The 461373-nt window shown below is 38.7% G+C and carries 365 protein-coding genes, 5 tRNA genes, 6 pseudogenes and 1 riboswitch (1 of these 377 cut by a window edge); of the genes and pseudogenes, 165 read left to right on the forward strand and 211 right to left on the reverse strand.

The genetic code is table 11. The annotated features are described in order from the left end of the window. From IPJ16_10580 to IPJ16_10650, 15 genes are all read left to right on the forward strand, one after another. A protein-coding gene (locus IPJ16_10580) for a hypothetical protein (GenBank protein MBK7627617.1) crosses the window boundary here: on the forward strand, positions 1-569 show its 3' portion. It extends 28 nt beyond the left edge of the window; 569 of the gene's 597 nt are visible here — the last part of the coding sequence; the start codon falls outside the window, past its left edge; its stop codon occupies positions 567-569. 121 nt (positions 570-690) lie between these two features. Then, entirely contained in the window at positions 691-1227 is a 537-nt protein-coding gene (locus IPJ16_10585; protein MBK7627618.1) for an FKBP-type peptidyl-prolyl cis-trans isomerase, read from the forward strand. Between the two features lie 22 nt (positions 1228-1249). Then, a complete protein-coding gene (locus IPJ16_10590) occupies positions 1250-2635 on the forward strand; it encodes a cation:dicarboxylase symporter family transporter (protein ID MBK7627619.1) in 1386 nt (461 codons plus the stop codon). A 689-nt stretch (positions 2636-3324) separates the two neighbouring features. Further along, complete coding sequence (locus tag IPJ16_10595) at positions 3325-3810, forward strand: helix-turn-helix transcriptional regulator (GenBank protein ID MBK7627620.1); 486 nt, start codon at positions 3325-3327, stop codon at positions 3808-3810. 97 nt (positions 3811-3907) lie between these two features. Further along, positions 3908-4675 carry a dihydroorotate dehydrogenase electron transfer subunit gene (locus IPJ16_10600; protein ID MBK7627621.1) on the forward strand — a complete coding sequence of 256 codons (768 nt, stop codon included), beginning with the start codon at positions 3908-3910 and terminating at the stop codon, positions 4673-4675. Continuing rightward, the gene (locus tag IPJ16_10605; GenBank protein ID MBK7627622.1) at positions 4669-5586 is read left to right on the forward strand and encodes a dihydroorotate dehydrogenase; all 918 of its coding nucleotides are present in this window, start codon (positions 4669-4671) and stop codon (positions 5584-5586) included. Before IPJ16_10600 ends, IPJ16_10605 begins: the two co-directional genes overlap by 7 nt. 142 nt (positions 5587-5728) lie before the next feature. Further along, a complete protein-coding gene (locus tag IPJ16_10610; protein MBK7627623.1) occupies positions 5729-6199 on the forward strand; it encodes an Lrp/AsnC ligand binding domain-containing protein in 471 nt (156 codons plus the stop codon). Between the two features lie 141 nt (positions 6200-6340). Next, positions 6341-6413, forward strand: a tRNA-Lys gene (locus IPJ16_10615). Between the two features lie 78 nt (positions 6414-6491). Beyond that, positions 6492-7310, forward strand: a complete 819-nt coding sequence (locus IPJ16_10620) for an SDR family oxidoreductase (protein ID MBK7627624.1) — start codon at positions 6492-6494, stop codon at positions 7308-7310. Positions 7311-7457: 147 nt separating this feature from the next. After that, entirely contained in the window at positions 7458-7964 is a 507-nt protein-coding gene (locus IPJ16_10625) for a DUF4252 domain-containing protein (GenBank protein ID MBK7627625.1), read from the forward strand. A gap of 45 nt (positions 7965-8009) precedes the next feature. Next, the gene (locus tag IPJ16_10630) at positions 8010-8516 is read left to right on the forward strand and encodes an RNA polymerase sigma factor (GenBank protein ID MBK7627626.1); all 507 of its coding nucleotides are present in this window, start codon (positions 8010-8012) and stop codon (positions 8514-8516) included. After that, positions 8509-9057, forward strand: coding sequence for a hypothetical protein (locus IPJ16_10635; protein MBK7627627.1), 549 nt, complete (start codon positions 8509-8511; stop codon positions 9055-9057). The genes IPJ16_10630 and IPJ16_10635 overlap by 8 nt, the downstream gene beginning before the upstream one ends. A gap of 15 nt (positions 9058-9072) precedes the next feature. Continuing rightward, positions 9073-9600, forward strand: coding sequence for a DUF4252 domain-containing protein (locus tag IPJ16_10640; GenBank protein MBK7627628.1), 528 nt, complete (start codon positions 9073-9075; stop codon positions 9598-9600). A gap of 143 nt (positions 9601-9743) precedes the next feature. Beyond that, complete coding sequence (locus IPJ16_10645) at positions 9744-10808, forward strand: hypothetical protein (GenBank protein ID MBK7627629.1); 1065 nt, start codon at positions 9744-9746, stop codon at positions 10806-10808. 115 nt (positions 10809-10923) lie between these two features. Then, positions 10924-12888, forward strand: a complete 1965-nt coding sequence (locus IPJ16_10650) for a bifunctional (p)ppGpp synthetase/guanosine-3',5'-bis(diphosphate) 3'-pyrophosphohydrolase (GenBank protein MBK7627630.1) — start codon at positions 10924-10926, stop codon at positions 12886-12888. On the opposite strand, the gene IPJ16_10655 is transcribed toward IPJ16_10650, so the two are convergent. Both IPJ16_10655 and dinB read right to left on the reverse strand, forming a co-directional pair. Next, complete coding sequence (locus tag IPJ16_10655) at positions 12866-15802, reverse strand: DNA polymerase III subunit alpha (GenBank protein ID MBK7627631.1); 2937 nt, start codon at positions 15800-15802, stop codon at positions 12866-12868. The genes IPJ16_10650 and IPJ16_10655 overlap by 23 nt on opposite strands. After that, the gene (gene dinB, locus IPJ16_10660) at positions 15792-17048 is read right to left on the reverse strand and encodes a DNA polymerase IV (protein ID MBK7627632.1); all 1257 of its coding nucleotides are present in this window, start codon (positions 17046-17048) and stop codon (positions 15792-15794) included. Before dinB ends, IPJ16_10655 begins: the two co-directional genes overlap by 11 nt. 220 nt (positions 17049-17268) lie before the next feature. On the opposite strand from dinB, the gene IPJ16_10665 reads away from it, so the two are divergent. After that, complete coding sequence (locus tag IPJ16_10665) at positions 17269-18096, forward strand: LexA family transcriptional regulator (protein MBK7627633.1); 828 nt, start codon at positions 17269-17271, stop codon at positions 18094-18096. A gap of 27 nt (positions 18097-18123) precedes the next feature. On the opposite strand, the gene IPJ16_10670 is transcribed toward IPJ16_10665, so the two are convergent. Together IPJ16_10670 and IPJ16_10675 are read right to left on the reverse strand one after the other, a co-directional pair. Then, entirely contained in the window at positions 18124-18690 is a 567-nt protein-coding gene (locus IPJ16_10670; GenBank protein MBK7627634.1) for a hypothetical protein, read from the reverse strand. 144 nt (positions 18691-18834) lie between these two features. Beyond that, positions 18835-19374 carry a hypothetical protein gene (locus IPJ16_10675; protein MBK7627635.1) on the reverse strand — a complete coding sequence of 180 codons (540 nt, stop codon included), beginning with the start codon at positions 19372-19374 and terminating at the stop codon, positions 18835-18837. Between the two features lie 116 nt (positions 19375-19490). Here IPJ16_10675 and typA point away from each other — a divergent pair, with 116 nt between their 5' ends. Both typA and IPJ16_10685 read left to right on the forward strand, forming a co-directional pair. Next, entirely contained in the window at positions 19491-21272 is a 1782-nt protein-coding gene (typA, locus tag IPJ16_10680) for a translational GTPase TypA (GenBank protein MBK7627636.1), read from the forward strand. Positions 21273-21299: 27 nt separating this feature from the next. Then, positions 21300-21950, forward strand: coding sequence for an AhpC/TSA family protein (locus IPJ16_10685; protein ID MBK7627637.1), 651 nt, complete (start codon positions 21300-21302; stop codon positions 21948-21950). Here IPJ16_10685 and IPJ16_10690 read toward each other — a convergent pair. Beyond that, positions 21947-22609 carry a DUF2461 domain-containing protein gene (locus IPJ16_10690; GenBank protein MBK7627638.1) on the reverse strand — a complete coding sequence of 221 codons (663 nt, stop codon included), beginning with the start codon at positions 22607-22609 and terminating at the stop codon, positions 21947-21949. The two genes, IPJ16_10685 and IPJ16_10690, sit on opposite strands and share 4 nt — an antisense overlap. A gap of 100 nt (positions 22610-22709) precedes the next feature. Here IPJ16_10690 and IPJ16_10695 point away from each other — a divergent pair, with 100 nt between their 5' ends. Then, complete coding sequence (locus IPJ16_10695) at positions 22710-24482, forward strand: ABC transporter ATP-binding protein (protein MBK7627639.1); 1773 nt, start codon at positions 22710-22712, stop codon at positions 24480-24482. 7 nt (positions 24483-24489) lie between these two features. Here IPJ16_10695 and IPJ16_10700 read toward each other — a convergent pair whose 3' ends face one another. Then, the gene (locus tag IPJ16_10700; protein MBK7627640.1) at positions 24490-25728 is read right to left on the reverse strand and encodes a PQQ-like beta-propeller repeat protein; all 1239 of its coding nucleotides are present in this window, start codon (positions 25726-25728) and stop codon (positions 24490-24492) included. A 157-nt stretch (positions 25729-25885) separates the two neighbouring features. Further along, the gene (locus tag IPJ16_10705) at positions 25886-26353 is read right to left on the reverse strand and encodes a hypothetical protein (GenBank protein ID MBK7627641.1); all 468 of its coding nucleotides are present in this window, start codon (positions 26351-26353) and stop codon (positions 25886-25888) included. A 157-nt stretch (positions 26354-26510) separates the two neighbouring features. Here IPJ16_10705 and IPJ16_10710 point away from each other — a divergent pair, with 157 nt between their 5' ends. The 5 genes from IPJ16_10710 (at position 26511) to IPJ16_10730 (ending at position 31670) form a co-directional block, all read left to right on the forward strand. After that, positions 26511-27056 (forward strand): SH3 domain-containing protein, encoded by a 546-nt coding sequence (locus IPJ16_10710; protein MBK7627642.1) that lies wholly within the window; start codon positions 26511-26513, stop codon positions 27054-27056. Beyond that, a complete protein-coding gene (locus IPJ16_10715; GenBank protein MBK7627643.1) occupies positions 27053-27709 on the forward strand; it encodes a C40 family peptidase in 657 nt (218 codons plus the stop codon). The genes IPJ16_10710 and IPJ16_10715 overlap by 4 nt, the downstream gene beginning before the upstream one ends. Before the next feature lie 49 nt (positions 27710-27758). Further along, entirely contained in the window at positions 27759-28904 is a 1146-nt protein-coding gene (locus IPJ16_10720) for a dipeptide epimerase (protein MBK7627644.1), read from the forward strand. A gap of 62 nt (positions 28905-28966) precedes the next feature. Further along, the gene (locus IPJ16_10725) at positions 28967-30325 is read left to right on the forward strand and encodes a serine hydrolase (GenBank protein MBK7627645.1); all 1359 of its coding nucleotides are present in this window, start codon (positions 28967-28969) and stop codon (positions 30323-30325) included. A 43-nt stretch (positions 30326-30368) separates the two neighbouring features. Beyond that, positions 30369-31670, forward strand: a complete 1302-nt coding sequence (locus IPJ16_10730) for an amino acid permease (GenBank protein ID MBK7627646.1) — start codon at positions 30369-30371, stop codon at positions 31668-31670. A 239-nt stretch (positions 31671-31909) separates the two neighbouring features. On the opposite strand, the gene IPJ16_10735 is transcribed toward IPJ16_10730, so the two are convergent. Beyond that, positions 31910-33073 carry a tetratricopeptide repeat protein gene (locus tag IPJ16_10735; GenBank protein MBK7627647.1) on the reverse strand — a complete coding sequence of 388 codons (1164 nt, stop codon included), beginning with the start codon at positions 33071-33073 and terminating at the stop codon, positions 31910-31912. A gap of 57 nt (positions 33074-33130) precedes the next feature. Next, complete coding sequence (gyrA, locus tag IPJ16_10740; GenBank protein ID MBK7627648.1) at positions 33131-35656, reverse strand: DNA gyrase subunit A; 2526 nt, start codon at positions 35654-35656, stop codon at positions 33131-33133. Between the two features lie 258 nt (positions 35657-35914). Between gyrA and IPJ16_10745 the strand changes: the two genes are divergently transcribed. Continuing rightward, positions 35915-38458: an ATP-dependent Clp protease ATP-binding subunit gene (locus tag IPJ16_10745; GenBank protein ID MBK7627649.1), complete on the forward strand. Its 2544-nt coding sequence runs from the start codon at positions 35915-35917 to the stop codon at positions 38456-38458. A 127-nt stretch (positions 38459-38585) separates the two neighbouring features. Here IPJ16_10745 and rimO read toward each other — a convergent pair whose 3' ends face one another. The 6 genes from rimO to IPJ16_10775 all read right to left on the reverse strand — a co-directional run bounded on the left by rimO (position 38586) and on the right by IPJ16_10775 (position 42973). Next, positions 38586-39881: a 30S ribosomal protein S12 methylthiotransferase RimO gene (gene rimO, locus IPJ16_10750; GenBank protein ID MBK7627650.1), complete on the reverse strand. Its 1296-nt coding sequence runs from the start codon at positions 39879-39881 to the stop codon at positions 38586-38588. 4 nt (positions 39882-39885) lie between these two features. Continuing rightward, a complete protein-coding gene (ftsY, locus tag IPJ16_10755; GenBank protein MBK7627651.1) occupies positions 39886-40842 on the reverse strand; it encodes a signal recognition particle-docking protein FtsY in 957 nt (318 codons plus the stop codon). Between the two features lie 96 nt (positions 40843-40938). Then, positions 40939-41094 (reverse strand): DUF4295 domain-containing protein, encoded by a 156-nt coding sequence (locus IPJ16_10760; GenBank protein MBK7627652.1) that lies wholly within the window; start codon positions 41092-41094, stop codon positions 40939-40941. A gap of 12 nt (positions 41095-41106) precedes the next feature. After that, positions 41107-41295 (reverse strand): 50S ribosomal protein L33, encoded by a 189-nt coding sequence (gene rpmG, locus IPJ16_10765; GenBank protein ID MBK7627653.1) that lies wholly within the window; start codon positions 41293-41295, stop codon positions 41107-41109. Between the two features lie 14 nt (positions 41296-41309). Further along, on the reverse strand, positions 41310-41552 hold the full coding sequence (locus IPJ16_10770; protein ID MBK7627654.1) for a 50S ribosomal protein L28: 243 nt from the start codon (positions 41550-41552) through the stop codon (positions 41310-41312). A gap of 179 nt (positions 41553-41731) precedes the next feature. Beyond that, entirely contained in the window at positions 41732-42973 is a 1242-nt protein-coding gene (locus IPJ16_10775) for a competence/damage-inducible protein A (protein ID MBK7627655.1), read from the reverse strand. A gap of 70 nt (positions 42974-43043) precedes the next feature. On the opposite strand from IPJ16_10775, the gene IPJ16_10780 reads away from it, so the two are divergent. Further along, positions 43044-43697 carry an HD domain-containing protein gene (locus IPJ16_10780; protein MBK7627656.1) on the forward strand — a complete coding sequence of 218 codons (654 nt, stop codon included), beginning with the start codon at positions 43044-43046 and terminating at the stop codon, positions 43695-43697. A 31-nt stretch (positions 43698-43728) separates the two neighbouring features. Beyond that, a tRNA-Gly gene (locus IPJ16_10785) sits at positions 43729-43800 on the forward strand. Between the two features lie 43 nt (positions 43801-43843). On the opposite strand, the gene IPJ16_10790 is transcribed toward IPJ16_10785, so the two are convergent. From IPJ16_10790 to sucD, 4 genes are all read right to left on the reverse strand, one after another. Beyond that, positions 43844-43916: transfer RNA gene (locus IPJ16_10790), tRNA-Thr, on the reverse strand. A gap of 24 nt (positions 43917-43940) precedes the next feature. Further along, positions 43941-45167 (reverse strand): M48 family metallopeptidase, encoded by a 1227-nt coding sequence (locus tag IPJ16_10795; GenBank protein MBK7627657.1) that lies wholly within the window; start codon positions 45165-45167, stop codon positions 43941-43943. 132 nt (positions 45168-45299) lie between these two features. Beyond that, entirely contained in the window at positions 45300-46046 is a 747-nt protein-coding gene (gene fabG / locus IPJ16_10800) for a 3-oxoacyl-[acyl-carrier-protein] reductase (protein MBK7627658.1), read from the reverse strand. Between the two features lie 158 nt (positions 46047-46204). Beyond that, positions 46205-47080 (reverse strand): succinate--CoA ligase subunit alpha, encoded by an 876-nt coding sequence (gene sucD / locus IPJ16_10805; GenBank protein ID MBK7627659.1) that lies wholly within the window; start codon positions 47078-47080, stop codon positions 46205-46207. Positions 47081-47218: 138 nt separating this feature from the next. Between sucD and IPJ16_10810 the strand changes: the two genes are divergently transcribed. From IPJ16_10810 to IPJ16_10835, 6 genes are all read left to right on the forward strand, one after another. After that, the gene (locus IPJ16_10810; GenBank protein ID MBK7627660.1) at positions 47219-48337 is read left to right on the forward strand and encodes an AraC family transcriptional regulator; all 1119 of its coding nucleotides are present in this window, start codon (positions 47219-47221) and stop codon (positions 48335-48337) included. Between the two features lie 109 nt (positions 48338-48446). Then, entirely contained in the window at positions 48447-49850 is a 1404-nt protein-coding gene (locus IPJ16_10815) for a hypothetical protein (GenBank protein MBK7627661.1), read from the forward strand. Between the two features lie 4 nt (positions 49851-49854). After that, positions 49855-52197, forward strand: a complete 2343-nt coding sequence (locus IPJ16_10820) for an MMPL family transporter (protein ID MBK7627662.1) — start codon at positions 49855-49857, stop codon at positions 52195-52197. Continuing rightward, the gene (locus tag IPJ16_10825) at positions 52130-52900 is read left to right on the forward strand and encodes an outer membrane lipoprotein-sorting protein (protein ID MBK7627663.1); all 771 of its coding nucleotides are present in this window, start codon (positions 52130-52132) and stop codon (positions 52898-52900) included. Before IPJ16_10820 ends, IPJ16_10825 begins: the two co-directional genes overlap by 68 nt. Positions 52901-53078: 178 nt before the next feature. Next, positions 53079-54482: a tRNA uridine-5-carboxymethylaminomethyl(34) synthesis GTPase MnmE gene (gene mnmE / locus IPJ16_10830; GenBank protein MBK7627664.1), complete on the forward strand. Its 1404-nt coding sequence runs from the start codon at positions 53079-53081 to the stop codon at positions 54480-54482. Positions 54483-54518: 36 nt separating this feature from the next. Beyond that, positions 54519-55628, forward strand: coding sequence for an Ldh family oxidoreductase (locus IPJ16_10835; GenBank protein ID MBK7627665.1), 1110 nt, complete (start codon positions 54519-54521; stop codon positions 55626-55628). 9 nt (positions 55629-55637) lie between these two features. Here IPJ16_10835 and IPJ16_10840 read toward each other — a convergent pair whose 3' ends face one another. Further along, on the reverse strand, positions 55638-56915 hold the full coding sequence (locus IPJ16_10840) for a Gfo/Idh/MocA family oxidoreductase (GenBank protein ID MBK7627666.1): 1278 nt from the start codon (positions 56913-56915) through the stop codon (positions 55638-55640). Between the two features lie 106 nt (positions 56916-57021). On the opposite strand from IPJ16_10840, the gene IPJ16_10845 reads away from it, so the two are divergent. Beyond that, a complete protein-coding gene (locus IPJ16_10845) occupies positions 57022-58377 on the forward strand; it encodes an anaerobic sulfatase-maturation protein (GenBank protein MBK7627667.1) in 1356 nt (451 codons plus the stop codon). A 52-nt stretch (positions 58378-58429) separates the two neighbouring features. On the opposite strand, the gene IPJ16_10850 is transcribed toward IPJ16_10845, so the two are convergent. From IPJ16_10850 to asnB, 9 genes are all read right to left on the reverse strand, one after another. After that, positions 58430-59980 (reverse strand): serine hydrolase, encoded by a 1551-nt coding sequence (locus IPJ16_10850; GenBank protein MBK7627668.1) that lies wholly within the window; start codon positions 59978-59980, stop codon positions 58430-58432. 25 nt (positions 59981-60005) lie between these two features. Further along, positions 60006-61565 (reverse strand): sulfatase, encoded by a 1560-nt coding sequence (locus IPJ16_10855; protein MBK7627669.1) that lies wholly within the window; start codon positions 61563-61565, stop codon positions 60006-60008. Positions 61566-61616: 51 nt separating this feature from the next. Next, positions 61617-63992 carry a formate C-acetyltransferase/glycerol dehydratase family glycyl radical enzyme gene (locus IPJ16_10860; protein MBK7627670.1) on the reverse strand — a complete coding sequence of 792 codons (2376 nt, stop codon included), beginning with the start codon at positions 63990-63992 and terminating at the stop codon, positions 61617-61619. A 30-nt stretch (positions 63993-64022) separates the two neighbouring features. After that, positions 64023-65696, reverse strand: a complete 1674-nt coding sequence (locus IPJ16_10865; GenBank protein ID MBK7627671.1) for a sulfatase — start codon at positions 65694-65696, stop codon at positions 64023-64025. 72 nt (positions 65697-65768) lie between these two features. Continuing rightward, positions 65769-67241: a sulfatase gene (locus IPJ16_10870; protein ID MBK7627672.1), complete on the reverse strand. Its 1473-nt coding sequence runs from the start codon at positions 67239-67241 to the stop codon at positions 65769-65771. 146 nt (positions 67242-67387) lie between these two features. Beyond that, positions 67388-68893 (reverse strand): sulfatase, encoded by a 1506-nt coding sequence (locus tag IPJ16_10875; GenBank protein MBK7627673.1) that lies wholly within the window; start codon positions 68891-68893, stop codon positions 67388-67390. Positions 68894-69060: 167 nt separating this feature from the next. After that, positions 69061-70590, reverse strand: coding sequence for an arylsulfatase (locus IPJ16_10880; protein ID MBK7627674.1), 1530 nt, complete (start codon positions 70588-70590; stop codon positions 69061-69063). 93 nt (positions 70591-70683) lie between these two features. After that, on the reverse strand, positions 70684-72117 hold the full coding sequence (locus IPJ16_10885; GenBank protein ID MBK7627675.1) for an arylsulfatase: 1434 nt from the start codon (positions 72115-72117) through the stop codon (positions 70684-70686). Between the two features lie 241 nt (positions 72118-72358). Continuing rightward, complete coding sequence (gene asnB, locus IPJ16_10890; protein ID MBK7627676.1) at positions 72359-74026, reverse strand: asparagine synthase B; 1668 nt, start codon at positions 74024-74026, stop codon at positions 72359-72361. 353 nt (positions 74027-74379) lie between these two features. Between asnB and IPJ16_10895 the strand changes: the two genes are divergently transcribed. The 12 genes from IPJ16_10895 to IPJ16_10950 all read left to right on the forward strand — a co-directional run bounded on the left by IPJ16_10895 (position 74380) and on the right by IPJ16_10950 (position 90735). Then, positions 74380-75840, forward strand: coding sequence for a PQQ-binding-like beta-propeller repeat protein (locus IPJ16_10895; protein ID MBK7627677.1), 1461 nt, complete (start codon positions 74380-74382; stop codon positions 75838-75840). A 3-nt stretch (positions 75841-75843) separates the two neighbouring features. After that, positions 75844-76779, forward strand: a complete 936-nt coding sequence (locus IPJ16_10900; protein MBK7627678.1) for a hypothetical protein — start codon at positions 75844-75846, stop codon at positions 76777-76779. Positions 76780-76879: 100 nt separating this feature from the next. Beyond that, positions 76880-77044 carry a hypothetical protein gene (locus IPJ16_10905; GenBank protein ID MBK7627679.1) on the forward strand — a complete coding sequence of 55 codons (165 nt, stop codon included), beginning with the start codon at positions 76880-76882 and terminating at the stop codon, positions 77042-77044. Positions 77045-77055: 11 nt separating this feature from the next. After that, entirely contained in the window at positions 77056-77625 is a 570-nt protein-coding gene (locus tag IPJ16_10910; GenBank protein MBK7627680.1) for a ferredoxin, read from the forward strand. Between the two features lie 24 nt (positions 77626-77649). Then, positions 77650-78927 carry a 4Fe-4S binding protein gene (locus tag IPJ16_10915; GenBank protein ID MBK7627681.1) on the forward strand — a complete coding sequence of 426 codons (1278 nt, stop codon included), beginning with the start codon at positions 77650-77652 and terminating at the stop codon, positions 78925-78927. After that, positions 78917-80611, forward strand: coding sequence for a PQQ-binding-like beta-propeller repeat protein (locus IPJ16_10920; protein MBK7627682.1), 1695 nt, complete (start codon positions 78917-78919; stop codon positions 80609-80611). The genes IPJ16_10915 and IPJ16_10920 overlap by 11 nt, the downstream gene beginning before the upstream one ends. After that, on the forward strand, positions 80611-83022 hold the full coding sequence (locus IPJ16_10925; protein ID MBK7627683.1) for an NAD(P)H-dependent oxidoreductase subunit E: 2412 nt from the start codon (positions 80611-80613) through the stop codon (positions 83020-83022). Before IPJ16_10920 ends, IPJ16_10925 begins: the two co-directional genes overlap by 1 nt. Then, positions 83009-84067 (forward strand): (2Fe-2S)-binding protein, encoded by a 1059-nt coding sequence (locus IPJ16_10930; protein ID MBK7627684.1) that lies wholly within the window; start codon positions 83009-83011, stop codon positions 84065-84067. The genes IPJ16_10925 and IPJ16_10930 overlap by 14 nt, the downstream gene beginning before the upstream one ends. 186 nt (positions 84068-84253) lie before the next feature. Next, the gene (locus IPJ16_10935; protein ID MBK7627685.1) at positions 84254-85330 is read left to right on the forward strand and encodes a PQQ-binding-like beta-propeller repeat protein; all 1077 of its coding nucleotides are present in this window, start codon (positions 84254-84256) and stop codon (positions 85328-85330) included. Positions 85331-85453: 123 nt separating this feature from the next. Continuing rightward, the gene (locus tag IPJ16_10940) at positions 85454-86746 is read left to right on the forward strand and encodes a glycosyltransferase family 4 protein (protein MBK7627686.1); all 1293 of its coding nucleotides are present in this window, start codon (positions 85454-85456) and stop codon (positions 86744-86746) included. A gap of 58 nt (positions 86747-86804) precedes the next feature. Further along, positions 86805-87467 carry an ABC transporter ATP-binding protein gene (locus IPJ16_10945; GenBank protein MBK7627687.1) on the forward strand — a complete coding sequence of 221 codons (663 nt, stop codon included), beginning with the start codon at positions 86805-86807 and terminating at the stop codon, positions 87465-87467. A 1-nt stretch (position 87468) separates the two neighbouring features. Then, complete coding sequence (locus tag IPJ16_10950) at positions 87469-90735, forward strand: FtsX-like permease family protein (protein ID MBK7627688.1); 3267 nt, start codon at positions 87469-87471, stop codon at positions 90733-90735. On the opposite strand, the gene IPJ16_10955 is transcribed toward IPJ16_10950, so the two are convergent. From IPJ16_10955 to rhaT, 8 genes are all read right to left on the reverse strand, one after another. After that, positions 90736-91407, reverse strand: coding sequence for a DUF2490 domain-containing protein (locus IPJ16_10955; GenBank protein MBK7627689.1), 672 nt, complete (start codon positions 91405-91407; stop codon positions 90736-90738). Then, positions 91397-92092, reverse strand: coding sequence for a DUF4956 domain-containing protein (locus tag IPJ16_10960; GenBank protein MBK7627690.1), 696 nt, complete (start codon positions 92090-92092; stop codon positions 91397-91399). The genes IPJ16_10955 and IPJ16_10960 overlap by 11 nt, the downstream gene beginning before the upstream one ends. Continuing rightward, a complete protein-coding gene (locus IPJ16_10965) occupies positions 92064-92849 on the reverse strand; it encodes a polyphosphate polymerase domain-containing protein (GenBank protein MBK7627691.1) in 786 nt (261 codons plus the stop codon). Before IPJ16_10965 ends, IPJ16_10960 begins: the two co-directional genes overlap by 29 nt. 28 nt (positions 92850-92877) lie before the next feature. Next, positions 92878-93393 (reverse strand): lamin tail domain-containing protein, encoded by a 516-nt coding sequence (locus tag IPJ16_10970; GenBank protein MBK7627692.1) that lies wholly within the window; start codon positions 93391-93393, stop codon positions 92878-92880. A gap of 2 nt (positions 93394-93395) precedes the next feature. Next, entirely contained in the window at positions 93396-94757 is a 1362-nt protein-coding gene (locus IPJ16_10975; GenBank protein ID MBK7627693.1) for a carbohydrate kinase, read from the reverse strand. Positions 94758-94819: 62 nt separating this feature from the next. Next, positions 94820-96085 carry an L-rhamnose isomerase gene (locus tag IPJ16_10980; protein MBK7627694.1) on the reverse strand — a complete coding sequence of 422 codons (1266 nt, stop codon included), beginning with the start codon at positions 96083-96085 and terminating at the stop codon, positions 94820-94822. Between the two features lie 55 nt (positions 96086-96140). Further along, positions 96141-96461 (reverse strand): L-rhamnose mutarotase, encoded by a 321-nt coding sequence (gene rhaM, locus IPJ16_10985; GenBank protein MBK7627695.1) that lies wholly within the window; start codon positions 96459-96461, stop codon positions 96141-96143. 3 nt (positions 96462-96464) lie between these two features. Then, entirely contained in the window at positions 96465-97493 is a 1029-nt protein-coding gene (rhaT, locus tag IPJ16_10990) for an L-rhamnose/proton symporter RhaT (protein ID MBK7627696.1), read from the reverse strand. Between the two features lie 127 nt (positions 97494-97620). Between rhaT and IPJ16_10995 the strand changes: the two genes are divergently transcribed. The 4 genes from IPJ16_10995 (at position 97621) to arfB (ending at position 101913) form a co-directional block, all read left to right on the forward strand. Next, positions 97621-100176, forward strand: coding sequence for a family 78 glycoside hydrolase catalytic domain (locus IPJ16_10995; GenBank protein MBK7627697.1), 2556 nt, complete (start codon positions 97621-97623; stop codon positions 100174-100176). Between the two features lie 41 nt (positions 100177-100217). Beyond that, a complete protein-coding gene (locus IPJ16_11000; protein MBK7627698.1) occupies positions 100218-100355 on the forward strand; it encodes a hypothetical protein in 138 nt (45 codons plus the stop codon). Positions 100356-100569: 214 nt separating this feature from the next. After that, the gene (locus IPJ16_11005; protein MBK7627699.1) at positions 100570-101472 is read left to right on the forward strand and encodes a DMT family transporter; all 903 of its coding nucleotides are present in this window, start codon (positions 100570-100572) and stop codon (positions 101470-101472) included. Between the two features lie 15 nt (positions 101473-101487). Beyond that, positions 101488-101913, forward strand: coding sequence for an aminoacyl-tRNA hydrolase (gene arfB, locus IPJ16_11010; protein MBK7627700.1), 426 nt, complete (start codon positions 101488-101490; stop codon positions 101911-101913). A gap of 96 nt (positions 101914-102009) precedes the next feature. Here the strand turns inward: arfB and IPJ16_11015 are convergent, their stop codons facing one another. After that, positions 102010-103434, reverse strand: coding sequence for an MATE family efflux transporter (locus tag IPJ16_11015; GenBank protein ID MBK7627701.1), 1425 nt, complete (start codon positions 103432-103434; stop codon positions 102010-102012). 1 nt (position 103435) lies between these two features. Continuing rightward, on the reverse strand, positions 103436-104827 hold the full coding sequence (locus tag IPJ16_11020; GenBank protein ID MBK7627702.1) for an MFS transporter: 1392 nt from the start codon (positions 104825-104827) through the stop codon (positions 103436-103438). Between the two features lie 501 nt (positions 104828-105328). Here IPJ16_11020 and IPJ16_11025 point away from each other — a divergent pair. The 4 genes from IPJ16_11025 to IPJ16_11040 all read left to right on the forward strand — a co-directional run bounded on the left by IPJ16_11025 (position 105329) and on the right by IPJ16_11040 (position 108971). Further along, entirely contained in the window at positions 105329-106570 is a 1242-nt protein-coding gene (locus IPJ16_11025; protein ID MBK7627703.1) for a KamA family radical SAM protein, read from the forward strand. 7 nt (positions 106571-106577) lie between these two features. After that, complete coding sequence (locus tag IPJ16_11030) at positions 106578-107546, forward strand: D-alanine--D-alanine ligase (GenBank protein MBK7627704.1); 969 nt, start codon at positions 106578-106580, stop codon at positions 107544-107546. Positions 107547-107674: 128 nt separating this feature from the next. After that, positions 107675-108595 carry an ATP-grasp domain-containing protein gene (locus tag IPJ16_11035; GenBank protein ID MBK7627705.1) on the forward strand — a complete coding sequence of 307 codons (921 nt, stop codon included), beginning with the start codon at positions 107675-107677 and terminating at the stop codon, positions 108593-108595. Positions 108596-108602: 7 nt separating this feature from the next. Beyond that, the gene (locus tag IPJ16_11040) at positions 108603-108971 is read left to right on the forward strand and encodes a DMT family protein (GenBank protein MBK7627706.1); all 369 of its coding nucleotides are present in this window, start codon (positions 108603-108605) and stop codon (positions 108969-108971) included. 51 nt (positions 108972-109022) lie between these two features. Here the strand turns inward: IPJ16_11040 and IPJ16_11045 are convergent, their stop codons facing one another. Further along, a complete protein-coding gene (locus IPJ16_11045; protein MBK7627707.1) occupies positions 109023-109478 on the reverse strand; it encodes a CYTH domain-containing protein in 456 nt (151 codons plus the stop codon). A 295-nt stretch (positions 109479-109773) separates the two neighbouring features. Between IPJ16_11045 and ung the strand changes: the two genes are divergently transcribed. Next, complete coding sequence (gene ung / locus IPJ16_11050; GenBank protein MBK7627708.1) at positions 109774-110439, forward strand: uracil-DNA glycosylase; 666 nt, start codon at positions 109774-109776, stop codon at positions 110437-110439. Positions 110440-110463: 24 nt separating this feature from the next. Here the strand turns inward: ung and IPJ16_11055 are convergent, their stop codons facing one another. The 14 genes from IPJ16_11055 to IPJ16_11120 form a co-directional block, all read right to left on the reverse strand. After that, positions 110464-111636 carry a PLP-dependent transferase gene (locus IPJ16_11055; protein MBK7627709.1) on the reverse strand — a complete coding sequence of 391 codons (1173 nt, stop codon included), beginning with the start codon at positions 111634-111636 and terminating at the stop codon, positions 110464-110466. Then, positions 111617-112933 carry a dimethyl sulfoxide reductase anchor subunit gene (locus IPJ16_11060; protein ID MBK7627710.1) on the reverse strand — a complete coding sequence of 439 codons (1317 nt, stop codon included), beginning with the start codon at positions 112931-112933 and terminating at the stop codon, positions 111617-111619. Before IPJ16_11060 ends, IPJ16_11055 begins: the two co-directional genes overlap by 20 nt. Positions 112934-112935: 2 nt before the next feature. Further along, positions 112936-114966, reverse strand: a complete 2031-nt coding sequence (locus IPJ16_11065; protein MBK7627711.1) for a molybdopterin-dependent oxidoreductase — start codon at positions 114964-114966, stop codon at positions 112936-112938. After that, positions 114967-115362, reverse strand: a complete 396-nt coding sequence (locus tag IPJ16_11070; GenBank protein MBK7627712.1) for a hypothetical protein — start codon at positions 115360-115362, stop codon at positions 114967-114969. It lies immediately after the preceding gene. A gap of 67 nt (positions 115363-115429) precedes the next feature. Next, a complete protein-coding gene (locus IPJ16_11075; GenBank protein ID MBK7627713.1) occupies positions 115430-116200 on the reverse strand; it encodes an SH3 domain-containing protein in 771 nt (256 codons plus the stop codon). A 3-nt stretch (positions 116201-116203) separates the two neighbouring features. Continuing rightward, the gene (locus IPJ16_11080) at positions 116204-118015 is read right to left on the reverse strand and encodes a protein BatD (protein ID MBK7627714.1); all 1812 of its coding nucleotides are present in this window, start codon (positions 118013-118015) and stop codon (positions 116204-116206) included. A 15-nt stretch (positions 118016-118030) separates the two neighbouring features. Then, positions 118031-118732, reverse strand: coding sequence for a tetratricopeptide repeat protein (locus IPJ16_11085; GenBank protein MBK7627715.1), 702 nt, complete (start codon positions 118730-118732; stop codon positions 118031-118033). Positions 118733-118795: 63 nt separating this feature from the next. Further along, on the reverse strand, positions 118796-119830 hold the full coding sequence (locus IPJ16_11090; protein MBK7627716.1) for a VWA domain-containing protein: 1035 nt from the start codon (positions 119828-119830) through the stop codon (positions 118796-118798). A 16-nt stretch (positions 119831-119846) separates the two neighbouring features. Continuing rightward, positions 119847-120830, reverse strand: a complete 984-nt coding sequence (locus IPJ16_11095; GenBank protein MBK7627717.1) for a VWA domain-containing protein — start codon at positions 120828-120830, stop codon at positions 119847-119849. 5 nt (positions 120831-120835) lie between these two features. Then, a complete protein-coding gene (locus IPJ16_11100; GenBank protein ID MBK7627718.1) occupies positions 120836-121816 on the reverse strand; it encodes a hypothetical protein in 981 nt (326 codons plus the stop codon). 4 nt (positions 121817-121820) lie between these two features. Then, positions 121821-122684 carry a DUF58 domain-containing protein gene (locus IPJ16_11105; GenBank protein MBK7627719.1) on the reverse strand — a complete coding sequence of 288 codons (864 nt, stop codon included), beginning with the start codon at positions 122682-122684 and terminating at the stop codon, positions 121821-121823. An 11-nt stretch (positions 122685-122695) separates the two neighbouring features. Further along, on the reverse strand, positions 122696-123097 hold the full coding sequence (locus tag IPJ16_11110) for a hypothetical protein (protein MBK7627720.1): 402 nt from the start codon (positions 123095-123097) through the stop codon (positions 122696-122698). A 10-nt stretch (positions 123098-123107) separates the two neighbouring features. Next, positions 123108-124103, reverse strand: a complete 996-nt coding sequence (locus IPJ16_11115; GenBank protein ID MBK7627721.1) for an AAA family ATPase — start codon at positions 124101-124103, stop codon at positions 123108-123110. 432 nt (positions 124104-124535) lie between these two features. Beyond that, complete coding sequence (locus IPJ16_11120; GenBank protein ID MBK7627722.1) at positions 124536-125726, reverse strand: DUF4105 domain-containing protein; 1191 nt, start codon at positions 125724-125726, stop codon at positions 124536-124538. 33 nt (positions 125727-125759) lie between these two features. On the opposite strand from IPJ16_11120, the gene IPJ16_11125 reads away from it, so the two are divergent. From IPJ16_11125 to IPJ16_11140, 4 genes are all read left to right on the forward strand, one after another. Next, positions 125760-127151, forward strand: a complete 1392-nt coding sequence (locus IPJ16_11125; protein ID MBK7627723.1) for a hypothetical protein — start codon at positions 125760-125762, stop codon at positions 127149-127151. Positions 127152-127170: 19 nt separating this feature from the next. After that, positions 127171-128268: a hypothetical protein gene (locus tag IPJ16_11130; protein ID MBK7627724.1), complete on the forward strand. Its 1098-nt coding sequence runs from the start codon at positions 127171-127173 to the stop codon at positions 128266-128268. A gap of 73 nt (positions 128269-128341) precedes the next feature. Next, positions 128342-129130: a hypothetical protein gene (locus IPJ16_11135; protein MBK7627725.1), complete on the forward strand. Its 789-nt coding sequence runs from the start codon at positions 128342-128344 to the stop codon at positions 129128-129130. 28 nt (positions 129131-129158) lie between these two features. Beyond that, entirely contained in the window at positions 129159-129800 is a 642-nt protein-coding gene (locus IPJ16_11140; GenBank protein MBK7627726.1) for a site-2 protease family protein, read from the forward strand. A gap of 27 nt (positions 129801-129827) precedes the next feature. Here the strand turns inward: IPJ16_11140 and IPJ16_11145 are convergent, their stop codons facing one another. From IPJ16_11145 to IPJ16_11165, 5 genes are all read right to left on the reverse strand, one after another. Beyond that, positions 129828-130091: a hypothetical protein gene (locus IPJ16_11145; GenBank protein ID MBK7627727.1), complete on the reverse strand. Its 264-nt coding sequence runs from the start codon at positions 130089-130091 to the stop codon at positions 129828-129830. A 95-nt stretch (positions 130092-130186) separates the two neighbouring features. Further along, positions 130187-130260: transfer RNA gene (locus IPJ16_11150), tRNA-Arg, on the reverse strand. A 373-nt stretch (positions 130261-130633) separates the two neighbouring features. Continuing rightward, positions 130634-132409: a 3-isopropylmalate dehydratase large subunit gene (locus IPJ16_11155; protein ID MBK7627728.1), complete on the reverse strand. Its 1776-nt coding sequence runs from the start codon at positions 132407-132409 to the stop codon at positions 130634-130636. 82 nt (positions 132410-132491) lie between these two features. After that, the gene (locus tag IPJ16_11160) at positions 132492-134303 is read right to left on the reverse strand and encodes a 3-isopropylmalate dehydratase large subunit (GenBank protein ID MBK7627729.1); all 1812 of its coding nucleotides are present in this window, start codon (positions 134301-134303) and stop codon (positions 132492-132494) included. Positions 134304-134357: 54 nt separating this feature from the next. Then, positions 134358-135239, reverse strand: a complete 882-nt coding sequence (locus tag IPJ16_11165) for a helix-turn-helix domain-containing protein (GenBank protein ID MBK7627730.1) — start codon at positions 135237-135239, stop codon at positions 134358-134360. Between the two features lie 515 nt (positions 135240-135754). On the opposite strand from IPJ16_11165, the gene IPJ16_11170 reads away from it, so the two are divergent. Beyond that, complete coding sequence (locus IPJ16_11170; GenBank protein MBK7627731.1) at positions 135755-136486, forward strand: DUF452 family protein; 732 nt, start codon at positions 135755-135757, stop codon at positions 136484-136486. On the opposite strand, the gene IPJ16_11175 is transcribed toward IPJ16_11170, so the two are convergent. After that, positions 136473-137810, reverse strand: coding sequence for a YihY/virulence factor BrkB family protein (locus tag IPJ16_11175; protein ID MBK7627732.1), 1338 nt, complete (start codon positions 137808-137810; stop codon positions 136473-136475). The genes IPJ16_11170 and IPJ16_11175 overlap by 14 nt on opposite strands. A 133-nt stretch (positions 137811-137943) precedes the next feature. Between IPJ16_11175 and IPJ16_11180 the strand changes: the two genes are divergently transcribed. Further along, the gene (locus IPJ16_11180; GenBank protein MBK7627733.1) at positions 137944-138636 is read left to right on the forward strand and encodes a 2-phosphosulfolactate phosphatase; all 693 of its coding nucleotides are present in this window, start codon (positions 137944-137946) and stop codon (positions 138634-138636) included. Positions 138637-138708: 72 nt separating this feature from the next. Here the strand turns inward: IPJ16_11180 and IPJ16_11185 are convergent, their stop codons facing one another. Beyond that, a complete protein-coding gene (locus tag IPJ16_11185; protein ID MBK7627734.1) occupies positions 138709-139650 on the reverse strand; it encodes a glycosyltransferase family 2 protein in 942 nt (313 codons plus the stop codon). A 121-nt stretch (positions 139651-139771) separates the two neighbouring features. Here IPJ16_11185 and IPJ16_11190 point away from each other — a divergent pair, with 121 nt between their 5' ends. Further along, positions 139772-141190 (forward strand): TlpA family protein disulfide reductase, encoded by a 1419-nt coding sequence (locus IPJ16_11190; protein MBK7627735.1) that lies wholly within the window; start codon positions 139772-139774, stop codon positions 141188-141190. On the opposite strand, the gene IPJ16_11195 is transcribed toward IPJ16_11190, so the two are convergent. From IPJ16_11195 to IPJ16_11240, 10 genes are all read right to left on the reverse strand, one after another. Beyond that, entirely contained in the window at positions 141183-142202 is a 1020-nt protein-coding gene (locus tag IPJ16_11195) for an ABC transporter ATP-binding protein (GenBank protein ID MBK7627736.1), read from the reverse strand. The genes IPJ16_11190 and IPJ16_11195 overlap by 8 nt on opposite strands. Continuing rightward, complete coding sequence (locus tag IPJ16_11200) at positions 142202-143221, reverse strand: iron ABC transporter permease (GenBank protein ID MBK7627737.1); 1020 nt, start codon at positions 143219-143221, stop codon at positions 142202-142204. Before IPJ16_11200 ends, IPJ16_11195 begins: the two co-directional genes overlap by 1 nt. Positions 143222-143273: 52 nt before the next feature. Beyond that, a complete protein-coding gene (locus IPJ16_11205; GenBank protein ID MBK7627738.1) occupies positions 143274-144461 on the reverse strand; it encodes an ABC transporter substrate-binding protein in 1188 nt (395 codons plus the stop codon). A gap of 16 nt (positions 144462-144477) precedes the next feature. Continuing rightward, a complete protein-coding gene (locus IPJ16_11210; GenBank protein ID MBK7627739.1) occupies positions 144478-145503 on the reverse strand; it encodes a hypothetical protein in 1026 nt (341 codons plus the stop codon). Between the two features lie 7 nt (positions 145504-145510). Further along, a complete protein-coding gene (locus tag IPJ16_11215; protein MBK7627740.1) occupies positions 145511-147412 on the reverse strand; it encodes a TonB-dependent receptor plug domain-containing protein in 1902 nt (633 codons plus the stop codon). A gap of 145 nt (positions 147413-147557) precedes the next feature. Beyond that, positions 147558-147778, reverse strand: a riboswitch (cobalamin riboswitch). 106 nt (positions 147779-147884) lie between these two features. Further along, positions 147885-150497: a transglutaminase domain-containing protein gene (locus IPJ16_11220; protein MBK7627741.1), complete on the reverse strand. Its 2613-nt coding sequence runs from the start codon at positions 150495-150497 to the stop codon at positions 147885-147887. 16 nt (positions 150498-150513) lie between these two features. Continuing rightward, complete coding sequence (locus IPJ16_11225; GenBank protein ID MBK7627742.1) at positions 150514-151548, reverse strand: LacI family DNA-binding transcriptional regulator; 1035 nt, start codon at positions 151546-151548, stop codon at positions 150514-150516. Positions 151549-151752: 204 nt separating this feature from the next. Next, on the reverse strand, positions 151753-153720 hold the full coding sequence (yidC, locus tag IPJ16_11230; GenBank protein ID MBK7627743.1) for a membrane protein insertase YidC: 1968 nt from the start codon (positions 153718-153720) through the stop codon (positions 151753-151755). Positions 153721-153799: 79 nt separating this feature from the next. Then, the gene (locus tag IPJ16_11235; GenBank protein ID MBK7627744.1) at positions 153800-155401 is read right to left on the reverse strand and encodes a CTP synthase; all 1602 of its coding nucleotides are present in this window, start codon (positions 155399-155401) and stop codon (positions 153800-153802) included. A 41-nt stretch (positions 155402-155442) separates the two neighbouring features. Next, positions 155443-157329, reverse strand: coding sequence for a DUF349 domain-containing protein (locus tag IPJ16_11240; protein MBK7627745.1), 1887 nt, complete (start codon positions 157327-157329; stop codon positions 155443-155445). A gap of 292 nt (positions 157330-157621) precedes the next feature. Between IPJ16_11240 and IPJ16_11245 the strand changes: the two genes are divergently transcribed. Next, positions 157622-157801, forward strand: coding sequence for a hypothetical protein (locus IPJ16_11245; protein ID MBK7627746.1), 180 nt, complete (start codon positions 157622-157624; stop codon positions 157799-157801). Between the two features lie 6 nt (positions 157802-157807). Here IPJ16_11245 and IPJ16_11250 read toward each other — a convergent pair whose 3' ends face one another. Beyond that, positions 157808-159097, reverse strand: coding sequence for an HlyD family efflux transporter periplasmic adaptor subunit (locus tag IPJ16_11250; GenBank protein MBK7627747.1), 1290 nt, complete (start codon positions 159095-159097; stop codon positions 157808-157810). 4 nt (positions 159098-159101) lie between these two features. After that, entirely contained in the window at positions 159102-161288 is a 2187-nt protein-coding gene (locus tag IPJ16_11255; GenBank protein MBK7627748.1) for a peptidase domain-containing ABC transporter, read from the reverse strand. A gap of 155 nt (positions 161289-161443) precedes the next feature. On the opposite strand from IPJ16_11255, the gene IPJ16_11260 reads away from it, so the two are divergent. Continuing rightward, positions 161444-162016 carry an RNA polymerase sigma factor gene (locus tag IPJ16_11260; protein ID MBK7627749.1) on the forward strand — a complete coding sequence of 191 codons (573 nt, stop codon included), beginning with the start codon at positions 161444-161446 and terminating at the stop codon, positions 162014-162016. Here the strand turns inward: IPJ16_11260 and IPJ16_11265 are convergent. Next, positions 161989-165120, reverse strand: a complete 3132-nt coding sequence (locus tag IPJ16_11265) for a CHAT domain-containing protein (protein ID MBK7627750.1) — start codon at positions 165118-165120, stop codon at positions 161989-161991. The two genes, IPJ16_11260 and IPJ16_11265, sit on opposite strands and share 28 nt — an antisense overlap. Positions 165121-165630: 510 nt before the next feature. Here IPJ16_11265 and IPJ16_11270 point away from each other — a divergent pair. Together IPJ16_11270 and IPJ16_11275 are read left to right on the forward strand one after the other, a co-directional pair. Then, positions 165631-166377 (forward strand): hypothetical protein, encoded by a 747-nt coding sequence (locus tag IPJ16_11270; protein MBK7627751.1) that lies wholly within the window; start codon positions 165631-165633, stop codon positions 166375-166377. A 22-nt stretch (positions 166378-166399) separates the two neighbouring features. Next, on the forward strand, positions 166400-167236 hold the full coding sequence (locus tag IPJ16_11275) for a HAMP domain-containing histidine kinase (protein MBK7627752.1): 837 nt from the start codon (positions 166400-166402) through the stop codon (positions 167234-167236). Between the two features lie 76 nt (positions 167237-167312). On the opposite strand, the gene IPJ16_11280 is transcribed toward IPJ16_11275, so the two are convergent. From IPJ16_11280 to IPJ16_11295, 4 genes are read right to left on the reverse strand one after another with little or no spacing between them, the layout of a single operon-like run. Further along, on the reverse strand, positions 167313-169247 hold the full coding sequence (locus tag IPJ16_11280; protein ID MBK7627753.1) for a PD40 domain-containing protein: 1935 nt from the start codon (positions 169245-169247) through the stop codon (positions 167313-167315). Between the two features lie 7 nt (positions 169248-169254). Beyond that, on the reverse strand, positions 169255-169866 hold the full coding sequence (locus tag IPJ16_11285) for a 7-carboxy-7-deazaguanine synthase QueE (GenBank protein ID MBK7627754.1): 612 nt from the start codon (positions 169864-169866) through the stop codon (positions 169255-169257). Positions 169867-169881: 15 nt separating this feature from the next. Continuing rightward, positions 169882-171651 (reverse strand): bifunctional metallophosphatase/5'-nucleotidase, encoded by a 1770-nt coding sequence (locus IPJ16_11290; GenBank protein ID MBK7627755.1) that lies wholly within the window; start codon positions 171649-171651, stop codon positions 169882-169884. Positions 171652-171665: 14 nt separating this feature from the next. After that, positions 171666-174491: a S9 family peptidase gene (locus tag IPJ16_11295; GenBank protein ID MBK7627756.1), complete on the reverse strand. Its 2826-nt coding sequence runs from the start codon at positions 174489-174491 to the stop codon at positions 171666-171668. Between the two features lie 120 nt (positions 174492-174611). On the opposite strand from IPJ16_11295, the gene IPJ16_11300 reads away from it, so the two are divergent. Then, on the forward strand, positions 174612-175787 hold the full coding sequence (locus IPJ16_11300; protein ID MBK7627757.1) for a DUF1343 domain-containing protein: 1176 nt from the start codon (positions 174612-174614) through the stop codon (positions 175785-175787). A 16-nt stretch (positions 175788-175803) separates the two neighbouring features. Here IPJ16_11300 and IPJ16_11305 read toward each other — a convergent pair whose 3' ends face one another. After that, complete coding sequence (locus IPJ16_11305) at positions 175804-176196, reverse strand: response regulator (protein MBK7627758.1); 393 nt, start codon at positions 176194-176196, stop codon at positions 175804-175806. A gap of 9 nt (positions 176197-176205) precedes the next feature. Further along, complete coding sequence (locus IPJ16_11310; GenBank protein ID MBK7627759.1) at positions 176206-176589, reverse strand: co-chaperone GroES; 384 nt, start codon at positions 176587-176589, stop codon at positions 176206-176208. Positions 176590-176724: 135 nt separating this feature from the next. On the opposite strand from IPJ16_11310, the gene IPJ16_11315 reads away from it, so the two are divergent. From IPJ16_11315 to IPJ16_11325, 3 genes are all read left to right on the forward strand, one after another. After that, complete coding sequence (locus tag IPJ16_11315) at positions 176725-177276, forward strand: YigZ family protein (GenBank protein MBK7627760.1); 552 nt, start codon at positions 176725-176727, stop codon at positions 177274-177276. Positions 177277-177524: 248 nt separating this feature from the next. Continuing rightward, on the forward strand, positions 177525-178433 hold the full coding sequence (gene pyrB, locus IPJ16_11320; GenBank protein MBK7627761.1) for an aspartate carbamoyltransferase: 909 nt from the start codon (positions 177525-177527) through the stop codon (positions 178431-178433). A 14-nt stretch (positions 178434-178447) separates the two neighbouring features. After that, positions 178448-178906 carry an aspartate carbamoyltransferase regulatory subunit gene (locus IPJ16_11325; GenBank protein ID MBK7627762.1) on the forward strand — a complete coding sequence of 153 codons (459 nt, stop codon included), beginning with the start codon at positions 178448-178450 and terminating at the stop codon, positions 178904-178906. A gap of 244 nt (positions 178907-179150) precedes the next feature. On the opposite strand, the gene IPJ16_11330 is transcribed toward IPJ16_11325, so the two are convergent. Beyond that, entirely contained in the window at positions 179151-179603 is a 453-nt protein-coding gene (locus IPJ16_11330; protein MBK7627763.1) for a DUF4293 domain-containing protein, read from the reverse strand. A gap of 192 nt (positions 179604-179795) precedes the next feature. Here IPJ16_11330 and IPJ16_11335 point away from each other — a divergent pair, with 192 nt between their 5' ends. From IPJ16_11335 to IPJ16_11355, 5 genes and pseudogenes are all read left to right on the forward strand, one after another. Next, positions 179796-180902 carry an efflux RND transporter periplasmic adaptor subunit gene (locus IPJ16_11335; protein MBK7627764.1) on the forward strand — a complete coding sequence of 369 codons (1107 nt, stop codon included), beginning with the start codon at positions 179796-179798 and terminating at the stop codon, positions 180900-180902. An 11-nt stretch (positions 180903-180913) separates the two neighbouring features. Continuing rightward, positions 180914-183935 (forward strand): annotated as a pseudogene (locus tag IPJ16_11340) (efflux RND transporter permease subunit). Next, positions 183916-185232: a TolC family protein gene (locus IPJ16_11345; GenBank protein ID MBK7627765.1), complete on the forward strand. Its 1317-nt coding sequence runs from the start codon at positions 183916-183918 to the stop codon at positions 185230-185232. Before IPJ16_11340 ends, IPJ16_11345 begins: the two are co-directional and overlap by 20 nt. Before the next feature lie 136 nt (positions 185233-185368). Continuing rightward, entirely contained in the window at positions 185369-186232 is an 864-nt protein-coding gene (locus tag IPJ16_11350; protein MBK7627766.1) for a nucleoside phosphorylase, read from the forward strand. 123 nt (positions 186233-186355) lie between these two features. Next, positions 186356-187294 (forward strand): hypothetical protein, encoded by a 939-nt coding sequence (locus IPJ16_11355; GenBank protein MBK7627767.1) that lies wholly within the window; start codon positions 186356-186358, stop codon positions 187292-187294. 109 nt (positions 187295-187403) lie between these two features. On the opposite strand, the gene IPJ16_11360 is transcribed toward IPJ16_11355, so the two are convergent. From IPJ16_11360 to IPJ16_11660, 61 genes and pseudogenes are all read right to left on the reverse strand, one after another. Continuing rightward, the gene (locus tag IPJ16_11360; GenBank protein ID MBK7627768.1) at positions 187404-188690 is read right to left on the reverse strand and encodes an O-antigen ligase family protein; all 1287 of its coding nucleotides are present in this window, start codon (positions 188688-188690) and stop codon (positions 187404-187406) included. A gap of 5 nt (positions 188691-188695) precedes the next feature. Next, a complete protein-coding gene (locus tag IPJ16_11365; protein MBK7627769.1) occupies positions 188696-189616 on the reverse strand; it encodes a hypothetical protein in 921 nt (306 codons plus the stop codon). A gap of 213 nt (positions 189617-189829) precedes the next feature. Further along, on the reverse strand, positions 189830-190945 hold the full coding sequence (locus IPJ16_11370; protein ID MBK7627770.1) for a DegT/DnrJ/EryC1/StrS family aminotransferase: 1116 nt from the start codon (positions 190943-190945) through the stop codon (positions 189830-189832). Continuing rightward, positions 190942-191719: pseudogene (locus IPJ16_11375) on the reverse strand (Gfo/Idh/MocA family oxidoreductase). The gene IPJ16_11370 and the pseudogene IPJ16_11375 overlap by 4 nt, the downstream one beginning before the upstream one ends. After that, complete coding sequence (locus IPJ16_11380) at positions 191712-192935, reverse strand: glycosyltransferase (GenBank protein MBK7627771.1); 1224 nt, start codon at positions 192933-192935, stop codon at positions 191712-191714. The pseudogene IPJ16_11375 and the gene IPJ16_11380 overlap by 8 nt, the downstream one beginning before the upstream one ends. 39 nt (positions 192936-192974) lie before the next feature. Next, positions 192975-193724, reverse strand: a complete 750-nt coding sequence (locus IPJ16_11385) for an oligosaccharide flippase family protein (protein MBK7627772.1) — start codon at positions 193722-193724, stop codon at positions 192975-192977. Between the two features lie 156 nt (positions 193725-193880). Further along, on the reverse strand, positions 193881-194264 hold the full coding sequence (locus IPJ16_11390) for an oligosaccharide flippase family protein (protein MBK7627773.1): 384 nt from the start codon (positions 194262-194264) through the stop codon (positions 193881-193883). A 60-nt stretch (positions 194265-194324) separates the two neighbouring features. Next, the gene (gene wecB / locus IPJ16_11395; GenBank protein ID MBK7627774.1) at positions 194325-195458 is read right to left on the reverse strand and encodes a UDP-N-acetylglucosamine 2-epimerase (non-hydrolyzing); all 1134 of its coding nucleotides are present in this window, start codon (positions 195456-195458) and stop codon (positions 194325-194327) included. Further along, the gene (locus IPJ16_11400) at positions 195455-196573 is read right to left on the reverse strand and encodes an NAD-dependent epimerase/dehydratase family protein (protein ID MBK7627775.1); all 1119 of its coding nucleotides are present in this window, start codon (positions 196571-196573) and stop codon (positions 195455-195457) included. The genes wecB (IPJ16_11395) and IPJ16_11400 overlap by 4 nt, the downstream gene beginning before the upstream one ends. Further along, a pseudogene (locus IPJ16_11405) lies at positions 196545-197581 on the reverse strand (polysaccharide biosynthesis protein). The gene IPJ16_11400 and the pseudogene IPJ16_11405 overlap by 29 nt, the downstream one beginning before the upstream one ends. A gap of 105 nt (positions 197582-197686) precedes the next feature. Further along, positions 197687-198505: a hypothetical protein gene (locus IPJ16_11410; GenBank protein ID MBK7627776.1), complete on the reverse strand. Its 819-nt coding sequence runs from the start codon at positions 198503-198505 to the stop codon at positions 197687-197689. Positions 198506-198725: 220 nt separating this feature from the next. Continuing rightward, entirely contained in the window at positions 198726-199835 is a 1110-nt protein-coding gene (locus IPJ16_11415; GenBank protein ID MBK7627777.1) for a DegT/DnrJ/EryC1/StrS family aminotransferase, read from the reverse strand. Continuing rightward, a complete protein-coding gene (locus tag IPJ16_11420; GenBank protein ID MBK7627778.1) occupies positions 199828-200199 on the reverse strand; it encodes an FdtA/QdtA family cupin domain-containing protein in 372 nt (123 codons plus the stop codon). Before IPJ16_11420 ends, IPJ16_11415 begins: the two co-directional genes overlap by 8 nt. A gap of 221 nt (positions 200200-200420) precedes the next feature. Further along, complete coding sequence (locus IPJ16_11425; protein MBK7627779.1) at positions 200421-201221, reverse strand: methyltransferase, TIGR04325 family; 801 nt, start codon at positions 201219-201221, stop codon at positions 200421-200423. A 1-nt stretch (position 201222) separates the two neighbouring features. Next, complete coding sequence (locus IPJ16_11430) at positions 201223-202359, reverse strand: aminotransferase class I/II-fold pyridoxal phosphate-dependent enzyme (protein MBK7627780.1); 1137 nt, start codon at positions 202357-202359, stop codon at positions 201223-201225. A gap of 47 nt (positions 202360-202406) precedes the next feature. Continuing rightward, positions 202407-203033: an acetyltransferase gene (locus tag IPJ16_11435; GenBank protein ID MBK7627781.1), complete on the reverse strand. Its 627-nt coding sequence runs from the start codon at positions 203031-203033 to the stop codon at positions 202407-202409. Positions 203034-203039: 6 nt separating this feature from the next. Then, positions 203040-203648 (reverse strand): sugar transferase, encoded by a 609-nt coding sequence (locus IPJ16_11440; protein MBK7627782.1) that lies wholly within the window; start codon positions 203646-203648, stop codon positions 203040-203042. Between the two features lie 12 nt (positions 203649-203660). Next, the gene (locus IPJ16_11445; GenBank protein ID MBK7627783.1) at positions 203661-204845 is read right to left on the reverse strand and encodes a glycosyltransferase family 4 protein; all 1185 of its coding nucleotides are present in this window, start codon (positions 204843-204845) and stop codon (positions 203661-203663) included. Further along, on the reverse strand, positions 204842-205786 hold the full coding sequence (locus IPJ16_11450; GenBank protein MBK7627784.1) for a glycosyltransferase family 4 protein: 945 nt from the start codon (positions 205784-205786) through the stop codon (positions 204842-204844). The genes IPJ16_11445 and IPJ16_11450 overlap by 4 nt, the downstream gene beginning before the upstream one ends. Positions 205787-205914: 128 nt before the next feature. Continuing rightward, positions 205915-206721 carry an NAD-dependent epimerase/dehydratase family protein gene (locus IPJ16_11455; protein MBK7627785.1) on the reverse strand — a complete coding sequence of 269 codons (807 nt, stop codon included), beginning with the start codon at positions 206719-206721 and terminating at the stop codon, positions 205915-205917. Positions 206722-206814: 93 nt separating this feature from the next. After that, the gene (locus IPJ16_11460; GenBank protein ID MBK7627786.1) at positions 206815-209424 is read right to left on the reverse strand and encodes a hypothetical protein; all 2610 of its coding nucleotides are present in this window, start codon (positions 209422-209424) and stop codon (positions 206815-206817) included. 135 nt (positions 209425-209559) lie between these two features. Then, a pseudogene (locus IPJ16_11465) lies at positions 209560-210306 on the reverse strand (glycosyltransferase). Between the two features lie 28 nt (positions 210307-210334). Next, positions 210335-211426 (reverse strand): glycosyltransferase family 4 protein, encoded by a 1092-nt coding sequence (locus tag IPJ16_11470; GenBank protein ID MBK7627787.1) that lies wholly within the window; start codon positions 211424-211426, stop codon positions 210335-210337. 66 nt (positions 211427-211492) lie between these two features. Continuing rightward, positions 211493-212290 carry an O-antigen ligase family protein gene (locus tag IPJ16_11475; GenBank protein MBK7627788.1) on the reverse strand — a complete coding sequence of 266 codons (798 nt, stop codon included), beginning with the start codon at positions 212288-212290 and terminating at the stop codon, positions 211493-211495. A gap of 437 nt (positions 212291-212727) precedes the next feature. Then, entirely contained in the window at positions 212728-213543 is an 816-nt protein-coding gene (locus tag IPJ16_11480; protein MBK7627789.1) for a glycosyltransferase, read from the reverse strand. A 16-nt stretch (positions 213544-213559) separates the two neighbouring features. Next, positions 213560-214816: a glycosyltransferase gene (locus IPJ16_11485; protein MBK7627790.1), complete on the reverse strand. Its 1257-nt coding sequence runs from the start codon at positions 214814-214816 to the stop codon at positions 213560-213562. Further along, positions 214801-215814, reverse strand: coding sequence for a polysaccharide deacetylase family protein (locus tag IPJ16_11490; protein MBK7627791.1), 1014 nt, complete (start codon positions 215812-215814; stop codon positions 214801-214803). The genes IPJ16_11485 and IPJ16_11490 overlap by 16 nt, the downstream gene beginning before the upstream one ends. Beyond that, on the reverse strand, positions 215811-216503 hold the full coding sequence (locus IPJ16_11495) for a methyltransferase (protein ID MBK7627792.1): 693 nt from the start codon (positions 216501-216503) through the stop codon (positions 215811-215813). The genes IPJ16_11490 and IPJ16_11495 overlap by 4 nt, the downstream gene beginning before the upstream one ends. Positions 216504-216651: 148 nt before the next feature. Beyond that, positions 216652-217404 carry a hypothetical protein gene (locus IPJ16_11500; GenBank protein ID MBK7627793.1) on the reverse strand — a complete coding sequence of 251 codons (753 nt, stop codon included), beginning with the start codon at positions 217402-217404 and terminating at the stop codon, positions 216652-216654. Continuing rightward, positions 217385-219052, reverse strand: a complete 1668-nt coding sequence (locus tag IPJ16_11505) for a hypothetical protein (GenBank protein ID MBK7627794.1) — start codon at positions 219050-219052, stop codon at positions 217385-217387. Before IPJ16_11505 ends, IPJ16_11500 begins: the two co-directional genes overlap by 20 nt. Positions 219053-219061: 9 nt before the next feature. Next, positions 219062-220561, reverse strand: coding sequence for a lipopolysaccharide biosynthesis protein (locus tag IPJ16_11510; GenBank protein ID MBK7627795.1), 1500 nt, complete (start codon positions 220559-220561; stop codon positions 219062-219064). 48 nt (positions 220562-220609) lie between these two features. Next, a complete protein-coding gene (gene hisF, locus IPJ16_11515; protein MBK7627796.1) occupies positions 220610-221377 on the reverse strand; it encodes an imidazole glycerol phosphate synthase subunit HisF in 768 nt (255 codons plus the stop codon). Positions 221378-221379: 2 nt separating this feature from the next. After that, positions 221380-222003, reverse strand: coding sequence for an imidazole glycerol phosphate synthase subunit HisH (hisH, locus tag IPJ16_11520; GenBank protein MBK7627797.1), 624 nt, complete (start codon positions 222001-222003; stop codon positions 221380-221382). Continuing rightward, positions 222004-222912, reverse strand: a pseudogene (locus IPJ16_11525) (N-acetyl sugar amidotransferase). It abuts the gene before it with no gap. 192 nt (positions 222913-223104) lie between these two features. After that, a complete protein-coding gene (locus IPJ16_11530) occupies positions 223105-223653 on the reverse strand; it encodes a GNAT family N-acetyltransferase (protein ID MBK7627798.1) in 549 nt (182 codons plus the stop codon). Between the two features lie 8 nt (positions 223654-223661). Further along, the gene (locus tag IPJ16_11535; GenBank protein MBK7627799.1) at positions 223662-224432 is read right to left on the reverse strand and encodes an SDR family oxidoreductase; all 771 of its coding nucleotides are present in this window, start codon (positions 224430-224432) and stop codon (positions 223662-223664) included. A 9-nt stretch (positions 224433-224441) separates the two neighbouring features. After that, positions 224442-225227 carry a carbon-nitrogen family hydrolase gene (locus tag IPJ16_11540; GenBank protein ID MBK7627800.1) on the reverse strand — a complete coding sequence of 262 codons (786 nt, stop codon included), beginning with the start codon at positions 225225-225227 and terminating at the stop codon, positions 224442-224444. A gap of 8 nt (positions 225228-225235) precedes the next feature. Further along, positions 225236-226528 (reverse strand): glutamate-1-semialdehyde 2,1-aminomutase, encoded by a 1293-nt coding sequence (locus tag IPJ16_11545; protein ID MBK7627801.1) that lies wholly within the window; start codon positions 226526-226528, stop codon positions 225236-225238. Position 226529: 1 nt separating this feature from the next. Further along, a complete protein-coding gene (locus IPJ16_11550) occupies positions 226530-226862 on the reverse strand; it encodes a hypothetical protein (protein ID MBK7627802.1) in 333 nt (110 codons plus the stop codon). A gap of 52 nt (positions 226863-226914) precedes the next feature. Next, on the reverse strand, positions 226915-227388 hold the full coding sequence (locus IPJ16_11555) for a Gfo/Idh/MocA family oxidoreductase (protein ID MBK7627803.1): 474 nt from the start codon (positions 227386-227388) through the stop codon (positions 226915-226917). Then, the gene (locus tag IPJ16_11560; protein ID MBK7627804.1) at positions 227385-228104 is read right to left on the reverse strand and encodes an acylneuraminate cytidylyltransferase family protein; all 720 of its coding nucleotides are present in this window, start codon (positions 228102-228104) and stop codon (positions 227385-227387) included. Before IPJ16_11560 ends, IPJ16_11555 begins: the two co-directional genes overlap by 4 nt. Continuing rightward, complete coding sequence (locus IPJ16_11565; protein MBK7627805.1) at positions 228094-229140, reverse strand: nucleotidyltransferase family protein; 1047 nt, start codon at positions 229138-229140, stop codon at positions 228094-228096. Before IPJ16_11565 ends, IPJ16_11560 begins: the two co-directional genes overlap by 11 nt. Beyond that, positions 229140-230249, reverse strand: coding sequence for a UDP-N-acetylglucosamine 2-epimerase (hydrolyzing) (gene neuC, locus IPJ16_11570; GenBank protein MBK7627806.1), 1110 nt, complete (start codon positions 230247-230249; stop codon positions 229140-229142). The genes IPJ16_11565 and neuC overlap by 1 nt, the downstream gene beginning before the upstream one ends. A 64-nt stretch (positions 230250-230313) precedes the next feature. Then, on the reverse strand, positions 230314-231324 hold the full coding sequence (gene neuB, locus IPJ16_11575) for an N-acetylneuraminate synthase (GenBank protein ID MBK7627807.1): 1011 nt from the start codon (positions 231322-231324) through the stop codon (positions 230314-230316). Next, positions 231318-231956: an acetyltransferase gene (locus IPJ16_11580; protein MBK7627808.1), complete on the reverse strand. Its 639-nt coding sequence runs from the start codon at positions 231954-231956 to the stop codon at positions 231318-231320. The genes neuB and IPJ16_11580 overlap by 7 nt, the downstream gene beginning before the upstream one ends. A 2-nt stretch (positions 231957-231958) precedes the next feature. Next, on the reverse strand, positions 231959-233107 hold the full coding sequence (locus tag IPJ16_11585) for a LegC family aminotransferase (protein ID MBK7627809.1): 1149 nt from the start codon (positions 233105-233107) through the stop codon (positions 231959-231961). Between the two features lie 2 nt (positions 233108-233109). Beyond that, entirely contained in the window at positions 233110-234096 is a 987-nt protein-coding gene (locus tag IPJ16_11590) for an SDR family NAD(P)-dependent oxidoreductase (protein MBK7627810.1), read from the reverse strand. A 377-nt stretch (positions 234097-234473) separates the two neighbouring features. Beyond that, positions 234474-235061 carry a glycosyltransferase gene (locus IPJ16_11595; GenBank protein ID MBK7627811.1) on the reverse strand — a complete coding sequence of 196 codons (588 nt, stop codon included), beginning with the start codon at positions 235059-235061 and terminating at the stop codon, positions 234474-234476. Positions 235062-235111: 50 nt separating this feature from the next. After that, positions 235112-236170 carry a glycosyltransferase family 4 protein gene (locus tag IPJ16_11600; protein ID MBK7627812.1) on the reverse strand — a complete coding sequence of 353 codons (1059 nt, stop codon included), beginning with the start codon at positions 236168-236170 and terminating at the stop codon, positions 235112-235114. Then, the gene (locus IPJ16_11605) at positions 236167-237063 is read right to left on the reverse strand and encodes a hypothetical protein (GenBank protein MBK7627813.1); all 897 of its coding nucleotides are present in this window, start codon (positions 237061-237063) and stop codon (positions 236167-236169) included. Before IPJ16_11605 ends, IPJ16_11600 begins: the two co-directional genes overlap by 4 nt. A gap of 283 nt (positions 237064-237346) precedes the next feature. Next, the gene (locus IPJ16_11610) at positions 237347-238090 is read right to left on the reverse strand and encodes a hypothetical protein (GenBank protein ID MBK7627814.1); all 744 of its coding nucleotides are present in this window, start codon (positions 238088-238090) and stop codon (positions 237347-237349) included. A 334-nt stretch (positions 238091-238424) separates the two neighbouring features. Continuing rightward, positions 238425-239630: a GDP-L-fucose synthase gene (locus IPJ16_11615; GenBank protein MBK7627815.1), complete on the reverse strand. Its 1206-nt coding sequence runs from the start codon at positions 239628-239630 to the stop codon at positions 238425-238427. Positions 239631-239734: 104 nt separating this feature from the next. After that, positions 239735-240778, reverse strand: a complete 1044-nt coding sequence (gene gmd / locus IPJ16_11620) for a GDP-mannose 4,6-dehydratase (protein MBK7627816.1) — start codon at positions 240776-240778, stop codon at positions 239735-239737. Between the two features lie 399 nt (positions 240779-241177). Then, entirely contained in the window at positions 241178-242341 is a 1164-nt protein-coding gene (locus tag IPJ16_11625; GenBank protein ID MBK7627817.1) for an adenylyltransferase/cytidyltransferase family protein, read from the reverse strand. Between the two features lie 76 nt (positions 242342-242417). Next, positions 242418-244316: a polysaccharide biosynthesis protein gene (locus tag IPJ16_11630; GenBank protein ID MBK7627818.1), complete on the reverse strand. Its 1899-nt coding sequence runs from the start codon at positions 244314-244316 to the stop codon at positions 242418-242420. 209 nt (positions 244317-244525) lie between these two features. After that, positions 244526-244885 carry a four helix bundle protein gene (locus IPJ16_11635; protein MBK7627819.1) on the reverse strand — a complete coding sequence of 120 codons (360 nt, stop codon included), beginning with the start codon at positions 244883-244885 and terminating at the stop codon, positions 244526-244528. Between the two features lie 252 nt (positions 244886-245137). Continuing rightward, on the reverse strand, positions 245138-246121 hold the full coding sequence (locus IPJ16_11640; GenBank protein ID MBK7627820.1) for an SDR family oxidoreductase: 984 nt from the start codon (positions 246119-246121) through the stop codon (positions 245138-245140). Positions 246122-246172: 51 nt separating this feature from the next. Then, a complete protein-coding gene (gene wecB / locus IPJ16_11645) occupies positions 246173-247327 on the reverse strand; it encodes a UDP-N-acetylglucosamine 2-epimerase (non-hydrolyzing) (protein MBK7627821.1) in 1155 nt (384 codons plus the stop codon). A 124-nt stretch (positions 247328-247451) separates the two neighbouring features. Then, positions 247452-249014 carry a ribonuclease Y gene (gene rny / locus IPJ16_11650; protein ID MBK7627822.1) on the reverse strand — a complete coding sequence of 521 codons (1563 nt, stop codon included), beginning with the start codon at positions 249012-249014 and terminating at the stop codon, positions 247452-247454. 256 nt (positions 249015-249270) lie between these two features. Then, complete coding sequence (locus IPJ16_11655) at positions 249271-249564, reverse strand: cell division protein ZapA (GenBank protein ID MBK7627823.1); 294 nt, start codon at positions 249562-249564, stop codon at positions 249271-249273. A 9-nt stretch (positions 249565-249573) separates the two neighbouring features. Beyond that, positions 249574-249867 carry a hypothetical protein gene (locus IPJ16_11660; GenBank protein MBK7627824.1) on the reverse strand — a complete coding sequence of 98 codons (294 nt, stop codon included), beginning with the start codon at positions 249865-249867 and terminating at the stop codon, positions 249574-249576. 123 nt (positions 249868-249990) lie between these two features. On the opposite strand from IPJ16_11660, the gene IPJ16_11665 reads away from it, so the two are divergent. Beyond that, entirely contained in the window at positions 249991-251712 is a 1722-nt protein-coding gene (locus IPJ16_11665) for a M23 family metallopeptidase (protein MBK7627825.1), read from the forward strand. Between the two features lie 56 nt (positions 251713-251768). Further along, a complete protein-coding gene (locus IPJ16_11670) occupies positions 251769-251960 on the forward strand; it encodes a hypothetical protein (GenBank protein ID MBK7627826.1) in 192 nt (63 codons plus the stop codon). Positions 251961-251986: 26 nt separating this feature from the next. Here the strand turns inward: IPJ16_11670 and IPJ16_11675 are convergent, their stop codons facing one another. Next, positions 251987-252883, reverse strand: coding sequence for an NTP transferase domain-containing protein (locus tag IPJ16_11675; GenBank protein ID MBK7627827.1), 897 nt, complete (start codon positions 252881-252883; stop codon positions 251987-251989). A 53-nt stretch (positions 252884-252936) separates the two neighbouring features. Between IPJ16_11675 and IPJ16_11680 the strand changes: the two genes are divergently transcribed. The 3 genes from IPJ16_11680 to rplS all read left to right on the forward strand — a co-directional run bounded on the left by IPJ16_11680 (position 252937) and on the right by rplS (position 256236). Then, positions 252937-253683, forward strand: coding sequence for a copper homeostasis protein CutC (locus tag IPJ16_11680; GenBank protein ID MBK7627828.1), 747 nt, complete (start codon positions 252937-252939; stop codon positions 253681-253683). 222 nt (positions 253684-253905) lie between these two features. Then, positions 253906-255594 carry a C69 family dipeptidase gene (locus IPJ16_11685; GenBank protein MBK7627829.1) on the forward strand — a complete coding sequence of 563 codons (1689 nt, stop codon included), beginning with the start codon at positions 253906-253908 and terminating at the stop codon, positions 255592-255594. A gap of 294 nt (positions 255595-255888) precedes the next feature. After that, positions 255889-256236 (forward strand): 50S ribosomal protein L19, encoded by a 348-nt coding sequence (gene rplS / locus IPJ16_11690; protein ID MBK7627830.1) that lies wholly within the window; start codon positions 255889-255891, stop codon positions 256234-256236. A 135-nt stretch (positions 256237-256371) separates the two neighbouring features. Here rplS and IPJ16_11695 read toward each other — a convergent pair whose 3' ends face one another. Next, a complete protein-coding gene (locus IPJ16_11695; GenBank protein ID MBK7627831.1) occupies positions 256372-259197 on the reverse strand; it encodes an AsmA family protein in 2826 nt (941 codons plus the stop codon). A 250-nt stretch (positions 259198-259447) separates the two neighbouring features. On the opposite strand from IPJ16_11695, the gene IPJ16_11700 reads away from it, so the two are divergent. After that, a tRNA-Arg gene (locus tag IPJ16_11700) sits at positions 259448-259521 on the forward strand. 44 nt (positions 259522-259565) lie between these two features. Here the strand turns inward: IPJ16_11700 and IPJ16_11705 are convergent. Continuing rightward, positions 259566-261086 (reverse strand): hypothetical protein, encoded by a 1521-nt coding sequence (locus IPJ16_11705; GenBank protein MBK7627832.1) that lies wholly within the window; start codon positions 261084-261086, stop codon positions 259566-259568. 507 nt (positions 261087-261593) lie between these two features. Between IPJ16_11705 and IPJ16_11710 the strand changes: the two genes are divergently transcribed. From IPJ16_11710 to IPJ16_11730, 5 genes are read left to right on the forward strand one after another with little or no spacing between them, the layout of a single operon-like run. Further along, positions 261594-262469, forward strand: coding sequence for a mechanosensitive ion channel family protein (locus IPJ16_11710; GenBank protein MBK7627833.1), 876 nt, complete (start codon positions 261594-261596; stop codon positions 262467-262469). Further along, entirely contained in the window at positions 262466-264235 is a 1770-nt protein-coding gene (locus IPJ16_11715; protein MBK7627834.1) for a glycoside hydrolase family 15 protein, read from the forward strand. The genes IPJ16_11710 and IPJ16_11715 overlap by 4 nt, the downstream gene beginning before the upstream one ends. A gap of 3 nt (positions 264236-264238) precedes the next feature. Continuing rightward, positions 264239-266449 (forward strand): bifunctional alpha,alpha-trehalose-phosphate synthase (UDP-forming)/trehalose-phosphatase, encoded by a 2211-nt coding sequence (locus tag IPJ16_11720; GenBank protein ID MBK7627835.1) that lies wholly within the window; start codon positions 264239-264241, stop codon positions 266447-266449. 41 nt (positions 266450-266490) lie between these two features. Continuing rightward, entirely contained in the window at positions 266491-267411 is a 921-nt protein-coding gene (locus IPJ16_11725; GenBank protein MBK7627836.1) for a dihydrodipicolinate synthase family protein, read from the forward strand. 6 nt (positions 267412-267417) lie between these two features. Then, the gene (locus IPJ16_11730; GenBank protein ID MBK7627837.1) at positions 267418-268359 is read left to right on the forward strand and encodes a polysaccharide deacetylase family protein; all 942 of its coding nucleotides are present in this window, start codon (positions 267418-267420) and stop codon (positions 268357-268359) included. A 33-nt stretch (positions 268360-268392) separates the two neighbouring features. Here IPJ16_11730 and IPJ16_11735 read toward each other — a convergent pair whose 3' ends face one another. Genes IPJ16_11735 through IPJ16_11760 form a run of 6 tightly spaced genes read right to left on the reverse strand, consistent with a single transcriptional unit; the run spans position 268393 to position 276482 of the window. Beyond that, entirely contained in the window at positions 268393-269388 is a 996-nt protein-coding gene (locus IPJ16_11735) for an alpha/beta hydrolase (GenBank protein ID MBK7627838.1), read from the reverse strand. A gap of 20 nt (positions 269389-269408) precedes the next feature. Further along, positions 269409-270938, reverse strand: coding sequence for a neutral/alkaline non-lysosomal ceramidase N-terminal domain-containing protein (locus IPJ16_11740; GenBank protein MBK7627839.1), 1530 nt, complete (start codon positions 270936-270938; stop codon positions 269409-269411). 7 nt (positions 270939-270945) lie between these two features. Beyond that, positions 270946-273174, reverse strand: a complete 2229-nt coding sequence (locus IPJ16_11745; GenBank protein ID MBK7627840.1) for a hypothetical protein — start codon at positions 273172-273174, stop codon at positions 270946-270948. Positions 273175-273221: 47 nt separating this feature from the next. Beyond that, on the reverse strand, positions 273222-274460 hold the full coding sequence (locus IPJ16_11750) for an MFS transporter (protein MBK7627841.1): 1239 nt from the start codon (positions 274458-274460) through the stop codon (positions 273222-273224). A 38-nt stretch (positions 274461-274498) separates the two neighbouring features. After that, a complete protein-coding gene (locus tag IPJ16_11755; protein MBK7627842.1) occupies positions 274499-275461 on the reverse strand; it encodes a M20/M25/M40 family metallo-hydrolase in 963 nt (320 codons plus the stop codon). 58 nt (positions 275462-275519) lie between these two features. Beyond that, on the reverse strand, positions 275520-276482 hold the full coding sequence (locus IPJ16_11760) for an ROK family protein (protein ID MBK7627843.1): 963 nt from the start codon (positions 276480-276482) through the stop codon (positions 275520-275522). Between the two features lie 130 nt (positions 276483-276612). On the opposite strand from IPJ16_11760, the gene IPJ16_11765 reads away from it, so the two are divergent. After that, positions 276613-277215 carry an SIS domain-containing protein gene (locus tag IPJ16_11765; protein ID MBK7627844.1) on the forward strand — a complete coding sequence of 201 codons (603 nt, stop codon included), beginning with the start codon at positions 276613-276615 and terminating at the stop codon, positions 277213-277215. 110 nt (positions 277216-277325) lie between these two features. On the opposite strand, the gene IPJ16_11770 is transcribed toward IPJ16_11765, so the two are convergent. Further along, positions 277326-277802, reverse strand: coding sequence for a MarR family transcriptional regulator (locus IPJ16_11770; GenBank protein MBK7627845.1), 477 nt, complete (start codon positions 277800-277802; stop codon positions 277326-277328). 275 nt (positions 277803-278077) lie between these two features. Here IPJ16_11770 and IPJ16_11775 point away from each other — a divergent pair, with 275 nt between their 5' ends. The 8 genes from IPJ16_11775 to IPJ16_11810 all read left to right on the forward strand — a co-directional run bounded on the left by IPJ16_11775 (position 278078) and on the right by IPJ16_11810 (position 288081). Next, the gene (locus tag IPJ16_11775) at positions 278078-279418 is read left to right on the forward strand and encodes a sugar MFS transporter (protein ID MBK7627846.1); all 1341 of its coding nucleotides are present in this window, start codon (positions 278078-278080) and stop codon (positions 279416-279418) included. Between the two features lies 1 nt (position 279419). Continuing rightward, positions 279420-280514 (forward strand): aminoglycoside phosphotransferase family protein, encoded by a 1095-nt coding sequence (locus IPJ16_11780; GenBank protein MBK7627847.1) that lies wholly within the window; start codon positions 279420-279422, stop codon positions 280512-280514. Positions 280515-280619: 105 nt separating this feature from the next. Beyond that, positions 280620-281234 carry a hypothetical protein gene (locus IPJ16_11785; protein MBK7627848.1) on the forward strand — a complete coding sequence of 205 codons (615 nt, stop codon included), beginning with the start codon at positions 280620-280622 and terminating at the stop codon, positions 281232-281234. Between the two features lie 239 nt (positions 281235-281473). After that, a complete protein-coding gene (locus IPJ16_11790; GenBank protein ID MBK7627849.1) occupies positions 281474-283030 on the forward strand; it encodes an acyl-CoA carboxylase subunit beta in 1557 nt (518 codons plus the stop codon). Between the two features lie 122 nt (positions 283031-283152). Further along, positions 283153-284658 (forward strand): acetyl-CoA carboxylase biotin carboxylase subunit, encoded by a 1506-nt coding sequence (locus tag IPJ16_11795; GenBank protein ID MBK7627850.1) that lies wholly within the window; start codon positions 283153-283155, stop codon positions 284656-284658. Positions 284659-284672: 14 nt separating this feature from the next. Next, entirely contained in the window at positions 284673-285200 is a 528-nt protein-coding gene (locus IPJ16_11800) for an acetyl-CoA carboxylase biotin carboxyl carrier protein subunit (GenBank protein ID MBK7627851.1), read from the forward strand. 176 nt (positions 285201-285376) lie between these two features. Continuing rightward, a complete protein-coding gene (locus tag IPJ16_11805) occupies positions 285377-287320 on the forward strand; it encodes a tetratricopeptide repeat protein (protein ID MBK7627852.1) in 1944 nt (647 codons plus the stop codon). Further along, positions 287317-288081 (forward strand): response regulator transcription factor, encoded by a 765-nt coding sequence (locus IPJ16_11810; GenBank protein MBK7627853.1) that lies wholly within the window; start codon positions 287317-287319, stop codon positions 288079-288081. The genes IPJ16_11805 and IPJ16_11810 overlap by 4 nt, the downstream gene beginning before the upstream one ends. A gap of 8 nt (positions 288082-288089) precedes the next feature. On the opposite strand, the gene IPJ16_11815 is transcribed toward IPJ16_11810, so the two are convergent. Continuing rightward, positions 288090-288803, reverse strand: coding sequence for a hypothetical protein (locus tag IPJ16_11815; protein MBK7627854.1), 714 nt, complete (start codon positions 288801-288803; stop codon positions 288090-288092). A gap of 133 nt (positions 288804-288936) precedes the next feature. Then, complete coding sequence (locus IPJ16_11820) at positions 288937-290397, reverse strand: aminoacyl-histidine dipeptidase (GenBank protein ID MBK7627855.1); 1461 nt, start codon at positions 290395-290397, stop codon at positions 288937-288939. A 274-nt stretch (positions 290398-290671) separates the two neighbouring features. Here IPJ16_11820 and IPJ16_11825 point away from each other — a divergent pair, with 274 nt between their 5' ends. The 3 genes from IPJ16_11825 (at position 290672) to IPJ16_11835 (ending at position 293514) form a co-directional block, all read left to right on the forward strand. Further along, positions 290672-291658, forward strand: coding sequence for an inorganic phosphate transporter (locus tag IPJ16_11825; protein ID MBK7627856.1), 987 nt, complete (start codon positions 290672-290674; stop codon positions 291656-291658). Positions 291659-291696: 38 nt separating this feature from the next. Continuing rightward, a complete protein-coding gene (locus IPJ16_11830) occupies positions 291697-292347 on the forward strand; it encodes a DUF47 family protein (GenBank protein ID MBK7627857.1) in 651 nt (216 codons plus the stop codon). A gap of 177 nt (positions 292348-292524) precedes the next feature. After that, positions 292525-293514: an inorganic phosphate transporter gene (locus IPJ16_11835; protein ID MBK7627858.1), complete on the forward strand. Its 990-nt coding sequence runs from the start codon at positions 292525-292527 to the stop codon at positions 293512-293514. 87 nt (positions 293515-293601) lie between these two features. On the opposite strand, the gene IPJ16_11840 is transcribed toward IPJ16_11835, so the two are convergent. Beyond that, positions 293602-293820, reverse strand: coding sequence for a hypothetical protein (locus IPJ16_11840; protein ID MBK7627859.1), 219 nt, complete (start codon positions 293818-293820; stop codon positions 293602-293604). A gap of 90 nt (positions 293821-293910) precedes the next feature. Continuing rightward, the gene (locus IPJ16_11845; protein ID MBK7627860.1) at positions 293911-295293 is read right to left on the reverse strand and encodes an MFS transporter; all 1383 of its coding nucleotides are present in this window, start codon (positions 295291-295293) and stop codon (positions 293911-293913) included. A 201-nt stretch (positions 295294-295494) separates the two neighbouring features. On the opposite strand from IPJ16_11845, the gene IPJ16_11850 reads away from it, so the two are divergent. Continuing rightward, complete coding sequence (locus IPJ16_11850) at positions 295495-296031, forward strand: DUF255 domain-containing protein (GenBank protein ID MBK7627861.1); 537 nt, start codon at positions 295495-295497, stop codon at positions 296029-296031. A gap of 81 nt (positions 296032-296112) precedes the next feature. Here the strand turns inward: IPJ16_11850 and IPJ16_11855 are convergent, their stop codons facing one another. Then, positions 296113-297237 carry a DUF4831 family protein gene (locus IPJ16_11855; GenBank protein MBK7627862.1) on the reverse strand — a complete coding sequence of 375 codons (1125 nt, stop codon included), beginning with the start codon at positions 297235-297237 and terminating at the stop codon, positions 296113-296115. A 109-nt stretch (positions 297238-297346) separates the two neighbouring features. After that, entirely contained in the window at positions 297347-298873 is a 1527-nt protein-coding gene (locus IPJ16_11860; GenBank protein ID MBK7627863.1) for an NAD(P)H-hydrate dehydratase, read from the reverse strand. Positions 298874-299010: 137 nt separating this feature from the next. On the opposite strand from IPJ16_11860, the gene IPJ16_11865 reads away from it, so the two are divergent. The 5 genes from IPJ16_11865 (at position 299011) to IPJ16_11885 (ending at position 307518) form a co-directional block, all read left to right on the forward strand. Continuing rightward, positions 299011-300861 carry an MFS transporter gene (locus IPJ16_11865; protein ID MBK7627864.1) on the forward strand — a complete coding sequence of 617 codons (1851 nt, stop codon included), beginning with the start codon at positions 299011-299013 and terminating at the stop codon, positions 300859-300861. A 501-nt stretch (positions 300862-301362) separates the two neighbouring features. Continuing rightward, the gene (gene thrA, locus IPJ16_11870) at positions 301363-303792 is read left to right on the forward strand and encodes a bifunctional aspartate kinase/homoserine dehydrogenase I (protein ID MBK7627865.1); all 2430 of its coding nucleotides are present in this window, start codon (positions 301363-301365) and stop codon (positions 303790-303792) included. A gap of 94 nt (positions 303793-303886) precedes the next feature. Further along, complete coding sequence (gene thrC / locus IPJ16_11875) at positions 303887-305257, forward strand: threonine synthase (protein ID MBK7627866.1); 1371 nt, start codon at positions 303887-303889, stop codon at positions 305255-305257. An 18-nt stretch (positions 305258-305275) separates the two neighbouring features. Next, positions 305276-305893 carry a bifunctional phosphoserine phosphatase/homoserine phosphotransferase ThrH gene (thrH, locus tag IPJ16_11880; protein ID MBK7627867.1) on the forward strand — a complete coding sequence of 206 codons (618 nt, stop codon included), beginning with the start codon at positions 305276-305278 and terminating at the stop codon, positions 305891-305893. Positions 305894-306018: 125 nt separating this feature from the next. After that, positions 306019-307518: a NapC/NirT family cytochrome c gene (locus IPJ16_11885; protein ID MBK7627868.1), complete on the forward strand. Its 1500-nt coding sequence runs from the start codon at positions 306019-306021 to the stop codon at positions 307516-307518. Here IPJ16_11885 and IPJ16_11890 read toward each other — a convergent pair whose 3' ends face one another. The 3 genes from IPJ16_11890 to IPJ16_11900 form a co-directional block, all read right to left on the reverse strand. After that, positions 307519-308364: a hypothetical protein gene (locus IPJ16_11890; protein ID MBK7627869.1), complete on the reverse strand. Its 846-nt coding sequence runs from the start codon at positions 308362-308364 to the stop codon at positions 307519-307521. A 1-nt stretch (position 308365) separates the two neighbouring features. Then, positions 308366-309058, reverse strand: coding sequence for an MBL fold metallo-hydrolase (locus IPJ16_11895; GenBank protein MBK7627870.1), 693 nt, complete (start codon positions 309056-309058; stop codon positions 308366-308368). 111 nt (positions 309059-309169) lie between these two features. Beyond that, a complete protein-coding gene (locus tag IPJ16_11900) occupies positions 309170-312529 on the reverse strand; it encodes a SpoIIE family protein phosphatase (GenBank protein MBK7627871.1) in 3360 nt (1119 codons plus the stop codon). A 181-nt stretch (positions 312530-312710) separates the two neighbouring features. Between IPJ16_11900 and IPJ16_11905 the strand changes: the two genes are divergently transcribed. Both IPJ16_11905 and IPJ16_11910 read left to right on the forward strand, forming a co-directional pair. Further along, on the forward strand, positions 312711-316454 hold the full coding sequence (locus tag IPJ16_11905; protein ID MBK7627872.1) for a T9SS type A sorting domain-containing protein: 3744 nt from the start codon (positions 312711-312713) through the stop codon (positions 316452-316454). Between the two features lie 111 nt (positions 316455-316565). Further along, positions 316566-317039, forward strand: a complete 474-nt coding sequence (locus IPJ16_11910) for a hydrolase (protein MBK7627873.1) — start codon at positions 316566-316568, stop codon at positions 317037-317039. Positions 317040-317170: 131 nt separating this feature from the next. Here IPJ16_11910 and IPJ16_11915 read toward each other — a convergent pair whose 3' ends face one another. After that, positions 317171-318658, reverse strand: a complete 1488-nt coding sequence (locus IPJ16_11915; protein ID MBK7627874.1) for a Gfo/Idh/MocA family oxidoreductase — start codon at positions 318656-318658, stop codon at positions 317171-317173. A 96-nt stretch (positions 318659-318754) separates the two neighbouring features. Next, the gene (locus IPJ16_11920; GenBank protein MBK7627875.1) at positions 318755-319543 is read right to left on the reverse strand and encodes a DUF1080 domain-containing protein; all 789 of its coding nucleotides are present in this window, start codon (positions 319541-319543) and stop codon (positions 318755-318757) included. Between the two features lie 490 nt (positions 319544-320033). Between IPJ16_11920 and IPJ16_11925 the strand changes: the two genes are divergently transcribed. From IPJ16_11925 to IPJ16_11950, 6 genes are all read left to right on the forward strand, one after another. Next, positions 320034-323042, forward strand: coding sequence for a SusC/RagA family TonB-linked outer membrane protein (locus IPJ16_11925; protein MBK7627876.1), 3009 nt, complete (start codon positions 320034-320036; stop codon positions 323040-323042). Between the two features lie 43 nt (positions 323043-323085). Continuing rightward, positions 323086-324780 (forward strand): RagB/SusD family nutrient uptake outer membrane protein, encoded by a 1695-nt coding sequence (locus IPJ16_11930; protein ID MBK7627877.1) that lies wholly within the window; start codon positions 323086-323088, stop codon positions 324778-324780. Positions 324781-324899: 119 nt separating this feature from the next. Beyond that, entirely contained in the window at positions 324900-328229 is a 3330-nt protein-coding gene (locus tag IPJ16_11935; protein ID MBK7627878.1) for a VCBS repeat-containing protein, read from the forward strand. A 10-nt stretch (positions 328230-328239) separates the two neighbouring features. Continuing rightward, complete coding sequence (locus IPJ16_11940; GenBank protein MBK7627879.1) at positions 328240-328860, forward strand: hypothetical protein; 621 nt, start codon at positions 328240-328242, stop codon at positions 328858-328860. Positions 328861-328864: 4 nt separating this feature from the next. Beyond that, on the forward strand, positions 328865-332227 hold the full coding sequence (locus IPJ16_11945) for a VCBS repeat-containing protein (protein ID MBK7627880.1): 3363 nt from the start codon (positions 328865-328867) through the stop codon (positions 332225-332227). Positions 332228-332236: 9 nt separating this feature from the next. Next, a complete protein-coding gene (locus IPJ16_11950; GenBank protein MBK7627881.1) occupies positions 332237-335581 on the forward strand; it encodes a VCBS repeat-containing protein in 3345 nt (1114 codons plus the stop codon). A 1-nt stretch (position 335582) separates the two neighbouring features. Here the strand turns inward: IPJ16_11950 and IPJ16_11955 are convergent, their stop codons facing one another. The 4 genes from IPJ16_11955 to IPJ16_11970 form a co-directional block, all read right to left on the reverse strand. Next, positions 335583-336305 carry a glucosamine-6-phosphate deaminase gene (locus tag IPJ16_11955; protein ID MBK7627882.1) on the reverse strand — a complete coding sequence of 241 codons (723 nt, stop codon included), beginning with the start codon at positions 336303-336305 and terminating at the stop codon, positions 335583-335585. Positions 336306-336377: 72 nt separating this feature from the next. Next, entirely contained in the window at positions 336378-337904 is a 1527-nt protein-coding gene (locus IPJ16_11960; protein MBK7627883.1) for a Gfo/Idh/MocA family oxidoreductase, read from the reverse strand. Positions 337905-337943: 39 nt separating this feature from the next. Next, on the reverse strand, positions 337944-338627 hold the full coding sequence (locus IPJ16_11965; protein MBK7627884.1) for a DUF1080 domain-containing protein: 684 nt from the start codon (positions 338625-338627) through the stop codon (positions 337944-337946). A gap of 15 nt (positions 338628-338642) precedes the next feature. Beyond that, positions 338643-339893, reverse strand: a complete 1251-nt coding sequence (locus tag IPJ16_11970) for an MFS transporter (protein MBK7627885.1) — start codon at positions 339891-339893, stop codon at positions 338643-338645. A 164-nt stretch (positions 339894-340057) separates the two neighbouring features. Here IPJ16_11970 and IPJ16_11975 point away from each other — a divergent pair, with 164 nt between their 5' ends. Further along, the gene (locus IPJ16_11975) at positions 340058-340531 is read left to right on the forward strand and encodes a hypothetical protein (protein MBK7627886.1); all 474 of its coding nucleotides are present in this window, start codon (positions 340058-340060) and stop codon (positions 340529-340531) included. Between the two features lie 56 nt (positions 340532-340587). Here IPJ16_11975 and yiaK read toward each other — a convergent pair whose 3' ends face one another. Continuing rightward, positions 340588-341607, reverse strand: a complete 1020-nt coding sequence (yiaK, locus tag IPJ16_11980; protein ID MBK7627887.1) for a 3-dehydro-L-gulonate 2-dehydrogenase — start codon at positions 341605-341607, stop codon at positions 340588-340590. A 6-nt stretch (positions 341608-341613) separates the two neighbouring features. Next, a complete protein-coding gene (locus IPJ16_11985) occupies positions 341614-342828 on the reverse strand; it encodes an acetylxylan esterase (GenBank protein ID MBK7627888.1) in 1215 nt (404 codons plus the stop codon). Between the two features lie 176 nt (positions 342829-343004). On the opposite strand from IPJ16_11985, the gene IPJ16_11990 reads away from it, so the two are divergent. The 3 genes from IPJ16_11990 to amrS all read left to right on the forward strand — a co-directional run bounded on the left by IPJ16_11990 (position 343005) and on the right by amrS (position 345979). Beyond that, positions 343005-344099, forward strand: coding sequence for an acyloxyacyl hydrolase (locus IPJ16_11990; protein ID MBK7627889.1), 1095 nt, complete (start codon positions 343005-343007; stop codon positions 344097-344099). Positions 344100-344190: 91 nt separating this feature from the next. After that, positions 344191-344898: a DUF2807 domain-containing protein gene (locus IPJ16_11995; protein ID MBK7627890.1), complete on the forward strand. Its 708-nt coding sequence runs from the start codon at positions 344191-344193 to the stop codon at positions 344896-344898. Between the two features lie 64 nt (positions 344899-344962). After that, positions 344963-345979, forward strand: coding sequence for an AmmeMemoRadiSam system radical SAM enzyme (gene amrS / locus IPJ16_12000; GenBank protein ID MBK7627891.1), 1017 nt, complete (start codon positions 344963-344965; stop codon positions 345977-345979). Here the strand turns inward: amrS and IPJ16_12005 are convergent. Together IPJ16_12005 and IPJ16_12010 are read right to left on the reverse strand one after the other, a co-directional pair. Beyond that, positions 345954-346244, reverse strand: a complete 291-nt coding sequence (locus IPJ16_12005) for a hypothetical protein (GenBank protein ID MBK7627892.1) — start codon at positions 346242-346244, stop codon at positions 345954-345956. The genes amrS and IPJ16_12005 overlap by 26 nt on opposite strands. A gap of 67 nt (positions 346245-346311) precedes the next feature. Next, entirely contained in the window at positions 346312-347142 is an 831-nt protein-coding gene (locus tag IPJ16_12010) for an aminotransferase class IV (GenBank protein ID MBK7627893.1), read from the reverse strand. Positions 347143-347244: 102 nt separating this feature from the next. Here IPJ16_12010 and IPJ16_12015 point away from each other — a divergent pair, with 102 nt between their 5' ends. The 3 genes from IPJ16_12015 (at position 347245) to IPJ16_12025 (ending at position 350767) form a co-directional block, all read left to right on the forward strand. Beyond that, positions 347245-348615 carry a GIY-YIG nuclease family protein gene (locus tag IPJ16_12015; protein MBK7627894.1) on the forward strand — a complete coding sequence of 457 codons (1371 nt, stop codon included), beginning with the start codon at positions 347245-347247 and terminating at the stop codon, positions 348613-348615. Between the two features lie 154 nt (positions 348616-348769). After that, the gene (locus IPJ16_12020) at positions 348770-349420 is read left to right on the forward strand and encodes a DUF47 family protein (protein MBK7627895.1); all 651 of its coding nucleotides are present in this window, start codon (positions 348770-348772) and stop codon (positions 349418-349420) included. A gap of 114 nt (positions 349421-349534) precedes the next feature. Then, positions 349535-350767 carry an inorganic phosphate transporter gene (locus tag IPJ16_12025; GenBank protein ID MBK7627896.1) on the forward strand — a complete coding sequence of 411 codons (1233 nt, stop codon included), beginning with the start codon at positions 349535-349537 and terminating at the stop codon, positions 350765-350767. 46 nt (positions 350768-350813) lie between these two features. Here IPJ16_12025 and IPJ16_12030 read toward each other — a convergent pair whose 3' ends face one another. Further along, positions 350814-352442, reverse strand: a complete 1629-nt coding sequence (locus IPJ16_12030) for a DUF4038 domain-containing protein (GenBank protein ID MBK7627897.1) — start codon at positions 352440-352442, stop codon at positions 350814-350816. 6 nt (positions 352443-352448) lie between these two features. After that, the gene (locus IPJ16_12035) at positions 352449-354506 is read right to left on the reverse strand and encodes a dihydrofolate reductase (protein ID MBK7627898.1); all 2058 of its coding nucleotides are present in this window, start codon (positions 354504-354506) and stop codon (positions 352449-352451) included. Positions 354507-354562: 56 nt separating this feature from the next. On the opposite strand from IPJ16_12035, the gene IPJ16_12040 reads away from it, so the two are divergent. Both IPJ16_12040 and ggt read left to right on the forward strand, forming a co-directional pair. Further along, complete coding sequence (locus IPJ16_12040) at positions 354563-355270, forward strand: DNA alkylation repair protein (protein ID MBK7627899.1); 708 nt, start codon at positions 354563-354565, stop codon at positions 355268-355270. Between the two features lie 41 nt (positions 355271-355311). After that, positions 355312-357000, forward strand: a complete 1689-nt coding sequence (gene ggt, locus IPJ16_12045; GenBank protein ID MBK7627900.1) for a gamma-glutamyltransferase — start codon at positions 355312-355314, stop codon at positions 356998-357000. A 103-nt stretch (positions 357001-357103) separates the two neighbouring features. On the opposite strand, the gene IPJ16_12050 is transcribed toward ggt, so the two are convergent. The 10 genes from IPJ16_12050 to IPJ16_12095 form a co-directional block, all read right to left on the reverse strand. Further along, on the reverse strand, positions 357104-357850 hold the full coding sequence (locus IPJ16_12050; protein MBK7627901.1) for an NADH:ubiquinone oxidoreductase: 747 nt from the start codon (positions 357848-357850) through the stop codon (positions 357104-357106). A gap of 23 nt (positions 357851-357873) precedes the next feature. Next, positions 357874-359373, reverse strand: coding sequence for an NADH-quinone oxidoreductase subunit C (locus tag IPJ16_12055; protein ID MBK7627902.1), 1500 nt, complete (start codon positions 359371-359373; stop codon positions 357874-357876). 1 nt (position 359374) lies between these two features. Further along, positions 359375-360802: a hypothetical protein gene (locus tag IPJ16_12060; GenBank protein MBK7627903.1), complete on the reverse strand. Its 1428-nt coding sequence runs from the start codon at positions 360800-360802 to the stop codon at positions 359375-359377. A gap of 12 nt (positions 360803-360814) precedes the next feature. Then, on the reverse strand, positions 360815-361447 hold the full coding sequence (locus tag IPJ16_12065) for a hypothetical protein (GenBank protein MBK7627904.1): 633 nt from the start codon (positions 361445-361447) through the stop codon (positions 360815-360817). Between the two features lie 12 nt (positions 361448-361459). Beyond that, positions 361460-362365, reverse strand: a complete 906-nt coding sequence (locus IPJ16_12070) for an NADH-quinone oxidoreductase subunit H (protein MBK7627905.1) — start codon at positions 362363-362365, stop codon at positions 361460-361462. Between the two features lies 1 nt (position 362366). Then, the gene (locus IPJ16_12075; protein MBK7627906.1) at positions 362367-364388 is read right to left on the reverse strand and encodes a hypothetical protein; all 2022 of its coding nucleotides are present in this window, start codon (positions 364386-364388) and stop codon (positions 362367-362369) included. Continuing rightward, complete coding sequence (locus IPJ16_12080; protein MBK7627907.1) at positions 364385-366409, reverse strand: hypothetical protein; 2025 nt, start codon at positions 366407-366409, stop codon at positions 364385-364387. The genes IPJ16_12075 and IPJ16_12080 overlap by 4 nt, the downstream gene beginning before the upstream one ends. A gap of 54 nt (positions 366410-366463) precedes the next feature. Then, positions 366464-367954 carry a Gfo/Idh/MocA family oxidoreductase gene (locus IPJ16_12085; protein ID MBK7627908.1) on the reverse strand — a complete coding sequence of 497 codons (1491 nt, stop codon included), beginning with the start codon at positions 367952-367954 and terminating at the stop codon, positions 366464-366466. A gap of 5 nt (positions 367955-367959) precedes the next feature. Further along, positions 367960-368184 carry a hypothetical protein gene (locus IPJ16_12090; GenBank protein ID MBK7627909.1) on the reverse strand — a complete coding sequence of 75 codons (225 nt, stop codon included), beginning with the start codon at positions 368182-368184 and terminating at the stop codon, positions 367960-367962. A gap of 107 nt (positions 368185-368291) precedes the next feature. Then, on the reverse strand, positions 368292-369446 hold the full coding sequence (locus IPJ16_12095) for a glycosyltransferase (GenBank protein ID MBK7627910.1): 1155 nt from the start codon (positions 369444-369446) through the stop codon (positions 368292-368294). A gap of 86 nt (positions 369447-369532) precedes the next feature. Between IPJ16_12095 and murB the strand changes: the two genes are divergently transcribed. Further along, positions 369533-370552, forward strand: coding sequence for a UDP-N-acetylmuramate dehydrogenase (gene murB, locus IPJ16_12100; GenBank protein ID MBK7627911.1), 1020 nt, complete (start codon positions 369533-369535; stop codon positions 370550-370552). Here murB and mltG read toward each other — a convergent pair. Continuing rightward, the gene (gene mltG / locus IPJ16_12105) at positions 370545-371573 is read right to left on the reverse strand and encodes an endolytic transglycosylase MltG (protein MBK7627912.1); all 1029 of its coding nucleotides are present in this window, start codon (positions 371571-371573) and stop codon (positions 370545-370547) included. The two genes, murB and mltG, sit on opposite strands and share 8 nt — an antisense overlap. Before the next feature lie 76 nt (positions 371574-371649). Between mltG and IPJ16_12110 the strand changes: the two genes are divergently transcribed. Continuing rightward, positions 371650-372018, forward strand: coding sequence for a sulfite exporter TauE/SafE family protein (locus IPJ16_12110; protein ID MBK7627913.1), 369 nt, complete (start codon positions 371650-371652; stop codon positions 372016-372018). Positions 372019-372181: 163 nt separating this feature from the next. Here IPJ16_12110 and IPJ16_12115 read toward each other — a convergent pair whose 3' ends face one another. Both IPJ16_12115 and IPJ16_12120 read right to left on the reverse strand, forming a co-directional pair. Next, positions 372182-372820, reverse strand: a complete 639-nt coding sequence (locus IPJ16_12115; protein MBK7627914.1) for a PorT family protein — start codon at positions 372818-372820, stop codon at positions 372182-372184. A 169-nt stretch (positions 372821-372989) separates the two neighbouring features. Next, entirely contained in the window at positions 372990-373523 is a 534-nt protein-coding gene (locus IPJ16_12120) for a TlpA family protein disulfide reductase (protein MBK7627915.1), read from the reverse strand. Positions 373524-373634: 111 nt separating this feature from the next. Between IPJ16_12120 and IPJ16_12125 the strand changes: the two genes are divergently transcribed. The 3 genes from IPJ16_12125 (at position 373635) to IPJ16_12135 (ending at position 376801) form a co-directional block, all read left to right on the forward strand. Then, positions 373635-375236 (forward strand): M20/M25/M40 family metallo-hydrolase, encoded by a 1602-nt coding sequence (locus IPJ16_12125; GenBank protein ID MBK7627916.1) that lies wholly within the window; start codon positions 373635-373637, stop codon positions 375234-375236. A gap of 99 nt (positions 375237-375335) precedes the next feature. After that, on the forward strand, positions 375336-376226 hold the full coding sequence (locus IPJ16_12130) for a PIG-L family deacetylase (protein ID MBK7627917.1): 891 nt from the start codon (positions 375336-375338) through the stop codon (positions 376224-376226). 59 nt (positions 376227-376285) lie between these two features. Further along, positions 376286-376801 carry a DUF4251 domain-containing protein gene (locus tag IPJ16_12135; GenBank protein ID MBK7627918.1) on the forward strand — a complete coding sequence of 172 codons (516 nt, stop codon included), beginning with the start codon at positions 376286-376288 and terminating at the stop codon, positions 376799-376801. Between the two features lie 111 nt (positions 376802-376912). On the opposite strand, the gene IPJ16_12140 is transcribed toward IPJ16_12135, so the two are convergent. Further along, entirely contained in the window at positions 376913-377278 is a 366-nt protein-coding gene (locus IPJ16_12140; GenBank protein MBK7627919.1) for a hypothetical protein, read from the reverse strand. 166 nt (positions 377279-377444) lie between these two features. On the opposite strand from IPJ16_12140, the gene IPJ16_12145 reads away from it, so the two are divergent. Further along, a complete protein-coding gene (locus tag IPJ16_12145) occupies positions 377445-377801 on the forward strand; it encodes a single-stranded DNA-binding protein (protein MBK7627920.1) in 357 nt (118 codons plus the stop codon). A gap of 77 nt (positions 377802-377878) precedes the next feature. Here IPJ16_12145 and IPJ16_12150 read toward each other — a convergent pair whose 3' ends face one another. The 3 genes from IPJ16_12150 to IPJ16_12160 are packed head-to-tail and all read right to left on the reverse strand — an operon-like array spanning position 377879 to position 382328. After that, complete coding sequence (locus IPJ16_12150; protein MBK7627921.1) at positions 377879-379432, reverse strand: SIS domain-containing protein; 1554 nt, start codon at positions 379430-379432, stop codon at positions 377879-377881. Positions 379433-379468: 36 nt separating this feature from the next. After that, a complete protein-coding gene (locus IPJ16_12155; GenBank protein ID MBK7627922.1) occupies positions 379469-379984 on the reverse strand; it encodes a thioredoxin family protein in 516 nt (171 codons plus the stop codon). A gap of 22 nt (positions 379985-380006) precedes the next feature. After that, positions 380007-382328 carry a DPP IV N-terminal domain-containing protein gene (locus IPJ16_12160; protein MBK7627923.1) on the reverse strand — a complete coding sequence of 774 codons (2322 nt, stop codon included), beginning with the start codon at positions 382326-382328 and terminating at the stop codon, positions 380007-380009. Between the two features lie 185 nt (positions 382329-382513). On the opposite strand from IPJ16_12160, the gene IPJ16_12165 reads away from it, so the two are divergent. Then, positions 382514-383176 (forward strand): hypothetical protein, encoded by a 663-nt coding sequence (locus tag IPJ16_12165; GenBank protein MBK7627924.1) that lies wholly within the window; start codon positions 382514-382516, stop codon positions 383174-383176. Between the two features lie 337 nt (positions 383177-383513). Here the strand turns inward: IPJ16_12165 and IPJ16_12170 are convergent, their stop codons facing one another. From IPJ16_12170 to IPJ16_12180, 3 genes are read right to left on the reverse strand one after another with little or no spacing between them, the layout of a single operon-like run. Next, positions 383514-384098: an indolepyruvate oxidoreductase subunit beta gene (locus IPJ16_12170; protein MBK7627925.1), complete on the reverse strand. Its 585-nt coding sequence runs from the start codon at positions 384096-384098 to the stop codon at positions 383514-383516. Positions 384099-384113: 15 nt separating this feature from the next. Continuing rightward, on the reverse strand, positions 384114-385718 hold the full coding sequence (locus tag IPJ16_12175; protein ID MBK7627926.1) for an indolepyruvate ferredoxin oxidoreductase: 1605 nt from the start codon (positions 385716-385718) through the stop codon (positions 384114-384116). Positions 385719-385722: 4 nt separating this feature from the next. Then, positions 385723-388569, reverse strand: a complete 2847-nt coding sequence (locus IPJ16_12180) for a hypothetical protein (protein ID MBK7627927.1) — start codon at positions 388567-388569, stop codon at positions 385723-385725. A gap of 188 nt (positions 388570-388757) precedes the next feature. On the opposite strand from IPJ16_12180, the gene IPJ16_12185 reads away from it, so the two are divergent. Beyond that, the gene (locus IPJ16_12185) at positions 388758-389453 is read left to right on the forward strand and encodes a carboxypeptidase-like regulatory domain-containing protein (protein MBK7627928.1); all 696 of its coding nucleotides are present in this window, start codon (positions 388758-388760) and stop codon (positions 389451-389453) included. A 7-nt stretch (positions 389454-389460) separates the two neighbouring features. Here the strand turns inward: IPJ16_12185 and IPJ16_12190 are convergent, their stop codons facing one another. Next, positions 389461-390045 (reverse strand): nitroreductase family protein, encoded by a 585-nt coding sequence (locus IPJ16_12190; GenBank protein MBK7627929.1) that lies wholly within the window; start codon positions 390043-390045, stop codon positions 389461-389463. Between the two features lie 73 nt (positions 390046-390118). On the opposite strand from IPJ16_12190, the gene IPJ16_12195 reads away from it, so the two are divergent. Next, entirely contained in the window at positions 390119-390865 is a 747-nt protein-coding gene (locus IPJ16_12195) for a hypothetical protein (protein ID MBK7627930.1), read from the forward strand. A gap of 89 nt (positions 390866-390954) precedes the next feature. On the opposite strand, the gene IPJ16_12200 is transcribed toward IPJ16_12195, so the two are convergent. Both IPJ16_12200 and IPJ16_12205 read right to left on the reverse strand, forming a co-directional pair. Next, the gene (locus tag IPJ16_12200; GenBank protein MBK7627931.1) at positions 390955-391680 is read right to left on the reverse strand and encodes an SOS response-associated peptidase; all 726 of its coding nucleotides are present in this window, start codon (positions 391678-391680) and stop codon (positions 390955-390957) included. Between the two features lie 2 nt (positions 391681-391682). After that, on the reverse strand, positions 391683-392996 hold the full coding sequence (locus tag IPJ16_12205) for a beta-lactamase family protein (GenBank protein ID MBK7627932.1): 1314 nt from the start codon (positions 392994-392996) through the stop codon (positions 391683-391685). Between the two features lie 301 nt (positions 392997-393297). Here IPJ16_12205 and IPJ16_12210 point away from each other — a divergent pair, with 301 nt between their 5' ends. Both IPJ16_12210 and IPJ16_12215 read left to right on the forward strand, forming a co-directional pair. After that, a complete protein-coding gene (locus IPJ16_12210; GenBank protein MBK7627933.1) occupies positions 393298-394758 on the forward strand; it encodes an ankyrin repeat domain-containing protein in 1461 nt (486 codons plus the stop codon). Positions 394759-394765: 7 nt separating this feature from the next. After that, entirely contained in the window at positions 394766-395185 is a 420-nt protein-coding gene (locus IPJ16_12215; GenBank protein ID MBK7627934.1) for a hypothetical protein, read from the forward strand. Between the two features lie 114 nt (positions 395186-395299). On the opposite strand, the gene IPJ16_12220 is transcribed toward IPJ16_12215, so the two are convergent. Then, positions 395300-396157 (reverse strand): aldo/keto reductase, encoded by an 858-nt coding sequence (locus tag IPJ16_12220; GenBank protein MBK7627935.1) that lies wholly within the window; start codon positions 396155-396157, stop codon positions 395300-395302. A gap of 207 nt (positions 396158-396364) precedes the next feature. Then, positions 396365-398095 (reverse strand): RagB/SusD family nutrient uptake outer membrane protein, encoded by a 1731-nt coding sequence (locus tag IPJ16_12225; protein ID MBK7627936.1) that lies wholly within the window; start codon positions 398093-398095, stop codon positions 396365-396367. Positions 398096-398550: 455 nt separating this feature from the next. Here IPJ16_12225 and IPJ16_12230 point away from each other — a divergent pair, with 455 nt between their 5' ends. After that, positions 398551-399072 carry a hypothetical protein gene (locus IPJ16_12230; protein MBK7627937.1) on the forward strand — a complete coding sequence of 174 codons (522 nt, stop codon included), beginning with the start codon at positions 398551-398553 and terminating at the stop codon, positions 399070-399072. Positions 399073-399082: 10 nt separating this feature from the next. Here the strand turns inward: IPJ16_12230 and IPJ16_12235 are convergent, their stop codons facing one another. The 4 genes from IPJ16_12235 to IPJ16_12250 form a co-directional block, all read right to left on the reverse strand. Then, on the reverse strand, positions 399083-399745 hold the full coding sequence (locus IPJ16_12235) for a fibrobacter succinogenes major paralogous domain-containing protein (protein MBK7627938.1): 663 nt from the start codon (positions 399743-399745) through the stop codon (positions 399083-399085). Positions 399746-399752: 7 nt separating this feature from the next. Further along, positions 399753-403052 carry a VCBS repeat-containing protein gene (locus IPJ16_12240; protein MBK7627939.1) on the reverse strand — a complete coding sequence of 1100 codons (3300 nt, stop codon included), beginning with the start codon at positions 403050-403052 and terminating at the stop codon, positions 399753-399755. A 234-nt stretch (positions 403053-403286) separates the two neighbouring features. Further along, entirely contained in the window at positions 403287-405020 is a 1734-nt protein-coding gene (locus tag IPJ16_12245; protein ID MBK7627940.1) for a RagB/SusD family nutrient uptake outer membrane protein, read from the reverse strand. 18 nt (positions 405021-405038) lie between these two features. Next, positions 405039-408170, reverse strand: a complete 3132-nt coding sequence (locus tag IPJ16_12250; GenBank protein ID MBK7627941.1) for a TonB-dependent receptor — start codon at positions 408168-408170, stop codon at positions 405039-405041. Positions 408171-408545: 375 nt separating this feature from the next. Between IPJ16_12250 and IPJ16_12255 the strand changes: the two genes are divergently transcribed. The 17 genes from IPJ16_12255 to IPJ16_12335 all read left to right on the forward strand — a co-directional run bounded on the left by IPJ16_12255 (position 408546) and on the right by IPJ16_12335 (position 433225). Next, a complete protein-coding gene (locus IPJ16_12255) occupies positions 408546-409223 on the forward strand; it encodes a response regulator transcription factor (GenBank protein MBK7627942.1) in 678 nt (225 codons plus the stop codon). 136 nt (positions 409224-409359) lie between these two features. After that, a complete protein-coding gene (locus tag IPJ16_12260; GenBank protein MBK7627943.1) occupies positions 409360-410730 on the forward strand; it encodes a HAMP domain-containing histidine kinase in 1371 nt (456 codons plus the stop codon). Positions 410731-411190: 460 nt separating this feature from the next. Continuing rightward, entirely contained in the window at positions 411191-412864 is a 1674-nt protein-coding gene (locus tag IPJ16_12265) for a CRTAC1 family protein (protein ID MBK7627944.1), read from the forward strand. Between the two features lie 14 nt (positions 412865-412878). After that, the gene (locus IPJ16_12270) at positions 412879-413214 is read left to right on the forward strand and encodes a hypothetical protein (protein MBK7627945.1); all 336 of its coding nucleotides are present in this window, start codon (positions 412879-412881) and stop codon (positions 413212-413214) included. Continuing rightward, positions 413211-414308 (forward strand): hypothetical protein, encoded by a 1098-nt coding sequence (locus IPJ16_12275; GenBank protein ID MBK7627946.1) that lies wholly within the window; start codon positions 413211-413213, stop codon positions 414306-414308. Before IPJ16_12270 ends, IPJ16_12275 begins: the two co-directional genes overlap by 4 nt. A gap of 11 nt (positions 414309-414319) precedes the next feature. Further along, entirely contained in the window at positions 414320-416344 is a 2025-nt protein-coding gene (locus IPJ16_12280) for a hypothetical protein (protein ID MBK7627947.1), read from the forward strand. Positions 416345-416364: 20 nt separating this feature from the next. Further along, positions 416365-417468 (forward strand): regulator, encoded by a 1104-nt coding sequence (locus IPJ16_12285; protein MBK7627948.1) that lies wholly within the window; start codon positions 416365-416367, stop codon positions 417466-417468. Positions 417469-417575: 107 nt separating this feature from the next. Next, positions 417576-418088, forward strand: coding sequence for a hypothetical protein (locus tag IPJ16_12290; GenBank protein MBK7627949.1), 513 nt, complete (start codon positions 417576-417578; stop codon positions 418086-418088). A gap of 52 nt (positions 418089-418140) precedes the next feature. Then, entirely contained in the window at positions 418141-419460 is a 1320-nt protein-coding gene (locus IPJ16_12295; GenBank protein ID MBK7627950.1) for an ABC transporter substrate-binding protein, read from the forward strand. 20 nt (positions 419461-419480) lie between these two features. Continuing rightward, positions 419481-420341 carry a 3-deoxy-7-phosphoheptulonate synthase gene (gene aroF, locus IPJ16_12300; GenBank protein MBK7627951.1) on the forward strand — a complete coding sequence of 287 codons (861 nt, stop codon included), beginning with the start codon at positions 419481-419483 and terminating at the stop codon, positions 420339-420341. A gap of 37 nt (positions 420342-420378) precedes the next feature. Next, positions 420379-421491 carry an ABC transporter substrate-binding protein gene (locus IPJ16_12305; protein ID MBK7627952.1) on the forward strand — a complete coding sequence of 371 codons (1113 nt, stop codon included), beginning with the start codon at positions 420379-420381 and terminating at the stop codon, positions 421489-421491. Between the two features lie 443 nt (positions 421492-421934). After that, the gene (locus IPJ16_12310; GenBank protein MBK7627953.1) at positions 421935-425486 is read left to right on the forward strand and encodes a VCBS repeat-containing protein; all 3552 of its coding nucleotides are present in this window, start codon (positions 421935-421937) and stop codon (positions 425484-425486) included. A gap of 139 nt (positions 425487-425625) precedes the next feature. After that, a complete protein-coding gene (locus IPJ16_12315; protein ID MBK7627954.1) occupies positions 425626-427284 on the forward strand; it encodes a CRTAC1 family protein in 1659 nt (552 codons plus the stop codon). Positions 427285-427376: 92 nt separating this feature from the next. After that, positions 427377-428705: an asparagine synthetase B family protein gene (locus IPJ16_12320; protein MBK7627955.1), complete on the forward strand. Its 1329-nt coding sequence runs from the start codon at positions 427377-427379 to the stop codon at positions 428703-428705. Next, entirely contained in the window at positions 428698-429645 is a 948-nt protein-coding gene (locus IPJ16_12325; GenBank protein MBK7627956.1) for a radical SAM protein, read from the forward strand. Before IPJ16_12320 ends, IPJ16_12325 begins: the two co-directional genes overlap by 8 nt. A gap of 227 nt (positions 429646-429872) precedes the next feature. Next, positions 429873-431450 (forward strand): PD40 domain-containing protein, encoded by a 1578-nt coding sequence (locus IPJ16_12330; protein MBK7627957.1) that lies wholly within the window; start codon positions 429873-429875, stop codon positions 431448-431450. 5 nt (positions 431451-431455) lie between these two features. Next, positions 431456-433225 carry a hypothetical protein gene (locus IPJ16_12335; protein ID MBK7627958.1) on the forward strand — a complete coding sequence of 590 codons (1770 nt, stop codon included), beginning with the start codon at positions 431456-431458 and terminating at the stop codon, positions 433223-433225. Here IPJ16_12335 and IPJ16_12340 read toward each other — a convergent pair. From IPJ16_12340 to truA, 4 genes are all read right to left on the reverse strand, one after another. Then, positions 433213-434541: an amidohydrolase family protein gene (locus IPJ16_12340; GenBank protein MBK7627959.1), complete on the reverse strand. Its 1329-nt coding sequence runs from the start codon at positions 434539-434541 to the stop codon at positions 433213-433215. The two genes, IPJ16_12335 and IPJ16_12340, sit on opposite strands and share 13 nt — an antisense overlap. Positions 434542-434727: 186 nt before the next feature. Further along, complete coding sequence (locus tag IPJ16_12345; protein MBK7627960.1) at positions 434728-436497, reverse strand: RagB/SusD family nutrient uptake outer membrane protein; 1770 nt, start codon at positions 436495-436497, stop codon at positions 434728-434730. A gap of 34 nt (positions 436498-436531) precedes the next feature. Then, complete coding sequence (locus IPJ16_12350) at positions 436532-439792, reverse strand: TonB-dependent receptor (protein MBK7627961.1); 3261 nt, start codon at positions 439790-439792, stop codon at positions 436532-436534. 631 nt (positions 439793-440423) lie between these two features. After that, the gene (gene truA / locus IPJ16_12355; GenBank protein ID MBK7627962.1) at positions 440424-441200 is read right to left on the reverse strand and encodes a tRNA pseudouridine(38-40) synthase TruA; all 777 of its coding nucleotides are present in this window, start codon (positions 441198-441200) and stop codon (positions 440424-440426) included. 229 nt (positions 441201-441429) lie between these two features. Between truA and IPJ16_12360 the strand changes: the two genes are divergently transcribed. The 4 genes from IPJ16_12360 (at position 441430) to IPJ16_12375 (ending at position 443934) form a co-directional block, all read left to right on the forward strand. After that, complete coding sequence (locus IPJ16_12360; protein MBK7627963.1) at positions 441430-441939, forward strand: YeeE/YedE family protein; 510 nt, start codon at positions 441430-441432, stop codon at positions 441937-441939. Positions 441940-442044: 105 nt separating this feature from the next. Then, the gene (locus IPJ16_12365) at positions 442045-442647 is read left to right on the forward strand and encodes a YeeE/YedE family protein (protein ID MBK7627964.1); all 603 of its coding nucleotides are present in this window, start codon (positions 442045-442047) and stop codon (positions 442645-442647) included. 11 nt (positions 442648-442658) lie between these two features. Next, the gene (locus tag IPJ16_12370) at positions 442659-443270 is read left to right on the forward strand and encodes a rhodanese-like domain-containing protein (GenBank protein ID MBK7627965.1); all 612 of its coding nucleotides are present in this window, start codon (positions 442659-442661) and stop codon (positions 443268-443270) included. Positions 443271-443469: 199 nt separating this feature from the next. Next, positions 443470-443934: a hypothetical protein gene (locus tag IPJ16_12375; protein MBK7627966.1), complete on the forward strand. Its 465-nt coding sequence runs from the start codon at positions 443470-443472 to the stop codon at positions 443932-443934. Between the two features lie 22 nt (positions 443935-443956). On the opposite strand, the gene IPJ16_12380 is transcribed toward IPJ16_12375, so the two are convergent. Both IPJ16_12380 and IPJ16_12385 read right to left on the reverse strand, forming a co-directional pair. Continuing rightward, positions 443957-444997, reverse strand: a complete 1041-nt coding sequence (locus IPJ16_12380) for a hypothetical protein (GenBank protein ID MBK7627967.1) — start codon at positions 444995-444997, stop codon at positions 443957-443959. 112 nt (positions 444998-445109) lie between these two features. Further along, positions 445110-446183, reverse strand: a complete 1074-nt coding sequence (locus IPJ16_12385) for a hypothetical protein (protein ID MBK7627968.1) — start codon at positions 446181-446183, stop codon at positions 445110-445112. Between the two features lie 346 nt (positions 446184-446529). Between IPJ16_12385 and IPJ16_12390 the strand changes: the two genes are divergently transcribed. The 3 genes from IPJ16_12390 to IPJ16_12400 are packed head-to-tail and all read left to right on the forward strand — an operon-like array spanning position 446530 to position 448225. Further along, complete coding sequence (locus IPJ16_12390; protein ID MBK7627969.1) at positions 446530-447129, forward strand: DUF2179 domain-containing protein; 600 nt, start codon at positions 446530-446532, stop codon at positions 447127-447129. Next, positions 447111-447299 carry a hypothetical protein gene (locus IPJ16_12395; GenBank protein ID MBK7627970.1) on the forward strand — a complete coding sequence of 63 codons (189 nt, stop codon included), beginning with the start codon at positions 447111-447113 and terminating at the stop codon, positions 447297-447299. The genes IPJ16_12390 and IPJ16_12395 overlap by 19 nt, the downstream gene beginning before the upstream one ends. Then, positions 447287-448225, forward strand: coding sequence for a hypothetical protein (locus IPJ16_12400; protein MBK7627971.1), 939 nt, complete (start codon positions 447287-447289; stop codon positions 448223-448225). Before IPJ16_12395 ends, IPJ16_12400 begins: the two co-directional genes overlap by 13 nt. A 64-nt stretch (positions 448226-448289) precedes the next feature. Here IPJ16_12400 and IPJ16_12405 read toward each other — a convergent pair whose 3' ends face one another. The 3 genes from IPJ16_12405 to IPJ16_12415 form a co-directional block, all read right to left on the reverse strand. Then, a complete protein-coding gene (locus IPJ16_12405; protein ID MBK7627972.1) occupies positions 448290-449084 on the reverse strand; it encodes a gluconate 5-dehydrogenase in 795 nt (264 codons plus the stop codon). Positions 449085-449202: 118 nt separating this feature from the next. After that, positions 449203-450039 carry a 5-dehydro-4-deoxy-D-glucuronate isomerase gene (gene kduI, locus IPJ16_12410; protein ID MBK7627973.1) on the reverse strand — a complete coding sequence of 279 codons (837 nt, stop codon included), beginning with the start codon at positions 450037-450039 and terminating at the stop codon, positions 449203-449205. 65 nt (positions 450040-450104) lie between these two features. Next, entirely contained in the window at positions 450105-451256 is a 1152-nt protein-coding gene (locus IPJ16_12415; GenBank protein MBK7627974.1) for a glycoside hydrolase family 88 protein, read from the reverse strand. A gap of 135 nt (positions 451257-451391) precedes the next feature. Between IPJ16_12415 and uxaC the strand changes: the two genes are divergently transcribed. From uxaC to IPJ16_12455, 8 genes and pseudogenes are all read left to right on the forward strand, one after another. Next, a complete protein-coding gene (gene uxaC, locus IPJ16_12420; protein MBK7627975.1) occupies positions 451392-452792 on the forward strand; it encodes a glucuronate isomerase in 1401 nt (466 codons plus the stop codon). A 6-nt stretch (positions 452793-452798) separates the two neighbouring features. Next, entirely contained in the window at positions 452799-453641 is an 843-nt protein-coding gene (locus IPJ16_12425) for an SDR family oxidoreductase (GenBank protein MBK7627976.1), read from the forward strand. A 117-nt stretch (positions 453642-453758) separates the two neighbouring features. Continuing rightward, positions 453759-455045 (forward strand): diphosphate--fructose-6-phosphate 1-phosphotransferase, encoded by a 1287-nt coding sequence (locus tag IPJ16_12430; GenBank protein MBK7627977.1) that lies wholly within the window; start codon positions 453759-453761, stop codon positions 455043-455045. Between the two features lie 112 nt (positions 455046-455157). After that, on the forward strand, positions 455158-456039 hold the full coding sequence (locus IPJ16_12435; protein ID MBK7627978.1) for an HAD hydrolase-like protein: 882 nt from the start codon (positions 455158-455160) through the stop codon (positions 456037-456039). Between the two features lie 118 nt (positions 456040-456157). Next, the gene (locus IPJ16_12440) at positions 456158-457432 is read left to right on the forward strand and encodes a DUF2088 domain-containing protein (protein ID MBK7627979.1); all 1275 of its coding nucleotides are present in this window, start codon (positions 456158-456160) and stop codon (positions 457430-457432) included. After that, positions 457429-458414 (forward strand): annotated as a pseudogene (locus tag IPJ16_12445) (Gfo/Idh/MocA family oxidoreductase). The gene IPJ16_12440 and the pseudogene IPJ16_12445 overlap by 4 nt, the downstream one beginning before the upstream one ends. A gap of 123 nt (positions 458415-458537) precedes the next feature. Continuing rightward, on the forward strand, positions 458538-459992 hold the full coding sequence (gnd, locus tag IPJ16_12450) for a decarboxylating NADP(+)-dependent phosphogluconate dehydrogenase (protein MBK7627980.1): 1455 nt from the start codon (positions 458538-458540) through the stop codon (positions 459990-459992). Positions 459993-460010: 18 nt separating this feature from the next. Continuing rightward, positions 460011-461312 carry an MFS transporter gene (locus IPJ16_12455; protein ID MBK7627981.1) on the forward strand — a complete coding sequence of 434 codons (1302 nt, stop codon included), beginning with the start codon at positions 460011-460013 and terminating at the stop codon, positions 461310-461312. Positions 461313-461373: the final 61 nt, after the last annotated feature.

The raw sequence follows: 461373 nt of genomic DNA on the forward strand, positions 1-461373 counted from the left end.
TAAGTCATTTTTCAAAGACTATTATTTTACTGATTGTATTTCAGCTTGTTATCTGTAATAATATAATAGCCCAGAGGGAGAGAGAAGAGCCTCCTCCGCTTAAAGAGCGTTTGTTTTTCGGGGGCAATTTTGCATTGCAGTTTGGTACTATCACAAATATTCAGTTATCCCCTGTGGTTGGAATCTGGTTATTACCCCGCCTTGCTGTTGCCGCCGGACCAGATTACAGGTTCTATAAATACAGTTATGACAAGACAAATATCTATGGAGGGAAAGTTTACACGGAATTTGTTCTCATTCAGAATCTTAACTCAATAATCCCGATCGGAGGCAATACCGGCGTTTTTCTTCATCTTGAAGATGAGTTTTTAAGTCTGGAAACTGAATACTGGAAAAATCCTCCTTATAATAGCGAACGTTTTACAATAAACACTCTTCTGGCCGGAGGTGGTATCAGTCAGCAGATTGGCAGAAGAGCATCAATGAATTTTATGGTTCTCTGGGCCTTAAATGAATCAATCTATGATATATATGGTACCCCTGAAATCAGAATCAGCTTTAATTTTTAGCTGTTAATGCTTTTATATCAGGTGTTTATACTCTATTTGTCAAAAATCCCGAAATTATTTCCTATCGTATTCTCCTGCCGGTATTTTAAATTATCTTTGAACCGGTTTTAAAAAAAATAAAATGAAGATTGAAAAAAATAAAATGGTCTCTCTGATTTATGAACTGAGAGAAAGCAATTCTGAAGGCAGAGTAATCGAGGCTCTTGATGAAACAAGGCCGCTTACATTTGTTTATGGGACCGGCAGGCTGCTGCCTGTTTTTGAATCGAATATAGATTCATTAACTGCCGGAGAGCCTTTCAAATTTGCACTTAGTTCAGAAATGGCTTACGGTGCCAAGAGGGAAGACATGATAGTAAATGTGCCGATTGCTGTATTCGAGACAGACGGAAAACTAAATGAAGATATATGCCAGGTTGGACTTGAAGTTCCTATGATGGACACCGAGGGAAATCCATTGAATGGTATAATCAATGAAATAACAGATACTTACGTTAAAATGGACTTTAACCATCCAATGGCAGGACAGGATCTTTATTTCTCAGGAAAGATAATTGATGTTCGTGATGCTACTGAAGAAGAAATCCATCCCTCTGGTCATGGATGTGCAGGGTGCGGCGGACATGAAAGTTCTGACTGCTCCGGAGGCTGCAGCTAATTAAAAAATAACACTTTTTATAATGAGTAAAATCTGGAAATTCTTTCCCTGGATTCTGATAGCTGTTATCAGTTTTACTCTGGTGCTGATGGTTATTCAGGCCAATAATCTGCTTGAGATACCATCTTCTATATTGTTTATATTCAGAATATTAAGTGTTTCTGTTCTTGTTATCCATGCCTTTCGTAAAAAGTCCCTCACCACCTGGATTCTGGTTTGTATGGTTGCTGGTGCGGAATTTGGTTATGATGTACCGGGAGTAGCTAAAAAGCTGCAGGTTTTCAGCGACATCTTCCTGAGAATGATCAAAACCATCATTGCTCCGTTGCTGTTCTCAACTCTTGTAGTTGGAATAGCAGGTCATGCAGATATTAAGCAGATAGGAAGAATGGGATGGAAGTCGTTGTTATACTTCGAGATTGTATCTACAGTCGCGCTGTTCATAGGACTTCTGGCAATAAATATCGGCAAAGCCGGTGTTGGTGTGGTACTGCCACCAAGTCCTGATGTGCCGGCCATTTCAACAATAAAAGCTCAGTCTACAAGTGACTTTATTCTTCACATATTCCCTGAGAATATTGCAAAAGCCATTTTTGAGGGACAGATCCTTCAGATTGTTATTTTCAGTATAATATTTGCTATAGCTGTTGCCATGGTCAAGGAGAAATACCGTACTCCTATGATCCGGTTCAGCGAAAGCCTTGCTGAAGTAATGTTCAAGTTCACAAATATTGTAATGTATTTTGCTCCTGTTGCCGTGTTTGCAGCAATTGCCTATACAGTAGGCCATATGGGGCTCGACATTCTGTATAACCTTTTCAAATTACTTGCTACCTTATATGTAGCGCTTTTCGTTTTTCTGATTTTTGTTCTGCTTCCGATAGCTCTGTTATTCAGGATCCCGATAAAACCATTTATCAGAGCAGTTTCAGAACCCGCAACAATAGCCTTTGCAACATCTAATTCCGAATCAGCCCTTCCTTCAGCAATGGAGGCGATGGAGAAGTTCGGTATACCCCGGAAAATAGTTGCTTTTGTAATTCCTACCGGATATAGTTTTAATCTCGACGGAACCACATTATACCTTTCACTGGCTACAATATTTGTTGCTCAGGCAGCAGGTATAGATCTTCCAATTGATAAACAGATACTTATCTGTTTAACTCTGATGCTTACCAGTAAAGGAGTTGCTGGTGTTTCAAGGGCTTCCCTGGTTATCCTGCTTGGGACTGCTGTAAGCTTTGGCTTGCCGACAGAACCAATTTTTATTATTCTGGGCATTGATGTATTAATGGACATGGCCCGTACTTCAGTAAATGTCATTGGCAATTGTCTCGCCACTGCTGTAATTGCCCGCTCTGAGAAAGAGTTTGATGATGTTGCAGCACGTAATTTCACAGCCGATTAATACCTTTCTCCTTCATTCTGTCTGATCAATTGTCCAAACGACCTTCTTCTTTTCCTGATCTTAATCCTATCTGATTAATAGTCCCAATTGCCGTCTTCTCTGCCAGATCTTACTCAAATCTGATTAATTGTCCAAATTGCCGTCTGCTTTAGCTGACGGATTTAATAATATCTCATCCCCGCCAGAATCAGATATTTCTCAATGGAGTAGGGAATAGTCCGGAATTTTCAATTCTAGGGGATTATTTTAATAATCCACTATTTCCTGAAAAAATCACAGAAATACAATAGTTACAAATGTATACGTAATATAGATGTTACAGATGTAAATCAGATTAAACATGACAATTAATTACAATCGTAACTGATATTTGCATTTTAAAAAATTACATCATTAAATAAAACATGGTATAGATAGATATTCCATTTAAATAACTATAAATCAGTTATATAATAGCATAATATGAAGTCTTGGTTCTGATAAATAGTGGCATTTCCGGATAATTTCAATAAAATTATTTAGAAAATGGACTTAAAATACTGTATACCAGTTAAATATATATCTAAACTACTGCATTGCTTTAGATAATTGAATACTTAAAGTACTTTATATCAGTTATTTATATAATAAAGATTGAGATTACAGGAGTATAACATTTAGTAGAGTTACAAATGTAAATCAATAAAGTTATGAATGGAAATTATTTTCTGTTTACATTTGTAATATTAATATTTTTTGAAATGAGGGAGAGAATACTGGAATTTCTTAAAGCTGAAAATAAGTCTTCAGCTCAGTTTGCAGAGGAGATTGGTGTTCAGCCATCAGGTATTTCACACATATTCTCTGGACGGAACAATCCAAGTCTTGATTTTGTACTTAAAATGCTTGAAAAATACCATTTCCTGTCAACTGAATGGCTCCTGTTTGGCAGAGGATCAATGTATAAGGACAGCAGAATGCAGACATTATTTGAAGAGATTAAAACATCAGAACGTGATAATGAGCTTAGCATGTTTGATAATGATGACGCTGCCAGAGTAAAGGACAATGTGACTCCGGAAAAGGATCCAGCCGGCACAGTAAGGCAAAAATCAGTCCATCAGGGTTCTGGTTCTTTAAGCAGGATTATCTGGTTTTTTGAGGATAATAGTTTTGAGGAATATTTTCCACGTTGACTTATGTTAATATTTTAATTACTTTGATTGAAATATCTGAATCTATTATTTTCTGAAATCACTCTTTAAAATTATCTTTGCAGCAAACCAGTTAAAGATGTCAAAGCGCATAGAGGATTTTAAAGTCATTGAAAATAAGCGCATTATCACAGATTTTTACGTTTTGGAAATTGAAGGAGAGAAGAGACTTCCTGAAATAGAGCCCGGACAGTTTGTTCAGGTTCGTGTTGATGGCAGTTCGGAAACATTTCTGCGTCGTCCTATATCTATACATGATGTTGATTACAAGAGAAATACAATAAAACTTCTTATCCAGGTTGTTGGGAAGGGTACTGAAACCCTTGCAAGATTGAAGTCCGGAGATTCCTTAAATATTATTTATCCTTTAGGAAACTCATTCGGGGAACCCGTAAAAGGTGATAAAATCATCCTTATTGGCGGAGGATGCGGTATCGCACCTTTATTATATCTGGGAAAACATCTTAAATCCATAGGCTTTTCACCTGATATATTATTAGGATTCAGGAATAAAGAAAGGATTCTGGAGCATGAAGAGTACTCTGCTATTGGAAACGTGTATATAACTACAGAGGATGGTTCGGTAGGCGAAAAAGGATATGTAACAGACCATTCGGTTCTGGCAGATATCAAATATACAAGAGTCTACTGCTGCGGTCCTGATTCGATGATGAAAGCCGTTGCAGGTTACTCCAAAAAGAACAATATTGCCTGTGAAGTATCACTTGAAAACCTTATGGCATGCGGTATAGGAGCCTGCCTTTGCTGTATTGTTGATACTGTAAATGGCAACCTCTGCAGTTGTATAGATGGACCTGTTTTCAATATAAAAGATCTGAAATGGTAAATCTGGGAATAAATATCGGCGATCTTAATTTTAAGAATCCTGTGATGACTGCCTCAGGTACTTTTGGATATGGGCCTGAGTTTGATGATTTTATCGATGTTTCACGCCTGGGAGCAGTTTTTATTAAGGGTCTTACTCTTGAGCCCAGGGAGGGTAATAAATATCCCCGGATGGCCGAAACTCCGGCAGGTATGCTGAATGCTGTAGGTTTGCAAAACAAAGGAATTGAATATTTCGAAAACTCCATTTATCCCCGGATTAAAGACTATGATACCCGGATTATTGTAAATATCAACGGCAGCTATCTTGATGATTATGTGACGCTTGCTGCAAGATTAGATAAACTTGAAAAAATCCCGGCAATAGAATTGAATATTTCCTGTCCGAATGTAAAAATGGGAGGGATGGCATTCGGAACCAATCTCGATTCAGCTCGAGAAGTGACGCGAGCTGTAAGGGCTGCATATAAGAAAAAGCTTATTGTTAAGTTATCTCCAAACGTTACAAATATTGTAGATTTTGCTAAGGTTGTAGAAGAAGAAGGTGCTGATTCTGTATCACTTATCAACACTTTGCTCGGAATGTCAGTCGATGTTTCCAGGATGCGTCCCTCATTATCAACAATTACTGGCGGATTATCCGGTCCGGCAATCAAACCGGTTGCGTTGAGGATGGTCTGGCAGGTAGCCAATGCTGTAAAGATTCCGGTTATCGGAATGGGCGGGATTATGAATACTTCTGATGCCCTGGAGTTCCTTCTTGCGGGTGCCAGTGCTGTGCAGATCGGAACAGCTTCATTTATTGATCCTCAGGCTTCAGTTAAGATTCTTGAAGGTATTGAGGAATACTTATTAAAGAAGGGATTTAAGGATATAAGTGAGATAATCGGATATATCAATAAGAAAGGCTGATCTAGCTTTTAATGATCGCGGTAGTTATTTCGTAAAATCAGAAAACATTTTATAAACGAATTGTGTTTTTTATAATTATTACTATAAATTTGTAAGAATTATATTAAATAATGTTTCATTCGTTTAATTAATCGATGCAGAAATGACGGAAAATTTACAAATTGACAATCTTGATAAGAAGATTCTCGACATTATAACAAAGAATGCAAGGATACCATATCTTGAAGTTGCCAGGGAATGTGGTGTTTCAGGTGCTGCAATACATCAGCGTGTTCAGAGGCTCATCAGGATAGGCGTGATAAGGGGATCTGAATTCAAAGTAGATCCTGTAATGGTTGGATTTAAAACCTGCGCTTATATTGGTGTTTTTCTCGATCATCCCGGAAATTTCCGTGATGTCATAAAAAAATTCAAAGAGATTCCTGAAATAATTGAATGTCACTACACAACAGGAAATTATTCATTATTTATTAAAGTATATACTCGTGATAATGAGCATCTGAGAATGATCCTGACCGATACTATTCAAAATATACCGGGAATAGTCAGGACAGAAACTTTAATCTCACTTGAGGAATCAATAAACAGGCAGATTCCTGTCCTTTCAAAGTAAAAAGCCTTGATATAGTTGGGATTACGTCTTTTTCGTGAGTTCATTTCAAAATCCGGAGGTATAAATTCAGGAAAAAATGTGAATTATTTATTTGTATTAAAATAAATTTATGATACATTTGCACTCGCAAAAATAAGGGAGGATTCAGTAGCTCAGCTGGTAGAGCACATCCCTTTTAAGGATGGGGTCCTGGGTTCGAGCCCCAGCTGGATCACAAAAAAGGAAAGCAATTGCTTTCCTTTTTTGTTTTAATTCAGTTAAATTAGCACTTCACATGGCTAAATAATAAATAATGAAAGATCTGTTTAAAGACAAAGTAGTTATTGTAACCGGAGCCTCCTCCGGCATTGGAGAGGCTGTAGCCCGTGAGTTCGCCCGCAATGGGAGCAAAGTTGTACTGGCTGCCCGTAATGAGGCCAGGCTTTCTGCAATTCACACTGACTTAAAAGCACTGAACTACGAAGCCATATATATCAAAACAGATGTTAGTGTTGAAGCTGAGTGTAAAAATCTGATAGAAAAAACAGTTGAAAAATATGGTACGATTGATATTCTGGTTAATAATGCCGGAATTTCAATGAGAGCTTCTTTTATCGATGTTGAGCTTGAAGTACTTCACAGGTTAATGGATGTAAACTTCTGGGGCACTGTTTATTGCACTAAATATGCCCTTCCGTTTATAATAGAACAAAAAGGTTCCCTTATTGGCGTTTCGTCTGTTGCGGGATTTCATGGACTACCCGGCAGAACTGGTTATTCCGCTTCAAAATTTGCAATTCATGGTTTCATGGAGACTATCAGGATAGAAAACCTAAGGAAAGGTCTGCATGTAATGATAATAGCTCCCGGCTTTACTACAACAGAGATCAGAAAACATGCATTAACTGCCAACGGTACTGAACAGGGCGAATCTCCAAGGGATGAAGGTAAGCTGATGTCGCCTGAGTATGTTGCAAAATGGGTACTGAAAGGTATCAGAAAGAAGAAAAGAAACAAGCTTCTTACCTGGGATGGCCGTCTGACAGCACTCTTCCAGAGAATCGTCCCTTCTTTTGTAGATTGGGTATACTATTACGAAATGTCGAGGGAACCCAAATCCCCGATAAAATAATCTGCACCTGTTCTTTGCTGTCTTTGCGTAAGTCTTTGCCTGCCAATGGCTATAGAGACCTGCGGTTAATGGTTTTATTTTTTTTGTAATGAATTGTCATTTGATACGTCATATCATTGAAACAATTTATTAATTAAAAATGAAGCCATGAAAAAATTATTATTATTTATTGTTATTTCATTAACAATCAATTCTTTATATGCGCAGCGATCAATTGATGCCTTATTCGATAAATATGCCGGAAAAGAAGGATTTGTAACAGTAACTCTGAGTGGAGATTTGCTCAGATTTGCCAGATGCCTCGATGATGATACAGAGGATGACGACAGTTCGATACCTGCCAATGTAACTGAGATAAGGGTACTTGTACAGGAAGACGACAATATTCAGGTTGATAATTTCTATGACCTCGCTATCAGAGGAATTAGAGTTGGTGATTATGAGGAGTTTATGAGTGTCAAGAAGACCAATCAGGACTTGAAAATGTATGTAAGGGCGGAAGGCAACAAATTCAGGGAGTTCCTGTTAATAGCTGGCGGTGAGGACAATGCATTGATCCAGATCAAGGGTGAAATGACGTTTAAGGAAGCAAAAAAGTTCTCTGAGGATGCGAAGAAAAACCATGGATTGAATATTGTTGCGTCTCATAAGTAATAACTAATGTAACTATCTTTAAGCAATCATTAGTTATTTTCGCAAATGACCAGGGAGAGGTTTAACGAATATGTACTGCAGCAGAGCCGCAAACTATATGGATATGCCTTCCGCTTCCTTCGTAATCAGGAAGAGTCGGAGGATGCTGTTCAGGAAGTATTCATTAAACTGTGGAAAATGGGGGAGAAACTTGATAATTATTCAAGCATAGATGCTCTTGCGACTACAATGATAAAAAACTATTGTATCGACCAGATCAGGAAACTTAAACACTCGATTAATGATGAAAGCGAAATTAATAATTATGAGTACAAGACGTCGCCATCTCCGCACGATCAGATGGAAAACGCTGAATCAGATGCAATTGTCCATAAGATTATCGGAGATCTTGATGAAAAATACAGAACTGTGATTGAACTCAGAGATATAGAAGGTTTGTCATATGAAGAGATTGCTGAGAAAACAGGACAAAACATTAATAGTCTCAGGGTTACAATATCACGGGCAAGGGGATTTATACGCGAAGAATATAAAAAGTACAATAATGAATAACGAGGAATTAAAAAGGTTACTCGAAAAATTTTATGATGGCGAGAGTTCTGTAGAAGAAGAAGAGGTATTGAAGAGTTTCTTTAGTGAAAACGATATACCGCAGGGCTTTGAAGCTGAAAGAGCCCTATTCAGTTATTATTATTCTGCAATGAAAATTCCGGAGCCTTCGGTTGAGTTTGAGAGTAGGATAATCAAAGGCATTGACGAATTTGAGCATAAACAAACTACTGTAAGAAAAAGAAACATTACCCTTTGGTTACTTAGCACTGCAGCCACGTTGTTTATAATGGTTGGTTCCTATTTTTTCTTCTCTAAAAAAGAAGGTATTAAGGATACCTTCAGTGATCCCGAAATAGCCTATGCTGAGACAATAAAAATCCTCAGAGAAGTTTCAACACAACTGAACAAAGGAACAAGAACACTTGAGCCTGTAGGCATTATAAATGAAGTGAAATCAAAAAAAATCGAAAAGAACCTGAAGAACCTTGAGTATATACAAAGAGCTATAGATTTAACAAGGATTTCCGGTGATAAAGAATAATGTAATATTGATTATATGAAAAAGTTAATTCTGTTTTTAACTGCATTGGTACTGACTATCACGATTGAGGCTCAGACTAACCCGGTAGATGAGATGTTTGACAAGTATTCTGAGAAGGATGGATTCACAGTAGTCTCAATCTCTAGCAGGATGTTCAGTATGTTTGCAAATCTGGATTCTGAGAATCCAGATGCTGATAATCTTATCCGCAGATTGAAATCCATCAGGATACTCTCTGTTGAGGATTCATTGTTGAACATAAACATCAACTTCTATAATGAATTGAGTAAAAAGCTTAATTTAACTGTATATGAAGAGCTTATGGTTGTAAAGGAAGGAAGAGATATAACAAAATTTCTGATAAGGCAGACAGGCAATATTATTTCTGAATTACTTGTAATTAAAGGCGGGCCAGGTGGCAATTCATTAATTTCGATAAAGGGCGATCTGAGTATGAAGAATATTTCAGATCTTTCTAAGAATGTTGGAATTCAGGAACTTAAGACTCTTGAGGAACTTGAGAAGAAAAAACCTGAAGATTGATAAATAACTATTATTATTTTCCCACGCAACCTTTGTTGTTATGATGTTGTTATATTAATATAAGCGAAACACCCAATGTGTTTTGGGTGTTAAGTTTTTTTTATATTTGTAATTAATTGAATTTTATATCAATTTAAACTACTATGAACAGACTAACAACAAAGCGGATAGGGGTACTTTTAAGCGCCCTTTTTATTTTTTCTTCTGTAGTATTCTCACAGATTGACAATGTGGATTTCCTCAGAAGTGCCCCGGCTGACGGAGCAAAGTATCTTCAGGCTTATATTTCACCATGGGCAAATGCTTTCGGATCAGGGTTGAACGGCGGCTGGTATAACACTGCTAAACCTCATAAGTTTGGAGGATTTGATATTACCACAGGAATTAATGTCAGCATGGTCCCGGAATCTGCAGGTACATTTGATCTTTCAAAAATTGGTCTTTCATCATCATTATCAGGTACTGGAAAAGCTTCAACAATTTCAGGTCCAACTACTTCTGGTCCTGCAATGGCGTATACAGCAAGCGGAGTAACACTTGCCTCCTTTAATGCTGTACCCGGTACAGGCTGGAAGATAATTCCGGTTCCTACCGCACAGATTGGAATTGGGTTACCTTTTGGTACTGAACTTAAAGGAAGGTTTATCCCAAAAATCACAATTAAGGATGGAGATATCTCATTATGGGGTGTTGGTGTTGTACATAGTATTATGCAGTATTTCCCTGGTAATAAGTTGCTTCCTTTTGATGTATCATTGTTTGGAGGGTACACTAAACTTACCGGAAATGTTCCTCTCAACATGCAACCAGGAACTCCGTCTAACTATTCTCCAACCGTTAGCTTTGCTGATCAGAATCTGAATATCAATGTAACAGCCTTAAATGTTAGTGCTATTGCTTCGCTTAATATTCCGGTATTGACAGTTTATGGCGGACTGGGTTACTGTAAAACGAAGACCGGAATGGAATTCACTGGTAACTTTCCAACACCTTCACTGGTTACAACACCAGCTCCTCCGCATCCTGAGTATAACAACTCCGGGGTGAAGACAGGAAAAGATTTCCCTTCAATGAGTATTGAGAACTTCTCAGGATTAAGGGCAAACATCGGATTAAGGATTAAGCTTGCAGTAATCACTATTCATGCCGATTACACCAAAGCCCAATACAATGTCTTTTCTACAGGTTTGGGAATTTCGTTCAGATAACAGAATAAAGATATTTTCTGAAATCCCCGGGGTTCCCAACCACCCGGGGATTTTTTTTATATCTGAATAAATATTTAAGTTTACTTTTAGGGCTGAAAACAAATCAGGATTACAGATGGGTGCTGATACAAACAGGATCAATAGCGCATACAGGGCATTAATTCAGGCTTCAAAGAGCACTGTCTCTACTGATGATGTTTCAAAGATTCAGAGGGCTTTTGAAATAGCAGTGGAAGCCTGTGGTGATAAAGTGACCATTACAGGCGAGCCTGAAATACTGCACGCACTCTCTGTTGCAAGAATTATTGCCGATGAAATGGGGCTTGGACTTACATCTATTGTAACTGCGTTGCTTCACGATTCATTCAATAATCTGAGTATTAGTCAGCAGGAGCTTGAAAAGGAATTTGGCAAAAAAACAGTAGAAATTCTTACCGGATTTTCACGAATCACAAGTATCGACTCTATGCAGTCTTCATACCAGGCAGAAAACTTTCGCAAACTTCTGCTTAGTCTGGCTGATGACGTGAGGGTCATTCTCATCAAGCTTGTAGAACGACTTGAATATATGAGGAACCTCGATATGGCTCTTGAAAAGGAGAGGGTTCCCATGGCTTCTGATACCTATTTTCTTTATGCTCCACTGGCTCACAGACTTGGTTTTTACAATATTAAGTCAGAAATGGAGGACCTTGCTGTAAAATACCTTGAGCCTGAGAGATATACTGAAGTTGCCGAAAAGCTTAAACTGACTAATGCGTCAAGAAATAAGCTTATCCGCGACTTTTCCTACCCTTTAAAGGAAAAGCTTGAAAAGGCCGGCTTGAAATTCACTATAAAAAGCCGGACCAAATCGATACACTCCATAATGCTGAAAATGAAGAAACAGGGAGTGGATTTTGAGGAAGTATACGATCTGTTTGCTGTGAGGATAATTATTGAAAGTGCTGATGAAAATGAGAAATCAGATTGCTGGAGGGCCTATTCAATAGTAGCCGACCTGTATCAACCGAATCCAAGCAGGCTCCGCGACTGGATCTCTGTACCGAAATCGAACGGATATGAATCACTTCATACTACGGTTGTAGGACCGAGGGGTAAGTGGGTAGAGGTGCAGATCAGATCGTTCAGGATGGATGAAATAGCGGAGAAAGGACTTGCTGCACACTTTAAATACAAAGGAATAAGAGGTGAAGGCGGACTCGATTCATGGCTCACCAAAATGAGAGAGATACTTGAATCTTCTGAAAAAGAGGATAATACATTCATGGATCAGATCCGGTCAGGATTATATACCGATGAAGTTTTTGTCTTTACACCAAAAGGAGATCTGCGACAGCTTCCCGCAGGAGCAACTGTGCTTGATTTTGCTTTCGATATACACACCGATGTTGGAGCATCCTGTGTCGGGGCTAAGGTGAACGGGAAAAATGTAACAATAAAGCATGTATTGCAGAATGGCGACCATGTATCAATAATACGGTCCAAAAACCAGTATCCGAAGCAGGATTGGCTCTCATTTGTTATAACAAATAAGGCCAAAATAAAGATCAAACAGGTTCTGAATGAAGAAAAGACCAAGGCTGCAGCTGAGGGAAAAGAGATACTAATGCGCAGGCTTAAGAACTGGAAAATGGCCTACGGTGATATTTTAATATCAAAACTCCTTAATTCTTATAATCTTAAAACCGCACAGGACCTCTATTATCTAATTGCAAAAGAGAAGATTGAGCTTCTTCACATAAAGGAGGTGTTGTCAAGGGACGAGACAATAGAATCTCCAATACCTGCTTCTCTGATACCAGAGAGAGAATATAAAGAACCTGTTGATACTCAATACTCAGAATATCTTATTATTGAGGACAGGGTAGAGGGATTGGATTATAAACTTTCCAAATGCTGTAATCCTGTTGTTGGTGACAGCGTATTTGGTTTTGTTACAATTCTTGACGGAATAAAAATTCATCGTAAGAATTGCCCGAATGCAGCAAACATGATTGACAGGTACCCTTATCGGGTAATTGCTGCGCGCTGGTCGAAGTCGAAGAATAGCCAGGTCAATACCTCTGATCAGGTCTGACGGGAAGCTTTGCCATCTTTTCGACTTCAACAGAGGGAAACCCGAATTCTTCAACAACTTTACCGAGAATGAGGTAGGTTCCGCTTCCTTTAAACGGATAGTATTTTAGTGATTGTGAGAAGTGAACGGTATCAAAGAAGTTGCCTTCAGCATCGATGAAGCATCCGAAATTCATCCAGTCGTTCTTAACAGTCTTGATATATTTTATTGTAACCAGATGCCCAACCATTCTCACTTTCTTTCCTTTGTAATTCATCAATTCCATAGCTTTTACCTCTCCCCGGAATGGTGTTATCAGCATATCAAACCAGCTCATGGTAACAGGGAATCCGAACAGTTCAATCTCATCATACACATCTTCGGTTTCTCCCTGAACAAGATCAGGAAGTGAAAAGTCACGGACAGGAGAGGAGAAGAGCGGTTTTGTCTCCTCATGGTTACTTTTATTGATCATCATATGCGCTTCCCATAATAGCACAGCCTTCTTCTTTCCTGTAAACCTGAACGCACCTGCCCTTATCAGAAGGATCAGCTGTTCAAGTCCGGGATTAACTCTCGTAACAAAATCATTCAGCCCTTCAAATGGACCATCAGCATTGCGGATCTCCTCAATTGACTGGGCAATCTTGTACTCGAGGCTCATAATATGAATAAAACCGATATAGATGTCAGTCCCGTAAATTGTTGTTTTATAGGTACTTTTATTCACACATGGCAATTGGATCTTTGCTCCGAACCGTCTTGCTTCATGCACGTATACCCAGGTCCGGTAGAAGCCTCCGAAGTTATTAATTACAGCAACCATGAACTCAAGCGGGTAATGTGCCTTTAGAAAAAGACTCTGATAGCTCTCAACGGCATAAGAGGCAGAGTGGGCCTTTGAGAATGAATACCCTGCAAAAGACTCGATCTGCCTCCAAACCTCTTTTGTAACCTCCTCGCTGTAACCTCTTTCGCGGCAGTTTGAAAAGAATCTTTCGACAATGCGTTGCATCTCCTGCTTTGATCTGTGTTTTCCGCTCATGGCACGGCGCAGGGTATCAGCGTCAGCCAGGTCGAGTCCGGCAAAATGATGACACACTTTTAATACATCTTCCTGGTAAACCATGACCCCGTAAGTCTCCTCAAGCTGTTCTTTCATTACCGGATGTATGTATTTGAAATTATGTGGATTATGAAAGCGATAAATGTATTCCTTCATCATGCCTGAACGGGCTACCCCTGGTCTGATTACAGAACTTGCAGCAACCAGTGTTGTATAATTGTCGCACTTCAGTTTTTGCAGAAGACCGCGCATGGCAGGACTTTCAATATAGAAGCACCCCTTTGTCTGTCCGATTCTGAGATACTCCTTTACTTTTTCATCAGTTTTGAATTTCTGAATAGCATGGACATCCACATCTATTCCCCGGTTACGCAGTACTATTTCCGCGCTTTCTCTGATATGCCCGATTCCTCTCTGGCTCAGAATATCGAGTTTTTCGAAACCTATCTCTTCGGCTGTGTACATATCCCACTGGGTTGTCGGGAAACCTTTAGGCGGCATATCAAGAGCAGTGTAGCATGTTATTGGTTCTTCGGATATAAGTATCCCGCCTGCATGAATACTCCTCATATTGGGAAAATCGGCAATCTTCAGTCCGGTCGAAAAAATGGTATTTGTGATCTCGTTTCTGTTTGTCTCTGCTGAAGGATTATCTATCAGGGAATCAATCTCTTCCTTTGGCAATCCATGTACCTTTCCAAGCTCACGTACAATCGACTTGCCTCTGAAAGTGCTCATGGTACCGAGAAGTGCAGTATGTTTGTTACCGTATCTTTTAAAAATGTAATCGATAACCTCGTCTCTCTCTTTCCAGGAATAATCAATATCAAAGTCGGGAGGGGAGCTCCTTTTGGGATTAATGAACCTCTCAAAGTAAAGGTTTAGATCGATCGGGTCAACATTAGTGATTTTCAGACAGTAAGCAACTACGGAGTTCGCTCCGCTGCCACGTCCGACATGATAAAAACCTCTTGCCATTGAATATCTTACAATATCCCAGGTAATAAGAAAATAGGCTGAAAATCCGAGTTTATCTATTATCGCCAGTTCGTGCTGAACCCTTTTTTTTGCTTCTTTGTTATCCCTGCCGTATCTGTAGATCATGCCATCCCATGCAAGTTTTTCGAGAAGCAGCTTATCATCATATCTGCTGGCCGAATAGATCTTTTTGTTCTTAAGGCTATCCCTGTCGAACTGTAATGAACAGTCGTTAAGTAGTTTCTGTGAATTAATTAACAGCCAGTTGAAGTCTTTCGATGTCACGGTATTATCTGATGCACTTCTGAAAAACTCATCTTCCCCGGCACACTGCCAGGGTTTCAGATGACTGAGCAGGATATTATTATCAACAGCCCTGAGGCTCTTGTGTATAAATATATCGTCTGTCTCTGCAAATGTTACTGGCTGAAGCAAGACCATCATATCCCTGTCGATTGATACAGGCATAGTAATGAGCCTGTTTATTTCACTTCTTCTTATGCCAATACGTTCATTATCAAATAGTTTCCTGTCAGGTGTCTTTTTTAAAGAATAAATCACATACGATTCAGAGAAATGCGGAGCAGGGAATGGCACCTGTTCCTTATCAGAATTGAGCTTTGAAAGAAATTCATTCAGCTCCATTAATCCTTTATTATTACGGGCTATTCCTATGTACTGCAGTTCATTACCGTTTCTGAATTCTATACCGGCTATGGGCCTTACATTGTTTTTACTGCACTCTCCGGCAAATTCGGGTATTGCTGTCGAGTTATTGATATCTGTAAGTACAATGGTGTCATTGCCTGTTGCAATAGCTTTCTGCACAAGCTGTTCCACGGACATTGTGCCGTATCTCAGACTGTAGTATGAATGACAGTTAATATACATATCCCCTGAGTCGTTCCTCCATCATATTCTGCTCTTTGAGAGCGTTTTCAAGCTGTTTAAGGGCCTTTTCCTCCCTTTCGCTTATGGTCATTACTCCGGAAGCTCTCCTTACCGCATCCCGTCCGAAACGCTTTCGCAGTTTATCCATTGCCATATACAGGCTCACCTTCTCCGGTGTATCGTCAAACAGGTCAAGTTGCTGTACTCCCCGTACCATGTGGCTGAATCTGACCCCGATGAGTCTTATCAGCATGCGTCGCTGGTATAATTTGCCAAAAAGCTCTTTTACGATATCTGCCAGTACATGGTCGAATGATGTGTATGGGATGCGTTTCTGAAGCGTATGTGTGTCAAAGTTGGAGTATCTTATTTTTACAGTTACGCAGGAAGTCAGCTTCTCCTGTTTCCTGAGTTCAAAAGCAATCTTTTCAACCATGCTTACCAGCAGCTGATTGAGCCTGACCAGGTCGGTAGTGTCTTTTTCGAAAGTATGTTCTGTGCTTATAGATTTCTGCTCGGAATAGCTGATTACGGGAGTGGAGTCTATTCCATTGGCTCTCTTCCACATCTCGATGCCATTTTTTCCCATCAGTTTCTCAAGCATCTCAACGGGGATGTTCCTGAGGGTAAAAATCGTTGCAATTCCCATTGAACGGAGTACCTGGTAAGTATTCTGACCTATCATCGGTATCTTCCTTATAGATAAAGGGTCGAGGAATGGGAGCACTATTGCTTTTGGTACCTCAATTTCGCCATTTGGCTTTGCCTCGCCGGTTGCAATCTTCGATACAGTCTTGTTTACAGAGAGTCCGATTGAAATAGGCAGTCCGGTCTCCTTAATTATATGTTGCCGCAGTTCGTGCGACCATTTGTAGCATCCGTAGAAACGGTCCATGCCGGTAAGATCGATATAATGCTCATCTACTGATGCTTTCTCGTACAATGGCGCCCTCTCTGCAATAATGGCTGTCACAATATTTGAGTAGTTGCTGTAAAGCTCCATGTCGCCGCGTATTATTATGGCATCGGGACACATGCTACGGGCCATCTTCATAGGCATGGCAGAGCTTACACCATATCTGCGTGCCTCATAGCTGCAGCTCGACACCACACCACGGTCCGACATTCCGCCTATAATAACCGGTTTGCCGGTAAGGCGGCTGTTCTTTAATCTCTCAACCGATACAAAGAATGTATCGAGGTCGAGGTGAAGAACGGATCTGTCTATGTTGCCGGAGATAATCATGATGTTTTTCAAAGTTCCTCTGTGGCTCTCTGTGTCTCCTCCGGATTTTCTCTGTGTAACAAAAAAATAAGAACTTACACAGAGTTCCACAGAGAAGTCACAGAGTTACACAGAGAAGAATAAAAATTATTTTACTTTTTTTTGGTTATAATATAAATATGTTTTACTTTTGATTAGAAATTAATCAATCTAGTGATTACAATATAATCAATATTTCATTATGTATTTCGGATCCAACATAAAATTTTTGAGAAAAAGGAGGGGAAGAACACAGGATGATGTTGCTTTTGCCCTTAACCTTAAACGTTCAACCCTCAGCGGTTACGAGAACGGTGTGGCCCAGCCAGGTATAGAGATATTGATCTCTTTTTCAGGATATTATAACATTGCAATAGATACTATCCTCAAGATTGATATATCAAAATTATCTGAGAGTCAGCTTGGTGAACTTGAAAGAGGATATGACGCTTATGTAAAGGGCAGTAACCTTAGAGTATTGACAACAACTGTCAATTCAGCAAACCGTGAGAATATCGAACTGGTTCCTGAGAAAGCCAAAGCCGGTTATGCAACAGGGTACGCCGATCCTGAATATATCGGTGAACTTCCTGTATTCACACTGCCTTTTCTTTCCGAAAAGAAGAAATACAGAACATTTCAGCTTAAAGGCGATTCAATGCTTCCGATACCTGACGGATCGTGGGTGACAGGGGAGTACCTCCAGGACTGGATGGGAATCATAAGCGGAAAAGCATATGTGGTTTTTACACTCGACGACGGTATAGTATTTAAGGTAGTTGAAAACAATATACGCACCGACGGCAAGCTGATCCTCTATTCACTTAATCCTATTTACGAGCCATATGAAGTACATATAAACGAGGTAAAGGAGATCTGGAAATTTGTCAATTACATAAGCAGTGAGATCCCCGATCCTGTGCTGCCTGAGAAACAGATGATGAAGGCTGTTGCCAGCATGAAGCATGATCTGGAGCGGATAAAGGCTAAACTGGGGAATGATATTTCGGATGTTGATGAAGAAAAATGACGGAAGACGGAAGACGGAAGAAAGGCCCTACTTATTCTTTTCTTCGGTCTCCGGTCTCCGGTCTTCAGGCCAATGGATCCATTTTCCATGTTCAAATCCAACAGGTATATTCTCCTGTTTTTCTAATTCCTCAAGCGTAATCTTCAAATGAGGTAATGTCTGTAAGTGCTTAATATCTTTGTGTTTATTTATAACATTTGACGTCATTATTATAAACACTCCGGGTTCAATGAAGTTTCGCAATGCAGGTGATTCACATATTAATGGTGCACCATCAGGTACCTCCTTCATTATTTCATTAAATGCTTCTGACAATTGATTGTCATGCACCTTTGCAAAGTAAACTTTTGCGGCTCCCGCCCTGATCATGCGGGAAGTATCTTTTGAAGAATCCCGGTTTGTCTCTTCATAAACAACATATCCTGCCTTTTCCGATTTGAGAATAAGTCCGGGTGTAGTCTCATGAAAATGTGGTGTTATCTTAATTGCTGTGATCTTCAGACCAGGGAAGCTTTCAATTATCCTGCAGGCCAATGACGTCTTGCCAGAATTAGTGCCGGTGCCGGCAATGAGAAGCAAGTTAGGGATTATCATTTTTATCAGGATAAGGAAATAAAAAACTCTGTGATTCTCTGTGTTTCCTCCGGATTTTCCCTTTGTAGTAAAAAATTAAAAACTTACACAGAGAAACACAGAGAAGACACAGAGCTACACAGAGTAGGAACTTATATGTGAGTATTACTCTTTTGTCAAAGCAAGTATAAGCTGGATGATCTTCTCGTTATCCGATGCAGGAATCTTTCCGATAGCCAGATATCTGCATACTCGGTTTTTATCAAGAATGACTACTGAATAGTTATCTTCAGGTAAACCCCATAAACTCTGAAGTTTGGCATCATAGTCGAACAGAATTGTTGTATTGAATTTCTTGGCTTTGTTTCCGGCGATAGTACGGATAAGTCCGTTTGGTTTCCATGTTGATTTGCAGTCTACAATACCAAAACCTTTAAAGAAATCCCTGCTGATACGTTTCTCAACATCAACAGCTTTATTTACAGCTTCGTTAAATGGTTCATTTAATTCAGATTCATCAGGATCAACATAATTAACCTGTATAACTTTTCCAGCCCAGGTATTCATTGTAAATTCTTTCTTTTCAGAATCAGTAAACATCCATTCCGGGGCTTTCATTCCGACAGCCAGCTTGACATTCTGTTGTCCGAAAACGACAGGTAATGCGAATAAACTGAAAACGAGAGTGATGATCATTTTTTTCATAAGTCGTCTTTTAAAATTTATTTCGAAATATATGAATTATTTATCATTAATTAATTTTTGTGGTTTTTATCATTTATCCGGCCAGTTATATTACTTTTGCGGTCTAATTTATTTCTATGCAATTAATAAGAAATATTGCGATCATTGCACATGTTGATCATGGGAAAACAACTCTGGTTGACCGTATTATACAGGAATGCCAGGTTCTTGACCAGAGGAAGGAGCAGGGTGATCTAATTCTTGACAGTAACGATCTCGAGCGCGAAAGAGGAATAACTATCCTCTCAAAAAACGTCTCGGCTAACTATAAAGGTGTAAAAATAAACATTATTGATACACCCGGACACGCTGATTTCGGCGGTGAAGTTGAAAGGGTTCTTAAAATGGCTGACGGTGTCTTACTCCTCGTTGATGCCCTCGAAGGACCTATGCCTCAAACTCGTTTTGTACTTGGTAAGGCAATTGCACTCGGACTGAAACCAATCGTCGTTGTTAATAAGGTAGATAAAGACAACTGCAGACCCGATGAGGTTCAGCAGGATGTTTATGAGCTTATGTTCAACCTCGATGCTTCTGATGATCAGCTCAATTTCGAAACTGTCTTCGGTTCTTCCAAGCATGGCTGGATGAGCAGCGACTGGAAAACTCCGACTACAGATATAAAGTATCTTCTCGATACCATTCTGAAGGAGATACCTGAACCTCCATATGTTGCAGGTACAGCCCAGATGCAGGTGGCATCTCTTGATTTCTCCAATTATGTCGGAAGGATTGCTATCGGACGTGTATTCAGGGGAGATATTAATGTGGGGATGGATTATACCCTTTGCAAGAGAGATGGCAAAGTTAAGAAAGTAAGGGTAAAAGAATTATATGTCTTCGAAGGTCTGGGCAGAATCAAAACTGATTCTGTCAGATGCGGAGACCTTTGTGCTGTAATCGGACTGGAAGATTTTGAGATTGGCGATACACTTGCCGATCTTCTCGCACCTGAAGCTCTGCAGCGAATTGAGGTTGATGAACCTACAATGAGTATGGTTTTTACAATCAACAACTCTCCGCTTTTCGGAAAGGAAGGTAAGTTCGTTACTTCACGCCATCTGAGGACCAGACTGATGAGGGAAACAGAAAAAAATCTTGCACTTAAAGTTGAGGATACAAAATCAGAAGACACTTTTAATGTTTTTGGCAGGGGGATACTGCATCTTTCTATTCTTATTGAGACTATGAGACGCGAAGGATACGAGTTCCAGGTAGGAAAACCTAAAGTCATTCTGAAAGAAATTGATGGTGTAAAATCCGAACCTTACGAGACATTAACTATTGACGTGCCACCTGAATATTCGGGGAAAGCTATTGAACTGGTTACCCAGAGAAAAGGGGAGATGATAATAATTGAACCTAAAGGTGACCTTACGCATCTTGAATTTGACATACCATCAAGAGGATTAATAGGATTAAGAAATAACATGCTTACGGCCACCGCCGGTGAAGCTGTTATGCATCACAGGTTTAGAGCATACGACAAATACAAGGGAGATGAACTAATGCCTAAAGAAAACGGTTCTCTTATTTCTCTCGATATGGGCATGGCAACAGGACATGCCATTGACCGTCTTCAGGACAGAGGAAGATTCTATATTGATCCGGGAGAACAGGTATACCGCGGACAGGTTATCGGGGAAAGCACGAGACTTGGAGATCTTGAGGTGAATATTGTCAAGGGGAAAAAGCTTACAAATATGAGAGCTTCGGGATCAGATGAGAGTCTCAGGATTGCTCCGAAACTCAGATTCTCGCTCGAGGAAGCAATGGAGCAGATCAAAGATGATGAGTATCTTGAAATTACTCCTATTAACCTGAGAATGAGAAAAATGCCTTCATATAAGTTCGCCTGAATTCTTTTATATAACAACAACATAAGTATGAAGATAAGAAAAATGCTTTTGTTATTGCTTATTGCAACTAGTTCCATATCTGCTGCTTATGGACAGGAGATTCCTTATTCCAGGTTTGGTATGGAAACTAAGGATGCACATATACCCGAAGGTCTTAAACCAGGTGATAAAGCACCATTCTTTACTGGTTATGATCAGTTTGGTAAAACAGTTGATTTGAATAAACTCCTGGCGAAAGGACCCATAGTATTATTCTTTTACAGAGGAAAATGGTGTCCCGTATGCAGCAGGTATCTGAACAATTACCAGGATTCTCTGAACATTATAACTGACCAGGGATTCAATGTAGTAGCTATAACTCCGGAGTCGATTGAGAATGTTGAACAAACAATCAAATTACATAAGATCACTTTTACAGTTATATATGATTGTCAGGAAAAGATTATGGATGACTATAAAGTGATGTTTGCTGTCACCAAAGCATACCAGGATAAGATATTATCTGCTACCTCTGTTGATATAGCTGAAAATAACCTTCATAGTCCAGCTCACCTACCGGTGCCTGCTACATATATAATTAATCGTCAGGGTATTATAACTGCAGTTCAATTCGATCCTGATTATCAGAACAGGGCATCGGTAAAATGGATGCTTAAAAATCTGGGCGGAGCACTTTAATAATCATTCAGAAAATCATTGAGTGGTTTCATTGCTTTAAACGCCTTTACAGTATAATCAAATAAATCATTGCTTACCACAAAGTCGTCTTTTACCTCGTTAAATACAAGGTAGCTTTTAAATTTAAGTAGTTCTATATCAGGATGATCTGTGGGGTAGCCTTTTGGTGCTTTTTTTAATTTTTCACCATCTATTTTCCCAAAATACTTTATAAAATCTTTATTTTTAATAATCGCCCTGATTTTGGAAGGATCTTCATCAATTTTCTCCCGTATTGCTGACAACCATGGGGCCGGCGGCATATAAGCCCCGCCTGCGATTATACTTTTCCCAGGTTCAATATGAAAATAGTAACCTGCTAGTTTATCACCGTTTTTCTTGCCACCTCTCACCATAAAAGCTCCGAAATGAGTTTTATAAGGTGATTTATCATTAGAGAAACGAATATCCCGGTTGAACCTGTATACACAACTCTTGACTTCAAGACCTTTCATAATCGGTTCAAAAACAATTATTTCATCCAGAAGACTTTGCACGAATGATTCAAAGTTTCCTCTTGCTTCATTATACTGCGCTTTGTTCTTCAAAAACCAGTCACGGTTATTATTCTTTCCAATCGCTTTCAGATAGTCGATTGTTGATTTATTAATTGTCTCCATAAAATCTATCCTTTTTGTAACAACCAATTTGACAATAGAACAACAACTGTGCTCTTTTGTTGTTGTATCTTTGTCAATCAAATTTACAAAAGATAATTAAATGGCTGAAGTTCAAAAAAAGAAGATTACACTTGAAGGTCTGAGGAATGCTTTAAAACTCTACAGTTATATTAAGCCATTCCGTGTTGAATATGGATGGGGTATGTTTTTTCTTTTAGGTTCAAGTATTGCCAGCCTGGCATTTCCAAAGCTTCTGGGAGAACTGGTAAACTCAGGGAATGCAGGGAATCTTTCAAACGACATAAACCGAATTGGCTTATTACTGGTTACTACATTGCTCATACAGTCATTATTCTCATATTTCAGAGTTGTACTTTTTGTTAATGTTACTGAAAAGACTTTAGCGAGCTTGCGACAGAAAACATATAATCATCTTATTAAGCTTCCGTTGAAATTCTTTGAGAAACACAGGGTGGGAGAGCTGAACAGCCGGATTTCATCCGATATCTCACTGCTTCAGGAGACTCTTACAACCACACTGGCTGAATTTATCCGTCAGATAATTATTATTACCGGTGGTATAACACTTCTGACGATTACATCGTGGCGACTTACACTATTCATGCTGGCAATTTTACCGGGAATGATGATGCTTGCAGTTATATTCGGAAAATTTATCCGCAGGTATTCCAAACAGGTTCAGAGTGAAGTTGCAAAATCAAATACAATTGTTGAAGAGACACTTCAGGGAATTCAGATTGTTAAGACATACACAAACGAATTACTTGAAATAGAGAGGTACAGAAAGAGAACTACCGAGATTGCAGGCATTGGAATGAAAGGAGGAAAGTACAGAGGTGCCTTTTCTGCTTTCATGATCTTTGGTTTATTCGGAGCAATGGTGGCAGTGATCTGGAGGGGCTCAGCAATGATGGCATCGGGAGTTATTGATGCCGGTGAATTATTTTCATTTGTAATTTATTCCGGCTTTGTCGGGGGAAATTTTGGTGGCATGGCCAATGTCTATACCCAGATCCAGAAATTCATAGGTGCTACAGAGGAATTGTTTGAATTATTTAATGAGTCGGAAGAAGAGCTTAATAATGAGTCGGTTATAAAGAATGAAGAACTTTTGAAAGGAGAAATAACTTTCAAGGACCTCTCTTTCAGATATCCATCCCGGCCTGATGAGGATGTCTTATCTTCTCTTAATCATAAGATTACTGCAAATCAGATGGTTGCATTAGTAGGCACAAGCGGAGCAGGAAAATCGACTATCGCTTCTCTTCTGCTTCGGCTTTATGAGCCTACTTCAGGTGACATTTATTATGATGGCAGGAAATCACATGAGTATTCTCTGTCAGCACTGCGAAGTCAGATTGCCCTTGTTCCTCAGGATGTTTTCCTTTTTGGCGGAACAATAAAGGAGAATATCTCATACGGAAAGCCCGGATCGACCGATGAAGAGATCTATGATGCTGCAGCAAAGGCAAATGCTCTTGAGTTTATTGACAGGTTTCCGGCAAGACTTGATACAGTTGTTGGTGAGAGAGGAACCCAGCTTTCCGGCGGTCAGCGACAAAGAATTGCAATTGCCAGGGCAGTTCTTAAGAATCCGAGAATTCTTATCCTCGATGAAGCAACATCTTCCCTCGATTCAGAATCTGAAAGGCTTGTCCAGCAGGCTTTAGAGAATCTGATGGTAGGCAGAACCTCAATCGTTATTGCTCACAGGCTTTCTACAATCCGCAAAGCCGATCAGATCCTGGTTCTCGAGCGTGGTACAATCGTTGAGCACGGAACTCATGAGGAGCTTCTAGGACTGGAAAATGGCATTTACCGAAATCTGAGTTCGCTTCAGTTTGCAGGATAGAATGGCGTTACTTCCGTATATCAAACGCCATAAGTACCTTACCGTGACGCTGATATAGTATCCCTTTATTTATAACAGGATGTGCAAAGTGCTGAGCATTTCCCTTTTTTATTCTGAAAGAGCTGACCTTTTGAATTTTTCCCTGATTATAACTTAACAACATTAAGTCACCTTTCTGGGTGTAGTAATAAAGCATATTGTCAGCTGCAATAAGAGCCCCGATACCTATTCTTAGAGAGTCAGTTAGTACACCTGTTTCAGCATTAATAGCCCTGATGTCAGGTGAAACTGTGCCGCATCCATACATATAATTGTCTATTTTAACAATGCCTCCCATATAACTGTCGAAGCCCTTATTTCTCCAGACCTGGGTGATACCGGAACCATCATCAGACAGCCGGAGTTTTACAGCGCAGTTACCGTCACCTGCCACATAATAAATTGACCCCTTGTCATAAATAACTGTATTGCAATGAGTATCTCCATAACCTGGACCTCTTTTATCGGGAGGATAATTGTCCTGTTCATGTGCCCACAGAAGTTTGCCATCCTTTGTGTCAAATCCCATTAAATGGTAGGATGAAAAAGTCACAAGAATGCTTCTTCCTCCGTGTTCTATTAGTTTTGGAGGGTTGTATGCTGAAGCTTCTCCAAATCCTTTATTGGTCCAGATGAGCTTTCCTGTGAACCGGTTTAGCGCTATAACATTATTAATTTTGCCGCCGGCTGTCCAGAATACTTTATCACCCTGAATAAGTGGTGCTTCTGAGTGTCCATGCAAAGGTAGAATGCCTTTGAGGTCAATTATAAGATCTTTCGACCATACAACTTTTCCTGTTGTTCTGTTAAGGCAATAGAGATTCCCCAATCCTGATCCGACGTAGATAAGATCGTCAACAATTGTAGGTATGGTTCTTGAGCCCGGGTATGATTTCATCCATTCTTTCCCCAGGGTGGTCTGCCACTGTTTTTCGCCTTTCAGGTTGAAACAGTATAGAATCAGCATTGAATCTGTTTCACCGGTAATATAAAAGTTATCCTCAGTAAATATCGGAGTGACAAATCCATTTCCAATATTGTCTATTGACCATATTTCGCGCGGACCTTCTTCAGGCCACGATTTCAGTAGGTTTGATTCATTGAAGATTCCTGTCCGGTCTTTTCCGCGCCATTCATAAATTTTAGTTTTTCCCTGTGGAACAGGCAACAAAAGGAGTAATGGGAATAGGAATGTAATTAGATTCATAGATTATTATTTTACAGTAGAAATTAAGCTGCAAAGATACTTTCCTAACTTAAAGTATTTAAAAAAAAGTAAATAAAAATGGGATATGGTCCGCTAAAACCCTGGTTTTATACTTCACATATCCCGCAACTTACGAGGTGGAAACAATAGTTACCGATTATTGCTTGTCGTAAACCATTGTCTCAGCCATTTCGCCGAATGATGACGAAGCGCTGGATTCAATAACTAAATTGGATCCATCCATCTTATACACTTCAGTAACGATCATTTCATTACCATCGCCCATCGCGAATTTTGTTATGCATTTAATCGACTTTTTATCCTCAGATAAAGTTAGTGTAGACTTTTTCTGTGTATCCTGCCAGCCAGCATTTACACACTCTTTGCCATCCAGAGTAAACTTATCCTTAGTTGTGAATTCCTGATCCTGAAAGCTTGAGTGTCTCTCAACATTGAGCTCATTAGCACCCTGCGTTATTATGATCTCTTTAGGAGCCATGCTGAACTGGTCACCCAGTTTGCTTTTTGTATTGTTCAGTTTCCAAGAACCTGAGAAATCGGCTACCTGGGCTGAGATTACTGATGAAATCAGGAAAGCAGCAAAAACCAAGAAATTTCTTTTCATAATTAATAATTTTAAGTTAAATCCAATATTTTTCAGGAAGTTAAGTAACAATAGATATTTACACCTAAAGTTATATAAATTTTGAAATATCCCCAAGGTGAGAAATAAACGATAAATTATTATAAATTTGAAATGTATAAAGATAAATTCAAAACAGGTGAAACATAGTTTCAGAATAAGGTTACTTTTTAATAGCTACTTATTCTTTTTCTTGCTTGTATTGGCATGCAATAGCTGCAGTCCTGTTCCGGAAAATAAGTTCCAATCTGAAATAGACAGAATTGCACTGAAATACATAGCTGACAAACGAGAAGCTATATGTAATATTACTGCAGCAACTTATGGAAAGGACAGGATAATTGTGAAAGGTGAAACTACAATTCCGGAGATTAAATCTGATATAATTAATGCTTTAGCTAAATCTGATATTGGTCTAATAGACAGCATCATAATACTTCCTGACACCTCTTTATACAAGAAATGTTTTGGTGTCGTGACATTGAGTGTTGCCAACCTGAGGAAAGAACCTATGCACAAATCAGAACTTGTTTCCCAGGCTATTCTTGGTACACCTGTTATAGTACTAAAAACGGAGGAGTCTTGGGTATTGGTAAGGACACCAGACAAATACATCTCCTGGACAGAGAAATCGTCCCTGATGTTGATGGACAAAATGAATTCTCCAACTGGAAAAGTGAAGTGAAAGTAATATTTACCGAAAATTCAGGATGGGTATATACATCTGCCGATGAATCAGGAGTTGTTGGAGATCTAGTTTCAGGAGCAATTCTTATTAAAACAGGTGAATCAGGTAAATATGTAAATATTACATTTCCGGATGGGAGGGCAGGGGTCATAAGAAAGTCTTCATCTGTTGAGTATCCGCACTGGAAAAATGATAGACTGGTAACACCAGATGAAGTAATTAAAACTGCATTCACTTTCCTTGGATTACCATATTTGTGGGGAGGAACATCTTCAAAAGCAGTTGATTGCAGTGGTTTTATGCAATCGGTTTTCTTCAGAAACGGTCTCATTCTGTCAAGAGATGCATCTTTGCAGGCATTGCATGGTGATCATGTAAGTGTATCAGAAGGTTATTCTGATCTGCAAAAAGGAGATCTGCTTTTTTTCGGAACACGTGATGAAAAAGGTGATCATGTTACTCATGTAGCTCTTTACATAGGTGATAGTGAATTCATTCATGCCTCATCGAGAGTAATGATTAATAGTCTGGATTCATCCAGGACGAACTTCAGCAGTTTCAGAAAGAATTCTTTACTGTCCGCCCAGAGAATACTGGGAGCAGAGGATGATTCAGGAATCGTGCATGTCAGCTCTCATGAACTGTATTGAAAATCAGGCTGTTTATAATATTAGTAATAGAAAACACAGAGAATTCAGGATGAATAATAGAAGAAAATTTATTAAAAATTGCACAATGCTTGCAGCAGGAGGAGTTGGATTCTCATATATTTCATTTGGTTGTCAGAATTCAAAGTCAGATCAGAAAAATCCCGGGAAAAATGGCAAAATAGTTTTCAGGTTCAAACCTTACGAGTTACAGCTAAAACACGTTTTTACACTTGCTTCCGGATCAAGAAGTACAACTCCTGTAATGCTCACAGAGATAGAATATGATGGAGTTATAGGTTATGGTGAAGCATCCATGCCGCCATATCTCGGAGAAAGTCATGAAACGGCAACACAGTTTCTGAAAAAGATAGATCTTTCGAACTTCTCCAGCCCCTTTCTGATGGAAGAAATTCTTGCATATACTGATAAGCTGACACCAGGCAACTATGCAGCCAAGGCTTCTGTTGATATAGCCCTTCATGATCTTGTTGGCAAGCTCATGAATCAGCCATGGTACCGGATTTGGGGACTAAATCCTGAAAATACTCCAAATACTTCATTTACAATTGGTATTGATAAGCCTGAAGTAGTAAAAGAAAAGGTTCGTGAAGCATCCCCATATAAGATTCTCAAAGTAAAGCTTGGTCAGGGAAACGATAAAGAGATGATAGAGACTGTAAGAAGTGTGACAGATACACTTATTTGTGTGGATGTTAATCAGGGCTGGGCCGATAAAAAGATGGCTCTTGAAATGACCTTTTGGCTTAAAGAACAGGGAGTTGTATTTGTTGAGCAGCCAATGCCAAAAGCTAATGTTGATGATATCGCCTGGCTGACGCAAAACAGTCCGCTACCGATAATAGCCGATGAAGCAATTCAGACAATTGCTGATTTTAAGGGAATCCAGGGTGCTTATAGCGGAATCAATATTAAGCTGATGAAATGTGGCGGGATGAGAGCTGCCTATACCATGATTGGCATGGCAAGAGCGCTTGGGATGAAGGTTATGGTTGGTTGTATGACAGAAACATCATGTGCCGTATCAGCTGCTTCACAGCTTTCTCCAATGGTCGACTGGGCTGATCTTGATGGTAATCTGCTGATCAGTAATGATGTTTTTGAGGGAGTTACTGTAGTGGATGGTAAGGTGACATTGCCGGATAGACCAGGCATAGGGATAATACCGAAAAGTTAAACACATAAGGATTGCTTCGTCGCACACTCCTCGCAATGACTGACTAATAAATAGTAAAAACAATGACAAGAACCACAAAAAGAGTACTTTACGGAGTACTTGCATTCTTTGGAGCAGTTATTTTAGGAGGCTGCATCTACCTTAATACTTTGCTGCCTATAATTACTGGATATGCTGCAAAAAACCTTTGTTCTGCCGTGTTTGTCTCGGGAAGAGAACAAAATGATGTTGAAAACGTTGATCTCAATTTCTCATTCATTAAGTATACCAAAAACAAGGTTGATATAAATAATAAGAGTGTTACAAGTCGTTTTCTATGGAGAAAGTCAAAAGCAATCTACAGGGAAGGATTTGGCGTCACACTTTTGAGGGATTTCAAGGAAAAGGAACTGCGTTCTGAGAAATATCCACTGAGTGTTAAGTCAGGATATTCGCAGGATACAATCGCATGGCCGTTAGGAGATGTTATACCAGACACTGTAACCGGTATTAATCTGGAAGCTCTTAATGCAATAACAAAAAGTCTGATTGAAGATAATGCTTATACAGGCAATGCATTTGCATTCATGGTTCTGCATAAAGGAATTCCGGTAGCAGAGGCATATAAACCGCAGTTTAACAGTAAAACAAGGTTTCTCAGCTGGTCGATGGCAAAGAGTTTCACAAATGCAATTGTTGGCGTACTTGTGAAAGAGGGAAAAATCGATATTCAGTCACCGGCAGATATTGAAGAATGGAAGGCAGATGAAAGAAGCAAAATAACAATGAATGACCTGATGCAGATGCAGAGCGGTCTTAAATGGAATGAAGATTACGGTAACAGATCGTCTGTTAATGTTATGCTTCATTGTGAAAGTGATATGGGAAGATATTCTTTTGAACAACCGCTTGAACATAATCCGGGTACATTCTGGTATTACTCATCAGGAACTACAAATATAGTTAACTGGTTGATTCGTAAGCAGTTTCCTGATGATTCTACTTATTATCAGTTTCCTTATACCGAACTGTTTTTTAAGACAGGAATGCCTGATATTATTTTTGAAGTTGATCCTACAGGTACAAGGATCGGATCTTCATACCTGTATGCTACAGCCCGCGACTACGCCAGGTTCGGGCTTCTATATCAGAATGATGGCGTTTTTAATGGCGAAAGAATCCTTCCTGAAGGATGGGTAAAATATACAACATCAGAAGCTAAGGCAAGCGGAGGAGAATACGGATCTTTCTTCTGGCTGAATAAGAGCAAAAAACTCCCGTCAGCACCTGAAGATATGTATATGTGTGTCGGACACGATGGGCAGAGAATTTTCATTATGCCTTCACAGGAATTGGTAGTTGTAATATTGGGATATTCTTCAACATCAAAAGGAGGAATGGATTTTGACAGGTTGCTTAAGGATATTCTGAATACTCTTTAAAATGCTTAGCGCCTTAGCGTCATAGCGAGAAAGAAAACAGGAAATGACAGAAGATGAAGGTCTGAAAAGGGAAATAGGGTTGTGGGGGCTTGTTTCCAATTCCATTAATATTATTATAGGCGCAGGAATATTTATCCTGCCGGCACTTGTAGCAGAAAGGCTTGGATCGGGAAGTATCTGGGCATATCTTGTTTGCGGTTTTCTGATGATTTTCATAATGCTGTGTTTTGCTGAGATTGGTTCGATGATTACCAGGACCGGCGGGGCTTATTCATATATTGAGACAGCTTTTGGTAAGTATGCCGGTTTCATGACAACCAACATATTTATCTTTGGAGCAGCCATTATGGCTAATGCTGCAGTGGCAAATGGTCTTGCTGATACACTTGCATATTTTATACCGCAATTTGAGTTACAGTGGGTAAGAATTCTGTTTTTTGGTGTAGTCTTCGGAGGACTGGCATATTTAAATATCAGAGGGATTAAGAATGCTATTATGATTGTGAAAATTAACACTATAGCAAAGCTGGTACCATTACTGATGATTGGTTTACTCGGATGGTTCTTTATTAATCCGTCAGATAGTCAGGTAGTTGCCACTAATTCGTCAAGGGACCTTGGCGAGATATCTCTTATATTGCTATTTGCATTTGTTGGTGCCGAAACAGCCCTGAATGTAAGCGGAGAGATTAAAAATCCTGTAAAAACTATTCCAAAGGGCATTATGCTCAGTATTTTGATTGTTGTTATCCTTTATATTCTTATTCAGCTTACAGTTCAGGGTATACTTGGCAGCTCAATAGTTGATTTTCGCAATGCGCCATTGGCTGAGGCCGGCAAGCGTATGTTCGGACCAATCGGAGTTACAATTGTTTTGGTTGGTGCTTCATTTTCGATGTTTGGAAATATAAGTGGAATGGTTCTTAATATGCCAAGGATTCTTTTTGCAGCAGCCAGGGACAAAGTACTTAAATCAGAGGCACTTGCGTCGGTGCATCCAAAATTCAGAACACCATATGTTTCAATAATTGTTTATGCAGCCATTGGATTCATTTTTGCTTCAATTGGAGAATTTCGGCAACTAGCAATGCTTTCAAGTGCTTCATATTTATTGATTTATCTGGGAGTGATACTTGCACTTATCCGGTTCAGGATTAAAAACTACGGAGAAAAGGGTCATTACCGGATACCTGGCGGGTATATAATTCCGGGAATCAGTATTCTTACAATAATATGGGTATTGTCAAATCTTCCTTTAAAGGAATTGGGAGCAATGGCGATATTTATTATTATTCTGACGGTTGTGTATTTTATTTATAGATTGGTTAGAAAGGAAGAAGCGTAAAGCGTAGAGCGTAAAGCGTAAAGCGTAAAGCGTATCTGATTTTATGTCAACCAGCAAGCTGGCAGGAAATTATCTAATAAAGCCTATAATTAATATTATGTAAAATAGAATATATTGAAATTGATTCAGGAATCAAGTATCTACTGCAAGTGCAAACTTACTGCTATCCCCTGTTTATCAGCATATTGAAACAAAAAAGGGATGCATTGCGTCCCTTTTGTATTCAGTTCAGGTAATTATTACTTACCATCAATTACATCAAGTTTAGTTTTGATTGTATTGTATTTGTCAGTCATCTTAAGTCTGTAATACAGTTCTTTCAGACTTCTCATAGAATAAACATCATCAGGTTTCAGTTCATATGCTTTTTCCATGTATGGAAGTGCTTTTGAATAGACAGCATTTGCCTGATCAATTGCTTCGGTGTATTTTTTTACATCCATAATTTCATTTGCTTTCACAAACATATCTGAAGCTTTGTTGATATAGGCTGCTCCCATTCCGTATTGTGTGTCGTATAAATCACCTTTAAGTTCGATTGATTTGCCGAGTTCCACAATAGCTTCATCATTTCTGTTCTGATTCAGGAAAATAATCCCAGCAGCAAAAAATAAGCTGTAATTACCCGGATCTGCTTCTTTGGCAACTTTGATATATTTCAGAGCTTCTTCATTTTTATTACTCTTTATATAAAGGTCAATCAGCTGAAGAGTGATGCTCTTGTCGCCTGGGAATTTTTCAGTAAGACCTGTAAGAATAGATTCAGCTTTAATTGTGTCACCTTTTCCCAGCCAGCTCTCATATATCTGATAATAAGGAGTGATACCAAGATATTTCATCTCAGCACACTTCTCGAAATATTTGATTGCTTCATCGTATTTGCCACAATTAACTGCAGCCAGTCCGGCATTATAATACATCCCTGTATCAATTGCTCCGGCGTATTTATCACTTTCAGTTATTTTTATCTGAGTTTCAAATGATTTCAGGGCACCTTCATATTCCTTGGCCTCGAACCTGGCACTACCCTGAGCATAAAGATTAACAGCCAGTGAGTTGTAGATCATGTTAGTAATGATCTTTTTCTTCATTGATCCTTTTGGATCAAGTTCCATTGCTTTCTCATATGAAGCGTATGCTTCTGCAAGTGGATCGGGATAGAACTCTTTGAATTTTGGATTTTCAGATTCAAAAGAGGCCTGGCAAAGTTTACCTTTAGCAAAATAAGTGTTAAACCAGTCTTTTGATTTTTCATCTACCATTGCCTGGTCAATTGCTTCTTTAGCTTTGTCGAGAAGGCCCTGGTCGATATAGCTCAAGGCGCTTGTAACTTTGCCCTTCTGGGCCATGGCTCCGAATGAGATACTTACTACGGCTGCTATCAGCAGAAAATACTTTTTCATGATTATAATTTTAATTAAATTGTCTTTAAAAATTTTCCAAATTTATAATATTACTTATTAAACATCAAATTCTTTGCCATTTTCCTCAGCATTAATATTACTTTCTTCATTTATAACAGTTTCAATTGGCTCATCGTCCTCATTTACAAGTACACAGGCTATTGAGGCTATAATATCGTTTTCTCTTAAATTGATCAATCTTACTCCCTGGGTTGCCCTTCCCATTACCCTTAAAGCAGATACCGGGCTGCGAAGAATGTTTCCGAATTGGGTAATAATCATCAGATCGTGATTATCAGTAACATCTTTCAATGCAATAAGGAATCCGGTCTTATCGGTAATATTTATGGTCTTAACTCCTTTTCCGCCTCTGTTTGTGATCCTGTAACCATCAATATCTGATCGTTTTCCATATCCTTTTTCAGAAACAACCATAATATCTTTTTCTTTTGCTTCAACAGTGATCATGCCAATAACAAAGTCGGTATCCTCATTAGCCAGCCTGATTCCTCTTACTCCTGAGGCAGTTCTTCCCATCGGTCTCACTGATGCTTCAGGGAACCTGATAGCGCGTCCCGACTTGACAGCCAGCATTATATGATGCTGACCGTTAGTCATTCTGGCCTCCAGTAGCTCATCACCTTCCCTTACCGTAATAGCATTTACCCCATTGATCCTGGGCCTTGAGTACGCCTCGAGTGATGTCTTCTTGATAATTCCCTTGGTGGTACAAAGCACGATGAAGTTATTATTAATGTATTCTTCATCATTCAGATTCTTGACATTTATAAATGCCCTGACATTGTCATTAGGTTCGATGTTAATAAGATTCTGCATTGCTCTGCCTTTCGATGTTCTTGAGCCTTCAGGAATTGCGTAAACCTTCAGCCAGTAGCATTTTCCGTTTCTGGTAAAGAAGAGCATTGTATTGTGCATTGTAGCAATATAAAGATGCTCAATGAAATCTTCATCCCTTGTGGCACCGCCTTTTGCACCTGTACCACCCCTGTTTTGTCTCCTGAATTCAGTGAGTGGTGTTCTTTTAATATATCCCATGTGAGAAATAGTAATAACCATTTCATCATCGGCATAAAAGTCTTCAGGATTAAATTCTTCCGCGTTAGGTACTATCTCTGTACGACGTGCATCGCCATATTTCTCTTTTATTTCAAGAAGTTCATCTTTTATTATCTTCATCTGAAGTTCAGTACTGGCAAGGACACTCTTCAGATAATCAATGAGTTTCATAATCTCATCATACTCTGCTCTGAGCTTCTCCTGCTCAAGTCCGGTTAGCTGGCGCAGGCGCATTTCAACTATAGCTCTCGACTGTATGTCAGAAAGTCCGAATCTTTCCATCAGTCTCTCGCGGGCTATTTCAGGAGTCTGAGATGATTTGATAATTGCAATTACTTCATCTATATTATCACTGGCAATTATCAGACCTTCAAGGATATGTGCTCTCTTTTCTGCCTGGTCAAGATCGTATTTGGTCCTTCTTATAATAACCTCGTGACGATGTTTTACGAAATAATGAATCTGGTCCTTTGTATTAAGTGTCTTAGGACGCCCCTTCACAAGTGCGATATTATTTACGCTGAATGAGGTCTGAAGAGATGAGTATTTATAAAGGTTGTTAAGGACCACAGCTGCGCTTGCATCTTTTTTGAGGATTATTACAATTCTCATCCCGTTGCGGTCCGACTCATCATTGATATACGATATTCCGTCGAGTTTCTTCTCATTAATAAGATCAGCAATCTTCCTGATCATTTCTGCCTTGTTGACCATGTAGGGAATCTCATTGACAATTATACACTCCCTTCCTGAATGAGTCAGTTCTATGTCGGTTTTAGCCCGAACAACAATCCTTCCCCTGCCGGTCTCACATGCATCCCTGATGCCCTGACTTCCGTAGATTATTCCGCCTGTCGGAAAGTCCGGTCCTTTGACATACTGCAGTATTTCATCACTGGTTATCTCATTATTGTCAATGTAAGCAACTGTAGCGTCAATAACTTCTGTAAGGTTATGAGGCGGCATGTTTGTTGCCATACCTACTGCAATACCTGAGGCTCCGTTAACCAGCAGTTGCGGAATTCTGGTTGGCAGAACGGTAGGTTCAGTAAGTGAATCATCGAAGTTTGGCTGAAAGTCAACAGTCTCCTTATCTATATCGGCAAGCATCTCCTCAGCAATTTTCTTGAGTCGTGCCTCGGTATAACGCATTGCGGCAGGACTATCACCATCCACAGATCCAAAGTTACCCTGGCCGTCAACCAAGGGGTACCTTAATGACCATTCCTGAGCCATCCTTACCATTGCTTCGTATACCGATGAGTCACCATGCGGATGGAACTTACCGAGCACCTCTCCTACTATCCTTGCAGACTTTTTATATGCTTTGTTTGAAAGCACTCCCAATTCAGACATTCCAAACAGTACCCTGCGATGAACAGGCTTAAGTCCATCTCTGACATCAGGCAATGCACGCGATACAATGACCGACATTGAATAATCAATGTAGGCCGACTTCATCTCCTCCTCAATATTTACCTGGATGATTCTTTCTCTCTCTGACATAACAGACTATTAATTAAACATTTACACGCAAACCTCCATTCCGGGGTTTGGAATTACGAAAATAGTTAATATTTGGCTATTTTTGACCTTTCCGTGCACTGATTTTTTAACATTCTTTGTTCATAATTGGGCATGAAAATTGTCATACAGATATTATGCATAATTTACCTTTGAAAATGTAGTTATGCGTAACTTTGTCGGAGTATATCTGACATATTGTCGTTAACTTTATTAATCAGCTAATTGAAAGATCAAAATATGGATTCACAATTTTCGCAAAGGGTAAAAGATATTCTCGGGTATTCTAAAGAGGAGGCTATACGGCTGGGAAACAGTCATATAAGTCCGGAGCATCTTTTTCTGGGCATACTCAGAGACGGTGAGAGCGTGGCGATAGAGATACTTATTAATCAGGGAATAGATCTTCTGGTGCTTAAGGGTTCTCTTGAGAAGAGCATTAAGGTGGAAAGCCCGGTTCCTGTGGCTGACCACGAAGTAATACCCTTATTAAGAAGTACTGAACGGATTCTCAAACTGGTATATCTTGAAGCTAAAGCATTAAAAAGTAATACTATTGATACAGAACATCTGCTTTTAGCGATCCTTAAAGACGAAAATGCTCTTGTTACGAGGTTTTTATCTGAGCTTGATGTTGATTATCAGTCAGTGAGAAGGATGGTTGAAGCAGAATCACCGTCTGCCAAAGCCGATTTTCCAAGGGATGAGGACGATGAAGGTCAGAGTTTCAGTGGCCCCGGTAAAGGTCAGCCCTCCTCTCCTTCGTCTTCAAAATCATCATCTGACACTCCTGTTCTTGATAATTTCGGAATTGACCTTACCAAGGCAGCCGAAGAAGGAAGACTTGATCCGGTTGTCGGAAGAGAACGGGAAATTGAGCGTTTGGCACAGATCCTGTCGCGCAGGAAAAAGAACAATCCCGTACTTATTGGTGAACCGGGAGTAGGAAAGTCAGCTATAGCAGAAGGTCTGGCACTGAGGATTATCAAAAAAAATGTATCAAGAGTACTTTTCAACAAAAGAGTAGTTGCTCTTGACCTTGCATCAATAGTTGCCGGAACGAAGTATCGTGGTCAGTTTGAAGAGCGAATGAAAGCTATTCTCAACGAACTTTCCAAGAATGACAATATCATACTTTTCATTGATGAAATACATACTATAGTAGGTGCCGGAGGCGCAACTGGATCACTGGATGCTGCCAATATGCTAAAGCCTGCCCTGGCCCGCGGAGAAATTCAGTGTATTGGTGCGACAACACTTGATGAATACCGTCAGCATATTGAGAAAGATGGTGCACTTGAGAGAAGATTCCAGAAAGTTATTGTTGAACCAACTTCAATTGAAGAGACAATTCACATACTCCATAATATTAAGGAGAGATATGAGGAGCATCATAATGTAATGTATACCGACGATGCAATTGATGCATGCGTAAAACTTACAAACCGTTATATATCAGACCGTCATCTTCCCGACAAAGCGATTGATGCACTTGATGAATCAGGTTCCAGGGTGCATATTTCAAATATTGTTGTTCCTGAAAAGATCCTTTCTCTTGAAAATCAGCTTGAGGAGACCAAGAAGGAAAAGATGATGGCAGTCAAGAATCAGAATTTCGAGAAGGCAGCAAGCTTCCGCGACCGTGAGAAGGATCTTCTGGACATGATTGATCAGGAGAAGAAGAAATGGGAAAAAGAACTTGCTGTTAATCGTGAAACGGTTGATGCTGAAAAAGTTGCTGAAGTTGTTGCCATGATGACAGGTGTTCCTGTTCAGAGAATTGCAACAACCGAGGGTACCAAACTTTTAAATATGGCCGATGAGCTCAAAGGAAGCGTAATTGGTCAGGATGAAGCAATTTTGAAAGTAGTAAAATCAATTCAAAGGAACAGAGCCGGACTTAAAGATCCCAACAAGCCGATAGGTACATTTATTTTCCTTGGACCTACCGGTGTTGGAAAAACCCAGCTTGCAAAGGTTCTTGCAAAGTTTTTGTTCGATACTACCGATAATCTTGTGAGGATCGACATGAGTGAATACATGGAGAAGTTCTCTGTGTCAAGACTTGTGGGGGCACCTCCTGGATATGTAGGATATGAGGAAGGCGGACAGCTTACCGAAAAGGTAAGAAGAAAACCATACTCGGTTGTACTTCTTGATGAGATAGAGAAAGCACATCCCGATGTATTTCACATTATGCTGCAGGTACTTGATGAAGGTCAGCTTACCGATAGCCTTGGAAGACGTGTGGACTTCAGAAATACCATTGTTATTCTGACATCAAATATCGGGACCAGGCAGATTGCAGAGTTTGGACATGGAATCGGATTCGATACTTCTGCCAAACAGGCTTCTCGTGATGAGCATACAAAGAGTATTCTGCAGAAAGCACTTCAGAAGACTTTTGCTCCTGAATTCCTGAACAGGATTGATGATGTAATAATGTTTAACTCGCTTGGTAAAGCTGAGATTAACAAGATCATAGATCTCGAACTTAAAGGTCTGTATGACAGGGTTCAGTCGCTGGGATATAAACTGAAAATAGCAACAGGTGCGAGAGATTATATTGCTGAAAGAGGCTTTGATGCTAACTTTGGTGCAAGACCGCTCAAACGGGCAATTCAGAAGTATCTCGAAGATCCTATGGCTGAGCTTCTTATTAAAGCCAATCTTCATGAGGGAGATCTGATAAATGTTGGATTCAACAGTGCAAAATCTGAGATCAAAATTAAAATTCAGCATAAAAAAGAGGAGCTGCCCGAGAAGACAGATACAACAGTTTAATTGCCCCCCAACCCCCCCTAAAGGGGGGCTATTATTCTGTAAATCAGTGAAATATTTTCCTTATGCAGTTTAACTCCCCTTTAGGGGAGATGCCGCAGAGCGGCAGAGGGGCTGTCGACCTCAGCGTTTAAACAGGACTACCGTACAGATCGAAATCTCCACTTTTTGTAATTTTTATATTGTAGAAATTTCCAGGAATCAGATTGTGATCAACAGAAATCAGAACCTCCTGGTCGACTTCCGGACTGTCATATTCTGTTCTTCCTATAAAAAATTCTCCCTCCCTCCTGTCGATTATAACCTTAAATGTTCTTCCGACAAGGGATTCATTTAAATCAGCCGATATATTCTGCTGAAGTTCCATTAGTTCCGCCACCCGTGATTCTTTTTCGTCCGTGGGGATTTCATCTTTATACTTTTCATAGGAGAAGGTGTCCTCTTCATGAGAATATGCAAAAACACCAAGTCTGTCAAACCTGAATTCTGATATAAAGTCTTTAAGTTCAGTGTAATCCTGCTCAGTTTCTCCCGGATGTCCTGCAATCAGAGTAGTTCTTATCACAGCATCAGGAATCTCATTGCGGAGTTTGTTCAGGACAAATTCGGTTTCCTTCCTGTTGTGTGACCTTTTCATTAGTCCGAGCATATTGTCAGTAATATGCTGAATAGGTATGTCAATATAGCGGCAGATCTTTGGATTATCTCTGATTAAAGGAATAAGTTCCATCGGGAAATTTGCAGGGTAGAGATAATGGAGCCGTATCCATTCGATTGATTCAATTTTTAATAACTCCCTGACAAGTTCAGGAAGTGCTTGTTTTTTATAAAGGTCGAGGCCATAGTAACTAAGATCCTGGGCAATCAGTATAAGTTCCTTAACTCCTTTTCCAGCGAGATTTTCAGCCTCTTTTACTAATTCTTCCAGTGGCCTTGAAATATACTTGCCACGTATTGCCGGAATGGCACAAAATGCACATGTACGGTCACAACCCTCAGAGATTTTCAGATAAGCATAATGACCGGGACCAGTTATTGTTCTGTCAGTAAGAAGATCAGAACGCATTGTGACACCCAGTTCATTAAGAATGTCATTCATATTGTTAACACCGAAGTATCGCTTAACTTCAGGAATCTCATGTTTCAAAGCATCAACGTATCTTTCAGCCAGACAGCCCATAACATACAGATTGTTAATGCGTCCGGCCTCTTTTGCTTTAACAAACCTCAGGATTGTGTCAACGCTCTCTTCCTTTGCATCATTAATAAACCCGCATGTATTTATTATTACTGTTCCGGCTGTAGTATCATCAGAATCATAGATAACGCTGTATCCTCCTGCACTTAGTTGTTTAAGCAGTTTCTCCGAATCGACAACGTTCTTGGAACAACCTAATGTTACAATATTTATTTTTTTATTTTTCATGAAATCATTTAGAGCTGAACAGCGAATCTACAAAATCGAATCTGTTGAATATCAGAAGGTCTTCGAGTTTTTCGCCGATTCCAATATATTTAACAGGGATTTTAAACTGATCCGATATTCCAATTACAACCCCACCCTTTGCTGTTCCATCGAGTTTGGTTATTGCCAGAGCAGTTACATCGGTGGCAGCTGTGAATTGTTTTGCCTGTTCAAATGCGTTTTGTCCTGTTGATCCATCGAGAACCAGCAGAACCTCATGAGGTGCATCAGCAACGACTTTTTCCATTACCCTTTTTATTTTGGATAATTCAGTCATCAGGTTTATTTTATTATGGAGTCTGCCGGCAGTATCAATTATCACAACATCAGAGCCTTCGGCAACAGCTGAACGCAAAGTGTCGTATGCCACAGAAGCCGGATCGGAACCCATCTGCTGTTTGATTAGCTTTACTCCTGCCCTGTCGGCCCATATCTGAAGCTGATCAATAGCTGCAGCACGGAATGTATCAGCAGCACCAATGAGTACATTTTTTCCTGCAAGTTTGAACTGATGAGCGAGTTTTGCAATAGTAGTAGTTTTTCCTGCCCCGTTTACACCAACTACCATAATTACGTATGGCTTTGTTTTGAACGGAGTTGAAAAATCTGATTCCTTATCACTCTGATTCTTTTCCAGAAGTGCAACTATTTCTTCTTTAAGAATATTATTTAATTCGCTTGTATTCAGGTATTTATCTCTCGCAACCCGGGCTTCAATCCTTTCAATAATGTTTAGTGTTGTTGTGACACCCACATCAGAGGAAACTAGTACTTCCTCGAGGTTGTCAAGTACTTCTTCATCAACCTTAGATTTTCCTGCTACAGCCCTGGAGAGCTTATGAAAAACGCTTTCCTTAGTTTTTTCGAGCCCTTTGTCAAGACTCTCTTTCTTATCTCTCCCAAGAAATCCCAGCAAAGCCATTTTGAATCAATTATGAAAAGTAAATATAAAAAAAGCTTCCTTCTGCTAAGAAGAAAGCTATGAATATCTTAAGAGTAAATTGTATTAATGTTTCTCTTACTTTTTAGTGAAGAAGTCCTTAATGTGATCATTATGAACGATCTCTTCCTTGAACAGGTAAGCTCCGGATTTATCCGACTTGGTCATTTTGATACACTTTGTAAATGCCTTGCCTGCTCCTGTCTTAAGTGTTGCAACAACTTTCTTTGCCATGGTCTATACTGTTTACTTTATTTCTCTGTGAAGTGTGGTTTTTTTAAGAATAGGATTATATTTTTTCCTTTCAAGACGATCAGGAGTATTCTTCCTGTTCTTGGTAGTAATATACCTTGAAGTTCCCGGTTGTCCGCTTTCTTTATGCTCGGTACATTCCAGAATTACCTGCTGCCTGTTACCTTTAGCCTTCTTTGCCATTTTCTATTCTGTTTTTAATAATTCAAAATGTAACCTTTTTCCTTTGCATCTTTCAGAACTCTTGTGAGTCCGTTTTTGCTTATAAGACGTATGCCTGCAGCTGAAATTTTAAGAGAAATCCATCTCTCTTCTTCCGGCAGATAATATTTCTTTACAAAAAGATTAGGATAAAATTTTCTCTTGGTCCTTCTCTTTGAGTGCGAAACGTTATTTCCAGTCATCGCTTTTTTCCCTGTAACCTGACAAATCTTTGACATTGATGTTTGTTTTACTTCTTAACTAACGTTTGTCCCTTTAAAATGAAGCGCAAAATACGTGATTTTTATCTGATTATACAAATATTTGATGCACTTTTTTTAACTGCATGCCACCCAACCCCCCTAAAGGGGGGCTAAGTATTACATATACAATTATATAACACTTGTTCATAAACTGGCTAAATGTTGATAATCTGCTTTCTGAGGAGGTTCAATGCAGCCAGTGAAAACCTTTTAATATTGCTTATTCTGTCATTTCCCAGAATCCGTTTCTCTGTTACTGTCCCTTTTTCAGATGCAACAGCTATCCATAATGTTCCGACAGGTTTTGATTCAGTTCCTCCTTCAGGACCTGCAATTCCTGATGTAGCAACTGCAAAATCAGTATTTAATAATTTTCTGGCTGCAATAGCCATTTCAATTACTGTTTCTTCGCTTACAGCACCATGCTGTTTAATAGTATCTTCTTTTATTCCAAGTAATTGAGTCTTGACAGAATTTGAATAAGCCACAACAGATCCTTTATAGTAAGCTGAACTTCCGGGAACGCTTGTAATCATATGGGCAATCTCTCCGCCGGTACAGCTTTCAACAGTACATAAGGTTTTATTCTTTTCATTTAAGAGTCTTCCGATTACCATTTCCATAGTCTCTTCATTTTCAGCGTAAATGAATTCAGGAATTACTTTAAATAGTTTCTTTACCTGTTCTTCCAGTATTTTTTCGATAACAGATTGTTCTTCGCCTGTTGCTGTAAGTCTGAGTTTTATGATTCCCCATGCAGGAAGATAAGCCAGTTTAACAGCAGCAGGAAGAGCCGCTTCAAATTCGGTAAGGATCTCAGCCAGTTTAGCTTCAGCTGTTCCATAAGTCATTATATTCCTGTGAATTATGATTTGTGATGTAAAGCGTTTTCTGAGTTCAGGAAGTACATGTTCCTGCATAATATATTTCATTTCATAAGGAACCCCAGGCATTGAAATATATATTGTCCCGTCTTTTTCAAACCACATGCCTGGTGCCGTCCCTGCAGCATTTTTAATAACAAGACATGATTCGGGCACTTCAGCCTGTCTGCGGTTATTCTCATTCATCGGGAAATTCCTCCGGGCCAGCATGTCTTCAATCATCTTAAGTACTTCTGTATTCATAACCAGCTTAGTGTTAAAGAATTCACACAATGTCTGTTTGGTTATATCATCGCTGGTTGGTCCAAGACCTCCGGTAATCAGAACCACATCAGTTTTTCCGGCAGCTTCATTCAGGGCATATATAATATCATCTCTCCTGTCGTGGATGGAGGTCATGCGATATACATCAAAACCTGCCTTGCTAAGTTCAGCACCCATCCAAGCTGAGTTAGTATCTACCGTCTGACCTATTAAAAGCTCATCACCTATTGTTATAATTGCTGCCTTCATTTATTTTTGAGGATTAAAAGATTTACAAAAATAGATTATGTATTTTCATCTGGCAATTTAAATCAGATAAATGAACAGACAGGATATATTAAAATCTGCGGAAGAGTTCGCAAAGCAGAGGATGGCAGGGTTTGACAGCGGACATGACTGGTACCATATAGAAAGAGTGAGGAAACTGGCAGTTTATATAAACGATAAGGAAAAGCTTGTTGATCCTTTCGCTCTGGATCTTGCCGTTCTGCTTCACGACACTGCTGATTCAAAGTTCAATAAGGATAATCAGGAAAACGGTTATAAGATTCTTGAAGAATTCATGAAAAGTGCGGGATTAGATGAGATTATTGATCAGGTAATCAATGCGATCAGGAGTGTTTCTTTCAGTAATAAAAAAACTTATGATGGAGAAAAAGATCCTCTGCTAATGGTTCTTCAGGATGCCGACCGTCTGGATGCCATTGGGGCAATTGGTATTGCCAGGGCCTTTAATTATGGAGGCTTCAGGAATAATGCAATATATATCCCTGGCGAAATTTCTGATGGTAAAAGCAAATCAACAATAGGACATTTTTACGATAAGCTTCTGAAACTGAAAGATTTGATGAACACTGAAACAGGAAGAAAACTGGCTGAAGAGAGGCATTTATATCTTGAAAATTTTCTGAAGCAGTTTTATAGTGACTGGGATTTTGGAGTTGGATTGCAGGAATCTGAAAAATTACAATAAATTTGCATCATAAAATTTCAGAGTACCAATTGCGGGAGTAGCTCAGGGGTAGAGCATCAGCTTCCCAAGCTGAGGGTCGAGGGTTCGAATCCCTTTTCCCGCTCAAAAAGATAAAGACGCAGCATGCTGCGTCTTTACCTTTTATGAGCCTCCAATGGGACTCGAACCCACGACCTGCTCATTACGAATGAGCTGCTCTACCAACTGAGCTAAGGAGGCAAATTATTTCACAAATATAATTAATCAATCGAGTTTTTCCAGCCTGCTAAGCAGGGGTGGATGCGAATAATGAAAGAATACATATGCAGGATGCGGCATCATGTTAGAGAGGTTTTTGACAGAAAGCTTCTTCAGTGCAACAGCAAGGATTTCTGATTTGAAATATTCCTTGACAAACCGGTCAGCTGCATATTCGTTTTTCCTTGATATATAGTTTGTCAACAATCCGATTAATAAAGATAAAGGACTATAAAGTATTCCAAAGACAATCAGTCCCATATGAAAGCTTGTGGTCCTGGATCCTAATGCTTCCGACAATGCCGGATTATTAACCATAAGTGAAAAAAGGAAAAGCATCAATCCGGTAAGAATTACAGAGAAAAGAAGTGTTATTAACACATGTTTCTTCCTGTAATGTCCTATTTCATGAGCCAGTACGGCAACTATCTCCTCTTCAGTAAGTTCCTTGTGCAAAGTATCATATAGTACAATTCTTTTCTTTGGCCCGAATCCTGAAAAATATGCATTAGCCTTGGTACTTCTCTTTGAACCGTCAATTATATAGATGTTTTTGAGTTTGAATCCGGTTTTATTTGCAAATGCTTCTATTGCTGTTCTTAAGGAACCTTCTTCAAGTGGAACTTGTTTATTGAACAGCGGTACAATAAGTTCGGAATAAAAAAGGTTGATAAAAACAGAAAAAAGTGTAATCAGACCCCATGCGTAGAGCCAGAAATTCGGACCGGATTTATAATAGAACCAGGTTATCAGTCCCAGAACAGGTGCACCTACCAATAGCGCAATAAACCACGATTTGATATGATCTGTTATAAAGGTCCTCACACTCATAGTATTAAATCCATATTTCTTTTCAATTACAAAAGTGTCATAATAGCTGAAGGGGATATTAATAATATCTGAGGCGAATCCTATAATACCAAAGAATATTAGTGAAATGAGCACAATATTCATTGTGAATGATCGTGCTAAACCATCAACCATTGCGAAGCCTCCGGCAATAATCATAACGAGTATTATTACCAGATTGAAAGAGGATGTCCAAAGTGAAAGAGTGTTGTTTTCTTTCTGGTAGAGCTGTGACTTCCTGTACTCCTCTTCATCGCAGATTCCTTTTAATTTAAGGGGAAGGTTTTCTGACCACATTTTGGAATTCAGATGATCAAGATATCTTTCGATAATAAAACCTGCCACAGGAATTATGATGATAAGATAGAAGATTATATTGTCCATTTAATGAGAGGATGGTAAAAAAAAGAAGCAGGGCCCCCGTTTAAAATAAGTGTGGAATAAATATGTCTCGCTGCATTTCCTCGTGCTAAAAAGGATGGGTGCCCTGCGGTTTCGTAAAGATAATAAATATTTTTAAGTTAACATACCTCCACAGACATGAATTGTTTGTCCGGTTACATATGATGACAGATCGGAAGCGAGATATAAGCATGTATTTGCCACATCCTCAGGGGTTCCGCCCCGCCTCAAAGGAATTTTTTCAGCCCACTCTTTTTTTACATCTTCAGGTAATTTTTCTGTCATTTCAGTCAGAATAAAACCTGGAGCAATCGCATTGCATCTGATATTTCTTGAACCAACTTCTTTTGCTACGCTTTTTGTGAAGCCAAGTATGCCTGCCTTCGATGCGGAATAGTTACTCTGTCCGGCATTGCCTGATACCCCAACAACAGAGCTCATGTTTATTATGGATCCGCTTTTCTGTTTGAGCATTGTCTGCAATACAGCTTTGGTAAGATTAAATACTGACTTAAGGTTAACAGCAATAACAGCATCCCATTGGTCCTCTGTCATTCGCATAAGTAGAGTGTCTTTTGTAATTCCGGCATTATTTACAAGTATATCAACTCGCGTAAAATCCTTTACAACATCATTTATTACACGCTGGGAATCGTCGAAACTTGCAGCATTAGAGACATAACCCTTTGCTTTAACACCCAGTTTTTCAATCTCTTTTATAGTATTCTTAAACTCTTCATCATCAGCTATATTGGTAATTGCTATATCTGCACCTTCATGAGCAAATCTAAGAGCAATTGCTTTACCTATTCCTCTTGATGCACCTGTTATCAGGGCTGTTTTTCCTGCTAATAATCCCATTTTGTTCTGTTTTAAAATTTTTGCAAATATAAAATATTTTTGCCCCCATCCCCCTAAAGGGGGCTATATTGTGATTCAGATTTAACCCCCCTTTAGGGGGGCAGGGGGGCAAATAGACGCAAATGTTAATATAATTATTTATTAATCAATTAAATACATTATTTAGCCATTAATACTTTTGCTACTGTTGCACCGATTTCAGCAGGTGATTCAACTACATGAATGCCGCACTTTTTCATAATCTCCATTTTGGCAGATGCAGTATCATCCTTTCCGCCAATGATTGCACCGGCATGTCCCATTCTGCGACCCTTTGGTGCCGTTTGTCCGGCAATAAAACCTATTACAGGCTTGGTGCTGTGATCCTTTATCCATAAAGCAGCCTCATTCTCCATGCTTCCCCCTATTTCGCCTATGACTACGATTGCTTTTGTTTCATCATCATTCATCATCAGTTTTACTGCATCAAGAGTTGTGGTTCCTACAATAGGATCGCCACCGATTCCAATGCAGGTTGACTGTCCCAGTCCCATCTTTGTAACCTGGTCAACAGCTTCATAGGTAAGAGTTCCGGACCTTGAAATAATCCCTACAGTCCCTTTTCTGTGTATAAATCCGGGCATAATCCCGACCTTTGCTTCACCGGGAGTAATAATACCAGGACAATTTGGTCCTATTAACCTGCAATCGAACGATTTAAGGTACTCTTTTACAATAACCATATCTGATACAGGGATCCCTTCAGTTATTGTCACAATAAGTTTGATTCCTCCATTTGCTGCTTCCATAATTGCATCAGCGCCAAATGATGGTGGTACGAATATCACTGAGATTTCAGCACCTGCAGCATCTACGGCTTCCCTGACTGTATTGAAAACAGGAAGGTCGAGATGCTTCTGACCACCTTTACCGGGAGTTACTCCACCTACAACTTTAGTCCCGTACTCAATCATTTGAGTGGCATGAAAAGTGCCCTCTGTTCCGGTGAATCCCTGGACTATAACTTTAGAGTTTCTGTTTAAAAGAATGCTCATAAATATCAGATATTAAGTAATTTGTTTGCGTTTTGTTCTGCAAAACTAATATAGTTAAGCCTAAACTTAAGGTTCAAAAATACCGAATAATTATCGGCTTTTCGTTATATTTGAGTGATAATTATCATATCCATAATCGTGAATATCGATCCAGTATTATATATCGGAATTTCACAATCATTCTTTGCAGGATTACTTATTTCTACCAAGAAGCCATTTACAATAGCTAACAGACTAATGGCCTCATGGCTTTTTCTTATCTGTTCTGAGATGCTTTTTACCCTTGTAAACAATAAGCTTCTGGAAATATATTCTTTTCCTGTTGTTGCTTTTACTTATGGCCCGTTGCTTTATTTATATGTAAAGTACATGACACGTCCGGATATGAAGTTCAACTGGTTTGCCCTTTTTCACTTTATACCTTTTGTTATCTTCCTGACAGTATCTGTCATTTTCAGAGCACAGCCGCTGCTTGAGGATCTGAAGAGCTTTTTTGTACGCGATAGATTTATATCACTCAGGATAGTATATGGATTCAGCTTCTTTCTGTCTGTCACAGCTTACAGCATCCTTGCCTTTATTGAGATAAAGCGGCACCAGAATAACCTTATGAATCTGGTTTCCTACACTTCAGGTATACTTACGCTTAACTGGCTGAAAATTATTTCTGTCAGTTTTTATGCTGCCTATTTCATACTGTTTATTCTTGGCGGATTAAATATGCTTGGTAACTATATACCTTTTGACCCCTATTTTGTAATATTTGGATTTATCACACTCTTTTCATTTGTGTACAGTTTTTATGCTATCAGGCAGCCTGTGATTTTTGGTCAGGAGCTGAAACCTGAGCCTGTTGATAAGACGGAACAGGAGAAATACGTAAAAAGTGGTCTGAAGGAAGAGCAGGCAAACAAATACCTCAGAAATCTTATTTCTTTCGTGGAAGAAAAGAAGCCATATCTTGACCGTGATCTTACCATTCAGGATCTCTCAGCAATGACATCTATTCCCCGGCATTATATTACCCAGATTCTTAATGAAAAACATAAAAAGAACTTTTTCACTTTTATCAATGAATACAGGGTAAAAGAAGTTATTGAAAGATTTTCAGATCACCGGTATAACAATTATACAATTCTTGCAATTGCTTTTGATGCCGGATTCAATTCCAAGACAACTTTTAATTCTATCTTCAAGAGCCATACAGGTTTAACTCCCCGGGAGTACAGGGAGAAAGCATCAGGTATTTCTGCATAGAAAGTCCTGCCCGACAGGCACGAACAACAACTTTGCAAACCATTGGTCCGGCACAGCCGGATCAGACTAATTTCTGGTTCATATCCGGTTCCTTTGCATAAAAAACAAAATGATTCTTTTGCGAAGTTCAACAATTGGATTATTCTTAATTCTCCGGCTGTCACTTGTAATATACGCACAGGAAATTACATCTGGAGAAAGTGCCGGGAATCAGAAACTAATAAACTTGTCAGGTTTTGTCAGGGCAGGTCTATATTCCGGGATAGATCATGGAGACAGGAATAAACCATATGTCTCCAGTGCATTTTCAGATTTAGGAGTGATGATGGAAGCCGGCAATGGCCTTAATTTTAAGGCTTTTGCTGATATGCGGTTCAGATATGGTGCGGAATTTCTGGAACCGGTAAGTTTTCTTGATTTAAAGGAAGCCTGGGTTCGGTTTTATGGAAAAAAGTGGGATCTGTCAGCCGGTCAAAAGATTATAAAGTGGGGAAAAGCCGATTTTACAAGTACAAACTCCAGATTAAGCCCGCAAAATCTTCTTTCGCGTTCACCTGACCGTGAAGATATTGATATGGGTAATCTCCTCTCCTCTTTCAACTGGTATCCCTCGGAGAATATTAATATTGAAGCTGTTGCGGTTCCGTATTACAAGTCATCAGTATTAATTATTGATCCGATTCCTTTACCTGAAAATGTAACTATCGATCAGATCCGATCACTAGTTACGGACAAAGAAATGTTCAGTTATGGTTTCAGAGCAGATATACACCTGTCAAACATTGACTGGGCGCTATCATGGTATGATGGTTACGATCCGATGGCTGGTATTTCCCTTTCCGATTTCAGACTTGATATGACAGGACCAATTCCTTCAACTTATACTGAGTTGAAAATGACTCCTTACAAAACCAGAGCACTTGGACTTGATTTTGAAACAACCTTAGGAAGTTTTGGTCTCAGAGGAGAGGCGGCGTGGTCTGACCCTCACCTTTCATCGTTAGTCGATGAGCATGTTCCTTTACCTGAACTAAAATGGGTTATCGGAACTGACTGCTCGACAGGTAACTGGAGAATAGCCGGTGAATATTCAGGAAAGCGTGTGAATCATTTCACAGAGCCGGATGTACAGCCGTTAATTGGCAGTGAACCTGATTATCAGCTTCTTGCTCAACTGATGGCAGATCCGGGTTTTAATTTGCCGGAGTATGTAAGGCAGCAGGTTGGCTCATTCAATCGTCTGTACAATTACCAGCTTGAAAGATATTATCATTCAGGAGCCTTAAGGATAGAAACTGACTTTGCTTACGGAAAGCTAATGCCATCAGTATTATCAATCTACAATTTTACATCGCATGATTTTCTTTTACTTCCTGAATTAAGGTTTAAACCTACAGATGGGTTGACTATTACCGCGGGAGCTGAATATTACAGCGGTATAAAGGGTTCTCTTTATGATATTACAGACGATTTTATGAATTCGGTTTATATTTCCATAAGAGTAGATTTCTGAAAGCATGACAGAGCTAATAATTAGATTCAGGTGGCTGATTATTGTCATCTCCCTGGCACTTGGCGGCTTTTTCGGATTATTGATTCCATTTGCTGAAACCGATCCGGATATCAGGAACTATGTACCTGCAGAAATGAATTCAAGGATCGAGACTGACAAGATAGAGAGCGAGTTTGGAGTTCAGGATATGGTTGTCATTATCTTCTCTGACAGTTCTATTCTAAGTGAGGAGAACCTTAAACAGATAAAAGCAATCGATCGCGATCTCGCAAAGCTAAAAGGTATCTCAGACCGTCTTTCACCATTTACAATAAGGGGCATAAAGGGAGAAGACGGGATGATGGTAGCAGAGAAGCTTATTGAAAGCATACCTGTTGAAACCGCTGAAGTAAAAGAACTTACTGATCGTGTCCTCAATAACAGATTTGCCCGTGATATTGTCATATCTTCTGACATGACAACTGCCTCAATAACAGCAACAATTGACAGCAGGATTCCTGAATTTGAAACTCTTGCCGGAATTGATTCTGTAATCAGAGAACATCCGGGAAGAACAAAAATAGCTAAAGGCGGCCTGCCATATATCAGGAGGCATATAATGGAAGATGTCAGAAGGGACGGACTGCTTCTTGTTCCGGCAGCTCTGGTGATTATGTTGCTTGTTCTCAAGCTTACCCTTGGCGACTGGAGAAGCGTATTTATGCCCTTCTCGGTTGTTCTGATTTCCACTTTGATAAGTATGGGAATGATTCCGCTTCTTGGATGGAAAATGTCTATAATGACTCTGCTGGTTCCTATTATTCTTATAGCAGTAGCTAATAATTATGGAATTTATCTTGTTGCGAGATACCAGGAAATAAGAAAACAAAACAGTGCAATTTCAAATTATTCTTTGATCAGTGAACTACTGGGTTCGCTTAATATGCCAATTCTTTTCAGCGGTTTAACAACTATAGCAGGGATTCTCGGACTGTTAACACATTCTATTATTCCTGCGAGAAGGGTAGGTATACTGGGAGCTTCGGGAGTGACAATAGCTCTTGTGATGAGTCTTACTCTTATACCTGCGTTTATTTATCTGAGAAGCTCCAGGAAAACCGGACTAATAAAAAGTAAAGTAAGAAAAAATACAAGTGAGATTTTCCTTGCCAGACTTTCCGGAATAATTATTAACTATCCACGGAGCATACTTATTGTTTCTGTATTATTAACTGTCATTATCTCTTCAGGAATTTTGCTACTGAAGACTGATACGAACCAGGAAAACTATTTTCCAAAAAAGCATCCTGTCAGACTTGCTTCGAATATAATTAATGAAAAATTCGGAGGATCCCAGACAATCTCTGTTATGGTTTCCGGCGATATTAAGAGTCCCGAAGTATTAAAGGCTATCGACAATTTGACATTACAGATGGAGAGCCAGAAAGGTGTAGGTACCGTATTTTCAATATCACAGGCTGTCAGAGAGATGAGCAAGGCAATTTTTGATAAAGGAGAAGATGGTTATGACAAAATTCCCGATTCAGGCAACGCGATTGCCCAGATGTTTGAACTGTATAATATGAGTGGTGATCAGGATGATTTTAAACAGATCATGAACTCTGACAATACAAAAGCTCACATATTGATAAGACTTGCAGAGCCTGACAATAAAATTATCACTGAAGTGAGTAATAAAATTGCTCTACTTACCCGGGATTTCCCTGCTGAAGTGACTATCGGCGGTTATGCTATTATTATGTCTGATTTTGCAGGATCAGTAATCAGAGGTCAGCTGAAATCACTTTTGTTTGCTCTTCTTACGGTATTCATTCTTCTGGCAATAATCTTCAAATCATTTAAGGGAGGACTGATTGGTTCAATACCCCTTGCAACTTCAATTGTTATTCTGTTTGGATTTATGGGACTGACAGGCATTGCCCTTGATGCAGCCACCGCTCTTTTGACCTCAATTATGATCGGAGTTGGTGTGGACTTTACTATTCAATATGTCTGGTGTTTCAACTCATATTTCAGTAAAGGATTATCTCATTCAGATGCTACTGAAGCTGCAATCCGGACTATTGGCCGCAGTATAATAATAAACGCAGCAAGTGTAATGGCAGGATTCTCTGTACTGATGCTGTCAGGATTTACTTCTATCAGATTCTTTGGATATCTGGTATTAATCTCCATTGGCGCCTGCCTCATTGGTGCCATACTTATCATTCCTTCTTTTATAATGGTATTCAGGCCAAAATTTGCAGGTAAAGAATTCTTAAAACTTAATAAACAAAGTGATGAAGACAAAAATTTTAGCATTATTACTGCTTCTTCCGATATACCAGGCAGCGGCACAAGAGCCTGATGCCTCAGGTATAATGGACAAAAGCAGGGAATTAAGTATGGCAGGTTCGATGAGTGCAAATATTAACCTTACCATCCTAGAAAAGAACGGCACAACACGATCCAGAACAATCTCAATGACAACCAGGAGTTACCCTGAGAGACAGGAAAAAAGATTTATAAAATTTTTAGAACCCGCTGATGTCAGAGGCACAGCTATGCTAATCATTGATAACAGCAACAGTGCAGATGAGATGTGGATCTATTTACCGGCACTAAAGAAAACAAGGAGAATTGTAAGCTCCGAAAAAGGTAAAAGTTTTATGAGTTCTGAATTTTCAAATGCCGATATGAGTTCCCCTGCACCGGCAGATTTTACAAATAAGCATATGGAAGGATCTGGAAAAAACGGTAAATGGATTATAGAAAGCAGACCGGTAAACGAAGACAAAGCTGATGAGTATGGCTATTCAAGGAAGATAAGCTACTTGATGATGGAAAAGTATCAGATTGAAAAAATGGAGTTTTATAATTTTGATAATGAGCTATTTAAAATAATTGAGATCAAGAGTGTTTATCCCCTTCAGGATGGAAAATACCTGGTAAAAGAAATGACTGCAGAAAATATCATAACAAAAAGAAAATCAGTGATTTTAATGACTAAAATTATTGAGGGAGCCAAGGTTGATGACTCGGTATTTAGCTTACAGAATCTCGAAAGGTGAGATTTTATCAGCCACCAAGGCACGAAGACACAAAGTAGCACCAATTCTTAATTAAGGAATGTCTTGGTGAACCTTTGTGCATTGGCGTCTTCGTGGCTATTAAAATTTGGCATAAACCAAGAGCTCACAGTTTCTCTTCAATTAAGTTTCATACATTTGCTTAAGATTTAAATGCAAAATGATCAGATCAGGAGAGACTATATGTGCACCGGCAACTGCTATTGGAGGTGCGATAGCAATTGTAAGAATCAGTGGTTCAGAGTGTCTCAGCATATGTGATAAGATTTTTTTCGCGGCTGATAAAAAAATCAGGCTGACAGATCAAAAGGGCTTCACAATTCTTTTTGGAGAAATCAGAGATAGTGAATCAGTAATTGATGAAGTGCTCTTGAGCATTTTCCGTTCACCCCACTCCTATACCGGCGAAAATGCTGCTGAAATTTCCTGTCATGGCTCCCCTTATATTGTTAACAGGATAATGGAACTGCTAATCAGAAACGGAGCAATCACGGCAAATCCTGGTGAATTCACACAGAGAGCTTTTATAAATGGAAAAATTGACCTGTCTCAGGCCGAAGCAGTTGCTGATGTTATTGCATCTACAACCTTTGCAGCACATAAGGTAGCTGTAAATCAGATGCGTGGTGGCTTTTCCGAAGAGATTGGCCGGTTGAGATTTGAACTTCTGAATTTTGCATCACTTATTGAACTTGAGCTTGATTTTGGAGAGGAAGATGTTGAATTTGCTGACCGCAATGATCTTAAATCCATAATATTAAGTGTAAAAAAATTATCGGATAAACTGACAAACTCCTTTTCACTTGGTAATGTTGTAAAGAATGGAATTCCTGTTGTTATTGTTGGTAAACCTAATTCAGGAAAATCAACACTACTCAATGCTCTTCTGAATGAGGAGAAAGCAATTGTGTCTGACATTCCCGGTACTACCCGTGATACAATCGAAGATACAATTACAATAGATGGATTAGCTTACAGATTCATCGATACTGCAGGATTACGCGACACTGCTGATGTCATTGAAACAATGGGAATTAAGAAAACCCATGAAAAGATATCGCTGGCTTCTGTGATTCTTCTTGTGGATGAAGTTTCAGATTCATCAGAATCAATAAACAAGCGGATCAGGGCAGTCAGGGAAATGATAAAGGAGTCAGAAAAGCGATTGATAATAATCATCAATAAGTGTGATAAATCTCAACCCGGACAAAAAGAAGAATTGGTTAAGGAAATAAGTCTGAATAACGGGGAGATTCTGCTGTGTATCTCTGCAAAAGAGAAATCAGGTCTTGACGAACTAAGGTCAATCCTCGGAGAAGAAGTCCTGAAGGAACGGTTGAATTCAAATGACGTAATAGTCACTAACATAAGACACTATGAAGCCTTACTACGTGTGTCGGAAAGTTTGGACAGAGTGTTGACCGGACTTGAAAATCAGATTCCGGAAGACCTTATTGCCATCGATATAAGACAGGCGATTCATTATCTTGGTGAGATAACAGGGCAGATTACCTCAGATGAGATTCTTGGTAATATTTTTAAGAATTTCTGTATCGGGAAATAGCAAATATTAATTACAAAAAATTAAACTTATCCTTATATGAAACAAAGATATATTGCCTTTGATGTGATTGAGAAGTTTATGATGGGTATCCTTGAAAAGGCTGGAATTCCCTCTGAGGATGCCTCTATTATTGGCGATGTACTGCTTAAGGCCGACAAGCTTGGATTTGACTCCCATGGAGTAAACAGGCTTAAACCAATTTACCTCGACAGAATAAAGGAGGGTATTCTTAATCCGGTTACTCAATTTGAAATAGTGAAGGAAGGTCCCACAACCGCAGTAATTAACGGGCATAACGGCATGGGGCATGTTATAGCATTCAAATCAATGAATCTGGCCATTAAGAAAGCCAAAGAGTTCGGAATGGGCATGGTAACTGTCCGTAATTCAACTCACTATGGTTTTGCAGGATATTATCCGCTTATGGCTGTTAAAGAAAATATGATCGGTATTACAGGAACAAATGCAAGACCATCTGTTGCGCCTACCTTCGGAGTAGAGAATATGCTTGGCACAAATCCGCTTACTTTTGGAATGCCGAGCGATGATCCATTCCCATTTCTCCTCGATTGTGCCACTTCAATAACACAACGAGGAAAGGTAGAACTTTATGCCCGGGAAGGCAAAGAGATGCCAAAAGGATGGGTTATTGATGAGAGTGGCGAGAGCAAGACCAATTCGGTTGAAGTCCTCGAAGATTTTATTAAGGGACGTGCTGCTCTCACTCCTCTTGGCGGAGTTGGTGATGAAACAGCAGGATACAAAGGTTATGGATATGCCACAGTAGTCGAAATTCTTTCTGCGGCACTTCAACAGGGTGCATTTATGAAGATGTTATTAGGATTTGAAAATGGAAAGAAAGTACCATATCCCATCGGACACTTTTTTATAGTTATTGATATAAGTGCATTTACGGAGCCTGAGAATTTCAAAAAGACAACAGGTGATATACTCCGTGAACTCAGGGCTTCAAAGAAAATGCCCGGTCAGGACCGAATCTATACCGCCGGTGAAAAAGAGCATGAAACCTGGCTTTCAAGAAAAGACAAGGGTGTACCATTTAATGATCAGCTGCTGAAAGAGTTTCAGGGTTTATGCAATAGTTACAACCTGAAAGAATTTCTTCCCTATTTTGAAAGTAAATAGATCAAATGATCAGGGGTGAATATATTTCCCCCGGTATTCTCTCTTAAGTAATTTGGATGCTTCCGGATTTCCAATGATCTCTTTCTTTTGCTGATCCCATTTTACGAGTGTTCCGGTATAATATGAAATCATGGCCAGCTGAACAGTAGCTGTAGACTGGAATGCATCTTCGGGTGTACAGGCAATAAGGTTTTTATCTTTGGCTCTCACAGCTTTAATGAATGTCTCAACATGATTCTCCTGCATTAATGGAGTCGGAATATTAAGATCTTCTCTTTTTGCATCTCTACCGGTTGGGAAAATCGCAACCTTGTTATCTTCTGCAAAGATTGACCCTTTCTCTCCATGGAAGATGATCCCGTTATTAAATTCTTTCACCGGGTCACCTGGACCCCACAAGCGGTGCTGCCATACTACCGACGCCTTTTTGAAAGCCATGTTAGCAGTGAGGGTATCGGGTGTTGTGATTTTACCCTCATATGTGAAGTTACCACCTCTGGTATAGAACTCTTCCGGCATGCTCTCATTCATTATCTTCCGAATGATATCAATATGATGAATTCCCCAATCAGTGAGATGTCCGTTTCCATATTCCTTTTCCAGTCTCCAGGCCTTATGACCGATATTTGGCCTATAGTCGAGCTTTGGGGCTGGTCCGCACCACTCTTCCCAGTCAAGAGATGCCGGCGGAGCCTGTATTGTATTATCCTGTGGTCCCGGATTATAGTGAATCTGAGCAACAATCTGATGAACATTACCAATCTTTCCGCTTTCAATGAGCTCTTTTGTTTTCATGAATGCAGCACTTTGCCGCCTCTGAAATCCCAGCTGAACAATGTTGCCAGCCTTATTTGCAGCACTAACCATTGCAATTCCTTCTGCTATATCATATGCAAGAGGCTTTTCACAATAAATATCAAGACCTTTTTTGCAGGCTGCAATAAACTGCAAAGCATGCCAGTGAGGCATTGTTCCGATGAAAACAGCTTCCAGGCCCTTCAGATCAAGAAGTTCCTGATAATATTTGAATGTTTTGGGACGTAATCCCTGAAGTTTCTCAAGTTCGTCAGCACTTGCTGAAAGATGTGACGAATCAACATCGCATATAGCAATCACTTCTACTCCACCTACTTTAAGGGCTGCCTTAGTTATTACCATGCCATACCAGCCGGCGCCAATAAGGCCTATCTTCAGTTTTCTGTCTTGATGAAGCGATGGAAAATATAATGATGATGCAGCAGCTGCAGTTCCAATGGAAGTAACTTTAATAAAATTTCTTCTTTTCATAATCAGATTATTTTTGATAATAAAGATAAATACAATTAATAAATTTACCGCAATTCCTGAATTCTGAGAATCACGTTTAACAATTGTTGCTTACAAACAGGTATTAATGAAAAACATTCTCTTTACCGATGCTCTGAAACTCAACAGGCCGACAGCCTTCAATGTGATGGTAAAACCAACAGGGCCTGTTTGTAATCTTAATTGCACCTATTGCTATTATCTTGAGAAGAGTAAACTTTTTCCCGGAAAGAGTGATTTCAAGATGAAAGAAGATGTCCTGGAGAATTTTATCAAAAATTATATTGAAGTACAGGATGTTCCTGTCGTAACTTTTACCTGGCAAGGCGGAGAACCTACCCTTCTGGGACTGGATTATTTTATAAATATTATTGAATTACAGAAGAAATATGCTGGTGGAAAGGCAATTGAAAATGCATTCCAGACAAACGGAACCAAACTTAATGATGATTGGTGTAAGTTCTTTACTGACAATAATATACTTGTCGGTATCTCAATAGATGGTGAAGAACATAATCATGATCATTACAGGAAAACAAACTCAGGCGGACCAACTTTTAAGAGAGTCATGAAGGGTGTTGAACTTCTTCATAAAAACAAAGTTGAATTCAATACTCTGAGTGTAGTTAACAGTTATAACGTGCATTATGCAACCGAAACTTACAGATTTCTTAAGAAGATAGGAAGCGGATTTATTCAGTTTCTGCCTGTTGTTGAAAGGAATACAAATAAGCCGGGAGCTGAGGAACTGAATCTGGTTGCTCCCTCTTTTGGGCCTGATGCACGCGTAACAGACTGGTCAGTAGGTGCAAAAGATTTTGGGAAGTTCCTCATAACCATTTTTAATGAATGGGTACGAAATGATGTTGCCAGGTATTATGTTCAGATCTTCGACACAACTCTTGCAAATTATGTTGGTGAGATGCCCGGATTATGCGTTTTCTCGGAAACATGCGGTGATGCCCTTGTAATGGAGCATAACGGTGACCTGTTCTCATGTGATCACTATGTGTATCCTGAGTATTTTCTGGGAAATATTATGGAGAAACCGATTCTTGATATGGTCAAATCGCAGCGTCAGTTTGATTTCGGAATTGATAAGCGGAATAAATTACCCCGTTATTGTCTGCAGTGCGATGTGCGCTATGCCTGTCATGGTGAATGCCCGAAACACAGATTTATCAATTCTCCTGATGGACAGCCGGGCCTGAATTATCTGTGTGAGGGTTATAAGATGTTTTTCCACCACGTTGAGCCATATATGGATTACATGGCAAAAGAACTTAAAAACAAACGTCCTCCTGCCAACGTAATGCAATGGATCAGGAATAAGGATAGTCAGGTAGTTAAACCGGTTTTACCGGAAAGAAATGATCCTTGTCCATGCGGCAGCGAAAAGAAGTTCAAGAACTGCTGTGCCGGTTTGCCGATATACAAAATGTAAAGACTCAGCATCTTTACACCAGATTCGAATTATCATCAGAGAAAGTGCATTACTATTTCTCTAATACACCTTCAATGAGCCTGAAATCGTCTTTTCCTGAGAATACATTTTTAGATGATACCCCCACTTTGTCGTTGAGGAAAATGCATGTAATCGTTTCAGTATGTGGACTTTCAATATATCTTAATGTGAGCTCTATTGAATTACTGTCGAGCCATGTATAGCTTCCCGCAATCTTAAATGGTCTTAGAATTTCGATATTTTTATTGGGTACCAGATTTGGCCCGGGTAATTCTGTTTCGCTAAGGTACCAGCTGGCATGTTTAAAATTTAGCACATAGTCAGTATTCGATTTATTGATATGAAGCGTAACAAGGGAATCACCATTGATCAGGGAAAGGCTCTGAATCTGTTGATTATTAGGCTTAAACAGGAATTTTTTTCCGCTGATCATGTTCCCTATGTTGGAAGAAGCTGATTTATTTTCAGGTTTAAGTGCAAGTGATAATAGTCTTGTTCTAAGTGCTGATACTGCATCTTCATTAGCAGGAAGACTCTCTTTATGCATAGCAGGTAAGAGATATTTCCATACCAGGTTTAATTCCTTCTGCATATCGTCGGTTTGAGATGTAATTGCCAGAACGGCGTCCTGATCAGGAAAGACAATCATGTATTGTCCATAAGCACCATCACCTCTGTATGCATTATTCCGGCAACGCCAGAACTGGTAACAGTATCCCTGTGTCCAGTCACTTGAATCCTTTATTGCCTTTGGGGCATTTGGAGCCTGATCTATCTTGAAAGATGTAGCTTCATCAATCCACTCTGCTGGCAATAATTGTTTTCCGTTCCATTTGCCTCTTTGAAGATAGAACTGACCTGCACGTGCAATGTCTTCTGTTTTGAGTCTCAGTCCCCATCCTCCCGTATTTATACCCTGTGAGTTTACTTCCCAGTCAATACTGTCAATTCCAAGGGGGATGAAGAATCTTGGTGTTAGATAATCTATAACTTTTTCACCTGTAACTTTTTGTACAATAGCGGATAACATAAATGTAGCCAGCGAGTTATAAAGGAATTTTGTCCCTGGTTCATCCACAACAGGGGTCCTTATAAATGTTCTTGTCCAGCTTCCTTTATTTCCTGCCACCCTGTATGTCGGATCAGGATCCTGTCCTGCAGACATTGTAAGAAGATCCTTAACTGTCATTTGTTCGAGCTTTGTGAAAATAGTATCAGGAACATCCTCAGGAAAAAAAGAAAGGACCTTGTCGTTTACCGTAAGCAGTTTTTCACTAACCGCAAATCCAATTGCAGTTGAAGTAAAGCTTTTGCTCAGAGAATACATTGTATGTTTAAGATCAGGTCTGTATGGATCCCACCACCCTTCCGCAATTACTTTTCCATGCCTGAGAAGCATAAAACTGTGTATTTCATTTGCTTCAGTATCGGCAGCATTTACAAACCGCAGAATTGCTTCAGATGATACTCCTTCTGCTTCAGGTGTGCTTCTGGGAAGAGAATTATCCGTTTTGGTTTCAGTACAACTGACTATTAAAACCAATATAAGAGAGAGGAGCAGCAGACTTTTTAATTTATTCATAAAGGCAATATTTTATTAATACAAATTATTTAGGCAGTAAGCTTTTTGCCAGTTCCTCACTATCCTTATACTTAGTCATAAGTTTCTTTAATCTTTTATGCAGGTCAGCTTTAACTGAACTATAAGCCGGATCGTTGTAAACATTTTTCATTTCCTGCGGATCAGTTTTAAGATCAAATAGCTCCCATTCATCAATATCATAGTAAAAATGAATTAGCTTATATCTTTCAGTACTTATACCATAATGTCGCTTAACGCTATGAACAGCAGGGTATTCGTAATAGTGGTAGTAATGCTCTTTCCTCCAGTTTGCCGGTGTTTTACCTTTAAGTACAGGCACCATGCTTAATCCCTGCATATCTGCCGGAATCTTAACACCCGCCATATCAAGAATTGTTTCAGCAAAGTCAAGATTCGAGACAATATCTTTATTTACACTGCCTGGTTTGGTTGTTCCGGGCCATTGAATAAGAAGTGGTGTACGATATGATTCCTCAAACATCCACCGTTTGTCGAACCAGCCATGTTCTCCCAGATAAAAGCCCTGATCTGAGGCATATATAACAACAGTATTTTTATCAAGACCGTTTTCTTTAAGATAATCGAGCACTTCCCCGACGCTTTTGTCTACTGCAGCTATGCAAGCCAGGTAATCCTGCAGATAACGCTGGTATTTGAAACGGATTAACTCCTTTCCTGTAAGATTTGCTCCATAAAAATAGCTTATAATCGGATCATATACTTTATCCCAGGCGGCCATTTGCTCAGGTGTCATACGGTTAAGACCAACATTTTTAGTCTTTGTTCCTGCAGGATAGAGTTTGAGATCCTCTATAAGCCTCATAGTTTTTGAGATTGACATGTCCTGCGATTTTTCAGCAGTTCCTCTGTTAGAGTAGTCATCAAAAAGAGTTGAAGGTTCAGGGAATGTGACATCCTTGTAAAGAGATAATTCATCCGGTCCAGGCTGCCATTCGCGGTGAGGTGCCTTGTGGTGCATCATCAGCATGAAGGGCTTGCCTGTACTTTTCACACTTTTTATCCATTCAATGCTTTTATCTGTAATAATCTCTGTTACATAACCCTGTTCTACATGCTTTCCGTCTTTATTAATAAAATCGGGATTGTAATAATTTCCCTGTCCCGGCAGAATCTCCCAGTGATTAAAACCCGTGGGGTCTGATCCAAGGTGCCATTTGCCTATCATTGCAGTATTATAGCCTGCTGCCTGAAGCAGCTTCGGAAATGTCTGCTGCGAGCCGTCAAATGGTGCCTGTCCTTCGTTCTTAACAAAACCATTTAAATGGCTGTATTTACCTGTGAGAACTACCGCTCTGCATGGTCCCGAAATAGAGTTTGTTACAAGGCAGCGGTCGAAGCGCATCCCATCCCTGGCAATTCTGTCAATATTTGGGGTTGGAGCGAGATCTTTAAGCGGCCCGCCATATGCACTGATGGCCTGATAAGCATGGTCGTCGCTCATTATGTAGATGATGTTCGGACGTTGCTGGGAAGATTGGGCCTGCAGAAGCGGAGCTGCAGCTGTCAGTCCAAGAGCAGTAAAAAGTTTGAGGTTAAGGTTCATATGCAAAAGTTTAAGTTCAAAAATCAAAGTGCAAAGTGCAAAATGCAAAGTTTAAATGTTATTACCATATGTTGTGCGACTGATAATTTCATCTTGTAGGTCTTCTGATAATTCTGTAAAGTAAGCAGTATATCCGGCAACACGGACAGTTAAGCCCCTGTAAGATTCAGGCTCAGCTTTTGCTTTTATAAGTTCTTCATTTGTAACCACATTGAACTGGACATGATGAATTGGAAGTGAAATAAATGTCCTCAGAAACGAACTGAATTTATCCCGGTCGTGTTCATTTTTAAAGAATGACGGAAGAAACTTCATATTCAATAGTGTTCCATTACTGGCACGCTCTGAAGGGATTCTACTCACAGAGTTTAATACAGCAGTCGGTCCGTGAGTATCCCTTCCATACATGGGCGACAATCCTCCGTCAGCCAGTGGTGTCCCTGACAATCTTCCATCAGGAGTGGCTGCAACGTTTTGTCCCATAGGTACATGTGCTGAAACTGTATATAGGCCCATATGATATTTACCGCCCCGGTAATTTTTGTATCCAGACAATTTATCAGCAAAATACATGATACATTCTTCACCGTATTCATCTACCCATTGTATATCATTGCCGTATTTTGGTACAAGGTTTAAACATTGCTGCCTGATATTCTCGTTTCCTTCATAATTTCTCCTAAGGATCTCAATACAAGTCTTTTTTCCGATAATTTCTTTATCAAATACCAGTTTCTTAAGTACAGCAATGCTATCAGCAATGTTTGCAACCTGAATGGCCTGGATCCCCGAATAATTGTACTTTGCCCCTCCTGCCGTCACATCCAGACCTTTAACAAGGCAATCATTAACGACTGATGAGAGAAACGGTGAAGGCAGGTGTGTCTGGTGAAATTTTTCAACAACTTCACATGCTTCAGTCATCTTAAGGATGAAGTGGTTAATCTGTTTCTTAAAGGCTTTGTCAAAATCACCGAATTCTAAAAAATCAAAAAGATAACCTGTTTCCAATCCCAGCTGCCTACCAGTGAGCATACATTTGCCATTGTTCATTGTAAGCTCAAGTACTTTAACAAGATTGAACATAGCCGCATCGCTCCAGCCAAGAAAATTTCCCTGAGTGGTTAACTCCACACAACCGACAAGCGCATAGTCTAATGCATCTTTTATCTCAATACCTGCAGTTTTAAGAGATGGAATAATACTTTCATCATTTGCAATCTGAGGCATTCCTGTCCCGAGCCCTATAATACGGGTACATTCTTTTATAAAATCAGCCGGAGAGCCTTTATGTAATCTGGCTGTGAGGTTGGGTTGTGGCAAACGTACATGGTCCTGGGCTTTTAGCAACATATAGGATAACTCATTGGTAGCATCCTCACCCATTTTTGATTGTCCCCCGATTGTAACATTGAATCCGATAGGAAACCCGGCAAAGTATTTCGCGCTGTGCGAGTTGCGCATGTAGACTATATGGTTGAACTTTATAAACAGTGCATCAATAAGTTCCTGTACGACACTTTGATCTGTTTTTCCCGATTTTATATCAGAAATGTAGTACTGATACAGGTATTGATCTATTCTGCCTGGTGAAAATGAGGAAGCATTGGACTCCATTTGCAGTATAACAAACAGGAACCAGACGGACTGAATTGCTTCCCGGAATGTTTCAGGTGGTCTCTTTGAGAGATTATCACATACTTCAGCAATCTCTTTAAGATTCTTCTTTGATTCTGAATTGTTCTCAATAGCTGCGAGATCAAAGGCCAGCTCACTGTATCTTTTAATGAATTTACATGAAGCATTAAGTGCGGCAGATACGCTTTTATAGAACATTGCTTTATCAGGAGTGCAATCTGCAATATATTCATCAGCAGTCTTTTTTAGTCCGGCAGGCCCGAACCTTAACCATTTTTCAACATCCGGACAGATATGCCCCTGAGCATGATCTTTCTGATTAATCTTTACAACCTTCTCAATTGCTGACAACGGTTCTCCAAAATGCCCATAGATGTTATCTTCAAGGGTTTTTCCTTTCCAATAGGGTTCAATGACTTCTTTGAAATAAATTTTATCCTCTGATCTTACATTAAAAGTATCCTGAGGACGGGAAGGGAGGCTGTCAATTTCGTTTATAAGCCATGTAATGCCTGCTTCCGGAAAAACAACACCTGCCCTGATATCCGGTGTTCTGTTCCCAACAATAAGTTCCTCGGGATCAATAGATATGGACATCTTACATAAAGCTTCAGACAAGGCCAGTGCACGTTTCATAATGACAGGCAAATCCTCATTTTCCCTATATATGCGCGTAATGATTTTTGCCTGCTCAATGGATAAAAAGCGTGAAGCATCAAGAGTTTTTTTCTTAAGTGAAATTATCCTCTCAGTAGGTTTTTGCCATCCATGCTCTTCGCCCTTTGCCATTTGCTATTTGCCCTTTTACCTTTGCATTAATTATCTTATCTCAAAACTACCTTTTAATTCTTCACTTTCTTTATACCCATATCTCACCGCTTTTACCCTGATATTATAGCTTCCTGGTTTCAGATGTAAAGGTCCATTGTATAATAACCAGCGTGGATTTTTAGACTCCTCAAAAGTATATACTAGTGAAGCTCCGTGAGTTGGACAATAAAAGCTCAGAGTCATTGGAGAAGTATAGACTCCTCCTGTTCTGTAAATTTTTGTTGCACGGTCCTCATTACTGTTAATTACAAAATACGGAATATCTGATACAGGCTGTTTCCCTCCCGGCCACATCTGCTCAATCATCTCAGGCTCATTCATATGACCAAGATCACCAGTTTCGAGAGTCCATGTTTTATGTCTTTTTCTCAGATCTGCAAGAACAAGCTTTAATGAGGGATCATTAATCAGGTTTTTTAATTGAAAAGGATCTGCTTTTACATCATAAAGCTCTTCGGGAGGGCGGTTATATGCCATCCAGCTCTTCTGCGGACCAGTGAGTTTTCCTTCTGCATCAAGACGAAGCATCTCCTTAAATATTGGCATATTGTTCAGGTAAGGAATCCAGATCGGGTACGGCTCGTTAGGGTAATAGTTACGAATATAGAGATAATCCTTTGTGCGGACTGAGCGGATCATATCGTATGATTCATCAACCCTGTCGCGTGCAGCAAATACAGCATCTCTGGGCTCACCAATCTGATCACCAAGAAATGGAATTCCCTGCATATGTGCAGGAACCGGAATACCTGCCAGAGAGAGAACTGTTGGTCCGAAATCGATCGAGCTTATAAGCCTGTTGTCAACTACAGGTTTTGATTTGCCGGGAAACTTTATTACCAGGGGAATATTAAGACCTGAATCGTATAACCATCTTTTACTTCTTGGCAATCCGTCTCCATGATCGCCCCAGAAAAAGATGATTGTATTCTCAAGTTCCCCCTCTTTCTCAAGTTCTGAAACCAATGCTCCGACCACTGAGTCGAGTCGAGCAATATTGTCGTACATCTTTGCGATATTCAGTCTTATTATTTCATTATCAGGATAATAAGGTGGAACTTTTACTGTTTTAGGATCCGTTTTAACGTTACTTATATCCCAGTCCTGGCTCTCATGAGTACCGACCCAATTGAAAACCGCAAAGAATGGCTGGTTCTTATCCGGACGATTTTTATAGTGAGCTTTTTTACTGCACTCGTCCCAGATGCTTGCCGGAACAGGATCTTTCGAGAACTGGTAATCTGTTTTGTTATTGTTGGTACAGTAGTAACCTGCAGCCCTCATATATTCTGTGAAAGCTTTAACATAATGAGGAGGAACAGCGGTGAATTCAAGAGGATTTTCAACACCCCGTCTGTAGGATGTAGTACGCATATGCATACAGCCTATTGACGTCTGGTACATACCGGTAATAATCCCGGATCTGACAGGTGCACTAATGGCTGCAGTAGTAAAAACGTTGGTGAACCTCGTTCCCTGTGATGCCAGCCTGTCGATATTTGGAGTTTTGGCCACCTGGTCTCCATAGCAGCCCATGTGCGGACTGAGATCTTCGGTGGAGATCCAGATAATGTTCGGACGTTTTACCTGTTCCTGTGCGGATAAATTGGATACCAGCAATGAAGCTGCGCCAATTCCAAGAAAATGTTTAATGTTTATCATATTTTATCTTTTTTTGGGTTGCCCCCCAGCCCCCCTAAAGGGGGGTTAAATTGGTGATATATAAATATATGACTATTTTATTGATCCTGCTTTTCGCCTGTTTGTTCCCGGTTGTTTTGTTATTTCGTCGCCAAGATCCTGTCTAGCCTTCTCAGCAATTAATTCAAGTTCCTTAACTTTTTCAGGATAAATTTCAGCCAGATCGTACCATTCACCCGGATCGCGCCTGAGGTCATACAGTTGAGCGGTTTTAACAACCTCTGTTCCAGTTGGTCCGGGCCAGCCATCTGTACCCGGTTTCTTACCCCTGTAGGTTCGACCGCTATGAGGCAGAACCAGTTTCCAGTAGTCTTTCTGAACTGCCTCAAGAGCGTTTTGCTGATAGTAATAATAGAATTCATGCCGGGGAGATGCTGTTTTGTCTCCAAGCATCAATGGAAGTATACTGACTCCGTCAATTTTCTTTTCAGGCAGTGATGCTCCTGTAATTGCTGCAAGTGTTGGCAGGATATCAATTGATGAAGCAAGCTGATTGCAGATATCACCGGCAGGAATGATACCCGGCCATCTCATTATGCAGGGAACACGCTGGCCGCCTTCCCAGCTTGTTCCTTTGCCTTCACGAAGTCCGCCTGTTGTCCCGGCATGATTTCCGAAGTTGAGCCACGGTCCGTTATCACTTGTGAAGATCACAAGAGTGTTCTTTTCCAGTCCATTCCTTTCAAGTGCCTTCATTATTTCACCAATTGACCAGTCGACTTCCATCATTACATCACCGTACATTCCCTGTTTGCTTTTTCCTCTGAATTTTTCTGAAACACCCAGGGGAATATGTACCATGGAATGAGGAAGATACAGGAAAAACTTTTCATTCTTATGGTTATCAATAAATTTTACTGCTCTTTCGGTATAGTCAGTAGTAAGCTTATCCTGACCAGCGAGGTCGGGCACCTCTCCCACTTTTTCATTACCCTCTATCAGTGGAAGAACAGGATATTTCATTTTATTGCTTGAAGTATCCTTGAGATGTATAGGTACTCCATCGAAGTCAACAGGCCACATATCATTTGAATATGGGATCCCGAAATATTCATCGAATCCATGCTGAAGTGGCAGGAAAGGCTTCAGGTGTCCAAGATGCCATTTTCCGATGATGCTTGTATGATAGCCCTTTGTCTTAAGTACTTCAGCTATAGTTGTTTCTTCAGAGTTAATACCAACCTGCGCCCACGGCATCAGAGCTCCTGATATACCAACGCGGTTTGGATAACAACCGGTCATCAGTCCGGCCCTGGAGGCACTGCTAACTGCCTGGGGGCAGTAATACCATGTAAATTGCATGCCCTGGCTGGCCAGACGGTTAAGGTTCGGAGTATCATACTGGTTTGCTCCGGTTCTGCCTATGTCGCCATAGCCCATATCGTCCATAAGTATTAGGACAATATTCGGAGTTGCAGGTTTAAATGATGTTGTTTTCTGAGCTAATGCTTGTGTTGCTGCCAGAGTAACAACACCAAGGCTTACTACTGATTTTAGAGATATCATTATTTGAGTTTTTTTGTTACACAGAGTTCCACAGAGACCTTCGCCAAGTTCAGGCTTTCACAGAGTTACACAGAGCAATACTTATTTATCTCTGTGTCTCTCTTTGTCTTCTCCGTGTCACTCTGTGACATGTTCTTCAATTACTTTCATTTTATGTTTCCAACCCATACAGGATTATTGGTCATCATTTTTGCACCGGTTTTAGTCCGCCACTCCTGAAGCAGTTTAAATAATTCCTTTGTTTTTTCAGGATTTGAAGCTGAAATATCATTTGTTTCAGAAAGGTCTTTCTCAAGATCATACAGTTCCTGTTTTCCTGACTGAAAATTATCAATAAGTTTGAATCTTCCCAGCCTCACTGCACTTCCCGGCTCGACACCCTGATTAGAATAGTGCGGATAGTGCCAGAAAAGAGGTCTTTCCTTCAGTTTATCCTCTTTAAATAAAGAAACAAAGCTGACGCCATCTGTTTTAACCCCTTTTGCAGATGATCCTGTCATCTCTAAGATAGTTGAGAAATAATCAATTGAAGAGACAGGAGTCTTTATTTCGCTGCCCGGTTTGCCTTTGGAAGGATATCTTATGATTAAAGGCACCCTTATGCCTCCTTCGTATAGCCATCCCTTTCCTGCTCTTAGAGGGGCATTGCATGTGGGTGAACCTTCAGATGTTGATAATCCGCCATTGTCTGAAGTAAATATGATAATAGTGTTTTTGTCAAGCTTAAATTCTTCGAGTTTCGCGAGAAGCTTTCCTATGTTTTCATCAACACTATATATCATAGCAGCATATACAGGATTGCTCTGGATAACTCTTTCTTTAAAATTATTGCTCATTGATGGTAAAATCCAGGCTTTATTCCTTGTAAATGCCTCCTGTTTTGAAAGCCCCATTGAGTCTGCACGTTTTGTGAAGTATTCAATAAGTTTCTCTTTACCCTGCATTGGATTATGAACTGCATAATATGAGAGATACAGATAGAATGGTTTTTCCTTGTTATCAGTTATGAAGGAAATTGCTTCATCTGTCTGCCTGTCAGTGAGATATTCACCAACAGGTCCGTCTTCAAGCCTTGGATTACCATAGGGAGAGAAATATCCGTTTGCAACATTATTTTTAACCGGGGAGCCTTTACTGAAACCGCCTTTATTAACGTCAAATCCCTGATTTTCGGGCCAGTATTCTTCGGTCTCCCCAAGGTGCCATTTCCCGGAGATCATAGTTTTGTATCCATTATTCTTCAGCACCTCGGCAATAGTAGTTTCATTCAGGTCAAGCTGCAGTTTGAAGGGCAATGCCACAAGCTTATCCGTAGCCGATCCGCTGTTGCTAGCCTGTCTGCCCGGGATCCAGTCTGTTATGCCAGTATTTACGGGGTATTTTCCTGTCATAACTGAAGCCCTTGTAGGCGATGAAACCGGACAGGAAGCATATGCATCTGTAAACCTTACTCCCTGCTTAGCAAGCCTGTCTATGTTGGGAGTCAGATAGTACTTACTGCCATAGCACCCAAGATCAGTATATCCATAATCATCAAGCAGAATGAAGATTACATTTGGTTTTGCAACTTCAGGTTTAGATTGAATGAAATCTGCATCAACCGGAACTATTGCTGAAGTACTTAAACCAATAACTGCATATAGTTTTTTCATAATGCTAAGATCTTATTTAACCGCAGAGTGACGCAGAGTTTTGCAGAGAGCCGCTGAGAATCAACCATCGGAAAATCTTCTCTGCGTCCCTCAGCGCATACTCTGTGGCCCTCGGCGGTAAAACGATTCAATATTTGAGATTCAAAGTAAAAACTCATGAATATATTTTAAAATCTTGTTCTTCCGTCATTTCTAACTTTTTGCAGAAGTTCTGTTAATTCCTTAACAATAAGAGGGTTCTGGGCAGCTACATTGCTTTTTTCTCCAAGATCAGTTTTAAGATTATATAGCTGTGGTTCAGGATCATTTCCGGTTTCAGTATTTGTATTTACCTGAATCTTTTGTCCGCCGCCCGGCTCAATGAACTTCCAGTCACCTTTTATAATTGTGAGTCTGCCTGCATGTTCAACAAGATATTCACGTCCTGTCTTTGATTTTCCCAGAAGAGTATTCAGACTATTGAAACTGTCAGGTGCATCATCTTTTGCAAGAGATTGTCCGGTTAATGAAGCAAATGAAGAAATGAGATCGATCTGACTGAAAAGTGCATCAGATGTGCCCGCTTTTATTTTGCCGTTCCACCTTGCAATAAAAACAACTCTTGTTCCACCGTCAAAAAGACTGTATTTGCCACCTCTGAGTGGTCCGGCAGGCTTATGATCACCAAGCAGTTCAACAGCCTGGTCTTTGTATCCGTCATCTACAACCGGACCATTATCACTTGTAACTATGATTAAGGTTTTCCCTGAAAGTTTAAGGTTATCAACAGTTTTCAGTATTTCGCCAACAGACCAATCGAACTCAAGAATAGCATCGCCTCTGGCTCCCATCCCGCTCTTTCCCACAAACCTCTGATTTGGAGTTCTCGGAACATGGATATCATGTGTTGCAAAATAGAGGAAGAATGGCTTGTCTTTATTATTTTCAATGAATTTAACAGCTTTGCCGGTAATTACATCTGCAATATCCTCGTCAATCCATAGAGCTGACTTACCGCCGCTCATATATCCTATCCTGCTGATTCCGTTTACAATAGTCATATCGTGACCATGACTCGGATGTAATTTGAGTAATTCGGGATGGTCCTTGCCTGTTGGTTCTGTGAGTATGGGATCTGTAAAACTGACTTTTATCGGATCTTTTGGATCAAGGTTAACCACCCGTCTGTTTTCTACAAAAACGCATGGAACACGATCGCCTGTGGCGGGAAGTATAAAGTTGTAATCAAATCCGATATCCATCGGACCAGATTTAATTTCTCCGTTCCAGTCAGCGCCACCTTCTTCACCCAGACCAAGATGCCATTTGCCTACAACTCCGGTTGTATAACCTGCTTTTTTCAGTATCGATGCTATTGTAGTGCGTCCGGGTTGAATAATTGCAACAGCATCTCCGGTTGCCACACCTGTTCCTTTTTTGCGCCAGGCATATTCACCTGTTAGAAGCGAATATCTTGAAGGAGTGCTTGTTGCTGATGTGCAGTGTGCATTGGTAAAACGCAACCCCTGTTTGGCAATCCTGTCAATATTTGGCGTTTTGAGACTAGTAGCACCATAACAGCTTACATCGCCGTAGCCAAGATCGTCGGCATAGATTATTATTATGTTTGGTTTTTCTCTTGCCTGGGCATTTGCCGGCTGGGTTGATGCAAGTGACATTATGCCAATTGCACCGGGAATAAGATTAAATTTTTTCATATGTTCAGGATTCCTTGGTGATTCTTTGCGCCTTGGAGTCTTTGTGGCGAAAAAAAATGCCACCAAGACACTAAGACACTAAGGGACACCAAGTTATTTAGTTGTTGATTCATTAGCAAACGGAAAAACTTCAGACGGTTTATGTGCCTGTTTCATAAGTTCTTCCAGTTTTTTTACTATTTCAGGATTAGCTTCTGCGACATTATTGGTTTCACCCATATCTTTTGAAAGATCATAAAGCTCAGTTACAGTTTTATCGGGTTTGTCAATATTAAGTTTTACCGCTTTCCAGTTGCCCATTCTGATTGCTGTTTTTCCGCCCTGCTCATGAAATTCCCAGTACAGATATTCATGCTGTTTCTGTTTTTTACCCAGAAGCTCTGGAAGAAATGAAATGCCATCCACTTCAGCCTTGACCTCTGCCCCGGTTATCTCAGCAAAAGTCGGGAGGATATCCCAGAAAGCAGAGATATGATCGCTTTTTGAGCCTTCCTTAACTTTTCCGGGCCATTTCACGAGCATTGCAGTTCTTATGCCACCTTCATACATGTCACGCTTATATCCCCTCAGTTCGCCATTGCTGTTGAAATAGTCAGGGTCTGCTCCTGCTTCAAGGTGCGGACCATTGTCAGATGCAAAAACCACAATTGTGTTCTTTTCAATTCCAAGTTCGGTAAGTTTTGCCATCAGCTCGCCAACATAATCATCTAACTGAGCAATCATTGCAGCAAAAGCAGCATGGCCCTCAGGTTGTGATCCATATGGACCTTTTCTGAAAGTTGGTCCGTCGTCTACTCCTTTGAATGATTTTTCAGGAAGGAATTTTCCTCGGAACCTGTTCATATATTCTTCTTTTGCAAATAGTTCTGCATGCGGAATTGTTGTCGGATAAAAGAGAAAGAATGGTTTTCCTTTGTTTGTTTCAATGAAGTTAAGAGCGGCTTTATGTATCAGATCAGCACTATAAGCACCTGTTTTGCTGCTATCGTTTTCCGGAAGCAGAATCTTTTCATGATTATGCCAGAGATGATCAGGGTAATAATTATGAGCCAGACTCTGGCAGTTATAGCCATAGAACTCATTAATTCCCTGTAAATTAGGATCTCCATCTGATTCGATGAAACCAAGTCCCCATTTCCCGAAAGCACCTGTAGTATATCCTTTCGACTGCAGCATTTTTCCCAGAGTGAATGTGTTTGCCGGTAAAGGCCAGTTACCTTCGGGCTCCCATCCTTTATTTCCGCGGATTGGAGTATGTCCGGTATGTAAGCCGGTCATGAGGCTTGATCGTGAAGGTGCTGAAACAGTGCAGCCTGTATAGTGCTGGGTAAAAAGCATGCCCTGTGAAGCTATCCTGTCGATATTAGGTGTTGAAAAGTTCTTCTGACCGTAGCAGCTCAGGTCACCATAACCAAGGTCATCGGCAAGGATATAGACTATATTAGGTAATTGTTCATTCTTTGGTGCATTGCTGCATGATATCAATGCATAGGAAGCGCATAGTGCCAGTGGAAATTTCCTTTTCATATTATAATTTTTATTAAGAATGAATAAGGATAATATTCATTCTGATATCTAAAATTATAATTTAAAATCGGAAAATCAACTAAAAGTTAAATCCATTAACCACAAAGGGCACAAAGGATATTCGCAAAGGGCACAAAGGATTTAATCATACGTATGAAAATGGGCGCAATGGACAATAATTCATTGTTTTAGCTTTGAGTCCTTTGTGTGTACTTTGTGTCCTTTGTGGTAAAAAGGATGTCTATTTATACGAATCATTATGCACACTTTTCACTGCCCTGCCTGACGGATCGTTCAGGTTTCTGAATGACGAATCCCAGGCCAGTGCTTCAGGAGTGCTGCATGCTACAGATGGCACTGATGGTACACATGAAGCGGCTGAATCAGACGGAAAGTGCTCTGTAAAAATGGTTCTGTACAGGTACTCTTCCTTTGTAGGAGGAGGATTGATCGGGAAACGGTATTTGGCGTTTGCTAACTGTTCATCAGATATTTCTTTGGAAGCCAACGCTTTAAGAGTATCGATCCAGCTGTAGCCTACTCCATCGGAGAATTGCTCTTTCTGTCTCCATGCAACACTTGCAGGCAGGTAGTCCTCGAAAGCTTTTCTCAGTACCCACTTTTCCATTTTATCTTTTACTATCATTTTATCCTTAGGATTAAGGCGCATTGCGACATCCATAAACTCCTTATCCAGAAACGGTACACGTCCTTCAACACCCCACGCTGCAAGAGATTTGTTAGCACGCAGGCAGTCATAGAGATGCAGTTTGCTGATTTTTCTCACTGTCTCTTCATGGAATGATTTTGCATCCGGGGCTTTATGGAAATAAAGATATCCGCCGAATATTTCATCAGCTCCTTCACCTGAAAGAACCATCTTCACTCCCATTGACTTGATTACCCGGGCCAAAAGATACATTGGTGTTGATGCACGTATAGTAGTAACATCGTATGTTTCAATATGATAAATAACATCACGAATGGCATCAAGACCCTCCTGAACTGTGAAGTTTATTTCATGATGAATTGTTCCGATATGAGTAGCCACCTTTCTTGCAGCAGCCAGATCGGGGGAACCCTCAAGGCCAACAGCAAAAGAGTGCAGCTGCGGCCACCATGCTTCGCTTTTATCCTGGGTCTCTATCCTTTTTGGAGCGAATTTTTTAGCTATTGCCGAAACAACAGAAGAATCGAGTCCGCCTGAAAGAAGAACCCCGTATGGAACATCCGACATAAGCTGGCGGTGAACTGCAGCCTCGAGTGCAACTTTCAGATCCTCTATGCTCGTTTCATTGTTTTCAACAGCGGAATACTCCATCCAGTCGCGCTTATACCATTTGGTCATCACACCGTCTTTACTATAGAGATAATGACCCGGAAGGAATTCCTGAATTTTATTGCAGACTCCTTCCAGAGCTTTCAGTTCTGAGGCAACATAGAAATTTCCGAATGAATCCCAGCCTATATATAAAGGTATGATCCCAATATGATCCCTTGCAATAAAGTAGCAGTCCTTCTCCTTGTCATACAGCGCAAAAGCGAATATACCGCTAAGATCTTCAATAAAGGCTGGTCCCTTTTCCCTGTATAGAGGAAGGATCACCTCACAATCAGAATGAGTTAAAAATTCATATGAGCCTTCGTATCTTTTACGGATCTCCTGGTGATTGTAAATCTCTCCGTTTACAGCAAGAATCAGATTCCCGTCCTTGCTGTACAATGGCTGTTTTCCCGATTGAGGATCTACAATTGAAAGCCTTTCATGAGCGAGTATAGCTTTTTCACAGTAAAATATTCCTGACCAGTCAGGACCACGGTGCCTGACTTTTTTTGACATCTTAAGGACTGTAGCCCTAAGTTCCATATAGTTGACTTTCAGATCGAATACTCCAACAATTCCGCACATATCTTTCTACTGTTTAAAGCTTGATTAAGTAATCCATTTTTAAATTCAGGTTACAAATCTAATGATATTTTGTTAATCACAAATCATTTTGAAATTAAAAACACTATAAAATAGAAATAATATAAGTAAATATATAAATAAACTGAATAAAAGCTATGTATTAAGATGATTTGATAAATATTATTAATATGACAAAAATCATGTTTTGGATTCATGTCATGGTTAAAAGTTTAAGACAAAATGATGTTAAAAATTCTTAAAAACCATTCTAAATAGTAGCAATATATCACCCATTAAACTGTTATCTACTTGGATTTTTTAACTTGCGCCTTATAATTGAATTATACTTTTTAATGTCAGCAGAATCTAAATATAAAACTATAGTAATCGGAGTAGTAATTTCGGTGTTTGTATTGTCCCTTGCGTTGTGGCTCTCGGGCAGTTATTCTCATGCTGAGATCATTAACAGGGTCCCGGGAATGGATAACAGGCCGCCAATGGTAATCAGAACTGATTCTGTGGTAATTGGCGAGTTCTTCGATACAATTGCTGAACCTGATGAGATTCTGCCGGGCAGCTGGCCAAGATTCAGAGGCGCTGATTTTGATAATATCAGTAAAGATCCGACACCGCTTGCTGAAACCTGGGATACCACCGGCCCTCCGATCGTCTGGAAAGCAACCCTCGGTGAAGGATATGCCGGACCGGTTGTCCATAACGGCAGGGTGTATATTCTTGATTATAACGAACGGCGTAAAGCAGATGTCCTGAAGTGTTATTCACTTGCTTCAGGAAAGGAACTGTGGCGTCGCTGGTACTATGTCGAACTTAAAAGAAACCATGGGTATTCCAGGACAATTCCGGCTGTAACAGATAAGTATGTTGTAACAATCGGACCGAGATCTCATGTTATGTGTACCGATCCGATAAACGGCAATCTGCTGTGGTCGATAGATCTCGAGAGAGAATATGGTATTCCGGGACGGGAAACAGGAAGAATAACTCCTGACTTCTTCTCAGGACAGTGTCCATTGATCGATAATGACGTGGCAATAATTGCTCCGGGTGTTAAAGCGCTTATGATAGGTGTTGATTGTGCAACAGGAAAAGTACTCTGGAAGACTCCCAATCCTGATTCTTTAAGAATGTCGCATGGCTCAATTATGCCAATGACAATTCATGGCAGGAAGATGTATGTTTATAATGCTGTTGGCGGTGTTTGTGGCGTGTCTGCGGAACCTGAAGACGCCGGCAGACTGCTTTGGTCAAATACAGAGTGGAGCCCTGCAACAACTGCTGCCTCACCCCTGCTTCTCGGAAACAATGAGATAGCTGTATTCGGAAGCTACGGTGCTGGCGCCGCGAGAATAGCAATTAATTTTGATGGAAGTAAATTCACTACTACAGTAAAAGAGCAGCATAAGGGAACAGAAGGAATTGCCAGTGACCAGCAGACTCCGATTATTATAGGAGATTATATCTGGAGCGTAATGCCGGAAAATGCTGGCCCGCTAAAAAAGCAGCTTGTATGTTTTCATAAATCCGATCTTCGTAAACCTGTATGGTCGAGCGGAAAAGACACCAGATACGGTCGCGGATTAGGTCCCTATATAGTAAGCGGAAATAAAATGTACCTGCTTGATGATGATTGTAATTTATTTCTTTTTGAAGTTCAGGAAAAGAGTGTAAAGCTGTTGGCTAGTCATAAGATCATGGATGGAATCGAAGCATGGGGACCGATGGCAATTGCCGGTAAATACCTCATAATGAGGGATGCTAGAAATTTACTATGTTTAAATATTGGTAAAGACTAAAAGATGAATAAGAAATTTGCTGCTATATTTTCGGTGCTGATTATACTGGTATTTATCGGCTACATGGTCTTTGATACTTCAAAATCAGAAGGTCCGGATACTTCTTCAACCACAATTGAAAATGCGATTTATCCTGATGGAAACTGGAAGATTGAAGATGAGTTCAGCGTTAAGGAAGGATCGCTTAAGGCTGTTACTGCATCACGCTCAGGAAATATCTATCTCGGAGGTGATTCCTTTGTATCATGCTATGATTCGAAATTAAATCAGTTATGGACCCTCAAAGCACCTGCACCGGTTACTTCACTGGGATATTTCGGGGATACTATATATGCTTCAACAATGGATATGGTGCTTGTTATCAACTCCGAAGGAAAGTTGCTGAATGAATGGGGCCCTTTTGAGAGTAACAGTATAATCACTTCTATTTCAGCTAATAAATCGAATGTTGTTTTTGCTGATGCAGCAAATAAGACTTTATTTATCCTTGATAAAGGCGGTGAGGTTAAGAAAATGGTTGGCAGAAATGACGGACAGTTCATTGTACCAAGTCCATATTTTGATGTTGCACTCGATTCCGCTGGATTTATCTATGTTGCAAACACTGGTCACAGAAGGATTGAAACCAGAGGCAATGATGGAGTTACAATCAGTTACTTCGGGGAAGCGGGAACAGCTCCTGATGCTTTCTGCGGATGCTGCAATCCTGCACATTTCATCAAAACAAAAACAGGCTATATTACAGCAGAAAAAGGAATTAACAGGATTAAAATATTGGGTGAATCTGGGGAGTTTATTGAATTCGTTTCTTCAAAAAATGATTTCACACCCTCGGTCCCGCTTGATATCGCATCAGTTGACGGTAATACAATTTATGCAGCAAATCCTTTTGATTCAAAACTTTATATATTTAAAAGAAAAGGCCCCCCTGCCCCCTAAAGGGGGGGTAATCATGCTTTGGATTGAAGCCCCCTTTAGGGGGTTGGGGGCAAAAACTGGCAATGAGAACGCAGATTAGAACATTAAATATCAATTGTTTATGAATCGAATCGATTTCTTTAAAAAGATCATGAGGTACGGACTATTGGCCCTGCTAACACTTATAGTATTTGCACTGGGCAATAAAATTGTTACCGGAAAAGATTGTTCAGCATGTCCCGGCAAGGGAGTGTGCAGTGGTGAAACAGACTGTAATAAGTATTGATAACCAGAGCTATGGCAGAAGAGAAAAACAAATATCAATCCAGAAGGGATTTCGTCAGCAAAGCAGGTAAGCTGATTATTGCTGCTCCCCTGATCATTATCCCTGTTGCTCTTGCAAAGAAGACAGAAACTACAGGATATGTCTGGCAGATCGATCCATTTAAGTGTACGACCTGCGGAAACTGCAAGACCAACTGTGTAATGACCCCCTCTGCATCAAAATGTGTGCATGCTTACCAGATGTGCGGTTATTGTGACCTGTGCGGCGGATATCAGCGTCAGGGTGTAAAAAACATCAGTACAGCTGCTGAAAATCAGCTCTGCCCCGTTGGCGCTATTGACAGGGAATTTGTTGAAGAACCCTATTTCCAGTATACAATAAATGAGGATCTGTGCGACGGTTGTGCCAAATGTGTGAAAGGATGCGGGGATTTCGGAAACGGATCACTTTATATGCAGATAAAACACGATATATGTGTGAATTGCAACGATTGCTCAATTGCCCGAACATGCCCGTCTAATGCGATAAGCAGGGTGCCGGAAGGGTTTTCGTATATAGAGAAAGACAAAAGAAAAAAGTAAAGAGACAAAAGTAATTAAGCAAAAGTGAAAAAAGCTCTTCCGTATATTATATTGGTCCTGTTATTGTGCTGGCACGCAGTTATGTTTGCGCAGGACAGGTTTCCTCGACCTGAATTTGAAACAGATTATGTTTATCCTGAGCATCAGATGCCAACACAAAGGGCTCCCTTCTGGCAATACATAGATCTGGCAGTACTAATTGGTGCTCTGATTGTTACAACATGGCTTGCGCTAAAAAAGCGGTCAAGGCAGGGCTTACTGTGGATGTCGGTATTTTCATTGGCTTACTTTGGGTTCTACAGGCAGGGCTGCATTTGTTCAGTCGGATCAGTTCAGAATGTCTCCCTGGCGCTTTTCAATGATGGATATACTATTCCACTAACCGCGCTGCTGTTTTTTATAATACCGCTTGTCTTCGCGCTTCTTTTTGGAAGGGTTTTCTGTGCCGGGGTGTGTCCGCTTGGAGCTATCCAGGAGCTGACAGGTTTTGCGCCTGTTAAACTTCCGAAGACTGTTGATGTTGTTCTTGCATCCGTTCCCTTTGTATACCTGGCGCTTGCTGTTCTTTTCTCTGCCACAAACAGCACCTTTCTGATCTGCAGGTACGATCCCTTTGTAGGGATATTCAGGCTCGATGCCCCATATACAATGATAATATTCGGTGTGCTTCTTCTGCTTGCCGGGATATTTGTAAACAGACCATATTGCAGATACTTATGTCCGTATGGTGTTCTGCTGAATATCTTTTCACGATTTGCAGGCAAGCATCTGACAATAACTCCGGCTGAATGTACAAATTGCAGATTATGTGAGGCTTCATGTCCTTATGATGCAATTTTACCTTCAAATACAGAACAGGTTTCAGAAGCTCCTGAGAGATCAAGAAAGCGGTTCATCCTCTATTTTCTTTTCATCCCGCTGTTTGCAATTGCAGGAGGGTATCTGTTTAAAAACCTGGCTCCTGCCCTTTCAGGTGTAAACAGCACTGTAAGACTTGCCAGAGAGATCAGGTTTGAAAAGGAATCAGGAATTGAAGCAGTAACAAAATCTGCTCTTGCCTTTAAAGAAGCAGGTCAGACTGAAGCTGATTTGTTCGCACAGGAAGAGTTTATCATTAACAGATTCAGAAAGGCATCACCCTGGGCGGGAATATTCCTTGGAATTGCACTTGGCATAGGTATGGTGTCTCTCTCAATAAGGCGTCGCAGAACTGAATATAAACCCGATCAGGGAAAGTGTTACAGTTGCGGAAAGTGTTTTAAATATTGTCCTATTAAAGTAAAAAGTAGTAATGAAGTTTAATCTTACTGATAAAGATATCAGCGTACTTAAAGTAGTTAGCCAGATAGCTGGCGCATTTACAGTCATTGTGGCATTAACTATGCTTTTTAGCCTTATTCAGTTAAAAACAATTAATCCGCTTGACAGTCCGGCTTTGCTATCAGTTAAAGAACAATTCGATAAGGATCCTGCAAACGCTGCAAAGGCAGAACAGGTAAGAGCAATGGATCTTATGGCCCGTAAAGCTTACTTTTCATCAAGGTGGCAGGTTGAAACAGGTTCATACCTTCTACTTGCCGGGGCCTTGATATTTATCCTGAGCCAGAGACTTATTGCCGATAATCAAAAAATATCACCGGTTTTTCCAGGTGCAAAACAGGACCTGTTGACAAAACAGGAAAAAAACAGAAAATATCTGATTGCAGCTGCTTCAATCATTGCTGTGACAGCTATTGCATCTTCATTTCTGCTGAGGGGAGACCTTCCCGATACTTCCGGTCAGGCAGTTGCAGGAGCGTCAGGAGAAGCAAAGAGCAATGCCAAGGTACCGGAACCTGATAAGACAAATTATCCAGCATTCAGAGGTCAGGATGGTCGTGGAATAGCCGGAGGATCAGGCTATTCTACCGAATGGAATGGGGCCGAAGGCAAAAATATAGAATGGAAAACGGAGATCCCGAAAGATGGACAGAGTTCCCCGGCAATATGGGAAGATAAGGTTTTCATAACAGGTGCTGAAGGAAAAGAGTGTGAGGTGTATTGTATAGACAAGAAGACCGGAGATTTGCTATGGACCGGACATGTTTCCAATATTCCCGGAGAGCCTGATGTATCGCCTGAAACAGATCAGGATGTCGGACTTGCCGCATCAACAGTTGCTGTAAATGATAAGGTAGTCTGTGCCGTATTTGCAAACGGAAACCTGGCCTCTTTTAATCACGACGGAAAGCTGATGTGGTCGAAAAACATTGGACTTCCAGAGAATGTTTACGGCTATTCATCTTCTCTCATGATGTACGAAAATACACTGCTTGTCCAGTTCGACAGCAATGAAAAGATTTCTCTTATGGCATTTGATGCAGAATCAGGTGAACTTAAATGGGAAACTATCAGGCAGGGACGTCCGGTGTGGTCTTCGCCGGTAATAGCATATTTTGGAGGAAAACCTCAGCTTGTAATCAACGGTAATCCTAATGTTTCAAGCTATGATGTTGTTACAGGAACAGAGTTATGGTCAATAGAATGCCTGACAGGTGATGTTGCACCTTCACTTGCAGTAAACACTACAATGGTCTATTCTGTAACTGATTATGCAAAGTTATCGGCTATTAAAGGCGGAGCCGGAGCATCAATAGTATGGGAGGATAACACCTTCACTCCTGATGTTTCCAGTCCGGTTGCAAGCGACAAGTATCTATTTGTCGCTACCGGGAACGGAGATATTGCCTGCTACAACGCTGAGAAGGGAGACACTCTCTGGGCAAGATATTTTACCGATCAGTTCTATGCTTCCCCTATTATTGCAGATGATATGTTATACCTGCTCGACAGGAGCGGCGTAATGCATATACTTGAAGCAGGACCTGAATATAAAATTATTTCAGAGGCACCTCTTGGAGAAAGAGCAGATTGCACACCTGCCTTTTCAGATAAGAAGATCTTCATAAGAGGAAAGAAAAATCTTTATTGCATTGCTAAGAACTGATGACAGAAGAAAAAAATATAGCGGCTAAGGAGTGCGACTGTAATCCAACATCAGTTGCAGAGATCTGTGCAGTGGTAGATGAAGTTATAGCTGTCACTGGCGGAGGAAAAGAGAAGGTTATTGAGATACTGCAGGAGGTTCAGAAAAGGTTAAACTATCTACCGTCTGAGGCTCTTAAGCATATCTGCAGCGTTACAGAGATTACACCCGGACAGATCTCGGGAGTATCTACTTTTTACTCTCAGTTCCGTCATCTGCCTGTCGGAAAGCATACTGTTAAGATTTGTTCCGGGACTGCCTGTCATGTAAAGGGCGCACCTCTGATCTCGGAAGCTTTTAAGAGGGTACTCCAGATCACAGACACTGTAAATGCCTCACCGGATAATCTCTTTTCTATTGAAGAGGTTGCCTGTCTGGGTTGCTGCACTCTGGCTCCTGTTGTACAGATCGATGAGAAGACATATGGTCACGTGAAGCCTACACAGGCTGATGAAATTATAAAGGATTTTCTTCATTCAGGAAACAAAAACCTGAAATCAATCTCGGAGGAAATAATTGAGGATATTGATGCGGAAGTCAGGATAGGTATTGGCTCATGTTGTGTTGCCGGAGGAAGCAAGGAGATTCTTACACAGATCCTGGATGTAAAAGAAAAGTATAATCTCAATATCAGACTGAAATCGGTTGGTTGTGTCGGTGTCTGTAATCAGACTCCCCTGATGGAGATTGTAAACAATGATAGCAACCATTCGAGGTATACAAATGTAAAAAAACAACAGGTTGAGGAAATCCTCCTTAAACATATAAAGCCCAGGTCTTTAAACAAAAGAATAAAGCATAATATTAACGATCTTGTTGATACATTTCTTTCTGAAGACAAGCTCTTCAGTCAGATAAATGTTCCCGTTGCACAGAGAGAAAAATACCTCAATAATTTTCTGAATTACCAGATTCATATTGCAACTATAAACAGCGGATCTTTATCGCCTGATTCTTATGATGAGTACTCTAAATCAGGCGGGTTCGCCGCTTTGAGAAAATGTATTGATCAGATGGATCAGGAGTCTATTGTTAAATTAATAACAGACAGCGGATTGAGGGGAAGAGGCGGTGCCGGTTTCCCGACAGGGAAAAAGTGGGCTATCTCACGACTAACTAAAGGTGAGCATAAGTATGTGGTCTGTAATGGCGATGAAGGTGATCCCGGGGCTTTCATGGACAGGATGCTTCTTGAATCTTTCCCCTACAGGGTTATTGAAGGGATGATGATAGCTGCCTTTGCAACAGGCGCTAATGAAGGTATATTCTACATCAGGGCAGAATACCCTCTGGCTGTATCAAGAGTCAGGGCGGCCCTTAAAAAGTGCTATGAGAACGGAATACTTGGTGATAGTGTCTGTGGAAGTGCTTTTTCATTCAATATTACAATATTTGAAGGCGCCGGAGCATTCGTCTGCGGTGAAGAGACTGCACTGATAGCCTCTTTGGAGGGAAAAAGAGGCACTCCTCATTTGCGGCCTCCCTACCCTGTTGTTAAAGGATTCAGGGATTTGCCAACACTGGTAAATAATGTTGAGACACTCTCACTTGTTCCATGGATTATTAATAACGGTTCAGAGGCTTTCAGTTCAATCGGAACTGAGAAAAGTAAAGGCACAAAGGTATTTGCGCTGGCAGGAAAAATCTCAAAGGGCGGACTTATTGAAGTACCGATGGGCATTACCATCAGACAGATTGTGGAAAGTATCGGCGACGGTGTTGCGCCGGGAAGGACTTTTAAAGCGGTTCAGATTGGTGGTCCGTCAGGAGGATGTATTCCTGCAAGTGAAGCTGATACTTCAGTTGATTATGAAGAACTTACCAAAATGGGTGCGATGATGGGCTCCGGAGGAATGGTTGTTCTTGATGATACAGATTGCATGGTGGACATGGCAAAATATTTCCTCACATTTACTCATAAACAGTCATGCGGAAAATGTACTTTCTGCCGGATCGGAACGAAACAAATGCTCGATATCCTTACGAAACTTAGCGAGGGTAAAGCAGTGCTTGCCGATATTGATGAGCTTGAAAAACTTTGCAAATCTGTTAAAGATGGCAGTCTCTGCGGACTTGGTAAGACCTCTCCAAATCCTGTTCTGACCGGATTAAGATATTTCAGGGAGGAGTATGAAGAGCATACAAAAGGTATTTGCAGAGCAAACAGATGTCAGGCTTTGATTAAATATAATATAAATGACAAGTGTACAGGATGTACTAAATGTTCGCAGGATTGTCCGGTAAACGCAATACCATTCAAACCTTATGAGAGACATGAGATAGACCAGTTATTGTGCACTAAATGTGATAACTGCAGAATAGTTTGTCCTGAAAATGCAATTGAAATCATAAACACCAATGCTAAAAGTTAAGATCGATAATACAGAGCTGGAAGCTCCGGAAGGGTCAACTATTCTGGATATTGCCACAGGTGCAGGTTTCAGTATACCCACCATGTGTCATAAGAAAGGTATACCCCACTATTCATCCTGCATGGTTTGCATGGTTAAGGACAAGAGATCGGGCAATTTCGTACCATCATGTTCTGCTCTTGTTCAGGATGGAATGGACCTTGATGTTTCTGGTGAAGATGTGATTGCTCTGCGTAAAAAATCAGTGGAACTTCTGCTTTCAGAGCACAGGGCTGAATGTGAAGCCCCATGCAGGGTTGTTTGTCCGGCCGGATATAATATCCCCCTGATGAACAGATTGCTTGCCGCAAACGATTATGCCGGGGTTGTAGAATTGGTTGCTTCGGAAATAAAATCAGGAGAGATAAAGTGCATTGACTGTGCTGCATATTGCGAGAATGCCTGCAGAAGAAAGAAGATTGATATTCCTGTTTCTATACGGAATATGAAACTGTTTATATCGAAGCAACTTAATGATTCCAACAAGGTTGCTGACGCCTCAGATCAGGTTACCGAAGGAAAACAGCCTAAGCCTTTTGCCTCCAGAATAGGTAAACTGGAGCCTTCTGAACAGCTGGAATGGCTGAAAGAGTGCATAGGAGAAATTGTAAGATACAGGGATATCCCTGATTTCAAATCTGCTTCATCCGAATCTGAAAGCTGCATGCATTGCGACTGCCGTGCTGCAAATGACTGCAGGTTAAGGGAGCTTGGTGAAGCATTTTCAATTAAAGATCCGAAAGGAAAAATTGTCAACTCCCCTATTGTTAAGAAGATAAATCATAAAACCGGCCTGGTTTTTGAGAATGCCAAGTGTATTAAATGCGGATTGTGTGTAAGGCTCTGTGAAGATTCGAATGATGAACCGGCGCTCTGCTTTATCCACCGGGGTTTTGTGAGTATAATTTCAGAACCGCTTACTGAAGATTTTGATAACATACTGAAAACAAAGAGTCAGGCAGTAATTGATATCTGTCCGACCGGAGCGTTAAGTAAATTCAAGTAAAAGGTAAAAGTGAAAAGGTCAAAAGTTAAAAGTTAAAAAAGAATAATGAAATTTTCACCAAAAAACAGTGATACAAAGGCTGATAGAGAGATTCTCTCTAATGATATTTCCTTGGTGCATCTTAGTGCCTTAGTGCTTTGGTGTCGAAAGAAAATTTTTTGCATTTTGCTTTTTTCATTTTGCTTTTTGCAATATTCATTTACCCAAACCGGTGACACTGACTGGCCACTGTTCAGAGGCAAAGCTGATCTTTCAGGAAGATTCGATTCAGAGCTTCCAGCTGCGCCATCACTGCTGTGGAGTGTTACTACAGGCGCGAGAACAAAATCATCCCCTGTAATAAGTGATGGAACAATCTTTTTCGGAAACGACAAAGGCACTCTGACAGCCTTATTTTCTGATGGGAAAATAAAGTGGCAATATGAAGCTGGAAACCTTATTGAAGCAGCTCCTCTTGTATTTGGAAATAAAGTAATTGTAGGATTGAATAATGGTAAACTGATAGCAGTCGATAAGATTACCGGCAAACTAATCTGGACATACACAACAGACAATCAGATTTCAGGATCGGCAAATGTGTGGGTTTCAGGGAGTAAAGCTGGGATTGTTGTCGGAAGTTACGATTACTATCTGCACTGTATTGATCCAAGAACAGGCAAGCAATTATGGAAAATTGAGACAAACAATTATGTGAATGGCACACCTTCTATCCAGGATGGTAAGATTGTTTTTGGCGGGTGTGATGGAGTAATCAGAGGTGTGGACCCGCTGACAGGCAGTCAGACAGACACAGTTGATGTCGGAGTATATATTGCAGCCTCTCCTTCGCTTGCGGGTGATATGGCTTATTTTGGCGATTATGAGGGAACAGTATTCGGGCTTAATATCCGTACTAGAAAGATTGTATGGGAAATCCCCGGTACTGCAGAGTCCGGTTCTGTTTTAGCTGTTCCTGCTGTCGGAAATAATTTTGTTGTAATAGGCAATGAGGATAAATATCTTTACTGTTACAATGCTTTAACAGGTAAATTAATCTGGAAATACCGAACAAACGGGCGTATTGTGGGTTCTGCAGTTGTGACAAAAACAAAAGTTCTTTTTACGAGTATGGATGGAACTGTAAATATTCTTGGATTGACTGACGGAAAGAAGCTATGGAGTTTTAATTCAGGTACATCCATTGCCAGCTCGCCTGCAGTAATTAAGGGTAAGTTTTATATCCTTACTGAAGACGGAAGATTATTGGCATTTGGTGAAAAGTAAAATTTTTACTCTGTGTAACTCTGTGCCTCCTCTGTGTAACTCTGTGTCAGTTCTTAAAACTTTTATTACACAGAGGAAATCCTGAGGAGACACAGAGAACCACAGAGAAGAAATAATTAATCTATGAAAATAGTTTATTTGATTACAGGTTCGGGAGGCTCATTTTATTGCGGGAATTGTTACCGCGATATGATATATCTCCGGGCAATCAGAAAGGTGCCAGGGATTCAGGCCTCAGCTATTCCTTTATATCTTCCGCCTGAAGATGATGTAGTTGAATCAGGCATGGACAAGAATGTCTTTTTCGGTGCTATCTCAATGTACCTCAGGGAAAAAGTACCATTCCTGAAGAATATGCCTGTTTTCTTTGATAAAATAGTTGATTCCGGTCCGATGTTACGCATGGCGGCCAAACGTGCCGGCACCACAAGTTCTGAAGGTCTGGAGGATATGACCCTGAATATGATTAAAGGTGAAAATGCCTTTCCAGAAAAAGAGCTTCAGCGACTTGTTGACTATCTCTGCAGGGATGGTAAACCTGATGTCATTCATCTTTCAAATGCATTAATAATTGGCCTTGCCAGACAGCTAAAAAGAAAAATCGATGTTAAAATTGTCTGTTCACTTCTTAATGAGGATGACTGGACAATTGAGATGGCTGAACCATATCAGTCAAAAGCATGGAGCCTGATCGCAAGAGAAGCGCCAAATGTGGATGCTTTCCTGACTCCAAGCGAGTATTACAAGAAGTTCTTTATCTCAAAAACAGGAATAGAAGATCGCCGTTTTTATGTTGTTCCGCTTGGACTGGATCCTGATCATGATATCCTGAGTGTTGTGAAAAAGGATAACTGGCCTGCAATCGGATACTTCTGCAGAATAAACGCCCATAATGGTTTTGATAAACTGGTGGATGCATTTATTAAACTGAAGTTGCAGGATACACTACCAGGACTTACACTTCATGTCTCGGGTGGTTATACAGGGGTTGACAAATCCTTTATTGCTGAACAGATCAGAAAAGTTAAGGAAGCAGGACTTAAAAGTTTTATCAGGATCTATCCTGAATTTCATGGAAACAGTAAGCAACAGTTCTTCAGTAACATCGACATAATGAGTGTGCCTGTGCGTAAATATGACGGATATGGTTTGTATCTGCTTGAGGCAAATGCAGCGGGAGTACCGGTTGTTCAGCCCGCTACAGGGGCATTTCCCGAGATTGTTGCTAAAACCGGCGGAGGGATCACCTACTCCGTTGATGATATTGACGGATTAACAGAGGCACTTAGCAATATGCTTAATGATAAGGTTCTTATGGCGGAACTTGGCGCTAAGGGCAAAGAAAAAGTACTCAAGGAACTTTCTCTTGAAAAAATGTCTGCCAACCTTTCCATTGTTTATAAAGGACTCCAATAATTTTATTAAACTGTTCTTCCTTGGCGCCTTAGTGCCTTGGTGGCAAAAAATGTTCAATATGCTTTCAATTAAAAATATATCAAAATCATTCACACAACGCGGACAGGTTCTTAATGACCTTTCACTCGAAGTGAATGAGGGTGAGTCAATTGCGATAATGGGCCCATCAGGATCGGGAAAGTCAACTCTTCTGAATATTCTGGGCTTACTCGATAAGCCTGATGCAGGGGAAATCCTTTTTAAAGGTTCATCCATAGCCCAATTCACTGATGATGAATCAGCTGCCTACAGGAACAAAAATATTGGATTTGTATTTCAGGATCATCTCCTGCTGCCCCATCTTACAGTTAAGGAAAATATATTTCTTCCCCTGCTGGCCTCAAAATACTCTTCTTCAGAACTGTCAGCCAGAGAAGAAGTTATATTTAAGCTAATGGAGAAAACAGGAATATCTGATCTGAAAGACAAGTATCCTTCGAATATTTCAGGCGGTGAGGCTCAAAGAGTGGCAGTGGTACGATCTCTGGCTAATAATCCCTTAATCCTTCTTGCTGACGAACCAACAGGCTCACTTGACAGCCGTAATGCTGAGAATCTGGGTGATATGCTTCTTAAAATGAACAGGGAAACTGGAATAACTCTGATACTTGCAACACATTCAGAGGAGCTTGCTAAGAAAATGTCAAGAGTATTCAGACTTGAGGATGGTAAACTGCAATAATATGATACCAGGAAACTTCAGGATTCTGATAAGTTCACTTAAGTTCTATCGTAAACCGGCTCTTTACCAGGTGCTCATAATTGCATTGCTGTCTGCAGTTATAACAGGATCTCTTCTTACCGGAAAATCTGTGAGAACCAGCCTGAAAAAATCAGCCTCTGAGCGTCTTGGGAACACGGGATTAGTAATAAGTTCAGGTATCAGGTTTTTTGATAGTCAGCTTGTTGGCAGGATTGATTCAATTGCGGGTATCAGTTGTACAGGTTTGCTTGAGCTAGATGGTTTTAGTCAGAGTATAACCAGTCAGAAAGGTGCATTTAACACCCATATTTATGGAATAGGTAATGACTTTTTTCAGTTTCATGGTAATCCTTCATTTAATCTCAAACAAGGCGAAGCGATAATTAACAGAAGACTTGCCGATCATCTTGAATTAAAGCCAGGTGATGACATAATAATCAGGTATAATGAGTTAAGTGATATTCCTGCAGATGCTCCTTTTGCCCCTGCAGCAGATGAGAGTAAATCAGTAGTTATGAAAATCGGTGCTATACTGGAGCCAGATCAATACGGTAATTTTTCACTGATGATCAGCCAGATTACTCCAATGAACATTTTTATTAATCTTGCTGATCTTCAGATCGTTTCAGATACATCGCCGAAAATTAACAGGTTACTTATTGATAAGAAGGCAGGCATTTCTTCGACAGAAGCATTTGACCTTCTGAAAAAGTCATTAAAGCCATCTGATGCCGGATTAAGAATCAGATCTATTGCAAAAACAGATGAACAGGAGTTGATATCTGACAGAGTTTTTATTGACTTGCCGGTAATTTCCGGAATAAGTAATCTGATTCCAACATCTTCTCCTGTAATAACATATCTTGCCAACAGAATAAAATCAGCTTCAGGCTCTTCACCATATTCCTTTGTATCGGCGATTCCATCTTCAATCTATCCTGAGATTGTTTCCGGCAATGAAATAATTATTAATAACTGGCTTGCAGAAGACCTGAAAGTAAAACCAGGAGAATCAATTCAGCTTTACTGGTATGCCCCCGATTCTCTCAACAAGCTTGTTGAAAAGAATGAAGTGTTTGTTGTCAGTAAGATTGCGAAAAGTGAAGGTATCTGGGCCGATTCGCTTCTGATGCCCGATTTCCCGGGGATTGCCGGAAGTGAGTCCTGCTCATCATGGGATGCAGGCGTACCAATCAAAATGGATGAGATCCGCGACAAGGACGAAGAATACTGGACCCTTTACAAAGGGAGGCCCAAAGCGTTTATCAGTTATGAAAAAGGAAGGGAGATCTGGGGCAGTAATTTTGGACCTGCCACCTCAATACGTATACCGTCAGGTATTACAACAGATGAAATTGAAGCGAAACTGGATGGTGCTCTTGATCCGGCTATCCTTGGATTTTCAGTTGAAGACATTGCAGGAGAATCGGTTAAAGCTGCCGATGAAAGCGTAGATTTCGGAACCCTTTTTCTCAGCCTTGGATTTTTCCTGATTGTTGCTTCAATCGTCCTCTTATCTTTTGCAGTTTCCTACTATTTTGAAACTAAAAGAGGAGCAATAAATACTTATTTTGCTCTTGGCTTCAAAAACAAGTGGATTGAGAGGCTCCTGTTTAATGAATCAACATTAATTGGTGCCTTTGGTTGTTTCATTGGCGCCCTGGCAGGGTATCTCGTAAACATCTTAATTACAGGTGCTTTGAATTCAGTCTGGCAGGGAGCGGTACAAACCAATACGCTGTCGGCATCCTTTGATTTGATGCCAATTCTGATTGGTTTCATCGTTACAATGCTGGTCATGAGCCTGTTTATGTGGTTAAAAACCAGGAATTACCTGAAAAGCCTTAATCGCAGGGAAAAGGATTTGCACAAGTTTGCTTCTCCGGGTCAGAATCTGATTTATCTTATAGTTACTGGTATCTTAACTGTTTCACTGTTTTCTGTTTCCCTGATATTTAGTGACAACAATACTGCTTTTAGTTTTGGAGCAGGGACCCTTCTGCTGGTCACCTTTATTTTGTTTTGGCGGCAGCTTTATATCAGACGAAGTAAAGAAAGTCATACAGGTTTAAGAACCGGAAAAAGTATATCACGTCTCTACTATTCATTTTATCCGTCACATGCTGTTACTCCAATCCTGTTTATTGCTGCCGGCATCTTTGCAGTATTCATAACAGGTGTCAACAGGATGGATTTTGATGAGAAGCTGCTTAAAAGATCAGCAGGTACCGGCGGTTATCTTTTATGGTGCGAGAGTAACATCCCGCTTACGGCGGATCCGTCAACTCAAAAAGGAAGGGTTGACCTTGGGCTTGATGATGATTCCCTCTCAGCCATGACAATTACAACAATTAAAAGATCTTCTGGCAACGATGCAAGCTGTTTAAATCTTAATCATATTACCTCTCCCCCCTTGCTTGGCATTGACCCGGATGAGTTTATTTCAAGGGAATCATTCTCATTTGCGAAGGTAATTAAAGGTAAAAATGTTGTTAATCCATGGACTTATCTTAACCTTAATTCGGGTGCATCAACTATTTATGGTATTGCAGATCAGACAGTTCTTGACTGGGGACTAAAATTAAGTATTGGTGATACACTTATTTTAAGAGCCGAGACCGGACAACGACTGAATATAATAATAGCTGCCGGATTGAAATCCTCAATTTTTCAGGGTTATGTGATTATCAGCAAGGAGAATTTCAGCAAATACTTTCCTTCAGTATCAGGTACATCAATAATGCTTGTAGATGGTGATAAGGCTAGAACTGATCTTTACAAAAGTACCCTTAATGAGAGACTGTCAAACTACGGACTGAATACAGAGCCAACTCCCGAAAGGTTAAAATCTTTTTATGCTGTTACAAATACATATTTAGCAGTATTTGGGGTATTTGGAGCTTTTGGTATGATCACCGGTGTTGCTGGTCTTGGATTTGTACTATTAAGGAACTATAACCGGCGCAAACGGGAATTTGCTCTGATGCTTGCGACAGGCTTCACGGTACAGAAAATCCGCAAAACCATCCTTTCTGAACAGGTATTGATTCTTTCTGCCGGAGTGGTATCAGGAGCATTATCTGCAATTGTAGCCACTCTCCCATCTCTCATGGGTGGTCAGGACATACCCTGGATCTACCTTATGAGTATGATTCTGGTGGTTATGTTAACCGGATTTCTGGCGATCTGGTTTTCCGTTAAACAGGTCACCGGTGCTGAACTTATTTCTTCACTTAAAAAGGAATAGCTAAAACTTAACATTGTATGTAACAGAAATAATGTTGATATCTGACTTTCTCGGTATAAAATCGCGTTGAAAAATATACCCGAGTTCAACCGAATGTTTTTTTGCAATCTTATATTCAAATCCAGCTGAAATTCTTTCCTTTCCTAAAAATCTGTCAGAATTTTCAAACATTGGGCTGAATGATTCAAAGCTCAGGTATGGGTTCACAGGAAACTTTGGAATGTTGTACTCACACTTTAGTCTGATTCTTCCTGTAAAATCAGGCGTTTTATCATCACCTGGTTCAAAGTAGGTCCTGATTTGTGTCTGGAGCCTCAGTCTGACAGACAGAGTAAAATCTGCAATTGGAAGAGTTCCCCTGATATCCGACATAAATTTATGGCGCAGATGAAACAGGTCATCATCTTCTATAGTATTTATAAGTCTGTATGAACCTGCTGCCAGAAAATTTTTATTGAATTTATAGGAAAGGCCACTTTCGATATAGGACTGCTCAATTTTAGCAGCATTGTTGAATGTACGTATCATGGCAGATACATCTGCTTCAAGCTTTTTATTTATGGCAAATTCAGAATTTATTCCATACCATATTCCAAAATCATCATCCTGGCTATAGCCTGATTTACTGATAAATAATAAAAAAAATGACAATAAAATAATCCTACCTCTCACTAAGTTCTTTTTTATGTCCTACCTGTGTGGAAAGATTATCAGTTTTATCTGAAGTTTCAAAATAGATTGTCAGATAGCATACATCCCTTAACAGATCGATTTCACCAATTTCAACACGGTTAATTTTACTAATGCCGGTTCTGAGCTGAAGATCATTTATCAATTCCTGGTGATTTTCAGGTTTGATAAGGTTAATCTTTTCATAAGTAATACTCTTTGCAGAGATATGTTTCATTAACCACTTCTTCTCAAGCCCGTAGGTTATTAATATTATAATCAGGTTAGCAAATAAGATACCCGGAATACTTGTGGCAGTGTCTGAAAGTGAGTTAATTACAGATACTCCTATAATCAGGAACAGGTATGTCATTTCTTTAATTGGCATTGTGGTTGTCCTGTATCGTATAATTCCGAATATTGCGAAAAGTCCCAGTGCAAAACCGACCTGAAGCATAACATTAGCCAGAAGGTAGCAAAGAAGGAAGACAATGCTTGATATAAGTATATAGGTGAACAGGTAGTCTTTCCTTCTAGTAGTTGTGAAGTACAACCATCTTACAATTACAAGAATTACAATGAGGTTTAGGGAAAACCGACCCACAAGTTCAATCAAGTTCGACAGGCTTGATATGTCAGTACCCGCTGATTGTGTGTTTTCAAATGCCACCAGAGCTAATGCTTTCATCTTCAATCTTATTTAGTTTCAGTAATTTAGGTTTAAGTCTGTTTTTACGCAGGGAATCATTTAGTATTGCACTTCCGATACAGTATTTACTGAATCCTGTCGGATGAATACCCATATTCTTCAGGTTATCATTAAACGGAGAGGATGCAGAATGACCCTCCTTTTTCAATTCAGCAATTGCGATATATGGCATTTCAACCCGGTTCCCTGTTTCTATATCTGTAAATGAGAGATCAAAATCAAGGGTGATCCTTTCTATTGTTGCAAAACTGATAAGTGTGGTTCTTGTGAACCGGTTAATAAGAACCGGTTTCAATACAGAAGGATCTACTGAAGAATGTTCTCTTATAAAACTACCGGATATTTCATCAAAGGATTCAGATACACTATTAAAATTCAGCCGGTTCTTAATGGTTCTGTTTTTGTTGGTTTTTGTTTTTACTTCAAGAAATGACTCACCTGTTGATTCATATGTCCTGAAGCGAATCTTGTGTCTTTCAAGATGCCCATTGACATGCTGATAATAAAACAGAAAGTCAGGTGTGTCAAGATATGTGGTTGTATAAAGCTGTGTCTTCAGTTTTTCAATTTCAAGGACTTTGTATTTGCCATTCAGATTATTTATCAGATCGGCAAGCTTGTTAATTGAAAAAACATACTTCGTATCTGTGCGGTTCATAAATCTCACACAATCCATTGCAGCTAATCTTACTGGTTTTAGTTTTACTAAAGAATTAAATATCAGTTCGTTGCGCATAGGATTTGATCACCCTTTTAAATAAATGTTACTTAGTTGAGCTATTTGTTGCGTTATAAGTCGGATTTTGCCATCTGAATGAACCGGTCCCGTCAGGAACTCTGGAATAAGATAATTCAGCTGTCTGGGCAGGATATGATATTTCATCTATAACCGACAGATCAGGATTTGACAAAACCAGTTCCTCTCCGCCTGACGATAGTTTGAAATTTGCGTGCAATCCGGCCTGAGTAGTATCTTTATCAGCCCATATAACAAGATATCCCTTACTTTTAATTACAGTTCCTGGCGGTATCTTCCATTTTGATGTTTTGGTGTCATTATCAGATAGATAATAACCAGAAATATCTATGTCTGCCAAAGTAAGGTTGTATAGTTCAAACCAGTCATCATATTCACCATTCTGATCAGCAACAATGGTTGAGTTTACTGCCATAAGTTCATTAATAACGATATTTTTAATCACCGGATCTTTTTCTTTCTCACATGAGAAGTTTACAGTGGCAATAATGAGTATCAGAATAGATATCTTGTAAATTCTCATAATTAATTTCCGGTATGTGAGAGAGAAGTAAGGCCGAGATTCAAATCAGGTTTTGTACCTGAAATTATCAGAGCAGCTCCAAGTGCAGATGCATTTGAGATCTCGGAAGTATATACTAATTTAGACTTATATGCTTCAGCAATAAGATTGAGAAAAAGGACATTTTTAGAGAAGCCACCTGTAATATAAATTGTTGTAATATCGTCATTTTCAGGTATTACCAGGTTAATTGAATCAATAGTAAGATCGCACAACTCGTTCATTAGCTGGTGGTATGCTTCCTCAAAGGTTGAAAACTCATACATGTCAATATATTCCCTGAGTTCCCTGTAATAAAGGCCTGACTGGAAAAAATTCTTCTTAGTGCCATACTTTAATTTCAAACGGGAAGACAGTTTTATGTCTGCAACAACTTTTTTATAGTAATCATCAGGCTTACTGAAGTGTTCAGCAATACGTTTTGAAGCGGTCTCGTGAAGAAATCCCAGGAATATGCGTGAGGACTTAACAGGTTGCATAGTAATACTCATATAGCATAGGCAATCCTTATCAAGTTGTTCTGCTGTAAGTATTTCAGTATTAAATGGATTCATATTTATACACCAGGTACCTGTTGACAAAAGCAGAAATTTTCCCTTGCTCCCAAGAAAATATGGAGCAAGTGATGCAGAACTATCATGAATGCCTATACCGACTTGTAATTGCTTACCTCCTATCTCTACCTGATTCAAAGTATCCACCGGAACAGGTTCAGGCAGGTTTAGTTCCTGATTTCTCACCCAGCTGTGGTAATTCATATTATCAAAGTCCCAGAGAGCAGTATGACATCCTATTGATGTATGCTCGGAGTAGATCTTGCCAGTGATTGTATATGATAGATATTGCGGGAAATGAAGTATGTGTCTGACTTTTGAAAAGACTTCTGGTTTGTTCTTTTTAAGCCATAGCACCTGCATTCCTGAATTTAGCATTCCGAGTGCAGGCGACGCAGTCTTTCTGCAAAACTCATCCCTGCCACCATTCCTTTTATACAATCCTTCAGGGATCTTTTCTTCAATCGGTTTCAGATAGTTATAAACCGGTGTAAGCCTTTTCCCGTTTTCATCAAGATAGACTAATGTAGCACCGTATGTGGTGAAATTGACAGCTTTAAGGCTATACTTGTCAGACTTCACAAGAACAGCCAGAGAATCTTTAATCCACTTTTCAATGTGTTCAATATCATCACATTCAAAACCGTCATCGTCTAAGATCACAGGAAATTTCTGCTCAGATTCAGAAACAACCCTGAGTTCCTCATTAAAAAGGATTAACTTTTTATTTGTTTTGCCAATATCGAATATGGCAATAACTGTCTCTTTCATTTTTTATTTCCTTGCCCCCAAACCCCCTAAAGGGGGCTTTATTTTGTAAAACTTTAATATCTCTAACGTTTTCTTAAAACTTCTTTTTCGTATTTTGAAATTTCGTCAATATAATCCTGTCCTACAGGTATTTTGTTTATTAAGCAGTAATAATCATACACTGCACCAAAAGGCTTTGACTTGAGCATCTCAAGCAATGCCAGCCTTTCAAAATTCTTACCCTGTTCTTCGAACTTTACAAGGGTTTTTGTTGGTTCGAGCAGGGCATACATAAATGCCATTTGTGCCGAACGGGTACCAATAACATAAGCACCAATACGGTTAAGGCTGGCATCAAAATAATCGAGACCGATATTAACTCTGCCGAGAGCTTTGCAGCGTACTATTTCGTTAGCAATTAAAAGTAACTCCTCATTAAATGTAAGAACATGGTCACTGTCCCAGCGAACACCCCTGGTCAAATGAAGCAAGATCTCATCAACAAAATGAAGGATTGAAGAGATCTTATCTCCAACCTGTTCAGTAGGATGGAAATGGCCATTATCGAGCGTTATCATTGTATTGTTTTTTATCGCATAGCCTACATAGAAATCGTGTGAGCCAACAACCATCGATTCTGAGCCAATGCCAAAAAGTTTACTCTCAACAGAGTCTTTGAGGTATTTCTTAGGATATTTAACTGCAAATATTTCGTCAAGTGATTTCTTGAGCTGTTTGCGAAGTGTATTCCTGTCAACAGGTGTATCTTTCGAACCGTCCGGGATCCAGATATTGTGAACAGTCGGTGTTCCGAGCTGCTTGCCCATTTCTGCACCTATTGCCCTGCAGCGTTTTGTATGTTCAACCCAGAATTTTCTGATCTTTTCATCTTTACTTGAAAGAGTATAACCATCATCTGCTTTTGGATGCGAGAAGCAGGTACAGTTGAAATCAAGACCCATTTTTCTTTTCCTGGCCCAGTTGATCCAGCCCTGAAAATGTTTTACTTCGATCTGATCACGATCTACAAGTTTTCCTCCAAACTCACCATATATTGCATGCAGATTCAATCGTTGCTTTCCGGGCAGAAGCGACATTGCCTTATCAAGGTCAGCTCTCATCTGTTCAATGTTTTTAGCTTTCCCCGGGAAATTACCTGTGGCCTGGATTCCTCCGCCACCCAGAACTGAATCAGGCTTCTCATATCCGCCAACATCGTCAGTCTGCCAGCAATGTAAACTGATAGTTATTTTATCCAATTCAGCAATAACCTGGTCTGTATCCACTCCCAGTTCTGCATATTGCTCTTTTGCCAGTTTATAGGCCTTTTCGATAACCTCTTTTTTCATATATCTTGTATTTAAGTAGTACCTAATAACTTAATAACCCAATAACCTTATAACTTTATTCCATATAAAACACCTGCTCCAGTGGAATTGTTACAGGCGAATTATCAGGATTAGTTTCCATTATATCTGCCATATATTTCCACCATTTTTTAACAATCTCAGTATTGCCGAGATCCTGTGATGAGCTTTCTCCTGACTGTTCCTGGTAAGCGAAGAGTGTATTGCTCTCCTCATCAAGAAATATAGAGTAATTGCCAATACCCTCATTTTTAAGGAGTTTTACAAGTTCCGGCCAGATCTCACTATGCCTCTTCCTGTATTCTTCCTTGAAGCCCGGAAGCATCTTCATCTTAAAACCAAATCTTTTCGTTTCCATATTCTATCCGAGTTTAACAACAAACGTTGAAAGTATAAGAATCAGGATTCCAACAAGCAGTACAATTATTGTTTTTTTCTTAACACCCTTCCATTCATTTAGAAATATGCCCCAGATATTGCTGATTGCAATATTAAGAGCCATTAATATGCTCCAGCCAAATACTGCCATTCCTTCCGGAAGCTTGCTTGATCCCATTCCGAAAAAATGAAATTGCAGAAACCACAGGAAACCAGCTAGAAATGTAAAGAAAAGGTTGTTGAGAAGTACACTTCCGGAAACTGTGTAATAATCTTTGTATGTTTTATTCTTTATATTCAGGTATCCGCAATATATAAGATTAGTTACAAATCCTCCGAACAGAATGAAGATCAGCGATGGGTTCTTCTGAAAAAGAGGATTTGTTCCATGAGCCAGTGCAGCAGCCTCAATCGGTTTTCCTGATTCGAAGCCAAAATTAAAGCAGGCACTCATGATCCCTGCAAATATTGCAATAAAAATACCCTTCTTAAGAGCAAACTCCTTTACTGCGGCGCGTTTCTCCTCTTCAGTCATTTCACTGCTTTTCAGCGAACCTGCATAACCAATGACTGCAATTCCTGCAATTGTAATTGAAACGCCAACGATGGTCAGAATACCTGCTGTGGACGAGAAAAGGTTGTCGCCGGCAATAATTGGCGGTATTAAAGTACCGAAAGCAGCACACAGACCAAGAGCAATGCTTTGACCTAGTGCAACTCCCAGATATCTGATACTCAGACCAAAAGTCAATCCTCCGAATCCCCATAAAGCACCAAAAAACATTGCCATCAGTTTTGCTGACGAGGGAGCTTCATTAATAATAGGCATTAATTCTCCCTTTGGTACAAATATGAAAGCAAAGAGAACCGGAGCAATTAACCATGCTGCAACACCCTGTGTTATCCAGTATGATTCCCATGCCCATGATTTGACCTTTTTGAATGGCACATAGAAACTTGCAGCACCAATGCTTCCCAGTGCAATCAATAAAATACCTGTAATTGGATTCATGAAAATTTCATTATTTTAAGTGAACTGCAATTTATAAACTTTCAGGAATGAAATTGACATTTGCTAATTTTTTTATTCAGACATTTTTTCATAATCTTGATATAAAATTACCAAATATTTAAAAATCATGAAATCATTCAAACTCTCCCTTCTCTTTCTATGTCTGTGTACCGGTCTTTTCGCACAGGATCTGTTAGTAAAAGATCCGACTTGTGAGCACAAAAAGAATCCGGTTGGCATCGACTACAAGCAACCCAGGTTTTCATGGAAGATCGACGGCTCGGGAAATGGAATTATGCAAACAGCCTATTCCGTAAGAGTAGCAACAGATAATAAATTTTCTTCCTCCGGAAATATATGGCAATCTGGCAAAATCGAATCCGCGGAATCAGTTCTTCAGCCTTATAAAGGTCCTGCACTCAAATCTGGACAAAGGTATTTCTGGCAGGTGAAAGTCTGGGATAATAAAGGAAGGGAGTCAAAATGGAGTGAGACTGCTTTTATAGAAATGGGTTTGTTATCACCGGCTGACTGGAAAGCTAAATGGATTGAGATGGAAGGTGATACACAACGTTACAGCCCGTCACCTCACTTCAGAAAAGAGTTTGCAATGAACAAAACAATTGCCAGCGCAAGAGTTTATGTTACATCTCACGGATATTATGAGCTTCATCTGAATGGGAAAAAAGTAGGTGATCAGGTCTTAACACCGGGCTGGACTTCCTACGGAAAAAGACTTCAGTACCAGGTTTATGATGTGACAGACATGATTGTAAAAGGCAATAATGCTGTTGCAGCAGTACTTGGTGATGGCTGGTACAGGGGAACTCTGGCATGGGGAAATAACTGGGCAATCTATGGAAAGAGTCTGGGATTATTAATGCAGCTGAAAGTAACTTTCACTGATGGCACAGAGAGTCTGATAGTTACTGATGAGACCTGGAAAGCTTCAAATAACGGAGCTATAAGAATGAATGATATTTATAACGGTGAAACTTATGATGCTACAAAGAAGCTGACCGGATGGAACTTACCGGGATACGACGAAAGCAGCTGGAAAAAGGTTATCACACGAAATTATAATAACAGCATTTTAATTGCTTCTGAAGGTTCGCCAATCAGAAAAATCCAGGAGATAAAACCTGTTAAGATTTTCAGGACACCAAAAGGAAAACTGATAGCAGATATGGGCCAGAATATGGTTGGATGGTTAAGGCTTAAGGTATCAGGTCCGAAGGGTACAGTTGTCACTTTGCGCCATGCTGAGGTGATGGATAAGTTTGGAGAATTCTACACTACCAACCTTCGTGCCGCAAAATGTCAGCTGACTTATACTCTTGCCGGCACAGGTGAAGAAGTATATGAACCAAGGTTCACTTTTATGGGTTTCCGGTTCGTTGAGATAACCGGCTTCCCGGGTGATCTTAAACCAGAAAACCTTACCGGCGTTGTTGTTCATTCTGATATGAATGTCACAGGAAGTTATGAAAGTTCAAATGCATTGCTTAATCAGCTACAGCATAATATACAGTGGGGACAAAAAGGCAATTTCGTTGATGTGCCTACAGATTGTCCTCAAAGAGATGAGCGTCTTGGATGGACAGGTGATGCGCAGGCATTCTGCAGAACTGCGGCATATAATATGGATGTATCTTCCTTCTTTACAAAATGGCTTAAAGATGTGTCTGCCGATCAGAAACCCGGCGGAGAAGTCCCGGATGTAATTCCGGATGTTCTCAACAAACAGGATGCAACTACAGCTCAGCCGTCAGCCGGCTGGGGAGATGTGGCAGTTATCGCTCCATGGACGATGTACCTTGTTTATGGCGACAAAATGTTTCTTGAAAATCAGTACCCAGGCATGAAAGCATGGGTAGAGTATATAAGGAAGAAAGCCGGAGAGAGCTACATCTGGAAAGGCGGAAGCAAATATGGCGACTGGTTGTTTTATCACCCGCCAGTGAATAATCATACTGAAGCAGATGGTTACACTGAGCGCGATTTCATTGCTACAGCATTTTATGCTTATTCTGCAAGTATCCTGTCAGAAGCTGCAAAGACACTCGGAAAAACTGACGATGCAAAATTATATAATGATATATTCAATAAAGTAAAAGAAGTATTTATCAATGAATATGTTACAAAAGCAGGCAGAGTAGGTACCAACTCGCAGACATCATATGTACTTGCCCTTATGTTCAATTTGTTGCCTGATGAACTCAATCAAAAAGCTGCAAAATTTCTTGCTGAAGATATAAAAAGCAGAGGTAACAGATTATCAACAGGCTTCCTGGGAACCCCATATCTATGCCATGTTCTTTCTTCGAACGGGTACACCGATGTAGCTTATGATCTGCTTCTTCAGGAGAGATACCCTTCATGGCTATATCCTGTAAAAATGGGTGCCACCACTATATGGGAGCGCTGGGACGGACAGAAGACAGACAGCACATTCCAGGATGCCGGAATGAACTCTTTCAACCATTATGCATACGGAGCAATCGGCGACTGGATGTACAGGGTATCAGCGGGTATTGAGATCAAATCCCCGGCTATAAACAGCTTGTTCTTCAACCGCATCCGTCTAAGAAACTTACATATTCAAAAGCATCTTTCGAGAGTGCATATGGCACTGTTGCTTCAGGATGGGAAAGAAAAGGCAATACAATTCTTGTTACTGTAAAAATCCCTGCAAATACGGAAGCAACTGTTGTTCTTCCGGTTATGGCGGCATCAAAAGTTATTGAAAACGGAAAACCAATTACAGAGAACAAGAATTTTTCTGATCTGTCAGTCTCAGGAAACAAACTTAATTTCAAGGCAGGATCGGGAACTTATGTTTTTGAATATACAGAAGAGTAATAGTATACCTAAAAATATTATTTTTAGCGAAATTTTCTGAGAAGAATTTTTACCGCAGAGAGCCGCTGAGAAGAGCTGAGTGCCGCAGAGAATATCATAATATAGATACCTCTGCGGTCCTCAATCTATTACTCTGTGTCCCGATAGCTATCGGGACTCTGCGGTTAAATAGATTTATAGGTTAAAGTAATTAATCTCGAGTAATTATTATTGAATGGAGTTTTTTAACAATCATCTGGGTGAGTTTGCTGCGTTACTAACAACATTGTTCTGGACAATAACTGCGCTGGCGTTTGAATCTGCAAGTCATAAGATAGGATCTGTTGCGGTTAATATCCTCAGACTTGTGATCGGATTGGTATTTCTGAGTGTTTTCACCCTGATCAGAAGAGGGTTTATTTTACCCCTCGATGCAAGTGCTGAAAACTGGATATGGCTTTCAGTTTCGGGATTAATCGGATTCGTATTTGGCGATCTGTTTCTTTTCAAGTCATATACAATGATAGGCTCCAGATTCTCAATGCTCATTATGACTCTGGTCCCTCCTATTACGGCTTTCTTCAGTTTTATAATTCTTGGAGAGAGATTAACACTGTTTCATTTTTTTGGTATGACATTAACATTCTCAGGTATTTCTATTGCAATCTTCAGCCGGAGCGGGAAAGGTGAAAAGCTTACACTTAAACTTGCGCCAAGAGGAATACTCTATGCATTTGGAGGTGCAGTAGGTCAGGCATTAGGCCTTGTCCTGAGCAAGTTTGGAATGAATGATTATGATCCTTTCGCATCAACGCAGATCAGGATCATTGCCGGGATTATAGGTTATACAATGCTTGTTACAATACTTGCCCGCTGGAGAAGTGTGGCGATTGCAACAAAAAACAAAGACGGGATGCTGCTGACTAGTCTTGGTGCATTTTTTGGTCCCTTTCTTGGAGTCTCATTTTCATTGGTTGCAATTAAATATACAGAAGCAGGTATTGCGTCTACAATTATGGCGCTGGTACCTGTTTTTATAATAATCCCGGCAGTTCTCCTTTATAAACAGAAAGTTACTCTGGCTGAGATAATTGGAGCTATTGTGAGCGTAGCCGGTGTGGCACTTTTTTTTGTATAAAAGACAAATGAAGTCATGGATCCCGAAGATATTAAAAACCGGAATATTGAGAGTGAATTCATATTTTCTGCATCAAGGAGCAGTGGTCCCGGAGGTCAAAATGTGAATAAGGTCAGTTCAAAAGTTGAGCTGCGTTTTAATCTCCTTCAATCCTCCTCTTTTACAGAAAATGAAAAAGAACTCCTTTTCAGAAAACTTAAGAATAAGATCAATAAGGAGGGAGAGCTGTTAATTGTTTCACAGTCGGAACGTTCACAGATTTTAAATAAGGAAGCAGCTACCGAGAAGTTCTACCTTATGATTTCAAAGGCTCTGACGATTCCAAAATACAGAAGGGCAACCAGACCGACATTTTCTTCAAAGCTTAAAAGACTGGAAGAAAAGAAGAATCGCGGTTCGATAAAGAAACTCCGTAAAGATACAGGTAGTCCTGAAGAATAGGGTCTTTTCTAACCACAAAGGACACAAAGTAACCTCAAAGAAACACAAAGGTAAAAAGAAGAGTACCTCTCTTTGTGACCTTTGTGGTTAAAGGATTTAAACTTGCTTAAGCTTCCATTTTCCCCTTCTGAAAACAAGCCATGCAATGAAGGTCATGAGCGATTCGGCAACAACAATAGCAATGAATACACCTTCTTCATTTAATCCTGCTTTAATTGCCAGCAGATATGCCAGGGGGATTTCAACCATCCAGAATGCAAAAATATTAATTTTAAGAGGTGTTGAAGTATCTCCGGCTCCGTTAAAGGAATTCACAAGAACCATTCCGAGTCCATAAGCTATGTATCCGATACTTATGATCCTCAGACCTACCACTCCTGCTTTAACTACATTCTCATTATCAATAAAAAGACGTATGAATGTTTCCGGGAATATAACCAGAATAATTCCGATAAATCCGAGGAGTATCATATTTACCCAGCCAGTTGCCCAAACAGCTTTCTCTGCTCTTTCAGGCTTTTTTGCTCCCAGATTTTGTCCAACAAGAGTCGATGCCGCATTACTTAGTCCCCACGAAGGCAAAATTGTAAAGCCAACTATCCTGATGGCTATTGTATATCCGGCTAAAACTTCGCTTCCGAAAATGGAAATAATCCTCACCAGTGCTATCCAGCTTGATGTTCCTATGAGGTTCTGACCAATACTTCCGAATGAAAGCCTTAGCAGTTTTAGCATTACTTTGAAGTCAACAGCAATATGTTTTAAAGTTATCTGAATCCGTTTCTTTCCAAAGAATAACAGATAGAACTGAACAATTACTGCTGTTCCTCTTCCAATTGTTGTTGCTGTTGCAGCGCCGGCTACTCCTAGTTCAGGGAATGGGCCAAGACCAAAAATCAGACACGGATCGAGTACTATATTAATAATGTTACCGATCCAAAGAACTTTCATTGCAATTGCTGCATCACCCGCACTTCTGAAAACAGCGTTAATAATGAAAAGCATCATTATGACAACATTCCCTCCGAGCATTATCCTTGTATAACCCGACATACGATCAACGATCTGGTGTGAAGCACCCATCGCTTCAAGTAACCTCTCAGCATTAATTGCCCCGGGTATACCTATTAATAGTGATACAGCCAAACCAGTCATAATTGCCTGAACGGCAGCATGTGCAGCTGAATCAGGATTCTTCTCTCCTATTCTTCTCGATACAAGTGATGTAGTTGCTGTACCTAACCCGATAGCTATGGCGTATATTATAGTTATCATTGATTCTGTAAGACCTACTGTGGCTACAGCATCAGCTCCAAGCTTTGAGACAAAGAAAATATCGACAATTACAAAAACTGACTCCATAATCATTTCAAGTACTGCCGGAATAGCAAGCAGGAGAATAGCTCTGCTGAGCCGTCCCTCAGTAAAATCCTGTTCCGTCCCTGATATGGCCTCCGAAACGTCTCTGAAGAATGACCGCAGTTTACCTGTTGTTTTATTTGAAGCCTTATCCGTACTCACTTTAAATCTGGTTATCTGATTTTGATACTGTTAATAACTCAGACTCCCTGCTTTTCAGAAAGAGTCCGGTAATTGCAAGAACTGCAGCAAAGATTGCAATAATAAAAAATACCTGTTTAAACCCGGACGATGGTATCTTATACGAAGCAACCAGGGTTCCGATTATTGCTGCTCCTGCCATTTGTCCGATGCTTATAAATATTGTTATAATGCCCTGAGTTGAAGCTCTTTCGATAACAGAGACTTCATTCAGCATTATGTATCTGAGAGCTGAACCAGAGAGAATTGAAAATCCCAGTCCCAGAAAAACTCCTCCCGTATAGAAAAGAGACCTTTTATCACCTATTGAACTCAAGATTAAAAAACCTATTGCGCTTAATATTAATCCGGCAATTATAAGAGCCCTTGAACCATATTTGTCGAGGAGACGTCCTGATACAGGAGAGCCTAATGCAGTTGCAATAACAACTGGCAGAAGCATGAAACTTGCAGTTGCTGTAGCTACTCCAAAACTTGCAATTGCCATTGACGGAAGGAAAACAAATGAAGCCTGAAAGACCCCTGTTCCGATTGCAATTAGTCCTGTGAGACGTATTTGTCTGACAAGAAACAAACCTGGATTAACTACAGGAGTTTCCGCCCTTTTTTCAATGTAGACTAATAGGAAAACTGCGCAGAATGAAAAAAGAAGAAAAGGAATAACATTAACCGACAACAGGCTGTCGGTAAAATTGTTAGCGTCGAGTCTGTTAATCCCATAAGCAAAAGCTGAAAGTAATGAACCAAGTATAATTATCCCTTTCCAGTCGATGGAAGAAACTTTTCCGACAGGTTTTGACGGAAGAAGTCTGTTACTGAAATATATCAGGAATGCTGCAATAGGAAGGTTAATATAGAACAGGTCATTCCAGACAAAGAATCTGAGAACGACTCCCGCGATCAAAGGACCAAGAATAAAAGCAAGACCGAATACAGCTCCGATCAATCCAAGAGTTCTTCCCCGTTTTTCTGGGGGGAAGATATCCCCGACGACTGCTGATGCAACAGGAAAAATACCAGAGGCACCGAATCCCTGTATAGCTCTTCCAATCAGGAGAATATTGAAGTTTTCAGATAAAGCTACTACCAGTGACCCGAATGCAAAAATTGAAATCGAGATAATATAGATCTTTCTGCGGCCATACAGGTCAGAAAGTTTTGCCATCAATGATATACCAACCAGATTGGCAAGAACATAGATAGAAAAGATCCATGACATAAGTTGTTTATCGACTCTGATAGATTTTTCTATAGCCGGAATTGCTGGTCCGACAATCGAGATATCGAGAGCACCCATCAGGACACCAACAAACAGTAAAGCCAGTATCCGGTTATTTTTATTTTTCTCATCCATTTAAATGGAAATTGGTATGATAATTGAATAGTCTGTAAACAAAATTTTAAAATGATTGTTCTTTTAAGAAATCAGATTGCAAAAGTATTTTAATTTTATCAAAATTGTCTCGGGAATATCTTTAAAAGGTTGTGATTTTAAATTAAAAAAAGCATTGAGATAGAGTTTTAGGAAGAATAATAACCCCTGATAAGGTTGATGAAAAAAATTATTATCTCATTCGACAAAAATCTGGCAAAAAAAGTACCAGTATCAGGGGTGAAATTATTGAAAGAATAAAATGGCTTATAATACACATATTCAAATACATACAATAGACAAAGTGATGCAGTAATAAATCGATTGTTAATAAAATACAAATTGTGTTAATATTTATGGCATTCGAATGATACATTGTATTTATAGATTATTTATTTTCGTCACTAAATATTTTAGAAAAACAGTAATTAATTTAAAAACAAACAAACTAAAAAGAAAAGGTGAAAATTCTCATCATCTGTTATGAACGCTAACAATAATGAGGCTACGACACTCGATGGAGAGAGTCGCCTCGTGGGTTGCTCTTCTGATGAAGAGCCTGGCGCGAAAACCACGATTTTTTCGCAAATTGAAATCCCAAATCAGTCAGTTAGCAACCGAAGTTCGGAGTTCATGCACCGCTACTTCCCCCTGACAACTATCGACTCCTGGAATGATTGGAAATGGCAGCTTCGGAATGCTTACACAAGCATTGAAGACCTAAAGAAAATCATGAAGTTATCCGATAAGGAGATAATGGCTATTAATAATCTTAAAGGCCGCCTCCCATTAAGGATTACACCTTATTTCGCATCATTAATCTATAACACAAAAACATCACATCCTCTTCGCAGGAATGTGATTCCTGTTGTTGAAGAATTAATTGAAACAAAAAGTGAGCAGTCTGACCCTCTGCATGAGAAATCATTTTCTCCGGTGAAGGGTATTGTACACAGATATCCCGACCGGGTCTTATTTACAGTAACACAGGTTTGTTCAAATTATTGCCGCTATTGTACCCGTTCACATACTGTGGGCAGGCTCGATAAGCTTGGAAAACAGGATTTTGAAAAAGCATTTAGTTATATCGCAAGTCATAAAGAAGTAAGAGATGTTCTGATAAGCGGGGGAGATCCGCTTACATTATCTGATGAAACTCTTGACTATATACTTTCAAACATACGTAGCATTGAGCACGTTGAGATTATCAGAATAGGTACAAGGATACCTGTGGTACTTCCGCAGCGTATAACTGATAATTTAATCTCAATACTTAGAAAATATCATCCGCTCTTCATCAGTCTTCATTTCTCTCATCCTGCAGAAATCACTGATGAGTGCGCCAAAGCCTGTATTAAACTTGCCGATGGCGGATTTCCTCTTGGAAGTCAGACTGTTCTTCTTAAAGGTATAAATGATAATGTACCGGTTATGAAAGAACTTATGCACAAATTACTGAAGATAAGGGTAAGACCATATTACCTCTATCAATGTGATTTAATTCCGGGTTCGGGTCATTTCAGGACAACAGTTAAAAAAGGTCTTGAGATAATTAAAGGACTCAGAGGATTCACGAGCGGTTACGCAGTACCTACGTTTGTTGTCGATGCTCCCGGTGGAGGAGGAAAAATTCCTCTTCTCCCTAACTACGTGGTTGAACATAATGAAGAAAAAATAGTTATGCGGAACTACAAGGGTATACTGTGTGAATATCCTGAAAAATAAGTTATAGATGAAAGTTGGTCTGACATTTGATCTTCGGTCATGGTATATTGACCGTGGCTATTCCATGGATGAAACTGCTGAATTTGACAAGCAGGAGACAGTTGATGCACTTGAGAATTCCCTTAAACTTATGGGATATGAGACTGAGCCTATCGGTAATGCTTTTCAGCTTATCGAGGCTCTTGCTGCAGGTAAAAGATGGGATATAGTTTTTAATATCGCCGAGGGACTATATGGTGATGGAAGAGAATCTGTCGTTCCGGCAATACTTGATCAATACAAAATTCCGTATGTCTTCAGTGGTCCTGTAATAATGGGCTTATCGCTCAACAAGCATATTGCCAAACTTGTTGTATCAGCTGCCGGAGTACCAGTTAGTCCGGGAATTCTGGTATCAAACATTAAAGACCTTGACAAATACAATTTAGAATATCCGCTTTTTGTTAAACCGGTTTCTGAAGGTACCGGTAAGGGGATTACAGCAAAGAGTCTTGTAAATACATATGATGAATTGAAATCAATGGTGGAATGGATTCTTGCTGAATTCAGGCAGCCGGCCCTGGTTGAAGAGTATCTTCCGGGCAGGGAATTCACTGTGGGGATTGTTGGTTATGGCGAAGATGCTGTAGCAATAGGAGGAATGGAAGTAATATGTGCAAATAATCTTCCATATTCAGTTGAAGTAAAAGAAAATTATCAGGAATATTGCACGTACAAACCTCTTGATGAAGATATAAGTGCTGAATGTAAATCAGTTGCTCTGAGTGCATGGAAAGCACTCGATGCAGTTGATGCAGGAAGGGTTGATCTTAAAGCTGACCGTAAGGGAAGGATCTGTTTCATTGAAGCAAATCCGCTTGCAGGATTGAATCCGGTTCATTCTGATCTGCCTATTCTTTCGAGGATGTATGGAATACAATACCAGGAACTTATGGAGATGATAATGAAGGCGGCGATTAAGAGGATAAAGGGTTAGAAAGTTAAAAGTTAAAAGTTAAAAGTTAAAAATTCAAAGTTTAAAGTTCAAAGTTGAAGAGTAAAAGTTGAGGAGTTGAAAAGATGAGGAGATGTTGTATAATTTATAACCAACCCAGTATTGGGGCTTTGGCAGATGAACTTGATGTTCTTGATCAGGTGGCACATATTGAGGAACACCTTAATAAAATTGGTTATCAGGTATCAAGGAAAGGTATAACTGACCGTTTCATGGATGAGATTCCAGTGCTGGCTGCTGAAAAGTACGATTTCGTTTATAATCTTGTAGAATCAATAAATAATAAAGGAGAGCTTAATTATTTCATTCCCGCTCTCCTGAATCTGTATTCAATACCTTATTCAGGTAATCCTCTTGAGGCTATGTTCCTGACAAGCAACAAGACACTTGCCAGTAAAGCGATGAAGAACGCCGGTATAGGAAACCCCTCCTGCTATTTTCCTTCGCAGAAAAATCTGCTCAAACCTGGAAGGAAGTATATTGTAAAGCCGATCTGGGAAGATGGCTCGCTAGGCATAAGCGAGGAGTCTGTATTTGACTGTGTACCAGGCTTTGAAGAAAAACTTGAAGGATTGGATGATTCCCACTGGTTCATTGAAGATTTCATTGATGGAAGAGAATTTAACATGAGTGTACTGGCAGGAGAGAATGGTCCGGAGGTACTACCACCTGCTGAAATTGTATTCGTTGATTATGGTGATACTAAGCCAAGAATAATTGATTTTAAGGCGAAGTGGGAAATGGATAGCTTTGAATATGAGAATACAGTCAGAGAATTTCCAGGTGACAAACTCGGCAAAGAACTCGAGAGCAGGCTGAAAGAAGCAGCGCGTGCCTGCTGGCATCTTTTTGGACTTAAGGGTTATGCCCGTGTCGATGCACGAATTGATAAGGATGGAAATGTTTATGTAATTGAAATAAATGCCAATCCCTGTATATCTCCCGATGGCGGTTTTGTTGCTGCAACCAAACAGGGTGGCTACACATTTACTGAGGTAATTCAAAGAATTATCAACGATTTAAACAGATAATTTTTTTATGAAGGGCCTCAGTACAGTTCTCCTACTCGTAATGTCAAATGCTTTCATGACAGTTGCGTGGTATGGCCATCTTAAAATGAAGACTATGAGCAGGTTTGAGTCAATCAGTCTCTTTTCAGTTATCCTGCTGAGCTGGGGAATTGCATTTTTCGAATACTCACTTCAGGTTCCTGCTAACAGACTGGGTTTCAGAGAAACAGGCGGCCCTTTTTCACTTGTAGAACTTAAGGTAATTCAGGAAGTTATATCGATACTTGTTTTTACAGTCTTTACTTTGCTGGTATTTAAAAATGAACAGTTCCGGCTGAATCACCTTATCGGGTTCGCGTTTCTTATACTGGCTGTCTATTTTATCTTCAAACGATAACAAAAGATTTATACAAAAATCCCTTTGTATTGAACTTTGTGACCTTTGTGGTTAAAGGGTTTTTATTAAGTTGGCATTGTAAAATGCAGGATTTCCTGTTACCTCCTCCCCTAACCACTCTGGGCTTTCAAACGATTCATTATCAAAAGATAATTCGATCTCTGCAATCACCAGACCTTCATTCTTACCGTGAAAAACATCGACTTCAAAAGTATGCCGGCCGGCAGGAATTAAATACCTGGTCTTTTCTATTCTGCCCGGTAAACAAAGAGCTGTCATTTCTTCTGCATCTTTAATTGGAATATTGAATTCCCATTCACTTCTCGATATAGATTTGCCCTGGCATCTACCCTTGATTGTAAGAAAAGCTTTGTCATCTGTTATTCTGATCCTTATTGTTTTATCAGGATCAATTGAAAGATAGAACTGCCTAATACTGATCTGCTTTATTGCAAGATGCCTGAATTCTCCAGTTACAAGGAATTTACGCTCAATTTCAGTTGCCATTTTTATTTCAAAGTTAGTTAATGCAGTCTGAAATACCGCATGAATCTTCAAATCAGGATAAATTAATATTTGTAATTAGAAGCCTCATAATAATAACATATTTTAGTCTTTTGTAAATAAAATTCATATATTTGTAAGGATGAGAAGGCGTTAACTAACAGATTTAAGAGTCTTAATCATCAGAAATAGTAATAGTTTAGGTTGTGAGGGTGAGAAAATGGTTTTGGGTTGCCGGCAGCAGACGGCAACCCATTTATTTTATATCTTTAGCCGAATATTGTTTTTATCTTAAAATATGGAAGTAAAGATTACGCCCTCATGGAAAGAAAAACTGGGCAATGAATTTGAATCTGACTATTTCATAAAACTTGCTGAATTCGTTAAGCAGGAGTATCTGGCAGGCGAAGTTTATCCTCCGGGCAGTCTGATCTTTAATGCATTTAATCTTTGTCCATTTGAGAAAGTGAAGGCTGTAATAATAGGTCAGGATCCATACCATGGTCCGGGACAAGCGCATGGCTTATGCTTTTCTGTAAAAGATGGAGTAGGCTTCCCTCCCAGCCTTATTAATATCTTCAAAGAAATCAATCTGGATCTTGGGATTTCACGTCCGGCATCAGGAAACCTCGAGCGCTGGGCATCGCAGGGCGTATTGCTTTTAAATGCAACACTTACAGTGAGGGCTCATCTGGCCGGATCGCACCAGAAAAAGGGTTGGGAACAATTCACAGATAGTGTAATAAGTACACTTAATAAAGAGAAAGATCACCTTGTGTTTTTTTTATGGGGAGCTTATGCCCAGAAAAAGGGTGAAGCAATTGACAGGTCAAGGCATCTGGTACTGGAATCTGTGCACCCCTCTCCTCTTTCAGCCTCAAGGGGATTCTTTGGCAACAAACACTTTAGCAAGTGTAATCAGTATCTGGAGGAACATGGTGTTTTGCCGGTTGACTGGAGATAGGTCTTTATGCCGCTTTGCGGCGAGTTATAGAGTCTCTACTCCTGTCATGATAATTTTCTCCAATTCACCATAATCTTCAAAGCCCACCGATAATCTTATCATTCCCGGCTCCGGATATTTTGCTCCCCATACTGCGTCAACAGGCATAAGTATTGTATGAGGGTCACCCAGTGTGGGGATAAGTTTTATCTTATCTGAAACCGATTTTATGAATTTATCTCTCCTGCTCCTTTTTTCATTTCCGTCTTTGCCGTCAAAATCAAAGGTGATCATTGCTCCGTAACCTTTCCCCCTGAACAGTTTTTTTGCTATAATGTGGGTCGGATGACTCTTCAATCCGGGGAACCAGACTTTCTTTATCAGAGGATTTGAATTAAGGTATTCAGCTAATTGTGAGGCATTTCTGCACTGTTGAGAGAACCTGAGTTCAAAGGTCTGTATCTGAGTTTGTAATCTGTATGCATCATCGGGTGAAAGCATATGTCCTACAAATTTCCTGTACTCAATAGCCTGCTTCATTATCTCCGTATCATTACCACAGATCACTCCTGCTGTAAGATTTCCATGTCCGGAAAAATATTTCGTAGCGCTGTGAATTACTATGTCCACTCCTTCATCCAATGGCTTTAGAAGCCAGGGAGTTGCAAATGTATTATCAAGGATTGTTTTAGCTCCATATTTTTTGGCAATTGCTGCAATTTCAGTGACATCTGAAACTATAACCATTGGGTTGGATACCGATTCTATGTAAACAATCTCAGGTTTAAGCTTTGAAATAACCTTTTCAAAATCAGCCAGATTATATGTTCCGTTTTCAGGGGTAAAATAATGAATATCGATTCCTCTCCTGTTTCTTAATACAGACTCAATAAAAGAAATGGTTCCGCCATATATTTCAGTAAAAAAGAGCCATGGTTTTGTAGCTGCCCCATGCTGAAATATTGATAATGCAGTGTCAATAGCAGACATGCCAGACTGAGTCAGGAGAGCCCAGTTACAGGCTTCAAGCTTCATTATCTCTTCTTCGGCGGCGACTACAGTAGGATTGCGGTACCTTGAATAAATATAATTGACGGGAACACGTTCATGTTCCGTTTCCTTCTTAAATGCTGCTGCTGTTGTCTCTGCATCAAAAAGTTCAAAACCAGCATCCCGGTAAACTGGCATCCTGGCGCTGTTAACTTCTTTCTTTTTCATTCTTTAAAGATGTTATATGTCTGATTATAGATGTCTTTATGTTTAACTGATCAAAATCGATATAGAATATCATTCTGTCGAGTAATTCGCCTGTGAGAAAAAGTGCTGTGATAAAATTAGTTAATGATCTGTAATAAATGAGAGCAGCTCCTGATATTACTAATAAAGCTATCCGTATTATTCTCAGAACTGTATATGAATCTCTGTTTCCGGTATCCATAGACTTTGACCAAGAGAGAAATATTTTCAATATTGCAATGAATATAAAAGGAATAAGACTTCCTGACAGAAACGCAATCATAAGCAATGAACTGATAAAAGTCTGTCCGCTATGGAGACCTGAAGGTTTTGGTTTCTCCGCATAAGTATAAACATTGTCAATAGAGAGCAGAAAAAGAAGTCCCGCTACGGAGGAAATTATCATCAATGCCGGAAGTTCTGAATAAACAGCTGTAACAGATACAATTGAATAAATAATGAATGAAACTATTTCGAGGCTCAGCGGTGAGGAGTTAATATTTAATACAGCTCTCCAGGCCCTTGTTACTTTCCCCAGGTGGAAAAGAGAGCCGATGGCTGCCAATACAGTGATTGTCAGAAACAAATATAAATCCGGATTGATTCCCCTTATGACAGATGAGCCAAGATAAGCAACAGAAAGAGCAGACAGAAAACTAAAAAACAAAAGACTATACAGACTCGATTTAAAATAGTTTTCATCCTTTGGTGGAACAATGTCTGTTTCAAAGCTTTGCTCAGGTATTATCTTTACCGGAAAAATATTCTGTTGTCCGGCAAATTTTAGAGCCGGATTAATAAGTTTTTCCGGAAACCATGATGGTGTATTATCATCAGTATTAAATGGGAGATCACCAAAGCCCAAAGCGCCTGTAGGACAGGCATATGTACACGCAGGCACTCTTCCTTCGGCAAAACCGGTATAACAGAGATTACACTTTCCTATTACCTTTTTTTTGTTATCGAATTTAGGTGCATCGTAAGGGCAATTCCATTTGCAGTATTTGCAGCCGATACATTTTTCATCGTTAATAACAATTGCACCTGTTGCTTCATCTTTAAAATATGAGCAGGAAGGGCAACCCTCCATACACACTGGTTTTTCGCAATGATTGCAGGCCAGAGACAAGTTAACAACAGGAAGTGATGTAATTGTTTCATTATTATAAGTATAGACAACACGGGGACTTACCTTCCATCCATTTTCAAGAATACAGGCTGCCCTGCAGGCGTTACATGCAACACATTTATTCTGGTCAAATATGAATCCTTTACGCATGTTTATAAAATTCTCTCAACTTCAACTTTATTATCATGGAATGCTGCTCCATAACCCATATCTGTCTCTCTGCCTTCAATCAGAGTATTACCCCCGCCTCCTTCGCCGTACCAAATGCCGTTCGGAAGCACTACTGAACCTTTTGGTATTCTGTTAGTCACCCGGGCAAAGCTGATAATCTCGCCGATCTGATTAAATATCCTGATTCTATCACCTGTTGATATATTTCTTTTCTTTGCGTCAGCCACTGAAATACCTGCTGCCGGTTCAGGAACTGATTCTTTTATGATTTTCAGGTTGCCAAACTGAGAGTGAATTCTGCTTCCTGTGTTTGGAGTTATAAAAGTCAAGGGATAATTTTCAGCACTGGCATCAATGCTTTGGGAAATATATTGGGGCAATTGAGAAATACCCCATTTCAACTTAGCCTCTTCAGAATACAATTCAATTTTTCCTGAAGGTGTATCAAATTTCATATCAGACCATGCAATCTCCTGTAAGCCTGGCGCAAGAACAGGACCTGATTTAAGATCTTTCAGACTAAGATGTGAGTATCCTTTTATTCTTTCCTCCAGCCATCTCTCAATGTTTTCATTGCCTGGTTCAGGGAGAAGTGAATTATTAATCTTCAGATCCATTCTTTTTGCAAGGTGATAATATATCTCAGTTTCAGGCATAACCTCCCCAGGCGACTCTATTACCTTTGGCTTGTACTGAACATACGGTGACCAGTATGAACCTATAATATCCGATTGCTCAAACATGTCTTTTGCAGGAAGAATTACATCAGCGATTTTTGCAGTATCAGTCATGAATTGGTCAACAACTACCTTAAACCCTATTCCTTCAAACGTTTTTCTGACATTAACAGAATCAGGAGATTGCAGCAGTGGATTGCCTCTTTCAATCCAGGCAGCTTTAAGTTCAGGATTGGTGGTTTTCAACATATCTGCTCCAACCTTCGCCATTGATAGTGTCCTGCGGTATGGGGCATCCTTTAGAGGATCAGGATAATATGACAATGGTTCTTTCAGATCATCAAAAACATAGCTTTGCAGATTGGCATAATTGAATCCGGCACCTGATTTACCAATATTGCCTGTAAGAACTGCCAGCGAGAGGATAGATCTGATTGTCTGACCGCCATTCAGATGCCTTTGAAGACCATATCCGGGGAGGAAGGTCACCGGGCCACCTTCTCCTATCAGCCCGGCAAGCTCTATTATATCAGAGGCCGGAATGCCGGTTATTTTTTCAGCTTCTGCAGGCGTAATTTTCAGCGATTGCTTAAACTCATCGAATCCCTTCACATAATTATTAAGAAAAGTAAGATCAATTAGTCCCTTTTCTATAAGAACTGATGCGATAGCCAGTGCAAGGGCTCCGTCTGTTCCGGGTACCGGACTAAAGAGCATATCAGCTTTGTCAGCTGTAGGGGTTCTAAGCGGATCAATTACAATTACTTTACACCCGTTTTCCCTGGCTTTTGCTATAAATACGATCTCCTGAATGTTAGTCTCGGCAGGATTTTTACCCCAAATAATTATAGTTTTGGCATTAACAAGGTCCCATGGAACATTATGCTTTACAGACCCCATTGTTAACCTGACTGCTTCAAGGCCGGCTGGCCAGCAAAGGTTTCCGTAAGTTGTTGTTGCTCCCCCGAAAGCTTTCCAGAATTCTGAGCCGATATCATTTGTGAGCCCCGACATTCCGCTACCTTTGTACCAGAGCACACTGTGAGGTCCATATTTTTCTCTGACAACGATCAGCTTTTCTGCGATCAGATCCAGAACATCTGATGTGGAAATTTGCTGAAATGTGCCATCAGCACTTCTGATCAAAGGGTAAATTATTCTGTCGGGTGAGTGAAATCTTTCAATATATGAAAGGCCCTTGATACAAGGACCCTCAGGAGTTGCAAGATTATCGTTATACGGCAATATCCTCCTGATTCTATTATTTTCAACCTGCACCCTGAAGGAACAGGTGCTATAACAGTTCCTTGGACAAGCTGTTATGAATTCTTCCATTTAATCCAATGGTGCATCCAAAGGGTACACAACCTTGAGATCCAGCTTTTTGTTATTGAAGTCGGAGATCCATACTTCATAAGTCATTTTTACTTGCCCCATATATGTTAATCCCCTGTAATCAACAGCACCTGTCGAAAAGATCTGACCATTAATTTTCGCTGAAACCTCAGCTTTTATAAAGGCTTTTTCAAATCGTCCATACTCAGACAAAGCACCAGGCAACACATTTCCGAGGGTATCAATTCCTCCTGAGGTATTTACAATTACCATCGAAAATGTCTGATCTGAAATATTTTTAATTCTGACGTCAGTCGGACCCTCCGGATCAAATTTAGTCTTCTTACATGCTAAAATTGAGGTTGCAATTACTAATATCAGGATTAGCTTCTTCATAGCAGGAATAATTAGTGATACCTTTAATTAATTTGACCTGAAATATAGTAAATAAGTTGCAATAAGGTTAAATAATATTGAGACTATTTACCGGTACCCACCCTTTATTCCCGTCAGAAAGACGTATTTCATACCACTCGCCTACTTCATCCTCGATAGTAACTTTTGTTCCATCGTGGAGCACGAAAAGGTCAGTTCCGCTATTGTCAGGTGAGCTTTTTCCGCTTACTAACGGACTGATTATAATTGCTCTGTGACTATCGTAAACAAGACTTTTATTTCTAAGGGCAAATGAAAGTGAAGATACTGAAAGAAGGAAAAAAATCATCGCCATCCAGAATCCGGCGACTTTAAACCTGTATCTTGATGTGTAGATATAGAGTGATAGCAATAACAGAGAGAGAATGAAACAAACAAGACTAAAAACTGCCCAGGTATTTGCTGCCACAAGCAGCGAAACGTAATTATACCACCTGACAAAAAACAGTTCAGGTATCTCCTGAAACCTGTCCACAATAAGAGTTCGGGCAATCTGGAGATTATAGTTGATATTCTCATCAGAAGGTTTGAGAAGCCAGGCCCGCTCAAAAAACAGAATAGCCGACGGAATGTTATTCATCTTAAAATATGCATTCCCAATATTGTAACTGAGGTTTGCGGAACGGTAACCTGTATTATACAGATCAAGCCAGTAATCAAGAGCTTCCTGATAATTTCCTGATGAAAAGGAAGTTACTCCCTGGTCAAACTTTGCCTTACCTGTTTCCTGAGATAATGCAAACTGTGATAACAGGGAAGTAAATGCAATTATTATAATATATCTGAAAATGACTTTCATTGTTTAGCCTATTGAGTTTTCAACTGACTTTATAAACTGGGTTGCCCCCTCAAATATCGATTCAGCTTCAGTTCCTGATGATGATGGGGAGAATCTGGCGAATTCGCAGGTATCGAGAATATGATTCAGGTTCGTTATCCTCTCATCATTGATTCCCCTCTCATTGAGTGTAGAAACAGCATTTGTACGTGTCAGTTCTGATACCGGAATGTTAAGTTTATCACTCAGATAGCCCCATAATGCTTTAAGAATTTCCTCATAGAATTTGTCCATCTCCTTATTCTTAAGACAGACTGATGCTGAATGAAGTCTTTTTACAGCTACTTTTCCGGCCTTTCTGTTTCTTACTAGTGACAGGTCAGAGTTTCTTCTTACATGCTCTCTTCTCAGAAACAGAACAAGGAAGAATGCGAAGATTGCAAATGCATAAGCACTATAGAATGACCGCGATGAAGTGAGAAGCAGTCCTGGTTTATCGAGCCTGCCAGACTCATTTTTAATGAATCTTATATCTTTTCCAAGATACTTTACATCTTCTTTAGAAACCCCGCCGTAAACAGTAATCCCGGTATTTTGCTCATCGCCTTTTCTGGCATGAAAATGGAATTCTGAGGTAGTAAGCGTTTCATACTTTCCTGATGAAATATTATAATATGAATATGTTACCGGCGGAATTGTAAAATCACCATAATGACGCGGAATAAGCAGATATTCAAAAATCTTTTGCCCTGATGATCCTTCTGCTCCGTTTTTAATTGATTCTGAGACCTTCGGATCGTAATTTTCTATATCAGGCGGCAATTTAAGCAGTGGTGTCGGAGCTATCTTGAGATTTCCGCTTCCATTAATCGTAATCCTTAAAGTAACCGCATCATTTACATTAACAGAATCCTTATCAAGTGTTGCCTTAAGACTGAGTTTACCAACTATACCTGAAAAATCAGCTGGCTTGGTCCCCGGCAGAGGTTTTACTTTAACTTTTAGTGTCTGACTTGCAATTGCCTTAGGTACAGTCTGATATTGAGTAAAGAAATCACCAAAGAAGGGATCTGACTGTGCAGATTTTTGCTGAATAAGCACCGAAAGCTGGACGGGATCAATTGTTACTTCACCTGTAATCTGAGGGTAAAGAAGAAACTGCTGGACGATTCCTGTTCCATAAATAGAACCATTTACTGTTTCCTGCTGAAGCGAAGTAAGTGGCGGTGTTTCAATATCAGTTTTAAGGAACCCGTTAAATGAAGGGAATTTTATTTCGTTGATACCTGACAGATTAACCTTTGTGAATAATTTCACAGTAGCAACTATATGTTCACCCAGGTATACCTCTTTTCTGTTAAGGGAAAGGTTTACGAAGACATCTCCTCCTGATGAGCTGATACCTTCATTATCTGTCTTTGAAGTACTGCTTTGAGTTGCAATCTGATTCGGAGTTGTGCTGGAAATTACTTCGATGTACATTGAATCTGATCTGTACTCCTTGTTTTTAAGCGTAAATACAGCTGGCGGAATCACAAATTTTCCCTCATTTACAGCCTGGAGATAATAAACATATGTATAGGATGTCTGAGTAGACATCCGGTTATTAATTATCTGTGTACTTGAACTGTATGACTTTTGGGGTCCCATTAACTTGACAAATCCTGTGAACGGAGGAAATGCTACTTCCCCGCCTCCTGCATTAACGGTCCACATAACACTGAACTGCTGTCCTGCCGTAACTACTGCAGGGTATTCAGCTTTCAGCACAATATCCTGAGCTGTAATGCTGGCGGATATTATGATAAGTAGCTGAATTAGAAGTGCTTTTTTCATTTTTACCTGATCAAATTACCAGTTTTTAACTGTTTTAACCTTTGCTTTGGCAGCTTTTGCAAGTTTAACTTTTTCCTGAACATTCTTTTCATCATTTGCCAGAGCATTCAGAAGTCTTTGTGCATCATCTTTCGAGATACCCTGCTGTTGTTGCTGCTCCTGCTGCTGCTTATCCTGCTCGTCCTTTTTATTCTGCTCTTTCTGCTGATCCTGGTTTTTATCGTCCTGCTTCTGCTGATCCTTTTTGTTGTCTTCTTTATCCTGGTCCTTCTTATCCTGATTCTGCTGCTGCTGTTGCTGTTGCTGTTGCTGCAGAAGGTCCTGAGCATAGGCAAGGTTGTACTTTGCCTCTTTACTCGCGGGATTCAGTTTCAGGGAGCTTTTATAAGCTGCAATGCTCTCCTCGATTTTCTTAGCCTGCAACAGCGAATTACCCAAATTATAATAACCGGCTGACTTTTTATCCTTGTCCTCATTCAGGTTTATGTTCTCAATAAACTGTTTACCAGCATCTTCAAACTTGTTCTGTTTATACAGAGCATCACCTATATTAAATACTGCCTCGGGAGATATCTTATTATTATCTATTGCTTTCCTGTATGAGATTTCTGATTCTGCAAAATTAGTTTTTCCATACTCCCTGTTCCCCTGTCTGATGTATTTTTTATCAGCCTGGGCATTCAACACGACAGAAAATATCAGGAAGAGGCAGCTCATAAGAAATATGCTGAGATTTCTGTTTGATATGTTTGACTTTCTGATCATTTCAGGAACAATAAATTAAACCTTAAATTTAAATAATCTTATATCAGCCAGCTTTCTGTTTTTCCTGTCCATAATGAGAAAATCGAACAGCAACAGAAAAACAGCCAACGCTGCAAAGATCTGGAACTGATCATTATATTCAGTATACATAGTGCTTTCGAGTTCCTGATCTTTCATTTGTCTTATCTCGCTGAATATTTCATCCAGTCCAATATTAGAGTTGCTGGCCCTAACATAGGTTCCGTTAGCACTCACTGCAACTTTCTTAAGGATATCCTCGTCAAGTTTTGAGATTACAGTGTTGCCCTCAACATCCTTGAGAAAATCCCTTCTGCCGTTTACAATCACCCTCACCGGTACTCCTTCAACAGATCCTATTCCGATTGTATGGATTACAATACCAGCTTTTGCTGCTTCTTCTGCCATTGACACAGGATCGTCTTCATGATTCTCACCATCGGTGATTATCACTAATGCTTTACTTTTTTCCTCTCCCGGACTAAACGATCTCATCCCCAGGTTTATTGCTGCTCCTATAGCAGTTCCCTGCTTGGGAACCATGTCGGGATTGATTGTTGAAAGGAACATTTTTGCTGAAATATAGTCTGTTGTTACAGGAATCTGCGTATATGCGTCACCAGCAAAGACTATAAGACCTATTTTATCGTTGCTCAGATCATCAACAAGTCGCGAAATTGCCTGCTTCGCCCTTGTAAGTCTGTCTGGCTGGATATCTTCAGCAAGCATCGAATTGCTGACATCCAGTGCAATAATTACTTCGACCCCCTGCTTTTTAACATCTTCAAGTTTTGATCCGAACTGTGGTCTCGAAAGCATTATTACTGCAGCTATGAAAGCAACAGACTGAATTATAAATTTTATAAGCGGTCTCGATTTTGACATTTCCGGAACTAGTGTCCCGACCAGTTCGATATTGCCCAGTTTTTTTAATGCCCTCTTCTTTCTTATATCATTAATAATATACAGCAATACAATAACCGGAAGCATAAGCAGCAAGTACAGGAAATCCGGGTTTGCAAATCTGAACAATTGCATATATTGTACTTTATGTAAGGTTTTTAAACAGAGTATTTCTTATCAGAATTTCGAATGCAAGCAGGCAGAATGCAATCAGTGCAGGAAGAAAATATTTCTCTTCCTTCCGGTTGAACTGCCTTACATCGATTTTCGATTTTTCAAGCTTGTCAATCTCATTATAAACCTGTATAAGCTTGTCATTATCAGTAGCTCTGAAGTATTTTCCTCCTGTTGTCGCAGAGATTTCTTTAAGCACTGCCTCGTCTATCTCAACAGGCATGTCCTGGTATTGGATGCCGTAGGGAGTCTGAACCGGATATGGTGCCATACCCTGGGTACCAACACCAATTGTGTAAACTCTTATTCCGTATGTCTTTGCAATACCGGCGGCAGTTACAGGAGCTATTTCTCCCCTGTTATTTACTCCGTCTGTAAGGAGTATAATGACTTTGCTTTTTGCTTCGGAATCCTTAATTCTGTTTACAGATGTTGCCAATCCATTACCAATTGCAGTTCCATCTTCTATCATACCGCTCTGTATCTCGCGCATAAGGTTTATCAATACTGCATGATCAGTTGTAAGCGGACACTGAGTGAAGCTTTCACCGCTGAAAACAACAAGTCCGATACGATCATAAGGTCTGCCCGAGATGAATTCAGTTGCAACATTCTTTGAAGCTTCAAGCCTGTCTGGCCTGAAATCCCTTGCAAGCATACTGCCTGAAATATCGAGAGCCAAAACGATATCAATTCCTTCAGTTGAGATGTCCTGGAACCTGTCAGTAGCCTGGGGACGGGCAATGATTACAATAAGCAAGGCAATGGCTATTGTCCTGAAAGCAAACAGTATATGACGCAGATAATATCTGAATGTTATTCCTGCATTTGCAAAAGGATCTAACCCTGGCACTCTGAGTGAAGCGTTTGCTCTCTGCTGCTTAAAAATATAGAAAGCTACCATGGCAGGTATTACTATCAGAAGATAGAGGAATAGAGGTTCAGCAAATGTTATTCCTTTCATACTTTGCCCTCCTCTGTTTTAAGAGCGCCTGCTTTTTCCTCAGCGACTCTAAATTCCTCTTTTGTAACCTGTACAAAATCCCACGAATTCTGAAAATGGATATCATTCTCAGCTGGCTCAGGATTATACTTTGCAAATTTTACAAGATCTGCTCCGCTGAGTATGGTTCTGAGCTGATTATAATGCGCATCCTTTTTAAAACCAGTTTTAACCAGTGCTTCAAGTGTCTCAGCAGTTGTGAGTTCGAGAGAGAATACGTTGTACCGGTTTTCAAGGTATTGCCTCAGTATCTCTGTGAGCCTTGTATAGTATAGTTTTATCTCGCCTTTCTGCCAAACCTGATCGTCTCTTAATCTTTCCAGTTCGCGGAAAGCGATTATGTGAGCAGGTTCCCTGATAATAACTTCTTCAACTCCTGTTTCTTTCTTACGGAATTTCTTTACCAATCTTAGTCCGTACCAGATAAGTGCTGCCAGCAATGCTGCAGCAAGTACCCAGGGTATAATTTCCCCTATTGTTACCGGTGCCCTGTAGGGACTTATTATATCATATATTTTTGCTGTTGAATCAGATGGAGCAATCTTCACTCTCATCACTTCAAGCTGTGAATAGTCAGAGTAAAACCGCTTTATTCCTTCCTCGTTTTTTAATTCGGCATATACAGGCGGAACCTGATAATAGCCGGAATCAAAGGAAGTTATAAGATATCTTTCTGTGATTTTTAGTCTTCCATCTCCACCCTGAGCAGTATCAAATAATGGTCCCGACAAAATCTCAATATTTTTCATCAGGGAATCCTTAAAAACAGGGAGTGTAAGTTTGAGATTTGCGGGTTGTTCTACGGTGACGGTATATTTAATCTGATCACCGATGTATATACGCGCTGAATCGAACGCTGCGCTGACAGTAACATTCTGACTGAATGACGCCGGTGTAACTGCCAGAAAGAATGATATGTATAAAACCAGTCTCTTCATTTTCTTATCTGCTCTCAAACAGTTTTATCAGAGGTTTTACATAATCCAGATCAGTTCTCAGCTCTGAAGAGTCGACCCCGCATCTTTTAAATATATTCCGTATCATCATTATATGAGCTTCCCACCAGTCACCGTATGCTTTCCTTGTAGCTTTAGATGATGTGTCGACCCATTTCTCAAACCCTGTCTCAGCATCAGCAACCTTTATAAGTCCTATATCCGGGATTGCAGTTTCGGCAGGATCATAAATCTTTAAGGCAACTATATCATGTTTGTTTGATGCAATTCTGAGTGCTTCTTCAAAATCAGGAACAATGAAGTCAGATATGATAAAAGCAGTGCACCTCTTTTTAATTGCATTGGTCAGAAAGCGCAATGGCTCGTCGAGGTTAGTCTTGCTGCTCTCCGATTTGAAGTCAAGAAGCTCGCGGATAATCCGAAGAATATGTTTTCTGCCTTTCTGGGGCGTGATGAACTTTTCAACCTTATCGGAAAAGAAGATTACTCCGATCTTATCATTGTTAAAAATTGCTGAAAATGACAACACAGCAGCAACCTCTGTCATCAGGTCCCTTTTGTAACTAACTGATGTCCCGAAGTTTCCCGATCCACTCACATCAATGAGCAGCATAACCGTCAGTTCCCTTTCTTCTTCAAAAACCTTTACATACGGATGATTAAATCGAGCTGTTACGTTCCAGTCAATACTTCTTATATCATCACCGTACTGATATTCCCGTACCTCACTGAATGCAATACCTCTTCCCTTAAACGCGCTGTGGTACTCCCCGGCAAAGATATGTCTGCTCAGACCCCGGGTCTTAATCTCAATTCTCCGTACTTTCTTTAATAATTCAGTTGCTTCCACGTTACAACAGATTATTTAAGTGGCTTTATAGTTATAATTGAAGACCATTGTTCATCCTTTATTTCTATCAGATAATCAATGCCATTCTTTCTGTCAATCCAAATGTTTTCACCATTTTTCTTACAATTGGTGTTGAACTCTTTGATTTTTTCAGCTTTGGTAACCGAGTCGCAAATTATTCTGATACTCCTGCAAATTGAATCGGTGCCAAGAAAGAACAATAATGTTTGAGTCTCTGAATTATCAGTGTATTTCAGATAGTTAAATCTGTCATTGTTTACTTTGTTGAAACTCATATTTCCTTTATTATCTTTCATATACTTTCTTATTTCAAAATCTTTATAGCCAATCAGATTCTGTCCTGACAAAAATCCAGAAAGAGTTAAAAACACAAAGAGCAGGAAGATTTTCATAAGAGACTCATTATGGAACCTCAACAACATTAAGAATTTCCGTAATAATGTGGTCCTGAGTTATATTTTCTGCTTCTGCCTCATAGGTAAGACCGATCCTGTGCCTCATAACATCAGCACAAATTGTTCTGATATCTTCAGGTATAACATATCCTCTTCTTCTTATAAAGGCAAAAGCCTTTGCTGCCAGAGACAAATTAATTGAAGCTCTGGGAGATGCTCCATACGATATCATGCTTTTGAATTTCGGCAATCCAAATTTTTCAGGATATCTGCTGGCAAAGACAATATTAAGAATATAGTTTTCTATTTTCTCATCCATATACACCTCTCTGACAACATTCCGTGCCCTTGTGATGTCATCAATTTTCAGTATACTGCTGGCTTTAGGAAAATCTTTTGCGAGGTTCTCCCTGATTATCATCTTCTCTTCTTCAATAGAAGGATAATCGATAACAACTTTCATCATAAACCTGTCTATCTGAGCTTCAGGAAGAGGATAGGTACCCTCCTGCTCAATAGGGTTCTGAGTTGCCAGCACAAGAAATGGTTCTTCAAGCTTAAAAGTTGATTCGCCGATTGTAATCTGCCTTTCCTGCATAGCCTCGAGCAGGGCGCTCTGCACTTTTGCGGGAGATCTGTTAATTTCATCAGCCAGAATGAAATTTGCAAATACCGGCCCTTTCTTGACTATAAACTCTTCTTTTTTCTGACTGTAGATCATTGTTCCGATAAGGTCAGCAGGAAGCAGGTCGGGTGTAAACTGTATTCTGCTGAATTTTGCATCAATAATTGACGCCAGCGATTTTATGGCAAGTGTCTTTGCCAGTCCGGGAACTCCTTCAAGAAGTATGTGGCCATTTGCCAGAAGTCCGATTAAAAGGCTGTCGGTCAGGTGTTTCTGTCCGACAATAACCTTATTCATCTCCATTCTGATTATATCGACAAAGGCACTCTCCTTTTCAATTTTCTCATTCAAAATTCTGATGTCAGCAGTTTGCTCCATAGCTCAAAAATTTAAGTAGCAAATATAGTAAATCGTCTATCAATTATTATATGTAAAACTGTTTCTAAAATTAACGTACAAAAGAAGCACACCTAAATATAAAAAAGTGTTAACAAGGTTTTAAACTTTTGTTAAATGAATGCGCTCGCATCTGATAATGAAATAGCAATATGAGTTTGTTTTTAAAAATCCTGCTCTACCTCGGAGATCCTTCGCTAGCGCTCAGGATGACATGTCATTTTGGGATTATTTTTGGAATGAAGTGGCGATTCGCAAGTTATATTTGGCATATTCATCGATTTTTATGCGAATCGCCACTTCATTCCCCCATCATACCCAGATCCGTGTGTTATCCCGAGCCTCAGCGAGGGATCTCCTGCACTTTGAATCAGGCTTTCACCAAAATGAGTTTCAATTTTTGATGCCAGATACTTATAATTGTGGTTTCTCTATTGTAATCGGGTTCCACTCAAAACCACCTTGTACTGAACTTCGTACCAGGAGGATCAGAACCAGCGGAATGAATGAAAGATCAAATGATTGGGGTAGTATAAAATGAATTACCAGGAATATGGCAGAGATATAAAAAACCAGTCTGAACCATATGGTTTTGCCTATATTAAGAAAGATCGATAAAAGTGCAATCAAAATGAACGGGTTCAGCCAGAGTATATTAAGGTTCAATTTCATCTGCTGATGATCGGTGAAAAAGTTGAAAAAGATCATAAGCACAGCAAGAACAGAAAAAACAAAGAAGACAATCACATCAAATATGTTATTGGCCTTCAGGCTTTTTATCCTGGCGGAAATAATAAGTATTATTAAAAGAAGCAGTGTAAAAACAACAACAGGCGAGATAAGAAAATTCTTTTTGACTACAGGAATCTCAAAATCGATAATTGTTTCCGGATTCTTAAGTAATGGAATCATCTTTCCATCTCTGTTTACAACTGCCTGCGACAATTCTTTCTTTAAATCAAGCGGAAGGAACATCCTGTCGCGATAGAGGGCTTTCTTATCGCCGGGAGAACCCATTATGAGATTAATACCAAACTGGAGCCAGAGATACGGAGCCTGGTATTTACCAACCATCTCTCTAAAGGTAGGAGGCTTTTCTGTTTCGACGGGGGGATACAACAGCTTTGCTCCTATTGCTTTCTCAAGGAGGTCCCTGATTCTGGTTGAACAGTCGTCATAAAAGAAATCATATCTGTAACTTCTGTTCTCAGGTTTTAGGTTCTCATTAATAAAAGACAATAAATGTGCAGTTTCTTTTGAAGTGATATTAAGCTCCTGCGACTGTACAAATCGCTTTTCATAGATGTATCCCTGCACAAATCGCTCAAGAGGATCGCTGTCAAGAAGATAATCGAGCCTGCCTTTAGCAAATTTCCAGGCAAAATTCGGTGTACTAAAATCAAATACCCCCCAGTTATAGACTATATCGCTGTTTTTTTCAGGAATTACCACCCTAAGGGCGCTGTGCCCGTAAATTGAATATGTTTCAGTTCCTGGTCCGCACGTTAAAAGATAAACTATTGTATCTTTAGCCTGTTGCGAGAAAACACCGGGAAGGTATATCAGGCCGAGTAGCAAGCTTATAATAAATTTCTTTTTCATCATGTAAACTTAAGAGATTTTTATCATATTTCCATAATGCTCAGAATCGTAATATGTATATCAGTTTTATGTATGGCATATCCTGCATTCTCGTCGGATAGAAGTCTTATAGTTAGTAATATCTCAATTTCAGGTAATAAAAAGACCCGATCGAATATAATTCTCCGTGAACTTACTTTTCAGGAAGGCGATACATTATTGAGTTCAGATCTGGAAAAACATACTTCTCGTTCAAGAGAGAATATTCTTAATACTTCGCTTTTCAACTATGTGACAATAAATATCCTGAATAATTCTGATGACAAGCTTGATGTTTTTATAAATGTAGAAGAGCGATGGTACTTCTGGCCTGCGTTGATTTTCAAGTATGAAGACAGGAATTTCAGTGCATGGCTTAAGGCAAAAGATCTTTCTAAAACCAAGTATGGTTTTTCAGTTGAGAAGTTTAATTTTTTAGGAAGAAAACAGAATCTGAGGATCTCATTTTTGTTTGGGTATGCTAAACAATTTGAGATTTCATATAAGAACATTGCATTAGACAGAAACAGAAGACATTTCATTGGCGGGATGGCTGAAATTTCAAGGCAGGATGAGATGATATTCGATACCAGGTATGATGAACCGGTTCTCTTTAAGAGTACATACCAGCCTGTATTTGAGAGAAATAAGTATACCATAAATTATACTTACAGGCCTTTCCTGCATGATTTTCATAATCTGTTCATCAACTATTTTGAATATAAAGTCTCAGACACCATTCTTAAACTTAACTCTGATTTTCTGGCAAAGAACATAAACGAGATGGAATGTTTTACTATCGATTATGTATATACAAAAGATAACAGGGATATAAAGGCGTATCCGCTGAGAGGTTATTATTTTGAGTTGCTTGCAGGACAGACTTTCTCTCAGCCCCTCTCAAAAAAATCATTTTCATCGACTGTTATTATCCCTAATTTTTATAAGTATTTTGAACTCGGCAGCAGGTTTCATTATGCTTCCAATCTTACCTTAAAGTTATCATATAACAGCACCAATTCGTATTTCTATTCAAGGTCACTGGGATATATTTACAACCTTCACGGATTTGAATACAATACAATAGAAGGAGAACATTTCATCATCTTTAAAAATCTGGTTAAATTTACTCTCTTAAAACCGAAAGTTACTGAATTAACTTTCCTTCCCCTGCCAAAATTTAACAAGATACACTATGCTCTGTATTTTAATATGTTTACTGATTGCGGCTATGTATCAAGTAAATACGCATCATCAGAAAACCGCTATTCAAATAAGTTTCTGTACAGTGGCGGAGTCGGGCTGGACCTTGTTACTTACTATGATAAGACATTCAGGGCAGAATATTCAGTAAACGGTTTTGGGAAAGGGGGATTCTATTTTCATCTTACAGCACCAATTAATAAATAATAAAAAATTCCAAAAAGCAATGAAAAAAACAGCAGTTATTCTTTTACTTCTATTACTCACCAATAGTATGGTAATGTGGTCACAGAGCAATCGAAAAACAGTGGTAACAATTAAGGGTGAACAGTTTTTCATTAACAGAAAACCTACCTATGAAAAGCGCTACTGGAATAGTTATAAAATAGAAGGTCTGTTGATGAACTCCAGGATGGTACAGGGTATATTCGATGATTTGAATCCGGAAACCATTCAAAACTGGTCCTATCCTGATACTAAAAAATGGGATCCCGACCGTAATACAAATGAGTTCATAGCCAACATGGAAAAATGGCATAGTTACGGGCTTCTCTCCTTTACTATAAACATGCAGGGAGGAAGCCCTTTCGGATATTCATCTGACCAGCCCTGGAATAATTCAGGCTTCAAAGAAGACGGATCATTAAGGATTGAGTATCTGAACCGTCTTGAGAAAATCCTTGACAAAGCAGATGAATTAGGTATGGTACCAATTGTAGGATATTTTTATTTTGGCCAGGATGAACGGCTAAGTGATGAAAAAGCAGTTATTAATGCCGTTAATAACATGACAGACTGGCTTTTAGACAAAAAATACAGAAATGTACTCGTAGAGGTTAACAATGAATGTAATGTCAATAAATATGATCATGAGATTCTCAAACCACAACGGGTGCATGAACTTATCGAATTGGTAAAGAAAAAGACGAAGAATGGCTACAGATTATATGCCGGAACCAGCTATGGAGGAGGATTCATTCCATTACCTAATGTGGTTAGATCATCCGATTTCATTCTTTTACATGGCAATGGTGTATCTGATCCGGAGAAAATTTCAGCAATGGTTGATAAGACCCGACTGGTTGAAGGATATACAACAAAGCCCATCTTATTCAATGAAGATGACCACTTTGAATTTGATAAGGAGAATAATAACTTCACTGCTGCTGTAAAAAAGTATGCGTCATGGGGTTATTTTGACTACAGGATGAAGGATGAAGTATATGTTGATGGATATCAGAGTGTTCCGGTTGATTGGGGTATTAATTCAAAACGAAAGATTGGGTTTTTTAACCTGTTAAAGGAGATTACCGGCACCAAATAGAAATCAGGTTTTGGTTACTTACCCGTTTTTGTTAGTTTTATACCGTTAAAAAGAACTTTAAAATATTTATCAAATGAAAAAAGTATCAGTATTGCTCATCGGACTATTATCACTCTCAATCATCAGCTGTAAAACAAAAGAAACTTTCCCAATAACTGACCTTCATGTCCACCTGAAAGGTAAACTTACTATTGAAGATGCGGCAAAGAAATCAGTTGCTGAGAATATTCAATATGGCATTGCAGTTAATTGCGGTGTTGGGTTTCCTGTACATAACGACAGTCAGATTGACTCTGTTTTAGCAACATTTAAAGGCTATCCGCAGTTTTTCGTGGCGATGCAGGCTGAAGGCAGGGAGTGGGTAAATACTTTTTCAAAAGAATCAAGGGAGAAATTTGATTATGTATTTACTGATTGTATGACATTTACTGATGAAAAAGGCAGACGTAACAGGATCTGGATGAAAGATGAAACATGGATCGATGATGAACAGCAATTCATGGATTATATGGTAAATACTCTGGTAACAATCCTGAATACCGAACCAATTAATATCTATGTGAATTCAACTTTCCTGCCAGCCCAGATGGCTGACAGATATGATCTCTTCTGGACTCCGGAGAGAATGGACAAAGTTATTAAAGCTGCAAAAGACAATAATATAGCCATAGAGATTAATAACAGGTATAAAATTCCTTCAGCAGCTTTTATCAAAAGAGGAAAAGCAGCCGGCGTTAAATTTACCGTCGGAACTAATAATGCTGACGAGAATTTTACAGGCGCTGAATATGCCCTCGCCATGATAGAGGAATGTGGTCTTAAACAAAGTGATTTCTTTGTGCCTGTAAAAAAGGTAAGATAAATCATTGTAATTATTTAAAGCGGAAAGTTTGGAAAGTTTTGATCTTGCAAGAGTACTTAAGTTTCTTCCAGGAATAGTTATTGGTTTAACTGTGCATGAATTCTGTCATGCCTGGATTGCACATCTGTGTGGTGATTCAACTTCTAAGGATCAGGGAAGAGTTACACTTAATCCGTTGAAACATATTGATTTACTTGGTTTTGTATTTCTTATCTTCGCAGGATTTGGCTGGGCCAAACCTGTTCAGTTCGATGAAAGAAATCTCAGAAATCCAAAGTACGACGTAATTAAGATAGCTCTTGCCGGACCGTTATCTAATGCAGTGCTGGCTATGATTCTCTCTGTTATTTTTTCAATTGTCTCTTCATTTTTGCCTGCATATCAAACATCCGGAATGCAGATCTTATCGGAGGTATTTATTTATGCAATATATATCAACTGGGGTCTTTTTATTTTCAATCTGATACCATTGCCCCCACTCGACGGGTCACATCTCATTTTTTATCAGCTTAGAAGGTTTCCGGCATTATATGATGGATTATATAAATATGGTTCCCTGCTCCTATTCGGACTTCTTATTGCAACAGCAATAACAAAAATTAATTTTCTGCCTATCTGGCCGGCCATACAGTTCCTTGGTGAAGGCTTTCTTTCGCTGGTTGGATATTAGTAGAATGCCAATACTGGGATGATGATTTTAGAATTGCAAAAGATCAAACAGTCTGGAATTTCCTGAAGTAAGCCAGTCTCTTTCTTTGTCTAAAAAGAAATCCGGCAACTTGCAGGGAGTAAGTGCATATTTATTACGGATGATACTTAGTGTATTCTCATCAGTGCACCTTAAATATATCTCGTTATCACGATAAAGAAAGCCAATGCTTTTCTTGTTCATATGATTGAGATCAGTACTTAGAAATTTCTGGAAGACATTCCATATTTCAGTAAGCTTGTAAGTTTCCATCAATTCAGGTATTAATCAATTCTATAAAGCTACGGATTAACCTGACCAATCCTAATTATAAACAAAAAAAGAGAGACAGTTTAATGTCTCTCTTGTGATTCCGGAGCGACTCGAACGCTCGACCCACAGCTTAGAAGGCTGTTGCTCTATCCAACTGAGCTACGGAACCCTTTAACGGGTGCAAAAATACATTATTTTTCAATTTCTGCAACCTGATTCCTTAAAACAGGTAAATATTAAAGTTTTTAAGTACAATAAATCATTCAAACAAATCCTATTTACCTCATTTGTAGGAGATTCCTCGCTGAAGCTCGGAATGACAGGGTAATTGGGAATCAAAGGGGGAAAGAAGTGGCGATTCGTATATTATATCACTGAATATTACGTTATTCCAACGAATCGCCACTTCTTTCCCCTTACTCATAAAAAATATTGTGTCATTCCGAAGCGTAGCGAGGAACCGAGTCCCCGTTGTACGGGACGAGCTCACCGAAGGTAATCTCCAAGGATCAGCAGGTACTTCCATAGAAAATGTCATGTAATTACAAGGATTTCATATAGTTGACCAACCCTTTCATTTCAATTATCTGTTTTAGCTTATCAGGGAGCGGTTCAAAATGAAATTTTTCTGTTCCAATACTAATATCCCCGCTTTCAAAATTAATTCTGATATCGGTGTCTGGCCTGTAGGCTTCAACTGCTTCTTTATGTACAATAAGCACCAGGCCCTGGTTAATTGATGACCTGAAGAATATTCTGTTCACAGATTTTACGATAATTGCTTTAACACCGGCATGTGCAAGTCCGACAGACGGATGCTCCCGTGAACTGCCGCAACCAAAATTTTCACCTGCAATGATTATGTCGCCTTTCTGAACATTTTTGCTGAATGCCGGATCGAAATCAGCAAAGAGAAGGGGCATAATAGCCTCGGGATCAGTACTGAGCACATTGTAGGTGTGCTTGCCGGCAAACATCTGATCGGTATTCAGGTTATCAACATCAGAGTAATTCCAGACACTTCCATTTTTTCTGTTCTCCCCTGATTTAATCTCAAATGTTTTACTCTGTGTTATTTTATAAGGATAGTGTTCTTTTCCAGGCTTTTCCCTTGGGTCAGTTATTGTACCAGTAAGAGATGAGTGTGCTACAGTTGCTGGTGAAGCAAGAAATATCTGAGCCTCCTTATTACCCATTCTGCCGGAGAAGTTACGGTTGGCTGTAGAAATAACTGTATGTCCGTTTGCCGGTATTCCCTGACCGGTACCCAGACATGGTCCGCATGAGGGAGTAAGAACATTTGCCCCGGCTTCAACAAATGCTGATATAAGGCCCTCTTCAATTGCCTGCAGAAAAATCTTACCCGATGCCGGTATTACATTAAGTTGAAATCCATCCCTTATGTTTTTGCCTTTTAAAATGCCGGCTGCAATCCTTAAATCCTCAATTCGCCCGTTTGTACAGGTACCTATAAGGCCTTCATGCACAACTGTATCTGCAACCTGAGCAACAGATTTTATGTTATCGACATTATGTGGTGCAGCTACCACCGGGAAAATCTCATCGAGATTAATCTCTATCTCACTGAAATATTTTGCACCGCTATCTGACCAGACACCTGCTTCTTTCCTGTTAAGAAAGCTTTCAAGCACTTCATCAGCAGGGAATACAGCATTTTTTGCACCCATTTCGGAAGCAAGGTTTGCAATTGTCATGCGGTCGGAGATGTTGAGAGTCTTAACTCCGTCACCGTGATATTCGATTGACATATAATTGGCACCATCTGATCCTATCATTCCAATTATCCAGAGGGCAAGATCTTTTGCAGAAACATCTTTGCCTAATCTCCCTGTCAATGAAATTTTTATTGATTCAGGCACACGGAACCAGGTTTCACCTCTTTTCCAGATTCCGGCAGATTCAGTACGATCGATACCTGCCGCAAATGCATTGAATGCGCCTGCTGTTGAAGTATGGCTGTCGCTGCCTACGATAAGCATTCCTGGCTTAGAGTGATACGACATAATCTGATGACAGATTCCTTTTCCGGCATCGTAAAACTTTTTAATACCCTGTTTGGTCACAATATCCCTTATTTCCTGGTACTGTGTAGCAAGTTTTGCATCAGCAGGCGGGGCATTGTGGTCAAGGACAACAAGCAGCTGGTTGGGATCAGAGATACTGCTTCCTCCCATTTTCTGAAAGGTCTTATATATACTTGACGAATTATCATGGGTAAGTATAAGATCAGGTCGGGCAAAAACAATGGATCCAGCAGGAGCTTTGAATATTTTTTCTGCGAAGGTTTGGGGTTTCATTTATTATCATTTAAGTGTACATTAATAAAAGGCGCAAAGGCACAATGGCACAAAGGCTTAACGGCTTAATGGCCTGTAATATCTATTTGCCAAGCAGGCCACCTTTATTATAAATTTCAAACTGAACTGACGAGAATGGTTCGGCTTTGGTTGATTTATTGTTATTCAAATTATGCAATTCTCCTGTCAGCAGATTAATCCTTAGTAAATCACCATCTTTTAGTTCCAGTGTAGATATGGTGTCACATGAGATAATTGGGAAAGAAGCATTGATGGCATTCCTTTCATAAATAGCTCCGAACGATTCGGCTATAATAGCCTGAATACCAAGCGATGCAAAGCAATCAACAGCCTGTTGCCTGGAGCTGCCGCAGCCAAAGTTCTTACCTGATATTACAATGTCTCCCGAATTTGCTTTTTTTGAGAACTCTTCAAAGCCTTTCATGTTATCAAAGGTATATTGACCCATTTCCTTCAGATCGGTTATAGCCAGATACCTGTTATGGAAGATCATATCTGTGTCGATATTATCTTTTTGAATCATCCAGACTCTTCCTTCAAGAACAGAATTTTTAGCCTCAGTTCTGTTTTCATTCACTGCAGTTTTATGTACCTCAGATGCTTTCGCGGGTTTAACAAACAAAGCAGGCGCATCAGGAATGTTATCAGGTGTTGTGATGTAACCGGCTATTGCTGAAGCAGCAACTATTTCAGGTGATGCTAAATAGACACTTCCTTTTCCCTGCTTGCCCGGAAAATTTCTGTTTCCTGTGCTGATAGTAATTTCTCCCGGACCATTCTGACCAACCTGTCCGGCTGCACAGCCAGCACAGCCCGCATTAGATATCAGTGCACCAGCTTTCTTAAAAATGTCAATAAGTCCTTCATTAAGGCATTGTTTCCATATTTCATCAGTAGCCGGTACAATTTTAAGAATAACACCGGGAGCAACTTTCCTGTTCTTAAGGATTACTGAAACCTTTCGCATGTCGCTTATCCGGCCATTTGTACAACTGCCAATAAATGCTGAATCAATTTTCTTTCCACTAACCTCTTTAATATCAACTGTATCGTGCGGTTCACCAGGCCTCGAAACCATTGGTACAAAGTCTGATACATTTATATTAAATGTTTTTTCATATGTAGCATCAGGATCTGCAAATACAGGGATAAATTTAGCCAATGACCTTTTGGAACAGTATTCAATTATTTCTTGTGATGGAGGAAAAAGTATAATTATAGCTCCCATCTCAGTAGCCATTGATGAAATTGTGATTCTGTCATCAAGACTGAGATTTTCTGCAGATGGACCATCGATCTCAATAGAGTATCCCAGAAGTGAGTTAGCTCCGAAAATCTTAAGAAGATTCAAAACGACATCTTTAGAGCTGACATTTTGAGGAATTTCTCCCTCAAGGTTAATCCTTACAGAAGGCGGCACCTTAAACCACACCTTTCCATTATGCCAGGCAGCTGCGATATCCATGTCGCCCATACCCTGCCCGAACGCACCCACTGCTCCAAGGATATTTGCATGAGAATCAGTTGAAACCGCTGTTGCACCGGGATATACATATCCCTCCTCAATTAACAAATGGGTGCCTATTCCGGCATCAATATCATATACCTTTATTCCATTCTCTCTGGCAAATAGCCTGCATATATGCTGATTCACAGCGTATTTCTGGTCTGATCCGGTTGGATTGCAGTCAAAAGTAAAAAGAGTCTTTTCAGGATTTTCTATTGATAGGCCGTGATCCTTTATGTTTTTAACAACATTTGCACCTCCAAAATCGCGTGAAGCCCTTGCATCGATGATGATATCAACAATTTGACCCGGCGACACAGTACTCTGAACAGAATGTGCTGCAAGTATTTTTTCAAGCAAAGTCATTGCCATAGTCTGATAATTAATTGTTAAATATTCCGGGATGGAATATTTCTGACATTATTTAAATTGAGCCCGGTAATCGCGGGGTGATATTCCCTCTGTTTTCCTGAACTGTTTATTAAAGTTGGAAATGCTGGCAAATCCGCATTCCATTGCTATATCATGAACCTGATATTCTGTTTCGCGCAACAGGTAGCATGCCTTGTTTGTCCTTACCCGGTTGAGGTATTCTACAAATCCTGCCCCGCAATTTTTCTTGAAATATCTGCTAAAAGCAAACGGACTCATCTTAGCAATTTTTGCAATTTTTTCGAGCGATATAGGTTTGAAATAGTTTTCCCTTATAAATGAATAGACATCAGTCATTCTTTTATTTCCTCTTTCATCAAAAGCAAGCTTGTAATTCTCGCTGCACAGATATCCTTTTTTCTCTGATGAGATAAGTATCCGGATAAGATTAAAGAAATCGATCATCTTATCTATACCTTTATTATTAGTCATCTGAAGCAGATATTTCTCAGCTTTTTTTGCATCCTCAATTGAAAATACAATACCTCTTTCAGCATCATTCAAAAGTCCTTTAAATCCCTGAAATTCGTGTTGCGACAATAATGCATCGCCCAGTGAAGAGATCTTAAAATGCACCATTATTCCATGTTTTTCAGGCATTGTATTGTTCTGGCGATAATAATTCCAGCAATGCGGGATATTGCCTGCAATAAAAACCATATCATACTGGTCGAATAACTCAACACTGTCACCAATTATCCTTGTCCCGTTACTTTTTATATTAAGAACCAGTTCATATTCAGGATGAAAATGCCAATAGCCTCCCGGATCTGCAATATAGGTGGCACGGAATCCTCCGCCATCATCGTAAAGTATCTTTTCAAGTTCTGCTACCATTAAATTTGTATAGTTTTGTCCTGTTGCTATCAAATTTAAGCAATATTTTCCCAATAATACACATGAAAAAATTACATATTTTTTTTAATATTATTTTGATTAAATGATTTTTTAATATAAATTTGTTACCAAGCTCATGCTATTGGTATTAAGAGGAGATGAGCAAGGGTAGGGAGTGAAAATCAACAGGATTGTATTGCAGACATTGACTTTCACATCAGGAACCTGAGGAATAGCGCCAGCTTACCATGGTTCCATCCTTTTATCAGACAGTAGACACGGGAATTATCTCATTAATAAAACCCGCTCCTGATTCTCACAACCACCCTTTCTCCTCTTATTTTTTTTGTCTAATATTTCCCTTCTATATATCTTTAACAACTGTTAACCTTTGTGTAAATTATTGATATACAATAAATTAAATTGTTGTGGCACGTATTGAAATGACCTTGTGGTGCTGGATAATTAAATTTAATCTATCTTTGATTAAGGCCATTCAATTTGGGATCAGGGGAATTTAAGAATTAAACAGATAAGATAAGAAAAGAATGAAGACCTATATCAGAAGAAGGGAGAAAAACAGACATCTGGTTGTTTTCTACGGAGCCTGGGGGACAGACGAAAACGTTTTTATTCCTCTCTGCAATGATGAATTTGATTTCATTCTGTTCTATAATTATTCTGCAGATGAAGCTCTCATCCTTCCTGAGATGAAGACATATGATAAGATTATACTTATAGGGTGGTCACTTGGTGTTTGGGCCGCGGAGTATCTGTCTCCCAAGACTGGGATAAAACCTGATATAACGATTGCTGTGAACGGAACTCCTGTGCCTGCTGATGATCAGTATGGTATTCCGCTTAATGTTTTTGAAGGTACCCTGAATAATATAACAGAGGAGAATATTGAGAAGTTCTATTTCAGGATGTTTGGTGATAAAAAGACATACCTGACCAATATTGACAGAGTTCCTCACAGGACACTAAAGTCGTTGCACGATGAGCTCAGATGGCTCTATAACAGAATTATGGAGCAAAAAGAACCAGGATTCAAGTGGGATTATGCCGTAACGAGTGAAATTGACAGAGTTTTTCCATCAGAAAATATGGATGGATACTGGAATAAGGAGTCAAATACAACTCATATCAGACTGCCTCTCCCCCATTATTTCTTCCATAAATGGAACTCTTTTACCGATTTCATAAGCTTTGTAGAATTGTATGATTCGCTTAATCCGAGGCAACAGAAAGCGGCAATCAGGAAACTTAAAGATCTTTGATTAAAACATTTGAATTTGATTTGGCAACAAGCCTGTCAAATTTCTCAAGCATTGATAAAACCTTGTCGTAATCTTTGTTCTTAGTTACCATAATCTGTTCAGTTCCATTTTTATCCAGACGTGAGAAAACGTAACTGACGGTAAGCTTATTTACATCCAGAGCTGGCTGATATAATCTTTCCTTCTTATCATTCTCATGAATTATTGATACGAGATTAACATGGCTGAGATCCTGTAGAATATCACGAGCCAGTCTAACAGGAATCTTCAGAGTATTAGCTATAGATTCAGCACTTATTGGCTTTTCACCGACAACGAAATTCCTTATAATCAGTTGCAAGATCATAAGAACGAGAGCACGTTTCTGAAAATTACTGATATTCAGAGATTCGGATTCGAATTCATATTGCGATACATTCTGATTTGCAAAAGAGAGTTCGGCTCCCAGCAGTACTATAAGCCAACTACTTTGTAACCAGAGTATAAAAAGCGGTACAGCAGCAAAGCTTCCGTAGATTGCACTCAGCTTCGCAATTCCAAACTGGAGATCTATATAAAGCCATTGAAGCACCTGCAAAGCTGTACCTGCAACAATACCCGAGATCAGTGCAGGTACGAATTTCACTTTAGCATTTGGCATTATTATATATAGTATGGTCAGGGTTAACCATGTAATAAAGAATGGAGCAAACCTGACAAGAAAACTTATAATTGGCTTGAAAAATTCGAGTATTGGTGCCCTGGACATGTATTCAGGAAGAGCAGTGCCTATAAAGATTGTAATACTGCTCGACAGTACAATAAAGACCGGAGCAATAAGCATAATTGTGAGATAATCAGTAAATTTCCTGTACCATGGTCTGGAAGACCTTATCTGCCAAATTGAATTGAATGAACTTTCAATATGTTCCAGTAGAGACATCACAGACCAGAATAGTATTATTACTCCAACCCCTGCCATATATCCACCACGGGTATCTTCAATGGCGCTTCTGGCTTTTGTAAGAATAGGAATAAGCATATCCTGATACATGTCGAAATTGTCAAGAATAATCTTCTCAAGATTTTTATCAAGTCCAAAACCTTTGGCAATTGCAAATGCTATGGCGGCAACTGGAATTATAGATAATAATGAATAGAATGTAAGCGCAGACGCCCTCAATTGTACTTTATCTTTTGAAAACCCTCTGGCAGCAAGTACTATTATCCTTAACTGCCTGAAAAGAAAGACTTTCCATTTGGAAATTTCTGTCAGGGGTGTGTGCCAGATCGCATAATTCAGCCTTTTAACCAGATCAAGAAACCATGTAACAGGATTTGCCATATTATTTAACCGCTAATTTGTAATTCTGCTGAGCCGGAAAGGACTCTCTGCATCAAATATACGAAATACCTCACTGTGTGTATAGTAAGAGTTGAAAAAAAATGCTATTTTCACTAAGCTATTACTCAATAATATGGAGATTAAGATACTGGAGTTTGTTAAGGGAGCAAGCGAAGCAAAAGGAGTTACAGTCATTATTGATGTATTCAGAGCCTTTTCTGTTGAATGCTATGCTTTTGATTCAGGTGCAGCCAGGATAATAGCTACAGCAACTCCGGAAGAAGCCTTTGAATTAAAAAAGAAATACTCAAATTCTGTTCTTGTTGGTGAGAGAAATGAAAGAAGGATAGAAGGATTTGATTTTGGTAACAGTCCTACCGAAATATTAAAAGCAGATCTTACTGGTAAAACAGTTATTCATACAACGACAGCAGGAACACAGGGCCTGGTAAATGCAAAAAATGCTGACCTGGTATTAGCGGCAGGTTTGGTTAATGCAGGTGCGGTTGCTGATTATATAAAACTTCTAAATCCGGAATATGTTACACTGGTTGCCATGGGCTACAGAGCTACTATCTCTGCAGCAGAAGATCTGTTATGTGCGGACCTTATAAAAGCAAAGCTTGAAAAAGGACCAGAGTTTGAAATTTCGAAAATATCTGATCTGAAAAATTCTTCAGGAAAAAGATTCTTTGATCCGCTGAACCTTGACTTCTCACCCCCCACAGATTTCTTTTTATGCACTATGGCTGACAGGTTTAATTTTGCACTGAAAGGAACAGTCAGAACTGACGGGAATGTTGATATAATGCAGGTTGAGATTTAAAATGCCGCTTGCGAAGCACATATAAGATAAACAAAACAATGCCTATTCGCAATGAATAAAAGTATATCTTAATCAAATCAGAAATACCGGAAGCACGTTCCTTCTTCCGTGTATTTCCCTGTAGGTGCAGAACATACAAATCTTGTAGAAATCAAAAAGTAAAAGGGAGATTTTGCTTGAATCGAGCCGGATTTCCATTCTTTCCCTATACCTTATAAATATACCGGCAAGAATAAGAGTTACCCTTAAATATTTCAATCTGTTGTAGAATCGCAGAATTCTTACAGTGTCGGAGAAAGTTTTCTTATCGGTAACATTATCATAAAGCATACTCAGATTCTCAATCCCAAGTTTGGTTTTGGTAAGAAAATCCTTATTTGATTCCAAACCCTCGTGTACCAGTCCGTTATCGATGTGAAGGATATCTATACCTGCTTTTTTTAACTGATATCCAAGCAATGTATCCTCATGTCCATATTGCTTAAGTTCTTCATTGAACCTGATCCTTGAAAATACTGCTTTATCAATAAGAACATTGAATGTTGAGAAAGCAGCATGAGGATGTTTATTTCTTTCAATTGCTTTTTTCTGCTCTCTTTCTCTGCCGAATTTCCACCTTAAGAGTTTATCAGGATCTCCCGGAGAACTATCGTGATATAACGTTCCGCCACATATTACCTTTGATATACTCGCTGCCGGAAGCCATTTTAGCATATAGGCTTCTGCGGTTCCCGGAAGCATGGTGTCAGCATCAATGAAAAGAAGGAAATCACCTTTTGCTTCAAGGGCCAGCCTGTTTCTTATGGCAGCTCTACCAATATTCTTTTCTGAAATAATCAGCCTTACTTTGTCACTTTCCAGCTGCCTGTATTTCTCCCTGTACTCCACAGATGACCCATCATCGCCAACAATTATTTCACAAAATTCAGGTACTTTATCAAGGGCACTTCTCATATTGTGTACAAGCGCAACTATATCATAATCATTAACCGGGATAAGTATTGAGATCTTCATTTTTCGGATGGTGGTTATTAAATCAAAAGTACAATTTATTTTCCGAAATTTGCTTCGTAAACTTTGGCAAAGAAATTGCATTGGCTAATTTTGCAGATGTCATTAATAATCTGAATTATAAATGAAAAAGGTTTCAATTATTATTCTTCTATCGGTTTTTCCGATTATTCTTCACGGACAGATAAAGAGCGGATATGATATTGATGTCACAATACGGGGCTTGCAGGATTCCGCAATTTATCTGGCTTATCACTTTGGTGACAAACAGTACATAAAAGATACAATAGACCTGAGCAGAACCGGCACAGCTAAGTTTTCCGGTAACGAATCCCTTCCACAGGGTATATATATGATCGTGCTTCCCGGGAGGAAGTATTTTGAAATTCTTATTTCAGATGATCAGATTTTCTCGGTGGAATGTTCCTATGATGATTACTTCAATACTCTTAAGTTTTCGGGATCTGACGAGAATACAGCCTTTGTTGCCTATCAGAAAAAATGGCTCTCAATGCAACAATATGCTTCTTCAGTTGCCAAAAGAAACCAGGCAAACAAACAGAATAGTGATTCATTGAGAATTCTTACACAGCTTCAGAAAGATACTGAAGAGAATATGAAGGGTTACCTCAGAAGTGTTGTAGCAGCAAATAATGGAAACCTGCTCGCGGTTCTTGTTAAAGCACTTCTTCCAATTGATGTTCCTGAAATAAAGATTCCAGCAGGTCCCTCTAATCCTGATTCAGTGCGATGGATTCAGGGTTACCTGTATACAAAGAACCATTTTTTCGATAATGTAAGTCTTACAGATGAAAGACTTCTGCGTACCCCCATTCTGTATACACGACTGGAAGCTTTTTTTAAGAATGTGGTAATTCAGGCACCTGATTCGCTGAATAAAGAGATTGACATCATAATTAAGAAATGTGAAAAAAACTACAAGATCTTTCAATTTGTATCTGTCTTCCTCTTTAACCATTTCAGGGAAAGTGAAATTATGGGACACGATGCAGTAATGGTAAAACTGGCAGATGATATATACCTTTCCGGCAAAGCTGACTGGGTATCCAAAGAGTTTAAGGATGACCTTAAAAAGCAGATCGATCTGATAAGGCCCAATCTTATTGGGAAAAAAGCTCAGGATCTTGTAATGAACTCATACAAAGGAATTTTTGTTTCACTTTATGATGTAGAAAAGGAATTCACGATTTTATATTTCTGGGAACCTGATTGCGGACATTGTAAGGAATCAACGCCAAAACTGAAGGCATTCTATGATAAACCACACGATTATACTTTCGAGGTATTCGCTGTTTGTACAACGGCGGAAAAGGAAAAGTGGTCAAAGTATATCGAGGAGAACAAACTGACATGGATAAATGGCTGGGATCCGGCCAGAACATCTCATTTTGATTTCTATTATAATGTACAGTCTACTCCGATGGTATATATACTGGATAAAAACAAAAAGATAATAGCCAAGAAGATTTCCGTTGAAGAGATTGGCAATTTCATTGACAATTACAAAAAGTATTTCAATTAGTCTCGTCCTGCTGACTTGTCAGATGCACAATCAGTTTGTGGATTGAATCATAACCGGCAGAACCTGATTCGGTGATTAGCTGCCATTTATTAATGTTTCCGGGAAATGTTTTGATATATGGAAATGCCTTAACATCAGAAATTCCAAATCCTGATCGTTTAACAGCTTCTTCTGTCCAGTGCCTGATAATACCATCACCCTCAATATAATATGAACCCCGCTCCTCTCCCCTGAAAGTAAATGTTCCGTTCTCAGTGTTAAATTTAACCGGCGACAGATCAAACAGGTGATCAAACGCTCCGGCTAAAATAAGATCTTCAGGCGCACCTTCAATCAGATGATTATCAAGCACAAGCCAGATTTTATCAGCCTGACTAACAGCCATCTGCAGATCGTGAGTTGAAAATATAATTGTCTTCTGATTCTGACGTGAAAGCTGATGCAACAGGTGCAAAATTTCATATTTGCTCCCTATATCCAGAAAAGCTGTAGGTTCATCCATAATCATAATACCTGTATCCTGGGCAAGGATTCGGGATATCATTACCTTCTGTCGTTCGCCGTCGGACAATTCTGATACGTATTTTTTACTGAAATCGGACATGGATGTTTTCTCAAGTGCGCTCTTTATTATCTCATCATCTTCAGGCTCTATCTTCCCAATCCAGTTAGTGTGAGGAAACCTCCCGAGAGCAACCAGATCATACACCCTCATATTCGAGACTTTCACTATCTCTGTGGAGATATATCCTACTTCCCTGGCAAGGTCTAATCTGGTGTAGTCCCTGATGTCTTTTCCATAATAAAAAATTGATCCTGAAATACCAGGCTGAAGTCCGGTTAAAGTCCTGAGAAGAGTGCTTTTGCCTATTCCATTTCTGCCAATAATAGCAATAAGTTCCCCTTTACCTGCAGCGGCATTTAACGGAGGCAGAAGAGCTTTTTTGCTTTTTCCTGAGATATACCCGATCTCCAGATTATTGATAGATAATATGTTACTATTAGACTTCATCAGAATTGTCCTGAGTATTTACGGTTTCTGAATATTACCCATATTACAACCGGGATACCGATCAAAGAAGTAACAGAGTTTACAGGAAGGACGCTTTCTGAACCAGGTAACTGTGAAATAATATCACTTAGAAGCATCAAGGCAGCACCTGCGAGGATTGTCCCCGGTATTAAAATCTTATGATCAGATGTCTTAAAAAGAATTCTGACAATATGAGGCACTGCAATTCCGATAAAACCTATAGGACCACAAAATGCTGTAACACTTCCGGCAAGAATGCTTGTGCAGGTAAAAACAATAATTCTGGCAAACCTGATATTTAAACCAATACTTCCGGCATAATTCTCGCCAAGCAATAATGCATTAAGCATTTTAACCGACAGGAAGCTGAGCAATATTCCTGCCGACAGAGAAATCAGAAGGACCTGAAGTTGTCCCGATGTAAGATTCCCCAGACTTCCCATTGTCCATATTACATAAGCTTTAAGCATAGTTTCATTGCTGAAATACTGCATTATAGTAACAACGGCCGAGATGCCGCTCGAGAGCATTATACCTATAATCAGGATAGTCATAATGTCTTTGACCCTTGAAGAGATGGCCATAATTAACAACATAATTGCACCTGCTCCTATCCACGCGGCAACTACAAGTATCCAGTTACCCAGACCACTGATATTATCAGCTGAGAGGTTTGAAGAGAATCCAAGTATAACAAAGGCTACACCAAGACTGGCTCCGGAGCTAATTCCGAGAACATCAGGTCCGGCCATAGGATTTCTGAAAACAGTCTGCATCTGTAATCCACTCAGCGACAACCCTATCCCTACAGCAACTGCAGTTATTGCCTTTGGGAGTCTGAATTTCATTATTATGGTTTCATAATTGCTTCCGGTATCATTAAGCAATGCTTTCAGAACTTCTTTTGCGCTGATAGTTACCGATCCAAACAGAATATCAAGAATAAATAACGCGACAACTGTAAGACCAAGAATAAGAAATAGTACCCTATATCTGATACCTGTTTCAGTCTTGGTATTTGACAGTATATTTTTCGTAGCAGACAATTATTTAATTATTTAAAATTTTCTGATAAAAAAACAGTTCATGTTCCCTGAAGATTTCCGGATGAATTATTGCAGCAATATCTTCAAGAATAAGATGCGGAAATACCGTACCGCTTTCCCAATAGTCATTCCCTCCTTTTGAAGTAATCCGCCTGTTGTTATTGAAAAGATTACCAGTCAGATAGCATGGTAATTTGGTCAGTCTCTCATCAACAGCATTTATCTCACTGCCTGATTTTATGCTGCCTATATTTAACCAGTAATCAGCCTTTAAAGCTCCAAGGTAGACATTTTCTATACCATAAGGCATAGAGACGTCTGATTCCGTATCCTTCCACAGATAATCACCCCCGGCATCACTTATAATTTTACTTATGAAGGAATTTCCGGGAGAGACATACCAGGTGTCTTTATACGGGAGACCCAGTAATACTTTTGGTCTCAGAGATATGTTTTCGGAAATAAACAATCTCAGGCTATCATATGATTTAAGTTCCGACCTATATATGCTATCAGCTATTTCCTCCTTACAGTATAGTGCCCCGAATAGTTTTATCCATTCAGCTTTCCCAAGCGGATCGGTTTCGAGATAATCTGCATTAAAAATTACCTTAATTCCAAGTTCTTTAATTTTTCCGACATAACCTGCTGATTCGCTTCCTATACCATACATCATTACAAGATCAGGTGAGATTGAAAGTATGAGCTCCTTATTTAGACCTGAGTCGTAGCCAACATCTGAAATCATACCTGCGTCGATTCGTTTTGTCAGGCTTTCCGAGAAGACAAATCCGGGACCTGAGACGCCTGAGACTGAAATATCTTCGCCCAGAGCAGATATCATTGCCAGATGAGTTGTTGACATGCAGACTATACTTCTGACAGGAACAAAAATTACATCAGAAGAATTGAGTTCTGATGGAAATACAGTATCTCTTCGTACAAGATTATAAACCAGATTAACATTATCCGCACCCTGCCATGGGTTGATGATAGTTACTTTAGAATAACCTTTCCGTCTTTCTATCTTTAACCGCTGTGCTTTGTCAGTCACATAATTTCCGGTTGATGTATTATTAAGTGTATTGTTTACACTTTTTCTGCTGCATCCTGGGAGAATTAATACAAGGACAAGCAGAAATCCGGATAGAGTTCTGAACTGCTTAAAAAAACTGACAAAAATATAATTCATTTGAATGAGTATATGGCTATTTAAAGCACATCAATCCCGGTATAATGTCTGCAGTAAGAGTTGAAAGTAAAGTACCATCTTTCCTGTATTGTAATACATATCCCCTTTTCTGGTAATCAGCCGCATCTGTAACGAATATATCACTGTTTGAGGGATTGATTCCAAGTTTATAAAAATAACGTTCTGATTCAGCTATCAGTGGTGAGGAAGGCAAAGCTGAAGAGCTGATATTCAGCTGTCTGACCCCACCATCAAGATAGTACATATTTTCTCCGTTCCTGTCAATATTAAGGCAGGATGGAGAAGCTTGTTTGTCAGGAAAAACAAGCTCTTTAACTACCTTATTCGTACCAGTGTTAATTACGTTCATTTCGGCAGGAGTTGTTCTCATCCATCCGCCATTGCAAAGCACCCAGAGCATTCCGTTTTTGTCAAGGACCATACTCTCAGGCTCTGCTCCTACCTGAATTGAATCGGTGACTTTATCAGTTGCAATATTTACGACCATTATTTCATTTCCGCCAACCCAGTTTGAAATGTATGCTTTTGAACCGCTCACAACAATTGCCTCTGAGGTTCTTCTGAGATTTATATATCCTGAAATCGAATTGTTATTCAGGTTGATTATCGCAATTGAGTCGGAATAGATACTTGTCACATAAGCTTTTGAATTGGTGGCGATTGCCATATTCCGGGGAGAAATAAGGTCATCAATAGTTGACTGTGCCAAAAGTGTATTTTTATTTACAACCTCTATTTTACCTGAGTTATTCACCACGATATAAGCCATGTCGCCAAAAATTACCATTGAATTTGGCACGTCTCCAAGAGGGCGTTTATTTATGTTCAGAAACAGATCGTTATAGATTTTTGCGGAATCGTATGAATAGTAAGAGAGAGAGCCATTTCCCGATCGGAAATTCCCTTCATTCAAAATAAAAACACCACTGCCAGAAAGATAAGTATCGATTGGTTTATCATTAATCTTAGTGCATGATAAAACCATGATTAAAACAGATACCAGAATAAAGAGTTTTCTCATTGAATTGTTATTTATTTAATTGGATTAATAGTTTTAATGAATATGTTCTTCCGGGCAGAGGGAAATATGCAATTGACTGATAGTAAACATCAAACAGGTTATCAATATTAAGGTTAAGATCAATTAATGAATCTTTAATCTTAATTTTATAACCCGATGAAATGCCATTCAGAAGGTAAGCAGGAAGTGATTTGGTGTTATCTAAGGTAATAAATCTGTCTCCTGTGAAATTTAATTTCCAGGAGGTATAAAGAGTCTTATAAATAAATTGCCAGGAAGCGTTTGCAATATTCTCAGGAACATACATAAGCTGATTCTTTTCTGAGTCGGAACCATCGTCGTATGCTCTTGTATATGAATATGAAGCTTCAAGTACCGAGACAAATTTATTGAGCTTGTACTTTGCTGATAATGATGTTTCAACTCCCATCGAGCTGACGTTCCGGATGTTTTCAGCAGTCCAGTAAGAATATGCTCCCGGCCGCCACTGAACCATGTCTTTTATTGTGTTCCTGAACGCTGAAACAGAATATTTTATATTAATTGAAGATGATATCTTTCTGCGCAACTCATAAGTAAGTTCATATATGTAAGCATATTCATTTTTTAATTCAGGGTTACCTCCGGGAGACCAGTAAAGATCATTCAGTGTCGGGATTTTGGAATTTCTTGAGATATTTGCCTTCAATATATCTTCCTCTGCATCAAGTAATCTGAATTGCAATCCTGCAGAGAAATCAGGGATCAGGAATTTGTCCTCATCGAGAATCTCTCTTACCAGGATATTTGTCCCCAGTCTGTCAGATAGATTGGATTCAACTGATGCTGAAAGGGCTGTAGTATTACGGATAATCCGTCCGCCGTAATTATTTGAATTGACCTCATTCAGTTCTTCGCTTATGGCAAGCTTTAACTTGCTGGCGGTTAAGATATTTTTTTCAGCACCGGCTTTAAATGACAGACTATTGGAAATATTGCGTGAATCTATTGATGCCAGGGAATTCACATAATCAAGTCTGTTCATCAACCATGCACCAGTTATATAAAAGGCCGATGCTGCTTTATCCAGGTTATAACTAAACATAGCTCTTACAGATTCATCTGATTGTCTTTCAGGAGTTCCCTGTTGCTGTATTAGCATTGATGAAGGCAGATTCCGGTCAGAAGACTGGTACCAGATCCGTGCAGAGAGGACACTTTTCTGCCATCTGTAGTACAACTCCTGCATCAATCCTTTATTTTTCACCTGATTGTTTATCCGTGTTTCCCAGGCCGGATCAGAACTGTTCACTGTATTCAGGTACCGGAAATCGTTTTCTGCTGAATAATAAAAAGCCCTTGTATTTGTTTGAAAACTTTCATTTCCGGTCTTAAGAGAAACTAATCCGGAGTAGGTACCGAAACTCCCTATTCCGGGACTGATCGTTGCAGAAGTTTCATTTTTCCAGTCAGGTTTGGTCTCCAGATTAATTGTTCCGCCTATACCTCCACTTCCGAGTGTCATAGAGGCACCACCAAAATATATCTGAATATTATCGGTCATTCCGACCGGAAACAGAGAGAGATCTGATTGACCGAGCATCGGATTATTAATATTTATTCCATTCCAGGCAATCTGTGTATGACCAGCACCTGTTCCCCGGAATGCAGGTGTTGCAGTTCCTCCCATCCCGTAACTTTTGATAAAAATCCCCGATTTTAGGGATAGGACTTCAGCAACTGTTCTATGACTGTAGCTGGTAACTACAGAGGAGTCAAGTGATTCTTTCCTGTAGCCCGGTATCTCCGATGACATCCTGTTACCGGAAATGACTACCTCACTTATTCTGATAGTATCTTTATGTAAGGCGATTTGCCCGTTTAGTGAAATGGTAAGAAGAAGGGCAATATATATGAAAGTATATTTCAAGATTCAGAACAATTAATAATTTATTAAAACGGGCATAACAGACTATTATAAAAAATCAGTTTTAAATCTGACATTTATTCATTGCCCGGGGAAAAAACAGAGGTAGGAATCATGTATGATCCGGCGCTTTTCTTCCCGAAAGCATTGAATATCAGCCTTGTCTGGCAGGTCTTCTGACTTATCCCGGTTTTCTGAAGCCTTCCCATCCCTGGTTATTGGACAGTGGCAGGTATTTCAGATAGCCATCATCCCGCAAAACGCGGGATCGGGCATCACAGCAGCGGGTACTGTTGCGGATTCAAACCGCATTCCCTTTTCATTACAATGATTTTATTTCATTGTAAAACCATAACACTACAAAGATATGAGATTTTTCAATTGAAGTTCCAACTGATCATGGCAGATATCAACAGTTGTTAACAATGATCATGTAAGATGTGTAGTTTATGTAGGGAATGGTCGCGACCATTCCTTACATAACAACCAGTTGTTTAAGAATCTGTTCACCGATGCCAATCCTGTAACCTGCCGAAGAGAAAATGATATTTCCGTCTTTATCTACCAGAATAACATAGGGCAGACTACCCTCAGGTTCAGGAATGATCTTAACTGCATCTTTGAATATCCTCAACTGCTCATCGTTGGAAAAATAACTTTTTGACGGCAAACCCTGGAGTTTATCAGGACTGAATGAATTATTTTCTGAGCCGGATATTGTGAGAAAGAGGAAATTACCTCCCCATTTATCTAGTTCACCTTTAAGTTTTGGGAGATCATTAAGAATGTGTTTTGTTGGTTCTTTATCCGGCTCTATCCAAATAATTACTGAACCTTTATCTCCGGCTCCTTTTATAGTAACATTGCTTTTCTCAAACAGCGTAAGTATCATTTTAAGATCTGCAGATCCAATAATTTTCTTTACTGTGCTATCTTTCCTTATATTAACTTCAATAGTTTTATGTTCATTTTCAGCAAGTTGAAAGAAAGAAAGTTCCGATAATATCCTGCTGTCTGCCAGTCTGTTTCCGGTAACCAGCATATAGTTTCCCATAGGCAGGGCCAGTTCTTCCCTGAAATCTGTTACTTTTTTATTAAAATCGTAATCGAGAGTATTGTATCTTCCATTTTCAAATCGTGCCAGAGTAAAATGAATAAAATACTCCGGAACAGGTTTGGCACCATCAGAAATAAGCTTTATATATCCCATGTTTCCGGCAGGCCTGGTCTGATCATTGAAATAGACGTCATTCCACTTGTCCTCAGCAAAGTACTGAGGAATATTCCGTCCGGGTTCCAGCCGCGAAGGAATTCCCAGCGACCTGCAAATCGCAACAAAACAAATCGCACGGGAGGCTTCGTCTGATACTTTCAGGCTATACACTCCTATCGGCGTGAGAGGCGTTTTATAATAGTTTTCTTCATTAGCAATTTTTATGTTTTCATTTAAATACTTTATAATTACAGATGGATCAGATTCCGCTTTGCTTATAAGAGTCCCGGGAATGTTATTTCTTAAATATCCGCGCCATGAAACAAGTATTTCATTTGCAATTCTTGGATTAAGAATATATTCAACAAACTGATTATCTGTAGTGTTTTTGGCATTGATTAAGTGATCTTTAAGTACAGCTGCCTTAGTATCTCTGAGATCTTTATCCGCAAGTATTTCAAGCAACGTAACAGCCATATTTACCAAAGAATCAGGGGTGTCAAGCAGAAATTTTCTTATCTCACTGTAATTACCCATGCTTCGTGAAATTATTGCTGCTGTTCTGATCTCATCAATACTGAGATCATCTGCCAGTTTTTTTACTTCCTCAGGTTTAATCCAGGTATTCAGGTAATTCAGGCGTATTGAGTCTTCCTGTTTTAATCTCAGAGAGTTCTGATCTATCAATGTCTGTGAAGGTCCGGTCAGGGGAGTGAGCATTGGCGGTACATTCAGATCAAGTTCAACAGAATAACTGCCGGAAGTTTTACTGTTTAGTGTTAAGGTTAGTGTATCTGTTTCCGAAACTGAGATCTTTTTGTAATCAAAATCATCACCTGAAGAAGCCCATACAAGCAGATCACCAAATCCGGTCTGAAACCTGCTAATTCCGTTTTGATCTGTTGGCACTGAAGCCAGAGTATAGAACTCGGCATAGTTGTAAAGTTTATAATCAACTGCAGCATTAACGACTGGAGTTCCGATATTATTCAGCACTTTGACAATCAGCTCCTTTGTTGCAGCATACTTTGAAAGATTATTAACATCGGAATAGTTATTATACCGGTTTATTGAATTCTCATTACCATACGGAGCACCGAAAGATTTAGTATGAACGAGCATTGCTCTCCTTGCCTGTTCAGTGAACCAGCCGCGATCAAGAGCAGGTTCAGGTTCACAAGCCCCGAGATAATACCATTGTCCATTATCCCATATTTCGACCCAGGCATGGTTATCGTCATTATGAGCCCAGCGCGGAGTGTAAACCTGTCGGGCCGGTATACCGGCCGTTCTCAGTGCGGCTGTTGTGAAGGTGGATTCTTCGCCGCATCTGCCTCTGGCGGAAAGAATAGTACTCATTGGTGCAGATGTCCGTATATCAGATGGCTGATATATAACTTTTTCATGACACCAATGGTTTATTTCAAGAGCAGCTTCTTTCAGACTAAGTCCCTTAACCCTGTCTTTCAGCTCATTATAGTATACGATTCTGAACGAATCAAGGTTCTCGTTGTTTATTCTGGGAGGAAGAACATAATGTAAAAAAATGTCTTCAGGAATCTGTTTACCCCATGCTGCCTCAGATCGGCCTGAAAGGGCTATATCGACATTGGCCAGAAAGAAATCTCCGGAATAATCTGCAAGGTCACTTAAGGGCATAAATGCAAACAGGAACTTAAGGCCATCGGTTTGTTCACCGGTCAGATCTTTATCAAAAACAGAGAACAATTCACTTTCACGCGCGCTGGCAAGCATCCTTTTATTGTTAAAGGATTTCTCTATTGTATCTCTGTAGGCTTTATCTTTAATGAGTTTGGTATTTGTACAACTCAGGCAAAGCGCTATTATTAGCACCGGCAGAAATTTTAGATACATTTTCATTTATTAGCTTCTATATGGTTCCACAGGAGTTCCGGACAATAAGTTCAGGAGGTATATTAACTTGTCGTTTAAATTTACTTTTACCAGAGTTCTTTACTTCTGACCAAATCATATTGGCAACCTTAATTGACATCCCTGAGAGTGGCTTTCGAAGACACGTAACAGGTGTAAACATCAGATCGAAACCCGTTCCCTCCTCCATCGATATAACAGCAATATCCTGAGGTACTCTTAGTTTCTTTTTTCTAAGCAATGACATAACAGGATAAACCATGTTAGCGTTTATAATTATCATGGCATCGGCACGATATGGAGGACGAAGGAATTTTTCCAGCTGGGCAGATTCAATTTCATCATCGGTAAGAGGTTTATCCAGTTCAACAACTACCGGTCTGTTAATCTCAGTCTTTTGGTTCAGTGCCTCAATTAAATCCTGTATTGTGTGAGAATCTTCGCGAAGAGTTTTTTTATCAGCAGCAATAATAATATTTCGATAACCAAGCTTATAAACATGATTAACAACCATTTGAGCTCCAGCAGCGGTGTCTGTGCTGATCGTATTCAAACGAAGTGTTTTAACCTGTTTCTCAAGTATTACGAAGGGATAATCAGTCGAACGCAGAGCTCTGATAGTGCTCTCATCTGCAGCTTCACCCAGCAAAATAAGGCCTGTGTAGAATTTCTTAAAGGAACTGACTAAACGGTCATATCTCTGATCATCAGGATCTTTGGTAACTATTGAGAATCCAACACCGATACTTGAGAATGCTTTTTGCAAGAATGGAGTTATCTGAATCACGAAAGGATCATTCAGGGTTGGTACTATCATACCAAGCACACCAGGTTTTTCCTCAACAGGTGAAGGTTCATTCTTCTCCTGAAGGTTTTCAAAATAGCCCATCTGCCGGGCAAGTGCAATTACTTTTTCCTGGGTATCTTTTCTGATTCCCTGCTGATCAGCTTTATTATTCAGTACAAGAGAAACCAATGTACCAGAAACCCCCAGCCTTGCGGCTAAATCTTTGTTTTTAAATTTTTTCCCCATTTCCCCATTTGATTGAGAGAAATAAATTTAAGACTTTTTTTTATTCAGTTAGTTAATTTAATGTTTTTTAACTATTGAGGAAAATCCATTAACCACGAAGGGCGCAAAGGTATACACGAAGGACACAAAGAAATAATTGAACAATAACATCAATTATTTCTTCGATCCTGCTTTATGTTTATTAATGTAAATCAGATCCAATAATTATTTTTTTGGAGGGTTAATACCTCTCTGTTTGGCAGCAGCTTCAAGCCGCTGCGTCCATTTGGATTTCTTCAGTGGTTTCTTCTTGTTTTCTTCAAGTGTAGCCAAAACAGCATCCACATTTATAAATTGCTTGGATATTAAATTCTGACCATACGTTAACATATTCGCAAGGAAATAGTAGTATGTAAGTCCTGATGAGAAGTTATTCAGAATGAGCATAAACATTACAGGCATCATATACATCATCAGTTTCATCCCAGGCTGGTCTGATCCGGGAGTGGATCCGGTCATCTTCATTGTGAGAAGAGTTGATGCGGTCATAAGCAAAGTGAACAGACTCACATGGTTTCCGTACATTGGTATTGTAAATGGAAGTGTCAGAATTGAATCATAGGTTGAAAGGTCGGTAGCCCACAGGAAGTGTTCCTGTCTTAACTCAATTGACACAGGAAAAAACCTGAACATAGCAAAAAGGATTGGCATCTGCAGGAGCATTGGCAGACATCCTCCCATTGGATTCACCCCTGCCCTCTTATAGAGATCCATCGTAGCCTGCTGTTTCTTCATCGCATCTTCCTTCTTAGGGAATTTTTTTCCCAACTCTTCTACCTGTGGCTTAAGAACCTGCATTTTAGCGGTAGACTGATAAGATTTGAAGGTCAGAGGAAATAAGACGATTTTAATAATTATTGTAAGAATAAGTATTATTAAGCCATAATTTCCAATATAGTTGTCGAGCCAGTTGAATATCGGAATAATAGTAAACCTGTTTATCCATCCGATAATATTCTTGCCGAGGAATACAAGTTTATCTAATTCCAGACCCTCTTTTTTAAGCACTGTTATACTATTTGGACCATAGTATAATTTCATGCTTACTGCATTAGCCGCAGCAGGATTAAAAGGTACCCCCACTTCAGAAGTGTAATATCTTATATATTTTTCTGAAGTCAGTGTCTTTGTTGATGAGATTGCACCATTCAGAAAGAAATCGTTTGTAATAATCGCTGAAGAAAAGAACTGATCCTGAAATGCAATCCAGCTTAATTTGGTAGTGATATCAAGTTTTTCCACTTCCTTGGATTGCCTGTTTTTCAAATCAACAACATCATCCTGATAGTATTTAAACCTGATATTTGAGTATTGATCTTCATTCTGTCTGCCCTTTTCCTGCTGCGGCATATACATTTCCCACTGAAGTGTCAGACTATTCTGGTTACCTGCAATTATACCTTCCATTGATCTAAAAGTAACATCAAAGTCAACCATGAATTTATCGGGCGCCAGGGTATACTTATATTCAATATACTTATCATCTGCAGCCATCAGCCTCAGAATTACACTTTGAGCTGAACTCCCGACCACAAATGATTTCTGTTCAGAAACAGGTTTGAAAAACAGATTGTTAGTTTGAACTGCTTTATTATCTGCAGTGAAGAAATTAAAGCCAAATACAGTAGAATCGCCTGAAAACAGGATTAATGGCAGCGAATCATGAGTCCTGTATTCCTTTAATCTGGCAGAATATACCTTTCCGCCTTTCAGGGCAATTTTGAGTTCTACCTTGTTATTCTCCAGGGTAATAAATTCATTTTCGCCGGCAGCAGAAGAGGAGAACACTCCTAACTGACTTGCATCAACAGGCAAAGAAGCAGGCACAGCCTGAGATAATTCGGCTTTTGCCTGGGGAGCAACAGTGGTGTCAACAACCTGATTTGCCGGTATTATACCAAGCTTCAGATTAAGCTCATTTAGTTTAGCAACAACATCAGGCTGATTTGGCCTGATATTCAAAGCATTAATATATTCTGTTCTTGCAGTTTCAAATTCTCCCTTATTATAGCTTGCCTCTGCAGAGGTAACTGCCTTCTCGTATAGTTTATTGACCCTGCTGTTATTATATACACTGAAGCCAATGAAAATCAAGAAAATTAAAACCAGACCTGTTATTGTATTTCTATCCATTATATATTATTATTTGTAGAGACGCAATGCATTGCGTCTCTGCGGTTATTTTGTTATTTAGACGCGAAGCATCGCGTCTCTACCCTATACATGCTTTAACGAAACTGACAAAGAGCGGATGCGGGTTAATTACAGTGCTGCTGTATTCAGGATGAAACTGTACACCAATAAACCATTTATGTTCAGGGATTTCAATAATCTCAACAAGATTTGATTCAGGATTGATTCCGACAGGAACCATGCCTTTATTCTTGAAATCCTCGAAGTATTTATCATTGAATTCGTACCTGTGACGATGCCTTTCAACAACTTCAGTTTTCTTATATGCCTCATATGCTTTGGAGTTTTTGCTAATTATACATTTATAACCTCCAAGCCTCATTGTTCCGCCTTTATCAATAATGCTCTTCTGTTCCTCCATAAGATCGATAACAGGATATTTCGTTTTATGATTTATTTCGGTTGAATGAGCACCCTCAAAACCAAGAACATCTCTGGCAAATTCGATTACTGCACATTGCATCCCAAGGCAAATACCGAAAAACGGAACATTGTTTTCCCTGGCGTATTTCGCAGTATATACTTTGCCTTCAATGCCCCTGGAGCCAAAGCCGGGAGCAACAAGAATCCCGTCGAGTCCCTGAAGTTTATCATTGACATTTTTTTCAGTAATATCTTCGGAATGAATGTATTCAACATTAACATTGCACTCATTTATAGCACCGCTGTGAATAAATGACTCTGCAATTGACTTATATGCATCGGGAAGTTCTACATACTTTCCTACCAATCCCACTTTAATAGAATGTTTAGGATTTTTCAATTTAGTAAGAAACTCTCTCCATTCTTTAAGTGCAGGTTCAGTATCAACAGGAAGTGCCAGTTTGCGGAGAACAGTTTTATCCAATCCCTGCTCAAGCATTTTTATGGGCACTTCATAAATAGTTGAAACATCCACAGATTCAATTACAGCATTCTCTTCGACGTTACAGAACAGGGCAACTTTTCTTTTAATATCATCATTCAGATGCCGCTCTGTTCTCAGAACCAGCAAGTCGGGCTGAATTCCTGTTTCAAGAAGTTCTTTTACAGAGTGTTGTGTTGGTTTTGTCTTTGATTCACCGGTAGATGAAAGAAAAGGAACAAGTGTTAAATGAATAACAATACAATTCTGGGTTCCCAGTTCCCATTTTAGCTGACGAACAGACTCTATATACGGTAGAGATTCAATGTCACCGACAGTTCCACCTATCTCTGTTATAACAATGTCAAACTTGTTACCGGAACTCACGAGTTTTATTCTTCTCTTGATTTCATCGGTAATATGAGGAATAACCTGAACTGTTTTGCCCAGGTAATCACCCTTTCTCTCTTTATTGATAACAGACTGATAAATCCTTCCGGTAGTAACGTTATTTGCCTGACTTGTGGGTACATTAAGAAACCTTTCATAATGTCCCAGATCGAGATCAGTCTCAGCACCGTCAAGTGTTACGTAACACTCACCATGCTCATAAGGATTAAGAGTACCCGGATCGACATTAATATATGGATCGAGTTTCTGGATAGTGACAGAATAGCCTCTGGCCTGCAATAATTTTGCAAGAGAGGCGGAAATGATACCTTTTCCCAATGAGGATGTTACTCCTCCCGTAACGAATACGTACTTAACGTCTGCCAAAGCAAGAGATTTTATAAATTAACTAACTGATTTCATTTGCATTAATCATCAAGACCTGATTGGTCTATCATCTTGACTTTTTCCTCAAGAGTTTTAATAAGTTTTTTTGCACTGTCTATTTTTTCCTCTACTTCCTTAATCATAGTATCAGCATTTTTTGATTTGGCAAAAAAGCCGATATTATTCTCCCAGAGGACAATGTCGCTTTCAAGTTGCTTTATTTTGGTAAAGAACTTATCCCTTTCATTTCTAACTTTTCTCGATGATTTTGGATTAGCTTTCAGGCTATCGAGTTTGGTTTTATATTTCAGGATGCTCTTATCGTCATCGCCGATTTTAAGCTTATCAAATTCCTTATTCAGGGCATTACGATACTTGTTTGTTATTTCGTCCTTCATATTAAACGGAACAAAACCAATATCAGTCCATTTTCTCTGAAGTTCCTTAAGTCTTTCAAAAGCGGCCTGAACATCAGTTCCCGGTTCGAACTTTTCAAGTTCCTGAATGATATCAAGTTTTGCTTTAAGGTTGTCTTCATATGAAGTATCAAGCTGGGCAAAAAACTCTGCTTTCCTGTTGAAGAAGTGATCGCAGGCTTTGCGAAACCTTTTCCAGCATCTTTCAGATTGTTTCCGGGGAACAGGACCAACCTCCTTCCAATCTTTCTGTAATTTTATAAGGGCATCAGAGGTAGCCTTCCAGTCGGTACTCTCCTGAAGTGCTTCAGCCTGTATACATAATTCATTCTTTTTCTGAAGGTTGGTGGTTTGAATTTCTTTATTATCAGCGTAAAAACCACGTTTCTTTTCGAAGAATGCATCACATGCATCTCTGAATCTCTGATATACTTTGTTATTTTGTTTTTTCGGTGCGAATCCAATCGTTCTCCACATTTTCTGGAGCTCTACTACCTTACCAGCCAGTTCATCAAATTCCTTGAAATTTTTAATATCCTGAAGATTGATGGCTTCAACCTCTTCACATAGTGCTATTTTGGCTTCCAGATTCTTTCTCTGATCGTCTTTCTGTTTTTCGAAATACTCGTGGTGTCTTTTATTTATCTGTGAAGTCGCTTCCTTAAATCTCTCCCAGATCTCATTTTTTGATTCGATAGGCACTGGACCAATTTCACGCCATTGATTATGAAAATCCTGCAGATACCTGAATGCATTTATAGGATTTGGCTCAAGTAAAAGCTGTTCAGCCTTTTCGCAGAGAGTAACTTTGGCTTCCAGGTTTTTCTTCAGATCAAGGTCCCTGAGTTCCTTATTTATTTTAATATAATCATAAAAGATCTCAACATAGTGGTGATAATTTTCCCAGAGATCTTTAAGCGAACTCTGAGGCACTACTCCGACAGAATGCCATTCATTCTGAAGAGATCTGAAATCATGAAAGGTTTTATTAATCGATTCCTCCCTGTTTACAAGATCCTTTATTTTATCGATAATATCGTACTTCTTCTTGAGGTTTTCGTATTTCTCTGCTTCCTGAACTTTACTATAATCGGTTCTTTTCTCTTTATATTTATCGAGAAGGTATTTTACCTTGGCATCATCTGGATCTACCCATGCACGATAATCCTCAATTTTCCCTCCCTCTTCAAGAAATTTATTCTTTCTCTCTTCAGATTCAAGTTTAAGCTTTTTATAAAAAAGAGCTTTCAACCTCTCAACATCATTCCTGATTTCAGAAGCTGGCCTGTTTTCTACAAGCAGGCCAAGTGTTTCAACAATTTCATGTTTTGAGTAGCCTGAATAATCAACCTGAGGAAGCTCAATGTCATCAAAATCATGTTCTTCTGTGGTTTCTTCAGTCTCAATTTCCTGCAGTTTATCTGCGTGTGTGGCATCCTCAGTTCCGGCAGCAGTATCATTTGCCCCGAATTGTTCTTCACGAACAGAGTCATCCGGATTTTTCTTGGTCATAATCAATCCTTTTATAGTTCAGCTCTTTATCAGAATTTTGCACCATGGCAAACCATGGAATTTTCAGAGTACGAAAATATTGAAATATTTAATAAAACTCAAAGATTTCCGATAAATAAATGTGAGAATCAGATATTAACAGAGTATGATGCTCTGCCCGAGTCAAACATTTGGATGTATGAAATGGCAATATCAGTGCTAAGGATTGAATGTAAAATGAATAATTGTATATTTGGGAAAAATCAGGAATCAGATCGGTTTCCTATTGTTTTATTTCAAAAACTATTGTTAAATGGAAAAAAAGGATATCATAATTTTTGCTGCAGTTTTAGCTTTTCTTGCTGTAAGGTTATATCAGAAATATGGAAAAAAGGACCAGAAAGGAACTGCGAATGAGAAAAAAATATCTTCTGACACAACATTCTTCTCAACTTCAAAAGATGATGATTACGAACCTTATTCAAAGAAATAGGGAATATTATCTTTTATTTCTGGATACCATATAGCGGAAAGGATTTATTATTTTTTGCAGCAATCTTATATCATCCGTTATTATTTCTGCTGTCCCCTGCATATTCTGAGTAAATTCCAGTTTCTTCCCATACAGTGTTGTCAGACCATTTGGCAGATCAATCTCAATGATGTATGCATCCTCTGCCGGAACCAGTGATTTTGATTTTACAACACCCCTGACCATTCCATATTCAAGATAGGGATATCCTGCAAGCTTAATATTTACCAGCCGGCCCTGAATGACTTTACCTGAGCGCTGCATCTTTAAAGTAATTCTGCCGATATATTTTCCATGATCGGGAGGCACAATTGTAATAACAGGCTCATCTTTTGTAACAGACTGATTGGCACTCCAGTATCTGGTAAAAGTAGCAACACCGTCTATCGGAGAAATCAACAGATAATTATTTTCCCAGATTGAAAGCTGTGATCTGAGGTTTTCAAGTGACTCCCTCAAAACAGATTCCAGTTTATCATTCTCCTCTACTCTTTTTATCCTGTAATCAATAAGCAACTGATACTTTTCAGATATTGCAATTTTCTTTTCAGACTGCTCAAGTCGTACCTGCTGAAGTTCGATGTTAATTCCTATCAGGGCCTGGCGTGAGATTTCCAGCTGACTCTCCGGAATAACTTTACCGCCATAAAGAACTGAATCCCTCCTGTACTTTTTAAGTTCCAGTGCTCTGTTCTCCATGTAAAGAGTCTCTTTTACCTTCAATCTGTTTATATACTCCTGAAGACCACTGATCTCATCTTCAAGAGACAGAATTTTATTGCCATAGTAATCGTTGGCTGTATAACTGTTGAAATCTGAGAGGTTTTTAAGAAATAACGCACAGGAGCCCTGAAGTTCGCCAAGCTGCGTTAAAGACGGGAAGCGGTTGAAATTCAAATTATCAGGGGAACCAATAGTATCAACAATCTGCCTGAGGGTTGTAATCTGTTCGATTGATGCAGTTGTTTCCATTACACCAACAAGCTGATTTAATGAAACAATATCCCGGTCCTTAACATATAAATACTTTATACGTCCTGTCATTTTGCTCACGAGAGTCACCGGAGGATTAACGGTTGTTATTTCAACCGGAGATGGAATTGTATCGGGATACCTGATCAGCCATGCAAAAAGAATAAAGATACAGAATACTGAAATGATGATTGTAGTTCCCCATCGCGTTATTCTTCCGGGAGGATTACCCATTATTTCATTAACCGGCTCAGAGTAAATTATATCAGGTTTAGCCTCTTTCATCTTTTCAATGTCCAAGTTCGAGCTGGTTCTTTACCAGATTATAGTATGCTCCTCTATTGGCAATAAGAGATTCATGTGATCCTGATTCAATTATACGTCCACTATCGAGAACTACAATCTTGTCGGCATTTCTTACTGTACTCAATCTGTGAGCAACAATAATAACTGTTTTTCCTTCAAAAAAAGAGGCAAGGTTTTCCACTATAGCCTTTTCATTATTGGCGTCAAGCGAATTCGTGGCTTCATCAAATAAAATGATATCAGGATTCTTGTATATAACTCTTGCGATTAATAAGCGCTGTTTTTGTCCTTCACTCAGTCCGTGACCGTTTGCACCTATTTTCGTATTATATCCCAGCGGCAGTGATTCCACAAATATTCTTATATTGGCTATATCTGCTGCCTGAACAAGGCGTTCTTCGTTAATCTCCTCCGTTCCCGGAGCAATATTGTAAGCAATTGTATCGGAAAAAAGAAAACCATCCTGCATAACGGCCCCTACTCTTTCGCGCCAGACTCTGAGACTAAGATTAGATAACCTGGTGTCGCCGATCAGAATCTCTCCACTTACTGGCTGATAAAATCCAAGCAACATTTTCAGAAGTGTAGTTTTTCCGCTTCCGCTTGTTCCGACTATTGCTGTCACTTTGTTCTCTTCAATGTAAAGGTCAACATCTTTCAGTGCATAAGGTGAACGCGGACCTTCGTACTGATATGAAAGATTATTGATATAGATATCCTTCTTATCAGGCAGTTTCCGGACTTTCAAAGATGAATCAGGCTCCTCCTCATCAAGATCATGAACTTCAGATAGCCTGTCGAGACTCATTTTAGCATCCTGTGACATCCTGAAGAAACTAATTATCTGGCTCAGGGGCACGTTGAGCTGTCCGATAATGAACTGGACAGCAAGCATCATACCAAGTGTCATATCTGATTTAAGCACTGCGGTTGCTGCTGTAATCGTTATAAGGATGTTTGTAATTTCATTTATAAATGTTGCACCGGCTGACTGATACTGAATTAAACTTAATCCTCTGACTTTTAGCTTGAAGAGAGTAGCCTGGAGTTTCTCCCAATCCCATCGTGTACTCAACTCACTCTGAGTGAGCTTTATCTCCTGCATACCATTTACAATATTTATCAGTTTGCTGCCGGATTTTGACATAAGCTTGAACCTCTGATGATCGAGTCTCGCCCTTGAATTCATAAAAAGTGAAACCCATCCGATATACAGCAGTGAACCTAAGGCAAAAATCAGTAGTATTTTAGTACTGTAGATAGCGAGTACAATACCAAAAATGATCAGGTTAAAGAAGGAGAATAAGATATTCAGGCTGGTTGAGGTCAGAAATTCTTCGATTCGGTTATTGTCTTCAATTCTCTGAAGAATATCTCCGGTAAGTTTGGAATCAAAGAAGGAAACAGGAAGGGCCATTAGTTTTTGCAGAAACCCTGACAATATTGCAACATTAACCCTGGTACCAATATGCAGTAATAGCCATCCACGTATAAACTCAACTGACATTCTTCCTATAACCAGTGAAAGCTGGGCAAATAATATAAGGTAAATGAAACCTATATCATTATTATTCAATCCAATATCAATGATTGACTGGGTCAGGAATGGAATTATCAACTGAATCCCGCTGCCAAGCAATAAGCCAAGGATAAGCTGAACAAAATATTTTCGGTATAGCCTGAAGTATTTAAACAGGAATCTGAAACCGGACGATTTTTCCTTTTCATTTTCCTGATCGTATAGCGAAGGTGTAGGCTCAATAATCAGAACAAGTCCTGACGGTTTTCCATTACTGATTGTTGAAGCCCAGCTTCTTTCAAACTCTTCGCGGCTGTATTTTACAAGTCCGATAGCCGGATCAGCAATCCATATCTTTTCATTTTTGATCTTGTATACTACTACAAAGTGCTTCTGTCGCCAATGAACAATGCATGGTAAAGGGACATTTTCGTTCAGCAGATCGAAAGGAATTTTAACACCAATTGTTCTGAATCCCAGAGAATCTGCTGCTTCAGAAAGTCCGAGAAAAGAGACTCCTTCTCTTGTTATAAAGCATTTTTTTCTAAGGCTGTCTAATGAAAAGTTCCTTTTGTAAAATCCTGCAACCATCTTGAGACAAGCTGGTCCGCAGTCCATTGCATCGGGTTGTTTTACGAAGGGAAATGACATTATTGAAATTGACCAAGTGATTTAAAATGTAAGTAAAGATATTTATATTTTGGATACCAATAACTCATATTTCAGACTAAATCCAACCAGCCATTCAACGACTTCCGGAATTGGATAACGAAATAGTATATTTGTTAAATCTTTTTATAAACATAATGGGGTTGTTTAAAAAGTATACCGACATAAATCTTATTGAAGGAATCAGGCAGCAGGATGACAAGATTCTGAACTGGCTGTATGATAATTATTTTCAACAGGTTAAGAAGCATGTTTTAAGCAACAGTGGTTCGGACGATGATGTTTCTGACGTTTTTCAGGACTCAATTATAGCTTTATACAAGCAGATAATTGAAGACAGACTGAACCTCACTACAGATCTTAAAGGATATTTTTTCAGTATTGCCCGGAATGTATGGAGTGCTCAGTTAAGGAGAATCAGGAGAACAAGTGTTCTCGAAACAGATATTGCTGATGAAGATGATAATAGTTTAATAGACGATCCGACACTCGGGAGAGTTGTAAGCAGGGCATTCCTTAAGCTAAAACCAGATCAACAGATGGTACTAAGGTTATTTTCAGAAGGAAAGTCCTATGAGGTTATTTCTGAGATAATGGGTTTCAAAAATGAGACATATGCCAGACGGAAAAAATATCTGTGCAAGGAGGCTGTTATTGAACTTGTTAAGGAAGATCCTGAATATCAGGAATACTTGCGTCTTCTGAGATAGAATAGTGCTGTTAATAAAATAACACAAAGAAAAGCTATTGCAGGCCGGATAATACTAACCGGATAATACAAAGGATCATTATTACCATATACAATCAATGCCGACCAGAAGTAAGGATGTGACCTAAGTTGATCAGAGTTTTTTAAATACTCCAGTCTGGCCATTCTGAGTGAAGCACTTTTTGTATAACCCTTTTTTATGTTTTTATAGAACATTTTTACAATTTCGGTTCCTGATTTATCCTCAATCTCCCACATTGACATCACAACCGAATGACTGCCCGAATAGGTAAATCCTCTGGCAAGGCTCAGGATTCCCTCACCTGTAAAGAGAATGCCAGAACCTGTATTACAGGAACTTAAAACCACCATTTTTGCTTTCAAAGGGATTCCGTAAATCTCGTATGTTTTAAGATACCTGTCCTCAAGTGTATCAGCTTCCGGACTGAATATAAGTGTTGAGTGCATAGGATCCTTGTCATTCAGCACTGTATGCATAGCAAGATGAAGAATATCATAATTACCTGATTCTTTTTTAAATGAAGATTCCTTCGCGTCAGAATTTTCATAAAGCTTACCCCCTGTAATTTCAGTTACAAATCTTGCTTCCTCTCTCGCAAACGGAAGATCCTTAAGGGAACTGCTTTCTCCCTGCCTGCTTAATAATACAGACTGAATATCTATGGCTTCGGGATAATCGGGAGCAAATGCCAGGAGAGTGTTTCTGAATCCCGGTCCTCCGGTTACAGACTCTGACATAAAAGTAGCCGAATATGTATAAGATATATCATATTTGGCCATCATAAAAGGGACTTCGCGGTACAGGGGTTTATTGTCAGGGAACTCACAAGTTGGAAGAGTCTCAAAAGGTATATATGACAGAATATTATCCGGGGAAATAATCAATTTGTCGGATACCAGGAATGGTAAAATTGGCTCTAACAGTGCTTTGTATAACTCAGTTCCGGTAATTTTGAATTCTTTAAACGCAGAATAAGCATCATCGGCTGGTCCAGGCATTGCCAGCAGCTTTCTGAATTTTTTTACATTATTAAATAGTGAATCATTAACGGGGGTAGCAATTAATTCCTTGTATTTCCTGTTGGCGATGAAAATGAACAGAAGTGAATCTGACAATAAATAGTTAATATAATTGCCCTTTCTTCCAATGATCTGATTAATATCATCCATAGAGGCAACCATTGTATTATACTTCATTGAATAATACTCAGGATACGCATTTTCGAACATGAGAATAAGAGAGTCTCTTGACCTAGTAACGTTCAGAAGATTTTCATTAATCGTATTTATGAGATTCTGATTAGGTTTCTCCTTTAAGCTCTCAATATCAATTCTGGCGTTAAGTAATCCGATCTCATTTTTCAGTTTGAATTCATATTCGGCAATTTCTTCAGGAATCTGGAACTGAGTCGCTTTCAATTCTCTCGTTGATGCCAGCAATCCCGCCACCTTACTTTTTTCTGAGTATTCGAAGGCCTTTGACAGGAATTTTGCATCACCTGAAATCCTGTAAAGTTCGTGATAGTCACCTATTGCAGAAAAATATGCGTTTCTGTATTTATCCCCAAGGATAAGCCTGCTATCCTCCTCACTAATATTGATTCTCATCTTTTCAAGCAGAGCAACAATTATCTCTGCGGTTTCTGCGGAAGCCTCGAGATAATTATAGTTTCTAGTCTCCATATATAAAGACTTAAGAATAGTATACTTCGATCTGAAGAGCCTGAATGTTGTTTTCTCTGGTTTCAAAGAAGTCAATTCCGGATTATGAAAACTGCCTTTGGTAAATTTTAAATTATAATGAATGGATATAAAATTCTGAATAGTTTCAATTGCCTTTACCCTTTCACCGTTAACAGCCAGAGAAAGCGAATATCCTATATTTATTCTTGGCCTATGCAGGATATCATCCGGATGCTTTTCCAGGTATTTCATGCACTTTTTCAGACATGTCAGTGATTTAATAACATCAATTTTGTACTCTCTCAGATACTCACCATAATTATAAAGAGCCTCGTAGTATACTTGGGGATTTTTTGCAGAATCAGCTGCTGATTTATTTAATATAAAATAAAGAAGCTCTTCACCTTTATGACCATTGCCTTTATTACCAAGGATCACAGCATAGCTATTTACAATGTTAATATGAAATACAGAATTCTCCTTAACACTTAATGCAATTGCGACTCCCTGCCTGTAGTATTCTTCTGATTTGTCAAAATTCCGAAGGGCTTCATATGCGATTGCAAGATTATTAATCAGATTTAAATAATTCTCATCATTCGTGATCTTGTATTCTTGATAAATTGATAAAGACTTTTCGAAATAAAGCCGGGCTTTTGAGAAATCTGCAAGCCGGTTATAACTAACACCCAGATTGGAATACAGATTTCCCAGTGTTTGACCAGGTACACTGTCGGGTTTACTTTCGGCAATAGACAGAGCCGAATTTAGACAAGATATGGATTTCTCATTTTGCTGAGTTTCGATATAAGCTGAACTAAGGGATGCTAACGGATAAAGAAGTTCAATGCTTGTTTCTCCAAAAAGGTTTGAAATAATTTCAATTGCTTTAAGCTGACTTTCTGCAGTTTTATAAAAATCACCCAACTGTCTGTGAGCAATCCCAATATTATAACAGGCTCTTGTAAACCGAAGATCAAAAACCTTTAAGGACTCCCTAACTTCCATCGATTTTTTAAGGTTGGTGATTGAAGAAGTCGGATTCCCTGTTAAAAGATAGAATATACCAATTATATAATAAGAATCAGACCCTTCCAGTGATGGAGTTTTAGTATGGTCTAATATTTGATTAAGTCGTGAAATAATGTCTAGAATCTTCTCTGAATCTGCCTCTTTAATATTATTATTCATTAAGGTTACAAGCGCTAATAACTGAGAATTTAATTCCTTCAGCTTTATATCATTATCACTCTGATCAGAAAAATTGATTTCCGCCTGAGATTCGAAAACGATTCTGGAATTAATCTCTCTGCAGTCAGATTCTTTTGAAACAAGGATCAATCCTCCAAACAGTAATAAGAATACGGTTAATAATCCAGATCTATTTAGCTGTGGCGACATCAATCCCCGGAATTAAACTTTAATTATTAATGATAAATATCCCCTTTTAAGACTACATATCCAAATAATGAGAACTCTGAAAAATAGACGACTGTAAATACCTGAATTCATGCATATTAAAAAATATTTTAAAAATACCTGATTTTTTTGTGTCACAAAACACCCTCTGCCGACATGTAGGTTAGAAAAGGAAAATTGAATTATTAATAAACAGGAAATACATACTCATTTATAAAAGAAATATGAAAAAACTGGACTTTGAAAAGAACTATAGCATTTTAATTGAGTTTACTCTTTCATCTGAAGAGATGATATGTGTGCGGGGCGGAGATGGTGAAAATGATCCAAAGCCGGGAACTGATCCTGTAAGAATATAAGTTTTTACACCTAAATTTATTTACTCAACTAATAGTCTGATTTTATTAAATATATTGTATTAAAAATAAGAGTTGTTTTAATATTAATGATCTGATATTTGAACGTGATTCAAATATTCTTAAACATGCAATTATGAAAAAAGAAGATTTTTCATACTTCATCGAACGGTACATTGCCGGCGAGATGAGTGATTCCGAAAAAGTATGGTTCGAAAAGGAACTTAATGGCAACAGCATTTTAAATGAAGAGTTAAAATTAAGGAAGCGCACTGACGAAGTCCTGAATAAACAGGATATAATTTCCCTTAGAAACAAACTCTCATTAATTGAATCCGGCAGACGGGAAAAGGGCAGTGTATTGAGGCTACAAAATAAATTCTACTATGGAATAGCTGCTTCTATTGCGGTTCTCGCAATTATAGGAAGTATTATAGTAACCAGTAACAGAAACCTAACCACGGGTGAAATTATAGAACGGTATTCATCGGAATATGTACCAACATCCGGTCAGCGGTCTGCTGGATCGGAAATGAATGATTTATTTTCACGAGGACTGGAATATTTTCAGAATCATGACTATAAAAATGCAGCACTGTTTTTCAGCCAAGTAGTTGAAAATGAGCCTAAGGATATGTATGCTACTCTGCTAAATGGTATTTCAGATTATGAAGAAAGCAAGTATAACGATGCAAAGAAATCGTTCGGTATCGTTATCGAAGATAACAAAAACCTGTACATAGATCAGGCACAATGGTATTTGGCCTTATGCTATCTGCAGACTGATGAGAAAGAGAAGGCTGGCAGTCTGCTTCGGATAATCATAGATGAAAATGGCTCATATGCCAATCAGTCGAGAAAGATTCTGAAAAAGATAAAGTAAAATATAATTAACTCAAGTGATTATGTTTGATTTTCAGTCAAATGATTCAGGTGAAACAGATAATTCAGAAATGAATTACAATAAGAAGAAAGAAGTCATGAATCCGGTAAAAAACAGTATAGCTGATTGTCCATTAGTTCTATCTGGAATGTCACATGAGATGCGGACTCACATGAATGCGATTGTAGCCTTCTCATTTCTTTTAAAAGAGAATTGCATTCATACTTCAGAAAGCAACGAGTACAGCAGCCAGGTGTTGAATTCTTGCGAGCAGTTAATAGGACTCTTTGACAGCTTTCTTGATACTGCATTATTAAATACCGGTAAACCGGTTAATGACGCCCGGTTGTGTAAGACAGATAATTTATTGGATGATCTTCTGCAAGAGTTCAGGGAGAGTATTAAGAAACAGGATGCAAGGAATATTGAACTGATAACTGACAGCTATTTTTCAGATTCTGCAGAAGTTTACTTGGATAAGAACAAGCTTTTCAGAGTGCTTCGCTGCCTCTTTCAGGTGTCATTAAAAACCACAAACACAGGTTATATAAAAATAGGGTATCAATCTGGTAATGAGAAGATCAATTTCTATATTCTTGATTCCGGCCAGGGTTATTTCAAATGCAAAGAATTTCTTCATACAGAGGATCTGAATGAATCGCTGTTAATTCATAACGATGTTCCTTCAGCGATCAATATAACCCTGGCCAAGAAGCTTATTCAAATATTGGGGGGAACTATCCGGATAGAGAGTAATGGACTTTCCGGTTCAGGAATTTACATATCAATTCCTGTAAAAAAGCCAGCGAACCCCGATATTCCAATTAATAAATATGTTAATACCATGATCTCAATCTGAAAGGATATGGATTAAATCAGATGTCTGCATCAATCAATGTGATCAAATGGCTGTTCTGGTTTCAGGCAGCCATTTTTCATTTTTTTACCTCTAAAATTCTGGCTTCTGTTCTCCTGTTCAGTTTCCTTCCTTCGGAAGTCACATTATCTCCTAATGGCATGCTGTTTCCGTATCCCTTATACTTTAGACTGGCGGACGGAATACCCTTACTTATAAGATAATCTACTACAGAAAGAGCTCTTTTTTCCGACAGGGTCAGATTATACTCATTGGTACCGGTTGAATCTGTAAAGCCTCCGATTTCTATTACTATATTCTTGTTTTCGGAGATAAGGTTCACCAGATTGTCTAATTCTGATAATGATTCTTTTTTCAATTGCCATGAATCAACCTCATAAAAGACATTGGCAAGTTGCATCTTTTCACCTGCCTTAAGAGGACTAAGAACAATCTTCTTTATGAATGGTTCTGCAACACTATGTTCTCCTTCAAACATAAAATTCTCCGAATAGAATAGATACCCGCGTTTAATTATATTGATACCATAATTATATCCTGAGGGGAGACAGACCAGAAAACTGCCCATTCCATCTGTTGAATTTTTTATAATTTTTTGATTGGTAGAAAGATTAATCAATTCATAATCAGCTTTTAACATTTTCCCGGTCTCTTTGTCGTAGACCTTTCCTTTAAGGTAAGAAACAGGATTTGGTCTGGCTGACTCGTATAAATTGAAGCTGAATATGTCTTTTCCCTGAGACTTGTTTCTGGTAGATGAGAAATAGGCTTTTTTCCCGTTTGATTCAATTACAAGTCCCATCTCATCACTAAAAGTATTTATAGGGTAACCCAGATTTTGTGGCTCAGTCCATGTACTATCGTCATTCATTCTGGTCAGGTAAACATCAAATCCACCCATGCCAGGGCGCCCGTCAGATGCAAAGTATAATGTTCTTCCGTCAAAATGAATAAATGGTGACATCTCATCCCCTGCTGTATTAATGCCATCCCCGAGGTTTACCGGTTCGGTCCATTCATTTTTTTCATTCAGACGTGAATACCAGAGGTCTTTTCCCCCGATTCCGCCCTGACGGCTGCTTGCAAAAAAGAGAGTTCTTCCATCTGCACTGATTGATGGTTGTGATTCCCATCCCGGAGTATTAACCGGCGACCTAAGGTTTGCAGGTTCAGTCCATTTTCCATCATTATTTGATGAGAAATAGATATCGCAGCTGCCCATCCCTCCTCTTCTGTCGCATGATGTGAAATACATATAATTGCCATCTGATGAAAGAGATTGAGCTCCTTCATTCTGTAAGGTATTTAAAGGAGGTCCTGCATTAAAAGACTTATTCCAGATTGTGTCTGAATATATACTTATATAGAAGTCTTCCTGAAGAAATACCGAGTTTGATGGATAGTCGCCGGGATTATCCTGTCGTGTGAAAACCAGTTTGGACCCATCAGCAGAAATTGATGGCCAGTATTCATCCTCTTTAGTATTGATACCGCTTCCAACATTAACCGGATTGAAAGGGATTGGATTTTTGACAGCCTTTACAGCAAATTCACAATCTTTGAGACTTTTTGCAGCTACCAGTGTGTTTTTTGCTGACATTCCCGCCTGAGCAAGATATACCTTATAATGTATCAGAGCATTTGCATAATCTCCTGATTTCATCTCAGCCTCTGCAAGTGTAAAAAATACCGGTTTAAAAAATAGTGAATCAATTTTTACAGCTTTGCGGTAATTGATTATCGCCTCACCGTACTTTTTTTGTTTAGCCATAAGATCTCCAAGCATGATATAGGCCTCATAGAAGTTTTTATCCTGAGAAATTGCCTCCCTGAAATTGGCCTCAGCATGTTTGAAATCAAGGAAATCATATGCAGCCAGGCCATCATTATAAAACCTCATTGCCCTGTTTGAAGAAGTATGGAAATTCTGAGAGTGTCCGTTTAATGAGAAAACGGAAAAAGCAAGTATTATCAATGTTTTAAGCTTCACCATATTAATGCTATGGAATATGCATATACTTATGAGCCTGAAGAGAGATTCTCCAGTGAGGATATTGCTTGATATATGATACAATTTCAGGCGTAATATCTTTAAACCTGCTCCACTCCGGCTGCAGAAATAGCCTGCAATCGACATTAACCATTTTACGATATTTTTCAGCCCAATCAAAATCATCTGAATTCTGAATTATAACTTTCAGCTCATCAGCAACACCACATATTTCATCAACAGGCGGCATATTCCTTTTAGGTGATAAACAGATCCAGTCCCATTTGCCACTCAACTTATAGGCGCCCGAGGTTTCAATAAAAGTCTTTATATTATTCTTCTTTAATCCATTGCACAGATAATCAAGATCCCACATCAGTGGCTCTCCTCCGGTAACTACTACAGAATTTGTGCCAGACTTCAACACTCTTTCAATTATTTCGTCAGCGTTTACCATCGGGTGAATATTGGGGTTCCATGAAAACCTTGAATCGCACCAGCTGCAACCTACATCGCAGCCTCCAATACGGATAAAATATGCTGCCTTGCCGGTATGATAGCCTTCACCCTGCAGGGAGAAAAATTCCTCTACCAGTGGAAGATATGAAGTTTCAGTTTGCATCTTTCCGGATTTTATTTAGTTTTCTCCAAAAAGCAGTTTATATTCCTTTTTACCGGCTGTTGAGACCCATTTTTCCGGAATGAACTTCCAGTTATTTATTGGAATCGGATTAACTGTTTTCTTTTCTTCAATGGATTTTAAAAAGTAATATCTTAAATCCCTGTCAGTTGATGTCAGAATCCTTGATCTTAATTCATTTTTATCAATACCTGCCCCTTCTGTAAAATGTCCTCCTCCACCATTACCCCGGTATGAGTTAACGGCAACTTTATATGTTTTATTTTTCTCAAAAGGCTTTCCGTTTGTAAATCCGGCAATAGTGATCCGTGAACCCTCCGGTTTACTGACATCAAGTGTATAATCGATACCTGAACCAGAATCAAAATTATAAGATTGATTTCTGAACCATGCTTTTCCATTTGTAAGAAGCAGTTTTCCATCTTTATCTGTGCGAAGTTTAAGTAACAAATCACCGGAGCTTCGCATTGTATTAACCCATTCGGAATATGAGTATTCAAGGTATTTCTGAATTTCTTCACCGGAAAGAGACATGGTATACAGAAAGTTCTCAAACCGGTATAGTTTAAACATATCACTAACTGTTATTGGCCCTTTCGAAATGCTTACATCAAACGAAAGTGGAGCAGCAAATGATAAATCCGCACCTGTTATTTCCATCTGAACAGAATGAATCATATCCACAAATGCAGATGGACCAAAATATGCATCCCTGGAAGTTATTGTTGAAGAGGAGTTTCCAATTACCCTGTTAACATATTCATCTACTGTTTTATGCTGTGGAGTGAATTTCTCAATAAATTCAGGATCAGGCTTATATTCGGCAACTTTGATTATCTGTCCCGTAATTTTCCTGATCTTTTTTCCTTTTATCTTCTTCGATGAAATGACTATATCAGCCTGTGCAATATTCTCTGATTTGCTGCCACCGTTCAATATAAGAATTGTATCTCCGGCAGCGTTGAGAAATTTTTCATTTGCAAGTCTGTGATCATGACCATTAAAAATAATATCGAAACCAGGCACATTGTAAGCAACTGCTGCTGAGCCATTTTCAGTTAAGGGACTGATTGTTTTATACTCCTCACGTGAGCCATCCCAACCTGAATGGAAAAGCCCAATTACAAGATCAGGTTTTTCATTTTGCATTATTGGCATCCACTTTTTAGCAGTTTCTACCATATCCCTGAATTCAATTCCTTTATATAATTCCTCCGGCAGCCAGGTTGGGATTGCGGGAGTAACCATTCCGAATACTGCTATTTTTATGCCGTTTCTGATTATAATATGATATGGTTTGAAATAGGGCTCGCCTGTTTTTATATCTACCGCATTTGCTGCAAGCAGAGGGAAATTATATTCTCTTACAAGTCTGTCATAAACAGCATGACCTGCCTCTACATCATGATTACCAACAGTACCTGCATCATAGCCCATATAATTCATAACTTCTGCTCCGATATGAGGTGAGATAGTATCAATGAAGTTATAATAGTAAATAGTTGGCTGGCCCTGAAGGTTATCTCCATTATCAAGCAGAATAGTAATATCCTTTTCTGCCCTAACCTGTTTAAGATAGGTGTATGTTGAAGCAAGTGAGACATCAATCTTCTCCTTTTCGATAAAATCGTATGGAAGAATTACACCATGAAGATCTGTTGTTTCAAGTATGCTAATGCTTTTAGTGCCGGAACAGGAAACCAGAATAATTATTAAGAGCAATTGTGCTGTAAAAAATCCGGCTTTCTTAAATTTAAATATTTTCATTTTAGAAGATTGTATTAGTCATTAACAAGCTCATAGCCATTTATTTTTCCCTTTTCTGTCTGAGAGATTCCATTTTTCATCCAGTATGGCATTGGGGCACCCTTCAGATAATGATCAAAAAACTGCATCTTTCTTATTGAGATATCTTTTCTGTTGGGTCTTTTTACAAGATTATGAGCTTCATCATTATAGGTAAGCATCCATGCCGGTTTATCGAGCCTTCTCAAAGCTGTTATGAATTCTATTCCCTGATACCATGGTACCGCTCCATCAGCATCATTATGCATTAGAAGAAGCGGAGTATTGATCTTGGGAACAAAAAATATTGGTGAATTCTCGATGTATTGAACCGGTTTTTCCCATAGAGTTCCTCCTATTCTGCTCTGGGTGTGCTCATACTGAAACATTCTGCTCATTCCTGATTCCCATCGTATACCTCCATATGCGCTTGTCATATTAACAACAGCTGCACCGGCATAAGCACATGCAAAAAGATCAGTTTGTGTCACCAGCCATGCAATCTGATAACCGCCCCAACTCTGTCCATCAAGCCCGAGTTTATCTTTATCTATAAAATTGTAACGGTCAAGCAAGGCATATGTGCCACTTACAACAGCATTGTAACAGCTCTGTCCGGGATAACCGGTTTTATAAATAATATCCGGAACAAAAACCAGGTATTCGTTACTTATTGCAGTTGGAATATTTATTCGTGAAGCACTGGGTACAGGAGCAATATATGTATATAACTCATCTGAACTCCTTTCATAGAAATATACTATCATAGGATACTTCTTTGAAGGATCGAAGTTCTCAGGCTTATAAAGTATTCCCTGTAATTTCTCCCGGTCAAATGACATCCATTCAATCAGTTCAGATGTACCCCAGGTAAAGTTTGATTGCTGGGGATTGGTTACAGATATCTTTTTGGGATTCTCAAATTTCAGATTGGTCAGATAGAGATCAGGTGATTCTTTAAATGTTCCTTTTTGCAAGATAATAAGATCAGACTTTTTTGCTTTAGAGAATCCTGAGGGGAAAGATGCTTTTTCCATAAGCATAGAATGCGGATCACCGGGTTTTCCCTGTTTAAGAGAATAGAACCCGCTCTCTTTGCTTTCATAATTAAAAGCAGAAAGATAAATCAGTTCTTTCCTGTTAATAAAATCATCATCCTGATCAAGCTTAACATATCTTAACCTGATATTATTTTTTCTGCCGAAATTATTGGTAATATTCACTGGTGCTTCACTTCCTGAAAGATCAACAGACCAGATATCAAAACGGTCATAAATAAAAACATGTTTTTCATCATCTAAGTATCCGGCAATGCCATGGGGCGATGGATCATCGGGCATATCATTTAGCTCATCACTGAGAGGCACTTTTATTGAAGAGGTGATATTCTTTTTAACACCATCAGGCAAAGCCATAGCGATCCAGCCTTTCTCAGAATTATCCCAGTATAACAGGTATTTACACGATGGGGACATTGTAGCTCTTGAACTGCATTTTTCAAGTATTTTTGTCTTAATTCCTGTGCTCACATTGATTAAATAATAGTCTGAGAAAGAACCTCCGTCCCATGAGGAAGATCTGCGGTATTTAAGATCAGATGAACCCAGTGCCAGTACGTTATTTCCTTTTTGATATGTTCTGACATTTGGAATTACAGTATCGCCAAGCTGAAACATTTTACCAGTGTTTAAATGATAAACAGCCATAAATGTACGTTTGTTCTCCTCTTCAAGCTGCTTTTTCTGCATTGGCTGAAGAATATCATCCTCCCATGACCAGATGTCGAGTTTGAATTTTTCATCTTCAAGAAGAGTATCTTCGGGCTGTTTCACCGGTTTTCTTGCGGTACCTAAAAAAAGTCTTGTTCCATCGTCTGAGAAGGAAATGTTCCCGTTTTCACCCGGAGCCCAATTATGAGGCAAGGCGCTGTTTGACTGATCAATGATTTTTGATGCTTTTGAGAAATTGCGGGATAGCCACAGGTCGTAGATTTTTATTTTTGCTGTATCAGAAGAATACATAAATGATACAGAAACTCCTGTCCGGTCAGAAGTGAGCTTTTTCAAGCTTCCTCTGGCTTCGAAAACCAATACTGGTACCTCTTTTTGAGTATCAAATACATTAAGTTTAAGGTTTTCAATTTTTGTTGTATCAGGAATACTCTGCAGAAAACTGATTGATTTTCCATCTTTAGCCAATACATAATCAGTCACATCCGGGTACCTGTACTCCTTCTTTAAAACGGGATTGTAAATCACAAGTTCAGAACCCTTTGGTTCCGCAGTTTTTGGCTTTTTCCCGGCAGGCAATGCGGTTTTAGCAGTATCTGCAGCTGTTTTTGTGCTTTTATTGTCAGAAGGCTTTTTTTCAAGAAGGTATGCCATCCAGTATGAATTCTTTTCAGCTACAGAAAATGATTTGACTTTCGGAATACTTATAATCTCATCATTTGATAATAATCTGATCTCAAGATTATTCTTAGGCATTTTATCGTCTTTGAGCTTTTTCTTTTTTGCCTGACGTGTTTCATCATATGAGGGTATAATCTGATAAACCAGAAACTTTGTGTCTGGTGAAAACACTGCTTTACCACCCCTGGCAATTGAATCGAGCCTCGATGTTAATACATTATAAACATAAAGCCATCCATCACCCTGCTGAGGATTTATTGTATATGTTATCCATTTCCCATCCTCAGAAATTATCTGAGAACTGAGGCTTTTCCATCCATCATAAGCATTGTTGTCTATTGGGATTTTCTGAGAAAAAAGTTGAGTGAAGGATAATACAGATATAAGTACAAGTAAAAAATATTTTTTCATATTAAGTCATTATTATTAATTGTTCAAACTTATGAAAGATTAATGATTTTCTCATAATACGTGGTATGTTATAGATCAGATATTATTGTTAATTATATATTTGTTCACAAATAATATATTATGGTAATTACTGGTCTGGAGTCAATTCTGAAATCATTTCCGCCTGCTTTAAAGGGTAAAAGAATTGGTGTTTTATGTCATGCACCAAGTATAACAACTGATTTTATTCATATTGCTGAACATTTCTTCAGGCGGGATGACTGCAGGTTAACCGCACTATTCGGTCCTCAGCATGGAATACATGGTCAGACACAGGATAATATGATAGAATGGCAAAGTCATAATCATCCTGTTTATAATGTTCCTCTTTATAGTTTATATGGAGAGCATCGAAAACCAACAAAGGAAATGTTGAGTAAGATTGATGCCCTTATTATTGATTTGCAGGATGTCGGAGCGCGCCTTTACACCTACATCTGGACCGTTAAACTATGTATTGAAGCATGCACAGAGGCTTCAGTTCCCATAGTGCTTCTTGACAGGCCCAATCCTATCGGCCGGCTTCCTTTTGATGGTCCAGTACTTAAAAAGGAATTTTTTACTTTTGTTGGCGGGGCATCGATCCCTTTATGTCACAGGATGACAATGGGCGAAATGGCACTATGGATTAAGGAAAAGTACTACCCTTCCTGCGATCTGAATATTTTTTGGATGACGAACTGGAAAAGATCAATGATGTATCACGAAACAGGCCTTCCGTGGGTGTTTCCATCTCCAAATATGCCAACAGAGAATACTGCTATTGTATATCCGGGTACAGTACTCATAGAAGCACTTAACCTTTCAGAGGCAAGAGGAACAACAATACCTTTTGAACTTTTTGGAGCACCATTCATTGATTCAGTAAAACTCAAAAAGAACCTTGACAATCGTAAAATAAAGGGATGTGCATTCAGGATACACGATTTCATTCCAACTTTCCACAAGTTTAAAGGCGAGAACTGTTACGGATTACAGGTTCACGTTACAGACCTGAATACATTCAGACCAGTTGGTACTGCCCTTGAAATTTTCGATGCTATAATTGAAACATCACCGTCAGATTCGCTTAAATTCAATTCACCTCCTTATGAATATGAACATAATCTAATGCCCTTTGATATTTTAGCTGGAGATTCAGGCATGAGAGAAACACTGATAAACAGGAGAAGTATCAGGTCAGAACAGGAAAGATGGGCATCGGAAATTGAAAATTTCAGGAAAGAGTTTTCGGTATTATCAGCTTATGAAGAATAGCAGTTCGAAACGAAACTTATTGCTTTTTTCTTTTCAGGTTAATTACCAGTTTTTCAATAAGTGCCTGAGACATAATTGGTTTGATAATATAATCGTCAAATCCGGATATTGAGAATTTTTCTCTGTCACCAAGGAGTCCATATGCCGTCTGTGCGATAATAATAATATCATCACGCATATTTCTGATAGATTCAGTAGCCATATATCCATCCATTACCGGTAATTGAATGTCCATGAGAATAATCTCAATATCAGTATGTTTGATAACAAGATCAACTGCTTCCTGACCATCACCGGCATTGTATAGAACCGCTCCGGTTTTCTCAAGGATCTTGTTTAGGTATAGTTTGCTCGACAAATCGTCTTCTACAATAAGAATTTTATGTCCTTTAAGATATTCGTTTTCCATAACAATCATTTATTGAAAAAGGCCTTCATCTCTTAATAGAATAAGCACAGAGGAATGAGGAACAATTACATATTTTTCTCTGTTAAATTCAATTTCTATAGCGCTATTTTGCAGATAAACAGCCTGATCTCCCTCTTTAGGTTGCAGAGGGACATACTTTGGTTCATCAGTACTGTTCTTCCAGGGTTCATCACTATCGCTGATCGACGGTATTGGGTAACCGGGTCCAACCTTCACAACATAGCCAATCTGTACCTTTTCATTTTCATTCACACCAGGCGGAAGCAGTAATCCGCTTTTGGTTTTCGATTGCGGCACTTTTGGTTTTATAAGAATTCTGTCGCCTATTACGATCAGTTTCTTTAAATCTTTTTCATCTAACAAAACACTCATGTAAAAGGTCTCTTTTGAACAAAAGTATCATTTTTTACAATAATCATTAAACAGGGATCGAGAAATATTTAAATTGCGGTAAAATGAAAATATTTTAACCACGGGGTTGCACGGAGTTAAAAATCAGAATAATCTATGTCAGTTGACATTTATAAAACTATTAAGGGAAATGCTGAGGGAATCTTCAGGGACAGGGGAAGCAGGTTTCTGGCTTATGCTTTTCCTGTTACAGAACTGGAAGAAATAAAACCCATACTGGATCAATTGAGGAAAGAACATCATGATGCAAGACATCACTGTTTTGCATACATGCTAGGCAATGAAAGGGCTATTTTCAGATCCAATGATGATGGAGAGCCATCAGGTACCGGAGGAAGGCCGATTCTGGGTCAGATAAACTCATATGGACTGACAAATATTCTGATTGTAGTCGTCAGATATTTCGGCGGAACGTTGCTTGGAGTCAGCGGATTAATAAATGCATACAGGTCTGCTGCTGAAAATGCAATTCAGAATTCGGAAATCATTGAATGTACATTGAAGGAGTATTATGAAATTAAGTACCCTTATGATTCGATGAACGCAGTTATGAAAATACTAAAAGAAGAAGATATAAGTCAAACAGAACAAAGTTTTGACTCTATATGCAGTATCAAAATATCAGTGAGGGCTTCTGTAAAAGAATAAGTTTTAAATCGCTGCAAAGAGTTAAAAGCATACAGATAGAGACAAAGTACTTTGAAGTCGCTAAGGCGCAAAGATAATAGCCTGTCATGCCGAGCCCCAGCGAAGCATCCCCGGCATTAAGCAAGAACTCTATAAAATCAAGTGAATCATGCAACATATTATAAAATTATCAACATCGCTCCTATTATATTTTTTTCTTCACTAAATTTGAAATAGATAACCCAAAGAGCCATTAACAAGTCAAATTAATGAAAAACAGAAGTTTAGTATCAATAGATGACTTTTCAACTGAGGAGATACTCCGGATCCTTGATCTCACAGAAGAATTTGAGAAGGAACCTACAAGCAGGCTGCTGGAGGGAAAAGTAGTTGCCACACTGTTTTTTGAGCCTTCTACACGAACAAGACTAAGTTTCGAAAGCGCAATAAGCAGGTTAGGAGGGAAAATTGTTGGCTTTTCAGATGCCTCAAATTCAAGTGTTTCGAAAGGCGAAACACTTAACGATACAATCAGAACTGTTACTAATTATTGTGACCTCATTGTCATGAGGCATCCCATTGAAGGAAGTGCAAGATTCGCGAGTGAAGTTGCTACTGTACCTGTAATTAACGCAGGTGACGGTGCTAATCAGCATCCTTCTCAGACCCTTCTTGATCTTTATTCGATTCGCAAAACACAGGGGAAACTGGATAATCTTAACATTTTCATGGTTGGAGATCTTAAGTACGGACGAACAGTACACTCACTGATGATGGCAATGTCGAGATGGAATGCCACATTTAATTTCATTTCGCCTGAAGAACTTAAGATGCCTGATGAGTTTAAACTGTATCTCGACAATCTTGGTCTAAAGTATTATGAACACAATGATTTCACTGATATTATTTCAAAGGCTGATATTATTTATATGACACGGGTTCAAAAGGAGAGATTTTCAGATCCTATTGAATATGAAAAAGTTAAGAATGTTTATGTATTAAGGAATTCGATGCTTAAGAATACTAAGCCTAACATGAGAATTCTTCATCCTCTGCCCAGGGTAAATGAGATACATCAGGATGTTGACCATAATCCAAAAGCGTATTATTTTGAACAGGCACTGAACGGGGTATATACCAGACAGGCGATACTGTGTTCATTACTTGGAATCAAATAACAAAGGAAAAAGAGATGAAAGAGCCGAAACAAATGAGCGTAAGTGCCATTCAGAATGGAACTGTAATTGACCATGTGCCAGCAAGAAACCTTTTTAAGGTAATACAGATCCTCGGACTTGACCGCATTGATAACCAGATTACTTTCGGGACTAATCTCGAGAGCAAGAAGCTTGGGAGAAAAGCTATTATTAAGATTTCAGATCTGTTCTTCCAGGATGAAGATATTAACAGGATAGCACTGGTTGCGCCGGATGCCAAGCTGAATATTATCCGTGACTATGAAGTTGTTGAGAAGAAGGTTGTTGAGGTTCCAGACTATATAATCGGAATTGCCAGATGCATGAACCCGAAATGTATTACCAATTTTGAGACTGTTACTACAAGGTTTAAGGTTGTTTCAAAAAAGAACGTTTCTCTGAGATGTCATTATTGTGAAAAGATCACCAATCAGGAGAATCTGCAGATAATTTGATATTTTTCTACTTAAACACAGCTGTCTTCGTAAGTCTTTTGACTATCAAAACAGGTAAATTATATTCCTGCTCAATCTTGGAGATTCCTCGCTAACGCTCGGAATGACGGGGTTTGGGTGGGGGAAAGGAAAGGCGATTCGCACAAATTTGAAATGTCGATATTTTAGCGAATCGCCATTTTTTCCCCTATGATCCGATAAAATACTGTCATCCTGAGCGGTAGCGAAGGATCTCCAGCCATTTCTACCTCAATCGATCATATGATTTCACCAGATTATCATCCTTTTTTATCCCCCTGTAAGCAAGGTAAGAAAGAATAAACTGAACTGCCGGAATTGTCATTTTAATCCCGGGGATTATTTCAGCATTGTATCTTCTAGTAACTAGGTATGAATAAATCACAAGTGAAATAACAAGCCCTGATATCAGTGCAAGTAATACCTTACAAAGAATTAACTGCAACCGCCTGTTCTTAAATAGAAATATTGTTACTAATGACAATACGGGGATAATGATCATCAACAAGGTGACAGGGAATGTTTTGAAAACAGGTCCTGAAATTCCTGATATCCCAGCCAGTGTGAAAATAATAACAGTACCTGATTCATCTGAAAAATTAATAAATTCACCGCTCAGGAATAAAACAGATATCAGTGTTGTCAGAAAGAGGTATACAGTTTGAATTCTTTGAATCATAATAATAGAATTAGACACGACAAATTTAATTCCTTTTAAGTAATATAAAAACAATCAAATACAGTGCGAGTGATTTATGGTTTTTTAACATATTTTTAGAAAATCGCCATCCATGAAGGCTCATATTTTTCATACATTTGTGCCTTCAAACACCTCATTGAGCATTTATTATAAACTCATTATCTCAATAACATGAACAAAAGACTCCGCTTAACCATTACAATAATTCTTGTAGTTTTCCTGGGGGGAATCGTTTTTTATCCAAAGTACAAACCCTTGCTGGTAAAAAAGATGAATGTACCTGGTGCAGGTCAGGGAGCCGGACCGGTCAGGCAACAACAACAAAAACTCAATGCAGTTGGATACCTCATAGTTCCCACTCAGATGAGTGAGTTAATAAATTCAACCGGAACCCTTAGGCCAGATGAGGAGGTTGATCTTTCTTTTGAAACCGCAGGTAAAATTATTAAGATAAATTTTGTAGAAGGCACAAGAGTAAAACGCGGAGATCTTCTGGCAAAAATAAATGACAAGCCTCTGCAGGCTCAATTGGAAAAACTTCAGGTTCAGTTAAAAATGGCTGAAGCCAAGGAATTCAGGCAAAGAAGCCTTCTTGACAAAGATGCAATCAGTCAGGAAAGTTATGATCAGATTCAAACAGATGTACAGTCAATCAAAGCTGACATTAATTTGATCAAGGCAAGGATATCAGAAACTGAGCTAAGAGCGCCATTCGATGGTTCAATAGGATTAAGATATCTTAGTGAAGGAACTTATGTTACAGCAAATACAAAAATTGCCAAATTAGTTAAGTTAAATCCGATAAAAATTGACTTTTCAATACCTGAAAAATATGCTTCAGACATAAATATTGGATATCCAATTACCTTCTCAATTGTCGGAATTGAATCTGATAAATTATATCACGCCTCAGTTTATGCTTTTGATCCGCGTATTGTTGAAGGCACACGTACAGTTTCACTCCGTGCATTATATGATAATAAGAATGAGGAACTTAAACCCGGAAGATATGCCGGAATCACACTTGAATTATCAAAAATTGAAAATGCAATTTCAATTCCTACGGAATCGATAATTGCTGAAATGGAAGGTGAGAAAGTATTCGTTTATAAGGGAGGCAAAGCAAAGTCTGTGAATGTAACGATTGGTTTGAGAACAGAATCAAAAATTCAGATTACTAAAGGTCTGAATTTTGGAGATACTTTATTAACTACAGGAATTATGCAATTAAGACAGAACATGCCTGTAATTCTTGATACTGTAATACTTAACAAATAACCGGATTTAAAATGAGTTTATCATCAGTTAGTATTAACAGGCCGGTATTAGCAACAGTATTTGCTATTGTAATACTGCTGTTTGGAGTAGTAGGCGTAACCTTTTTAGGTATAAGGGAATTTCCAAGTGTCGATCCTCCTATTATTAATGTCCGTACCTCCTACCCCGGAGCTAACTCAGACGTAATCGAAACACAGATTACGGAGCCTCTGGAAATTAACAAGTGTCAGCCGTCAGGGAGGCAGCGATATAACGGTTGAATTTGAACTCTCTGTTGATATGGAGACAGCTGCAAACGACACCAGAGATAAGGTATCACAGGCAATGAGAATGCTTCCAAGAGACTGCGACCCTCCTGTTGTAGCAAAAGCAGATGCTGATGCCAACCCAATATTTCAATTTACTATAGAAAGCAACAAAAGATCATTGCTTGAGCTATCTGAGTTAGCAGATCTTACATTCAAGGAACAACTTCAAACCATACCCGGTGTAAGTGCCGTGACAATCATGGGGGAAAAGCGCTACGCGATGAGGCTCTGGCTCGATCCGGTAAAGTTAGCAGGATACCAGATGACTCCATTGGATGTCAGGAATGCAATAAGTCGTGAAAATGTTGAACTTCCCTCAGGAAGTATCGAGGGAACTTCGACTCAGCTAACGATCAGGACACTCGGACTTATGTCAACCCCAAAGGAATTTGATGATCTTATTCTAAAACAAACAGGAGATCAGATAGTCAGATTTAAAGATATCGGGAGAGCGGAACTGGGACCGGAAGATATAAGAGGGATACTTAAAAGTGATGGAGTTCCGATGGTTAGTAATGCTATTATCCCGCAACCCGGGTCAAATCACATTGATATAGTTGATGAAGTTTACAGGCGTCTTGAGTATATGAAGAAAGATCTTCCGTCAGACGTTAATGTAAAAGTTGCATTTGACAATACTCAGTTTATAAGAAACTCGATAAACGAAGTAAAAGATACAATTTACATAGCATTTATTCTTGTAGTTGTGATCATATACTTCTTCCTCAGAAGCTGGAGGGCAACACTAATACCGATTCTGGTAATTCCGGTATCTCTGATTGGATCATTCTTTATTATGTACCTTGCGGGTTTTACAATAAATGTTCTTACCCTTTTGGCAATTGTACTGGCAATTGGAATTGTTGTTGACGATGCAATTGTAGTAATGGAAAACATATATGTAAAGGTTGAAAGTGGCATGGCTCCTATGCAAGCCGGTTTAGAAGGATCTAAAGAGATATATTTCGCTATTATTTCTACAACTATAACACTTATCTCTGTATTCTTCCCAATTGTATTTCTTCAGGGAATAACCGGACGTCTATTCAGGGAATTTGCAATAGTTATGGCTGGAGCAGTTGGAATTTCCGCTTTTCTGGCTCTGTCACTTACTCCCATGGTTTCGTCAAAACTACTTCGTCATGAAAAAAAGCACAGCTGGTTTTTCAGAAAGACTGAAAAATTCTTTGCAAGACTAAATGAATGGTACCGTGGTGCGCTTGAGTCCTTCCTTAATGTTAGAAAAGTTACCTTTCTAATACTAATTGTGACTTTTGCTCTGATTTTTTTCCTTTGGAAATCGATCCCGGCAGAAATGGCACCGTTAGAAGACAGATCCCAGATCACGATAAATGCAACCGCGCAGGAAGGTGCGACATACGAATATATGCTTGGATATGTAGATGAGCTCTCAGAAGAGGTTGGTCAGCTTGTTCCGGAAAAGCATGGAATAATTACTTTTATCAGAGGTGGCAGCATGGGCATGGTCAGATTAATGCTTAAGGAACCTGGGCAAAGGGAAAGGACGCAACAGGAAATTGCTGATCAGTTGGGTGTATACGTAAGAAAAAAAACAAAGGCAAGAGCGATGGTCATGCAGCAGTCAACATTCGGAAGCAGAAGAGCCGGCATGCCAATTCAATATGTTTTACAGGCTACCTCTATTGAAAAGCTTAGGGAAGTACTTCCCGCATTTATGTCAAGAGTACAAGAAGACCCAATGTTCCAGATGGCTGATGTTAACCTCAAATTCACCAAACCAGAATTAAGAATCCATATAGACAGACAAAAAGCAAGCAGTCTGGGTGTTTCAACTCAAAATATCGGACAAACACTTCAGCTTGCTTTAAGCGGACAGAGATTCGGGTACTTTTTTATGAACGGAAAACAGTATCAGATTTTAGGTGACCTTGCCAGAAGTGATCGCAATAAGCCATTGGATCTTAAGTCACTTTATGTAAGAAATAATTCCGGGGACATGGTACAGTTCGATAACCTGGTAACTTTTACTGAGGAAACTGCACCACCATCACTTAACAGGTACAACAGGTTTGTGTCCGCTACGATATCAGCCGGACTTCCAAAAGGAGTGACTATTAGTCAGGGACTTGATGAGATGGATAAAATTGCCAGTGAAGTACTTGACGATTCATTCAGGACAGCATTGGCTGGGGATTCCAAAGATTTCAAAGAGAGTTCCTCAAGCCTAATGTTTGCATTTATGCTTGCACTCATTTTAATATTCCTGGTACTTGCAGCTCAATTCGAAAGCTTCAAAGATCCGTTTATTGTAATGATGACAGTACCCCTTGCTCTTACCGGTGCTTTGATCTCAATGTGGTATTTCGATATTACAATGAATATTTTCAGTCAGATTGGCCTCATCATGTTAATCGGCCTAGTTACCAAAAACGGAATTCTGATTGTTGAGTTTGCCAATCAGCGTAAGAGCGCAGGTATGTCAAAATTAGAAGCTATTAAGTTTTCTGCTGCAGCCCGATTCAGACCAATCCTGATGACAAGTCTTGCCACAATACTCGGGATCAGCCCATTGGCTCTTGGATTGGGAGAGGGAGCACAGAGTCGTGTATCAATGGGTATAGCAGTTGTCGGAGGTATGTTTTTTGCCACATTCCTTACACTTTTTGTTGTCCCGGCAATGTATACCTATATTTCAAGTGAACCAAAAAAGATTGAAAATGAAAATGAGGCTTCTAACGCTTAGTATATTTATTGTTTTATCGCTCAAGCCTGTTGATGGTCAGATAGTGTATGGTCTCAAGGATTGTATTGGAATAGGTTTGGAAAGAAACTTTTCAATACTTGTTGCCAGAAATAATGAGACTGTTAGCAATAATAACTACACTATTGGCAATGCAGGGTATCTACCCTCCCTCGATCTGAGCAGTCGTTATAGTGGTACGATTAATAATACTACACAGAATCTTGCAGCAGGGGGACAGACAGTAAGTAACGGTGTTCACAATACAACAGCTAATGCCGGTGTAACATTAGGGTGGACAATCTTTAATGGATTTAATGTTCAGACCACCTATAAAAAGCTGGATGAATTAAAACAACTTGGATCACTTAATTCCCAGTTATCTGCTGAATACCTTATTGCTGATATTATCTCAGGATACTACAATTATATTGATCAGGTTCAGGCACTTAATAATGTTAAATATGCCCTTACGCTTTCCAGAGAGCGATTGAGGATTGATGAAACCAGATATCTCCTTGGTTCCAGTTCAAAGCTCCAGGTATTGCAATCGAGAGTTTATGTAAATACTGATAGTTCAAAGCTTTCCAAGCAAATTGAAGTTGTGAGGGCAGCTCAGATAAAGCTTAATGAACTTATGGCTGCAGAAGATATGGGTATTCTGTTTGCAACAAAAGACACGTCTATCGATGTTGAAACCGGATTGCTCTATGAAAAGCTGTTAAATGAAACACTTGAGGGTAATACCAGCCTGTTAATAGCATCGAGGAACAAGACTCTTTCTGAACTTGATTATAAGCTTGTTGTTTCAAGGTCCTACCCATATCTTAATATGTCAACCGGATATAGTTATAACTTTAACACCTATTCTGCCGGAACAAATAAAAACCAGATAACAAACGGGATGAATTATGGTCTGACTCTTGGATTGAATATTTTCGATGGATTCAACCAGAGAAGGAGTATCGCGAACTCCACTATAGATAAGGAAAACAAGGAGTTAAAGTACCAGGAACTGGAACAGGGTATCAAAGCTGATCTCCTCACACTATACAATGCTTATAGCAGCAATCTCAGGCTTATAAGACTTGAGGAGCAGAACCTTCAGACGGCTGCTGAAAACCTTGACATCGCTCTGGAAAGGTACAAATTAGGGAGCCTCTCAGGGCTTGATCTCAGAGAAGTACAGAAAAGTTTGCTTGATGCAAAGGATCGGCTTCTTGCAGTTCAGTATCAGACAAAACTGGCTGAGATTTCATTGATGCTTATTTCAGGGAATATAATGGTGTATTATAAATAGGCACAGGGCATGGAGCATGGCATGGAGCATGGAGCATGGAACAAAGGGCAAAGTGCAAAGTGCAAATAGCAAAGTGCAAAGGAGCATTACTTGTATTATCCCCGGTTTATTGTAAATTTGGGGATAATTTTTTTCTATGGAGAAGAAGACTGAGCTTATCACAAATAAAGACGGAAGTATATTTCATCTGAATCTCCTCCCCGGAGACATTTCCAATAAAATCATTATTGTCGGGGACCCGGGACGTGTGGATATGCTGGCTTCCCTGATGACTGAAATCAGGGTAAGAAAAGAGAACAGGGAATTCAGGACAGTAACCGGATTTTTTGAGAATACCGAAATCACAGTTATTTCTTCCGGTATTGGAACAGATAATATTGACATTCTTATTAACGAACTAGATGCTCTGGTAAATATTGATCTTAAAACAGGAATTGTAAAAGAAGAACCAGAATCCCTTACATTTATCAGAATTGGAACATCCGGAGGATTGAGGTCTGATATTCCTGCAGGATCTTGTATATTAACAGAAACAGCAATAGGGTTTGACGGACTTCTGCACTTTTATGAAGGATACGACTGGATTTTGGATACAGGATTATCAGACTACCTTGCTGAGTACCTCGAATGGCCTGACACACTCTCCTACCCTTATGCGGTTAATGCCAGCAAGGACTTAATTGAAGCGTTCAGTAATGAGAACTTCAAAAAAGGAATTACAATTTCAGCGCCTGGCTTTTATGCTCCGCAGGGAAGAAGACTCAGGCTTGAAACATTTGATAATGAGATAAATAACAAGTTGTCAGAATTCTCATTCAGAGGAAGGACAATCAGCAACTATGAGATGGAAAGTTCAGCGATATATGGTTTGTCGGCCCTATTGGGTCATAAAGCGCTAACAATCTGCCTTGTAATAGGCAATCGTGTTACAGGAGAGTTTGTACAGGATTATAAGCCGTTGATGAGGGATCTTGCCCTAAAGGTTTTCAAACTAATATAACATAGATTTTCGTTGATTTTCTTTATCTGCCCCTACCCAAAAGGGTGTAAAGAAAATCAATGGGATGTTCTCCATAATTCAAATTTGAATATATTTGTATAAATAACTACTTAATTTATTAAGATGTCAGAAAACGTTACTAATAATAAGAATGTCAGGGATGACGAGATAGATCTTTTGGATCTCTTCAGAAGAATTGGAAAAACCTTCAGTAGATGGGCAAATGCATTAGGCAGGGCATTGCTTATTTCAATTGTATTTATGCTCAGAAGATGGCTTCCATTAGGATTAAGTGTAGCAATGGGGCTTGGAGTTGCGTTCTTATTTAAAGCAACATCTGATTCATCCTACACATCTGATCTCGTTTTGAGGAATAATGTTGTATCGACTGATGAAATGATAACATACATAAACAGGTTACATACATTTTGTGTTGAACAGAATAAAACAGCTCTGACCCAGGCAATATCATTATCACCTGATCAGATAAAGAATATCAATGACATAAGTGCTTTCTGGATAATTGATAACGGTAGAGATGGGGTACCTGATTTTGTTGATATTGCAAAGAAGCATGATGTATATGATACTGTTAATGTAAGGATGCTTGACAGACTTAATGTGAGAGTAAAGATTAATTCACCTCAGGAGTTAACTAACGTAAAAAATGGTATCATTAATTATATTAATTCACAACCTTTGTTTCAGCAAAGAAATGAAGTTAGGATAAGGCAGAACAAAGAGATGCTGGCCAGGTTGGATTATGATATTCTTCAGCTAGACAGTCTTCAAAAAGTCAAGTATTTTGAAGAAACCAGAAGTATGCAGCCAAAATCAGGAGGACAAATGGTTTTCCTTCAGGAACAAAAAACCCAACTGATTTATTCTGACATCTACCCCCTGTATGCCAGAAAGCAGGCTCTTGAAGCTGATCGTGATCTCTATCAGGGTATTGTGACAGTGTTAAGTGATTTCACAATTCCTGCCCTTAGAGATAATGGTGCTTTCTTTTATGCAAAAAAATATGTGCCATTATTTTTATTCTTACGCTACTTGTGTTGATACTTTTGGCAAACAGACGAAAACTAACTGAAGTCTATAACAAATACTAATAAAAAGGGAGCCCGAAGCTCCCTTTTATTTTTTGCCCCCATACCCACTGAAGGGGGCTTTATTTACTCTTTGTTTTTGATTCTACATGTAATAGTAAAAAAGAAAAAAGGGAGAAAAAAGAAACTCCTGCAAGTCTGTTTAGCATTGTCTCGAAGAGAAAAGATATAAATACAATCAGTATAAATATAAGATATAGAGTGTTATCAGTTGTGACAGCTATTACAGTCATAACCACAAATATGGCTATAAAAATAATTAAGCCTACGAGACCATGCTCTGCTGCAATTTCAACAAACTGATTATGAGCATTAAGGTTTTTGACTTTCAGGATATCTTCATAACCCAGCTTCCTGTATTCCTTATTAAGTTCAGATTGTATATCGCCTGTTCCCACTCCAAACAGAATATTTTTTTTGATAATTATTACAGCAGAATGCCATATCCTGATCCTGTCTTCTTTCATTGACTTAGTAACTAACTCTTTTCCTGAATTCAATTTGTAATAGTAACTAAATCTTGGATTAGAGATTGACAGAGGAATCAGGACTATGATAGCCAGTGCAAAAAGAAAAACAAGTAGTTGCCTTTTCCCTGTATTCCTGAATTTAAATAACAAATATACTGGCAGAGAGATAATTGCAGCCAGAATCTCAGCCCTTGATGATAATAAATAGATTGAAAGGAATAAAACCAGACAAATAAAGATCCATAAATACTTATAAATAGATTTTTTATCCTTTTCAAGAAATGATTCAATGGAAATGAAACCAGAAAAAAGTATAAACATTGATAAATATGAAGGATGCTGTTTAATGGCCAGTTCTGAAGCGTAAAAATAATTCAGCCAATAATCAATGGGAGGGTGAGGATTAAATACCCATTCCCCATTATTAAAAATAAGAGATCTGTATAGTGCATAACCAAAACATACCAGCAGAAAAGCAAATGTACTGAGTGCAAATATCTTTAAAAGCAGAAAGGATTTTTTTCGAATAAAATTTCCAGGTGAAAACAATACAAGCGGGAAAACCAACAAAGACATCCGTAGTTCTATATTTCGCCATCCTTCCTTTGGATTGTCAGAGTAAATCATTCCAATGATTTGCCAAATAAAAAACAGGATAAATAAAACAAATACTATTCTGGCTTTATGATCAATTGTTGTATAATCATACGTCCTTGTAAATATGCTTAACAACCATGCTACTCCCCAGAGAATCATAAATGGAGGGAGATACCAGTGATATACAGGTAAAATAATTATTGTGAGGAAAGCAAAAATATATGTTAAGGATCCTTCAAGCAAGAAATCTTTGCCAAAATATCTTTGTAAGAAATTATGCATAATGTTCAATCCCAATTTGCCGGATGTAAAAGAATGATAACTTTCTTCCCTGGTTTAATAGTATCAAGATTAATCATTCCCATATTCCATCTTTTACCATTAATGAAATTGCTGTCATGGAAAAAATAATCCTGATCCAGAAACCCACCTTCATAGGCAAAAGCATAACTTGAAAGAGAGTCTTTTTCAATCTTAATGGTCTTATATCCTTTGGTAATATATTCATAGTTCCATCCATTATTGGGGTACTCATACCAGAAGTATGCATTAAAATACTTATATATATAGCAGTATTGAGACCCATGATAAGTTGTTCCCAAAATATTTATGCCATTGCCACGTAAATATTCAAGTTCATTCTTCAAGTATTCTCTGGGATGAATACCATACATTAACTGGAGTGTTACAAGGTCATTATGAAATCCTATTTCATGACCATATGCATCCTGAATCTTTTTTATGTAATAAATAATGTTCTCATTTCTCACAAAATCAGCACCAACTTTTTTGCCATAGTAGTTTGCAGTATGCAATACAAAATATGTTGATTTAATACCATACTTATGTTCACGATATGCAAGTTTTACAGCAGCGGCGATATTCTCGTCAATATCATATCGGAGAGAAAGTACAACTTTGTCTTTTGATTCAGTGTTTTTAAAATCTCTTAACGGTACAATTAAAAAATGATCAGAAGATGATATATATTGTAGGAAATCATCATAATATAGATAGTTAAAAATTGGTTTCCTGACCTGTACTCCGTTATCTATAATAATATTTTCTGTTATCTCTATTGTCCGGTCTGCTTCAGGATAAAGGATTTCTTCTTCCTTAGAGCATCTTATCAGAAGTACCCAGGAAAATATGGTAATAAACAAATACTTCAGGAACAAGTGAAATTTGTTTTTTGCAATCATATTCATAAAAAGAAGCAATGAGTTCAATCCCCTATTCGCAATAATAGTAAAATTTAGATTAACTTTTTTATTATTCTGACTTTTCCGATGAAACTATATCATGATACATTTAAGAACTTCCGGGCTAAAGCCATACACCACAGGCAATACAATAACCACGGACTTAAGTCCGTGGTTATTGACAATCAAATGATTAAGGACTTTAGTCCGAAATAAAAACTACTTACAATTATTAATAATCCTGCAAATTCTACTTACTTGGTCCTGAGTAATTTCGGGATAGACAGGAATTGAAAGGATCTCATTGGTAAAGTTTGAAGAAACAGGGAAGTCTGAGGTTTTATGTTTCTTATAAAGATACGCATCCAGGAATGGTAAAGCTTTTGGGTAATGAATTCCGCAACTTATATTGTCTCCATTCAAAGCCGTTATCAGTCTTTCACGAATCTGAGTTCTTATAACAAACAGATGAAATACATGTTTCTTGTCATTTTCAAAAAGGGGTAATATTAATCCTGAACTGGTCTTTAAATCTGACATGTAGATATTTGCAGCACCTCTCCTGCTTTCATTCCATTTGTCCAAAAATGGAAGTTTAACACTAAGGATTGCTGCCTGAATCGTATCCAGTCTGCTGTTTCTTCCAATAATTGAATGCAAATGCCGTTCAGCAAGCTGCCCATGATTTGTAAACATCCTGGATCTTTCAGCAACCTCCTTGTTATTAGAAATTATTGCTCCAGCATCACCGAATGCTCCAAGGTTCTTACTTGGAAAAAAGCTGAAGGCCGATGCAATCCCAAAAGTCCCGATTTTCTTCCCTTTGTATTCGGCTCCATGTGCTTGTGCACAATCTTCGATAACAAATAAGCCGTGTTCACCTGCAATAGTCATTATTTCAGTCATATCAGCCGGAGAACCATAAAGATGTACAGGAATTATCGCTTTCGTTTTCTTTGTAATTTTAGCTTTAATCCTGGTGGTGTCAATTGTATAGTTTTCCGGATTAATATCAACGAATACCGGTTCAGCACCAACATTATTTACCGCTTCAGCTGTAGCTATCCATGTCAATGCTGGAACAATAACTTCATCTCCGGCATTAATATTTAATGATCTTAGAATAATTTCGAGTGCATCAGTTCCGTTACCACATCCAACACAAAACTTTGCCCCGATATACTTTGCGAAATCATCTTCAAATGATCCTACAGACTTCCCTCTGATAAAATTATTATCTTCAACACATTGGCTTATTGCAAAATCAATCTCATCTTTCAGAGATATGTATTGTGCTTTAAGATCTACAAGAGGTATTCTTTCAGAGTTTATCATTTAGAGTTATTTTTTGCTGATGTATATATTTTATCAATAATTTCAACAGTTTTTAAACCTTCAAATCCATTTGTAGCTATCCTGCCATGGTTTAAAAGGACCTCAATTACATTCTCATATACTTTGTTATGGTTTGACATTGATCCTACATACTGACCATAGTTATTTGGAGGATTACCTTGTGGGAGGTTTCCAATTTTATAATCCTTGATATTCTGATATTCAAGCTCATTTAAATACTGTCCACCGATTTTTACTGTGCCATTCTCACCAAAAATAGTCAATGAGCCTTCCATATTCTTAGCATAACTGTTCACATTGTAATTTACTGTCGCAATCGCTCCATTAAAGAACTCCAAAATAACAACACCCGTATCCTCAAACTCAATAATCTCACTATGATTGAAATTACCCGTCATGGCTTCTACTTTTCTGACATCACCGAAAAACCAATACAGCAAATCAATAAAATGACTAAATTGTGTATAAAGGGTCCCTCCATCCAGGTTTTTAGTCCCTTTCCAATCAGAATTTGTATAATATTCTGGATTACGGTTCCAAAAACAGTTCAACTGTATACTGAAAATTTTACCAAACCTGTTTTCATCCAGAGCATCTTTAATTGCCTGGACAGGAGGATTATATCTATTCTGTTTGAGCTTTTATTTTATTAATGTCACAAACTGCTTTCAGTTTTGCCTGTTTTGCAATCTGCTCGGCATGTCTTTCAGCAATCCTGCCACAGCCAATCAATGCGAAATTTAGATTACCCATTTTTTCTTTTTTTCTTTAATTCATCGTTAATGATCTCAATAATCTGATTACATCTGTTCTCAACAGTATGTAATGTTAATGTCCTTTTCTGCCCTGCTAAAGCAATCTTCTTTCTTTCATCTTCATTTTCCAGGAGCCATTTTGCCTTTGCTATACAATCTTCTTTATTTTCATAAACAACAACTTCACTACCTACATCAAACAAATCACTCATATTCGATTTATTATCTGTTAACAGGCAACTCCCAACACCGGTAACCTCAAACATCCTCATGTTGCCGGCAAAGTTGCCTGCGACACCTATATGGTAATTCAATACTACTTTTGAATCATGAAATAACTGATACATATCAATACCAAAGACAGGGAGTTGTTTTTTTGCAAGCAATCCTTCCGAATATTGTTTTACAGCAGTTTTATTTGATTCAAGAACAGGGAAATACTTCTTTAACCAGGTCATATTACTTTTATCAAGAAACTGATTTGTTTTATAGAGTATCTGTTTTGCAGCAATTTTATTTTTTGACTCCAGATTTACGTATAAATCAATATCAATACCTGAATTAAGAAGCCCTTCTATCAGTTCTATTCTCTCCCCATGGAATCCGGTTCCAGTAGCAAGAGATCCGGAGAATATAAAATTTCCCTGAATAGCTCCCTCTCTATGCGTAATACGTTTCAGGATGCCCTGATCGAAACCATGATAAACCAGATATGACCGGAAACCCTTTCTAATAATATCCTCTTTTAAACCGGGTGTACATGTAATAACAAAATCGACATACTTTAGACGCTCCAGTATTTTTGGTCCCATGGGCGAACAGTGATATGCAATTATGAGAGAAATGCTCTTGACTTTATTTCTGATATTCTCAAGCCAGGATGTATCAGTAAAGCTTAGATTTTCAATCCAGAGTACGTCTGGTTGGAATTTCTTAACCTGTTCAAACAAAACCTGTTCAGGCTTATCACTTTTATTCCCATTTTCCAATTTCCACTTAGTCTGAAGATCATGAGAGTTAGCTATTACACATTTCGTCTCGAGTCCAAGATCACTAAAAGTCTTGGTATAAGCACCGGCAAATTCCGTAGTATCTTCAAGTAAAAGATCATAATGTGCTGCATAAGGCATGTTTTCTGATGAGTCAAAACGACTTCTAAATGATTCCAGATAACCCGGATACATTGTGCTTATTGTGAATAGTTTAAAGCTCATCTAATGGAGAAATGGAATATTGGAAGAAGTGAGCGCAAATCATATCGATAGAGTCTTTATCTTTCGTTCGTAACCAAAAACAATGTACAACATCATTGTAATAATTACAAGGTAACAAATTACCTCAATTGAAACGTAAATACGAAGAAAATCAAGAAAGTCATATTTGCTGAAAAGTGTAAGTGAAAGAATTGAAATAAAGTAAAACAACTGCCAAATGCTCAGTAATTTTATCTTGTTCATTGAAATAAAAATGGCGCTGAAGGAGGCCACAAAAAAGTTCAGAGCATAAGACCAGACAAGAATCTGGGATATTTTCCCTGAGAATGCATTTCCCTCACCAAAACCGATTTTAAATATCTGAACACCAAAAAATCTAATAACAATTATTTCAGTTACTCCGATAACTGATACAACTCCAAGTATCAGAAGCAAATCTTTCTTTAAGGTTTTCCGATCTCTGAATTTTTCTGAGAGGCTCTGCAGCAGAACATTCGATATTGATGTGGCAATAAGTGCCAATGGAATAGAAAGCAATAATCTGGAAAGGTCAAAAAAACCAGTCATTTCGGCAGAATAAAACTTATTCACAAGGAGTACAGGAAGGAGAAAGCTACAAGCACTCATGAGACTTGGAATTACATTGAATTTTGGAAATTCCGAATATTTTTGAGCGACATATTTAATTTTTTCAGTACTAAGAAGACTTAATGAGAGCCCCCGTTTGGCTCCCTGGAGAATACCTGAAATTATGTTTGCAACATGACCAATCAGGTCTCCATATATTATACCATGAGAATTATTTAAAACTTAAAACCAAGCTGCCCAACTCCCTCAAATCCTCTTCGTACAAACTTATTTATTGAAACAGGAAGGAATGCTTTTCTCTTATTAACCAGTTATTTATACTCTGGTAGAAACTGTAAAAAAAAATGCCCAGAGGCACTAAAAGAGATATTCAGAATACTTCTCAGGCAGGTTGAAAAAGCTGAGAAACTGTGGCTGCCATATTATAATAACCAGTAATAAAACAACATTGAATGCCAGATTAATTAGTACAGTTAAAAAAAATATATTAACAGCATCCTTATTCTTTCTAGGTAAGATTATAGCCAAATCATATTTGAATGATGAGATAATTGCCAGTATCCCAACCAGGCTAAGATACACCGCATAAGCACCGAAGATCTCAGCAGAATAAAATCGCCTGAGTATAGGTTGAAGCAGAATGGGGATTAACTGCGCGATAGCAGTTCCAGAGACAAGGATGGATGTATTCTTAAGTAATTCTGATCTTTTAAGAGACTGGAAAAGTTCTGCCCTGGTCATCAAAGATCAGAATAAAGACAAATGATAAAAGTAAAAAGACAAAAGTAGAACCTATTTGATCTATTTCTTCCAGACATTTGTATTAATATAATCTATATAAGAGAGGATTATCCTGACCACTTTATCTGAAACATTTGGCATTGAGTAGTCATTAACAAGTCTTAATGAGCGGACTTCTCCCCTCTTTTGATCCTTTAAAATTGATAATCCTTGCGAAATACGATCATATTTAAGTCCAACCATCATAACTGATGCCTCTTCCATAGCTTCAGGGCGTTCATGAGCCTCACGGATATTCAGGGCCGGAAAATTCAATATTGATGATTCCTCAGAGATAGTCCCGCTATCAGATAATACAGCAGAAGCATTCATTTGGAGATAAACATAGTCAAGAAAACCAAAGGGTTTACTTAATACTACTAACTTATCAAACTTAATTCCTTTTGCTTCTATCTGTTTGCGGGTTCTGGGATGTGTGGATACAATGACAGGTAATTTGAATTCTGCTGCAATTGAATTTATTGAATTTACCAAATCATTGAAATTTACCTCTGAGTTCACATTTTCTTCCCTGTGTGCTGAAAAGACAAAATATTTTTCTTTTTCTAATCCAAGTTCTGAAAGTGCCTTTGACTTTTTAATGTTGTTAAGAAAGTGATTTAGAACTTCAAACATAGGGCTGCCTGTTTTGATTATCCTGTCGGCAGAAAGCCCTTCTCTAAGAAGATATTCCCTGGCAATATCACTGTAAGTTAGATTTATATCACTTATATGGTCAACAATTTTCCTGTTAGTCTCTTCCGGAACACGCTGGTCGAAGCATCTGTTACCAGCTTCCATATGAAATACCGGGATCTTTCTCTTTTTTGCAGGGATTGCACACAGGCAGCTGTTTGTATCTCCCAGAACAAGAAAGGCATCCGGCTTTTCCTTTTCCAATACAGGATCAATGTTTATTATTACTTTCCCAATGGTCTCAGTTGCAGTAGCACCAGCAGCATTTAGAAAATAATCCGGTTTTCTGAGTTCCAGATCTTCAAAAAATATTTCATTTAATTCATAATCATAATTTTGTCCGGTATGAACCAAAATATGCTCAATCGCAGCAGTTTGATCCAGTTTGGCAAGTACCCTTGATAATCTGATTATTTCTGGTCGTGTACCAACTACTGTAAGGACTTTAATTTTCTTCATTTTACTACTTTCTCAAAAAAGGTATCAGGATTCTCCTTATCAAAAGGCTCATTTGCCCAAAAAAGTGTAATAAGCTCATCAGAACCAGTGTTTGTAATCGAGTGAGTATATCCGGGTAAGATATTTACGACTGATGGTTCTTCTCCATTTACAAAATACTCATGTGTTTCATCAGTTATCAAATGTCGGAATTTAATAACAGCGCTACCCTCAATCACACAGAATTTCTCATTTTTAAGATGATGAAAATGATTTCCTCTTGTAATGCCAGGATTTGTTTTAGAGATGAAAATTTGTCCAAGTGATTTTGATTTTATTAACTCAAACAAATAACCCCTATCATCATTTTGCCTGACAACAGGATATTGTGCATTTTCAAGCGGGATATATGACAAATATGTAGAATGAAGTTTCCGGGTAAAGTCACCCTCCATATTAGGGATCATGACTGAGGCGGACATATTCTGAAATGATTTTATTAAATCTGCAATTTCACCCAAAGTAACTTTATATGAAGGGCTGACTGACAAGAAAGAAGAATTTTGCTCCTCTCTGTTTCCTGACAATAATTGCTTGAAAACTTTAACTATGTCATCAACATGAATGAGAGATATTTCTTTATTTCTATCAGAGATGACTATCTCTTTCCCATTTGCAATATTATAACAGAACGTCGCTACAACTGAGTTATAATTGGGTTTGCACCATTTTCCAAAAACATTAGTAAATCTATAAATATATCCAACTCCACCTAAGTTACGATACTTATTTAGATGCGATTCAGCTTCAAGTTTACTGCGACCATAATCATTATCAAGCTCAGCCTGAGTGGAGGAAGAAAGGATAATTGGGACAAACTTCTTTTTATCTATAAGATAATTAACAATGAACTCTGTTAGTTCTGTATTATGTTTACTGAAATCACTAACATCTACCGGTCTGTTAACTCCTGCAAGATGAAAAACGAAATCAATGTTATCAAGGGTCTTCTTCAGATAGTCCCTATTATGTTTAATATCAAATTCAAATACCTCAATATCAGGCATAAATCGAAGGTGAATCAGAAGATTTTTCCCAATAAAACCATCAGAACCCGTTATAAGAACTTTTTTCATATCCGGTTGCCTTTAATTCATTTTGAACATAATCAAGCTTCAACAAAAGTTTCTTTATAGCAGGAATACCCAGTATAGTAGTATTATGAGAAGTGTAATCTTCCTTTGCAGAGGTTTCCACAATACCATCAACAAAATAACCATCATAATTTAGGTCCCTGTTATCTGAAGGAACCCTGAAATAATTACCCATATCTTCAGCTTTCACCATCTCTTCACGACTAAGTAATGTCTCATAGAGTTTTTCACCATGTCGTGTTCCAATAACACCAACGTTACTTCTTGAATTAAAGAGTTCAATTATTGCCTGAGCAAGATCTCCAACAGTTGAGGCTGGTGCTTTCTGGACAAAAATATCTCCCGGATTTCCATTTTGAAAAGCAAAAAGCACCAGATCAAGTGATTCATCAAGAGACATCAGGAACCTTGTCATTGAGGGGTCTGTGACAGTTAATGTTTTATTTTCCTTAGCCTGTTTTATAAACAAAGGAATAACTGAACCTCTGGAAGCCATTACATTTCCATAACGTGTGCAGCAAAAAACAGTTTCTGTTGAAACCCTGCTGGAAGCAATAATAATTTTCTCCATCATAGCTTTAGATATTCCCATTGCATTTACAGGATAAACGGCTTTATCTGTACTAAGAGAGATGAAACGCTTTACTTTATTTGCAATTGCTGCCTTGGCAACATTCTCGCTTCCCATAATGTTTGTGAGAACGGCCTGACTAGGGTAAAACTCGCAAGAAGGAACCTGTTTAAGAGCAGCAGCATGAAAAACAAAATCTACCCCCACCATAGCATTATTTATGCTGTCATAATCTCTTACATCACCAATATAATATTTGATTTTTGGTTATTATAAACCCTGCGCATATCATCCTGCTTCTTCTCATCACGCGAAAAAATCCTGATTTCCTTGATTTCAGTATTTATGGATCTTTTCAGGACTGCATTTCCAAAGGAACCTGTTCCGCCTGTAATAAGTAATACCTTATTCTTATACATATTTTTAATAAGTTTGTTATTAATTATTTCTATGTAAATCTATTAACCACAAAGGTCACAAAGGATCTACACAAAGTACACAAAGAATATATTTAATCATTTTTATTACTTATCTGATTTTAGATCTATCTTCTCATTTATAAAGAACTTCATGACTGAATGGAATACTCTTTTCCTCAGACTTTCCTTATGTGTCATCTTTTCCATTTTCATATTATCTAATCCAAAAGACTCGAGAAGTTTTACGTACTCAGTATAAATCTCAAGCAAAACTTTTTTTATAGAAACAAAAGCATATATTGAACCGGCATTCCATATAGTATCACTTTCTTTTCGTAATGAAGAGAAGTGATAAATAATCAATGGTTCTCCATTTACGAAATATCGTTCATTCTGTTTTGTAAACTTATAGTTAGTAGCATTCCAGTGACATACATTTACTCCGATGTTCTCAATTATCTTCACTCCTTCATATCGTTCAGGCCATGAATCGAGGAAGATCTGATCTGAAAAGAATTTCAGTTTATATCCGGGTATCTCAGGATACCAACTATCACAGTCTGACTTCCAATCTCTCAGACATTTTAAACCAGTTTCTGAGTTTCGGAATAAATTAACACCTACATTGTATTTACCGTAGCTTCTTGTAAATAGGTCTATAATAGGATGAAGCCGGTGGGAGCAAAATCCAACTGAGGAATCCGAAAACTCTTCATATAAGGAATTCAATGAGTCATAAACGTATACATCCGCATCAAGATAAAGCAATATATTAATCCCGGGATACTTTTCGATTAAATATAAGCAGAGATTGGGTGTCGCACTAAAATAATATTGCTTTTTATCTTCAAATTTCAATATTGAAGTATTAAAATAAGTATTATACTCATCAATGGAGATTGGAGTAAGGTTCTTATCATTCAAATTTTAAGAAATTCATATGATTCCTTATCAAAAGTGAGTACAAAAAATCAAAATCTTTATGATACTGTTTTACAGAATAGAATAATGCCAATCCTCTGGGCAAAAAATTAATATCAAAATAGGTACAGATGTATTTCTTATCAATCATTTATAAAATGGCTTAAAGGCGTAAAGGCGCAGAGGCACAACGGCGCAAAGGCAATATTTAGGTTTGAGCATATCAATTCCTTTTTAGTGCAAAGTGATTCATTACATCGCAGACTCTGTAAATTTCATCTTCTGTATTTCCGTAGGATATTGGCAGACTTAAGATAGTGTCATGTATTTCCTTTGCAATTGGAGAAATCTGGTTATCTATGATTCCTTTCATTGCAGTTTGTAAATAGGGAGGAATCGGGTAATGAATCTCTGAATGTATACCATTTTCTCGTAAATATGCCTTGAGTTTGTCTCGGTCGGGAGTCCTGATATTGTAAATATGAAATACATCGTGAAACCTGTCTTCCAGCACAGGTTTAATAAATGTGTCATTAAGATTTTCAAAATATATGTTCGCCAATCGTCTCTTATGTTCTGTAATCTTATTAAGGTGTTTTAGTTTAACTCTCAGGAATGCAGCCTGAATTTCATCCAATCTGGAATTGACACCAATCATGTCATTCTTATATTTTACTTTTGACCCATAATTCCTGATGATTTTTGCGGTATCATAGTAGTCTTCATTATTTGTGATCAGCGCCCCGGCATCGCCGAGTGCACCCAGATTTTTTGTAGGATAAAAGCTATATGCTCCAAAATCTCCAAAAGTTCCCGCCATTCTGTTTTCAAAAGTAGCTCCATGAGCCTGGGCACAGTCTTCAATGACTTTTAGATTGTGTACTTTGGCTATTCCCAACACTTTATCCATTTCACAGCATTTGCCGTATAAATGGACAACCATAATTGCTTTTGTTTTTGATGTAACTTTTTCAGAAATTTTGCTTGGATTTATGTTGTATGTCAGTATATCCGGTTCAACTAATATTGGCTTAAGTCCATTGTTTATGATGGAGAGAATTGTAGCAATATAAGTATTCGAAGGTACTATGATCTCACTTCCTTTCTTAAAATTTAAAACCCGCAGAGCGATTGATAAAGCGTCCAAACCTGAAGCTAAACCTGCACAATACCGTGAACCACAATATGCTGAGAATTCTTCTTCAAATTTATTGACATTAGTGCCCAGAATAAACCATCCAGAATCAAGAACCTGAGCAAATTCCCTCTTGTAATCTTCAAGAAACTCCTGATTTGACTTATTTAGATTTTCGTATAATATCTCTTTACTCATATGGTTCAAAAATATAATCGTCTGCATCATAATATTCTGAAGCGAAAACCATAAGTATGCAATCTTTAGTAAACCTATCCATCCAATGATAGTCTTCAGGGTTAATAATCAAGCATTTTGATGGCGAATCCAACAAATATTCTTCAACTTGTTGGCCTTCTCCAGACTGACTAACTATTCTGCATTTTCCCTGCAATACCAACGCAGCCTGAATGGTCTGTTTGTGTCGATGAAATCCCCGATCAGAATTATCAACGCCGTAAATGTAAAATACTCTTTTAATTGCAAAAGGGATAACTTTCTCGATAACGGTCAGATTTCCTCTGTGGTCTGTGAAGGTTTTAAGATTGACTAGGTGGGCCATTGTAATGTTGGTTTTTAAACTCGAGGTAACAAAGAAAACGGAAATAATCAACCACCCCGGCCGGGAAAAAGGGCCTCTTAAAAGCAAGATAATCAGCACTCCCGGCCACCCCTCCTTCAAAAGGAGGGGAGACTTTTACTTATTCAATGAAGCCAATTTTTAAACATTAAAGAAATAGACTCTTATTATATCTAATATCTCTTTATGATGAATAATCAGATTCAACATTTTCTTTTGAATAAATACCCTTTATAAAGAGATTTTATATTTATCCTTTCATTAATATCAAAGTCATAGACTAAATCGTATTTTTCCTTAAACAAACTCAGAAACCTGGATTCACTGAGAAACCAGCAGCAGTAAGAGGCTTTATAAATCTTCTTTGGCACTGTTTGTATGGTAAGTCTATCAATGTCATTTTCTATAAACAGAGACCTGTCAAATAATATGTAATCAAACTGTTTCGAGATAATCTCTTCAAGAAGTTCATATGGCTTCTCAATGTACTGTATTACACTGGAAAGCAAGATCACATTAATTTTATATTTAAGCAGACACTCGTCTATCGAATAATAAAAATGAAGATTTTCATCTTCAAATGACTTAATACCTTCATTAACAAAATGTTTCTGCTCAACAATACACCAATTATGTTCTGATAGAGATTTTATAAAGGAGAGGTTTTGGAAATAACTTGTACCCAGAGCACCTCCGAAATCCAAGACATTAAGTTTATTATTGTTCTGATTGGCAATCCACAATAATGAAGCAAGAAGAGGAAATGAATATACTTTCTTGTCAAATGGAACAGAGTCCCGTTCAAAGGGAATTTCACCATTTTTTACTTTCAAAGCATTGTTCAGAACCTTATCAAGGATCTGCTTTTCATCATATCCCTTGCATTTTGACTTTGCTTCGTTCCAGGATTTGTAATTTCCATGCCAACCGTAGAAGATTCCAGAGCATTTGCTTATCAGATAATCTGAAAATACTGTTTTAATTAAGGTTTTAAAAAACTTCATTTCATTTTTTCAAAATAGAGGAAATGCAATCGACTATTCTTTTAAAGTCACCATCAGACAAATTGCTGCCTGATGGCAGACATAATCCACTGACAAAAAGATTATAGGAAACATCATTTATATATGATGGACAGGATAAGAATACAGGTTGAATATGGAGCGGTTTCCAAAGTGGTCGTGATTCGATATTCTCTTTTTCAAGGCCCAGGCGAATGTCCTCACGGGTTATTCCATTACAATAATCAGGATCAACGACAATTGTTGTAAGCCACCTGTTAGACTTAAATTTTTCAGACGGTTCTTTATGGAATTTTATCCCTTCAAATAATGATAAAGCATCAACATATTTATGGAAGTTTTTTCTACGACTGTCTACTCGTGAATCTAATACTTCAAGCTGCCCTAATCCAATACCGGCAAGGATATTGCTTAGTCTGTAATTATAACCTATCTGTGAATGCTGATAATGCACAGCTTTATCGGCGGCCTGAGTTGATAAAAATCTGGCATGATCTACATATTCTTTATTGTTCGAAACAATAGCTCCGCCTCCGGCTGTTGTAATTATTTTATTTCCATTAAATGAAAGAATACTAATATCTCCAAAAGATCCACACTTTCTGTTATCATATTCGCTTCCTATTGCTTCTGCTGCATCTTCAATAATAGGAACATTATATTTTGATGCAACAGCAACCAGTTCATCAATTTTAGCAGGCATTCCATACAGATGAACAAGGATTATAGCTTTGGGTTTTTTGCCAATCTTAATTCTGTCTTTAATGGCTTCTTCCAATAAAACAGGATCCATATTCCAGGTCTCTGGCTCACTATCGATAAAGACAGGTGTTGCTCCAAGATAGACAATTGGATTGGCTGAGGCGGCAAAGGTGAATGAAGAACAAAGCACTTCATCACCATGTTTTACACCTAAAACTATCAAAGCAAGGTGGATCGCAGCAGAACCAGAAGAGAGTGCTGCGCAGCTTTTAACAGATAAGTAATGTGCAAGTTCTTTTTCGAATCTATCAACATTTGGACCTAATGGTGCAATCCAATTAGTAGCAAATGCTTCATTGATAAATTTCATTTCTTCACCACTCATATGAGGAGAAGAGAGCCAGATTTTTTGATTCATATTGTAATCTTCTTATATTCGACTTTACTTATTTTGGACAAACCTGATTAAGAATCGATATTACTATTCGGATAGCAATTATTTTTTTTAATTATTCTTCCCGGATTTCCAACAACAACTGAAAAGTCAGGGACATCTCTGATTATAACGCATCCAGCACCGATAATACACCATTTTCCTATTCTTATGTTCTGTATTACGGAAGCTCCGGTTCCAACATGGGAACCTTCTCCGATGTTAACATTCCCGGAGATGGAACATCCTGGCGAGATATGGACAAAATCTTCAAGGAAACAATCATGATCCACAGCAGCATTTGTGTTAATAATAACGTGATTCCCCAGAATAGTACCTGAATTTACAGATACACCTGGCATTATAACTGAACCTTTACCGATAACTGATCTTCTTGATATAGAACTACTAACATCAATAGCGACACCAAAATTTACGCTTCCAATTTTATCTACTACTAACTTTCCTGTTACATTATCACCAATTGAGACAATCAATTCAGAATTCAATATAAGATATTGGTCAAATATCAAACATTTATAACCGAAAAGGCTTGAAATATCAGGATTGTCGTCAAACAATCCTTCAATAGAAATTCCTGAATTCTCCAAAATTTCAATGACTACTTTCCCATGCCCTGAAGAACCGTACAAATACATCTTAAGCTATAATTTATTTCCCTTAAACTTTTCGATAGTCGCATATCCTTTCGAACTTATACCTTCCGAAAGAATAACTTTCTTTAAAGTCAAAACGAAGATTTTTAAATCTAACTGGAATGATATATTATCAACATACCAGTTATCGTATTCAAACTTTTTTTCCCATGATATTGCATTTCTTCCATTTACCTGCGCCCATCCTGTTATTCCTGGTTTTACTACATGCCTCCTATTTTGCTCTTCATTATATAGTGGCAGATATTCCACCAAAAGCGGACGGGGACCGATGAAGCTGAGGTCTCCTTTTAATATATTTATAAGCTGAGGTAACTCATCTAAGCTAGTCTTCCTTAAAATTATCCCTAATTTTGTAAGTCTCTCTTTATCTTCCATTAAATTGCCAACATGATCTCTCCTAACATTCATTGTTCTGAACTTGTACAATTTAAATATCTTTTTGTACAAACCGGGCCGCTCTTGAATGAATAATACCGGTGTCCCCAAATTAAAATGGACCAGAATACCAATAATTAACAAAAATGGGGAAAAGATCAGTAACAGGAATAAAGCAAAAGTATAATCAAGCAGTGGTTTTAGAATAGATTTATACATACTTTACTTTAATCAGGATTTCAATTTCTCGTTTATAATCTGAAACGCTTTTTCAGCTGTACAGTTCTTCCTAAGATACGAGTAACCATTCTCACCCATTGATGTTCTTAAATCTTTATTCTTATATAACCGTTCAAAATTACCTTTATAAGATTTCAAATCGCCGGTAATCGACCATAGACCACTACCGGACTCTTCCAGTAAATTATTAAAATCTGTATTTCTATCTATCGCAGCCAGAATTGGGATCTTTGCTTCCCAATAAGCTAATGTCCGTGATGGTATGTTTGGTATTGTAAATCTACCGTCAAGGTTTATAAGTCCAATATCACAAACTTTTACTAATTCGTGATATTGTGACCGAGGTAATGAATCTTTAATAATTACATTTTTCAAATTCATCTTGTGAACTAGATGCATTATTCTTTTCTTCTCGGTGCCTTCTCCAATTATAAGAAACACAACATCATCGAGATAAGTAATATCTATAGCCAGCTCGAGAATAAAGTCAATTTGCTGAGGTCTGCCAAGATTGCCTCCGTATAATGCAATGAACTTATTATCTAAACCATATTTGCTTTTCAAAGTTGCATCAGGATTTGTATCCATACTTACATTTTTCCAATTAGGTAATAAGTGAAGTTTACCAGTTTTAATCTCAGGATTATGCTCCTTTATATATGAAATATTGCCCTGGGACATGCAGCCAATATAATCTGAGATTGCATATAGTTTTTTTTCCTGTCTACGAAAATAGGCTTTTAAAAATGGATTCCTTATTATCCCTAAATCAATTGCATTTTGAGGAAATATATCCCTCAATATCAGATATATTTTTGCATTATACTTTCTTCTAATTTTTTTTAAAGTCTGCAAATATGTTACTGGTGGAGTTGGAACAATTAAAGCATCAAATGAAACTCCGTCATAATACTTTTCTATTGACATAGAAATCTGGAAAGGCAAAATGAGGTTAGCCAATCCTTTCATTATAAATGAAGTATTAAATAGTTCGAAAGTCTTTACTCTTAGAACATTTATATTCTGTTCTATACTAATAGTAGTTTCTTTTGGGCCATTTGCAACTGCAACAGAAACATCATTTCCGTTGGAATAAAACTCTTGTGTTAAATCAGTGTACATTGATGTATTTACTTCAACATTAGGATAGGCAATCATCAGAAACAGGATTTTCATACTTTTCCAAATGGCATTCGCCTGTCTATCAATTTGGTGATGGCGTATAAAACCAAAATATTAAGAATAAACAATGGAATTAGAAGGAAGTCATAAATTCTTGATAAAAAAACTAATCCAATAATTATTAAATTCACCAAGATTGAAAACAGTAATGTTATTCTATGTGAAAATCCAGATTGAGTAATTCTCTGATATGCATGTTTTTTATGAGCTGTTGTCAGTTTTTCATTATTCCTCCATCTCCTGTATAATGTAAGTGTTGCATCAAACCAAAAAAGTGAAGTCAGCATAATCCAATGAATTATTGATAATTGAGTTTCATTGTGAAAATATATGCCTAATACAATTAGAATGAAACCTAGTTGGGTACTTCCAATATCACCCATAAAAATCTTTGCTTTTGGCCAGTTCCAGATTAAGAATCCCAGGACAGAAAAGATCAGTATGAAGTTAACTATGTTGCCAGTAAATATGTACATCACCAATGAAATTAGGATTGCCTCGATTGATGCATAACCATCAATCCCATCAAGAAAATTAAAGAGATTTATAAACCAGACAATTCCTATTACAACGATGATATCAATTAAAAAAGATGGGGCTATCTTAAATAATGTAAGATCAACTATTCCAAGACCCTTAAGCATTACAAGTGATATTGATGCAGTAACAACCTGAATAACTAATCTATATATAGGCTTGATATTAATAAGATCATCGATAAGGCTTATACCAGCGAGAAGCAATCCAGGCATAAATGCTAGATAGAATCTTTCATACAGGTGACCGGTAAAGTATAATACAGACAAGCCTGTATACCATGTAATTACAATTGCCAGCCCTCCTCCACGGGGAGTTGGAGCTGTATGTGAACTTCTGTCATTTGGGATATCCAAAATCTTATATCTAAGCGCATATAGTCTTATCAGATAAGTCATTATAAACGACACTAATAAAATAAGGCCAGATAGAATAAATATATTTTTCAAATGATTTGCTTAAAAATCAATAATGAAAGAGGAAACAGTTCCTGGGAATATAAAGTCACAATTGGCTAGAATAGTAATCAATCATTAGCTTTTTGTGCTATATACGAATCTACCATTCTCTCGATTCCTTCTTCCGTTGAATATGGAGGATTGAAGTCAAGTAATTCAAGAGTTTTACTATTATCAAATTCAAGGGAGCCATATAAGCGAGATAATATTTGAGGGAAGAATAAGTTGCCAATTTTCAGGAATATTTCAGGTACTTTAATAAGAATGACCTTTTTCCTGAGATATTTAGAAATTAATTTTACCAGTTCAGATGTTGAAATGGAATCCTTGTCCTTGGCAATAAATAACCCTGATACTCTTTTTTCGATAATGCAATCTATGTAGGCTACAAGATTCTCAACAAATGTAAAACTCCTTTTATTATCTACTTTCCCGAATGGCAGTATCGGTAATCTTTCACACAGTTTCATAATACTTAACATATTGGCTTTCACTCCGGCACCATAAACTAATGGGGTTCTGATTACTGAGACAGTAAAATTCTCATCTTCAAGTTTTCTCAATCCGAGTTCAGCTTCTAACTTGCTTTTTCCATAGGAGTCATCAGGGATACATGGAGAATCCTCATTTATTGGCTTAGGACTTCCCTGATTATCCCCATAAACCTTTACAGTACTTAGAAAAACAAACTGTTTAACACCAGCTTTTTTTGCATTTTCAGCAACTTTAAGACAAAGATCTCTGTTGATTTCAAAATAAACATTTTCAGATATTTTTTTTGTCTGATGAACAATTGCAGCCAGGTGAATAATACTTGTAAACTGGTTGAAATTGATATCCTCGGGTTTTCTCTCAAGAAGCGAGACTTCTTCCACATTACTAAATTTTGAATAACGAATGTAATTCCTACCCAAAAAGCTATTTGCACCACTAATAAGTATCTTCGGATTCAATTTAAATAGATAAAATTATTGCTTAGATTCACTTTTATGTATATGATGAATAAAAAATGGAAGAATCATGAAGAATCCCATAATTGGGGGATCAAAAGGACTTCCGGCACTAAAAAAGGAGAATAAGAAAGTGATAGAAAAAAAGAGAAAAAGGATTGGATATTCTCGTCTGTATTTTATGTAATAGGAAACGGCCCTATAAAAAAACACCAGATATATTAATAATCCTATTATTCCAGAGTACAATAAAACAGATAAAAATGGATTATGAGGATAATCGCTTGCAGTCTTGTCATTCAAAAATCGATAGCCAAACCAATTTAAAAAATTAAAACCTCCACCGAATATTTTTTGTTTCCAATTATATTCTTTACAATATATTTGCACGGCAAACTGCCAGCGCATAATTCTATCCCCAATGAATTTATTATAACTTGGGGTAACATACAAATTTTTTCTATAGGAAAAATAAGTTGTGTCCTCTGCAATAAGAAGTGATGACCATCTTCTAATTGGGTCCTTATCAACTATCTGTAAATATTGCATAATAAGTGGGGGAATGGATGGTAAAAGATTAGCCTTAAATTGGTTTGAATCATAAATACTTATATTGTGTGTAAGTGAATCCCTTAAACGGATTATTTCATATTTGGGGTATGCAAAAATAACATACCCTTTTAATGATGAAAAATTGTATACATTAAATTTTGAAATGTTCAGAAAAATTGAAGCTTCACCATCATCACAATTTGAGTAAATAGTAAGTTTTTGCCATCTCCCTTTATCTTCATTCTCAGAATATGCAAATTTTGGCAATTTATTATTACTGTTTAGATCAATAATTTCAACATTTGCAATATCAACAATTGAATAATCTTGTAATGAATTTAAGAAGGAGATCAGATCTGTATGTGTTTCTTTAAAAGTATAAGAACAAACTGCCTCATTCCATCCATTTTCTAGTTTTTTAATATCAAGTGGCAATGATGAAGCTTCATAACCCGAGTTTCCATCACTAACCCACCAGCCAATTCTAAAGGGAACATCAGTTCCTTTATGCACTTTAAAAAGAAATTTAATAAGGTATTTATGTCCAGCATAGTAAATTATTGATTTTCCAGTATACCTCAACGACCAGTCCACTCCATTTCCATTAGTTCTTGAAATTCTTATTCCATTTCCAAATGGAGTTTTTACGATTTTGTGAGTAGTCGAATCAGAATACAGAGCCCAATAGACAGTACCCATTGAGAAATCACCGTTTAACAAGAGACTCTCGGTTTCAGTTTCATTGTATGTTAATGGATCATAAATTTTATACTTAGTTTCTGTATTACCAAAGGTTGCTCCGGAAGATGATAATGACACTGAATTTCCATTAAAAGAATCAGAAACATAGCAATATACTGAAGCTGAAATAATATCTCCTTTTTTTACTTCTACTGTTTTAAATAGAGTCTGAGATACTGCGCTCCCGTTGGAAAAAATCGATGCAGAGGTACTATCTAACATATATCCTTTTGCTCCGGGGGGGACTATTTCAGAATTTGAACCAGTCAATGGATAAATTATTTTACTATTTATATTACCCCAACCGTTTTCAGGACTAAGAGATTCATAAGTTTTTGAATCCCAAATTCTATTATAAGTATCATAATAAGTTATATCATTAAACCCTGCAGAAATATATCTTGTAAGAATAATAGCAACTCTTTGTCGGATTAGAATATTATCTTCTAATCCAAATGAATGCAAAAATTTATCTTTAATCTTCTCAGAGGTATTAAAGAGAATATTACAGGTAATAAAAACAAACAAGACAATAAAAATAGTCAGGAAAGAATAATGTGATAAATATTTCTTTGATTTAGCACTCTTATTAAATATAGTTTTAATTGAATATCCCAAAAGTATAATCAAAATTAAACTAAGTGTGATAAGTCCACGCCTTGAACCTGATAAAAGTACGCATATTGAATTAATTAAAACAATAAGATCAAAGAATGCTCGCTCAAATGCAGTATCGGCTTCTCTAAGAAAAATAAGAGAACTTATGATACCAAAAAAAACTGGCAATAAAATAAAATTATAATCAGTAGTTAATAACGTTTGAAATTTGAAACCAGAATTCAAATTTGGTATCAACTCCGGAGCTTGATAAACATCAAAGAAATTATAAATAATGCCAATGGATAGGATTAGTGTTGTAAAAATAATTAAGTTAAGTAACCTTTTTAGAAGACAATTAAAACCGTCTTTTGAATTTATTATTAGAGACATTAAGAAAAACAAAACCAATAATGAAATGGAATTTATTAAATCTTTAAATACTGACAAATAAAGTTTGTTGGAAAGAAAAAAAGTAATAAATAAAAGGAAAACCATACTAAGTACAATGTAAAACTCTTTAAAAAACGCACTAGCCTTTTCAGCAATATTTTTTTTCTTCGTATACAAAGCATAAAACATTAAACCGATCATGGAAACAAGTAAAGGAAATTTTAAAACAGGAATAGTTGGTCTAAATAAATATAAAAGAATTGTTATACTAATTACATACATTTCAAACCAATTTAGATTAGTTTGTTTACCGAAATTTATCATAATAATTTTATGCACTTTCATAAACAATATATCAAATTATGTCCAGCTATTTTTGGGGTTAAGACATCGACTCCAGTAAAGTCAATATTATTAACAATATAATATTGACTACAAAAACCAGAATGCCCTGATATTGCAAATATCTTTGTCTTATAATTATCTTAAACTAACAAATTGAAATAGCTTACTAAAATATTTTGCATATATGATTATTATGTTTGTGGAAATGCCATTTTCCAGGCAAGCTCTTAAAATTTCATTATTCAATATTATATTGCTTTTGAGGGATTTATTACTAACACCCCCTGTCCTCATTGTAACTAAGGGAAATTAATATAAATTGATTTCAATTTATGAATATACAAAAATCGTAATAGCAGTTCGAAATCAGCAGCAATTTTATAATCTTCTTTGTAATAACCATAGCATTCAAAATACTCCCGTTTTGTATAAAAACTTGGATGTGCTGGCATAATTCCAAACTTAAATTTGCTTGGATTAAACCTCTTTGACGAATAATATCGTACATTCTTTTAAATTTTTATGGTTAACAAACTGGATATCACCATAAATTACGTCAATTGGACTTCTATTAAACTCATCAACTATTTTCTGAACTACAAATTCATCAGTTAAGAAATCATCTGAGTTTAGTATCCCAATAATATCTCCAGTGGCAAGCTTAATTCCTTTATTCATTGCATTATAGATTCCAGAATCGGGTTCTGAAACGACTAATGCTATACCCTTAAAAGATTTGATAATTTCTAAGGTACTATCATCTGAACCTCCGTCAATTATTATGTATTCGATATCCTCATAATTTTGATATAGGACTGATTTAATACAATCTGAAATATAATTCATACTGTTAAAGCAAACAGTTATTATACTTACTTTCATTATTTGTCTTTAATTTATTAGACCTGCTTTAGATTGAAGAAAATACTTCTTTATAGAATTGTATAACATCAGTGTAACATTTGTCCCAAGAATATTTTTGGGTTTGTATTAATCCTTTATTTATTAATGCATTCCGTACTTTTTGATTTTCTAATTCTATAATTTTTTCAGCAAAATCTTCTGCACTTATTCTATCTACAAGAAGAGCAGCATCACCTGCTATTTCTGGAATTGATGATTTGTTTGTAGAAATCACTGGACATCCTGCTTTCATTGCTTCTATAATCGGTATCCCAAACCCCTCATAAGAAGAAGAATAAATTAAACAAAATGCATGATTATATATAAGATTTAGTTCCTCCTCAGAAAGACCATTAAAATAGTGATATCTATCTGGAATTAAATGATTTAGAAATGAGATCTCTTTTTTTGATAAAAATCCGCCACTAACTATTACAAATTCAAAATCAGAAAAGTGTACCAATGTCTTCACCGCAACATCAAAGTTTTTATAACTGGCTCTACTACCAATAAAAAGTAAATATTTTTTATTGTTCAAGTTGCAAAAGTTTCCCAACAATGGTGTAGACACATTAACTGGACGGAATAACTCGCTAACGCCATTATATATGACTTTAATTTTACTTTGATCTGTTTTAGGAAAAGTATTTAATAAATCATTTTTGGTATTCTCTGACACACAAATTATCCCTGAAGACCTCTCAATTGCGATTTTTTTCTGATAATGATGAACTTGTTTCGCCAATCCTCTAGAATATTTTTCATAGATAAAATCATGCACAGTAGTAACATTTATTGCTAATTTCGATTTTGAATAGCGATAATAACTCGAATGTACTAATGTAGGTTCATAAATATTAATATCTATAGGCAAATATCTTTTCAAACGAATAAAATCAGGGTTCTCAATATTCAACTTATCTTTAGAAATTAACAAACTTGACCTATGAACATTGCTATTACTTTTCACATTAGGAATGTCAATAAAAGTACAATTTAGGTTATCAGCAACAACTCTCTTAACTAATTCATACCAATATACTGAGATCCCACCTGAACGTTGAAGGGAAAAAATAATATTATCTAGAAGCAACTTCATAAAGTATCAGCTTATATTAATAACCAAATATGTTATGCTTAATAAATTAGTAAGTCTTGCTAATAATTAATTCAAATCTGAAGTTTTTGAATTCATATATAAATCCACAGAATAAATAAATAAAAGAAGAATTGTGGTTTGGAAAAGACCAAAAACCTCAGGTCGTTGAAGGTACATTATCATTAAAATAATAAAACATTTTAGGACTGTAATATTCAGCATTATTTTTTTACCTAATAATCTAATAGCCTTAAAAAGAATCAAGAATGGGAAAATGAATATTAATATAAAGCCAATTATTCCATGAACAGCTAAACTATATAAAATATTTGCTCCATGAAATGGTTTTCCAATTAAATATGCTTCTCCACTTCCAAAAAGCGGAAACTTCAGAAAAGTACTGAATGCCGTTTTATATAGCTCTATTCTATTGTTTCCAGATAAGCCAGTACTTTCACTAAAATTGAAAAAACGATCAATCGTCATTAGGTATAAGAAGTAAAGTTTAGTATTTTTAAGAAGATTAATTATTATAAAAAAAGTAGCTAATATGATAATTAAGACTATTGCCGATCTTGCTTTTTCATTACTTATAAACATAAAAAAATATAGTATTAAAAAAATATAAAAAGCAAACGACAAAGTGAAAATTTGAGTTATAATTATTATTAATTCAGTTCGAGGATTAAGCTTTAACAGCCTGTTCATTAGTATTGCATAAATAGCATAAAAGCTCATAGCTCCAGGTTCGTCAAAAACTCCTGAATATCTTATCATTGAAAATTCACCCCAATTAAAATATGTATTAGTGGCTGTTAACCAAAAAATATACCCAGGTCTTCCATCTTTATTAGTATATTCCATTATGGGAGAGTATTGGAAAAGCAAATGAGTGAAAAATACAAGAGTTCCAAGTATTCCAAGAATTGTAATTAACTTGATAAATTGTTTTATTATGACAAGAGGGTCGACAAATGTAAAAATTACAATGTTCGCAATTAAAAAACTTAAAGAATGCATGCAGATCGTTATATACGATATATCACTTTGTAAAAAAAATTTAAATATCCAATAAGATATCTGCAGTAGAGTAATTGGAATTATGAAACTGTTTTGCACAAATATTTTACCATGAAATAGAAGTAAAATCACGAATATAATTCCTAACGCAAAAATTAGTGTTTTATAAGGATGAAATGGGAAACTACAAAAAATAAAGGGATAGGCAGCTGTTAAGTAGAGCCAAATTAAGACATTAATCGACGTATTTGTATGAAAACTGCGCAACTTTTCAGGAGGAGTCATCTTGATATGATCCATTTTATTTTCCTAAAAGACGATGTTAACTTGATCCCAAAGACCTTCATTATTTTTCCTTTAAGGATTGTAAACAAAGTATAACCTGATTGATAGATTCTGTTTTTTACGCTATCATCAAAGGACAAGCTTATAATTCTGGTTTCAATAATCGTAATTGGATTTGAATATGACTTGCCCAAAATTGATGTTTTAGCAAATGGTTCTGGAATATATAAGAACTCATGACCTGATTTGAATAAGCTCAACATCAGGTAATAGTCAGCTGCGAGTGTAAAATTAAGATTAAAATTGTTTGCTCTCATTACATTACCTTTTACAAAGCATGCTTGATGTGAAAAACACATTCGTTTCCAAATATCTTTAATTTTTTTTGCTTTAACTTTTAATTCAAGTAGATTGGCTTGATCATAGGCAATTAAATCCCCATAAACAATACTTATGGTTGGAGAAATTGTGGAGTGGAAAATATTGGATAAGGTATTTGGCGACAAAAATTCATCATCACTATTCATGAAATTTATCCAATCACCTTTAGCAATTTTGATCCCTTTATTCATTGCATCATATATACCAGCATCGGGTTCACTTATCCAATGATCTATCAGATGCTCATTTCTTTTGATAATATCTACAGTACCATCAGAACTATTCCCATCTATTATAATAAATTCAATGTTCTTATAGGTTTGATTAGCAATACTTGAAATAGTTCTTTGTAAAGTTTTTACTCCATTACGCACGACAGTAACAATACTAACAAGTGGTAATGTTTCCGGTAAGCTTTCATATATATCCATCAAATTTATTCTTAAATTATCCTAACATTTCTTCGTATATTTTGATATGTTGTTTAGATAAATCTTCAGTATGAAATTTTCTAAGTACAGTTCTACGGCAGTTTTCTTTCATTGATTCTCCATTCTCCAGCAAGTAAACAATACCCGTTGCTAAATCATTAATATCAAAACATTTAGCTAAATACCCCGTCTTCTTGTGCTCTATAATATCAAGTATTCCACTTGTTTGAAAAGCGACTACTGGTGTTCCACAACTAATTGATTCAAGACTTGTTAAACCAAAACTTTCTACCATGGAAGAAACTACAAGGACATTTGTACTATTATAAATGGCCGCTAGACTGGTTTTGTCCTTAATAAAACCTAAATAGGTAGTTGCAACTGGCAAATTAAGAGGTAAAATTCTATCGTATGTTCCTAGAATAAGGATATGTAAGGAATCTAAATAATTAGTTTTTGAAATTATTTCTAATGCCTTAACAAAGAAATTAAATCCTTTATTTTTATCTAATGAAGGATCCGAAGCTACAGAAAAAAGAATGATTTTTCTGTTTAATGGAATATTAAGTAAAATTCTAGCAAAATCAGAGTTAATTGGCTTGAAAATGTTAATATCGATCAGATTAGGAACTATGTTGCATTTCAAATGATTAATTAGCATGCTACTTTTAAATGCTTCATATTCCCATAAACTAGGAGCAATGAACCTAATTTTTAAATTTTTCCACCAAAATCGCTTTAAAGTCCAAACGTATTTGTCAATATCAATGCCTGATGAACTTTTGGATCTATTGTCCCTCGAATAACCTTCTTTATATCGCAAATCATTCTCTAAGATATTAGGGTGATGTTCAGTCCCGCAAAAGGGCCATGAATCATGCAAGGTCCATATGACAGGTTTATTAATTTTTGCTACATCTTTTATAGATAGCATTTCTCTATTTATCCAATGCAAATGGATAATATTATATGGACTTTTATTAATAATTTTTAAAGCCTTGCTGGAAAATATACCAAGTGAATGATGTATTGGATTAGCTGTGCGCTGAAATTTAAGAATATATTCAGAGATTTTTTGTTTTACTAGATTAAGGACAAAACCCTTCTTTGAGACTAAAATAATATCAGAATCGCGATTCTGTTTTTTTATTACTAAAACATGGCTATCTATTCCTTCCCTTTTTAAAGCTTTATGAAGTTCCATACAAGCAATGTCTGCTCCTCCAAACCCATCAGAATAATTAACATGTAGTACTTTTAAAGCTGATCCCATATATTTCGAAAATTGTTTCTTAACGAATCTAAATACATATTCTTGTAAATATCGAAGCTTTCATTTTCATATATAAATATTCTTGGCAATGAAAATAAATTCTTTGAATTATTCTTTAACAAGTAACTATTGTTAGTTGTTACTGCAGTTTTAAATCCGAGTTCAGAAATAATTTTAATTTCATTTTCAGTTATTGCAAAGCCATCTCCGTATGGATAACAAAAATGTTCCACTGGTTTTTCGAGATTTTCTTTAAAAAGTTTTTTCGATTTATTTATATCATTGATAATATCATCCTTTGACATCATCATAAGCGGAAAATGATCATGAGTATGACATCCTAAAGTAACTAATGGACATTTTTCCAACTCTCGAAGCTGATCCCAAGTGAGAGGTAAAGAATCATTATATTTCGCCAAATTAACATCGTACAGAGCAAAAAGATTACAAAATGCTTCAGAAAATTTCAACGGAGCTATTTTCAATATTTTTTCTCGTATTTTTAAAAAAGAGTTCTCTTTTTCAATCATATTATTGCAAGGATATGAAACCCCATCTGAGAGCTCCACGAGTTCGTTTTCTAGGATAATATCTTCAAGCAGTAGCCACCAATAAATAAATTTCTTTTCAATAATTGAGGTTGATAAATATATAGTAAATGGCACATTATACTTCAAAAAAACTGGAAAAGCATTTTCAAAATTATCGCGATATCCATCATCCAAAGTAAAACTAATTACTTTTCGTATTGATTTCTTTCTAATAAGAATTTCGAACAACTCATCAATACTTATAAATGCATAGCTATCCTTCTTGAACTTTAAAATAAGATTATCCAAAAAATCAGGAGTAATTTTTAAATGCTCATTTAACCATAATCTATTATCATCAAACTTATCAACACGATGTAGCGTTAGAATCGCACCAGGGCTGTTTAACGCTTTTTTTATAAATAAATTGAGCAATGGTAATCTAAGAATTCTACGAGAAAAGTTCATATTTTTTTTGCAATTACTCCGAGGGTAAGCTGATAATCATTGTCAACTATGCTCAGCAAATTTATGTTAGGTAAATCTTCGACTACAACGCCTTGAAGAAAAGCTGTTGCAGCAATTACATTTCCCATTGATACAATTTTAATTTCCTTAAATCCAGCATTTGAAAATAAAAGTTGAAGAGATTTATCTGTAAATCTCCAATAATCTCCCCATCTTTCCATATCATATCTTGAGATTTGCGAAATTCCTGAAACAGTAGCCAACAAAACGCCACCTTTTTTTAATATTTTATAACTACCTTCAATCGCCGATTTTACATCAAAAATATAATTATAAGTTTGGGTACAAATAAAACAATCAGCAAAATCTTCTGGAAGGCCATCTGGCATTGTGAGATCCCCATAGATTGTTGCATCCTTAAAATTTTTATCGATATGCAAAACTTCATAATTAATCCGTTGTCCACTATAAAACTTCTTCGAATAGGTGCTCTCTGCGATTTCCAATACAGTTCCTTTTATATATTTTGAGTTTTCCGATAAAAATTTTTCAATATAATATCTGTCAATGGGAGTTCCCCTGTCAAATCCAAATTTATTACTTATTGGATTTATATTACTTAAGTCATTAAATATGATTTTCTTATAAGGGATGAAAAGTTTGAGTATCCGCTTAATAATTTTCTTCATTTATATATTTCCTATTAAAATGTTCAGTATTTTATTAATTATCAAAGCATTACGGTCTAATCGCAAATATACAATCCTTGATTCTCTGCCTAGTCTATCAACAAAATATATTAAATAAATATCCTCATTTAAGGGAAAGATGTATTCACTAAAAAGGTCTTAACAATTCTTTCTGGACTTCTAAATCATCAATCAGAAAATTGTAGAAAGAATTTAGCCAGTAAGAATCGCCTAAATACTGATCAATTAAATAATGAAAGGCGTCTAGTGCCTGTATATCATTAATTCTAAATGAGTCCCAATCGATAAGTTTATATTGACCTTCTTTCTTAAGAATATTCCTTTTATGAAAATCTCCATGGCATGGACCAATATCAACTGGTTTATCAAGAATTGCTTTTAAGCAATTCTGAGTCTTTTTCTCCCAGGATAATCCACACTTTTGATTTATTACTTTAAGGCCACTATTTATAAACTCAAGCTCAGTTAGCTTATCAATAATCCTGAGAGTACTATACTTCCTAAACCTATTTAAACAATATATGGCAGCAATGAAATGTTCTGATTTATCAACTTCATCAGATGCAAGTTCTGATGATAATTCTTTATAAAAGAAATTATCCCTAAAAGTTGTTTCAAACAACAAATCTTTTAATTCCGGGTAAGCATTAGAGCAATTCAGATATGATAAATATTCATTTTTTATGTGACGATTAAATGGAGAAATCTTTACAAAGTAATTTCTAGTTAAGCAATTTATGACATGTGGAACGGCACTAGATTTTAGAATTGTAAGATGATCCTTATATTTAATTTTTATTATAAGTATATTATATAATCTGGTTACTTTATTGAAAAAAAAAATTACCTTAATAAATATTTTAATAATTATATCCCTCATTATGATATTTACTATCGCTAAATATTTTTTTTATTTCAGCAAAAACAGGATGTTCCTGAGGTGCAAACATTAAAAGTCTTTCAGATACAATATCAAATGCTTTATCTGTTTCAACAATACCATTCTTTTCCCAAACATTGAACAAGACCTCAGAATCAATAATTCTATTATCCATTAACATCAATCTCATAAGTCCTTCGTATACATATTTTGCAGTATCTATTTGATTACTAGTAAGCCTACTTAGTCCTGAAATATTTTTCAACGTATCAAAATAATCTTTTTTTGAGAATGGTTCAAACGTAAAGCCAAAGCCAGCATAAAATGGTTTCCCCGCTAAAATGACTGGAATACCAAAACAACTATATTCAAGACCTACGGTTCCCTGTGCTGTAACAATTGCATGAGCTATAGTTATTATACTTGCTGTACTAAAATCAAATGGACATATATAAATGTTATTTGAATTACATGCTCTAACTAACTGCTCAACTTCGCCAGTCTCATTATACAACAGAGCTGATGGGTGTGGTTTAATTATCCAATTAATTTCTTTTATATCCTTAATTGTGTCAATTGTATCTTTTAACCAAATATAAAAATCACTGAAAAGCATACCATCACTTAATCCTTGAGGTGCGTCTGAAAAAACATGAGCAAATACAAATACAAAAGGAAGATTATCATGAATGTCTAGTTTGTTTCTTAACTCATCAGACGAATAAATATGCTTATTCCGATAAGCCAAAGTAACATCAGATTGCTCAAACTTACCATAAAACCTCTCACATAAACGAGTATTAACAGATTCCAGAACTCCTTCTTGATCCTTTAATTCTGGCAATAAATCCTCTATTTTTTGATGATTATATATATGAAATTTTGGATTTAACCCAACAAATCTACTGGGTTCGAAGTGAAATAATTGCATATCGGTCGTTTCAAGAATAGGAATATTCCTGTTAAAACAGACGCGCAACATTAATCCGTATAGGAGATATTGTGAATGAGTAGTCACCAGAAATTTAACCTTTTTTTTATTAAGAATTTTCTCATAAGCATTAATGGTTGAAATTGCTAACAGAATATACTTAGCAATCTTCAAATGCTCCTTTATGTTTACATAATATTGTTTTTTTTCGTTCTTTATTACAGTATCATATAAAAGATCACCATACAAAATCCCTTTATGTTCTAACTTCAGGAGTTCATCTATTTCTTTACATTTTTTTGATATTTTGTATGATTTTATGAAGGTTACAATTTTAAATAAACCAGTATTGATATTTTCCTTAATTGAGATCAAACTAGTAATTCCAAAGGAGGCATACAGAAGTTTTTTTTCAATCTCATTCTCCAGAAAATCTGTCACCAATACAATTGATTTTAATTGAAATTCGGCTTCAAGAGCTTTAGCAATAAGACCTGTTCGCAGAAGATAATTAGGGCCCGATGAAGCGTGGATGCCTTCAACTAAAATTAAATTATCGGTTTTTGGTTCATTCTTAATCCAGTATGTACTATTGACTTTTGAAAAGTTTGCTTTTGAATTAGATATTTTTTTTGGATTAATTATCCTTATAACTTTAAATGTAACCTTTTGACAAAATATTGGTAATAGTGAAAAAAATACATTTATAAGCCTCATAAAATAAGATTAAAAATTATTATGATTAATATATATTTTTTTTAAATAATCTTTTTTCAAGCTCAAGACTACTGGGAAATATAGTGTAATTATAATTGTGATGATAAAATATATTAAACCAGAAATACTTAAATAGACAATGGCATGAGCAGAACTAATTGCAGGAAATAATTCAATCGAGAATTTAACTATTAGAGCTAAAAAAACAAAAATTATTGGTATGATGATAAAATGTATTAGATAATTAGTAGCCTTGACTTTTAAAAAATGTGTATTTACAAATAAATAGATAATTCCATTAATGAAAGCAAGGATTGTTTCCTTTAGTGCAATCCCAGCTCCCCCCATATTTAACCTTGAGAGCATAATAAAAGAACTAATAATACTTATAGGAGCAAAAACAATATTCATTATCAGAAATAATCTAGTCCGACCATTCGAATAAATAACACTACTATGTATCAAAGCATAAATCGAAAATAGCGGATAAAAAATAATAATAGATAATATTGGACTAGCTAATATATATTGATCACCTCCAAATAGCAAAATTATTCTCTCTGAATTTGTAAATACATAACAACAAAAAAAAGCTGTAATTGCATAGATAACAGGAGATTGATTCCGAAATATTTTTGCCATTCCAAGAATATCATTTTTACCAAAACTTATTGACATTTCTCTCATCATCAAAGGAATAATGGGTGAGGTAAAAAGCAGACAAATGTTGGCTATATTGAAAGAAAATGAGTAGAGACCCTGTTGAAAAGAACCGCCATAGTATTGCAACGCCCATCGATCAAAAAACTGATAGGAAAACCCTAGTAAAAGATAAAAAAATAGTGGCGCACAATAATTATAAAACTCCTTTCCAAAATTTTCATCTTTAGAAACATGAACTGGATGTTTAAATAGCTTTCTATTAATAAAATATGTAATTGATATTATTAGTGATAATGAGATGAAATACTGGTAAAAGAAATATTTTGTTAATGATAAAGAACTTGTATAAATAATAAGTAATAAAACCAATACTCCCAAAATCTTATTTACAATTTTAATTATCTCCAACTTAATAGTATCTCCATGAGCATCCATTATATTACTGAGTATTTCTAAAAACCAGTTTAATCCGACAATAAAAATACCCATATAGATAAATTTGTTTTCTTGATTAGGGAAAATAGTTATCTTAAGAGGGGTTACCAAAAAGAAAAAAACAATAATAAAGAAAACTAAAAAAATAAGAATAGCTAATCGTAAATAAAAAACAATTATTGATGTAGAATTTAAATTTTGAGAAAGTTTAGTATAAAAACATGTTGAAGTTCTCATTTCAAGCATTAGTAAAACCTGTGTTAAAATACCAATAATGAAATTAAAATTCCCAAAAGATTCAACACCTAGAACCCGAGGCACTATCCCAGCTAAAGCAAGAGAAATAAAAAAACTAAGTAAGTTAGTAATTAGTTTAAATAAAAATCTATTCTTATATGAACTTAAATCCATACAAAACAGATTTCGGAAATATTAAGATGTCTATCAAAGGTTACCACACTACCACACTGCCATACTAAGACCATTACTTTTTAAAATTTCTCTTGCTTCAGTTAAGGCATCTCCCATGAAATAGAATAAGTTTGCAGTTGATACAGCATCTGCTTTGGCTAAATTGATCCCATCATAGAATTGGTCGAATTTACCAACTCCTCCAGATGCAATTACTGGAACTTTAGAGAAACAAGTTATTTCAGAAATCCCAGCAATGTCATAACCTTGTCCTGTTCCATCTTTATCTATTGAGGTAATATATAATTCACCAACCCCTAATTCTATGATTTTCTGAATAGCAGTAGAAAGCTTCAATGATGAATTTAAGCTTCCATTTCCAATAAATACAAATCGCTCATTATCAATTAATTTGTAATCAACAGATGCAACAACACACTGACTACCAAATCGTTTTATTATTCTTTCAACCATAATAGGATTAGTGAAAAGTAAGGAATTTATAACGACTTTATCCGCACCAGACTTTAGAATAGAGTAGACATCATCATCAGATTGTATGCCACCACCTGCTGCAACTGGCATAAAACAGTTTCTAACAAGTTCAGATAAGTTTGCATTAAATTTTAATAAATTCTTCTCACCTCTATTAACATTAATAACAATTAATTCATCTATAGAATACAAAAGCGAATTAATATCATAATTTTCTCTTAACCAATCCAAATCTCCTACTTCCTGTAATCTAAAGTTTCTGCTAAGCATAAAAATATCGTCCTGCATTAATAGAGTGAAAATTAATCGCTTTTTAACCATACCTATATTTTAGAGAAATTATTTAGTAGTTTGAGTCCATTGCCTTGACTTTTCTCCGGATGAAATTGAGTTCCGTGAACATTATTTACTGACACACTAGAAATAAATTTCTCTCCATAAATACAATAAGATGAAATTAAACTGATATCAATGTCAATAAGTCTATAGCTATGCACAAAATAGAAATCTGCTGAATCACCCAACCCTTTAAAAAGAGTATCATTTTGTTTAACAAAATGAACTTCATTAAAACCAATATGTGGTATTTTTAATTCCTTAGTGCTAAATTCAAATTTTGCTACAACTCCGGGGATCAGAGCTAATCCTGCAGAAGATCCATCCTCTTCTCCAAATTCAGCGAGCAACTGCATTCCAAGACAAATTCCTAGAATGTTTTTTTTCTTTATTAATATTTCCTCTTTAATTGATTCTTTAAAACCCAGTCGATTTAGATTGATCATAGCTTCATTAAAAGAGCCAACGCCGGGCAAAATATATTTTGAATATTTTTTTAGCTCCTTGGGTGAATTCACAATATCATTTTCAATACCTAAGAAATCTAGGGCACTTCGAACGGACATTATATTGCCCATCTCATAATTTATTATGCCAATTTTATTCATCATTTAGAAAGGTTGTTCTTTTAAAATCCATCTTCCATTAACCTTATGTAGAACATCTTTATTTGCGAAGCTGTCTAATACTTTCTCAAACTCCTCAAATGACATATTGAAATACTCAAGATAATCTTTTATGTAAGGTTCTGGATATTCACCATCATATTTCTTAACTAAGGATAAAGCTTGTTTCCTCGTTAGAGCCCCCCTACGGATATCAATTCCTACATCCTGGGTACATCTTCCAAATCCAAATTTTAGGAACATCAGATAAACATGAAGATCGTATAGTTTAGTATCAGTTTGTGCGAAATTTGTATAGGTACCTACTGATCTACTTGGGGATTCTTCTAAATTGAATTGATCTTTTGCTACAAGATAGTTCCTATATGAATCCCAATTCTCAAAGTAAGACCAATGAGCTATGGACGGATTCAATTTTCTGAACTCTTCTATAGAGGGATATCTCCACCAATACAGATCTTTATCACTAAATTTATCTATGAAAGATTTTGGATCTTGTCCGCTCAGGTACAATTTAATGCTGTCTTCTAAATCGTATGTTGCTTTCGCCTTTAGCTTGCTACTTCCACCATATTCAACTTCTCCTTCTTCGCCAAACATTACGAAAGGTATATCAAACACAACCGCACATCTGAATATTGCAGTTTGTACACTGATTATCCAAGAGAACATGGGTTGTCCCAATTGAATAAATGCTTTCTTAGCAATTTCTGACCCTATTTTATAGTTTGGGGTTATATGAACATGATCAAATCCGTAATTTACAAAATGCTCAAGGTTTTTCTCTCCTATCTCAAATGGAAGAGGTGGCTTTAGAGTAATAGTCAAGGGTGTCAAACCTAATTCTTTTAATTTATAGGCTACATAACTGCTGTCCTTTCCACCACTTGAAGGGCAATCACATCAAATTTATTTGGATTCCTTTTTTGATTTTTCAACCAAGAGTTTTAGTTCTTCTTGCTAGCGTTCCAGTCGATAGAAATAGTCTTCTCTGTGGACCAATTACAAGCATTACATACGCCAGCCTTATCAAATCCTATTCTAGGACGGGTTTCAGGCATTAAACATTTAGTACAATACTTCATATTAATTTATTTTATATTCACTTTTCAAAATTCCATATAATATGTGATCAATATATTCTCCATCAATCAATAATTGAGAACGAATTACTCCCTCTTTTACAAATCCAAGTCCTTCGAAGCATTTTTGCATTGCGATATTAGTTCTGCTAGTACCGCCTGTCAATTTACGTAAACTTAAATTTTTAAACGCGTACTTCATTGAAGTTCGCATAATATCTTTACTTAATCCCTTCCCCCTGTACTCTTCATCTCCAATCATGATACCCATATCTGCAATCCCAGTACGCCAGTTGATATGTCCTATTCTTTGAGTCCCGATGAACTTATTATTCTCTTTGTAATAAATTGCAAAGAAACAATCACTTTTTGAGTCCCATAAAGACTGAACATATTCAACTACTTCAGAAAAGTCAAGAGGCAAGAAATAATCTAAATGATAGATCTGAGTAATTATTTCCAGGTCTCTTAACCATAAGAAATATTTCTCATCATAAAGCTCAGTTTTTGTAAACTCACGTAAAACTATTTTTTCACCATCAATTTGTAACATAATAAAAATTATAAAGTAAAACCATCATCAACAATTATATTTTGGCCATTAACAAATTCAGATTGATCTGATAATAGAAACAGTAGAGTACCGGTTATATCCTTTGGCAGAAGCATCCCCTTATCCAAACAATTACTATTATACGCGATTATAAATGATTCTGGTTGAGCATCTTTAATTCCACCAAGCGATATTGCATTTACTTTAATCTTTTTTCCCTTATAATATTTTGCCAAATACCTTGTCAAGTGCAATAATCCTGACTTGACTACCGCATATTCGACTGGCATTGTCATTAGCGTATTATCATATATTTCAAACCTGGGGGCCATTACACCATAGATAGATGAAATATTAATAATATTACCAAACCCTTGTTTGCAAAAAAAGTGCAAAAACTGTTGAGTAGTTAAAAAATATCCACCAAGATTAATATTTATGTTTTCGCAAAAGTCTTCATAGGTTACATCTTCAAACTTTCTTCCATAGTTTTTATTTCTTGGATATGCATTGTTTACTAAAGCATTAATTGTTCCATATTTTATAAACAGATAATCGATTAATTCAATAATAGATTGTTTGTTATTGATGTCAAGAAAGTGAAATTCCACTTTTTTTTCTGGAAAATGTTTTTGAAGATTACCTGCGACTTCGCACCCTCTCTCTTTGTTTGAATCTGCGATTATTGCAATTCCATTATTCTCAAGTACAACTTTTACAAATGACTGTCCTAAAAGTCCGGCTCCCCCTGTTATTACAACAACTTTATCTTTTAACATCAATATCTTTTATAAAAGTGACTTATAAAAAAGATTTCTACGATCTTGTTTTACAGGGAATGATTTTCTTACTATTGCAACCTGACCCTGGGAAATATCAAATAAATCTAAAGTCAGATATGATTCTATGGGTTTTAATTCATTACCAATTGGATCAAAAACTACAGTGCTCTTTACATATGACTGATTATTCCCATCAATTCCAATCCTGTTAACTCCAATTATAAAACATTGATTTTCAATTGCTCTGGCCTGCAATAAAATCTTCCAATGACTAATCCTCTTCTCAGGCCAATTAGCAATCAAAAGAATAATATCGCTTTTCTTTGAAATGACCTGGAAAATTTCAGGAAAGCGCAAATCATAACAGATTGCTAAACCAATTCCAACATTTGCTACTTCACATGAACATATCTGATCTCCAGCCAGATAATAGTTGTTCTCGCCTGAAAATGAAAACGGATGGATTTTAGAATAAGAGGTCAAAAGAGTTCCATTATTATCTACAATTATCAGATTATTGGTTGCTTTATCTCCATTGAATAAAACAACACCAAAGGCAATGGCAATATTATTGTCTTTTGCCTGACAAATATAAAAGTCGATTGTGGTTGATCTATCTGGCATTTCAGCAATAACGCCTGCGTTCATAGAGAATCCTGTCAACGTCATTTCAGGAAATGCAACCATATCAGCACCTAATTCTGCAGCTTTTTCAATGTATCCAACACATTGAATCATATTTGCATTTTTATTTTCCCAAACCTGATCCAGAGAAACAAGCGCTACTTTCATAAGAACTACTAGTTAAAGGCTCTGAATACTGGTTTAATAGAAGGACCTACAAGGTACTTTTCAACACCATCCTCTAATGCCTTCGCATAAATACTCAAGGAATTCTTAACTGCTTCTAATGTAAAATCAAGTTCAGTGGTCCCATGAGCATAGGATAAGGCAATCCAGGGCATAAGAACGCCATTTTTTATCATTTCTTGTGAAAACAAGGTACGAAATGGTAAGGAAGAATTTCCTTCCCGGTCTTTGGTAACATAATTTGGAGAACACGAAATACCTGAAGCCATAAAATAGTCCTGAATGCCTAATTCTTTTGCAGCAGTGTTCATTGCGGTTATCAATTTTTCACCGTATTCCCAGAGATGATTAATGACATTATTTGATCTGTAATATTCAACTGTTTTTACAAATGCTCCTAAACCGCACATTTCTGCACCGTGTGTTGTTGATGTCAAGAATACCCGTTCAGCTCCAATTTCTTTTATTCCTCCAATGTTCATGAATTCTCTTTTCCCCGCAAGCGCACAAACAGAAAATCCATTTGCCATACCTTTTCCAAAAGTACATAGATCAGGTTCAACGTTATAGTAAACCTGCGCCCCCTGTAAATGCCACCTAAAGCCTGTGATCATTTCATCGAGGATAAAAAGAGCCCCATTCTTATGGCAAAGTTCCTTTACAATATCAAGGAATCCATTTGTAGGATGATCTGATGTTGCAGGTTCAAGTATTACACCGGCAATCTGATTAGAATATTTGTCAAACAGTAATGCAAGAGAGTTAATGTCATTATAATGAAAGTTAACAGTCAGGTTACTGAATTCTTCCGGAATTCCTTTTTTTAATGGTGTATCTCCTATGAACCAATCATCAAATGAGAAAAAAGGATGTTCGATGCAACGTACAACAAGTTTCCGTCCTGTATAGGCTCTGGCAATCTTAACAGCTGCTGTTGTTACGTTGGATCCATTTTTAGCAAATTTAACCATATCAACTGAGGGTATGAGATTCACCAGCAATTCTGCAGCCTGAAGTTCAATATATGAAGCCCTCGTTAAATTATTGCCATTCCATATTTCAGTTATTGCTGCGTTTGCTACTTCTTTCTGACCATAACCTAAAGTAACAGCACGTAATGCCATTCCATAATCCAGATATTTATTTCCTTCAATAGTGAATAGATATGCTCCTTCTCCGCGCTGAAATATTTGAGGGGCATTAGCAGGATATTGATCATCGCCACGACTATATGTATGAGCGCCTCCAGGAATCACCTTATTCAACCTTTCACTGTAATTCATGTTAAAATCCTCCATCTGAGTTTTCAATTTTGTTTAGAATTTCCAATATTTTAATATCATCATTTATAGAATTTGGGTAAGTTTCAGGCGAATTAATTCCATTTATAAAGCTTTCTATTTCTTCAATATACATTCCTTCACCTATGTTTTTATTGTATCCAGATTCGGCTGAGACTTCAGGTTGATCATATCTAATCCATCTGTTTGATTCTACTTCATAAAGATGAAAACAGGCTTCATCCCAACGCCATTGAATCTGACCAAGTTCCATATTAATAATAAGAGATCTGGTAGCATAACGTGCCGCAACATCTACTAAAATGCTTCCAACCATTCCATTGTATTTCAGAACAAATGCATAACTGTCTTCAATATTAGTACCAAATTCAATCGTTTTTCCAAGGATGCCAATCTGGGAGATATTGTCCCGAATGGTATGAGAAATTTGTTACTTTTCCATATTTGCCTTCTTTCACGATTTTGGTAATGTCTTTTATCATCGGATGGAAACGTAAAGTGCATGATGGTGCCAGAAATGTATTATTTTTGTTGTACAGATTGATTTCCTTGACCTCTTCTAAAAGCACACTTGCTTCAATAAATGCCGGTTTAGAGTGATCAATAGCCATTTTAAGGTATGGAGTATGCTGATCTGGAGGTGTGGAAATAATGAAAGCATCAAAATCTGAAAAGAAAATACCATTTATTGAATCTATAATTTTTATGTTATACTTCACTTGAGCTTCTTTTCGTCTGTCCTCTCTATTGTCAAAACCAACAATATCAGAGTAGCCTAGTGACTGAAGACATCTTACCCTTCTTTTACCCATAGATCCAAGGCCAATTACCAGAAAATTCATATAATATCCTCCATTTTATTATTCATTATAGCTTCTATTACTATAAAATCATATATATCATCTACTTCATAATTTTGCCACCTTTCGATGAAATATGGAATAATGTTATTTGTATAAAATGATTTTTCGCGATTAAAGACTTCTGTTTTTATCATGTAGATAACACCATAAGGGAAAAATGCTTTATCTGCCATTTGCCTTTGTGTTATTCTTTTAACATCCTCAATATAGGATCTAATCTTCATATCATTATCTACCTGCTTAACTATCATTGGGTGTTCCATATGAACCTCACCTAAACTTACGACACCATCAGCTGATTCATTTCCTATTGCCAACTTAACAGCTGAATCCAGATCATTTCGCTTTCTTAAGGGGGATGTAGGCTCTAATAGTAATACATAATCAAAATTAACATTTTGGGTTCTATAATATTCCAAGACATGCACTACAACATCCATAGAGGAGGAAGTATCTTCTGCCAGTTCTGGAGGTCGAAGAAATGGCACATTTAAACCAAATTGTCCAGCTATATTTGCAATTTTCTGGCAATCAGTTGTTACAAAAATACTATCGATATATTTACACCCTTTTGCTTGTTCTATTGTCCATCCAATTAAAGGTTTACCGCAGAGTAATTTTATGTTTTTTTCAGGAAGACCCTTACTTCCTCCTCTTGCAGGGATTATCGCAAGAATCTTTTTATTACCGAACATTCTTAAGGTGTTTAATTATTTCCTTTGCTTTATTATAGTCATCATGTTTGCCAATATCAATCCAATACCCAGTAACCGGACTATGGATTAGTTTTCCCTTATTTAATATAATTGAATCCATTAAATCTGTCGCATTAAAAAAAGTGTTTTTGGGCACAAGATCTAGCTTTTCACATTTTATCAAATAAATACCTGCATTTGCATAATAGGTATGTTTAGGTTTTTCTTTAAAACTGGTAATAAAATTGTCATCTAGATCCAATATGGCGTATGGAATATCAACTGAATATGGAATAGAGGCTACAGCCATATCAGCACCAGAGTTTTCAAAATCCAGAAAGAAGTCTTCAAAATCAATGTTGGTAAATACATCTGAATTAAGAATCAATAAGTTTTCCTGGTCAATTTTTTCAATTTTCGAAACACAACCAACCGTTCCGAGTGGAATGTCTTCTTCAATATAGTTGATCCTGACTCCTTTTGTGGAGCCATCACCAAAATAATCTGTTATTTGGCTCGACAGGTAGCGAACCGAAATTGTAATTGTCTCAATACCATACAAAATCAGCCTATCTATAATATGCTCTATAATAGGTTTATCACCTAATGGCAACATTGATTTGGGTGTTTTATCAGTCAAAGGGCGTAATCTTTCACCTCTTCCACCGGCCATTATAACTGCGTGAAGTGGTAAAATTGATTCCAAACGCACCAAATCATAAACCCTTTCAATTTGCCCTTCTATATTGAGCTTTGGTAAAACTTTTATTCCATCCTTTTTCAATTTATGGATAAAAGAAACTTCAACTTTTCCATTAACGAAACTAAAATCCTTTCTGCAAAATAAATGAATAGGACTTTCAAGATTATGGCCTTTAATTAACCCCCTGCGGATATCGCCGTCTGTTAAAGTACCCTTTAATTTACTATTTTGGTCAACAACAAATAATGTTTGGTTTGAGGTGGCAATATCTAGTATCCGCAATGCATCAATGCATCTTGTATCTGTTCTTATTGTAAAATCCTTAAAATTCATTAGCTCATTTTTAGTATTGAACATATTAATGATGAAACATCTTTTTTATAATAAACATTATCTCCCTGGTACTCAGTATTTGATTCAATGGTCTTAATTGCTTTCAAAATTTTTGATTTTTTAAAAGGAACATTCAGTATATTTTGACTTTGCACTCTTCCATCCTGCCGTTTTCCAAGATTAATTACCCATTTCCCTAATGAAGCAGCTTCAATAATTCCACTTGAAGTGTTCCCTAGAAGAAACGCACAATATTTCATTGCAGAAAAATATGCTTGAGAACCTAGGTTTTCGAAGCACCTTATCCTATTGTCAGATTCATTTGGGAGCCGAAGAAACCTGTTTCTAATTGTATCGTTATTAGTATCTGCATTAGGAAGTGTAATAAGAACCTGATAGTCTACAAGGTCAAGTAATACATCTGCCAATTCATCAACAAACGCTGAGTTTCTTTCAGGATAATAGGTTTCAGGATGCATTGTTACTAGTATGGTTGCGTTTTTAAGATCCAAACCAAATTTCTTACTAAATTTTTCTTTTGTTAAGAAAGAAGAATTTGTCAGATTATCGAGGCTGAGTGAACCTACATTAAAAATATTGGAATCCGATCGAATTAATTCAGATACCCGCTTTCCATGCTCAGTACATGAGACAAAATGGAATTTTGAAGCCAGGCTAATAGAATGTCTGAATACGTTGTCAATTGCTCCTAAAGTTGTTTCACCACCATGAAGATGAGCAAATTGAATATTATAGGGGATTGCGGAGATAACAGCAGCAAACATTTCGTATCTATCACCCAAACAAAAAACCACATCAAAATCATCTTGATGATCTCGCCAAAAGTCTGCAAATTTTAGACAAGTCAAAGCTAAAGATGTAGAAATGGCATTTTGAGAATCTCCTAAAATAACTGATTCGATAGGGTATATTGAATCAAACCCATCTTTAATTATCTGTGTTATGGTATATCCATGTCGATGTGAGAAATGAGTTCCAAACACAATTAACTTTAATTCAAAAAAGGAATCATTCTTCAATTTTCTTAATAATGGCAAGTAAATTCCATAATCGGCACGGGAACTTGTTAAAACTGCAATTTTTTTCATCCTGAATGAGTCAATTTTACGCAATTCCAAAAATATTAATTATTATTTGAAAATACGTCCTTCATTATAGTTCAATTAAATCATCATATTCAAAATTTCTTGAAGCTTTTTTACCAATTATTTCATCCCACAGCATAGGGCTTATTCCAGAGCCTGGTCTCTTTACTGTAATATTCTCACTTGTAAATATCTCACCTTTATTTATCTGTTTTGCGGCAACAATACTCTTACGAACAACCAATATATTCTTTTGTTCGCTTCTGCTGGGTTCCTTTACACCATCCCCTGAGAGAACAAGCTCAATGTTCCTAATTGCTTTTATCATTGCTTTCAGGTCACCAGGTTCTAAAGATGCTTTATGATCTGGTCCAGAAAGATTGCAATCCAGTGTAAAATGTTTCTCAATTACGGTAGCACCTAATGACACAGCTGCAATTGGAACCTCATAGCCAAGTGTATGATCGGAATATCCAACTTTTACACCTAAACTGTTTCTGATTGTAATCATTGCCATAAGATTGACATCTTCCATTGGTGTTGGATACTCAGTATTACAATGTAAAACAGTAATGTTGTTTTTAGGAACACCATTTAATTGCAGAACGTTTACTGCTGCTTTTATTTCTTCCAGATTGGCCATTCCCGTTGATAAAATGACCGGTTTCTGCTTTTTTGCAATATGTTGAAGATAAGGCTTGTTGGTAATTTCCCCTGATGGAATTTTAAATAGTGGAGAGCCCAGTTTGTCTAAAAAATCTATGCTTTCCTGATCAAATCCAGTAGATAAGAATTTTATGCCATACTTAATTGCTAAGTCAATTAATTTATAATGCCAATCTTCAGGCATCTCAAGCTGTTTAAGTAATGAAAGTTGAGATACATTCCCATTGCTCATATTTCTTTCCTGATAATCAGCCTTTGTTGCTGATTTACTAGCAATTCTGTCTGCTTTGAATGTTTGAAACTTGACATAATCAGCTCCAGCTTCAGCTGCAGCAAAAACTAACTTCTTTGCCAGTTCAAAATCACCGTTGTGATTAACACCGGCTTCCGCAATAATAGTAGTTTTCATGATTTGAGAACTTTTCGAGCAGGATTTCCAATATATAAACCTGGCTCATCTGGATTTTTCAGAATGCAAGCCCCTGCTGCAACAATAATATTTTCAGGCAATGAAATATTATTTGCAATTACAGAATTACTGCCGACAAACGAATTATTTCCAACAATAACCTGTCCGTTTATTACTGATTGTGTTGAAATATGACAGTTATCGCCTACAATAGCTTCGTGCTCAATCAGTGCACCAGTGTTAATAATACAGTTTTTACCGATTTGCGCCCTGGCATTGATTAACGAGTCATGCATTACAATTGTTCCCTCCTCAATTATTGCAGAAGCGCTCACATAGGCGCGGGGACTGATAATGACAGGTAAACTACCATTGTAATTTTTTACCAGTTCGAATATTTTTACACGCTTTTCAGGAGACTTAATCTGACCTATTGTTATAAGAAAATTCCTGTATTTAGCAGCTAGCATGGGAATATCATCATCTGTTCCGATTACCTTAATGCCAAGCATTTCAGTGCCTCCTTTTTCAAAAGTATCGAGAATACCGGCAATTTCATATTTATTTTCCAGCCTGAGAACATCGATGCACGAAATGCAATGTCCGCCACCTCCTATCAGAATGATTGATTCCATATCTAAATTATAACGCTGCTGGGAATATTAACAACTCTTTCTTCAAGCCATTCGGAATTAGCCAAGGAATCTTTCCGGCAGTTTTTAAACATGCTCAACTTATTCATCAGACGCCAGACAGGACGCGTCATTACTCCCTGTTCATTTGATTCTTCAAGAAACAGATCTCTTTCCTTTTTAGAATCAAAAATCAGAACATTCAACCAATAATTGGATCTGCAGAAATCAGGTTCTCTGAAAAATGCTACCGGACCTGACTCGAAATAATCACTGTATGTTTTAGCTAAAAGTCTTTTCTTCTCAATTAAAAAATCAAGCTGTTCAAGCTGAGCTAAACCAAGTGCAGCATTAATATTTGGCATCCTGTAGTTATAACCTATTTCATCATGGACAAATTCCCATGGATGCTTTACTTTTGCCTGTGTTGTCAAATGCTTTGCGTGCAGGGCCAGATCCTTGTCATTGAATAAAAGCATACCTCCTCCACCTGTGGTTATGGTTTTATTCCCGTTGAAGCTCACCACTCCAATCCTACCGAATGTCCCGGTATGCTTTCCTTTATAGTAACTTCCGATGCTTTCAGCGGCATCTTCAACCAGTCCTATTTTGTATTTTTCACATAGAGCAGCAATTTCTTCAATCCTGCAGGGATGTCCGAATGTATGCATTGGAACACATGCTTTTATTCTTTTTCCCGATGATTTATTATAACAGCCATCGGACTTCATCGTTGTTTCATTTATTAGAAAAGATTCAAGTGCGGCAGGACTTAGGCCCAATGTGTCTTTATCCACGTCAATGAATACAGGCTCTGCATTACAATAGCTTATAGCATTTGCAGTAGCAATAAAAGTCAGCGACTGGCTAATCACTTCATCGTTTTGCTCAACTCCAACAAGCTTCAGTGCAATATGAAGACCATTGGTTCCATTTACACATACCACTGCCAATTCAGATCCAGTGTACTCAGCAACTTTTTCCTCAAACAAATCAACAAATTTCCCTACACTTGAAACATAAGTGGAGTCGATGCACTCGTTGAGATATTTCTTTTCATTTCCATTAAAAGTTGGAACATGAAGAGGAATGGGATTCCCGGGTTCAGAATAAACTAATCTGATTTTATCAATTATATATTGATATTTTGCCATTTCTAGATATTGTAAATATTAGGTTTGAATTTTTTCAGGTTTTCGGGATTAACAAACCAATCGCATGTAATTTTCAAACCCGTCTGAATTGTATGCTGAAGCTTAAAGCCAGTCAGTTCCTTAAGCAAGGAGTTATCTCCCCATAACCTGAATACTTCTGATTTTTCAGGCCTGTGTCTCTGATCATCGTCAATGAATTCCACATCTGACTTCATAATCTCCTTTATCGTGTTCAATAAATTCAATATTGAGATCTCCTGGTTGGAGCTGATATTAATTTCTCTGCCAATAGTCAGTTCTGATTCCGCTATAGCAATAAATCCTGCACATGTATCCTTCACAAAAACAAAATCGCGTGTAGGACTTAAATCTCCAAGCTTTATCTCTTTCATCCCGTTGGCAATCTGGGTAATAATCGTTGGTATGATAGCGCGGGCTGATTGCCGGGGTCCAAAAGTATTAAACGGCCGGGCAACAGATACTGGCAGTCCGAATGCGCTATAGAAACTCATGGATATTGCATCGGCCCCGATTTTTGTTGCTGAATAGGGAGACTGAGGTTGTTTCGGATGTTTTTCATCTATTGGAACATATTGAGCAGTTCCATAGACTTCGGAGGTGGAAGTATGAATTAACCTGATATTGCCTCTCTCTTTGGCTGCCTGGCAAATGTTAAGGGTTCCCTTTATATTGGTATCGACATAACTGTCAGGGGCATGGTAAGAAAAAGGAATTGCGATCAGGGCAGCCAGATGGAAAATCAAATCAACATCTTCAACAAGGTTCCTGCAGAAATGCGGATCACGGATGTCACCACAGACAACCTCAAGATTACCATTTAAAGGAATATCCTCAATCCAACCCCAACTATTGAATGAATTATATTGAGAGAGAGCTCTTACATTATAACCTTTTTCAAGAAGACTTTCAACCAGATGAGATCCTATAAATCCATCGGCTCCTGTAACAAGAATTTTTAAGAATTGCATTGATTTTTTTTTAGAATCAAATTTTTATTTTGTTTAAAAGTGAGAAGTACTCATTTATCCATATATTCAATTTAATGGCAATCCTCACAAATTTAGTGAAAAGGTATGCAACTGATTGCATCATTAATTATCCAAAAATCACTATACATCTGATTTTCTGAAAACTTTATAAATGAACTTTAGGATGAATGAGGGCATAATTCTTGCTATTCCGACCAAAAGCGAATAAAAATAAATATGGCTTGGAGCCTTCAAAGCCTTGTTAATTCTAAACCGTGTTATTATATATTTGAAACCAAAAATGAATCCCGATCTTCGCTTATAAAATTTCTTATCCCGCCTAAAAAGTAACAAATATTCAGGCAGGTTCTCTAAGATTAGACCACTCTTAATAGCGTTACTCCAAAAAAGATAATCTTCAAGTCTAAGGAATCTGTAGGATACAGGCCTGCTCTATCAACCATTTCCCTTCTGAACATTACCGATGAATGAGCCAATGGAGATCGTCTTAAAATAAATTTTTTTATCTCTTCATGCTTTAAAGGTAATTTCTGATATGAAACTATTTTATCATTTTCATCAATTTCCTTGTACCATGATCCAACACAGGCAATCTTAGGATTTGAAAGAAAGAATTTTTTTTGAGACTCAAATCTATTTGATACGGAGATATCATCCGCATCCATCCTAGCAATAAATTTATATTCAGGATTATTTAAGACAATTTCTAACAAAAAATTTAGAGCTCGTGCCAATCCTCCATTTTTCTCAATTTTATATAAATGGATCCTCTTATCTCTTAAATTTATAAGATAATTTTCTATTTCATTTGAAACAGGACCATCAAATGCGATAAAAAAATCAAAGTCAGCGTAGGTCTGTGTTAAGATACTCTGTACTGATTGCTCTAAATAGCTAATCTTGTCGTTTATATATACTGACATTATTACAGCAAGATCAGTCATTTAACTAAAGACAAAAAAAAGATATAAGGTAAAAGCATATTTCCATGTAACTAAGATGCGTATCTATATAATTCCAAATACTTAGTTGCCATTAACTTTTCAGTATAGTTTTTCAAATATCTCGTGAATGCTAAATCGACCTTTTCAGGTCCATCTTCATTTACTTCTCTCAAGGCATCAATCAAAGAGCTCAAATTCTCTAGTTTAAAAAACGTAACTTCATCATTATTAAATAATTCCTTAAACACTTCCAGATCAGAACAAATAACAGGGACCTTAGACTGAACAGCTTCTACTAAAGCCAGGCCAAATCCTTCTGAACGGGAAGGCATTACAAAAAAATCAAGAAATCTATAATAAATAACCGGATTGTTCATGAATCCACAAAAACAGACCCTGTCAGAGACATTCAATTTTTCAGCTATATTTTGCAACTTTTTCAACCCCTCTCCTGAGCCAAAAACAACAAGTGCCAAGCCTTTTTCAATAGACAAGAGATTCAAAATCTGATCCAGCCCTTTTCTTTTATTCAGAATTCCTGAAAACCCAAAAATCTTTAATCCCCGGATTCTGAAATCATCAATAATTTTTACAATAACAGAATCCAGCCTAACCAGGTCATTATTTTCAGGAACGCTGTTATAAATTATCTCAAGCTTAGAGGCAGGTAGTAACTTCTCATAGTAGGTTTTCATAGATCTAGAAACACAAATCAGTTTATCAGCTTTTCGCCACAGTATTAACCAAATATTTCCGAATATAAATGAAATGAACCTGTTATAAGTAAATGATAAGTCCTCGAATACCAAATTGTGCAAAGTAGAGATATGATATTTAATTTTTTTTCTGTTCACAAATGCAAAAAAATCAGGGCGAAAACCATTAGTATGTATTATATCAAAACTGCCAAAAGGAAATGTATTGTAGTTCAATCTTTCAATCGGAACATTCATTTCCATATTAAAATCAAAAGTTGATTTGATATAATAAACCTTTATCTTTAGTGGATGATCGATTTTACTTAAATAATTTACTAATGTCTGCATAACCTTAACAGGACCAAGACTAGTTATACTGGTTACAATAATTGCAACATTTTTATCTTTCATTTTACTAAACTTTCCCTAATCCTTGCCTTTTCAAAAATTAGATGAAAAAATACTGGATAAATGAAAACCATGAGAATTACATCAAGCCTGTTAAGAAAATTTGAGAATATCAAAAGACAAACTGTAGATTCTAAGATGCAAAGAGTTGTTACCTGAAAAACATTCCATCTTTTTGTTACATATAAGCACAAACATATTGCTATTAACGCCAATAATAACATCAGAATCATACCTCCCCATCCCATTGTAATAAAGCCAACCATTAGGAAGGTACCTACTAACAACTCTGAGGATATTAAACTTGGACTAGGAGCAGTTAAGTTAAGTTTTTTTTGTGCTCTTAATGTTATACTCTGTGGAATAACACAATAAAAAATAAAACTATGCAGATTTCTATTATTAAAAAAACCTTTCGATTCATTAATATTGGTTTGCAAATTTGCAAGAGGAGAACTAACATACAGGTATGAAATATATTGATTATGACTCATCCCAGATTTTTTAAAACTTTCACTTGCGCCTAAATCATCAATTACAAATGATTTTGAAAGATTACTCCTATAATTTCCGTACACCCCAAATGAATATGAAAGAAAAGGAATTAATGCAAGAAGGAATAAAATAGAAATTAGACTTATCCTCCTGTAATGATATATTAACATAAACAATGATGAGAGTAAAATCCAGACAACTGTAGATCTTCTGAAGATTAGAATTTGTAATATCAATATCGAAAAAATGTATAATAAATATTTCTTCTTTTTACTATTCAGAAAGGTCTGCAAATAAAAGACTGAAAAAAATATCGATAATGTATTAAAGATGGGATCAATAACGGGAGCACCAAACTCTCTGTAATGAGGATCATACCGTAAAAATGGCATGTACCCCATATATAGAATATTTATGAATCCAAGAAGTATAATCAGCCAGAACACAATTTCATTCATAAAATAAGGAAACAATTGGTTTAAATTATAATTGAAACCTTTAGTATGATATTTGTAACCAAAAGTGATGAACACAATAAATGATATTCCAAAAAAAACAAGAAGATTGACTGACAGTTTAGGAAATATGTCGCTCCAACCCCATAGATAAACGATAATCGCTAAAGTGAAAGATAAGCAAAAAACATAAAAAGGATTTGTAAGAAAGAAGAGGTCTACCTTATGTTTAAGCAACCATCCCATTCAGAATATGATTTAGCCAGGATTTCAATTCCAGCTTATTAAAATAAGGATTAACACAGAATCCAACTTTTTCTTTGATCCATTTAATATCGATTTCAGGCTTGTCTGGATTCAAAATATGTATCTGATCCTGATTGAAAAAAGATTCATTAACTATTCCAGGATTGGTTGTTAAAATTTTCTTTCCGTTAGCCAATGCTGCGATAATTCTATGTGTATAGCCAGTCTGATCTGAATACGGTAAATCAAGAATAACATTAGAGTTCTGCATAGTTTTTTGTGCTTCCTCGAAACTCAGATTATCTGATTTAATGAAATTTCGTTTTAGAATCATGCTATTTGCTTCAAAAATTGAGATGTAATTAATTACCCATCGATTATTTATCTTAAGGTATTTCAGTAACCGGTAAAAATAATAGTTATGAAATGACATTTTAAATGAGGGCCTGAGTAGAAAAAAGTACTTGATGTTTTTTTCTGAAATATGAGGCACTAGCCTGTCAATAATCAATAGTCTTTCAGGAGAAAATTTACCAATGAAGGATAAATCATTTACAATTTCATTTTTCTGACTATCTGTAACATTAAAATAGAAATTTGGGAGATATTCAATGTTATACTTTAATGAATCATATATGTCAAATGTAAAAATTTTGTCAAACAGCCTGATTCTATTTTCCCATGAATACTTTGAGAATGAATCCCATAGATAGAGAATAGATCGCAATCCTGGATTAAAATATTTTAATCGATTTAATAAATTGGGACAAACTGTAAAACAGTTAATAGAAAACAATATATCAAATCTCAAATTTTCAATCTTCGCTAATTCAATCTTAATATAGCGTTCACGTGGGGAAAATAAAAAAAAATAAAATCGTCTTATGTAACGAAATTTTGAAGTCTTATTACTATAATCAAAAGCGATTTCTTTGTTTTCAATATAATATACTTCGTTCCCAAATTCTCTTAGCAAAATCACTATTTTCTTTTCAATTTCATAAAACTTAGGAATAATTAACAAGATTCGTGAAGCCATGATAAAATAAAAAAACTTTTATTTATAAATTATGCTTTGAATAAACCTTCATAATCCCTTCCTCCAATTCTATTTTTTCTTTCCAACCCAATAAATTTATTTTACCTACATCAAGCAACTTGCGATAAGTGCCATCAGGTTTTGAATAATCCCAATCAATCATACCATTAAATCCAACAATATCTCTAATCAATTCAGCAAGCTCTTTAATAGTAAGATCTTTACCGGTGCCGATGTTAATGTGGGTGTTCTTTATGTCGGCATGAGGCTTCGGGCGTGGGGCGTCGGGCTCAGAGCTCATAAAAGATGATGCTGGGTGCTGGGTGCTGGGTGCTGGGTACTTATCAAATAGATCGGCATAATTTACATTTTCCATCAAAAACACACAAGCATCGGCCAAATCATCAACATATAAGAACTCTCGAAATGGAGAGCCGGTGCCCCAGAGGGTAATGGAAACTGGGTGCTGGATGCTTGGTGCTGGGTGCTCGGTGCTAGATTCTGGGTACTCGGTTTCAGATGTGTATTTAATTCCGTATTTTGAAAGAATATTCATTATATCTGATTCGGACGAAGTTTCATTAACACCTTCAATCGGATATTTATTAAGATCTTTTCTGAGCGCATCCCAATCATTGTTTTCCAGACATTTACCTAAATGCATCTTTCTAATAAGTGCTGGGAGGACGTGCGATGTTTCAAGGTTATAATTATCGTTTGGTCCGTAAAGATTTGTTGGCATAACTGAAATAAAGTTTGTACCATATTGAATGTTATATGATTCACACATCTTAATGCCAGCAATTTTTGCAATAGCGTATGGTTCGTTAGTATATTCCAAATCACCAGTAAGGAGATACTCTTCTTTAATTGGCTGAGGACAATTCTTTGGATATATACATGAGCTCCCTAAGAACAGCAACTTTTTTACTCTATTTACATAGCTCTGATGGATAATATTATTCTGGATCATTAAATTCTCATACAGAAACTGAGCACGGTAGGTATTATTAGCAACTATTCCTCCAACCTTGGCTGCAGCAAGTATTACATATTCAGGTTTCTCTTTTGCAAAAAAATCTGCAACAGTTTTTTGGTCGGTCAGATCAAATTGAGGGAAAGGTGTAAAAACAAAATTGGAGAATCCTTTTGTAACTAAATTTCTATGTATAGCACTGCCTACCATACCATTATGGCCAGCTATGTATATTTTGGAGTCTGTTTTCAACTATTGAGGAGAATTAGAGTAATGGAGTAATGAGGGTCAAGATTATAAGATAAAAGAAAAAAGTGTAAAGACAAAAGTAAAATCTTTAAATAAGGGTGAAGCCACTAAATCATTCGTTTTTTTGCTTTTTTGAAATCTGACAAAACCATAATTTTCACCAGATCTTTAAAGGTAGTTTTTGGTTGCCAGCCAAGTATTGCTTTTGCCTTAGCAGGGTCTCCTATAAGGATATCTACCTCAGTTGGACGGAAATAACGGGGATCAATTCCAATAACTTCTTTACCTGATGATTTCAGCATCCCTTTTTCTTCTATTCCTTTACCTGTCCACACAATCTCTTCTCCTAAAACTTTAAATGTTTCTTCAATAAACTCGCGGATTGTATGTGTTTCATTAGTAGCCAAAACAAAGTCATCAGGATTCTCTGCTTGCAATATCCTCCACATTCCCTCAACGTACTCAGGAGCATAGCCCCAGTCACGCTTTGAGTCAATATTTCCAAGAATAAGCTTATCCTGTTGACCAAGAATAATCTTTGATGCAGCTACTGTAATTTTTCGTGTTACAAAAGTCTTTCCTCTTCTTTCACTTTCGTGATTAAAAAGTATCCCATTACTTGCAAATACATTATACGCTTCCCTGTAATTAACCACTACCCAGTAAGCATATAGCTTTGCTGCAGCATATGGACTTCTTGGATAAAACGGCGTTTTTTCTGTCTGTGGTATCTCTCGCACTTTGCCATATAATTCAGATGTAGAAGCCTGGTAAAATCTGGTCTTCAATCCAACCTCCTTTATAGCATCAAGAAAACGAAGTGTTCCAACACCATCCACTTCTGCTGTGTACTCAGGTACTTCAAATGACACCTGAACATGCGACTGTGCTCCAAGATTATAAATCTCTGTAGGCTTTATCTTCTCAACCAGCCTGTTCAGGTTACTCGAATCAGTAAGATTCCATAATGAAGAAAAAAAACTTTTATTCAGGTATTCAGGATTATTATAAATATGATCTATCCTGAAAGTATTAAAGGAGCTTGATCGCCTGATAATTCCATTTACTTCATAACCCTTATCCAATAATAATTCAGTAAGGTAGGACCCGTCTTGTCCTGTAATTCCTGAGATCAAAGCTATTTTTTTCATTCGATTTTTAAAGTTATGTTTGTGTGGTGTCAGGCCTTATTGCGTAATGGCGTAATAGCGTTATTAAGTTATGACGTTGAGAGAGTCAAAGTCATCATCGCCGTTTGCATTGTCTTCATCGTGGTCTCCACAGTCATCATCGGGTTGAGCATTGACTTCATCGGGACTTCCAGTATTTTAATCGTGGCTCCCATAGTCCTAATCGGAGTTCGCAACGTATTCATTGGAGTTTTCACTGTCATAATCAGGTTTGGCATTGACTTTATCGGGACTTTCTCTTTTTACATCAGGATTCGCATAGTCATCATCGGTGTCGCGACTTATATCATTGGAGATTCGTTGGTCAACAATCTTATTCTAATATCCTTTATTTCTAAAATGAAGTATCGATCATTTGAATTAAATCCAATAATCTTTTATCCTGATCTTAACTTTTATGGCGTTCGGAATCTCTTCGTCGCTAATAAGAATCAAATATCCTCCTCCTCCTGCTCCTGAAAGTTTCCATGCCAATGCTTTATCCCTGTGCATATCAATCACTTTGGCAATCTTATTATTCATCATTTTTGGGAACATTGTAATCTGCGAATTAAAGGATTGAACAAATCCTTTTGAGAACAGATTTATATCCTTTTTGATTAATCCTTCCCAAGCCATTTCAGCCGCCGAAGTAAGATTTTTAACATTTTCAGCTGAAATACTGGTATTTTCAAGTACAACAAAATCAGCAGGTCGGGGCCAGAGTGTAACCATATAAAGTCGTTCCTCAAGCCATTTTATTATTGAAAGATCAGTTATTGTCTCGAATCTCGATGGCCAGTACTGTTCCTTATCGTAAAAAAACCTGTTTATTCCAGGCATTGTGATCCCAATAGAATCCTGTGATCCACTTACATCTTTTGTACCGGGATCATTATCATATCTGAAAAGAATTTTTGCGAGTTTTTCCGGATTCTCCATTGGAAGATGATCATTCCAAAGCTCAATAGCTTTTTTCCTTGTTGATGTTGCCATTCCGGAACGTTCATTAAATTCGATTGTTGGTTCTATTGATGCTGTTATTGCCCAACCCGGGTTATGCTTTGAAACATATGGCTGATCAATCCAGGTTCCTGCCAGGTCAATTCTATACGGAATTGGAGTCTCTTTTCTTAATGTTGTAGTAGACCGTACTGGCAGATTAGCGTGAGGTATTCGCTTCAGAACTTTATACTCTATTCTCAAATCTTTGCAAATTTCTTCCTTCTCCGGAGTATGCCCATCTTCGTTCACTATGAAAATGTCGGGCTTGAGAACCTTCATATCATCAAGGAAATCAAGAATTCCACCTCCTTTGTTAATTGTTACGCTCTTCACGCACGACAACGCCTGAAGCATGTAAAGTCTTTCATCTTCTGAATTTACGGTACTTCTTCCCTTAAGATCATATATCGTCCTGTCTGAACCCAAGCCAACATGCAAATCACCATATTGAGATGCTTCTTTTAAGAAGGCAATATGACCTGAATGGAGTATGTCAAAGCAACCGCTTACGAAAACCTTCCTTGGAGTATTCTGAGACATTGCAGGAATTAATAAATAATAGGAATATAAGACAAAAGACTAAAGTAAAAAGACAAAAGTTATTAAAGGTTTGTGTTTAGGCAGTAGTTGCATATTTACTCGTATACCCCGGCACAATCTCCTTCATAGCCTCAACAACCTCCGGACCGGTTTTTTCGTAGATATTAACCAGTGCATCATTTATCTTTGGCAGGATACATTCATAGTCTGCATCAGCAATTTTGGCGATGCTTATCTTCGGATTATGTGTTGGCATTTGTTCTTCACTTGTGGCAAAGAGTTCTTCGTATAGTTTTTCACCCGGACGCAATCCTGTAAATTTTATCTCGATATCCTCATATGGTTCGAGACCTGAAAGTTGTATCAGTCGTGTGGCGATATCAAGAATCTTGATCGGTTGCCCCATATCAAAAATAAAAATCTCGCCTCCATTACCCATAAAACCTGCTTCAAGAACCAGCTGACAGGCTTCAGGTATTGTCATAAAGAAACGAGTAATCTCTGGATCAGTAATTGTTATGGGACCACCGTCTGCAATCTGTTTCTTAAATAGTGGTATAACAGACCCGTTAGACCCTAACACATTGCCGAACCTGGTTGTAATGAATTTAGTTTTAATTCCTGTCCTTCTTGCCTGTGCATGAACGAGAAGTTCGCATACCTTTTTTGAAGCCCCCATTACATTGGTTGGATTGACAGCCTTATCTGATGAAATCATTACAAATTTCTCTGCTTTATACTTGATTGCGAGATCAGAGATATTCTTTGTTCCTCCAACATTAACCCTGAAAGCCTCATGCGGATTCCTCTCCATCACCGGAACATGCTTGTAAGCAGCTGCATGGAATACAATTTCAGGATGATATTTTCTGAAAATAAAATCCATTTTCAGCTCATTTGTAACATCACCCACAATCAGTTTAAACCGGCAATCAGGGAACTTTTCAGTGAGTTCATTATTAAGATAAAAACAAGGAGTCTCTGCCTGGTCAACCAACACCAAAAGCTTGTAATCGTATCTAGTAAGCTGCCTTACAATCTCAGATCCTATTGAACCTGCAGCTCCAGTAACCAAAATTGTTTTTCCTTTCAATCCAGCCCCAATTCTTTTCAGGTCAAGTGTAATCGGATCTCTTCCCAAAAGGTCTTCCAACTGTACTTTCCTCAATTGCTTAACCTGTAAGTTCCCATTCAGCCATTGATCAAAGGACGGAGTATCAAGAATTTCAAGACCCAGTTCAATCATTGATTCCAGCACCTCTTTTTTCTTTTGAGGTGAGATATCCTTTATTGCAAAGATAAAAACAGAAATGCCCTCAGCTTCAATAAATTCCCTTGAAAGAACTTTTTGTGAATAAACGGGAAAACCATCTACTTTTTTGCCCTGCAACTTAGGATTATCATCAATAAATCCTTTTAGCTGATATCCACTCCTTGGGTCACTGTGTATTACCTTTTTAACCATTATACCTGTCTCTCCTGATCCATAGATCAACACATTTTTTCTGCTGCTTGAAGGAACAGATACGAACACGTAGAACATCTTTATGAAAACACGAAAAAATATAAGAGACACAGTAACTGTGCCATAATGAATCATTAAGATTGATAATGGGACATTGTATAAAGATTCCAAACTCACCCTCCTGGTAATTAGGGTCAGTATCAACAAAATTACAAGAGCAACTGTATTAGTTACTGCTATAATAAATGTATCCTTAATTGTAGTCTGTCTTAGTAATCCGGAATATGATTTAAACAATAGCATCAGTCCCAGATAAACCGCAGATACCAATACTCCCTGCTTAATTGCGACAGGGTAACTGAAGGTATTTAGCTCAAAATTGAATCTTAAAATATAAGCAAGAAGGAATGTAAGTAAAACTGCACTTATATCAATTAAGAGAACAAACCACCTGGGCAGTGAATGCTTCCGGAATATTTCAATTGTTTGATGCTTAAGTCTGTCAATCATTGTTCAGAAATATCTACTAATATAGTTAAAATTTGTTAAGATGCTATATAGTTATAACGGAGATTTGAGGTGAAAGGTTGCTTTCGGGAAGAAGCAAAGCGCATAGAGCATGGCGCAAAGCGGAAAAGCTTGGCGCAAATAGCATGGCGCAAAGCGGGAAAAAGCATGGGGCATAGAGTACAAGGCATAGCGAAAAACACTATTTGATTTTACATTAAGGATTTTCTGAAAAGTGTTATTTTTCTTGACAGATGATCCAATTTGTCTTTAAGTGGGTCAAGTGTATCCAGTGATAACATTTCAGATTCATTCAAGATAATAAGAATATTAACACATTCAAAAATTGATCTTCGTGATATGTTTAAAAATTGCGCAAACTCTTTGTCAGAAAATGAGCCGGAACCTTCAGCTATATTGTTTGTGATACTCATTGTAGCTGATCTTAGTTGTTCCGCGAATCTGTAATATTTCTGTTCTTCAAGATCATTTGCTACTTTGAGAAGTTGCTTAGAAACCTGAATTCCATCTTTCCATATCTCAAAATCTTCAAATCTGAATACCGATTTCATGTTTTCTGAAGCATGGCGCATAGTGCATAGCGCATAGCATTTTACTTCATATTGAACATTCTTCTCAACTTTACCCTTGCGCTATGCGTTTTGGTGTCCTCCTGGCAAACTTCCGTCTGGTCAGTCACATTACAAATCTTTGTAAGTGACTAACAATGTACTTGTTACTTAAATAATTACACAAATTAATAGGCCATTTGTGTTTTACTCTTTGCGCTATGCGCTATGCTCTTTGCGCCATGCTCCAAGCGCCTACAAATTACTCCAGTACCATTTTAATGCCTCGGTAAGTCCTTCATCAACATTCAGAACAGGTGAATACCCAAGCAAGCGCCTTGCCTTCTCTATTGAGGCAAGTGAATGCGGTATATCTCCCGATCTTGCAGGACCATACTTTGGTTCAATGGTTAAAATATTTTTGTCATACTCACCTGCTTTCTCCCGGATTGAATAGAAAAGCTGGTTAAGTGTTGTTCTTTCGCCGTGCGCTACATTATAAACCTGATTCAGTGCATCCTTTCTCTCAACTAATGCTGCCAGATGGTTTACCTGAATCACGTTATCAATATAAGTAAAATCCCTGGATATTGTACCATCGCCGTTAATCAACGGGACATCTTTCTTCATCAATGTCTTGACAAATTTTGGTATAACAGCAGCATAGGCTCCATCAGGATCCTGACGTCTGCCAAATACATTGAAATACCTTAATCCTATTACTTCAATACCATAAGTTTTATAAAAGATATCAGCATAAAGTTCATCAACGTATTTGGTAATAGCATAGGGTGACAATGGTGAACCTATTTTATCTTCAACTTTCGGCAGATCAGGATGATCACCATAAGTAGATGAACTGGCTGCATAAATAAACCTCTTCACTCCTGCTTCCTTTGAAGCAAAAAGCATTTTCACAAAACCACCAATATTTACATCTGTTGTTGATACAGGGTCTTTTATTGACCTTGGAACTGAACCCAAAGCAGCTTCGTGGAAAACAATATCAATATTCTCAACTGCCTTCAGACAGTCTTCATAATTGCGAATATCGCCTTCAATGAGCTTAAATTTTTGATTATCAATGAATGAGGAAAGATTTTCTCGTTTTCCGGTTGAGAAATTATCAAGACAAACAACAGAATTTCCGGAATATAATAATGACTCTACAAGATTTGAGCCGATAAATCCCGCTCCACCTGTGACCAACACTCTTTTATCCCTCAATAATCGCTCCATCAGAAAAAAAAACAATATTACTCATTTTAACAGAAATTAACACAAAAAATCTTACACTTTTTCAAACATAAGCAGTATCTCTCTGATGATGAATTCAGCTGTCTTTCCATCACCATAGAATCCAGGATAATCATATAATTTCTGAGAATCAATGAAATTCAGGAATTCGTTTCTTATTTTCATGGGGTCGGCATCTGTTAAACGTGCTGTTCCATTTGTCACAAGTTCAGTCCATTCAGTCTCTTTTCTCAGAACTATACATGGTTTTTTAAAGAAATGTGATTCCTTCTGAACTCCGCCTGAATCTGTAATAATCATCCTGCAATTCTTCTCAAGAAGTATCATTTCAAGAAAAGAGACCGGTGGAATTATTTTAATTAAAGGGCTCGTGCAAAGCTCATCGTAAAGTTTTTCAAGTCGTGACTTAAGTGAGATAAGTGTACGCGGATGAAAAGGCATAACCATTTTCAGATTCTTTTCCTCACCCAAAGTCTTCAGTGTAACGAGTATTTCCTTAAGCCGTTCAATATCGTCTGTATTGGTGTCTCTGTGAATTGTAACAAGAACAAAGTTGTCTTTTTCAAGAGATAGCTCCTTAAGAAAAGATGATTTCTTCTTTTCAGCCAATCCGGCAAAAAACAATGTATTGTCATACATTATGTCGCCAGTGAAATAGATCTTAGGATTATCAACCGTATAAGGAGGACTGTTTTCAGGCCGGAATCCTTCAGCCATAAGATTCTTAAAAGCTGTATTTGTAGGTGCAAAGAGAAGTGTGGAAGCATGATCACTTACAATCCTGTTTAATTCCTCCGGCATCGTCTTGTTGAATGAACGCAATCCTGCCTCGATATGTATAATCGGGTAATGGAGCTTTGAAGCAGCAAGCGCACCTGCAAGAGTTGAATTAGTATCACCATATAAAACCACACAGTCTGGTTTCTCCTCATTAAGAACATCTTCAATTCCTGTAAGCATCATAGCTGTCTGTTTTCCATGACCAGCTGATCCCACCCCCAGGTTATAATGAGGTTTATGTATTTCAAGCTCATCAAAAAAGATATCTGACATTTCCTTATCATAGTGCTGACCGGTATGAACGATAATCTCCCTGATTTCACCTGAAAAGTGCTTCCGTATTGCCCTGCTTATGGCTGATGCTTTAATTATCTGAGGACGAGCTCCTACTATATTGAGAAGTTTTATATGAGGCATTGATTTCAATGATTTTTATCAGACTTTAAAGATAAAAAAACATTAATGTTTCCAAAAGTTAATTAAACAAAAAAGGCATCTGTTTGACAGATGCCCTGATTTATTGTATGAATCGCTACTTGGCGTAATTAACCGCCCTTGTTTCGCGGATTACCGTAATTTTAATCTGACCCGGATATGTCATCTCATTCTGAATCTTTCTGGCGATCTCAAACGACAGACCTTCAGCCTCTTTGTCGTTTACTTTTTCAGCACCTACTATAACACGAAGTTCCCTTCCTGCCTGTATTGCATATGTTTTTGTAACACCAGGGTACTGAAGAGCGAGTGATTCAAGTTCTTTCAATCGCTTGATATATGATTCCACAACCTCACGACGTGCACCAGGACGTGCCCCGGAGATAGCATCACAAACCTGAACAATCGGTGCAAGAAGAGTAGTCATTTCAGTCTCATCATGATGCGAGCCGATAGCATTACAAATTTCCGGTTTCTCCTTATACTTCTCAGCCATCTTCATTCCGAGTATTGCATGCGGCAATTCCGGCTCATCATCAGGCACTTTGCCAATATCATGAAGCAGACCGGCTCTCTTCGCAAGTTTTGGATTTAGTCCAAGTTCAGCTGCCATTATTGCACAAAGATTCGCAACTTCACGCGAGTGCATCAACAGGTTTTGTCCGTATGAAGACCTGTATTTCATTTTTCCGATTAACCTTATAAGTTCCGGATGCAGTCCGTGTATTCCTAAGTCGATTGTAGTTCTTTTTCCTATCTCAAGGATCTCTTCCTCAACCTGTTTCCTGGTCTTCTCAACCATCTCTTCAATTCTGGCAGGGTGAATCCTTCCATCAGTAACAAGCTGATGAAGAGCCAGTCTGGCTACTTCGCGTCTGATCGGATCAAAAGCAGAGAGTACAATTGCTTCAGGAGTATCATCAACAATTATCTCCACACCGGTAGCTGCTTCAAGAGCACGGATATTCCGACCTTCCCTGCCTATAATTCTGCCTTTCATTTCATCTGACTCGATATGAAAAACAGTAACTGCATTCTCAATTGCGTTCTCAGCAGCAACTCGCTGAATTGTCTGTACTACAATTCTTTTGGCTTCTTTATTGGCAGTCATCTTGGCTTCATCAAGAATCTCATTAACATAAGACATTGCTCCTGTCTTAGCTTCTTCTTTTAAAGACTCTATTAGATGATTCTTTGCTTCCTCTGCAGAGAAACCGGAGATAGCTTCAAGCTGTTCAACCTGCTGCCTGTGTGCTTTTTCAAGCTCTTCTGATTTCTTTTCTACAAGTTCAAGCTGACTGGTCAGGTTTTCACGAATTGCATCCGCTTCATTCTTTTTCCGCTGAGCTTCTTCGATCTTCTGCGACAGAGCCTGTTCTTTTTGTTTGATCCTGTTCTCAGCCTGATTTATCCAGTTATTCTTCTCATTAATTACTTTCTCATGCTCTGTTTTGAGCTGAAGAAATCTTTCTTTTGCCTGAAGTATCTTTTCTTTTCTTGTTACTTCAGCTTCGGCTTCAGCCTCACTTATTATTTTACGGCTTTTATTTCTTAAAGCCAGCTGCCAGATAAAGTAAGAGGCCCCGAAGCCAATTACCATCGCTGATATGCTTATTATTATCAGCAGCCCGTTAGATATTGTTCCTATTATTAAAGTCATCATCAATCGTATTTAGTATATATATAATAAAAAACCCGCAAAGTTCCTCCAGATTTTATAAAACCCCATGTCTTAATGGCTGGAGCTACTAATCCAGCTCGGACGTCCACTGTTCCGAACCTAATCGGAAGCCCGACGAATCGGGATGAGGCCTGTCCTACCTGAACTAAGGGTTGCTCCAAAGTTTTAACTGTTGAGTTTCAAAAATGAATGAAGAAACAATGCGGGCAATTTAATTTTATTTGAAAGAACGCTGTTACTCTTTTGTCTCAAGTACTGAATCAATTTTCAGTATCAGTTCTTTTAAGGTGTCGGGAAGGTAATCATTTTCAAGTTTTTCTTCTTCTTCTGTGAGTTTAATCACATACTGGAGAGCAGCCATAGCCAGAAAATCCTGTACATCCTTATCGGTGTACCGCTGCTTATACTGCAGCACTTTCTCGTTAATCATTCTCGCCGCTTTCCTGATCTTCTCCTCATTTTCCCGTTCAACCTTCAATGGATAATATCTGTCCGCCACATTAACCCTGATTGAAAGCTTATCATCCATTGTTATATCTTATCTGTTTAAAAGAGCAACACATTTGTCAATTTCCCGCACTAGTTCTGTAATCTTCTTCTTCGCTTCCGGGGCGTTTCCGCCATCACCCAACAATGCTCCTGATAATTTAACACGCTCGTATTTAATTTCCAATTCTTTAATCTTTTCATCACGTTCCTGAAGCATGGCTTTTAAGACTTCATTCCCGTTTTTAAGTTCTGTTATCTCCGACTTAAGGCTGCTGTACCGATTTATTAATTCATCAAGTTTTCTGTTTAAAATAATTAATTCATCGTAACCCTGACCGGACATAATAAAATCTTTAGTACAAAATTAGCATAGTTAATGATATTTTCAAAAATTTGAACGAAATAGTTTGTCTGAATGACCCGGAAGTATAGCTTTGCACCTGTGAAAGATTAAACACATGAATCTATGGTTATGTTAAGACTCCTTTTTATCAGTATATTGTTTTTCAGCACATTATCAGATTTTTCAAAAGATAATACGACCTTTATATCTCCGGTTAAAATTCCTCTTCTGCTTTCCGCGAATTTCGGGGAACTAAGAATTGATCATTACCATTCCGGATTAGATATAAAAACACAGGGGACAATAGGCAAGGAAGTAGTATCTGCAGCAGATGGTTTCATTTATCGTATAAGCGTATCACCAGGCGGTTTCGGCAAAGCTTTGTACGTAAGACATGCATCAGGGTACTCAACAGTTTATGGTCATCTCGACAGATTCACCCCGGCAATAGATGAATTTGTCAAATCCCAGCAATATGAGAAAAAGAGTTTCCTGGTCACTCTTTTTCCTGCAAGAGATAAATTTCCTGTAAAACAGGGTGAAGTAATAGCATATTCAGGCAACTCAGGAAGTTCTGCAGGTCCTCATCTTCACTACGAAATCAGAAAATCAGAAAGTGAAATTCCTGTAAATCCGTTAATGTTTGATTTTGGAACAGGCGACGATATAGTTCCGATAATTGATAAATTATCGATCTATCCGATAAACAGATACTCTTTTATTAATGGGAAACAGAGCATTAAAAAAATTGAAGTAAGTGGAGGCCATGGAAACTATTACATCCCAAAAGAGAACGAGATTGTGATCAGTGGACTTGCAGGATTTGGGATCAAAGCTTATGACCTTCTGAACGACAGCTATAACAAGTGTGCTGTGTATTCAATTGAACTTACAATTGATAGTATACCAGTATTTAAGTATATTATGGACGAGTTCTCTTTCAATGAATCGAGATATATAAACAGTCATATTGACTATGAGACTTACATGAGGGAAAATACATATTTCGAGAGGACTTTCATTCTGCCAAACGACAAACTGGGCAATTATAAAGATGCTGTTAACAGAGGAATTTTCAACTTCAATGATGATAACGTTCATAAAGTACAGATCACTGTTGCAGATGCGCACTATAATAAATCAGTATTGTCTTTTAATGTCCGGTCGCAGACTGCAAAACCTGCAAATGTTTTAAAAACAGGGGATCAGAACTTTAAAATAATGCCGTATAACAGGACAAACAGATTTTCAGATGAGGATATTGCAGTAACAATCCCTTCCGGGGCGCTGTACGATACACTGCGTTTCGCCTATAAAAAGAATACGGGCAACAGCCAGATGCTATCGGATGTGCATGAAGTCCATAATAAATTTACTCCGGTCCACAAACCAATTGTCATTTCAATCAAACCGAAAACAGTACCAGCGGGGAAAGAATCCAAAATGATGGTGGTTCAGCTTTCTGACGATCTTAAGAAAAGTGCGCTCAACAGTAGCTGGAAGGAAGGGTTTCTTACAGCAGAAGCGTCTTCTTTTGGTAACTTTTTCATTGGGATAGATACTGTTCCACCTGTAATATCTTCTAACGGTCTTGTTTCCGGAGCAGATCTTTCAGATAAAAAGGAGGTAAGAATAAAAATCAGTGATGACTTTTCAGGAATAAGAACTTATGAACCAACAATCGATGGCAACTGGGTTCTTTTTGAGTATGACCAGAAAAACAATGTCATCATTCACAGGTTTGATGAAAAGAGAATTAAGAAAAATTCAAAGCACAGCCTCTCTTTGAAGGTTACAGATAATAAGGACAATTCAAGCTTTTACAGTTGCGATTTCACATGGTAGAATATCTGATAACCGCAAATAATTGGATAGGCGGATAATTATGACTACCTTTGACCATGCAAGAAAAAAAGCCAACAGTTTTTAAAACTCCCGACATTACAAAAATGCAGGAAGTCGTAATCAATTACAGAACCAAGATTTACATAGCAGTAGGTGCTGATCCGGAAGAAGCACGTGAGCGTTATCAGGCACGCCAGGATGCTAAAGGCAAAGTACTTATTATGGGTAAAAAACCATCACTCTCCTAGCTGTTTTATCTGCTAAATCTTATTGATCAGTTGATTTTCGAAGGATAGACTCCTTTATTTATCATTTTATTGATGCTGTCAACAACAAATGGTTTATCTTCCCTGTAGGTAACTCCAAACCACCTTTCATTGCTCATCAGTATCTTAATAGTAATCTCTCCGTTTTTGACGAATTTATCGACTGAAGTAGGTATGTCAAGTTCTGCTTTCAGATCGTTCCCACTTTTGTTAATGAAGTTTTTGAACTCAGAACCCAGGAAGTCATAACATGATGGCTTGAATCCCCAAAGGTTCATTGAAACAACTTCCTCACCTGTAAATTTCTGTACTGAACCATCAGGAGAAACAACCTTTGCTCCATCTGCTGTCTTTTCAATCTGACGTGTCTCAACAATATCCTTCAGCAAACCATTGGCAACACCACAAACTCCCCTGTTTACATGACCATGTTCCGAAAGTGTATTTTTTAATTTGTAACCAACTATGCAGTAACAATTTGGATCTTTGTCATTTACAAGAAAATCATGAAGAGTCTTAAACGATTCAACGCCATAATAATCATCAGCGTTAATTACTCCAAAAGGCTCTTTTATTTTGCTTGCGGTTACAAGTATTGCATGACTTGTACCCCATGGCTTTTGTCTTTCCGGATTAACCTTCACTCCTTCAGGAAGATTTGTAATCTCCTGAAAAACATAATCAACTTCTATTTTGCCTTTAAGCTTTTTAACAAACCGCTCTTTAACCTGTTCCTCTATATCCCGCCTTATAACAAAAACAATCTTACCGAATCCGGCACGTATTGCATCATAAATAGAATAGTCAATAATCGTTTCGCCGGAAGGTCCTACTTCGTCAAGTTGCTTATTGCCACCATAGCGGGTTCCCATTCCTGCTGCAAGTACTAAAAGAGTTGGTTTCATAGTCAATGGTTTTTATGTGCCACAATTATAAAGAAAAAATAGTATATTTAAAAATGAAATTCAAGCTTGAAATTTGTGTCGATACTGTCGAATCAGCAATCACAGCTCAGGAAGCCGGTGCCGATCGTATTGAATTATGTGACAACCTTGCAGAGGGAGGAACAACACCCGGACCAGGAACCATTGCTTCGGCAAGAAATAATCTTACAATTGCCATACATGCTATAATCAGACCGCGTGGAGGAGATTTCCTCTATACAGACCTTGAGTATGACATAATGAGAAGAGATATAGAATATTGCGGGGAACTTGGAATAGATGGCATCGTGTTGGGCATCCTCAGATCAAACGGGGAGATTGATATCGAACGTACTGCACGGCTTATTGAATTCGCACAACCCATGTCAGCTACATTCCACAGAGCTTTTGATATGTGTCCTGATCCTGTAAAGGGACTGGAGGACGTCATAGACACAGGAGCTGCCAGACTACTTACTTCGGGACAAAAATACAAAGCAGCAGATGGCGTAAGTCTGATAAGTGAGCTGGTAAGAAGAGCCGGCAACAGAATCATAATCATGCCCGGAAGCGGAATAAATAATTCAAATATATCTGCTATTGCAAAATCCACAAATGCAATTGAGTTCCATACAACTGCCAGAAAAACAATTGAAAGCGAAATGATTTTCAGACAAACGGCAGTTTCAATGGGAGGAATACCAGGAATTCCTGAATACTCAAGAAAAGTTGCTGATTATGAGATGATAAGAGACATAATCAATTCTCTCAATCTTATTTAAAGCAAAATCCATTAACCACAAAGTACACAAAGGATACTCAAAGTACACAAAGGGAAAAAACATTATATTTCTTTGTGACCTTTGTGCAAACCCTTTGTGACCTTTGTGGTTAAAAAGGCTCTATTCAGTTTTGGAGTTTAATGTAAACCTGATATCTTTGGAAATTCTAATTCATTAACTTCCAATTAATATAGTATAACATAATTAAAGGTAAATATTATTATGAAAAGAATCATTTCAATACTCCTGGTAATTATACTATCCGCAGCATTGCCGGATCAGATTAGTAATGCCTGTACCAACTTCCTTATCACAAAAGGAGCCTCAAAAGACGGATCTGTAATGATTACATATTCAGCCGATTCGCATGTTTTATATGGAGAATTATACTACTGGCCTGCTAAGAATTGGCCTGCAGGTACCTATGTTGATGTTTACGAGTGGGATACAGGTAAGTACCTTGGAAAGATCCCTCAGAAGGCTCACACTTATTCTGTTGTAGGTAATATGAATCAACATCAGTTATCAATCGGTGAAACAACTTTTGGCGGACGTCCGGAACTTGCTGATTCAACTGCTATAATTGATTATGGTTCACTGATTTACATGACTCTTCAGAGAGCTAAAAATGCCAGAGAAGCTATTGCTACATTTTCTCAACTCGTTAGTGAGTATGGTTATGCCAGTTCAGGTGAGTCATTTTCAATTGCAGATGCTAATGAGGCATGGATACTTGAACTTATCGGAAAAGGTCAGGGTAAAAAAGGTGCAGTTTGGGTTGCACGCCGTATTCCTGACGGATACATTTCAGGACATGCTAACCACCCGAGGATAACAACTTTTCCTCTTGCTGACGGAGTAAAATCGATTACCTCAAAAGATCTGAGCAAAATCAATAATCCGGAGGTTGAGACTGTTTATGCATATGATGTATTTGATGTTGCCCGCAGTTATGGCTGGTTTGATGGTCAGGATAAAGATTTCAGTTTCAGCGACACCTATGCTCCTCTTGATTTTTCAGGAGCACGATTCTGTGAGGCCAGGGTTTGGTCAGGATTTAATATGGTGAACAGCCAGATGGGACAGTATCTTGATTATGCCATGGGTGAAAATCTCAAGAACAGAATGCCTTTATGGATCAAGCCTGATAAAAAACTGGAACCTAAAGATGTAATGGGTATGATGAGAAATTATTATCAGGGAACGCCTATGGATATGACAAAAGATGTTGGTGCCGGACCATTTGGAAGTACAGTAAGATGGAGACCTATGACATGGGAGGTAGATGGTGTTACCTATCTTCACGAAAGAGCTATTGCAACCCAGCAGACCGGGTTTTCATTTGTAGCTCAGAGCAGATCATGGCTTCCTGATCCCGTTGGCGGCATTTTCTGGTTTGGCGTAGATGATACATATTACACAGTTTATTCGCCGATGTATTGCGGAATATCAAAAGTGCCGGAATCATATGCTGTTGGAAATGGTGATATGATGACATTCAGTGAGAATGCAGGTTTCTGGGTATTCAACCAGGTTACCAACTTTGCGTATACCCGCACCAGGCTGATGATTGATGATATACAGAAGAAACAGTCAGAACTTGAGAATGGATATTTTGCGGAAACTGTAAATGTTGATAAAAAGGCTTCGGAGCTGTTTAAGAAAAATCCTGCAGATGCTGTTAAATATTTAACAGAATATTCAGTAAAATCAGGTAACAGCACTGTAAGTCAGTGGAAAGAACTTTACCACTTCCTGTTCACCAAGTATATGGATGGAAATGTGAAGGTTAAACAGCCACTTCCAAAGAACTATAAGTATGTTGTTCCAAAAGTCTCACAGCCAGGTTACGGTGATGAGTGGAACAGGGTAATTGTTAAGAATACCGGAGATAAGCTGAAGACGAAGTAGAAAAGAGCGTAGAGCGTAGAGCGTAGAGTCTAAGGATTAAAAGATTGCTTCGTCGCTTCTCTCCTCGCAATGACGTCTTTTATACAATGGTTTCTTCAACCACGTAGTGGTGAAATATCGGTAGAAACGGATAAGATGCTCTACCAGCGCCGGAGTCAATTTTTTTATTTAAACTATTTTATTTCCGGCGCTATTGAAATCTTTTTACCGGAGTATTCGGAATATCAAAATTTTATTTGTAAGTTTGCGACCGGATTTTTGAAAACAAACTGAGAATACAAAATACTTTGCGAGATGAATTTAATGAATGTGATTGAGAAAGAATTTGCGGTAAAAAATGAGTTTCCGAAATTCGCAGCTGGCGACACAGTTACTGTCCACTATAAAATCAAAGAAGGAAACAAGGAGAGAATCCAGCAGTACCGCGGGGTTGTTATTCAGAGAAGCGGAAGCTTACATACCGAAACTTTTACTGTACGTAAGATGTCAGGCAACATCGGTGTTGAAAGAATTTTCCCTGTTGCATCACCTTTTATTGATAAAATAGAAGTTAACAAACATGGCAAGGTTCGCAGAGCAAGAATTTTTTACCTGCGCGATCTTACAGGTAAAAAAGCACGTATACGCGAAAAGAAATTTTAATATTGATCTCTTACTAATTAAAATAGGCTGTTCATTTGAGCAGCCTTTTTTATTTCTTTCTCGCAAAGTCGCCAAGACGCCAAGTTAAACTTTGCTACTTTGCGACTTAGCGAGAAAACATCTCCTACATAACAATTAAATTTTGTCGATCATTGCCTTGCTTTTGGCCTGTGCTTCTTCTACAAGCTTCTTGGCCTGAACATCTGCCTCATTTACAAGCTGGGTTGCCTTTTTATCAGCAGTGTTATTAATAGCATCTGCACTCTTTTGCGCTGCCAGCTTAGCAAGAGTACCTTTTGATGCAGCGCCATCGATTATCTTTTGTGCCTGGTCTGCTGCTTCTTTTCTAATCTTTTCGGCAGCTACTGCAGCTTCGTCTCTAAGTTGCTGACCACGCTCTTCAGCCTCCTTAACCAGCTTTGCTCCCTGTGCTTCAGCTTCCTCCCTGGCTTTATCCTTAGCCTTGTCGACAGTGTTATCTATTGTCTGTTTAACAACTTCTTTGGCTGCTTCCTTAACACCACCTGAGCTTTCTCCTGAAGTACTTCCAAAGAACGGAGCAACAACAGGCTTACTGAAAGTTCCGGTTACCTTCATGTTAACTTTCAGAATATCTGATGGTTTATATGCTATTCCGAATTTAGCGGCTTCACCTGAAAGGTTATCAATCAGTGAATTTACAGATCCCCCCAGATCAGTTCTTGGTATTTCTGTCTTAATCAGATAATTAAGGGTCTGATCAATTCCCTGATCACCGCTGACATTCATTTTGAGATTACCTGTTTTTACATCAAACGGAGCGACATAGATTCTGCCATCAGCTATTTTGAAACTGATATTAATATCTTTAAAAGTATTGCTGTACTTATCACCAAGTTTCAGAGTCTCCTTAATTTTATCGAAAGTGTTTGACTCAACAAGAGTTATCTGTTCCGACTGGATTTTGCCTGAACCATTTATTGAATTGGTAATAGGCATCATATCTTGTCCGAGAAGACTCGTAAATGCAAGTTTACCGCTTATATTTCCGTCGATACCCTTAGCAGCAGGAGCTAATTTCTGAACCGTGTTAAATGTTGCGAAAGCCTCTTTAATTGCAACTCCTTTCATATCAAAATCGGCTTTCATTACAGGCTTTAATGTATCTCGGGTATCATAATCAGCATTCATTCCAATAGTACCTGAAAGAATCTCCATCCCTGTTTCTCTTATGCTTAAGACTCCATCACGGACAATAATGTGACCTTTAATGTTTTCAGCTTTAATGCTGTCATATGAAAATTTATCAATAAGTGCATTGAAATCAAAATCTATATTTTTTGGTACCTGGATCAATGTAAGGGCGGCAGTATCTTCAACGACAGTAGTATCCAAAGCCATTTTTGACATTATTTCGGAGACATCAATAAGTTTTGAACGCATCGAAAGATTTCCTTTAATCGTCTGATCACTGAATACGTACGGAATATAATTTTCTATACGTCCGGCCAGTGCAAAATCACTCTTCCCTCCTACATTAAAACTTGTATTTGTCATTGTTGCATATGCCGGAGTGAATTCGAAACCGGCTTCGGCTATTTTCACTTCAGGATAACCTGTCATTGCCACAACCATATTCTTAATGCCCATGTTTCCTTTAGCCATAAAACTCTCGTACTGTTCCTTCTCTATCATCGACATCCGGCCTGCCATCTGAACCGACATATCGATAATTCCTGACAAACTGATGCTGTCCATAGGAACTGCTTTCATAAGGGCAGAGAGATCTATCCTTCCTATCATTGATCCTTTAAAATCAGGATCACTCATAGGTGTTTTAAGGGCAAATGTCATATCGAAAGGACTTCCTGCCATCTCCATATGAAAGACGTCAACAGCCACTGTTGTCTTGTCAAGGTCTTTGCCGTCAACGTAGACATCTGATTTAATATTGATATTCTTAATCTGTTCAGGTAAATCAGGATAGCTAATAAGACCATTGCTGACAGACATAGCTAAAGTGATATCTGGCAAGGTACTGTCAGCATCGCTGTAAATACCTTTTGCGGAGCCTGAGAAGGCGAATTCACCACTCGTCTTAAGATCTGCATAATCACTCATATATACTGCAGGGATGAGCGACAGCAGTGATTTAAATGATGTTTGTGATGTTCCGAATTTAAGATCAGTCTCAATATCATCGCCAGGCATGGCAACCATACCAGAGAAATTTAACTTCAGATCATTAAGGGCAAAATAATTTTCCCGGAAGGTGAATTTGAAATTGTCAAGGTCAGCCAGCAGATCAATTTTTGAATCCAGAACAGTTTTGTTAAGGTATTTCATTCCTTCCATTATGAAAGTAAAATCCCCGACATTTAAAGTCATCTGCATATCTGTTTCACTCATAGTCATATCACCTTTAAGAGTAAAATTCAGATCCTTCAGATATGCCTGCATGTCAGATTCGTAGTCAAGATATGCAATTGAACTATTAAGCATCGCAACATTCTTAAGCTGCACCTTCAAAGTTGATGCAGTTGTATCTGCTTCAACAGTTTCAGTAGTTGTTGTATCCTTCATTATATCCCAGTTAGCACTGCCATCTTTCAAAACAATAGCATTCACAACTGCTCTGTCTAATACTATCGATTTAACTTCATAACCAGAATCGCCAAGAAGACTTGAAAGGTTGAATACAAGATTAAAAGATCTGAAGCCGGCAAGAGTATCTCCTTCAAACTTATCTACACCAACTACCGAAACACCATTCAGAGAGAATGTCAGGTTCGGAAAGTTTTTAAAGAAGCCCAGTTTATAGTCATCGAATTTTACTGAAGCATTTACAGACTCATTAATAATCTGCTCAACCTTTGTCCGTATCTGTTCCTTGAATATTATAGGTATAGTAAAAAGCAGTACAAGAATCAGAAGTATTAATCCAAGTAAAATTTTTACAATAATTCCGGCTATTTTTTTCATAACTAAATGATATTATATTTATTACCAATTACATACTAAATATGATCAGTTTTACTTTTTAACAACTAAAAATAATAAATATTCCCCGAATTAAAAAGTCCGGAGTGCCATAAGTGCCGTGAATGCCTAAAGTACTTAGTGAAAACGTTTTTATTACTGATTTTGTTTTCGGGTTGAAACATTCCAAACTTTCGCTTACTTAAAGTACTTTTTTTTGCAATATATTATTATATTTGCGCTCGATTAAACAGGACCTGTAGCTTAATTGGATAGAGCATCTGGCTACGGACCAGAAGGTTGGGGGTTCGAGTCCCTCCAGGTTCACGCAACAGGGACATGTCATGGCATGTCCCTGTTCTTTTTATTTATCAATGAATCTTCAAAACCATTGCCTGACATGGCTGAAGGAACAGGTTTATTTGGGATTGTAGAAATTCATGATTTTCACCACTCAACAAATCAATAGATTGTAAAGGATCTCTTACCCCAATAAAAGACAACAAATCTATTGTTACCTCCTGAGATTTAAAAATATCAAAGTTACAGATAACAAGAAATCCTGAAGACTCCTTTGTAGGGTCATACCGGTAAACTGCAATTATTGCATCATGGCCCTTATCCACAAAGAAGCAGTTATCACCACACCGAAAAGCTATATATTCTGCAAGAATTGAATTAACCTTAAGTATAAAATCAGAAAATCTGATTTCATCCGGAAACTTCATCTTTGTTTGTCTTCCAATAAATTGGATCTTTTCTGTAATTCCATACTCAACTCCCTGGGTAATACCAGTAGCTCCTGTACCCATTAATGCAGCTGAAACATACCTGGGCATGGTTGATTCAACACTTCCAAATTCCTGATAAGGGGTACCTGAATCGTGAGTTGTAACAGGCATAAAGTATCTTAGATGTTTTGTTGAACGGTGGATGTAATTAAGATAATCACGCAATTGAGGTACAAACCTGTAATTCCATGGTGTGGCAAGATTTAGATTTAATCCCCACTGCACACTCTTTTGCAGAAGGTTTGTTTCGTCGGTAAAAAATTCTCCCAGGATTGCAACATCAGGGTATTCATTATGAAGTGATTCAGCGAGGGATTGTACAAACTTTGGGTCGCTGCTATGTAGATTATCGAAACGAATAAACCCCCCCGTCTCACTCGCATAATTAGCCCAGAACAATGCATACTCTGTCATGTAATCCCATATCTCTTTCCTGATTCTCGCCGATGGATGTTCATAATTAATAAGAATAAGATCATCCCACTCCAGCCAACCACGTTCAGACCAATATCCTGCTCGAAGAAAACCATCCGGTTTATTATGATCAGGTATAATCCAATCAGGCGCCTTTTTTGCAATATTACTGTTAGTCCCCACATGGTTCATAACAATGTCAAAGCAGAGACTTATGCCCAGCATCTTTGCTTCATCTACAAAATCTTCAATCTGTACAAGACTATCATTTTTGCTCCCGATTTCAAGATAACTTGTATCAATATCAAACAAATCTTTAGCGGAGTAAGGACTTTCAGAGCTATCGAGAGCTGTTACCGGGAGCAGATGCACAGCATTGAATCCCATACCTTTTATCCGGATAAGATCTTCTTTCCAGTCTTTTATTGTCCCGGAAACATTAGGAATAAGTGTATATAGACGCAGCCCGTCAATCTGAGGAGGATCGATCAGGATCCAGGCATCGGGAACATTGTCTCTGATCCAGGTCGTACCTTTATCCATTGAAAACTCAGCCCAGAAGGAATAAAGACCGGTATGTTCAGGGATGAAATGACTCTTAAAAGTCCTGTCATCAATTAACAAGAATGGCACAATTTTCTGCTTACTTTCTCCATTTGAATTTAAAATAAAGATAAAGCGCGCCATAATATTGTTGGAAAAAGGATGCTCTGAAGTTATAGTTGCAGTAAAAACCCGGTCAAGAAACCCTCTGGAAAAACTCTGTCTGCCAACAGAATATGATCGGTTGATTAGGCCTATGAAAGGTAGTAGAATCGGGCAATCCTGTAGTGTAGGAATAGGCCGGTGCCGGCTTGTCATAAGTGTTTCTGTTTCTAAATTAGTCCAGGCAAATATCTGATTTTTCTCTTAGTAAATCTAATATTTGAGCCGTTTGCTTAAAAAACTATTATCCAATCTCAAATTGAAAACGGTGGAATGATCAATAAAATAGTGATTTACAACTTTATTTCGTATATTACCATCGCAGTCAAGAAAACAGAAATATTATCACTACTGAGTTCAGATGTAAAATTCTTAAATCGTTTGAATATCAATATAATAGCATAGGTAATATTTTCAACTCAGGATCAAAAATACCTGAAACCTGAACAATTAATCGAATCAGGCGTATACTTTATATTAGCAAGCAACATGGAAGAGTATTTAAAAACAGTCAGCATTCAAATTGGACCATGGCTTATGGCACATGGAGTTAAAATTGCCATAATAATGTTGGGGGCATTTCTCTTGAATATGATTACCAAAAGAATTATAATCAGAACTGTTAGGATTGCTGTGGTCCGGGACAGTATGATGTCTGTGGAAGCTGAAAAGAAACGCGAAGATACGCTAATACGTATATTTAATGGAGGGATTAAGATTGTTATTCTGGTAATGGCAATTATGATGTTCCTGCAGGAAATTGGTATTGAAACTGGCCCGATCCTGGCTGGTGCAGGTATTGTTGGTCTGGCATTCGGTTTCGGAGGGCAATATTTAATAAGAGATCTAATATCAGGTCTGTTTATTATTCTTGAAAATCAGTATCGGATAGGTGATGTAATAAATATTAATGATACAGGTGGACTTGTAGAGGATATTAGTCTCAGAATGACAACACTCAGAGATCTAGATGGAACTGTACACCATATTCCGCATGGAGAAATCAAAATTGTTTCAAACCTTTCAAAACAGTTCGCAAGAGTAAATATAAATATAGGAATAGCATACAATTCTAATCTGGAGCATGTTATTGAAGTAATAAACAGGACTGGAATTGAACTGGCTGAAGATCCCCTTTTTAAGGACTCAATAATAAGTCCGCCAAAATTTTTACGGGTTGACAGTTTTGCCGACTCTTCAATCATTGTTAAAATACTTGGTGATACAAAACCTCTTAAACAATGGGAAATCAGTGGAGAGTTTCGTAAAAGAATGAAAATTGCTTTTGACAGGGAGGGTATTGAAATACCTTTCCCACAGGTGGTGCTTCACCAGGCTATCGAATCAAAAAATAAATCAATATGAACAAATATAATTTTGGAGTAATAGGAAATTGTTCCTTCCTGGCCTTTATTGACACCGATGCCAATGTTAACTGGCTTTGTCTGCCAAGGTTCGACAGCAGCTTTGTTTTTGGATCTCTGCTGGATAAGAAAAAGGGTGGTGAGTTCAGTATCAGGCCGGCAAATGTAGGATATAAGTCGAAACAGTACTATATTAAGAATACTAACATACTTTCCACCGAATTCGAGATGTCTGAAGGTAAGTTCAGGGTGATAGATTTTGCACCTCGTTTTAGTCAGTATGACAGATATTTTAAACCCCTGATGCTATTCAGGAAAATTGAAATAATTGAGGGAAACCCATTAATAAAAGTAAAGTGCCATCCAGTTGATAATTACGGAAAACAAAATCCTGAAACAGTAGCGGGGAGCAATCATATCAGGTATCTTAATTTAAGCAGCCAGGTAAGACTCACAACAGATATTCCGCTTAATTACATCATTGGAGAAAAGGCATTTGTGCTAAATCAGTCTCAATATTTGGTTTTTAGTTATGGTGCACCTTTAGAAGCTCCATTAGCTGAGACTGTGGAAATATTTCTTAATAAAACCAGGGCATATTGGGTAAACTGGGTAAAATCAACATCAATCCCTTCTATTTATCAGGATGAAGTTATAAGGTCAGCACTTGTTCTTAAACTTCATCAATATGAAGATACAGGCGCAGTAATTGCTGCAGGTTCAACAAGCCTGTCAGAATTTGACCAATCGCATCGCAACTGGGATTACCGTTATTGCTGGATGAGAGATACATATTATACCCTTAATGCTTTTAATAATATTGGCCATTTTGAAGAACTGGAGAAGTACTTTGCCTTTATTGAGAATATAATGCTAAATGAAAAACAATTAATCAAACCATTATACACCATTCTTGGGGAAAGGGTCCCGGATGAAAAAATATTAATGCTGGAGGGTTATTTGAAAAACAAACCTGTAAAAGCAGGTAATAACGCAACATACCAGACTCAAAATGATGTATATGGTCAGATTCTGGTTAGTCTCCTGCCTCTGTTTATTGATAAAAGACTCAATTACTTAGACACCAAAAAATCGGAGTTTATAACGGATTGGCTTCTTAACCGGATTGAAGAGTTTATGGATGTCCCTGATTCAGGCTTATGGGAATTTGGCACAACTAATCAACTCCACTCCTATACATATTTGTTTCATTGGGCTGGCTGTATGGCTGCTATAAAGATTGGCACAATAGTTAACCGAAATGATATAATTGCAAAAGCAAAGTTATTAGTTGAAAGATCAACTGTTTATCTTGAAAAATGTTACTATCCACCTAAAAAAGCCTACATGCAATCTGTCGGCAGCACCTTTCTCGATGCCAGCAATCTTCAGCTGATAACAATGAATTATCTTCACCCGGACAGTGACAGGGCACTTCAACATCTTAAAGCACACGAAAAGGAACTTTTTCAAAAAGAGGGAATATATTACAGATATTTACAGGACGACTTAGGAAAACCAAAAACTTCCTTTATAATATGCGGATTCTGGTATGCAGAAGCCCTTGCCGCAGTTGGATTGATTGAAAAAGCATTTAACGTGATTGAAACATTAAATAAATGTTCTAATCATCTAGGGCTTTTCAGTGAAGATGCTGACGAAAATTATGGTCAATGGGGCAACTTCCCTCAGACATATAGTCATGTAGGCCTCGTTAATGCTGTTTACAGATTATCGAAAAAACTTGACAAACCAATATTTCTGTAACTTATGAAGACATTTGAACAGATTGATTATAAACGCATTATAATAGTAGCTTACAGGCTGCCATTTAAGCTGGTAAAAAAGAAAAATCAATATATTGCACAGCAGAACTCAGGTGGTCTTGTATCAGCTATTTTATCATTATCTGAGAAAATGAACCTTGAAAAGCTAACTACATCCAAGATTCTCTGGATTGGGACAGGCGATTCAAAGCTTGGCGTAGAAAATTTAAATCCTAAATTCGATCTCTACCCTGTAGAGTTACCAAAAAAGGTAAATGATAATTTTTATGGAGGATTCTGCAATAAGACAATTTGGCCATTGTTTCACTACTTCCCGCAGCAGGCATTTTATGACAATGCGTATTATGAAGCATATGATATCGCAAATAATCTGTTTTTTAAAACATTAAACAAGATCATTCAACCCGGCGATTTCATATGGATACATGACTATCATCTTTTTCTCTTACCGGAGATGATAAGAAAGGCCTTCCCTGACGCTAATATTGGTTTTTTCCTTCATACTCCATTCCCATCATTTGAGATATTCCGACTATTTCCCAAGCACTGGCGAGAAGCTATTCTGAAAGGAATGATCGGAGCAGATGTAGTTGGGTTCCACACAAATGATTACACGCAACATTTTTTAAAATCAATTAAACGGACTTTTGGATATAAAACTGATCAAAACTACATTGATGTCGACAACCGGCTTTGCAGGGCAGATGGTTTTCCAATTGGTATAGACTTCGACAAATTTCACGATGCATGTTCCAATGGAAAAACTATAATTCAAAAGAAGAAACTTCAGAAGCATATTGCGGGCAAAAAGCTTATTTTTTCAGTCGACAGACTTGATTATTCAAAAGGTTTAATAAACCGGCTTGAAGCATTTGAACGTTTTCTTGAAAATTTTCCTCAATGGCATTACAAGGTTATTTTTAATATGGTTGTTATTCCATCGAGGGATAATATAGACACTTATCGTGAGATTAAGAAAGAAATTGAGTCAACTGTTGGTCGGATAAACGGGAAATACAGCAATCTCAGCTGGCGACCGGTAATCTATCAGTATAAATCAATTCCCTTTAATGAACTTGTAGCCCTGTATAACTTGAGTGATGTGGCATTAATTACACCACTTCGCGATGGAATGAATCTGGTTGCTAAAGAATACGTAGCCTGTCAGACTGAAAACAAAGGTATGCTGATTCTAAGCGAAATGGCAGGTGCCGCTGTTGAGCTTAATGAAGCCATTATCATAAACCCTACGGATGTTAAGGAAACCTCGGATGCTATTGACAAAGCCCTGTCGATGACGGCAGAAGAGAAAGAATGGAAAATTTTAAAGATGCAATACAGGTTAAAACGTTACAGTGTATTTACCTGGGCAGCTGACTTTTTCAGCCAAATCGATTATACAAAAAATGAACAGAAAAAAATGCAGGTGAAATATCTTGATGACAATACATTGAAAGATATAAAGCTAAAATATGAAAAATCATCAAAGAGGATTTTTCTTATCGATTACGATGGTACACTTACACCTATCGCCCTGCTACCCGAAATGGCATTGCTCGACAGAAAGATGGAAAACCTTCTGAGGGCTATGTCAGATGATAAACGAAACACTATTGCAATAATTAGTGGCAGAGAGCGAAACTTCATAGAAAAACAGTTCAAACACCTTGACGTAATTCTTATAGCAGAACATGGTTTTTATATAAAGTACCCGGGGGGAGAATGGATGAATAACATCGAGATTGATCTTACCTGGAAAAATAAGTTACTTCCTGTATTAAACAATTATGTCGACCGATGCAGCGGTTCATTGGTGGAGGAAAAAAATGCCTCAATAGCATGGCATTATCGCAATGCTGATGAAGGAATTGCAACACTTAGGATACATGAATTAAAAGATGACCTGGGTGATCTGTTAAATAGTGAATCAAAACTCCAAATGCTTGATGGAGATAAAGTTTTGGAGGTAAAGAGCATTCTATATGATAAAGGTACGGCAGCCTCAGAATTAATAAAAACACGTAAATATGATTTTATTCTTGCAGTGGGTGATGATAAAACTGATGAAGATCTTTTCATGGCAATTCCTAAAAGCGGATTTACAATCAAAGTAGGTTCAAAACCAACCATTGCAAGATTCAATATAAAAAATCAATCACAGATCTATGATATTCTTTCAATCTTTGTAACTTAATATCGAAAAAAGGAAGTAAAAGACTAAAAGACTAAAAGACTATGAATCTACCGCTAAAAGGAATTATTCCGCCTGTTGTTACTCCGCTACTTGACAATAATACTCTTGATGAAGAAGGACTTGAAAAGCTTATAGAGCATCTGTTATCAGGTGGTGTACACGGACTTTTTATTCTAGGAACCACCGGTGAATCATCAAGCCTTAGTTATCCTGTAAGGAAGGAACTTATAAAAAAAGTTAGTGAACTGGTCAGCAAAAGAGTTCCGGTTGTAGCAGGCATAACAGATACCTCATTCAATGATTCGCTTGAAATAGCTGAGCATGCTGCAAAATGGGGACTTGATGGTGTCGTTATAGCTCCTCCTTTTTACATGCCTATTTCGCAGGTAGAGATGAGAGAATATCTTGAAAATATCGTTCCAGAATTACCACTGCCTTTCTTAATGTATGATATGCCAGGCTGTACCAAGTTCCACATGTCAATTGAGACTATTAAGAAGGGTAAAGATTTAGGAGCCATAGGTATCAAGGACAGTTCCGGCGATATGTCGTATATGTATTCAATAATTAATGAATTTAAAGGGTCACCTGAATTTTCCATAATCACAGGAACCGAATTATTTCTTCCTGAAACAATACTTAATGGCGGACACGGTGCTGTTGCAGGAGGGGCTAATATGTTTCCCAAACTGTTTGTAGATCTATATAATGCATCACTTGACAAAAACCTTGTAAAAATAGCAGAGCTTCGTGATATTTTGATGGTAATGGAAAATACCATTTATAATATTGGAAGGTATAATTCGCGCATAATAAAAGGTATAAAATGTGCATTGTCGGTCATGGAAATATGTAATGACTATACTGCTTTTCCTCTTCGCAAGTTCAAGCAGGAAGAGCGTATTAAAGTGGAACAGGCTTTAGAAGAGCTGAATTCTATATTGAATAAAAAATATAAATAACACAGCATGAAAACTAAAACATTCTGTTACCTGATTATTGCCCTGATATCAGCAACAAATAGTGTCTGCTTTTCACAGTCGCTGGCTGAAAAACTTGGTTATAAACCAACTGACAAACTTCTCATTATAAATTGTGATGATGTCGGAATGTGTCATTCAGCAAACCTTGCAGTTATAGAGGGTATGGAGAAAGGGTTAATAACATCAGGAACCATTATGACCCCATGCCCATGGTTCAATGAGATAGCAGAATACTCACGTACTCACCCGGAGAAAAACTTTGGAGTGCATCTTACCCATACTGCTGAATGGAAATTTTATCGCTGGGGACCAGTGGCTCCTGACGCAAGTGTTAAAGGGCTGTTAGATTCTGAAGGATACCTGTGGAGAAGTATTGAAGAGGTCTATTCTCACTCAACACCAGAAGAAGCACTGACCGAAGGGCGTGCCCAGATCAGGAAAGCCCTGAATGCCGGAGTAAACATAACTCACATTGACTCACATATGGGAACAATGCAGCTGAATCCGGAATATCTGAAGGTATATGAGCAACTTGCACTTGAATTCAACCTTCCTCTCCGCATGGCGGCTCAGTCAACAATGGAAAAATTTGGTTTTCCGGAAGTAAGGAAACAGTTTGAGAAAAAAGGATTGGTCTTTACTGATTATTTTGTATATGAAGAACTTGATAATTACAAGGATGTTAAATCATTCTGGATAAACATTGTCAAAAACCTTAAGCCCGGAGTAACAGAACTTTATGTACATGCTTCCAAAGAAAGCGATGAACTGAAGGCAATCACAAACAGTTGGCGAACACGTATCCAGGAAGCAGATCTATTTACAAATGATGAGGATATGAAAAAACTTATAAAAGAAGAAAAAATCATCCTCATCGGATACCGCCCATTAATGGAACTACAGAGAAAAAATATAAATATCAGGTAATTACAGTCCCGCCTATATAATTATTCAATAGTTTCAGTTATCCAGGTATTTTCTGAAAAAAGCGTCCATCTTCTGTCGTGAGAAATCATTCACCCGCTGAACAATATCCATAGTATGAGGCCACAATGGAAGACAATATAATTCAGCAGGCACACCAAGAGTGTCTAACCGTTCTTTCAATAAAACCGATTGACTCGCCGGAACCAGATCATCCGAAGTTCCCTGAAGTATTAAAGTGGGAGGATCGCTTTTATCGAGGTAATTAACCGGTGATGCTTCTAAATAAACCTCGGGAGATTCATCATAAGATTTAGCGAGAAAAGATGTTACCAGAGTATGGTTCCTGGCATATTCTGTGGTCAGGTCAGCCGGGCCGTAAATATCAACAACAGCTTTTATTCTGTGGCTTTCAGAAATCATTAAGCTGTCATTGTTTACTGATTTCTTGTTCCACCCATAAGCAGCGAGCATAGCAAGGTGACCTCCTGCTGATCCACCTACTACAGCAATCCTGTCAGGATCGTAGCCATACTCTTCACCATGATCATAAAACCATTGCATTGCATCCTTAATATCTTCCACACATGCAGGATAAGGGCCATCATCCAGGAGCCTGTAAGAGACAGTTGCTGTTACATATCCGCTTTTAGCAAAGGGTATAAGGTAAACCAGGTAATCTGATCTTTCACCTCCCCGCCACCCTCCTCCGTGTATGAATACAATTAAAGGAACAGGTTTGCTTTTTCCCTTAAGACGATACAAATCAAGTTGAAGAGATTTCCCGTATATGTTCTTGTACTCTATGTTTTTAATTTCCTCAATCTCGGCAGGAATCTCCGGTGATTTATTTATCAGATCCTCCAGACCGACAGCCACTGCAAGATAATCGAGAGCCACAAAGTGATATCCGACGGGCATTTTATCAGGGAATAAAAAAGAATAGAATCGTGGTGTCAGCATCAGAAGGCAGAAAAAAAGAATGAAGGTCAGGAAAATAATCAATATCCTCTTTTTGAATCCCGATTTCATATAACTCTATTTGATTTTTTTTAATCAACCTTATTTAATTCCAGAAGCATCTCCCTGAGATTCTTATGCAATATCGGAGCTGTCTCGCTTCCCATTGAGTTTTCCTCTCCATACGGTGAATCATTTCTGTTGTAAGTGAAAGGTGCTACTGCATCCCACTGACTTTTTGGAATTATGTAACCGATCTCATCATTTGCGAGACCAAAAACAAATTTATACTTTCCCTGCATCATATCCCTGACAGGCGGAACTTCAACAGGATCAATTTCGAAATCGCGGCCCTCAGGAGCTTCAACCATACCGTTTAAGATCTCAGGATAAATTTCACCAGGAAGAGTGGCAAAAGAGATCGTGCCAATGTTAAAAACAGCAAGCTCAGTATGTATATTCATACAGCCGGTTGTGCCACGATCGAGAGTTCCTATCGCAGTTGCCAGCCGGAACAAGTTATTATCGATAGGAAGTGTTATTGTCCTTACAACCAGAGATATACCTGCCTTTTCAATGTTTTCTGACGGAGTTTCCATAGCTTTCAAAGCCAGAAGGGCAAGTTGCTTACCCTGAGCAGCAGCTTTTTTAAATGAAGGCTCTTTGATTTCCTCACCTGATTCAGGATCTTTAACAGCAAGACTTGGGTGTGTGGTCATTAAACCTCCCAGTGCTCCGCTGACATAAACAGCGATGCCTCCTATCCCTTTTTCCACGCCTTCGCGGACATAATGAGGAAAATCAGAAGTAATCAATAAATTTTTTCCCCAGAGTGTCTCGGGATGATCACCCCAGGCGATAAGTGACCCTAAAGTCTTGCCAGTCTCTTTATCAATTGCCCGGATTAGCCTGAGACCAGAATCAAAAACCTGAGGGTTGCGTGTATCTTTTACCAATGCAATGGCTCCTGTTTTATCTTCAGACACTTCTAACCTTACCGGCCTGATATTAGCAACTGCATTTTCAATTGATTTAACAATCTGATTTTTGACATACTCCAGATATTCCTTGTTAATGCCGCTTTTAAATGGTGTATTTCCCCATAATCCAAGAAGATCAGGTCCCTCATGTGTATGAGTCGATGTTATTATTGTATATGTAACTCCTGCATCAGGTGATAACCGTTTCCTCACATCTATAACATCATCATTCATAAATCCGATAACATCCAATGATACAATAGCAATTCTTGTACTTCCATCATCAAAAACAACTGTTCTTGCCCACAAATCATCATGAATTCCATTGGCTGCCCTTTTATTGCCGAATCCTGCTATCCAGACCGGATCAAATATCCCATTACCATTACCATCGATGAACAGGTCCCCGGCTTTAGGATCATATTCTGCATTATTATCAATATCAGTCCATCTGTCCGAAACTTCGGGAGTTATCTTTATTGCTGCAAATCCAGTTTTTAACTTCCCAGAATCCCTGGTAATAATCTTCATATCAGCTTTGAAATCTGGATTACGATCTTTCAGATTTCCTCTAATAAACAGGAATAATCCTAAGATTAAAACCAACAATAAAGATCCGGCTATTTTAAAAAACTTTTTCATAACTGTATTAATTTCCATTGATATGAGGACCACTGATTACACCAAGATACCGGCCAATCCAATATGGTAATAACCATATATCGCCGGCACTGTATTCAGAAGTCCCGCCACCATTTCCATCCAGATCAAATCTATTGGAGTTGTGTCTGCTAATCCTTAGTTCATCAGGCGGAAGAACTTCGCTAATTGTCTGATTTCTGAAGTTTGGTTCAATCCTTTCGATATCTTTTCTGGAACTGTTTGATACAGACCAGTCTATCAGGTCAAGCGGATACTGCTGCAGGTACCATATAGCCTCTTTTAGGTCTGTTCCTTTAACATCAGCTAATGCAGTCATAATATTCCATAATCCCTCCTTTTCAGGTCTTTCAGTCTCCCAGTGATCAATAATGGCTTCTCTTATTTTTAACTTCAGTGTATCATTAAATGCATATCTGTATAAGCCCCAGTATCCGCAATAATACATTTCGTCGTCTGAGTGATTCCACCCGTCAGAAAGCATCCGGCTCATCGCATCAGCACTATCCGGGGCTGCTCCTATCTGTTTCATTGGTCGCATCAGATTCTCAAAGTACCCATGGTTATTCATAAGTTCAAAGGCCGACTCCCTATACTTTTTTTTTTTTGTAAATTGGTAGGCTGTCTGTAACATTCCTATAATATTGGATGAATTAATCTTGCGGTCACCAACTGAAATATGAAGTGAATTAACATAATCAGGATTCCATCGACCCCAGCGGGTTGGTTTTCCATCCCAGTCAATCAGATAGAAATCATTTTTAAGAATTGTTGACATCAGGGTATCGATCAGACTTATGGCTTTGTTTTGCAGAAAAGCATCGTCAACCAGTTCAGCAATAACACCGAATGCAAAAATATGTCCGATTGCTTCATCGCTGCTGGTTGTGGATTTCCAGTCCCATTCAGGATCTTTTGCTCTCTGCCAGGCTTTGTCGTCATATTTATACCCTCTTCTTTCAAAAGAGCGTGAAGGAAATCCAGGTATATTATTAATTGTATACAACCTTTCCATTGCATCAAGCGACTCCCTTACATTCTGCAATGCCTCTTGTGATCCGGTAACATTATACCTGAATGCTTCAGCAGCGAGATACATCGAAGTCCACAGTCCGTCATTATCTGAATCTTCCAGACTTCCGCTTGTTAAATCACCATTTTGCATTCCTGAGACTGTTGCATTAAAACCGTTACGGATATGACGATTCCGAACCTGCCATTCGTAATACTCTGCTTTTTCAGATAAAGTCATATTCTTAAAGCAGATCTGTGCTAATCCACTGGTGGTAAGTATAAGAACAGATTTACCTGGTCCCCCGGCAATATGAACAACTGAATCTGAAGGAAGCCATCTTTCTGAAGCGTAGTAATCAAATTTGCCATCTTCCCGGAGTTTCATAGCTCCATGTGTTGAACCAAACCAGAGACTTTTATCAATCTCAGCAATTACTGTCAGATCAGTCCATGGCATTTTTCTATTAACTTTTCCAACCTGCTTTCTGGTTTTTGTATCTATTTCAATATAACCATCGGTTGTCCCGGCAACAATTTTATTATTAAACAATCCTATACACGTAAGGCTCTTATCTCTCAGAACATTTTCAATAATTCTTTTCCCTGTGAAGAATACATTAATTGATTCTTTGCCAAGTACCCAGAAAAGATCGTTCCGGTCATCGAATTTGATATCCACTATTTCCTCTCCGGAAAGTGAACCTCTCCAGATCTCACCGGAATCTCTCAGATATGCAAGGCTTCTGCCGTCAGATATAAGAAAGTCAAAATCATTTCCGCCTGTAAGTATTTTTGCATCAGACAGTATATGCGGCATATACAATTTACCAGCCCAGGTATTACTAAAAACTGACTTATTGTCTATGTAAACAAGTTGACTATCCGAGACTGTAATTCCGGACACCTTTTTATCAGAAGTTGGCTTGTACTGACTGTCCTTTACAAGTTTTCCGGGGTATAAAAACTGACCTGCATTCAATCGTAATAGTCCCTGAGATGAAAGAATCTGGATATATCCATTCCTGTCAGCAGCTGCCTTAATAAGAATGTTTTCAGGCTCAGAGTAAAATTTGATGCTGTAATCCTGAATGTACTCAATATCTGAATGTGCTTCTTCTCTTAGTAAACTTTTATCGGGAGTTTTTCTGGAACAACTTAACCAGATTATTGATAATGAAACAAATATTAGAAACAATCTTTTCATAACAAGCATTTTCAGTTTACAACTTAACGGGCAGAAACTGGCAACTCTTATGCTGAGACTGCACTGGTTGAGGTAAGTCCTGATTTTGGAAGAAAAGATACTATTACTGCTCCAGCCAATGCAATAAAAATCAATGCAGTGAATCCAATAGTATAACTTTTTGATACTTCATTATACAGTGCGCCAACCATCCATGGGCTTGTAGCTTCCGCAATTCCATCGGCAACCAGAACAATTCCCATAACTCTGCCCAATGTTTTTACGCCAAAAAGGTCACCTGCCATAAGAGGTATAATCATATAATCACCACCCAGCCCCAGTCCGAATATTATAGCAAAAATGTATATTCTCCCTGTAAATTCCGGAAGAAGAAGTAATGGTATAGCTGATGCAACAAGCAAATAAATAAGAATCATTACATTTCTCCGGGGAAACAGGTCTGCAAGCCATCCCATTAAGACTCTTCCGGCCAGACTGGAGAATCCCACCAGTGAAATTATTGCTGCAGCTTCGGACTGGTTAAATTCCAGATTCCTAAGATAGAGCTTCAGATGCTGGTTTGTTCCGCCAACCGCAGCTATTGAGCACATGCTCCCAAATGCAAGCAGATAGAAATTCTTATTTTTTAAAACAGTACTCATTTTAACTGAAGATTGTTTTTCGACGGGAGCTGCCTGACTTGCAGACGGTTCCTTCAAAAAATAAGCTAATGGCACTGCAATTAGTATAATCAGCACTCCCAGTCCCGCCAGAGCGTAGTGCCAGCCAAAATTTTTCTCAAGAGCAACTGAAATCAACGGAACAATAACAAATCCCGACCCGATACCAAGATATGCAATCCCCATTGCCTTACCACGGTTCTTATCAAATCGCCGGGAGATGAGCACCTGACATGGAAGCGGGCCGCCGAAGACATAACCAAGTGCATTGAAAACATAGAAAAAGTAAAACATCCAGAGTGAGCTCATGAAACCTAGTCCAATCAATGCTCCCCCAACCATAATTGCACCTGCCATCATCATTTTCCTGGGACCATAGCGATCAATGATCCATCCGGCGAGAAATCCAAATAAGGGAGCTATGAGAAGCTTGCTCAGGGCGTTGCCTGATGTTACTACTTTGGTTGACCATCCGAATTCCTCCTTCATAAAATCATAATAGAAAGGCAATCCGTATAGTGCAAATCCGACTATCGCCAAAAGACTGAAAAAAGTCGCAGCCAGAACATATGGCCGTGAGCTACCATTACTAGTATTATTGTCCGGTAAAAATGAACTGGCATTCATGAACTCAAAAATCTTATTATTAATAACTTAACATCTTACTATTCAGGCCTTACAAAGTTTTTGTCTGTCCAGACAATTTCCTTCTTTCTGTCAGACAGCCACAGAACCAATCCGCTGAAATGATTAACAAGGTCAGCCATATTATCAAAGTCAAATAAGCTCACTTCATCGGTAACGTTATGAATATGAGGAGCCATAGTAGTTGTGGCAAATGTTCCGCTCGGGATTCCGGTCGTAACACCTTCTCTGGTTGAAATTCTGGAAAAAGCTATATTATCCGATGATCCGAAGAGAATATGTGACAGTTTGATTGTATCAACCAGCTGAAAACCTGAATTCCTGTTATACTCCCCGACTGCGTCATCGAGGTCAGACATAAGACAGCCAGTCATATAGTATTTCTTTTTACCAAGATATTCAGAATGGCCAATCATTTCAAAATTCAGATTAGCATAAATCTTTTTTATGGGTATCAGGGTATTTGCAACAAAGTTCCGGGAACCTCTCATGCCGTTCTCCTCACCACTGAAAGCAGCAAAAACTATACTTCTGCCGGGCCTGATGCCAGATTCTTTAATGGCTTTGGCTATTCCTATAATTGCCGCAGTACCGGCAGCATTATCATCGGCACCGTTATATATGGAATCAGGTTTACTTCCTCTTTTGATACCTACATGATCAAAATGAGCAGTTAGCACAATATATTCACCTTTTAAGGCCGGGTCAGATCCTTCGACCAAACCAATAACATTTCTTTCATTTACCTGATTTTGCCGAGATGTAAACGTATAATTATGAATAAAATCAAGGGACGGGGCAACAGGTTTAAGTCCTGACTCACTGAACTTTCCGGCAATCCAGTCAGCTGCCAGTTTCATCTCAGGTGATCCATTACGTCTGCCCATCATATTATCTGAAGCCAGAAATGAAACCCATTCTTTTAAATTTTCTGAAGTTACAGCCCTGTGCTGTGAATAAGCAAGATTTATACTTGCTGACATTAAGAACGAAAATATTACTATTAACCTGGGTGACAAATATCTCATAAACAAAGTTTTATTAAACAGTTTTTCCTGCAAGTCGTGTCAATCCGTAAAATGCGCTTCCCATCAGCGATGCTGCGGATCCAAGATGTGCCCGTTCGATTCTGACAGTCGATCTGAAGTTTTCAAGTGAATTATCGAAAGCACTCTTTTTGATCATTGAAAAATATGAATCCTTAGCCTCTGACATTCCTCCTCCCACAACAATAATCTCAGGAGCAAATATTGATATGAGGTTTGCCAGTCCAATACCAACCAATTCAGCATTTTCATTAACAATTTTTAATGCAGTTTTATCTCCTGAATAACTAAGTTCAAATATTTCCTTGCATGAAGGGGAATCTGTGGTATTGCCTGCATGTTTTTTCTGCTCCTCTTTATATCTTCTTACCATGGCAGAAGCCGATGCAAAATACTCATATGAACCTCTAATGCCCAAATCGCTGAGCCCTTTATCATAGTTAATTATCATCTGCCCCACCTCACCACCAGCATTATTAACGCCTCTGTATAGTTTCCCGTTTATAATTATTCCACCTCCGATACCAGTACGAAGGGCAACAAAAATGACATTATTAAATCCCTTCGCAGCTCCAAAACGGTGTTCTGCTATTGTCATCATGTTGGCGTCATTTCCAACAAAGACGGGGAGTCCGGTTTCATTATTAACTATCTGTGCCAACGGAACATTTCTCCAGTCCTTAATTCCCTTGTCAGGACCAAGGATTATACCAGCTTTATGATCAATAAATCCCTTTGCTGCAATACCTATGCAAATCGGGTTAATTCCCAGAGCTGCTACTTTGAGCCTGATATCACGGATAGCTGTGATTATTTCTTTTTCGAGAATGTCCTTTGATTGTTTTTCCGGCAGATCACTAACTGAGGCTGCAACAATTGAACCGTCAATTTTAACAACAGCAATGTTGATTGAGTTTCGTCCGATATCAAGTCCTATAGCAGCTGCGTGATTAAACATATCAATTTTTTGATGGATGTATACAAAAATAACTTTAAATATAATTGTTCCTGCCTTAGAATTACAAAAGTTCTGATCTGATGGTGATATTTTTTGATAACTTTGGCATAAGTTTATTTATGAGGACATTATGAAAGATAAGATCAGAGAAATATTTAATAATGAAGCAAATGCTATAAATAATATTCCGGTAACAGATAGTTTTGAAGAAGCTGTAGGAATAATTCATCGCCAGGTACATGGCAAAAACGGAAAACTTGTAACAAGCGGAATGGGTAAAGCAGGGCAGATTGCACATAACATTGCAACCACATTCAGCTCGACCGGGACTCCTTCAATTTTTCTACATCCGAGTGAAGCGCAACACGGAGATCTCGGAATTCTTCAGGAAAACGATGTATTACTCGCAATTTCAAATTCAGGGAAAACCCGGGAAATTATAGAACTCATTGAACTTAAAAACCATCTTTATCCGCAAATACCCGTCATAGTTATTACCAGTAACGGGAATAGTCCTCTGGCAGAAAAAGCTGATTGCTATATACTTACGGGTGCTCCGGCAGAGGTTTGCATACTTGGCCTCACTCCTACCACATCCACAACTGTGATGACAGTTATTGGTGATGTCCTTGTTGTTTTGCTAATGGAAAAAATCGGATTCGATGCAAAAGACTACGCTAAGAGGCACCATGGGGGTTATCTTGGAATGAAGTCGAGGGAAATTTCCGGATAATTAAATACAAAATAAAACCACAGAGACACAGAGAGCACAGAGAAACACGGAGGAACTCTGTGATCCTCTGTGGTCTCCGTGTCTCCGTGGTAAAAAAAAGTAATTGGTCCTTAAATATTCCTACCTGTATTCTCAGTTTTAACTGATTCCAATGTAATTTCAAGTGATTCCTGGAATCTGTTGGCATTTTCAATCCACTTCAGAATTTTCTCACTTGCAACCGGATACTCGGGAGTACGCATAGATACTGTTCTGTAAGCATATTCTTTGAGTTCAGTAACATTGTCGAGGACTTTCATGAAATAAACCCTGAAAAAAGAATCGGTAAGGTAGAAGTAACGCTTTCTGTCGGAAGCGAAAGTTTTATAATCAATTATTTTGTTCTGAAGCAGATAATTAAGTGAGTTACTTACAGAGCTCTTGCTGGCTTTGAAGTATTTCACAAGTTCATCAAAAGTTTTCTCAGGCGGATCACTAACAGTGAAATAAGCAATTATTCTCCCTTGCATGGGTGTAAGTCCGAATTTCTCAAATACTTTACCTGTTTCTTCGATTGTTTCACGTGTGATTTTTTCCTGAGTGAGCATAACTTTGAAAATTTATTATCAAGTGGCAACTTATAAACAGACCGAAGACCGAAGCCAGAAGACCGAAGTCAAATCCAGTATTCCGAAATCCGATATTCTTCCGTCTTCAGTCTTCCGTCTTCCGTCTTCAGACTTCTTCCAAATTTAAAACAATTAGTTTACAGTTCTATAACTTTTGAACTAAAAAAACAAATTTATTTTTTCTTGGTTCAATCGGATAAAAAGATTAGTTTTGAAAGCTTCAGAGTAAAACAGTAATAATTAACTATACTATTATGACAACCAGCAACTCTCCAAAAGCCATCAGCAGGAAAGACTACATTTTTTCTGTAACGATTATCGGCCTTTTCTTTTTCATTTTCGGTTTTGTAACCTGGCTTAACGGAATATTAATTCCATTCCTCAGGACAGCCTGCGAACTAAATGATTTTCAGGCCTATTTTGTAACATTTGCCTTTTATGTTTCATATCTCGTAATGGCTCTTCCCTCTTCAGTTCTGCTTAAGAAAACAGGATTTAAGAACGGAATGTCAATCGGTTTGTGGATAATGGCAGCCGGCGCAATGATCTTCATACCGGCAGCAATGACAAGAACATTCGGGCTTTTCCTGCTGGGACTTTTTGTTGAAGGTACAGGACTTGCACTTCTTCAAACTGCATCAAATCCATATATCACAATTATAGGCCCGCCTGAGACTGCTGCCAAACGAATAAGCATAATGGGTATTGCTAATAAATTTGCTGGTGCCATTGCTCCTATTATTCTTGCAAGTGTAATATTGAAAGACTCAACGATTCTTGAAGAAAAGCTTGCACAGGCTGCTGATGCAGCACAACGTACTTTATTACTGGATGAACTTGCAAGCAGAGTTATAATGCCGTATATTATTATGGCAGTGATCCTTGTGCTGCTTGGTTTACTGCTCAAGTTCGCTCACCTGCCTGAGGTTGATACTGATGCTGAGGATGCCACAAGCGGAGAAGCAAATGCAAAAAAAACAAGTATATGGCAGTTTCCTCACCTTATTCTGGGTGTTGTTGCCCTGTTCTTCTATGTAGGAGTTGAAGTTATTGCAGGCGACAGTATAATAAGGTATGGGCAATCAATAGGAATGGATATGGAGTCGGCAAAGTATTATACTTCCCTTACACTCTTCAGCATGATCCTTGGTTATCTGTCCGGAATTATGTTCATTCCAAAGTATTTCACCCAGGTAACTGCACTTAAAGTGTCTACCATTCTTGGAGTTATTTTCTCTCTTGGAGCCATTTTTACACCGTCTACAGCAGTATTCACAATGCCGTTTATTGATATAATGACTTTTAAATCAATAGAGCTGGTTCTGCCGGTCACTGTACTGTTCGTTGCGCTGCTCGGACTCGCAAACGCTCTTGTATGGCCTGCGATGTGGCCTCTTGCACTTGCCGGTCTTGGACGTTTTACAAAAACCGCATCTGCACTTCTTATTATGGCAATAGCCGGCGGAGCAATACTTCCACTGGTATATGGGAAATTAGCAGTGAATTTCTCAACTCAGAGTGCATACTGGTTATGTGTGCCTGCATACCTTATTATAATGTACTACGCTTTCATTGGACATAAAGCCGGAAAATAAAATGGCTTATAATCTGAATGAAATATTTGAATGCTTTAAAACTGAGGGTACTTTTCTGAATGGTGAGCCTTATGGCAGCGGCCATATTCATGACACATTCAGAATTGAAACCAGGGAGCCGGAGAAGGATAATTATATTATTCAAAGACTTAACAATAAGATATTCAAAAATATACCTGAACTACAACAAAACATTGAAAGGGTAACGGTTCACTTAAGAGATAAACTGAAAAAGATACCGGGATCTGACATTAAAAGAGAGTGTCTGAGTCTAATACCATCGAAAGATGGCAAAAGCTGGATTGCTGACAAAGACGGCAATTTCTGGAGGATGTATATTTTTATATCCAATCACAGGTCTTATAACACTGTTGACAGTCCGGGAAAAGCTTTTGAAGGAGGAAAAGCAATTGGCCGTTTTCAGGCAATGCTGGCTGATATGCCGGGCGGACCACTTAATGAAACCATTCCATTCTTTCATAACATTGAAAAGCGCCTTGAGACATTCAACTTAAAGATCCGTGAAAATCCAGCAGGCCGTGCTGAGTCAGTTTCTTACGAAATAGATGAGTTTTTAAGGAGAGCAGATGAGATGAAAATCATTCTCCGTCTGGGAAGTGAAGGTAAAATTCCACTCAGAATAACACATAATGATACAAAATTCAACAATATACTACTTGACGAAAATGACAAGGCGTTATGTGTGATTGATCTTGATACAGTAATGCCGGGATATGTTCATTATGATTTCGGAGATGCTATCAGAACTGTCACCAACACTGCATCTGAAGATGAGACTGATCTTTCGAAAGTAACAATGAATATAGACCTGTTTAAGGCTTATGCTCAGGGCTACCTGTCTGAGTCGGGTAATACACTTAATAATACAGAAAAGGAGTATCTGGCATTTGCTCCGAAACTAATCACCTACACTATAGCATTGCGCTTTCTCACCGACTATTTAGATGGTGACAATTATTTCAAGATTCATCGCGAGCATCATAACCTTCAGCGAGCAAGGGCACAACTCAGACTTGTCATGAGTATGGAGGAGCAGTATGATGAGATGAGGAGGATTATCAGTAGGCTAACTTAGGTGCCGGGTGCCGGGTGTTTGTTACCAGGTAATCGGTATTCAGTAATCGGTAACCAGAAACCAGAAACCAGAAACCAGGAACCAGGAACAAAATAACAGGTAAGAATGAACTGGACAAAAGACGAAATAAAATTTTTAAAGACCCTGAATAATCCGGATAAGATTCAGGGTTTTCTTGATTCGATAGACTATAATCCGGTATATGAATGCAGATCACCCAGATTTGTGATAAAAAAAAGATCGGCACACTGCTTTGAAGGAGCATTGTTTGCTGCCGCAGTAATGCAGTTTAATGGTAATACACCATTAATCGTCGACATGAAGGCTTATAACGATGATGATCATGTAATTGCAGTGTATAAGGTTAATAATCACTGGGGTGCGGTTGCTAAATCAAATTTTACATCATTAAGATTCAGGGAACCGGTATACCGCTCCATACGTGAACTGATAATGTCTTATTTCGATTTCTTTTTCAATACAGCAGGGGATAAGTCACTCCGCTCCTACTCATTACCATTAAATCTTACGAAGTATGATCCGGTAAATTGGGCAATTACTGAAGATGATCTTGAATTTATTGGTGATAAACTTGAGAGCATGAAACATTATCCCGTTGTAAATAACACGATGATTAAACAATTAAGCAAGGCAAGCGATACAGTACTTCAGGCCGAACTTATGGGATCAAATGCAGAGGGACTTTTTAAACCGGCATAGGGGGCACAGGGCGGGCACAGAGCACAGAGCACAGAGCCAAAAGCGTAGAGCGTAAAGCGTAGAGCATAGAGAAAGGGAGAAAGGGAGACGATTGAGCTTAGAACTGAAAGCGGTCGAAAAATAATTTTAGCTATTTTGCTGTTTATCTTAATATTATAAACAAAGCCTTCGAAACGGTCGAAGGTTTTTTTGCAATAACCCCGAAAATGTCTATTTTTGACACGGTTAAAATATAGGGTATGGATTTATCGGGTAAATATTATAAGGCCTTCACCGACCGGCAGGAGGCAATTAAAAAGCAATATAGTCCGGAGCAGGCTGAAAAACAGCATGCAAAAGGAAAGCTGACTGCTTATGAGCGTATCAATCTCCTTTTTGATAACGGAACATTTGAAGAAATAGATGCTTTCGTAACACCTGCTGATCAGCCGGTGGAATTCGGAAAAGTTGAAAGATCGTATGGCGACGGAGTTATTGTTGGCCATGGAAAAGTAAACGGACGTCTCATATTTGCCTATGCTCAGGATTTCACCATAATGGGAGGTTCTTTGGGTATCGTGCACGCAAAGAAGATAGCAAAGATCCAGGAGATGGCTCTGAAGATGGGTTCTCCCATAATTGCACTCATTGATTCAGGAGGAGCAAGAATTCAGGAAGGTGTAGCAAGTCTGAGCGGATATGCCGGAATATTTCATAATATTATCCATTCATCTGGAATAATACCCCAGATTTCAGTAATACTTGGTCCGGCTGCAGGTGGAGCAGTCTACGCTCCTGCCCTAACCGACTTTGTATTCATGGTAAATCATACCAGCTATATGTTTGTTACAGGACCTAATGTTGTTAAAGAGGTTCTTAATGAAGACATTACCTCAGACGGCCTTGGCGGAGCAGAGGTACACGCCAGAAAAAGCGGGGTAGCACAGATGATTTACGATGATGAGGAAAACACAATTCTTGCTCTTAAAAAGTTCCTCTCCTATCTTCCTTCCAATAATGTGGAAAATCCACCAGTGGTTGCTGATGACGGATCAATTGGAGACTATAATGAAAAACTAAGAGATATTGTTCCTGATGATCCGAATAAGGCCTACGACGTTAAAGATGTTATAAATCAGATCGTTGACAGGAACAGCTTTTTTGAAACGGCCGAGTTGTTCGGAGCCAGCCTGGTGACAGGTTTTGCCAGATTAAGAGGAAAAACAATAGGAGTTGTGGCAAATCAGCCAAAAGTACTGGCAGGTGTCCTTGACATAGATTCTTCTGTTAAGGGTGCAAGATTCATCCGTTTCTGCGATGCATTCAATATTCCGATACTTACTCTTGAGGATGTGCCAGGTTTCCTTCCGGGTGCCGACCAGGAGCATGCAGGAATAATACGTCACGGTGCTAAAATGCTTTTTGCATACAGTGAAGCTACTGTTCCGAAAATAACAGTAATCCTTAGAAAAGCTTATGGCGGTGCCTTCATAGTAATGAACAGCAAAAACCTGGGAGGTGATTTCAGCTTTGCATGGCCATCTGCAGAAATAGCTGTTATGGGTCCCGATGGTGCAGTTGCAATCCTCTACAGAAGAGAACTTGCTGCTTCAAAGAATCCTGCAGAACTCAAAAAGGAGCTTGTCAAGAAATACCGTGATAAAATTGCGAATCCGTTTATTGCCGACGAACTTGGTTACATTGATGAGGTAATTGATCCTGCATTTACCAGAAAAAAAATACTCTCAGCATTAAATGCTCTTAATAATAAATGGGTTAAAGTGCCTGCACGAAAGCATGGGAATATGCCTCTTTAACGGCACAGAGCACAGGGCATGGGGCACAGGGCATAGAGCAAAGCGCAAGGGGCCCGGAAATATTTTTGAGTAGAGACAGCATGCTTGCTGTCTCCTTAAATGAGAAAGAACATTACTACAATATGAAGATAAAGAGAATATTAATAGCCAACCGGGGTGAGATAGCAGTCAGAATCATGAAGACTGCGAAACTGATGAAAATAGAGACAGTTGCAGTACAGACTGCAGTTGAGCCTAACGCAATGTATCTCTCATCAGCTGATGTCATCTACGATAATACAGAAGATAACTCAGAGATCCCTGTATTCCTTGATATTGAAAAACTCATAGCTATTGCACTTAAGACAAATGCAAATGCGATACATCCGGGATATGGATTTCTTGCCGAGAACGCATATTTTGCACAGAAGTGTATCGATAACAAGATCATTTTCATCGGGCCCTCTCCTGATGCAATATATAAGATGGGAAATAAGACAATTGCCCGTAAAATAGCTATGGCAGGTGGAATACCTATGGCTATGGGACATGAGGGTAATATTGCAAATGAAGAAGAGGCTGTACTGGTTGCTGAGAAAATTGGCTATCCTGTAATTATAAAAGCAGCTTCTGGTGGCGGAGGAAGAGGAATGAGGATTGTGAGGAAATCTGAAGAGATGGAAAAGATGTTTATCATCGCCAGCAAGGAAGCAGAGAAATCTTTCAATGACCCTTCTGTCTTTGTTGAAAAATACATTGAAAATCCGAAGCACATTGAATTTCAAATACTTGGAGATACAAAAGGAAATGTGATTCACCTTGGTGAACGCGAGTGTTCAATACAGAGAAAACATCAGAAGTTACTTGAAGAAGCCCCCTCTTCCGCACTTGATAAAAAACTCAGGGAGAAAATGGGAAAAATGGCTGTTCAGATTGCTAAAGCTGTAGATTATCATTCAGCAGGCACTGTTGAATTTCTTCTTGACTCAGAAAAGAATTTTTATTTTATGGAGATGAATACCAGGATACAGGTAGAACACCCTGTAACTGAAATTATAACAGGTATTGATCTTATTGAGCAGCAAATCAGAATAGCTAACGGGGAAGAACTTAAATTTAAACAAAGTGATATAAAACTCAGCGGATGGGCAATTGAGTGCCGGATTAACGCAGAGGATGTACAGGCAGGTTTTGCACCTGATCCGGGTAAAATAGTCAGTTTAAATATGCCGTCAGCCCCATGCGTACGGGTAGATACAGGTGTTCAGGCAGGTTCATCTATTGTTGCTAGTTACGATTCAATGATTGCCAAACTTATTGTCAAAGGAAAAGATCGCAAAGAGGCTATCAAAAACTGCAAAATGGCACTTGATAAAGTCTGGATAAAAGGAACTAAGACCACTCTCCCGTTTTTCCGCATGCTCATGCGTCATCCGAAATTTCAGGATGGAAATTTCACAACAGCTTTCATTGAAAAGGATCTTGAGAAATTCTACTTTAACAGCGAATATGAGGAGATGCTTGCAGCATGGCTGGCTACCAAATTATTTGTTGAGGAGAACCTGAATGATGACAGTATCAACATCGATTTCAAAAATGGAAAAGACATGAGTCCATGGTTGCTGAACAAGAGAATTAATCAATTTTAAATCGGGTTACTACAATGGCAAACGACAAACTTCAGATAAATAAGCTTTTTGCTCTCTCATCAGAAAACAGAAAATTCAGTTTCTCTATGCCCCTCAAGCATACTATTAAGATTGGAAAAAGAGAGTATGAGGTAAAACTCAAGTCGGATGAGAAGCTGGGAACCTACATTCTCTGGAAAAACCGTAAGTATCCGGTTGAGATTATTCGTTCGCGTCAGAATAAATATGAGATTCTGTTCAATGATATAAGCTACACGTTTACTGTTGAGACTCCATTCTCTCTACAGAGGATGAAAGTTCTCAACTCTAAAAAGGGTAAAGTTGTTCAGGAATTTGTTAAGGCTCCAATGCCAGGCAAAATCATTGATGTACTTGTCAGGGAGGGAGCTACAGTTACACGAGGAGAAGCTGTCGTAATTCTTGAGGCAATGAAGATGCAGAATGAAATTCTGGCCCCTGTCAGCGGAACAATAGTAAAGGTCTACGCAAAAGCTAACACAAATGTTATGAAGGATGATCTTCTGGTGGAAATCAAACTATAACATTACCAACCGTTAACTCAAAACGACCATTCGTAAAATATTTATGCTTAAAGTTAATATTTGCATGTAAATTGCAAGTACTAAACCGGATTGTGTCGACTTGTTAAATTAGAATTTTAGGGAATGGCCTTTCGGTTAGGATATAGATAGCGAGAAACTAAGTATATTTAGTTTTTATGAGACCGATAAGAAAAATACTAATTGCACTGCTCATCATCAATGGAATATCTTCCGCATTAACAGCAGGACTTTCAGCATCGGAGGTATTTCAGCAAAACAAAAAATCCAGACCGGCAGGAAATAAAGCGGATGTTGAAAGGTACTCCAGTTCAGCCCTTAGTTATGGCTCAAAGATTATTTACCTTGAAGTTCAGAAAGCATACATTGATACAGCTGAATTAATATGCAAAAAAGAAAACATCGAGATTCCTGCAATTTTACATCTTGCCAGAGCTGAATATTTTTTCAATACCGGCGATTATAACAATTCCTCCCAGGAAGCCTCTATTGCTGTAAAACTGGCTAAAAGCTTTGATGAGACTGATGTTTTAGCCAAAGCGCTCAATTTTCTTGGAAGATACTACCTTAGAACGGGTTCCTTTAAAGAGAGTATTGAATATTTCGAAAAAAGCATTGAGTTATTAAAAAAAATAAAACTGAAAGGATTTACAACAAGAAGCTACAGTGGAATTGCAGATGTTTATAAGACCCTTGGAAATCAAATAGAGTACCGAAACAGCCTTCAGAAAATGATTGATGCAGGATCTGAGGAGATGGATACATTATTTATAGAGGATGGGCTTTACAAACTTGGAACTGATTTTCTGAGTAATGAAAGGGATTTCGAGAAAGGTGATTCTCTTCTGAAAAAGTGTAATGAAATTGCCTTAATACGGGGAGATACAGCATTTATTTCGCTATCCTATGCTAATATGGGATGGAACTTCTATCTGGAAAAGAAATATAATGAAGCAATCAAAACATATGAAAAATCATTGAAGTACAGCATCCCTTTTAAAAGATTTGCAGATGTAGCCAATGCACTGGGAAACCTTGGCACAATATACAGGGATATGAGCAAGTATGATCAGGCTCTGAAATATTACAACAAATCAATTGATTACGCTCAGAAAGTTGAAGATGTTTATAACCTTTCATGGGTATATGACGATATGAGTCAATTGTATATCAAGCTGCAGGACACATCAAACGCGTATAAATCTTATGTATTATTCAAGAAGTATAGTGATGCACAGATAAAAAAAAGTAACGTTTTAGGATTAAGCGACGCCAGGATCCGCTATGAAGCTGAAACCCACAAAAAAGAGCTCCAGTTACTTTCACTGAGAATACGTAATCAAAGACTGATGCTTTACGGTTTTACAGGTTTATTTGTTCTGTGTATTGCCATTGGAATTCTTATAATAAGCCGGGCAAAGATCAATGCAAAGAGAAGAATAAGTGAAATGAACCATAAGATATCTGAGATAACTCAGGCAAACCTGAGGCAGCAGATGAACCCGCACTTTATCTTTAACACGCTCAACTCTATCCAGTACTATATGTATCAGCACGATAAACTTGCAACAAACAATTACCTTACAAAGTTTTCGAGCCTGATGCGCAAAGTGCTTGAGAATTCACAGCATACTGCAGTACCGCTCCGTGATGAACTTGACGCTCTCAACCTCTACCTTGAGCTTGAAAAAATCAGATTTAAGGATAAGTTCGATTATAATATCGATATAGATGAGGAGATTGACACTATTCTTTATAAGGTCCCAACAATGCTCATTCAGCCATATGTAGAAAACTCCATTTGCCATGGCCTGATGCCCCTCGAAGGAAAAGGGCAAATAAAAATTGATCTGAAACTGAAAAAAGACTATATTTCCTGTATTATTGAGGATAACGGGATTGGCAGAGAAGCAGCGAATGAAAAGAAGACAAAATGTGAAAAAAATCACAATTCGCTTGGGACACAGATTGTTAATTCAAGACTTGATCTGGTAAATACTTTGTACGGAACAAGTCTTAAAACAATATATACAGATCTGAAAAACAAAGATGGAGAACCGGAAGGCACAAGGGTAGAAATCCATATTCCAATTCTGACATGAAGCATAAGCTTATAACAGTAATTATTGACGATGAATCGGACGCAGTCGATTTTATAACATCAATTATCGGTGAATACTGCCCGGGACTTGAGGTTAAAGGTAAGGCTCATAATGTTAAGGATGGTGTAAAACTTATAAAGGAGATAAAACCTGAACTTGTATTCCTTGATGTTGAAATGCCAAATGGTACCGGATTTGACTTATTAACACATTTCCCCGAGAAGGATTTTGATGTCGTGTTTATAACAGCATTTAATCATTATGCCATCAAAGCCATAAAGTTCAGCGCTGTGGATTATATCCTTAAGCCAATTAATATCAATGAATTCATAGAATCGGTTAACAGAGTTATTCAAAAAAGAGGCACTAATTCGAAGGCCGGAAATGAAAACTTTGAAGCTCTCCTTGAGAATATCAGAAGCTCACATCCTACAAGGCTTGTTATTCCAACCTCCGACGGCAGGGAGTATCTGAATCCGAATGAAATAATAAGGATTGAGGCTGACAGGAGTTATTCATGGTTTCATATAGTCGATAAAAAGAAAATCCTTGTATCGAAGCACCTCAAAGAGTTTCAGGATCTTTTAAATGACAGGAATTTTTTCCGTCCGCATAACTCACACCTTATCAATCTCGATTATGTCAAAAAGTATGTCAGGCACGATGGCGGTTATATTGAAATGACTGATGGATCGCAGGTGCCTGTCTCACGAAACAGAAAAGATCTATTTCTGGCTCATATGTCGAGATATACCGGTTAGCAGGTAATTCAGACTGGTTTCCTCCTGAACAGAATTCTGTAAATAATAATTACAGGACCCGAGATAATAAGTATCGAAATAGCACCTGAAATCACACTTTCGACCCGGACATCTGTAAGCCATGCCCAGCTTATCCAGTAAAGAGGTGAGAAAAAAGCAAGACAATTGAACGGACTGTTAAGCAGAAGTCCAACCGGAACCGCAATAAGGACCAGAGCACTTATCAAATAATTTACGGTGTTGGATGCTTTATGGTATATCCTGTTAGTAATAAGGAATACCAGATGAACTGACTGTAATGAGAGTAACACCGAAATATATAATGATCTCAGCCAGCCTTCAAATGGGATCGGATCAGTTATTATTATTGCCAGCAGCACTAACACAAAGCTCAGAAAAAAGGTTTCCAGTATCCTGATAAAAAAAATTGCGCTAATTTCCTTTCGGTAATGCTGAGTAGGCGATGATAAAAGGCTTCTATGAGAAAAACCTGAAGCCAGGATGAATCCAACAACTAAAGGAATCGAAGAAATCAGAACAAGAGAAATTATTGTAAAATAGTCTTCCGGCTTCAGTCTGTTTCCGGAATTAATAAGAACTGAGATAAATGGAAATACGAACTTAAGAACTGTAACAAGTAATACAGGTATCAGTATGGCAGAAATAATTACAGGTCTGTGTATAATTAACTTTAAATCAGTCTTTAACAAATCCCTGAACATACACTCTGTCTTAAATTACAAATAAATAAAAGGTTGTCTAAAAGGGGGGGGGGGGGGGGGGTTTTTAAGGAAGTCCTTTAGGGGATTGGTACAAAGAGAATGGATTTATGAGACGCCCTCTCTAATATTACTATTAGCCTTTAACCGGTATGTGTTTAAGTGTTTCTACAAGAAAATTCCAGAATTTGCCAACAGATTCTATATTGACTTTCTCATCAGGTGAATGCGGGTATCTGATGGTCGGGCCAAAAGATATCATATCCAGTTTTGGATAAACACCACTTATAAGGCCGCATTCAAGACCAGCATGAATAGCCTTAATATCCGGAATCTTTCCATAGAGTTCATTATATACAGAGCTCATAGTCTTCAGGATTGGTGACTTCATATTTGGTTTCCAACCAGGGTATGCACCAGTAAGATTAACATCTGCATTAATAAGATGGAACACAGCAGCAATTTTCCATGCTGTTGCTTCCTTTGCAGAGTCAACTGAACTCCTGCACAGATTGTGAGCAACAAACTTACCATCCTTACAACTCACAATAGCGAGGTTGTTTGATGTTTCTACAAGTCCTTTCATAGCCTGACTCATTCTAACAACACCATTGGGACAAACAAAGACAGCCCTTATAATCCTATACTGGTCGGCCTGATTCATCACTTTCGCCGGGACTGATACTTTTTCAAATGCAAATTTCAAGTCAGGCTCAGTATCAGAAAACTCAGCTTTATATATTTCTTCATACCCTTTTACAAAAGCCTCAAATTCAGCAGTTTTTATTTCAGGGACGAGAAGTAATGAATAAGATTCACGGGGTATTGCATTTCTCAGATCACCACCGGCTGCTTCAGAAAGTCTTACACCAAAATCTGCTTCAGCCTGCATAAGAAAACGGAACATAAGCTTGTTTGAGTTTGCTCTCCCCATGGCGATATCAACTCCTGAATGCCCGCCTTTAAGACCTTTTGCAGTAATTCTATACGCAGCCATTCCTTTAGGAGAGGCTTCCTCAGCATAAGTTTTTACAGCACTGACATCAATTCCACCGGCACAACCAACATACAATTCACCCTCGTCCTCAGAATCGAGGTTCATCAGAATATCACCAAACAATAACCCTTTCTCAAGTCCGAAAACACCTGTCATGCCAGTCTCTTCATCGATTGTAAAAAGTGCTTCAACTGGTCCGTGAACAATAGTTGTTGATGCAAGTACTGCCATAGTTGCAGCAACTCCTACACCGTTATCGGATCCAAGTGTAGTACCGTTGGCTCTGACCCATTCCCCATCTACTATAGTTTCAATCGGGTCTTTTTCAAAATCATGTTTCTTGTCGCTGTTTTTTTGAGGCACCATATCGAGATGTGTCTGGAAAATAATACCTTTCCTGTTCTCCATCCCTTTAGTAGCTGGTTTTCTGATTATTACGTTTCCAACCTTATCCACGAGTGTCTCAAGGTTATGCTTTTTCCCAAAAGCAACCATGTATTCAACAATTCTCTTTTCCTTCTTGGATGGTCGTGGGATCTGGGTAATTTCATAAAAATAATTCCACAATTCTTTCGGCTCAAGTTTTCTTATGTCGCTCATATTCAAATAATTTTAATTGTTGTAAATTTAGTGTATAAAATTAATGTAATTTGGTAACATAAACAATGTCTTTACTAAGGATATGCCATAGATTCAAAATTGTAACAAAAACTTAATAAACAATTCCTTTCCGGTTTCATGTCAAATTTGTTACTTTGTAAAACCTAAACTTGACAAATTGTTATTTTATATTCTTTTAAAAATGAGCAATATAAAAATCCTACCAGGTTCATTTTTCAGATCAGATATCTTAAACAAAAAATCATAGACCAACATGACATTTTTATATATTGTAGTTGCACTAGTACTGATCTTTGACTTCATCAACGGTTTTCATGATTCGGCAAACTCAATTGCAACTATAGTCTCAACAAGAGTACTTTCACCTGTTGCAGCAGTAAGTATGGCAGCCTTTTTCAACTTTATAGCTTTTCTTGTCTTTCCATTGAAAGTTGCTACTACAATCGGAAAAGGAGTGATTAATCCTGATGTTATAAACCTCACAGTTATTGCCTCTGCACTCATTGCGGCAATATCATGGAACCTTCTCACATGGTGGCTTGGACTTCCTTCCAGTTCATCACACACACTTGTAGGCGGACTAGTTGGCGCTGCGGTTGCTTATTCAGGATGGGGGTCGGTAGTATTTGCAGGGGTAATTAAAATTGTAGTATTTATAGTAATAGCTCCCTTACTTGGAATGATTATGTCGTTTTTGATATCTGCGCTGGTTATTTTTCTTGTAAGAAAAAAATCACCATCAGGGGTGGATAAACATTTCAGGAGGCTTCAGCTGCTTTCGGCTGCGGCTTTTAGCCTTGGCCACGGAGGAAATGATGCACAGAAGTCGATGGGAATTATCTGGGTAGCACTTATCGCAGCAGGTTTAGCGACCAAGAATGATCCTATTGCTCTCTGGATAGTACTTTCCTGCCAGGCTGCTATTGCATTGGGAACATTACTGGGCGGCTGGAGAATCGTAAAAACTATGGGACAGAAAATAACAAAACTAAAACCATTCGAAGGATTTTGTGCTGAATCAGCCGGTGCATTAACATTATTCGGAGCTACTCATTTTGGTATACCGGTAAGTACAACACACGTTATTACCGGAGCAATAATGGGGGCAGGTGCAAGAAAAGGCGTTTCAGCCGTAAAATGGGGTGTCACAACAAGTATTTTCTGGGCATGGTTATTAACTATACCAGTATCAGCGGTTGTAGGGGCACTTATGTTTTGGTTCCTGAATGCAGTGATTTAATAAAATATCCGGATTAGATTAATATAATATTGAAAATTATGAATATTGACAGTTTTCTTAAATTTTTTGTTCCGAAAGATCACTCTTTCTTTCCGTTATTCGAAGCTGATGCACAAAACCTCGTTAAAGCTACCGAACTGCTAAAAGAGCTTATGTCGAGCACTGATTTAGTGGAACATGAAAGACTCTATAAGGAGATCAGGGATGTAGAACATATTGGTGATGAGATTACAAACAGGACCTATGAACAGCTTAACAAGTCCTTCATCACTCCATTCGACAGGGAAGATATTCATGAACTAACTGCTCACATTGATGATGTTGTAGATTCAATTAACGGAATCGCACGCAGAATGTGCTTATACAAGCCGAAAAAAATGATACCAATCTATGTTGAGCTTGCTCAGCTGGTATATGATGGCGCGAAAGAGGTGGAAGCAGCTATTCATTGTCTGAAAGATCCGGTTGCGAATAAATCAAAAATTATGCTTGCCTGCGACAAGGTGAAAGCCATCGAGCATGAGGCTGATGAGTTATATTTCAAGGGTGTATCCGAATTATTTGAGAAAGAAGAGGATCCCAAAGAACTTTTGAAAAACAACAAAATACTCGAAATTCTTGAACGATGTGTAGATGAAGAAGAGGATGTTACAGATACTCTCAAAGCTATACTTATAAAAATGGCTTAATAATTCATTTTCAGTAAAATACAGAGGCAGGACTATAATACAGTCCTGCCTTTTTTCTTTCAGTTAATTCAGACTAACGAGTAGTTGATAATTGTCTCGAAACATTATTGTCGAATCGTTTTATATTTGATTCTATTATTATTATCTTGTTAAACCTGATCCATACAATTTTAAGTAATGGCTTTTCTTTATTTTGTAATATCATTGGTGCTGATATTTGATTTTTTAAACGGCTTTCATGATTCAGCCAATTCTATAGCGATAGTTATTTCTACTAAAGTCCTGTCACCTGTTGTTGCTGTTACCCTGGCTGCTTTTTTCAATTTTATTGCATTCTTTTTCTTTCCAATGAAGGTAGCACATACTATCGGCGGAGATGTTGTTAATCAGGAAGTTGTTAATCTGACAGTTATTGCATCAGCTTTAGTTGCTGCTATTGTATGGAATCTTCTTACCTGGTGGATAGGACTGCCATCAAGCTCTTCCCATACACTAGTGGGCGGACTCGTTGGAGCTGCAGTTATGCATTCCGGATTTGGTGTTATAATTTTTTCAGGTTTTTTAAAAATAGTAGCGTTCATTTTCATCGCCCCAATACTGGGAATGCTGATGTCATTCATTATTTCATCACTCGTGGTGTTTTTATTCAGGAAAGTCACGCCATCAAATGTTGACAAATTATTCCGCAGGCTTCAGATTATTTCATCTTCAAGCCTCAGTCTTGGACATGGAGGCAATGACGCTCAGAAATCAATGGGGATAATATGGTTGGCACTAATTGTTTCAGGACTGACTACCAAAGAAGATCCTATTGCATTATGGATAAAGCTTTCATGTCAGACAGCAATTGCTTTGGGTACACTTTTCGGCGGATGGAGAATTGTAAAAACAATGGGCCAGAAGATTACCAAAATAAAGCCATTTGAGGGATTTTGCGCTGAAACAGCTGGTGCACTGACTCTCTTCGGGGCAACTGGTTTCGGGATTCCTGTGAGTACAACTCATACGATAACAGGCGCTATAATTGGCGTAGGTGCAAGAAAAGGTGTTTCATCAGTAAAATGGGGTGTAACAACAAAAATCTTCTGGGCCTGGATTCTGACTATTCCTATAAGTGCCGGCATAGGAGCAATTATGTATCAGATCTTTAAGGCAGTCGCAGGATAACTTATTTGCTGGTATTCAATAAAATAAAAAGGGCCCTACTCACCGGCAGATCCGGATAACTATGACCCTTAAATATTTTAAATTGTCTTACTTTTTAGCCATTTCAGCACAACAAGGAGCGGCTGCAGTTTTGGCTTCAGCTTTAGGTTCGCATGCTGCAGTGGCAGAAGGACACGCTCCGCAACCGGCAGCAGCTTCAGTAGCCTGTTTCTTAACTTCCTGTGGTGCATTCTTTGCATTTACAAAAAGAATGGCTACAATTGCTAGTATCGCTACAAAGGATATTCCAATAATTACTTTTTTCATAACTGTATTAATTTGGTTTCACTGATAAACAAACATATATAATAAACAATTGTTGAGGATAAAAAGTTTGTTAAAAAATCGTTAATTCTATCAACTCTTTATATTAGGCAGTTCCAGTCCATACCCTTTCTTCTTGTCTTCAGCCTTAAGAAGAAGTGCAAACACAAGAGCAAGAACTCCGAAACCTGCAAAGATCATCATCGGAAGCGTATAGTTGTAATTTGATACCTCAACACCATCAACAAGGTGTGTTCCCGTAATACAATATTTATTAAGGACCCAGCCTATAAGAGCAGGAACACCCATCAGTCCCCAGTTCTGTACCCAGAATATCATCGCATATGCAGAACCAAGCTGTTTCTCAGGAATGATCTTAGGCACAGAAGGCCACATTGCTGAGGGAACAAGAGAAAAACCTATTCCAAGCACAATAATAAGGAATATCGCAACCGGTGTTTGTTTAAGAAATGGTATTGAGAATAATACATGGACTATTATAAGCAGAATTGATCCGAGAATCATAATACTGGCACCTTTACCCTTACGGTCATACAGATTGCCAAAAAGAGGTGTTAAAAGAATTGTACCAAAAGGCAGCAAAGCAGGAATTGAACCGGCAAATTCCGGATCAACACCGAATTTATTAACCATTAAATCAGATGCATACTTCAGGAACGGGAATACAGATGAATAGAATAACACACACAGGATTGCAATATACCACCATCCCTTATTTGTAACTATTAACCAGATATCTGATAAACGAAATGATTCCTCCTCTTCAGTAACACCAGTTCTACCTGCTTCAGCGGAAACCGATGCATCCAGTTTTTTATCCATGAATGTATAGATAAAGAATGCTATCATACCAATACATAACATTATAAGGCAAACAAGAATCGGAGCTGATACACTTCCGAAAGCATTAGCTATCGGAACAGATGTCGAAAGCGCCAGGGCAGTTCCCATCCTTGCTGTAGCCATCTCAAGTCCCATTGCAAGGGCAAGCTCCTTCCCTTTAAACCATTTAACAATAATCTTTGAAACAGTTATTCCGGCTACTTCCACTCCTACCCCGAAAATCGCAAATCCAAGGGCAGCAATCACTACCTGCCCTTTCATTCCGAGGATAATCGATGAATCAAGTGAGTGAGTGGAGATAGCCCAATATTTCAGAGCAGTTCCGATAACCATAATGATGGTTGCCATCTTACCGGTAAACCTTACTCCCATCTTATCGAGAATGATTCCGCCGATTATAAGCATCACCAGGAAGACATTAAACCAGCCGTATGCGCTTGTAAAAATGCCGTATTCTGCACTGTTCCAAAGAAGTTCTTTCTCGAGCAATGGTTTCAGCGGTGCCATTACGTCTGTTAAGTAGTAACCGCATAACATCGTAAAGGATACGACGGCCAGCGCACCCCAGCGTGCAACCTTGGAGTCGCGTAAAGTATTTGTAATAGTTTCCATAAGTATTGTTTAGATAATAAAATGTGTGGCGTAAATGTAGAAAATTTAATAATTGAAAATCCAGAAATTGAACAGTTATCTTAAACTAAACTTCGGTATGATTGTTGATATGTTTAATATGAGCATAAAATTTTTGGTTTTATACTAACATTTTGGCTTATTTTGCAAAAGATTTAAATAACATTTTAGTTAATTAATTATATGAAAAAGAGTTTATTAGTTTCACTTTTATTACTGGCTGTAATTACAGTCAAATCACAGACTGCCAATTCAGATGTTAAATGGCTGACAATTCAGGAGGCTGAAAAACTTAACAAGACTGCTCCCCGTCCTTTCTTTATAGATACATATACTGACTGGTGCGGATGGTGTAAAAAGATGGATAAAGAGACATTTACCAATCCTGTTATTTCAGATATTCTTAATAAGAAATTCTATCCTGTAAAATTCGATGCGGAAGGAAGTGAGAGCGTTACATTCCTTGGTCAGACTTTTATAAATGACGGAAAAGCAGGAAAAGCTCATCAGCTTGCTGTTGCTTTATTACAGGGTCAGTTGTCCTACCCGACTGTTGTATTCCTGACCACCCAGAAAGACGGAAAACTGGGCGTCTCGCCTGTACCGGGTTTCAAGGAGCCAAAAGAGATGGAGATGCTTCTCAGCTTTTTTGCTGACAAGGCATATGAAACTTCAACATGGGAAGCGTTTCAGAAGAGTTTTCAGGGGAAGGTGAAGTAGCACAGGGCACAGGGCACAGGGCACGGGACTCAGGGCAATAGCGTAGAGCGTAGAGCGTAAAGCGTATGGACTTAAGAGAAACTATTTACCAATAATATAGTTTGCAGGAAGCTGGACTATATTTCCGAATTGATAGATAAGTTTTCTTGAATTGTAGAGTACTTCTGTACCAATACTGATTTTAATATTAGCAACATCGGGAACTCTGTAAAATAGTTTATCGTAAACAGTCCCCTCTGAATCTGATTCTGGTTCAGGTTTGGTAATAAAAGTAATTTCTTTGCTTTTCTTTTCCGGAACAAATTCAATAACAACCGGTTTGCCGCCTTTGGAGTTTTCAGCCAATGGTCCTGTTATCTCCGATAACTGGAACAGTATAACCTGCTTTCCAATCATATCTTTTGAAGGAATTACCTGACTGGTAAATGTCCGTTTTTCAATAATAGTCTTTCCTGCAAAAAGTTCAGTATACTCCTTTTCAATACGGTTCATTTCGTTAATAGAAGCATCATTCTGTGGAAACACATTAGCTTCACCTGTCAGAATCAGATGCTTACCATCCCTCATTTCCATCAGCCTTTTTGCTGCTTTCTCAGCGAGTTGCTCGGTAGTGAGTTTCTTTTTCTTCTCAACAATGTATGGGATCCTTATAAACGTTGAATCAATCGAAACACGTTTATAGGCAGTATCGCGTTGCATTAGGTAGTATTCGTCTGAACCAAGATCGAACGATATAAACTGGTCAGTTCCATTTTTATCCAGTCCGGGTTCAAAGCCTGATGAAAAACCAACTGAGTTAAGATCAAGAATAAGCCCTTCATTCTTAAGTTTCAGGGCATTGGTATGTAACAGCGAATTACTTTCGATCACATATAACTCTGAAGGGTCCAGCTCCTCATTTGTTTTAACGGTAATCCCGCTAACCGCCCACGATTCATTTTCCTTAGTTATCACCTTATCAAGTCCAAGCAGATCTCCTGCAAATTTTGCATATGGTCCGGGAATTTCGATTGTTCTGTCCATTTCAACAATCACCGTAAAAACTGATCTCGGAAGGCCGTAAACAACACTTCCCTCTTTTACTGAGTTAGCCTCCGAGAGAGAAGATACCGAGACCTGCTGATTATCAAGCTTTCTTACAGGAAAGCAGGAAGAGATCATAATAATACCGCAGATCAGGAATGATATTTTTTGAATTGGTTTCATAGTATCTAAGTTCAAAGTTCAAAGTTCAAAGTTCAAAGTTCAAAGTTCAAAATGCAAAGTTAAAAATCAGATTCGTATTATGCCGTAACGCCTTTACGCCGTTGTGCCATTACACCTTTACGCCATTGCTCCGTATCTTATTAAACGCCTTTCCTATACAATTAATTATATCTGATGCAATAATTGATTCATAACACGATTCTTCCGCTGCAATATCACCTGCCAGACCATGAAGGTAAACGCCGGTTATTGCAGCATTTTCCGGAGAATAGCCCTGTGAAAGCAAAGATAGGATAATTCCAGTTAGAACATCTCCGCTGCCACCTGTAGCCATACCAGGATTACCGGTGCTATTAAAAAATACTTCACCGGATGGTATCGTTATCGTTGAATGAGCACCTTTCAATAACACTATACAGTTATACTTTTCTGAAAAAGCTATCTGCTTCTGAAGCCTCTCATAACTATTTTTTGTTTTACCAATTAGCCGTTCAAACTCTTTTGGATGAGGTGTAAGTATTGTACTGGAGGGCAATAATTGCAACAGATCAATATTTAACGAAATGATATTCAATGCATCAGCATCAATCACGAGTGGCTTTTTACACTCTGCCAAAAAAGATTTTAAGGCAAGCTGAGTTTCTTCATCAGTCCCTATACCCGGACCAATCCCAACAGCAGTAAAATTTTCAAGAGGGCCGATTCCAGAAATGATTTTTTCTGATCTGTCGTTTATAACCATTGCTTCAGATACAGATGACTGAATAATCAGATTCCCTCCTGATGGTATATGACAAGTAATTAGACCTGCTCCGCTTCTCAAAGCTGCCCATGCCCCAAGCACTGCAGCGCCCATCTTTCCTTCTGATCCTGCGATTAGTAATCCATGTCCGTAAGTACCTTTATGATCAAACTTGTTTCTGCTCTTTAATAATGGTAAGATATCGCTGCATAAAAGTAGTCTGTAAGGTGAGACAGTCGTCTGAATGGCTTTTTCATCCAGTCCGATTGGCAGAACTATCCACTCTCCCGCAAACTCAGCATTCTCAGGAAACATAAAGGATAGTTTCGGGAACTGAAATGTGAGGGTATAATCAGCTCTTATTATGCCGGTATCTGAATTATTTGTATTGTCCTCACCAAATAGTCCGGATGGCAGGTCGATTGAGATAACGAGCGAATCTGTTTTATTTATCATCGAAATTACCTCAGCCGGCAATCCGGTTACAGGCCTTGTCAAACCTGAACCAAAGATTGCATCTATAATAATATCACCTGATCTTAAGAAGGGTAATTGACTGATATCTTTTATAGTATTGATTGTAACATTTGTTACATTTTGAAGACGATCGAGATTCAGTCTGCAATCATCGGAGATTTTATCAGACACACTAATGAACTGAACATCTGCCATATAACCGTTACTTCCAAGCATTCTGGCTAAAGCCAGTCCATCACCCCCATTATTACCTGTACCTGCAAAAATCACAAAATGTTCAGAAATACCATACCTGCCGGTTATCCAGTTAAACAGCTGTGCTGAAGCCCTCTCCATGAGATCAATTGAAGCAATTGGTTCATGACTGATTGTATATGAATCTATTTCTTTTATCTGTTCACATGAAACTATTTTCATCAGGTGTTTATTTGTTTACAAATTTAATATATTTGTTTGAGGACAATACCATTGTTTTTTATCATGTTTGCCTGGCAAGAAGGATAGTGAACAGGAATTGTGAGTATGAATTAATTACTAATATAAAAATAACTAATATGTTAAAAAATCATCCTAAGGGACTGCTTGTAGCCTTCTTCTCAAATATGGGTGAAAGGTTTGGCTTTTACACAATGATGGCTATCCTGGTGCTGTTTCTTCAGGCCAAGTATGGCCTCCCAGCTGAAGAAGCAGGCGAAATCTATAGCTGGTTTTATTTCAGTATATACGCTCTTGCACTTGTAGGAGGTATTCTTGCTGATTCAACAAAAAAATACAAAACAGTTATTCTTTTCGGTATAATAATCATGTTTGGAGGATATCTCCTTATGGCGCTGCCCGGAATGCCTCTGATGTTTACCATTCTTGCACTATTCACAATAGCTTTTGGTAATGGTTTATTCAAAGGAAACCTACAGGCTGTAGTCGGGCAGATGTATGATGATCCGAAGTACTCAAAACTTCGCGACTCTGCGTTTATGATTTTCTATATGGGAATAAATATCGGCGCTTTTTTTGCCCCGTTTGCCGCTTCGGCAATGAGGAACTGGTGGCTTAAAACAAATGGATTTTCCCATGATGGATCTCTGCCTTCACTTTGCCATCAGTTTAACAATGGCACACTTAACGACACAGCCAGATTTCAGGAACTTGCTAATGCGGCTAATCTTGCAGGTCCTGTAACTGACCTGAAAGTATTTGCTGAAAGTTATCTAGAAGTATTTGCAAAAGGATACAATTATGCATTTGGAATAGCAGCCGTTGCAATGGTCATTTCCCTTATTGTGTATGTATTCTTCAATAAATACCTGCCGAATAAGGAAAAAGCTACAGTAAAAGGAGAATCAGAAATCCCATTCAAAATCACACCCTTTTTATCTGCATTCGGAGCATTAATTGTTACCGGTTTAATCTTTAGCTTTATTCTAAGTTATGCTACAGGAAGTCCATTTGGCAAAGTAGTTGCAAACGGAATGGCTTTCGGCCTCTTTGCCGGTTTTGTTACCTGGATGCTAATGAGTTCAAAAAAAGAAGAATTCCCAAAGGTATCATCACTTATCCTGGTATTTATTGTTGTGATCTTTTTCTGGATGTCATTCCACCAGAATGGTCTAACACTTACAATGTATGCCCGCGATTACACTGTTAAACAGGTAGAACCATTCACAAACGTTTTCTTTACGATGCCTTCAATTCTGGCATTTATCGGGTCAATTGCCGGTCTTGTTCTTCTTGTTAGAAAAAGCCTGAAAGCAAATGTAAAAGTCATAGGAGGAGCACTATTTGTTGTAGCATTCCTGCTTTCAATATTCTTTATCACAGGATTTGACCCAAGCGGGCTATTTGGCAAGGTATTTAATGCATTCGGTCCCCAGAACTCAATATCTCCTGAGATTTTCCAATCGTTCAATCCTCTATTTATTGTAGCGCTTACATTTCCTGTAATGGGAATTTTTGCATGGATGAACAAAAAAGGTATAGAACCTTCAACACCTAAAAAAATCGGCATTGGAATGATAATTGCAGCAATAGGTTTTATTATAGTTCTTATTTCCTCGCTGAATCTTTCATCACCTCAATTACTTGCTGGTTCACCTGTGGCAGATGCAGAAAGAGTCTCACCATACTGGCTTATAAGCAGTTATCTCATCCTAACAATAGCAGAACTTTTCCTGAGTCCAATGGGTCTGTCATTTGTATCAAAAGTAGCACCATCAAGATTCCAGGGCTTAATGCAGGGAGGCTGGCTGCTTGCAACAGCAGTAGGCAACAAACTTCTCTTTGTTGGAACCATTTTATGGGACAGAGTTGAGCTTTGGCAATTATGGCTCGTATTTATTGTATGTTGTCTGCTTTCAGCCGGATTTATCTTTTCAATACTTAAAAAGCTTGAGAAAGAGGGGAAATAGGTAATATATAAAATCTTATAGTAAAAGAGGCTGACCGAAAATCAGCCTCTTTTGTTTTGCTAATTCCAGGGGATCCCTCGCTGGCGCTTCGGGATGACACTGGATACGAGGTCTAGGGGGGGAAAGAAATGGCGATTCGCTATAGAATAAATATAAGGTAAATAAATTGTCTGCGAATCGCCATTTCTTTCCCCTCTTTGACCCTCTATTGACGTGTCATCCCGAGCGATAGCGAGGGATCCCCGGGATTCAGCAGGTGTATAGTAAGAATAATTTGCCGTCAGAAAAGCACTATGAAGGAGTGAACCGGATTTGAGATCATCCTCATTCAATTACAAAATAATCAAATATTATATCATCAATATAACAAATCATATAGTTTATAATCCTAAATATTTAATATCTATAATTATTTGCTGCTATTTGCCATATTTTTGCTATTTTTGCACTCTTAATCTATGCATCCTTTGAGATGCATTTTTATTTATTAAGTTTTAAGCCATGAAAGTCCTGAAATTTGGAGGCTCATCAATAGGAACACCTGACCGGATAAAGGGAGTTAAAAGGATTATAGAATCAAACGAAGCCAAATGCGTTGTTGTTGTATCAGCATTTCAGGGTGTTACCGATGAGTTAAAAAAAATATGCGAACTGGCTTCATTAAGAAACGATGAATACAAGACGCTATTTGAAAAGGTTCGCTCAAGGCACTCTGAAGCAGCTAAACAGCTTATCAAAGACAGGAAGCTCACTGACCTGAAAGAAAAACTCAAAATTGTCTTCGACAACCTCCATGAAACACTGAAAGGTATTTATCTTCTAAGAGAATTGAGCAAACATTCTCTCGACCAGGCCCTTTCAACAGGAGAAATAGTCTCTTCCCTGATAATCAGTACATATATTGATGGAAGCAAGTATGCTGATTCACGTTCCTTTATCAAAACAGACAGTAATTTTGGATTTGCTGGGATCGACTTTAAACAGACAAACTCGCTTATTAATAATCATATAAGCAAAGAAGATAAGATTACTATTGTTCCGGGATTCGTTGCAAGCAATCTTTCTGGAGAGACAACAACTCTTGGAAGAGGAGGTTCTGACTATACAGCTGCAATAATTGCTGCTGCAATAGATGCTGAAGTACTTGAGATATGGACTGATGTAGACGGATTTATGACAGCAGATCCAAAAAATGTTGAAAAAGCATATGTAATTGAGAACCTTACATATTCCGAAGCAATCGAGCTTTCCCACTTCGGGGCAAAGGTTATCTATACTCCTACTCTTAGGCCTGTATATAAGAATAACATACCTGTACTGGTGCTTAATACCTTTAAACCTGAGTTAAAAGGAACTTTAATAAGTAGTAAATCTGCCGATAACAAAAGGAGTCCGATTAAAGGGATCTCATCTATAGATCATATCGATCTCATAACCCTTCAGGGAGCAGGCATGGTTGGTGTAACAGGCACATCCATGAGACTCTTTGGTGCCCTTGCCGGAAGAAATATCAACATAATTCTGATTACCCAGGCTTCTTCTGAATATTCAATAACATTTGCTGTTACTCCTGCAGACTCAGTGATTGCGGCTGAAGCGATACATGAGGAGTTCAAAACCGAAATTGATATTAATAATGAACTAAAAGTTTTAATTGAGAAGAATCTGTCGATAATAGCCATCGTCGGAGAGCAGATGAAGAATACTCCCGGGATATCTGCCACACTCTTTAAAGCATTGGGAAGAAATGGCATTAATGTTATCGCAACAGCACAGGGATCTTCGGAATTGAATATTTCTGTAGTAATTAAAAATGAGAGTCTAAGGAAAGCTCTTAATGTTATACACGACGGATTTTTCTTATCACGATTTAAAGAGATGCATCTCTTTATAGCTGGTACCGGACTTGTAGGGACAAGCCTTCTGAAGCAGATTCAAAAGCAGCATGCAATACTTCTTGCGGAACACTCTCTGAAGATCAACCTGATTGGCATAACCAACTCAAGAAAGATGGTAATCGACCGGAAAGGTATCTCACTTGATGACTATAAAGAGACTTTGAAATCTTCGGCAGAAAAGGGTGATATTAAAGAGTTTGTCCATCAGATGACAAAACTGAATCTCCGAAACTCGGTATTTATTGACTGTACCGCCGACGAAGCTGTAGCTGCCAGGTACCCCGCCATATTGTCAAAATATGTTTCAATTGTAACAGCCAATAAAATTGCATGCTCTGCTGACTTCACGTATTACCAATGCATTAAAAATCTTGCCGGCGAGAGAGGTGTCAAGTTTATGTATGAGACCACTGTTGGTGCCGGACTTCCGATCATAAAAACAATTAATGATCTCATTCTTAGCGGAGATAAAATCCTTAAAATTGAGGCCGTACTATCTGGTACAATGAATTTTATATTCAATGAACTGAGTCCGGAAGTGCCTTTAAGCTCTGCTATTAAAAAAGCCAGGGAGAAAGGGTATTCCGAACCTGATCCAAGAGTAGACCTTAGCGGAACTGATGTTGTGAGGAAGATTCTGATACTTGCACGCGAAGCAGGCTATGCAATTGAAAAAGAAGATGTTGAAGTCAATAAGTTTCTTCCTGAAGATTGCTTTGAGGGTGACCTGAATGATTTTTTTGAGAAGGTTAAGGGTTATGATGCTGAGTTCGAGAAAAAGAGAAAAGAGCTTGTCAGACAGAATAAAAAATGGAGATTTTTTGCTACGCTTGATGAAGGAAAAGCCAGAGTTGAACTTTTAACTATCGGTATAGACCATCCATCGTTCAACCTCGAAGGCAGCAATAATATAATTCTGCTTACAACAACAAGATATCATGAATTACCTATGGTTATTAAAGGTTATGGAGCAGGTGCTGATGTGACTGCGGCTGGAGTATTTGCGGATATTATGAGGGTTGTGAATGTTTAAATGGCGCAGGGCATGCTTCGGCTACGCTCAGCAACCTAAGTAAAGTAAAGCGTAAAGTGTAAACTATAAAGGAAAATGATTGTATTATTGACTGATGAACAAAACTCCTATTAGATACTACTCAACAAATCTGAAGGCACCAGAGGTAAGCTTCGGTGAGGCTTTGCTGAAGGGGCTTGCTCCGGACGGAGGTTTGTATATGCCTGTATCATTTCCGGTAATAGCATCAGAAGAGCTGGCCTCGTACTCAGGCAGGGAATATTATGAAATTGCATTTTCATTTCTCTCCAAATTCCTTGGCACTGAAATACCGGCTGACGAATTATTAAAATTATGCAAAGATGCTTATAACTTCGACATTCCTCTTGAGAAAGTAACTGACCGCAAGTATATTATGAGACTCGATCAGGGACCCACTGCTTCTTTTAAGGACTTCGCAGCAAGAATGATGAGCCGGTTAATGCAATACTATCTGTCGATAAACAATAAGTATCTTACTATTTTAACTGCAACATCCGGAGACACAGGAAGCGCAGTTGCCAGCGCATTTTACGGTTTGAAAAATATAAATGTAATTATACTGTTTCCGGCTGAAGAAATAACACCGATGCAGAGGAAACAAATGACTACCCTTCAAAAGAATATCAAAGTTCTTTCTGTTGATGGCAAGTTTGATAATTGTCAGGATCTGGTAAAAAAAGCATTCCGTGATCCCTCACTCTCACATCTGCCTCTCTCCTCAGCAAATTCAATTAATATTGGCAGATTATTACCGCAGGCTGTGTTCTATATATATGCATGGTCGAGGCTTAACTCGGGAAAAAGCGAAAAGGCAGTTTTCAGCGTTCCGTCAGGTAATTTCGGAAACCTTATGGGCGGACTGATTGCATTCAGAACAGGGCTTCCGATAAAGAAGTTTATTGTCACAACCAATGAAAACAATGAGGTTTCGGAATTCATAAAAACAGGCATTTATAACAAGATCAGTCCTTCAAAGAACTGTATTTCAAGTGCAATGAATGTTGGGCATCCAAGTAACCTTGCCAGAATTATTGCCCTCTATGGTGGTATCATGGATGAAAATGGCAATATTATCAGAGAACCGGATATCAGGAAAATGAGGGAGCATCTTCATGGAATTAGTTTTTCTGATAATGATACCAGGGAAGCGATTGCTGATATATACCGAAAATACAATATTATCCTCGAGCCACATGGTGCACTTGCATGGCTGGGGATTAAAGATTACTCGGAATCAGTAAAAAACAATAAATCGGGGCAACAGCTTTATATTTCACTTGAAACTGCTCATCCTGCTAAATTCCCCGAAGAAATCATTCCTTTGATTAACTTCAATCCTCCTCTTCCACAGTCGCTTGCAGGGCTGACAGATAAAGAAGAGAAATTATTCACTATAGGTAATGATTATAATTTACTGAAAGAATTTATTCTCAAAGACAATTAATGGCCGTATCTTTATAAAATGTATATAATTTGTTCTGATCTTGAAGGGGTATTCGTACCTGAAATCTGGGTAAATGTATCAGATAAAACTGGGATTGAGGAATTAAAGCTGACCACCCGTGATATCAGCGATTACGATATTCTGATGAGAGGACGCTTAGAAATACTCAAAGAACACAATCTTACCCTTAAGGATATTCAGGATGTAATTTCCAGGCTGAAACCACTTCCCGGAGCACTGGAATTTGTCAATTGGTTAAGATCAAAGGCGCAACTGATTATTGTTTCAGATACTTTTATTGAGTTTGCTGATCCGCTCCTGGAACAACTTGGCAGGCCAACACTTCTCTGCCACCATCTTTCCACCGACAGTTCGGGAAATATTATCAGCTATAACCTCAGACAGAAGGATGCTAAAAAGAAGGTAGCAGAAGCTCTTCAGGGACTGAAATACAAGGTTATTGCTATAGGTGATTCATATAACGACATTTCTATGTTAAGAAAAGCTGATGTCGGAATCCTATTTAATCCGCCACAAAATGTTGTTGATGAACATGGAGATCTCATTGTAATTCGTTCGTACGAAGAGCTTAAACAGACTATTTCACTGCTTATTGATGCAGAGAGCCAGGAGTAATTTGCAATCTGATTCTTTACTGTTAACAAATTAACAGTTCAATAACCAATAAATATCACTAATTGAAATATGAGTTCATTAATTTTCTATTTTTACGTTATTCACTCACCTAAATACCGGCAAAAATGAAACTACCTCCATCCTCCAAGAACTGGCTGACCTTTATAGGAGCAATAATTGCCGGAATAAACCTGGCACTTATTATCCTGTTATTCATTATTTCTTCAATTTTTGATAAGGGAAGCACTAATCTTGGGCTGTTCATATATATAATCCTCCCCGGATTTCTCATAATGGGACTGCTTTTGATACCAATCGGAATGATCCGCGAAAGGAGAAGAACCAGCAGGAAAGGATTTGTTTCAACAGGTAATCTTCCTAGAATAGATTTAAATGATCCCCGACACAGAAATGCTTTTATCATTTTCACGGTAACAACAATAATTGTGCTCTTTCTTTCAACAATGGGAAGCTTTGAAGCATATCACATTACTGAATCTGTAGAGTTTTGCGGAACACTATGCCATGAAGTAATGGAGCCGGAGCACGTTGCTTATCAGAACTCACCTCATGCCAACGTGCTCTGTGTTGAATGTCATGTTGGTTCAGGTGCTTCATGGTATGTAAAATCCAAACTTTCCGGAATGCATCAGATATATGCTGTACTGACCAATTCATTTCCCCGCCCTATAGAAACTCCCCTGCATGACCTGCGTCCTGCAAGAGAAACCTGCGAGAAATGTCACTGGCCTCAAAAATTTTATGCACGCTCCCTGTGGACCAACAAATATTTTCTGACTGATTCTCTTAATACAGAATGGGATGTGATACTTCAGATGAAAACAGGACCGGAATACAGCGGACTAGGGTTAAAAGAGGGTATTCACTGGCATATTAATCCAAACGTCAATATTGACTATATCTCCGATGATGATAAAAGAGAGGTTATCTCATATGTAAAATATACAAACAAAGCGAATGGTGAAGTAACGGTTTACAGAAATGAGGAATATCCTGTTACCGATAGTACTATAAATGCTGCAACACCAAGAACGATGGACTGTATCGATTGCCACAACCGGCCATCACATAATTATAATTCACCAAACGTATACTTTGATAAAGCCATGCTTACAGGTGCTGTATCCAGCAGCATCCCGTTCTTTAAGAAGGTAGTGATGGGGATTTTAAGCGGGACATTTAATACAAAAGACTCTGCAATGCTTATGATTGAACAGGGAATTACCGACTACTACAAAACTGAATATGCTGATTATTATGAAAGTAACAAAGAACTTATAATTAGTTCAATAAAATCTGTTCAGGAAGGATACTCAAAGAATACTTTTCCTGAAATGAAGGTATCTTATAACTTTTATCCTGAACATATCGGACACCTTGAAACCAATGGCTGCTTCAGATGTCATAATAATACTTTTAAATCTGAATCAGGCCGTGTTATTTCCAAAGACTGTAATCTGTGTCATACAATAGTTGGCCAGGGTAGTCCTGGAAAAATGGAATATTCAAGCATAAGGGAGAATCTTGAATTCAAACATCCGGTTGATATCGGAACATCATGGCAGGAAGCTAATTGCTCCGAATGCCATCTGTATCCATATTAATCATTTAAAAATTTCAGAAGTATACCTGTCAGCTACTTCACTCTGATCTTTTGAAAGACCTGATATAATAATTATCTGATTATCTCTCCATGACAGAAATATAGTACCGTTATAGCCGTCGGTAAACATATACTTTCCGCTCCCTGCTCCTACTTCATCGAGTCCTGCTGATTTAAGATATGCATCAACAGATAAGATTGCCTCTTCAGGTGAATCCTTCTCCAAAATAAATATTGAAAACATATCGCTTCCAATCTCGTAAGTGGCTTTATATGCTTTGTTTAAGAATTTATGCCCCAGAACACTCTCATTAATATATGTTTCCTCATTAATCATTTTTCCGGTTTCGGGGAACTGGGAGAGAACAGCAGGCATTTTAGAATCGCCTGAAAGCATATTGGAAACCTTAAGTGCCAGGGATTCAGCCGACAAAAGGGTTTTCTCGTTTTTTGAATAGGTTCTGATTTTTACATAGTATTCACCCTTGAAGAAATTAATAGATCCGTCAGCAACATAGCCCTGGGCTCCAATATTTTTGAAATTAAATGAAGGTGACCGTTCAGTTGAATATATTCCAAAGGCAAGGGTATTACTGCTATGCCGGTAAATCTCGAGTTTGATAACATTCTTACCCTTCTTATATTCTGCTACATGCAAATCAACAAATCCGTACGCAAGGTAATTATCTGCGGCACCATTAATAAAATCCCAAAGATTTTCAGGTTTAAACACCGGGTAGTTTAAACTTTTCCTGTACCCTGAAAGTTCAGGCATGGTAAAATCCTGTGCGACAGCTGTTCCTGAAAATATAATCAGCAACAATCCAATAGTAATATTTTTTCTCATTTTACTGTAAGTTCCTGATTCTTATTTCAATGCCTGTATCTTTTAACAAACTCAGGAGCAAATCTGTTTTTGTCTCACCAAAATGATATGGATACAGAATTTTTGGTCTGAAAGCACGGGCTGCGTCAGCAACCATCTCAGGTGTCATTGTATATGGCAGATTCATTGGAAGAAATGCTACCTCAATGTTCTTAAGGGCTTTCATTTCAGGTATATTTTCAGTGTCGCCGGCAACATAAATTCTTTTTCCGCCAATTGTCAGGATATAGCCTAATCCTGCTCCTTTTGGATGGAAAGGCTGCCCGGGTGAACGTTCATTAACAATATTATAAGCAGGTACTGCTTCGAAGACAATATTGTTGAATTCCTGTCTGTCTCCGCTCTTCATAACCATTGCCCATGGAATTTTAGAAGATGAGTTGCCATTCAATAAAACAAGAGTTCCGGGTTTCCTGAGGGTATCGATAAGATTTACATCAAGATGGTCTCCATGCTCATGTGTTACAAGTATAATATCGGCTTTTGGGAAGAAATCATAATTTCCAGCGCTGCGCACGGGGTCGATGTAAATGATATAACCATTTATTTTAAACATCAGAGATCCATGCCCGATAAAATGCATTTCAACAATACCTGCCGATGTATTTAGTTTATCATATGCAGGAGGCTCCTGAGAAAACCCTGAAATGGTCATAACTGCAATTATTAATGTTAAGAATATCTTTTTTATTCCGGGAGTATGTGTGTCTATCATATATTATTAATATTTATTTAAAACAATCAGATTGTATTATGTTCTCATAGTTCAGTCTATTCTTATACCCATTACAAGGATATCATCAATCTGTGGTGAGAGTCCCCTCCATTCAAGAAGATTCTTTTCAAGCAGATCTCTTTGTTCTGTCATGGAATAATCCTGAATTCCGAGAATAAACTTCTTAAAGTTCTTCTTCATGAATTTTCTTCCGTTAGGTCCGCCAAACTGGTCAATATAGCCATCTGAAAACAAGTAATATGATACTCCCTTTTCCAGCGGATCTTCATGGAAGACGAATTCTTCATTCATTTTTGATGAGATCCCTATTGGCATCTTGCTTGCTCTTATTGTTTCAAGTATATACTTACCATCTGACATTGAGCCATCTGCATCATCTGAGGTGTCAGTCTGCCTCATATTAGACTCCTCTTCAGTAAGTCTTCTTACTTTGAAACACGGATTATAGGCACCTGAATACTCTACTTTTTTAGCATTAAAGTCAATTACAAGAAGTGCCAGATCCATCCCGTCCTTTGCTTCATCATCACTTCCAACCTGTTTTAATGATTCAGTAACATGAAGCCGTAACTCCCTCAGAATGGTATTAGCACTTAAAGTGATCTCCCTGTCAATTATTTCATCAAGAAATGACATTCCGAGCAAACTCATAAATGCTCCGGGTACGCCATGGCCAGTACAGTCAGCTGCAACAATATAAAGACGTTCGCCCCTTTTAGTCATCCAGTAGAAATCGCCACTCACTATATCTCTTGGTCTGAACAGAACAAAATAGTTTTTAATATTCTCTGAAAGTATTGCTTCCGATGGCAGCAAGGCCATCTGAATCCTGCTTGCATAATGTATGCTTGATTCAAGTTCTTCTTTCTGCTTAACAACTACAGCAGTCCTTTCAGCCACTATACCTTCAAGTCTTATGTTTTCATTTTTAAGCTTTCGTGTATATGCTTTAATTAATGCCACGATAAGAAGAAATGCTATAAGCGCAAAGCCTACATAGGCTAGTAAAGTGGCATACCAGGGTTTAAGTATAATAAAATCATAGCTAAGTTCACTGCTGCCTGTAAGGCCGGTAAGTGTTTTTGTCCTGACTTTAAATGAATATTTACCGAAAGGAAGATTAGTATACTCTTTTTTGGAATACTGGGCGGCCATAGTATTCCCGTAAGAGATTCCCTCCCATTTTGACCAATCATTATCAAAACCTTCAAGCTTATAGCTATATTCTATCAGCAGCTCTTCAGTGAAATTTGGAGTTGTCCATTCAAACCTGAGTTCATTCATATCATACCCAAATTCAGGCACTTCAGTAACAGAGCCTGAGATTACCGGGATTCTCCTGTTTTTATTATCTGTCTTATAGAATGTACCTTCCATTACCACAGAATCAGTTCCGGCGGTTATTCTGACAAAAGATGTTTTTACCCTGGTGGTATCTTCAAGTAGTTTTGACTTGTCTGCAACGAAGAGGGATTTCGATTTAAGCATATATATTTTGCTATCGATATCCATTATATCAAGCATCGTAATATTGGGAAGCAACTTCAGGACTCCGGAATAACTTTCAACAGCATTATTGTTTTTTCTGAAGAGCAATTCGGTTACGCCATTATCAATTCCGCTATACCATAGATCCTGATCAGAGTCGATGTAGAGATTTGAGACATTCCTGCCTTGTGAGTACCCCCCTGTAAGAGCATTGTCGCTGACAAACCTATCGGAATTTTTGTCATAACGCAGTATTCCAGCTGAAGTGGTTACATACAGTTCACCCATAATGGTATTAATTGAACTGATATCTGAATCCGGGATTCCTTTATCAGGGCCATATTCAGTCAGAAGGGTATCATTTGTCAGAAAAGTAGCAGAAAAAAGTGAATTCGGGTCGTCAGTAAAAAACCAGAGTCCTCCCTCCTTTTTTTCTATCATGCCCGATATAACACCTGAAATTTTCTTCAGAGAGCTTATGTAAGACCATTTCGAACCACTATACTTAAGTACAACGATTCCTCCGTTCATAAGACCAACATATACAACTGAAGGATCTGAATCGGATTGAAGAAATCTGCTCGCATTATATTTAAGTATTTTATGTGGAAGATTCAGACAATTCTGTTCAACTCTGGTGACAAAATCATTTCTCGATATTTGAAGGATACCATTCAACGAACCAGCAAGCAGAAAATCACCGGAAGCAGATCTGATATAATCAAGTGGAAAAACCTGCGTATTTGTTCCCGATACCTCTCCGAATACAATTTCATTTTCACTATTCAGCTTGCTTTTCAGAATTCCGGCATCTGTAGCCAGGTAAATACTTCCGTTAAACTCTGTTACGTGATTCAACCCCGAACTAACTCCCTGTTTCTCACCGAAATGAGTCAATGGAATATTCAAATATGCTTTACTTATAATTCCCTGAGTGGAGATCCATAATTCAGAATTCCTCTGAGGATCGCAATGCATTGCAATAATAGTATTGTCGCCAAGATCAGAATTCTCCTTTTTAATCTGCTGGACAAGAGCTCCTGTTTTGTTAAAAATAAGTATACCCTCCTGATTTGTTGTTCCTATGGCAAATAAATCATTTGCCAGAATAGAACCGGCATAAATACTAACTTCTTTAAGTTTTCCGTTAAGCTTACCATCGATGAAACTGTTATTTATTTCACCTGTAGTATAATCATATAGAAAAAGCCCGTCATAGAAAGTTCCAATTAGAATTTTGGTTTTATCAAATGGTAACAATACAGTGCAAGCCATCTTTTTAAAGAAATAACCTCCCGGCAACGGAGAGATTGTATTGTCTTTCAGTTCAAAGAGGCCCGACAGGTTGTCAGCAAGAATCAGTCTGTCATTAATTTTAACAAGCCTTATTGCATCAATAAGCTTATATTCCTTAAGACTTATTTTAACAAGTGAATCATTATTAATATCATAGATATAAATCATCTTTGGTCCCTGAAAATAGACTTTGTTATCAGATATAATAGTTGAGTAGATATATCTTATCTCAGGAGTTGAATCCACACGTGCTGCAAGTGAGATATATTCAGTTCTTCCTTTCATGTCAGGCTGCAGATAGCCAAATTCAAAAGCAGCTCCTACATATACCACACCTCTGGAGTCAGATGTAAGTGAGAATATCCTGGGATTATTACCAATCATAATCTGTGACCATTGAGTACCATCGTACTTAATCACTCCGCGATCCTGATTACCGAAATATACATTCCCAAAAGGATCCTGTTCAATGCACCAGTTCTGTTCTGAACCACTTGTCATCTGGGTACTGTAATTTCTTATAATAGGAACCCCATATTTATTAACCTGTCCCGATAAACTAATAAATAAACTCTGAAGAATAAATACTATTACAATCCTATTCATATAAGGTAAGATTCGTTAACGTTACGAAATCCACTATAAAAATACGAATTTTATGTTTTAATCAAATTTATTAAGGATACAATCGTTCTTTCTTTAATTTTTGGTAAATTGCAATCAGAATTTAGGTTATTGTGTTAATTAATTAACATTGATGCGTTTAGGGAGAAATAAACAGACTACTTTGTTAGCAGTTTTTCTGCTTTTATCAGCATCAGCCGGCGGACAGGCAGAAAGAAGTGTCAAATACCAGTTAAATGGCAATTTGCAGGAGAATAATGTCCGCTTCTTAAACAATTCTGTCATTATTAACTACTCAGCACCGGAAATCAATATTGAAAATATTAGCAATGAAGCCGGTACTTTTTATCGTGTTGCTATTCCCGGGCATATGCCAACAGTAAAACCTGGGAGACCTGAGCTACCGGTTTACAGTAAGCTCATTACCATACCCGATGGAACTGATTACTTCATCAAGATTTCCGAAGTAAGATCAACCAGAATAAAACCTTCAGGAAAAAAAATCAGCGGACTTCTTTATCCTGCTCAGGAGAGCGAGGCTAAAACTTCCCCGGGAAATCAAAAACGATTTGTTTTTGATAAGTCTGCATATGAGACAAAAGGAATAATTGCCTCGGACACAGTAAGTATTGAGAAGATAGGCACAGTCAGGAACAGGAATCTGGCAAACCTTATTATATCTCCTGTCAGATATAACCCTAAATCAAATGTACTTGAGGTAATTACTTCAATGAAGATTGAGATCCTTTTTACATTATCAGAGGTGTCCTTCTCGAAATCAATGATATCTGAATCATCTTCCTCAGTTGAATCCCTTTCTGAAAGTGTTATGGCTGCAGATCCTGGAGAAGTTGTTCCCGGATTCACTGATAAGCCTGTAAAAATGATAATCTTAACCGATACTGCTTTTAAGAAACATATTAAGCCGTTTGTTGAATGGAAGACTCAGAAAGGATTCAGGGTACAGGTATTATACAAAGGGACCGGACTGGCAGGAAATACTTATACCCAACTGAGAGATACGCTTACTAAAATATATAATGCAGCAACAGAATCTGATCCGGCTGCTGACTATCTTCTGATTATCGGTGATATAAACAGAATACCATATTACGGCACCGGACAAATTACTGACATGTATTATGCCGAGTATGACGGGAATGGCGATTACATACCTGAGATGCATGTCGGAAGACTTCCTGTTGCCGACACAACCGAGTTGAAATCAATACTTGGCAAAATAATTCAGTATGAGAAATTTCAGTTTGTACCAACAAATAAGTTTTACTATGGTGCAATTGCTGCTGCCGGCTCAGATGCCGGATATGCAACATATATGAATGGCCAGCTTAAATATCTTGTAACAAATTATCTGGCTGCGCAGACAAGTATAAAAGAGAGTCACTTTTATTATCCATCAGCACTTGATACCGAAAAAGATTCAATTATCAAGCTTATCAATAAAGGCACCTCCTTTATAAACTATACTGGTCATGGCGTTGAGAATGAATGGCTTCATCTGAAGTTCAAAGTTGCAGACACAGCCCTGCTAAAGAACAAAGATATGTACCCGCTTATAATTAGCAATGCTTGCAGAACCGGTGCATTTGGCACAAAATACTCACTCGGCAACAGGATGGTTCTGTCGGAAAATAAGGGAGCGATAGGCTTCATAGGATGCTCCAACGATTCATACTGGGATGAGGACTATTACTGGTCGGTAGGCACCATTGGTACCATCTCGGCCGATCCCACCTATGCAGGTACCGGATTAGGTGCTTTTGACCGGTTGTTCCATACACATTCTGAATCTCCTTCAAACTGGTATTACACTCTGGGTCAAATCAATTATGCAGGAAACCTTTCTGTTAGTGCGAGCACCTCTGCGAGGAAAAAGTACTACTGGGAGACCTACAACGTTATTGGCGATCCAAGTCTGATTCCAATTATTGGTCAGCCAAAATCGTTTACATTTACAATTCCTGATACGCTGCCAAACGGAATCAAATCAATGACTTTTAATATAGAGCCGTTTGCATATATTGCTGTTTCACGTGCAGGCGTATTATGGGATGCCTCTTATGCAAGCGCATCCGGTTCTGCTGTCCTGGAAATGCCCGGACTATCAAATGATTCATGTCTGATTGTGGTGACGGGTCAGAACAGGTATCCCATTATCAAGACAGTACGCTTTTCAACAGTAAATAAGGAGTTTTTGAATTTAACATCAACCAGCATTAATGACGTTCTTGGAAATAATAATCTCAGGGCAGATTATTCTGAGACCTTTTACCTGAAACTTACTGTCGGCAACCTTGGACTTACAGATGCAACCGGAGTATATGCAAAAATATCATCTGCATCAGAATGGCTAACAATCAATACCGATTCAGCATACATAGGCACCCTGCTGGCGAATTCGCAGATAGTTCTGTCCGACAAACTGAAGATAACGGTTAAGGGAAATGTTCCTGATTTATCGGCTGCCACAATTCGGATTATGCTGAAGGACAATAAAACGGAAAAACAGTATTCAACTGAAATATCGATACATTCGCCTGACCTCCAGATTATCAGTTGTATAATGGATGACAAAACTATCGGCGACGGAGATTACATTGCTGATCCTGGTGAAACTTTCAATCTTATCTTCAGAGTAAAAAATCAGGGTTCAAGCGATATTTCAGGGCAGTTCAGTATTTCAAGCCTAATGAGTGAGATAACAATACTTGAGCCAAGCAAGAATTCTGGAGTTCTGAAGTATGGACAAATTACTGATATTCCTGTACTTGTAAAATTAGCAGAAACAGTTCCTTCGGGATATAATGTTTCAGTTAATTCGACACTGGATTGTACTCCGTTCCTTATCAAAAAAGATTTTGCATTCCGTGTTGGAAGGATCAGGGAGAGTTTTGAAGCGTCATCTTTCACTATATTTCCATGGATAAATATAAGCCAGATTCCATGGACAATAAGCTCGACAAGTTCCGCAGACGGGATTATATCAGCAAAATCCGGTGCAATATCCCACAACAGCACTACATCCCTTATAATCAAAACCGTTTATACAACTGCCGATTCACTTAAGTTTTACTACAAAGTATCATCTGAAACAAATTACGATTATCTGTCATTCAGTCTGAACGATAAAGAGATCTTTAAAAGATCAGGCGAAGTTCCGTGGACAAAGAGAGTTGTTGCAGTTCCGGCAGGACTTAATAAGATGGAATGGAAGTATAAAAAGGATCAGTCAGTTTCGGGAGGGACAGATTGTGCCTATCTTGATATGATAGATTTTGCGGTAAACGGATATGTAAGTTACATCCAGAAAGATCTTCACGTTGCTAAATTATCCGAACCGGTGGAGAAAGAAAAATTCGGAATGGAGACAATAAGTGTTAAGGTCCTTAATGAAGGAAAAGATATATTAAACAGTTTTAATCTTGCCTATTCAATTAACGGCAAACAACCTGTCCTCCAAACCTTTAATAATCAGCTTATACCTAATGGTGATACTGTTACAGTTTCGTTTACAGTTCCGGCAGACATGAAGAAATATGGGATCTACAACATTTCTGTTTATGGTTACGACAACAAGGATGACTACCTTAAGAATGACACCATAAAACTGAAAATTGAAAACACAAAGCTGAATGAGACTTTAAGTGTCTTCCCTAATCCGATTGCGAATGAGTTTACCATATACATCAATTCACAGTTGGCTGAAAAACTACGGATATCCCTCACAAATGTATCTGGCAGAAAACTACATGACTTTGAAAAAAGTGTAGTTGTTGGCAAGAATACTATCTTATTCCCCGATATACACCTGGCACCTGCTGTTTACTATTTAAATATCAGAGGTGCAGTTATAAATAAGACAATCCCTGTACTAAAGATAAAATAGCGATCAAAAGATGCCGGAGATAAAACCCTCTAGAGAAACAGCTTTCGATTTATTTAAAAATACAATAAATCAGACAGTCTTTTAAAACATGCACTTTCTGTTGAAGGTGTTATGAGATATATGGCAAGAAAAGCCGGTGAAGATGAAGAGAAATGGGGAATTGTCGGACTGATACATGATCTTGACTATGAAATGTACCCTGAACAACACTGCACTATGACTGAAAAGATCCTCAGGGAGAATAACTGGCCTGAGGAATACATAAGGGCAGTGTTAAGTCACGGCTGGGGACTTGCCTCAGATGTAAAACCGGAATCATTGCTTGAAAGAACAATATATGCTGTTGATGAGCTGACAGGACTTGTTGCAACCAGTGCATTAGTGAGACCATCGAAAAGCGTGCTTGACATGGAAGCCAGATCAGTGAAGAAGAAGTGGAACGATAAGAAATTCGCTGCTGGAGTTGACCGGACAGTCATTGAAAAGGGAGCTGAGATGCTTGGAGTTAGTCTTGATGATCTGATTACAGACTGTATTATGGGAATGCGGGAAGTAGCAGGGGAAATTGGTTTAAAGGGATTATAATTTCTCGCAAAGACGCAAAGTCGCAAAGATAAAAAAACACGAAACCCTATTCTTAGCGCCTTGGCGCCTTAGCGAGAAATTAAAAAGGCCGAATCATTAGATTCAGCCTTTTCTATTATAATAAAAACTGCTTAAGCAGGCATTTCAGGTAATGACCAGCCTTTGCGATAGTTATGTTTAACCATCTGAGCAGCAAATTCTACTGCACTTACAGGCTGGGTATATACCTTCTGGAATGAAGGATGTCCGTCTGTGATCGTGAATTTGTCTTCGAGGACAATTCTAATCTTTTCGTCAGCTGTAATGTTGGTAAACTTCATATTTACACCATCCCATTCAAGTTCCTTGTTAAGACTCTGCAGTCTTACAGCGAGAACGCCCATAACAACCATTTCGTTGAATGGTCCGGCTTCTGAGAAGTTAGATTTGGTTTCTACCCTGCTCTCCGGAGACTCTTTGCAAGCGCGTACCCAGTCCATTTCATGTTTTGAACCTTCAACTCTGCGCTCTGTTTTTGGAACCTCAGGCTTACGGCCTGATAATAACCAAGGATTTACACCGTAGCAACCGCAAACGAGTGTATCTTTTGTTCCGTGGAAGAGAACACCACCACCCTGGTCGTTCATGTTTTTACCAGCTGGCCATCCGGCTGGTTTTGCCGGCTGAAGACCGCCATCGTACCAGATAACTTCAACCTGTGGTAATTTAACTTTTGCATTCTTTGGAGTAACTCTTTCAGGATATACAAGTTTCACCATCTGTGCAGTTGGAGCGCAATCAGAAAGGAGTAATGTTGAACTTCCCTGAGCTTTGATAGGATATTGCAATTTGAGACCTTTGAAGATCGGATGCATAATGTGGCAAGCCATATCTCCAAGTGCACCTGTACCAAAGTCCCACCAGCCTCTCCAGTTCCATGGAGTATAGGCGGCATTGTATGGACGCATTGGAGCTGGTCCTATGAAAAGATCCCAGTTAAGTGTATCAGGAACCCATTCACCTTTAGGAACATTGAGTCCCTGTGGCCATATCGGACGGTCAGTAAAAGCTTCAACTTTTCTTACCTCGCCAATTTCACCATTCTGTATCCATTCAGTTGTAAGGTTCACACCTTCACCTGATGAACCCTGATTACCCATCTGTGTTGCAACTTTATGTTTTGCAGCAAGTTTGGTAAGTAACCTTGACTCATATACTGAGTGAGTTAATGGTTTCTGAACATAAACATGTTTTCCCATAGTCATTGCTGTGGCGGCAACGATAGCATGAGTATGGTCAGCTGTTGCAACTATAACTGCATCAATTGATTTTCCCATTTCATCATACATCTTTCGCCAGTCCCAGTAAGCTTTAGCTTCAGGATTTGCATCAAAAACCGGTTTTGAATAACCCCAGTCAACATCGCAGAGAGCAACAATATTCTCTGTTGGTTTAACTGCTTTCAGGTTTGAATTACCCATACCTCCGATACCAACAACAGCAATATTAAGCTTGTCACTGGGAGCCCTGTGGCCAAGGCCACTGACTGCAGAGCTTGGGATTATAGTCAGACCTGCGGCAACAGCACCGGTTGTTCCTATGAAGGACCGGCGTGTAATGTGTTTTGAATTTTCTTTCATTGTCAGGTAGATTAAAGTTTTTTTTGATCTATAAAATTAATAATTATATAATAAGTATGAACTTATAACAACATATTTTAAAACATACAGCATTAACTACAGCTCCCTGATCCAGATATTCCTGTAAGCTACGGGATTACCATGATCCTGAAGAGCTACACTGCCCGGACCATGTTTCTTAATAAAGTATTCAGGTATACCTATATATTCAGTTGGTCCTCTCAATACCACATTATTCTGTACCAGGACCCCATTATGAAGTACTGTAACCCTTGGTGGTACAACATAGACTGTAGAATCATTCCCAAAAATCGGAGCAGTATAAATTATATCATATGTCTGCCATTCACCAGGCTTCTTACATGCATTTACCAGAGGAGGATACTGCTTATATAAACTGGCAGCCTGTCCGTTACGATAAGTTCTGTTATTGTAGCTGTCGAGTACCTGTACTTCATAGAGTTCCTGCAGAAAGACCCCGCTGTTACCCCTGCCCTGGCTCTCACCGGAAACATCAGATGGAGTTTTCCACTCAATATGCAACTGGAAATTTGAGAATGTTCTTTTTGATTTAATATAACCGGCTCCTCTTACACTTATAAGTTCACCGTCTTTAACGATCCATTTTGAAGGGTTTCCCTTCATGTCGGACCATTCTGAGCTAACATCGGTACCATTAAATAATACTATTGCATCAGAAGGAGCATCTGAATTTGTGGTTCCCGGCTGAATTATTTTCACTTCGGGCTCCCATATTTCAGTCATTCCCGGTTTCATCTGTTCAGGTACAGGATACTTTTTTTCAGTCGTTGCAGTCTGCTGAGCCTGTCCAAAACTTATTAAGCAAATAAAAGCTAATAAGCTGGTAAACATTAGTTTTTTCATTGTTGATTTTTTAAGATTAGTTAGTTACGTTATTCGAGTAATTTTTAATTTGAAGGTTGATGTTATCGCAAATATAGCTTACCGTTTTTTAAAAACCTAATGAGATCTGATGCCATTTTTTATAATAGGAATATATGAGTATTAGGGATATCATTCCTGCTTAGGCCCGAAGATCCCTCATTCCTCCAAACCTCCGCAAGCTCCGGTTTTTCGGAATTCGGGATGACAAACGAATCTTGGTATGTGGAGGGGATCTTATGAAGAGAGCAGGAACTAATTAACCAAAAACCGATTGTTAAAAAAAAGTTAAATTTAATTCGATTTTAATTCGGTTTTAATTTTGTTTTTAGATATAATCATATTAGTTTTGATAGTTGAATGATTAAATGGTGAAATTTTTTAGAATACCGGAATGATCTGCAAGTCGTCTTTTATCAGAATCTATTACTTTTCAATATTAAATATTTATACACCCTAATTAACTAACTTAATGAATCCAACTATGGGAACCTTGAGAAATTCTGTTTTTCTATGGAGGAGAAGTTTTCTTACTCTTTTCCTGTTTTGCTTTACAATTGGTTTGGCCACTGCTCAGCAAATTACTATTAAAGGTAATGTTTCTTCAGCATCTGAAGGAGCACTTCCTGGTGTAAATATCGTTGTCCAGGGAACATTAACCGGAGTAATGAGTGACGGATCTGGAAATTACAGCATTGTAGTGCCGGGTCCTGATGCAATTCTTGTTTTCACTTCAATCGGCTACACACCTAAGTCAGTAACTGTTGGAACCCAGACAACTATTAATGTTGAATTGGAATCTGCAGTAAGTGCTTTAGGAGAAGTTGTAGTTGTAGGTTATGGAACTCAGAAGAAGAGAGAAGTAACCAGCTCTATAGTAAGTGTTAAATCAGATGAGTTCAACAAAGGAAATGTCAGCAGTCCTGTTCAGCTGATCCAGGGTAAAGTGTCCGGATTATCCATAACAAAGCCCGGAGGTAACCCTAATGAAGGGTACAACATCCGGCTCAGAGGATTAAGCACAATCGGAGCTAATACAGGTCCCCTTGTTGTTATTGACGGTGTTATCGGAGGTTCTCTTGATAACGTTGACCCTAATGACATTGAATCAATTAACGTTCTGAAGGATGGTTCAGCTGCAGCTATCTATGGTACAAGAGGTTCCAGCGGTGTTATACTTGTTGAAACCAAACAGGGTAAAAAAGGAACAACAGTTATTGATTATAATGCCTATGTAACTGCTGAAATGGTTGCAAAATTTCAACCTGTGATGACCGCTGCTGAGTGGAGAGCACTTTCTGCCGAGACAGGTCTTGGAACCGATTTCGGAGCAAGCACAGACTGGTTCGATGAAACTACAAATACTGCCATCTCACAGGTACACAATTTAGCAATGTCAGGAGGAACCGGAAATTCTACTTACAGGGCTTCTGTTAACTATCGCGATGCTCAGGGTGTAATGATAAATACAGGTTACTCTCAGATTAACGGCAGGATAAATATTACACAAAAAGCTCTTAATGACAAATTTACACTTGATGTTAATCTTGGCGCAACAGAAAAAGATGCTGAGTTTGGATTTTCAGATGCTTTCAGATATGCAACTATATACAATCCGACTGCACCTGTCAGAAGTACAGATCCCGCTTTTACACAATATGACGGATATTTCCAACAGGTTCTTTATGATTATTACAATCCTGTTCAGATACTTGAGCAGAACGTCAATAACGGGAAAGACAGGATTATGAACGTTTCTTTAAGAGGCAGCTATGAGTTGGTTAAAGGATTAACACTTGATGCTTTTTATTCACTTCAGGGCAATACCTCTTTAAGGGGTGAATACTATGATAAGAATAGCTTCTGGCAGGGAAAAGACAGAAACGGAAGGGCTGTAAGAAATATCAACAGCTCTACCAGCACACTTTTTGAAACAACCGCAAAATATAATGGTGAAATCAGTTCTTCGGTCAGTTTAAGTGCTTTAGGCGGTTATTCTTATCAGGATTTTGAATATGAAGGTTTCAGGGCCAACGGCGGGGATTTTCTTACAGATGCATTTACTTATAACAACCTCGGTGCGGCTCTCGATTTCAAGAATGGCCTAGGCGAAATAACCAGTTATAAAAACTCAAATAAGCTTATCGCATTCTTTGGTCGTGTTAACCTGAATATAAACAGCGCATGGTTTGTAACTGCAAGTGCAAGATATGAAGGTTCTTCAAGATTTGGTGCCGACAGCAGATGGGGTTTGTTCCCGGCAGTTGGTGGTGGAGTTGACCTGGCTAGTTTAATCAACGTTAGTTTTATCGACAACCTTAAAATCCGTGGTAACTATGGATTAACAGGCAACCAGCCAAGCAGCAGTTATCTTTCACTGCTTCGCTTAGGCCCAAGCGGAAACTTCTTCTATAATGGAGAGTTTGTTCCTGGTTATGCACCTGTAAGTAATGCAAATACAGATCTTAAGTGGGAAAAGAAAGGTGAAATGGACTTCGGTTTTGATTTTTCTCTTTTCAAATCCAAATTATCCGGATCATTTGACTTCTATTCAAGAACAACTACCGACTTGCTTTTCTCATATGAAGTACCTTCTCCTCCAAACCTCTATAACCAGGCAACTTTGAACCTTGGCGAAATAAAAAGTAGCGGTCTGGAATTGACACTTTCATTTAATGCAATACAGAAAAGTGATTTCAGTTATAACATTACATTCACTCCTTCCTACACCCTTTCAAATACCCTGGTTTCACTCTCGGGTACATATAATGGAGCTGAGCTGAAGTACGGAACACGTGACATGGGCGGTATGGGTGCACCTGGTCAGAGCGATGTTCCTCTTGTAAGAACTGAAGAAGGTAAACCAATTGGCCAGCTTTGGGCATTGGTTTTCAAAGAAATTGATGCTACCGGAAACCTTATCTTTGAAGATATTGACGGAAACGGAACCGTAAATACTCTTGACCGTCAGGTTGTAGGACATGCATTACCTGATTTCCAGTTTGGATTCGGTAACGTGTTTACTTATAAAAACTGGGATGCTAATGTTTTCTTCCGTGGTGTTTTCGGACACGATCTTATCAATTCATACCGCGGTTTCTACGAAGTACCAAGGATGATCGGATCATATAATCTTCCTAAGACAGCTACTGACATGAGAAATGCTTCAACCGGAGTTCTCCTGAATAACTCTTCAGGCGTTCTTTCAAGTTATCACGTTGAGAATGCTTCATTTGTTTCTCTTGATAACCTGAGTTTAGGTTATAATTTCAATCTGCCTAAAACTGCAGGATTCAGCAAAATCCGGTTATATGTTGCAGGTAACAATTTATTCTATATCACAGGTTACAAGGGTGTGGATCCAAACCCAAGATATGGAGATATTGAAAACAGCAATAATCCTCTTATACCTGGTGTAGACAGAAGAAATACATGGTTCAGGACCAGATCTACTTCATTTGGTATAAACATTATTTTTTAATCCTGATAATGAATAAGATATGAAAACGAAAGAATATAACATAATGAAAAAAACGCTAGTCCATTTAGGATTATTAATAGCTGTGCTTATCGTGACTACTTTTACACAGTCATGTACCAAGCTTGATGAAGAACTGTATGGCGAGGTTACACCTGCCAACTTCTTCAAAACACAGGAAGAGTTCATCTCCGCATTGGGAGCTGCATATACTCAATTTGCTGATTATGCTTCCGGTGACCTGATGAATGTCCAGGAATGCAGTACTGATGAGGGTGTTTATCCTACAAGAGGTCAGGACTGGGATGATGGTGGTACCCAGAGAAGGATTCATTTACATGCCTATGGAACTGAAGATGGATATGTTAATGGTGCCTGGAACTTTGGTTTTGGAGGAGTAAATACTACAAACCGTCTTATTTACCAATTCACATCGCTTGTTGAAAGCAAACAGGTTGATCAGGCTGTTGCCGATGCATATATTGCAGAACTCCAGACTGTCCGTGGTTTCTTTTACTGGCAGCTAATTGACCTCTATGGTAATGTTCCATTGGTAACTGATTTTGCAAAGGCCGACGCCGCTCCTGCTACAAAATCAAGAAAAGAAGTTTATGATTTCATTGTCGGCGACCTTGCAACTGCTGTTCCAAAACTTTCAAAATCTGTTGATGGCACCACTTACGGTCGTATGAATTATTATGCAGGACAGACACTGCTTGCAAAGTTGTATCTTAATGCAGCAGTTTATTCCGGCACAGCAGAGTGGGATAAGGTTATAACTGCATGCGACGAAGTTATTAACTCAGGTAAATACACACTAGAGAGCAACTATTTCACTAACTTCAATGTAAATAACTCAGGATCAAAAGAATTCATCTTTGCAATTCCTTACGATCAGGTATTCTTTACAGGTTTCAACCTTGCAGTTCGTACATTACATTATGGCAGTCAGGACACTTATAATCTTACTGCACAGCCATGGAATGGATTCTGCACACTTGAAGAATTCTATAATTCCTATGATGATGCTGACCTCAGAAAAGGTGATGCTGGAACACTTACCAGTCCTGCTATCAGAAGAGGTAACTTTATTGCAGGTTATCAGTATAAAGCAAGCGGCGGATTCGTTATGGACGACGGTTTTGAGAAGCCAAACCTCACCCGTACTCCTGCTCCACTCCTTGGAGACCCTGACGGAGCCAAATTGAATCTTGGTAACATTGGTTCAGGTCAGCCACAGATTAATGAATTAGGTCCACAGGCTTACAGACAGTCAGGTGTAAGAGTAGGTAAGTGGGAAATAGCTTTAGGATCACACCCTGATGCGATGAGCAATGACTATGCAGTATTCCGCTATGCAGATGTACTTCTTATGAAAGCTGAAGCTCTCTTCCGCAAAGATCCTAACTCAGCTGCAGCATTAGCACTTGTTAATCAGATCAGAACCCGTGCTGGTGTACCTGCCCTCACTTCTCTTGATGGTAAACTAAGCTACGACATGGCTGGTCCTGTTGTTGCAGGTGGTGAATTATTTAATGAGATTGGCCGTGAGATGTTCGCAGAGAACCACAGGCGTCAGGATCTGATTCGTTGGGGATTCTACAACGACGTTGCAAAATGGGCTCTCCCATTTTACAATCCTGGTGATGTTATCAAAACCGGTGCATACCTCACAATCTTCCCTATTCATAAGGATAAAATTGCAGCTAACCCGAATCTTGTACAAAATCCGGGCTACTAGTAATAATACATAAACAATATTTATTTAAGAGCAAGCAAGTACTAAATTTGCTTGCTCTTCTTTTTTATCTTGCAGTTCATTAAAAAATTAATTTGGTTTTGATATAGATTGTATTTAGAATGGCTAAAACAAGACAATTATTGAAATTTGGGTTAATATTCTGTTTATTCATTCTGCACTGGTCATGCAATCGTGATGATAATAAATCATTTAGAAAGCCATTGTTCACATTAATAAGTGATAAGCATACCAGGATTGACTTCATAAACCAACTTGAATATACCGAGGAATTTAACACCTATACGTACAGAAATTTTTACAACGGTGCCGGTGTTGGTATTGGTGACTTCAATAATGACGGCCTTCCGGATATCTACTTCTGTGGTAATCTTGCAGATAACAAGTTATACATTAACAGAGGTGATTTTGTCTTTGAAGACATTACAAATCAGGCTGGTGTGGCATGTTCAGGAGCCTGGTCAACAGGTGTGAGTATTACAGATATTAATGGTGATGGCTGGCTGGATATATTTGTCTGTAAATCAGGAGATCCCGGAAGTGCAAACAGACATAATGATTTATTTATAAATAATAAAGACCTTACTTTTTCAGAGAAGGCTGAAGAGTACGGTTTGGCAGATGCCGGATTATCAAATCATGCATCATTCTTCGATTATGACAGGGATGGAGACCTGGATTGCTATCTTCTGAACAATTCTTTTCAGTCGGTAACAGAATTTGACATTAAACCAGATCAGCGACAGATCCGCGATTCACTCGGAGCAAATAAACTCTATCGGAATGATGGTAACCACTTTGTTGATGTAAGTGAAGAAGCCGGAATTTTTGGAAGCAAGATTGGTTTTGGACTTGGAGTAAGTGTGGGTGATCTCAACAGAGACGGGTGGCCCGATATTTATATATCGAATGACTTTTTTGAACGTGACTATTTGTATATAAATAATAGAAACGGAACTTTTACTGAATCTCTTGAAGATCAGCTACGTGAAACAAGTCTTGGTGCCATGGGAGCTGATATTGCAGATATTAATAATGATGCATACCCCGATATATTCGTAACTGAGATGACTCCTGAGGGAAATTCAAGGCTTAAAACAAAGGTAATGTTCGAGGACTGGAACAGATACCAGATGAAGCTTAAAAATGGTTATTACCACCAGTTTGCAAGGAATGTATTACAGCTTAATAACGGAAACGGTTCTTTCAGTGAGATAGGAAGACAAAGTGGTGTAAGTGCCACCGACTGGAGCTGGGGAGCCCTGATTATGGATCTTGATAATGACGGATGGAATGATATTTTCGTCGCTAACGGTATTTATAAGGACTTGCTTGACCGTGATTACCTTGATATCTATTCAAACCCGTCTGTTATGAGGTCAATCATAAATACGGAGGAAAAGGCTATTCTGAAAGTCATCGATATGATTCCTTCAGTAAAGATCCCAAACTATGCATTTCACAATAATGGAAATCTCACATTCTCAAATAATGCTGAACTATGGGGTCTTGGAGATCCTTCATTCTCAAATGGTGCAGCTTACGGGGACCTTGATAATGATGGTGATCTGGACCTTATAGTAAATAATGTAAACATGCCCCCATTTGTTTACAGAAATGATTCGGATCAGAAATCTGAAACAAATTTTCTTGTAACGGAACTGATCGGTACCGGAAAAAACAGTGGCGCAACAGGTGCCTCGGTTACACTATACTACCAGGGTAAAATTAACTACAGGGAAGTTATTCCGGCAAGAGGATTCATGTCATCGGTTGATAAAAGACTTCATTTTGGTCTGGGCTCAGCAACTCTGATTGATTCATTGGTAGTTAAATGGCCAGATGGCAATTGCTCTAAACTTATAAATGTTCAGGCTAATCAGTTCCTGAAACTGGATGAAAGCAAAGCCGAAACAGGTTGTTTGCAGAAACAGGAAATTAACCAGGATAATGTCTTTCAGCAGATTGATCAAATCAGAGGTTTGGATTATGCTCATGCTGAAAATGACTTCTCAGATTTTGACCGTGACCGCCTGCTTTTTCAGATGATATCAAATGAAGGTCCTCATATTGCAGTCGGCGATGTAAATGGCGATCTCCTGGATGATTTATATTTGTGCGGGGCAAAAGATTCACCGGGAGCATTGTTTGTGCAGGATGAATCGGGAAATTTCAGAAGTACTAATACAGAACTATTTAAGGCCGACAAAATATCGGAAGATACTGATTGTGCTTTCTTTGATGCTGACGGAGACGGGGATAATGATCTGTATGTTGCCAGCGGAGGTAATGAGTTTCCGTCAAGCTCATCAGCCCTTGGTGATCGTTTATATTTAAATGACGGAAAAGGAAACTTTTCGAAATCAGACCAGATATTTCCTGATGGAAAATATGAAAGCACTTCCTGTGTGCAACCTGCTGATTTTGACAAAGATGGTGATATTGACCTTTTTGTAGGTGTTAGGCTGCTCCCCTTCAGTTACGGAGTTCCGGTAAATGGATATATTTTAGAAAATGACGGACAAGGCAATTATTCAAATATCACAGAGAAAGCAGCACCTTCATTGGTTAATATAGGTATGATAACAGATATGGTTTGGGCTGACATGGATAATGATTCTGACCTGGATATGGTAATTGTCGGAGACTGGATGCCGGTAAAAGTTTTAATAAATGACAAGAATACCTTTATAGATAAAACTGCGCAGTATGATTTATCAGAGACTCAGGGATGGTGGCACACAATAACAGCAAAGGATCTGAATAATGATGGAAATGTCGACTTTATACTGGGTAACCAGGGCTTAAATTCGTTTTTTAAAGCCTCTGTCAAAAAGCCTGTAACAATGTATGTTAATGATTTTGATCTGAACGGCAGCACAGAGCAGATTATCTGTACGTACGACGGAAACAAATCATTTCCGGCTGCAATGAAAGATGATCTTGTGAAGCAAATCTCTTCACTTGAAACAAAATATAAATCATTTAATGATTACAGAGATCAGACAATTGAAGATATCTTCCCTCCCGAAGTATTAAAAAGATCTGTTATATTAAGTGCCAGGATAATGGAGAGTTGTCTAATGGTCAATTCCGGGAAGGGAAGTCTTAAGCTTTCTCCTCTCCCGTCTGAGGCTCAGTTTACTCCTGTCTATGCCATTTCTGCAAATGATTTTGATGATGATGGATTATGTGATATCGTTTTAGGAGGGAACCTTTACAGGGCAAAACCTGAAAAAGGAATATATGATGCCGGCTATGGCCTTTTTCTGAAAGGTAAATCAAATGGATCTTTCCAAAGTACTTCAGCAAATGAATCAGGGATCTTTATCAAAGGAGAGATCCGCGACCTGAAAATTATTAATATAAATGGAATCCGGGTCCTTGTTGTTGCAAAAAATAATGATAATTTTCAGTTCTATAAATTTTGACTTAAATAGTATGAAAAAAATAGTTTTATGGCTTGTTTCTCTGATGGTTATTGGATATATAACATCCGGGTGTTCCCCAAAAGCAGAATATGAGAGAAAATTAAAACGGGAACTTGCAAGCGGAATCAGAAGTGATTCATTGTTCATGGGATTGTATCTTGGAATGCCAGACAAAGATTTCTACACTAAATGCTGGCAGCTTAACAGGAAGGGCTTAATAAAACAGGGAGGTACAAACACCACTGTTGAATATCAGATGAGAAATGAATTGAAATATCCGGCAACTATGGATTTTTATCCTTCATTTGTCAACAGCAAAATCTCCGAAATGCCTGTCCGTTTCGTTTACAGCGGATGGGCCCCCTGGAATAAAGAGCTGACATCCGAGAAGCTGCAGGCTGATGTGCTGAGTTGGTTCAAACAGGTTTATGGTAATGATTTTATGGAAGTACAGCACCCTGAGAAGGGAATGGCATATGTTAACATAAGCGGCAACAGACGCATTTCAATATTTAAAGAGGACGAATTGCATGTCTGGGCTGTTTTTACTGATATGCTTGTAAAAAAAGAACCATCAGATTCCTCAAAAGTTGTAAATAATCCGATTGATAACATAAAAGAACTTAAATAATTTGATGATAAGGCCTGGTCAATTCGTTAAAGTAAAACTTCTGCTTGCCTGGCTATTACTGCCGCTAATTTTTTTTGCCTGCAAAAATTCTGCCAGGAATGCTGATAATAAGTTATTTACGCTGCTTCCCTCTGAAGTTACACAGGCCGGTTTCGTAAATCACCTTGACTATGATGTGCAGCTAAAGTCAAAATTCAATATATACACTTTCCGTAATTTCTATAATGGTGCCGGAGTTGCCCTGAATGACATAAATAACGATGGTCTGCCCGATATCCTTATGGGGTCCAATATGGGTACCAATGTACTTTATCTGAACAAAGGTGATTTCAAATTCGAAGACATATCACTCAGCTCAGGAATTCAGGGAAAGGGATGGTCAACCGGTATAAGCTTTGCAGATGTAAATGGTGATGGATATACGGACTTGTATGTCTGCAAATCAGGAAGTCCGAACGGAGAACAGAGCAGAAATGAATTGTATATCAATAACGGAGACCTTACTTTTTCAGAGAGAGCAAAAGAATACGGTCTGGATGAACAGGGAAACTCTACACAGGGAGTATTCTTTGATTATGACAAAGACGGTGACCTTGATATGTATCTTCTGAAAAACTTCCCAAAAGCAATTGGAAGCTTTAATCTTAAAGAGAATCAACGATCTGTCAGGGATACACTCGGAGGACACAAACTCTTTAGAAATGACGGAAATAAGTTTACCGATGTAAGTGAGGCTGCCGGAATTTATGGCAGTACGATTGCATTCGGTCTGGGAGTTACTGTCGGTGATATAAATATGGATGGATGGATGGATATTTATGTTTCAAATGACTTCTTTGAGAGGGATTATGTTTATATCAATAATCAGGATGGAACTTTCAGGGAGACTCTAACACAAATGATGAGATCTATTTCAGCTGCCTCTATGGGTGGAGATATGGCAGATATAAATAATGACTATTATCCAGAAATATTTGCAACTGATATGCTCCCGGAGCATAATGACAGACTCAAAACAAAAACAACATTCGATAATCTCGAAAATTATAAATCGAGTGTTGAAAACGGCTATCATCATCAGTTTACCCGCAATGTTCTGCAGCTGAATAATGGTGATGGCACATTCAGTGAAATCGGCAGGTTGGCCGGAATTTATGCTACCGACTGGTCATGGGGAGCACTGATTGCGGATCTTGACAATGATGGCTTAAAGGATATTTTTGTAGCTAATGGGATCTATAAAGACCTTACAGATCAGGACTATATACAATTCTTTTCGAACCGTGACATGGTTATGTCTATTGTTTCAGGAAAAAATGTGGATTACAAGAGACTTATCGATGCCATACCTTCAGTAAAAATCCCCAGCTATGCATTCAAAAATACAGGCGATTATAAATTTATAAATGAAGCGGATTCATGGGGTCTTGGTACTCCGGGATTTTCAAATGGAGCTGCCTATGGTGATCTCGACAATGATGGAGATCTGGATCTTGTAGTGAATAATGTGAACCTTCCAATGCATGTTTATCGCAATGAATCGAGGCAAAAAATGCCGGAGAATCATTTTCTGAAAATAATATTAAAAGGTGAAGGTGCCAACACTGCAGCAATCGGAGCAAAAGTGACTGTGAAGAATAAAGGCAGCATTGTATATCTCGAACAAATGCCAATGAGAGGATATTTATCGACAGTTGATTCCCGTCCAAACCTCGGACTAGGCAATATTACAGTTGTTGATTCACTTATAGTAAATTGGCCTGATGACAGAACAACAGTGCTGACAAATGTAAAAACAGATCAGATATTAACTCTCCATCAGAAAGATGCGGTTAAAAGCACAATACATTCAGTGGATTTCATTAGTTCTCAAAATGTTTATTTCGAGGATATTACAAACGAGAACAGGATAAACTTTGTGCACAGGGAGAGTGATTTTAATGATTTTGAACGGGAGAGGCTTCTCTATCATATGGTTTCAACTGAAGGGCCAGGGATGTGCAAAGGAGATGTGAACGGAGACGGACTTGATGATATCTACATTTGCGGTGCTAAAGGAGAACCAGGGGCTTTGATGATTCAGCAGAATAACGGATCATTTATTACAGTTGAAAAGGCTCTGTTTGAAGAAGATAAAATATCTGAGGAAGTTGATTGCGCTATGTTTGATGCCGATGGTGATAAGGATATGGATTTGTATGTTGCCAGCGGAGGCAATGAATTTCCGGAAAGCTCATCAGCGTTAAGCGATCGTTTGTATATAAACAATGGCAAAGGCCAGTTTAAGAAATCCGATCAGGTATTGCCGGCTGGAAAGTATGAAAGCACAGGCTGTGTAAGTGCTGAAGATTTTGATAAAGATGGAGTTATTGAATTATTTGTGGGGCTCCGTCTTAAACCATTTCTGTATGGTGTACCTGTGAGCGGATACATTCTGGAAAATGACGGAAAAGGAAATTTCACCGATGTAACCTCTAAGGTTGCCCCTGAGCTTCAGAATGCAGGAATGATAAGAGACATGCTATGGGAAGATGTTGATAAAGACGGAGATAAGGACATGATTATTACTGGCGACTGGATGCCTGTCAGAATCTTCATTAATGAGAATGGTACTTTTAAAGAGAAAAAGGATGCAATGGGATCCGAAAAGACATCAGGCTGGTGGAACTGCCTTGAAGCAGCAGATTTTGATTCGGATGGTGATATAGATTTCATAGCCGGAAACCATGGTTTAAATTCAAGATTCAAAGCTACTGAAGAGAAACCTGTCACTATGTATGTAAATGATTTTGACCTCAATGGATCTGCTGAGCAGATAATAAGCACATATGACGGTGAAAAATCTTATCCGCTGGCTTTGAAGCATGACCTTACCAGGCAGATTCCCGATATGGCGAAGAAATATCCTACTTACGAATCATATAAAGATCAGCAGATTACTGATATGTTTCCTCCCGAGCTGTTAAAGAATTCGATTCAGCTTGATGCATACCTGCTTGAAACCTCGCTGTTTATTAATGATGGAAACGGAAATTTTTCCAGAAAACCGTTACCTGTCGAGGTTCAGTTTTCTCCTGTTTTTGCTGCCAACGCGGAAGACTACAATGAGGATGGCATCATTGATATTCTGCTTGGAGGCAATCTGTTCAGCGTAAAACCTGAAGTAGGCAGATACGATGCCAGTTATGGATCATTGCTTATTGGTGACGGAAAAGGAGGATTCAGAAATGTCCCGGCAAAAGTCTCAGGCTTTCATCTTGAAGGGGAGATCAGGGATATCCTGAAAATAAAAACCTCAAAAGATAATATACTTGTTGTATCGCGCAGCAATGATCCGTTACAAGTATTCAAAGTTGCAGGTAAGTGAAAGTTATCAATGAAGAATTTCTTACTCATCCTCACTGCAATCCTTTTTGTTTCTTCCTGCACCCGTGAAGCAGAAGAACCAGATCAGTTATTTTCAATATTATCTCCTTCACTGACTAATGTTGATTTTAAGAACCAGTTAGTTGAAAATGAAGATTTTAATATCATTGAATATCTGTACTTCAATAACGGAGCAGGTGTTGCAGCCGGAGATATCAATAATGATGGTTTGATTGACTTATACTTCACATCCAATCAATTACCGAACAAGTTGTTCCTGAATAAGGGAAATCTTGTGTTTGAAGATATCACTGTATCTGCTGGGGTTGCAGGTACCGGCAATTGGAAGACAGGTGTAACTATGGCTGATATTAATGGCGATGGATTACTTGATATTTATGTTTGCCAGGTTGGAAATTATAAAGGAATACTTGGCAGAAATCAGTTATTCATAAACCAGGGCAACCTGACATTTATTGATAAGGCAAAAGATTATGGACTTGATTTTCAGGGCTTCTCAACCCAGGCAGCATTCTTCGATTATGATCTTGATGGTGATCTGGATATGTACCTTCTGAATCATTCTGTTCATACAAAACGAAGTTATGGTGCTGTCTCTTTACGCTTGGAGAAAGATTCACTGGCAGGTGACAGATTATTCAGAAATGATGCAAGCGATGGAATACAGATTTTCAAGGATGTTACTCAGGAAGCAGGAATTTACAGCAGCCAGATCGGATATGGACTCGGCGTGAATATCTGTGATATAAATAACGATGGCCTTCCTGATATTTTTGTTTCAAATGACTTCCATGAAAATGACTATCTGTATATCAATCAGGGGAATGGCACTTTTGCCGAAAAAATGACCGAATCCTTTGCACATACAAGCAGATCGTCGATGGGAAATGATGTAGGAGACATAAATAACGATGGCCTTCTCGATGTGGTGGTACTTGACATGCTGCCGGATAAGGAAAAAATCAGGAAACAATCGGGAGGTGAGGATGATTATGAACTCTATGAAATTAAACTTGATTTTGGATATTACTACCAGTACGTCAGGAATATGCTTCAGCTGAACCTTGGTGGCGGCATATTTAGTGAAATAGGAAGATTGTCGGGTGTTTTTTCTACTGACTGGAGCTGGTCGCCATTGTTTTGTGACGTTGATAATGACGGATGGAAGGACCTTTTCATTACAAACGGGATCTACAGAAGAGCCAACGATCTTGACTATGTTAAGTTCCTGACAGGAGGTAACAGGTTTTCTCCGACAAAGGATAACAGCAATCTTTCAGATAAGGATCTATACGAAAAAATGCCCCTTCATCCAAATGTAAGTTACATCTTTAGAAACAACGGTAACCTAACATTTTCAAATATGGCTGGTAAATGGGGAATAAACAGGGCTTCATTTTCCAATGGTTCAACATATGCGGATCTTGATAATGACGGTGATCTTGATCTTGTTATAAACAATATTAATGAAAATGCTACTATCTATAGAAACAATGCGGATAAAGTAGCCGGCAAGAATTATCTGAATGTTGCACTTAAGGGAGCAGGATTAAACACGAGGGGAATCGGAGCCCGGGTATCGGTCTATTGCAACGGACAGAATCAGATAGCAGAACAGTATCCGACACGCGGATTTCTGTCAGCAACCTCCGATGTTTTGCATTTCGGGCTTGGAACATCAGAAGTTATTGATTCTATTAAAGTACACTGGCCCGACAAGTCATGGGAAGTAATTAAAAACGTCACTGCCAATAAGCTTCTAACACTGGATATTAAAAATGCACATCCACCGGCTTACTTAACTGAAAACCTTAAAGAAGGCATAAAACTGTTTTCCAGGACAGAGATACCAGGCATTGATTATGTTCACAAAGAAGATAAATACGTTGATTTTAAACGTGAGATCCTTATCCCCCACTCACTTTCTGCAGATGGTCCTGCTCTTGCGGTTGGAGATGTAAACGGGGACGGACTGGAAGACCTGTTTGCAGGGGGTGCTAAAGGCGAACCGGCAAAAATATTTATTCAGAAGAAAGATGGCAGTTTTAAAGATTTAAACGTGCCTCAGTTCTTACTTGAAAGCAGTACTGAGGATGTGGATGCTGCATTTTTTGACGCTGATGGAGATCTTGATCAGGACCTTTATGTAGTTCGCGGTGGTAATGAAAATCCTTTGGGAGATCCGCTGCTTGAAGACCTGCTGCTGATAAATGACGGTAAAGGTGGATTTAGACCCTGTGACAAAGGATCATTGCCATATACTGCATATAACGGATCAAGTGTAAATGCTGTAGACTTTGACTCTGATGGAGACATTGATCTGTTTGTGGGATCGAGATCTGTTCCGGGGGCGTATGGGCTTCCGCCTGAACAGTTATTGCTTGAAAATGATGGCAAAGGTCGTTTTAAAGATGTTACTGCTTCCAGAATGCCGGGGCAAAAGAATATCGGTATGGTAACTGATTCAGAATGGATGGATTATGATAAAGATGGTGATTTTGATCTTATTCTTGCAGGTGAATGGATGAAAATCTGCATCCTAAAAAATGACAATGGGGTATTTTCAGATGCAACTCAAGAAGCTGGTCTGGAAGCGACCTCCGGGTGGTGGAATTGTATTGAGGCAACAGATATTGATCTGGACGGTGATCTGGATCTTATTGGTGGTAACCTGGGATTGAATTCAATTTTCAGGGCGTCAGTAAAAGAACCTGTAGAAATGTATCTTAATGATTTCGACAATAACGGATTAATTGATCAGATAATCTGCTCTTATGAAGATGGTATCAGCTACCCGGTTGCTTCTCTTGATGAACTTGCTGCTTACATTGCCGGTGTTGGAGAAAAATATACGAACTATTCAGATTTTGGAGGGAAAAATATCAGGGATATTTTTGGCAATGAAGCTGTTAACCAGTCTGTTATAAAGAAAGCAGTACTTCAGGAAAGTTGTCTTTTTATCAATAACGGCGATGGAACATTTCAAATCAGACAGTTACCTGTTGAAGCACAGTTCTCACCTGTTCGCGACATTATTGTAAAGGACTTCAATCAGGATAGTATCCGCGACATAGTACTGGCCGGGAACAACTACCAGGTTAGCCCGTCAATAGGACGATATGATGCCAGTTACGGATGGTACTTAACTGGTAATAAAAGCATGGAATTTAAAGCATTAATGCCTGCTCAAAGCGGCTTAATAATCAAAGGAGATTCAAGAAGACTCCTTACAATCAGAATATCAGGGAAGGAGTATCTTATTGCTGCAGTTAATAATTCTGATCTCGAGATATTCCTGATTAATAAACCTTCTGATATAAAAGGGATTAAATAATCTACAACAATCTTGCAGCCTCACTGTCAAGAAGCACAAAGGAGTTCTTGTGTTCTTTCAGCACGGAAGCAGGAAAAGCATTTGAAACCTCACTATCGAACAGCTTTTTTACTATTTCCGCTTTTCTCGAACCATTTATCTGCAGAATAACAGTCTTAGCTTCCATTATGTCTTTTATGCCTAGTGTTATTCCCGTGGAAAGCTCAACATTAGCTGAAAAGTATTTCTTACCAACACTCTTTGTAGTTTCATCAAGATGCGCAATATGAGCATTCAGGCTAAAGGAGGTTCCTGGTTCATTTAATCCCAGATGACCATTCATACCAACTCCCAGCAGCATCATATCAACCGGACCATATTTTCTTATGAAATCATCTGTTTTTTTACATTCATTCATCAGATCTGCTGATTCCCCATCGAAAAAGCAGAGATTCTCCTTTGAATAATCTATATGATCAAAAAGATGCTTTCGCATGAATGAGAAGCCATTTTCGCTTTTCATTTCGCCTATGTGAGCCCATTCGTCCAGTCCGACTATCCTGCACTTTTTAAAACTAATCTTACCGCTTTTATTTAGATCGATAAGGCATTTAAAGGTCCCAACAGATGTTTCACCAGCAGGAAAACAGAGAAGAGCATCAGGCTTCTTCAGGATTATTGATGCAATCAGTTCTGCAGTTTTTACCGAGAGTTCGGTATAATCAGAATATATAATTTGTTTCATAGTATTTTTTCCCGCAAAGACGCTAAGGCGCTAAGTTTATCTTTGCGCCTCTGCGACTTAGCGAGATAATTATTAAAGTTTTATTTCTCCCCAGCCTTTTCTGTACTCACGTTTTACAAACTGATTAGCCTGCTCAAAATTTGTAATTCTCATGTTCTCACCATCCCATTTAAAGCTTTTGTACCTTCCGGGGAAAACATTACCTTCCATCTCACCATACACAGGGTCTTTTCTTTTTATTTTCTGCTGTATGTTAAAGCTTCTTAGTAACAGATTACCCATCAGAACTGTTTCGGTAAGCGGTCCGGCATATCCTACAAATGGTGAATCGACTTCTGCATTACCGTACCCGGCAATACATGCATCAATCCATTGCCACCAGTGACCATCCATATCTCCAACGACACGCGGATACTTTTTGGGTACATTAATTTCCTTGTTTTTCGAAAGAGGTAATAAAATCGGATTCCTCCCACCCCAACCACAGGCTGCTTTTCCTTTCGTACCTATAAATAATGTAGCTCCCTCGTAATCATTCAGTCCGGGGTAATCACCCATAATATCATTCATATTAACATCCGGGTCGATTTCGTATGGACGCTCTGGTGTTATACCTCCGTCCATCCAGTAGAGATCGAGGTTTTTGCCATTCTTTAATTCATATTTAAATCTTACTGAACTTGACACAGGTCCGCTTTCGGGATAAATACCCTCGATAAAAATACCGCTGTAAACAGTGCTTGCACTGCAGGAGACTTCAGTAGGGTATCCAAGATTCAGCAACTTGAATGGCGGTCCCATTATATGACAACCCATATCACCGAGAGCACCTGTTCCGAACTTCCACCAGCCTCTCCAGTTGAAAGGAACAAGATTATCAATATAATCTGTTTCATCAGCTGTACCGAGCCAGAGATCCCATTTAAGTTCAGGAGGAATAGCGGGACGGGCAGAAGGCCAGGAGATTCCCTGTGGCCAAACCGGCCTGTCAGTCCAGCAAAAGACCTTCTGAATGTCGCCCAGAATATCAGCTTCAATCCATTCTCTTAATGTGCGCATACCATCGCATGAAGCACCCTGGTCACCCATCTGGGTAACTACCTTATACTTCTCTGATGCCTGTGTAAGAATTCTGGCTTCATAGATATCGTGAGTCAATGGTTTCTGCAGATAGAGGTGCTTTTTAAGCTGCATTGCACTCAAGCCCACTATCGCATGATTATGATCGGGTATTGCAACAGAAACAGCATCAAAATTCTTACTCTCCTTATCAAACATTTCACGCCAGTCGTGATAGAACTTTGCTTTTGGGTACTCCTTAATCCTCGGAGCAGCCTGTCTGTCATCAACATCGCACAGGAATGCGATTTCAGCATTTTTCTTTGGAGCAATGCTATAGTGACGGATATCGTCCGCACCTTCACCCCCGCATCCTACTGCAGCAATTAAAAGTTTATCACTCGGAGCAACATGTCCCAATCCGCTAACTGTGAAATTTGGAAGTATTGTAAGTGCAGCAGCTCCTGAGGCAGCAGATTTCATAAAACTGCGTCGTGAAATTCCGCCATTTTCCTTTGTCCTTAGGTTAATTGCTTTCATATAATATCTATAAAGTATTAAATAACAATCATTTATAAATTAGTTTGAAGTTTTTACAAGTGGCTTTACAGCGATCTCCTTAAAAAATACAACATCAGCTTCGCCATGATTCTGGACTCCAAGGTAACCTGAATCAGGACGGGGTCCGCGAATAGGTTCGAAATCAAATTTGCGTTCAGGGACAGGGTCTCCTTCTTTGTAATCAGTGACTTTCTCTCCATTTACGAATACAATTGTTCTGGGACCGTCAAGAGTGATCTCCATAGTATTCCATTCCGGGCCTGGCTTACCGGGTTTGGCCAATGGCCTGGAAAGGGAATATACCGTTCCAGTATAATGATATTCATCTTCATCAGAAAGCTCAGGCATATTATCAATCTGAACTTCATAGCCGTAGTGAATGGGCATCCATTCTTCACGCGGTTCAACAGGCACCCTTATGAAAACACCTGAATTGCTGTTTGTTTTCTCCATTTTGAAAACGATCTTAATCATACAATTTCCAAACTTTTCACCCTCCCAATACAACAAACCCATGCCCCCATTTCCTCTTAATAAGCCATTTTCAACAGACATAAATCCCGGACCGGCATGCTTCCAGCCAGTAAGGTCTTTACCGTTAAATAACTGTCGCCATTCCGGCGATTCTTGTTCCTTCACAGTTTTGCATGAGGCAACTGACAGAAACAAGACTGCGATCAGAAAATTGATACTTGTTTTCATTTTATGTAGATTAAATCAGGAATTTGTTTTCTTTTTTAATGTCGCATTCTGTACCAGGGGTTTTGCCCAAAAGCTTATACTAAGAATGTAAGCGAGCGGAAGATATAATATCATCATTCCGGCCTGTAATCCTATCATATCCTTCAGTTTTCCAATAAGTAAAGAAAAGATGGCACCGCCAGCAATAGCTGTACATAATATTCCTGCAAATGATCCGTGATATTTTGAAATGCTGTTAAGTGCCAGTGAAAATATAATAGCATACATCACTGAAAGACAAAATCCCAATGCAGGAAAACCAAAAAGAGCAAATTCAACTTTTCCGAACAAAGTGAAAGTAAGGATGATTAAGGCTGATGCTGTGAATATTCTCAGGACTACTTTGCTATCCAATACTTTAAGTAAAACGAGTCCGAGGATACACCCAATAGTCATCATCCCCCAGAAAAGGCCTACTGTAGCCGCGCCTCCGGTTTCAGGTTTGATGCCATGGTAGGTCCTTAAAAACTCTGAAATCCAGTTAGCAATTCCCTGTTCAACACCAACATATGCAAATATTCCAAAGAAAAAAAGTATTACTGTTCTCAATTTGAAAAGCTCAACATGTGTTTTCCAGGCGCCCACTATTTCATCTTCCTTTCGTATAACAGCAGGGAACTTTACAGAGGATATTATTACCACCATTAACAAACTTATTGAAGCAAAGATCAGATAGATAGAGACCCATGGCAGGCTGTCAGGAGTAAATAATGAAACTAATTTTATAAAGCCTCCCTGGCTTAATTCCGGAGAATTAAGATTTGAGACCAGATAAGAATATACAAAAGGACTTAAAAATGAAGCAGCTCCGAAAACAAGTTGAGCAATCACGGAATTAAATGCAAAATGTTCTTCACCGCCTGAGACTCTTAATAAGGGGTAGAGTGCTACCTGCAGGAGAGCCATGCCGCTACCGATAAGGAAAAGAGAACATAGGAAAACAGGAAATACCGGAACAATAGTAAACAATAATGCTCCTGAAAAGGCCAGAATCCAGGCAGCGATAAGGCATTTCTTTTCGGAATACTTTTGGATAATCATCCCCGAAGGAATTGACATTAAAGCATATGCGATAAAGAAAGAGAAAGGAAGCATCCCGGTCATCGTGCCGCTTAACAAATAACTATCGCTGACATTAGGATTAATTGCTCCAAGGATATTTGTCAGGAAAGAGATAGCGAAAAAGATAAGAAATATCAGGATTACCACTAAGATTTTTCGGTTCATGGATAAGGTTTTAGCTCTGTTTTCAAAACTCGGTTCATCACCATTTAGTAACTCTAAAATTATAATAAAAAAACAGACTGACGAAAGAATATTGGAATAAGTATATGACTAATCTGTTTTGGATTCAAATAAAAAAAGCAATACATTGCCACAAATAAATCAGGATGGATAAAAAGTATTTTCTCCTTGGAACAGCAGAAGACAGCCGCATTATAAAAATCATAAGGATTATTTTCGGGTTTGTTTGTCTGATAATTGCGGCATTCTGGATATACTTCAATATCACAGCATTAAAGACGGATAGTACTCTTTGGATTACAATAATCTTCCTGGGCCTATTCGGATTTTATCAGACATGGGCAGGTCTTGGTCGCACTGTGAGATTTATTGAAATTGGATCTGAATCAATAATGCTCAAGAAGAATGTTGTTTTGCCTGCAATGGAAATCAAAATTTCAGATATTGAGAAAATTGACATTTATCCGCTTAACATTATATTTCATATCAAATCAAAAAAAAGAGTTATCCTTAGGTTCGGTACTACTTTTCATGATCAGAATGAGATAATACTTGACGAAATAATTGAACTCGCAGAATTAAAACATATAACATTGGAAGTAATAGAGGAAAAGATATGAAAAAAGGCGTAAAGGCGTAAAGGCGCAAAGGCTCAATGGCTCAATGGCACAAAGGTCTAAAGAGCAAGAATCTTTTCCCAGATAACCTTATTTACGGGTATTCCGTTTGCAAGATTTTCTTTCCGGTATTTTACAACCGATTCTCCGGGGTATCGGATTGATGATTTATCACTCTCCGGATCAGAATGCACCAAATCTGTAATAATCTCATTTATTGTATTCTCTATATACTGATAATTAGAGAGTTTCTCTAACGACACTGCGATAAAGATCTGTGAGACACCATGTTCTGATTCACAATCTTTTACTTTGTGTGTAGCCTGGCCACCTGAAAGCACTGCTGCAAAAATATCGAGGAGAAGTGAAAGTCCGGATCCCTTCCAGTAGCCAATTGGAACAGGACGCCATGATTTTAATATCTCCCCCGGTTCGGAGGTGAGTTCTCCTTGTTTATTGAATCCTCCGGGGTAAGGTAATTTCATTTCGTTATTTCTGTATGTCTCCATTTTTCCATACGAAAACTGAGTCATGGCAAAGTCGAGTACTATTGCCTCATTCTTATAGGGTATTGCAAACATAAAAGGATTGTTTCCCAGTCGCGGATCCTTTGCACCCCATGCAGGCATATTCGGACAAGTATTTGTCCAGCTTATCAGTACATACCCTTTTCTCGCAGCCCTCCATCCATAGTAACCTGCTCTCATCCAGTGATTAGTATTTGCCAGAGCCACCAGACCCAATCCATTCGCATCAGCAATACTTATTGCCCTGTCGGTGGCAAATACTGCGTTCAAAGGACCTGGTCCGAGATTACCATTCCATTGTTCGAGGGAACCTGCACTGTGCACTAGAGAAGGTACAGCATCAGGTTTAACAAAACCCTCGCGGACATTTTTAATAAACCGGCCAAACCTGTTTACCCCATGCGAATAGACACCTTCCAGGCTATTAACTGTAAAAATATCAGCGCATTCTACTGCTTTCTGATCAGTAAATCCAACTTTTAAGAGAATCCTGAGAAATTCGGATTTCATTTGATCAAAATCGATTCTGATATTAAGATCGTTGTTTATCATAGAGAATTATTTCATTACAATTTCTGCAAAATCCATAAACCAGTTCCAGTCTTTTAACAGCATATTATGAACACCATCTCTGATGTGGAAACCTACCTTACCGCTGACTACTTGTTTATTAAGGAGTGGCATCGACTCTGGTATCTGAGAGTTTGTTCCAAGCAGATTAAATACCGGAGCAGCATGATACAAAGCAAGATATGACCCTCGCGGATCGCCCCAGAGATCATCGCTTGCGCAATCCACATACAAAGCCCTGGGAGCAGTAAGAGCCAGCAGCATATGCATATCAACAGGAAGTGATGATTCATTATTACTGAATTTCTTATAGTTAGTACAGAACCAGTGCGGGAATGCTGTATTGATTCTGGCTACCGTCTCACCATATTTACGACGGGCCAGTGCAGCTCCTCCGCAGCCTGACTCATTTGAGACAACCATCGCGAAACGTTGATCCTCTGCTCCTGCCCATAATGCAGTTTTACCTCCGCGTGAATGTCCAACCACAGCAACTTTCCCTGCATCAATATCTTTATCCGTAACAAGGTAATCCATACACCGGCTTGCGCCCCATGCCCAGGCAGCTATGGTACCCCAGGCATCGTCCGGACGGGGATTCTTATCTAACAATGCATGTATTCCGTTTTTAAATTCATCAAAGTCATCCGGATCGACATCAGAATTATTAAATACAGCCATTGCATATCCCCTGCCGATAGCTTCTTCGGCAGGCCAGAACTCACTCTTCTCTTTCCTGAGCGGATCTGTATTAGCTGGTCCCCTGTTATTGATAAGAAGAAATGCCGGAGAAGGTTTCTTTGAATTATTAGGTGTAAATAGTGTAAGATGAATCACAAGTTCTTTTCCGGATGAGGATATAAGTATTTCAACCTGCTTAAGAGTAGCAGTGCCATTCATTGCATTTCGATCGGTATTAATGACTTTAAAACTTTTCTGATAAGGTGTTTCAGGAACACGGCCAAATACATTTGTCCGGAAAAGCTCAAGGATCTCATTTCTCCTCACCTGATCCCATTCCTTTTTAGATGAAATCTTTTTACCATCAGAAGATGTAAGTATATCAGGCAAAGTATAAGCAGGCACCTTTTCCTCATAATAGTTGAATTCAACACCTGGTTTGGATAACCTTTCTACAGTCTCCTTAGATGCTTTCCAACCTTCAGCGGGTTGGGCAGATAAAATACAAGAGCTGAAAACAATTAATAAAAAAACATTCGCTATCAAGCAGGATTTTTTAATCTCTTTTTTCATCTTAATGCTTATTAATGGGAACCTGATTCCGAATCCAGAAAATCAATCACAATCAAAAATAGAATAAATTTCCAATTTTTAATTACTTCAGGTAATACTCTATCTTTGTTTTCAAGTTGCATAATGTGAAAAACAGGATACTGATTATATTAATTATTGCCTCAGGACTTTCAGGGAAAGCACAATCGGTGAAGAGACCTTTTATCATCGAACCAAAGATCCATACAGGTATGATCCTTCCTTTTTACGAGGCACTGTCGTATCTTATTCAGGATGATATTTATGCATTTGATCTCTCATTTGGGTTTCCGTCATCAGGTAACGAATACTGGGATAAACTATACCGGTACCCAAGACCAGGTTTTGGCTATTCTTACTGGAATCTGGGAAACAACCAGATACTTGGCAGTGCACATTCTGTCTATGGTTTCATAAATATTCCATTGTTAAAGAAGAATGAGAAGTTTTCTTTGAATTACCAGATCTCAGCAGGAGGGGCATACCTGACAAGAGTATTCGACCCGGTTGAAAATCACCTCAATCGAGCAATTGGCTCTCATTACAATATTTATATGCGTCTCGGAATAGACTCTAAAATAAAGATAAACCCAGTTTCAGAGCTCGTTCTGGAAATCGGAGCAACTCACTTCTCTAACGGAAAAACAAGGTCGCCGAACTATGGCATTAATGCCGGCACAATTTCAGTTGGCTATAATTATCTGATTAACAGCTCTTCGGTAAAAAACAGAAATGACACTGAGGTTCCTGCTGTTGATAAACGAATAGTGCAGTCTATTATCTATTCTGCAGGTACGAAAGTATATGATAATCTCCTTGGAACCAGATATTTTGTAACATCTGTTTCGTACAACATTGAAAAAGTACTTAATCAGAAAAGAAGACTTGGTCTGGGTACAGAATTTTCATATGACGGATCAATAGATGAGGCCCGCACTCTTGAATTTGGTAAGACCGGGAGTGATTTCTCTGATCTGGTTAGGATTGGTCTTCACACCTCATATGCAGTACGTTATAATCGTCTGCTTGGTGGTATTCAGATTGGACATTATGTCTATTCAAAACATAAAGTTCTTACATCGGTTTATAACAAGCTTTCAGTTCAGTATCTGATAACAGACCACATATCAGGTAATATATCAATTAAATCACACTGGGCGAAAGCTGATTGCTTTTTGTGGGGCGTTGGGTATACATGGTAAGGGCGCAGGGCGGAGGGCGGAGGGCGCAGGGCACAGGGCAAAGGGCACAGGGCAAAGGGCAAAGTGAAAAGTGAAAAGTGAAAAGTGAAAAATGAAGAGATTGTTTACATATGTTTTTTTAATGCTTCTGCTAGTCTCATGTCAGAAGTTATTTTTCAATGACGATGAGGAAACCAGGGTAATTCAGCTTGGTGATTTTAATGCCGCAGATATATCCGGCATATATGATATTGTTCTGATACAGGACTCAACTAACAAACTGGTAATCAATGGTAAAAAGGATGTCAATTCAATAACAGCAGTTGTTAGAAACGATACATTAGTTATTGATGATCATAAAAGAATGTCGGTTAATCCGGATAAGAATACACTGACAATTCATTTCACCAACATAGAGCATCTGGTTACCAACGATCCTGTTTACATTTCCAATAACGATACAATCAGGACAGACAGATTTATATATGCAGGAATAGGTGAAATAGCTGAAGCTAGACTTGTTGTTGACTGCGACTATTTTCTGATTGTAAACTCTGCCAATACTCTTGGGTATTCATATATAAGCGGCTATGCTAACTCCGCCGTACTGTTCAACAGGTATGGAAGCAGTATTTTTGCTGAGAACCTGAAATGCAGGAATGTAGAAGCTCTTAACGGGTCAGTGGGTGATATATATTTAAGTGCCTCTGATAACATTACTGCATCGATATGGGGATCGGGGAATATTTATTATCACGGAAAACCTGCTGTTAAAGTTACGGAGCAAACAGGTTCCGGGAAAATCATACCTTTGGATTAATTTAAAAATGGTTCGAGGTACGAGGTGCGAGGTGCGAGGTGAAGATACAATCAGATAGATACCAATGACAGAACTATCACTGAAATATGAAAACTATATTGAATGTCAGCTTTGTCCGCATTTTTGCAAATTAAATTCAGGCAAGGCAGGAATTTGCGGAGTGAGGAAGAACACTGGCGAAAAGATAGAACTAACAACATATGGCATCGTTTCGGGTATAGCATCGGATCCAATAGAGAAGAAACCTCTGTATCATTTTTACCCCGGACATAAAATATTATCTGTCGGATCTTATGGCTGTAATATGAGATGTGATTTCTGCCAGAACTTCCACATATCGCAGAATATTCAGATTACTGGTAGTCACAAAATAGAGCCTGAGTATCTGGCAAAAGAGGCAGTGGATACTGAAAACAATATCGGGATTGCATTCACTTACAATGAGCCGGTGATATGGTTCGAGTATGTCAGGGATGTATCTGAAATCGTTAAGAAATCAGGACTTTCCACAGTAATGGTCAGTAACGGATATATTAACAGCAAACCTCTTTCTGAAATGACAGGTTTTATTGATGCTTTTAATATTGACCTGAAAGCGTTTAAAAACAGCTTCTACAGGAAACTAACAGGTACTGAATTAGAACCTGTTAAGAGCAGCCTTAAGCAGATTGTAAAATCGGGAAGGCACCTTGAGATAACAACTCTTGTTATTCCTGATGAGAACGATTCAGAGAAGGAAATGGTGAAGCAGGCTGAATGGATAGCAGGTGAACTGGGAAAAGATGTCCCGCTTCATCTTAGTAAATATTTTCCAACGTACAAAAGAGAGAATCCCTCGACCTCCGAAGATACACTTATACGGCTTCAGAAAATAGCATCGTCAAAACTTGATTTTGTTTATATCGGGAATAACCTTTCAGAAAAAGGCCAAGACACTGTCTGTCCAAAATGCGGAGAGACTGTTACCCACCGCTCCGGATATTCAACAAGACAGATGAATCTCGATAAATATGGGAGATGCAGTAAATGCGGAAACCTGATATACAGAAACTTTACTATTTCTTCTTCGACAAAGCACTAAGCCTGTCAAATAGCTTATCAACACCTGTGATGAGGTCTTTTTCAACTGCCTTATAATAAGCCTTTACAATCTTTGGATTGTCCTTACCATCAGGATTATTAACACGTGCAATAAGATCATTTCTGAAATTAACAGCGTCTGTAATAATAGCCGATAATTCATCTGATTTATCGTCGGGATGAATGCTTGAAAATGCGAAACAATCAGAAATAACTTCAAAAATCAGATAATCAATATCTTTTTTAAGACTTCTTACACTTGCCATACAGTTGTGGTTTGATTTAATTAGGCTACAAATATACTAATTTATCTTTGAGTCTGTTCGGCGCGACTCAATATTCTGGTCTGAAATGCTTTATAGATTCTTCAGCTTTCTGAATATAAAGTCTTCGCAGTTTCTCCATTACAGGCAATTTTACATTAAAAACCACTTCATCAATGCAGCAATATGGAAGTACCATAGGCGATGTTCCGGTAATAAAAGCTGCATCATAACCGGAAAGAGAATTCGCATGTACACATTCAAATCTGACAATGATGTTATTCTCATTGCATATTTCAAGGATTTTTTTGCGTGTTATACCCCTTAGTATCAGGTCATCAGGAGCAGTTACAAGAGTATCATCCTTAACAAAAAAAACATTCGACCGGCTTCCCTCAGTTATCAGGTTATCAGCATTGACAAGTAATGCCTCATATGCGCCATCTTTACTAAGCCTGCTATTGATCTCAAGCCTGAGTTTATGATTGATTACCTTGGAATCAGGGTCTTTCCTTTCAGCCCTGAACAAAATACCTTTAACACCATTATTATATTGGATTACAGAAGGATATGAAGACTCAATAAAGTATACAAGCCAGTCAGAAGAACTGTTTTTATAATTGAACACTATCTTGATATTTACATCTTTATCTTTAAGTGAATGCGTAAGTTTTAATATACTTGTGGCAATTACCGGTATGTCAGCAAGCATCAGATTATTCTGGTTTCTGACACTCGAAATAAGCCTCTCCATATGATCAGCAAAGAAAAGAGGGCTTCCTTTCATAAGCCTGATAACTTCATAAATAGATTCACCTTCATAAACCATTGTGCTATCGAACAATTCTGCCGGCTGGAGTTCTCCGTTCAGAATGAAATATTTTCCGGAACATTCACGCATGTCAATGTATATAAAGTGAGTGAACAAAAATACAAACAATCGGGCAATCTGCCCCATTTCTGATTATATTCGTAACCGGTAACCGACACTCTATTTCAGCCAATGTATGCGATAATTGATATCGAGACCACAGGAGGAAGCGCAAGGATTGAAAAAATCACCGAAATAGCTATTTATCAGCACGATGGCACAAAAATTACAGGAGAATATTCAACTCTTGTCAATCCAGAGAGGAATATACCATACTTTATAACAAATCTTACCGGCATCACAAATGAAATGGTTGAGGATGCTCCCCGTTTTTATGAGATAGCCAGACAGATTGTTGAACTTACCGAGGGCAGGACTTTTGTAGCTCATAATGCACGTTTCGATTATTCATTCATACGCGAAGAGTTTAAGTCTCTGGGCTTTAATTATAAAAGGAGCCTTCTTGACACAGTAGCCCTCAGCCGGAAGCTTCTTCCCGGACACAAATCATATAGCCTTGGCAATATCTGCAAAGACCTGCGCATTTCAATTAATGGCCGCCACAGGGCTTCGGGAGATGCACTTGCTACTGTTAAGCTTTTCGAAATACTCATGAAGAGAGACAGGGAAATCAATGGAAGCAAGGCTGCTCTTATGAAGAACAAGAAACTCTCCAAACTTCATCCCGCACTTGATCCGGCTAAAATTGAAACTATACCTGAGGATCCGGGCGTTTATTATTTTTACAATGAAAAAGGAGATCTGATCTATATTGGAAAAAGCCGGAATCTGCAGCAAAGAATAAGCACTCACCTATCCAATAATACTACCAGCAAAGCCATGGAGATGAGAGATCAGATTGCAGACATTTCGTGGGAACCAACAGGAAGTGAACTTATCGCACTGCTTAAGGAATCATCTGAGATTAAGCTGAACAAGCCTGTATATAACAGAGCGCAAAGGAGAAGCGGGTTTCAGTGGGGCATATTCAGTTTCACCGATGAGAAAGGCTACATAAATTACCGATACGGACAGCTTAATAAGGAAGATATCCCTATTTCTGTTTTCACATCAAAAGAGAAGGCCAAATCAAAACTGACATCGCTTGTTGAATCGCTGGTTCTTTGCCAGAAGTTAGCCGGTTTGTATGACACTGAAGGACCGTGCTTTCATTTTCAGGTTGGCATTTGCAGAGGTGCCTGCTGCGACAGAGAGTCTGCCGAAGAGTATAATGAAAGGGCTTCGAAGGTAACAGACGAATTTATTTTTTCAAGACGTAACTTCTTTATAATCGACAAAGGGCGCGATGATGAAGAAAGATGTGCAGTTAAGATTGTAAACGGAAAGTATTCGGGATGGGGCTACTTTAATATAAATGAGATGGGATTCGGTCTTTCCGCTCTGCACGAGTGCATTAAAATTTCTCCTGACAATCACGATATTCAGGTGATACTAAAGCAATACCTAAGAAGCTTTAAAGTCGAAAAGATTATAGAATTCTGAAAAGGAAACATCTTTTTAACCACAAAGGAACACTAAGGTCACAAAGTCATATGTCATATATCCTATGTGTTCTTTGTGTAAAGCCTTTGTGTACTTTGTGGTTAATGGATTTCATTTTTTATATATTTGTTACAGGAACCTACAACTTCAGAATATGCCAGTATTTACAAGAACTACCAAGAACCTCATAATCAAGTTAGATGATTTTTTTGACAACATCGATTTAAGTCTTCTTGTATTCAAAGAAGCAGTAAAAGCATATCTGAAAAATGATATGACTTCATTTGCAAGACATCTACATAAGGCTGATTCACTTGAGAAGAATGCAGACAGACTCCAGCGTGAGATAGAAAATGACATGATAACTCATTCTATTCTGCCACAGCACAGAGGAGATGTAGTCCAATTGATCGAGCAGATTGATGAAATAATTGATGGAGTAAAAAGCACCCTTTATGAGTTCGATATAGAGATACCCGAAATACCTGAGAAACTGAGAAATGATTTTATTAACCTGGCAGAGGTCTCAGCAAGTGCCGGGGAAGAACTTGTCCCTGCAGCCCGTGCATATTTTAAAACTCCATATACAGTAAGGGAGAAACTTCTTAAGGTTTATTACTTTGAATCAGAGACTGATAAAGTTGCCTTTGACCTGAAAAAACAGATATTCCATCAGATGCCGGAACTTGAACTGGCACAGAAAGCACACCTCAGATACATAATACATCATATTGAGAAAATATCTGATCTCGCACAGAAAGCAGCTGATCTGTTATCGGCAATGGCAATAAAGATCGTAATGTAGGTACTGGGTACTGGGTACTGGGTACTGGGTACTGGGTGCTGGTTACCTAGGACCTGGTACCAAGCACCAAGCACCATTTAATAGAATGTAGAACTAAAAATATATGTTGAATATATGATCCTGCTCTTTTTAGTAAGCGGTCTGTTTCTCGGATGGTCACTCGGTGCCAACGACGCATCAAATGTATTTGGTTCTGCTGTAGGCTCAAAGATGATCTCATTCAGAAGAGCTGCAATAATTGCATCAGTTTTTGTAATACTGGGAGCAGTCATCCAGGGAGCAGGTGCATCAGATACACTGGGCAAACTTGGTGCTGTTAACGCTATTGGCGGTTCTTTTACTGTTGCCCTGGCAGCAGCTGTGACTGTTTATATGATGACCAAATTTGCACTTCCCGTTTCTACCACACAGGCTATTGTCGGAGCTATTATAGGCTGGAATTTCTTCACCGGAAACTCCACAGACACCAAAACTCTGTCGCAGATAGTAATTACATGGATTTCAGGACCAGTTATCGGAGCAGTTTTTGCTGTATTGCTATATATTCTTGTTAAGAAGTTTAAAAGGTCAGCTAAAATACATCTGATAAGATTTGAATCATATATCAAGACGGGTCTCATCATTGTTGGTGCTTTCGGGGCATACAGTCTGGGTGCCAATAATATAGCCAACGTAATGGGAGTTTTTATACCAGCCTTTAACCTCCAGGAACTTGACTTTGGCATTTTCAGCCTGAATTCCAATCAGCAGTTATTTTTAATCGGAGGTATAGCAATTGCCATCGGCATTCTTACCTACTCTAGGAAAGTTATGGAGACTATTGGAGGTAACATAGTTGAATTATCATCTGAAGCAGCACTGGTTGTTGTTCTGGCGGAATCTCTCGTTTTGTTTATATTCTCCTCCAGCAGCCTTTCCAACCTGTTTGTAAGAATAGGTCTCCCTCCTATCCCTATGGTGCCGGTCTCAAGCTCCCAGGTTGTTGTAGGATGTGTACTCGGTATAGGCCTTTACAAAGGTGCACAAAACATCAATTTCAGGATACTCGGTGAGATTGCTGTCGGATGGCTGGCAACACCTGTCATATCAGGCCTTTTGGCATTCTTCTCACTCTTCTTCATTAAGAATATCTTTGCTATCGATGTGGGTTCAGAAAAAGGTTTAACAACGAATACGGCAGGTATTGCTCAGACAACGGGAAGTGATGTATCAGGAGTTTTCAAATATCTTCTTTTCGGAATTTTGATATTTGGAACATTGCGAACGATCTACTTCCTGCTGCTGGAAAGAAAGAAGAGGAAAGACCTGAGAAAATCTGAAGAAAGATTCTGGATGAACATGAAGTAAAGGCACAGCGCACAGGGAACGGGGCACGGGGCACTATGCAGGAAGTTTAGTTCGCATCCAGAATTAGTAACATATCGGCATCAGTGGGAGAAGTGATTGTGATAATTCTACCATCATCAGATAATTTTCCGTCAGAATAACTATTCTTAACCGGGTCGAACCACTTTACTCTATATGAAACAGCAACCGGTTTGCGCAAATTAATTGTCTGCTTCACAGGCAGATAGGCGATAATTACTTTATTATCAGTTGATTTTACAACAGAAACAAAATGATTAAAAACCTTATCTCCCGGCTGTTCTGTCAACAAATCCTGAGCCGGGTACAAATCCCACCATTCAAACTTCTTTATGAACTCTATAAGATAGCCCATCTGAATTGAACCCGGAAAATTCACACTTACGTCCCAGGTTGAAGTACCAGGAGCATCAGCATGATTCAATATTTTCTCGCCTTCCCTCAGCCATGGCCAGATCCCGTTAGCGCCATATGTCAATCCGGCAATTGGCGTCGCAAACAGACTCCAGTAACCTGCATTTCGAACATCTTTGTCTGTTATTCGAAATCCTATCTGCTCATAATTTGGTTCGAGGTTAATCAGAGGTCTGGCAGGAAGCTGTGACCACATTGTGCTCATCGGTCCTTTTGTTATCCAGTTAACAGTTCCCTCAGCGTTACTATGACTGCTCTGGTATCCGATAATGTCAAGCCAGGGCTCATCCTTATATACCTCACCTATCCAGGATCTCCCGCAGGGATGTTGTGCTACAACACCCTGATGTGTTCCATCAAATACAGCTCTTCCTATTGTTTTCCATCGTTGTTCATAAGTCCCGGTATAAATTCCATCTCCTCCCAGCAACCAGACTACCTGATTACCACCATATCTGGCAACAATATATTTCGCCAGCAAAATAGCCTGATCATCGGGAAGATAGTAACCCGGACTTAATTCCCTTCCGCTCCCGTTTTGTAAAGCCCACAGAATAACCGGTGCGGCAACCAATCCAAATTCATTAATCCTGTCGATTCTTTCATCTATCAATCTGAAAAATTCCGGATTAACCCTGATTCTACCACTTCCTTCAAATGCGACCAGCCCTTCACTGCTTTTATCACAACCTCTCCATTGTGTTGTAACAAGCTGAATTACATTGTAATTGTTTTCAACGCGTTGTTTCAGGTACTGATCCCACTCATCTTTTGTTGACTTTAATGCCCCGTTCCATGCAGTACATGCCATGTAGAAAAAGGGAGTACCATCAGAATAGGTTAGGAAATACCTGCCGGCCGGACTAATTATTGAGCCACGTTTAAAAATTTCATGTACTCCAGAATTTTCTTTACATAAAAAAGATCCTTTCTGATTGCTAAGTCCTGAGTTTTTTGGATCCGAACATTTAGTTTCAAATGTCCACAGACCAGTCTCATCAGGCATTAACCTTGCTTTCCATTTTGCACCACCGTCCCAAAAAGCATTTATAGTTTTAATTCTGCCTGTCGGAGATTTAAAATTTACCTCCATCTGTTTCAGATCCTGAACCGGATTTTCATAATTTACTGTACTGGAAAAATCCAATTCATATTTCATCCATTGAAATGCATCCGTTAGTTGTGCTGATAATAAAACAGGTAAAACAATGAACAAACAGAACAGATAAATTTTTTTGATCATTTGACATCAGTTTTTAACCGGAAGGAAGGAATAATTTTTTCCATAATACATCATCTGACCAAGGTAATCATCTGTATATTCAACGATTACATCAATAATTTTTCCATTCGGGTCATACACTGCAGACAACATTGGATTAACAAATCCGGTATACGGAGCCAGGTTAAGTTTTGCATATCGTTCAAGAATTTCGGTATGCAGGGATTGATTTATCTTAACTCCGAAGTCCTCAATTATTTTTTTACCTGCTTCAAAGTCTCCTTCTGATTTGACACGCTGGATCTCTTTCAGAAGCTCTCCAAACAGATTCTGCACTTTCTTGTAATCATTTATCTTTGCATAGGTCTTACCATCGCGCGAAACAAATTCCACTACATTCTCTGCTTTTCCTTTTTCATAAACCCAATGCGAAATTGCTGACCTGCAGCGCATATGAGCCTGCTCAATATCTTTTCCGGGTTTAATTCTCACTATCTGAGTCAACAGTCCGTTTCTCAGGTAAGAGTCATAAGCTGCTTTGGCTGCATCTTCATTTGGGAGCAGACCAAGTTCAACTACTTTCTTATCCATCATATAGTAGAGAGCAAAAAGATCTGCGCGGGCTTCTTCGAGAGGTGATGCATAATTTTTAAGAGCATTTGGATCGGTACCATCAGCGAGCTTGCCACTGGCGTGTCCCACACATTCATGAAGGTCAGTATGCAAGGCATCACCAATTGTTCCATATTTCTTAATCCTGTCAACTTCAGTCTGATCGAATGCAAATTCCTCGAGGAAACCGTTGCCCTGAGATGCAACATCATAAGCGTTAGTAATATTTGCAAGTGTAACCGACTTTGAACCAACCTCTTTTCTAATCCAGTCAGCATTAGGAAGATTAATACCAAGTGGTGAAGCGGGATAACAATCACCTCCTAACATTGCTATATTTATAACTTTTGCAGCAACCCCTGTTACCTTTTCCTTCCTGTACTGAGGCTGTATAGGAGAGTTATCTTCAAACCACTGAGCATTTTCTGTTATAATTTTTGTGCGTTTGGTTGCTTCAATATCTGTGTAATCAACAATTGCTTCCCAGGTAGCTTTCATACCCATGGGATCTTCATAAGTTTCTATGAATCCATTGATATAGTCAACCATCTGATCGCTGTTATTAGCCCAGGCTACATTATACTCATCCCATTTTTTCAGGTCTCCTGACCTATAATAATCGATAAGCAACCCTAGCTCCTTTTTCTGCATTTCATTTTCAGCAACTGTAATAGCCTTTTCGAGCCATACAATAATATTATCGATTGCAGAACCATACTTGCCTCCGGATTTATAGACCTCTTCAGTTACTTTTCCATTTGTCTTAACAACTTTTGAGTTCAGTCCAAGAGAAACAGGCCTTGGATCATTGGGTACAACTTTCTTGGCATAGAATTCCTCTACTTCTTTCTGTGTAACGCCTTCATAAAAATTAGTCGCTGATTCTGCAACCATATCTTTTCCTTCCCTCTGTTCAACTTTCCGGGGAAACAGATTCTCATCAAAAAGTACCGGAGTAAGCTCAGCTATAAGTTTTTCACTTGTCTCGCCCTCATAAAGAGGCAATAATTCCTGATTGGCACCATTAACAAGGCTTGCAAAGAATTCCTTAGAAAAACCTGGCTTAAACTTATCGCTTGAATAATGATGATGAATACCATTTGCAAAGAATACTTTCTTTGAATAGACAATAAAAGCCTTATAATCAGAAGATTCTTTATCGCCGTTATATCCATCAATAATTGCTTCCAGAGTCTTTCGTATCTTCAGGTTATACCGGAAGTTCTGATCCCATAGCATATCCCGTCCTGCCAATGCAGCCTGACTCAGATAAAAAACATATTCTTTCTGCTGAAGAGTAAGTGATTCAAAAGCAGGCAGTTTGTATTTCAATACTCTTATATCATCGAACTGCTCAACAAAGTATTTAAAATCATCAACAGCTTCAATAGCAGGCTGTGAAGTATTCTTGCACGCATTATTGCTTATTATAATCATAACCATTAAACTAAGAATTTTATAAAATGTTTTCATGATGGTGTATATTTGTTAAATATGAAGATGCTAAATTATCAAAAAGATTGCTAATCATGAATAAAATTATTGAGAACCTGAGATCTGAGCTGAAACAGAATGCTGATGAAAAAACGAGAATTTCCGGTGAAAGGTTCTTTAAAGAAAATGTCAGGCTATATGGAATAAGAACTGCCACAGTGACCAGTATCGGCAGGGAGCATTTCAAAAATTTATCAGATAAAAGCAAATCAAGTGTATTCCGGCTATGTGAAGAATTATGGAAATCCGGTATGATAGAAGAATCATTTATTGCCTGTAACTGGTCATATTATGTACATAAACTATATGAACATACTGATTTTGAGATATTTGAAAAATGGGTGAATAAATATATTAATAACTGGGCATCGTGCGATACATTCTGCAACCACACTGTTGGAGATTTTATTGTAATGTACCCCTCCTATTTGTCAGGATTGAAAAGATGGGCAAAATCAGAAAACCGCTGGATGAAGCGTGCCTCTGCAGTGTCGCTGATTGTACCGGCACGAAAAGGGAAATTCCTTACTGATATTTTCGAGATAGCGGATATTTTGCATTCAGACAAAGATGATATGGTACAAAAAGGCTATGGATGGATGCTCAAATCGGCCAGTCAGGCTCATCAGAAAGAGGTATTTGATTATGTTGTAAGTAAAAAGGCCACAATGCCAAGAACTTCTCTGCGATATGCCATTGAAAAAATGCCGGCTGAATTAAAAGCTATTGCCATGACAAAATAGTAAGAGCTGTTTCTTACCTTTGCTACTATAAAAATTAATAAATGAGAAAATTCACATCCCTGATATTTGCTTTGATCATTTCAGTTTCCACCTTCGCGCAGGACAGGATAACCGGACGTGATTTTGCAACCCGATCTGAGGTGATTGCACGCAACGGCATGGCTGCAACAAGCCAGCCTCTCGCAACACAGGCAGCACTCGACATCCTAAAGAAAGGCGGAAATGCCATTGACGCAGCAATTGCAGCTAACGCTGTTCTGGGAGTAGTAGAACCGACAGGTTCAGGTATTGGCGGCGATCTATTTGCAATAATCTGGAGCGCCGAGAAAAACAAACTATACGGACTTAATGCCAGCGGAAAATCTCCAAGGTCGCTAAAGCTTGAGTATTTTCAGGACAATGGTTACGAATTCATCCCATCATACGGACCGCTTCCTGTTTCTGTACCCGGATGTGTCGACGGTTGGTATGAAATGCACGATATGTTTGGCAAGCTGCCAATGAAGGATCTTCTTCAGCCTGCTATTGTCTATGCAAGAGAGGGATTCCCTGTTACTGAGGTTATTGCTTATTATCTCGATAAAGGAACTGAAATCCTCCAGGAATTTCCTAATATAAAAGAGGTTTATATGCCGAAAGGTAAAGCTCCCGCAAAAGGAGAGGTTTTTAAGAACCCATTGCTTGCCAATACACTTGAGAAGATAGCAAAAGGAGGAAGAAATGAGTTCTACAGAGGTTCTATAGCCCGCGACATTGATGCTTTCATGAAAAAACAGGGAGGTTTTCTTACATATGAGGATTTATCGCGTCATCACTCTGAATGGGTGGAACCTGTAAATACAACATACAGAGGATTTGATGTATGGGAACTTCCTCCAAATGGTCAGGGAATAGCTGCCCTTCAAATACTGAACATACTTGAAGGATTTGATATTGCTGAGATGGGTTTCGGTTCTGCAGAGTACGTCCATACATTTACTGAAGCTAAAAAGCTGGCATTTGAGGATCGGGCAAAATACTATGCTGATCCGGTCTTTGCCTTAACACCTGTTTCACAGCTTATCTCAAAAAAATATGCTACTGAACGACGCAAACTTATTGATCCTGAGAAAGCTGCTAAAGTATATGAATCAGGAAAGATTGAAGCCGGGAATACAATTTATCTTACCGTAGCTGATAAATTTGGCAATATGGTATCTCTAATTCAGAGTAACTACAGGGGAATGGGTTCTGGAATGTGTCCTACCGGTCTAGGATTCGTTTTACAGGACAGAGGTGAAATGTTCACACTTGAGCAGGGTCATAATAATATGTACGCCCCGGGAAAAAGACCATTCCATACCATTATTCCGGCATTTATTACAAAGAACGGAAAGCCATGGATCAGTTTTGGAGTGATGGGTGGTGATATGCAGCCGCAGGGACACGCACAGATAGTTGTTAACCTTATTGATTTTAAAATGAATCTCCAGGAGGCAGGAGATGCTCCGAGGATTCATCATATAGGATCATCCGAGCCAACTGGACAAAGAATGACAGATGGTGGTATTCTTCTTCTTGAAAGCGGATTCCGCACAGAGGTAATACAGAATCTGATGTCGAAAGGTCATACCATTCAGTGGGACCTTGGCGGCTACGGAGGATACCAGGCGATAATGTGGGATGATAAGAACAAAGTCTGGTTCGGAGCTTCGGAGTCGCGGAAGGACGGACAAGCAGCTGGGTATTAGCGGCCAATGCCCCCTTGCCCCCTAAAGGGGGTTTGTCACTGCAATCAACTGAATTTCAAGTATATGTACGAATTTAGCCCCTTTTCAGGGGGGTTGGGGGGCATTAAATCCCCAACAAATCAGCCACTCCGTTTATGAATGCCAGCGGATGTACCGGGTTTCCAGGGACATACAGGTCGATATGATTCTTTTCAATAAAGCTTCTGTCTATGGCAGCACTTCCCGCAAATATTCCTCCGCTTATAGCATCAGTTCCTGCAAGTATGATAATCTTGGGAGAAGGTGTGGCATCATATGTCATCTGTAAGGGGCCGGCCATATTCTTTGAAATTGGTCCTGTTATTACGATGCCGTCGGCATGACGGGGTGATGCAACAAACTCAATACCATAACGACCCATATCAAAATTCACATTGCCGCAGGCATTCAACTCCAGCTCGCAGCTGTTGTCTCCGGCTGCCGAAACCTGCCTCAGTTTAAGAGATCCGCCAAAAAGTTTGTGTATCTCCTTTCTTATAATCTCAGGATTAAGTGTAACAGATACATTTATTCCTTCTTTTATTATGAGCCGGTTTCGTTCATTTGTTGCCATCCTGTAATCAGTTGTAAACCTCACCTTACCGGGAAATAGTCGTACACATTCGCTGCAAAAAGTACACTTACCAAGATCTATTGAAACAGGGGCTGCTGTAATTGCCCCGGTAGGACAACAATTAATCAGAGCTTTCTCATCTACTTTTGCGAGACTGATTTCAGGACGTCCCGTGAATATTCCGGGGACTCTGGCCTTACGCAGATCAGGTATAAATTGTTTTCCCTGATGATATAATATTTTGACTGTCTTTAACATAGATATTCAGTTTTCAGTTATTATTAAAGATCATGGCCGCAATATGAGAGATCAAAGCTCTTATTACTTACCGGAAAGTCCGAAATCTCGTTATTTCGAACTGCCAGTGCCAGAGCCAGCCAGTTATGAAATGAAGGATCTTTCACTTTATAAATTAACAATTCACCATTTTCATCAGTGATGGCAGCATGACAGATCTCCCCTCTCCAGCCCTCTGTGAGTGAAATTCCAAAAGTCGAAGGCTTAAGAACGGGGTCAATTCTGCCGGATGTTGCTGATTCAGGTATCTTCTTCAGCATAGTCCTTATATATCCAATTGACTGGAGAACCTCCTCCTTTCTGATCTGTACTCTTGAATAGACATCGCCATGATGTTTTATTACCGGAATATGATTTAAAGAAGAATAAATACCGTAAGGATGAGATGCTCTAATATCACGATCAAGTGTATGCATCCTGGCCGACATTCCCACTGTGCCGATCGACAACAACTGTTCGTACTTTAACATTCCGGTTCTCTCGAAACGGGAAAGAGTACTGGGCAGCCTGGAAATATCGGCGCACATTTCGATAAAATCAGGTTCAAATGCATCAAGTATTTCAATGAGTCTGCCAGCAAGTTCACGATTAAAAGGGAAAGGATTATAACCTGCTCTTATTAAGCCTTTTGAAAGACGGTTACCGCACCATTCCTGGAAGAAGTTAATAATCGGGGTACGAAGTCTTCCGAAAACGGAACTCCCAAGCTGGTAAGCCACATCAGTACAGATTCCGCTTAGATCACCGGTATGAATAGCAATTCGTTCAATTTCCTGAGCTAGTGTTCGTGAAAACAGTGTCTCTTCATCCTGAACAATCCCGCCAAGGCTTTCCCATAAGTACGAGAAAGCAGTTGTATGACCAATGACGCTGTCACCGGCAATCGACTCAGCAAGTGTTGTTCGTTCAATTAGTTTTTTTCTGTCAAGAAATAACTGTTCAACTCCCCTGTGCTGATAACCAAGCTGAATTTCAAGGTGAAGGATCTGTTCCCCGTTGCATACGAATCTGAAATGGCCGGGCTCAATAATTCCTGCATGAACAGGTCCTACTCCTACCTCATGAAGCTCTTCACTTCCTATTGAGAAAAAGGGATAACCGGAAATTACTGATGACCGGTCGGCACGATTTTCAGGATAACGCACAGGCTTCAACCAGGGATGATCGGTATATCCAATACCAAAATTCTCATGAATTTCACGTTCGAATTTTTCAAAAGAGATATTTCTGGCAGAAAAGGAGTTTAATACTGATTCCTTCTTCACTACTGAAGATGAGATCATTATTGTATGCTGAAGATCATCAGCTATGCAGCAGATAAGATGCACAGAATCCTTTTCCCTGTATCCGAAATACAAAACGCAGTGCCGCTCAGGATGATTATCTGTCAAAGCGATCATCATGTCAAGAAACTGAGAATACTCCATCACTGGTATTGTTCCTGATGGAACAGACTGGTTATTACTTATTGTTATATAACTCATCTCAATTCGGTAATATTTTAATTGCGTCTTTAATCAGTTCTACAAAAACTGTTGGCGGATTTAGTCCAAGCCAGATAGCTGTAAACATCAGTGCATATTGAGTTACAGATTCCCATGGACTGATTTTAGGTATTTTTGTTTCATCAATTCCGGCAACTGGGAGGAACAGCATTTTAAGGATATTTTTCCCAAAAGCCCAGATGACAATTGTAAGCAGCAATAATACGACAACAAGAAGTATTATATGGTTTCCTTCAAAAAGTGACCGGAAAATCAGAAATTCACTCACAAAAAGTCCTGAAGGAGGCATTGCGGTTGCGCTTATGAAACCAAGCAATAATACAATGGCACCTGCAGGATTGTACTTAAAATAATTACCTACATGCAGAATGCTTTTGCTCTGAAATGTTCTGTATAACTGGTTAAACTGAAAGAAGAGACCTGATTTCACAAATGCGTGCAGTACTATATGAAGAATGGCAGCATAATAGCCAACTCCGCCTGCGGCAAGGCCAAGCATTACAATCCCCATATGTTCAATACCTGAGTATGCAAACATTCGTTTAATGTTAGTAACCTTTGTCATATAAACAGTGGCTACAAAGATTGAGAGGGAGGCAGCAATAAATATTATCAGGTTAGCCCAGTGAAACAGAGATGTGTTTGCAACAATTGCATAGAATCTGAAAATTCCTACAAAACCAAGATTCATCAGAACACTTGCAAGCAGAGCTCCTGCCGGAGCAGGGGCCTTGTCTTTGGCGTCAATACCAGCGGTATACATTGGAACCAATCCAAGTTTAGCAGTAAAACCGGTGAAGATAAACAGAAATGCAAGTCTCAGCCAGAATGGATTAAGCTGATCTCTGTATGTCATCAGGTTACTGAAAGAAAGATCACTTGAACCTGCATGCTGCAGTGAGAGACTAAGGAACAGTATCCCTATAAATACAAATGTAATACTAATGGCACAAATGAATACATATTTCCAGGTTCCCTCCAGTGCAAGCTTATTTCTGTGATGATAAATCAGCATTGAGGCAGAGAGAGTCGTTAGCTCAGTAAATATCCAAATTACAGCAATATGATTGGCAAGATATGCCATTGTAATTGAGGCTATCAGCAATACCATTGCTGCGAAATAAATAGCCCTCGACTGGGGTGTTTCGTTGTGCCGCTTAATATAAAGGTAGCTGTGAAACAACGCCGGAAGAGTTATAATACTCAATGTGATGAGAAGTAACAAACCCAAAGAATCAAATGTAAAGTATTCAAGGGCGGTGTTTTTATAGCTGTAACAGGCAAAGAGAGTAAATCCGGTTTGAAGTAACCCGAATAAGATAACCAGAATATAGTTAACCTTTTCATTCCTGTTTGCAAAAAGCAAACCTGCAATCACAAAGGCGGCAATAAAATAGATCGCGGTCATTATTTCTTTTTATTAATAGTCTTTCAAATTACTAAGCTGGTCAACATCAACATCTTTAAACACATCGCCTATCTTATTTAGGAATATTCCCAGAATAAGTACACTGGCAAAAACATCAAGCATGATGCCCAGGTTCACCAGATTTGGCATTTCATTTCCCACTGCAAGCGAAAGAACAAAAACTCCATTCTCGATCATCAGATAGCCCATGACATGAGTAATAATTTTCTTTCTTGAAGCAATGAAATAGAGACCTGTGAAAAGTGTTGATAATGAAACAATAAAGAATATTTTATCAAGCTTTGTATCCTGAATTGAATTGGCAAGGAGTACAGTTATTACCACAATCATTGTTATTATTATCAGCGATATAAAATGAGGAAGATAGGGCTCAGTCTCACGCGTTATTTTATTACGTTTTATAAGATATCCAAGGAAAACAGGTACCGCAATTGCTTTGAAAATTATTGTCTCAAGCAGGATTAGAACGAGATTCCATGTCTGGATATCCTGTAACTGAAGAAATGTTACTCCGAAGAGAATGAATCCCTGCAGAGACAGAACCCTTACGTAAGTAACAATCCTGTTGGCAATTGAGACATACAGCAGGCTGATAATAAAAATGATCAATAATACGTTTGTCATCTCCCAAATATTTTAAACAAATTTTTCCAAAACAAGCAGTACTCCTAAAAATATCAGAAAGCTCACTGATGATAGCGCCAGGATAAACTGGGCGTTATGGCTCATTCTGAATCGGGCCATAAATGATTCAATAAGACCAACCATAACTGCAAACAATAACTGAATAAGAAGAAATACCGGAACAGCCCATATTAAGCTTAGTCCACCGATAAAAAACCCGGCAATAATTGCTCCATACATAGCAAATTTCAGGTATCCGGCAGTGAGTATCAGACCAAGGTCAAATCCGCTGTTATCGAGTATCATAACCTCGTGTACCATTGTAAGTTCCAGATGTGTCCGTGGATCGTCGACAGGCATTCGGCTATTCTCAATCATTGCAATCATCAGAAGAACGAAAGCAGCCATTGCCCCAAGCATATATGTAATAGAAGTTCCAAGATGGAGAGTAGAAAAAATCTCATAGAATGATGTATTCCCCGTTAGCAGGGCAAAAGAACCTATAAGAATAAAAAAAGCAGGTTCGGCAAACATTGAATAGAGAGCCTCCCGGCTTGCCCCCATTCCCTCAAAACTGCTTCCGGTATCCATTGCGGAGATTATACTGAAGAATTTACCCAGAGCCAGAATATAGGCGAAGAAAATAAAATCTCCGTCAAAACTTACTATGCCTTTATACGGACCAAAAGGTATTACGAGGCAGGCCATCAGAACAGAAGAAAAGTATATTACAGGTGCTATTTTGAAAATAACACTTGTTGTCTCACTGTAAACCGACCCTTTCCTGAATAACCTAATTACATCTTTTACAGGCTGCATTATGCCAGGGCCTTTTCGTCCCGAAGCAATGCTTTTAGTTCGTATTATAACGCCTGTGAAAAAGAGACTTACGAACAGTATAAGTAATATGCTTATCATTTTATAAATTGTTTAAAAAATGAAGTATCGTCAAAATCTTTTCAAAAATCAGCGGAATGGTAAGTACCGCAGTTATAAATATTATTCCATACAGTATATATCTCTGAAGCTGGCCGTTCTGCAGAAAGAGAAAGAGATTGGTAATTTTCTCAATCAGCTTAAGCGGATAATCTATAAAGAAATGCTCGATTTTATCATATGAGTCGGTTTTAAAATGCTTTTCACCTGGGAACACCTCTGATATTTCGATCTCTTTCTTATCTATTTCGAGTAAAGGCTTTGCAAGTTTCGAATAGCTTCTTACAAAAGAGGATGCAGTATACTGAATCTTACTTCCGGTATTGCTATAACCGCAGCCCCATGTTGGACCTGTTTCAATTACTTTTTTAGCGGAGAAGTATTTTCTGATCAGCAGAATAAGAATTATTAACAGGATAAATCCGAAAAAGATCCAGTTAACTGTTCGCAGTGAGTCTATTGCACCAACCTTAATAAGATTCAGATTAAATATGATATGATGTGTGAATAAATTAACAGGAGACTGAAGGATATTTATAAAGAATGAAGGAAATAAACCAATAACTATCATCAGTGTCACTGTCAGGTACATAGGAAATAACTGCCAGAATCCTGTCTCATGGATCTCGGGAACAGAACTATCCCGCTGTGTTCCAAGAAATACAATACTGAACGCTTTTGTAAAGCACAACATTGCAAGCCCTCCGATAAAAACCAGTCCCCCGACTGAAAAAACTATTCCAAGCAGTGACAGAAGATTTGCGCTGTAAAGCCAATTATACAATCCGCCATAAATTATGAACTCGGAACTAAAGCCGTTCAACGGGGGCAATCCGCATATTGCAATTGCAGCTATAAGAAACAATATTGATGTATGAGGCATCTTCTTAATTATACCTCCAAGCTTTTCAATATTCACAGTATGAGCTGCCTGTAAGACATTTCCTGCACTATAAAAGAGCAATGATTTGAACAGGGAATGATTAAGCGTGTGAAGCAGTGCTCCCGAAAAACCTAGTATTGCCATCCACTTATTTACCGAACCCAAACCAATGCATCCGACACCAATTCCAATACCTATTATTCCAATGTTTTCGATACTGTGATAAGCAAGAAGTTTCTTAAGGTCGTGCTGTATCGTTGCCAGCATTACACCATAGATCCCGGTAATAATCGAAATGAAGAGAATAAAATAACCTATTGTTGTATAATCAGTTTTAATAAGAAGTAACATTCTTAAAATCCCATAAATCCCGATCTTGATAACAACTCCTGACATGATACCTGATACATGTGAAGGTGCAGCAGGATGGGCATACGGAAGCCAGGTATGAAATGGAACAAAGCCAGCTTTTATTGCAAATCCAATGAAAAAGCAGAGAAAAAGTGCCGTTCCGGCGAGTGTTGACTGCTGATTTGTGAATGAGACAATAGCATCAAAACTGTAATTGTCTGTCTTAAAAGCTACATAAATAAATCCAAGCATTATGAATACAATACTGACATGTGATTGAACCAAAAAGTTGATACCAGCCTTAATAGTGTCAGGTTTATGATGGTCGAATATAACAAGTACGAACATTGAGATCGCCATTATCTCCCAGAGAAGCAAAAAAATGAAACCATTCTGAACAGAACAGATTCCAAGCAAGGTAAAATGAGCCAATACGAAAGCTATACAATGTAGTGTAATATCACTCTTCCTTTCACTATATCTTTTCATATAGTTAAAACCATAGATAGCACCTGTAACTATCGTGAAATTGATCGTTAATATGAACCAGGCAGATAAGGCATCGATCTTTAAAAGTACCTTTCCGAAAAGATCTGTCCCTGAAAAATATAATTCGTATGCCGGGCCGGTTAAGGCTCCAATTGCGATATATGAACTTATTGATGCTATTATTGCGATGGTGGATAATGCAATAATCCCCTTAACTTTTGAATTAAAAAAGAGTATAGAAAATAGTGCTGCAAAAACAATAATAAGCAGAAAGTTAATCACTGCCACAGATTTAATATAGTTCCAATAAAAATCACCAGTATAAATACAATACCATAAATAACATAAGCCTGAATCCTGCCATTCTGTATAAACTGAAACAGATTTATGAAGCGCGTCAAAAGCAGAACGACAGAATCTATTATTTTGTTTTCAATGATATCGAGGTAGAATGAGCGGTATTTCCTCGGTTCGGGAAAGGTCTCTTCCCGTGTTATTTCAGTATAGCCTTTTTTCTCAATAATCATAAAATTAAGAAGCTTACCGAATGATTTGGAAAAAGATTTACCGGTATACTGCATTTTAGGATCGGGAACGGGATAACCACAACCCCAGGTTGAAGAATATTCTTCTTTCCTGTCTCTGATTAAAGCTTTTCTCAGAATAAACACAAAAGCAATTATCAGTAAGAAAAGGAAGGAGGCGAGACTTATGTTCTTCATAACCCCTGTATATGACGAAAGACTTGCAACATCGAACAGCGCATCGTGCAGAAGGCTTGTGTTTAGCATTGTACCAAGAAGATTAATAAAATAACCCGGAACAAATGCAATTATAAGCATTACAGCTACAATTATGTATTGAGGCAACATCATAAGGAAAGAGACTTCCGTTGGTTCATGCTTTAGTTTCTGCCTGGGTGATCCCAGGAATATTGTACCGTAGGTTTTTGTAAAGGTCAGGATAGATACACCACCAATAACACTCAGTCCTGCAAAAGTAAGTATCATAAGAGTGATCTGAGAGATACCTGCAGAATCAATTCCTTTGAGTATACCGCAATAGATCATAAACTCCGATATAAATCCATTCAAGGGAGGAATGCCCCCAATGGCAACAGATCCTATCAGAAAGAAGGCAGCACTCTTAGGCATACTCTTAATCAATCCGCCAAGCTTATCCATGTCACGGGTATGAGTCTGTCTGTAAACAGATCCTGCAGAAAAGAAAAGAAGCGATTTAAAAAGCGAATGATTAAGAACATGAAGCAGGGCTCCTCCGAAACCCAGGAAGCTGAGCAGAGTCTGACCGGTGGATAAACCTATCATCCCCAGGCCGATACCAATGCCGATGATACCTATATTCTCAATTGTGCAGTATGCAAGCAGCTTCTTAAAATCTCTGTGGACAGCTGCATTGCCTATACCATAAAGTCCTGTTATAAGAGATAACGTAAGTATTATTTCACCAATTATAAGAAAATCTGATTTCAGGTATGTTATCACTCTGAAAATCCCATAAATACCCATTTTTACAATTACACCCGACATAACTCCTGAGATATGTGAAGGAGCTGCAGGATGAGCAAGAGGCAACCAGGTATGAAGGCCAAGAAAACCAGATTTCAGTCCGAATCCTGCAAAGAAAACCAGGAAGAGCCAGATATTAATTTCAGTGCCAAAATATTCATTGATGCCTTTGAAATCAAATGTCCCGGTTTTAAAATAGACCCATATGAATGCTACTGTTAAGAAAATAACACTGATATGCATCTGTACCAGATAGTTGATACCGGCTTTAAGAACCTTTGGATTTGTATAGTCAAACAGGACAAGAAGAAGTGACGAGAGCGACATTACTTCCCAGGCGGCAATAAATGCGATACTGTGCTGAACCATGCACACAAGTACCATCGAAGACTGGAAAATAATATATAACATCCAGTGGAAGGATATTACTGACGGCTCTACAGGAGAAGATTTAAGATATCCTGCACCATATAGTACACCGGTAAAAGATGTGAGATTTACAATCAGGATAAACCATGAAGCCAATGCATCTACCCTCAGAGGAATATCACCGAAGAATGAACCGCCATTCAGTATGTACTCCACACCGCTTCCGTTAAATCCAAGAATTGCAATATACCCTGTCAGCAAGGACACCAGGGATACTGCTGTAATACTGATAATTGGTTTAATTCTTACAGGAACAAACGGTATGGATATTATTCCTGTTAATAAGACTATTGCATATACTTTGAATAGAAGACCAATTAACTCACTGCCCTCATAAACCATCATTCTTTAATTAGTTCAACCTGTTTCAGAACAGACTGCAAAGTAAATAAAAAATGTTTACTTCACATTAAGCTGCATCTCTTCCTTCGCTTCAACAACTTCAAGAACTTTTGTTGTCCCGCCGGTCTCAAGATTTATTCCGTGAGGTTTGTTTGTCTTCCAGGAACCGCCTGTGAAATCAGGTACATCGATTGACTGCGATCTGTTGGCAACAGACCATTCACTCAAAGGTGCAACAGAGCTCCACAGTGCTCCGTCGTATACATCCTGATCAAGAGGTAATCCGTTTCTCAGACAATCTATTGTTCGCCAGTCCATGATAAAATCCATGCCACCATGACCACCTACTTTTTTGGCCAGGTCACCTACCCTTTTTACAATTTCAGGTGTGTATTTGTCCCATATTGCCTGCATATCTTCATCTTTTGTCCATCTTTCGCCAAGTGCTATCATTTGTTTAGGATACTTTACAGCCATTCCCTGGGTACCTTTAACAAGGTGAATTCTTGAATAAGGCTGCTCAGATGACACGTCATGCTGTACCATTATAGTCTTGCCAAGAGTTGTCCTGATAAGGGTTGTATTCATATTTCCCCTGAATTTTGAGTCTTTCCATTCAGCATAGAATGGGTCGTTGGCTGAAAGCAGTTTCTCATTCGGACCCATTGTAAAATCGTTTGTTGAAAATGATGAAAGATACTCCATCATATCCCCCCTGTTGATGTTCAACACCTGGCAGATAGGCCCTAAACCATGTGTCGGATAAAGATTACCGTTACGTGTTGCGTTCTCCTTCAGCCTCCACATTCCTGTGTATGCTCCATCTGTTTGTCTGTCATCTATCGGCTTCTTGAAATTATAACCCATAAGGTTGTGATTATAAGCACCTTCACCGTGAATAATATCACCAAACATACCATTCCGGGCCATGTTTAATGTTAGAAGTTCAAAGAAATCATAACAGCAGTTCTCAAGCATCATACAATGCTTTTTGGTCCTCTCTGAGGTTTCAACAAGCTGCCATGCTTCATCTATAGTCCGGGCTATCGGAACCTCACAACAGGTATGCTTTCCGTTCTCCATGGCGGAAACAGCCATCGGAGTATGCCAGATCCATGGCGTACAGATATATATCAGATCAAGATCAGGCAGTTCCACAAGTTTTTTCCAGGCATTATCATCACCGGAAAACTCAAGTGCCGCAGGCCTTCCAATACTTTTAAGATACTTCTGCGATCCGTCAACGGCAACTTTTCTGAGATCTGCAAGAGCTTTTATTTCAACACCTTCTATGAATGACAATCTTTCAACAGCACCTGAACCTCTGTCGCCCAGACCAATAACTCCAACTCTTACAGTTGAGAGAGCGGGGGCAGCATAACCCGACATATTAAACTTCTGTGAATGAGATTTCTTTACTGATTCAAGTATCACTGACAGGTTAGATACAGGCTCTTTTGGAGCGCAGCTGGTTATTAAACCTGAGGTCATTGCACCGGCTCCGGCGAATGTTGCTGTTTTTAAGAAATTACGGCGATTGGTTGTCATATCAATTAATTTTGTTGTTTTTTCTCCCTAAACTTAACTATAATATCTTTAATAATACTACCTGCAAGGTATCCAAAAGCAGTTCCCCAGATCGTACTCAGGTACCATTTTGATTTAATCGGGCATGTTCCTGACTCGCAACCAATGAACCTCCAGTAAAGAAATCCGCCAAGTGCCCCGACAAATGTGAAAATTATTAAGAAATAGTGTTTTTTGATAAAGTCTTTCATAATAAAAATATTTCAGGCGAAGATAGGAAAAATTGTCTTGCGGTCTTGCAGTCTTGTGGTCTTGCAGTCGTGCAGTCAGACCAGGATTTGATTTAGCCCTTGAGCCTTTAAGCCACTGCGCCTTTGAGCCCTAAAATCTCCTTATACAATTTTGTAACAATTTCGCTTTCAGTCTCCCAGTTAAGTTTCTGTGACGCGATTACAGCATTTTTTTGCAGAAGTGATAGTTTATCAGGATTGGACAGAAGTTCATTTAATGCTTCTGAGATTTTGTGAGAAGTAACTTCGGAAATTATTATGCCGCAATTATTCTCTGAGATTATTTTACTTACTTCCGGAAGGTCCCCGGCAATAACCGGAATGCCTGCAGAGAGGTAATCAAATAGTTTGTTTGGGAGACTGAATGCATAATTCAGATTATTGTTTTTATCAAGACTTAGTCCGGCATCAGCCGATTTAGTATACTTCATCAACTCTGTCCATGGCAGTTTGTCTATAAACCTGACTCTTTCTCCCAATTTTAGCTCCCGCACCTTCGATTTAAGAGTATCGAGGGCATCGCCTGATCCGATTATTAATAATGTAACATTTTGAGTAAGGGATATAGCATCAATTAGTTCATCCCCTCCTCTTGAAACATTTATTCCTGTCCCCTGATAAACAAGCAAAAGATGATCAGTCGGTATACCAATTTCACTTCTTAAAATGGGCTTAATGCTGCTGGTATTATGTGAACAATTTCTCACTGTCAGAGGTCTGATACCATATTCAATCTTATATGTATCTGCAATCGAATCACTTACAGTTATTACATACTTCAATTTAGGGAATATTGATTTTTCAATGCTCTTCCAGATCCATCTTACAAAGGGTCTGTTCTGAAGCTCCGGCACGCCGGTGAAGTATTCGTGAGAATCATAAACAAGAGGTAACCCTTTTAGTTTCGAGATAATGTAATTCGGCAATAAAGTATCAAGATCGTTAGCTACCAGAATATCAAACTTATTAAATAACAGATAGATAAACAGCCTGATATTAAACCATTTATAAAACAAAAATCCTCTCCTGAAAAGCATTCCGAATCGTTTTGTTCTGAAAGGAACAGAATCGGAATCGCAGCATATTCCCTTTTTTCGTCCAACAATAGTTATGTCACAATTCAGACTACTTACTGTATTTGCCATTTTCAGAACACGCTGATCGAAGCAGATGCAGTTTGTAACAGAGAAAACTATCCGGCTATTCTTTGACGTCAGGTTCATTTTGTAAAAGTACAAATATCCATGAGAACGGTAGAAAAGGTGAAAGGGAGAATGGGAGAAAATATCTACTTTTACATAAAAAAGGAATGCTTATCTGTAAGAATATTTCGCTGAAGAAGTATAATACCTTTGGTCTGGATTATAAAGCTGAATGCCTTATTCGTTTAAGCAGCATACGCAGTGCTGCATCACTCCTCCAAGAAGAAAATATACTGAAAAAGCCGTTACTGGTAATAGGAAGCGGTAGTAATTTACTTTTTACCGAGGATTTTAAAGGAACCTTGATCAGACCTGAATTCCGGGGAATAAAAGTTGAAAAGGAAGCCGGAGATAGCGTTCTGATCTCAGCAGGTGCAGGGGTTAAGTGGGACAAATTAGTAGAATGGTCAGTTAGTCGCAGATATGGCGGACTTGAAAACCTGTCGCTGATTCCGGGAACAGCCGGAGCATCTGCCGTGCAAAATATAGGAGCGTATGGTGCAGAGGTCGGGAATGTAATTGAAAAAGTTAAGGCAATTTCAATTGAAGATGGCACCCTGACTGATTTCAGCAATTCTGACTGCAGCTTCGGTTACAGAAACAGTATCTTCAAAAGTGAGCTAAAAGGTAAATACCTGATTACCAAAGTGTATTATAGACTGACTATCAATCCATTACTAAAAGTTGATTACGGATCACTTTATGATGAGATTAAAAAACTCGGAGAGCCCTCATTATTAAATGTAAGAGATGCTGTGATCAATATAAGAAGAAGCAAACTTCCTGATCCTGATCTCATCGGAAATGCAGGCAGCTTCTTCAAAAATGCCGTTGTCGAAGAGGCACTTGCAATGAACCTGTTACAAAAGTTTCCTGATATACCACATTATGATGACAGGCCAGGTTTCAAAAAACTCGCAGCCGGCTGGATGATTGAAAAATGTGGCTGGAAGGGAAAAAAGCTTGGTGATGCAGGCGTTCACGACAAACAGGCACTGGTTATTGTAAATTACGGAAAAGCTACAGGAAAAGAAATCTATGATCTCTCTGAATTAATAAGGAAATCAGTAAATGATAAGTTCGGAGTAAACCTCGAGCGTGAGGTGGAAGTAATAGGCACTATTTGAAGATTTTCCTTCTGTTCAACTCCTTCTGATAAAGGGCAGCATACCTGTTATGCTCGGATAGAGTTCTGGAGAAATTATGGTACCCCGAAAAATCCGCTTTTGCTGCGAAAAAGAGGTAGTCATGTTTTTCAGCATTCAGTACTGCATCAAGTCCGTCCTTTGAAGGGCAGCCGATTGGTCCGGGCGGGAATCCATTATGCCGGTAAGTATTATATGGAGAATCAACAATCAGATGTTTCTTAAGCACCCTTGTGATAGTAAAGTCATTAAGTGCGAACTTAATTGTAGGACAAGCCTGAAGCGGAATTCCTCGTTTCAGTCTGTTCAGATAGACACCTGCGATTCGTGGTTTCTCATCTTTCTTAGCCACCTCATCGTCGATTATTGAAGCCAGGATAGCAACCTCAACAGGACTGAGATTCTTTTCCTTTGCCTTACTTAATCTTTCCTCGTTCCAGAATTTTCTGTACTCCTTCAGCATTCTTTCATAGAATTCCATGGGATCAGTGTTCCAGTAGAACTCATAAGTATCGGGAATGAACAGGGCGATTATGTTTTCACTTTTAAAGCCATCTTTTGCATAGTTCGATTCTTCAGAAAAGTAGCTAACAAGTTGTGCCGAGTCTGTCTCTATCTGCCTGCCAATCTTACCTGCAATCTGATTAAGGCTTCTTACATTATTAAAAGTCACCTTAACAGGTTCCTGCCTGCCTGATCTTAGGAGATTAACTAATCCAACATAGCTGATGTCAGAATCAATCGCATATCGCCCGGGCTTTATTAATTCAGGATACTTCTTTTTAACTGCAACCCACTCAAAAAGTTTAGGTTTTTTAATATCAAGATTTGAATAAAGTGTATCAAGTACACTATTATAAGATGAACCTGTAGGGATATATAAATACTTAACATTTTCAGAATGGATTACCTTTCCAAAAAGAGCCTTGTAAACTATAAAACCTGCAGCTAAAAACAGTATAACCGCAGTTATTAAAGAGAATAGAATTATCTTTTTATTCATTGTCAATGAATGAGAGCGCAAAATTAGGGATATTTAATAAATTTGCATCACTGAAGAAAAACTTATCTAGATGAAAATGACAACATCAATGCTACTGATTCTGATAGTAATAGGTATCATCACTGGTATTATGGCAGGAATGCTTGGTATCGGTGGTGCAATAATAATGATCCCGGCCCTGGTTTTTTTCCTGGGGACAAGTCAGCAGATGGCTCAGGGTACAAGTATAGCTGTCATGTTGCCCCCGATAGGTATTCTGGCTGCTTACAACTACTATAAGGCAGGACATGTAAATATCACATTTGCTATTGTACTGGCAGTCTGTTTCCTGGTTGGTTCCTATTTCGGTTCCAAATGGGCCCTGACCATACCTCAGGCAATGCTGAAAAAAATATTCGGGGTACTCCTATTGCTGGTAGCAATTAAGATGCTTTTCTCAAAATGAGATTTAGTTAAGAAAGAAATCCATTAACCACTAAGGACACAAAGGATACTCAAAGGACACCAAGGGTTTAAAAAGTATTCCACATCGGACTAAAATTACATTGTGACCTTAGTTTGTTTCCTTAGCGACCTTTGTGGTTAATGGATCTCGATTTATTTTTCAACTAGAACATCAAACCAAGACTGAATAAGAACGCATTTGGTCTGTTATCAAGAGGAACTTTGGTACCTGTAAGGTTTTCTATCTGATTCTGGTACTTCTTCAGACTCCCTTCATACCTTACATCAAAAGTCAGGGTTTTCAGAATATCAAGTCCAACTCCGGCCTGATAACCAAAACTTGCTTTACTGTAAATGTCTTTCAGATTAGCATCATTAATCAGAGCCTTCGGGCTGCCTATCGATACTGAGGCAGCTGGTCCGGCATTCAGTCTGAGGGGTCCAAGTTTAAATCCGAGCATCACAGGTACACTCAGCTTATTCAGCTTTTGTGAAACCTCGACAGGGGTAACACTACCCGGACTTGTAACATTATACATATACTCTGAAGTAGCAAATAAAACCTCAGGCTGAACATAAATACCTAGCAGGGTAAGTCTCATGAATAATCCTCCGTGTACACCATAATCTGCACCCTTAAGAGCCTGAATGGTATACTCTCCGGCCTGTCCGGTAAGGCTTACTGCCTTATCCATCGATATTGAGTTTGTGCTTAATCCGGCCTTAAGACCGAATTTTATCTGTGAAAAAGCAGGGAGTGAAATCATTATCACCAGCAAAATTGAAAATAGTCTCTTCATCATTTAATGTTTTAAGTTTATTTTTCAGTTAAGAGTAATTACGAATTATAAATTACGAATTACGAATATTATAATTTACTACTCTCATAAGTAACGTAAATAAGCAATAAAAGGTTGCTTGGTAAATTCTCTTTTCAGTTTCTGATATTTTGATAACGTGAAAATGAGATTATTATTTTGAAGCAAGTGCTGTGAAAATAACCTTCTTCATTTCCGCAAATTCCTCTTTTTCAAAGAGACGTGTGAGAAATATTATTTTTCCTGTTCTGTCAATAATAACATTTCGTGTTACTCCTGCTTCTTTCTGGGCAAATAGTCCGAAAATATCGGCACCCGGATCGAGAACGAGCGGATAAGAAACTGCAATGTCTTTTTTGAATTGCAGCACTTTTTCGAGAGGTTCATCACGGTCAATTCCCAATACAACTAGTCCTTCAGATTTCTTCTCCTGCCATATCTCCTTTTCAATAAATGGCATCTCTGTTCTGCACACGCTGCACCAGCTGGCAGTAAACTGAAGCATAACAATTTTTCCCTTAAGATCAGAAAGTTTGTAACTTTTACCACCGGCTTCGCTTATTTTAAAATCGGGTGCTTTATCACCAACCTTTACCAGATATCCATTCTCGTAAACCGGTTTCTCCTGAGCTGAAACAAGTGAAGTAATAAATAATGTTACTGCAACCAGAACTATACTTTTTCTCATATGAAGTGAATTAATAGATTTTTTCAAAGATATAACAGTAAACCAATTTGCAATAAATAATTACCTTAGTAAAATCAACACCTTGTTATAATAAAGTATAATTTATATTGAATGAAGAAGCTTCTTTTATCATTATTTATCCTTTGCACCTTATCAGTATCAATTACTTACGGTCAGTTAACACCAGAGGAAAAAGGAATGCAGGCGATTACAACTGATGCTATAAAAGCGCAGCTTGGATTCCTTTCATCTGACTGGACAGAGGGAAGGATGGCTGGAGAAAAAGGTGAATTTATATCTGCCGACTATATTGCAAGCATACTTCAGATCTATGGAGTAAAGCCAGGCGGAGACCTTTTCCAGACAAATAATGCAGCAAATAGTCCAAAAACTGCAGACAGAACATATTTCCAGAATTTCGTCCTACTTAAGAAAACTCCGGGAGATGAACAGGTTATGAAAGTAAGATCAGTTGATGGACAGACTACAAGGACATATAATTTTACATACGGAGTTGACTTTCAGTTCAGACAAACAGCAGGATCTGTTGAAATTGATGCCCCTGTAGTATTTGCCGGATATGGATTCAAAAATGAAAAACTTAAAGTCAATGATTTCAGTAAACTCGATATAAAAGGAAAGTTCATACTTCGGGTAACAGGAGTTCCGGAATTTGCAAGACAACAGTTAACCCAGAATGAGATTTATGCTTCCGAGAGAGAAATTGAAAATATTGCCCGGACAGGCGGAGCGCTCGGGATAATTGAGATCTATCCTAATTCAACGGTTCTGGGATTGCCGGCAAGAAAAGATTTCAATAACATGTCGCCTTCTGAAAACTATCCTCGGTCATCACAGGCAAATGTATCGTATTCAATACCAGGGAAAAACAATTCAGAGAGTCTTTTAAGGATAATGATCTCTGTTAAAACTGCCAATGAGATATTAGCCGGAACAGGCATTATTGTTGACGAGTATCTGAAGAAAGCCAATTCAAATACCCTTTTTCCGCTATCTGACCTCCGGGGTAAATATTTATTTATTAAGTCAACTACTGTTACATCCACAGTTGCAGTACGAAACATAATCGGAGTAATAGAGGGCAATGATCCTGATCAGGTAATTGTACTGGGTGCCCACTACGATCATATGGGTATGAATAATGGATATCTGTGGAACGGAGCAGATGATAACGGATCCGGAACTGTTGGAGTTATGACTCTGGCTAAGGCAATAATGGCAACCGGAAAAAAGCCTGACAAGACTATTATTGTTGCATTATGGACTGCTGAAGAAGAAGGACTTCTCGGATCAAGATACTGGGTACAAAATCCTACCTGTCCTCTGAAAAGTGTAAAACTAAATGTGAATTTTGATATGATATCGAGATATATAAATGATAATGAGCCTAATAAAGTTACCATGACTTATACATTATCAAATCCCGGATTCAAAGACATTACCGCAGCGAACCTTAAGAAATACGGGATTGATCTTTTGATTGATTATCAGCCATCTGCAGATCCCCCGGGAGGTACAGACCACAGATCATTTGTTGCAGCAGGAATTCCTGTTATGAGATTTAAGCCGGGTCATCGGGAAGAGTATCATACCCCTGATGATGAGTACAATACCATCGATTGGGATATTATGGAGAAGATCATCAAGATAAGCTATGCGAATGTATGGGAATTGGCTAATACGGTGTGGTGAGTGCGGGGTGCGGGGTGCTGGGAGCTGGGTACTGGGTGCTGGGTGCTGGGTACTGGGTGCTGGGAAAAGAATGGATAAAATAATTTAAATATGATAACTATGAAAACAATTACTACTTCATTTCTGTTGATTTTGCTGGTACTATTCTCTCCAATTCTTAAGAGTCAGGAGAGCAAAGAAAAGCTTCATATTATAATCATCGGTGCTCATCCAGATGATCCGGATAAGATAGGCGGATGTGCTTATAAATGGGCTCAACTGGGCCACGATGTAATGATGGTGTCTCTCACAAACGGTGATGCCGGACATCAGTCATTACAGCCGGCAGAGCTTGCAAAGATCCGCAGGGAAGAGGCAAGAAGAGCCGGTGAAGTTATTGGGGTAAGATACATAACTCTCGATAATCACGACGGTCAATTGATGCCTACCTATGAAAACAGGCTGCAGGTGATAAAACTTATAAGGGAGCAGAAGGCAGATATTGTAATATTTCCACGTCCGTACGATTATCATCCCGATCACAGGTATACTGGTGTTCTGGTTCTTGATGCAGCGTACATGGTTACAGTGCCGAAAATTCTTCCTGAAGTAAAATTTCTCGAGAAGAATCCGGTTTTCCTGTTTATGAGCGATGGTTTTATTCATCCTGAAGCATTTAAAGCTGATATTGCTGTAGCAATAGATGACGTAATTGAAAAAAAGATTGACATGTATCACCAGCATACCTCACAGATGTATGAATGGCTTCCATTTAACAGAGGGGCGCTCAGTGAAGTTCCCAAATCAGAAACTGACCGGAGAAAGTGGCTTGGTAAAACATGGGAAGAAAGATCTAATGCAGAACCATTCAGGGATAAACTCATTGAAATCTATGGAAGTGAAAAAGGAAAATCAGTCGAGTACTGTGAAGCTTTTCAGGATTCCGGCTATGGCACACGTATCACAAAAGAAAATCTTACACATTACTTTCCTTTCCTGAAAAATAAATAGGCCGACGAGAAAGGTTGTATGGCATGATATTTGAATCATAATAAGAAAAATATACTGCCATGAAAAAACTATTATTCATTCTTGCAATTATTGCTCTGTTTTCTTCATGTACTGTCTCAAAAGAGGCTCAATTGTCGAGATCAGAATTACGAAAGGATAAGAGAATTGCAGAACAGGCAATTGTAAAGAAAGCAGTTGAATCCAAGAGATATATCATAAAGCTCGACCGGATGTATTTCAGACACGGCGGTTTTATTGACCTTTATCCAAGAGCCAATTACATCATAATAGATGGTAATAAAGCTGCTGTGAGCATGGCCTATATAGGCAGACAGTACGATATAAGACCAATTGCAGGAATAAATATTATAGGCCGGCCTTTGAAATATGAACTTACAAATGATGTTACGAAGGGAACATATAAGGTTAAAACAGAAGTTGATAACGGAAGAAACTCATTTGATCTGTATCTCACAATCGGCAAAGGAGGATATTGCAGTGTCTCCTTATCAAATATGAAGCTCGATTATGTAACGTATAAGGGCTATCTGGTACCGATCAAAGAGAAAGTATAAAAGAGATTTCGGAATGCGGATTGCGGATTTCGGATTTCGGATTTCGGAGTTGCCATTACCAAAGACAGATCACCGATTACCGATTACCGATTACCGATTACCGATCACTGATTACTGGTATTCAATATACTGGCTATTCTCCCTCAGCTCAAGGAAATCATCTCCTGTTTCCCTGTAACCATATTCAAAACAATAATGAAACTTATAGCCCTGTGATGTTTCTATTACATGGGTGAAGAAACTGAAATTGTAGCCCAGGGCAAACAGGGCATCTTTATGGATCTTTACTTTACCTTCTGTATAAAGATCAGCAAGTATCCTTCTGTTCTTGCGTAACAGACCGTGAACATTCCTAACAAAATTGTTGGAGTCGCGGTTAAGCCTGTTATTATAATTATTACGGCATTGATCAGAACAGAACTTCTTATCAGTACGGCCACGTAAGGTGTCGCCGCAATCGAGACATTTCTTTTCCACAGCACTAATGTTTTGATAAAGATATAAAAAAACGTTTTCAAACGGATACAAACGACTATAAATGATTCGAAAGCGTGTATAAGTGATTAATAACCGAAACACTTTTTGAGACCGGTGTAAGTTTGCTAAGAAATTAATTTTAATGTCAAACTTAAATTTTTAAATCATGAACTCATTAAGAAACAGAGTAGCACTCATCGGAAATCTCGGAATGGATCCGGAAGTTAAGACAACAGAAACAGGAAAGAAATTTGCACATTTCACACTCGCAACAAACGATGGCTTCAAGAATGCCGAAGGGCAAAGCGTGAAAGAGACTACATGGCATAATATTGTTGCCTGGAATGGTCTTGCAGAAACTGCCGGAAAATTTCTGAAAAAGGGGAAAGAAGTAGCCGTTGAAGGAAGGATAGTGTACCGCACTTACGAAGACAAAAAGGGTATTACTAAAAACGTAACCGAAATCGTCCTGAGCGATCTTCTGCTCCTCAGAAACGGAGAGAAAGCTCCGAAAGATGAGTAAAATCTGTGGAGAATTACATCGCTGCAATTCCTCAGAAGAGTAAGGCTGTTTCAAGAATGAGACAGCCTTTTCTCTGTTCAGTTTTTTATGCGCTTCTCAATTTCTTCAACAGTAGCCAGCACAATAGAACTGTCACCCGGAGTGATCTCAATCATTTCAAATAGTGCATGACAGATCTCTTCATAAGACAGTATTATATTCCTGTTTTTCAGAATCATATCAATATATCTTATAGCCCTGTCAATCAACTTATTATTACTGGCTCTTACATACGTCATTACGTTTCCTTCATATCGTCCGAGCCTGCCCATTATGAGTGTGGAATGAGTATTCATTATCATTTTCAGAGACAGGTGTACAAAGAGAGGTATAGAGAAAGGCGCAGGTATAAAATTATTTTCACCATCAAGGGAAATATTTATTCCGCCGGGAGCAGAATACAACTTGAAACTATGCTGGTTTATATTGCTTTTCAGACTTTCTCTTCTTTTTACAACATTTTTGCTAAAGTCGAATCCTAATAATCTCTTTCTTGACGCAATTCCGCTAATGTCGGGCCATTCCAGGGTCCGTGGTTCTCTCCAGAGCAGTGATGCCCATGCAGTATTGCTATTCTCTGTTTCTGGCAGATGAAGATAACACAACGAGATTTTCTGATCTGCTTCATTTGCATTTTCAAACGGGAAGAGACTGAAAGTGGGAGATCGCTCAGTTGTATCTGTAATAACTGTTATACCAAGTTTATTATCAGTTTCATAGAGGAGATATTCATCATCTTTATAAATATCCGATTCTCTGATGATAAATTTACTTATAAAACTGATGTCACTCTTTTTCCAGTAGTCAGCAAAATTTTCTATTGCCCTGCACATTGAATCATTACTATCATTGAAAAAAAAGAGCGGGACTCCTGCAGCAGCAAGCAGAATAGTAGAAGACTGCATCCTTGTACTTCCTGTTACAGCCATTGGTCCGACAGTAAGGTTAATCTTCTCAATATTCTTATTCTCGATTACCAGTCTGGAACGCTCCGCAACCTGCGACAGTATGTCATCGGGATTGCAATAAAGAAAGAATGGCTTCCGTCGAGAAACACGTGTTGCTTCTTCAGTTGCACCTATTACAAAAGGGGTCTCCCCTCCTTCTGTTGTAGCAACCAGAAGATCTCCATCCTTAAAACCCGATTCATGAAGCTGCCTTGCCCCGTAACCGGGAAAATCTTCAAAGTTCTCAATAGACCTTATCAGTGCCACATCGCCACCCGACATAAAACTGAACACTCTGTCTTTCAGATCATCATTTGCATGGACCTGCCGCCAGAGTGTTTCAATTGTTAGCGACAGCCGGCCTGTGGCTCCGCAGCCGCAGTAAAAAACATTATTACCCGAGTTCAATGTTTCACTAATTGCTTCTTTAAGGAAGCATATCTCCTTTTGCTTCTGAACAAGAACAGAAACCGTAAAATTATCAAGCTCTTTCAGAACTTCTATTGCTTTCGGAAGATTGTTCTTTGCTAAATCAGACAAATTCTTAGTAAGCGGATGAGAAGATTCGGTGACGAGGCTTCCCAATTTGTATTGCGAAGAAATTGCAAGAAACTTTTCTGCTTTATCAATTGAATCTTTAGACATTGATTTTTTGAGTTAACCCTGTATAAAAAGTTGTCATTATTTTGCTGCAGCCGGCTTTGGAACAGTAGGAATTATTGCTGTTGATGTCCAGTTCCGGAAAAATCCGGTTACTTTCTGTTTGCTGTAACCTGAACCTTCCTCAAGAAGTCCGCTGTCCTGAATATGAAGCACTTTACCCTTAGCGTCTAGAATGATGAAGACAGGAAAACCAAATCTGGTTGGATTTCCAAGATATGCATTTGCTGCTTCGTTCTTGTTTGAAGGATCATAATTGAGCTTAACAGGAATATAGTACTTTGAAATAATTGCCGATATAGCAGTATCCGCCTTACAGAAAGCATCAAACTTAATGCACCAGCCACACCAGTTCCCGCCATACTGAATAAGAACATGCTTTCCCTCACCTGCAGCTTTTGATACAGCTTCTTTTATCTGCTTCATACCATCAAGCGACGGATCGTATAATTTCTTCGCCTCCTGAGCATATAGATTTATTGTGAAGAAAAGTATTATAATTGAAATAATCAGGTTTGAAAGAAGATGCTTTTTCATTCTCTTAAAATATTCGTGTTAATTAATTCACATCAAAATCGAGCATATCCACATTGTTTCTGTAATCATCGAGAAGGTGTTCGGCAAAGTAATACCACATCATCCTGTCGAAATAAGCTGTCGCAGAACCAAACGGGTGACGCTGACCAGGCAGCATCATAAAATCAAAGCGTTTATCGGCTTTTATCAGCTGATCAACTACTCTCAAAGTGTTTCCGGGATGAACATTATTATCTATATCTCCGTGGACCAGAAGCAGATGGCCTTTTAAATTTTTAGCCAGATCCTGGTTCTTTTCAACAGTCCCTTTAAATGAGACCTGTACCTCCTCTTTCTTTGTACTATCCTTTATTGCACCTTTTGTTTTAACTGTTTTCTCAACTTCAGTTACTCCATTGTGCGTCTCACCCCACCACTGGTTGTAAATATTGTTATCATGGTTACCGGCCGAAGAGACCGCAACATCATAAAAATCCGGATAAGATAGTATTGCCGCTGTCGACATGAATCCTCCTCCGGAATGTCCATAAATACCCACTCTGTTAATGTCTATAAACTTATACATGTCAGCGAGTTGTTCAATTCCGTATTTATCGTCGGCCAGTGCATAGTCCCTCAGATCATTATAACCAAATGTGTGATAATAATTACTTCTCATAGGACTGCCGCCCCTATGACCAAAGTTGACGACAATAAACCCGACCTGTGCCAATGCAATATTTTTTCCGCCGGATACAGTAAAAGAATATGGGACAGATTCAGTCTGCGGCCCAGGGTAAACATATGAAATAACCGGGTACTTTTTAGTCGAATCAAAGTTAAATGGCTTATACATAACACCATACAGATCAGTAACACCATCCTTGGCTTTAACTGTAATTGTTTCCGGCATCTTCCATCCTGTTTTGAATAGCTGGGAGAGATCGGCCTTTTCCAGATTAAGCATTATGTTTCCGGTATTATCCCGAAGAACAGCCTGAGGAATCATATCAACAGTAGAATAGGTATCGACAAAGTATTTATTTGATTTTGACATTGAGAAGGTGTGGTTTGCTCCTTCTTTGGTAATCAAAGTCATCCCCCCTCTGTCGATAGAAGCTTTATACTTCATGCTATAATAGGGATGTACGCCATTTTCCCGGCCAAAAGCTTCGAAATAGATCATCCTTCCCAGTGTATCAATCCTTTCAACCCGTCCTGTTACAAAATATCCGTTTGTGATCTGGTTCTTCAGATTACCCTTTCCATCGTAAAGATAGAGCTGTCCCCATCCCGTCCTTTCCGACCACCAGATAATATCATTACCTTCGTTCAGAACAGATAATCTGGAATACTCATTATTAAAGTAGGGCCATGTCTTTTCACTGAAAAGCACAGATAAGGTACCCGTTTCGGCATTAACAAGACAAACATCGAGGTTTTTAAGAGGCCTGTCTTTCCTTATAAGAATCAGTTTATCAGCCTCTTTCTGCGACGACCAGGCAACACTAACAGTCTGATCTTTCCACTTTTTCAGGTCAACATCAACACGTTTTTTTGTTGCAACATCAATAATAGCAAGTTCCGATTGAGGAACAAACTGATCGCCAGGCATTGAGTATCTGTAAGTTTCAAGTTTTGGCCGGGGCTGGGCAAGCACATCGATAACAAAAAGGTCTTTCACTTTTCGCTCATCATCTCTCTGGACAATAATTTTCTTCGAATTCTTAAACCAGTCAACATTTGCCCTGAATTTTTTATTTTTTGTTGTGTCCTCCGAACCTCCGTATCCCGCATAGCTATAATATCTTTCACCATCGGTAGTATACTGGTATTCAACACTGTCTTTATCTTTTGCTTTCATGAGATAAAGATTATGGTTCTTAGCATAGGCGATCCATGTGCTATCGGGTGAATATGATGCCCAGTTTGGCTTCCTTTTCTCCTTACCGATAGTATCCTTTATTGTGAGTTTCTGTGTTGAGAAATCAAAAAAGAACTTAATGGAATCAACCATAAAAGTAAATTTGGTAGTACTCTTTTTTTCAAACTTTATATCTTTAAGAGGAAGATCAAGTTCATTGTAAGGATGATTAGTCAGTTTGCGCAATTCAGAAGCCATGTATTTGCTGTCGAACAGTAACTGTTTTACTTTTGTTGCTGCATTCACATAATAGAAATTCTTCCCTGCTGATGTCTTGAAGGAGTACCAGAAAATATCCGATTCTTCGATCCAGTTAGCATCAACAGTCAGATCGCCAAATTTTGGAGCGAGATTATCAGCCCTGAATTTTTCAGCTGCTTTAAAATCACCTCTTTGTCCGTTAAGTAAAAAAGTAAAACTAAATGCGATTAGCAAAAACATGATCCTCTTCATAGTATTTTTTTATTGTTAATATCTCCGTCAAATAAAACAAAAAAACTTTTTAATTAAGCAGCTAAACAACATTGATTTACCAAAAAAGAAAAAATATGCAGATTTTTAACTGCCGAAACATATAAATTTTACATTTGCAGTTCATAAGAAAATAGTGCACCTAATCCAGGGAAATGAAAAAGGCAATCTCAGTTCTGATATTAATGATGTATTCTATTGCTTTCTTTGGTCAGAATACTACAATCCCCGGAAAACCGATTACCGAAATCTTTACTGATTTTCATTACAGTATAAATGACACAACAAAAACCACAGGGTTTGGAATAAACAGGGCACAACTTGGTTACAATTACCGTCCGGAAGGAAAATATTCTGCAACTGTAATAGTAAATGTTGGCACTCCAGAAGATCTTTCTGCCGGGGCCATTTCAAGGCGTTATGCTTATTTCAGAGAAGCTTCAATCGCATATACTGGTGACAATCTTACTGTTAACTTTGGTATAGCAAGCACCAGGATATTCGATTTTCAACAAAAATTCTGGAGTAAGAGATATATCGGACCTGAATACCAGTCAATTTATGGTTACGGCTCAGTTGCTGATCTGGGTCTGGTTATAGATTACAGAATAAATGATCTTTTAAAGGTTGATTTCACCGTAATGAACGGTAAAGGTTATAATAATATCCAGTTTGATAATAGCCTTAAAACCTCAGCAGGGCTCACTATTACAACTCAGAACAGGTTTTCTCTCAGGTTTTACGGAGATATTATGAAACCCTACGGAATTACCCAGGCAACACTTATTGCCTTTGCAGGATTTAAAAACGATTTTTAAGTATTGGAGCTGAAGCAAGTTATAAATCAAATCTGGACCTTGTTACCGGCCATGACGGATGGGGTGTTTCTGGTACAGGAGCTGTTAATATTTCGGAAAAAACCGAGATTTTCTTAAGGTATGACTATGCGACATCAGTGGCTCCTCAGGGAAGTACTGTACACTGGAACAACATGCTTGACGGTTCTTTCATGATATCCGGAGTGCAGTATACTTTCAGTCCTAATCTGAGAATGGCACTTAATTACAAAGGGAATTATCCATATAGCACAGTCAGACAGAATACAGATGCGATCTATTTAAATGTCCATTTTAAATTCTGAAGTCGAAACATTAGTTACTTTCTATACGCGTCAGAAAGTTTTCTGCCGGCATTCAATGCTTTCAGATTAGCATCAACAATATCCTGACCTTTTCTTCCGAACAATTTACGGATTGCCACTTCCAGACTACTGAATGGCATATCAATAAATGCAGATGCGGCACCAAGTATTACAATATTTCCTGAACGTGCAGATCCTGACTCCTTTGCTATTAAGTCAGCATCTAAGATTATGTGATTCTTAATAGCCTTTATCTCATTCAGGATCTCGTCAACATCGGGGTAATCTGGAATATTTATAAATGGATTTGAGTTGGTTACAAGCCAGCCTGTTTTTGACAACCAGGGCAGGTAACGCAGAGATTCCATCGGTTCAACGGAGAGTATGAGATCTGCACTTCCAAACGGGATGAGATCTGAAGCAACCGGTTTGTCTGACAGCCTGAGATGTGACTGTACATCCCCTCCTCTCTGACTCATCCCATGCACCTCCGCCTGTTTGAGATACAGGTTATTGTCTACTGCCGCTAACCCTATTGTGGCCGCAATCGATAGAATACCCTGTCCTCCTACTCCTGATAATATTATATCGCTTTTCATTTCCTTTGTTTTGAATTATGCATTTGCGGATTCATCTTTCTTCCTTTTGGTAGCAGTCTGTATACACTCTCTGGAGGCAATTATTACTGACACACCTCTGTATTCCATCTCGCGCTTTATTACTTCAATATTCTCCTCATGATTCTTCCGCAATGGAGTAATAAGATGCATATGATCAGGAGATACACCTATTCCAAGACAGATCTGTTCCAGTCTGCCTGTAGCCTGGGACTTTTGTCCGCCGGTCATTCCGGTAGTGGAATTATCAGATATAATAACTGTGATTGATGAGTCTTTTACTACTGCATCGAGCAGCCCGGTCATTCCTGAATGTGTAAAAGTTGAATCACCAATAACGGCAACAGATGGATGTAGTCCTGCATCAGCAGCACCAATAGCCATTGTTACAGAAGCACCCATGTCCACACAGGAGTTTATTGCACTGTACGGGGGAAGCGCAGCCAGAGTATAACAACCAATATCAGAGAAGACATGTCCCTGACCATAAGGTTTTATAGCTTCAATAAGCGAATTGAAAACATCTGAATGTCCGCACCCTTTACAAAACGATGGAGGTCTCATCTTTACAAGCGAAGGGACATCCCTGCCCGACTCAACAGGAAGACCAAGAGACCTGGCTACAATTGAAGGATTAAGTTCTCCATCGCGGGGTACTGTCCCGTCAAGTCTCCCCAGGATCTTCATACCATCATCAAGGATCCCGCGCAATGACTCCTCAACAACAGGGGCACCTTCTTCAAGAACAAGCACCTCACGGCACCTGGATGTCAAATCTTTAATCAGGTCTTTTGGGAAGGGATAAGTTGAGATTTTAAGGACTGGGATCTCTTTGTTTGATTCGCCGATATTCTCAATGAGATAGTTATGTGCAATGCCACAGGCAATTATACCAAGCTCCCTGTTGCTTCCATCTTTAAAGTGATTGTATTTTGATAATCTGATATCAAATTTAACTTCTTCATAAGAGGAAACAAGACTTTTGTATTTCCTCCTGGCAATTGAAGGTAAAAGCACAAACTGAAGAGGATCAACTGGAAGCGAGAGTTTTTTTTCAGGAATTGCATCCCGTAGTGTGACACTCGATCGTGAATGTGCCAGTCGGGTGGTGATCCTGAACAAAACCGGAAGTTTATATTTCTCTGATGTTTCAAAGGCATCAAATATCATTTCGTATGCCTCCTGCTGATTTGAAGGCTCGAAGCATGGCACCATAGCAAATTTCCCATAAAACCTTGAATCCTGTTCATTTTGAGAAGAGTGCATTGACGGATCATCTGCAGAAACTACAACAAGTCCTCCATTAACCCCTGTCATTGCAGAATTAATAAAGCCGTCAGCAGCTACATTGAGTCCTACATGCTTCATTGCAACCATGGCTCTTCTTCCGGCATAAGACATTCCCAATGCAGCCTCCATTGCTGTCTTTTCATTTGCAGACCAGGTTCTGTGTACATTTCGAGCAGAAGCATCAACTGAAGACTGTATATACTCCATTATCTCAGTTGAAGGCGTACCCGGATAGGCGTACATACCACTCAATCCGGCATCAAGAGCAGCCTGGGCAATTGCTTCATCACCAAGCAAAAGAAGTTTTTTCATATTATTAATGCATTACTTTAATAGTTTCAATAGTTACCGGGCCAAGCAGGCCTGATTCAACGAGGGGTACTAATGCCCATGGTACATTTGTCCTTACTGTTCCGGGAACTGTAGCATGAGTTATGTTAGTATTGGTATACTTTTCGCTTGTTATTGCATCTCCGATAATCCTGTTAGACCAGGTATTTGCGACTTTTATTCTTAGAATGTTTTCCCCGTGTATCATTATGCCTGTAACGTCGAAACGATGCGGTTTTGTCCATGTAGTGCCAAGAAATTTTTCATTAAGCCAAACCTCTGCAACTTTCGAGACCGAGCCCAGATCAAGGAAAATTCTCTTATCATTCATTGGCTCCTTACCATACCTGAATTCGAAACGATTCTCATAGGTGGCAATACCTGAGAAATATTTTACTCCGGAATCAGTATGAGATGTCCATGAAACAAGGTCATTAAGAATTAATTTTTGAGGTGCGCCCCAGCCTTCCGGGAAAAATAATTCCCATGGTCCTTTTAACTTAAATGTTGTAGTGCTTATTACATTTCTGGAACGGGGAGTATTGTCATGTGTAAATGCTCCCTGATTTAAAACGACAACACCATCAGAAAGAAATTGCAAATAAGGCGGATCCTGGGTATCGGTCTTAATGCTTGTATATGTCTGGGTTGAATTGGAATTCCTGAATACAATGAAACAGGATCCATAAGGTGCAAGAGTAAGAGGCAGATTTATAAATCCATTCAAATTATCATAGATATTAACAGGAAAAATATCACCTGTAACAGGATCCCATAACTCAGGGACCTTATTACTCTGACGGAATCCGCATTTCCGGGAAATCCAATTACCGGAAGTATTTCTAACGAAATAAAAATCAAGGTCTTCCTTTTGGTAATGAATATAATCCAACAGGTTTGTTTCATCATCCCTGTATGTAAAATCAGGTTTTACACTAAGGTACATTAACATTTCTTCAGGCTCAGTACCGGTAATAACGGCACCGGCAGAGGATAGTTTCTTTAGTGCAGCTTCGACCTCAGGTTTCCTTACCTCCTCCTTTTCAAGAGCCAGAATACTGAATGATGATCCATCCGACAGAAAAATTCTTCCATCCTTAACTGTCAGATCATTAATAAGTATGTCGGTATTTATAACTTCATAGTCATAGCCAGGTCCAACCTTAAAGTGAGTGTTTTTAGGAGTGGCTGAATTTGGAACTTTATCACCATAATACCATAATACATCTGCAACGAATTTGGTCTCCTGGAAAATAAAAGAGTTTCTCGACAGATAATCAAAAAAAGGTCTGGCCATTGGCCACCACAAATTCTTATCATTAAAATGGGTACCGGCATTGTATACATATCCGGGGAAACCAGTGCCTCCCGGATTATGGCTGAAACCATGCAGGACAACCTTATTCATTCCCTCGCAGAATGCTCTGTCGCCAAATGTCTTTATATCACCCGGACCTTCCTGCCAGTGCTGGAAAGAAGTAAACGCCTCCTCCTCCACTATACCCTTCTTGTAAATATGTGATGCTGCGGCAACTTCTTTCACAACACGCAGAATATCAATACTGTCGATACTATTATTATCTCTGTACCATCTTGAATGGTTAACCCAGAACTCCCCTCTGGGAATATCGAGACTTCCCAGTGCCTTTAAAGGCTCGGCCGGACCGTTATAGAGAGGATAACCAGGGCCTCCTGCTTCACAATTAATTAATAGCCCGTATTTGTTTGAGATCTCTCTGGCCTTTTTATAGAGATTATTAATCATAAGTTCTGACAGCGTTCTTTTAAAATCAGCCTGAACCATATCTGTAGTAACTTTATTAAATAATCCCTGGTCGAAAAGTGAAGGAATATATTTAGTTATATCATATCCATTTACAGTCCTGAATTCACTCGACAATGAGGATGTCCAGACAAACCCTCTTGCTTCATAGCTGGCCAGATAAAGACTTTTAAGGGCACTGTTTCTGAAATCGCCTAGAACCTCACTGAGCCTGTTAATAATATACATAAGATGAGTTTCAACCGCAACTGAGTCGAAATGATCAATTGTAAGTCCGGCCGAGAGCGGACTGGGAAGCACGAGTTCCTGACCCGAATTGGAGCAGACATAACGACATATATCCCATTCTCCCGGAGGCACATCCCATTTCAGTACATTATTTTCAGGATTAAAAAATTGTGTAAGATTTATTACCAGTGAAGTATCAAGATCACCTCTTTTTATACCTGCAGGCAGTGCCAGTACTGCAATCTCTTCATAATATAAAGGCCTGCCATCTGGTTTGAACGGGACTAATTGTTTTCCTGTTCCTCCGATCAATGAGGCTTTAGGAAAAACTATCTCGGGGAACGGAAGAATTGTTTCAATCTTGCCCTGAACACCTTTCAGGCTGACCTTAGAATAGTAAAGTGATTTTCCTGCATGTCTTGGCTCGACCCAGCTGCCACCGGCATTCCAGCTGCTTGCCAGGTTTAGACCCACAGTAAGTCTAAGCTTTCCTGCTTCAGTAATAACGGTTTTTAAAACCCTGAGCGACTCATTGCTCATGAATGCTGGTCCTCCAGGTATCATTTTATCTGATTTAGGGACTCCAATCTCGAAAATGTCAAAACCGCTCAGTCCGGCATTTTTCATTGCAAGTAATTCCTGCTTTGCCCTAATGGTATCAATATTACCGTTCAGACACCACCAGTATGTCTTTGGTCTGGCTTTGGAAGGAGGATTTTTAAATCCCTCACTCAAACGACTATAGTTATCATCCTGTGCTGAAACAGTGGCATTTTCAGCAAAATATATCAATAGGAAGATGATAAATAATATCTTGTTCATAACCGATCCAAAAAGAGTTTTTAAAGTTAATAAATGGCAAGTATTAACAACACATATTTTAATTGATCTTGTAAAAGTATTTTCAGAATCCCCGGTCAAGTTAAAATATAGTTAAATGTTTTACCGTTACATTCAATATTGCTTAATTTGCATCCTCAAATAATATAAACAGCTTATATCAATTCTTGTTGGGTAAATACTTTTATATAGTCCTGCTGCTAATCCTTATCTCACCTGACATCTTTTGCCAGACAGATGACCCTAAAAGATTTGTACAGGTCAGCGGAATGATAGTAGATGAAGGGCGCCGCCCGGTTCAGGGAGTATCTATCATCTCTAAAAGACTCAGGCGGGGAGCAATAAGTGAAAAGACAGGCATATATTCAATAACAAGTGTGCCGGGCGATACAATTTTCTTCAGGGCTCTCGGATTTAAAAGGTATCACACGATAATTCCCGAAAATTACGATTTGCGTCAGTGCAATGTTGACATCATGCTGGATATTGACACCATTAATATACAGGAAGTTACAATAATGCCGTGGAAAACTTACAACGAGTTTATAAAGGACATCACAAAAGAGCGGCCTGTTGATCCGATTATAGAGAATATGAACGATAATATTGCTTCAATTTATGTAGCAATAGCCAATCAGACCGGGGTTATGGTGTCTCCGGAAGCTGGTTACAGGTACGCTATGGAACAGAATTTCAGTGCCATGTCTACAAGGAACCAGTATCCTGTCAATAATCTTCTTAATCCTTTTGCCTGGGCAAAATTCATCAACGGAGTAAAGCACGGCATGTTTAAGAATCAGAAATTCGTTAAGCCGGTGAAAGCCAAAGTGGTGAAGAAAAAAACCAAGTCAGGCTCAGATAAATAATCACTGCTTATTTCACGAAAGCCGGACTGGAAAGATCATTCCTGAAGGCAAATTCGGTTAATGCTTTCCTCGGTCTTCTTGTCTCATCCCGTTTGAGAAGTTCAGGCGAAAGGTTCAGTCCATCACCAAGGTAACCTGCAGCCATCACTGCAATCGGTTCAATACTACCATCAAGATTAAAGTATTTTTTTACTTTCTCAACTGAGTAACCTGCCATCTGATGAACGTAGACGTCCATTGCCATAGCCTGAAGCAAAAGATTTGAAACTGCCATTCCTGTATCATAAAATGCATAGCGGTTAGGTTTCCCGCTATGATTAAAATTCATTCTGGCAAAACTTATTACAATAGCATAGGAATCTTTCGCCCAGATCCTGTTTGAATCAACGAGAAAATCGAGATATGCATTGAATACCTGATCGTCTTTTCGCGTAGCATACACAAATATCCAGGGTTGCTCATTATTGCACGATGGTGCATACCCGGCTGCTTCAAACATAGCTTTCAACTTGTAATCCTCCACAGGGGCAGATGAAAAAGCATATGGACTCCATCTTTCCTGAATTATCTCAAGTATCAATTCCTTTTTCATATATTACGTTTAAGAAATAAATCAAAAATCAACTTACCGCAAAGTTCGCAAAGATTTAATAATTTCGCACTGTATGAAGAAATATGAAGGCAGGCTGGTGGGAATACTTGGAACAGTGATATTGCATCTTATCGCCGGAATTATATTTATGTCCTTCCAGCTCAAATCTTTACAAACAGATAATTCTGATGAATTTGTTGTGGAATTTATGCCGGAAGATACTCCCGAAGATAAGGAAAAACTGATTGAACTGCCTGTGACAGCAATTGAAAGGATTTTACAGGGCGATCAGGAGATGCTTAATATAGCCCGAAACCTGTCGAACCAGAGCGAGCAGAAAATTGATCCTTCAGATTATATCGACAAGGTTAAGGAAGAGCTTATTAAGAGTGGCAAGCTCGGAGCAGATAATTATATCGATGAACAAAAAAGGCAGAAAGAAAAAGGCGATGAACCACTGGCTTTTAATAACGACAGTACTAAGTCTCTAAATAAAGACCAGCCTGATGAATCTCAGAAGATGGCTTCAAACTATAAGGGTCCCACTAGAATCTATTATGACCTCAAGGGCAGAACACATCTTTACCTGCCAATACCCATATACCTTTGCCAGGGATCAGGAAAAGTAACACTTGCAATCGAGGTAAATACAAAAGGAGATGTTGAGAAGGCCCAGATTATTGCCGGCGAGAGCACCACTTCAGATCCCTGCCTGATTGAAACAGCAGTCAAGACCGCCCTGATGTCAAGGTTTAATCCTGATGCAAGCTCTCCAAAAATTCAAAAGGGGACGCTTTCTTATGAGTTTGTAGCGCAGTAGAAAGCGTAGAGCGTAGAGCGTAGAGCGTAAAGCGTAGAGCGTAGAGCTTGTGCTCGGCGAAGTCTCCTGACTTCGTCGTAAAGCGGTGACTAAAACAGAAGATTGTTTGTAATATATTTATATGGTTGAATTACCTGTGGTGTGTTTCTTTCAGCTGTTTTGCTGTTTATCAGGGGAGAAACAGTATGTGCTTTGAGAATATTTTCAGGAGCAGGTCTAAGAAGACCCGGAATTTCACTTTCAGGCAGAGATAAATTTAACCACCTTGATTCTCCTTCTTTATCAAGAATTGCAGGCATCCTTTTGCCTGAATTATGAATTTCAGCAGTAAGGTTATTAGCATCGGTTGTGATAATTGAAAAAGTATTCCAAACCTCCCCTGTTACATTACTTGTCCAGCTGTTATAGAGTCCGGCAAACGATATGATCTGATCCTCAGCATGATATATATACCATGGAATTTTTTCTTTGCCGATATGCTGCCATTCAAAATACCCTTTAACAGGTATTATGCATCTCTGTTTCTTTAATGATCCTGAGAAAGACGGCTTCTGACTTATTGTTTCTGATCTGGCGTTAAATGTCTTGAAGCGAATAACTTTTGCGTCTTCTTCATTCTTTGTCCATGATGGGACAAGTCCCCATTTCATAAGCTTTAAATCATTGGGAGATTCGGAACATACAACTGGTAATTCAGGCAAACCAAATGCATGGTAATAATAGCTTGGTCTGTACTTATCAGGATCAATGAGAGTGGCACCGAACCGGTTCTCGAGTTCCTCTTTAATCAGGTTTACATTTACAGTGAAACACATAATTACCTGCTTTGGTATTCATCCATTGTTGTTTTCAGGGGTACAGGAAGAGAATATGTGAAGAGATCCTCCTCCGGCCAGGGCTGAACCTGAGCTATAACTCTGTACATCATATTGTTGATGTATGAATATATTTCCGGACCGTTCCATGCACTTGAATTAAAAAGAACCACCCACGAAATTCCGTCAGACTGGCGTTTCATCATCCCGGCACTACCGGGAAATGATCCTGTTCTCCACCATGTACCATTATATACAGTTGTTTTCCAGCCAACCGGAGCAAAGCCCTGATTGTTATCTGTCATCAGACTTATGCTCTCATCACTAAGGATGTCGGGTTTTGTCTTCATTCCATCAACTGATAGCAGAAGCCGCATCAGATCGGGAGCTGTAGCGAGCCATGCACCTGCACCTCCAAGTGTCCGGATATCGTTACCGCCATAGTTTGGAGGAACCAATTCTCCTGTTCCATATATCGATGGTTTCAAAACAACATCAGATGGCACATAGTATGTAACTTCAAACGGAGCTTTTTCAGATGGGAGATTTCCAGCGATTTTCATGTCATATATACCAATAGGTTCAAGTATTGCCTTCCTGCAATATTCTCCGTATTCCATTCCTGATACCTTTTCTATAATCAGACCAAGGATGCTATAACCAAGGTTTGAGTATGCACGTCCGGTACCAGGTGTGTAATGGAGTCGTTTATTTAATGCAAACCTGACTATTGTTTTAGTATCTACAGGAGGTTTGATGCCCATCTTATCAGCAATAAGAATCGGCATAAACATCTGGTCGCCATATCGTTGGGTCCAACCTGCTTCATGACTCAAAAGGTGGCCTACTGTGATACTATATACCCGCTTATCTTTTGGTTCACTGAAAAACGGATCATTAAGAATTCCATCAACACCAAAGACCTTATCATTTACAGAAAGTTTTCCCTCTTCCTGAAGTTTCATTATTGCAACTGCGGTAACAAGTTTTGAAATACTTGCCACCCGAAAAAGATGGTATGGCTGAGTAGGGATTTTTAAAGCTGTATCTGCATAACCAAATCCTTTTGCATAAACCAGTTTCCCCTCTCTGGCGATTGCAATGGAAGCACCCGCAATTGACCATTTTCTCAAAAATGAATTAACAGTTTTTTCAACCCGGGCGTATTCAGCCTTTTCTGAATTGGCATTGTTCAGTCTGACATTATTAGGTACAAGCTTATCAATAACCACCATACTGTTCTCATTAGCACCGGGATTAAAGCTAATAAGTGAAATCAGCAGGGTAGCAAGTAATATTTTCCTTCTTCTTGACAACTATACCAAAGTTTTATGGAGACAAAAATAAAAAGTATTCCTTTTCAGTCAGCAAGTATATTACAATTATTACAATAAAGAGGCTTAAAACTGGTTTTTGACAATTAATATACTTTGGAACAACAAATGGCATTATAATTGAGGCTGATGTCTAAATCTGGTAGACAATGAACTCATTTAACACCTGCTCACGACATAAGATCCCTCGCTGGCGCTTAGGGATCGCACCCGGTTTCAAAAATTAACGGCTAATTCTTAACCTGTCATTTTTTATCTGAATCAAAAAATTAACTTTGTATTCATGTCAGCAAAAAGGCTAATATTAACCACCCTCCTACTGGTCGCACTCCTGCTAAAAACCATAAGTGCCAATGGACAATGGAAATTTAATGACCCGGATACAGAATACACTGCATTGTTAGACACAATTGATTATTTTCCTCCTTCATATACTGATGCACTTAATCTTAATCTTATGATTGCTGCATCAAAAGGTATCTCATCGGAAATAATACGACTCATTAAAAAAGGAGCTGACGTAAATGCTGAAACCGCGGAGGGTGCTACACCCCTGATTTTTGCTGTTAGCAATAATAAACCCCTGGCAGTGGTAACCTTACTCGCTTACAAGCCAAATATAGATAAGGTTACTAAAAATGACGAAACGGCATTACTTGTAGCCGTAAAAAACAGGAATGCTGATCTTGCAGAACTATTAATCAGAGAGGGTGCTGACCTTGATCATACTGACAGATTTGGAGCAACCCCTTTGCATCATGCTTCGATAAACGGATATCTGGAAATAGTTGATTTGCTGATTTATTACGAAGCTGATCTTAACTCAAAAACTACCCAGGGAACTACGCCGCTTCTTGCTTCAATATGGGCAGGTTATACTGAGATATCCGATCTGTTAGTCCAGAATGGCGCTAAAACTGAAGAGAGTGACAATGAAGGTTATACTCCATATCTCATGGCTACCTACTTTGGCGATACAATTGTTATGGATATACTTCAGAAGCACGGAGCAAATATTTATGCAACAAACAATTCGCATAATAATGCACTTTCCCTGGCAATTTCTACCGGAGATACAGGAGTTGCAAAATATCTTTTAAGGAAAGGTGACCAATGGCAAAATCAGGGAAAAGCTGTGAACCTTTATAGTGTAGCAGCAAAATACAGAAGAACAGAAATGGTTAACATTCTTAAAAACAATAACATACCAGGAAAGTTAAAGCGAGAGATTGACCAGATATCTTTATCTCTTTCATCAAGATTTTTCTTTCATGACTTTTACACAGGACTCAATCTCTCATTCAAAGAGCCATATTTAAACGGGGGATTTGTTTTCGGAGTTGATACAAAATTATGGTATACAAGATTGTTGATTAAACAAACGGAAGGTCAGTTTTATCAGTACATGGACAAGGGATCTGTGGTATACGCAGGTTTCTTTAAAGATTTTGCATTTACTGATTATCCCAACAGCTATAACTGGTATTTATCTACATCTTTAACTGCCGGATACTCAATAGGGAATAACCTTAAAGGAACATATATCTCAACGAATGAAAAATTCAAGGTAATGCCTTCTGTTTCCATGAAAATTTCGAAAATGAATTTATCATATTTTGCCGGCCTTGAGTATGTCAGTACACCTTTTTATAAAAACGGACCTATATGGATCAGACTTGGTGCCACCTATAATTACTTTTTTGATAATGTCAGAACCAACATAAAACCAATAAAGTGGTATTAATTATAAAATGAAAAATTTCTTAAAATCAGTATTCTTGTTTTCACTTATCTTCATAGCGTCATGCGAGGATAATGGGATGATTGTGAATTGTCAGGAGTGTGAAAAAGAAGAACCACTAAATGCAGAAGTTGAAATAAAGATTGATATAGATTATTACGGTGCTTCAGCAGAAATAACAATTTATGAAGGAAACATTGAAGATGGAATTATTCTCAGAACACTTCAGGCATCAGGCACTAATACCACAACTACACTTGGAGTGAACAAAAAATACACTTTTACAGCTGCTTATTATGTACCGCCAAATCATTATTTAACAGTTGACTCAGCTACTCCAAGAGTCTCATATAACAAAGACCAGTGCGATGATCCCTGCTATTATGTTTATGATAAGGTTGTTAATCTGAGGCTTAAATACACCAAGTAAGTCGGAAGACCGAAGACGGAAGACCGAAGAATGAAATCGGCAATCCAAAATCCACAATCCGAAATCCGCAACCGAGCCGAAGGCGAGCTCGGCGAAGCCAATCCGAAATTCTTCCTAAGCCATTGGGTATTTGAACAGCGGAGTACCTTTCAGAGCTTTCTCTTTCATCATCTGGACTTCTTCCTTTTTTAAAGGAGCAAGATTATCAGAGACTTTTAGTGCAATTTTAAACAAGTTTTCGTCACCGGGGGGTACTGCAGCAGTAACCGGATGTGAAAGAGTAAATCGCAATCCCATCCTTATATCTTCCTGATCTGTGAGTGGTTCATACCAGCATTTCGGGTATTTTGTACGGTCAGCACCCTCTTTCCATGGACCAGCTGCCATCGCTTTAAGAGCAAGGATACCCATCTTTTTTTCCTTTGCCCGTTCCAAAACCTGAGGGCCAAAATTTCCGGCGTTCCATGTGGTATAATTTATCGGAAAGAGTATTGTATCAAAATCAAAACGGTCCATAAGAGCCATAGCCGCTTCAACTGAGTGAGCTGAGAATCCGAGGAAACGAACTTTACCTTCAGCCTTTGCCTCTTTAAATGTTTCTATAGCACCGCCAGGAGCAAAAATTGTGTCCACATCTTTAAGGTTTGTTACCGCATGCAACTGGTAGAGATCAAAATGGTCGGTACGCAGATTCTTCAACGATTGCTCAAGTTCCTGACGGGATTCATTTTTTGTCCGTTTGCCGGTTTTGCAGGCTAAGAATACATTTTTTCTGAAAGGCTCAAGAGCAGGTCCTAATTTTACTTCAGCATCGCCATACGATGGGGCAACATCAAAATAGTTGATTCCATAATCAATAGCCTGCTTAACACGTTCAGATGCTTCCTCCGGAGTAGCATCCCTTACAACAATACCACCAAATCCGATCATAGAAAGCATCTCACCTGTCCGGCCCAGTGACCTCTTTTCAATTTTTCCCGGAACAGAATTCCTTGTAATTCCTGACAGATCTGCACGAAAAAGGCTCAACGCTGGTGCAGCAATTGCCGTTGTTTTAATGAAATCACGTCTTTTCATATTGATAAGTATTTAACCACAAAGATACACAAAGTACGCTCAAAGGACACAAAGTAAAACGAAGAATGTAAGCTCTTTGTGACCTTTGTGATTACGGATTTCCTACCGGTTCTGGATAAGCTTTCCCTGGCTCAGGTCTATCTGGACTTTTGGGATAGGATATGTAACATCTTCAGGACCCACGATAGCAGAGCCGTACATTGACCTGCCCCAGGGCATTGTCTTCTCATAGGCTAATACCCGGTTAAGCTCTGTTACAGTAATTCCCCACCTGTTAAGATCAAACCACCGGTGTCCTTCCATTCCCAGTTCAAGTTTTCTTTCCATTCGAATAGCATACCTTGCCTGATCCTTACCTGTGAAGGAAGGATATAAGGATATTACATAGTTGGCGGCCGGGGTAACACCATCTGCCTCTTTGACAAATCCGTCGGGATTTGCAGCCCTTGAACGCACAAAATTAATATTAGTTAGTGCACCATCAAGGTCACCTGTTTCTATCTGGCATTCAGCAAGAAGCAACAACAGATCAGCATAACGTATCATGCGGTATCCGTTTGCTGTCCAGCCCGATGTCCAGTTACCAGTTTCAGTATATTTTCCTTCCTGAGATTTCTTATATACTTGTTTTTTAGGACTGTACGGACCTGCATAAGACTGATCGCGTAACCAGTCGGACCCTGTATGTAATCCCCAATCCCAATATGGAATACCTCTTCTTCCCACAGACCAGTCAAGTCTTGGATCAAGAGGACCTGTATCTTCAGTGAAAGGATCAGTAGGTCTTAATCCCTGATCGCTCTTCACAGGGTCATAATTATAAGTATTGTCAGGTAAAGGCAACCCTCCAAAGGTTCTGAATGAATTTACAAACTCCTGTGTAGGCTGAAAGAATCCACAGCATCCTCCCGGAGAGCCGGCCGACTTATAGGGAAAGTTAAGAACCTCTCCGTATCCGCCATTCCAGCCTCCTGAGCCGTCATTAACCGAATATTGAACAGTATATACAGCTTCAATGCCATTACGGTTTTCAATATCAAAAATCTCTCCATATGTCGGAGCAAGTCCAATAGCAGAGCCATCTGGTTTTGTTCCGTTTTTTGCTTCTGAAAGAAGGGGAAGAGCTCCTGAATAATCATTGAACATCTGCATTTTTGCTTTTGCAAGCAGTACTTTTGAGACTGTGCCATTGAATCTCCCTATCTGACCCATATTATCAGGCAGGGATATCCCCTCGGTAAGATCGGAAATTATTTTATTGCGTATATCAGTTTTATTAGTTACACTATCCATAATTGTGTTTTCATCTATATATGGTATCTTCTTCCACATTCGCCAGGCCTCAAAGTGATACCAGCCACGAAGTGTTTTTGCCTGTTTGAGGAACAATTCTGCCTGAGAACTGGTTATTGTCTCTTTCATAATAGCCAGTTCGATAACACTAACAGCAGTGTTGCATCTCGATATTGCCTCATAGACCTCTCGCCACTTAACATTGAGGTACCCGCCTGACCATTGGTTAGCACTCTCCGAAAACGTTTGAATAGCACTTACATCATAATTGGAATCGCCTGCATCGGCACCCTTGTTTCCAATCATCCCACGGATATCACCATAAAGCCAGTTTGATGATGCAGATTCCCAACCAAATCCTTCAGTTACTCCGTCAAGCATTGAATATGCTCCAATCAGCAATGCGTTGATACCCTTTTCATTAGCAAGTATACTATTGTTCAGTTCGCCCCTGGTATCAATATTCAGAAAATCTTCCGAGCAATTAAACTGAATTGACACTAATAATATAAATATGAAGAGAATAACTTTGTTTTTCATATTTTTTCGAAGAGAAGTAAATTTACAATATTTTCTTCAGACTCTTTTTTAAATGAGTATGGCAATTGGTAATAATTTAGATTCTATTTGACTAAAAATATGGTGGTCTTAAAAGTTAAATTCTGACTTTTCTGAATGGAAAGCATCAATATATCATTCATGCTCAGCCCCGTAGATCACTTGCTATCACTATTCTGACGTAAAAAAACCTTTAAGCAATTCCGGCCCCCCCGGGGGCCCGGCCCCCCCCCCGGGGGGGGGACAGCCGAATCTGGGTTTGGGGGGGGGAAAGAAGTGGCGATTCGTGTTGTAAATTTCATATGTCAGTAATTTTTCTACGAATCGCCACTTCGAGCGATAGCGAGGGATCTCAGTGCTTAAGCAGGATTGATACAAATTTGCATTTCGGATGCTCAAATTTATTATATCTTTAGGAGTCTATATAAGCTTAAGATATGAAAATCAACTTCTTAATATTCATTACATTAATAACTTTAACTTCCTGTCTCAATCAGGGAACTGACAATTCGGAAAGAACATTAAAAAAACTAAAAGAGAGGGTCATTTCGATTTCAGAAGATTATGTCAGGACATCCCTCAGTAATACAAAAAAAACTGTTTCTCAAAATGGAACAATAACGATTGGTGATAGTCTTAAACGATACATTATAGACCCCTCTAAAATATTTACAGGATATATTGATGACGACCTCACCACTGATGCAATTGTAACAGTCATTTCTTTCAAGGGAGATTATCTGGATCTGATTGAGCATTTGATAATATTAAACACTAACGGCAAGTTAATGTTAATCAGATCGATAGAATCTGATATGACGATATTAAAGTTAGACAACAGGATTATTACTGCGGAATTGCCGACCCGTCCAAGAACTTCTCCCCTGTTCTATTGCTCCTCATGCAGGGAAATAGTTAATTATGAATTCAAAGACGGGGATCTAATCAGAAAAAAATAGAAAGTAACTTCTAATCCTTCAGGCACCTCACAGAAAAGCCACTCTTCACATTCTCCCTGCCTCTGTAAACCTGACTGCTATTGAAATATAGGCCACGGTTCCAGGCTTCTATGTTTCTGGTGCTGGTAGATGACCACCATACAGCAAAATTATTGCTGAAATCAGGAAAATCACCATTATAAATACGCATACCACCCGGCAAGGCTGTGAAACCATATTCATTGGTGCCAACATAGTCGGGGTTTTTCCAAACTCCAAGGTCTGACTCTTTCAGTTTAGCTCCAGCGAGGGCAGGATCACCAAGTGAGGAAATCATAGCCGCCCATTCCTCGTCAGTTGGCACATGCCATCCCTTTGGGCATAATTTCCTGGTATTCACTGTATACCAATTATACAATGCACCGTAGATCTCTTTATTTTCAGGGTCATTATTTAACCAGCAAAAAGCCGGGGTTTTCAATGCCGCCCAGACCTCTGCATCTTTGACGAGAGGAATTTGAGTGCCATCATTAAATTTGGTACTCCTCAGATTATCAAAAAACCAAATCTGATTCCCGATCTTTACTGTGGAATAAATATTCCCTTCAATGTCTTTAACTATCTGGGCATTTATGTCTGACAACCTTAAAATATAAGAGAGCAGTATCAATATTAAAACATGATTTTTCAACATCTCAATCCTATTTGTTTAGTTCAAACACTTTTGCATTTGCCCTGTTAAACCCTGCAACCACAAGTGATGTATCTCCTTTAAAATAAAGCAACGACTCTACCATTCCCTGCAGAAGCAATCCGCTTTCAGATGCAGGGAGCACATTAAAACATGAAATGCCATTTTCCTGTTTTTTCCCTTTATTTAACAATACAAGTCCTTTATTCGAATCAAAATAACCTGTCGCCAGATCATAGGAATAATCGTTTCCGCCAAGGATAAGATCAGGCCAATTATCTCCGTTAATATCTTCAACAAGTATTTTTTTCAGGGGAGAGACCTGAACACTAACCGGCAGCTTTTCCCATCTGAAACTATTCTGGTCATTCCAGATGATATAACTTGAGGAAGTGTTTATATCGAGGCTGAATTCAAGTCTCTGCATCATGTTTGCATTGAGTATACTATTTTTATCTGCGTAACTAAAAGCAGTATACTCCCTGTGCATATTAAGGAAATAGGAAGACTGAGCCCATAATTCATCCAGATAATTTACAGGATACTCTTTCATTTCACCATTTTTATCATTCCAATATCCAGTCATTACAGGATCAATAGTACCATCCATGTCGAGATCGATTGCATAAAGATTCATCGGATAACTACTATTAACAGTGAACCTGTGATTATTCCCGAGATTTCCTGCAATATAGTCATCATCACCATCCTGATCAAAATCGCCCGCAGCTACAGTGTACCAGATCCCGCGATGTGACTCCATAGCAGGCAATACTTCCGGAACAAGAGCTTTTCCATTCATGTTTTTAAGCAATACTATTGAATTCCATTCCCGCGAAACAAGAAGATCTTCCCATCCATCATTATTGTAGTCTGTCCAAACAGCATCAGTAACCATCCCAAGGTTCAGCCTGGATGCAGAATCGACTGAAAGAGCCCCCCTGTCATTCTTTATAATCCATGAATGCGTGGCATAGGGAAACATCCCCCTTTTAATCCTTGAACCAACAAACAGATCTATATCGCCATCATTATCATAATCAAAAGGCCGTACTACGGATGCGGAAAATGGAGGAATGGGAAGTTGGGTTCTTTTAAAGGTCCCATTATTATTGAGATACAAATAGTGAACATATTCGCTTTCTGATTTATTCTCATACCCGCCAGCAAGCGCAACAACGTCATTATCTCCATCAAGATCGATATCAAACACTGCAAGATCAGCTTCAGTGAACTCCTTTTTATTTGTCAATCCTTCAAACTGCTTCATTTCAAATCCCCGTTTACTCCTGATCATAACAGTAGTCGGCATCGTATTTGTGGCACCGATTATCAGGTCTTCCCTGCCGTCGTTATCAATATCACCTTTCGCCATTCGGGGACCAATCTGGGAAAACTTATGCGGAATTATTTTTTGATTAAGTATAAAATCAACATAATCAGCCTGTTGATGTGTGTATTCAAGCAAATTATCTTCAGCAATAAACAGAGAAGCAGCTTCCGGCTGTTTTTTAGGAATTTTTTGAGCGTCTTCTCCTGTGGCTTCATCTATTTCTAATATTTGATTTGCTGTTATATTTTTCACAACAGATATCTTACCAGTTCCCGGCCATACTACCCTTATTGAATCCACATAAGTACTCTCTGAAAGACCAAAATGAATAACCGGATCTATTGATGATGCATAACCTCTTGTTAGAAAGTGCTCTGCATACTGAAACTTACCACCTACCCATAATTCAACCTTTGAACCGATTGCCATTGTATTGCCTTTCCTTCCAATCAGCTTTATTTTCAGAAAATTAGAGTGTTTCTTATTTTTCTCAACTGTAGTATTTTTTAAAATGAAAGCTTCATCATTCAGATTATTAACAACATAATCAAGGTCACCATCATTATCAAGATCTGAAAAAGAAGCCCCGTAAGAATAGGATGGTTTAGATGGTAACCAGTCAGTTTTTTTTACAAAACCTGAATCACCCAGATTTTCAAAGGCAACATTTGGTATTTTAATCGCGGGAGCCATATCCATAAGCAACTGATCAGTAGCAAGAGATCCCTGTGCCTCTACTTTTATCCTTGTCCAGTCTTTATCGGTAAGATCTCTGGGAAAACCATTGGATACAATCAGATCTTTGTCGCCGTCATTATCGTAATCAGCAAATAATGGCGACCAGCTCCAGTCGGTCTGGTAGATTCCCATCATCTGGCCTGTTTCACTGAATGGAAGCATTTCGCCATTAAGAAACCCGTTATGTACGTGCAGCATATTCCTCAGGAACTGATGTTCAAATCCAAATTTTTCATCATTTACATAGAACATGTAGCTGAAGCCATTTATTGTCTGCTTTTTCTTATAGTAAGCTTCAGGCATCATATCGAGTGTAAATATATCGAGGTTCCCATCGTTATTGATATCAGCCATATCGTCGCCCATTGATGACTTAGACTGGTATGACATATATTTACTGATCTCATTTCTGAAAGTGCCGTTTTTCTGGTTTACATAGAACAAGTCGTTTGATATAAAATCGTTTGAGACATAGATATCAGGGTAACCGTCTTTATTTACATCACCTATTGCCAGTCCAAGCCCAAATCCTTCAATTACTATTCCTGCCTGTATCGTTACATCAGTGAATGTACCGTCTCCGTTATTATGATAAAGCTTATCATTATTTATCGCACTTCCATCAACCATTTTAGGGCGATATGCAGTATTCATCCTTTCACTTACAGTATTATTAAGAATGTAAAGGTCAAGATAACCATCAAGATCATAATCAAAGAATGCGGCATTTACCGACTGATCTTGATTTGCTATTCCGTACTTTTCTGCCATCTCTGTAAAATGAGGCTCTTTTCCATCTTTAAGACCCATATTTACCCATAAACGGTTTTTTCGTTTTGCAGGATCAGGGTTCGCAGTAGATGTCATATAAATATCCAGTAAGCCGTCACTGTTAATATCAACAATTGTTATACTGCTGTACCACTGATTATTAGAGAGCCCTTCAAGATTTCCGGTAATGTCACGGAATTTTAAATTACCCTCATTAAGATAAACCCTTGGAGATACCTGGTTTCCTGCAAATACTATATCCTGAAGGCCATCATTATTCAGATCCCCTATTCCTGTACCGGCTCCATTGTAGATATATTCGTACTTCATAACATTAAAGCTGTCACTTTCAGTTATGGAATTATTGAACTCAATTCCTGTATACCCGGAATCCAACAATTCAAACCGCGGGGATTTAGAACAGGAGAAGAGGAAAGCTGTAAGTAGCAGGATAAAAGGATACCTCATATAGAAATAATCTTAATGCAAATTAAAATTTTCACCTCATCCGCTATTGAATGGCCTCACCCCAACCCCTCTCCCAAGTGAGAGGGGCTAAAGAAAAACCGAGTTCCGGCTACCCCCTTCTCTCCTGGGAGAAGGGGGCAGGGGGAAGAGGTAATTTAACAATCCATAAAACTATAAAAAAAGTGGACTACCCCAAACAGGTAGTCCACTTAATAATTTATTAATACCTAAGTATTATCTGTTCTGCTGAAGTTTACCATTACTGATATCAAGCTGACGCTGTGGTATCGGGAAAGTAACGTCTTCTGAACCAACAACAGCGGTACCATAAAGAGCATTACCCCAAGGCATTGTTTTCTCATATGTAAGAATCCTGTTCAGTTCAGTTACAGTAATACCCCACCTGTTCAGGTCAAAGAATCTGTGTCCTTCCTGACCAAGTTCGAGTTTTCTCTCCATACGAAGTGCAAGGCGGGCATTAGCCTGAGTATCGAAAGGAGCACCTGTTGCAGGATACTCTGCTACTACATAGTTAGCAGCAGGTACAGCTCCGTCCATTACAAAACCGGCAGGATTAGCTGCTCTCGCACGAACAAGGTTGATATTATCACGGGCACCAGAAAGGTTACCTGTTTCAATCTGACACTCAGCAATCATAAGAAGAAGGTCTGCATAGCGGATCATACGATAACCGTTTGCGGTATAACCTGATGTCCAGTTACCAACTTCAGTATAAGTACCTTCCTGTGATTTTTTGTAAACCTGTTTCTTAGGACTATATGGTCCTGAATAGGTCTGATCACGGATCCAGTCAGCACCTGTGTGTTTTCCCCAGTCCCAGTAAGGAATTCCTCTACGTCCGACTGACCAGTCAAGTCTTGGGTCAAGTCTTCCTGCATCAGGAACAAAAGCAGCTGTAATAGCAACACCCTGATCGCTCTTCACAGGATCTGCATTATAAGTATTGTCAAGCAATGGCAAACCCGCAGCAGTTGTCCTGAAAGAGTTTACAAATTCCTGTGTTGGATTGAAAAATCCGCAGCATCCGCCCGGTGATCCACCGCTCTTGTAAGGGAAGTTCAGCACTTCACCATTACCAGCGTTTGCTCCGCCGGAACCATCATTTACTGAGTATTGTACAGTATAGATAGCTTCAATACCGTTTCTTTTTTCAATATCAAAGATCTCACCATAAGTTGCAGCAAGTCCTATTGCTGAACCGTCAGGTTTTTTACCATTTGTTTTTGCATCATTAAGAATTGGTAATGCACCTGCATAATCTTTGTTCATCTGCATCATAGCTTTTGCTAAGAGTACCTGGCTGACAGTCTTATTAAATTTACCTATTGCATCCATATCGAGAGGCAGGTTAGTTCCTTCTGTAAGGTCAGCAATAATTTTCGGCCTGATATCTTCAGTGTTAGTTGCTGATGCAGGATCTGATTTCTCATCCATGTATGGAACTTTCTCCCACATTCTCCATGCTTCAAAATGATACCAGCCGCGTAATGTTTTTGCCTGCTGCAGGTAAGATGTTGCCTGTTCCTGTGTGATTTTACCTTCTTTCAGTGCAGTTTCAGCAATCATTATAATACTGTTGCACCTTGAGATAGCCTCATATACCTGTCTCCATTTAACATTCAGGTATGGGTTAGTTGCAGATTCGCTATAGGTCTGTATCGGGTTGATATCAGGCTGGTCGCCTGAATCGGTACCTTTATTTGATTCCAGACCACGGATTGAGCCATACACCCAGTTGGTAGATGCGGCTTCCCATCCGAATTGACCATTTGAGCCGCGGAGCAGTGAATATGCACCAACCATAAGGGCATCGAGACCCTTCTCGTTTGACAATAAATTCACATCAAGACTCCCGGCCGGTTTAACATTAAGAAAATCCTCCCTGCATGAAGTCCATGTAGCGACAACAGCCAGAATTAAGAATAGACTTATATACTTCTTTTTCATATTTTACTTTTTTTTCAGTTAAAAATTAACATTGAGGCCGAAAAGCAGCTGCTTGACAAGCGGATAGTTACCTGCGTCAATACCAAAACTCCTGTCGTCACCACCAAGTTCCGGATCAAGTCCTGAGTATTTGGTCATGGTGAAGAGATTCACACCCTGAACATACATTCTGAGTGATTTGATATTTACCTTGCTTGTAACACTTTCAGGAATTGTATATCCAATCTGCAAGTTTTTCAGTCTGAGATATGAACCATCCTCAATATAGAAACTGCAGGACTGTGTGTTTGTCGAGAAGTTTGATTTATTGTTGGCTATAGGCACTCTTGCTCCTGGATTAGAAGGAGTCCAGCTATCATATAGCAGGTCTTTACTCTTCTGTCCCTGGAATGAAGGCCAGAAATCAATCCACCATGAGTTCCAGTTATAGATATCGTTGCCCTCTGAACCATAAAGGAAAGCAGTTATATCGAAACTCTTATAGGTAAATCCAAGGTTGAATCCATAAGTGAATTTCGGATTAGGATTACCAATAAATACCCTGTCCTCAGGAGTAATTGTTCCGTCATTGTTTGTATCCTGGAATCTGAATACGCCAGGCTCTTTTCCATCCTGTGCAGGTGCTGCCGCAACTTCAGCTGCATCCTGGAACAGACCTAATACCTGGTAGCCATAGAATGATGACATTGCATGGCCAGTCTCGTTTCTTACAAGGTTACCGATTCTTGAGCCGCCCCAGTCAAAATATTTAATTCCGTATTTACCTTCAGCAATACCGGTAATCTCGTTATTAATAGTTGTCAATACTGCGCTTCCGTCGAATCCAAAATCACCCCATTTTTCCTTATATGTTAATTCAATATCGATACCTGTGTTCGACATAGAAGCTACGTTTACATATGGTGCATCAGCTGATCCAGCTGTTCCGGGAAGTTCAGGATTATAAAGAAGATCCTCTGTTTTCTTTGAGTACCAGTCAAGTTTAATTCCAATTTTATTGTCCATAAAACCGGCTTCAAAACCTATGTTTGAGTTTATGCTGGTCTCCCATTTAGCATCAGGGTTACCAATACGTGTCGGGCGGAAACCCTGTACTGATGAAGTCATAGTCCCGTTAATGTCATAGAATGATGAACCAGGAGAACCTCCATATGAGAAGAACTGGTTCTGCGGTGAAACAGCAAGCTGGTTACCCATAGTACCCCATGATCCTCTGATCTTCATATCTGAAATAAAACTGATAGCATCGAAGAATGCTTCATCACTTATACGCCATCCTGCTGAGAATGATGGGAAGATACCATAACGGTTGTCAGCTCCAAACCTTGAGGAACCGTCTCTACGAACTGTAGCACTTAAAAGATACTTGTCTTTTAAAGAATAGTCAGCTCTCAGGAATTGTGATACAAGAGAAGTTGGTGTATTAAGGTATGAAGTGGCATTCATTATGTTAGCACCATTATCCAGAGTACGATAAAGAACGTCATCTGTAAAATAACCGGCGCGATCACCTCTAACACCACGACCAATACCATATTTAACTGCTTCATAACCACCTACAGCAAGGATCTTATGATCACCAAAGGTTTTATCAAGAGTCACAGTATTTGTCCATACCCAGTCATTGCCATACCATGAACCTTCATTGAAACTATTGGTTGAATTATTTTCTGATCTTTCATAAGTTTTATATGAATAGCCCATATAGTAACCATTATTGAAGGTACCTCCGAGAGTAGATTTGAAGTTCAGTCCTTTTGCAATCTTAACATCAACAAAAGCACTTCCAACCAGACGCATATTCCAGTTGTTATTGTCCTTATTCCTGGTAAGAGAAGCAACGTAGTTTTCAGCCTGTCCCAAACGAGGTGCAATACCTGTTCCGCCCCATTCACCGGGAACGAAAGCATGTGATAATCCACCGGGTACAGCAACTGTCATAATAACAGGAATGATTGGCTGACTTCTGTAAGAAGCCTGCTGAATCGGGCTGCTCTCGTCAAGGTTACCAACACCGTGATTTGTACGGTATGCAAGAGATATATTTTCACCGACTTTAACTCTGTCTTTTAAGAAAGAAAATTCTGAGTTAAAACGGGCAGTGTATTTTTTAGCATCGGTATAAATTACAATACCATCCTGGGTGAAGGCACCTATTGCTGCAAAGAATTTAGCATCATCGGTTCCTCCAGAAAGAGAAAGGTCGTGATTCTGAATCATTGCATTACGGGTTATTGCCTTAAACCAGTCGGTATTTCCTGCCCATGCCGGCATTGAAGGACTTGCAGCTGAAGAAGGGCCGTAGAAAGGATGTGTTTCAACAGTTCCTTCATTTTTATATACGAGCCATTGCAGATCAGCGTACTCTTTTGCATTGAGAACATTATCAGGACCACTGCCCGGAAGCTGTGAGCCATAATACATGCTATAGTTTACTTTTGTTCCTCTGTTGCTTCCCTTTTTGGTAGTAACAATGATAACACCGTTTGATGCTCTTGATCCATAAATTGAAGCAGAACCGGCATCCTTAAGAACGGAAATCGATTCAATGTCATTTGGGTTCAATGAAGAAACATCCTGTGTAGGTACACCGTCAACAACATAAAGAGGGTCGTTGTTCTCGAATGAACCGGCTCCCCTGATCCTTACCTTTGCGGTTTCACCCGGACGTCCGTCACCGACAACTGTAACACCGGAGGTACGTCCCTGCAAAGAGTTACTTACACTTCCTGTCGGTACTGCAGTCAGTTTTGCAGGCTCAACAACACCTACTGAACCGGTGAGGTCTCTTCTTCTCTGAGCTGTATAACCTGTAACAACAACTTCAGAAAGAGCTCTTACATCAGATTCTATAACAACGTCAATCACTGTCTGAGTTCCAACAGTGACCTGCTGTGTAAGATAGCCCACTGAAGAGAATACAAGAACAGATGATGGTCCTGGCACTTTTAGTGAGTAAGATCCATCCAAACCGGTAATAGCACCGATTGTTGTTCCCTGAACAGTAACGTTAACACCCGGTATGGGTCCTTCGCCCTCAGCGGTAACCTTCCCGGTAACGGTTTTTTCCTGGGCTAAAGCAAAGCCCGCAGAAAATACCATAATCAGCAAAAACAGCGCAATGCGCCGTACTTTAGTAGTAATTTGCATAGTCAATGGTTTTTTCACAAGTTAGTTAAATGGTTTAGTATAAATGAGCAATTGTATGCTCCTAATAATGGTAAAGATAACCGATGGCGAATAAACAAACAAGAGATTATTTAACTTTTTTTAATGATTTTTAACACAATTTTAATCCTGATTTAATTTGAATGTATAATGTTATAACTGTTTTTAAGACTGAAATCCATTAACCGCTAAGTTCACAAAGGAATACACAATGGTCACAAAGAACTTAGCTTCTTTGTTTTAACCTGGTGTATGTTAAGGAGACCTGGTGCACTTTGCGGTTAATAAGTAAATGCTTAATATTGCTGTGGTGATGTTGTATGAAATGAAGCAGTGTTAATTTATTAACAGCAAAATATGAAGATATTAATTGTAGAAGATGAACCTAAAGTAGCTTCATTTATCAAAAAGGGACTTGAAGAGAACCAGTATGAAGCAGAAATTGCATACGATGGCATATCTGCAGATAAGCTTTCACACCTTTATAATTATGACCTCTTCATTCTTGACATAATTATCCCCGGTATAAGCGGGCTTGATCTGTGCAGGAAACTTAAAAAGCTCAAACCTGACGTTCCTGTTCTGATGCTATCTGCACTTGGAACAACAGATGATAAGCTCATTGGATTTGATGCCGGTGCTGACGATTATCTTGTTAAACCTTTTGAATTCAGAGAATTGCTTGCAAGGGTGAAAGTCCTGCTAAAAAAAGCAGGCCTCTCTTCCGAAACTCAAAACAAGCTTATTATTGCAGATCTTGAACTTGATCTTGATAAAAAAGATGCCAGACGCGGTAATACACATATCGACCTTACTGCCAAAGAGTTTGCGTTGCTTGAATACTTTATGAGAAATACCGGAAGAGTACTCTCAAGAAACGACATAGCAGAAAAAGTATGGGACGCCAGTTTTGATTTCGGAACAAACGTTGTGGATGTCTATATTAACTTTCTGAGAAAAAAAATAGATAAGGGATTTGATAAAAAACTGATTCATACAAGGGTGGGGTTTGGCTATATCTTCGGAGAAAGTTAACCCCAACAAAAAGTACATTTCACTTTGTGTTCCTTTGTGTTTATTACTTTGTGCCCTTTGTGGTAAAAAAGATTTAACCACAAAGGACTCTAAGGATAACACGAAGGTCACAAAGGATCTAATAAATAAAGTTTGTATGCAGATTAGAACCAGATTAACACTTCAATTTCTTTTAATCGGAGGAATAATTATGATAATTGCCTCTGCAGCAATTTATTTCTCCACAGCCACTTTCAGAAATAATGATTTTTACAATGCTCTGAGAATTAAAGCTCAGAACGCTGCGAAACTAATGTTCAATGCCTATGATATTGATGGCCACAGGGTTCTAAATCTAGAAAAAGACTATGGTCCCGGTCTGCAGAATGTAAGAATCATGATACTTGATTTTAAGGATGAGATAGTCTACTCTTCTGATGAAAACAATGAGATAAAGATCAATTACAACATTATTGAACAGGTAAGATTAGGTAAACAGGCAGAATATAAACAACCTCCTTTCGAAGTCTCAGTAACACTATATTATAATAATTACGACAGGTATGTTGTTATTGCTGCTGCAGTTGATACTGACGGATCGCTGCACCTCAAAAAGCTGAAAACAATTTTAATTGTTGTATGGCTTATCAGCCTGATAATGTTTTTTATTGTTGGATGGTTCTTCTCTGGCAGGGCGCTCAAGCCAATTAATGATGTGATTAAAAAAGTTGAAAATATTTCGATAACAAGTCTTAACCTTAGAGTTCCTGTGATACATGAGAAAGATGAAATAGGCAGGCTGGCAAAAACGTTCAACAATATGCTGGAGAGGCTTGAGGCATCTTTTGGAACCCAAAAGATTTTTATCTCAAATGCCAGTCACGAACTCAGAACACCCTTAACTTCCATCAATGGTCAGCTGGAGGTCTTAATGATGAAAGACCGTTCATCAGAGGAATATAAAGAATCGCTGGCTTCAATTCTTGATGATATCAGATCACTTATTGATCTCTCAAACAGGCTGCTCCTCATTGCCCGCACAAGCACACAGAGTCCTGTAAAACAGGAGAAGAAGATCAGAATTGATGAAATATTATGGCAGGTTCAGGAGGATACAAAAAAACATAATAATAATTTCAATATCAGTATTTCGCTCGATCAGTCATTAACTGACTCCGACCAGATGCTTGTTGACGGAGATGAGAGCCTGCTTAAAGTTGCCGTATCCAACCTCATAGATAACGCCTGCAAATACTCTGCTGACAACTCGGTTGAGATAATCCTCAGGCAATCGGGAAAGATGATTGAGATTGTCTTTAAAGACAGAGGTATAGGAATTCCGGAAGAAGATCTTAAAAAAGTATTTGACCCCTTCTACCGCAGCTCCAATGCCCTCACATACCGGGGCAGCGGCATAGGCCTGCAGCTCGTTAATCAGATCATAAAAATCCATAACGGAGAAATAAGATTAACATCGGAGGTTGGTGTTGGGACTGAGGTTGTTGTTTTGCTGCCTGTTGCAGGATAGGATTATTTCGGTGCCCGCTAAGCGAAGTCTCCTGACTTCGCTTTATATAAATTGCAGTCTCCAAGCCGCATTTTTTACGACGAAGTCAGGAGACTTCGCCGAGCGCCGGGCACAGGTTACGGACTAAAGTCCCTAACACATTGGCATCCAGTAACCACGGACTTAAGTCCGTGGTTACAAGAGATCCTATGATCCGGGCTTTAGCCCAAAATGTCTTGCTTGCATTATTACCAATTTTAATCCCCTTTTAACCTCATTTTAATTGCACCTTAATTGCGATTGCTTAATATTGACTGTGTAAGTCATATTAATCATTTTAACAATTATCAATTTTAGTATATTTACAACCTTTTTGAACAATGTGTCACCGCAACTATTCAGCCCGATCAGACAAATCACTACAAATCATATTGGATCCTGAGAACATACCGGGAACATAAATTATTTATAGAATATTATTATGAATTACAGATTTTTAAACAAGAAGCTCTTAGTTGTACTGCCGGTAATTATAATTCTGGCGACTACAGGGTGCAAAGAGGGGAAGAAATCTGAGAAAAATCCGACTGCCTCTCTGCCGGCTGCTTCAGAAGATTATTTTCAGGAAATAGGAGTGCAGATCGGACTCGACTTTGTCCATTCCACAGGGTCAGAACATCTTGACAATATCATAGAATCGAGCGGAGGCGGGGCTTCGTTCCTTGACTTTGATAACGACGGATATATTGACCTTTATCTTTGCAGCGGGACATATGTGGAAGGCTTTACAAAAGGTGAAAAACCTGAAGTTCTTCCAACTAACCACCTTTATCACAACAGAGGCGATGGTACATTTGAGGATGTCACAGAAAAATCAGGAACTGATGAACTTGCATACTCAATGGGTGCTGCAATAGGTGATTATAATAACGATGGCTTCCCTGATATACTTGTCTGCAATTACGGGGCCAATATTCTTTATAAGAATAATGGAAACGGAACATTTACAAATGTCACAAAAAAGGCAGGTGTTGCAGGCGGAAATGAGTGTTCAATAGGTGCAGCATGGTTCGATTATGATAATGACGGATTACTAGACATATATGTCAGCAACTACCTCAATTTCGATCCTGAGTATAAATATTTTTATGCTCCTGACGGATTTCCCGGACCTATGGCCTATGATGCCCAGCCTGATTACCTGTATCATAACAATGGTGATGGTACTTTTGAGGATGTAACTGAGAAAATGGGAATATCTGATCCTGATGGAAGAGCAATGGGGGTTGGTGCAGTAGACTATGATGATGATGGTTTTGTAGATATTTATGTAGCTAATGACCACTCTCTGAATTACCTGTGGCACAACGACGGGGGAAAGAGATTTGAAGACAGAGGAACTATGTCGGGCACTGCATTCAGTCAGGCTGGAGAAGCTACTGTAAGCATGTCGGTAGATTTTGCCGACTACAACTCAGACGGATTACTTGATATATTTTTGTCTGACGATACCTATTGTTCCCTCTATGAAAACCAGGGTGGCGGAGTATTTATAGACAAATCCAACTTCTCCGGTATTGCAACAGCTGCTGCACAGTTTGTGGGATGGACTTCCGCTTTTGTTGATTATGATAACGACGGTGATGCTGATATTTTCAAAACAAATGGCGCGCTGAAACATCTTTATGGTCATGAAGATCAGCTCTTTGAGAACCTTGGAGATGGAAAATTCACTGATATCTCAAATAATCTCGGAGAGTATTTCAATCAGGAGTATGTCGGCAGAGGCGCCTGTCTGGGTGACTATGATAATGATGGTGATTTTGACATCTATATCGCAAACCTTAATTCGCGCGGTATGTTCCTGAGAAACAACAAAGGAAATCTGAATAACTGGCTCATTATTAATCTCGTCGGAACTACAAGTAATCGCGACGCCATTGGTGCAAGAGTAAAAATAACATCTGGCGGCAGGACACAGACTACACAGAAGAAGAGTACTTCAGGCTACCTCTCGCAGAGCGATCACAGACTGCATTTCGGACTGGCTAAAAATGAATCAGTTGAAAAAATTGAGATAAAATGGCCGTCGGGAAAAGCACAGGTTATTGAAAACACTAAAGCAAATCAGATTATTACAATTAAAGAACAATAAATCATTAATTTCTAATGCGTTTCAAATTTTCATTACGTTCCCTAATCGCAATTTCTCTGCTTTCATCATTGTTAATTATCAGTTCCTGCGGAAATAATTCCGGAGAGGGGATGATAATAATTACTCAGACGGATAAAGTGGCTGAGCCTGATTTTAAAACAGGAGAGCACTGGCGATATACGGAAAAGAGCAGTCTTGTTGCCATCAATCCTGATAAACCCGGAAAATCGCCCGAAATACTCTCTTCAGAGTTCTATTCCGCACGTTCTCCTGAGGTCTCATACGATGGAAAAGTATCGTTTTTTCAGGCCGGAAAAATGAGAATGAGCCATGGCAGATATGGGAAATGAATCTTAAAAACAAAGAGTACAGGCAGGTAACCTCAGCTTCTGAGAATTCAATTGATCCTGCCTATATGCCTGGAGACAGGGTGGTATTCAGCCGGTTTCTTATAAATGATTCACTGAAGTCTGAACATACTCTCTTCACCTGCAATCTTGATGGTACCAATCTGAAACGGATCACATTTAATCCTCACACATATTTTGCATCTTCCATGCTAAACGACGGAAGAGTAATTGCAATCAGCAGACAGGTTTTCCCGTCAGAAAGTAACCCTTCAATTATGGTCCTTCGTCCAGATGGTACTAAATCTGAGCTTTTCTACCAGATACCGGAGGGAAAAGAAGTAATAAGCAAAGGGTACGAAACTGAAAATGGCAGAATTGTTTTTATTGAGACCGGGATCGACTCAAAAACAAAAGGCTCTGTAGTGTCGGTAAGTTATAACCGTCCATTACATTCAAAAATAAATCATTCTGCTTCAATCCCCGGAGATTTCAAATCTGTAACTCCATTTCAACAGGGACGATATCTTGTTTCATACAGATCAGATAATTCTGAAAGGTATGGGTTGTACGAATATGATCCTGAAATAATGGCTCCAGGTAACCAGATTTACATGAATAACGATTTTGATGTTCTGGAAGCAGTATTTGTTAAGCCCCACAACAGACAAAAAAAGCTTCCTAGTGAAGTTGATCAGGCTGTTAAGACCGGACTATTACTCTGCCAGAATATCAATATTACCGGAATGAATTCTCCTGAATTTGAAGCCATTAATCAACCTGCAGAAAGTATAGAAGTGATTGGGATTGACTCCTCTCTTGGTGTTGTTGATGTTGAAAAAGATGGCTCATTCTATCTGAAAGTGGCTGCAGATATGCCATTTAAAATAAAAACACTTGATAAAGAGGGAAAAGTAATAAACGGACCAGGAAGCTGGATCTGGTTACGTCCCAATGAAAGAAGAGGATGCACCGGCTGCCACGAAGATAACGAGATGGTACCTGCAAACAGGCTGTCACTGGCTGTGAAAAACAATCCGGTAGCAGTACCTGTGCATGTTAAGGGAATTAAGGAAAAAGAAGTTGAACTGGAATAGTAAAGACCAATATGAAAAGATTATTAGTGGTCACCGGCATTATTGTTATTCTTGTACTGGTCATCGTTTTCCCGGGGAAAAAATGGGCCCGGGGACATGTTAATTACAAGACTGCTGTTGATGATCATCCGCTGCTGTGTACCAATTGCCATCTGCATATTCACAAAAGAAGTCCTTTCTCCAAATTAGACTATATAGATTATTTATCTCCTCTGAACCTCACGGTATCAGCTGATGGCAAATTGCTTTATGTTGTTGCGCAGGATGCAAATCAGCTGCTGGTCACTGACGCAGTTAACGGCATGGTATTACACAGAATTCCAGTTGGCAACAAGCCTCACAGTGTAATTCTCGACAGCAAGAACAGCACTGCTTATGTCAGTAATCAATGGTCCGATTTTGTTTCTGTTATTGATCTGAGGTCCTTTAATGTTACAGACTCTCTTAGCACCGGAAATGGTCCTGCAGGTCTTTCACTAAGTGCAGATGAAAAATCACTCTATGTTGTAAATTCATATGGATCAGATCTATCCGTTATTGATCTGGCCTCCAAAACAGAAATTAAGAGACTCTCTACCGGAAATAATCCCACAGGTACACAATTATCTCCTGATGGAAGGGATCTCTATGTAACAAGCAGAAGAGCTGCGATAAACACATATGGAGAACCATTATTAAGCGAACTCACACTGGTTGATGACAGTTCAAGAAGGGTCAGGGATTTCGTAAAAATGGAATCAGCATATCTGATGGAGAATATAGCTTTTACTCCCTCAGGTGACCTCGCTATCGTTACTCTTATCAGGCCAAAGAATCTTGTACCATCCATCCAGGTTGAAAGAGGTTTTATGATGACACATGGCATGGGAATAATTGAGCAGAAGGAGAACGGAAGAGTAATTCAGCTTCTGATTGATGAACCCAACAGATACTTTGCAGATCCTTTTGATATTGTAATTACTCCCGACGGCAAACGGGCTTTTATCTCAAGTTCCGGTGTTAATTTTATAACAGTAGTCGATATAGATTCTGTCAGACAGCTTATTTCTGAGTCATCTCCTGAACTGCTTAGCACATACTCTGACCATCTTGGTATCAGCAGTCGTTATGTTATAAAAAGAATAGAAACCGGGGCGAATCCAAAAGGCCTGGCCCTTTCACCTGACGGTAAAATACTCTATGTTGCTGAGCATCTGAATGATAAAATTGCGGTGATAAGCACAGAAAAGATGGAAACTATTAACACAATTGACCTCGGCGGACCACGTAAAATTACTGTTGCAAGACAGGGAAGAAGACTGTTGAATAATGCCGGACATACTTTCCAGACGCAATACTCATGTTATACCTGTCATCCCGACGAACATGAGGACGGTCTTGTATATAATATGGCCTCAAAGGATATGGGACGCAACCTTACAAATACGCAGTCGCTAAGAGATATAGGCGATACACCGCCTTTTAAATGGAATGGGAAGAACCAGACAGTTTTTAAACAGGATGGTATGCGTTTTTCAACAGTCCTTACCCGTACAGAACAATTCTCATATGATAATCTGGATGCAATATCTGCATACATAATGACCGGAATCCCCTACCCGCCCAATCTGAAGTATAATCCAACCGGAGACCTTACAGAAGCGCAGAAAAGAGGAAAGCTGGTCTTTGAGAGAACTACTGACAATTTCGGGAATACAATACCTGAGAATAATCGCTGCATTACCTGTCATCCTGGTCCATATTACACTAACCTCCTGCCGGCAGATGTGAGCACTCTGGCAGCAAGCGATGATTCTATACTGTTCGACACACCACATTTAAATAACATATATGCTTCTCCCCCATATCTTCACGACGGAAGAGCCAGAACTCTTGAAGAGATCTGGACCCTATATGGAAAGAATGACAAACATGGATTAGTTGGTGATATGTCTAAAAATCAACTTAATGATCTTGTTGAATATCTTAAATCATTAAGAAGTCCGGATTATGCTGAAAACACCTCGACTACTAAAAACAAATCATATAACCATTAACAAGAAATAATATGATAAGAATGTACAAAAATCAATTAATCAGGATTGTTATTATCATTACTGCAGCAGGAATATCTTTATGTGATAGTCTGTCAGCACAGGTGGCAGCGGGAAAACCTATGCCGGTATATGGAAACTGGCGCAATTTTACAACTAAAGACGGACTTCCTTCAGACAAAACATATTGTGTACGAATTGCCGGTGACAAGGTATATGTAGGAACACACGATGGCCTTGCAGTGTATGAGAAAGGCAAATGGCGGACATATACAACAAAAGATGGTCTGGCCCATAATGGAGTTGTTTCTGTAGATGTAAGCGAACTTACAGGTGATGTTTGGATAGGAACACTTGGCGGATTGAGCCGGTTATCAGGTGGAAAATTTGAGACTTTTAACCAGTTTAACAGCGGAATGCCAAACGATCTGGTTTACATGGTCATATGTGATGGCAAAGATGTATGGTGCGCTACTGGCGGAGGTGCAGGCCATTATGACACGTTTTCCAAAGAATGGGAAATATTTACTGAGAAAAATGCTCCAATGCATGAGCCGTGGACATATGGAATGTCAGCAGGCGATGGCAAGATTTTTATTGCAGCCTGGGGCGGAGGTGTTATCGAGTATACAACCAAAACAAAACAGTTCAGGGATTATACCGATCCTGACGGATTTATGGAAATAGATCTTCAGCCTAATGATGGCCTTGTACATGATATAACAACAGCAACATCGTGGGCTGATGGAACATTGTGGGTATCAACATATTTCGGAATGAGCCGTTACGATGGAAAATACTGGTATGGATATTTCGACCACGATAGCGGTCTTGCAAGCAATTTTATCAACTTCATAAGAGCTGAAGGTCCGGTTGCATTTGCCTGCAGCGACAAAGGTCTCAGCAGCACCGATGGAACCAACTGGGTTACCTACAAAAAAAACGATAATAACGAGAATGGAGTAGCCATTGTAACTACTAACGGAGTGAAAAAAGAGATTCCACTCACACCGTCTATTGCCCATAATTTCATTATTGGAGTAGATGGTGATAAAGGAGTTTTATGGGTGGCAACATCAAAAGGTGTAAGCCGTGGCGAATTACGAAAAGAAACCGAGAACCAATAACATGAATTACAATAACTAAAAAGATAATAACCTAATAACCTAAATAATGACTAACAAAGAAATTGCTAATTGACCTGACAAAGCTTACTGAAGGTGAGAAAATTGAGATGAAGAAGCTTGGGATTTTATCTGCTGATAATAATATCACAGATACCGTATACCCTTCGATTCATAAAAACCGTCCGCCAATAGAGAAGCATATTGTGCATGCTCCTCATGTAATAAATGAAGCCTATAATTACCAGAAGCCATCATCTTTTTCAAGAGCCCTGCGACTCGATCTGGGTGGCTACAAAGTTCTCCTTATTTCTGGCACTGCCAGTGTCAATGAAGAAGGTAAAGCTGAACATATCGGAGATTTCAAAGCTCAGCTCTGGAGAACGTATGTGAATATTACAAATCTTCTGGCTGCAGAAGGAATGACCTGGCACGATATTGTGAGGACGACAAATTATCTCAGAGATATTGAGAGAGACTATGCTGAATTCAATAAGATCAGGACTACATTTTATTCGTGGCTGAATCTTGATCCGCTGCCTGCAAGCACGGGGATACAGGCAAGGCTTTGCTGGGAGACGTTACTTGTTGAAATAGAAGCGTATGCTATTTGCAAAGTGTAAAGTTCAAAGCTCAAAGTTCAAAGTTCAAGGTTAAAAGTTTAAATGACTTAATATGAAACAATTTGTAAAATATCTGGTGATTTTCTTACTGATTTTCCAGTTGCCATTTGAGTGGTTAAAAGGACAGGAGAAGAAAGCAAACTATGGTAATATACCTGATGAGCTTGTTGCTTACGACAAATACCAGAAAGCCCATAAATATCATTTTATGGAACCTCTGAATTTCTGGGGTGCAGGGCGTGAAATACCACCTCCAACCGGTCTGAAGGAAATCAGGATTGGTTTTCTCGGACCTCTTGAAGGGTCTATTATTTCCAACCTGGGCAAACAAATGCTGCAGGGTTCTCAACTCGCTATTGAAGAAGCCAATGCCAGGGGAGGTTACAAAGGAATTCCTTTCAAATTAATGATACACAACGATGTTGGTTTATGGGGGGCTGCTGCCAACGAAATCGTGAAAATGGATGACGAAAAAGTCTGGGCATGGCTCGGTTCAATTGATGATATAGTATCACACGTAGCAATAAGGGCTACTCTTAAACTCGAGATTCCTAACGTAAATACCGGTGACCCCGACCCTACCTTTACTGAAACAAATATTCCATGGGTTATAAGAACAATTCCAGACGATCGTCAGAGCAGCTATGCTCTTGTTAACCAGATCTTTGTTAAGGATGGACACAAGAGAGTCGGAATGATGCGCGCAAACAACCGTTATGGCAGGGTCGGAACTCTTCATCTGAACCGCTCTGCATCACGCATTGGGTTTCCGCTAATTATTGAAGAGAGATTCAACGATGGAGAAACAGATTTTAAGAGTCAGCTTGAACGCATTAAGAAAACAAACCCCGATGCAATAGTATTGTGGGGCAATGCAAAAGAATCAGCTCTTATCCTGAAGCAGATCCGTGCACTGGGAATGAAGCAGCCCGTTTATGGATCCGATAGAATGGTCAATCCGGAATTTCTTGCAATTGCAGGTCCTCTGGCCGAAGGTATAATAACTACATGCCAGTATAATCCGGATGCTGATGACGCAAAGCTTAAGACTTTCAAAGCTGCCTATGTTAAACGATTCGGACAGGAACCGGATGTATTCGCTGCCCATGCTTATGACGGTATGAATATCCTTCTTGAGGCTGTTAAGAAAGCAGGACTTAACAGGGCATTAATCAGAGATGTACTTACTGACCTTAAGACATTCCAGGGTTATAAGGGAGTAACCGGTGTTGTAAACTTCGACGGAACCTGGAATAACGTCAGGCCTATATTCATGGCAAAAGTAAATAATAGTAAATTTGTATTTTCGCCTGCTCCGAAATGGGAGAAGGATGATAAAATTTATAAGAAAGCACCCAGAACAGAATATTAATAGATTTATTGAGTATCAGAATGGATGAAAATATGTGTAATATTCCGGTAAATGCTGGGGTTACGATACCAGAAAGGGTTTCAGCGAATGCTAAACCGGAACGAACAATTGTGAAGGTTGCAGGAGTTGAAGTCGGCGGGTCTGATATTGTTGTTATTGCAGGACCCTGTGCTGTTGAGAGCTCTGAACAACTTTTTGAAACAGCCAGATCTGTAAAATCAGGAGGAGCAAAAATTCTGAGAGGCGGAGCTTTTAAACCGCGTACTTCACCTTACAGCTTTCAGGGTATGGGGGAAGAAGGACTTAAACTCCTCGCCCAGATCAGAAAAGAAACAGGGTTACCTGTTGTTACGGAAGTAATGGACACCAGACAGGTTGAACTTGTCTGTTCATATGCTGATATGATACAGATAGGTTCGCGAAACATGCAAAATTATCCTTTGCTCAAAGAAGCAGGAAAATGCAGGAAACCGATACTTCTTAAACGTGGTATGATGGCAACAATTGAAGAGTTTCTCCTTGCTGCAGAATACGTGCTTAATCAGGGAAATGACCAGGTAATACTATGCGAACGCGGTATAAGAACATTTGAAACATCAACCAGAAATACTCTTGACCTGAGCGCGGTGCCAATGCTAAAACACCTGACTCATCTTCCGGTAATTGTTGATCCGAGCCACGGAACAGGCATCAGATGGATGGTCCCTGCTTTATCCAAAGCAGCAGTGGCTGTTGGTGCCGATGGTTTGATAATAGAAGTACATTATCATCCTGAAGAGGCATTATGCGATGGTCCCCAGTCTCTAAGCCTGTCAGAATTCTCTCAATTAATGACCGATCTGAAAAAAATTGCTCAGGCAACCGGCAGAAATATTGCATAAGGGCAACCTGCTACATTTGAAGATCCAGTATCTGTGAATGAAATACATATTTCTAATATTCGTATCCTGTGTGCTGTTTCATTCTACGGAAATAAACGGCCGGAGTTCTGAACCTATCATTTCAGAAGATACAATCAAAATAGGACTGCTTATTTCTGATACAAAATCTGTTGCAGCAATAAACGGAGCAGAAATTGCAATTCAGGAAGCAAATGCTAAAGGTGGCTGCAACGGAATACCATTCAAACTTGAAATCCGCTCTATGGAGGGGCCCTGGGGAACAGGTTCCAAAGAGGCTGTTTCACTCATTTTTGAAGAAGAGGTCTGGGCAATTATGGGTTCTCACGACGGAAGAAACGCACATCTTGCTGAACAGGCTACTGCTAAGACCAGAATTGTTTTCCTGTCATCTTGGGCAGCCGATCCGACTCTCTCCCAGGCTTTTGTTCCATGGTACTTTAGTTGTGTACCTAACAACAATCAGCAAGCTGAAGTACTTTTCAATGAGGTTTATAACAAGAATAAATTCAATAAAATAGCTCTAATTTCTGAAAACAATTATGATTCGAATTTTGCATTTAAGAGTTTTGTTAATAAAATAACAATAAACGGCAAGCCTCGTCCTTTTGTGCTTAGCTACAGTAATGCTGATCTGGATTATGGAGCTATGGCTGATATAATTATTGCCTCAAATCCGGAATGCATTCTTCTTTTCGGAATGCCTTCCTCTTCAATTAAAATTTTTGAGGCCGTCAAGTTCAGAGATTCTAATATACCTGCCTTCGGAACATTGTCCCTGATGGATGAGAATGAATTAAATGAGAAAAACTTATCAGTGTCTGAGGGGATAACAATAATCTCGTCAGATCACTGGTTCACTCCGGAGGGAAAGATCTTTAAAGAAAAGTACAGGAATAAATACGGACAGTCACCGGGGTCAGTTGCTGCGTATGCCTATGATGGGATGAATCTGATAATTGAATCTGTAAAAACTGCATCTCCTGACCGTGAGAAAGTGCAGGAAGCAATGGCAAATATCAGACTTAAAGGAGTAACCGGAACAATTCAGTTTGATGAAAGAGGTAACAGGAAAGGGCCATTTCATCTGATGATAATAAAAAATGGTGTTCCTGTAGAAATAAATAAGTAATTCTTAGAAATAAATTTATTTATCTTTCCAAGTGGCATAGCCGTAAACTTAAGTTTTGGAGATGGATGAAAATGAATAGAAAAGTCTCCCCTCCTTTTGAAGGAGGGGTGGACGGGAGTGCTGATTATATGACTTTTACGAAGTTATATTTCCCGGCCGGGGTGGTTGATTTTAGGGAAAAATTACAGAATACTAAAATATGAAAACAGGTATAAATAATCAACCACCCCGGCCGCAAATTAGCTTTACGAAAATAAACAAGCATTTTACTGCGGCCACCCCTCCTTCAAAAGGAGGGGAGAATTATATATCATATATTCAACACTTTACATTCATTTTTGTATTAAATCTCACACAATTTTACTCTATTTTGACAGCTTTGGTTGACGGCTTTACGCCCCAAGGGGAGTAAATTGATTCTCTATATTTACTATTTTTGAATTATGAAAAAATTACATATTATCCTGATTGCTATTCTCGCTGTATCAATGCTTTTTAACTGCAAAAATTCAGGCGATAATAAACAATCATCGACAGATCTGACTACTACCAGAACACTTGGGCTTGCTTATCTTGAGGAATTCAATCTTGAAGAAGCTGAAAAAGAGTTCCTGAAATTCATCAAACTGGCGCCGGAAGAAAAACTTGGTTATGCCAATCTGGGACTGACCTATCTGCGGATGGGAAAATATCCTGAAGCTGAGAAGCAGCTCAGAAAAGCAATAAGCATAGATTCCAAAGATGCTGATATACGACTGATACTGGCAACAGTATACAGAATGAATAATGAGAAAGCAAAATCGATTACGGAACTTAATGAAGCTCTCACTTTTGCACCTGATCATATAAAGGTCCTCTATGACCTGTCAGAACTTTATTCACTTGAATCTGATGAAGAATCCATTAAAAACAGGCTGAATACACTATTGCTTTTGGTAAAAAATGCTCCGGGCAATATTGTTCCATATCTCAGCCTGACAGATATTCTGATACGCCAGGGAGAAACCGACAAGGCTCTGGAACAAATGGAAATCATTAAAAAGCAGTTTCCTGAGTTTCCGAAAGAGGCAACCGGCTATTATGACAAAATACTGCCAGCCCTGAGAAAAAAAGATAAGGAAACGGCAATATTAAATTTTACAATTTTCCACAATTATCTGAAAGTTACCTCACCATATCAGGCAGGTATTATGGATCTTAAGGGTCCGGGCGGATCGCTTATCGGCTTTCCGGTAATTACTTTCGACAGGCAATCTTCCTTCGGGTCGGGTGAAACCGGATCAATACTCGAAGTAATGAAATATACCAATGTAACTGCATCTGCAGGACTTGGTATTGTCCAGCCATCAGATAATGCGAATCCGGAATTTGCAGGGTCGGCACATGTGGAAGCTGCAGATTTTGACGGTGATGGCGACATTGACCTCTACGCAGGTAGTTTCGATCCATCAACCTCATCCTATAAACATTACCTGTTTAAAAACTCAATGGGACTTTTCACTGATGTCACAAAAGAAGCAGGCTTATCACATAAAGGGAAAGAGTCTTCAGCAGAATTTGCCGATTTTGACAATGATGGATTCCTTGATCTTTACATTGTAAAAGATGAAGGTGATATTCTTTATAAGAATGTAGCAGAAGGGACATTTGATGATGTATCTTCCGAAGCAAAAACTGAGAGGAAAAAGTCAGGTATCGGTTCTCTTTTCTTTGACATGGACCATGACGGAGATCTTGATCTGTACAGACTTACATCAGATATAAACCAACAATTCCAGAATACTGCGGATGGCACATTCCTCGAACTTAACGGAAAGATGGGAGAGCATATTAAAGGCACAATAAGCCGCGATGCAGCATTCGGTGATTTTGACGAAGATGAGGATATTGATCTTATCGTCGTAAACAAAAATGCATCAAATATTTATTATTCGAATCAGCGGCAGAGCGTATTTAAAGATATAACTGAAAACAGCGGACTGAAGAGTGAGGGTGGTTCCTCATCAATTACCGCCGGAGATTATAATAATGATGGATTTCTTGATCTGTTCATCACTTCAGTCAATCCGGGAGAAAACATGCTCTACAAAAATCTTACCAACGGAAGCTTTGAGCCAGTTAAAGAAAGTAGTGAAATGTTTGCCACTCTTAAGAACCTAAAAGCTTATGATGCTTCTTTCCTTGACTTTGATAACGATGGCTATCTCGATCTTTTTGTTGCCGGAGAATCGACAGAAAAAGATGGCAGAGGATTATTTCTGTTTCACAATGATAGTAAAGGAAGCTTCAGCGATATCTCCCGTCTTCTTCCTGAAGATGTGAAATCAGGAAACAAAATTGCAATTTTTGATTATAATGACGATGGTGACCTTGATGTCGCAGTTACCGGTGTAAACGGCGGACTATTCCTTCTCAGGAACGATGGCGGCAATAATAACCACTATATCAAGATAAAACTGTTTGGCCTGAGGGCTGGTAGTGCAAAAAATAATCATTTCGGCATCGGTGCGAAAGTTGAGATGAGAGCCGGGGATCTTTACCAGACAACAGTTGTTTCAGATCCCAATGTCTACTTCGGTATGGGAAACCGTTCACAGGCTGATATCATCAGGATTACATGGACAAATGGTGTTCCCCAGAATATTTTTAATCCTGGTACAGATCAGGCACTTATTGAAGCCCAGACACTTAAGGGATCATGCCCGTTCCTCTACACATGGGATGGAGATGAATACGTCTTCGTAAAAGATATACTCTGGAGAAGTGCTCTGGGTATGCCTCTGGGAATTATGGGAGGCAATACAGCCTATGCTTTTGCCGATGCTTCCGATGACTATATTAAGATTCCAGGAGAGGTTATGAAACCTGAAAACGGGAAATATACAATCAGGATTACTTCTGAATTATGGGAAACAATTTATCTCGACAAACTACAGCTTGTTGCAGTTGATCATCCTGAGTCGACCGATATCTATGTCAAAGAGCAGTTCTCTCCCCCACCCTTCACCGGACTGGACATAATTCAGGTTGAGGAAAAAACATTACCCGAATCTGCTTTTAATGGAAATGGAGAGGATGTTCTTCAGTTCATTTCAAAAAAAGATGACAACTATCTCTCAGGATTTACACCGGAGAGATACCAGGGAATCACAGAAGTTAATGAACTGATTCTTGATCCGGGAGATGCCGGCAAAAATGGTGAGCTACATCTCTTTATGAATGGTTGGATCTTTCCGACTGATGCGAGTATCAATTACGCTCTCACTCAAACTGATAAACTTAAAGTATTTCCACCTGTAATACAGGTTATTAATAAGAAAGGTGATTGGGAAACAGTTATCAGCAACCTCGGTTTTCCGATGGGCAAAGATAAAACTGTAATTGCCGACCTGACAGGTAAGTTCATTACTTCAGACCACAGAATAAGAATCAGAACCAATATGGAGATCTATTGGGATTATATTTTCTTCTCTGAAAAGCTTGCAGAAAATATGACTATAACAACTAAGATGGAACCAACAGCAGCTGATCTGCATTATAGAGGATTCTCAGAAAGTTTCAGAAAAGGAAACAGATACGGACCTCACTGGTTTGACTACTCTAAAACAGAAACTGAACCAAAATGGAGAGACCTTCCGGGTAATTATACACGGTATGGAGATGTACTGCCGCTTCTTTACACGTCTGATAATAAATATATTATCTCCAATGCCGGTGATGAAGCCTCAATTGAATTTGATGCAGAATCACTGCCTGAACTCAAACCGGGCTGGAAAAGGGATTTTCTCATTAACAGTGTCGGCTGGGTTAAGGATGGAGACTTAAATACTGCTTTTGGAAATTCTGTGCTCCCTCTGCCTTTCCATGGCATGAAAAGCTATCCTCCTTCTGAAAAGGATACATATCCGAACAGTCCAGAACTTCAGAAATATAACAGGGAATACAATACAAGAGTAGTAACTAACGAAGGATATCTTAATGCACTCAAGAAATAAAAATCCATTAACCACAAAGGACACAAAGGTCCCGATAGCTATCGGGATACACAAAGGTCACAAAGAATTAAATATCATTGATTTAACTTTGTGTCCTTTGAGTGCACTTTGTGTACTTTGTGGTAAAAAAAGATCTTATTTGTTATCCATCTTTCTCATTTGTTTTCCCGTGCTGCTCACAGCTCAAAGAAATTCTGTCAGCTTCACAGACATAACAAAAAAAGCCGGAATTGACTTTAAATACACACTCGGAGACTATTCCTATGTAAATATCATTGAAAGCAGCGGATCGGGAATAACTATTTTTGATTACAACAATGATAAGCTCATGGATCTGTTCCTGATGAACGGAACGTATCTTGAGGGCATTTCGGATCCTGATGGTAAGGTATTTAAAGATACACCCGACAAGCTCTATAAGAATAATGGAGATGGTACTTTTACTGATGTCACTAAGGAAGCTGGAATTGAGGATAAACACTGGAGTATGGCTGCAGGAGCAATAGACATTGATTCAGACGGATATCAGGATCTGTATCTGCTAAACTACGGACCGAATGTATTTTACAGGAATAACGGTAACGGCACTTTCAGCGATATTACCGCAGAACTTGGTCTGGCAGGTCCCGGGAAACTGAATGGTTTTACAAAGTGGAGCATCGGCGTCTCATTCTGGGATTACAACAATGATGGACGCCTTGATGCAATGGTAGGTAACTTTCTTGCATTTGATCCCAAGTATGTCTCGACGGCCGGACCGGGTATCATGCCTCACCCTTCTGAATATAAAGGACAGGCATCGATGCTCTATGAACAACAGACTGATGGCAGGTTTATAGATGTCACAAAGAAAAACAACCTGTTTTATCCCGATTCAAAATGCATGGGACTGACAGTTTTCGATTATGATTATGACGGCGATCTTGATATATTCCAGGCGAACGATCATCACTTCAATTACCTGTTCAGAAATGACAAAGGTGTTTATAAAGAAGTTGCTATTGAGAGCGGTGTGGCAGCTAACAGCAAGGGTGTCGGTACAGGGTCGATGCACGGGTCGTTAGGCGATGTTGACGGCGACGGATGGATCGACCTGCTCGTGACTGACCTTGAGTACGGAGCTTTGTACAGGAACATGGGAAACGGCCTTTTTACAGATATTACAGAATCGAGTGGTATAGCAGGACAAATGGCAGGCAAAGGAAGCTGGGGAGCAGTATTATTCGATTATGACAACGATGGTGATCAGGATATTGTTGCAGCTGATGGAACTGCTGAAGAGCTGATACTTCAGTTGCCGCTGCTGCTCGAAAATGACGGAACAGGAAAATTTAAAAATGCAGGACCGGAAAGTAGTCCGTATTTCTCCGTAAAGCGTTCGGGCCGGGGACTGGCTATTTTGGATTATGACAATGATGGCGACCTGGATGTAATAATATCACATGTGGATAAAACAGCGACCGCAGCCTTACTGAGAAATGACGGCGGAAATAAGAACAACTGGCTTGGCATAACCTTACTTGGGAAAGATGGAATTGGTCCTGCTATAGGAGCAAAAGTAACTGTTACTGCAGGCGGTAGAAAACAGGTACTTATTAACCAGTGGACCACCAGTTATCTCTCAAACAATGATCCACGCATGCATATTGGTCTGGGACAGCAGAAACAGATTGATCAGCTCGAGATCGTTTGGTCTGATGGTAAAAAGGAGGTGTTTAAAAACATCGTGGTGAACAGGTATGTGGTTATTAGACAGGGAGAGGGAGTGGTAACTGAACAGGTAAAAGGTAAAAGGTAAAAAGTAAAAGGTGAAAGGTGTTTTGACTGCAAGACCGCAAGACCGCAAGACATCAGACTTAATATTATGAAATAATTATTAAAATAAGGAATATGGATAATCAATATGTAAATAAGGTAATAGACCTTACTAATCCGGAGAAGAATGTAATATACAACATGACTCATGAAGAGGCTGTTGAGGCTGTACGGTCAGGGAACACTGAGGCAGTACGCAGTATAGACGGACAGTTTGCGCTTGTATCGGTTGAAGGAAAAACTATAAGGATGGCAAGATCTATCGGAAGACCAATCCGGTATTTTATTGCAAAGCGTCCTGAAGGACCGAACCTTATCGTTGCTGAGCGCATAGACGTCATCTTCGATTACCTGAAAAAGGAAGGCCTCGATCATCAGTTCCACCCGTCATATACCAGGATGGCTCCCGCTCATTATGTTACAAAGATTGAACTGCTTGGCTGTCCCGATCCTAATCCTGTGTATACAAGATTCTTCACTCCGGAACGGAATAAGTATAAAAGCAGTACAACCGGTAAGATTGGGGAAGAGTATATTAATATAGTATACGAAGAAATTAAGAAATGGTTGCAGTTCCGGGCTAAAACCGGTCCGGTTGGAGTCACTTTTTCAGCAGGCATCGACAGTGGTTCTGTGTTCCTTCTGACCTATCATGCACTAAAAGAGCTGGGGGAAAGTCCTTCAAGGCTCAAAGCATTCACCCTGTCGATTGACGGTGGCGGGGCTGACCTGGTTCAGGCCAGAAAATTCCTGGGATCACTTAATCTTGAGATGTTCCTGGAGCCAATCGAAGTTGAATATTCATCACTCGACTGGAAGAAAGCTGTGAAAGCAGTAGAAGACTATAAACCTCTTGATATCCAGTCAGCAGCTATGAACATTGCGTTGCTTCAGGGCATCCGCTCACGCTATCCTGAATGGAAATATATACTTGATGGTGAAGGCGGTGATGAAAATCTGAAAGATTACCCTATCGAGGAGAATCCGGAACTGACAATTAAAAGTGTACTGAATAATCTGATGCTTTATCACGAAGGCTGGGGAGTTGATTCGATTAAACACTCATTAACCTACTCAGGAGGACTAAGCCGCGGATATATGCGCTCATTTGCTACCGCCGATATAGCAGGTTTTGAAGGTTTTAGTCCATATACTCTTCCAAATGTTATTGAAATCTCGGAAGGTATCCCCTACATTGATATGACCAACTGGGACCATAAAAAGTTATATGACCTTAAAGGAGAGATAGTTTCAAAGGGAGTAAAAGCCATCACAGGACTCGATATGCCGGTGTTTGAAAAAAGACGGTTCCAGCATGGAGCAGCCTCTTCATCTGATTTTGACAAGCACTTTCCTTTAAAAGAGATCACTTACAGGAAGGAGTTTCTTTCGCAGTATGAATGAGAATACAGAATTCGCTTTAAATGATAAATGGATAAAAGGCAACCGGGGAATCAAAAACCCGGTTGATCCATTCAAACCATATGGCTGGCTGGTAGAAAAGGAAAGAACTGCATCTGGCAGGATTGAGGATACAGGAATAATCTTTCTTACCAACAGTGAATGCCAGTTTCATTGTCTGATGTGCGATCTGTGGAAAAACACAACAGACAATCCTGTTCCTGAGGGTGCCATACCTGCACAAATTGAATGGGCTTTAAAAAAAATGCCCGGAATAAAACATGTTAAATTATATAACAGCGGGAGTTTCTTCGATAAAAGGGCTATACCTGAAAAAGATCATGAAAAGATAGCTTCACTTTTAGAAACACTTGAAACTGTAATCGTTGAATGTCATCCTAAACTGATTAATGAGGGCTGTCTGAGATTCAGGGATATGCTCAAACCTGACCTTCATATTGCATTGGGACTGGAGACTGTTAATCCGGAAGTCCTGAAAAAACTCAACAAACATCTGGTACCGGAGGATTTCAGCAAAACAGTCAACTTTCTGACTAAGAATAGAATAATGACCAGGGCTTTTATTCTTCTGAGGCCGCCATTTATGACAGAAACGGAAGGAATTGAATGGGCAGAAAGATCAATTGATTTTGCTTTTAATTCAGGAGTTGAATGCTGTACCGTTATACCTGTCAGAGGAGGAAACGGGGCAATGGAGATTTTGCAGAAGAGAGGTGATTTTTCACCTCCTGATATTCAATCTCTGGAAACTGTTTTAGAATATGGCATCAACCTTAAATCGGGGCGTGTTTTCGCTGATACCTGGGATCTGGGGCTCTTTACAAAATGTAACAAATGCACTGACCAGAGAACTATGCGGCTAACAGAGATGAATCTGAGTCAGACCATCCTACCAAAGGTTAAATGCGACTGTAATTATTAAGTATGAAAGCCATTAACCACAAAGTACACAAAGGAATCACGAAGGAACACAAAGGAAAAACCGTGTCTAATGGACTTCGTGTCCTTTGTGAATATTCCTTAGTGCCCTTTGTGGTTAATATTTTTAGGGTAAATGAGGTTCTGTAATTTAGAATCATTTTTGAGAGCAGGTAGCCATTTTATTCTAACTTTATTGCCGGGAAAAGAGACCCGGATCAGCAGACAGATATGAAATCAGTAATAAAACTATTCAGCATAATAATATTGTTCTCAGGATTACTGTTTACTTACAGCTGCGAATCAGATGTTTCGAAAAATGCTGAGCCGGAAAACCGGAAGCCTGATATTTTACCTGATTATATTGATGTAACAATACCTCCAAACATAGCTCCTATGAACTTCTCAGTTACAGAAAAAGGAAGTTCATACACCGTGATTGCAACAGCCGGGTCAGGAAGGAATCAGATTAAGATCAATTCATCCGACGGTATAATAAAGTTTCCTGAAAAAGCCTGGAAAAAGCTTCTTGAAGAAAGCATCGGGGACACCATAAAAATAAAGGTTTTCGCTTCACAAAAAGGAAAAAAGAAATCGGAAGCATTTAATTCCTTTTACATGGCTGTATCTGCTGATAAAATTGATCCCTACCTGGTCTACAGGCTCATTCATCCCGGTTATTACAGCTGGTCGAATATAAAGATCATGCAGCGGTCGGTTGAAAGCTTTTCTGAAGCTTCGATATTCGAAAACCAGATTATGGATAAAAACTGTGCAAACTGCCACTCTTTTAATAATAACAGTCCCGACAGGTTTATGATCCATATCCGCGGATCGCTTGGAGGAACCTATTTTGTAGAGGATGGGAAAATAACAAGAACTGATCCAAAAATAGATGCAATGCCTGGCACAGCAACATATCCATCATGGCATCCGGGTGGCCGGTTCATGGCATACTCCTCCAACCAGGTGCGACAGAGTTTCTATTCCCAGCCGGGAAAATATATTGAGGTATTCGATCTTGTTTCATCCCTGATCTTATTCGACAGAAAAAACAATGAGATCATTACTGTAACAGATAGTGATACAACCAACTACCTTCAAACTTTTCCATCTTGGTCACCTGATGGCAAATACCTGTACTTCTGCAGGGCACGACAGGTTATTAACAGTGCATATCCTGAACTTGAACAGATTGAAAATACTCATTACGATATTGCACGAAAATCATTTGATCCCGATACAAGGAAATTCGGAGATACTGAGGTCATTTTCAATGCAGCAGGAATAAGCAAGAGTGCATCATTCCCAAGAATCTCGCCTGATGGCAGGTTTATGGTTTTCACGCTTCACGATTATGGTACTTTTCCTATATGGCATAAAGAAGCTGATCTTTATCTGCTTGATATGCAAAGCGGTTTAGCTGAAAAAATGAATATAAACAGTGATAAGACAGAAAGCTATCACACATGGTCGTCAAATGGTAAATGGCTGGTATTCAGCAGTAAAAGAATTGATGGAAGAAGTGCCAGACCCCATTTTGCACATATCGATCCTGATGGTAAACAGGGAAAAGAGTTTGTACTGCCTCAGAAAGATCCCACACTTTATAACCGGATGCTTGAATCGTTCAATATTCCCGAATTCGTGACCGGCAAAATTAAAATGACACCGAGGGATTTCTTAGAGGCCTCAAAACAATCACCAATTAAAGCGAAACCAGGTGACGCACTGGATGCAGCAAAAGAAACAAACGGCAGGAAGAAAGAGACAGTTGTGAATGGTAATGAAAGGTTAATTCATGAATGATCATAATGAATAACTCTAAAAACATAAAGAACACTGATGCGTATATTGTTCTGGGTATTCTCCTGGCTTCTATATCTGCATATTTTTATCTTGCCGGTAACTATATTCTGGTCTTTCAGGAAACACGGTCGCTGTTTCTGTTTTCAGGTGAATACCTGCATAAATTTCTATTAAAACCAGGCGGTCTCCTTGAGTATGCTGCAAAGTTTCTTACCCAGTTCTATGCAGACCGGTTTTCTGGTCCGTTGATACTATCTGTTATTCTTACTGTACCGGCAGTTATCATATATTTCATTAACAAAAGATTGATCCCCGGAATAACCTACTCACTTGTTTTTCTTCTGATCCCCTCCTTCCTTATGCTGCTTATGCAGGCAAATTACTATCATATGATGGAGTATAATCTTGGATTTCTGATGGTTCTGGTCTTCTACCTGTTCATGATTTCATCAGACAGAATATTCCACCGCATATTAATACTGATACTATTCCCTTTATTCTACTATATAGCAGGTGCATATGCAATGATTTTCGCTGCATTATATACTATCCATAACATTATACATCTGAAAGGGACACAGAAATTTGTTTATTCATTTTTATTGCTGGCACTTGGGCTCATTTCATTTTTTATTGGCTGGAAAATTTTATTCCTGCAAACAGTTGAACAATTGACTTTATATCCGTTCCCTGCTTTTGCTAATCCTTCATATAAAATCTTTTTTTTCATACTTGCAGGGTACATAATATTTTATCCGCTGATTCCACGGGTGACCAACAAACTGAAGCAGAGCAGACTGAATAAGAAGCTATACTCATATATTACTATCGGAGTAGTTTATGCATTAACAACATTATTCCTGTTTAATATATACAATCCACAGACTGCCAGAGTAATAGAGCTTGAAAGACTGGTGTTCGCGGAGAAGTGGAATGAAGCAATTGATTTGCATGAGAAGAAGCCTTCAAGAAATCTCATCGGACAATATTTTTATAATATTGCCCTTTCAGAAACCGATCAGCTCTGTGAAAGGTTGTTTTTTGGGAGTCAGGATTTTGCAGCAGGGTCACTTGTATTACCCTGGGGCGATGATCATCTCGACAGGGGAGCCTATTTCTATTATTCCATAGGACTTATAAATGAAGCTCATCGCTGGGCATATGAAGAGATGGTTGTTTACGGCAACCGGCCTCAGAATATAAGGTTACTTGCCAAAACAAGCCTCATTAACGGCGACTATGAAATGGCAAGGAGATATTTAAGCATCCTGAAAAAGACGATCTATTACCGCCGATGGGCAAAGAAATATGAGGCAATGGCAGATAATCCGGAACTTATCAAATCTGATCAGGATCTGGGATCCAGATTATCTCTCCTCCCGAAGACTAGTTTCTTTATACAATTCAATGAACCCCAAAACAATATCCCTCTTTTACTCGAAGGCCAACCAGACAACAGAAGGGCAATAGAGTATTATATGGCAGGTCTTCTTCTAACTAAACAAGTTGAAGTCATTGTTAATAATGTTAAAAGTCTGAAGTCTTCCGGATTTGACCATATCCCGCGTCATATTGAGGAGGCTGTATTAATTTACTATAACAGTACCAAGACACTTCCTGACCTTGGAGGACTTATTATTAATCCGGCAACCCAGGACCGTTTTAACCGGTATTTCAGTGCATATGTTAATGAGAGGAAGAATCAGGCAACATTAAAGGAGAATATGCAGAAGCAATTCGGGAATACGTTCTGGTACTATTTTCATTTTAAGTGAAGATTGTAAAATTTTGCAGCATTGTCATAGATTATCATCTTAGCAATCGTTTTTGCCTCTTTTTCAGTCAGATAACCATCCCTCACCTTACCTATCAGAACATTTGAAATAATATTTTTGGCACTTTTTAATTCACTGTACACATTTTCAACCACCATACAGTCACCTCCGAAAGCCATTATTTTACTCACAGGAACTGTTTCCAGCCATTCATTAAGATACTGTTCGCTGTAAGATGGTGAGATAGCATAGGTCCAATTCATATCAATATAGACATTTCTATAGTTCTTTGCCAATGTAGAAAGCTCCCCACCATAAGGATAGCTGCCATGAAATAATACAAAATTAACTTCAGGAAAATCTCTAAACAGAGACACCAGTAAAGCAGGATTGGAATTTGTTATCAGGCTCTTGCTGTCAGATTGCAGCCCGGTATGGAACGCAACCGGCAGATTGTACTCTTTTGCCAGTTTAAGCAATTGATAATACATATAATCCTGTAATGGTTTGGCATCTTTGAATGAAATTACTTTATCTGAGTTACCATTAACAAGAGATCGAAAGATTTTTCTTGCAGCTTCTGTTTCTACTCTATCTGCACTCAGAGTACGTGAATAGGCAATAAAAATTTTAACAACTGACATTCCGTTCCTGACCTCTTTTTCAAATGCGGTCCTCAATGATTTAACAAAATCTTCGAGCGAGTAAATAGGATCAAGCTGATTTATAGCCAACGAATCGATCCGGTACTTGGATTTTATAAGAATCCAGTCATCAAAGCGTTTTGCATAACGGAAATAATCATCTTTTCTGTTCATATTATATCCGTCCTGAATTACAAAATCTATCCGGCATGAATCTCTGAGTATCCTTTCAAACCAAACGGAATTATAAGCTATTTCAATTTTCTCAGATAGTATTCTTACAGTTGATTCATTCAAGTCGTTAATTCCATAAAGATTTCTGATACTGCAAAGGATATTCCTGTTAAAAGAAGTGTTGAAGGAATTATTCCAGTAAGGCTCTATTATCCTCCATTTCTGCAATGGAGAATGCTGTTCATTGAATAATGGGGTAAAAAGTGAATCAGGCATTCCAGCTGATAATAGGTCCTCATAACTGTTCGGCTGAAAAAGAAGCATAAAATCAAGAAAATAACTTCCTTTCAGTATCTCCGGAGTAAAAAGATGTTCATGGGTATCAATAACCCTCAATGAATCAATATAGTTTCTGATCCTGATTTCATATCCGACAGATGGTAATATCTTTGTCCTTGCATTTGCAATGGTTTGAGTACAAAAGATTACTTGTAACAAGAATATAAAACATAATTTAATTACGCTCAGAAACAACCTGTTTAAAGATACCATCGCCAGACATAATAATTCTCTGCAAGTTAGATCAAATTAATATTGCGTTTTTTTTATTTAATATTTTTTAACAAAAAAAAAGAGCCCCGCTTTCGCGGGACTCTTAATATTTAATTAAAGTATTACTAATAACTAGTAGGAAGGATCCTGTGTAATAACGCCTTTCTGAAGGTCGATAACTCCCTGATAAATTGGCCAGTAATCATCTTCAGTAGCATTGAATGATGCTCCCTGCAGGAATGTTCTGAATTGAACATCCTGTGCTATATAAGCATTCAATGTCGGAGCAAGTATACCCCAGCGCCTCAGGTCAAAGAAGCGGTGGTTCTGCAATGCGAACTCAAGTCTTGTCTCTTCCTGAACAGCTTTCAAAGCATTAGCTTTTGTGTCGAATGGAAATACGCCACCGGCAGGATAAAGCTCAATTTTATAATTTGCTGCAGGCTTTGTCCAGTCAATAACTGTGGAGGTTGATGTAAGATTTTTTGTACTGCTGACGAGGCCCATAACCGGAGTACTTGTTTTTGCACGGTTACGTATCATGTTAACATATGTTCTTGCGAGTTCAAGATCATTATCTTCAATAGCAACTTCAGCTCTCCAGAGCAGGATACTAGCATACCGGTAGGTTCTGTAATTTTTACCATTTCTGAAACCAGTTCCATTAAGGTTCAGGCTCTGCTCGGAAAGTTTATGCATGAAAATTTTGGTTCCGTATGGGCCACCATTTCCCTGCTCGCGGATCCAGTCATTACCAGGCATAATACCCCAGCCTAGGAAATCGACACCTCGACGGGCGATAAGATGGTCAACACGCGGATCGAGAGGTTCGGTAGTTGGAGTGAAGTCTGCACCGGAACCAACTCCCATGTCGCTAGCAAGCGGTTTGCGAGCTGCAGGATCAAGAACAGGTAAGCCGTTAGCATCAACCTGGAAAGCCTCGAAGAGGTTCTGTGAAGGCTGATAAAATCCCCATCCGCCGCAGCTGGCTGCGCCTTTCTGAAAGAAGTTACAACCGGAACCAGCAACTGATGAATATGCAGTAGCAGTAGTAGTACACTGTAACTCGAAAATAGACTCTGAGTTATTCTCATGGGTCATATCGAAGTTCCAGTAGAACTCAGTTGCGAGACTGAATTTTCCGCTGCTGATGATATCATCAAGAAGTGGTTTTGCGAGTGAGTATTCTTTCTGATACATATGTGCCTGAGCTTTGGCAGCTTCAGCAGCATATTTTGTTGCACGACCTGCCTGATTATTGTATTTAGTGGTTGGCAGATTGTCGATTGCATACTGAAGGTCAGCTTCGATCCCATCCCATCCTGCATCGGTATTAGGCACATCCTGAGGAAGAAGAGTTCCTAGTTCAGTGGTGGTTTTAATATAGGGGATCTTTTCAAAGATCTTGTTTGCCTGCATATGGAACCAGGCTCTCAGGAATTTAGCTTCAGCTTCAACTTGTGTAGCTCTTGCTGCATCCAGAGGTTTTGGACCTTTTTGTGCTGCCCATAGAAAATCAAGACATACATTAGCACGGGCAACGCCATCATAGCAGAGTGTCCATCTTTCATTCAGGTAGGGATTATTTGGCAATGCCTCATATCTCTCAAGAAGATTGAAGTTAGCCTGGTCACCAGATGAGGTTCCTTTATAAGCATCATCTGAGCATCCGCCGGCATATGTCCAGTCGCTTGTAATAGCGCCACCGAACATCGACCCTCCATTCTCCATCCTTTCATACACGCCAATAAGAAGTGCTTCTACTCCATCAGGTGTCTGAATTACTGATCCTGCTGCTACTCCCGGGGGTTCTTTAGTAAGAAAATCTTCGCTGCAGGAATTAATCAGCAGAAGTCCTCCAAGAAAGAATGTAATTGACAATAATTTGATTATTCTTTTCATATCTCTTTCGTTTAATTATTAATAAATATCATTGTTAGAGACCAAAGGTTATACCAAAGATGAACTGCTGTGGTGTTGGCCATGCTCCTGAATCGATACCCATGTTGATACCTGCACCTGCAAGCTCAGGATCGAGTCCTGAATATTTGGTAATTGTAAAGAGGTTAGAAGCCTGGAAATAAAGCTGAAGAGTACTAACTTTGTTATCAAGCATCTTATTGAAGTCGTAACCGATCCTTAATGACTTCATACGAAGGAATGAACCATCCTCAAGGAATGCTGTTGAAGGCTCCTGATGCGGTGTATCATTCGAATAAATGATTGGCATTGTTGCATCTGCATTACTTGCAAGATATGGGCTACCCCATGATTCATAGAGTCTTCTGTGGCTCTTTCCTGATTCAAACTGTGTATAGTCGATAAAACGGCTAACATAGTTTACAACCTCGTTTCCAACAGATGTATAAAGAGTTGTCGACAAGCTTAATCCTTTGTATTCTACATTCAGACTCAAACCTGCAGTGAAATCAGGATGAGGTGATCCGATATAAGTTCTGTCACCAGCATCGATATATCCGTTGCCATCAACATCCTTGTATTTAAAGTGACCGGGTTTGTTATATGTACCAGTGGCTCCGAATGCTTTTGGCCATGCGTCAGCTTCAGCCTGATCCATGAAGAGTCCTTCGGAGATATATCCGAAGAATTCCGGGAATGCACGACCAGTCTGAGTCCTTGTATAATACTTCTCACGGTAACCTGAACCCTGGTAGAAATCACTCTCAACATCGGTAAGTTTCACAAGTTCGTTCTTATAATGTGAGAATACAAGATCAGCATTAAAGTTAAGATCTCCGTTCATTGCTGTGTTTGAATAACCAAGTGTGATATCAAAACCTGTGTTTTTCATCTCACCAATGTTGATTGATGGTCTGGTAGCTGTACCAAGAACAAGAGGTAATTGTTTCCGATACAACATGTCCTTTGTTGACCGCTGCCATAAATCTATTGTAGCAGTCAAATTCTTGATAAGAGTAGCATCGATACCGAAGTTAGTTGTTGTGGTGGTTTCCCATTTTACATCGGTATTACCAAATGTAGCCTGAGAGAATCCAGGATTAAAAGAAGTATTTCCACCGGTCATGCCATAACTTGCGTTCTGCTCATGGTAAGCAAACTGGGTATAAGGATTATAGTCATCCATACGGTCATTTCCGACAGCACCGTAACCTGCACGTATCTTTAACTCACCCAACCAGCTTTTTGTTGATGCCATAAATGCCTCTTCAGAGATTCTCCATCCGAGTGAGAAGGCCGGGAATACTCCATATTTCTGATTTCCGAAACGTGAAGAACCATCACGACGTAAAACAGCTTCCAGCATATATTTATCTGCATAGGTGTAATTGGCACGGCCAAACAGAGAGAACAAGCTGTACTGACTGTATGAGTCACTGTTTGCAATACTTCTCAAACCGGTGTTTAAACTCATATAATTAACATCAAGGAATGGATATTCTGCCCTGCTGGCAGCCATATACCAATAGTCGTTATCATATGCTTCAGAACCGGCTATCGCCCTGATACTGTGGTCGCCTGTATTAAGCGAATACTCAATGGTATTTGTCCATGTCCAGTTCAGTCCGCCTCTTGCGTTCAAAGCCAGTCCGTCGTATGTACCTCTCTCAGCAGCAGCAACTTCAACAAATGTGACATCCCTGTCGCGACGGCCATACTGGTTAACACCAAAAAGAGATTTAACTGATAAACCTTTTATGATATTCAGTTTAACAAAAGCGTTACCGCTTACAGTCATCTGCTTGGCAAAGTCATACTGGTTCATAGTAGCAAGGAAAACAGGGTTCTGAGCGTTACCCATACCTGATGGTCTGGAGCCTGCAAATGTAACTCCTGATTCATCATAAACAGGAACAGCTGCAGGAAGCCTGTATGACCAGGAGACCAATGATGATTCACCGTTATCTGTCTGATGACCATAGTCGTTTGTATACTGAATTCCAATGTTAGAACCCATATCTATCCATTTCGCAGGTGAAGAATTGATATTGGCGCGGAGGTTATACCTCTCGAAGCCGGTATATTTGAAAATACCTTCTTCATCGGTATAACCCATCATGAATGCATAGGTTGTGTTAGCTGAACCACCGGCAACATCAACAGTATATTCTTTGAAAGCTGCGTTTCTGGTAGTTTCACCGTACCAGTCTGTACCCGGACTGGTTCTTGTAATCAGGTAGGTGTCGTCGCCATCACGTACTGCAAGCTGGTTGTCATATCTTGACATATCTGCAAGAGGGTCGCCCTGAGCAGCTTTTGTTGGGAAAAGGTAATAAGGAATAACCGGTGTAGCACCATTGCCTAATTGTGAATGGCTGAAACCGACAACTCCAGCGTTTTTAGCCTCAAGCCAGAGCATGTCTGCCCATTCCTGAGTATTAAGAAGATCATAGAATTTTCCGGGTTTGGAAATACCCTGTCTTACATTTACATTCATTGAGATCTTCTGATTTTTCTTACCTGCTTTTGTTGTGATAAGAACAACACCGTTTGCAGCTCTTGCACCATAGATAGATTGTGCTGCAGCATCTTTAAGAATTGTGATTGTCTCAACATCATTAGGTGAGTAGGTTCCACCAGGAACACCGTCGACAACATAAAGTGGGTTTGCGTCGTTGATAGTGGTCATACCACGGATTCGGATAGTAGCTCCTTCTCCGGGGGTGTGCTGGTTAAGAATTGTAACACCGGCAACTTTACCCTGAAGACGTTGCATCGGGTTGACAGCTGAACTTTCAGACAGAGCAGCTGCATTTACTGTTGATACAGAACCTGTAAGAGATTTCCTTGTCTGTGTTGAATAACCAACAACAACAATCTCATCGAGAGCTGAAACTGATTCTTTCAAAACGATGTCAATCGTAGTTCTGTCTCCTACAACTACTTCCTGTGTGGAATATCCGATGAAGGATATACTCAGAATAGAAGCAGGTGAAGCTACTGAAATAGCGAAGTTACCGTTAACATCAGTAATTGCACCATTTGCAGTTCCTTTTTCAGCGATGTTAACACCTGGTAAAGCACTGCCACCGCCATCGGTGACACGTCCGGTGATCCGCTTTTGTTGCAGATCGTTTGCAGAAACATTCCCGGCATCAGTCACCGCAGGGGCAACAAAAGAGAGGATAGTTCCAGCCAATAATAGCATAGTTAAAAGTTTCATGCCTGACCTGAGTTTTGCCAGAAATGAAACAACCAGCGTCATTTTTTTAGTCATACTTTTAAGGTTAGAAGGTTTAATTAAATAAAATAATTAGAAGTTTTCCGGTTAGTTATAGCGGAAAACCGGTTAAAAGGGATAAAAAACACCCATGGATTTAAAGTTTTCTAGGTAGTCTTATTCATAGGCAAGTCGATTAGGTTATAGGGTTAGTTAATAAGAAAAAATATCTTAAAACACAGTAAAGATCGCCGTAATTATCACCCGCCTCAAAAAATCAATCACTCAAATATAAAAAAAGTTCAATACAAAGTTTAAAAAAGTAAAAAAAAGTTTTCATCATAAATCATATTAAGAAGCTATATAAATAAGGTAATTGCAGTGTTAATATAATAACAATGATTTATAAGGACTGACATTTTATGAATTAAGAATTGTCAAGTTCATTTGGAACCTAATTAATTCCTGCTCACTCAAGGAGATCCCTCACTGGAGTTCGGGATGACACACGGATCTGGTTGGAGGGGGGGAAGAAGTGGCGATTCGTTAAAAGTGCCTTAATACGACAACTACAATACGAATCGCCACATCTTTCCCTCTATACCCCCAAATGACCTGTCATCCCGAACGTCAGTGAGGGATCCCCTGCCTTCAGCAGAAGCTTGTCCACTACACTCTTACCATGAAATTAAATATTTATCACCGGTTTTGTATCGTAACTTACCTCCTCATTCCTGTAATAAACTTTCTCAAGAAACAAACCACTCGGAGGTGCGGTGAGTTTGGCAGGTATATCTGATTTTATTTTAAAAAAGGAGGCAACGTCTGCTGGCGATAGTTTTCCCCTGCCAACTTCTACCAATACACCAGTCATTCTTCTTACCTGCTTCCATAAAAAATGTGAGCCGACTACATGAAAAACTAGCATGTCGCCAAAATCGTTAACCTTTGCATGCATTATCTCAACTTTAGTCGATTGCTGCTCAGCATCTTCATCTGTAAAATACCTGTAATCTTTCAATCCTGCGAAGTGTTTTGCAGCTTCATTCATCATATTAATATCAAGCTGATCCTTTATCCACCAGACATATTTCTTCCCAAATGCAGTTCTCCTTCTGCTGATCTGATAGATATAGCTCCGGGCATGAGCATCGTGCCTTGCATGAAACTTAGGATGGGCTTCTTCAACATTCATGATACAAATATCCGGAGGCAGCCTGTCGTTTATTCCGTATTTTATTTTCAGCAATGGAAGATCTGTTTCAACTCCCAGGTGCGCAACCTGACCTGATGCATGCACTCCCCCATCTGTACGTCCGGCTCCGAAGAGATCAAATTCCTCTGTTTTAAATAACTCCCTGCAGGCATCCATAATCTCACCCTGAATTGTCTTGCCGCCCTTCTGCATCTGCCATCCCGAATAACGGGTTCCTTCATATTCTATTGTAAGTTTGTATCTGCCCATTCTCTCGTATATATATAAACTATAAAGGTAATCGAAAATTTGGAAACAATTGCATGGTGCTGGGTGCTGGGTAGTGTCACATCATTGCGGATCCGACGATGAAGAACGAAGCAATCCTTTAATGTTTCCTCACATCTGAACTTAATTAACTTTCTATATGTTTTACTATCAAATCTCTTTTTGTAAGTTTGTATTTCTATGTTTCAGAGTATAAAGAATCTCAAAAAAAATGAAAAATAAATACATGAATCCTTACATAGCCGGTACCCTGCTGGGGATAGTACTATTACTGGCAATGTTCCTTTCAGGACGGGGACTCGGAGCCAGTGGCGGTCTGAAGTATTGCGTGGTATCGGTTGTGGGTGCAGTAACCCCCACCCATGCTGAAGAATCGATATATTACAGCAAGTATTTTGAGGATGGAAAGAAACCTCTTAAAAACTGGCTGGTTCTTGAGATACTGGGTGTACTGGCAGGAGGATTTATCTCAGGTGCAGTATCAAAAAGACTTAAGTTCAAAATTGAGAAATCACCCAATATTACAAATGCAAGAAGACTAATCTTTGCTTTCCTTGGGGGTGTGTTCTTTGTCTACGGAGCCCAGCTTGCCAGAGGCTGTACAAGTGGTGCAGCACTTTCAGGGATGGCTGTGCTCTCTGTTGCAGGATTTGTTACGATGATCGCAATTTTTGGATCAGCATATGTTTTTGCATGGTTTTTCAGGAAGAACTGGATCTAAAACGGTACGCGGTACGCGGTGCGCGGTTCGCGGCAAATGACCGCAAGACTGCAGGACTGCAAGACCGCAAGACAATTAGACAAATTATCACTTAAACGAAATAAAATGGGACCAATATCATCATTAATAGCACTGCCTGAATGGCTCGATCTGCTGATAGCTCTGCTTATCGGTATCGGATTCGGATTCGCTCTTGAGCAGGCAGGATTCTCCTCGAGCAGGAAACTGGCAGGTATGTTCTACGGGTATGACACTACTGTTATCAAAGTGTTCTTCACTGCAGCCATAGTAGCGCTTGTTGGATCACAATTCCTTAGCTTCTTCGGATTACTTGATCTGAACCAGGTTTTTGTGAATGAGTTTTACGTAACTGCTTCTATTGTTGGAGGAGTAATTATGGGAGCTGGTTTCATTATGGGAGGGTTTTGTCCCGGAACCGGACTAAGTGCTCTTTCCATCGGAAAAATTGATGCAATGGTCTTTTTTGCCGGCGGCATGACTGGTGCTTTTCTGTTCGCAGAAACTTATCCGTATATTCAGACTCTTGCAAATGGTTCTTACAAAGGTCCGGTAAAAATAGATGAAGCATTAGGCATTTCTCCGGGACTCTTTACATTCCTTCTTATTGCAGCTGCTGCTGCCATGTTCTGGGTAGCTGAACTTGCTGAGAAGAAATTCGCCCGTCCTGATATAACAAACGAACTTTAATCTTTCAGCAAATGAATGTAAGAGAAAAATACTCAGTAGTTCTTGTTTGTCTGGGCTTAATTCTTGCCCTGCTCCCGCTAACGGGAAACAGGTCATTTACAGTAAAGCCAAATGATCTTATTACCGAGATCAGTAACCCGGAGTCGGTTTTTACTGTTGATCAGGTAGCCCGTTTTGTTGTATCAGAAGATAGCACAATACAGTTAATTGATCTCAGGACACCTGAGGAATTCAGGGCTTTTAATATTCCGGGGGCAATTAATCTTCCCTATAATGACTTTCTCAATTCTGACCCTGCTACCCTATTCGGCAATCAGAATATTAAAAACATCCTCTATTCAAACGGTGATTTTGATTCAAACTATGCCCTGATGGCAGCTAAAGGAATGAAGTATGATAATGTTTATATAATGAAGGGTGGATTGAATGAATGGTTTAATACCGTTATGAACTCTACCTTCACTGGCGAAAAAATTTCGGCACGGGAAAACGCTCTCTTTGAAACGAGGACACGGGCAAGAAGACTGTTCACGGAAATCAACAGTCTGCCTGATAGCCTCAAACAGAAATTCTACGACTCAAAACATATGGAGGCGAAGAAGCTTGATGGAGGATGTGAGTGAAGGCACGGGGCTCAGGGCTCAGGGCAGAGAGCGCAGGACAAGGGGCAAAGAGCAAAGTGCAAAGTGCAAAAATCGGACATCGTAGGACCGCAAGTTATAAGTAATTGAATTTGTAACGAATTAAAGCCCCCTTCTTCGCCTCTGCGTAGCCGCTACGGCGAAGCGAGGTAGAGGGTTTGGGGGCAAAAAAATGCAAAAAATGAAACAATTAAAATTTGCTTTACTAATCTTGGTTCCAGTACTTATCCTCGTGATAATAAGATCAGTAAGCACCAATCATTTCAAACCTGATGCAAAGAAACTTGCAGAACCTTCAGTTATGAGATCAAACCTCATAAGCAATGAAGAGATGGCTGCCACTTCAGGAAAAATCCTGTTAATCAATCTTGATGAGGGTGGTGCAGTAAGTACCGGGATAGGTTCAAATACTGAGGTGTTGAATATCACTCCTGATGCTATACTTGAAAAGTCAACAATCAAAAAACTGACCGGTTTTAAAGGTAAGGTTGTTCTGGTCTCAACAGATGTATCTGTTAGTGCAAGAATGTGGATGTTTCTGAGTCAGATGGGTATAGAAAATTTATATATACTTACATCAGATAAGGAGAATGAATCCTTTAAAAACAAATTCCGGCCTGATACACTTACCAGACCGGAACTTTAGGCATTAGAAAAATTCAGAAAAACTATTTTACAACTTCAAAGTTATTTACATCTTCTTTTGTAAACGGACCCCATGATAATGCAATTTTTTGCTTTATCATCTGATCGTGCATAAATCCATTGTTGCCATATTTTAATGTGCTTGCATCATAGCCGAATAATCTCAGGTAGGCAGTCGCAAAACCTGAATTATGACCGGTTCCGCAATATACAACTACCTTCTTATCGGCAGGAATTGAACCCATTTCATCAATGACTCCAAGGAATGCCTCAGGTTTATACCTGAATGCACCGGGGATATGCCCGCTTTCATACTTGTCTTTTCTTTCCAGATTAACTACATAGTATTTTTGCGGGTCAGCAAATACTTCATCCGCTGTTATCAGAACATTTGAGGTTCCTTCTTCAAAGACTTTTTTAAATCGCGCGGCCCCGATCTCAGCACCTGTAGCCAGACCTGTATTTAGTTCAGGCATTTTTTCAGGAGCAGATTTCTCATTGGCTGCTGTTTCCAGTTTCGATTCATATTTACCGGAGACATCCTTCAGCCAGCCTGATTCAGCATATTTAGGATTCCAGGCACTCATACCCCATCTCATAGCGTAAACATTTCCGTATCCCATAAGTCTGAGCAGACTGGTTGTATAGCTTGAGATCTGACCATCGTTACATACTATAACAATTTTATCAAACTCAAAGGGTTTGATTTTTGATTCAAAGTATGAAGGCAAATCCTCAAAGCGTTTATTTACCGATCCTTTTATATGGCCTTCGCTATACTGTGAAGCAGTCCTGAGATCAATTACATGAATGTTTTTATCAAGGCTCTCATGAACAACCGAGGCCTTTATCAGGGAAGGGAAAACATTGCTGTTTACGTAATCACCATTCTCTTTAAGATCTTTCAGGAGCAGCGATGTCTCATTTCCGACAACGACAGGCTTTTTAACTTCCTGAACCACAACAGTAGGTTCCTTTTTTTGCTCTGTTTTATTTCCTGAACAACCTGAAAGCAACATAGCTGCAGAAACTGCAATCAGAGACAAACTTTTAAATAATTTCATAATACATCAGAATTAATGCATAGCTCTTGGTGATTCTTAGTGTCCTGGAGTCTTGGTGGCAAAAGAAAAACGCCACCAAGGCACAAAGGCACTAAGTAACACAAAGGATGAGCTATTGTGTTACAGGAACCAGAACACGGTCTTTGTCATATCTGAGAGTCTCAACACGCTGACCGGCTTCGTCGTATTTGTATTCGGTTATAGCAACACCCGATTGCGGATGATTCATGATGTTCCTGTCCTTGTCCATATTTTTTACTTCAACAAGGGCACCGTGAGCATCATAAGTATTCTGTGTTATAGGAATATTATTGCCCGTAACAAATTCATTATCCTGATCATAAACTTCAGTCTCGAGTAAATAGCCATTCTCATCCACTTTGTTTACACGTTTTGACCATCCTGCAGACAGATTTGACATTTGTCCGTATACATTGAATACTGAGAAACCAAGTAAATCGCCGAACTCATTAGGCTCAAAGATAAAATATGAAACACCTATGTCACCACAGTTCTCAGCAGTACAGTTATAAAGAGTATCTGCCATGTAGTTGGCAAGTCTGGTAACATACCCCTTGTCGTTATAACTGAAGCGCAGTTCATAAAACGGGCAGAATGGATTCATAACGGTCTCGACACCTGCAAGATTGTATCTTAGTTCACGTACCATTCCGTCGGGAAGTATACTCCATACCCATGAATGTATACTGTTTCTGTTTTCAACCATTGATCCATCCTTTCCCATGAACATCATACCTGTTCTGATACCTTTTGGATCGAGTGTATAGACATAGGTGTATGCACCACCTGATTCAATCTGCTCATTATCTTTATTGAAAAAGCGTTTAATCTGCTTATTATCTGCAGTATATTCGTATGTTATCTTGGCTGCACCACCCATTGATGAATACCCAAGAAGAACATCGTTTCTTACAAATTCGACAGACACCAGACGTCCGGCATCATCGTAGGTAAATTTATAGTTATTAACAGTTTTTGCCTCGTCAGCAGTAAGAGGATGAGTCCCTTTCTCAGTATCATACGGAGTTTCTGAGAACTGAAGGTTTCTGTAATACTCAACACCTGAGTGCTGATTTTTCTGAGTTGCTTTACCTGTACAGGAAACAATCATTATCCCGATTACAACTGACAGGATTAAGGGAAATGTTAGTTTGTTCATTTTCATATTAATATCAATTTTAAATTAGAATTAGTTATCAATTATTAAAATTCATTTTACAAGACATCACTCCAGATGATTTCTGATAATTTAACAAATATAGCGATGAAATGTTTAAAGTCAAGTCCAAACTTGTTAATAAACCCAGTAAATAGAAACATAATGTAAAACTGTCTTGCGGTCATGCGGTCATGCGGTCATGCGGTCCTGCAGTCTTGTGTTCGTATGCTGAGCGCAGCCGAAGCATGCCGTTACACCTTCGCTAAAGCTACGGTGTACTCAGTGCGCCATTGTGCCGTTGCACCTTTGTGCCTTTATGCCTATATTTGTTATCCCATATACATATAACCTCATGGAAACAACTTTTTTTGATTCAGATCTGTTCAGCTATGTATTGATGCCACTTCTGATATTTTTGGCGAGGATCTGCGATGTATCGATAGGTACTTTGAGAATAATATTCGTCTCGAAAGGAAAACGGAATATTGCGCCAATTCTTGGTTTCGTTGAGGTCCTCATTTGGATTACCGCTATAAGCAAAATCATGCAGAATCTCGATAACTATGTGAATTATGTAGCCTATGCAGCAGGATTTGCAACTGGCAATTTTGTCGGGATGATAATTGAAGAAAAGCTTGCAATGGGCATTCAGATGATCAGGATTTTTGCACATGAAAGAGGATCAGAACTGGTACAGATTCTCAACGGAAATGGCTACGGAGCAACTGTCATTGAAGCCCATGGAGCAAGAGAAAAGGTACATCTGATCTATACAATTGTTCAGAGAAACGAACTGGAAAAAGTACTCAACGTTATACATAACTTCAATCCTAAAGTTTTTTACACTATCGAAGATGTAAAAACAGTAAATGAAGGGATATTTTCACACCATAAAGCAAATTCAATTTTCCCGTTCAGTAATATTATCAGGCAGTGGAGGAAGGGGAAGTGAAAGGCTGGGTGCTTGGTGCTTGGTGCTGGATGCTAGGTGCTGGTAAAAGAAACCAGGAACCAGGAACCAGGAACCAGGAACCAGGAACAAGAACCAGGAACGATAAACAAATAATAAAACAAATACTTACTTTTGAAAAACAAAAATATTATATTTTATGGATCAGTTAAGCAATCATCCTTTATACCGCAGACATAATATCGACTCTGCAATGAACTCTCTCTGGGATTTTTACAAAAGCAACTTTCTTGTTTTATTTTTAACTTCGCTTACAATGTCGCTGGCAATCCAGTATGGCTCAACACTTATAAACATTCAGGATCTGCAATCAACAACCGACCCGCTCCTTTTACTTGAGAAGGTAAAAGACTTCATTGTGCCTTTGCTTTTATTATCAATTGTTAGCCTTCTGTTCAGCGTGATATTGCAGTATTACATTATTTACAAGCCATTAGATCCTGAGATCAATATTTTCGCAGCTGTTATCAAATCGATTCGATACTATATTCCATACCTGATAATTACGGTACTGCTGGCATTTTTTGGTTCAATAGCAATAGTACTTGGGATTTTTGCACTTATCGTTGGAGCATTCTTTGCCGCCTTATATGTAATGACACTCTTCCTGTTCATTTTGCCTGTTATGATGGTCGAAGGTTCTGATATCCTTAGAACTATAAGCAGAACTTTCTCTCTAGCACACAAGAATTTCTGGTCAAATATCGGATGGGTAGCAGTTTTTTTTATTATAATGATAGTAATCTCAGTAATTTTCTCAGCGATCATAATGATCCCTTTTTCAGGAAGCTTTTTAAAAACCCTTACAGATCCTGAGGCTGCAGCTGAAGTTGTGAATTATACTTCAAATCCTATATTTATACTCCTATCAGCTCTTATAAGCGCACTTACAATGCCTTTGATGCCTATTCTTGCATGCATCCTCTATTTCCATGGAAGGGCAACCGAAGACATCCAGGATCAGATCCGGGAAGAATCAAAAACTGATACCGACAGGGTAAAAGTAGAAGATCTGTACGCCAAGCCATACGCCGATGATCATCCAGATAATCCTGACTCTAAAAACTTAAGTAAGTAGTCAGGTAATTTAGATTTCGGATTTCGGTTTTCGGATATCTGTCTCCGGTCTCCGGTCTTCCGACCTAGATATCATTCTCCCCCTTCACGTAACCGAAATTTGCAAGTATCCCTCCGTCAACATACAGAATATGTCCATTGACGAAATTACTTGCCTTCGATGCCAGGAAGAGCGCTGCATTTGCAACATCCTCAGGCTCTCCCCATCTGCCTGCAGGTGTACGTGTCATGACAAGATCGTTGAAAGGGTGACCATTTTCACGGATTGGTGCTGTTTGTGAGGTGGCTATATAACCAGGACCAATACCATTGATCTGAATATTGTATTTTGCCCATTCGCAGGTCATATTCTGTGTAAGAAGTTTAAGCCCGCCTTTGGCTGATGCATAAGCCGAAACAGTATTCCTGCCATATACACTCATCATCGAACACATATTAATGATCTTTCCGCTTCTGCGCTCTATCATTTTCGGTGCAACCCTTTTTGATATAATAAGAGGAGCAACAAGGTCAACATCAATCACCTGCTTGTAATCTGCAATTGCCATATCAAGTATTGGTATCCTTTTAATTATACCTGCATTGTTTACAAGAATATCAACCGGACCGACTGTTTTTTCAATCAGTGTGATTCCCTTATCAACATCTGCTTCATCGGTTACATTGAACTTAAGAGTAAAGACATCAAGTCCTTCCTTTTTGAAACTCTCTTTGCAGCTCAGAAGCTTATCGTCCTGCAGATCATTCACACATACTTTTGCTCCAGCTTTGCCAAGCAACAATCCAACTGCCAGACCAATACCGTGTGTGCCGCCGGTTACCAGCGCAACTTTTCCTGTTAAATCAAATAAATCCTTCATATTATTTATTTTTTCTCTGTGGCTCTCTGTGTCTTCTCTCTGTGTCTCTCTGTGTAATGTTCTTAAAGAACTGTCACAGAGCTACACTGAGGTGACACAGAGTTACACAGAGGATAAATTATTTTAAGGTATCCGGGTGACGAACATCCATATCCCCATAATCAAGGTTTTCACCAGCCATGCCCCAGATAAAGGTATAGTTTGAAGTACCCGCAGCGCTGTGTATACTCCACGACGGAGAAAGTACTGCCTGCTCGTTATTCATCCAGATATGCCGTGTTTCGTCGGGATCGCCCATAAAATGGCAGATTCCCTGTTTTTCAGGAACCTGAAAGTAAAAGTAAGCTTCCATTCTCCGATTATGAGTATGCACGGGCATAGTGTTCCAGACACTGCCATTCTGAAGTTCAGTCATTCCCATCTGGAGCTGACATGTCTGAACAACACTGTTGACAAGCAGTTTATTAAGGGTCCTGTGATTCGATGATTCTGAACTGCCAAGGGATACCACCTCTGCATCCTTCAGAGTAACTATCTTTGAAGGAAACGCATGATGCGCAGGTGCTGAATTGATGTAAAGTTTGGCAGGATTCTTTATGTCAGCCGATCTGAATACAACATCGAGTGTCCCCATGCCAAGATATAATGCTTCTTTATGTCCGAGTTTATACTTTTTACCTGCAGTGTCAATTTCAGCATCACCTCCAATATTAATAATACCCATTTCGCGTCTGTCGAGAAACTGTTCTGATTTCAATTCGTCGGGCGATTCAAGTTTCAGAGCTTTCTTAACCGGCATCGCACCGCCTACCATATAACGATCATATAATGAATACACAAGAGAAATTTCATCAGGAATGAATACTTTCTCAATCAGAAACTCTTTCCTGATTCTTGCTGTGTCGTACTTTTTGAAATCCTCAGGGTGGGATGCGTATCTTTGTTCTACCTTCATTGTATTCTGCTTTTTTTATTTATCACTAAATCAGACGCAATGCATTGCGTCTCTATCACAATATTCTATAAAATGCCCTTTTCAATTAATCGTGTGATCTCAGTTCCTGCCATAAGGAAACCGCCAACACCATATACCTCGGTCATTTCTCTGGTGACTGCCTTAGGATCAGCACCAATAGGCTGGATAAATCCTACTTTTCCGTCGGGCCATACAGATGTGACCATTGATTTCCATCCTTTTACAATAGCAGGCAGATATTTCTCCTTGTCGAGATAACCGTTGTTTACGCCCCATGCCATTCCATATACGAAAAAAGCTGTGGCACTCATCTCGGGATTAGGATAGCTGGCCGGATCTAAAAGGCTTGCGTGCCAGAATCCGTCTGCAGACTGCAGTGAAAGAAGTTTAGCAGCCATCTCCTTATATATTGTCACAAAATATTCCTTATTCTCATATTTTGCAGGCAATTCCCTGATTATTATAGGCAAACCTGCAAATACCCAGCCATTACCGCGTCCCCAGAAAACCTTGGCCCCATTTGCCTCTTTCCTTGTGAAATAATTTGAATCCCTGAAATACAGATCTTCATCTTTATCGTAGAGGTAATCAGTTGTGAATTTATACTCCTGGTACATAAAATCGAGATACTTTTTCTTCCCGGTTACATTACCCATTTTTGCCCAAACAGTAGGAGCCATAAAAAGAGCATCGCACCACGACCATCTCTGCTGGGATGAGTATCCGGGTACTGTGCTCTTAAAAAGCAGGTCGCCTTTTGCAGGATCCTTTAGAATCTGATCGAGATAAGCTCTCATCGGTTTGATCATATTCTTATCCTTATATTTCCTGTAAAGCTCAATATACGTCTGTCCAACACAGTAATCATCGGCATGATACCTTCTCTGAGGATTATCGTGTACATAATAATTCCATGAAAGTTTTGAAGAAATATCTTTCAGCCACTCATAATATGAGTCGTTGCCTGCTATTGATGCCCACTCAACCATGCCTGAATATAGTGCAGCATTAGTCCAGTCTGCCGGATTGTGTGTAAGAGGTGTTCTTACCTGCCAGTCGGCAACAGCTTTCAATACAGTTTTTATATCTGTTTTGTTTATATCACTCTTAAACGGTAACGGAGCCAATTCCTGCGAATAACCGGCAGAAGAGCAAATAATAATACCGAGAATCAAAATGGTTTTTAGGATTTTCATTTTATTAAAGGAGGATTAAAAAATATTAAACAAATTGATAATTTCTTGATAAATTGAATTGAAATTTATACTTTCGTGATCGTTAACGATCCAATATTTTTCAAATTTATAAAATTTTACAATCCCATTATAAATATGAAACCATTTATTCATGAAAATTTTCTACTGGGCAATAAGACGGCAGAAAAACTGTATCATAAATATGCTGAAAATCAGCCAATAGTGGATTTTCATTGTCATCTTTCACCTGCAATGATCGCTGACGATCGTCAGTTTGGCAACCTTACCCAGGCATGGCTCGAAGGAGATCATTACAAATGGCGGGCAATGCGGACAAACGGGATTGATGAAAAGTATTGCACAGGCACTGCACCGGATACTGATAAATTCAAAAAGTGGGCAGAGACAGTCCCTGCTACACTCGGTAATCCTTTGTATCACTGGACTCATCTGGAACTAGCAAGATATTTCAGCATTACCAAATTATTATCGCCTTCCACAGCTACTTCGATTTATGAAAGAGCTTCAGGCATGTTACAGACTAAGGAATTCAGCACAAGATCAATGATCAGGAAAATGAAAGCTGAAGTAATCTGTACAACAGACGACCCTGCAGATACTCTCGAACATCATCTCAAACTTAAGGGAACATTCGAGATAACGGTTCTTCCGACATGGAGACCGGACAATATTGTAAAAACAGAAGATGTTGAGAAATTCAATGCCTATATCAAAAAACTTGAACTTGTAAGTGAAGTTGAGATTAAGAACTTCGAAACACTTGTTACGGCACTTGACAAGAGGCATGCTTTTTTTCATGAGACTGGAGGACGATTGTCAGATCATGGTCTTGATCGTTTCTATTTTGACACATACACTGCATCTGAAGTTGATAAAATATTCAAGAAACTCCTGAAAGGTGACTCTATTTCTGCGGAAGAGGCAGAGAAATATAAAACTGCAGCAATGATTGAACTCTGCAGGATGAATCACAAAAGAGGCTGGACTCAGCAATTCCATGTTGGTGCAATGCGAAATAATAATGCCCGCATGTTCAGGCAGCTTGGCCCAGATACAGGCTGGGATTCGATAGGTGTCCCTCAGGATGCTCTAAAAATGTCAAGGTTTCTGAGTGCCCTTGATAGCACAGACCAGCTTGCAAAATCAATTCTTTATAACCTTAATCCTGCCGATAATGAAATGATGATAACAATGGCAGGCAACTTCAATGATGGTACATCAGCAGTTAAAGTTCAGTACGGTGCTGCCTGGTGGTTCCTCGATCAGAAAAGCGGTATGGAGAAGCATCTTAAAGACCTTGCTGCCCTTGGACTGTTAAGAAGGTTCATAGGAATGGTAACTGATTCACGCAGCTTCCTTTCCTATCCTCGTCACGAATACTTCAGAAGACTGGTCTGCAATTATGTTGGTGAAGAGGTTGAGAAAGGACTTATTCCAGATGAAGAGGAGCTGCTTAAGCCTTTAATTGAAGGGATATCATACAGGAATGCGAAAGAGTATTTTGGATTTAAATAACTTATAATGAACGAACTAAACCTAAAAGGAAAAGTAGCAGTAATTACCGGTGGTGCAGGCATTATCTGCTCAACTATGGCTAAATCGCTTGCTGCACAAGGTGTTAAAACAGTAATTCTCGACCTGAATAAAGAAGCAGCAGTTGCAGTTGCTGCTGAAATTGAAAAGGAATCAGGTATTGCATCAATGGGCGTTTCGGCAAGTGTACTTGACAAGGCTTCCCTTGAGGCAGCAAAAAAGGAAATACACGACAAATTCGGACCAATAGACATTCTTGTTAACGGTGCAGGAGGTAATTCCCCGGCAGCCACAACAAAACTCGAGAAGATGGATGGGTCTGATACTGAAAATCCTGAGGATACTTTCTTCGGACTTCAGATTGAAGGATTCGATAAAGTTTTTGACCTGAATTTCAAAGGGACTCTGATTCCATCAATGGTATTTGCTACTGATATGGTTAAAAATAAATCAGGGGTAATTATCAATATTTCCTCTATGAACTCCTACAGGCCATTAACAAAAATTGCAGCATATTCTGCCGCAAAAGCAGCTGTTAATAATTTCACACAATGGCTGGCTGTTCATTTTTCAAAAACAGGTGTCAGGGTAAACGCAATTGCCCCCGGGTTTCTTCTTACGAATCAGAACAGATTCCTGTTGATTGATGAAAAAACAGGAGGACTGACAGCGCGCGGAAAGAAAATAATTAACGGAACTCCAATGGAAAGATATTGTGTACCAGAAGAACTGACAGGAACTCTGATCTACCTGGTATCAGATCTTTCAAAATTCGTCACAGGGATCGTAATTCCTGTTGATGGCGGATTCAGTGCATATTCAGGCGTATAAGGGCAAGGGGCGCAGTGCAAAGAGCACAGGGCAAAGGAAAGCACACCCAGCACCAGGCACCCTGCACCCAGCACCCAGCATCATAAATTATTAAAATAATATTCATAATAGAAATAGATGGCAAAGAACGTAATAGTAGCCCAGTCGGGAGGTCCATCGCCGGTAATCAATAGCTCTCTGAGAGGGATTATTGAGACATGCAGAATGTTCCCGGATAAGTTCGGAAAGGTATACGGCGGATGGCATGGTATTGAAGGTGTATTGAATGAAGAGCTTCTCGATCTTTCATCACAGAAAGAGGAAGAAATAGCCCTTTTAAGAAACACACCGGCAGCAGGAAGTATAGGTACCTGCAGATATAAACTTAAAGACAAACAACAGAAAGATTTCCAGCGGATAATGGAGGTATTTAAAGCCCATGATATAGGATACTTCTTTTATATCGGAGGAAACGATTCCCAGCATACAGCGTTTAAGGTAAGTGAGCTGGCAAAAACAAGGGGACTCGACCTTATAGCAGTTGGTGTGCCCAAGACAATTGATAATGATGTGGGTGATAATGAGTTTAAACTTATTGACCATACACCGGGTTACGGAAGCGTAGCCAGATACTGGTCGCATATCATCCAGAATGCAAATGAAGAGAATATGGGCTCCTCCCCTGCTGATCCTGTTCTTGTTATACAGGCTATGGGACGCAAAATTGGATATATCCCTGCTGCTGCCCGTCTCGCTGATCCGGGAAGAGAGATGCCGTTGCAGATCTATATGGCTGAATCAAACGTATCTATCGATAACCTGGTAGATAATGTAAATGATCAGCTAAAAAAAGATGGCAGATGTATTGTAGTTATAAGTGAAGGATTTGATGTAGGATCAATCGGAGAAGTTAAGGATGCATTCGGACATACATCCTTTGGATCAAGCCAGAATTCTGTCTTTCAGACTGTTGTTAACTATCTCAATACAAAAGGATTAAAAGCGAGAGGCGCTGCACGCGGACAGGTAATGGGCACCGATCAGCGTCATACAACAGCTTATGCATCGATAGTAGACCTCGATGAAGCTTATAAAGTAGGTCAGAAAGCTGTTGAAATAGCACTTTATGAAGGAAACGGCTGGATGGCAACAATACTCAGAGATCCGGGTATAATATATAATGTTCATTATGATAAGGTACCACTTGAAAAAGTGGCACTCTCGGAAAGAACATTTCCTGAGAAATGGATCGCTCCAAGCCGGTACGATGTTACAGATGAGTTCCTGGCGTATGTCAGACCATTAATTGGTGAAGACTGGCCTTCTGTTCCGATGATTAATGGCAGACAGAGGTTCGCCAGACTCGAAATGAAATTCGCAGATAAGAAACTACCAGCCTACAATCTGGAAGCATATGAGAAATAAAATAAGCAATTACTTCCGTCTTCCGTCTTCGGTCTTTCCACCTTTAACTTTTAAACTTTGAATTTTGAATTTTGAACTTTGAACTTTGAACTTTGAACTTTGAATTTACACTATGAACCCACACGATCAATTACTTGCACTTAAACCTGAAAAGGAATTCTTTATTGGAATAGACTCCGACGGATGCGCATTCGACACTATGGAGATAAAGCAGAAAGAGTGTTTCTGCCCTAACTTCATAAAGTATTTCAAAATGCAGCCAATCTCAAAATATGCACGTGAAACCTGGGAGTTTGTCAACCTTTACTCAACAAACAGGGGATGCAACCGTTTTCTGGCAGTGAATGAAACACTCAGACTTCTTGCAACCCGTCCTGAGGTAAAAGCCCGCAATTTCGCAGTACCTTCCGCAGCTCCTCTTATCGACTGGACAAAGAAGGAAACCAAACTTGGTAATCCCACTCTGAAAACCTATGCTGCAGAAGTTAATGATCCTTTTATAACCCAGACACTTGAATGGTCGCTGAAAGTAAATGAAGACATTGCAAGCCTGGTCTACGGCATAACTCCTTTTCCGTTTGTAAAAGAGTGTCTTGAAAAGATGAAGTCAAAAGCTGATGCCATGGTAGTTTCTCAAACCCCGTACGAGGCTCTTAAACGCGAATGGGAGGAGAATAAGATTGAGCATTATCTGAGGATGATTGCAGGACAGGAACATGGCACAAAAACCGAACACCTCAGGTATGCTGCCAAAGGCAAATATCCTGATGAAAAGATACTTATGATCGGTGATGCTAATGGCGACCTGAAAGCAGCAAAATCGAACGGGGTACTCTTCTTTCCGATTAATCCGGGACAGGAAGAAGCCTCCTGGGAGAGACTTTATAAGGAAGGCCTTGACAAGTTCTTTGCAGGCACTTTCAAAGGTGCTTATGAGGAAAAACTCATTAAGGAGTTTGAGGCCTTTTTGCCGGAACATCCGAATTGGAAATGAAGATGAACAAGAAAAACAACCACGGAGACACTAAGATCACGGAGGAACACGGAGAACATAATTAAATGACTCCGTGAATCTCTGTGGTCTCTGTGTCTCTGTGGTTAAAAAATAAAATATGATATACTTTAAATCGGGATCGGAAAACACTGTAATAGGACTAAAAGAGCTTGAAGCAGGTTTATATACTGCTCTTGAGAAACTTGGTGCCAGGAAGAAGGTTCTGGTTGTACCTCCCGACTTTACCCGTTTTCATTCAAGAGCCGGAGATATTACCAGTCTTATTTATAAGTACTATAAAACTAATCTTAAAGATATACTTCCTGCTCTCGGCACACATGTACCTGTATCTGACCAGGAGATGGATGAGATGTTTAAGGGTGTTCCGAAAGACCTTTTCAGGGTGCACGACTGGCGTAAAGATGTTGTAACAGTAGGCACAGTACCTGGTGAATTCGTGTCAAAGATTACCGATGGTGCCCTCGACTATTCGTGGCCGGCGCAACTTAACAAACTGGTATTCAACGGAGGACATGACCTGATACTTTCAGTAGGACAGGTTGTTCCGCATGAGGTAATAGGCATGGCCAACTACAACAAGAATCTTTTTGTAGGAACTGGCGGACCGGAAGGAATAAACAAAAGCCATTTCATCGGTGCTGTTTACGGAATGGAGAGGATCATGGGGAAAGCCACCAATCCGGTAAGAAGTCTGTTGAATTATGCATCTGCAAATTTCATAACACATCTTCCAGTTGTTTATGTTCATACTGTTATCGGCAGGGATGAAAACGGCAAACTAGTGATCAGAGGTTTGTTCATAGGCGATGATGAACAGGTTTTTACAGAGGCTGCGGAATTATCAATAAAGGTTAACTTTTCAATACTTGAGAAACCTTTGAAAAAGGTAGTCGTATACCTTGATCCCTCTGAGTTCAGGAGTACCTGGCTCGGAAATAAAAGTGTATACCGTACACGTATGGCTATGGCTGATAACGGAGAACTGATCGTTCTTGCTCCAGGACTGAAAGAGTTCGGAGAGGATAAGGAAATTGACCGGCTGATCAGGAAATATGGTTATCGTGGGACTCCGGCCACCTTAAAATCGCTGAAAGAAAATGAGGAGCTTCAAAAAAACCTGAGTGCTGCAGCTCATCTTATACACGGCAGTTCAGAAGGTAGATTCTCGATAACTTATTGTCCCGGGAACCTAACCCGGGAAGAGATTGAATCAGTCAATTTCAGGTATCACGATCTTAACGAAATGTTGAAAAAATATAATCCGGGAAAACTAAATGATGGTATTAATAAGATGGCTGACGGGGAAGAAATATTTTATATATCTAATCCGGCACTGGGATTATGGACATCTAAAGAAAGACTAAACTCATGATTAAATGGGGTATTATAGGTTGCGGTAATGTTACTGAGGTAAAAGCGGACCTGCATTCAGTAAGGTAAAGGATTCCATGCTTGCAGCCGTAATGAGAAGAGATGCAGCACTGGCTGAGGACTATGCAAAAAGACATAATGTTCCGAAGTTCTATTCGAAAGCTTCAGATCTTATTCATGATAAGAATATTGATGCTGTCTATATTGCGACCCCGCCGGGAAGTCATGCAGAATATGCAATCGAGGTGATAAAAGCAGGGAAACCTGTATATATTGAAAAGCCGATGGCTGCAAGCTATTCTGAATGCCAACAAATAAACAAAGCAGCTGAGAAGTATAAGATACCTGTGTTTGTAGCTTATTACAGAAGGGCCCTGCCAGGTTTTCTGTTTGTCAGGGACTTGATTGAGAAGAGAACCATTGGTAATGTACGCTTTCTGCAGATGCAGCTTTATAAAGCACCATCGGCAGACGAAAAAACAGGCAAATTATCCTGGCGCGTGGATCCGGCTATTGCAGGAGGAGGACATTTTTTTGACCTTGCCTCACACCAGCTTGACTACCTCGATTATGTATTCGGACCTGTACAGAAAGTAAAATCAATAGTTCTGAATCAGGCAGGCTTGTACAAAGCAGAAGATTTTGTAACTGCTGAATTTCTTTTCCCAAACAATATTGTATGTACCGGCACCTGGAGTTTCAGTGTATCACTCGACAGCGGAAGGGATATTATTGAGATAATAGGAGATAAAGGATCAATAAAATTTTCTACTTTTAGCTTCGAACCAATAATACTTACAAATGAACACGGACGGCAGGAATTTATCAATGAACGGCCGGAGCATGTTCAGTATAATCTCATTGAAAAAATAGTACAGGCGCTTCATGGTAAAGGAGAATCACCAAGCACTGGGATAACAGCTGCCAGGACGAGTTGGGTAATGGATGAAGTTGTGGCGGAGTATTATAAAGTGAAACACTAGGTGCTGGATGCTTGATGCTGGATGCTGGTTGACTACCCAGAACCCGGAACCTAGCACCTAGCACCAAAATTTTAAGTTGATAAATTGTAATTTTTCACATAACATAACAACAAACATTTGATTATGAAGAAACTATCAGACATCGGATTAATAGGATTGGCAGTAATGGGCGAGAATCTTGTGCTCAATATGGAGAGTAAAGGTTTTCAGGTTTCAGTTTATAACAGGTCTGTTAAGAAAGTAGATGATTTTCTGGCAGCGAGGGCAAAAGGAAAGAATATAGTCGGGACACATTCAATTGAGGAGTTAGTTGCTTCACTTGAACTTCCAAGAAAAGTGATGATAATGGTCAAGGCAGGAAGTGCTGTGGATGAGATGATTGAAACACTTATACCACATCTTTCACCCGGTGATATAATAATTGACGGTGGCAATACCCACTTCCCCGACACAAACAGAAGAACCGCATACGTTGAAAGCAAAGGGCTTCTTTATATAGGTACAGGAGTCTCGGGAGGTGAGGAAGGGGCTCTGCTCGGACCGTCTATAATGCCCGGTGGATCAAAAGCAGCCTGGCCTATTGTGAAACCTGTTTTTCAGGCAATAGCGGCAAAAGTGGATAATGGTTCACCATGCTGCGACTGGGTTGGAGAAAACGGAGCCGGACATTTTGTTAAGATGGTGCATAACGGTATCGAATATGGCGACATGCAGCTTATTACAGAAGCATATCAGATAATGAGGGATCTTCTTCACATGTCTGCTGATGAAATGCATCTTGTTTTCAAAGAATGGAATAAGGGAGAACTCGACAGTTATCTGATAGAAATTACCAGAGATATCCTCGGTTATAAAGATGCTGACGGCAAACCACTTGTGGATAAGATCCTTGATACTGCAGGACAAAAAGGAACTGGCAAATGGACAGCAGTATCTGCTCTCGACCTTGGAATTCCTCTAACTCTCATCGGAGAAGCTGTTTTCTCAAGATGTCTTTCAGCTGTTAAGGATGAAAGAGTACAGGCTTCAAAAATTCTTCACGGTCCGAAACCATCCTTCAACGGGGATAAGGCAAAATTCATAAATGACCTGAAAGATGCGCTTTATGCTTCCAAGATAGTGTCATATGCACAGGGTTACTCACTTATGAGAGCTGCAGCTGAAGAGTATAAATGGGAGCTTAATTATGGAGGAATAGCCCTGATGTGGAGAGGCGGATGTATAATCAGGTCGGCATTCCTTGGTAAAATAAAAGAGGCTTTTGACAATAATAACACAATAACCAACCTTCTGCTCGATCCTTTCTTTAAGGATAAAGTTGAAAAAGCTCAGCAGGGATGGAGAAATGTAGTTGCAACTGCAGCAACAAACGGTATTCCTGTTCCTGCAATATCATCTGCCCTTGGTTATTTCGACGGATACCGTTGCGAGAAACTTCCTGCCAATCTTTTACAGGCGCAGCGCGACTATTTCGGAGCGCACACATACGAGCGTACCGACAAGCCAAGAGGTGAATTCTTCCACACTAATTGGACAGGAAGAGGAGGAACTACAGCATCAACAACCTATAATGTTTAATAATTAACTACCCAAACTATGCCCGAAACTACAAAAATTGGCAACTACAGGTGGACAGTCTGTGCATTGGTATTCTTTGCCACGACAATTAACTACCTCGATCGTCAGGTAATAGGTATACTTAAACCTTTACTTGAAAGCGACCTTAACATTGGCGAAGTTCAGTATGCAAATATTGTAACTGTTTTTCAGCTTTTCTATGGTATTTCGATGCTTCTGGCTGGCAGACTCATTGATAAATTCGGAACAAAGCTCGGATATTTGTTCTCTGTTCTTTTATGGAGTATTGCAGCTATGGGCCATGCACTTGCAAGAGGGGTATTCGGATTTGGATTCTGGAGGGCATTGTTGGGTATAAGCGAATCAGGCAACTTTCCTGCTGCAATAAAAACAATTGCTGAATGGTTCCCTAAAAAAGAGAGGGCACTTGCCACAGGTATTTTCAATTCCGGGACAAATGTCGGTGCCATTATAGCACCAATAGCAGTACCTGCAATTGTTATCGCCTGGGGCTGGCAGGCAGCCTTCATAATTACAGGTGCAATTGGTTTCCTCTGGATAATTCTCTGGTGGATATTTTATGAATTACCTGAAAAGAAAAGGAAACTTGCTGCAAGTGAACTTGCATATATCAAAAGTGATACAGATGAACAAAACGAAAGTGAGAAGCCAATTCCATGGATTCAATTACTTAAATTCCGTCAGACATGGATATTCTTTATCGGGAAAGCATTGACCGACCCGATCTGGTGGTTTTACCTCTTCTGGATACCCGGATGGCTTTCAACTGTAAGAGGTGCCGGACTTGATATCAAATCATTTGGACTGCCTCTGGTTGTAATTTATACCTCAACTACTGTTGGAAGTATTGGTGGTGGGTGGCTCTCTTCGTTTATGATAAGAAAAGGTGTATCTTCCTATAATGCAAGAAAATACACTATGTTGATTTTTGCCCTTCTTGTTACTCCTGTATTCTTTGCTCAATCAGCGGGAGTAAGTACCTGGATGGCAGTAGGTCTTATAAGTCTGGCTGCTTCATCTCACCAGGCCTGGTCTGCAAATATCTTCACCACTGTTTCTGATGCATTTCCAAAGAGAGCAGTGAGTTCTGTAACTGGTATTGGCGGCATGGCTGGCGCAATCGGAGGTGCCTTTGTTTCTGTATTTGCAGGACAGATTCTTAACTTTTTTAAGAAAGCCGGCCATATTGAAACAGGTTACACTGTGATGTTCACTATTGCAGCATGTGCATACATCCTGGCATGGTTAATTATGTTTGTTTTTGCCGCACCAAAAAATAAAAAAGTCGTAATTGAGTAAAATTAAGACTGAGGTCCGAAGACCCAAGACGGAAGTATATGTGCTTCCGGCTTCGGTCTCC

This window comes from Bacteroidales bacterium (genome assembly GCA_016709865.1).
GTDB lineage: Bacteria > Bacteroidota > Bacteroidia > Bacteroidales > VadinHA17 > LD21.

Coding starts and splice junctions, on each gene's coding strand:
- IPJ16_10585 (MBK7627618.1), top strand. CDS start 691: ATGAAGATTGAAAAAAATAAAATGGTCTCTCTGATTTATGAACTGAGA.
- IPJ16_10590 (MBK7627619.1), top strand. CDS start 1,250: ATGAGTAAAATCTGGAAATTCTTTCCCTGGATTCTGATAGCTGTTATC.
- IPJ16_10595 (MBK7627620.1), top strand. CDS start 3,325: ATGAATGGAAATTATTTTCTGTTTACATTTGTAATATTAATATTTTTT.
- IPJ16_10600 (MBK7627621.1), top strand. CDS start 3,908: ATGTCAAAGCGCATAGAGGATTTTAAAGTCATTGAAAATAAGCGCATT.
- IPJ16_10605 (MBK7627622.1), top strand. CDS start 4,669: ATGGTAAATCTGGGAATAAATATCGGCGATCTTAATTTTAAGAATCCT.
- IPJ16_10610 (MBK7627623.1), top strand. CDS start 5,729: ATGACGGAAAATTTACAAATTGACAATCTTGATAAGAAGATTCTCGAC.
- IPJ16_10620 (MBK7627624.1), top strand. CDS start 6,492: ATGAAAGATCTGTTTAAAGACAAAGTAGTTATTGTAACCGGAGCCTCC.
- IPJ16_10625 (MBK7627625.1), top strand. CDS start 7,458: ATGAAAAAATTATTATTATTTATTGTTATTTCATTAACAATCAATTCT.
- IPJ16_10630 (MBK7627626.1), top strand. CDS start 8,010: ATGACCAGGGAGAGGTTTAACGAATATGTACTGCAGCAGAGCCGCAAA.
- IPJ16_10635 (MBK7627627.1), top strand. CDS start 8,509: ATGAATAACGAGGAATTAAAAAGGTTACTCGAAAAATTTTATGATGGC.
- IPJ16_10640 (MBK7627628.1), top strand. CDS start 9,073: ATGAAAAAGTTAATTCTGTTTTTAACTGCATTGGTACTGACTATCACG.
- IPJ16_10645 (MBK7627629.1), top strand. CDS start 9,744: ATGAACAGACTAACAACAAAGCGGATAGGGGTACTTTTAAGCGCCCTT.
- IPJ16_10650 (MBK7627630.1), top strand. CDS start 10,924: ATGGGTGCTGATACAAACAGGATCAATAGCGCATACAGGGCATTAATT.
- IPJ16_10655 (MBK7627631.1), bottom strand. CDS start 15,802: ATGTATATTAACTGTCATTCATACTACAGTCTGAGATACGGCACAATG.
- dinB (MBK7627632.1), bottom strand. CDS start 17,048: ATGATTATCTCCGGCAACATAGACAGATCCGTTCTTCACCTCGACCTC.
- IPJ16_10665 (MBK7627633.1), top strand. CDS start 17,269: ATGTATTTCGGATCCAACATAAAATTTTTGAGAAAAAGGAGGGGAAGA.
- IPJ16_10670 (MBK7627634.1), bottom strand. CDS start 18,690: ATGATAATCCCTAACTTGCTTCTCATTGCCGGCACCGGCACTAATTCT.
- IPJ16_10675 (MBK7627635.1), bottom strand. CDS start 19,374: ATGAAAAAAATGATCATCACTCTCGTTTTCAGTTTATTCGCATTACCT.
- typA (MBK7627636.1), top strand. CDS start 19,491: ATGCAATTAATAAGAAATATTGCGATCATTGCACATGTTGATCATGGG.
- IPJ16_10685 (MBK7627637.1), top strand. CDS start 21,300: ATGAAGATAAGAAAAATGCTTTTGTTATTGCTTATTGCAACTAGTTCC.
- IPJ16_10690 (MBK7627638.1), bottom strand. CDS start 22,609: ATGGAGACAATTAATAAATCAACAATCGACTATCTGAAAGCGATTGGA.
- IPJ16_10695 (MBK7627639.1), top strand. CDS start 22,710: ATGGCTGAAGTTCAAAAAAAGAAGATTACACTTGAAGGTCTGAGGAAT.
- IPJ16_10700 (MBK7627640.1), bottom strand. CDS start 25,728: ATGAATCTAATTACATTCCTATTCCCATTACTCCTTTTGTTGCCTGTT.
- IPJ16_10705 (MBK7627641.1), bottom strand. CDS start 26,353: ATGAAAAGAAATTTCTTGGTTTTTGCTGCTTTCCTGATTTCATCAGTA.
- IPJ16_10720 (MBK7627644.1), top strand. CDS start 27,759: ATGAATAATAGAAGAAAATTTATTAAAAATTGCACAATGCTTGCAGCA.
- IPJ16_10725 (MBK7627645.1), top strand. CDS start 28,967: ATGACAAGAACCACAAAAAGAGTACTTTACGGAGTACTTGCATTCTTT.
- IPJ16_10730 (MBK7627646.1), top strand. CDS start 30,369: ATGACAGAAGATGAAGGTCTGAAAAGGGAAATAGGGTTGTGGGGGCTT.
- IPJ16_10735 (MBK7627647.1), bottom strand. CDS start 33,073: ATGAAAAAGTATTTTCTGCTGATAGCAGCCGTAGTAAGTATCTCATTC.
- gyrA (MBK7627648.1), bottom strand. CDS start 35,656: ATGTCAGAGAGAGAAAGAATCATCCAGGTAAATATTGAGGAGGAGATG.
- IPJ16_10745 (MBK7627649.1), top strand. CDS start 35,915: ATGGATTCACAATTTTCGCAAAGGGTAAAAGATATTCTCGGGTATTCT.
- rimO (MBK7627650.1), bottom strand. CDS start 39,881: ATGAAAAATAAAAAAATAAATATTGTAACATTAGGTTGTTCCAAGAAC.
- ftsY (MBK7627651.1), bottom strand. CDS start 40,842: ATGGCTTTGCTGGGATTTCTTGGGAGAGATAAGAAAGAGAGTCTTGAC.
- IPJ16_10760 (MBK7627652.1), bottom strand. CDS start 41,094: ATGGCAAAGAAAGTTGTTGCAACACTTAAGACAGGAGCAGGCAAGGCA.
- rpmG (MBK7627653.1), bottom strand. CDS start 41,295: ATGGCAAAGAAGGCTAAAGGTAACAGGCAGCAGGTAATTCTGGAATGT.
- IPJ16_10770 (MBK7627654.1), bottom strand. CDS start 41,552: ATGTCAAAGATTTGTCAGGTTACAGGGAAAAAAGCGATGACTGGAAAT.
- IPJ16_10775 (MBK7627655.1), bottom strand. CDS start 42,973: ATGAAGGCAGCAATTATAACAATAGGTGATGAGCTTTTAATAGGTCAG.
- IPJ16_10780 (MBK7627656.1), top strand. CDS start 43,044: ATGAACAGACAGGATATATTAAAATCTGCGGAAGAGTTCGCAAAGCAG.
- IPJ16_10795 (MBK7627657.1), bottom strand. CDS start 45,167: ATGGACAATATAATCTTCTATCTTATCATCATAATTCCTGTGGCAGGT.
- fabG (MBK7627658.1), bottom strand. CDS start 46,046: ATGGGATTATTAGCAGGAAAAACAGCCCTGATAACAGGTGCATCAAGA.
- sucD (MBK7627659.1), bottom strand. CDS start 47,080: ATGAGCATTCTTTTAAACAGAAACTCTAAAGTTATAGTCCAGGGATTC.
- IPJ16_10815 (MBK7627661.1), top strand. CDS start 48,447: ATGATTCTTTTGCGAAGTTCAACAATTGGATTATTCTTAATTCTCCGG.
- IPJ16_10820 (MBK7627662.1), top strand. CDS start 49,855: ATGACAGAGCTAATAATTAGATTCAGGTGGCTGATTATTGTCATCTCC.
- IPJ16_10825 (MBK7627663.1), top strand. CDS start 52,130: ATGAAGACAAAAATTTTAGCATTATTACTGCTTCTTCCGATATACCAG.
- mnmE (MBK7627664.1), top strand. CDS start 53,079: ATGATCAGATCAGGAGAGACTATATGTGCACCGGCAACTGCTATTGGA.
- IPJ16_10835 (MBK7627665.1), top strand. CDS start 54,519: ATGAAACAAAGATATATTGCCTTTGATGTGATTGAGAAGTTTATGATG.
- IPJ16_10840 (MBK7627666.1), bottom strand. CDS start 56,915: ATGAAAAGAAGAAATTTTATTAAAGTTACTTCCATTGGAACTGCAGCT.
- IPJ16_10845 (MBK7627667.1), top strand. CDS start 57,022: ATGAAAAACATTCTCTTTACCGATGCTCTGAAACTCAACAGGCCGACA.
- IPJ16_10850 (MBK7627668.1), bottom strand. CDS start 59,980: ATGAATAAATTAAAAAGTCTGCTGCTCCTCTCTCTTATATTGGTTTTA.
- IPJ16_10855 (MBK7627669.1), bottom strand. CDS start 61,565: ATGAACCTTAACCTCAAACTTTTTACTGCTCTTGGACTGACAGCTGCA.
- IPJ16_10860 (MBK7627670.1), bottom strand. CDS start 63,992: ATGGCAAAGGGCGAAGAGCATGGATGGCAAAAACCTACTGAGAGGATA.
- IPJ16_10865 (MBK7627671.1), bottom strand. CDS start 65,696: ATGATAAACATTAAACATTTTCTTGGAATTGGCGCAGCTTCATTGCTG.
- IPJ16_10870 (MBK7627672.1), bottom strand. CDS start 67,241: ATGATATCTCTAAAATCAGTAGTAAGCCTTGGTGTTGTTACTCTGGCA.
- IPJ16_10875 (MBK7627673.1), bottom strand. CDS start 68,893: ATGAAAAAACTATATGCAGTTATTGGTTTAAGTACTTCAGCAATAGTT.
- IPJ16_10880 (MBK7627674.1), bottom strand. CDS start 70,590: ATGAAAAAATTTAATCTTATTCCCGGTGCAATTGGCATAATGTCACTT.
- IPJ16_10885 (MBK7627675.1), bottom strand. CDS start 72,117: ATGAAAAGGAAATTTCCACTGGCACTATGCGCTTCCTATGCATTGATA.
- asnB (MBK7627676.1), bottom strand. CDS start 74,026: ATGTGCGGAATTGTTGGAGTATTCGATCTGAAAGTCAACTATATGGAA.
- IPJ16_10895 (MBK7627677.1), top strand. CDS start 74,380: ATGTCAGCAGAATCTAAATATAAAACTATAGTAATCGGAGTAGTAATT.
- IPJ16_10900 (MBK7627678.1), top strand. CDS start 75,844: ATGAATAAGAAATTTGCTGCTATATTTTCGGTGCTGATTATACTGGTA.
- IPJ16_10905 (MBK7627679.1), top strand. CDS start 76,880: ATGAATCGAATCGATTTCTTTAAAAAGATCATGAGGTACGGACTATTG.
- IPJ16_10910 (MBK7627680.1), top strand. CDS start 77,056: ATGGCAGAAGAGAAAAACAAATATCAATCCAGAAGGGATTTCGTCAGC.
- IPJ16_10920 (MBK7627682.1), top strand. CDS start 78,917: ATGAAGTTTAATCTTACTGATAAAGATATCAGCGTACTTAAAGTAGTT.
- IPJ16_10925 (MBK7627683.1), top strand. CDS start 80,611: ATGACAGAAGAAAAAAATATAGCGGCTAAGGAGTGCGACTGTAATCCA.
- IPJ16_10930 (MBK7627684.1), top strand. CDS start 83,009: ATGCTAAAAGTTAAGATCGATAATACAGAGCTGGAAGCTCCGGAAGGG.
- IPJ16_10940 (MBK7627686.1), top strand. CDS start 85,454: ATGAAAATAGTTTATTTGATTACAGGTTCGGGAGGCTCATTTTATTGC.
- IPJ16_10945 (MBK7627687.1), top strand. CDS start 86,805: ATGCTTTCAATTAAAAATATATCAAAATCATTCACACAACGCGGACAG.
- IPJ16_10950 (MBK7627688.1), top strand. CDS start 87,469: ATGATACCAGGAAACTTCAGGATTCTGATAAGTTCACTTAAGTTCTAT.
- IPJ16_10960 (MBK7627690.1), bottom strand. CDS start 92,092: ATGAAAGCATTAGCTCTGGTGGCATTTGAAAACACACAATCAGCGGGT.
- IPJ16_10965 (MBK7627691.1), bottom strand. CDS start 92,849: ATGCGCAACGAACTGATATTTAATTCTTTAGTAAAACTAAAACCAGTA.
- IPJ16_10970 (MBK7627692.1), bottom strand. CDS start 93,393: ATGAGAATTTACAAGATATCTATTCTGATACTCATTATTGCCACTGTA.
- IPJ16_10975 (MBK7627693.1), bottom strand. CDS start 94,757: ATGAAAGAGACAGTTATTGCCATATTCGATATTGGCAAAACAAATAAA.
- IPJ16_10980 (MBK7627694.1), bottom strand. CDS start 96,085: ATGAAAAAAGAGGTTATCGAAAAGGCCTATAAACTGGCAAAAGAGCAA.
- rhaM (MBK7627695.1), bottom strand. CDS start 96,461: ATGGAAACGAAAAGATTTGGTTTTAAGATGAAGATGCTTCCGGGCTTC.
- rhaT (MBK7627696.1), bottom strand. CDS start 97,493: ATGAATCCAATTACAGGTATTTTATTGATTGCACTGGGAAGCATTGGT.
- IPJ16_10995 (MBK7627697.1), top strand. CDS start 97,621: ATGAAATCATTCAAACTCTCCCTTCTCTTTCTATGTCTGTGTACCGGT.
- IPJ16_11000 (MBK7627698.1), top strand. CDS start 100,218: ATGGCGGCATCAAAAGTTATTGAAAACGGAAAACCAATTACAGAGAAC.
- IPJ16_11005 (MBK7627699.1), top strand. CDS start 100,570: ATGGAGTTTTTTAACAATCATCTGGGTGAGTTTGCTGCGTTACTAACA.
- arfB (MBK7627700.1), top strand. CDS start 101,488: ATGGATCCCGAAGATATTAAAAACCGGAATATTGAGAGTGAATTCATA.
- IPJ16_11020 (MBK7627702.1), bottom strand. CDS start 104,827: ATGGATGAGAAAAATAAAAATAACCGGATACTGGCTTTACTGTTTGTT.
- IPJ16_11025 (MBK7627703.1), top strand. CDS start 105,329: ATGAACGCTAACAATAATGAGGCTACGACACTCGATGGAGAGAGTCGC.
- IPJ16_11030 (MBK7627704.1), top strand. CDS start 106,578: ATGAAAGTTGGTCTGACATTTGATCTTCGGTCATGGTATATTGACCGT.
- IPJ16_11040 (MBK7627706.1), top strand. CDS start 108,603: ATGAAGGGCCTCAGTACAGTTCTCCTACTCGTAATGTCAAATGCTTTC.
- IPJ16_11045 (MBK7627707.1), bottom strand. CDS start 109,478: ATGGCAACTGAAATTGAGCGTAAATTCCTTGTAACTGGAGAATTCAGG.
- ung (MBK7627708.1), top strand. CDS start 109,774: ATGGAAGTAAAGATTACGCCCTCATGGAAAGAAAAACTGGGCAATGAA.
- IPJ16_11055 (MBK7627709.1), bottom strand. CDS start 111,636: ATGAAAAAGAAAGAAGTTAACAGCGCCAGGATGCCAGTTTACCGGGAT.
- IPJ16_11060 (MBK7627710.1), bottom strand. CDS start 112,933: ATGCGTAAAGGATTCATATTTGACCAGAATAAATGTGTTGCATGTAAC.
- IPJ16_11065 (MBK7627711.1), bottom strand. CDS start 114,966: ATGGAAGAATTCATAACAGCTTGTCCAAGGAACTGTTATAGCACCTGT.
- IPJ16_11070 (MBK7627712.1), bottom strand. CDS start 115,362: ATGAAGAAGCTAATCCTGATATTAGTAATTGCAACCTCAATTTTAGCA.
- IPJ16_11075 (MBK7627713.1), bottom strand. CDS start 116,200: ATGAAAGTCATTTTCAGATATATTATAATAATTGCATTTACTTCCCTG.
- IPJ16_11080 (MBK7627714.1), bottom strand. CDS start 118,015: ATGAAAAAAGCACTTCTAATTCAGCTACTTATCATAATATCCGCCAGC.
- IPJ16_11085 (MBK7627715.1), bottom strand. CDS start 118,732: ATGAGCTGCCTCTTCCTGATATTTTCTGTCGTGTTGAATGCCCAGGCT.
- IPJ16_11100 (MBK7627718.1), bottom strand. CDS start 121,816: ATGAAGAGACTGGTTTTATACATATCATTCTTTCTGGCAGTTACACCG.
- IPJ16_11110 (MBK7627720.1), bottom strand. CDS start 123,097: ATGAAAATCTTCCTGCTCTTTGTGTTTTTAACTCTTTCTGGATTTTTG.
- IPJ16_11115 (MBK7627721.1), bottom strand. CDS start 124,103: ATGGAGCAAACTGCTGACATCAGAATTTTGAATGAGAAAATTGAAAAG.
- IPJ16_11120 (MBK7627722.1), bottom strand. CDS start 125,726: ATGATGAAAAAGAAATTTATTATAAGCTTGCTACTCGGCCTGATATAC.
- IPJ16_11125 (MBK7627723.1), top strand. CDS start 125,760: ATGCTCAGAATCGTAATATGTATATCAGTTTTATGTATGGCATATCCT.
- IPJ16_11130 (MBK7627724.1), top strand. CDS start 127,171: ATGAAAAAAACAGCAGTTATTCTTTTACTTCTATTACTCACCAATAGT.
- IPJ16_11135 (MBK7627725.1), top strand. CDS start 128,342: ATGAAAAAAGTATCAGTATTGCTCATCGGACTATTATCACTCTCAATC.
- IPJ16_11145 (MBK7627727.1), bottom strand. CDS start 130,091: ATGGAAACTTACAAGCTTACTGAAATATGGAATGTCTTCCAGAAATTT.
- IPJ16_11155 (MBK7627728.1), bottom strand. CDS start 132,409: ATGAAACCCCAAACCTTCGCAGAAAAAATATTCAAAGCTCCTGCTGGA.
- IPJ16_11160 (MBK7627729.1), bottom strand. CDS start 134,303: ATGACTTTGCTTGAAAAAATACTTGCAGCACATTCTGTTCAGAGTACT.
- IPJ16_11170 (MBK7627731.1), top strand. CDS start 135,755: ATGAAGACCTATATCAGAAGAAGGGAGAAAAACAGACATCTGGTTGTT.
- IPJ16_11175 (MBK7627732.1), bottom strand. CDS start 137,810: ATGGCAAATCCTGTTACATGGTTTCTTGATCTGGTTAAAAGGCTGAAT.
- IPJ16_11180 (MBK7627733.1), top strand. CDS start 137,944: ATGGAGATTAAGATACTGGAGTTTGTTAAGGGAGCAAGCGAAGCAAAA.
- IPJ16_11185 (MBK7627734.1), bottom strand. CDS start 139,650: ATGAAGATCTCAATACTTATCCCGGTTAATGATTATGATATAGTTGCG.
- IPJ16_11190 (MBK7627735.1), top strand. CDS start 139,772: ATGAAAAAGGTTTCAATTATTATTCTTCTATCGGTTTTTCCGATTATT.
- IPJ16_11195 (MBK7627736.1), bottom strand. CDS start 142,202: ATGAAGTCTAATAGTAACATATTATCTATCAATAATCTGGAGATCGGG.
- IPJ16_11205 (MBK7627738.1), bottom strand. CDS start 144,461: ATGAATTATATTTTTGTCAGTTTTTTTAAGCAGTTCAGAACTCTATCC.
- IPJ16_11210 (MBK7627739.1), bottom strand. CDS start 145,503: ATGAGAAAACTCTTTATTCTGGTATCTGTTTTAATCATGGTTTTATCA.
- IPJ16_11220 (MBK7627741.1), bottom strand. CDS start 150,497: ATGTATCTAAAATTTCTGCCGGTGCTAATAATAGCGCTTTGCCTGAGT.
- IPJ16_11225 (MBK7627742.1), bottom strand. CDS start 151,548: ATGGGGAAAAAATTTAAAAACAAAGATTTAGCCGCAAGGCTGGGGGTT.
- yidC (MBK7627743.1), bottom strand. CDS start 153,720: ATGGATAGAAATACAATAACAGGTCTGGTTTTAATTTTCTTGATTTTC.
- IPJ16_11240 (MBK7627745.1), bottom strand. CDS start 157,329: ATGACCAAGAAAAATCCGGATGACTCTGTTCGTGAAGAACAATTCGGG.
- IPJ16_11245 (MBK7627746.1), top strand. CDS start 157,622: ATGGAAAAAAAGGATATCATAATTTTTGCTGCAGTTTTAGCTTTTCTT.
- IPJ16_11250 (MBK7627747.1), bottom strand. CDS start 159,097: ATGAAAGAGGCTAAACCTGATATAATTTACTCTGAGCCGGTTAATGAA.
- IPJ16_11255 (MBK7627748.1), bottom strand. CDS start 161,288: ATGTCATTTCCCTTCGTAAAACAACCCGATGCAATGGACTGCGGACCA.
- IPJ16_11260 (MBK7627749.1), top strand. CDS start 161,444: ATGGGGTTGTTTAAAAAGTATACCGACATAAATCTTATTGAAGGAATC.
- IPJ16_11265 (MBK7627750.1), bottom strand. CDS start 165,120: ATGTCGCCACAGCTAAATAGATCTGGATTATTAACCGTATTCTTATTA.
- IPJ16_11270 (MBK7627751.1), top strand. CDS start 165,631: ATGAAAAAAGAAGATTTTTCATACTTCATCGAACGGTACATTGCCGGC.
- IPJ16_11275 (MBK7627752.1), top strand. CDS start 166,400: ATGTTTGATTTTCAGTCAAATGATTCAGGTGAAACAGATAATTCAGAA.
- IPJ16_11280 (MBK7627753.1), bottom strand. CDS start 169,247: ATGGTGAAGCTTAAAACATTGATAATACTTGCTTTTTCCGTTTTCTCA.
- IPJ16_11285 (MBK7627754.1), bottom strand. CDS start 169,866: ATGCAAACTGAAACTTCATATCTTCCACTGGTAGAGGAATTTTTCTCC.
- IPJ16_11290 (MBK7627755.1), bottom strand. CDS start 171,651: ATGAAAATATTTAAATTTAAGAAAGCCGGATTTTTTACAGCACAATTG.
- IPJ16_11295 (MBK7627756.1), bottom strand. CDS start 174,491: ATGAAAAAATATTTTTTACTTGTACTTATATCTGTATTATCCTTCACT.
- IPJ16_11300 (MBK7627757.1), top strand. CDS start 174,612: ATGGTAATTACTGGTCTGGAGTCAATTCTGAAATCATTTCCGCCTGCT.
- IPJ16_11305 (MBK7627758.1), bottom strand. CDS start 176,196: ATGGAAAACGAATATCTTAAAGGACATAAAATTCTTATTGTAGAAGAC.
- IPJ16_11310 (MBK7627759.1), bottom strand. CDS start 176,589: ATGAGTGTTTTGTTAGATGAAAAAGATTTAAAGAAACTGATCGTAATA.
- IPJ16_11315 (MBK7627760.1), top strand. CDS start 176,725: ATGTCAGTTGACATTTATAAAACTATTAAGGGAAATGCTGAGGGAATC.
- pyrB (MBK7627761.1), top strand. CDS start 177,525: ATGAAAAACAGAAGTTTAGTATCAATAGATGACTTTTCAACTGAGGAG.
- IPJ16_11325 (MBK7627762.1), top strand. CDS start 178,448: ATGAAAGAGCCGAAACAAATGAGCGTAAGTGCCATTCAGAATGGAACT.
- IPJ16_11330 (MBK7627763.1), bottom strand. CDS start 179,603: ATGATTCAAAGAATTCAAACTGTATACCTCTTTCTGACAACACTGATA.
- IPJ16_11335 (MBK7627764.1), top strand. CDS start 179,796: ATGAACAAAAGACTCCGCTTAACCATTACAATAATTCTTGTAGTTTTC.
- IPJ16_11345 (MBK7627765.1), top strand. CDS start 183,916: ATGAGGCTTCTAACGCTTAGTATATTTATTGTTTTATCGCTCAAGCCT.
- IPJ16_11350 (MBK7627766.1), top strand. CDS start 185,369: ATGGAGAAGAAGACTGAGCTTATCACAAATAAAGACGGAAGTATATTT.
- IPJ16_11355 (MBK7627767.1), top strand. CDS start 186,356: ATGTCAGAAAACGTTACTAATAATAAGAATGTCAGGGATGACGAGATA.
- IPJ16_11360 (MBK7627768.1), bottom strand. CDS start 188,690: ATGCATAATTTCTTACAAAGATATTTTGGCAAAGATTTCTTGCTTGAA.
- IPJ16_11365 (MBK7627769.1), bottom strand. CDS start 189,616: ATGAATATGATTGCAAAAAACAAATTTCACTTGTTCCTGAAGTATTTG.
- IPJ16_11370 (MBK7627770.1), bottom strand. CDS start 190,945: ATGATAAACTCTGAAAGAATACCTCTTGTAGATCTTAAAGCACAATAC.
- IPJ16_11380 (MBK7627771.1), bottom strand. CDS start 192,935: ATGAGCTTTAAACTATTCACAATAAGCACAATGTATCCGGGTTATCTG.
- IPJ16_11390 (MBK7627773.1), bottom strand. CDS start 194,264: ATGACCAGGGCAGAACTTTTCCAGTCTCTTAAAAGATCAGAATTACTT.
- wecB (MBK7627774.1), bottom strand. CDS start 195,458: ATGAAGAAAATTAAAGTCCTTACAGTAGTTGGTACACGACCAGAAATA.
- IPJ16_11400 (MBK7627775.1), bottom strand. CDS start 196,573: ATGAAAAAAGTTCTTATAACGGGTTCTGATGGTTTTATTGGGAAAAAT.
- IPJ16_11415 (MBK7627777.1), bottom strand. CDS start 199,835: ATGAGTAAAGAGATATTATACGAAAATCTAAATAAGTCAAATCAGGAG.
- IPJ16_11420 (MBK7627778.1), bottom strand. CDS start 200,199: ATGGCCCACCTAGTCAATCTTAAAACCTTCACAGACCACAGAGGAAAT.
- IPJ16_11425 (MBK7627779.1), bottom strand. CDS start 201,221: ATGAAGTTTTTTAAAACCTTAATTAAAACAGTATTTTCAGATTATCTG.
- IPJ16_11430 (MBK7627780.1), bottom strand. CDS start 202,359: ATGAATCAAAAAATCTGGCTCTCTTCTCCTCATATGAGTGGTGAAGAA.
- IPJ16_11435 (MBK7627781.1), bottom strand. CDS start 203,033: ATGTATTTGTACGGTTCTTCAGGGCATGGGAAAGTAGTCATTGAAATT.
- IPJ16_11440 (MBK7627782.1), bottom strand. CDS start 203,648: ATGTATAAATCTATTCTAAAACCACTGCTTGATTATACTTTTGCTTTA.
- IPJ16_11445 (MBK7627783.1), bottom strand. CDS start 204,845: ATGAAAATCCTGTTTCTGATGATTGCCTATCCTAATGTTGAAGTAAAT.
- IPJ16_11450 (MBK7627784.1), bottom strand. CDS start 205,786: ATGACTTATCTGATAAGACTATATGCGCTTAGATATAAGATTTTGGAT.
- IPJ16_11460 (MBK7627786.1), bottom strand. CDS start 209,424: ATGAAAGTGCATAAAATTATTATGATAAATTTCGGTAAACAAACTAAT.
- IPJ16_11470 (MBK7627787.1), bottom strand. CDS start 211,426: ATGAAGTTGCTTCTAGATAATATTATTTTTTCCCTTCAACGTTCAGGT.
- IPJ16_11475 (MBK7627788.1), bottom strand. CDS start 212,290: ATGGAATATACTAATAAAGATGGAAGACCTGGGTATATTTTTTGGTTA.
- IPJ16_11480 (MBK7627789.1), bottom strand. CDS start 213,543: ATGGATATATATGAAAGCTTACCGGAAACATTACCACTTGTTAGTATT.
- IPJ16_11485 (MBK7627790.1), bottom strand. CDS start 214,816: ATGGGATCAGCTTTAAAAGTACTACATGTTAATTATTCTGATGGGTTT.
- IPJ16_11490 (MBK7627791.1), bottom strand. CDS start 215,814: ATGAACTTTTCTCGTAGAATTCTTAGATTACCATTGCTCAATTTATTT.
- IPJ16_11495 (MBK7627792.1), bottom strand. CDS start 216,503: ATGAAGAAAATTATTAAGCGGATACTCAAACTTTTCATCCCTTATAAG.
- IPJ16_11500 (MBK7627793.1), bottom strand. CDS start 217,404: ATGAGGGATATAATTATTAAAATATTTATTAAGGTAATTTTTTTTTTC.
- IPJ16_11505 (MBK7627794.1), bottom strand. CDS start 219,052: ATGAGGCTTATAAATGTATTTTTTTCACTATTACCAATATTTTGTCAA.
- IPJ16_11510 (MBK7627795.1), bottom strand. CDS start 220,561: ATGGATTTAAGTTCATATAAGAATAGATTTTTATTTAAACTAATTACT.
- hisF (MBK7627796.1), bottom strand. CDS start 221,377: ATGGTTAAAAAGCGATTAATTTTCACTCTATTAATGCAGGACGATATT.
- hisH (MBK7627797.1), bottom strand. CDS start 222,003: ATGATGAATAAAATTGGCATAATAAATTATGAGATGGGCAATATAATG.
- IPJ16_11530 (MBK7627798.1), bottom strand. CDS start 223,653: ATGTTACAAATTGATGGTGAAAAAATAGTTTTACGTGAGTTTACAAAA.
- IPJ16_11535 (MBK7627799.1), bottom strand. CDS start 224,432: ATGTTAAAAGATAAAGTTGTTGTAATAACAGGGGGAGCCGGACTTTTA.
- IPJ16_11540 (MBK7627800.1), bottom strand. CDS start 225,227: ATGAAAGTAGCGCTTGTTTCTCTGGATCAGGTTTGGGAAAATAAAAAT.
- IPJ16_11545 (MBK7627801.1), bottom strand. CDS start 226,528: ATGAATTACAGTGAAAGGTTGAATAAGGTGATTCCTGGAGGCGCTCAT.
- IPJ16_11550 (MBK7627802.1), bottom strand. CDS start 226,862: ATGGTTGGAAGCATTTTAGTAGATGTTGCGGCACGTTATGCTACCAGA.
- IPJ16_11555 (MBK7627803.1), bottom strand. CDS start 227,388: ATGAATTTTCTGGTAATTGGCCTTGGATCTATGGGTAAAAGAAGGGTA.
- IPJ16_11560 (MBK7627804.1), bottom strand. CDS start 228,104: ATGTTCGGTAATAAAAAGATTCTTGCGATAATCCCTGCAAGAGGAGGA.
- IPJ16_11565 (MBK7627805.1), bottom strand. CDS start 229,140: ATGAATTTTAAGGATTTTACAATAAGAACAGATACAAGATGCATTGAT.
- neuC (MBK7627806.1), bottom strand. CDS start 230,249: ATGAAAAAAATTGCAGTTTTAACAAGTTCCCGTGCCGATTATGGAATT.
- IPJ16_11580 (MBK7627808.1), bottom strand. CDS start 231,956: ATGGAATCAATCATTCTGATAGGAGGTGGCGGACATTGCATTTCGTGC.
- IPJ16_11585 (MBK7627809.1), bottom strand. CDS start 233,107: ATGGCAAAATATCAATATATAATTGATAAAATCAGATTAGTTTATTCT.
- IPJ16_11590 (MBK7627810.1), bottom strand. CDS start 234,096: ATGCAATTCTTAAAAATTCTTGTTACAGGAGCCGATGGATTTATAGGA.
- IPJ16_11595 (MBK7627811.1), bottom strand. CDS start 235,061: ATGACTGATCTTGCTGTAATAATGTCAGTATATATAAACGACAAGATT.
- IPJ16_11600 (MBK7627812.1), bottom strand. CDS start 236,170: ATGAAAGATAAAAATGTTGCAATTATTGTAACCAGTATAACTAGTCTT.
- IPJ16_11605 (MBK7627813.1), bottom strand. CDS start 237,063: ATGGGGTACATGCCATTTTTACGGTATGATCCTCATTACAGAGAGTTT.
- gmd (MBK7627816.1), bottom strand. CDS start 240,778: ATGAAAAAAATAGCTTTGATCTCAGGAATTACAGGACAAGACGGGTCC.
- IPJ16_11625 (MBK7627817.1), bottom strand. CDS start 242,341: ATGTCTCAGAATACTCCAAGGAAGGTTTTCGTAAGCGGTTGCTTTGAC.
- IPJ16_11630 (MBK7627818.1), bottom strand. CDS start 244,316: ATGATTGACAGACTTAAGCATCAAACAATTGAAATATTCCGGAAGCAT.
- IPJ16_11635 (MBK7627819.1), bottom strand. CDS start 244,885: ATGAAATCGGTATTCAGATTTGAAGATTTTGAGATATGGAAAGATGGA.
- IPJ16_11640 (MBK7627820.1), bottom strand. CDS start 246,121: ATGGAGCGATTATTGAGGGATAAAAGAGTGTTGGTCACAGGTGGAGCG.
- rny (MBK7627822.1), bottom strand. CDS start 249,014: ATGACTTTAATAATAGGAACAATATCTAACGGGCTGCTGATAATAATA.
- IPJ16_11655 (MBK7627823.1), bottom strand. CDS start 249,564: ATGGATGATAAGCTTTCAATCAGGGTTAATGTGGCGGACAGATATTAT.
- IPJ16_11660 (MBK7627824.1), bottom strand. CDS start 249,867: ATGTCCGGTCAGGGTTACGATGAATTAATTATTTTAAACAGAAAACTT.
- IPJ16_11665 (MBK7627825.1), top strand. CDS start 249,991: ATGGTTATGTTAAGACTCCTTTTTATCAGTATATTGTTTTTCAGCACA.
- IPJ16_11670 (MBK7627826.1), top strand. CDS start 251,769: ATGCAAGAAAAAAAGCCAACAGTTTTTAAAACTCCCGACATTACAAAA.
- IPJ16_11675 (MBK7627827.1), bottom strand. CDS start 252,883: ATGAAACCAACTCTTTTAGTACTTGCAGCAGGAATGGGAACCCGCTAT.
- IPJ16_11680 (MBK7627828.1), top strand. CDS start 252,937: ATGAAATTCAAGCTTGAAATTTGTGTCGATACTGTCGAATCAGCAATC.
- IPJ16_11685 (MBK7627829.1), top strand. CDS start 253,906: ATGAAAAGAATCATTTCAATACTCCTGGTAATTATACTATCCGCAGCA.
- rplS (MBK7627830.1), top strand. CDS start 255,889: ATGAATTTAATGAATGTGATTGAGAAAGAATTTGCGGTAAAAAATGAG.
- IPJ16_11695 (MBK7627831.1), bottom strand. CDS start 259,197: ATGAAAAAAATAGCCGGAATTATTGTAAAAATTTTACTTGGATTAATA.
- IPJ16_11705 (MBK7627832.1), bottom strand. CDS start 261,086: ATGGCGCGCTTTATCTTTATTTTAAATTCAAATGGAGAAAGTAAGCAG.
- IPJ16_11710 (MBK7627833.1), top strand. CDS start 261,594: ATGGAAGAGTATTTAAAAACAGTCAGCATTCAAATTGGACCATGGCTT.
- IPJ16_11715 (MBK7627834.1), top strand. CDS start 262,466: ATGAACAAATATAATTTTGGAGTAATAGGAAATTGTTCCTTCCTGGCC.
- IPJ16_11720 (MBK7627835.1), top strand. CDS start 264,239: ATGAAGACATTTGAACAGATTGATTATAAACGCATTATAATAGTAGCT.
- IPJ16_11725 (MBK7627836.1), top strand. CDS start 266,491: ATGAATCTACCGCTAAAAGGAATTATTCCGCCTGTTGTTACTCCGCTA.
- IPJ16_11730 (MBK7627837.1), top strand. CDS start 267,418: ATGAAAACTAAAACATTCTGTTACCTGATTATTGCCCTGATATCAGCA.
- IPJ16_11735 (MBK7627838.1), bottom strand. CDS start 269,388: ATGAAATCGGGATTCAAAAAGAGGATATTGATTATTTTCCTGACCTTC.
- IPJ16_11740 (MBK7627839.1), bottom strand. CDS start 270,938: ATGAAAAAGTTTTTTAAAATAGCCGGATCTTTATTGTTGGTTTTAATC.
- IPJ16_11745 (MBK7627840.1), bottom strand. CDS start 273,174: ATGAAAAGATTGTTTCTAATATTTGTTTCATTATCAATAATCTGGTTA.
- IPJ16_11750 (MBK7627841.1), bottom strand. CDS start 274,460: ATGAATGCCAGTTCATTTTTACCGGACAATAATACTAGTAATGGTAGC.
- IPJ16_11755 (MBK7627842.1), bottom strand. CDS start 275,461: ATGTCAGCAAGTATAAATCTTGCTTATTCACAGCACAGGGCTGTAACT.
- IPJ16_11760 (MBK7627843.1), bottom strand. CDS start 276,482: ATGTTTAATCACGCAGCTGCTATAGGACTTGATATCGGACGAAACTCA.
- IPJ16_11765 (MBK7627844.1), top strand. CDS start 276,613: ATGAAAGATAAGATCAGAGAAATATTTAATAATGAAGCAAATGCTATA.
- IPJ16_11770 (MBK7627845.1), bottom strand. CDS start 277,802: ATGCTCACTCAGGAAAAAATCACACGTGAAACAATCGAAGAAACAGGT.
- IPJ16_11775 (MBK7627846.1), top strand. CDS start 278,078: ATGACAACCAGCAACTCTCCAAAAGCCATCAGCAGGAAAGACTACATT.
- IPJ16_11780 (MBK7627847.1), top strand. CDS start 279,420: ATGGCTTATAATCTGAATGAAATATTTGAATGCTTTAAAACTGAGGGT.
- IPJ16_11785 (MBK7627848.1), top strand. CDS start 280,620: ATGAACTGGACAAAAGACGAAATAAAATTTTTAAAGACCCTGAATAAT.
- IPJ16_11790 (MBK7627849.1), top strand. CDS start 281,474: ATGGATTTATCGGGTAAATATTATAAGGCCTTCACCGACCGGCAGGAG.
- IPJ16_11795 (MBK7627850.1), top strand. CDS start 283,153: ATGAAGATAAAGAGAATATTAATAGCCAACCGGGGTGAGATAGCAGTC.
- IPJ16_11800 (MBK7627851.1), top strand. CDS start 284,673: ATGGCAAACGACAAACTTCAGATAAATAAGCTTTTTGCTCTCTCATCA.
- IPJ16_11805 (MBK7627852.1), top strand. CDS start 285,377: ATGAGACCGATAAGAAAAATACTAATTGCACTGCTCATCATCAATGGA.
- IPJ16_11810 (MBK7627853.1), top strand. CDS start 287,317: ATGAAGCATAAGCTTATAACAGTAATTATTGACGATGAATCGGACGCA.
- IPJ16_11815 (MBK7627854.1), bottom strand. CDS start 288,803: ATGTTCAGGGATTTGTTAAAGACTGATTTAAAGTTAATTATACACAGA.
- IPJ16_11820 (MBK7627855.1), bottom strand. CDS start 290,397: ATGAGCGACATAAGAAAACTTGAGCCGAAAGAATTGTGGAATTATTTT.
- IPJ16_11825 (MBK7627856.1), top strand. CDS start 290,672: ATGACATTTTTATATATTGTAGTTGCACTAGTACTGATCTTTGACTTC.
- IPJ16_11830 (MBK7627857.1), top strand. CDS start 291,697: ATGAATATTGACAGTTTTCTTAAATTTTTTGTTCCGAAAGATCACTCT.
- IPJ16_11835 (MBK7627858.1), top strand. CDS start 292,525: ATGGCTTTTCTTTATTTTGTAATATCATTGGTGCTGATATTTGATTTT.
- IPJ16_11840 (MBK7627859.1), bottom strand. CDS start 293,820: ATGAAAAAAGTAATTATTGGAATATCCTTTGTAGCGATACTAGCAATT.
- IPJ16_11845 (MBK7627860.1), bottom strand. CDS start 295,293: ATGGAAACTATTACAAATACTTTACGCGACTCCAAGGTTGCACGCTGG.
- IPJ16_11850 (MBK7627861.1), top strand. CDS start 295,495: ATGAAAAAGAGTTTATTAGTTTCACTTTTATTACTGGCTGTAATTACA.
- IPJ16_11855 (MBK7627862.1), bottom strand. CDS start 297,237: ATGAAACCAATTCAAAAAATATCATTCCTGATCTGCGGTATTATTATG.
- IPJ16_11860 (MBK7627863.1), bottom strand. CDS start 298,873: ATGAAAATAGTTTCATGTGAACAGATAAAAGAAATAGATTCATATACA.
- IPJ16_11865 (MBK7627864.1), top strand. CDS start 299,011: ATGTTAAAAAATCATCCTAAGGGACTGCTTGTAGCCTTCTTCTCAAAT.
- thrA (MBK7627865.1), top strand. CDS start 301,363: ATGAAAGTCCTGAAATTTGGAGGCTCATCAATAGGAACACCTGACCGG.
- thrC (MBK7627866.1), top strand. CDS start 303,887: ATGAACAAAACTCCTATTAGATACTACTCAACAAATCTGAAGGCACCA.
- thrH (MBK7627867.1), top strand. CDS start 305,276: ATGTATATAATTTGTTCTGATCTTGAAGGGGTATTCGTACCTGAAATC.
- IPJ16_11885 (MBK7627868.1), top strand. CDS start 306,019: ATGAAACTACCTCCATCCTCCAAGAACTGGCTGACCTTTATAGGAGCA.
- IPJ16_11890 (MBK7627869.1), bottom strand. CDS start 308,364: ATGAGAAAAAATATTACTATTGGATTGTTGCTGATTATATTTTCAGGA.
- IPJ16_11895 (MBK7627870.1), bottom strand. CDS start 309,058: ATGACCATTTCAGGGTTTTCTCAGGAGCCTCCTGCATATGATAAACTA.
- IPJ16_11900 (MBK7627871.1), bottom strand. CDS start 312,529: ATGAATAGGATTGTAATAGTATTTATTCTTCAGAGTTTATTTATTAGT.
- IPJ16_11910 (MBK7627873.1), top strand. CDS start 316,566: ATGAGATATATGGCAAGAAAAGCCGGTGAAGATGAAGAGAAATGGGGA.
- IPJ16_11915 (MBK7627874.1), bottom strand. CDS start 318,658: ATGAAAGAAAATTCAAAACACATTACACGCCGGTCCTTCATAGGAACA.
- IPJ16_11920 (MBK7627875.1), bottom strand. CDS start 319,543: ATGAAAAAACTAATGTTTACCAGCTTATTAGCTTTTATTTGCTTAATA.
- IPJ16_11925 (MBK7627876.1), top strand. CDS start 320,034: ATGAATCCAACTATGGGAACCTTGAGAAATTCTGTTTTTCTATGGAGG.
- IPJ16_11930 (MBK7627877.1), top strand. CDS start 323,086: ATGAAAAAAACGCTAGTCCATTTAGGATTATTAATAGCTGTGCTTATC.
- IPJ16_11935 (MBK7627878.1), top strand. CDS start 324,900: ATGGCTAAAACAAGACAATTATTGAAATTTGGGTTAATATTCTGTTTA.
- IPJ16_11940 (MBK7627879.1), top strand. CDS start 328,240: ATGAAAAAAATAGTTTTATGGCTTGTTTCTCTGATGGTTATTGGATAT.
- IPJ16_11945 (MBK7627880.1), top strand. CDS start 328,865: ATGATAAGGCCTGGTCAATTCGTTAAAGTAAAACTTCTGCTTGCCTGG.
- IPJ16_11950 (MBK7627881.1), top strand. CDS start 332,237: ATGAAGAATTTCTTACTCATCCTCACTGCAATCCTTTTTGTTTCTTCC.
- IPJ16_11955 (MBK7627882.1), bottom strand. CDS start 336,305: ATGAAACAAATTATATATTCTGATTATACCGAACTCTCGGTAAAAACT.
- IPJ16_11960 (MBK7627883.1), bottom strand. CDS start 337,904: ATGAAAGCAATTAACCTAAGGACAAAGGAAAATGGCGGAATTTCACGA.
- IPJ16_11965 (MBK7627884.1), bottom strand. CDS start 338,627: ATGAAAACAAGTATCAATTTTCTGATCGCAGTCTTGTTTCTGTCAGTT.
- IPJ16_11970 (MBK7627885.1), bottom strand. CDS start 339,893: ATGAACCGAAAAATCTTAGTGGTAATCCTGATATTTCTTATCTTTTTC.
- IPJ16_11975 (MBK7627886.1), top strand. CDS start 340,058: ATGGATAAAAAGTATTTTCTCCTTGGAACAGCAGAAGACAGCCGCATT.
- yiaK (MBK7627887.1), bottom strand. CDS start 341,607: ATGATAAACAACGATCTTAATATCAGAATCGATTTTGATCAAATGAAA.
- IPJ16_11995 (MBK7627890.1), top strand. CDS start 344,191: ATGAAGAGATTGTTTACATATGTTTTTTTAATGCTTCTGCTAGTCTCA.
- amrS (MBK7627891.1), top strand. CDS start 344,963: ATGACAGAACTATCACTGAAATATGAAAACTATATTGAATGTCAGCTT.
- IPJ16_12005 (MBK7627892.1), bottom strand. CDS start 346,244: ATGGCAAGTGTAAGAAGTCTTAAAAAAGATATTGATTATCTGATTTTT.
- IPJ16_12010 (MBK7627893.1), bottom strand. CDS start 347,142: ATGCGTGAATGTTCCGGAAAATATTTCATTCTGAACGGAGAACTCCAG.
- IPJ16_12015 (MBK7627894.1), top strand. CDS start 347,245: ATGTATGCGATAATTGATATCGAGACCACAGGAGGAAGCGCAAGGATT.
- IPJ16_12020 (MBK7627895.1), top strand. CDS start 348,770: ATGCCAGTATTTACAAGAACTACCAAGAACCTCATAATCAAGTTAGAT.
- IPJ16_12025 (MBK7627896.1), top strand. CDS start 349,535: ATGATCCTGCTCTTTTTAGTAAGCGGTCTGTTTCTCGGATGGTCACTC.
- IPJ16_12030 (MBK7627897.1), bottom strand. CDS start 352,442: ATGATCAAAAAAATTTATCTGTTCTGTTTGTTCATTGTTTTACCTGTT.
- IPJ16_12035 (MBK7627898.1), bottom strand. CDS start 354,506: ATGAAAACATTTTATAAAATTCTTAGTTTAATGGTTATGATTATAATA.
- IPJ16_12040 (MBK7627899.1), top strand. CDS start 354,563: ATGAATAAAATTATTGAGAACCTGAGATCTGAGCTGAAACAGAATGCT.
- ggt (MBK7627900.1), top strand. CDS start 355,312: ATGAGAAAATTCACATCCCTGATATTTGCTTTGATCATTTCAGTTTCC.
- IPJ16_12050 (MBK7627901.1), bottom strand. CDS start 357,850: ATGTTAAAGACAGTCAAAATATTATATCATCAGGGAAAACAATTTATA.
- IPJ16_12055 (MBK7627902.1), bottom strand. CDS start 359,373: ATGAGTTATATAACAATAAGTAATAACCAGTCTGTTCCATCAGGAACA.
- IPJ16_12060 (MBK7627903.1), bottom strand. CDS start 360,802: ATGACCGCGATCTATTTTATTGCCGCCTTTGTGATTGCAGGTTTGCTT.
- IPJ16_12065 (MBK7627904.1), bottom strand. CDS start 361,447: ATGACAAACGTATTATTGATCATTTTTATTATCAGCCTGCTGTATGTC.
- IPJ16_12070 (MBK7627905.1), bottom strand. CDS start 362,365: ATGATAAGCATATTACTTATACTGTTCGTAAGTCTCTTTTTCACAGGC.
- IPJ16_12080 (MBK7627907.1), bottom strand. CDS start 366,409: ATGATGGTTTATGAGGGCAGTGAGTTAATTGGTCTTCTATTCAAAGTA.
- IPJ16_12085 (MBK7627908.1), bottom strand. CDS start 367,954: ATGACAACCAATCGCCGTAATTTCTTAAAAACAGCAACATTCGCCGGA.
- IPJ16_12090 (MBK7627909.1), bottom strand. CDS start 368,184: ATGAAAGACTTTATCAAAAAACACTATTTCTTAATAATTTTCACATTT.
- IPJ16_12095 (MBK7627910.1), bottom strand. CDS start 369,446: ATGAACCTGACGTCAAAGAATAGCCGGATAGTTTTCTCTGTTACAAAC.
- murB (MBK7627911.1), top strand. CDS start 369,533: ATGCTTATCTGTAAGAATATTTCGCTGAAGAAGTATAATACCTTTGGT.
- mltG (MBK7627912.1), bottom strand. CDS start 371,573: ATGAATAAAAAGATAATTCTATTCTCTTTAATAACTGCGGTTATACTG.
- IPJ16_12110 (MBK7627913.1), top strand. CDS start 371,650: ATGACAACATCAATGCTACTGATTCTGATAGTAATAGGTATCATCACT.
- IPJ16_12115 (MBK7627914.1), bottom strand. CDS start 372,820: ATGATGAAGAGACTATTTTCAATTTTGCTGGTGATAATGATTTCACTC.
- IPJ16_12120 (MBK7627915.1), bottom strand. CDS start 373,523: ATGAGAAAAAGTATAGTTCTGGTTGCAGTAACATTATTTATTACTTCA.
- IPJ16_12125 (MBK7627916.1), top strand. CDS start 373,635: ATGAAGAAGCTTCTTTTATCATTATTTATCCTTTGCACCTTATCAGTA.
- IPJ16_12130 (MBK7627917.1), top strand. CDS start 375,336: ATGAAAACAATTACTACTTCATTTCTGTTGATTTTGCTGGTACTATTC.
- IPJ16_12135 (MBK7627918.1), top strand. CDS start 376,286: ATGAAAAAACTATTATTCATTCTTGCAATTATTGCTCTGTTTTCTTCA.
- IPJ16_12145 (MBK7627920.1), top strand. CDS start 377,445: ATGAACTCATTAAGAAACAGAGTAGCACTCATCGGAAATCTCGGAATG.
- IPJ16_12150 (MBK7627921.1), bottom strand. CDS start 379,432: ATGTCTAAAGATTCAATTGATAAAGCAGAAAAGTTTCTTGCAATTTCT.
- IPJ16_12155 (MBK7627922.1), bottom strand. CDS start 379,984: ATGAAAAAGCATCTTCTTTCAAACCTGATTATTTCAATTATAATACTT.
- IPJ16_12160 (MBK7627923.1), bottom strand. CDS start 382,328: ATGTTTTTGCTAATCGCATTTAGTTTTACTTTTTTACTTAACGGACAA.
- IPJ16_12165 (MBK7627924.1), top strand. CDS start 382,514: ATGAAAAAGGCAATCTCAGTTCTGATATTAATGATGTATTCTATTGCT.
- IPJ16_12170 (MBK7627925.1), bottom strand. CDS start 384,098: ATGAAAAGCGATATAATATTATCAGGAGTAGGAGGACAGGGTATTCTA.
- IPJ16_12175 (MBK7627926.1), bottom strand. CDS start 385,718: ATGAAAAAACTTCTTTTGCTTGGTGATGAAGCAATTGCCCAGGCTGCT.
- IPJ16_12180 (MBK7627927.1), bottom strand. CDS start 388,569: ATGAACAAGATATTATTTATCATCTTCCTATTGATATATTTTGCTGAA.
- IPJ16_12190 (MBK7627929.1), bottom strand. CDS start 390,045: ATGAAAAAGGAATTGATACTTGAGATAATTCAGGAAAGATGGAGTCCA.
- IPJ16_12195 (MBK7627930.1), top strand. CDS start 390,119: ATGAAGAAATATGAAGGCAGGCTGGTGGGAATACTTGGAACAGTGATA.
- IPJ16_12200 (MBK7627931.1), bottom strand. CDS start 391,680: ATGTGTTTCACTGTAAATGTAAACCTGATTAAAGAGGAACTCGAGAAC.
- IPJ16_12210 (MBK7627933.1), top strand. CDS start 393,298: ATGTCAGCAAAAAGGCTAATATTAACCACCCTCCTACTGGTCGCACTC.
- IPJ16_12215 (MBK7627934.1), top strand. CDS start 394,766: ATGAAAAATTTCTTAAAATCAGTATTCTTGTTTTCACTTATCTTCATA.
- IPJ16_12225 (MBK7627936.1), bottom strand. CDS start 398,095: ATGAAAAACAAAGTTATTCTCTTCATATTTATATTATTAGTGTCAATT.
- IPJ16_12230 (MBK7627937.1), top strand. CDS start 398,551: ATGAAAATCAACTTCTTAATATTCATTACATTAATAACTTTAACTTCC.
- IPJ16_12235 (MBK7627938.1), bottom strand. CDS start 399,745: ATGTTGAAAAATCATGTTTTAATATTGATACTGCTCTCTTATATTTTA.
- IPJ16_12240 (MBK7627939.1), bottom strand. CDS start 403,052: ATGAGGTATCCTTTTATCCTGCTACTTACAGCTTTCCTCTTCTCCTGT.
- IPJ16_12245 (MBK7627940.1), bottom strand. CDS start 405,020: ATGAAAAAGAAGTATATAAGTCTATTCTTAATTCTGGCTGTTGTCGCT.
- IPJ16_12250 (MBK7627941.1), bottom strand. CDS start 408,170: ATGCAAATTACTACTAAAGTACGGCGCATTGCGCTGTTTTTGCTGATT.
- IPJ16_12255 (MBK7627942.1), top strand. CDS start 408,546: ATGAAGATATTAATTGTAGAAGATGAACCTAAAGTAGCTTCATTTATC.
- IPJ16_12260 (MBK7627943.1), top strand. CDS start 409,360: ATGCAGATTAGAACCAGATTAACACTTCAATTTCTTTTAATCGGAGGA.
- IPJ16_12265 (MBK7627944.1), top strand. CDS start 411,191: ATGAATTACAGATTTTTAAACAAGAAGCTCTTAGTTGTACTGCCGGTA.
- IPJ16_12270 (MBK7627945.1), top strand. CDS start 412,879: ATGCGTTTCAAATTTTCATTACGTTCCCTAATCGCAATTTCTCTGCTT.
- IPJ16_12275 (MBK7627946.1), top strand. CDS start 413,211: ATGAATCTTAAAAACAAAGAGTACAGGCAGGTAACCTCAGCTTCTGAG.
- IPJ16_12280 (MBK7627947.1), top strand. CDS start 414,320: ATGAAAAGATTATTAGTGGTCACCGGCATTATTGTTATTCTTGTACTG.
- IPJ16_12285 (MBK7627948.1), top strand. CDS start 416,365: ATGTACAAAAATCAATTAATCAGGATTGTTATTATCATTACTGCAGCA.
- IPJ16_12290 (MBK7627949.1), top strand. CDS start 417,576: ATGAAGAAGCTTGGGATTTTATCTGCTGATAATAATATCACAGATACC.
- IPJ16_12295 (MBK7627950.1), top strand. CDS start 418,141: ATGAAACAATTTGTAAAATATCTGGTGATTTTCTTACTGATTTTCCAG.
- aroF (MBK7627951.1), top strand. CDS start 419,481: ATGGATGAAAATATGTGTAATATTCCGGTAAATGCTGGGGTTACGATA.
- IPJ16_12305 (MBK7627952.1), top strand. CDS start 420,379: ATGAAATACATATTTCTAATATTCGTATCCTGTGTGCTGTTTCATTCT.
- IPJ16_12310 (MBK7627953.1), top strand. CDS start 421,935: ATGAAAAAATTACATATTATCCTGATTGCTATTCTCGCTGTATCAATG.
- IPJ16_12320 (MBK7627955.1), top strand. CDS start 427,377: ATGGATAATCAATATGTAAATAAGGTAATAGACCTTACTAATCCGGAG.
- IPJ16_12325 (MBK7627956.1), top strand. CDS start 428,698: ATGAATGAGAATACAGAATTCGCTTTAAATGATAAATGGATAAAAGGC.
- IPJ16_12330 (MBK7627957.1), top strand. CDS start 429,873: ATGAAATCAGTAATAAAACTATTCAGCATAATAATATTGTTCTCAGGA.
- IPJ16_12335 (MBK7627958.1), top strand. CDS start 431,456: ATGAATAACTCTAAAAACATAAAGAACACTGATGCGTATATTGTTCTG.
- IPJ16_12345 (MBK7627960.1), bottom strand. CDS start 436,497: ATGAAAAGAATAATCAAATTATTGTCAATTACATTCTTTCTTGGAGGA.
- IPJ16_12350 (MBK7627961.1), bottom strand. CDS start 439,792: ATGACTAAAAAAATGACGCTGGTTGTTTCATTTCTGGCAAAACTCAGG.
- truA (MBK7627962.1), bottom strand. CDS start 441,200: ATGGGCAGATACAAACTTACAATAGAATATGAAGGAACCCGTTATTCG.
- IPJ16_12360 (MBK7627963.1), top strand. CDS start 441,430: ATGAAAAATAAATACATGAATCCTTACATAGCCGGTACCCTGCTGGGG.
- IPJ16_12365 (MBK7627964.1), top strand. CDS start 442,045: ATGGGACCAATATCATCATTAATAGCACTGCCTGAATGGCTCGATCTG.
- IPJ16_12370 (MBK7627965.1), top strand. CDS start 442,659: ATGAATGTAAGAGAAAAATACTCAGTAGTTCTTGTTTGTCTGGGCTTA.
- IPJ16_12375 (MBK7627966.1), top strand. CDS start 443,470: ATGAAACAATTAAAATTTGCTTTACTAATCTTGGTTCCAGTACTTATC.
- IPJ16_12380 (MBK7627967.1), bottom strand. CDS start 444,997: ATGAAATTATTTAAAAGTTTGTCTCTGATTGCAGTTTCTGCAGCTATG.
- IPJ16_12385 (MBK7627968.1), bottom strand. CDS start 446,183: ATGAAAATGAACAAACTAACATTTCCCTTAATCCTGTCAGTTGTAATC.
- IPJ16_12390 (MBK7627969.1), top strand. CDS start 446,530: ATGGAAACAACTTTTTTTGATTCAGATCTGTTCAGCTATGTATTGATG.
- IPJ16_12400 (MBK7627971.1), top strand. CDS start 447,287: ATGGATCAGTTAAGCAATCATCCTTTATACCGCAGACATAATATCGAC.
- IPJ16_12405 (MBK7627972.1), bottom strand. CDS start 449,084: ATGAAGGATTTATTTGATTTAACAGGAAAAGTTGCGCTGGTAACCGGC.
- kduI (MBK7627973.1), bottom strand. CDS start 450,039: ATGAAGGTAGAACAAAGATACGCATCCCACCCTGAGGATTTCAAAAAG.
- IPJ16_12415 (MBK7627974.1), bottom strand. CDS start 451,256: ATGAAAATCCTAAAAACCATTTTGATTCTCGGTATTATTATTTGCTCT.
- uxaC (MBK7627975.1), top strand. CDS start 451,392: ATGAAACCATTTATTCATGAAAATTTTCTACTGGGCAATAAGACGGCA.
- IPJ16_12425 (MBK7627976.1), top strand. CDS start 452,799: ATGAACGAACTAAACCTAAAAGGAAAAGTAGCAGTAATTACCGGTGGT.
- IPJ16_12430 (MBK7627977.1), top strand. CDS start 453,759: ATGGCAAAGAACGTAATAGTAGCCCAGTCGGGAGGTCCATCGCCGGTA.
- IPJ16_12435 (MBK7627978.1), top strand. CDS start 455,158: ATGAACCCACACGATCAATTACTTGCACTTAAACCTGAAAAGGAATTC.
- IPJ16_12440 (MBK7627979.1), top strand. CDS start 456,158: ATGATATACTTTAAATCGGGATCGGAAAACACTGTAATAGGACTAAAA.
- gnd (MBK7627980.1), top strand. CDS start 458,538: ATGAAGAAACTATCAGACATCGGATTAATAGGATTGGCAGTAATGGGC.
- IPJ16_12455 (MBK7627981.1), top strand. CDS start 460,011: ATGCCCGAAACTACAAAAATTGGCAACTACAGGTGGACAGTCTGTGCA.